Genomic DNA, 457777 nt, shown 5'->3' with positions numbered 1-457777 from the left:
TCCGGGGTGAGGATGTAGCGGCCGATAATAGCCTGGTTGGAGGGGGCCGACTCCGGGGCGGGTTTTTCCACAAGCCCCTGCACTCGGATGAGGCTGCCGTTTTCTCTGGCGCCATCCACAATGCCGTACTTGTCCGTCTGGCTCGGGTCCACTTCCATTACCGCCACCATGGAGGACTGGGTGGTCTCAAAGGCGCCCATCATCTGGGAGAGCACAGGGTTTTCAGCCTTGACCAGGTCGTCGGCAAGAAGGACGGCAAAGGGTTCGTTGCCCACCACGTCCCGGGCGCACCAGATGGCATGACCCAACCCCAGGGGCTTGTTCTGACGGGTGTAGATGATGGTTCCGGTTTCAGGGACCAGGGCTTCCATGAGCTCCAGGGTCTGGTCCTTGCCCCGCTCCTTTAAGATGGATTCCAGCTCGTGGGAGTGGTCGAAGTGGTCTTCCAGGGCCTCCTTGCCCCTGCCGGTGACAAAGATGATCTGCTCGATACCGGCTGCAAGAGCTTCTTCCACAGCGTATTGGATCAAGGGTTTGTCCACCACGGGGAGCATCTCTTTGGGGAGGGCTTTGGTTGCCGGAAGGAATCGTGTGCCGAGACCGGCGACTGGAAACACCGCTTTTCGTATTTTCATAAAGTCGAATCCTGATGGTTTGATGTTGTGAAAGTGTGAGTTCACGACGGCGGGCAGTGAGACTTTTTTGTTGTGATATACGGTGAATGGCGTCTGAAATCAAGGGGTGTCGGTAAATTTTTATTGTAAAACCGGAGTGAAATTATTATGTTACTCCTTTTTTGGGAACTAAAAACACATATGGGACGTGTTTTTGACATAGAAGGAGTGAGGAGCGATCAATATGAGTGAATCTGAAAACAAGGCAGACATCGTACCGGTGCGGTTGGGACGCAGCTCCGGTTTTCAATTTGAATGCCACAAAGGTGTCAGCTGTTTCACCAAATGCTGTCGGGGGATTGATATCATCCTGACCCCCTACGACATCATTCGCCTGAAAAACAAGCTGGAACTTCCGTCCGAAGAGTTTTTGGCCATCTACACCGAGCCCCAGCTGTTTGAAAAAACCGACCTTCCCGTGGTGACGCTGAAACTTCTCGATGACGAGATCCGGTCCTGTCCCTTTGTGCGGGACGAAGGCTGCCTCGTCTACGATGACCGCCCCACCACATGTCGCTACTACCCCTTAGGGGTCGGCAACCTCAGCCACGGCGAAGAGGGCGGTGACGACGACAAGGATTTTTTCTTCTTTGTCAACGAGCCCCACTGCAAAGGATTTGAAGAGGCCAAGGAGTGGACCGTGGACTCCTGGCGAAAAGATCAGGGCGTGGACATTCACGACGAGATCAACGCGGGCTGGGCAGATCTTATCGTCCGGAAGCGCAGTTTTCCCCCCAACATCCAGTGGACCCCCAAGGCCAAAGAGATGTTCTTCATGGCCTGCTACAACCTGGATGCCTTTAAGCGGTTTGTTTTTGAGAGCCCCTTTCTTGACAAGTTCGAGGTGGAAGACGAGCGTGTCGAGAAGATGAAGACCGACGAACTGGCCCTGCTCGAGTTTGGTTTTCTCTGGCTCAAGGACGTTTTTTTCTTAAAGGAAAACGAAGACAAGCTGTTTAAGCCGAAAAATCCGGCATAGCCCAGGGTGACAGAGACCTTTTCAGGTCTGTTTAGTAAAGAAAGGGTTAATTGTTCATAACTTTTCAGGTAAAAGACCCTTGGCCCTGTCTATTGTTCATAAAAAAAGCCGACTCCCTTTAGGGCGTCGGCTTTTTTTTATGCGTTAAACGAGGAGGCCGCTAATAGGTCTCGTCGTAGACAAGGCTCTCAAGGAGGGCTTTGTCGGTGAGGCGGGCCTTGATGTCCACCCCGAAGAAGGACTCCACCGGAGCCAGGAGCTCGGGGTTGTTGTCCATTACCTCGGTGAGGTAGCCCACCACCACGTCAAGTCCCTTGTGGGTCATCTTGCCCAGGGGCTTGCGGCAGGATCCCGAGGGCATCCCCAGGAGCTGCATGGCGGTTTTCACGGCCAGGGGGTTTCGGGCCAGGCACTTGACCTCGCCGAAGGGGGTCTCCTCCATGGTGACCACGCTGGTGAGCTTGAACAGCGGGGTGAGGGCCTTGTGCAGGGTCTCGGCTTCATCCATCTTGCCTTCGGCCACAAGCCTGATGAGCTTGGAGGCCGGTCCGGGTACGATGTTGGAGGCCACGGAGATGACCCCTGAGGCGGCAATGGCCGGGTCGGTCATCATCTCCACCACCAGGGCGTCGTCACCTGAGAAGATGCTGAAGTCGGGACCGCAGACTTCGCGGGTGCGCTTCATGTTGTCCAGGTTGCCCGTGGCCTCCTTGACGGCTGAGACGTTGGGGCACTCCCGGTGAAGCAGAGCGATGTCTTCGGGAAGCATCTGGGCGCCGGTGCGACCGGGGATGATGTACGGAATCACCGTGATGTCCGGGAAGGTCCGGGCCACGGGGGTGACATACTCTTTTCTGATCTCAAGGGAGCTGGGGCCGTTGTAGTAGGGGTCCACGAGGAGGACCGCGTCCACCCCGGCTTCCACAGCGTGCCGTGTTGCTGAAAGCGCCTCATTGGTGTTGTTGCTTCCGGTGCCCGCAATACAGAAACATTTCCCCTTGGTCTGTTTGGAAATAATCTCTATCAGGCTGTTGTGTTCGTCCCAAGCGAGTGTGGGGCTCTCGCCGGTGGTTCCGACGGCCAAGATTCCTGTGATGTCGTTTTCGATCTGAAAGCGACACAGTTTTTCGAGGCCCTCGTAGTCCACAAGATCATTTCTAAAAGGGGTGATCAGTGCTGTGTAGCAGCCTTTTTTCATTGTCTTACCTCTGGCTTCGCAAATGTGACTGTAAGGTGGCTAAAGATTACAAACCTTGGAAAAATATAAAAAAAAAGAATGGTGTGTCAATACCAAAGGCTTGATTTCAGGGGGATGGCCCCTTCCTTTGTTGGTTTGGGATCCCCACCGGAACCTCTTTCGCATGAAAGGGGTCAGACCCTTTCGATTTGATTTGACAACCTTGGGAGGGCGGTATAGTTTGTGAATTTATTAAAAAAAAAGAAACCGAAGAGGCGGGTTGCACCTTTATATAAGGGGGTGTGCCCACTTTTTTCTGGCCGTGACATAAAAAAAATACCCGGCTCTGAGCGAGGGATGCCCGGTTTGGGGTTTCTTCTCGTTTTGGATGGGTTACCAGACAAAGAGGGATCATGCAAAAGCCGAAGAACGCGCAAGAACATATTGCTCAACTGAGGGATGCCATTGCCGGAAATCCCGATTGCGGAAACAGCCACTACAACCTGGGCGTGGCTCTGATGGGATTGAAAAAATATGATGAGGCCGAAGCCAGCTTCAACGAGGCCGTGGGATGCAGTCCCACCCTCGCCGAAGGCTATGTGATGCTCGGCAGCATTGCCCTGCAGCGTGAAGACGTGGAGGGCTGCCTTTATTATAATAAGCTGGCCACCAAGTCCCGGGCCGGGTTTGCCGTTGGGTACGGCAACATCGGTTTCATTGAGCTGCAGCGCGGCAACGTGGACGAGGCCATCAAGAACCTTCAGAAGGCCATTGTGCACAACTCCAAGTTTGTCCAGGCGTACACCACCCTGGCCAACGCCTACCTGATGAAGGGCCTGGTGGACGAGAGCATCACCACCAGCAAGAAGGCCCTTGAGGTTCAGCCTGACTTTCCCATTCCCCACCACAACCTGGGGATCGCCTACATTGAAAAGGAAGAGTATGCCAAGGCCATTGAGCACTTTGACATAGCCCAGTCCATGGGCTACGAGGTGCCCGAGGCCCTGCTGAAAGAGGTGGAACCCCACCGCAGCTAAGCACTCGGATCCAACGCCCCCTGCACACCCTGCAGGGGGCTTTTTTTATGGCAAATATCTGCCTTGCAACCTGAATTTGATGAAGAAGCAACCCATGAAGATTACCTGGAGTCTGCCCGGTCACAGCCGCGGCGGTCAGATCGATGAAGCGGTCCTTGCCACTCCGCTGCCCGCGGACCGTACCTGCGGGGAAGCGACCTTGTGCTACGGCCACTATGTCCGTGCCGTAGAGACCGTCCTTGAAAAAGAAGCCGCAGGCAAAGGGACCGGTCTGTTCCGGGCCCTGTTTCCGGCCCCCCTTCCCACCGTCGGCTCCGTCCATGTGGAGATCCTCAAGCACGGCCATTTTTACCATCCGGCACGCATGACCCTGTCCACGGATGCCGGGGAGAGGGCCCTGGTGGTGAACCTGGCCGTGACCCCCGAAGGGGGAGCCTGTGCCGAAGGGGAGTTTGCCATTTTGAAACAGCTCTCCCGTCGAAGCACGGCCCTGCCTGAGGTGTATGCCCTGGACGCCGTGGACGTGGACACCCACCGCGTGGTGCTTTTTTTCGGGGAGTGGTTTGAAGGCTATCACGAGTTTCACCAGACCCGCCATGACGGGGACGACCGGGTGGTGGTCTGGGCCGGTGACGATCACGTCCTTTTGCCCCAGGGGCAGGCGGCCTCGGTGTACCGCCAGGCCGCCGAGATCCTGACCCGCCTCTACAACCCTCTGACCTTTGAGCTGGTGCAGCCCTGGCACCATGCGGCAGGGGATTTTGTGGTGAACATCGATGGGGAAGAGCCCAGGGTTCGCCTCATCACCGTGCGGCAGTACACCCCCATGGCCGATGTGGAAGAGCCCGGGGCCGAGGAGCTTCTGGAAGGAGCCCTCTATTTCCTGATGCTCCTGAGCCTTAGGAACCGCCTGGACCGGTACGACGGCATCGGTGAGGTGGCCTGGGTGGGAGACCACTGCGTGGCCGCCACCCTCCAGGGGTTTTTCGACGGGGTGTCCCACCTCACCGATGTGGGGCCCCTGGACGGCCCCTTCGGGGACTGGGTGGGGCGGTATCTGGTCGCCCATACCCTGGAAGATTTTGTCGAGACTGCCTGTGGCGTGGTTTCGTCCTTCAACCCCGGGGCTTCGGAAATGGGGGTGGTGACGGCAAAGGTTGCCGAACACGGGGCCGCGTTTTACCGTGCGGTTCAACAGATGAATACCGAAGAAAATGGAAAATAATTCTGATTTATTTGTTCATTTAAATTGAATAAAACTAGGCATATCTTCAAAGGCGGACCCCCCATGGGGTCCGTTTTTTTTATGTTCAAAAGTAAGTATTGGGATAAGAAATCAGGGTGTTGATATACAGGGAGATATACCCTGCGATGGTGTGACTCGCCGTGAAACACGATGAGATATTCCCTGAAAGGTGTTATTTGCAGAAGGGGTCTGTTTTTGACCCGATTTTCTGATTGCGATGTAGATATCGTTAGGTCTCAATAGATTAACTCGTCTGACAATTTATCGTAAGGGGAATGAGCGGGGGAGAGGCCTTGAAAGGCCTTTGGAATGTAAAGCCTTAATAACCACGGGAAAAAGCTTTTTTATTGACAAGAAAAGGCAATAACTTTATACCATGGAGTTTGATAATAGGGCCATTATAGTTGATTAATGGAAATTGCATAGACAGTAGCAGCTGGGACGGTTTGTTTTGGCTGTTATTTTATGTGGTTTAAGGTTTAAGGTTTGAGTGACTTGGCAATCAAAGTCAAATGGTTTCATTTGATTTCGTCTTGTTGAGTTAAAATTATTTATTCAATGGAGGTAAGGCAATGGCAAAGCATGAAACCCCTTTGTTGGACGAGCTGGAATCCGGGCCGTGGCCAAGCTTTGTGTCCGACATCAAGCAGGAAGCCGAAGTCAGGGCAAAAAACGAAAAAGGAATTGATTTTCAGATTCCTGCTGAAGCTTGCGACGACCTGCTCGGTCTTCTGGAACTCTCCTACAAGGACGGCACCACTCACTGGAAGCACGGCGGCATCGTAGGTGTTTTCGGTTACGGCGGCGGCATCATCGGGCGTTACAGCGACAAGCCCGAAGAATTCCCCGGCGTGGCTTCCTTCCATACAGTACGTGTGGCTCAGCCTGGTGCAAAGTACTACACCACTGAGTACCTGCGTAAACTGATGGATCTGTGGCAGTTCCGTGGTTCCGGTCTCACCAACATGCACGGTTCTACCGGCGACATCGTTCTGCTCGGTACCACCACGCCTCAGCTGGAAGAGATCTTCTACACCCTGACCCACGAGATGGATCAGGACCTCGGCGGTTCCGGGTCCAACCTGCGAACCCCCGCTGACTGTATCGGTCAGTCCCGCTGCGAATACGCCTGCTACGACACCCAGGAGCTCTGCTACTTCCTGACCATGATGTATCAGGACGAACTGCACCGTCCCGCGTTCCCCTACAAGTTCAAGTTCAAGTTCGACGGTTGCCCCAACGGCTGCGTGGCCTCCATGGCCCGTTCCGACCTCTCCTTCATCGGTACCTGGAAAGATCAGATCCAGGTGGACCAGGCTGAAGTGGCCAAGTACGTTGACGGCACCAACCCCGCCAACGCCGGCGCTCACAGCGGTCGCGACTGGGGGAAATTTGACCTCGACGCCGAAGTACTTGCCCTCTGCCCCACCGAGTGCATGAAGTACGAAAACGGTGAACTCAAGATCAACGACAAAGAGTGTAACCGTTGCATGCACTGCATCAACGTTATGCCCAAGGCCCTGAAAGTCGGTAAGCAGCGTGGTGTTTCCATCCTCGCCGGCGCCAAGGCCCCCATCGTTGACGGCGCTCAGATGGGTACCCTCGTGGTTCCCTTCCTTGAAATCGACCAGACCATGAATAAGCAGCTGGCCGACTTCGACTCCGAAGAAGAGTGGATGGAGTACCTGGAAGAGAAATACGAAGCGCTCACTGAAGTCATCGAGTCTGTCTGGGATTACTGGATGGAAGAGGGCAAGAACCGTGAACGTCTCGGCGAGCTGATGATCCGTCAGGGTCTCCAGAAATTCCTTGAGAAGATCAACATGGAGCCCCAGGCCGTACACGTCGATCATCCCCGTACCAACCCCTACATCTTCTGGAAAGAAGACGAAGTTGAAGGTGGCTGGGACCGTGACATCAACGAATACAGAAAGCATCACGCACGCTAGGAGGGGTATACCATGGCTTTTATTTCCTCAGGATACGATCCCGAAAAACCGATGGAAGGTCGAATCACGGACATTGGCCCGAAGCATTACGACCAGTTCTATCCCGAAGTTATCAAGAAGAACAAAGGCAAGTGGAGCCACCACGAGATCCTCGAGCCCGGCGTTCTGGTCCACGTGGCTGAAAGCGGCGACGAAGTGTTCACCGTACGTTGCGGCGGCGCTCGTCTCATGAGCTCCACCCACATCCAGGAGATCTGCGACATTGCTGACAAGCACTGCGACGGTCGTCTGCGTTTCACCACCCGTAACAACATCGAGTTCATGGTGGATTCCAAGGACAAGGTTGAAGCCCTCAAGGCTGATCTTGCCCAGCGCAAATTCCCCGGTGGGTCTTACAAGTTCCCCATCGGTGGTACCGGCGCCGGTATCTCCAACATCGTCCACACCCAGGGTTGGATTCACTGCCACACCCCCGCCACCGATGCCTCCGGCACCGTAAAGGCAACCATGGACGAAGTGTTCTCTGATTTCCAGGATCACAGACTGCCTGCCAAGCTCAAGATCTCCATGGCTTGCTGCCTCAACATGTGCGGCGCAGTTCACTGCTCCGACATCGCCATCCTCGGTTACCACCGTAAGCCTCCCATCTTGGATCACGAGTACCTTGACAAGGTGTGCGAGGTTCCCCTGGCTGTTGCTTCCTGCCCCACCGCGGCCATCAAGCCCGCCAAGGTAGAGCTCCCCAGCGGCGAGACCGTTAACTCTGTAGCGGTTCGTAACGAGCGTTGCATGTACTGCGGTAACTGCTACACCATGTGCCCCTCCATGCCCCTTTCCGACGCCGAAGGCGACGGTATCGTGCTCATGGCCGGTGGTAAGGTGTCCAACCGTATCAGCGCACCCAAGTTCTCCAAGGTTGTTGTGGCTTTCCTGCCCAACGAAACCCCGCGCTGGCCTTCCATGACCAAGACCATCAACAAGATGATCGAAGAGTACGCCAAAGGCGCCCGTAAGTACGAGCGTTTCGGTGACTGGGCTGAGCGTATCGGTTGGGAGCGATTCTTTGACGTGTGTGAACTCGACTTCACCCACCACCTCATCGACGACTTCCGCGATGCTGCGTACCAGTCTTGGCGTCAGACCACTCAGTTCAAGTTCTAATTTACGCTGAGCACGCATCCATTTCGTATGGAAATGGATAACTTGCAGGGGACCTGGTCTCCAGGTCCCCTGCCCTATAAATTGGAGGTCCCCAATGGCATTAGAAAAAGAAGCAGCCAAAGAGGTCATCATCGAGAAACTGACCAAGAAGTCCAAATCCAAGTCCAAGTTCTACTTGAAGGATTTCTACGCATTCTTCCCCGATGAGAAGCCCCGCGCCGTAAAGAATATCGTGAACGCCCTCGTAAAAGACGAAGTTCTCGAGTACTGGTCCAGTGGTTCCACCACCATGATCGGTCTTAAAGGCCAGGGCAAGCAGGCCGGCGCAGAAGGCGAAGAGTAATCTTCCCCTGTTTCGCTGACAGGCTTTCCAGCGTATTTGTCTAAGACTCCCAAGTGCAGTGATTGATGAAATCTGAAAGAATCAGCAGTATCCCAGGCCTTTTTATTTCCGCGCTTCGCGGTGGATCAGGGAAAACCATTCTGACCATTGGCATCACCGCTGCACTGAGGAGTCTTGGCAAACAGGTTGCCCCCTTTAAAAAGGGGCCCGACTACATCGATGCCGGGTGGCTCTCCCTGGCTGCAGGGAACCCCTGCTACAACCTCGATACCTACCTGATCGACCACGACACCGTGGTCTCCTCCTACCTTGCCAATTCAGCCAAGCTGGGCGCGGACATAGCCATTGTGGAAGGCAACCGCGGCCTCTACGACGGCATCGACATCGACGGCAAGACCAGCACCGCAGAAACCGCAAAGCTTCTCAAGGCACCCGTGGTCCTCGTTCTGGACTGTTCCAAGAGCACCCGCACCATGGCAGCGGCCGTCCTGGGATGCCTCCACTTCGACCCGGAGGTGACCATCGGCGGGGTGATCCTCAACCGCATTGCAGGCCCGCGGCACAAGAACAACCTGATCAACAACATCGAATACCATACCGGTGTGAAGGTAATCGGGGCGATACCCAAACTCAGGACCCATGACTTCCCCGAGCGGCACATGGGCCTTGTCCCCACCCCCGAACACGACTGGGCCTTTGAGTCCGTAAAAAACGCCGAGACCATTATCCGGGATAATGCGGACGTGCCGGGCATCATCTCCCTTGCGGAAACAGCAGAATCCTTTGAGCGCACCGTCAGAGTCCCCGAGGTCGAGGCCGCAGGGACCGACGACCGACCTGTCATCGGGGTGATCCGCGACGCCTCCTTTCAATTCTATTACCCGGAAAACATCGAAGCCCTGGAGGCCGAAGGCGCCCGTGTGGTGATGATCAGCCCCTTAAGGGACACCGAACTCCCCGACGAGCTTGACGGGGTCTACATCGGCGGGGGATTTCCCGAGACCCACGCCCGTGAGCTGGGTGAGAATGTGAGCTTCCGCCAGAGCCTTCTTGCCCGCATCAAAGAGGGCATGCCCCTCTACGCCGAATGCGGCGGCTTGATCTACATGGGAGAAGAGCTGGAAGTGGACGGAGAGATCTATCCCATGACCGGCCTGTTTCCCCTCTCCTTTTCCGTATCCAAAAGGCCCCAGGGCCATGGGTACGTGGTGGCCGAGATCACCGGTGAGAATCCCTTTTTTGAGGTGGGAACCCGCATCAAGGGCCATGAGTTCCGTTACTCCAAAATCACCCGATGGGACCGGGAAGACAATGACGCCGCCTTTACCATGGCACGGGGCACGGGCATGGCCGACAAGGCCGACGGCATCACCAGGTACAACGCCCTGGCCACCTACACCCACATCCATGCCCTGGGCACCCCTGCCTGGGCACCCTCCTTTGTTTCCAAAGCCTTAGAATACAAAAATCGATCTTAACAATCCCGGCTGATGCGGCCCCGATTGATGCGGCCCGTCCGCAAGACCACCCCATTGCCTCGCATCTTTCACAGAAAGCGGTGCCGTCGCGCACGTGGGCTTTTCTGTCATCTAAATATGGTGACGTGTTGTCTCTGTGCGGTTACGGCATGGGTATGCCCGCAAAGAGATCTCCATGGGATTTTTATTGGGGATTTGTGTGCTTGTGGGGCGGGATCCAGGGATGACCGGCCATCACGCCGGAAGGTACGGAAGCCGCACCCGCACATGGGACTACCTGTTTAAAAAACGGCAGTCCCGTGCGGGCGGGCTGGGTGCACCCTCCGGCGCCTGGTAAGCCCAAGGGGCCTTTTAGCAGGACATTAAACCTGCTTGAAGATATCCCCAACCATGCGGGGATTCCAGGTACCCCGGCCGGAGCGGGTGGGGACCTTGGCCTTTAAAAAGGCCGTGGCGATGCGGGTCTGGGTGAGGCCCTGGGTTTTGAATTCGGCCATCACCTCCATGAGGCGGTCCTTGAAGGCCCCTTTGTCTTCGGCGCCCATGACGGCGAGCTCTGCAGCCACGCTGTCCAGGTCGCTGTCACTGGGGGTGGCGGGCTCTGCTACAGGGGCAGCCGGTGCGGGCTTTTCAACCGCAGGAGCTGCAGGAGCAGGTGCGGCCTCAACCGCAGCTTTGGGTGATACGGCAGCAGCAGGGACCGGCTGAGCCTCGGGGGCCTTGGCCACGGGCTGGGCCGGTGCCGGCTGATTACCCTTCATGGCCGAGTCGCGTTTTTTCTTCTGCTTGAGGAGCCACTGGGTCACCTGCTTGGCCTTTCGGGTGGTGACGGCCTTGAGCTTCATCTCTTTTCGGTACATGACCGCGTCCATGACGAGGACCCCGTGGGGATCGGTGAGGACAGACCCGGGAAGGTCGGTGCTCTCCACAGCCCATCCGTCGTTCTCCAGCCAGTAATGGACCTGGCCTTTCATGGGGCCTTTGCCGATGACGCCCTTGATCCAGACCCAGCCTTTGTCGCAGCGGTTCTGGATGAGGCCGCTCATGAGGGCCACGCTGCGGTTCTGGCTCTTTTCATGGATATGGTAGAGGTTTTCGGCCATGATGGACTGGACGGCCAGTTCCATGCGCTCAGATTCAATGAGATCTCCCAGCAGGGAGAGAGGTTTGCACGCTCTTTTTGATTTACCGGGTTTGAAATGAACCCTGATCTTTACATCCTTCTTCAACGGTCTCACTTCCTGTCATGACTTGCTGTGCGTTTGCTGTGACGGCTTGGAACACAAAACGGCCCACGGGAACACATAGTAAGGATCGCTTCCCCCGACAAAGGGAAAACCCGCCTTAACCCTTGGCTGATATGACTCAATACCCAGGCGGATAGCAACGATGAACGGGGTCTATGTGTTGTCGTGGGCCCTTAAAAAGCCGCACCGAAGGAAATCATTTGGCGGTATCACGGGTGAGACCCCTGTCTCCCCTACCGAAGAAAAATGCTTTCACTTCAAGATGATGGGTTTGGGAAATCCATACCATAAATTCTCTTTGGAGACAAAAAAAATGGGGGACCAAAGCCCCCCAAGTTGAAAAAAAAGTCACTTTTTCACTTTCAGACCTTGAAACGACTCACCAGAGCGCTCATTTCATCGGAGAGGCTGGCCAGGTTATCGGCGTCGGATTGAACGCGGGCGCTGTTGTCTGCAAGGAACCCGGCCTGGCCGTTGACCTCCTCCATCTCCTCGGTGATTCCGTGGGTCTCCTCGCTGCTCTGGGAGATGGTGCGGGTGACCTCGTCAATGCCCATGGAGGTCTGGGCCACGTTGTCGGCAATCTCCCGGGTGGTGACAGACTGCTCCTCAACAGCCGCGGCGATGCCCGCAACAATTTCACTCACATTGGAGATGATGGTATCGATCTCGGCGATGTCGCTGCTGGCCGCGTCCGTGGACTCCTGGATCCCCCGGATCCGGTCGGTGATCTCCCCGGTGGCATCGGCTGTCTGGCGGGCCAGGTCCTTGATCTCCCCTGCCACCACGGCAAACCCCTTGCCGGCCTCACCGGCCCGGGCCGCTTCGATGGTGGCGTTCAGGGCCAAGAGGTTGGTCTGGTCCGATATCTCGGAGATGGTCTCGGTCACCACCCCGATGTCCCGGGCGGCCGCGGCAAGCTGTTCGACCCCTTTGGCCACCCCGCTGGCCTTGCTGGCCGCCTGGGTGGAGATCTCCCGGGCCCGTCCTGAGTTGCCGGCAATTTCCGTGATGGTGGCTGTCATCTCTTCGGCGGCCGAAGCGATCATCCCCACGCCCGCCGAAGACTGGTTCATGGCGGCAGCCACATCGGCCATGTGGGCGTTGAGCTCCTTGCCGGAGGTGGTGACGGAAACGGCCTTGTCGCTCATGTCCCCGGAGGCGGATTTCATCTTGTGGGTGACCCCGGAGAGGTCGGTGGAGGCGCCGTCGATGATCTTGGTTTTGCCGGCAATCTGGGTGATGAGATCCTGGAGGTTGCCCACAAAGGTGTTGAACCACTGGGCCAGCTCGCCGATCTCGTCCCCGGACTGGATACGGATGCGCATGGTCAGGTCTCCCTCCCCCTGGGAGATGTCCTTCATGCGGGAGGCAATGCGCTTGATGCGGGTGACCACCATGGCCTGGGTGAGGGTTCGCACCACGAGCCAGATCACCACCATGGTGATGGTGGCGATGATGATCAGCTGGTTCCGGAGGGTGACGGCTGCGGCAAACACCTCCTCAGACGGCGCATTGATGACGGTGATCCAGCCGGACAGCTCCTCCTGCTTGAAGACGGAGATCTTCTCCTTGCCCTTGAAATCATAGGTTCTCAACCCGTTTTTCAACCGGAGGATCTCCTTGCTGAAATCAAACATGTTGCCGTTGAGGGTGAGGATCTTGCTCTTGTCCGGGTAGGCGATGACGGCCCCGTTCTCTTCCATGACAAAGGCATAGCCTGTTTCTCCCACCTTGATGGGGTCGATGAAGAGCTCGGTGACGGTGTTCATTTTGACCACGAGGCTGAGGATGCAGACAACGCTGCTGTTTGCCGTCAGGGGCAGGGATTCCACGTAGACGGGCTCACCGCTCACCTTGCTTTTGATCACCCGTGATGTGACGGGCTGGCCCTTGAGGGCTTCCTTGAAGTAGCTCCGGTCTGAAATGTTCAGGGAGTTCTCCACCCCCGGGATGCCCGAGGCGATGATGGTTCCGTCCGGCAGGGTGATCATGAAGTTTTCGATGCTGGGAAAGGTCTCAAGGATGCGGGAGAGCTTTTCGTGGACGGCCTTGCGCATCATGGCATCCTGGTTGATGGCAAAGTGTCGGTACAAGCTGTCCGACCCCCAGTAGTGCAGCAGGGAACGGTTGTCTCGGATGAATTTTCCCAGGACCTCGGAGGTGGCCTCGGTCAGGGAGGTGAGCTGGGTGTGAACGCTTTGCTTGAGGGCGTTTTTGGAGCTTACGTACCCCAGGGTGGTGATGGCCACAAGGCCCGTGAGGATGATGAGAAGGACTGGTATAAGGAATTTAAGTCGTAGCTTCATGTGTGGTTCTCCGTGCCAACGTTGAAATATTAAGGGGTGAAGAAAGGCTCTCCACATATTGCCTAACGAAGAATAAAAGGTCTGGGGTGGTCTTTCATTTTTACTGATAACCCATGGGGTCATTCGTTTTGGTCTGTGCATTGTGAGGTATTGTACACATGGTTAAATCTCACTAATGTAGTTTTAACGGCACGGAACTATGTTTACTTAAGAACTAATTCGGAATTTTTAGAAACTTTTTTAAATTAAAGAAGAATTTCGGGGGAACCCTGTGTGAATTCAAGTGAATACCGGACCGTAGCCTCAAGGGAGCACCCACGGTCTTTTCCTGTGGATTGGGTAAAGGAAGACCGGAAAGGGAAGAGGGAGGGAGTAAAGAGGCGTCCGGAAGTGAAGGACGGGTGCAGGCAATAAAAAAGGCGCTTTTTCCTGAAAAGGAAAAAAGCGCCTTTAAAGAGATGCCCTATAATCTAAGGACGACTACTTTTTAATCTTGCCTTCGGTGTGGCATTTTTTGCAGCTTGTGGGGGCCGGCCCTTTGGCTTTCTTGTCGTTGGCCTTCTTCTTGAACTCTTTGTTGAAGGCTTTGTGACAGGTGATGCAGTTATCATGGACGGCCTCAGCATGGTACTGACGCTTTTCCTTGCCCTTGAGCTTTTTCTTGCCTTTGCCCTTGGGAGCCCGGCCGAGCTTGTCGTGGCAATCGATGCAGCGCTGGACATCATCACCCATGGTGAGCTCCAGGGCTTTGCCGTTTTCATCGTGGTGGCACTCACCACAGCCGATCTTGTAATCTTCGTGGTGTTTCTTGTGAGTAAACGGTACCGGGCTGTACTTGTGTCCGCCGGCTTCGGTGTACTCTTTGGTTTTCATGTCAAAGGTGTCTTCCACGGTGGTCCCTGCCCAGAGAAGACTCACCGCTGCAAGAGAGACCACAAGGGCGGACAGCAGCGTAATCAAACGGGTTTTGTTCATTTTTAGTTTCCTTTCCTCTCCCAGTCGGTGACGGTTCGGTACGAAAGGTGCAGCCCGTGGCTGTGTCGTCAACTCCGCAGCGGCCGTCCCGGTTTAAAGCGTGATTCCCCTAAAATCACCATTTACAGTAATTATAAACGGGGTGATCTTATCAGGGGGAACTTTCAATGTCAATTGGTTCTCAGTGGATTTATCCAGTGGAAAACATTTGATTTATGATGTGTTTATAAAAGGTTACCTTTGAAGGGCGTCCCTTGGGTCCGGGCGTGGAACCGGGGTGGGAACCGGAATATCCCGGGGGTCGGAGACGCCGGATTCGAAATAGCGATCGGCCTGGTACATCATGGCATTGAGCCGGTCGTCAAGCAGCTGGCGTGCCTCTTCACAGGCCTCGCGGGAGGCGCCCTCTTCCACATGGATGGGCTCGGCGTACATGAGCATGATGCGGGAAAATGGCTTGGGGATGATGGTGCGGTCCCAGCTCCTTAAGGTCCAGTGGTTGTCACAGCTCCACATGCCGGCCTGGATGGCTCGGCCGGATTTCTGGGCCAGGGCCACGATGCCCATCTTGGAGATGTAGGCCGGTCCGGTGGGGGCGTCGCAGGCCAGGGCCGCGGGGTGGCCTTTTTTGACGTAGGGTACCATCTCCAGCAGGGCTTCACGGCCCCGTTTTTTGGAGGATCCCCGCACGGAGATCCAGCCGAAGGCCTCGACATAGCGGGAGGCCAGCTCACCGTCCCGGCTCATGCTGGCCATCACCACCACCTCTTTGAAGCGGTAGTACCAGATATAAGGAATCAGTCGCTGGTGCCAGGTGACATACAGGACATTGCCGTGGGTGCGGCCCCGTTTGTGGGCGGCACCGCTATCTTTACCGAAAATCTCCAGTCGGCAGGTGGCAAAAAGAAGGGAAAAAAGGACCCGTGAAAGAAGGCCGATTGCGTAGGACAAAGGGGGGCTGAGCTTCTTCAATGATCGTCTCCATGGGTTTAATCTGCGGGCCTGGACCCGATGGGAAAATTCCTGGGTCGCTATTCTATCCTCGGGGTGTAAATTGATCAATTGAAAAAGCCTGTTGGAAATTTAAGGGCGTTCGGGGTACACTCATGGGCCTTGGGACCCTGAGGATACGGCCCCTATACGCCCGGCCACCGCATAAAATCCATTGCAGTTTTCTTCAACTATGCTATTGCATCGGGTGGCGCAGAAGGTGCCGTTTCCGTCTTGTATAGTGAGGGTAAATCGGTCGGTTAGCTCTGGTTTCCGGAAAGCATGCCCCCTTTGGGGCCTGCCCGTGGACAAGGGCGCGCCTGTTCAGCGGGGCGACTCCTTGTGGGGTAACCGGGGTACGGCCTTCTGTGTTTTAACTATCTCCTTTTGGCTCAGAATGTTGGGTGGAGCCAGGGGGATGGATCCTTTTTTTCTGCAGGAGGCATCGGTGAAGGTCAGGCAGCTTGCCCGTCAAATTGTTGAGTTTTACGAAAAGATTTCCTCCTGGGAGAATTCGGTGGTCAAGGGGAGCGGGTTGACCCCTTCCCAGATGCACACCATAGAGATCGTGGGCCACGAAGGCCGTCTTCGCATGCGGGAGCTGGCCGAGAAAAAAGGGGTCACCACGGGAACGGTGACGGTGACGGTGGACCGTCTTGAAAAAGAGGGCTACCTCCGGCGGGAAGCCCATGAAAAAGACCGCCGTTCCTATGAAATTGTGCTGACAGACAAAGGCGAAGCACTTTTCAGGCGCCACCATGAATATCATGTGAGCCTAACCGAAGAGATGGCAGCGGCCCTGACTGAGGAGGAGATGGTTCTCTTTTCCGGGATATTATCGAAGGTCAACGGAGTATTTTAATCATGGATCATCACGAGCAGAATTTTCTGGAGCAGCATTCAGACGAGTATATTGAAATGGCGTACAGCTACGAAAGGCTGGAACGCGTGGAGAACCCCGACGGCTACGGCAAGCGCGTGGGGGACTGCGGTGACACGGTGGAGATGTTTCTGACCATCGAAGAGGAGACAATCAAGCACGTCGCCATTCAGATTGACGGGTGCCTCAACACCATCGCCTGTGCCAACACCGTGGCCTCCATGACCGAGGGGCGGACATTGGAAGAGGCCTGGGAGGTGACCCCTGAAAAGGTTGCCGGTTACTTAAAGACCCTGGAAGAAGATCATTTCCATTGTGCGGAACTCTCCGTGGGCGCCTTTTTTCTTGCCCTGAACGACCACCGCAAGAAGACCCGAAACGGATGGAAAAAGACCTATACCCATTGAGGTGTTATGGACGAAACCCCTGACAACCGCCTTTTTTTTCTCATCAACCGAAGCCGTCATGTGCTGCTGAAGTGGGCCGATGCCATCCTGATGGAGAAGCTTTCCGTCACCTCGGCCCAGCTTGCAGCCCTTTTTATCCTTGAAAAGGAAGACGGGTGCCTCTTAAAAGAGCTGAGCCGGGGGCTGGGGCTGAACAATTCTGCCATTACAGGCCTTGTGAGTCGCATGGAAAAAGCAGGGCTCATTGAAAAGCGCAGCTGTCTTGAAGACGGGCGTGCGTTCCAGGTGTATATCACCCCCAAGGGAGCCCGAACCGCCGCCCTTGCCCTGCCCCTGGTGGATCAATTCAACGAGTTCGCCTCAGAGGGGTTTACCCCGGAGGAGATGGAGACGGTGTGCCGTTTTCTCAGCTCTGTCATCCACAAAATCTCCTGTGCCCAGACACGCCCCGCCTGATGGGGTTCTTGTGAAATTCTATCCTGTTTTGTGTTTGAAACGATAGGTTGCGGCGTCGATTTTCGGGGTGAGTCGCGCTTTGCCTGTCAAACCCCTGCCTGTTTGTTCTGAAAATCGGTCTTTTTTATCTTTAATAAAGGGTTTCTGGTCTTGGTGTGGGTGAATGTTGAAAACTTTTTCTGATTCGCCCTTCCAAAAGTCTGGATTGTTCATAACTTTTCAACAGGACCCTGCCTGAACACAGCCCCAGGACACAATGACGTTTTCCCTGTTCACAGAATGGACCTTCTGGCTTTGGGTGGCTCTGGTACCCGTGGCAGCGCTGGCCCTTGTCCGTGCCCTGCGTATCATCGGCTGGGCCCTCTCCCTCTCCCGTGAGGTACGCGCCCTTGAGGCGCGGGCCAAAATCGCACCGGATCATGAAGCCGCCGCCCTTGGTGTGGTGGTCTCTCGCTGCAGGACGACTCTTCGCTCTTTTTCTCCCGACCTTCCGGACTTTGAGGATCTTCACGGCTACCTCACCGAGGTTGCCGCCGCCTTTCATCCCGAGGCGCCTCGCCCGGAACTGAGGGTATCTGTGGGCCACCTGATCCGAACCCTGAACCGTTCCCTGGATCGTTTTGATGCCGTCCTTGAAAGACCTGGCCTGGCTCGCCTCAGGCGGGTGAGGATTGCCACGGTCAAGACCAGCACCCGTCGGTTGAAACGGGTCACCGGGTTTTCTCCGGTGCGCTGGTACCTTCGCTTCAGGCGCTGGGTATCCGGTATGAACGTGTTTCGCCTGCTTCTCCTTCCCGATCCTGTCTCCTGGCTGATTACCCTCTCCGGAAATCTCTCCCTCATGGTCCTGGGCAAGTGCCTTCTGGCCGATCTATACCTTTTTGTGGGCACCACCGCCCTGGAACTCTACGGCTCACGGGCTGACGAAGAAGAGGCCTTGGGCGAGGAGCCTGCTCCCGAGGCCATGGAGGAGATTTTACAGGAACTTGAAGGGCTCGACGATGCCCCGCCCGCAGCCATGGACCCTGCCCTTGCACCCCTTCGAAAGCGGATCACCGGGGTGTCCGCGCTTTTTCATCCCACCCCCGGCCTTACCGTATTCGGAAAAACCGTCACCGAGTCGGCTGAGCTCCTTGCCCAGAAACACTTCCCCGAGGCGGACTCCCCCCTGGACGAGGCCAGAATTGGCCCCATCCTGGAGCGAACCCGCCACCTGCTGGCGCAGCTGGGCAGGGGAGAATCTCTGCCAGTTGCCGGGCGTCTCTTTCGCGTCCGCCTGGACACCCTGGCAACGGTTCACCGGTATGCCGGGGAGAGCCTGCCCAAAAGCCTCAAAGAGGCCGTCACCCAGGGGAAAAAAGCCTATGGCTGGCTTAAGTGGCCCCTGACCGCTTATCGTCTTACGGCCAGGGGCGGTCTCCTCAAGGTGGCTGCGGGCCTGGGATGGCGCACCGCCGGAAAGGGTGTCACCCTCTTTTTGTACGGCCGCCTCTACGACTACGCCATGGAAGAGGTGGACAGCGTGATGCGGCGATCCAAAGAGAAGGTGTGACAGCCACGCAAGAAGCCTAAAGCTTGGGCACGGGCCGTGAGGTGGCCTGGAAGTCCCTCATGAACATCTCCGGAATGCTTTGGGATTCAAAGGTCTCCTGCCCCTCTTTCATGCCGAACAAAGAGAAACAGAAACCGATGGCCGCGGCGCCGTTAAAGACAATCCGGGCGGCACTTACGGACTGAAGAGCCGGGGTGGACACGAAACTCCAGAGGGCCGGATCCAGTGAGGTACCGGAGTCCGTGGCCTGTCCGCTGATGGTGGCCAGACCGGTCTGGGTGTTGATGCGGCCGCTGAGCTCAAAGGTGTAGCTCATGAACGAGAGCTGGCTCCCGGGCTGGAGAATCTCATCGCTTCCTTCCGTGGTCGTGGCAATGGTCATGGTCTCGGTTATGGACTGGTAACTGCCGCGCTCCGGAATAAAAATGGTTACGTTGTAAGTGCCGTCAAATTTTTGTTGTGCCATGGTGGTCTCCTTTGGGTCGGTCAAACGAAGGTTAAGGGATTGCTGTGCCCATGGGACGGCATCTGCGCAACCGCTGGTGCGGCAACCGAAAGAAGGTGGGGGTATCTGTGGTGGAGAAGGAGACGATGGTGGGTGCAGAACGGCGGTGAATACAAGGGGGCCCATGGGGATGAATGTTTGGGTAAACCTTGTAATTTATAGGGGTTGATGGGAGCTCTGTCAACGTTTAAGATACGTTGATTTTTCGATGTTGAATGGGCCATGGTACGGGATGCCGAACCCAGCCGGAAAACCAGGGCATCCCCGTTGAACAGGCCACGCCGGGCCGTGGAACGCCCCCTTTAAGATCAGGAGCATTCCAGCCTTTAGGTATATCGCAGGGCCTCCACCGGGGTGATGCGGGCCGCTTTGGTTGCCGGGTAAAGGCTCACAACCAGCCCCAGGGTGACAATGACCCCGTTGGCGGTGAGGATGTCCGTGGGGGTGAGCACCGGGATGATGATGCGGGGCATGCCCCACATCTCGGTGCCCGCGGCAAGGGCGGAGAGGTCGATGCCGTGAATGGCGATGAGAAAGACCGTGGCAATGCCCAGGATGTTGCCAGCCGCAAGGCCCAGGACCAGCAGGAAAAGAGACTCCAGAAGTACCCCCCGGATAATGCCCGTAGGGCTCATGCCCAGGGCCCGGATAAGGCCGAATTCCCGGATGCGCTCGAAGACGGCCATGAGGGTGGTGTTGACAATACCGAAGCCCATGGCGATGAAGACCACCCCGTACCAGATATAGATAAAGGAGTCCGAGAGCTTCAGGTACGCGGCCAGCATGGGCAGGCGCTCCTGCCAGGTGGTGACGGTGAGGGCCTCGGTGTTGAGGGCTTGGCTTATGGCCTTGGCCACCTCCCTTTCGTCCCCCATCTCAGGCAAAACAATGGAGACCTCCGAGAGGTGGTCCCCCAGCCCCAGCATCTTTTGTGCAGCCCCAAAGGGGACAAAGAGGTAGGTCTTTTCCGTTGCTTCCAGGTCCGCGTCAAAGACCCCCACGATGCGAAAGGCCTTGGAGGCGATCTCCCCTTCTGTGTCCTGGCTCATGAGGATGAGCTTGTGGCCGATCCTGGCCTCGTAGGCGTTGAGAAGGGCCCGGCCCACCACCACCTTGCTTTTGTCCGAGGCCTTAAGGGGTCGCCCTTCGGTGACGGCTCCGCCGATAAAGGAGACAAAGGGCTCCCGCTCCGGGTCCATGCCCACAAGGGTCACCCCGCCGGAGTGGCGGGCGTTGGCGGCCACGGCCCCCACGCGGATGCGGCCGGTCCAGTGGCTTCCCCGGGGAAGGCGTTTCGAGAGGACCTCTTTGTCGATGGCGCCCTCATCAAGGGCGTAATCCACCACCGGATCGTCCATGTACTCGGGGTGCTGGATTTGTATATGGCCGGTGAGGGTCTTGATGCCGTTGCCCAGCATCTCCCGCTGCATGCCCCGGGTCAGGGCGCTTAAGAGGATGATGCTCCAGATCCCGATGACCACGGCCGTTGTGATCACCAGGGTGCGCCTCGGGTTGCGCCAGATGTTGCGCCAGGCCAGTTCATTATGCATGGTGCATCGCCTCCACAGGGTTCATGTTCCGGATCTTCAGGGCGGGAAACAGGGCGGAAAACAGGGTGATGGCAAGGACGGCCACCGGGCCGATGGTGGCCGAGAGCAGCGAGAGCTTCGGATAGAGGCGACCGCTGATGCCGTAAGCCTTCATGATCTGGTCGCTTCCCGGGATGAGGATGCCGTGGGCTTCGAACCAGAGGGTCAGGGCTGTCCCGAAGGCGATGCCCACCGCAAGGCCCGTCGCCGTCATGAAAAAGGACTCGGTTAAGACCAGCCCCATGAGACGTCCCGGGGTGGTGCCGATGGCCATCATCACCCCGAACTCCCGGGTGCGCTCGAAGATGGCCATGACAAAGGTGTTTAAAATGCTGAAGGCCACCACGATGATGAGGATCAGGTACATGATGAGCCCGCTCACCAGATCCATCTGGATGCTCTGGAGAAGCCCTGGGATGAGGTCCATCCAGTCCAGGGCCACGGGGGATGGCCCGTCATAAGGCAGCTCCGCCAGCTTGGCGCTGAGTTCGGCCTTTAAAGGCGCCACCTCCGACAGGCTGCTGGCCCGGATGGCCACCTCGTGCACCCCGCCTTCCATGGTGAAGAGATCCTGGAAAAAGACCAGGGGCAGGAGCACCACGTTGCGGTCGTAGGCGTCCAGTCCCGATTCGAAGACCCCCTGAACCTTCACCACCGTGGCAGCCACCGACCCGTCCCGGCCCTGCCCCAGAAGGGTCAGCTCATCCCCCACCCCCACCTTGAGGTTCCGGGCCAGGGTCTCCCCCACCAGGGCCGCGTCTTCCCCTTTGAAATAACTTCCCTGCCGGATGATGGCCGCCAGGGTGGAGACCTTTTTTTCACGCTCCGGGTCCACCCCCGTGACCATGCACCCGTAGGTTCGGGAGCCGCTGGTGACCAGGGCAAACCCGTTGGCCCTCGGCGCCGCGGCCACCACCCGCACATCCCCGCCCAACAGAGCCGCCTCGGTCTCATCATTCCAGTTCAGGGCCAGGCGCACCTCCCGGTCTTTTTGGTACCCTTCGGCCTGCACCTGAAGATGCCCGGTGCGCAGGGACACCGACGCGTTGATCATGGTCTCGTAGGTCCCGAATTGAAACGAGAGCATAAACACCAGAAGCAGCGCGGCAAAGGCAATGGCGGCAATGGTCAGCAGCGTTCGCCTCGGGTTCCGCCAGATATTTCGCCATGCCAGGGAGATGTCTGTGTTCATTGAAAGGCCTCATGGGGGCGGGGGGTTAAGAAAAAAAGTAACTGTTCAGCTCCAAAAAACAGCCTCCGGCGGCAAGGTGTGCCACCTTGAAAGCAGAGAGCAGATGTCATTTGCCCCTCGTTCCTCAGGTCACATCACATCTGCATTTAAAACGGCATTCATCTACCTTTTTTTTATGGCCTGTTTGTTAAACTTTTTAAACGTTTAGCCCCCGGCAGGGCCTCCGGAGGCATAAGCTGAATAGTTACGAAAAAAAATGGGTTTTTCTTGCGACCCTTATTTTCCCACCTTGATCAGGTTGGCCCGGGTAAAGGTGTTGGCTGGGAGTTCCCGGGTAAAGGTGAGGGCCTCGTAGACCATGACGGTGTATTCGTCCTGTGTGTCGGTCTTGGCCATCTTCCAGGTCATGGGAAAGAGCTTGCCGTCCACGGATTGGATATCCGAGGCCGTCATCTCCTTCACCGGTTCCAGCTCTTCATCAAAGAAGGTCTCTTTCAAGAGAATGTGGTCGTCCCGGATTTCAAGGGTGATCCTGCCCCAGATGACCGGGGCGTCGGGCTTGGGGTCGGACTGCACGCTGTAAACGGTGTGGCCGTTTTGGATGGTCTGCCCCGTGAGGCTGTGGGTGTAGTCGTAGATGAGGCTGTCGGTCTTGGCCAGGTCGTTGTTGGAGAAATCCGAGCCCTGCCAGCTCTGGCTCATCATGGAGGGGGGGAGCTTGATGATTTTGTTGACCTTGGGGTTGTAGATCCACATGGTCCGCCCTTTTTTCAAGGTGCCGTTGCCCCTGTCCTTGGCCGGGGACTTGATGACAAAGAGGCTCTCGGATTCCCCCTGGGTCCAGGCGTCGAGGGAAACGGTGCGCTGCCAGGTGGGCCGGTGGATGGTCATGGTGACCCGGGAGACGGAGGCTTCCCCGCGCCAGTAGTCAAAGGCCGCCCGGACAATGGGCTCGGCCGACTCCCCGGCGCAGGGGGCGGGCATGAGACACAGCACCGGCAGGAGAAGGCCCGCCAGGACGCGTGTCAACAAAAGCACGCCCCGTGGGGCGTGGAGGCTTTTCTGGAAGGTGCGGTGGGGGAAAAGCAGCTTCATCACGGGCTCCTGGGGTGGTGGGTTGCCGCAGGTGGACGCAAGGATAACGCGGCCGTGTCTCCCCTGTTTTTGCACAGCAACAGATGGATTTCAATGGGTAATCACAGGGCTATATAAAATCCTCCCCGGGCCGTGGGGCCTTGGAATCGAGCCCTTGAAGGGTCACGGGCAGGGTGTAGAACTCCACCCGCAGTTTCACGGGGCCGGTGATCACCACATGGTGGTAGCGCTCCGGAAAAATGACCACGGGGTGCTCGGGGTCGCAGTCGATGGGGTGGGCCTGGTCGTCTTCCCAGACGAACTGGCAAGCCCCCTCTTCCACCACGAGAAGCCCGCACTTGCCTTTGGGGGCCATGTGTTTTGCCAGGATGCCCGGTGCGATGGTGGTTTCGTCCATGGTGGGGGTGGCACCGGCGCGTTCTGCGCCCACGGGCAATTGAGCGTTCTGGAAGTTCATGGGTACCTCCTTTTGAGGGGATTCATGGGGGCTGAAAGCCGGGGATCGGGCTTTCGGCTGCTGGGAGATAAGATAAGCACCCCTGATCTTTTTTCAAACCCTTATAACCTGAGACCCGCTATAACCTGGGGGAAACAGGGCATCTGCCTGGTTTTTATCATGGATACCCATGTGCCGGGCAGCCGTGCGCGTAACAGGTTATATCCCTTCCGAGGGTGCGCATGGAGCGCCTTGACGGAAATTATGCCGGTGATAACAGGGGGTCATGCACTTAATGGGACGGTTGGCATTGTCTGTGCTCTAACTCTATTCAATCAAATTAATTTGGATTGTATTTAAGTTTTATTCATCAAAAATGGGGAATAGACATGACACAGATAAGCAATGAAAAGAAATCGGGCCTGTTTGGCTGGTATTTCAACACAAACCTTTTGCTCCGTATCCTCATCGGCCTGGTGGCCGGTGCCGTGGCCGGCCTGATCTTCGGGCCCAAGATTGCGGCCGTGGCCCCCCTGGGAACCGCCTTTGTCCGTCTCCTGAAGATGATCGTAATGCCGGTGGTGATCTTCACCCTGGTGGTTGGCGCGGCCAGCGTGCACCCCTCCCGTCTGGGCCGCATCGGCGTCAAGGCCTTGGTTCTCTATCTGCTGACCTCAGCCTTTGCCGTGGCCATCGGCCTTATCTTTGCCAACCTCTTCAACCCCGGATCGGGCATGGAGCTGGTGGGCATTGCCGGTGCCAAGGGCAAGTCCGTGACCCCGCCCTCCATGGTGGACACCCTGCTCAATATCATCCCCACCAACCCCTTTGGGGCCATCACCTCCGGCAAGATGCTCCCCACCATCTTCTTCGCCATTTTCTTCGGCATCGGCCTTTCCCACCTGCGTGAGAGCGACGACGACCGGGTTCAGAACGCCGCCCAGACCATGTTTGCCTTTTTTGAAGGCGGCGCCGAGGTGATGTACAAGGTTGTGGGCTGGATCCTTGAAGTGGCCCCCATCGGTGTGTTTGCCCTCATCGCCGTTGTCTTCGGCAAGCAGGGTGCCCAGGCCTTCGGTCCCCTGGCCCTTGTGACCCTCACCGTCTACGCCTCCTTTATCTGCCATGCGGTGTTTGTCTACGGTGGTCTTTTGACTCTTTACGGCATCAATTTCTTTGAGTTCCTCTCCCGAGCCCGCGCGGCCATCATCACCTCCTTTGTGACCCGAAGCAGCGGCGGTACCCTTCCCGTGAGCATGGAAGTGGCCGAGAAGAACCTCGGGGTTTCCCGCGGGGTTTACTCCTTCTCTCTGCCCCTGGGCGCCACCTTGAACATGGACGGTGCCGCCATCTACCAGGGGGTCTGCGCCATCTTCGTGAGCCTTGCCATCGGCGCTCCCCTGGCCCTGGACATGCAGCTGACGGTTATTGCCACCGCGGTTCTCATCTCCATCGGGTCTGCCGGGGTCCCCGGTGCCGGTGCCATCATGCTTCTCATGGTCCTTGAGTCCGTGGGCCTCAAAGTCGAGCCCGGCTCCGCTGTTGCCGCAGCCTATGCCATGATCTTCGGCATCGACGCCCTGCTGGACATGGGACGAACCTCCCTGAACGTCACCGGCGACCTGGCTGTGACCTGCGCAGTGGCCAAGTCCGAAGGGGAACTTGACCAGGCTGTCTGGGAACAGGGAGCCTCCGTGGAGCTCTAATCCGTCTCTCTTGTAAGGTCTGACGAAACGGGTCGGATGCGTTTTTCCCGCCGGGAAATAAGGTGTCCGGCCCGTTTTGTTTGGATCGCTATTCAGCCCGACACTGCCTTTTATGGTTAAGGTGAGTGGAAAAAGCAGGCCTCCGGCGGCCAGGTGGGGGCACCTGGAAACCCTATGGCGAATGCATGGCGTCAGCCATTCTACATGCGTTATCAATGCATTCGCGTGGTGTGTGACATGGGACCACCGTTTTTGCAGGAGAGGCGTATTTTACTCTTTTATGAACACGATGAAGGGCATTTGAGATTCGCTTGACGTTAACCGGAATAACTCCGTCGGCCCTGCCGGGGGACAAACGGATGCCCATTTTTATGGATTGGGTTTGACAAACAGGTCATCGTGAACGCCTCGGACCGGGGAAAGGTATGGGCAAGCCGATCGGTGTAAACGTATCGGAGATTCAATCGAAACGTTTTTGCGGAGCTTTTTTCAAAAAGCGACCCGCCGGAGGTCACTGAATCGTTCCCTTTTTTGTATGGCTTTTGCCATCTGGGGCAAGGGGTTGAAAAGATGAAACCCGTATTGACAGAAGAGCCCTCGGGGGCCATAACCAAGGACAGGTGTAAATGGTTTATCCAAGGAACATGTCGGTTATGAGAGGTTGTCGTTTTTTTGCTTCAGGGGCCGTGTCACGCGGTCCGAAGTGCCCGTGGGCAGCACGGTGCGCCGCCCTTTTTCTGCTTTTTCTTCTCCTGTCCCAGGCCCTGGCCCCCCGAGCCGCCCGGGCCCTCACCCCCGTGGATTCCAACAAAACCTACATCGTGGGCGGCGACTACTACTATCCCCCGTATGAGTACCTGGATGAAGAGGGCAATCCCAAGGGCTACAACGTGGAGCTCACCCGGGCCATTGCCGAGGTCATGGGCCTGAATATCGAGATCCGCCTGGGCAACTGGAGCGAGATGCGCACCGCCCTTCAACATGGGGAAGTGGACATGCTGCCGGGCACGGTGTTCACCGAAGAGCGACTGTCCGTGTTCGATTTCGTCCCCCACGCCCTGATCCACCAATCCATTTTTTATCGCAAAGGCTCCAGGCCGGCCAAGAGCGTCGACGACCTGGTGGGCTCCGAGGTCATTGTCCAGGAGGCCGGATCCATGCACGACACCCTGGTCAAGCACGGCGGCATCAAGGTCATAGTTTCGGACACCCATGCCAACGCCCTGAGGATGCTGGCCGCAGGCCAACACGACTACGCGGCCGTGGCCAACCTGCCGGGGCTTTACCTCGGACGCAAACACCGCCTCTCCAACATCGTCACCTCGGGCAAGACCGCGGTGAGCTTCAAGTACTGCTACGCCGTGAAAAAGGGGGATGCAGAGCTTCAGGCCCGGCTTAACGAGGGGCTCTCCATTCTCAAAAACACGGGACGGTACCAGGAGATCTACGACAAATGGCTGGGGGTCCTGGAGCCGAGGACCCCGTCGTGGACCCGCATCGTCAAACTCAGCATGGTGGTGGTGATTCCCCTGGTGCTGATGATGGGCGCCATCCTCATGTGGAACCGCACCCTGAAACGGGAGGTGGAAAACCGCACCCGGGAGCTCCACCTCCAGCAGCAGCAGCTCATCCAGGCGGACAAGATGGCCTCCCTGGGGATCCTGGTCTCCGGGGTGGCCCATGAGATCAACAACCCAAACAGCCTGGTGCTTTTGAACACCCCGGTGATCATGGACTCCTTTGACGACCTGTGGCCCATCCTGGAGGCTTACTATCAGGAACACGGAGACTTCTGGGTGGGGGGCCTTGAGTACACCCGCATGCGTGAGGAGATCCCATACATGCTGGCTGAAATGCAGGCCGGGGGAAAGCGCATCAAGCACATCGTGGAAGACCTGAAGGACTTTTCCCGCATCGACAACTCCCGCCAGATGGAGGTCATGGATCTGAACGAGGTGGTGCGCGCGGCCACGCGGCTGGTGGATAACTCCATCAAAAAGGCCACCCACTCTTTTTCAGTCTCCTGTGGCGAAGGGCTGTGCAAGGTCCGGGGCAACCCCCAGCGCATCGAGCAGGTGGTGGTGAACCTGATTTTGAACGCCTGCCAGGCCCTCACCGCACCGGAGCAGGCCATCTCCCTTCGGACCTTCAACAGCCCGGACCGCAAGGGCGTGGTCCTGGAGGTGCGCGACCAGGGCAGCGGCATCGATCCGGATCACCTGCCCCACCTCACCGATCCCTTTTTTACCACCAAGCGGGACACCGGCGGCACCGGCCTGGGCCTTTCGGTGTCCACCACCATCGTCAACGAGCACGGCGGGGTGCTGTCGTTTGCCTCCGAGCCAGGCGAAGGCACCACCGTCTCCCTTCGACTCCCCATGTTCAAAAGGATGTGACCGTGATTCCCAAAAAATCCCTCTACCCCTCATTCAAGGTGCTGATCGTTGACGATGAAGAGCCTTTTATCCGAAGTCTTTCCATCGCTCTGGAGCGGTCGGCCGGCATCAACAACCTCACCCGCTGTCAGGACAGCCGGGAGGTGATGGGGATCCTGTCCCAAGGGGGCTTTGGCCTGGTGCTCCTGGATTTGAACATGCCCTGGCTCTCCGGGGACAAGCTCCTTTCGTCCATCATCGAAGAGCATCCCGATGTTGTGGTGATCATCATCAGCGGCATCAACCAGATCGAGCCGGCCGTGCGGTGCATGAAGCTGGGGGCCTACGACTACTTCGTCAAGACCAATGAGGAAGACCGCCTGGTCATGGGCGTGAACCGGGCCATCCAGATGGTGGAGATGTCCAAGGAGCACAAGGAGATCAGAAGCCGACTCCTCCACGATCGCCTGGAACACCCGGACGCCTTTGAAGAGATCTTGACCGGCGACAAATCCATGCGGGCCGTGTTTCAGTACATGGAGTCCGTGGCCAAAAGCGCCATGCCCATCCTCATCACCGGGGAGAGCGGCGTGGGAAAAGAGCTCTTTGCCCACACCGCCCATCGCCTCAGCGGGGTGGAAGGGCCTCTCATCTCCATCAACGTGGCCGGCCTGGACGACAACGTCTTTTCCGACACCCTCTTCGGGCATGCCCCCGGGGCCTTTACCAGTGCCCACGGGGTGCGCAAGGGGATGGTGGAGCAGGCGGCCCAGGGCACCCTCTTCCTCGATGAAATCGGCGACCTGAGCGTCACCTCCCAGGTAAAACTGCTCCGCCTTATCCAGAACGGGGAGTACTACCCCCTGGGCAGCGATCGCCCCAAACGCATGAACGCCCGCATCGTGGTGGCCACCAACCAGAACCTGGACAAGAAACAGGCCAAAGGCGAGTTTCGCAAGGACCTCTACTACCGCCTCTGCGCCCACCACGTGCATATCCCCCCCTTGCGGGAGCGCAAAGGGGATATTCCCCTTCTCCTCAACCACTTCCTCGGCGAAGCCGCCGACGCCCTGGGCAAAAAGCGGCCCACCTACCCCCGGGAGCTGGAGACCCTCCTTGCCAACTACCCCTTCCCCGGCAACGTCCGGGAACTCCAGGCCATGGCCCATGACGCCGTGAGTACCCACAAGGCAAAAATGCTCTCCCTGGATGCCTTTAAACGCAAGATCGGCTCCATGACCCTGCCCGCCCATGACCACGAACCCGGAAGCTCCCTTGAGGACGACAGCGTGTTCGTGGCCACCAAATCCCTGCCCTCCGTCCATGACGTCACAGATCTCCTCGTGACCGAGGCCATGAAGCGTGCCGACGGCAACCAGTCCATCGCCAGCCGCCTCATCGGCATCTCCCAGCCCGCCTTAAGCAAACGCCTCAAAAAGATGAAGCAGAGCGACTAAGGGCTGTGCTCAAAAAGCGTGCCTCCGTCAGCAAATGTGTAGGGGCGTTAGCCCCGGAGCATTTGCGATCCTGGGATCCAAGGGCTCAGCCCTTGGCCGCCGGAGGCCGTTTTTTGAATCGAAGGCTTGTCTTTTAGTAACTATTCAGCTCAAAAAAACAGCCTCCGGCGGCAAGGTGTGCCACCTTGAAAGCAGGTTGCGGATGTGTTTTGCCCCTCGTTCCTCGGGTCAAATCACATCCGCCTTTAAAGTAAAAATTCACTCAAAATGATTTTTTAAAACCTGTTTGTTAAACTTTTTAAAAGTTTAGCCCCCGGCAGGGCCGCCGGAGGCATAAGCTGAATAGTTACGTCTTTTAAAGGTTTTATCGAGGGGCGAAAAACAACAAAACTGCAATCAATACGGCTTGTGAATTACATAAGTGTAACTTTCTTTGCGGTGTTGTCGTGTGTGGATTTTCATGGAACTATCTGAATTTCTGATCAATGGTTTGGGTCGCTCTGCGGTGGCACGGAACTTGATTGGGGATATCCCCGAAATCATGAAGAAATTTTTCGTAAGGGACTTATTGTGAACTTTCTGATGGGGATAAACGATGAGACATTGGGTTCGAACAGCGGTGATGGCGGCAGGGGCATGGGCGACGCTCAAAGGGGCGGCCTTTGCCCTCACAGGGGACGGGGTGGACACGGGCAGCACGAGTTGGATGCTGATCTCAACGGCCCTGGTGCTTTTGATGGTGCCGGGCCTGGCCATGTTTTACGGCGGGCTGGTGCGGACCAAGAACGTGCTTTCCACCATGATGCACACCTTTGTGGCCCTGGCCGTCATCGGGGTGCTCTGGGTGGTGTGTGGATACAGTCTTACCTTCGGGGAGAGCATCCTGGGCGGATTCTGGGGCTGGAACCCTGACTATTTTCTGCTCTCCGGCATCGACTCCCGGGTGACAGGCGGGATCCCCGACTACATCATCGCCATGTTCCAGGGAAAATTTGCCATCATCACCCCGGCCCTGATCAGCGGGGCCATTGCCGAGCGGGTCAAGTTCAGGGGGTACATCGCCTTTATCGCTCTGTGGTTTCTCTTTGTCTACGCTCCCTTGTGCCACTGGATCTGGGCACCGGACGGGTGGCTGCTGAACACCGGTGCAGCCGGGGTCATCGACCTTGCCGGGGGGCTGGTGATCCACGTCTCCGCGGGGATCAGCGCCCTGGTGGCCGCCCTGTACCTAGGGCCCCGCAAGGGGTTTCCGAAAACAGCCTTTCACCCCAACAACCTTGTCATGACCATGATGGGCGCAGGCCTCCTCTGGGTGGGATGGTTCGGGTTCAACGCCGGTTCCACCCTGGGCAGCGGCCTGGACACGGCCCGGGCCCTGGCCATGACCCAGATCTCCGCCGCCGCAGGCGCCCTCACCTGGCTGGCCATCGAGGCATGGATCTTTAAGAAGGCCACGGCCCTGGGCTTTGTTTCCGGCATCCTGGCTGGCCTTGTGGTCATCACCCCGGCCGCCGGTGTGGTGCAGCCCGGCGGTGCCCTGATCCTGGGGGCTCTTTCGTCCTGTCTCTGCTACTGGGCCCTGACCCTCAAGCCCAAACTCGGCTACGACGACTCCCTGGACTGCTTCGGCATCCACGGCGTGGGTAGCGGCCTGGGGGTTCTCATGCTCTCCTTTTTTATCCGGGACAGCTGGATGGACGAGGCCTCGGTCGCTGCAGGAAAAGCCTGGGGCCCCCTTGACCAGCTCCTTGTCCAGCTCACCGGCATGGGCGCAACCATCCTTCTGGCCGCCGGTGTGACCCTTGTCCTGTGCATCGTCATTGAAAAGACCCTGGGCTTCCGCGTGGACGAAGAGTCCGAAGTTATCGGACTCGACCAGGTCCTCCACGGCGAGACCGGCTACGGGTTGGTAAAGTCTTAAAAAAGGCTTTCTATGGGCAACGTGGTTGAAAAAACAAGCCTCCGGCGGCAAGGGGCAAGCCCCTTGACCCCAGGTTCGCGAATGCTCCCGACCTTCGTTCCTCAGGTCGATCACATTCGCTGACGGGCTTCGCCCGGAAAGGGTGACCGGTTTCTGGGCTGCCTTGAACGGTGAAATAAAAGAGGCCGTGTGCCGCCCATGGGGTGACACACGGCCTCTTTATTTAGTCAGTGTAGAGTTGCCTCCGGCGATCTTTCTGGAGGTATGGACGTTAATGCCGATCGTCGTCACGCTACGGTAACGTATCCTGTTATTTGGACGTTTGTGGTCCGGGCCGCATACACCCGAATCCCGGTTTGAATGCCATTGCGCTTTTGACCTGAGGAACGAAGGTCAAAAGCGCAATGGCAACCTGCTTTCAAGGTGGCTCACCTTGCCGCCGGAGGCGTTTTTTTGACTTTAAAACACGCTGATAAGCATGCGGGTGGCCACCACGTAGAGGAGGATGGCGAAGATGCGTTTGAGTTTGTCTACGGGCAGGCTGTGGGCGAGTTTGGCGCCCACAGGGGCGGTGAGCACGCTGAAGCAGATGGTGCCGAAAAGGGCCGGGAGGTAGACAAAACCCAGGGAGAGGTCGGGAAGGTCCGGGGTGCCCAGGCCGTTGAGGATGTAGCCGAAGGCCCCTGCCAGGGCGATGGGCAGCCCGATGGCCGACGAGGTGCCGATGGCGTGGTGGACCGGGATGTTGCACCAGGTGAGGAAGGGAACCGACAGGGTGCCGCCCCCGATGCCCACGAGGCTGGAAAAGGAGCCGATGACGCCCCCTGCCCCGAAGATGCCTGCGGTGCGGGGAAGCTGCCGGGAGGCCGCGGGTTTTTTGCCCAGAATCATCTGGGTGGCCACGTAGTAGAGAAAGGCCACAAAGATCCCTTTGAGGATGTGGGTGGGGAGGGTGGAGGCCACGCAGGACCCGGCAAGGGTCCCCACGATGATGCCCGGGGTGATGCGCTTGAATACATCCCAGCGTACGGCACCGCGCTTGTGGTGAGCCCGGAAGCTGGAGACCGACGTGAAGATGATGCTGGCCAGGGAGGTGCCCAGGGCCAGGTGCATCATGAGCTCCTGGGGGATGTGCTGAAGGGTGAAACTGAAGACCAGCATGGGCACGATTACCAGACCGCCCCCGATGCCGAGGAGTCCTGCCAGGACGCCGGCGATGGCGCCCACAACCGCGTAAATCATAAACGATGTCAGCATATCTCGATTCCGTCCTATTCTGGATTCTAAAAGCAGCCTCCGGCGTCCCTGCCGGGGGCGAAACGTTTAAAAAAGTTGAACAAACAGGTTTTGATTGGGCTTTGCGGAAGCCTTGGCGAATCATTTCACCCCGGAAAACCAGGGACGAACCACAGGGGCAATCAGCTGTCCGCCGGAGGCCATTGTGACTCCTCCCCTTCAAATACGGCCTGCTCCACGGTTTCAAGGTGGCGGCGCATGGCGGCTTCGGCCCCTGCGCTGTCTCCCCGCTCCAGGGCATCGATGACCTCCACGTGGGCGATGACCGACAGGCGGCTGCGCTCCGGGGTCTGGAGTGCCTCGGTGCGGGACTCCGTGAGGATGGAGGTGAGGTTTTTCACCACATTGAGCAGGATGCCGTTGCCCGAGGCTTCGGCAAGGCAGAGGTGAAAGGCCTGGTCTATGTCTTCGGTGGTCTCTCCGGCCAGGGCCCGTTTTTCCTGTTCAAAGACCAGCAGCTTGAGGCGGACGATCTGCTCTTCGGTGATGTGAAGGGCTGCCCGGGCAGCAAGCTGGGGTTCGATGATGCGCCGGACGTCGAAGATCTCTGCGAGGCGTTCGGTTTTCAAAGGGACCACCCGGGCCAGGTGGGCGGCCAGGGCTGATTCGTCGGGCTCGGAGACAAAGGTCCCGGCTCCCCTGCGTGTTTCTACGATCTGCTGCTCGGAGAGGGTTCGGATGGCCTCTCGGATGCAGCTCCGGGAGACACCGAAGTGTTCGGCCAGGCTTCGCTCCGAGGGAAGCCGGGTGCCCGGCGGCCACTCGTCGCTCTGGATGCGGGCGGCAATGGCTTTGGCCACCGTGTGAAAGAGGCGGCCCTCCGTCTCTATTTTGGTCATACCAATACTCCATGAAGATGTTTTTTGGTATGACCAATATCACGGCCTTCAGACCACTGCAACCTCAAAAAATGCGGGAGGCAACCGATTGTTCAGAAAAACGCAAAAGTTATGAACAATGGGGGTGTGTTCTTTTTGAAATGTTGTTTTTGGAGTTATTCTGCTTGAATTTTGGCTGGGTGTGGATGGGTTTTGATGTGTTTTGGCTGGGTGGGTATGGATAATGGCCTATGTTTGGGTTGTATGCTGTGTTTTTGTTCTTTTTTGACGCACCCCTTTACCCTTCTGACGTGCCGGATACCCCTCTTCAGGGCAGGAATGATACACGTGGCCATGGTTTTGCCGCCCTGGTGCTTATGACATGCGTTTTTAAGGCGGTCACACGTTGTCGTCGGGGACATCCGAAAGGTCCGAGAGGTCGAGGTCGGGGTAGAGACGCCTTGCGCAGTCGGCGCAGATGCCGTGGGTAAACCCCAGCTCCGAGTGGGTGGAGAGGTATTTTTCGATCTGGTGCCAGTAGCCGTCGTCATCGCGCACCTTTTTGCAGGAGGCGCAGATGGGCAGGAGGCCGCGGAGGGTTTTGACATGGGAGAGGGCCTGCTGGAGCTCTTCGATGAGCCGGGCCTGCTTGGCGATGAGGAGGCGCACCTGCACATGGGTGCGGACCCTGGAGAGGACCTCTTCTCGCCTGAATGGCTTGGGGATGTAGTCCTGGCCCCCGCATCGGAACCCTTCCACAATGGCCGTGGTTTCGCCCTTGGCCGTGACAAAAACCACGGGGATGTCCTCGGTGAGGGGGTCGGCCTTGAGGGCGCTGCAGGTGGCAAATCCGTCGGGGCCCGGGGGCATCATCACGTCCATGAGGATGAGATCCGGGAGAAAGTGGCGGGCCACCTCAATGGCCTTGGTGCCGTTGGTGGCAAAGGCGAGGTTGTATCCTTCCGGTTCCAGGATTTTCATGATGAGGTCGATGTTTTCCGCCTTGTCGTCCACGATGAGGATTCTCGGAGGGGCGGGGGTGTGTTCGTCAGGGGTCTGCATGGGGATCTCCCTGGGCGGCAGCATCCATCAGGGCGATGATGCCGTCCATGTCGTATTTTCGCATCAGTCGGGTCATGGTTTCTTTGGCCTCTCCGTCCAGTTGTCCCGTAAGCTTTTTGAGTTCGCTGATTTTTCCGAATCGGGCTGCCTCCCGCACAGCGCGGCGAAGGTCCGGCGGCAGGTCAGCCTTTGTGGGGGGCGGTGGGTGGGATGGCTTGGAAACAGGCTTAAAGGCCACGGGGAGCAGGGTTTCCACGGCATGGGTCACGTCGTCGATGCGAAGGGGTTTGGGGATGCAGTGGTCAATGCCCTCCTCTTGGGCGAGCTGCTCTTTGAGTTCAAAGACGTCGGCGGTGACCAGCACCGTGGGGACGGGGGCCGGACCTTGTCTGGCCCTGGCCTTCCGGGCCGTGTCCAGTCCGTTGAGGCCGGGCATGTGGTAGTCCAGAAAGAGGATGTCCGTGGGGCGGGTGTCCAGCTGTGCCAGGGCGTCCCGTCCGTTGTCCACGGTGGCAACGTCAAATCCCAGCCCTTTGAGGATGGTGGCAAGGACGTCCCGGTTGTGCTGGTTGTCGTCCACCACCATGGCTGTAAGGGCCCCGTTTTTATCCAGGGTCCTGGGGCTTGGGGGCGATGGCGGGGCAGGCAGGCTTTCCATGGGCACCTGGGGCAGCTTGAGGGTGAAGTGAAAGCAGCTTCCCAGGCCCTCGCCCGAGGCCAGCTCCAGTTTGCCCCCCATGAGCCGGACATATCGGTCGGAGATGGGCAGGCCCAGGCCCGTGCCCTCTTCCCGGGCGTCGGTGTGGCCCTGGCGGAAGGGAAGGAAGATGGTTGTCATGGCTGTTTCCGGGATGCCGGTGCCGGTGTCCCGGACTTCAAAGTGAAAGAGGTCCGGGGCGGTTTCCCGCACACGGAGGCGGATGGCTCCGGCTCCGGTGAACTTGACGGCGTTGTTGAGCAGGTTGATGAGCACCTGGCGAAGTTTGCCTTCGTCGCCTTCCACCGGAAGGCAGGTGCGGCCCTCGGGTCCGGAGACTTCCCAGGCGAGGTGCTTGTGCTTGCACCTCAGGGCAAAAAGGGTGTCCAGGTTGGCCAGCAGGGCCATGAGGTCGAAGGGGGTCACCCGAAGGTCCATCTGGCCCGCTTCGATCTTGGAAAAATCGAGGATGTCGTTGATGACCCCCAGCAGGTGGGTCCCGCTTTTTTCGATGGTGTCCACGGCGTGGGTGGTGTCCGGGTCACCCAGCTCCTTTTGCTGGAGGAGCTGGGCGTAGCCCAGGATGGCGTTTAGGGGGGTACGGATTTCATGGCTCATGTTGGCCACGAAGATGCTCTTGTACCGGTTGGCCACTTCAGCCTCTTCCTTGGCTTTGTGCAGGGCCTCACCCATGGCCTCTTTTTCTTCTATTTCTTCCTGCAGGAGCCGGTTGGCCCCTTCCAGCTCCCCGGTCCGTTCCTCCACCTCTTTTTCAAGGTGGGCGTACAGGTGCTTGAGGTTGCTGCTCATCTCCTGGAAGGCGTGGCAGAGTTCTCCGATTTCATCTGTGCGCACCCCCAGGTCGGGCTTGACGAACTCTCCCCGGGAGAGGGCCTTGGCCATGGTGGAGAGGGTGACCACCGGGGTGACGATGCTTTTGGAGAGGAAAAGGTGGAGGCTCACAGCCACCAGCCCCAGGATGAGAAAGCTGCCCACGCTCAAGGTGATGGCGTCCATGCGGAGCTGGGCAACGGCGGTGTCGGTGAAGATTCCGATTTCGACCTCGCCTAAGGGGGCACCGATATCGGAGGTGATGGCCCGGGAGGCGATGAGGATGTTGTTGCCGGTGCGGCGCTGCTTTTTGGTGACATCCTTGCCGCGGATGATGGTCTTGATGTTGATGAGGGAGTTGCCGGAGGTATCGTAGATTTCACAAAAGGCCACCTGGGGAAACTGCTCCACGCTCAAGGCCACCTCCTCCAGGATGAAGTAGTTGTACTTTTCCAGGGGCTGCACGCTGAACTCCGCCACCAGGGCGGTGAGACGCTCGGTCTGCCGGGTAAGGTCCCCCATGAGCTGGTGCCGCTGCTTGTCCAGGATGAGGGCCCCGGACAGGATCAGGGCCGCCAGGAGGATCAGGAGAATCCCGGTGGTGATTTTTCGCTGGAGTGTCCAGGCAAAGGTCATGGCGCTCCTTTTGGCGGGACAGCGGTTCGGGGAAGGCGAATCTCACCGGCGATGATCTTCAGGCGCACCTCCTCTAAACGGTCAAGGAGGGCTTCGGGGATCCGGGTGCGGGTGTAGGTCATGGGGGACAGACCCACCCCCTCTTCCAAAAGGCCGTAGTGGCGAATGCCGGGGTGAAAGCGGCCCATGGCAATCTTGGCCACCTCTTTGTAGGTGGCGATGTCCAGGCGCTTCATCATGCTGGTGAGGACATGGCCCACGGCAAGGTGGTCCTGGTCCGAGTCCACGCCGATGACAAAGCGGTCGGCGGCCCGGGCCGCCTGGATCACGCCGTTGCCCGTCAGGCCTGCCACGGAAAAGATGGTGGTGGCTCCCCGTTCGTACATCTCGGTGGCCACGGCATGTCCCCTGGCCGGGTCGTTGAAGCCGCTGTAGTCCGGGGCCTCGGAGATAAAGGCCACCTCCAGGGGGATGCCCGGGGAGGCGTAACGTACCCCGGCGCGAAACCCGGTGAGAAAGGGGGTCAGCACCGGGATGTCCACGGCACCGATGTATCCCACCTTCTGGGCGCCGGGCATGGAGGCTGCCAGGAGGCCGGCCAGAAAAGACCCCTCCTCCACGGCAAACACCGTGGAGACGACGTTGGGGAGGCCCTTGATGGGGACATCGTGCATGATGAAATAGACCTCGGGGTGACGCCTGGCGTAGGTGGTCACCAGCTCTTTGAACTCAAAGCCGTTGGCCACGATTACCTGCACCGGGCGCTGAAGAAGACGTTGCATGGCTTTTTCGGCCGCGGCCTGTGATTTTTCCATGTCCTCCACCACCACGCCGATGCCAAGGTCCTGCTTGGCCTTGATGAGGCCGGCGTAGGTCATGTCGTTGAAGGACTGGTCCCCGATGCCGGAATAGCCCACGAGAAACCCCACGGTGAGGGAGGACCCCGAAGCGGGAACGGCACCGATCAAAAGGGCTGCCAGAAAAAGGATGAGTGATTTCATGGGGCGGCCTCCTCGCACCGGTGTACGGTGAGTTTTCCTGAGATGATGTCGGATTCCGCCAGCTTCAGCTGCCGATGGATCGCCTCGGGGATCAGGTCCCGGGTGAACCGCATGGGGCTTAAGCTGACGCCGCCGTTTTTCAGGTTGTACGGGCTCTCTCCGGGTTGGAAGCGCCGGGAGAGGATCTTTTCCACCTCCATGAGGGAGGCCCGGTCCAGGCGCTTCATCATGCTGGTGAGGACAAGCCCCCGGGCCATGTGGTCCTGGTCGGCGTCCACGCCGATGACGTAGCGGTTGTGTGTCCGTGCGGCCTGGATGACCCCGTTGCCCGAAAGCCCGGCCACGGCATAGATGATGTCCGTGCCTTGGCTGTAAAGGGCATCTGCCAGAGCGTAGCCGGCATCGGGGTTGCTGAAGCCGGAGTAGTCACCGGCCTCGGCGATGTAGCGCGTGATCACCGTGGCCTGGGGGTTGGCGAACCGGACCCCCTGGGTGAACCCCATGTGAAAAGAGCGGATGGCGCACATGCGGACCCCGCCGATGAACCCGATGCGCCGGGTTTTGGTCATGGCACCGGCCAGGACCCCGGCCAGGAAAGACCCTTCGTGGTTCGCAAAGGTGGTGGAGACGATGTTGTCGTAACCTTGGATAAGGTGATCATTGATGATGAAGGTGACCTCAGGATGTTGGGATGCCACGGACTTGATCAGGGGCAGAAGGCCCGCCCCGTTGCAGACCACCGCCGTGGCTCCGGCGGAGAGCAGGGTGTCCAAAGCCTCTGTCCGTGAGGCGTCGTTCTCTTCAACCGGTGCGTAGATGAGGCGAATGCCGTATTGCTCGCGGGCCTTGGCCAGCCCGATCCAGGTCATGTCGTTGTAGGACTGGTCCCCGAGCCCTCCGCCCCCTGCAAGGAACCCCACGGTGAGGGGCTCGGCCCGGCAGGTTCCCCACAGCATCAGGACAAGGGCCAGCAGCGTGAGGATGCCCGCCCGGATGACGCGGGCGGAGTGGTGCGTGATGCTTCCTGTGGGGTGGCGCCGGCAGTTGTGGGACGAGGTGATACGCATGTTGTCCTGCTGTTGTTAAAAATATGGAAACCGAACCCCTGGGAGGCATTTGTTACCGACCATCAGGCAGGCCATGGGACAAGGGGGGCGTGGAAAAGGGTGGGGAGGCGGATTCAAAGGGTGCCCATGGCGTTGGGTCTGTTTAAAAAATTACCATACCGATCAGTAAATAAAAAGGCTGTTTTTCTATGGATCTCAATGGGTTTGGGTGAAAATGGCGCCTCGGGCGCCCCTTGGGAAGGGGTGGGGCAAGGGAACGGAACGCGGAAAAGAGATGGAAAAAGGTGAAAAGTTATGAACAATTGGGGGTTTTGTTGGGCTTTTTTCAGCTTCTTGGGTAGAGTTTTGGTGAAAAAATGGGGCTGGTATACAAATTAAGGTGCCAGGTAAAGGTGTTGTGGAGAAAATAGGTGGCCTGTTGCGTGTTTTGGTGGATTTGTGTTGGTTGAAGCTGGTGTAATGATGGTTTTTAAGGTGGGTATGCCCTCTTCGGTGGGGGGCAATGGGCTGGCACAGCCCGATTATGGGCGATATCCCTCGATGCACCGGGGGCTTCTGGGGCAGCATGGCCGGAAAAAGAATCGTAATCATTCAGATCAAAACAGCCTCCGGCGGCCCTGCCGGGGGCTAAACTTTTAAAAAGTTGAACAAACAGGTCATAAAAAAATAGTTACATGAATGCCGTTTTAAATGCAGATGTGAGTTGATCCGAGGAACGAGGGGCAAATGACATCTGCTATCTGCTTTCAAGGTGGCACACCTTGCTGCCGGAGGTAAGCTGAAGCGTTACAAAGAATCTCCCTTAAAGTTTGGGCCATGGCTGTGCTATATACGCCCCATGGACATGACACTTGCATCCGTGGACTATCGTATCGCAGGCAACGCCTGGCTTCGCGACATCAACCTCACCCTTTCTCCGGGGCAGGTCTGGGCCGTCACAGGGCCCAACGGCTCTGGAAAATCAGCCCTGGGAACCCTTCTGGCCGGTAAGGCCGAGCCCACCTCCGGGAGCCTCACCGGCAGGCCCGAGGCCGTGGGCCACCTCTCCTTTGAAGAGCACCTGGCCACCATTGAGCGGGAAATCCGGGAAGACGACACCGACTACATGGACCGCATCGATCCCGGCCGTTCTGCGCTGGGGTTTATCATGGAGCAGGTGAAGGACGAGGCCAGGGCACGCCTTCTGGGGGAATCCTTTGGCCTGGAGACCCTGTTTGAAAGGGGCCTGCGCTTTCTCTCCACCGGAGAGATCCGAAAGACCCTCATCTGCCGGGCCCTGATGAAAGAGCCCACCCTCATGGTCCTGGACGACCCCTTCTGCGGTCTGGACAAAGGGGCCACAGCCTCCCTGGGAGAGCGTATCCACGGGTTGTCCCGTGCCGGGGTGACCCCGGTGCTCATTTTGGGACGGGAAAAGGAGATGATGCCCTGGGTGACCCATGTGGCCGAGATGAACCAGGGGCGGCTTGTGTACTGTGGTCCTGCAGACGGGTGGGCCCAAAAGCGACCTGCCGGGGCTGCTTCGGCCCCTGCGGCGCTTTCCGATGCCTGCTTTGTTCCGGCAGAAGACTCTACCATGTTCATGGAAGGAGAGTCTCTGGTCCGGTTTCAGGACGTGTCCGTGGCCTACAACGGGCGGCCTGTGGTGTCAGGGGTCAGTTTTACCCTGAGAAAAGGGGAGCACCTCATGATCACCGGGCCCAACGGTTCGGGAAAGTCCACCCTGCTCTCCATGATCAACGGGGACAACCCCAAGGCCTACGGCAAAGACATTTCCCTTTTCGGGCGCAGGCGGGGCACCGGAGAGAGCATCTGGGACATCAAAAAAGAGATCGGCTACCTCTCCGCCGAGTTCCAGATTGGCTACAGAGCCTCTGCCACCCCCTTTTCCGCCATCCTTTCGGGTCTTACCGACTCCATCGGCACCTACCGGCGGTTTTCCCCAAAAGAGAAAGAGGCGGCCCTTGCCTGGCTCGAGGCCATGAACCTGTCCCATCGCAAAGAGAGCCCCTTACGCAGCCTCTCCTCAGGGGAGCAGCGCATGGTCCTCATTGCCCGGGCCATGATCAAGGCCCCTGCCCTTCTCATCCTGGACGAACCCTGCCAGGGGCTGGACGATGCCAACAGCCGCTTTGTCCTCAACCTGGCCGACCGGGTGGGCATGAGCGGAAAAACCACCCTGATTTACGTCACCCACACCGAGACCGACACCCTCTCCTGCATCACCCACCACCTGCGCCTGACCCCCGACCGGGAAACCGGCAGCACCACACGGGTGGCACGGGTTTAATCAGGGCCAACGCATGTAACGATTCAGCTCCAAACAACAGCCTTCTATGGTTAAAGTGCATGGAAAAGCCTGCCTCCGACGGCCAGGGGATGATCCCCTGGACCTCAGGTTACGAAAGCCCTCCCCCTTCGTTCCTCAGGGGAAGAGCTTCCGCGAAGATTTTCGTGAAATTGAGCAAAACCTGTTTGTCAAACTTTTCAAAAGTTTGGCCCCCGGCAGGGCCGCCGGAGGCAAACATCTCAATGCGTTTGTCCTGCAGGTCACACTCAAGCCCATAGAAAATCGTCGCCAAGCTGGGTTTTGAGGGTGTTGATGAGCTCCTGTGCCTCGGTATCGGTGTAGGGCTCAGCGCCGGGGGCTCCCCAGACCGGTGCGGGCCAGCAGTAGTCGGAGGCAAAGCGGCCCACCACGTGGATGTGGAGCTGGGAGACGACATTGCCGATGGCGGCCACGTTGAGTTTTTCTGCGCCCAGGCTCTCTTTCGTCAGGCGGGAAAGAGTGCAGACCGCCTTGTGCACGGCCTCCTGAAGGGGAGCCTCCAGTTCGTAGAGCTCGGTCTTCTGGGTGGGGGGCACAAGGATGAACCAGGGGACCTTTTTGTTGTTCATCAGAAGCAGACAGAGCCCGTTTAAGGTGCCCAGGGTAAAGCAGTCATGGTCCAGTCGGGGGTCGAGGGAAACAGCGGTCATGGGGATCTCCGGTAAATAAGGGGTAAACGGCTGGCTCAAAAGCTAGCCCGAAATGTAATTGTTTCGTATCTGTTTGCCTCCGGCGGCCTTGCCGGGGCCAAACTTTTAAAAAGTATGACAAACAGGTCTTGTAAACGCTTATGCTCTTATATGGCGTTGCCGATAAGCCCATTGCTTCACACCGAACAGATGTGCAACCGGGACGTATTTGCGGAGCTTTTTTAAAAAACAAACACCCCGGAGTTATCCCGGTTTAAGTCAAGCGAATCCCAAGTGCCACTTATCGTGTTTCCAGAATTATGAAAGGGGCCTTTCCTGCAAAAACGATGGCCATATGTCACACACCACGCGAATGCCCCCGAAAGCGTGTGTAAGGCCACTGCTTCCATGCATTCGCCATAGGGTTTCAAGGTGCCCCCACCTTGCCGCCGGAGGCAGGCTTTTGGTACCGACTTTAACCATAGAAGGCGATCTGAATAGTTTCCCCGAAATCAGGGCAAAGATCAACGGCGGCCATGAGGCTTAAGGGGCGTGTCATGGGAAGGAACGTTTACGTTTGCTCGTCTTTTGCCCTCAAAGCAGGGGTAAAGCTAAGGGGAAAACCAGCCGAAAAGGGGAGTGTGGGGCCGGGTGTTGCGGCTCCTTTAAATCAGCATCCCTTTTTGCGGCTCAACCCCATGGGGGCTGAGCGGCAAAAAGGGATGTGACCGGAACGTTTTTGCGGCGCTTTTTTTAAAAAAGCGTGCCGCCGGAGGCGTAACCGACCAGTGATGCTCTGATTCGGGTGGATCTATAACGACGCAGCGTGGGAGAGAGGTGATGGCACAACCCGGGTGGATCCGATATCGGTTTTTGATGATGGTGCTGGGGGCCTGCCTGATGGCCTCCTGTGTGGCGCGGGTGGAGCCTGTGGACAGGCGACAGGCCTATCTGATGTCCCGGCAGATCCACAAAGAGGAACAGTTTCTGGAAGTACGCCCCTTTCTCTCCCAGTTCGGGGACATCCCGGTGCCGGGCGAACTCTATGAGGTGGCCGAGCACACCCTGCTGATGGAGACCCGGGGCGAGAAGACCGGGCTTATTGTCTACACAGGACGGGTCCTGAAAACCTCCCTGGAAATCTTCTTCAGGGCCGAGCTCAAGAAGAGAGAGTGGACCCTGGTGACGGCCTGCGCCTCCGAGCCCTCCACGGTGCTTCTTTTCAACAAGAAAACCCGCTGGTGCGTCATCATCCTCGATGCACGGGGGCCCCACACCGATGTGCGCATCGGAGTCTCCCAGGACCTGGGCCTTGCCCCGCGCCTTGTGGGCCACTGAACAACAGATCGCTTTTTCAAATAAAATGCCGCAGTGAGTTACCCGAGGTTCAAGGGCAACGTGCTGCGGCATTTTTTTTGAAATGTTTGGTGAGCAGATTTTGTAACTACTCAGTTGCCTACGGCGGGTCGTTTTTTTGAAAAAAGCTTCGCAAAAAACGTTTCTGATGAACCCGCTTTGAATAAACCAGGCAAACGTTTGGCCGCCGGAGGCAACGATGAACGGAATAGTTACCCAGATTTTAAGCATGCCCTATCTGTAATCCTTGTAATGAATATCGTATTTCTGGGCCTTGTAGGAGAATTTCCTGACGGTGGTGCCCAGCATCTGGGCGGCGGCGGTGATGTTGCCCCGGGTGTTCTTGAGGGTGTCGATGATCATCTCCCGCTCCAGGTTGGCCGTGGCCTCTTCCAGGGTCTTGGCCGGCAGGGTGCCGGACTCGGTGCCGGTCTGGAGGGTGGGCGGCAGGTGGTAGCCGTGGATCACCCCTTCGTTGCAGAGGAGCACGGCCCGCTCAATGCAGTTTTCCAGCTCCCGGACGTTGCCCGGCCAGTGGTAGCTCATGAGCATGTCGATGCCCGGGGTGGAGATGCGCCGGATCTCCTTTTCGTTCTCCTTGGCGTACTTTTCCACAAAGTAGTCGGCCAGAAGGAGGATATCGGTTTTGCGCTCTTTTAGAGGGGGGAGAAAGATGGGGAAGACGTTGAGCCGATAGTAGAGGTCGCCCCGAAAGGACCCCTCGTCCACGGCCTGTTCCAGGTTTTTGTTGGTGGCCGCGATGATCCTGACGTCGCTTTTAAAGGTGCGGTGTCCCCCCACCCGTTCGAACTCTTTTTCCTGCAGCGCCCGTAAGAGCTTCACCTGCACATCCAGGCTGATGGATCCGATTTCGTCCAGGAAGAGGGTCCCCTTGTGGGCCAGCTCGAATTTTCCCTGCTTCTGGTTGATGGCACCGGTAAAGGCACCTTTTTCATGGCCGAAGAGCTCGCTTTCGATGAGGTTCTCGGGCAGGGCCGCGCAGTTGACCTTGATAAAGGGGTGTTTGGCCCGGTTGGAGTTGTAGTGGATGGAGTTGGCCACCAGCTCCTTGCCGGTTCCGCTCTGACCCCTGACCAGCACGGTGGCGTTGCTTTTGCACACCTGGGAGATCATCTGGTAGACCTCCCGCATCTTGTTGGAGTTGCCGATGATGTTGGTGAACCGGTATTTGTTCTCCAGCTCCGTGCGCAGGCGGGTGTTCTCCTCTTTGAGCTTTTCCTTTTCCCGGTTGATCCGTTCTAAATTGATCACGTGGGTGGCGATCATGGTGGCCACCACCGAGAGGATCTCCGTGCCTTCGGTGAGGGAAAAGCTCGCCTCAAAGGGCCGGTCCACGCTCAGGGCGCCGATGACCCGCTTTCCCTTGATGACCGGCACGCAGAAGAAGGAGTACTCCACCCCGTTGTGCTTGCGGGATGCGGTGCGGTCCAGAAAAAGAGGCTCTTCGCTGATCTTGGGAATGGCAACGGGCTCGCCTTTTTCAAAGACGGTGCCGGTGATCCCTTCTCCGGGCCGGTACTTGCCCTTGCGCATGGCGCTCTTGGAGAGGCCGTGGGCCACCTCGATGTTGATCTCGTTACGCCTGGAGTTCAGGAGTGTGATGGTGCCCCGCTCCATATCCATCCCCTCTTCCAGGATGTTCAGCACATTGTACAGGGCGTTTTTGAGGTCGAGGTGCTCGTGGAGGGCTTTGCTGATTTCAAAGAAGAGTCTCGTTTCGTTCAGGCGTTTCATGCCGTCTCCCAAAGGCTCTGAAATGGCATCGACTCCCCGGCAGGGCCGAGGGGGGCTGCCTTTTGATAAGGGGGCCGGGCGACAGGCCTTTTGCCTGCCGTCGGGCGGGGGCGGCTGACTGAAGGCGTCTCCTTCCCGAGCCGCCGCCATGGGTCAGTGATAGGGAAAAACCGGGGTGAAGGCAACAAATTTGTAATTTTTGGCAACTAAATTTCAAGGGGCCGGAGCACGGAATATCCGGCGTCTGTAGGGGTAGACGGTAAAACAGGCGGATCCTGTGTGATTTTGGATGGTTCTTGATGTGCGTTCCCCTGGCGATTTATGGACTCATTGTCATCACCGGGTACCGGTGGAGGGGAAAGTCGGTGTTGTCAGCTGTGGTGAGCATGCTCTGTCGGGAATTTGGTTCCCTTTTTGGATATGGTGCAAGATATCTGATATATTATATATCATAATCCAAAACAACGCCCGGTTCCCCCAGGGTTAACGCATTTAGATTTTTGCCTCCGGCGGCCCTGCCGGGGCAAAACGTTTGACAAACAGGTTTTGTTTTTTGAGGATGCGTCCCTGCAAGGCATAGCCCCTTTTCTTTTTTTATTACCGGAACGTTTTTGCGGCGCTTTTTTCAAAAAGCGACCCGCCGGAGGCAATTGGCTTTTTACATGCGTTGACCCTGCCGGTTCCCCCTCCCCGTGTTGAAAAGCAAAGGGGCCGATGCTACCTTACATGTGTGCAGGAGGGCGGGCTCGCCTTGGCTCCACACCTTAATTCTAATGATCGTTTACGGGGATCCGGCATGATTCTTCACCTTGACATGGATGCGTTTTTCGCCGCAGTGGAGCAGCTGGACCACCCCGAGCTGCGCGGGCAGCCCGTGGTGGTCTCCGGCCACTCCGCCCGGTCCGTGGTCTCCACGGCAAGCTACGAGGCGCGTCGTTTCGGGGTGCACTCGGCCATGCCCCTCTATCAGGCCCTGAAGCTCTGTCCCCATGCCCGGGTCGTCCCCGGAAACCGGCAGCGATACAAGGAGATCTCTGCCCGGGTTTTTTCCATTTGCCGGGAGTACACCCCGTTGGTGGAGCAGGTCTCCATCGACGAAGGATACCTCGATGTCAGCGGGTGCCAGGGCCTCTTCGGCCCCCCCGAGACCATCGCCCGCACCCTTCGAAAGCGGGTGGCCGAGGAGACCGGCCTCACCTGCAGCGTGGGCGTGGCCCCTCTGAAATTCCTGGCCAAGGTCGCCTCGGACATCAACAAGCCCGACGGCATGTACGTGATCTCCCCCGAAGCCATGGACGCCTTTCTCGTGGCCCTGCCCGTGAAAAAGGTCCCGGGGGCGGGCAAGCGGACCGTGGCCCTCCTCGAAGAGCTGGGCATCCGGACCCTGGGGGATGTCAGGCAGTACCCCGCCCAGGCCCTTATCAACAAGATGGGATCCGCCGGTGAGCGCCTCACCGACCTGGCCTGGGGGCGGGACAGCTCCCAGGTGTCGTCCGAGGCCGACGAAGCCAAGAGCATCAGCAGCGAGACCACCCTGGATAAGGACACCACCGACCCGGCCCTTGTCCACACCCGCTTTCTCGCCCAGGCCGACGAGGTGGCTGCCCAGCTCCGCCGCAAAGGGCTCTTTGCAAGGCGCGTGGCCATCAAACTCACCTTTGCCGACTTCCGTCGCATCACCCGCCAGACCACCCTGGATACCCCCACCCACCTCTCCGGCCGGATTTACGAAGAAGCCGTGGCCCTTTTCAATCGAGAATGGAAAGGCCAGCGCATCCGCCTCGTGGGCCTCGGCTGTTCCCAGCTCACCCACGACGAATCCGCAGCCCCCAGCCAGCTGGATCTCTTCGGCCAGGTCGCCCGCCGCCAGGCCCAGGACGACGGCTGGGAAAAGGTGGAGCACAGCGTGGATGCCATCCGTGAAAAATTCGGAAAATACGCCGTCACCCGGGCCCGGGTAAACAAGAAAAAAGACGTATAAAAGCTCGCCTCCGGCGGGCAGGGGATAAGTCCCCTGCACCCCAGGTTTGCAAATGTTCCATCCCTTCGTCCCTCAGGGACGTCACATTTGCTGACGGGCTACGCCCGTGGTGGGCGGTGTGGGGTATTCAAACACACTTATATGCGAAGGCTTTTTGGCGTGGTTCATTTGAAAAAAGCCTCCGGCGGCCCTGCCGGGGGCCAAACTTTTGAAAAGTTTGACTAACAGGTCTTGACAGCTTTGACATGAATTTCAGCGATTTTGACTGTTTTAATCTTTCTACCGGAAAGTTTTTTGCGGAGCATTTTTTTAAAAAAGCGACCCGCCGGAGGCAAGCTGAATAGTTACAAAAACAATTGTACAAGTGACCGATTCCGGCCGAATCAACGCTGCTGCGTATCGACCTATCGTTCAAGGTGATTGCTTCAGCGTCGCCATTCGGCGTTTGGATATTTTATTTTTACCGCCCCCTTACCAGATTTTAGAAAGACGGGGTTAATAAACAGATTTTGGAAAAACAGATTCAGGCCAATCAAAATCAAAGGCGAATGTGATTTTCCCCGAGGACTGAGAGGGAAAGCGCATGCGCAACCTGCTTTCGAGGTGGCTCACCTCGCCGCCGGAGGCTGGCTTTTTTCTGTTCGTTGTGCCTTTGGTGGTGAGGCATCTGTTTGGCCCTGAGAGGGCTGTTTTATTTTGTCCTTTTGTTTTACCTGTCGTACAAATAGTGGGTGATCAACGGTATCTGCTCTTTCTCGACACAGGTGAAATTTATGAGACGCTACATTCGATTTGTTATTGCTCACCCCCTTCTCGTTCTGGGGGTGCTTGCCATCATCACGGCCTACCTGGCCCCTGGCCTGGGGCTCCTGACTTTCAACAACGCCCTGGAGGCCTTTATGCCCCGGGACGATCGCGACTACCTTCAAAACGAAGCAGCCAAGGAGATCTACGGGGACAACAGCCGGTTTTTTATTATCGAGGTCTCCGGCAAGGCCATGACCCCCGCCTTTTTCGGGCATGTGGAGACCCTGGTGGAGGACCTTGAGGCGTACAAGGACTACCCGTCCATGGAGATGGACGCAGGCCTAAAGCGCTTGACGGACCTGGCCCAAGAGCCTCCGGCCTCTGCCGAGGCCCTTCTGGAGGACCTTTCCTCCTGGCCTCTGTTCCAGCGCCTGGTGGCCCGCAAGCTGGATGCGGGCCAGCCCCTGGGCACCGAGGCTCTGGATGCCCTTGTCCTGTCCGTGAAAGAGAGCCTGGCCCTCATGGCCGAAGCCCCGGTGAAGCGGGTGGTCTCCCCCATGAGTGTCTCGGATATCCGCGCCGAGGGCGATGATTTGTTTACGGGCAAGCTCCTGGAAGAAGACGACGACGGAAAGCGGATCATGCCGGCAACCGGGGACGATGTGTCGGCTGTTCTGGAGCGCATGCGGGCCAACCCGGCCTTTCGCCACGGGATCTATGCGGAAAACGCTCAAGGGGAGATCACGGACTTCGGCATCGTGGTGACCTTCAGCAAGCGTCCCCGGGTGGACCGTATTTCCCGGGAGGTCATCGCCATCTGCGAGGCCCAGCAGGATCTCAAGGTGATGCCCCAGGGCTCTCCTGTGGTGAACGTGCGGTTCAACACTTACATGCAAAAGGACCTTCGCCGGTTTCTGCCCCTGGTGGTGCTGGTGATGGGGGTGACCTTTTTCATCAATTTCAGGTCGCCCCTGGGGTTTCTTCTGCCCCTGTGCTCTTTGGTGCTTTCCACGGTTTGGATCATGGGGCTCATGGGGCGGTTTGGTTACTCCATCACCCCTTTGGGGATCTCCCTTCCTCCCCTCATGGTCTCGGTGGGCAGCTCCTATGCCATCCACATCTACAACCAGTTTCTTGCAGACTCACGGCTCATGGAGGAGAAGGGCTTTTCCGAAGGGCTCTGCCTTGCCATGGAGCACATCAGCCAGACCGTTCTTTTTGCCGGGGTCACCACCATGATCGCCTTTGCCACCCTTGCCACGAGCCGCCTGTCCGCGGTGCGGGAGTGGGGGCTCCTTTCGGCGGTGGGCGTGGTCTTCTCCGTGATCCTGGCCTCCTCCCTTATTCCGGCCATTCTCACCCTGGTGGGCAAGGTGCCCCAGGCGCCCGTGCGAAAACGCAGGCGCCACCCAGTGGACCGCTGCATCCACCTCTTCTCCTGGCTGGTGACCCGGCATCCCCGAAAGGTGGTGGCCGGTACGGTTCTGGTCCTGGGGCTTTGTGTGGTGGGCATGTACCGCCTGGAGGTGGAGTCCGACTTTCTCCTTTATTTTAAGAAAAACGACGAGATCCGTGTGAGCGCCCGGGCCGTGGGAGAGAAGTTCAAGGGTCGCTCCGGCTTTAACCTCTTGATCGACAGCGGAACCCCCGGCGGGGTTCTGGACCCGGCCTTTCTGAAACAGGTGGAGGCCATTCGCCGGGAGCTGACCCGGCCGGAGCGGGCGGACTGGTGCATCGGCCGCACAGATTCCCTCACCGATTTTCTCATGGTGATGCACCGGGCCATGAACGGGGACGACCCGGCCTTTTATCGCCTGCCCGATTCCGCAGGCGATGTGCTGGACTATTTTGAGATCTACGGGGGCGAAGACGACAACGACGACGGCAGGCCCGATGAGTTCGAGGCCTATGTGGACCCGGACTGGCAGGTGATGAACCTGTTGTGCCGCCTCTACAGCGGGGACGGGGCCTCGGTGGGCACGACCCGCACCGGCCGGATCATGGGTGAGATCGAGGCCTGGCTGGACAATGCCCTGCCCCAAGGGGGCTCCGCCCATATCACGGGGTTTCCCAAGATCGACGTCAAGGTCACCGACTACATTGTAAAGGGTCAGCTCTCCAGCCTCCTATTGAGCCTGGGCGTGATTTTCGGCATTGTGCTGGTGCGGTTCCGCTCGGTGCACGCCGCCCTTCTTTCCATGGTGCCCATGGGGGCTGCGGTGATGATCAACTTCGGGATCATGGGCTGGTTCGGGGTTCACCTGGACATGCTCACCAGCATCATCGCCTCCATCACCATCGGCATCGGGGTGGATGATACCATCCATTTTCTCCTGGCCTACCGCCACCACGCCAAAGCCAACCTCTCCAAGGAGGAGTCCCTGCTGCGCACCCTGGCCGTGTCGGGCCGGGCCATCAGCTATACCTCCCTGGCCCTTGTGGTGGGCTTTCTCGTGCTGGCCACCTCCAACTTCGTGGCCGTGGTCCTTTTTGGCCTGCTCATGGCCGTGACCATGACCGCCACCACCATCGGGGCCCTTCTGGTGCTGCCCTCCCTGATCCTTCTTACCGGGTTTTACCCCCGGCCTGCCGTGGCCGAGGGGATGGCACCCAAAAAGGTGGACCGCCTCATCTCCCTGTTCCGATCCCTTGAAAACAGGCCCGGTGCACCCAAACGCATTGAGGAGCCAAACCTCCCCGAACAGAGCGAAGAGGCCTACCAGAAGGAGCAGGCCGCCTGGCTTGCGGAAGTGAAAAAGAGGAAAGAGAAGAACGGAAAATAAAAGCGATGCCTCCGGCGTCCAGAGGATAAATCCCCTGGTTCGCAAATGCTCCGGGGCTCGTTCCTCGCCCTAGGCATTTGCTGACGGGCTGCGCCCGTGTGGAATAGACAAGAGCGTGTAGCAAGACACCTCGAAGGCTGAGAAACGGCCCATGCACTGACGCGGCTCACACACCGGAAAACATGGCATCAACCGTGATGCGTAGGGTGCATTTATGCACCAGGGCAAATGTCTCTCAGCTGTCGGGTTGAGACGGACCATGGCCGCCGGTATGTATCATAAAGTGGGCATGACACCATTTCTCCCTCTGCGACCCATGGAGAAAGGGTATCCCGCCAAACACAAAAAGGGCGCATCGACATGGTCGATGCGCCCTTTGGCTTTTCAGGTCAGAGAGCGGGAGCAAAGCCCCGCAAGTCTCTTAGAGGTCGTTGACGGCCTCGGTGAGTTCGGGGAGGAACTCGAGGATGTCGGCAACGATACCCACGTCCGCCACCTGGAAGATGGGGGCGTTTTCGCTCTTGTTGATGGCGATCATGAAGCCACCCTTGATGCCGCCCAGGTGCTGGAAGGAACCGCTGATGCCGCAAGCAAGGTAAACCTTGGGCTTGACGGTGCAACCGGAGGTACCAACCTGGCGTGAGGGCTCAAGCCACTTGGCGTCGACGATGGGACGGGAGCAGGAAACTTCGGCGCCTGCGCCGAGGGCTTCGGCCAGCTCGTGGGCCATCTCGATGTTGTCCTCGTCTTCGATACCGCGGCCGATGGAGACGAGCAGGTCGGCTTTGGTGATGTCCACGTCGCCAGCCTCGGGCTCAACGATTTCGATGAACTTGCGCTTGGCGGACAGATCGCCGGCTGCAGCAGCTTCTACGCTGCCGCCAGCGGACTTGGACTCGTCGGCTGCGAAGGTGCCGGGGCGAAGGGCCACGACAGCGCCGTTGGAAGCGTCCACGTCCACGTGGGTGTTGACTTCGCCGCCGAACTCCTGGCGTACGGTCTTGAGGGTGGTGCCGTCGGCTTCGAGACCGATGATGTCGGAGACGTAGGCAGCATCCATCTTGATGGAAAGGCCGGGGGCGCAGTCCATGGCGAAGGTGTTGTTGGCGAAGAGGACGATGGACCCTGCGGGGATGACGGTGAGCAGGGCTTTGCGAACCACTTCGGCGTTGGGGTAGGCCAGGGCGGCGTCGTCAATTTTGATGACTTTGGGGAAGATCTTGGCGGCTTCGTCGGCCACGGCGTCGATACCGGAGCCGGTGACGATGGCGGTGACATCATCGCCTACGGCCTTGGCAGCCACGACCAGTTCCATTGCAGAATCATCAAGAGCGCCATCGTTGTGTACCAAATATGCAAATACCTGTGCCATTACTGCAGCCCTCCATTCGCCTTAAGGATTTCGATGAGTTTTTCGATGATCTCCTCGTTGCTTCCTTCAAGCATCTCAGCGCCATCACCGGCCTCGGGAACGAAGTAGTCGGCCTTCTTGACCTTGGCACCGGCTTCGCCAACGGCGGCGGCGTCAACGCCCAGATCGGCAGCGCCGAACTCGGGGATTTCAACACCGGAGACCTGACGGATACCGCGGATACCCACGTAGCGGGGCTCGTTGATACCGGTCTGGATGGAGAGAACGCAAGGCATTTCGATTTCGTTCATCTCCTGGTTGCCGCCCTCGATCTCACGACCGACGGTGAGCTTGCCGTCACCGGTTTCAATTTTGTTGACCAGGGACGCATAGGGGTAGTCGAGCATGGCGGCGAGCATGCCGCCGACAGCGCCGGCCCCTTCGTCGGCCTGGGCGCCGGTGAAGATGAGGTCGTAGTTGCCTTTGTCCACGCAGCCCTTAAGAATGGTGGCCACGCCTTTGCAATCGGAACCCTCGAAGGCGTCGTCGGTCAGGAGGATGCCTTTGGCAGCGCCCATGGCCATTTCACGACGGAGCACTTCGTCGGACTCGTCATCGCCAACGGTGACAACCGTTACGGTGCCGCCGACCTTGTCAACAATCTGAATGGCTTCTTCGACAGCGTAGTTATCCCATTCGTTTACGGAGAAAACCAGATCGTCACGCTCGATGTCGTTGCCTTCGGCGTTCATTTCGATCTCGTTTTCAGCCGAGTCGGGAACTCTTTTGACACATACTAAGATTTCCATGTTATTCCTCCCAAAAAGTTAATATATACCCGAATCTTGACAATCTCGTATCTGGTGCGCCGTCAAGGGCTTACGCCCTGTGGGCGGATAGAGGCACATGATTCACAGGAATATACATGGGGCCGCCCGCGCGGCCCCATTTTGGTTGACTACTTTTCCATGTGCTGCTCAATGAGCTCGGTGAGCTCGATGGCTTCCAGCTGATCGTCAAGACCAGCCACCTTGATGGCGTCTTCCATGTTGACCATGCAGAAGGGGCAGGCACAGACGATGACGTTGGCGCCGGCTTCGTGGGCCATCTGGACCCTCAGCACGGCCATGCGCTCTTCTTCATGGGGCTCGTAGAAGAGCATGAGTCCGCCGCCGCTGCAGCAGAGGGAGCGGTCTCGGTTTTTCTCCATCTCTACCATCTGGAGGCCCGGAATGGCGGCCATGGCGTCACGGGGATCGTCGTAGATGCCGTTGTGACGGCCGAGATAGCAGGGATCGTGATAGGTGTAGACCTTGGAGGGGTCTTCCACCGCCTTGAGCTTGATGGTGCCGTCCTTGACCTTTTTAACGATGACCTCGGAGATGTGCTCCACGGGGAGATCCAGCTCGGGGTAGTCGTTCTTCAGGGCGTTGTAGGCGTGGGGGTCGGAGGCGATGATCTTCTTGGCCCCGGACTCGTTGATGGCTTCGACGTTCTGCTCTTTCAGCTGCTGGAAGAGCATCTCTTCACCGAAACGGACCACCTCGTTGCCGCTGTCCTTCTCCTGCTTGCCGAGAATGAAGAAGTCTTCTTCGGCGGCGTCCAGGATCTTGGAGGTGCACTTGGCGATGTTGACCATGCGGTCGTCGTAGCTGGTGATGGAGTCCACGAAGTAGAGGGTGTCGGTGGTGTCACCGTTGTCCATGACCTTGACACTGCACTCTTCGGCGAACTCTTTGTCCTTGGTCCAGTCCGCACGCTTTTTCTCCACTTTGCCCCAGGGGTTGCCTCGCTTGCCGAGGGCCTTCATGGGTTTCTGGAGGGTCTGGGGCACTTCGCCTTCGTCCACCAGGCCGCGGCGCAGGTCGACGATCTTGTCGATGTACTCAATGCCCAGGGGACACTCCTGCTCGCAGGCGCCGCAGGTGGTACAGGACCAGATTTCGTCGGCGGTATAAATGGAGCCGATGAGGGGCTCGCTCTTTTTCAGCTCACCGCGCAGGGGGTAGTTCTTGAACATGTAGTCCCTGGCCTTGATGGTGATAAAGCGCGGGGAGAGGGGACGACCCACCAGGTTGGCCGGGCACTGGTCGGAGCAGCGTCCGCAGTCGGCACAGGTGTAGAAGTCCAGCATGTGTTTCCAGGTAAAGTCCTCGATCTTCTTGACACCGAAGGATTCCAGCTCGTCAAGACCCTCGGCGGTGATGCCGTAAACCACGGGTTTGATGTTCCCGCGCTGGACGCGCATGAAGAGCACGTTGAACAGCGAGGTGATGACGTGGAAGTGTTTCCCCAGGGGCAGGAAGCAGAGGAAGAAGAAGAACAGGGTGTTGTGGCAGTAGTAAGCCAGAACGTGGAGGAACTGCAGCAGGCCGTGGGGCGCGCTGGCAAAGACCTTGGAGAAGAACCAGGCCAGGGTCAGGGGAGCCAGGAAGGCCTCGTGACCGGCTGCCACCAGAACCGCTTCAAAAAGGCTCTCGGTAAGCATCAGGCCCATGATGATGCAGCAGACAAATACCGCCTCGGCGGTGTGGTCGTGGCCGTACTTCTCGGGCACCGCGTAGCGGGCGGGCTTGAACACGCCGCGGCGGATGGCCGCCACGAGACAGGCGAAGAAGACGGTGGTGGCCGCGTAGTCCTTGAGCACGTTGTAGACGGCGCCCAGGGGCTGATCCGGAGCCAGGCCGGGAAGGGCGAAATCCGGGAACATCCCGATGACCACAAGGGAGCAGGTCCGGAGCGCCAGGGTCAGGAACCCGAAGAAGATCAAGATGTGGAGCACGCCGGCGAACATGTAGCGGGGCTGTTTGATCTGTCCCAGCCAGACGACCAGAACGTTTTTAAGCCGCGCCGGAATGTTACCAAACCGGCTGTTGTCAGGTGCCGCCTTGACGAGGGGGGCCAGACGTTTTGCGATGATGTAAGCAAAGATTCCCACACCGACAACCACATAGAGAAACGAAATCAGCCATCCTGGGATAAATCCCAAAATCATTGAATGGGCAGGTGAAATAAGATGTTCCATACTTAGCTTTCCCTCTCTCCCTTAGTTGAAATGATACAATATCCTCAAACAGCACATAGTAATTGTGCCATTTTACTCCATAATTGAAATGAATAACCCTTCAAATGTAAATGACAAACACGGTTCCGTCAAGTAAAAAAGCTTTCACCTTTTCGATCGTAAGCGTTATTGGATAATTACACCCTTTCCTTGTATAAAGGCAAAGGTTTTATGGCATTCTGCCATGCCTCGATCAAAAAGTAGGAGAGTGAGACAAATGTTCCTTGGTTGTGCATAAAATCGAGGCAAGCGGCAAGGGAAATCGGGGTGTGTCAGGGGAAGAAATGCAAGAAAAACGCATGGCCCCGGTGCCCCTCCCTGAAAATGAATGGCCCATGTTTATGCCGGTCCGCTTATGCCGTTGTTTTCAATGCTTACCTCCCTCGGAACGGTTGGCGGAGAGGGGCGCGGGAACGCCGCCCCCCTCCGCCTCAGCCTGTGGCACCGTGTGCCGGGCCGTTACGGTGCCGTTAGCAGATGAACGACTCCTCGGCGATGTCCACGATGGCGCTGTTGGTGGCCTTGATCATCTCCATTTTGCCTTCGGTGACGGGGAGCACGCAGCCGGTGAAGAAGTCGAGGCTCTTGATCTGGCCCTCGTAGAAGGGGATGTCCTTCTTCTTGGCCTTTTCAAGGCCCTTGGCCGCGGAGGTGCCTCGCCAGAGGAGCATCCAGGCCATCACCACGTCGCCGGTCACCTCCAGGAAGGGGTGGGCGTAGGCAAAGGCGCTCTGCACCTTCTCGCTCATGGCGGTTTTGCCCATGTGCATGGCCAGCTCGCCGAGCTTCATGAGGGAGGCCTCCACCTTGGCGGCAAAGGGGGCCAGTACCTCGTACTCTTTGGCCGCGGCCACGGTTTTGCCGATCTCGCCCATGAGGTCCATGAAGACCTTGCCCTTTTTCATGCCGAGCTTGCGGCCGAGCAGGTCCATGGCCTGGATGCCGTTGGTGCCTTCGTAGATCATGGTGATGCGGCAGTCGCGCAGGAGCTGGGCCACGGGGTACTCTTCGATGAAGCCGTAGCCGCCGTAAACCTGAACGGCGTGGCTGCACATCTCAAAGGCGCGGTCCGTAACATAGCCCTTGGCCACCGGGGTGAGGATCTCGATGAGGCCTTCGTACATGGCCTTGGTCTCTTCGTCTTCGGCCACATGGGTGTAGTCCCGCAACAGGCCCATGTAGTAGATGGTGCTTCGCATGGCCTCCACGTAAGCCTTCATGGTGAGGAGCTGGCGTCGCACATCCGGGTGCTGGATGATGGGCACACCGCCGTCCTTGGGCTTGGTGAGGTTGGCTCCCTGGACCCTCTGCTTGGCGTAGTCCAGGGCGTACATGTAGGCGGCGGTGGCGCAGGCAAAGCCCTGCATGCCCACGTGGAGGCGCGCCTCGTTCATCATGAGGAACATGTGGGCCATGCCCTTGTTCTCTTCGCCGATGAGGGTGCCCACGCACTGGCCCTTGCCGCCCAGGGTGAGGGAGCAGGTGCAGTTGCCGTGGATGCCCATCTTGTGCTCGATGCCGGTGCAGACCACGTCGTTGAAGGCGCCCAGGCTTCCGTCTTCGTTGACGAGGTACTTGGGCACGAGGAAGAGGCTGATGCCGCGGGTACCGGCGGGCGCCCCTTCGATGCGGGCCAGGACCGGGTGGATGATGTTGTCCACCATCTCATGCTCGCCGCCGGAGATGAAGATCTTGGAGCCGCTGATGGAGTAGGTGCCGTCGTCGTTCTTCTTGGCCACGGTCTCCAGGGCCCCTACGTCGGAGCCTGCGCAGGGCTCGGTGAGGAGCATGGTGCCGCCCCACTCACCGGTGTAGAGCTTTTTCAGGTAGGTGGCCTTCTGCTCGTCGGTGCCGAAGGACTCCACGAGCTTGCCGGCGCCGTGGGTGAGGTTGCCGTACATCATGAAGGGGTAGTTGGCCCCGTTGAAGTACTCGGCGGCTGCCTGGCCCACCACGTGGGGCATGCCCTGGCCCCCCCACTTGGGGTCTTCGGTCATGGCCAGCCACTCCCCTTCGTTGAAGAGGTCGTAGACGCGCTTGAAGGAGTCGGGCACGATGACCTTGCCGGCGTCGAAGGTGCACCCCTGCTCATCCCCGTCCTTGTTGATGGGGAGAAGCTCTTTGACGGCCAGGTTGCGCGCTTCGTTGACAATCATGTCCACGGTTTTTTTGTTGAACTCGGCAAACCTGTCGTTTTTGCTTAAGTTGCCCACCTCGAACTGTTCATGCAGGACAAACTCCACGTCCCTGCGCTCTGAAATGACTTGAGCCATGTTTCCTTCTCTCCTTAGAACCTAATGTTGTTAAAGGCGCGGCCAAGATGGCCCCGCCGTTCTCTTTCACGTGTCGGTTACGACTCGGGGTTGCCGATGCCCCGCATGTACAGGTCCACCAGGGGATCGGCCATGGAGGCCAGATCGTAACGGCCGCCGGCCAGGACCCAGGTGTTGATGACCTCTTCCACGGCCCCCAGGATGAAGCGCTTGACCAGGCCGAGGTAGAGGTCTTTGCGCATGCACCCCTCCTCCTGTCCCTTCTCCACGATCTCTCCCACCAGGTTGCGGTACTGCTTGGAGATCTGGTTGATCTGTTCGGTGAGGGCGTCTGATTTTCTTACCTGGCGGGATTCGGCCTGGAAGACCACGGCCAGCCCCTTGTCGGCCTGGAAGGCGGTGAGCTGGTTCCGGATGAGGCTCCGGAGCTTCTCTTCGGAATGATCGCAATGGGCCACGGCATCGTAAAACTGGTCGAAAATCTGCTTGGCTCGAAACGAGAAGATCTGGAGGAGGATGTCCTCCTTGTTCTTGAAGTAGAGGTAGATGGTGCCGTCGGCAACACCGGCTTCCCGAGCGATCTGAGCCACGGTGGTCTGGTAGTAGCCCTGCTTGGCAAAGACGGTGATGGCAGCTTCTATGATAAGATGATATTTGTCTGATTTCATATGGTTCCAGTTGATACGCCTGGGAATTTGGGGGAAATCCGACTCCCCGGTTGATTATGAATGAATACCCATTCAATACTATGAGAAATGGCGCATTTTTGTCAAGGCAATTTCTTATGATCCCTGTGTCTCCGTTGTTAAATCAGCGTGATACGAGAGGCGAGTATTTTGTTTGGCGGCATGGAAATTGCTTTTATAACTAAGGTCCGGAAAAGGAACACAGAAACGGCATCGGTGCGGGGCCCCAGGGGGCCTGTGCTGGAAAAAGGAACCCAGGAAGGGTATAAGCGAAAAGGGGCCGCCTTTGAGCGGCATGGATCAACCAAGGGAGACGAATATAAGGATGAAACAGTTTGCGGTCATCGGCATTGGAAGCTACGGATGGTACCTTGCCTGCCACCTCTATGAGAAGGGCCATGAAGTCCTGGCCATCGACGCGGACGCGGGCCTGATCCAGAAGATCAAGGGCCACGTGAGCCGGGCCCTGGTGGCCGACACCACGGACCCGGAGGCCATCGCCGGCCTGGGCCTTACCGAAATGGACCGGGTGGTGGTCTGCATCGGCTCGATCCTGAGCAACTCCATCCTGACGGTGCTGAACCTTCAGGAACTCGGGATCACCAACCTCATGGCCAAGTCCATCAGCGAGCCCCATACCCGGATTCTCCATAAGATCGGGGTGGGGGAAGTCTTTTTCCCGGAAAAGGACCTGGCCATCTCCATGGCCGAAAAACTCCACACCCCGGACATGCTGGACTACCTCCCCTTCATCGAGGGCCACGGCATCGTGCAGATGGCCGTGCCCGGCCCCTTTATCGGAAAAAGCCTCAAAGAGCTCAACCTCATCAACCGCTTCGGGGTCCAGGTGGTGGCCATCAAGGAGTTCGTGCCGGAGAAGATGCACATGATCCCCACCGCGGATTTTGTCCTCAAGGAGAGCGACATGATGGTGCTCTTGGGGCCGGATGCGAGCATTGAAAAGATCAGGAAGGTGAGGGGGTAAAAGGGAGAAAGGGCAAAAGGGGAAAGGCAAAGGGCTAAAGAGCAGGGTGGCAAGGGGGTTAAGCTGTCTCCTGCCTTGTGCCGAGCATGTGCGACTCTGGGGCTGTAGCCCCTTGCCGCCGGAGGCGTTGTCTTGTCCTTCAAAGAAAAGGCGTTTCTCTTCCCGCATCAGGCTGCGGGGGAAAACGCCTTTTGTTGTTCCAGGCGCCTGGAGAGTCGGGAGACCGCGTAGATGAGGGCAAAGTAGAGGAGGCCCACGGCAAGGTAGACCTCAAAGGCCCGGAAGGTGCGGGTGTAGATGAGCTGGCTGGCCCGGGTGAGCTCGGTGATGGCCAGCACCGAAACCAGGGAGGACTCCTTGAGGGTGGCTGAGAAGGCATTCACCAGAGGTGGGGTGGCTGTTCGGAGGGCCTGGGGCATCACCACGTAGCCCAGGGCCTGAAGGCGGGAGAGGCCCAAAGCCGTGGCCGCCTCCTTCTGGCCGCAAGGCACGGAAAAAAGGGCGCCCCGGATGATCTCGGAGATGTAGGCCCCGCCGTTGAGGCCCAGGCCCAGGACCCCTGCCGCAGTGCTGGACAGGGTGATGCCGACGGATGGCAGGCCGTAGTAGATAAAAAAGAGCTGGATGAGAAGGGGCGTGCCCCGAAACACCTCCACATACGGGGAGAGGAGCCTTCGGAACCAGGAGCTCTCCGAGCGGAGGACCCCCACCCCGATGCCCAGGACCAGGGCCAGGGCAAAGGCGGCTGCCGAAAGGCCCAGGGTTACCTTGAGCCCGTCCATGAGAAGGGGCCAGCCCCGCTGCAGCACGTCAAATTGAAAGCCTTCCATTGTATGTGACTCCTGTAACGATTGCGATAATGGACACGTGGCAACATCGTATCCTGTGACTTCAAGGCGTGTGAATCAGCCCGCACAAACCCTCAGCGTTTCTGTCGGGTGAAGCCCGATCCGAAGGCCATTGCGCTTTGGCCCGAGGAACGAGGGACAAAGCGCAATGGCAATAAGCTTTCGAGGTGGCTCACCTCGCCGCCGGAGGCAGGCTTTTCTTACCCACTTTAACCATAGAAGGCATGCTTTTGATTACATGGCCAGCCAGCGGTCATGGATGGCGGCGTATTCGCCGCTTGCTTTCAGGCGGCCGAGGGCTGCGTTGACCTCACCGGTGAGGGTATCGGCGCCTTTTTTCATCACGGCCACGATTTCGGCCTCGGCCAGGGGCGCGCCCACCACCTTAAAGGACGAGTCCACCTTGTTCTGGCGCAGGGCGTAGGTGATGCCCACCAGCACCGCGTCGATGCGGCCGAACTTTAAGTCGGCAAAGGCCTCGGGGTTGTAGTTGTATCGCTTGAGGCTCTTGAACCGCTCTTTCATGCCGTCGGCCAGCTGCTCGCTGCCGGAGCCCACCTGGACCCCCACGGTTTTGTCCGAGAGGTCGGCAAGGCCTTTGATGTCGGTGTTTTTGGTGCTGACCACGATGACGTCTGCCAGGCGGTAATAGACGTTGCTGAAGTTGGCGTTGGCGTGTCGGGCCTCGGACTTGGACATGCAGGTGAGGAGCATGTCAAAATCCCCCTTGCCCAGGCCGCCCAGGAGCCCCTGCCACTCAGCGTCCACAAAGCGCACCGACACCCCCATCTCCTTGGCCAGGGCCCTGGCCAGGTCCACGTCAAACCCTTCAAAAGCCCCGGTTTCAAGGTTTTTGGACTCAAAGGGCGGGTACTGGGCGCAAAAGCCCACCACCACTTCCTTTTGGGACCGGACCTTTTCCAAAGATTCGTCGGATGCCAGGGCAACGCCGCTGATAAAAAGTGACGCCAAAAGCGCAGATATGATTCGTTTCATGGGTTTCTCCTTTTTGATGCCTCCGGCGGCCCTGCCGGGGGGCAAACTTTTGGAACGTTTGATAAACAGGTTTTAAAATCGGTTTTAGAGGGCTCTGCAGAAACCGTTTCGACAGCGTGGTCTGTAGGGAACGTTTTTTCAAAAAAGCGACCCGCCGGAGGCGCGTTTTTTTCAGCTTTCATCCACGGCGTCAAAGGGGGCGCAGAGGCCGTTTTCCTGCATCAGGGCGGAGAGCTCTTCAAAGAAGATCCCCATGCCCTTGACCATGGCGAGGTTGGCCATCTGGTCGGGCAGGGTGGTGCTCCCTGCGATCTCGCCCCCTGTGTATCCGGTGCAGGTTTTCCGCACCCCGCAGTTGGGGCTCCCGTCCATGCCCACCACCCCTTCGATGGTGCAGCCGTCGTCGGCAAGGAGTTTCAGCTGGTCCACCACCGGTGTCAGGAGGGTGCGGCAGTGGGCCCTGAAGGCCGGGACGTCGTACTGCTCCTTGGTCATGCCCCAGCGCTTCATGCCGAGGTAGGAGAGCTCGGGGCAGGGGAGCTGCACAAGCCCTACGCCCTTTTCAAGGCAGGGGGCGATGACCTCCTGGTAGATCCCTGCGGTTCGTGCCAGGGGGTGGATTTTGGCGTTGGCGTTGAGGATGCAGTGGCACACCACCATCACGCGTTTTTTTCGGTGCATGGGAGCCTCCCGGGCTGTGACTGGTCATTGTTGGGGGTATTCGGTGGGGTGAAGGAAAGTCGAAACCGGGAGAAGATGTCAAATTGTTTGAATAGATGTTTTCGTATCGATTTATAGAAATGATCTATGTGGCTGCCGAAAGCTGCGGAGGGCAAGGGCTTTCAACGTCTCTGGATCGTTGAGTTTTACAAGGGGTATGGTAAAATAGAATTCAACCCCTTTCCATGAGGTCTCCCCTTTTTCGTCCCGCGATTTTTTCCCGTCCCCTCCCGCCGGTCCGGCGTAGAGTCCCAAAGCCGTTTTGGGGTTTTTCATCGGGTGCACTGTCAGGGCACCCGCGTTCTTCAACCCCTTCTATGGATGACAAAAAGGTGGACCATGATGGACATACCCCGCGTGACCCCTTGGGAGATGCAGGGCAAGCTGGCCCGCAAGGCGGCCTGGCTGGTTTGTGCCTATGAGGCGGAGGAGAGGTTCAGGCAGATGCACCTGGACGGGGCCATATCCCTGGAACGGTTCCAGAGGCGCCTGCCCATGATGCCCAGGGCCACTGAAGTGGTCTTTTATTGCAATTGACCCGATGAACACAGCGCCGCAGGTCTTGCGGCCACATTGATTGCCGGAGGGTTTCCCAATGCCAAAGCGCTTAAAGGCGGGGTGGAGGGGTGGAAGGAGGCTGGGTTTTCCGTGCTCTCCGCGTAAGCGGTGGGCAGGGATTGTGATCGTTGCCCTGCTCGGGCTTTCGTCACCCGGGGGCGCGGCACCTGCCATGGACCTGCCGGAAGGGTTTCACATCTCGGTGTTCACCGACCAGGTCCCCCATGCCAGGGCCCTGGCCCGGGGGCCTGCCGGGGTCTGGTTTGTGGGAACCCGGAGGGACCGGGTCTACCTGGTGCGGGATGACGACGGAGACGGACAGGCTGAGTCTGTGCGGGTGCTTCTCTCCGGCCTCAACCGGCCCAACGGGGTAGCCTTTCGGGACGGGGACCTTTTTGTGGGAGAGATTCACCGCATCCTGCGCTACCCCAGGATCCTGGATCGTCTTGATGCACCGCCGAAACCTGAGGTGGTGGCCCGCTATGCGGACAGGCGGTGGCACGGCCTCAAAGTGATCCGCTTTGGCCCGGACGGGTTGCTCTACGTGCCCGTGGGAGCTCCCTGCAACGTGTGCGACACCTCAGGCACCCTGTTCGGAACCATCACCACCTTAGATGTTGCCACGGGAAAAGTAGGGGTGTTTGCCCGCGGGGTGCGCAACTCCGTGGGCCTGGACTGGCATCCCGGCACCGGTCAGCTCTGGTTCACCGACAACGGCCGGGACCATCTGGGCGACGACCTGCCGCCGGACGAATTGAACCATGCCCCGCAGCCCGGCCTTCACTTCGGCTTTCCCTACCGCCACGGCACCGACCTTTCGGACCCGGGCTTTAACACGGTGCCCGAAGGGCTTTTTCCCACCCCGCCCGCCCAGCCCCTGGGGCCCCATGTGGCCTCCCTGGGGATGCGCTTCTACACCGGCACACGCTTTCCCCCGGAATACCGCAACCAGGTCTTCATCTGTGAGCACGGCTCCTGGAACCGCTCGGAAAAGATCGGGTACCGCATCTCCCTTGTCCGCCTTTCCGGGAATACCCCCGTCTCTTATGAATCCTTTGCCTCAGGCTGGCACCGGGGCGATGAGGTATTCGGCCGCCCCGTGGACCTTGAGGTGATGGAGGACGGCAGCCTCCTTGTCTCCGATGATCACGCCGGAACCCTCTATCGGATTGACTGGAAAGGAATGTAAAAAGCAGGCCTCCGGCGGCAAGGTGGGGGCACCTTGAAACCCTTCCGTGGCATTCGCGCGGGGTGTGATGCCTCTATTTTACGGGCGCACCCCGTCATCGAATGCGACATGCCGAGGCATGACGCATTCAGACCTTGGTGGCCGGAGGCGTGTCTGTTTCCACCAGCCGCATGGAGCGCCAGGGGCCGTTGATGTAGCGGGCCACGGTGGCCAGGCAGAGGCCGGCAATGTAGACGGTGGGGCAGCACCAGGCAAAGGTGAGGCCAAGGCCCAGGGCGAGGACGCCGGTGCCTGCGGGAAGGATCATGAGGGTGAAGGCGCAGATGAGGGTGGCCCACATGATGTAGCGGGTGTCCCCGGCCCCGGACAGGGCGCCGGAGGCCACAAAGCCCACGGTGTCAAAGAAGAGGTAGACCACCACGAACCGGAGGCAGACGACCCCTGCCTCCCGGACCGGGGCAAAGGCCTCGGGGCTTCCCCCGGCCGGGGCAAACAGGTTGATGAGGGGCTCGGGGGCAAAGAGAAAGAGGGCGCACAAGGGCAGCACATAGACCAGGGCCAGGTGCAGGGAGGCAAAGGTGACGGACTCGGCCTTCTTGAGCTCCCCGCCCCCGAGGTGGTTGCCCACCAGGACGCTGGTGCCGCTTGAAAAGGCGTAGAGGGGCATGAAGGCCAGGGAGTTGATGGACAAGGCGATGTTGGTGGCGGCAAGGGCTGTCTCCCCCAGGCGGCCCACCAGAAAGACAAAGAAGGTAAAGGCAAAGATATCCAGAAAGAGGTGAAGTCCTCCGGGAAGGCCGTAGTGGAGGACTTTTTTCATGAGGGAGGGCACGGGCACCCAGCGGGTGAGGCCCAGGCCCTGGCCCCCTTCCCGGGCCAGGACAAGCCCCGCAAAGAGAATGAAGATGAGGGCCGAGGCGCTCACCGTGGCAAGGCCCGCCCCGAAGATGCCAAGTTCCGGAAAGGGACCGATGCCGTTGATCAGGGCATAATCCAGGGGAATGTTCACCACCATGCCGATGATGTTCACCACCATGACGGGGCGGGTGCGCCCCATGCCGGAGAAGTAGCCGGAGAGGGCCGAGCTTGCCAGGCTGAAAAAAGCCCCCAGGCAGAGGGTGCGGAAGTAGATGCGCTCATAGGCGGCGATGGTCTCCCCGTGGCCCGCCAGGTCGAAGAGGGGCCGGGCGCAAAAAGAGTAGCCGAGCATCACAACGGCTGCCAGGAGGCTGAGCCAGAGTCCCTGCCAGAGGCAGCTTCCGATGCGTCCCTCCATTCCGGCCCCCCGGTACTGGGAGATAAAGACGCTCACGTAGCCCACGGTGCCCAGAAAAAGGGAGAGGGGGAGAAAATAGGCGATGCCTGCCGGGGTGGCGGCTGCCACCTCGGCCACGGAGTGGTTTCCCACAAAGATCCGGTCGGTGAACTCCATCACCGTGGTGGAGGCCATGCCCGCCACCAGGGGCAGGCTGACGTCAAGGACGCGCCGGTAGTCGTCTCGATGGGCGGAAGGCCCGGTAAATTTGAATGTCATAACTTTTTGTCACGCTCTTAAAAAAAAACAGCCTCCGGCGGTAAGGTGTGCCACCTTGAAAGCAGATAGCAGATGTAATTTGTCCCTCGTTTCTCGGGGCAAATCACATCTGCATTTAAAACGGCATTCATGTACCTTTTTTTTATGACCTGTTCGTTAAACTTTTTAAAAGTTTAGCCTCCGGCAGGGCCGCCGGAGGCGTTTTTTGCGATTTTTACCGGAGAATCCCCGATTCCACCCGGTTGACGTCGTCGGTGCCGGTGAGGACCATGGCCTGGAGGAGCTGGGTCCGCAGGGTGTCGATGTAGGTTTCCACCCCTTGCTGGAGCCCGCCCACGGCGGCGACGGAGAAGGGGCGGCCGATCATCACCCCGTGGGCACCCAGGGCCAGCATCTTCAGGATGTCGCCGCCGCTTCGGATACCCCCGTCCACCAGGACGGTCATCTCCGAGCCCACGGCCTCGGCGATTTCCGGAAGAACCTCGGCGGTGCCCGGGGTGGAGTCCAGCACCCGGCCGCCGTGGTTGGAGACCACGATGGCCTCGGCCCCGGCCTCTTTGGCGCAGAGGGCGTCATGGACGGTCATCACCCCTTTGAGGATGAACTTCATGGAGGTGGCCTTCATCACCTGTTCCAGGTCGGCCACGGTCATGGGGGAGACCGGGCGGCCCATCTTGGCCAGGGTGACCAGGCCGGCAGCGTCGATGTCCACGCCAAAGACGGTGGCGCCGGTGGCTTCAGCCTTTTCCAGCTTGTCGAAGAACTCTTTTTCTTCCCAGGGCTTGATAAAGGGGATGCCGTGGCCCCCGGCCTTTTCGATGGCGGCGTTGCCCGAGGCGTGGATGATCTCCGGCACCCCGTCACCGGTGCAGCCGATGAGCCCCTTGGCCTTGCACCCTGCCACGATGGCGTCGATGTAAGCCCCTTCGGTGACGTCGCCTCCGCCCATGTTAAAGGAGACCCCGCCGATGGGCGCGGCCAGAAGGGGCATGGACAGGGAGAGTCCCAAAAATTCGGTATGGGTAATGGGGGCCTTGACGCCGTGGACGAGTTTCATGTTGAACCGTACCGAGTCCAGGGCTTCGAGGTTGGCGTGGAAGGCCGAGCCCGTGCCCAGCCCGCCCATGCCCGGTACTTCCCCGGCACAGGCCTTGCCGTTGCACACCGGGCAGACCTTGCAGTATCCCTTCATCTTTTCTCGCGCTGATTTTCTGATGGCTTCCATGGTCGACTCCCTTGTTTCACGTTGTGGTGTTCCTGACGTATCGGAAAAGAGGGGGGCAGACCACCGCAGCGGCGGCCGTTTATCCCCATTGGCCTCGCCTTTCATGGGGTAAGGCCCATGGATCCGACGATGCCCTCCAACGGGTTCCGGGGCCACCGGAAACCGCGGCAGGGTGTCTCTTTCCTACACCGTTTCGTTTGGAATGACAATGGGATGGCTGAGGTGTCCGGGAGGGGGCGCGCGCCTTCGCCCCCTCCCAGGTCTCAGTGTGCTGCTGCTGCTCCGGATCTTAAATTGACGGGTCGGGGCATATACCAGGTGGGGGCCCCTTGAAAACAGAGGGAGGCTGCGTAACGGTCACCGGGGACGGCGGGGAAGGGGCAGCGCTCAGTGCGGTTGTCACAGGAGGGACTGGATCCGTGGTTGATGATGGAGAGCGGGACCATGGCATCGACGGGCCCGCACCCAGGCCCGTAGCCACCCAGGGCAAGGCGCAACGCAGCCGAGGTGGAGCGGGTAGGTGGGGGGGCGGCAGTGGGCCGGCACAGGGTCGGGATCATGGGCTCTCCGGGATGTCCGTTCGTCTATCGATGGTCGGTCTGGGGGGGTGATGGAACGGTTGCGTCCATTCGGATCGATAGTATCAACTGTGAACATTGTTATATCATGCGAAAAAAAAATGCAAGCCCGATTCACCCTCCCGCCAGCGTCAACGCATTTAGAGTTTTGCCTCCGGCGGCCCTGCCGGGGGCAAACCGTTTGAAAAGTTTGACAAACAGGTTTTGTTTATTGAGGATTCGTCCCTACAGGGCATAGCCCCTCTTCTTTTTTGATTACCGGAACGTTTTTGCGGAGCTTTTTTCAAAAAGCGACCCGCCGGAGGCAACTTGATTTTTAAATGCGTTGGCCCTTCCCCCCCCAGCGACAACTGAGGGAGGGGAAGGGCTTTGCCGGGTCAGTTGTTGTGGGTTTTGACCTGTTCCTTGAGCCAGTCCGTCCAGGCGTCGAGGCCTTCGCCGGTGCGGCAGGAGATGTCAAACAGGGTGCAGTTCGGGTTGACCTTGCGCACCCCTTCTTCAAAGCGCTTGCGGTCGAAGTCGAAGAGCTCGCAGGTGTCGATTTTGTTGATGAGGACCACATCGCACACCGAGAACATCAGGGGGTACTTCAGGGGCTTGTCGTCCCCTTCGGGCACCGACAGGACCATGACGTTGACGGCAGAGCCCGTGTCAAACTCCGCCGGGCAGACGAGGTTGCCCACGTTCTCCAGGATGATGAGGTCGAAGTTTTCCGAGCCGATGGCCGAGAGGCCGTCTGTAACCATGGTGGCGTCCAGGTGGCAGAAGCCGCCGGTGCGCATCTGCACGGCGGTGACACCGGTCTCGGCCACCTTTTCCGCGTCCACCATGGAGTCGATGTCCGCCTCCAGCACGCCGATGGAGAGTGTTTCGCCCAGGCGGCGGACGGTCTGGATCACCGTGCTGGTCTTTCCCGCCCCGGGGGAGGCCATGAGGTTTACCAGAAAGGTCTTTTCCTGTTTCAGGCGGGCCCTGAGCTCTTTGGCCACCTTGTCGTTGTCGTCCAGTACGTTCTCTTTGACTTCGATGAGCCTGACGTTGTCGCCCATGGTTTCATCCTTTGTGTCTTTTTTTCTGGCGTCCTTACTGGGCCACCATGTTTTTGACATAATACTCTTTGCCCGAGAGGATCTCGCCTCCCTTGTTGCCGCAGTGGGGGCAGACGCCGAAGGTATCGTGGGCGGGCTCCGTGGAAAACTCCCGGGCGCATCCGCTGCAGCGCATCACCACGTCCCCCCACTCGATCTCCAGTTTGGCCCCTTCGGCCAGGGTGCCCTTGGTGAGAAAGTCGAAGTAGTGCTGCATCCACTTTTCTTCCAGGTCGCTGAGCTTTCCCACCTTGAGCTCGATGGCCGCCACCTTGGTGACCCGGTTCAGGGCCGCGTGTTTCATCACCACCCTTAAAATGCTGTTCATCACCGGCAGTTCATGCATGGTCTTTTCCTTACATTGTTCAGCCCCCAAAAAACTCCGACGGCCCTGCCGGGGGGCAGACGTTTCATCGCTTTTGCCCCCCCCCTCACCCCGAGGTACGAGGGTGAGGGGGGGGCCTCCTGGGGTCCAGGGGATCATCCCCTGGCTGTCGGAGGCGTTTTTATCCGGCTAACCTGAGCGTGGAAGCCGGTGTTGCCGGGTTACACCCAGGCCACCTCCGGGGTGTTGCGGGGGGGCATGCGGTGGTAGGCAAATTTCGGGTGGCCCACCATCATGGCGCCGTAGTTGCCGGTGGTCTCACCTAAGTTCAGGGCCTTCTGCAAGGGGGGCCAGAAGATGGCCGCGGCGTTGAAGAACCCGTTCCAGCAGCCCCCCAGGCCCAGGGAGGGGAGCATGAGCTCTAAGTAGCTCATGGCGATGGTGCAGGCGGCCTGGCCCGTGGGGTTGCGCTTGTCGGCGTTGACGAGGATGAGGTGGGGGGCGTTTCGGTTGATGGTGTCCATGCCGAAGTCCCAGCCGGCCACCACGAGGTCCAGGTGGAGTTTTTTGGCGGTGTCGGGCTGCTCTTTGATCATCCACTTCATCCAGTCGATGACGTGGCCGCAGAGCTCCTTGACCTTGTCGGTGTCGTAGATCACCTGCCAGCGCACGGGCTGGAAGTTGTGGCCGGACGGGGCGTGGCTTGCCACACGGATGGCGTCTTCGATGAGGGCCTTGTCCACCGGGGTCTTTTTGTAGTTGCGGATGGAGCGGCGGCTCCTCAGGAACTGCTCGGCCTGGGCCGGGGAGGCGCTTAAGTCCTTTTCCACGGCAAGGCAGCCCTCAGGGGACAAGGTGGCAAGGGAGAGGGCCCCTTTGGGGCAGACCGCCACGCAGTGGCCGCAGTTGATGCACATCTTCTCCGCCCCTTTGGCCGGGGTGGGGGTGCCCTCCTTCATCTGGATGATCATCATGGGGCACTCTGCCGCGCAGATGCCGTCTCCGTTACACAACGCCTGGTCCACCGTAAACAATGCCATTGGTCTTCTCTCTCCTTTGTGTTCGTGGGGCCCTATCCCCACCCAAATTATTTTGTATGCTGTGTAAGAGAAATCATATCCCCTGGCGATGATCAACCTTTTTCATTTTCTTGTCAAAAGGGGATGATGGCTGTTGGGTACGGGTTTGGGTGGGTATTTACGGGGCGGGATAATGCTTTGTAGACGAATGACTTTGGCCGGGGCTCTGCCAGGCCGGTGGCCGGAAGGGAAGGCCCTTCCGGCCCATGGGGGCTACTTCATGGCGATCATCTTCTCCACGGCGGAGAGGGCCGGGACGCGGACCTCCTCCGGCACCTTCACCTCTCCTGAGAGGGTCTCAAGGCAGGTGACGATGTCGTTTAAGCGGATGCGTTTCATGTCGGCGCAGGTCATCTCCAGGGAGGCCGGGATAAAGGTCTTCTCAGGGTTCTGCCGGGACAGGGGATAGAGGATGCCCACCTCGGTGCCCACGATGAAGGTGGTGGCGGGGGACTGCCTGGCATAGGTGAGCATGCCCGAGGTGGAGGTCACCACGTCGGCCACTTCGAGAACCTCCGGGGGGCACTCGGGGTGGGCCATAAAGACGGCGTCGGGGTGCTTGGCCTTGACGGCCAGGGCGGTCTTGGCCGTTAAGGTGTTGTGGAAGGGGCAGTACCCTTCCCAGAGGTGGACGGTCTTGTCGGTCTGGGAGGCTGCGTACTGGGCCAGGTTGCGGTCCGGGGTCATGAGGACCTCTTTCTCCTTTAAGCTTGCCACCACCTTGACCACGTTGGCGCTGGTGCAGCAGACGTCGGAGATGGCCTTCACCGCCGCCGAGGAGTTGACGTAGGTGACCACGGGCACGCCGGGGAGTTCGGCCTTGCGGGCAGCCAGGGCCTCGGGGGTGACCATGTCGGCCATGGGGCATCCCGCTTCTTTCACGGGCAGGAGCACGGTTTTCTCCGGGGAGAGGATCGAGGCGGTCTCTGCCATGAAGTGAACCCCGCAGAAGACGATGACCTCGGCGTCGGTGGCGGCCGCCTTGATGCTGAGTTCCAGGGAGTCGCCGCAGAGATCCGCCACATCCTGGACCTCCGGCAGCACGTAGTTGTGGGCCAGAAGGATGGCGTTTTTCTCTTTGAGCAGGGCTCGGATGTGTTGTTTGGTTGCTTCCATTGCTTGGGGTACTCCTTGCTGTAGGTCCTTGAACGGCCGGGGCCGTGACACGTGAGGCTGAATTACTCCAGGGGCGAAACCACGGCCCCTTCGGGGATTTCAAAGGTGAACCGGGACAGCTCCGGCAGGGTTCGCACAAGGTGGCTGAAGGTGAGGGTGGTCTCCTCCCCTGTCTTCGTGGTGGAGACCACCCGGGTGATATCGTAGGTGCCGGCATGGATGAAGAGCACCACACGGCCCAGGGGGTCGCTCTCCTGCTTGGGGGTCAGTTCGAGGCGGAAGTTTTCCTGTTCCCGGGTGGGGGGGGCGGGGGTGAAGCGCTCGGTGACGGTTTCCACATCGGCCAGGAAACGGGCGCCGCCGTTCTGGCCGAAGAAGGCCTCGGCCGAACCGGTCCACACCTGGGCATCGTCGAGGCTGTGGACCCAGAGGGTCTTGCCGTCGGTGACGTAGTGGAGGCGGTCCGGTGTTTCGTACTCCCAGCGCACCCGGTTGGGCTTGCGGAACCACACCTTTCCTTCGGCGGTCTCCACGATGCCGATGGCCTTCAAGGGCGATTCCTGGAAAAATCGGGCGGAGAAGCCCTCGGCGCCCAGGCGGCTGGCCACGCGTTGAATAAGGGTTGCGGCATCAGGAGCCGGGCCCGTTTCTGTCTCCGAAAAGGCGGAGACGGGGATGAGCAGGAGACACAAGAGGAAAAAAGTCCGTTTCACAAACACCCTCCATAAGGGTTGGGGTAAGGGGGATTTATCGGTGCCAAGGCCATCCCATACCCAATTTTTCCAACCATAGCAAGGCCTTTTGCTCTGTTACAAATCTCTGATTTGAACTCCGCTAAGGGGTATGGTATCACGTAGGGAAACGATGTCCGCGTCACTCATGCCCTGCCGCAGGAGAGGCCGCCCGGGCATGCCGGGCACGCACCCCCATCGCCCACCCCACACAACCATGGAATCACCGCTTCATGACAGGATTTTTCAACGTTTCAGATTTGGATGATGTGATCGCCCGCGTCGGGAGTTTTCCCGTGACAGGCGCCGAAGAGATTCCCCTTGAGGCCGCCCTGGGCCGCACCCTTGCCGGGGAGATTGCATCGGATGTGGACATCCCCGGCTTTGACCGGGCCACCATGGACGGGTACGCCGTCAAGGGGGCCGATACCTTTGGCGCGTCCGACGGCTCTCCGGCCTGGCTTCGCCTGGCAGGTACCGTGGCTATGGGCGAAGAGCCCGGTTTCGTCCTGGGTCAGGGGGAGGCGGCGGCCATCTCCACGGGAGGCATGCTTCCCGACGGGGCCGATGCCGTGGTGATGGTGGAGCATACCGACCGGGTGGACGAGGCCACCATCGAGGTCTACCGGAGCGTGGCCCCCGGGCATCACGTGATTACCCGGGGCGAAGACTTTGAAAGGGGACGCGGGATTCTGGTCCCGGGCACCCTGATTGGGCCGGCGGAGGCCGGCCTGCTGGCCGCTGCGGGCTGCACCACGGTGGCCGTTAGGAAAAAGCCCCGGGTGGGCATCGTCTCCACCGGAGACGAGGTGATTCCCGTGGGGCAAACCCCTGTCCGGGGGCAGATCCGGGACATCAACACCCACACCCTTTCGGCCATGGTCACCGAGGCCGGGGGCGATCCCCTCTCCTTCGGCATCGCCGGCGACGGCGAAGGGGAGCTGGAGCCCCTCCTTGAAAAGGCCCTGGCCTCCTGCGACATGGTCCTCATCTCCGGGGGCAGCTCCGTGGGCATGCGGGACCGCACCCTGTCGGCCATGGAAAGGGCCCCCGAAAGCCGGGTCCTGGTCCACGGCATCGCCATCAGCCCGGGAAAGCCCACGATCCTGGCCCGTATCGGCGACAAGCCGGTGTGGGGCCTGCCCGGCCACGTGGCCTCGGCCATGGTGGTTTTTGAGGTGGTGGTGCGCCCCTTTTTGCTGGCAGCGACCGGTGCGCCTTTTACAGCGCGGCCTGTGGTACCGGCCCGCCTGACCCGCAACATCGCCTCGGCCCAGGGACGCACCGATTTCGTCCGCACCCGCCTTGTCGCCGAGGGCGACGGCTACCGGGCCGAGCCCCTGCCCGGCAAATCCGGCTTGATCCACACCATGGTCCATGCCCACGGGCTCATCCGCATCAACCGCGACACCGAGGGGCTCTATCGGGACGCCATCGTCCCGGTCCGCCTGCTGCCATAGGCCCGGGGCGGTACGCATGCCGACCTGTTATTTGACGATCACTTTGGAACAAAGGGCATATCCCCATGGACAGAAACGTCTACCTTGACATGATCTCCCTTGACGAGGCGCAGCAACGGATTGCGCATCACTTCGGCTCTCGGCGCATGCCGACGGTCACGATCCCCTCGGCCCGGGCCGCAGGCCGCGTTCTGGCCGAACCGGTATTTGCAAGGGCCTCTTCCCCGGGGTACCACGCCGCGGCCATGGACGGCATCGCCGTGCTGGCCGAGACCACCTACGGCGCTTCGGAAGGCCGTCCCCGCACCCTGGTGGTGGGGGAGAGCGCCTTTCCCGTCAACACCGGGCATCGCCTGCCCGAAGGGTGCGATGCCGTGATCATGATCGAGGCCGTCAACCCTGTCTCCGACACCGAGATGGAGATCGAGGCCCCGGCCTACCCTTTTCAATACGTCCGAAAGATGGGAGAGGACATCGTTGCCACCGAGCTTCTTTTCCCCACGGGCCACCTGGTCACCCCGTACTGCGTGGGGGCCTTGATCACCGCAGGCATCTTTACGGTGGCGGTGCACGAACGGCCCCGGGTGCTCATCATCCCCACGGGTTCGGAGCTTGTGGCCCTTGACCGGGAAGGCATGGCCACGCCGGAGCCGGGGCGCATCTTTGAGTCCAACTCCCACATGCTGGCCGCCATGGTGGAGAAAGACGGGGGCGAGGCCCTGGCTCATCCCATCATCGAAGACGACCCCGACGCCATCTCCGCCTGCGTGGCCAAGGCGGCCGAGGACGGGGTCGATGCCATCGTGATCATCGGGGGCTCGTCGGCGGGCTCTGCCGATTACGCCCGCACCGTGGTGACCGGGCTGGGTCGCCTTCTCTTTCACGGGGTCACCATCATGCCGGGCAAGCCCGTTTTGGCAGGGGAGGTGAAAGGGGTGCCGGTGTTCGGCATGCCGGGGTATCCGGTGTCGGCCATTGTCGCCTTTGAGCAGTGCCTCTCGCCCCTGCTGGCCTCCCTGGCAGGGCGCTCCTTTGAGCCCAAACCCACCCTTTCGGCCTCTCCTTCCCGCAAGGTGGCCTCCAAGCTGGGGGTGGAGGAGTTTCTCCGGGTGAAGCTCGGCCGGGTGGGGGAGAGGGTCATCGCCACCCCCATTGCCGGGGGGGCAGGGACCCTGACCAGCATCACCGAGGCCGACGGCATCATTCGGATTCCGGCCCATGTGGAGGGGCTTGCCGCAGGCACCGATGTGGCCTGCGAGCTGCTGCGGCCCGCCTCGGCCGTGGGGCGCACCCTGGTGGTGGTGGGAAGCCACGACAACACCCTGGACCTTCTGGCCGACGAGATCCGGAGGGACGCAGGGGATGTGCGTCTCTCCTCGAGCCATGTGGGGAGTATGGGGGGGCTCATGGCCCTGAAGCGCCGCACCTGCCACCTGGCGGGTATTCACCTTCTGGACCCCTCCGACGGCAGCTACAACCGCTCCTATGTGGAGACCTACCTGCCGGATCGCCGCCTCACCCTGGTGAATCTGGTCACCCGCGAGCAGGGCCTCATGGTGGCCAAGGGAAATCCCAAGGGGATCCGCGGCATGGAGGACCTCACCGCTGACGGGGTCCGGTTTGTCAACCGGCAGGGGGGCTCCGGTACCCGTATCCTCCTGGATTATCGCCTTAAAACATTGGGAATTGATGATAAATTGATTGACGGCTATACTCGGGATGAGTATACACACATGTCTGTGGCCGTGGCCGTTCTCTCCGGAACCGCCGATGCCGGCCTCGGCATCTATGCCGCCGCCCGGGCCCTGGATCTCGATTTTATTCCCGTGGTGACCGAACAGTACGACCTGCTCATCGACAACGACTACCTTGATACCCCCATGGTGACGGCCTTTCTGGCCACCATCCGCTCCCAACGATTCAAAACGCGCGTCCTGGCCCTGGGGGGCTACAGCACGGACACCACCGGCGAGGTGGTGGCGACATTTTAGGGCCGACGGCCCGTGGAAGGGGAGTCTCCCGTGGTTTGTTTTCCCTCGGTGTGGGGGAGACGAAGGGGACTCCATACGTGTTAATCGCACCCCCTGTCTGATCATAAGGGCAGGGGGCCAGATCAAAAGGCATGGTTTTGGGACTTTTTCATTCGCTTTTTTTGGGGTTTATTCAAGGGCTCACCGAGTTTCTTCCGGTGAGCAGTTCCGGTCACCTGGTGCTCTTTCAGCGATTTTTCGGCCTTGAGGAGCCGGAACTCTTCTTCGATATCTGCCTGCACTTAGGCACCCTGGGGGCGGTGTGCTTCTTTTTTCGCCGGGATATCGCGGCCCTCGGCCAGGCGATACTGGCTGCAGTGGCCTGTCGGGGAAAGCTGGGGGACCTCTCCCCTGAAGAGCGCTCCGAGCTTGCCATGGTGGGGCTGATCCTGGCCGGGAGCGTTCCCACGGCGGTGCTGGGGGTGATCATTAAGGAGCACTCCCATGCCATCTTCTCCTCCCTGCTGGTTGTGGGAGGAATGCTCTGCATCACCGCCCTGCTCCTGTCGGCCACGGCCCTGATTCCCATGGAGGGGGATCGGAAGATCACCCTGCCCAAGGCCCTTCTCATCGGTCTGATCCAGGGCATGGCTGTGATGCCGGGCCTTTCGCGATCCGGTTCCACCATTGCCCTGGCCCTTTTCATGGGAGGAAGCCGGGAGCGGGCCGCCCGCTTCTCCTTTCTCCTGTCCATCCCGGCCATCGTCGGAGCCAGCCTGCTGGCGATCCTGGACATTTCGTCCACGGTGTTGCCCCCCTGGTGGGTGATCCTTTCCGGCACGGCCATGGCCGCCGTCACAGGCTACCTGGCCCTTCGCTTTCTTGTCTACATCGTGGGGAGGGGAAAGCTTCACGTGTTTGCCCCCTACTGTCTTGTTGTGGGGGTTGCCGCCCTGGTGGTGGGATGGTGACCCGGCAGGCCCCTTTTACCTGATTTTTTTCATGACCAACGCACAACCATTGCTTGAGGAGTGACCATGAACCCGACTATTTTCAGAGAATACGATATCCGTGGTGTGGCTGGTGAGGACTTTAACGAAGACGACGCCCGGCGCATCGGCAAGGCCGTGGGGACCTACCTCAAGGGGAAGGGCAAGACCCGGGTCGCCGTGGGCAAGGACTGCCGCACCACCTCCGACCTGTATACCGAGGAGGTGATCAAAGGGCTCCTGTCCACGGGCTGCGATGTGACGGAGCTGGGGTACTGTGCCACGCCCGTGCTCTACTTTTCCATCCATCACCTGGGCCTGGAAGGGGGCGTGATGGTCACGGCCAGCCACAACCCGCCCGAGTACAACGGCTTCAAGCTCTGCTGCGGAACCGACTCCATCCACGGCAAGGAGATCCTGGCCCTTCGGGACCTCATCGATGCCGAAGACTTTGCCCGCGGGGAGGGCACGCGGCAGACCATCGATATCCTGACCCCTTACCTTAAAGAGCTCTCCGAGCGGGTCACCCTCTCCCGTCCCCTGAAGGTGGGGGTGGACGCGGGCAACGGATCGGCCGGCCCCATCGCCCTGCCCCTTTTGGACCGGTTTGACCTGGAGGTGCACCCCCTCTACTGCGAGATGGACGGTACCTTTCCCAACCATGAGGCCGACCCCACGGTGCTCGCCAACCTCTCCGACCTTGTGGCGCTGGTCCGGGAGAAGAAGCTCGACCTCGGCATCGGCTACGACGGGGACGGCGACCGCATCGGCGTGGTGGACGAAACAGGGTCCATCATCTACGGGGACCAGCTCATGGTGCTGTTTGCCCGGGAGATCCTGGGCAGAAAGCCCGGGGCCACCTTCATCTCCGAGGTGAAGTGCTCCCAGGTGATGTACGACGATATCCGCGCCCGGGGCGGCAACGCCATCATGTGGAAGACCGGCCATTCCCTCATCAAGCAGAAGATGAAGGAGACCAAGGCCGAGCTGGCCGGTGAGATGAGCGGCCATATCTTTTTTGCCGACCGCTACTTTGGCTACGACGATGCCCTCTACGCCACCCTGCGACTCCTGGAGATCGTGGCCGATCAGGGCAAGCCCCTCTCCTCCCTTCTCTCCGACCTGCCCAAGACCTACACCACTCCGGAGATCCGTCGCGAGTGTCCCGATGAGGTGAAGTTCTCCATTGCCGGGAAATTGAAGGATCGGTTTGTTGCCTCCCACACCGTCATCGATGTGGACGGGGCCCGGGTGCTCTACGACGACGGCTGGGGGCTGGTGCGGGCCTCCAATACCCAGCCCGCCCTGGTGTTGCGCTTTGAAGCCCTGAGCCAGGAGCGGCTGGGCGTCATTCGCTCGGAGATCGAAGGGGCCTTGGAAGAGATCATCGCCGCCGGATAAGCCCTTTTTATCCCTGTTCCCGGTCGTTTTGGACCGGGGGCAGGATTCCGGGGGATCCAAGGGCGGGCTCCAATGAAATTCCCTGTTTTCCTCTTTTTTCGCGAAATAGAATGGTCATTTCGCAAACCATTGAAAACAACAACATATGGCAAAAATTGAAAATTCTATATCAATATGATGTGTTCTCATATCGCCCATTGCTATGCTCTATTGACTTTTTGAGATTTTTTTCTTGATTCATATTGGTAACTCATGTTAAAGACACATAAAAGTAGCGTAAAGAGGAATACCCGAGATTCGCACACGACCACAAGACAATTTCTAAAGATTCTGATTTCCCGAAAGTAACGAGGGTGCCCCCCCCAAAGCAAGGCCCCTTTGTCGTATCCGCAGCATGCGATTTCGGAGCAAACGTTCACGACACCCGGCCATCAGTCTTCATGCTGAACATCACGGGTAGCTGTCGCCCAGCGCCTCTTTTCAAGATAGTGTCCATCAACCACTTCCAACCACCGACACCGCATACACATTCCCCTTGCCGATATCATGGTGGATCGCTTCGTTTACGGGTCCTTTGGTACATTTCGGCAGGCGGGATAGATAAAAAAGCGCTTTTGGAGTTCTGGCCAAAAGCGTCGTGAGTCAACCATAACAAGGAGGAAGGTGTTTTGGCAGAAGGAACAGTAAAATGGTTCAGCGACAAGAAGGGGTACGGGTTCATTGAACGGGAAGATGGATCCGATGTGTTTGTTCACCATAGCTCCATCGACATGCCGGGGTTCCGTACCCTGTCGGAGGGGGAGAGGGTCTCCTTTGAGCTTGAAGAGAGCGATCGAGGGTGTGCTGCAAAAAGCGTCATGCGGCTGTAGCACATGACAAAATAAGGACAATCGACTCCAAAAGGGGCCTGTACCGCGATGAGAGAGTGGCGGTGCAGGCCCCTTTTTTTGTTTTGGCGGCGGGAGTGTCTTTTTATCGCTTGAAGGCCCGCTCCAGGCTCCCGGTGCTCCAGCGGATCCAGGTGGGGCGGCCATGGGGGCAGAAGGACGGGTCCCGGCAGGCGTCCAGTTCGGTGAGGAGGCGGTGCACCTCCTTGGTGGAGAGGGCCTGGCCCGCCCGGATGGCCCCGTGGCATGCCATGAGGATGAGACATTCGTCCAGGCAGCGCTCCAGGGTATCCCGCTGGCCCATGCGCACCATTTTTTCGGCGATTTCGCTGATGAGGCGGGCCATGCCGTCCGGGGCCAGCATGGCGGGCACGGATTTCACCACAAAGGTGGTGCCACCGAAGGGCTCCACCTCCAGGCCGAACCGGGTCAGTTCCTCCAGGATGCCGGTGAGGGCGTCGGCCTCCCGGAAGCCCAGCTCCACGGTTTCGGGCACCAGCAGGCGCTGGGAGAGGACACTCCCCTGGCCCTTGAGCTGTTCGAACACCACCCGCTCGTGGGCGGCGTGCTGGTCGATGAGGATGAGACCGTCTCCGGCATCGCAGAGGATGTAGGTGTCGGCGTATTGTCCGATGATCCGAAGGCGTGCGAACTGTCCGGCGTGGTCCCCTGTGGGGGGGCAAGGGGCAGGTTCCGCGGGCTCTGTCTCTTCCTCCGGGAGTGGGGGAAGGGGGGCGGTGGGGGCGGTGGGCTCTGCCGGGGTGTAGAGGGGCTCGGCGTCCGCCTCCTCCCAGGCCTGGGGTGGCAGGGGGGAGCACAGCTCCGGGGCGGCGGGCTCTTCCACAAACAGGGCGCTTGGCTCGGCCACCCGGACATCGAGGTCTTCCCGTCTTGGCATGGGCATGGACGGTGGGGCGCTCGGGACAAAGCCGGTGGCGGGCCGTCCGCTGCCGAACTGACGGGAGGCGGCTTCGGCCTGGGCCAGGGCCTCCTTGACCCCGTCTTCCACGGCCAGGCCCACGGAGGAGGCGTCCCTAAAGCGCACCTCGTTTTTGGCCGGGTGCACGTTGACGTCCACCCAGTCGCAGGGCAGGGTGATGGAGAGCATGCCCATGGGAAAGCGGCCCTTCATGAGGCGGGGTCGATAGCCCGAGAGCAGCGAGTTGAGGATCACCCGGTCTTTCACCGGCCGTCCGTTGACATAGAGAAAGATCTTCTGGGTGGTGCTGCGTGTCACCTCCGGGGAGGAGACAAACCCGCTGACGGTGAGCTCCCCCCGGGTGAGGGAGACCTCGGCCAGGTGGCCCCGGACGTCGCGGCCCAGCACCTCTTCCACCCGCTGGCGCAAGTCGTCGGTGGCCGGCCAGCTTCTGACGGCCTTGCCGTTGTGGGTGAGGCGAAAGCGCACCTGGGGCCAGGCCAGGGCAATGGCCGACACCGTGTCGGCGATGTGGCCCATCTCCGTGCCCTCCCCTTTGAGGAATTTTCGCCGGGCCGGGGTGTTGAAGAAGAGGTGGGCCACGGAGATGAGGGTCCCCTTGGGGGCCCCGGTTTCCGAGACCTTGGTCACCTTGCCCCCTTCCATCTCCACGGTGCAGCCCACATCCAGGTCCTGGGCCCGGGTGGTGAGGGAGAACTTGGAGACCGAGGCGATGCTGGGCAGGGCCTCCCCGCGGAAGCCCAGGGTGGAGATGTTGAAGAGGTCTTCGTCTGTGTAGATCTTGCTGGTGGCGTAGCGCTCGATGGCAAGCATGGCGTCGTCGGCGGCCATGCCGCAGCCGTCGTCTGCCACGCGGATGAGGCGCCTGCCTCCCTTTTCCACATCGATGGCAATGGAGCGACTCTTGGCGTCCAGGGCGTTTTCCACCAGCTCCTTGACCACGGAGGCGGGCCGTTCCACCACCTCGCCTGCGGCGATTTTGTTGGAGAGGATATCAGGGAGGATGCGAACCTTGCTCATAGGGGGGCTCCAGAAGACGCCGGGGTGCACGGCGCCATAAAAAGGGCGGGCCCCAAGGAAAAGGGCCGCCCCTTGGTGTTTCGGTTACGTCCGGGGGGTGTCGGCCAGGAGCCGGGCCAGGGTGTCCGACTCGGCAGGGGAGAGGTTGAACCGCATGCCGGCCTCGTCCACCAGGGCGAGGCGGCCTTTGGCCGGATGGTCCTTCTTCTCTTCCACGGCCCAGGAGAGGGCCTTTTTCATTCGGTCGCTAAGCGGGACAACAGTCATGGGCACCTCCCGGAAGGGGTGTCGGGGGCCTAAGGAGGCAGGAGAAAACGGCCTCCGGGCCCCGTTTGGGTTAAAGGGCCGGTCGCCTGCCCACAAGGCCTGCGGCCCGCTCAAAGTGCCAGGCTGCTTTGAGGAGGGTGGCCTCGTCAAAGTGGCGTCCCAGGAGCTGAAGGCCCACGGGAAGGCCGTTTCCGGTGAACCCGCAGGGCACGCTCATGCCGGGGATGCCGGCGAGGTTGGCCGAGAGGGTGAAGATGTCCGAGAGGTACATCTTCAAGGGGTCGTCGGCGCCTTCGCCGATGACCCCTGCGGCCGTGGGCGCTGCCGGCGAGATGATGAAGTCGCAGGTCGAAAAGGCCTTTTTAAAGTCTTCCAGGATGAGGGTCCGCACCTGGGAGGCCTTTTTGTAGTAGGCGTCGTAGTAGCCCGAGGAGAGGGCGTAGGTGCCGATGATGATGCGGCGTTTTACCTCGTCCCCGAAACCTTCGGACCGGGTGGTCTTGTAGATGGAGAGCAGGTCCTCGCCGTTGCGCTCGCTCATGCCGTAACGGATCCCGTCGTAGCGGGCGAGGTTGGAGCTCGCCTCGGAGGGGGCGATGACGTAGTAGGCGGCCACGGCGTATTCGGTGTGGGGCAGGGCCACGGTCACGCAGCGGGCTCCCAGGGATTCCAGGGTGGCCTTGGCCTCAGTGACCGCTTTCATGACGTCAGCGTCCACTCCGTCGGCCTCCCAGTATTCGGCGGGGATGCCCACGGTCATACCGGCCAGACCCTTGTCTTCCCCTTCCTTCATGAGCTGGCGGAAGGCGGGGACCTCTTTGGGCACCGAGGTGGAGTCCTTGGGGTCATGGCCGCTGATGGCCTCCATCATCAGGGCGCAGTCTTCCACGGTCTTGGTCATGGGGCCGATCTGGTCCAAAGAGGAGGCAAAGGCCACCAGTCCGTAGCGGGAGACCCGCCCGTAGGTGGGTTTCATGCCCACGATGCCGCAGTGGGAGGCGGGCTGCCGGATGGAGCCTCCGGTGTCGCTGCCCAGGGAGGCCAGGCAGAGGTCGGCGGCCACGGCCGCGGCAGAGCCCCCGCTGGAGCCGCCGGGAAAGCGGGTGAGGTCCCAGGGGTTGCGGGTGGTCTGAAGGGCGGAGTGCTCGGTGGTGGAGCCCATGGCAAACTCGTCCATGTTGAGCTTGCCGGGAAAGACCGCCCCGGCCTCTTTGAGGCGGGTCACCACCGTGGCGTCGTAGGTGGGGACAAAGTTTTCCAGCATCTTGGAGGCGCAGGTGGTCTTCACCCCTTCGGTGCAGAGCAGGTCTTTGAGGCCCACGGGCAGGCCGGTCAAGGGATGGGCCTCCCCTTTGGCCAGGCGGGCGTCGGCTTCGTCGGCCTGTTTTAAGGCGCCCTCTTTGTCCACGGTGATGTAAGCGCCCACCTTCCCGTCAACGTCCTCGATGCGGGAGAGCACGGCCTCGGTGAGTTCCCGGGAGCTTGCCTTTTTATCTCGAAGAAGCCCGTGGGCTTCGGTCAGGGTCATCTCTTGCAGTGACATTGCCTCTCCTTTCATCTAACCCACCACCTTGGGAACCACAAACATCGCATCTTCCTTGTCCGGTGCGTTGGCAAGGGTCACGTCCGCACCGGGGTGGGTGTGCACCACATCCTCCCTGAAGGCGTTGGTCAGGTCGATGGCGTGGGTGGTGGGCTCCACGCCGTCGGTGTCGGCTTTCTCCAGGGTGTCCACATAGGAGAGAATGTCCCCGATCTCTGCGGCCAGCTTCTCCACGTCCGCATCGTCCACGTTGAGTCGGGCCAGGTTGGCCACGTAGAGGACCTCTTCTTTCGTGATCTTCATACTAAGGATTCCTTTGTCCGGCCCGGCAAGGGTCGATTCCCTCGTGCCGGGCGTGTCATATCGGTGTTGCCGCACGGCCGTTCCTACAGCTTGACGACATAGGCCTTGCGTTTGAGTCGGGCGAGGCGCGTGAGCTCTTCTTTGGCCTGGTCGCGCTGGGTAAAATGCCCCACGCGCACCCGGTACCAGGTCTGGCCCTTGTTGTTTTTTGCCGCCATGACGTAAGCGGAGAGCCCTTTTTCGCGAAGGGTTTGGGCCTCGGCCTCGGCGGCTGACTCCTTAATGTGGGCCGCCACCTGAATGGTGTACCCGGAGGTGGGCGGGGCCATGGGGGCCGATGCTTTGGCCGGTGCCGTCACCACCGGGGGCGGGGCGGGGGCCTTGGCGACCGCGGCCTTGGGCTTCGGGGGCACGGGGCTCGCAAGGGGGACCGCTGCCTGGCCCGGGGCCAGCACGGTTTTGTCGGCTTTGGTCATGCGGCTGGATTTGGTGATGGCCTCTTCGCTCTGCTTGACCTCGGTGTAAAAGGAGAGGGGCACATCCGGGGGTACGGCCTCCGGGGGCAGGGTCTCCTTATCGGGCTGGGGGACGGCCTGTTTGTCCGGGATCACGGCCAGCTCCCGCTGCACCGCCGTGGGGATGAGTTCCACCTCGATGCTGCCGCGGCCCACCAGCACCCCCAGGAAGAAGAGCCAGCCGAAGAGGAGAAAAAGGGCCGTGCTCCAGCCCAGGGTCTCCCGGCTGCTCAGGGTGATGAAGGGGGGGCGGGCTTTGGGTTTTGCCTTTGCCGCGTTTGCCATGGTTCCCTCAAGGGTTGTTGGTCCGAAAAGGCCCCGGCCGCTGCCGGGGCCTTTAAGTCACGTTACATCTTCTCCGGTGCCGACACACCCAGAAGGGCCAGGCCGGTCTTGATCACCTGGCGCACCGAGGCCACCAGCCTCAGGCGGGCGGCAGAAAGCACGGCATCATCGGTGAGGACCTTGTGCTTGTTGTAGTAGCTGTGGAAGGCCGAGGCCAGGTCCATGAGGTAGTAGGAGATGCGGTGGGGCTCCATGAGCTTGGCCGCGGTCTCCACCACCTCGGGGAAGCGGAGCATCGCCTTCATGAGGGCGATCTCCTCGGGCTGGGTGAGGCTCTCCATGGGAGCGGCCGAGACGGTGAGGCCCCGCTCTGCTTTGGCCTTCTCCAGGATGCTGGAGATACGGGCGTGGACGTACTGCACGTAGAAGACCGGGTTGTCGTTGGTCTTCTTCTTGGCCAGCTCCAGGTCAAAATCCAGGGGGCTGTCGTAGTGGCGGGAGAGGAAGATGAAGCGGGCGGCGTCGGCCCCCACCTCGTCCACCACGTCCTTTAAGGTGACGAACTCCCCGGAGCGGGTGCTCATGGCCACGGGCTCGCCCCCGCGCAGAAGGTTCACCAGCTGGACGAGGATGACGTCGAAATCGTCCTTGTTGTGCCCGGTGGCGGTGATGGAGGCGTTGATGCGGGGGATGTAGCCGTGGTGGTCGGCCCCCCACACATCGATGAGGCGCTGGTAGCCGCGGTCGAACTTGTTCATGTGGTAGGCGATGTCCGAGGCAAAGTAGGTGGTCTGCCCGTTGCTTCGCACCACGACGCGGTCTTTTTCGTCTCCGTACTCCGAGGTCTTGAACCAGAGGGCCCCGTCGTTTTCGTAGAGGGTGCCCTTGGCCTTGAGGGTCTCGATGGTCTCGGGGACCAGGCCGTTGTCGTAAAGGCTCTGCTCGCTGAACCAGCAGTCAAAGGGGACGCCAAAGGCCTCCAGGTCGGTCTTGATGCCTTCCAGGATCAGGGAGGCGGCGTGGCGGGCGCAGAGGAGCACGGCCTCGTCTTCGGGCATCTCCAGAAGGGAGTCGCCTTTGTCGGCCTTGACCCCTTGGGCCATGTCGATGATGTAGGCGCCCTGGTAGCAGTCCTCGGGAAAATCCACGGGGGTTCCGCAGAGCTCTTTGTAGCGCAGGAACAGGGAGAGGCCCAGGGTGCGGATCTGGCGACCGGAGTCGTTGATGTAGTACTCCTTGTCCACATCAAAGCCTGCAAAGGAGAGGATGCGGGCGGTGCTGTCTCCCACGGCTGCGCCGCGGCCGTGGCCCACATGAAGGGGGCCCGTGGGGTTGGCGCTGACAAACTCCACCATCACCTTCTTGCCTTCCCCCAGGGTGGAGGCGCCGTAGGTGTCGCCCTTGTCTTCCACGCGGGTGACGGCATCAAGCCAGGCGCCCTTGTCCAGGAAGAGGTTGATAAAGCCGGGACCGGCAATTTCCACCTTGTCCACGATGCTGCCGGCAAGGGCCATCTCGGCCACCAGGGCCTCGGCGATTTTCCGGGGGGCCATTTTCTGGGCCTTGGCCATGACCATGGCGATGTTGGTGGCAAAGTCACCCTGGCTCTCCACCTTGGGCTCTTCCACGGTGAAGGGGGGGAAGGCATCGGAGGGCAAGGCCCCCTTTTCAAAAGCCGCACGGGCGGCCTGTTCGATCAACGTCTTTATTGTCTGCTTCATCGGATCTGCTTTACGTTAGGGTTCATGACGGCCTGGCACAGCCAAAGGGTCCGGGGAAACCCCAGCACAACCGAGGCGTGCTTGCCAAAACACCGTGTGGCCGCACCTTGTCTGGAAATTGAGGTCGCCATGGTGGGTCGTCCTGCGCGGGCGGGCTGCCCTGGGCAGCCTTTTTCATGTCGATACGGGTGCCGCCTCGGCACGCCAAGGGACCACCCGGCTTTCAGGGGGCCTTGCGCCTGGGTGCGGCCGGGCGTAAACGCCATGCCAAAAGCCCCATTTTAAAAGAACATTATGTAATAAATAGTTTTCCCCCGCAAGTCAAGGCGCGGGGCCCTTTGGGGCGTGCCCATAAAAAAAAGGGCCGCGGAAGCCCCGGCCCTTTTTCTCTTTAAAAACGGATCACGGCTCCACTTCGGGGGGGTGGGTTTCGTCGGTGTCGTCTAAGAGCTTGTCGATCTCCACCAGCTCTTTTTCGTCGGTGACCAGGGCCTCCTGGGGCTCTTCCTGGGCGCTTTCCAGGGCGTCGTTGTCGCAGAAGGCGATCTTGACGGTGGTCTTCTCGTCTGCCCCGAACATGGAGAGGATCCCCTCGGCCAGGGTGTTGGCGGAGAAGGCGGGGGGGAAGAAGTCGTGGTTGCGGAACATGGCAATGAGGGCGTCGGCACCCCCGGGCAGGGCAGCCTCCACGACCTCCAGGGGAAAGCTCTCCTGGTGGAGGACGCTGAATTTGCCCACATCGGTCTCGGCCATCTCCTTTAGGGTCAGGGTGCCTGCTTCAAGGTCCTTGTCAACGACGTACTTTTGATCCATGATTTATCTCCGAATGGTTGTTCCGCCCGGCGTGCCGTCGGGACAGAAGGTACAGACTCTTTATCATATAAGGTGGGGCCCTTGCTTTGGGTATGGGCAGGCCCCAGAAAAAACGCCGGGCTTACCATCTGCGGGGGCTTTCCCCGACATTTTAGCCGCGGCGATAGGCAAAACCCGCCTAAGGCCCCTGGCGGGCCCCTCGGGGGGTCATCAGTTCATAATAATAAGCGAAAATCTTTCGATGTCAACACACAGAAGGGATCAGGGGTTTTGGGGGCCGGTTCCGGGCTGTTTTCCCTTTGGGGGAAATAGTCCAACAAAGCTGTTGACCTCTGCCGGATCTAATGGTAATTAGTCCGAGTGAATTTGAGTGGAGGAGTGGCCGAGTGGTCGAAGGCGGCGGTCTTGAAAACCGTTGAGTGTCAAAGCTCCGTGGGTTCGAATCCTACCTCCTCCGCCAAATGATGCGGAGAAATGGCCGAGTGGCTGAAGGCGCGCCCCTGCTAAGGGCGTATGGGTTAACGCCCATCGAGAGTTCGAATCTCTCTTTCTCCGCCACAACAGCTTATAAAGCCCCAACAAGGTGACTTGTTGGGGCTTTTTTGTTTTTTTGGCCGGTGTTTGGCTCTCTAAGCATGGGTCGTTTTTCCCCTTTTATTAATTCTGGTTCCCCTTTCCATTTTTTATGTCCATGAAGCACGGTAAACCCCAGCGGTAAAGGCGTGCGTTGCGTCTGTCGGTGCGGGGGCCGCACCCTACGCTTCGCACCCCGAAGGGCAGCGATATGTTGGATCAAAAAACCCTTTTCCGTCACACGGAAAAGGGTTTTTTTGGTTCTTACGGGCGCAGCCCGTCAGCAGATGTGACGGGGCGAGGGACGAGCCCCGGAGCATGTGCGACCCTGGGGTCCAGGGGATGTATCCCCTGGCTTTTTTATTCTTTGTCCTCCGAGAGATCGATGAAGCGGTAGATCTCGTTTTCCCGTCCTGCAAGGGCCTCCATCTCGGTGAAGTAGGTGGCGGGGTCGGGGAGTTTGCCCAAACGGGCGGTGACGGCGGCCAGTTCGGCGGAGCCTAAAAAGACGTTGGCGCCGTCGCCGATGCGGTTGGGGAAGTTGCGCGTGGAGGTGGAGAGCACCGTGGTGTTCGGGGCCACGCGGGCCTGGTTGCCCATGCACAGGGAGCAGCCGGGGATCTCCATGCGGGCGCCGGCGCGGCACAGGGGGTTGTAGAGGCCTTCGCGTCGGAGCTGGTCTTTGTCCATGACCGTGGGCGGGGTCATCCAGAGGCGCACGGGCACTTCGCCGTCTCCTTCGAGGAGGGCGGCGGCGGCCCTGAAGTGGCCGATGTGGGTCATGCAGGAGCCGATGAAGACCTCGTCGATGGGGGTGCCGGTGACCTCGGAGAGGCGTTTGACGTCGTCGGGGTCGTTGGGGCAGGCCAGGATGGGCTCGGTGAGGGTGGCAAGGTCGATCTCGATGACTTCGGCGTACTCGGCATCGGTGTCGGCGGTGAGGAGAGACGGGGCGTTGAGCCAGGCCTCCATGGCCTTGATGCGGGCCGTTAAGGTCTCTTTGGCTTCGTAGCCCTGTGCCACCATGGACTTTAAGAGGGCCACGTTGGATTTCAGGTAGCGGCTCACCTGGGCCTCTGAGAGGCGGATGGTGGCGGCTGCTGCCGAGCGCTCGGCCGAGGCGTCGGTGAGCTCGAAGGCCTCGTCCACGGAGAGGTGGGAAAGGCCTTCGATCTCTAAGATGCGGCCGGAGAAGATGTTCTTCTTGCCCTCTTTGGCCACGGTGAGCAGGCCCTTTTCAATGGCGGCAAGGGGGATGGCGTTGACGATGTCCCGCAGGGTGATGCCGGGCTTGGGGGTGCCGGTAAAGCGCACCAGCACAGACTCGGGCATGTCCAGGGGCATGCGGCCCATGGCGGCGGCAAAGGCCACCAGGCCGGAGCCCGCCGGAAAGCTGATCCCCATGGGAAAGCGGGTGTGGGAGTCGCCGCCGGTGCCCACGGTGTCGGGCAGGATCATGCGGTTTAAAAAGGAGTGGATCACCCCGTCGCCGGGCTTTAAGGCCACGCCCCCGCGGCTGGTCATGAAGCCGGGGAGGGTGTCGTGCATGGCGATGTCCACGGGCCGGGGGTAGGCGGCGGTGTGGCAGAAGGACTGCATCACCAGGTCCGAGGCAAAGGAGAGGCAGGCCAGCTCGGTGAGTTCGTCCCGGGTCATGGGGCCGGTGGTGTCCTGGGAGCCCACGGTGGTCATCTTGGGCTCGCAGTAGGTGCCGGGGCGGACCCCGTCCATGCCGCAGGCGCGACCCACGATCTTCTGGGCCAAAGTAAAGCCCTTGCCTGTGTCGGCGGCCACCGGCGTGGCGCGGAAGAGGTCGCTCTCCTCAAGCCCTTTGGCTTTCCTGGCCATGGCGGTCAGGTTGCGGCCGATGATGAGGGGAATGCGGCCCCCGGCCTGCACCTCGTCAAAGAGCACCTCGGTTTTGAGGGCAAAGCGGGAGAGCACGGTACCGGCCTCATCGGTGACGGTGCCTTCGTAGGGGCGGATGGTGACCACCTGGCCGGTGGAAAGGGCGGTGACGTCACACTCCACGGGCAGGGCCCCTGCGTCTTCCAGGGTGTTGAAGAAGATGGGAGCGATCTTGCCGCCCAAAACCACGCCCCCTGCGCGCTTGTTGGGGACAAAGGGGATCTCGTCGCCGATGTGCCAGAGCAGGGAGTTGGTGGCGGACTTGCGGGAGGAGCCGGTGCCCACCACGTCGCCCACAAAGGCCACGGGGTGGCCCTTGGCCTTGAGCTCTTCGATGGTGGCAAGGGCGTTTTCGTCGCGGCTGGTGAGCATGGACAGGGCGTGCAGGGGGATGTCCGGGCGGCTCCAGGCCTCTCCGGCCGGGGAGAAGTCGTCGGTGTTGCACTCGCCGTCCACTTTAAAGACCGTCACGGTGAGGGCGTCTGGCAAGGCCTTTTTCTCGGTGAACCAGAGGCCGTCGGCCCAGGCCGAGAGGACCTTCTCCGCTGCGGGCAGGTTTTTGGCGGCTTCCACCACCTTGTCGAAGACGTCCGGGACGATGACAAGGCGGGCCAGGGCGTCGGCGGCCGGGGTGCCCAGCTCGGGGTGGGCCAGAAGGTCAAAGAGGGCGCCGGTGTTGTAGCCGCCCCCCATGGTGCCCAGAAGGGCCACGGCCTCTTTGGGGGCAATGAGGGGGCAGGTGGCCTCGCCTTTGGCAATGGCTGCGAGAAATTCCGCCTTCACCTTTGCGGCCGGGTCCACGCCGGGGGGGACCCGGTGGGTGAGAAGGTCCAGGAGCTCTTGTTCCTGGCCTGCGGGGGGATCCGCAAGGAGCTCGCACAGGGCTGTCACCTGGGCGTCGGTGAGGGGTTTCGGGGGAATTCCCATCTCTTGCCGTTGGGCCTCGCTTTGTCTGTATGCGGTAAGCATCGTCACACTCCTGATTGGTTTGTCACACGTCGTTGGTCAACATCCTCGGGCTTTTGATACCGGGTTTCGGGGCGCTTTTTGTTTGACCGGCGGCTTTTCCGTGGTATATGGTTTCTTTCCTTCAAAAATCATGTGGGATTCCGATGGTAACTCACCGGGATCACCTGTAACTCATAATCAAACATGACCAAGGAGCACCCACCCATGAGCACGGATACATTTCGGTCCCTGTTTACTGCCGATTTTCTCGCTGAGGTATTTCCGGCTGATCTTTCCGACCAGTTTTTTGAAGCACTCTACGGCGATGCCGAAGACGGGGCTTACGATATCTCCCTGGTTTATGCCGGCGAAGGGGACAAGAGCCTTGAGTTCGAGCTGCACCTGACCCAGAGGCCGGGCAAATGCCTTGTCTGCAGCCTCACCTACGGCCTGCCCGAGGTCTTTACGCGGCACCCCCTGATCAACCTCAAGGGGCTGGTGGCCAAGATCGACGCTGCCCTGGGCGAGTCAGCAACCTGCGGGGAGTGGCGCATCGGCCGGACCCGCGAGGTTTCCCGGGCCCTTCATGTGGTGCCCCTTTCCATCTCCCTTGCCTGATCGGCCAGCCGCCGGTTTCTTATCCCCATGGTCAGCGATGGTCCGGGCAGCTTTCGTCAAGGATGACGCCCGGGCATTCCGCCGCCGCCTCGTGGGGCCTCTCCCGAAAGTAGTCCCAGAAGGGAAAGGTCCGGCACTGGGCGGGGCGGGCCTCGTAGGCCGAACACCCCCCTTTGTTCCTGTCGTAGAGAAGGCAGGCAAAATTCTCTCCTTCCTGCCGCTCTCCGATGGAGACGCGGTATCCCACTTTTTTTAAATAGTCCCGTGCAAAGGCCTCCGGGGTTATCCCCAGGGCATGGGCCAGGGCCCGGCTTTCGTCCCGGGTGACCCAGATGTTTCCGGATTCTCCGTTGCAGCAGCGCCCTTCGCAGGTCTCGCAGGCGGCGGGGTCAAAGGCAAAGGGGAACCCCTGACGGGTCAGTATTGTTGGGTTCGTCATGCGATTCGTATCTGTTTGTCTGTTGCGGGTAAGCAGGCGGCACTTTTGTGCCGTAAAGGCCCCCCATGGGGCTTCGTTTTCTACCACATATCCCCATGGGTTGGAAAGGGGGATCATCCGGTGAGCAGGGCGAGCCGGTGCCGGGCCCCGTCGAAGTCGTACGCGTCGATGAGCTCTGCAACCTCCTGCATGGCGGCAAGGGTTGCCTCCTGATCTTTGTCCTGCAGGTGTCGGATCAATGCCCCCACGGTTTCGGCCGAGCCCACGGGATCGGCCTCGGTCAATTCGTCCCGAAGGCGGGCCACCATGGTGTCGCGGGCCTTTTCGGGGGGAGACGCAGGGGCTTTGGGGGGCAGGCCCGCGGGGCGCTCCAGGGTTTCCACGGCGGAGAGCACGTGGGAGAGGGCGCGGGAAAGGGCGGGCTCCAGCTCCCGGGCGCTGGACAGGTCCTCCCGGGCTGCGGTCTCTTCCATGGCCGCGGCTTCGGCCGAGAGGATGTCGGCGGCGATGTTGGCGGCCACCCCCTTGAGGGCGTGGGCCTCCATGCGCAGGGTCGCAAGGTCCGAGGCGTCCAGGAGCCCGGCCAGCTTGCGGGTAAAGTCCCGGTACTCGGCCTGGAAGCGCTGGAGCACCCGGTCGTAGAGGGCCTCGGAACCCAGCCGCTCCACCCCGGCGTCAAAGTCGAGGACGCACCCCCCGGCAAGGGGCGCTTCGTGGTCGGCCGGTGCGTTTGTCCCCACGGTGTGGCGGGCGATGACCTCAAAGAGGCGTTCCCGGTGGATGGGCTTGGCCACGTAATCGTCCATGCCCGCGTGGAGGCAGCGCTCTTTGTCTCCCTGCATGGCGTGGGCGGTCATGGCCACGATGGGCAAATCGGGCATGGCCAGGTTGTCCCGGATCATGGCCGTTGCCTCCAGGCCGTCCATGATGGGCATCTGAAGGTCCATGAGCACCAGGTCGAAGGGGTGGGTCTCCACCTTTTTGACCGCTTCCAGGCCGTTGGCGGCTGGGGTGACGTCAATGCCCCACCCTTTGAGGAGTTCGCTGGCCACCATCTGGTTCACCGGGTTGTCCTCCACCAGGAGCACGGACACGCCCCTCAGGTCCCTGGGGGCGGCTGACGGGGACCTCGGGCCCGTGGCCGTGCGGGGGGCGCCGAAAATCTCCATGACGGCGTCGAACAGGGCCGAGGGCTTGACCGGCTTGATGAGAAAGTGGGCAAAGCCGCTGCGCCGGGCCCGGACCACCTCCTCTTCCCGGCCGAAGGGGCCGATGAGGATCACCCGGGGGCTGTCTGCCCCGCCGCTTTTCACCAGGTCCGTTGCCGTGTCGATGCCGTTGATGCCGGGCAGTTGCAGGTCGATGACGGCCAGGCTTAAAGGGGGGTAACTCCCCTTTCGAAAGTGCCTCAAGGCCTCTTCTCCGCTTTCGGCCTCTGCCACGGTGAAGCCGAAGCCCGTAAGGTCGCGGGCCAGGACGGTGCGTGTGGCGACGTTGTCTTCCACCAGGAGCACGGCTCCCCGGCGCATTTCATGGGGAATGAGGGTGGGCTGGGCGTCGGTGTCCATGAACCGGATGCGGGCGGTGAAGCAGAACCGGCTTCCTCCCCCGTGGACCTGTTCCACCCAGATGGCACCGCCCATGCGCTCCACGATGTTGCGGCAGATGGCAAGGCCCAGGCCCGTGCCGCCGTATTTGCGGGTGGTGGATCCATCGGCCTGGCTGAACACCTCGAAGAGGCGGTCCGACCGCTTGGGGTCCACGCCGATGCCCGTGTCCCGGACGGCCACAAAGAGCTCCACGTGGTGTTCTTCCCGCCTGAGGCAGGTGGCGGTGATGGCGATCTCCCCTGCCTCGGTGAATTTAAAGGCGTTGGAGAGAAGGTTGGCCAGCACCTGGCGAAAGCGCAAGGGGTCCCCGATGAGCTCGTCGGGCACCTCCGGGTCGATGTCCACCACCAGCTCGATCTCTTTTCTCACGCAGCTCTCGATGAACAGATCGGTGACCGCCTCCACCACCTCGGCCAGGCGAAAGGGGATCTCCTCGAACCGGAGCTTGCCCGCGTCCATCTTGGAAAAGTCTAAAATGTCGTTGATGATCTGGAGCAGCGAGCCCGAGGAGGAGCGGATGATGCCCAGGTACTCGCGCTGGCGGGGGGTGAGGTCCGTGCGCATCACCAAATCGCTCATGCCGATGATGGCGTTCATGGGGGTGCGGATCTCGTGGCTCATGTTGGCCAGGAAGGTGCTCTTGGTGACGGCCGCCTCCTTGGCCTCTTCCACGGCCAGCTCGGAGCTGCCGATGGCCTTTTCCAGCTGGGCGGTGCGCTCGGCCACCAGCTCCTCCAGGCGGTTGCGGTGGGCGGTGAGCTCTTCGTTTTGCCGGTTGATCTTCTCTTCGGCCTGCTTTTGCCGGGTGATGTCCGTGACAATGGCCATGGTTGCCGGGAGTCCGCCCATGGTGACGGGGGTCTCGGAGATGATGACATCGATGATATCGCCGTCTCTGTGCCGGAGCCGTGCCTCGTACTGGCCCGAGGGACTCTGCCCTTGGCGCCGGGCGCGGAGCCGGTCATCCACCATGGCCCGCCCCGTGTCCGCATCGGCGAACAGGTCGATGACGGGGACGGTGTAGAAGGCCTCGCCTTCGTAGCCGCACATGGTCATGATGGCCTGGTTGGCGTAGGTGACCCGGCCGTCGACCTCCACCACGATGCCGTCCCTGGCGTTGTCCACCAGGCTGCGGTAGGTCTCTTCGGAGTCCCGGAGGGCCCTGACGGACTCGGTGCGTCGGCGCTGCCAGGCCTGCTGTTTGTCGTGCATGGCCCAGGAGAGAAAAAGGACCAGAAGGCCGTAGCCCATCTCCAGCCCCCAGCGGGAGAGGGGGCTTAAGGGCACCACCCCGTAAAGGCTTCCTGCGGAGAGGGCGCCCCCGGCCAGGAAGAGGAGCCAGGCCACCAGGAAAAAGCGTGCGGTGCGGACCCCTTTGGCAGCCATGGCCGCTCCCCCTGCCAGCATGACCAGGACAGTGGCGATGCCCGTGACCGTGGTCCACTGGCTGATGATGCGGTAGTCCAGGATCGGGGCACAGGCCGCCAGGCCCAGGCAGAGTACCAGCCCGGCCTTGATGAGGCGATCCAGGTCCGGGCAGAGGGTGCGGGTTTCCAGAAAGCCCCGGGAGAAGAGCAGGGCAAAAAAGGTGGCGGCCGCAAGAAGCAGGGGGTTGGCCGTGTTGACCCAGCCCGGAGCCTCCGGCCAGAGGAACTGAAAGGCGTGACCGGCGTGGACCATGGCGTGGAGGGTCAGGGCAAGGGCAAAGAGCAGCAGGGAGAGCCGGGTGTGCTCCCGGGTGGTCAGAAAGGCAAAGAGGGCGTGGGCGGCCATGGCGAGCATGACCCCGTAGAAGAGCCACGACAGGGGCGGGCCACCACGGTTTGTTGCGGGAAAGGCGTCGGCGTTCCAGACCCGGACGGGCAGGACCATGGCGCCCCGGGTGGTGATGCGCAGAAAGACGGTGGTTTCCCCCGGGGGCAGGGTGACGGGAAAGGCCACGGCCGGGTGGGCCAGGGGCCGCTCGGCAAAGGGGTGGGTGTCGCCGCATATCTCACGCTCGAAGCCTTCGGGGCCGGGGTGGTAGAAGATCACTTCGTCCAGGGGCGGGTAGTCGATGGTGATGACCGCGTCAAAGGGGGCATCGCCCTGGTTGCTCAGGGTGAGGCGTCCCCACAGGGGGTAGCCCATGAACCCGAAGGCGTATTCCAGGTTCTCCAGGGGGGCAAAGAGGGTGTCGGGGCGGGCTGCCTCGGTGACGGTGAGGGTTGCTTCGGCGTCGGCATGCCAGAGCAGGGACGGCCCCGGTGAGAGGCTGGTTTCAAGGTTGGTGACGTCCAGGGTCGCGGCCCGGGCCGCCAAAGGCAAAAGGAGCACCAGCAAGGCGGCACCCAGCCGGGCAAGGGGCCCGGCGCGGCGGTGGGTGGGGAGATGGCGGGGAGCCCGGGTCGGTGTCATGGGAGGAGCCCTTCCTCGCCGTCGGGCATGAGGGCCACCACACGGCTCGGTCCGGCAGAGCCGCCCTTGACCTTCAAGGGGAAGCAGCAGACGGTAAAGCCCTGGTCCGGGAGGCGGTGGAGGCCCGCCAGGCGCTCCAGGTGGCAGTACGGGGTCTCGGCCCCCTGGTAGTGGGACTCCCAGAACTCACCCTTTCCGGTTTTGGCGCGCCTTGCCATGTGGGAGAGGGGGCCGTCCCATCCCCAGGCGTCGATGCCCGTGATGTTGACCCCCCGTTTTGTGAGGAGGGTCGTGGCCCCCCGGGTGACCCAGGGACCGGCGGTAAAGTACGCGGGGTCTCCCAGGAGCCGGTCCATGCCCGTGCGGATGAGCACGATGGTCCCGGCGGCGATGGTGATCCCCCGGGCCTCTTCCCAGGCTGTGATGTCGGCTTCGGTGATGGCCTCTCCGTCTTCTTTGTGGCTCATGTCCAGGCAGACACCCGGTGAAAAACACCAGGAGAGGGGGACCTCGTCGATGGTCATGGCGCGTTTGCCCCCGGCGTCCGGGGCGTAGTGCCAGGGGGCGTCCAGATGGGTGGTGCCGTGGGAGGAGAGGGAGAGGGTGTCGTTGGCCCAGCCAAGGCGGCGGCGCAGGAACCGGGGTGTCAGCCCCGTGAGAAGAAAGACGGTCAGGGCGCCGAAGCGGTGGCCCTGGCGTTTGACACGGGTGCGGGCCCACCAGGGGGCCCAGGCGGTGTCGGAATCCAGCGGGGCAGACAGGTCGAGGATCTCCATGGCGTCTCCGGTGGTGGGGCAGCCCTTGTGCGGGCGGCCCCGTCTGTAAGGGTCAGGGGGCCTATCGCTTGAAAAACCGTCCCAGCAGCCCTTTTCTGGGGGACGGTGTCGAGGCCGCGCCGGCGTACTCCTGGGCCAGCTCTTTGGCGGCTTCGGCGTTGGCCGCTCCGGGGTACCCCCCGGAATTGACGTGAATGCGCATCACCTGGCCGTCGGTGAGGGGCAGCTCGCCCTGATGGCCCGCGGACCGCAAACGTCCCTCAAGGTAGGTCGTCATTTCGCCCAGGCCCATGGGGGGCAGGGGAACCTCGCGGATGCCCTCATGGCCGGGAACCAGGTGGCGCAGGGTGTCCAAAAGAGCGGCCGTGTGGGGCAGCCCCGTTAAGAGGACCTGCTGGAACTGGCGCGGCTCCCCCTCATCGGTGGTCTGCTTGATGAGGGCGGCCAGGGCGTCGGGCTCCAGGCGGTGGGCATCGTCCACCATGATGACGGGCAGGTCGTCGCGCAGCATGGTGTAGGCCCGCAGCGGGGCGCCCCCGGTGGGCAGCTGGAGGGTACAGACGCTCCAGCTCTCTTCATCTGCGGCCAGCACCTGCTTGAGCAGGAGGGTTTTTCCTCCCCCCGGATCGGCCGTGATGAGGACCACGTTGTGGGGGGCCTCCATCAGATTGCGCACCAGGGCGACGGTTTCAATGAGCTTGGTATAAGGAAAAAACGAGGCCTCGTCCACGTAGTCGGCGAAGGGGTCCCGCATGAGATGTAACGCTTCAATATAAGACATAGAACAGCACGCTGTTTGGAATGTGTCATGGCCGCCGGAAACGAACCGATGGTGGATGAAAGCAGGAACAACGTTCCTTTCCCTGCCCGCGGAACACGTAACGACGGGGCTCTCGGGCCAGGGGCGCTCCGGCTGCGGAGTTGCCTGGAGGGCACCTCGTGTCGTCAGGGGCCCTCCGCCGGGAGGTGTCTGGAAAAGGCTTGCCTTTTTCAGCACGTCCTTAATTTAAATTCTCATTTTTGCCGGAATATCAATTTTTTTTCAACTCTTGATTCCTTTTGATAGGAAAAAACGGACCCGTTTCTCTGCGTTTCGGAGCGGCTTGAAACCGGGTGCCTGCACCAGAAAGGGAGGGCGGGGCTGTTTCGGGCGGGGAGATCTCCGCATCTCGGGGTTTGCGATTTTTACGCGACGGCATTGACGGGGAGGAGGTGGGTTTGATACCAATGGGTATGCAACGAAGGGGGTTAGGGCCTTGGGCTGTCAACGGAAACGACGGCTTTTTTATCGACCGCCAGACACATGAGAATTCGCCATGCTGAGAATTTGCGTCATTGACGGCCAGGGGGGCGGCATCGGAAGCGCCATCATCAGACGAATCAAGGATCTGTTTGCCGAGAAGGTGGAGATCATCGCCCTGGGCACCAACGCCGTGGCCACGGCGCAGATGCTCAAGGCCGGTGCCAACCGTGGGGCGTCCGGAGAAAACGCCATTGTCCGGAGCGTCCAGCATTGCGATGTGGCCACCGGGCCCTTGGGGATTGTGATGGCCCATGCCCTCATGGGGGAGGTGACCCCGGCCATGGCCGAGGCCATTTCCGGCTGTGCGGCCAGAAAGGTGCTGCTTCCCCTGTCCCAGGACAACGTGGAGGTGGTGGGGGTGCACAAGGCTCCCTTGCCCCACCTGGTGGATGAGTTGATTGAATCGGGGTTGAAAACCCTGTTGAACTGATGCCCTCGCAGCCAGCGCCGCTTATGCGGTGTTTTTCTTGACGGTGCGAGACCGGCATGTTTCAGTATGGAACCGGCGATTGACGCGTGCATGGACCCTGTAAGGTTCATGCCCTTTGGATAATTGAAGAAATGGTTGCCGGATGAATCGCGTAAACGGAGGTATCCCATGTGTGAAGCCAGTGCCTATATCATTACCGACGGCGAGCCGAAACTGATTATGGAGTCGGTGGACGTGGCCGTTCCCACGGAAGAAGGGGAACTCAAGCTCATCAATATTTTCGGCGAGCAGCGCTTCATCAAGGGGGCCATCGAGTCCCTCTCCCTGGTGGATCACAAGATCTTTATCCGGGAGACAGGGGCCGCTCTCTGACGCAGGCAAGGCGCAGGCCTTCATGCCCGCGCCCCCTGAAAATGGCCTTTTCCCATGCCCGTTACCCCTGGAAAAAGGCGTCCACGCTCTCAATGAACTCGGAGAGGAGGCGGCGGCTGACCACGAAGATGTGGCCCGCGTTTTTCTCGATGGTTCGGTTCAGCCCCCCCTTTGTCTCGGTTCGTCCCTCCTCGGTTCCCCACAGCTCGCTGGACACGCAGGCCCCCGGCGGGGAGATGGGATCCCGTTTTCCCCGGTAGTCGAAAAGGGCCACGCCCATGCGTGAGAGGGAGGTCATGGACACGGGTTTGCCGTGGAGTTCCGGAACGGGAGAGGAGAGGGGATAGGTCCCCTTTTCGATGGCGCTGTCCATGAAGAGATCACCGATCCAGGTGAGATGGGAGCGCGTGCCGAACCGGGTACCGTGGGTGAGCCAGTAAAAGAAGGGGGCCGCTTCCAGGAGCTCTTCCGCCTTTCCCGCCCGCTGATAAAATCCCCGCCTGACAAAGTACCGCACCCCGGGCTGGATCTCGTTCATGCCCGCATCGATGATCTGGGGGGGCACCCCCACCCCGCCGTACATCTCCGCGATGAGGTCCGGGTCGTAATCGTGCCGTATCACGTCCCGCATGGGCCCCTGGCCGCTCAGTCCGTCGTTGAAGCGGATGGGGGAGGCCATGAGGGCGATCTTCACGATGTCCATGGGCTTTTTCAGCGCCCTTTTCTCTTCGGCCCGTCGGGCCAGCCAGGGGAGCAGCAGGGTGCCCCCCATACAGTATCCCATCACACAGATCTCTTCCCCCGGATGTTCCTTTTGTATCAGCTCGATGTTGTGGTCGTGCACCGTTTTTCCGTAAAAATCCAGGTCCAGGCCGTCGGATTTTTCTCCGGGCTCCCCGGGGTCGTTGAGGTAGATGCGGTAGCCCCGTGCCAGGAGGGCCTCCACCACGGATTTTCCCTGGGCCAGGTCAAAGATGTCCGGCTTGTTGATCAGAGGGCTGGCAAGGTAGAGAATGCGGCCGGGGGCCGTGGCCCCTTGGGGGGAGCGGTACCGCCGCAGGGTGCAGGGCCCCAGGCGGGAGCCCTTTACCACCTCGTAGGGGGAGACCCCGATGATGCCGCCGGTGGTGCGCTCGGAGAAGTCCTTGACGTAAAAGGCGTCGTGGCGAAACAGGTTCTCCAGACGTTTTCTGGCGATGGTGAGGTAGGTCTCAAAGGAGAGGGTCTCGCCTTCGGCGTAGGGCAGGGGCCCGTCGACACGCTCTTCGGTGACGGCCATTACCAGGGTGGTGAGGAGCTCCCGCAGGGCTTTCAGGGCCGAGAGACCGAAGGTGCCGTAGGCACACTCCAGGTAGCGAAAGTTTTCCACCTGCTGGCTGAAACGGCGCCTCAGGGCGCTGGTGACCATCACCTGGCGGGCCTTTTCTTCCGAAAAATGGCCGGTCTCATCCATGAACTCCCCGGTGACGTCCCGGAGCATGGAGGCGTAAAGGCGTTCCACCAGCTCATCGGAGTAGACAAAGGTATCCGGGTTGTCCCCCCGCATGGAGGCGACCTGGGCGTGGGTTCGGATGGGGCGGGTGACGGTGGCCTCCAGGGTGTCGTGGGTCCACTGGGCCCAGGTGGTGCCGGGCAGGGCCGAGACCTCTTTCATGATGTTTTTGTATTGGAAAACCGAGCGCACGGCGCCGCCCACGATGCGGCTCATCATGGGGATGTGGGTGTCGTACCCCTCCCGGTTGTCCACCGGGGAATAGACCAGGGAGCGAAGCATTCTGTCGGAACGGTTCATGGCATATCCTTGTCTGTTCGGGGAGGCCCCCGAAGGGTGTGTTTTGGGGTGTCGGGTTGGCGTGCTCTGTGGGAATGCGTGTGCCCAGGGGCCTTGGCGTGGCCGCCTTGAAGGGGCAAAAGGGCCGCCTGGCAGGTGGGCCCTTGTCACTGCCATAGTAGCTCAAACCATGGGATTTGCGTAGGAAAAAGTGAGAAGAGGGCGGCCCGGCGTGGCCGCTGCCGGCGGAAGGTGCCGGCAGCATGGGCCGGATCCTTTACTCCTGGGAACGGTCCGTGAAGAGATCGAAAAACGCCAGGGTCCTGCCTTTAAAGAGCAGGTCCTGGGAGCGCTGGGTAAAGGCCAGGGCTTCCCGTGTCATGCGGGCGTGGACGGCATCGGCGGCCACCGGGATGAGCGGTGCCAGGGGGCCTTTGCGCAGGTAGGTTTGTGTCTCCCCCGATCCAAGGAGGTTGATCTCCACCACGTGGTCTCCTTCCACCCAGCCCAGAAGGCCCTGGTGGTAGTAGTCGGCGGCCCGGGGGCCTTCTTTCAGCAGGGAGCGGCCGGTGAAGGCGGGAATCTCACCCCCCAGCAGCTGGGCCACGGTGGGGGCGATGTCCCGCTGGGAGACCAGGGCGTTGACGGCCCGGGGGGCCACCGACCCGTCGGTGGCAAAGAGGGTAAAGGGGATGAGGTACTGGGTCAGGGCCGGCCCTGTGACCTTTGCGGTGTGGTCGGCCAGCAGGACAAAGAGGGTGGGGCCGAAGGCCGGGTCTGCCTCGTAGGCGGTGATGAACCCTTCCAGGGCCTCGTCTGCAAAGCGCAGGACGCTCAAGTTCCGGTTCAACGGTGTGTCCATGCCGAAGGCGGGGGTCACAGAAGGGGGCAGGGAGTCGTCATGGGTGGTGCAGGTGTTGATCCCCGCCAGAAAGGGTTGCTTTGTGGCCTTGAGTTTTTTCAGGACAAAGGCGTAGAGGTCCTGGTCGTAAACCCCCCAGCGGTTGGTGCCTAAGGATCGCTCACTGATCTCCTCCTTGCCGTAGCTCTCCTGGAACCCCAGCCTCTGGGCAAAGGCCCCGGTGCCGCTGGTGTCCTTGCGGGTTCCCTGGAAAAAGAGGGTGCTCCAGCCTTTGTCCGAAAGGCTCTGGGCCAGGCTCCGGTAGGGGTAGGTGGTGAGCTGGCTCTTGGCCAGGCTCTGACCCAACGGGTTCTGGTAGGAGCAGAAGGTGGTGAAGATCCCTTCTGTGGTGCGATGCCCCCCTGCCACCATGGCGTCGGACCGGAGTCCCCGGGTGGTGAGGTTGTCGAAAAATGGGGTGGTCTCGTGCTCGTACCCGTAGCTCTTCATCAGGGCCGCAGGCCAGCTTTCCAGAAGGAGCACCACCACGTTGACGGGGCGAAAGGTCAGGGCCTCTTTGGTGGGGGCGTCCGGGTAGAGACGGGCAAGGATCCTTCGGTGGTCGTCTGTGGAGACGGGGGCCGGCACCGGGATCTGGGTTATCTTGTCCCGGTTGCGAAAAAGGTAATAGAGGCCGCTGTAGCCGCCGTTAAGGGCCAGGGTGGCCTGGACAGGATCCCCGATTTTGTAAGCAAACAGGGGCTTCATGGGAAGGCCGGTGACCCCACCTCGTACGGAGATGACAAGGACGGCCGCCACCACCAGGCTGGCCAGGGTCCCCTTGATGATCCCCAGCCGGGCCGGGGTCTCCCTGAGGACCCAGCCCCGGGCTTTGAAGATGGTCCCAAGGGCCAGCCCCAGCAAAATGAACCCTCCCAGGGTGACGGAGGCGTACTGGGTAAAGGCCGTGGCCACGAGGCTCCCAAAGTCTGTGGCAGCGTCGGAGAGTTCGTAGCCGATGTGCCGGCTGGCATCATGGAAATACATGATGTCCGAGGTCTGGAGAGCCACAATGGCTGTTGCGGCAAGGCCCAGTGGGGCTAAAACCCATCGTTTTTTCTTAAGGCTCAGCACGGCCCCCAGCAGGAGGCACAGAAGGGTAAAAATGGCCGCCAGGGCCAGGTCAAACCGAAGGCCCCAGACCAGGCTGTAGGCGGCTTTGGAGGCGGAGAGCCCGGCAAAACTCTCCCGGTGGCAGAGGTAGAAGAACACCCGCAACAGGGCGCCAAGCCCGGTTAATCCCAAAAACGATACCGTGAACAAACGAAGCCATACCATGAACTCTTGAACTCTCCATAATGGATGATGGGGTTACGTGAACCTGCTTTCTTATCCGTATAAATCACACACGATTGGCGGAGTCTACCCCATGGGCCATGGCCATGTAAATGGCTGAAACACGGTATGCTGCGGTGAGGGCGCTTCCCTACGGCGTATGGTACCGCCAGAGCCCCTTTTCCGCGGTGCGGGCCACATCTCCCTCCCGGAGGAGGTAGAGGAGGGTGGCCTCGATCCAGCCCTGGGCAATGCTGCGTTTCAGGGGCGCCATGCGGGGGTAGTAGGCTCGGACCAGGCTCCGGCCGGTGAGCCCTTTGGGGCCTGCGGTCTCCACCTTGTCCCGGATCTCGGCCAGCCGTTTTTTTCGGTGGGCGATAAGGTGGGTGGTGCGCTTGACCGGATCGGTGACCGGTCGGCCGTGGGCCGGGAGGATGAGGCGCAGGCCGGGCAACTCCCGGATGGTCTCCAGTGTTTTTTGGTAGGCGACAAGGTCGGATCGGGGCGGGCCCAGCCAGGTGGTGATGTCCGCCAACACGTTGTCCCCGCCCAAAAGGATGCCTGCCTTTTCATTCCAGAGCATGATGTGGACGTCGCAGTGGCCGGGACCGGCCAGGACCTCCCAGGTGCCGGCGTCGGTTTCAAGGCGGTCTCCCACGGCCAGGGGAGAAAAGGGCCCGGTGACCGCCCGGATGCCCATGGAAAGGGAAAAGGCCTCGTCCATGAGGCGGCCTCCCAAAGACCTTAAGGCCTCTTTCACGGCACCTGCCCTGGGACGAAGGGCGCTTGCCCCTTCCCGGTAGGCCGCCCGGTAACACGCCCGGGTGCGGACCAGGGGCACCATGGCCTCGGTGAGACGCACTGTCATGCGGTGCCGCTCCGCCAGGGCCGAGGCCCCGGAAAAGTGATCCCAGTGGGCGTGGCTGGGAAGGACCTGCTGCACCCGAGAGCCGGTCCGGCCCTCCAGGTCCAGAAGGCACCGGACCACATGGGCCACAGCCCCCCTGGTGCCGGAGCCCGCGTCAAAGAGGAGCCCGTCTTTCCCGGGCAGGGCGTAGAGGTTCATGGTGAAAGGGACCCAGCCCTTGCGCACCTGCTGGCGGATCCGAAACACCCCGGGTGCCATCTCGTCATAACCGGCCATACCTAATCTCCGATGATCTTCACAAGGACCCGCTTGGGGCGCCTGCCGTCAAATTCGCCGTAAAAAATCTGCTCCCAGGTGCCGAAATCCAGGGCGCCCTCGGTGACGGCCACCACCACCTCCCGGCCCATGACCTGCCGCTTCATGTGGGCGTCGGCGTTGTCTTCCCCCACGTTGTGGCGGTACCCGCTCACCGGCTCATGGGGGGCCAGCTTTTCCAGCCATACCTCGTAGTCGTGGTGGAGCCCTTTCTCATCGTCGTTGATAAACACCGAGGCCGTGATGTGCATGGCGTTGACCAGCACCAGGCCTTCTTTTATCCCGCTTTCCGCAAGGCACGCCTCCACGTCCGGGGTGATGTTGATAAAGGCCCGCCGGGCAGGCACCTCAAACCAAAGCTCTTTTCGATAACTCTTCATGGATGGTCTCGTTTGTGTTCAGGGTAAACTCAAGGAAAATCAAAAATGCCTCCGGCGGCGAGGGTGGCGAAGCCACGATAGCGAAAACACCTCGAAAGCATATTGTCCTTGCGCTTTGTCCCTCGATCCTCGGGCAAAAGCGCAAGGGCCTTCGATTCAAGCGGCGTCTGTCAGGCAATGTGATGAGCCAGAGGAACGAAGGCTCAAGAGCATTTCCGACCTTACTTATATTCCCAGCAGGGCCGCAGCGTTTTTTCCTAAGATTTTTTGCCTCAGGGCCTCATCTGCCACGTGGCCTTCAACCTCTTTGAGGTAGCGGGAGGGCCGGATGAGGGGGTAGTCGCTTCCGAAGAGGATGCGGTCTTCGCCTGCAAGGCGGGCCGCGGCCTCGTAGATCTCGGCATCGTAGAGATAAGGGGAGGCGGCGGTGTCGAACCAGAGGTTGGAAAGGGTCTTTTTGGCCTCTTTCTTGAGCAGGTTGAAAAAGAAGATGCCCCCGCCCCAGTGGCAGAGGACGATGCGGTTGTCCGGGTACCGGGCGGCCAGGTTGTAGATCTGACCTAAGGTGATGGGGGTCTTGCCCGGGTAGGCGTGGCCCACGGGTTCGTTGGTGTGGATCACCACGGGCACATTTGCCTCCCGGCAGAGCCCCATGACGGGCTCCATGAGGGCAAGGGCCTCGGCATCGATGCCGGAGTGGTAAAAGGCCAGCTCCCCCACCCCTTTGAGCCCTGCATCCAGGCAGCGGGCGGTTTCGGCGGCCGCGCCCTTGGCGCCCAGGTCAAAACAGGCCATGCCGATGAGCCGGTCCGGATCGTTTCGTACGGCTTCGATCACAGCGTCGTTGTTGTCTCGGAACCGCTTTTCGCTGCGCCAGGGAAACCCGAAGATCACCGATTTGTCCACCCCGTCTTCGTCCATGACGGCGATGAGGGCCTCGGCGTCCACCATGGCGGACTTGGGGGATTCGTAGAGCAGGGCGAATTCGGGCTCGTCGGCCAGGTGGGCGGCGCGGTTTTGTATCACCTCGTCCTGAAACACATGGGTGTGGAAATCAATGACCATGAAAATCTCCTCCCGTGGAATGCGTTTGGTAAAAAAGAAGCACAATTTCCACGTGTTGTAACACCGCTGACGGGAAATGAAAACGTCAAAGCCGGTGCAGGGCAGGGTTAACGCATTTAGATTTTTGCCTCCGGCGGCCCTGCCGGGGGCCAAACTTTTGAAAAGTTTGACAAACAGGTTTTGTTTTTTGAGGATGCGTCCCTACAGGGTATAGCCCCCTCTTCTTTCAAGGCGCTTGTCTCCAGCCCCGCAGGGGCTGGAGACAAGCGCCTTGATTACCGGAAAGTTTTTGCGGAGCTTTTTTCAAAAAGCGACCCGCCGGAGGCAACCCGTTTTTGCGATGTTTTGCCTCACGTGGTTTGGAGGTATCGCCTTGCATGAATGACGCAGAGCGGCATAAAGGATACATTCCCAGGCGGAGCCTGGGAACGAAAGCTATCATGATACAGGTTGTTGCCCCTTGCCCTCGGTATTCACCACGGGCGAAGCCCGTCAGGGAATGCGATGAGCCTGAGGAACGAAGGCGAAAGAGCATTCACGAACCTGGGGTCCAGGGGTGGCGAAGCCACTTAGGCTAAAAATCCCCTGGCCGCCGGAGGCTTGTTATTTGTTTTTGCCCTGTCCTTCCTACCTGTCCCAGCCCCCCTGCTGCCTGAGCTCTTCCACAATCGCTTCGGCCTGGTGGGTGAGGGTCAGCAGGTCTACCTTGTTGACTTTGTTGACGGGGAACTGCTCGCCCACGGGCCAGAAATGGACGTGGCAGGGGCGCTTGTAGGAGGCGATCTGTTTGCAGTGGGCGGCCAGCTCCTCTTCGGTGACGCACCCCTCTTCCGTGGGCTGGACAAAGGCAAAGACCCCGTCAGTGAAGAGGTCGTGGGGGGCGCCCACCACCTGGGCCTGACTCACCTTGGGGTGGCGGGTGAGGTGGTCGGCCACCTCGTCCGGGAAGACCAGGTAGCCCTTGGGCTTGATGACGAACTTGCGTCGCCCGGCAAAGACGATGGCCTCGTAGCCGCCCATGGGTTTTAACGATCCCATGTCACCCGTGTAGAGGATACCTTCGGTGGTGCGGCAGGCCCGGGTGGCCTCCTCGTTGTTTACGTAGCCCAAAAAGACAATGCCCCCCTCCACGCAGATCTCGCCCACCTCGCCTTTGGCAACCTCCTCGCCTGCGGTGCCGTCAGGATTCATGGGCTTGCGGATGGTCACCGGGGCCAGGTCCGGAAAGAACTGGCCCACCTGGCCGGACATCTCGGAAACGGAGAGTCCTTTTGGGGTGGCGGAGAAGAAGCCGCCGGATTCGGTCATGCCGTAGGCCGTGCCAAAGAGGGGGGACATCTCGGCCAGCTGCTCTAAAAAGGCCGTGTCCACGGCGCTGCCGCCGTAGAGGGCAAAGCGCAGGCTGCTGCGGTCGTAGAATTCGTAGTCGGGCAGGGCCCAGAGCATGCGAAAATGGGTGGGGACTCCGCCGATGAAGGTGCTCCGGTGTGTCGCCAGGGCCTCCATGGCCTTGTCCGGGGAGAAAAAGCCCATGGAGCAGACGGAGCCGCCCGCGAACCAGGCGCTCATGGGGCCCTGGGAGGTGCCGGCCACGTGGCTGGTGGGCATGACGTTCAGAAGGCGGAAGTTGGTGCCGTAGAGGCTGGCCCCCCGGCCGGCCACCATGTTGTTGATGAGGATGTTTTCGTGGCAGAGCAGGGCAGGCTTGGGGTCCCCGGTGGTGCCCGTGGTGAAGATGATAAGGGCCGGGTCGCGTGTGGTGAGGGCGTTTTCCACGCTGCGCACGGCGTCTTTGAGGGCGGTGTCCTGCCTGAGGGCGTCAAGGGCCTCTTCCCCGAAGAGGCTGTCGAACCCAAGGGATCCCTCGGCCATCTCCTCGGGCAGGCCAAAGGGCATCCACTGGACGATGTGGGCAATCGAAGGGCAAGCCTGCCGGACAGCCTGGACCACCTCGGTGAAGTCTTTCATGGGGGTGGTGCCCGGACAGAAAAACGCTTTGGCCTGCACCTTGCCGATGTCCCTTACCACCTCGTGGGGCTGGAGGCGGATGTCCACAGGAGAGATGATGACCCCGGCCTTGAGGCAGCCGTAGATCAGGAGAAAGAACTCCGGTACGGCCAGGAACTGGGTGACAAGGATGTCGCCTTTTGTAAGCCCCATCTTTGTCAGGGCCATGGCGTAGAGGTCGCTTGCCTCGTCAAACTCCCGGTAAGAGAAGCGCTGCCCGGTTTCCGCCGATATCAGGGCGTCGTTTGTGGGGGTCTGCTTAGCCCATTTTCGGACATAATCCGAGATGAGGGGGAGTTGCCAGCTGTTGTAATCTTTGATCTCCAGGCCTGTCGTCATTTATTCTCTCCTTTGCCTTTGTTCGCATGCCAAACAACCTTCAAGGTCATAAACCTCTGATGCGGGTGGTGTAAAGCTTTTTGGGGCAAAGGGAGGCCTGGGCTGAAAAGCCCGGGGCCCGGGGGCAAAGGGTGAAAACAGGGCCTCGCCAGAGGCTCAACATATTGACATAAAAATATATTCCATGCCACGATTGGGCTTGCCACGGCCTTTCAAACACGCAAGGGCTGTTCTTTTTTATGGAGGTGTCCATGCGATACCGGGTTGTCAGCGAAGCGCTGGAGCACGACGGTCGGGCCTCGATCCATTTTGCCCTGCTCGTCTGCGTCATGGGGGTGTACGGAGGGCAGGTGTGCCCGGTGGTGGAGAGCTTTCCCCTCTGGCTCTGGGGACTTCACCTGCTGGTGCTGCTTTGTGTGTGCCGGGGGCTTCGCATGGCATCAAGCCGGTGGGTCTTTACGCGGGTGGGGCTCCAGCGGCAGGTGGGGGTGCAGCTGGTGGTGGACCTTTGTCTCTTTGCCCTGGCCGGGTACGGCATCGGGGTCCACAACATGGTGCGCTACGGGGCAGACATGGAGAGCACCCTCAGGCTGGGCACCGGCTTTTTGATCATGGGCTTTTTCATCGGCGCGGACCTGGCCCTCACCCAGGATCGTCTTCTTGCCCTGCGGCGCGGGGGCAACCCGTTGGCCGTTGCCGTGCCGCTGTTGACCGTTCCCCAGAAGTTCACCCTGGTGACGGTGATCTCCCTGTTTTCCGTGATGGTGATTCTCTACTTCGTCATCTCCTTTGACCTGAACTGGCTCATGACCGTGGGCATCGACAACCTGGCCATGGCGCGGCGGGCGGTCCTGGTGGAGATCGGCTTCATCATCCTCATCCTGGCCGCCTACACGGCCAATCTAATTATCACCTATGCCAAGAACCTTCGGCTCTTTGTCTCCGAAGAGACCCGAACCCTCACGGACGTGGCCCAGGGAAATCTGGACACCCGGGTGCCCGTGGCCTTTAACGACGAGTTCGGCATCATCGCAGGCTACACCAACCGCATGATCGAGGGCCTTAAAGAACAGAACGCAACCATGGAGCTGCTCCGGGATGTGATCATCAACAGCATGGCCACCCTGGCCGAGACCCGGGACAACGAGACCGGCGCCCACCTTCGCCGCACCCAGCACTACGTTCGCCTGCTGGCCGAGGAGCTGGCAGAATCCCACGGCCTGGATGGCCCCCTCATCGACCTTTTTTACAAGACGGCCCCGCTGCACGACATCGGCAAGGTGGGGGTACCCGATGCCATTCTCCTGAAACCCGGGCCCCTGACCGAGGCAGAGTTTGAGATCATGAAAAAGCACACCACCTATGGGGAGGAGGCCATTGCCCGTGCCGCCGAGCAGATGGGGGAAGACGCAGCGTTCCTCATCCATGCCGGGGAGATCGCCTCGGCCCACCACGAAAAGTGGGACGGCAGCGGCTACCCCAGGGGCCTGTCCGGCAAGGCCATCCCCTTGTCCGCCCGGCTCATGGCCCTGGCCGATGTCTACGACGCACTGCGCTCGGAGCGGGTCTACAAAAAGGCCCTCTCCCACGAAGAGGCCAAAATGTTTCTCATGGATCAGGGAGGCTCCCACTTCGATCCCGACGTGGTGGCGGCGTTTCTGCGGTGTGAGGCGGCTTTTATCCGGGTTGCCGAGCGGTTCCGGGATGAGGTAGAGACAGCGTCTTGATGATGGGGGGAGGGGGGCAGGGCCAACTCCTTTAGATTTTGCCTCCGGCGGCCAGGTGGGGGCACCTGGAAACCCTATGGCGAATGCATGGAGGTTGCCATTTTTTGAGTGTTATCGAGGCATTCGCGTGATGTGTGACATATGGCACCCGCCTCTGCAGGAGAGGCGGGTTTTATCGTTTACTTTCTTTATTTCCGACATCGGTGGATCATCATCGCTTAAACGGCCAACACTGCTGGGGAAACGTTATTTTTTGGCCGAGTCCTTACGTTCTTTTTTTCGCGTCTTTGAGGTATTTGGCCACGTCCCGCCATTTCTCTTTTTCGATGCGGTCGGCGGTTTTGGCGTCCCGGTCGGAGAGGAAGGTGAGCTCCAGGCGCATTTTAAGGAAGTTGGAGAGGCGGTCCGGGGCCAGGGTGCCCTCTTCCACGGCCCGAATGACGTTGCAGCCGGGTTCGTGCTGGTGGGAACAGTCGTTGAAACGGCATCCTGCGGCGAGCTCTTCGATGTCGGGGAAGGTGTCTTTGACGCCGCCCTCTTCGTCGGAAAGAGAGATCTCCCGGATGCCGGGGTTGTCGATGATCATGCCCCCGGAGGAGAGAAAGATCATGTCCCGGGTGGTGGTGGTGTGCATGCCCTTGCCGTCGAAGTCGCTCACCTCGCCCACGATGCGGATCTCGTCACCGGCGATGGCGTTGACCAGGCTGGACTTTCCGGCACCGGAGGAGCCCATGAGGCAGACGGTCTTTCCTTCGCTGATGTACGGGGCCAGCTCGTCCACGCCATCACCGTCCGTGGAGGAGATGAGGTGTACGGGCACGCCCACGGCAATCTCTTCCACCTCGGCCTTGAAGGGGGCGGGGTCGTCGTGGAGATCGGCCTTGTTCAGGATCACCACCGGGGCCATGTTGCTGTTGTAGATGAGGGTGAGGTAGCGCTCGATGCGGCGCAGGTTGTAGTCCCGATCCAGGCCGGTGACAATGAAGACCGTGTCGATGTTGGAGGCGATGACCTGCTTGGCCTTGGGGGCGGCATCCAGCTTGCCCCGCCGTCCGGCGGCTCCCCTCACCAGCTGATTTTTCCGGGCAAAGACGCGGGTGACCACCCCGTCCTTTTCAATGACAAAATCACCGGGCACGGGAAAGAGGGTGTTCTTGCCGTGGCCCCGGACAATGCGCCCCCGGGCCTTGACCACCACCTCTTCCTCTCCGTCATGGATGCGGACGTGGTTTTTCTGCAGGCCCGTGACCCGCGCAAGGCGGCCGTTGACCTTTTTCAGGGCCTTTTTCTGGTCTTCAAAAAACTCATCCCATCCCATGGTGGAAAGGTGCATCCGTTCTTGTCTCCTTGGCTTGCGGGGGCTTTTGCCTCCGGCGGGTCGCTTTTTGAAAAAAGCTCCCCAAAAACTTTTCGGTTGAATGTTCGATACGTTTAAAACGCGCCAGCGTGCCGCTAACGTTCGGTCTTCGGCAGGGCCGCCGGAGGTGGCTTTATGTGTCCTTTGGTTCTTGCTTACGCAAAATCCATCATACACCATGAAGGTTTTTTTTGCGCCTGCCTCCTGCTCTCTGCGGCCCCATTTCCTTGCCCTGATCGCCCTGAGTGATATAACCGAACGCAAGCGGGTGTCAACGTTTTCCAACCCAGGATCAAGGAAATGAAATCACCATGGATTTTGACGTGACCGTTGTGGGGGCCGGGGTGGTGGGGCTGGCCGTGGCCGAGGCCCTTTCGAAAGCCGTTGGTCGGGTCCTTGTCATCGATAAAGAGGAGGGCTTCGGCAGGGGCGTGAGCAGCCGCAACAGCGAGGTGATCCACGCGGGGATCTATTACCCCCAAGGGTCCCTGAAGGCCCGGCTCTGCGTGTCGGGCAGGGAGCTGCTGTATGGGTTCTGTGAGCGGCACCGGGTGCCCCACCGCCGCTGCGGCAAGCTGATTGTGGCCACCTGCAACGACGAACTTGCCGAGCTGGACCGCCTTGAAGCCAACGCCCGCGCCTGCGGGGTTCTGGATTTAGAGCGGCTCACCGGGGCCCAGGTCCGGGCCATGGAACCTGCCGTCCGGGCAGAGGCGGCCCTTTACTCGCCCTCCACAGGCATCGTCAGCGCCCACGGCCTCATGCGAAAACTCTTCGCCCGGGCCAAAAAGGCAGGCACCCTTTTCTCCTTTGAGACCGAAGCCGTGGCCGTGGAGGCCGAAGCCTCGGGCAGCCGCCTGACGGTGCGCTACCGGGACGGCCGACAAGAAGCCGTCACCACCCGGCTGTTCATTAACGCCGCCGGTCTTTTTTCAGACCGCGTGGCAGGCCTTACGGGGCTCTCTTCAGAAACAGCGGCCCTTCACTGGTGGAAAGGGGAGTACGCCGCCCTGGACCTGCCCCGCGGGCATCTCACCACCCTGGTCTACCCGGTGCCCGAACCGGCCAATCAGGGCCTGGGCACCCACGCCACCTTGGGCCTCGACGGCACCGTCCGCCTGGGCCCCAATGCCCTGTACCTTCCCGACAAAGCCGAGGACTACCGGGTCGACCCCAGCCACCTGGCCGACTTTCACCGGGCCGCAAGCCGCTACCTCAAAGGGATTGCCCCTGCCATGCTCCGCCCGGACATGGCAGGCATCCGCCCCAAGCGCCAGAAACCAGGGGACCCGGTGGCAGACTTTCTCATCCACAGCGACCCCCTTAAAGGCCATGTCCACCTCATCGGCATCGAATCCCCGGGCCTCACCGCCTCCCTTGCCCTTGCCAGGGAGGTGTGCGCCCTGATCGGGGGGTAGGCAGGGGCTGGGGAAAAGCGCCTCCGGCGGGCAGGGGCTACAGCCCCTGCACCCCAGGGTCGCGAATGCTCCGGGGCTCGTACCTCGCCCCGTTGCATTCGCTGACGGGCTGCGCCCGTGGGGCGCACGTTGTTTGTTGTGGTTGTCTCGGTTGTTTTTCTGTCTCTGTCAAGGGAGAGAAGTGGACAGGAAAAGCACGCCTCCGGCGGCCAAGGAATTTATAGCCTAGGTGGTTTCGCCACCCCAGGACCCCAGGTTGCGAATGCGTTTTCCCCTCGCTTCTCGGGGAAAATCAAGTCCGTCTTTAAAACGGCATTCATGCAAATATTTTTTAAGACCTGTTTGTTAAACTTTTTAAAAGTTTAGCCCCCGGCAGGGCCGCCGGAGGCATCCTCGAACGCCACCCAAGGAGCATCTGATGAAACTGACCGTTCTCGTGGACAACACCACGATCATTGACCGCTATTTTCTGGCCGAGCCCGCCTTTTCCGTTTTGATCGAAGCCGATGGGCAGAGGGTGCTCTTTGACTGCGGGTACAGCGATATTTTTTTGAGGAACGCCGAGAAGATGGGGGTGGACCTGTTGCACCTGGACCACCTGGTGTTCTCCCACGGTCACGCGGACCATACCTGGGGGGTGGAGCCGTTGATGCGGGCCTTTTCCATCGCTGCCATGGAGGGGCGGCCCCACCACCGGCCACAGGTGACGGCCCATCCGGATGTGTTTACCACCCGCACCTTTCCGGGCATGGGGGAGATCGGGGCCCTGGTCTCGGCGGCAAAGCTCGGGGAGCATTTTTCCATGGGGCTGACCCGGGAGCCGGGGCAGCTGACGGAGCGCCTCTGGTTTCTGGGGGAGATTCCCCGGGAGAACGATTTTGAAGGGAAAAATCCCCTGGGGGTCATGAACGGGGCGCCGGACATGCTTCTGGATGACACGGCCCTGGCCTGGAAGGGGGACGATGGGCTGGTGGTGATCACGGGCTGCTCCCATGCCGGCATCTGCAACATCGTGGAGCAGGCCCGCCGGGTGTGCGGAGAGGAGCGGGTGACCGACATCGTGGGAGGGCTTCACCTGCTCTCCCCGAGCCCCCGCCAGCTGCAAGGGACCCTTGCCTACATCAAAGCGCTAAACCTGTCGGCCCTTCACGCCTGCCACTGCACCGATTTTCCCTCGCGCAAGGCCCTGGCCGAGGTGGCCCCCCAGCAGGAGGTGGGCGTCGGGCTTGTGCTGACGTATGGGTAAATCGGATGCCGCCGACAACCAGGTTAAAGTCGGGAGTAAAAGTACGCCTCCGGCGGCGAGGTGAGCCACCCCGAAAGCAGATTGCCGTTGCGGTTTGTACGAGCCATACGACAAGCCTTGAAAGGCTATGATTCGTTCTCGTAACCCGTTGATTATCGGCTTTAACCGGACTGTCTCCGGCGGCCAGGAGGTTTTCAGGCTAAGTGGCTTTCATGAGAGAAGGCTTTTGGGACATTGGGCAAAACCTGTTTGTCAAACTTTTTGAAAGGTTGGCCCCCGGCAGGGCCGCCGGAGGCAACGTTGGTTACCCCAGGATCACGCAGTTGCGGCCTTTGGCCTTGGCGGCCTTAAGGAGGCTGTTGCAGCGGTTGAGGCAGGCATCCTGGGTCTCTTCGGGGGCGAGGTTCGTGGCCCCGGCGCTTAGGGTGACCCGGGGGTCGGGCTCGTTTTCGGTGGTTGCCTCCACAATGTGCCGGATGGATTCCACCACCTCCACGGCGCCCATGAGGGGGGTGTCGGGCAGGAGCAGGAGGAACTCGTCGCCTCCCCACCGCCAGACAAGGTCGTGGGCTCTCAGGCGCCCTTTGAAGAGTCCGGCCAGGGTGACCAGAAGGGTGTCGCCCCGGGTGCGGCCCATGGCGGTGTTGTACTGCCGGAAGTGGTCCAGGTTGCAGAGGATGAGGGAGAGGGGGTGGTGTGCCCGTTTGTGGCGGGCGATCTCCTGGTGGAACCGGTCGGCAAAGGTGCAGCGGTGGAGAAGGCCGGTGAGGGGATCGGTGTGGGTTTCCCGGGCAAGTTGTTCGGCCAGGGCATCGGCCTTTTGCTCTTCGTCGGCCAGGGCCTGTCGTGTTTCCATGAGGGCGAGGTGGGTCTCCATGGTGTGCCGGAATTCGGTGACAAGGGCTCGGTGGGCAAAGCTGTTGGCCGCGGTGTCCATGACGCAGAGCGCGCCGTAGGTGCCGCCGTCGGGGCGGCGAAGGGGTTCTGCCAGGCAGGCGGCAAACCCGTGTGACGCGGCCGGGGATTTCCGGTGGCCGTGGGCCGAGGGAATGCCTTCCACGACAAGGGGACGGCCGCTGGCCGCTACGTTGATCCCCATGTCCCGGGCCGCAGCACCGTCATGGGGCCAGGGGGCGGAGTCGTCCCGGCTGATGACCACGGTGTCGGCTTCGGGGCCGGATCCGCAGTACACAAAGGCCACGGGCACATCCAGGAGGGTTCGGAGCAGGGAGACCATGGCCTGCCATCGGAGGCGGATATCCCGGGGCAGCTCTTCGGTTTCAGGGGCTTTGGGGGCGGGGTGAAGGGCCTCGGGTGTGGGGGAAATCAGCACGTCTTGCCATCCTCATGTTGGGTGTTTTCAGCCGGGAACCCGTCGGGTTCACAGGGCCGTTCCGCCATCCAGAGGGGTGTGAGAGTCGGTAGCGGGGTTCTCTTTTTATGGGTCAGATGGGATGATTTTTCAAGGAACGTTTTGTTTTCCGGGGCGGGGGCAGGGGAAGGAAACGACAAAGGGGAGGCCTTTTCAGGCCTCCCCTTTGTCGTTTTGGCACAGGATCATGCCGGCGTGCGGGTCGCCCCCGGGAGAGTCCGGGGGGCGGGCCCTTTGCGTTCGATCCATCCGCATAAAAAGAACGCGCACGTTGCCTGGGAGGGGCCGGTCAGCCGTGAAAGCCACCGGCACCCGATATTATTTGACGAAGAGCATCTCCTGGTAGGTGGGCAGGGGCCAGAACTCGTCGGCCACCATCTCTTCGATGGCGTCGGCCACGGCCCTAAGCTCACCCATGGCGGGGATGATCTTATCGCAGCAGTGTTTGGATTCGGCCAGGGTGTCGGCGTGCTCTTTGGCGATGAGGGCCTTGAGGTTTGCCGAGGCAGCCCGGAGCTCTGCAGAGAGGGTGGTGATCCGCGTCAGGGACTCATCGTCGCAGGGCAGGCCCAGCTCCCGGAGCTTGAGGCAGCTGTCTGCCAGCATGGCCTGGTGGGCCACGGCCGCGGGGTAGATCTGGGTGTCGGCCATTTTGATGGAGGTCTTGGCTTCCACGGCGATCTTGAGGTTGTACTGCTCCAGGTAGATCTCCGTGCGGCTTTCCAGCTCTGCCTTGGACAGGACGTTAAAGCGGCTGAACAGCTCCACGATGTCGTCGTCCATAAGGGTGGGCAGGGCGTCCGGGGTGGTCTTCAGGTTGGGAAGGCCACGCTTTGCCGCTTCTTCCTGCCAGGCGTCGGTGTAGCCGTCGCCGTTGAAGATCACCTCGCCGTGGGCGTCGACGATCTCTTTGATGACCTCTTTGACGGCGTCGTTGAGCTTGGCGCCGTCGCCGCCGGTGCGTCGCTCCAGCTCGGTGGCAATGTAGTCGATGGAGTCTGCAAAGATGGTGTTCATGGCCACAAGGGGCCCGGACACGGACTGGGCAGAGCCCACGGCACGGAACTCAAAGCGGTTGCCGGTGAAGGCAAAGGGGCTGGTCCGGTTTCGGTCCCCAGCGTCCTTGGGAAGGTTGGGCAGGGAGTCCACGCCGATGTTGAGGGTGCCGCCGCCCTTGGAGGAGGTGGCGTCTCCGTTTTTGATCTGCTTGAAGACGTCGGTGAGCTGATCCCCCAGGAAGATGGAGATGATGGCCGGGGGCGCTTCGTTGGCACCCAGGCGGTGGTCGTTGCCCGCTGTGGCCGCCACCGCCCGCAGGAGCTTGGCGTATTTGTGGACACCTCGGATCACCGCGGCACAGAACACGAGGAACTGGGCGTTCTCGTGGGGGGTGTCACCGGGGTCGAGGAGGTTGCCCTGGGAGGCGTTGCCAAAGGAGTAGTTGACGTGCTTGCCCGAGCCGTTGATGCCGGAAAAGGGCTTTTCGTGCAGCAGGCACGTGAGGCCGTATTTCCGGGCGACCTTTCGCAGGGTGACCATGACCAGCTGCTGGTGGTCCGTGGCCAGGTTTGCGGTTTCAAAGACCGGGGCCACCTCGAACTGGGAGGGGGCCACTTCGTTGTGCCTTGTCTTGACGGGGATGCCGAGCTTGCAGAGCTCTCGCTCCACCTCGCACATGTAGGCCAGGACGCGGTCCGGGATGGCGCCGAAGTAGTGGTCGTCAAACTCCTGGCCCTTGGGAGCCGGGGCACCGAAGAGGGTGCGGCCGGCGGTGAGAAGGTCGGGTCGGGCCGTGACGAAGTTGCGGTCAATGAGGAAGTACTCCTGCTCGGCGCCGCAGGTGGAGTTGACGATTTTGTTGGAGTCGTCCCCGAAGAGCCTCAGGATACGCTGGGCCTGGGTGTTAAGGGCCTGCATGGAGCGCAGGATCGGGGTCTTTTTGTCCAGGGCCTCGCCGGTCCAGGAGACAAAGGCCGTGGGGATACACAGGGTGGCCCCGTTGGGGTTTTCCATGATGTAGGCGGGGCTGGTGACGTCCCAGGCGGTGTACCCCCTGGCTTCAAAGGTTTCACGCAGGCCGCCGTTGGGAAAGCTGGAGGCGTCGGGCTCGCCCTGGATAAGGGTGGAGCCGGAAAATTCGGCGATGGCGTTGCCCGCCAGATCGGGCATGAGGAAGCTGTCGTGCTTCTCGGCGGTGAGGCCGGTGAGGGGAAAGAAGACGTGGGCGTAGTGGGTGGCGCCGTTGTCCAGGGCCCAGTCCTTCATGGCCGAGGCCACCACGTCTGCCACCGAGGGGTCCAGGCGGGTTCCCTCTTCTATGGTCTTGCTCACCTTCTTGAAGATGTCCTTGGGCAGGCGCTTCTTCATGATGGAAATACTGAAGACATTGTCCCCGAAGAGATCAATGGACGATGAGTTTTTAAAGTCAATGGTTGTCTCGAACGAGTAGTTGTTGATGGCCCTGATGGCTTCCCTTCTCACCGTGTTGCCGTTCATAATGCTCTCTCCGTCTTATTGGATTGATGAAGCACCGTTGCCCTGTGGGGGGCATTTGCGCGGTTTCGTTATGGTTGTCCCGAAACAGTTCCGCAACGGGTTACGGGGGGATGATATTGCAACAGGTGTGCCAAGATGTGGGTTGATGGGGTAGGGTCCTGTTATCCAAGAATATTTCATTTGAAAGGCCAGGGCAAGGGAGAATCTTTGAAATGACATTTTTGTAAAAAGCTTGCGGAAAAGACTTACAAATTTGTGGGTTGTTACCGGGGCGATCCCGGGGGATTTATTGGAATTCTGCTGCTTTTCCGGGGGAAGAGGGGCGTATTCCGGGGGGATGGGCAGGGTGCCCGGTTGTGCCGGGGGGGCAGGCAACAAAAATGTAAGGGGGGACCCGCGGTCCCCCCTGTGTGCCGTCATGCGGGCGATGCCTTTTCCCGTTACGCGCTTAGAGGGCGTCGTAGCCCTCTTCACCGGTGCGGACCCGGATGGCACGTTCCACGGGGATGATGAAGATTTTGCCGTCACCGATCTTGCCGGTGTTGGCCACGTTGCGGATGGTCTCCACAATCTGGTCCACCCGGGACGCCTCGGCGATGATCTCGATCTTGAGCTTGGGCACGAAGTCCACATCGTATTCGGCGCCGCGGTAAATCTCTTTGTGGCCCTTCTGGCGGCCGTAGCCCTTGACCTCCGAGACGGTCATTCCCTGAATGCCGATCTCCCCCAGGGCCTCTTTGATTTCATCGAGTTTGAACGGTTTGATAATCGTTTCGATTTTGCGCATACCCCACTCCTTTTCGTTCTGATCGCGTGTTTTTTATAATCTCATTCGTAAAATGGCTTCGAGGATGGCTTCCTTGACCCGGGCGATGGCGTCGGCCCCGGTGACCTTCTGGCCGTCCACGGTTCTGACGTAGAAGATGTCCACCACCTGGTCCACGTGGGTGGTGATCTTGGCGTAGTAGATGTTGAGGTCCAGGTGAAAAATGGCGTCTGTGACGGCAAAGAGCAGACCCGGAAAGTCGTCGGAGTAGACCTCGATGATGGAGAAAAAGCTCGACCCCAGGTTGTCCAGCTCCACCCGGTCGGGTTTGTCGGAGATGGTGACCTTTTTCCGGATGGCCGGGCTGAACTCCTTTTCCATGAGGGCCCAGTGGATGTCCAGGCGGCCGTCTAAGGCCTCTTTGATGTTTTTTTCCACCCGTTCCCAGCGCTCTTCCTCCCGGGTGAGGTCGAAAAAGGGCTTGACCGTGAAGATGTCCAGGGCCGTGGAGTACCCCCATGTGTAGACCTGGGCGTAGAGGATGTCGAGGTCGTTCAGGGTAAAGACCCCGGCAAGCTTGGAGAAGAGGCCGGGCCGGTCCGTGCCGCAGACCTCGGCACGCCGGGTGGCGCTCCCCTCCTTTTTCTTGATGCTTAAGGTGACCCCCTCCTTGCCCATCTTGCAGTAGAGGCGCAGGTGCTCCACGATCTCCTCCACCGAGGCGTAGAGGAGGTAACGGGGGGGCATGGTGTGCAGGTACTTTTCGATTTTTTCCGTGTTCACCAGCTTCAGGACGGCCTGCTTTTTCTTTTCGATGCAGCGTTCGCTCTTGGCGGTGGCCAGCTCGCCCTTTTCGATGATGTCCAGCACCTTGAAGAAGAGGTCGCGGAGCAGGTTCTCGGTCCAGGCGTTCCAGGCTTTGGGGCCGGTGGAGATGGAGTCCGCCACGGTGAGCAGGTAGAGCATCTTGAGCCGGTTGGGGTCGCGGATGGTCCGGGCACACGAGACCACGGTCTCTTCGTCGTCGATGTCCCGCCGCCGGGCCACGTTGACGAGGTAGAGGTGGTGCTGGATAAGAAAGACGATGTCGTCCACTTTTTTCTTGCCCATGCCCCAGGAGAGCAGGAGCTTTTTGGCCTGGCGGGCCCCGGAGATGCCGTGGTCTTCTTCCCCTGGCACCCCTTTGCCGATGTCGTGGAGGAGCGCTGCCCAGAGGAGCCGCCCCTTGCCCTGGACCTCGCCGAAGATCTTGCCGTAGAGGGTGCAGAGCTCGGATTTGGGGTTGGAGAACTCGTTGATGGTCTGGACGGTGTAGAGGCTGTGCCGGTCCACCGGGTAGATGTGGTAGCGGTTGTACTGGATCCGGTTGACGATGCCCTCGAAGCTGGGGAGCAGGGTCTGCAGGAACCCGGAGATGAGCATCTTTTCAAGGACGTTGAACTTTTCCGTGGCCGTGGAGAGGATCCGCTCCATGGCCTTCATCACCGTCACATCCCGCCTGAAACCCCGGACCAGGTGGCTGAACTCCCCGATGGTGCGCAGGGCGTCGGCACCCAGGGCGTACTGGAGCCGGGCGCTCTCTTCAAAAAGGTCCATGATGAGGGAGGGGCGGTTTACCACCTCGGCCGGGTCCGCGAAGTTCACCAGGCCGCCGTCGGAGACGATGCCGGGCTTGCGGGAGCGCTTGAGAAGGCTCCGCCCCAGGAACCCCTTGGTGGAGCGGGTGCACTGGGTGAGCATGAGGGTGAGGTGGTGCTTGATGAACTCCATGTGACCGTGGAGTTCCCCCATGAATCGTTCCACGGGTTTCTGCCCGTGGGTGTGGCCCCGGAATCGCATGGCTTCGGCCAGCTCCACCTGGTGCTCGAAGTGGATCTGGTCAAGCTTGCGCCCGCTCATGAGATGGAGGTGGTTTCGTACCTTCCAGATAAAGGCCAGGGCCTCTTCCAGGCGCTTGAACTCCTTGTGGGAGAGAAAACCGGCGTACTCCATGTCCCGGGGTTCCCCGGCCGCCACCAGCACCCGGGAGAGCCAGTACATGCTGTGGTAGTCCCGCAGGCCCCCCTTGCCGTTTTTGATGTTGGGCTCCATGAGGTAGGAGGCGTCCCCGAAGGTCTCGTGGCGGCTCCGGCACATGTCGTTGATCTGGGTGACGATGCGCTTGGGGTTGCCCTCCACGAACCGGCTGCGGAACTGCTGGATAAAGGCGCTGTAGATGGGGGACATCCCGCAGAGGAAGCGGGCATCCAGGATGGAGGTCAGCACATGGAGGTCGTTGGCCGCCATCTCCAGGGTTTCGGGGATGGAGCGCGTGGCGTAGCCCACCTCCATCTTCAGGTCCCACAGGGGGTAGATGACCTCCTGGATGAGGCCGCCTGCTTCGTCGGGGACCTCCTTGTCAAAGAGAAAGAGGATATCCACATCGGAGTGAAGGCAGTGCTCCCGCCGGCCGTATCCCCCTAAGGCCACGATGGCGAAGGGGTGGCCTCCCATGGCCAGGGCCTGGCCGGATTCACTCTCACCAAAGCATTGGGAAAAGTAGTTGTCCACGGCCACGGTGCTGTCCATGAGCAGGGCGCTGCCCCGCCCTTTGCGGACGAGGGCTTTGAGTTTTTCCCGAGATTTTTTCAGCTCGTCGGCTGCCGATTGTACCATTATCCTACTCCGATATCACCGGTGGCCACCTGCCCTGAACCATCCTGCAGGCAAGAGGGAAAAAAGGGGCGCCGTGCTGGGGCGGGAACGGTTCCCGCACCATGTGGGCGGTTTCCTTGCGGCGGCCCGGTGATCCATCTGTCTGAATTGCTCTTCACTGTACGTGGCTATCATATTTCCATTTTCGGAATTTTTCAAACACCAAAATGATGTGACAATTTTGTATTTTTTGACCCCTGGCCCAGGCACCGGTGGGGCCCTGGGGCTCACCGGTCCCCTGAGGCCGTGCAGGCCCGCGGGCGGCCCTTTTTTTTATGGCTTACCTGGTAGGAAAAAAAAGAAGTCAATAATTTGTCAATCATCCCAAGGGCTTTGCCGTGGTGGTCGGTGAGATCAAGGGGGTGTCCGGCACCATCCGACAGGTGGACGGGATCATCGCGGCCATTGCCACGGCCGTGGAGGAGCAGTCCGCGGCCACGGGGGAGATCGCCCGGAACATCACCCAGGCGGCAGGAGGCATCGGCCACGTGAAGGACAACCTGGGCGAGTCCGCCGGCCTTGCTTCACGCATCTCCGAGGAGATCGCCGACGTCAACCAGGCCGCGGGCGATATCAACCGCAGCAGCTCCGGGGTCCAGGCCAGTGCCGGGGACCTGGCCGGGCTCTCCGAGGGGCTTGGCGGCCTTGTGGTGCGGTTTAAGCTGTGATACCACAATAATAACGGTGTCCTGAGGTGGCCCGGGGACAGCCCCCCAGCCACCCGGGGGCCGTCCGGCCAACGCCCGCTTGAGCCAATGCAGGGGCTGACCTTAAGCATCCTGCGTGCCACACCTTTCAACAACGTGCCCCCGGCAGCATCGCCGGAGTCGATTTTCAGCCGCAGCATCAATGTGTATTCATCTTTGCGTATTTCCTTAAATTTGAGGAGGACCATGACCATGGTGGAGGTGACGGAGGTTCGGAAAGTGTACAGGCAGGGGGATGTGGAGGTGCCGGCTTTGTCCGGAGTCTCTTTGTCCATCGATCCGGGGGCCTTTCTGGCCCTGGCTGGGCCCTCGGGCTCGGGGAAGACGACCCTTTTGAACCTCATCGGAGGGCTGGACATGCCCGACGGCGGGCAGATCACGGTGGACGGCCGGGACTTAGGGGCCCTTTCGGCAACGGCCCTCACCGAGCTTCGCCTTCATCGCATCGGGTTTGTGTTCCAGGCCTACAACCTGATCCCCGTGCTCACGGCGGTGGAGAACACCGAGTATGTGATGCTGCTCCAGGGCGTGCCCAAAAAGGAGCGGAGGGAGCGCTCCATGGCCATCCTGGATGAGGTGGGGCTCTCCGGGCTCTACCACAGGAAACCGGCGGAGCTCTCCGGGGGGCAGCAGCAGCGGGTGGCCGTGGCAAGGGCCGTGGTCTCCGGACCGTCCATCGTGCTGGCGGACGAACCCACGGCAAACCTGGACTCGTCAACAGGAGAGGGGCTCCTTGCCATGATGCGGGAGATGAACGAGGCTCGGGGCGTGACCTTTGTCTTTTCCACCCACGACGCCATGGTGATGGAGGCGGCCCGGAAGGTGATCCGCATGAAAGACGGCCGCCTGGACGGAGACCGGGTTCAGTGAACTCCTGGTGGGGGGCCGTTGTGGCAGCGCTGGTCCTGGTAAGTGCCACGGGGGCGTCGGCCTTTTCCGTGGAGGTGGGGGGCCAGGTGAAGGCCGCTGCCCGGGGAATTGCCTACGACGATGACGACGTGCGCGGCACCCTGGACCCTGTGGGCGAGTCTCCCTACGACGATCTGGAGAGCAGCGCCGGGTTCCGGGTGGCCTCCCGGACGGAGATCGTTCCCACCCTCACCCTGGATGTGGACTACGAGCTGTTCTACGAAGGGGGCGATGCCACCAAGCGCCGTTCGGACCTTGCCGGGGCCGGTCTTTCCGTTCCGGGTAACGCCCGTGGCGATGAGGACCGCTACCGCCTTTTTGATCTCACCTCTGTGATCTCCGACTCCTCCCACCACCGCACCGTCCATCGCCTGGACCGCCTCAGCCTCAACAAGGAGCTGGGAAGCCTCGATCTGCGCATCGGCCGCCAGGCCGTCACCTGGGGAGGCGGGCTTCTCTTTAACCCCATGGACCTCGTCAATCCTTTCTCCCCCATCGACACCCTCCGAGACTACAAGGCAGGGGATGACCTGGCCTCCCTTCGGTACACCACGGCCCGGGGCATGGAGCTCCAGGCCATCGGCCGCCCGGGCCGCGACGCCGCCACAGGCGATGTCTCCTCCGACGGGTCGAGTTACGCCACCAAGCTGCACGGCACCTTCGGCAGCCTGGAAGGGGATATCCTTCTGGGCAACCAGCGGGGCCACAGCCTTTCCGGGGTGGGCTTTTCCGGGTATGCCGGGGAGGCGGCCTGGCGGTCGGACCTTCTCGTCTCCGATGAAGACGGGGGAACCCTGTCGGCCGTGGTCAACATGGACCTCTCCTGGGTGGCCTGGGACAGGAACTGGTATGGGTTTGTGGAGTTCTACCACAACGGCTACGGCACCTCGAACTACGCGGCCGCCCTCACCGACCCGGACACCCTGGAGCGCCTTGATCGCGGGGAGGTCTTTACCCTTGGGAAAAACTATCTTGCCGCAAGGGTCCAGCTGGAGGCCCACCCCCTGCTCAACCTCACCCTTACCGCCATCACCAACACAGGGGACCCTTCGGGTATCCTTCAGCCTTCCGTGATCTGGGATGCCCGCCAGGACCTTCGCCTGGACATGGTGGCTCAGCTGCCCTGGGGCGGCTCCGAAACCGAGTACGGTGGCTTTTCCCTTCCCGGCGGGGGCTGGCTTGCCCCGGCCAACGAGCTCATCGTCCGGGGAACCTGGTTTTTCTGACGCCGGACAATGGGTTGGAACGTTTGACAAACAGGATTCAAAAGCGATATCCGTGGTGCCGGTGCCGGTGCCGGTGCCGGTGCCGCAACGGGGCTGTGCGTCAGAGAGGAATAAAACCGGGTAACGGCTTACTCCAGGCCTGTTTGGCAAGCGTTTTGAGCGGTTGGCTCCAGGCAGGGCCGCCGGGGGCAGCGGACGCGTTACCTTAATATTATAGGGAAGGATGTGTTGTGATAGATCGACAGGAGGGGGAGCCGGAGCGCCATGTGGTGCTGGTGGCCCCTGAAGTCCATTGGAATACGGGAAATGTGGGGCGGACCTGCCTCGGGGCCGGCGTGCGCCTGCACCTGATCAAGCCCCTGGGGTTTTCTTTGGACAGCGCCCAGGTGAAGCGGGCCGGGCTGGATTACTGGGAGCATGTGGATCTGTCTGTGTGGGACAGCTTGGATGCTTTTACCGAGGTCATGGCGCCCGAAGACGGGGAGGTGGCCCTTTTTGCCAAGCTGGGGTCCCGCCCCTTCTGGGAGATGCCCAGGCCAAAGCGCCTTTTTCTTTTTTTCGGCTCCGAGACAAAGGGGTTGCCGGACTCGGTGCTGGATCGGTACCCGGACTCCCGGTACCACATCCCCATCAACCGACAGATACGCTGCCTAAACCTTTCCACCAGCGTGGGCATCGCCCTTTACGAGAGCCTTCGTGGGGAAGGGCTCTCCCATGGCTGGGCCACCTGACGCGCTTTTTGCCCAAAAAAAATGGGCGACCCATTGCGGGTCGCCCTTGGCGTGAAACGGAAGGGAAATATGTGGCGGGTAAACAGGTGATCATGATTATAGGGTGGGGGCGAGTGTGAGTCCATAAGGGCAGCCCTTCATTTTACCGGGAAGATCTCCCTGTTCCCCCGTTTTTCTGGGGCCGCCCCTTAAGGCCCTGCGTATCTATTCAGCTTTAAAAACAGTCTCCGGCGGCAAGGTGTGCCACCTTGAAAGCAGGGTGCGGATGCGTTTTGCCCCTCGTTCCTCGGGTCACATCACATCCGCCTTGAAACGACATCCATAAACATGTTTTTTTAAGGCCTGTTTGTTAGACTTTTTAAACGTTTGGCCCTCGGCAGGGCCGTCGAAGATACTCACCATCCACCACAAACGAAGGGAGGCCCCTCGCCCATGGCACGAATCACCCTCCTCGGAACGGGGACCTGCGTCCCCTCCCTAACCCGAAGTGCCTGTGCGGCCCTGGTGCAGACCGGGACCGAGACCCTGCTCATCGACTCCGGCCCCGGGACCATGCGCCGCCTGCTGGAGGCGGGGATCTCCATCGACGAGCTCACCGGCATCTTTTACACCCACATGCACCCGGATCACACGGCCGAGCTGGTGCCCCTGCTGTTTGCCACCAAGTATCCGGCCTGCACCCGCACCCGCCCCCTTCCCATTTACGGGGGCGAAGGATTCGGCGCGTTTTTTGAACAGCTCAAGGGGGTGTACGGGGAGTGGATGGATCCGGGCCCGGGCCTGGTTCGCCTCACCGAGCTCTCCGTGGAACAGGAGGACCTCTTTCACCAGGGAGACCTGGCCGTGAGGACGGCCCCGGTGGCCCACAGGCCGGAGAGCCTGGCCTGCCGGGTGGTGCTCTCCGGGGGGCGCTCCGTGGTTTTTTCAGGGGACACCGGTCCGTCCGAGAACCTGGTTTCCCTTGCCAGGGGAGCCGATATCTTTGTGTGTGAGTGCTCCACCCCGGACGCTGAGGCCGTGCCCAACCACCTGACCCCTTCCCTTGCCGGGGAGGCGGCAAAAGCCGCGCAAGTCGGGATGCTTGTGCTGACCCATTTTTACCCGGCCTGCGACAAAGTTGATGTTGAAAAAGAGTGCCGCAAAACATATGATGGGCAGCTGGTCCTCGGAGAGGACCTGAAACCCTTTGATCTTTAAAGGTGATCTGCGCCGGTTTGGCGGCGCGCGTCACAGACTGAAAGAGAGCAGACCCATGCGATACTATCCCGTAAGCCTTGATATTATGGGGAAGGCGTGCCTGGTGGTGGGCGGTGGTGCCGTGGGCACCCGCAAAGTCGAAACCCTGGTGCGTTGCGGAGCCCATGTGACCGTGGTGAGCAAGGCCTTTACCGATGAGCTGAAAACCATGGCGCAAGAGGCTCCCGTCACCCTGGAGGAGCGGGCCTACGCCCCTTCCGATATGGACGGGAAGTTCCTGGTGATCGTGGCCACCGACGATCAGGAGTTCAACACCCGGGTGAGCCGGGACGCCGAAGCGTCCTGCAAGCTCTGCAACGTGGCCGACTACCCCAGCGCCTGCAACTTTATCCTCCCTTCCATCGTGCAGCGGGGGGACATGACCCTGTCCATCTCCACCTCCGGAAAGAGCCCCGCCTTTGCCAAGTGGATGCGTCGGCGCCTGGAGACGGAGTTCGGAGGCGAGTACGGAGAGTTCCTTGAACTTATGGGGCTGGTGCGTAAAAAGCTGTTGGCCGAAGCCCACGAACCCGAGGCGCACAAGCCCCTTTTTGAGGCGCTCATCGCCGGCGGGCTCCTTGAGATGGTGAAGGCCGGAGACAAAAAAGGGGCAGACGCCTTCCTCACCGAGGTACTGGGAGAAGGTTACACCTGCGACACGCTTGGTTTTTCTCTGTAATCACGACACCGTATGGTATCGGCTTCAACCATGGGAGGCGGGATCATGGACATACTGACAGCGGCGCTCTACCTGGCCAGTGCGGTGGCCTACCTGCTCTATCTCTTTTTCCAGAAGGAGAGGGTCCAGGAGGCAGGGTATCTTCTCTTTGGGGCGGGGTTTGCCGTCCACACCCTGGGGCTTGTCATCGCCTCGGTGCAGACCGGGTACCTGCCCGTGCACAACCTGCGTGAGACCCTGGGCCTTGCCGCCTGGGCCGTGGCCCTGGTGTTTCTGTTCTTAAGGGCCCGGTACCGCATCAAGGTGATGGGGGTCTATGCCGCGCCCCTGGCCCTTCTGGCCTACACAGCGGCCCTGCGGGTCCCGGACCTGCCGCCGACGCAGCCCGAGGCGGTGTACGCCAACTTCTGGTTTTTTGCCCATGTCATCACCATCTTCCTGGGGGAAGCCGCCCTGGCCATGGCCTGCGGTGCGGGTATTCTTTATATCCTCCAAGAGAACGCCATCAAGGAGAAGAAACGGGGTTTCTTTTACCGTCGCCTTCCCTCCCTGGAGCAGCTTGACGGCATCGGGTATGCCAGCATCATCGCCGGCTTTACCGCCCTGACCCTGGGGCTGGTCACCGGCCTGCTCTACTCCAAGATCATCTGGCACCGGTTTATCAGCTGGGACCCGAAAGAGGTCTGGTCCGGAATCTCCTGGGTGATCTACGCCGTGCTCCTCCACGAACGGCTCGTGGGGGGGATGCGGGGACGCAAGGCAGCCTGGCTTGCCATTGCGGGGTTTGCGGTGCTGCTTTTTACCCTTTTCGGGGTCAATTTTTTCATGGAAGGTCACCACGGGGAGTTTACCCGGTTTTAGGTGAGTTCATCCGGTTTTAACGGACGAGAGACACGGCGTTATGCGAGAAATTGTACTGACAGGTTTGAATCACAAGACGGCCCCGGTTGCCCTCAGGGAACGCCTCGCCATGAATCGGCAGGAGTGCATGGAGGCCATCGACGCCCTGAGGGAGCATCCCCATGTGGACGAGGTGCTGCTCTTTTCCACCTGCAACCGGGTGGAGGTGCTCATGGCGGCCAAGGACGGCCATGCCGCCCTGAAGGCTGCCAAAGGCTACATTGCCACCCTCAAGGGCCTGCCCGTGGAGGAGTTCGACTCCTGCCTCTACGAGTACCACCGGGAAGAGGCCGTGCGGCATATGTTCAATGTGGCGGCAAGCCTCGACTCCATGGTGGTGGGCGAGCCCCAGATCCTGGGGCAGGTCAAGGATGCCTATCACCTCACCGCTTCCAAGAAGGCCACGGGCCCCCTTCTCAACCGGCTGATGCACCGCACCTTCCATGTGGCCAAGCGGGTGCGCAGCGAAACGGGCATCGGCGACAGCGCTGTTTCCATCAGCTACGCGGCCATTGAGCTGGCCCGGAAGATTTTCGGGTCCCTGGAAGGGCGCAAGATCCTTCTGGTGGGGGCCGGTGAGATGGCGGAACTGGCCGTGGAGCATCTGATCCAGCACCAGGCCGGGGACATCTATGTGGCCAACCGGACCCTCAACCGCGGGGTGGAGCTGGCCCGGCGCTTCAACGGCAGCGCCATCGCCTTGGAGGAGATCCCCGAGACCCTCACCGAGGTGGACATCATCATCAGCTCCACGGGATCCCCCACCTGCGTCATCACCAGGGAGATGGTCAAGCCGGTGATCAAGCGCCGGAAGGGGCGCTCCATTTTTTTCATCGACATTGCCGTGCCCCGGGACATCGACCCGGCCATCAACCGTCTTTCCAACGCCTATGTCTACGACATCGACGACCTGAAAGAGGTCATCGACGGCAACATCGAAAGCCGACGGGCCGAGGCCATCAAGGCCGAGCGCATTGTGGAGGAGGGGGTGGTTGGCTTCTCCCGTTGGGTGGAGGGGCTCCGCACGGTGCCCACCATCAAGGCGGTGCGGGAAAAGGTGGCCTCCATTGCCGAAGGGGAAGTGGAAAAGACCCTCTCGGGCATGGCGGGCCTCTCCGAGGAGGAGAAGGCCGCCATTCGCCGCATGGGCCAGGCCATCGTCACCAAGGTGGTGCACGACCCCATTCGGTTTATCAAGGACGGCTGCCACAACCGGGACGAATCCCGTGCCCTGAGCTATGCCCGCAGCTTATTTAACATTCACGATTAGGCCGGCAACGGCGTTGCAGAAGGGGCCCGGGCGGCCTTTCTGCGGTATAGGGGAGGTTCAGACGTGACACAGACCGCTTTTCTTTTTCCCGGACAGGGCTCCCAGGCCATCGGCATGGGAGAGGACATTTACCAGGAGTTCGGGGTGGTGCGCGAGGTCTTTGAGATGGCCGACGAGATCACCAAGTCCCACCTGACCCGTCTCTGCTTCAAAGGCCCCATGGACGAGCTCACCCAGACCGTCAACCTGCAGCCCGCAGTGACCGCCGTGAACCTGGGCTTTCTGGCCGCCCTGGCCTCGGTGGGGGGCGACCGGTTCGAGGTGGCCTGCGGCCACAGCCTGGGCGAGTACGCCGCCCTTTGCGCTGCAGGGGTTGTCTCCCCGGAGGACACCCTTACCCTGGTCAAGAACCGTGGTGAGCTCATGGACCAGGAGGCCCGCAAGCACAAAGGGGCCATGGCCGCGGTGCTGAATCTCGACTATGCCACGGTGGACGCACTGGCCGCGAGCCTCCGTGAGGAGGGGGCACCGCCCACCAAGGGGGTCTGGGCCGCCAACCACAACGGCGAAATGCAGATCGTGGTGAGCGGTGACCCCGACTCCGTGAAGCGGTTCGGCGCCGCCGCCCGCGAAAAAAAGGGGCGCGCCGTTCCCCTGAAGGTGAGCGGCGCCTGGCACAGTCCCCTGATCCAGGGGGCGGAGGAGCCGTTTCGCCGGGTCCTGGAATCGGTCTCCTTTAAGGGGCCTGCCAAGGGGCTTTTGTTCAATGTGACGGCCGAATCTGAAGAGGATCCCGTGGCCATGAAGGAGAATATGGCCCGCCAGCTGGTGAGCCCCGTGCGGTGGTACGACACCATGACGCGTCTCCTCGCAGACGGGGTGACCCGTTTTGTGGAGGTTGGGCCCGGCAAGGTCCTGTCGGGCATTGCACGAAAAATCGTGCCTTCAGACGGCTCCTGCGAGGTGGTGAATATCTCTTCCATGGCAGAGCTGGATGCCTGGATGAATACCCTGGCATAATCTCTTTTTTTTCTCGCCAATTCAGAGCGTTGCTTCGCTTTTTCGGCGCCCTTGCCTCCCTTGCGGGGCCGGGGCGCCTTCCTCAATAGATCTTTACAAAATTCGTAAACTGTGTTTACAGTAGGCAGGTTAAACAAAAATTCGCCAACCAAGCTCAGAGGAGAGGTTTGAGTATGGATCAGGAAACACTGGAATATTTCAGGAAGTTTTTAACTGATCGGCTTAATGACCTTCTGGAACAGGCTGACAGCACTGTTGAAGGAATGACTGCCCAGAAGGAGAGCTTCCCCGATCCCACGGACCGAGCATCGCACGAGGAAAACAGGAACTTCATGCTTCGTATTCGCGACCGCGAACACAAGCTGATCAAGAAGATAAAACAAGCCCTGGAGCGCATTGATAACGGGGTTTTCGGTATTTGCGAAACCTGCGAAGAGTACATTACCGTCGAGCGGCTCAAGGCCCGCCCCGTCACCACGCAGTGCATCGATTGCAAGACCCGGGCGGAAGCAAGGGAAAAAGCCCTTGGCCTCTGATCGCGCTTCGGCGGGGATCGACCTTCACATCCACACCACCGCCTCGGACGGGTCTTTGTCGCCGCAGGAAGTGGTGCGACGTGCCCGCAGAGCCGGCCTGGCCGCCATTGCCATCACCGATCACGACACCGTGGAGGGGGTCCGTCAGCTGGTAGCCCACGGACTCCCGGACGATTTAGGTTTCATCACCGGGGTTGAGATCAGCTCCCTTCCCCCTGCGCCATATCGCAGCAAGGGCAGTTTCCATATTCTTGGTTACGGTATCGACCCCGAGGCCCCGCCCCTTGCGGAGGCCCTTGAATCCCTGCGCCTTCAGCGCGAGACGCGAAATCCCCAGATGATTGACCGCCTTAACGAGCTCGGCATGGACCTGACCCTGGCCGAGGTGTCGGCCGAGGCCGGTGGCGCTGTGGTGGGCCGTCCCCACATGGCTGCGGTGATGGTGCGGAAAAAATGGGTGGGCTCGGTTGCCGAGGCCTTTGACCGGTACCTGGCCACAGGGCGTCCCGCCTATGTAGAAAAGGGTCGCATTGATTTTGAAAATGCGGTAAGTCTCATTCGTGCCGCAGGGGGGCTCCCCGTGCTGGCGCACCCTGTGACCGTGGGGCTCTCCCCGGATGACCTCAAAGGGCTCCTTGAGAGCCTGGCCCGCCTGGGCCTGGCCGGTGTGGAAGCCTACTACTCCACCCACCCACCGGAGCTCACCCGTTTTCTTCTCGGCTGCGCCGAGTCCCTGGGACTTGTGGTGACCGGCGGGTCGGATTATCACGGGGCGTATAAAAAAGGTATCGAGTTGGGCGTGGGGCGAGGCGATCTCCATGTACCCTTTGATTGTTACGCCACCTTAACCGCTGCATTGCCATGAATCACATTGAAGACCTGTCACAGTTGGAGGCCCACCTCAACTACACCTTCGGCGATCGAAGCTTTCTTGCCACGGCCCTGATGCACAGCTCCTATGTCAACGAACAGGGAGATGCCGTCCTGGAAGACAACGAACGCCTGGAGTTTTTGGGGGACGCCGTATTGAACCTGGTTGTGGGCGACGCCCTGATGCACAACTTCCCCGAGCTCAATGAGGGCAGTTTGTCGCGCATGCGCTCCAACCTGGTCAACGAGACCCAGCTGGCCGAGATCGCCAGGCAGCTGGAGCTGGGGCAGTTTATCCGCCTCGGCAAAGGAGAGAGCCAGACCAACGGCCGGGACAAGAATTCCATTCTCTCCGACGTCCTGGAAGCGGTCATCGCCGCGGTTTACTTAGACGGCGGGTTTGACGCCGCCTACCGGCTCATCAGCCGCCACTTCAAGCCCCTTCTGAGCGGCGCGCGCCCTTCGCGACTCAACAGCGACAGCAAGAGCCTGCTCCAGGAGTACTCCCAGGTCCACCTTAAGGAGATTCCCCGCTACCGCGTGGTCTCGGAGATGGGACCGGACCACGACAAGACCTTTCAGGTCTGCCTCAAGACCCGCGATATCGAGACCATGGGCTACGGAAAGAGCAAGAAGGCCGCCGAACAGGACGCCGCCCGCATTGCCCTGGATCTTTTGAAGGAACGGGGGCTCTAAAGTCATGGCCCCTTTACGTCGTCGGTGAGCCGCCCATGGCCGCCGACACCCCCCGCCCCTTTGTCGTTCCCCTCTTTATCCCCCATGCGGGATGCCCTCACCACTGTATCTTCTGCAACCAGCACGCTGTCACCGGACGAAAACGCGAAGGCGCCCCTGCCATGCCCTCCCTTGTGGCCATGGAAGGGGAGATTGAGCGATGGCTGGGCTGGGCTGCAAACCGCCATCCCGTGGAGATCTCCTTTTACGGTGGAACCTTTCTGGGGCTGCCTTCTGAAACTGTGAGGGCCTGTCTGGACCTGGCCCATGGCTACGTCAAGGCAGGGCGAATCCAGGGGATTCGCTTTTCCACCCGTCCCGACACCGTCACCCCGGAGACCCTTGCCCTTCTTGCCGGGTACCCCGTCACCACGGTGGAGCTCGGGGCCCAGTCCATGGAAGATGCCGTGCTCACGGCAAGCACCCGGGGCCATACGGCCGCAGACACCGAGAGGGCCACAGCACAGTTGAAGGCAAAGGGGTACGTCACCATTCTCCAGATGATGGTGGGGCTTCCCGGGGAGACCCCGGCGCTTTTTCGCTCATCCCTTCAGCGCATCCTTGACCTCGATCCCGAGGGCATTCGCATCTACCCCACCGTGGTCTTGAAGGGCAGCGGCCTGGCTGCCCTCTGGCGTGACGGGCGCTATGAACCCCTTGCCCTGGAAGAGGCGGTGGCGCGGAGCAAAGAGGCGTGGCTCATGGCTGCCCGACGGGATATCCCTGTGATCCGCATGGGCCTTCAGGACAGTGAGGAGATGCGTCTTACCCATGTCCTGGCCGGGCCCCATCACCCCGCCTTCGGCCATCTGGTCCACAGCGCGCGGTTTCGGGACATGGCCGATGCCCTTGCCCGGCGGCTTTTTTCACCTGGGGATGCCCCGGTGTTTCGCGTCCACCCCAAAAGCGCCTCGCGCCTTCGGGGGAATAAAAACAGCACCCTGGAAAGCCTTAAGGCGCGATACGGCCTTGCCGGGATTGAGGTGGCCCTGGACGATGCCCTGGCTGAGAGCTCTCTGGCCGCTGGCGGCTGGGTGGTGGATTCGGTACGACAATGCTTTGCAAAAGATCTGGAAAGTTGATAAAGAACATCGGATGATCAGCAGTGCTTTCCATGAAAACGCAAGCCAACCGGGAGGCCTGCTCATCTGACTCCCGCCCGACAGACACCGGTCGATTCATACGAAGCGATTTAGATTTCAAGTGTTCCAAAGGAGCAGAGAATGACCAACGCAAACTACTTTTTTACTTCGGAGTCCGTAACGGAGGGTCACCCCGACAAGGTGGCCGACGCTATTTCCGACTCCATCCTGGATGCCATCATGGCCCAGGACACCCGATGCAGGGTTGCCTGCGAGACCCTGGTTACCACCGGCATGGCCTTTATCGCCGGTGAGATCACCACCAGCTGCTATGTGGACATGACCCAGATTGTCAGGGACACCATCCGCGAGATCGGCTACGACTCATCAGATATGGGCTTTGACTGGCAGACGTGTGCTGTGATTTCCAGCATCGACAAGCAGTCCGAAGACATTGCCCAGGGCGTTAACGAAGGCGAAGGCCTCTTCAAGGACCAGGGCGCCGGCGACCAGGGCCTGATGTTCGGCTACGCCATCGACGAGACCCCTGAGCTTATGCCCATGACCGTGGTGTTCGCCCACAAACTCACCCAGCGTCTTGCCGAGGTGAGGAAAACCGGCGTGCTTCCCTACCTTCGCCCCGACGGAAAAGCCCAGGTCACCATTGAATACGAAGACGGAAAGGCTACGCGCGTGGACACCGTGGTGGTCTCTTCCCAGCACACCCCCGAGGTGAGCCACGAAGACCTTCAGGAAGGCATCATCAAAGAGGTGGTGCTCAAGGTCATTCCCCTTGAGATGATCGACGACAAGACCCGATTCTTCATCAACCCCACCGGGCGGTTTGTTGTGGGTGGCCCTATGGGTGACTGCGGCCTCACCGGCCGTAAGATCATCGTTGATACCTACGGCGGTCGAGGAAGCCACGGCGGCGGTTGCTTTTCCGGAAAAGATCCCTCCAAGGTGGACCGAAGCGCCTCTTACATGGGCCGTTACATCGCCAAGAACATCGTGGCCGCAGGCCTTGCCAAGGAGTGCGAGGTCCAGGTGGCGTACGCCATCGGCGTGGCCGAGCCCGTCTCTGTCCTTGTGGACACCATGGGCACCGGGGTTATCCCCCAGGAGCGCATCGCTGAGATTGTCCGCGAGGTCTTTGACCTGCGCCCGGCAGCCATCATCGAGCAGCTCGACCTTCTGAAGCCCATTTACAAAATGACCTCAGCTTACGGCCACTTCGGACGTACCGACAGCGAAGGCTTTACCTGGGAGCGCACCGACAAGGTGGACATCCTCCGGGAGAAAGCCGGTATCTGAGGTTTTTCCGTACCACGGGTCTGACGGGTAGATCATCAAAGGGGCGCCTCCCTCATGGGGGCGCCCCTTTTTATTTTCGGCGCTTGTCCGGGGGCGGGTCCAGGACAATGACGACCCGGCACTGGCTGAGGAAGGTGGTGTGGGAGACGTCTGCGCGGATGCGGGCGGCGTCCTGGCTGCTGATGATGATGTCGGTGCGGGCATCCTCGGTGGTGCCGATGCCGGTGACCATGAGGGGGTTCTCTCCGGCGGAGAGGCCCTGACCGGCCCGGGCCAGGGAGCTTTCATAGACAGCCACCCCGCGCTGGACCGCGTACTCCCGGCTGATGACCGTGGGGCCGTAAACCTCTTCCCCGGATTCGGTGACCACGCGCGGAGCAAGCCCGGGGATGACGTCCACCCCGCGGGCATCGACGATGAGGCCGGTGTAGGCGTCGTGGGTGGGCAGGGCTCCGGAGGTTTCTGACGTGAACAAAGGTCTGATGGGGTTGATCTGCCGGATCTCTTCCGGAAGGATGAGCTGGGAGAAGGCCCCCTTGAGGGGGAGGGTCAGGGTGACCTGGACGGATCCGTCTGTGAGGAACCGTTTTTCCGTCATGGGGATGGACAGAAACATCAGGTCCACCTGGGCGACAACCTCCCGGCTGGCCCCCATGACATCGCCGCCGGTGGTGTCGCCGTGGATGGTAAGGCGCCGGAGGATGGACGAGAGGTTGGCCCGGGCCGCCTCAACGGCCCGGTTGACGTAATGCTCCCTTGCTTCGGGGGAGGCAGGCTGCCCGGTCTTCTCATTGGGGGCATGCATCCCTTCGGCCCGCACCGTGCTGTTGCTCCAGTCGATGAGGCCGTGATCAAAGTTTTCTGTTATCCCCTGGCCCGCGGCACCGAAAAGGGGCCCGGAAGAGAGGAGCGTCAGCGCTCCCAGGAGAACAAGGGTCATCAGGCGTCGTTTCATGACGGGCCTTATAAAAAGGTCGTGGACAATACCGCTCAGGGGAAAACCGATGGGCCCTTGGAAAAAACACCGATTCCGGGGTCTTTTGACGGGGCCCGTGGCGTGGTTCGCAAAAACCCGATATCAGCGAACCCCTTCTTTGTCAATGGTGACCAGTGAGACGTTTTTGTAGTAGTGATGCAAAATGGTGTCGTAGGTGAACCCGGAGGCCGCCATTTTCCGGGCCCCCCACTGGCTCATGCCCACACCGTGGCCGTAGCCGCACCCCTCGAAGGTGAAGTGCCTCTTTTTCCGGGTAACCGAGAACCGGGCGCTCCTGATCACCTCGGGGCCCATGGCCAGCCTGAACTCGTTTCCGGTGAGCTCAAGGCGTCCCCGGGAGGTGCTGATGATCACCCGGCCGTTGCGGCCGGAAGGGGAGGGCTCGCTGGTTTCCAGGGAGATGATTCCCCCGGGGCGGTACCCCTTTTCCCACAATTTTTTGACCATGCTGTCGGCGTCGATCTCCCCTGTCCAGCAGGCATCCGGGGCCAGTCGGCTGAAGCTGTCCTTGACCCCCTTCAGGTAGGGAAGGGCCGCTCCCCAGACCGCATCGGCGCTTTCGGTCATGCCGCCGCTGTTGGCGTGGAAGCAGGCGATGATGGGCAGGCCCTGAAAGGCGAGGTAGTGTCCCTTTGTGCTGTCCACCGGGGCGGTGGTCTCCGGGGCCTCGGCATCGGCGCCCCCGTAGACCTGGAACGCGGTGGTGGCCTCCAGGTCAAAGCGGGCGTGGGCCTTGCGGTTAAGGAGGGTGTGGTAGGTGTAGGAACGTGAGGCCACGGCCTGGGCTTTCAGGGCCTCCTCCGGCCAGAGGGGGCTCATCTCTTTGGGCAGGACCCCGTAAAGGTACTCTTCCACCGGCAGGGTGTTGACCACGGAGATGCCCTCTTCATCCGGCCAGAGGGTCACCACGCCGCGGTAGGCGTGTCCGTCCACCCGGGGGCGCGCGGAGCCGGGCTCCAAGGTCAGGGTGAGGTTGCCGGCCACGACCCCGTTGACCACCAGGCCGTCCTGGCCCGTGGTGACGGTGACCGGCCCGTTGCCTTCAAAGAGGGGGGATCCGTCCCGAAGCACGGTCATGGGCTCTCCGGTACGGCCCAGGATCACCTGCTCCACCTGGTGGTGCAGCAGGACCCGGACCTTTTCCGGGAGTTTTGCCATGGCTTTGTCCTGGGGCTGCGGCGCGGGCTGCTCTCCGGCCAGGATCTCGGCCTGGCGCAGCCAGGCCCGGGCCGAGGAGCTGCGCATGTGCTCGGGGTAGAGCTCCACAAAGCGCTGGAAGTGGGTCACGGCCTCGGCAAAGCGGCCGTTGCGGTAGGAGACCGCCCCCAGGGCAAAGCGGGCGTCGATGATCACCGCGGTGTCGGGGTAGGTGGTCTCGATCTGTTCCAGGCAGGCAACGGCTGTGTCGGGCAGGTTCAGGTTGCGGCTGTAAAGAACGGAGAGAAAGAGCAGGGCCCTTGCGCGTTCCTCTCGATCGATGCTGCCCTCCAGGATACGTCGGTAAAGGGCCGCAGCTTCAAGGGGGCTGCCCTGCTCCAGAAGGCCCGAGGCCTCCTCGAAGAGGTCGTAGCGGGGTGCGGATGCTGCAAAGACGGGCGGGACGACGAACAGGAGCAGGCAGAGGGTGACAAGGTATTTCAGGCGAATCATGGGGTGAGTTCCCTCCGGGTGAAACGGTTAAAATCGGTTGATCTTTGTCGATTGAATTGACTATACTTTTCCGGCAGAACAAGAGTAGCGGATAATGCGGATATTGACAACCAATCCACAGGGGCTTGCGTTGAAATGGATCGGGCGAACATGCGGCTATGTCGGGCGAGTCACCCTGGATTATGTGGGGATGGCCCTGGTTCGGGCTGCCTTTACCCTGCGGATTCTCACCCTTCTGGTGAGGCGGCCGGCCGACGGCCGCGCCCAGGTGAAGCGTGCGGTGGTGGAGCAGATCTACTTTACGGCTGTCCAGGCCCTGCCCCTGATCATCCCTTTGGCCCTGCTTGTGGGCAGCGCCATGATCATTCAGTTTACCAAGGTCTCCGGGGAGTTTGAGCTCGGAAAGGCCGCCGTCATTCTCATTGTCCGTGAAATCGGTCCCCTCATCACCGCCCTGGTGGTCATCCTGCGCTCGGCCACGGCCGTCACCGCCGAGATGAGCTGCATGACCGTGTTCAACGAGATCGAAGCCATGGAGATGTCCGGGGTGGATCCCATGTGGGTTCTCTCCTACTCCCGGTTCACCGGCATCACCTCGGCGGTGGTCTGTCTCTTCGTGGTCTTTGACCTGGCAGCCCTCTTCGGCGGCCAGGTGGTGGCCTGGGCCACCACAAGCCAGTCCGGAGACATCTTTATCTTTCAGGTGGCCAGGGCCATCAGCGGCACCGATCTGGTGGTGAGCCTTGTCAAGGCACTGCTCTTCGGCCTGATCATCACCGTGGTGAGCCTGTTCCACGGGTACACCACCGTCCGCAAGGTCTCCCGTATCCCCGTGAGTGTTTCCCGGGCCTCCGTGGAGAGCTTTTTTGCCTGCATGCTGGTCAACGCCTTTGTCTCCATCGTTTTTTACCTGTAGAGGATGCCATGCCCATGCCGACACCTGCCGCCGGGGATTCCGGTACAGATCCCACACCGGTGGTCCGGTTGACGAATCTTTCGGTGGAGGACACCTGGAAGGGCAGGGCCCTCACCGACCTGGACCTCTCCCTGCCCCCGGGGACGGCGGTTCATCTCTCCGCCGACAACCCGGCCGACGCCCACCTGCTGCTCAGGTGCCTTGCCACCTTGAGCTGGCCCACCCGGGGTCGGTATCTTTTTGGCGGCGAAGAGCTGCCCTTTACCTGGTATGAGAGGCTCCTTCCCGTGAAGCGCAGGATCGGGTACCTCTACCCCATGGCCGCCATGGTGAGAAACCGCACCGTGGAGGAGAACCTCGATTATCAGGCCCACTACTTCAGCGACACGGACCTTGCCCGTCATCAGGGGCTCAAGGAGGAGCTGGTGCAGGCCTTCGGCATCCGGGACGCCCTTCCCTTCTGCCCGGAGCTGGTGAGTGCCATGGAGCAGAGGCGCGCCATCGCCGTGCGGGACATCCTCAAGGAGCCCCTGCTCTTTCTGGCCGAGTACCCGGAAGAGTTTGTGGGGCGCGGGTATTTCTCCTGCTTCATCGCTGAGATCCGGAAGGTCCTCTCGCGGGGGGGCGTGTTTGTCTACACCACCAACTACCGCGGGTTCGGCAAAGAGCTGACCCCCCTGGACCTTCGCCTGGAAAACGGCACGCTCGCAAAGGAGCTGGCACCATGATTGTTCGCTACGACACCCGCGAAAAGGTGGTGGGGGCCTTTATGCTCTCCATCATGATCCTTCTGGCCCTCACCGTCCTGGCCATCGGCCGGAGCAAGGACTGGTTCCGGGAGAAGGTGACCTATTTCACCACCTTTAAGGAGAGCTACAACCTGGAGACCAATGCGGCGGTGAAGCTCTTCAATGCCGATATCGGCAAGGTCACGGAGGTGAGCCTGGTGGGCAACGTGGTCCACGTGCGCATGGCCATTTTTGCCGAATACGCCCCGCGCATCCGAAAAGACTCCATCGCCACGGTGCAGAGCGTCAACTACATCGGCAACAAGTACATCTCCATCACCCCGGGCACCCCGGAGTCGCCCGAGCTCCTGGCTGACGAGGAGATCTCTTCGGAAGAGCAGCCGTCCGTGGCCGACCTCCTGGCCAAGTTCGAGGTGGAGGAGACCGCCAAGAAGGTGATCCGGGCCGTCCAGGACGTCTCGGAGGTGGCCACCCTGCTCCGGGACCCCGAAGGGCCGTTGTTTGAGGCCTTGAACAGCATCAACAACTCCTTGAACGCCGTGGAGGTTCGCGTGGGGGCCATCCTGGACAGCCTGGCCGTGGCCGTGGACAAGATGCCCCACACCGTGGACCTGGTGGATCGGGACCTGGAAAAGGTCCACGAGATCGGCATGGAGATCCAGACCAACATCGCCCTGCTGCAGCAGGTCCTTGAAAATGTGGAGGTGGGAAGCCGGGACGTGCCTGCCATCACCGAGACAACGGTCAAGGGGATTGAAGAGATCCGGGTGGGGGTGGAGCAGATTGACGAGGTGGTCAAATCCCTTAAAAAGAGCATCCTCATCCGTGGGAACCTGCCACCTGGACCCGAGGTGCGGGGGCAGGACGCGGGGACCCGCCCCTGACCCATGGGGGGAGAAGCGTTTAGAGCCACCGACAGTCGTGCCGGTGGCTTTTTTTATGCCAGAAAGGTCTCGGCGATGAAGTCGGCGACGCCCTGGGCATCGTCCGGATCCAGGGTGGGCAGGCCGTCTGCCTGGGGGGCATCGGTGATGCGGGCCACAAGCCTGGTGAGGCCTTTTAAGGGGGCTTTTCCTGTTTCCCGTCTGTGGACTTCGATTTTGGGGCGGGCCGAGCCCTTGTAGCCTTCGGTGATGATGAGGTCCAGGTCCGCCATCTGCCCTTCCAGCTCTTCCAGCCGCACCGGCGTGACCTTTTTTACCAGGGCGTAGGCCGTCTCCGAGGCCACCATCACGGCGTCGGCTCCGGCCTGCTGGTGTTTCCAGCTGTCTTTTCCTTCGTGGTCCATGGAAAACCCGTGGGCCGTGTGCTTGATGACGCCCACCCGAAAGCCTTTTTGCTGCAGCAGGGGGATGATGCGTGTGATGAGGGTGGTTTTTCCGGACCCCGATGTGCCCACAATGGAAAGGGTGACAGCCATGTTTTTGTCCTTGGTTTGAAAGGTTGGCCGCTGCCGACGGGGCAGGGACATCGCTACCCTAAAAGATGGCCTTCGGCCTTGTCAAGGCCAATGAGGCCCCGGGTTATGGCTTCACCGGCATCTTTTTTTGTGCATTGGGAAGGATCCTTTGAAAGCGCGGAGGCAATGCGCTATTCTGGCCCCTTTGAAGGCTTTGGATTCACGAGATGTAATGTCAGGAGCGCAACGCATGATAGAGAAAAACGTGGTACTTACCGGCATGCCCGCCGCGGGCAAGAGCACCGTGGGGGTGATCCTGGCCAAGCGCCTGGGCCTGAATTTCACCGACAGCGACGTCTACATCCAGACGTGCGAGGGGCGGCGTCTTTCCGAGATTATCCGGGAGGAGGGGCTGGACAGATTCAAGGAGATCGAAGAGGGGCGCCTGTGCGAGATGGCGGTCACCGGCACGGTCATCGCCACCGGGGGCAGTGTTATTTACGGGCAGCGGGCCATGGATCACCTGGCTTCAGGCGGGGTCATCGTCTACCTTCACACCCCCCTTTCCGTTCTCATGGAGCGGCTGAGCGACCTAAACGCCCGGGGCGTGGTGATCCAGCCGGGCATGAGTGTGGAGAGCCTTTACCAGGAGCGCCACCCCCTGTACATGGGGCGCGCTCACATCGTGATTCCCACCGACGGCCTCACCCCGTCCGGGGTGGCAGACGCCATCCACGAGGCCTTGATCAAGAGGGAAGGCGAAGCCTGGCGGTAGAGCGGCTTAGGCGTCCTTTTTGGGGGCGTCTTCATCGTTTTGGGCCGGGGGCTCGGTTTCGGGCTCTTCATCCTCATCGGTGGCGCCCAGGGGGCGCCTTCCGAAGGCCATGGCCCCGAAGATGCTCAGCTCGTAGAGGAGGATCATGGGGGTGGCCAAAAGGATCTGGGTGACCACGTCCGGCGGGGTGAGGATGGCCCCGAAGATAAAGAAGAAGACCACGGCGTACTTGCGGTTTTTTCGCAGGAAGGCCGGGGTCACCAGCCCCAGGGCGGCCAGGATGGTGATGAAGATGGGCAGCTCAAAGGCAAGGCCAAAGGCCATGAGCAGCTTGGAGGCAAAGGAGAGATACTCCTTCATGGTGGGCAGGGCCCGCAACGACTCCGAGGCAAAGCCCAGGAAGAACTTGAACCCGAAGGGGAAGACAAAGAAATAGCCGAACAGGGCGCCGCCGGTGAAGAAGACGACGGAGAGCAGGACGGCCGGTGCCATGACCCACTTTTCCCGCTTGTAGAGACCCGGTGCGATGAACATCCATATCTCGAAGATGATCACCGGGCTGGCCAGAAGCAGGCCGGCCAGGAGGGAGACCTTGAGGTAGGTGAAAAAGGCCTCGGGCAGCCCCGTGAAGATGATGGCGTCGCCCTTGGGAAGCACCTCGATGAGGGGGCGGGTGAGGAGGTCGAAGATCACCTCCTTGAAGCCGTAGGCGACGGCCGCTCCGATGGCGATGGCGATGAAGCAGCGGATGAGCCGGGTTCTCAGCTCGTCCAGGTGCTCGGTAAACGGGAGTTTGTCCTCTTCCTGCATGATCCGTGTCTCTTTATGGGGTGATCTCGGGGGGCGGTGCCGCGGCCCCGGTATGCTATCCCTCGGTCTGGTCCGGCGTCTCGCGTTTCGGCGTTTCCGTGTCGGGGGAGGCGTCGTCTTTGGCGGCCAGGGTCACTTTTTTCATTTCACCACCGGCCTTTTCGGTGGAAGGGGTCTCTAAGTCCACCGTAAAGGTTTCCTTGAGATCGCTTGTTGCCTTGCGAAATTCTCCAAAGGCTCTGCCGAGGGTCTTGGCCAGTTCCGGCAGCTTTTTCGGGCCGATGACAATGAGTGCCACGGCCATGATCAGGAGGATTTCGGGCATCCCCATTCCAAACATGGTGGTCATCTCCTTGAAAAAATTGAGAGTTGTCTCGGGTAAAACGCAAGGACGGTTGTACTTGTTTTGGGGGGCGGTGTCAAGGTGAAGGGGCCGTGTTCACAGGGCCAAGGCGTAACAGTTCAGTTGCCTCCGGCGGCTCGCTTTTTTGAAAAAAGCTCCTTGATAAACGTAAAAACAAGAGGGGCTATGCAAGGTTGCTGTGGATACCAAAAAATGAGACCTGTTTGTCAAACTTTTCAAAGGTTTGGTTCCCGGCAGGGCCCACGGAGGCAAAAATTTAAATGCGTTGGCCCTGGCCGTGTTCATGGGGGGGATGGTGCCTGAATAACTTAGGGCCGATTGACAGGTATCCGGGGAATGTACTACAAGGGATTGTCTGCAACATAAAGGGGTTGGGCTGGGTGCGTCGCAGTCGGGCGCCGTCTGAAACGGTTTTTGTGCTGTATGGAGGCGATCATGGCGATTCAATCGGTAAAACGGGCACTTGATATACTCTCCCTCTTCACGCCGTCCCAGCCTTCCCTGGGCATCACCGAGATGGCCCGCCTTTTGGGCCTTGCCAAGCCCACCATCCACGGCCTGGTACAGACCCTGGCCGATGAGGGGTTCCTCAGCCAGAGCGATGAGACGAAAAAGTACGCCCTGGGCCTCAGGGTGTATGAACTGGGGACCTGCGTGGTCAGCCACCTGAGGGTCAACCAGATCGGCGGCCCTGCGGCTCGGCGCCTGGCACGGCAGACCTCCCTGATGTCCCGCATTGCCATCTGGGATCGGGGCATGGCCCTGGTGACCTTGAACCAGCTGCCCAACGACCCCTCCCTTCCCTTCACCAACCTGGGGCCCAAGGTCCCGGCCTATTGCTCGGCCGTGGGAAAGGCCATGCTCTCCACCCTGCCTGTGGATGCCCTTGACGCCTACTTTGACCGCACCCGGATGACCCCTTTGACCCCCAAGACCCTCACCGACGAGGGGGCCCTGAGAAGGGAGCTTTCCACGGCCCGGAGCCGGGGCTACGCCCTGGAGTCCGAGGAGTACATCATGGGCCTGGCCTGCATCGGCGCTCCTCTTTTTGATCACACCGGTCGGGCCGTGGCCGCCATCAGCGTCTCCGGTTCCCCGGAGCTTCTGGAATCAGGGGAGGTGCCGGCCATTGCCACGGATGTGATGCGGACGGCCGGCGAGATCTCCTTTGCCCTGGGCTTTACACCGGAATCGGTTCCCGATCAGTCGCCTTCGAATTCACACATGGCGTAGATGGGCGTGTCCCCGGTCTTGGCCCGGCCGCCCAGGTCGGGAAGCTCCACGATAAACCCGCACTCCACGACATCCCCGCCCAGGCTGTTCACCAGTTTGATGGCGGCCTCAATGGTGCCGCCGGTGGCGATGAGGTCATCGATGATCACCACTTTCTCGCCTTTTTCGATGGCGTCTTCGTGCATCTCCACTTCGGCCTCCCCGTACTCCAGGGCATAGGACTCCTCAATGGTTTTCCAGGGCAGCTTGCCTTTTTTGCGCACGGGCACAAAGCCCACGCCGAGCTGGTAGGCCAGCACCGCTCCGAAGACGAACCCACGGGCGTCGATGCCCACAACCTTCTGGATGCCTTTGTCCTTGTAGCGTTCGTAAAAGAGGTCGCAGGCCTTGCGGTAGGCCTCGGGGTCCTGCATAAGGGTGGTGATATCCCGGAAAATTACGCCCTCGATGGGCCAGCCGGGGATGGAACGAATGGTCTCTTTGATGTTCATGCTCTTTCCTGACATGGGGTTATATCGATACTTACTGTTTTTTATGGGGTGCCGATCCTGGGAATGGCTTTGGTGAGAAGCCCTTTGACCCGGTCGGTGTTCTTGTGGAAGACCTCGAGGATCTCCTCCCAGGAGACGGGGGCCTCGTCCTCTTTCCAGCAGTCGTAGTCGGTGCTCATGGCCACGGCAGCGTAGGGAATGCCCGCTTCGTTGGCCAGGGCCGCTTCGGTGGCCACACTCATGTTGATGACGTCGGCGCCCCAGGCGCGGAACATCCTGGACTCGGCGCGGGTGGAGAAGCGGGGGCCTTCGATGGTCACCACGGTCCCTTTTTCGTGGGTGTGGTTGCCGTGGGTCATGCTGGTTTCGTAGAGCACCTTGCGAAGATGGGCATCAAAGGGGGTGGCCATGCCGGTGTGGACGGCGCCTCCGGAAAAGTCATCGTGGAAGGTGTTGCACCGCTTGCGGGTGAAGTCGATGAACTGGTCCAGGATCACAAAGTGGCCCCGGTCGATCTCCTCACGCAGGCTGCCGCAGGCCGTGGTGGCCACGATGTGGGTGGCGCCCATCTCTTTCAAGGCGTGGATGTTTGCCCGGTAGTTCACCTGGCTGGGGCTGTACTGGTGCCGTCGGCCGTGGCGGGCCAGGAGCAGAACCCGGCACCCGTCGATGACGCCTCGGGTGATGGGGGACGAGGGCGCGCCGTAGGGGGTGGTGAGGGTGACCTCCTCGGCCTGTTGCAGGATGTTCGGATCGTCGAGTCCCGATCCGCCGATGATACCCACCTGAATCATGTGCATCTCCTTGGGAATGTCTGTGGCCTCGTGTCGGTGCGTGGGCGATGCGCTGAGAAATCATGAAACGCCAAGGCCGGCTTCCGAGGTGTTGTCAACCCGTTCGGTTTTCACTCAATCGTGCGGCCGAAGGGGCGGGACCGGTGACGCTCCGGTGGCCCGGATTCCCTTGAAAACCGCCGGATACCGCTATACGAGGCCCTTGAATTATGGTAATAAGGCTTATACGTTAATACGTGATATGAGACAATATTTTTGTTCCAGCCCCTTTGCTCACCCCCGGACAGGGGGGAGCCCACGATAGATATGAGGTCCCTATGAAGGTAGACGGCAAAGAGATGCGCCCCATCTGGCTCAGCAGCGACAACCCTTTGGAAGTTCATGTGATTGATCAGCGGATGCTCCCCCACGAGCTGGTGATTGCTCCTTTAAAGGACGTGGACGACACCATCCACGCCATTCGGGAGATGTTTGTGCGGGGGGCCCCCCTCATCGGTGCCACCGGTGCCTGGGGTGTGTACCTCGCCTGCATCAACGCCCCGGGGGGAGAGGTCTCCGACGCCTGGGTGCAGGCCGAGGCCGACCGCCTCAAGGCCTCACGCCCCACGGCGGTGAACCTGGCCTGGGCCGTGGACCGGATGACAGCGCGGATTGCCGCCGTGGAAGGCGACGGCCAACGGGTGCGCGCCGCCCGGGAAGAGGCTGCCGCCATCACCGACGAAGAGGCGGAGAACTGTCGCCTCATCGGAGAGTACGGGGTATCCCTCATCGAGGCCATCAGCAAAAAGAAAAAGGGGGAGACCGTTAACATCCTGACCCACTGCAACGCCGGCTGGCTGGCCTGCGTGGAGTACGGTACGGCAACCGCCCCCATCTACGAGGCTTACAACCGGGGGATCGATGTCCACGTCTGGGTGGATGAGACCCGGCCCCTGAACCAGGGAGCCCGCCTGACGGCCTGGGAGCTGGGCAAGCACGGGGTGAAGCATACCGTCATTGCCGACAATGCCGGCGGCCATCTCATGCAGCACGGCATGGTGGACCTGGTTATTACCGGTACCGACCGCACCACCTGGACCGGGGATGTGGCCAACAAAATCGGGACCTACTTAAAGGCCCTGGCCGCCAAAGACAACGACATCCCCTTCTGGGTGGCTCTTCCCTCCTCCACCTTTGACTGGGAGATGAACGACGGGGTTGGCGAGATCCCCATCGAGGTGCGCAATCCCGATGAGATCCGTTACATCCAGGGAAAGGTGGACGGCAAGCTGGTGCAGGTGCTGGTTCCCCCTGCAGGGTCTGCCTGCGAAAACCACGCCTTTGACGTCACCCCGGCCCGCCTGGTGACGGGGTTCATCACCGAACGGGGCCTGTGTAAGGCCAGCGGGGAAGGGGTCCTGGGCCTTTTCCCCGAGAAGGGAAAGGAGGCGTCATGTCGCTAAGTGATCAGGAAAAACAGGTGATCTCAGCCATTCAGGGGGACATCCCCGTGTGCGAAAACCCCTATCGGGAGCTGGCCGCAGGGCTTGACATGAGTGAAGAGGCCTTCCTTGAGGTCCTGCAGGGGCTGAACGACAAGGGGCTTATCCGCCGTTTCGGGGCCACCCTGCGCCATCAGAAGTCGGGGTTCACCGCCAACGCCATGGTGGCCTGGCAGGTGGAGGAGGACCGGGTGGAAGAGGTGGGATCCACCATGGCCACGTACAAAGAGGTGTCCCACTGCTATCGGCGAAACCCGGCCGAGGCGTGGCCCTATAACCTCTACACCATGATTCACGCCACCAGCAAAGAGGCCTGCCTCGACACGGCGCGCCGGATCTCCGAGCAGACCGGGGTGTCCGTTTACCGGGTGCTCTTCAGCAAGCGGGAGCTCAAGAAGATCTCCATGACCTACTTTTCTCAACCCGGGGCGTCGGCAGGGGCCTGATCTGGATGCCCCCCTGAGAATGGTCGTTTTGGCTTGTTTAAGGTGTTTGGACGTATTACCTTGTCCTCTGGTCGAGCCGACCCCCTCCTTAAAACTGTTTTGTGAGCCCTTTGAATACCCAATCTCCTGACGGCGTTCCGGTGAGCCGGGGCGCCTCCGTGATGAGAAAAGGCTTGATGACCATGCACGTGGAACATGTCGCCCTTACCGATACGGGATGCAGGCGATCCCGGAATGAAGACGCCTTTTTCGGCTGCGATGCGCTGAAGCTCTATGTGGTCTCCGACGGCATGGGGGGGCACAGGGCCGGGGATGTGGCCAGCCGCCTGGTGGTGGAGGGCATGCAGGAATACATCCGGCGGGAGGCGCCCCGAAAAGGGGGGCCGCTGGCTCCAGCAAACTCCGGGCTCTCTTGTCAGGCCGCGTGCCTCGTGGACGCCATCGCTTACGCCAACCGGAAGGTGTGGGACGAGGCCCGTCGCCGGAGCGAATGCGAGGGCATGGGGGCCACGGTATCGGCGGTGTGGATCTGCGGAGACACCTTTGTGGCGGCCAACGTGGGAGACAGCCCTGTCTACTGCGTCCACGGCCAGGCCATCGAGATGGTGTCCGTGCCCCACACCCTTCCCAAGGAGGGCAACCACGTGTTGACCCGGGCCGTGGGAGTGGGCCGGGAGGTGCAGGCCGATGTGTGCGAAAGCCAGTGCTATGGCGGGGATCGCTTTGTCCTCTGCTCCGACGGGTTGAGCAATCTGGTTTCCGAGGAGGAGATCCTGTTGACGGTGTGTCAGCAGTCCGCCGAAGAGGCCTCCCGGTCCCTGGTGGAGCTTGCCAAGGCCCGGGGCGGGGACGATAATATCACCGTGATGGTGGTGACGGTGGGTGCAAAAGGGGCCGTTTCAGGATGGCTGCGCCGGGTGTTCGGGCCCCTTTTACCAGGTATGAAAACGAGCGCACGGCGCCATGGGGCATGATGAAAGGATAATTCGATGCCGGTAGTTCAGTTGCAGTACAAAGATCGGGTGATCAGTCGACACAGGGTGGAGCCGGGGGGAAGCCTGACCATCGGGCGGCACCCGGAGAGCGATGTGGTGATCGACAACGCCGCGGTGTCGGGAAAACATGCCAAGATCGACGGCCTGGAAGGCGGCTATTTCATCACCGATCTCAAGAGCACCAACGGCACCTTTTTAAACAGCATCATGATCACGACCAGCCAGCTCAGGCACGGCGACAGCATCGTCATCGGGCGGCACCGGTTGATCTTCGGGTACGCCAAAGGGGAAGCCCGGCCGGAAAAGGAGCGGGCGCCCCTGGACAAGACCGTGGTGATGGACGCGGGCAGGCATCGCACCTCGGTTCCCTCGGCAGACGTCAACGCCTACCTCTCCGTTCTCAAGGGCGGAAGCGGCGAGATCCCCCTGACCAAAAAAGTGACCAAGGTGGGCAAGGACCCGGTGTGCGATATCGTGGTCTCGGGCTTTGGCGTGGGCAAGGTCTCCTTTACCATCAGCAAGATGCCCAAGGGGTTTCAGGTGAACTACATCAGCGGCTTCAAGCGGCCCAAAGTCAACGGCGAGCCCCTGAAGACCTCGTTGAAGCTCCGGGAGTTCGACACCGTGGACATTGGTGCCATGCGCATCCAGTTTGTCTACCGGGAGTCCCTTTTTATGTAGCGTTTGAAACCCTGTGGCGAATGCATTGGCGTCATGTGTGACATGTGGCAACCGTTTTTGCAGGAGAGGCCTGCATTTAAAAATTCTTGTAACTATTCAGCTCCAAAAAACAGCCTCCGGCGGCAAGGTGTGCCACCTTGAAAGCAGGTAGCGGAAGTGATTTGCCCCTCGTTCCTCGGGGCAAATCACTTCCGCATTTAAAACGGCATTCATGCAAATATTTTTTTTATGACCTGTTTGTTAAACTTTTTAAAAGTTTAGCCCCCGGCAGGGCCGCCGGAGGCGTAAGCTGAATAGTTACAAATTGTTTATCAAACGTTTCAAACGTTTGGCCTCCGGCAGGGCCGCCGGAGGATTTTTTTAACAAAGAGTGAGGTGGACGTGGCCACACTGCTTGTCATCGACAACTACGACTCCTTTACCTACAACCTGGTCCAGATGTTCAAGGGGATCCCCGGGCTCACCACCAAGGTGTTCCGAAGCGATGCCATCTCGCTGCGCCAGGCCGAAGTCCTTTCTCCCGATTACATTCTCATCAGCCCGGGGCCCAAATCACCGGCCCACGCCGGGATCTCCATTCCCATGATCTGTGCCTTTTACAGGCGGGTACCCATTCTGGGGGTCTGCCTCGGCATGCAGTCCATCAACGAGGCCTTCGGGGGCAAAACCGTCCGGGCCCCGGTGCCGGTCCACGGCAAGCAGAGTCCTGTGGCCCATACGGGCTCGGGTGTCTTCAAGGATGTGCCTTCCCCGGTGCGGGTGGCCAGGTACCACTCCCTCATGGTGGAGATGGCCGACGAGGCCCCCCTGGAGATCACGGCCCACTCCGAAGACGGCGTGGTCATGGGCCTTGCCCACCGCGATCACCCCTTGTGGGGGGTGCAGTTCCATCCGGAGAGCTTCATGACAGATCACGGCCGGACCATGGTCGCCAACTTTCTCAATCTCGGCCCCTTGCAGGGGCAAGTATAGCCGCTAAAAATCTATGGCGCCGGTTTCAGCCCGGCGGAAGCAGGGAGGCCCCACGGTGTTGGACAGGCTTTTCAATTCATGGCCCCACGGCCTGGTGATCACGCGCAGAGCGCTGACGTTGACAGAATCCTTTGAGGTCCTTGCCTCCCGGTTTGCCCGGGATGAGGGCACCGTGGTGCTTCTCAGCGGGGGAGAACTCGACTCCGCCCGATATCATATGCTGGCCACCATGCCCTTTCTGACCCTTTCCGGGTACGGTGAGGAGATGACCCTTGCCGTAAAGGGGCGCACAGAGCGCTTCACCGCAGACCCCTTTGACGCGGTGCGGGCCCTGTCCCGGCGGTTTGCCCTGGACGGGGAGAGCGATTGGGGGCCGGTGGCCTCGGGCCTTTTCGGGTACCTTGCCTACGACCTCAAGGATGCTGTGGAAAAACTGCCCCGCACCACCCTGGACCGTCGCAGGCTGCCCCAGCTCTGGTTTGCCGCCCCAAAGGCCCTGGTGGTGGAAGACCGTCGCACCGGCGAGGTCTCCCTCTGGGTGACGGCGGCGAGCCGGGAGGAGGCGGCCCATACCGAGGAGGCCTTCCTGGACCGGCTCAAAGGCCCTGCCCCTGCCCCGGGTCGCTTCGGCGGTGTCGGCGGGTTCACATCCAATTTCGACATGCCCGGCTACATGGCCGCCATCGAGCGGATCAAGGAGTACATCCGTGCCGGGGACATCTACCAGGTCAACATGTCCCAGCGGTTTGAAGGGGGCTTTACCGGAGATCCTTACGCCCTGTTCACGGAGCTCTTCGCCGCCAACCCCGCACCCTTTTTCGCCTACGTCCAGGCAGGCTCCCATCAGATTGTCTCCACCTCCCCGGAGCGGTTTCTCAAGCTGGAGGGGCGGGCCGTGGAGTCCCGGCCCATCAAGGGCACCCGGCCCCGGGGCAAGACCCCGGAGGAGGATGCGGCCCTGCAGCGGGAGCTGGAAGCCAGCCCCAAGGACGACGCCGAACTCTCCATGATCGTGGATTTGATGCGCAACGACATCGGCAAGGTGTGCCGGGCGGGGAGTGTCTCCGTGGTACGGCACAAGAAGGTGGAGGCCTACAAAAACGTCTTTCACCTTGTCTCCACCGTGGAAGGAGAGCTTGATCGCGGCGCCGATGCCGTGGACCTGCTCCGGGCCACTTTTCCCGGGGGGTCCATCACGGGCTGCCCCAAGATCCGCTCCATGGAGATTATCGACGAGCTGGAGAGCGATTGCCGCCATGTCTACACCGGGTCCATGGGGTACGTGAGCTTCCACGGCACCATGGACCTTTCCATTGCCATCCGCACCGCGACCCTCTGCGAAGGGCGGGTGAATTTTTCCGTGGGGGGCGGGGTGGTCTACGACTCCGATCCCGAGGCGGAGTTCCACGAGACCCTCCACAAAGGAGAGACCCTCATGAACGCCTTTACCGGGCATCGCAAGGGAAAGGCCCGGGAGACGATGGTGTGGCTGGACGGTCGCCTGACGGCGGCAACAGGTGCGGGATTTCCCGTCATGAGCCGTGCCGTGCAGTACGGGGCCGGGGTGTTTGAGACCCTGCGCGTGGAAAAGGGCAGGGTTCCCTTTCTCGGGCACCACCTTTCACGCCTGCAAAAAAGCTGGTTCGGGCTTTTCGGGGGAGACCTGCCCGAGTTGACCTGGGAGGCCATTATCCTGGAGGTTGTGGAGGCCAACGGGCTTGACGGGAAGAGCGCGGCGGTCAAGATCATGCTGGGGCAGGGGGAAGATCAGAGCCTGCCTTTCGGCGGTCACGTGGCCGTCACCGCCCGGCCGTACACCCACCGTCTGGAGGTGGTCCAGAAGCCGGGGCTCAGCGTGGTCTCCTTTCCCTCGCCTCGGATGACCTCCCTGGCCGACCACAAGAGCCTGAACTACCTGCTGAGCCTCAAGGCTCTGGCCTATGCCGAGGGCATGGGGGCTGATGAAGCCCTGTTGATGAACGGAGACAACTCGGTGTCGGAGCTGGCCACGGCCAACCTGCTTGCCCTGTCCGGGGGCCGGGTGATTCTTCCGGCCTCGCCCCATGTGCTTCCCGGGGTCATGCAGTCCCTGGTGCTCCCCATCCTGGAAGCCTGGGGATACACGGCGGTGCGCGAACCGCTGCTTGCGGCCGATCTGATTGCCATGGACGGGGTGGTGGCCACCAACGCCCTCATGGGGGCGGTGCCGGTCCTTGAGGTGGATGGGCAGGCAGTGAAAGGAGCGGTGACAGGGCTCTGTAAGGATCTTAACGCGGAACTCGGGATAAGGTAACGATTCAACGGCTGCCTCCGGCGGCAACGGCAAACGGAACAGCAACAAAAAAGCAGGCCTTTCGGCCTGCTTGGCGGGGGCGCCTCGGGGAATCGGGCATGGCCCGGGGGCGTCTAATCGTCGATGCTGGCAGCCCGAAGCATCTTGCAGAGGAGAGCGGAGAGCCGGTTGACGTGCTTTTCGATCTCTTCGCGGGTCCTTCCGGGGTAGTTCCTGAAGGTCATCAGGATGCCGTTGAGGGAGGCGTAGAAGGCGTGGGCGTGGATGCGGTCGGCACAGGCGATGCCGTTGCGCTGGAGCACCTGCTCGAACTTGTTGAGCATGGCGCGCTGGACGCCGTTGTACTTGCGAAGCAGGTCCGGGGTCATGGACCCTTTGATCATGAGGTAGCTCATCATCTGGAAGGTGGGCTCGCTGTCGATCAGGTACCTGATCAGCGACTCCGAGAAATGCTCCAGGGTCAGCTCCTCGTTTGATTCCAGCAGATTCCCGAGCCATTTCTCGATCTCCCGGAGGTCTTTGATGAAGGCCTCCACAAAGAGATCTTCCCTGCTGGGGAAGTACCGGTACATCGATGCGGGGGAGACGCCGACAGCGGCTGCAATGTCCCTGACGCCGATCTCATCGAAGGGTTTCTTGCCGAAAAGTTCCAGGGTGGCTTCAATGAGAATCTCTCGTCGAGCCTCCCGCTCTCCTTCTTTCAGCTTGAGAAACTTTGATTTATTGTCCATCATGTCCAAGAATCCTGATTGTTGCGTTTAAACTTCCCTTACCCGCATGCAAGCGGTCACTTCCATCGTGCGCAAAAATATCCATAGAGGAAGGTACAGCTCCGAATTGTGACGGATTGATCCAGCTTGTGTGGAAGGGGCTTTGATAAAACCTCTAATGACAGATATCGCTGTTTGGAAGGATTCGAGCTGAGCTGAGCTGTGTAATGGCTTCCAGAAATGAAAACGATATACCGTAAAGTTAACACCAGTATACCAGACGGAATGTGACTTATCAAGGAGAATTGACAGGGTTGCCTTGCCATGGGAAGCGGGCAAATGTATGATGCGCTTTTCGGCTGTTTCCCCTTCCCTGGACTGGGGTTACGCTCCGAAGGCAAGGCCGCGGACAGATGGCTGAACAACGGATACGATGGGCTCCTTTGCCGGAGCCATCGGTATGTCACGCACACACCGGCGAGATGCCGGAACCATAAAGCCCGAAAGGGCCCGGGAGAGATAGAAAAGTGAAAGAACTACAGGGGTTTCAGAGAAAATATTTGCGGGGCCTGGCCCACGGCATCAAGCCGGTGGTCTTCGTGGGGCAAAAAGGGGTGACCGATGCCGTGATCCTCTCCATGGAAGAGGCCTTGAACGCCCATGAGCTGATCAAGGTCAAGTTCATCGACTTCAAGGAGAAGGAGTCCAAGGAGACACTTTCCGAAGAGCTGAAGGATCGCACGGGCAGCTGCCTGGCCGGAATGATCGGTCACATGTCGATTTTTTACCGCCCCCACAAGGACCCGAAAAAGAGGCATATCGTGGTACCCAAAACACGGAAGGATATTCCGGTATAGCCGCATACCGGCGGATTTTTGACGAAACAGGCTTGATAATCGATCAAAAAAAGGCGAGGGCCCCGAAAAGGGCACCCGCCTTTTTTTATTTTTGGTGGGGCGTAACGATTTACCTTCTGAGACGATGCCTTCGGCGGCGAGGTGTGCCACCTTGAAAGCAGGTTGCGGACGGGGTTACGCTGCGTTGGTGCAGGCTTCGTCAAAGCGGGCCTTGAGGTAGGCCAGCTTGTCCGCGTCGAATTCGTCCATGTCAAAGCAGTAGCCGTCGCTTCCCTTGAGGCCGTCGGGGATGAGGTCCCCCTCTTCATCGGGGTCGGTGATCATGTCCCCGTAGAAGCATACGGAGAGCCAGCGCTCGGCCGGGTCGTCGTCAATGACATCCACCATGACAAACAGGTCGCGGTCGGTCTGGGCGGCGTGGCGTGCCCTGAGGGAGTAACTGACGCCGGGGCGGCTGTGGAAATCCAGGCTGACGCCCTCTTTGGTGTTCAGGTAGTCTTTGAGGCTGAGGAAGGCTTCTTTCATGCGTGTGTCCGTCTCGGTCCAGCTTTCGGCGAAGGCGTTTACGGCATCGAGAATGGTCGAATCGGTCATGGTCGGGCTCCTTGGTGAATAGGGTCTGGGAAAAAGAGGGGGAGACGGCCCGGGCTGGCCGTGGGTCTCGCTGCTTTTTGCCCTGGCCCGTAAGTAATCGGCGCTGTGGGTTCAGGGCCGTGGGTTTTTAAAGGTACTTTGCATGTAAATGGGGAGTATAAAAGATGGCTCGCCGCGGTGTCAAGGCAGGTGTTTATTGGCCGTTGATGTCTCGGGATTTCCGGTGTATAGGGGTAACCGACACAAACGAAACGGCAATACGGCAAGGATGTTCTACCGGGAGGGAAACCATGGGGTGCGGGGTGTTGGAAGAGGCCGGTTACACGGAGAACCTTTACTGGGCGTTTCAGACCTTCGCCCGGCACGAGATCTGGCACGGGCAGCGGGCGGATGTGGGGGCCCTGGTTCGCATGGCCGCAAAGGCCCCGGCCATGGTGGAGGCCTTGAAGGCAAGGCTTGCCGACGGCGATGTCTCTCCCCGGCCCTTTGCCTCGGTGCAGGCCCCTTCGGGCACGGGGTGTCTTATCGATCCCCTGGACCAGGTTCTCTGGGTGGCCCTGGTCCAGGCCATGGGGCCCCGGGTGGAGGCCCTCATGCCCCAGTGGAGTTACGGCAGCCGCCTGCACCGGTCCGAGTGGATCGATCGCAGCGGGGGCATGGCCCGGTACCGGGAGGGGTGGCATCGACGGACCACGGCCTCCCTGTACCGACACCCCACACGGGTCTGGCCGGCCTACCGCCGTCATATCCTCCAGGCGACCCGGGCCATGACCGGGCTCCAGAGCGAGCTGGATATCCCCGGTTTTTTCCGGGGGGACGAAGGGCGGATCCTGCTGGATGAATCAACACCCTACCTCACCGGGGCACCGGGCGAGGGACCTGTGAGGCGCCTTCACTGGGCCAGCTTTGTTCTGGACACCACGGCTGCGGATCCCGTGGCCGCCACCCTCAAAGGGTTTGCCTCGGTCTCTTTACTCATCGGGGAGGAGACGGTTGAACTCCTGCAGCGCATGCTCTCCTTCGGGTCCCACGGGGTGCCGGAGGAACTTGCCGTCTCCGGGTTTCTCCACAATATCCGCATGCTCCCCGCGGATCGCAGCGCAGCGATTGCCCTGGAGGCCAAGGGCATGAAAGGGGCCGTGGCCCATTTCCGCCATGACCTGGAGCACGTGATCATTGCGCGGGATGCCCGCCGCCTGGCCCGTTGGATCGATCTCTATGAGAGCCTGCTGGCAAAAGAGGGCGTGGGGATCATCCGCCGTGACACCCTTTTGCCCCCCGGCCTGGGCGCCAAGGGCGGGGACTCCGATCACGGGGTGCGGCTGGACGCCATCAACCCCCTGCCTGAAGTGACCCGCCCCGTGGAGGCCATGGCCGCCATCCACACCACCGACTACACCCTCCTTGACCGCGCAGGGAAACGGGATTACATCGCCCGTCTCGAAACCCTGCTCCTGGACCCCTTTGCCGGGACAGGGCTCTCTGAACGCCTGCGCATCGATTTTGCCTCGGCCCTTCTCTCGCGGCGGGCTGCCCACGCCTCGGAGCCAGACCATTCCGTGGTCTGCTCCCTGGAGCGGAGCGGCGGCGAGGTCTCCGAGGCAGAAGCCGGGCACCGGCTTTACCGACAACGCGCGGCGTCGGTTCGCCAGAGACGGCGGAGCCTGCTGGTTCTCCTGGAGGCGGCGGAGCGCAATCCCCGGGTCCCGGCCCTTTGGAGTCGGGCATTGGGTCACATGCGCCGAAGCGGATTCACCTCCCTGGCTCCCCTTCTTGATCGCCTGCCCCTGGATCGGGGGTACGGCCCCTACCTCACCGCCCTGGTCCTGGGGCGCATGGCCCGTGAGGTGGGGATCTGCATGGAGACGATTCTCGATGCCCGGCGCCTGGAGAGCTACAGGGCCGATGCCCGTGGCTTTTTGGAGGCCGTGGCCCGGGAAGGGCTCGATTTTGGGGTGAGGGGACCGGACTGGGTGGACGCGGCCCGAAAGACGTTGGGGGAGGCCCTGTGCGCGGCAGGAGAGCTCCTCGTGGAAGCGGGGCTGGCCCCCCTCCGGGCCGAAGGGCTGCCCGCAGACCCGGACCCCGAAGGTGTCGCTGCTTTTCGGCGTTTCATGGCAAAGCATCATGCCCAGGGGCCGGATCCTGATGCCCCGGGCCGCAGGGCCCCCATCCCTGTTCCCGGAAAAATTCCCCTGGAGGCTTGGGTCATGGGGTTGACCCCGGATTCGGCCGAGGGGTTCGATCCCCGGGCCTCGGAGTGGACCGCCCTGTTTGTGGTACGGGAGGCGTGCCGCGGGCTCATGGCACGGGGGCCGCGCTTTCTTCGGCCCCATGAGGTTTTTGTTCCGCTTTCCTGGGCAGGGCACGGGGGCGAGGGCGCTTCCTGGGATGCCTGGCGCCACCAGGTGACCGAAGAACTTCCCTGTCTCGTGCGCGACCCCGAAGGCGAACCATGGGGGCCGCCGGTGGAGGCCCTGGGAGACAGGGCCCGGGACTGGGAAGCCACGCGCGGCCTGGCGCTCCTTCTTTTGGGCATCCTCAGGCGCCGCTTTGATCTGCCGGTGGGGCTGGCCCATGCCTTCGGTCACCTCACGGATGATCCCGTGCACGGCCTTGTGGAATCCCTTTCCATCTCATCTGAAACAAGGCGGCTCCTGCTGGGGGTGCTGGAGCCCAGGCAGCTGGAGACCCTGATCTTAAGGCGGCAGGGCGTGGATCCCCAGGGGGACGATGCAAGGCTTGATCCGCCCGTGTGCGGAGCATTGCCTGAGTTTATGGAATTGCTGGATCGCGCCATGCAGACCCTGGAGGGCCATCAGGCCGGAGGCCGCACCCACCACGCCCGACAGCTGATTCCTGTGTCCATGGTTCACCATGCCACCGCCGCCCGGGACCTTGACCGGGGCGGGTACCGGCCCATGATGCGGGTGGGCTTTATCCAGACCACCACCGATGCCCGGGCTGCCTGGCGCAACGGCCCCCGCATGAGCCGGGCCGAGGGAGATCGCGCCTGGCACCAGATTCGTGAGGGGTTCCGGATTCTCACCCAGGCGGGCCCTGCCCCGTCGTTTATCATCATGCCGGAGCTGGCCCTTCCCGTGCATCGGCTGGAGAGCCTCAAGCGCCTCTCTGTCCGAAGCGGGGTGGCCGTCGTCACCGGTGTGGATTACCTGGTGGACTCCGCAGCCCGGCAGGTTCGCAACCGGGCCGTTGTCACCGTTCCCAGGCACTGGCTGAGCCCCCGAAGGGCCGGGCTGTGCAGCACCTTCTGGTTCGGCAAGAGCTTTATGGCTCCCCCGGAGGCCAGCGGTATTCAAAAAAGCGGAAACACCTTTGTTCCCGATCCGGCGGTGTGGATCATCGATGCCGGTGCCTACGGGCGCATCGGGGTGTGTATCTGTTACGACTTCATGGACGTGGAACGCTACGCCATCTACCGGGGGCGGATCCATCACCTCTTTGTGCTGGCCTACAACCGGGACATTGAGTCCTTCTACCACCTGGCCGATGCCCTTTCCAAAACCCTCTTCTGCAACGTGGTGATCTGCAACACCGGGTTCTACGGTGGGAGCCTGGCCGTCTCTCCTTATTATGAGCCCTGGCGGCGGACCCTCTACCGCCAGGAAGGCGCCAACCTGTTTTCCGTGCAGTCCGTGGGCCTGCCCGTGGCCGATCTGGCCCACGCCCAGGGAGGCGGGGTGGGGGACCCCCGGCTGTTCAAGAGCCTTCCTCCGGCCTATCAGGTCCCGGGCTCGCTCGAGCCTTAAGTCAACCACGATGCGGCCCTTGGGCTGTTTGTCACGAGGTTTCAGAGGATTGGCCGAGGGCGAGGTTGCCGGCGTACATGCTTTTTTATGCGTGGCGTGCTACAAAACAGGGGCGTCCCCGGAAGGGTAACCGGGTTAGCGGCGCTTTTTTTAAGCGACCCGCCGGAGGCGGTTTTTTGCAACGTTGACCAAAGAGGGCTGTACCGGGCTGAATGGTTACATGGATATGAAATGGAACAACGCGGATGACACCGGAACGTTTTGAAAAGTTAAAGGCCATCCTCACGAGTCGTCAGATGGATCTGACCGTGGTGATGGAGAATGTGCACAAGCCCCACAACCTGGCGGCGGTGGCGCGGAGCTGCGACGCGGTGGGGGTGTTTGAGACCCATGCCATCAGCGAGATGCAGGATGTGGTGCTGCGGCCCAGGGCGGCCAGCGGGAGCCGGAAGTGGGTGGGGGTCAGGCGCCACGGCAGCGTGGATGAGGCCTACGGCCACTTGAGGAGCAAGGGGTTTCGCATTCTCTGCGCCCATTTTGACGAGGAGGCCGTGGATTTTCGCTCCGTGGATTTTACCCAGCCCACAGCCCTTGTGGTGGGAGCAGAACTGGAAGGCATCACCGACGAAGCCGTGGAAAAGGCCGACGGCTCCATCATCGTGCCCATGCTGGGCATGGTGCAGTCCCTCAATGTTTCCGTGGCCACGGCCCTGATCCTGTACGAAGCCCAGAGGCAGCGCCAGGAAAAGGGGATGTACGACGAGCGCTCCATGGACGACGAGACCTACCGGACCCTGCTGTTTGAGTGGGGCTACCCCCGGCTGGTTCCTTATTATAAAAAGCAGGGCAAACCCTATCCCGACATGGACGATGAGGGCTACCTGGTCCTGGAAGAGCCCAGGGGAAAAGGGCTGCCCCTTCCCTGAGGCAGGAGCTGCCATGGCCCATGAATCGATGTGTCGCCTGTTTGTGGGGATCCCCCTGGCCACCGGGGTGCGAAGGCACCTGTTGGCTGCCCGGAAGGCCCTGGCCGTTCCCGGAAACGCGGTGCGGTGGGTGCCCGAGGCAAACCTTCATCTGACCGTTAAGTTTATCGGGGCCGTGCCCTGCGGGCGCGTGGACGGTTTTTCCCAGGGGCTTGCCCGGGTCCTTGCGGGGTGGCCCGCTCTGGCGGCCCGTGTGGACGGGCTGCTCCTGCTGCCCGGAGCCCGTCGGCCCCGTGTTGTGGCCGCAGGGGTGACGGGGGGAGAGCCTTTGCTGCAGCTGGCTGAATGCGTGGAGGAGTGGGCCCTTGGGGAGGGTGTGGCCCGGGAGAAACGAGGTTTTACGCCCCATGTGACCCTGGGCCGCGTGCGAAATCCGGGCGCTTCCTTGCCCGGACTTGCCCGTGGGCGTATCATGCCCCTTGCGTGGGAGATGGACCGGGTCTGCCTGTATGAGAGCCGGCTCACGCCCACAGGGGCCGTCTACCGCGTGCGCCGCACCGTGACCCTGAAGATGCCCTGACAACGACGAGACCCTTGATGGAAAGGAGAGACCCATGACCTCAGAGGAAAAATCATGGCTGCTGGAGCGGCGGGCCCACCGCTGCGTGGAGAATCTTGCCAAGCACCGGTTTGATGCCCATTTTCTGGAGAGCGGGGCGGAGGTGACCCAACATGTGAAGCCCCTGCTGGACGCTGCCGCCACCGTAGGCTTCGGCGGTTCGGATACTGTCCGGTCCCTGGGCCTGCACACCCTGGCAGCAGAGATGGGCAAGACCCTCTTTGATCACCACAGGCCCGACCTCTCCTATGACGAGACCCTGGCCATGCGAAAGGGTCAGCTGGGCTGCGACCTGTTTTTTACCAGCGCCAACGCCTTGAGCGAGACCGGGGAGATCATCAACGTGGACGGCATCGGTAACCGTACCAGCGCCATGGCCTTCGGCCCATCCCGCGTGGTGGTGGTGGCCGGTACCAACAAGATCGCCCCGGATCTTCACGGGGCCCTGCGCCGCATTCGGGAGGTGGCCGCCCCCATGCGCGCCAAGAGCCTTGGCGTGGAAACCCCCTGCGCCGTCACCGGCGTCTGCTCCGACTGCAACGCCCCCATGCGCATCTGCAACATCACCACCATCCTTCACCGCAAACCCATGCTCACCGACGTCACCGTCCTCGTCGTGGGCGAAGAACTGGGGTATTAATAGGCCTCCGGCGGGTCGCTTTTTGAAAAAAGCTCCGCAAAAACTTTCCGGTAGCATCATTTTTCGCACCGGTAACCAAGGCTTGTCGTATCGCTCGTAAAAACCACCAGCATATGTTTCGGGCGAAGCCCGTTGCGATTTGGCCCGAGGAACGAGGGACAAAACGCAACGGCAATCAGCTTTCGAGGTGGCTCACCTCGCCGCCGGAGGCATGCTTTTTTTAAAGCTCGGGCGCGCCTTTGGGGACGAGGCAGACGAAGGTCAGGGGAGAGGTGCCGGTGTTTCGGATCTGGTGGGGTGCGCCGCCGGGTACAAAGGCCACGGATCCTTTTTTAACGGGGGTCCAGGTGCCGTTGGCCAGGACCTCCCCGCAGCCTTCGTGGAAGAAGATTTCGTGTTCCCAGTCGTGGGTGTGGCTGGGGGTGTGGCCCTCCGGGGCCAGCTCAAACAGGCGCATGCAGAAGTTTTCGGCCCCTGTTTCCCGGCCGATGAGGATGCGTCCGGTGACCCCTTTGGCCGGTCCGTTGTCAAAGGTTTTTGCCTCTTTATCCTGTGCGTTGAATACCTGGGTTTCCATTGGCGTCTCCATAAATAATGAGGGTGCGTTGCTTTGGGGGACCGGGATGCCGGTACCGGAATGTCTTTTATATCACAGGTCGGGGGGCTCAGGGAAAGGGGCCTTCGGAGCATGGGACGGCAGCGGGGGGCAAAGGGCGCAGGGCCAAAACAAAAAAGCCCCCGTATCCTTGCGGATCCGGGGGCTGTATCGTCATGTTGGAGCGGGAAACGAGATTTGAACTCGCGACGTCAACCTTGGCAAGGTTGCACTCTACCACTGAGTTATTCCCGCTCAGCACGGGAGACTATATACCCCCATCCCTCCTGCAGAGTCAACCCCAAAATCCAAAAAAAATGGATTTGGCCTTCATTAACCCAAAGGCGGCCTCTTGGGCGCCTCCGGCCGAAGGACCATGGAGCAGGGGCGTCGCCCATCCGCTTTTTTCCTTGTCCGGGGATGGGCGTTCCCGGACAAGGGGCGTTGCGAAACAGGCATGTTCCCTGGTGGGTGACGCAGGGCGTGTTGGCGTGGGGTACCAATCGCCGGAAACCTCCGGCGTTAGGGGCCGAGAGGCCTTGAGGTCGTAAAATTCTTTGTGTGGTAACCGGGCGCAATCATGTTGTTTTTAATTGGAGGGTCACTTTTTTACGGGAAAAGCGCAGCTTTTGGTTGACACCATAAGCAAATTTCTTTAAACCTTCTCTCGTTTGGTGAGCCCAGGTAGCTCAGTCGGTAGAGCAGGGGACTGAAAATCCCCGTGTCGGTGGTTCGATTCCGCCCCTGGGCACCACCTGACAACCTTTTTAGGTTGCGGGGGTGTAGTTCAGTTTGGTTAGAACGCCAGCCTGTCACGCTGGAGGCCGCGAGTTCGAGTCTCGTCACTCCCGCCACAAACCTGAAAGAGAAAAGAAATCTTTGCGTCCCCATCGTCTAGCCTGGTCCAGGACACCGGCCTTTCACGCCGGCGACAGGGGTTCAAATCCCCTTGGGGACGCCACATTTCTCTTCTTTTTGGGTTTTTTTTTGTGTAAAAATCCTGAAAACGGTTTCACTTCACCCATATGATGTGCCGGTTTTGCCCCATTTGGGCGATGCCACCATGGCCGTCGTATTCATATATAGTATGCTCTGCTTTTGTATTGCATATCCGGTTTCACAGGCCGGGGTCCGCGTCTTCCAAACGCCATAACTCTCTCCTGAACCAAAGCACGCAAGGGTTTCGTCGCCCACGCGTGTGGCACTGTTTTGTCTGGGCGCGGGCCCGCCTGTGAATTCTCCGGAAACCTCTCTTTTCCCCACACACGCTTTTTTTCCCTGTAGATCCACTGTATCACGTCTGTGCGTAACGATTCCGTTGCCTCGGGCGGGGCTCTTTTTGATAAAATTTTCGTAACTATTCCGCTTGTGTTTGCCTCCGGCGGCCTTGCCGGGGCCAAACTTTTGAAAAGTTTGACAAACAGGCCTTGATGAATTTCAGCGATTTTGACAGTTCTAATCTTTCGGAACGTTTTTTTCGGAGCTTTTTGTCAAAAAAGCGACCCGCCGGAGGCCATTGGGCGCTGAAGGGTTACGCCCTGGTTTGAAAAAATTCGGTCATGGCCCGGTACAGGTAAAAGGCGTCCTCGCACCCGGCGGTTTCCCGGATGGAGTGCATGGCCAGCATGGGCACCCCGACATCTAAGGTCGGGATACCGGTGGCAGCGGCTGTCAGGGGGCCGATGGTGGTGCCGCAGGGCATGTCGTTTCTCATGGCAAAGGCCTGGACCGGGACCCCGGTGCGTCGGCAGATCTCTTTGAAGTACGCTGCCGTGGCGCTTGACGTGGCGTAGCGCTGGCTGGCGTTGTATTTGATCACCGGGCCCCGGTTGAGGCGGGGGCTGTGGTCGGGGTCGTATTTTTGCGGGTGCGCCGGATGGACGGCATGGGCGTTGTCCGAAGAGACCATCAGGGAGCGGGCCGATGCCATGGCCCGTTCTTCCGGGTCCGGGATAAGCCGCTCTAAGACCTGCACCAGAAAGTTTCCGCCCGCCCCGGCCGGGGTGTGGCTTCCTACCTCTTCATGATCATTGAACACCACCAGGCTGGGCGCTTCGTCCGTGGCCCCCACCATGGCGTGGGCCAGGGTGAAGCAGGAGAGCAGGTTGTCGATGCGGGCTCCGGTGATGAACTCCCGGTCCCAGCCCAGGAAGGCCGGGGGCTGGGCATCGTAAAGGGAGAGCTCGTATTCCAGGATGGAGCTGCTGTCCACGACGATCTCCATGGTGGCCAGCTCCTTTTGCAGCAGGGCGCGGAGGTCCCCCGGAAGCTCTCCCGGAAGGGCCGTGAGGGGGGGCAGTTCGGTCTGGGGGTTGACCTGCCTTTGCTTGTTGGCGTTTCGGTCCAGGTGGATGGCCAGGTTGGGGATAACGGCCACCGGGCGTTTCAGGTCGATGAGGGTCTGCTCCACCCGGGGATTCTTTTCGCCGTCCCGGGTGGTGCTTACCCGCCCGGCCAGGGAGAGGTCCCTGTCGAACCAGGTGGTGAGCAGGGGGCTTCCGTACACCTCCACCCCCAGGCGGTTGCCGCCGTTGTTTTGCATGTCGGGGGCGGGCTTTACCTTCAGGCAGGGGCTGTCCGTATGGGCACCGGCCATGGAGAGGCCTGTGTCGCAAAAGGGGCTGCGGCCCGTGGTGAAGGCGATGAGGGAGGAGTCGTTTCGGGTGACCACGTAGCGCTTTCCGGGGCGCAGCTCCCATCGGTCTGCCTCGTGGAGCCGCTCAAAGCCGTTTTCTTCAAAGAGGCTCACCAGAAGGGCCACGGCATGGTAGGGGGTGGGAGACGCGCCGATAAAAGAGAGGAGTTCGTCGTTAAACTGGAGCTTGTTCATGTCGGGGTCCTTTTTTGCCCGTTGGGCGTGTGGTGGTTGAGCCAAAAGTGTACCACCGCCGGGGCTTTCCTGTCGAGCCCCTCAGGCCACGGGGCGCTCCCGGACGTTGCGCTCGGCAGGCACCTCGATGCGCAGGCGCGTGCCCGCCCCCAAAGACGAGGTCAGCCTCATGGTGCCCTTAAGGAGGCTCACGCGTTCTTCCATGCTTCGAACCCCCATGCGCTTTTCATTGACCGCTTCGGTGAGGCGTTCGTTGACCACAAACCCCATGCCGTTGTCCTCCACGTTTAAGATAAGGCGGGGGTGGGACGCGGTGAGGCGGATGGTCACCCGGGTGGCGTCCGCATGCTTGCGCACGTTGGAGAGGGCCTCCTGCACCAGGCGGTAGAGGTTGATCTGGGTGTCGTAGGAGAGCTTGAGTTCCTGGACCCCTGCGGTGAACAGGTCGATGGGCAGGTTGAAGTGGGTGGTCTGCTCTTCGCAGTAACGCCTGATGGCCGTGATGAGGCCCAGCTGTTCCAGCTCCGGGGGCTGGAGGTTGTAGGCCAGGCCCCGGATGCTGTCGATGGAGCCCCGCAGCAGCCGAGACAGGGCCCGTGTTTTTTCCAGGAGGACGGGGGTGGTCTCGGTGAGGCCGTCCAGGAGGGTGTCCCAGCCGATCTTCAGGGTGGCCAGGTTCTGGGCCACGTTGTCGTGGAGGTCCCGTGCAATGCGCTGGCGCTCGTTTTCCTGGGCCTTGATAAGCTCCTGGGAGAGGGTGCGGATCTGGCGCTCCGCCGCCTTGAGGTCGGTGATGTTGGTGATCACCACAAAGCTTCCCCGGTTGGTGCCCTCCTTGTCCACAAGGGGTTCCGGTGAGATCTGGATGTGAAGGGTGTTGCCCGAGGCCGTGGTGAGCCGGGCCTCGTAGGAGGTGCGGTCCCCCCGGGCCTGGGTGGTGAGTTTCTCCTTGGAAAGGGACGGGGGTTCCGGGGACATGACAAAGGAACCCAGTTTGCCGGTGAGGGTCTCCCGGCTGTAGCCTGTCATGGCGCAGAGGCAGTCGTTGATGTAGGTGAAGCGTCCCTGGGCGTCGAAAATGGCCAGGCCTTCGTTCATGTTCTCCACCAGGAGCCGGTAGTGGGTTTCGGCCTTGGCCAGGGCCGCTTCCGTGGCGATGCGTTCGTTGATCTCCCCTTTGAGGCGGATGTTGATGTGTTCCAGCTCTTCGGTGCGCTCCCTGACCCGCTCTTCCAGGCGCCGTCGAGACTCTTCCAGAAGCGCCTCCCCCTCCTTTCTCTGGGTGATGTCCCGGGCAATGATGAGGATCATCTCCCGGTTCTCCACGTGGAGCATGGAGGCGTGGAGCTCCAGGTGAATGTCCCTGAATCCCTTGAGGGAGACCTTTTCCAGTTCACAGGGCCCTGAGCGGCCGCAGATGAGGGTTTCGCGAAGCATGCGCTCCACCTGGAAGAGGTTGTTGCCCTTGAGGACCTTGAATTCATGGGGGCGCTTGTGCTTGACCCCTTTGGATGTCCTGCCCATGAGTTCCAGGGCCGCCCGGTTGACGCGGCTCACCTTGCCGCTGGGGTCGGTGAGGATGTATGCGTCCGGGGCGTATTTGAAGGTGTTTTTGAACTCCCGCTCCGATCGGGAGAGCCGCCGCATAATCTTTTCCCGCTCGCGGATCTCCCGCCTGAGTTCCTGATTGGAGCGGGTGACCTCCTGAAAGAGGAGGTAGTCCCGGATAAAGGTGGTGGCCACGGTGCGCGAGATCACCCCGCCCAGCAGGAAGAGGCCGATGAGGTGCATGTTTTCAAGGAGAAAGGGGCTCAGGGAGCCCTGGGTGATCCGGACCGATGCCAGCAGGCAGGTGAAGGTCCAGGCAAAGGAGAGGATCAGGGGGCCGGGGGGAAGGATCAGGGCGGTGCAGAGGCCGAAGATGGTCAGGTAAAACCGGGTGATTCCGCCCACCGAAGCGTACTCCACGCCCGCCACCACCGAGAGGGTGCCGCCCAGGCTGAAGACGGTCATCCCCAGCAAAAAGGGGGCGTGCCACCCTTTTTTACGGTGGTCAATGCGCCGATGGATCAGCAGCAGGGTCAGGGCGGTGGCGATGATTATCGCCCCCATGGCCAGAAAGAGGCTGTGGTGGTCGGGGGGGCCGAGCCTGCGGGCCATGATGGCCCGGAACGAAGAGAGGCCGGTGGTGGCCACGATGACCGTGGCAAACACGAGGTTGAGCCGCCTGGCGTTGGTGAGCCGCACGTGGGTGTTGAAATCGGCCTGCATGGCCGCGGGAATCGGAGCCCAGTGGCGCTGAAGCCCTGCCAGGGTTGCGGAAAGGGGCTTCATGCCTTACTCCATGGGTTTGAAGAGGCGGGGCTGGCCGTAGATGCGGGATTTCTCCACATAGATCTCGGCCGAGGCGCGGATCACGTCCAGCACCTCCTCGGAGAGGGTTTTCTTGACGGTTCCCGGCATTCCCGCCACCAGGGAAAAAGGGGGAATCACCGCCTGCTCCAGGACAACGGACCCGGCGGCGATGATGGAGCCTGTTCCCACGCGGGCCCCGTTCATCACCACGGCACCCATGCCGATGAGGCAGCGTGACTCGATGGTGCAGCCGTGGAGGATGGCCCGGTGGCCCACGGTTACCTCTTCGCCCACGGCAAGGGGGCAGCCCGGGTCCACGTGGAGCATGCACAGGTCCTGGATGTTGGTGCGGGCGCCGATGGTGACGGCATCGCCGTCTCCCCGGATGACGGTGTTGAACCAGACGGAGGCCTCTTCGGCGAGGGTGACGCGTCCGGCCACCACCGAACCTGCCAGGTGAACCGCGGAGGGGTGGCAGCAGGGGCTGTGCTCTTTCAGGCTGTATAGGGGCATGGGGCTCTCCTTGCCGGAGGTGGCGGGTGATCCCGCCGGGTTTTTGCGGGCCGCTGCCTCGGGTGTTGACGCCGGCCCGGGGTGATGAGAAGGTGAGCCGAAGCGGTAACATTGTGTGTCAATGGCGCGTGCTCGGGGAACAGGCAGGCATCTCGTAACTGCCTGTTCGTTAAGGCATAAGTCATAATGCATTTTATCTTGTTTTACAACCGTATTGGAGGATTATGGGACGGTCTGTGTCCGGTGAGTCAAAAGAGGAAAACAGGGCATGTGTTGAACTTCCCGAGCTGTATTGCGGGGTGCTTGTGAAACGTTACAAGCGGTTTCTCGTGGATGTGCGCATGGAAGACGGCACCCTGGTAACGGCCCATTGCAACAACACAGGGTCCATGAAGGGGTGTGCGGAACCCGGCTCCCGGGTCTGGCTCAGCCACCACGACAACCCCCGGAGGAAGCATGCGTACTCCTGGGAGCTGGTGGAGGCCGGGGACTGCCTGGTGGGCATCAACACCCTGCTCCCCAATCTGTTGGTGTCCCGCGCCATCGAGGCCGGGGCCGTGCCGGCCCTGGCCGGCTACGACAGCCTGCGCAGGGAGGTGACCGTGGCCAAGGGGACACGCCTCGACATGGTCCTCTACAAGGAGGGACATCCCCCCTGCAACGTGGAGGTGAAAAACTGCACCCTGGTAAGGGACGGGGTGGCCGCCTTTCCCGATGCGGTGACGGAACGTGGGAAAAAGCACCTGCTCACCCTGGCCGAGCTTAAGGCCAAGGGGGAGCGCAGCTTGATCTTCTTTTTCATTCAGCGTCCCGACGCCCGGAGCTTTACCCCGGCCGACGACATTGACCCCGCTTACGGCAGGGCCTTGCGGGAGGTGGCGTCCAAGGGGGTGGAGATTGAGGCGTGGCGAGCCCGGGTGACGGAAGAGCGCGTCTCCCTGGAGTGCCGTCTTCCGGTAACTCTTTAGTTGCCGGGGGCTTTTTCCCTTGACAGGTCACATGGGAAGCAAATACTTTGTACACAAACCATGTAGGGGCGTGTTCTGTTTCTGAAAATCCACGTTTGATCGCTTGATGTTCCTGTAACGGGTGGAATCAACCAGGTTTTTTGGGTGTGGTGCAGGGCGGCGCCTCTCCGGTGGGCCGTCGTGGGGGCTTATAGTTCGTATACGAATAATGGGCGGCCACATCTGCACCGGGCACCGTACCGAGGTGAGGCCCGGTGCTCCATGAACCGAAAAGACCTGTTTGGCGCTGAGGATGACGCCCGACCTAAGTAAGGGGGACCCATGAGAGATCCGATATATGAACCGATTCGCATCAACGGGCTGGAGCTGAAGAACCGCATCTGCCTTCCGGCCATGCACCTGGGCATGTGCGAGGATTTTCTGGTGAGCGATCGCCTGGTGGCATTTTATGCGGAGCGGGCCAAGGGTGGGGCCGGCCTCATCGTGGTGGGAAACGCCACCGTGGACGAGCGATCCGGAAACTCCCTGTACATCGGTGCGCATTCGGATGCCCACCTTCCCGGCCTTACCCGGCTGGCCGCGGCCATCAACGGCAACGGGGCCTGCTCTGCCGTGCAGCTCAACCACGCCGGGCGGTACAGTCACTCCCTGCTCATGGGGGGCAGGAGCCCGGTGGCCCCGTCGGCCATTGCCTCCCGCATGACCGGCGAGGTGCCCGAAGCCCTGACCCCGGAGGGGATCCGCGCGGTGATTAACGCCTTTGCCGACGCAGCGGCCCGCGTGAAACAGGCGGGGTTCAATGCGGTGGAGGTCCTGGCCGGAACCGGGTACCTCATCAGCGAGTTCCTCTCGCCTCTGACCAACACCCGGGACGATGCCTACGGGGGCTCCCCGGAGAATCGCATGCGCCTGGGCCTGGAGATTGTTGCGGCCATCCGCGGGCGGGTGGGAGATGATTTTCCGGTTCTGGTGCGCCTGGACAACAACGACTTTATGGAAGGGGGCACCCCTCGGGAGGAGCTGGAGTCCTTTGCCGTGAAGCTGGTGGCCACGGGGGCCGACGCCCTGTGCGTCAAGGGGGGCTGGCACGAGGCCAGAGTGCCCCAGCTTACCCCCAATGTGCCCCGGGGCATGTACGGCTACCTTGCCCGCAACGTCAAAGAGAAGGTGGGGGTACCCGTCATCGCCAGCCATCGCATCAACGACCCGGCCGTTGCCCGGGAGCTCATTGACGAGGGGTGCTGCGACATGGTGGCCATGGGCCGCAGCCTCATTGCCGATCCGTACCTCCCTGAAAAGGCCCGCACCGGCCGGGAGGGGGAGATCCTCCACTGCATTGCCTGTGCCCAGGGCTGCTTTGACAACCTGTTCAAACTCAAGCACGTGGAGTGCCTGTGCAACCCCCGGGCCGGGCACGAGTGGGAAACCCCTCCCCTGAAGGCGGCCGAGCCCCGGCGCGTCATGGTGATCGGCGGGGGTGCCGCCGGGATGAGCGCGGCCCTTTCGGCCCATGCAAAGGGCCACGTGGTGACCCTCTATGAAAAGGGGGCGCGCCTGGGCGGGCAGCTTCATCTGGCTGCGGCACCTCCGGGAAGGCGCGAGTTTCTGACCCTGGCCGAGGACCTGGCCAACCAGCTGGCGGCCACGGACATCCGCCTGATGCTGAACACCGTGGTGGACGAGGCACTCATCGATGCGGAAACGCCGGACCATGTCATTCTGGCCACGGGTGCGGAGCCGTTGACACCTCCCATTCCCGGGGTGGGGAGTCCCCAGGTGGTGCAGGCCTGGGATGTCCTGGCCGGAAGGGCCCGTACCGGGAAACAGGTGGTGATTGTGGGCGGGGGCGCCGTGGGGGTGGAGACGGCCCTTTTCCTGGCGGAGAAGGGGACGCTTTCGGCCGAGGCCGTGAAGTGCCTGCTGGTCAACGGCGGGGAGTCCCCGGAGACCTTAAGGGCCCTGGCCACACGGGGTTCCAAGGAGGTGGTGCTCATCGAGATGGAAGACAGCGTGGGACGGGACATCGGGAAGAGTTCGCGGTGGGGGATGCTTCAGGAGATGAGACGAAGCCGTGTTGCCGTGCGGACCGGCACCCGGGCCCTTGCCATCACCGACGAGGGGGTTCGTGTGCAGTGCGGGGAAGAGATGGTCGTCCTGGCTGCAGACACCGTGGTCCTGGCCTCGGGGGCTGTTCCGGTAAACCCGTTTGAGTGGGTGGTGAAAGCAAAGGGAATCCCCTGTAACGTCGTGGGAGACGCCGGGGGCATCGCACTGGCCTTTGATGCCGTGCATCAGGGCTTTGCCGCGGGGCGGGCCGTGGACTGATGGGCCTGGGAAGGGGCACGGGGGCAGGCTGCGCGGTTATCTGCGGGCTGCTGCCGTGCTAATGGGCCCGACCCCAATTTCTTTGGTGTCGTGTCGGAGCCCATTGAATATCATCGTGGCGGCCGTTTGGTGTCGGTCCGGGGCGGGTGTCCCGGGCCGAGTGCTTGTGTGTGTAAAAGGGTCCCGCCCCTGAGACGGGCGGGCCAAGGCGCTTTAAGCGACCCTGTTGTATTTTCCCGAGCGGAAGAGCTCCAGCAGATGGATGTAATATTCCCTGGGGACCCGGTGGTTGCGGAGCCGCTCGCAGAAGAGATCCTCCATCTCCGATTTGGTGACCCGCAGGTCGTCGTCGGTATAGAGGTCCAGGAGGGCTTCAAGTTCTTCCTTTTCGGGTACGCCGCGCATCAGGGTGTAAGGCGAGATGCCCAGGGCTTCCGCAATTTCAGCGATGCGATTGATGGAGACACCCACGTGGCCGTTTTCCAGCTTGGCCACATACGAGCGAGAGGTGCCGATCACCTCAGAAAAGTCCTTCTGGTCATGGCCTTCCAGTTTTCGCCAGAATTGCATGGCTTTGCCGATGGACTTTACAACCTGCTTACCTTTGCCTGAGTCATGTTCCATGGTGTTTTATCCCCCTTGGTGAGTAAAAAATCAAGAACGTCCGCCATAATTTTCCACTCGTATGAAAATCTGGGTAAAAAACGGATATAAAAAAATATTTTTCCCATTTCAATAGTGAAATTATTGTTTTTTCTTTGACCCGTGGTCAGCAATCGACCCTGCTTGCATATACTTACTGTCATCGTGCCCATTTAGGACGAGTTGCCGGAGGGGGATCGGAACGATGTTTTTTTTACCACCCGGGCAGTTTTCGAGTAAAAAAGGTCGGGCAGAGAGCATTTTGTGAGTGATGGTACCTCAGGGCTGTTGCTGGGTGCTTGAAAGGCGTGTTTTTATTCCCTCTCTGTGCCCTTTAGGGGTGCGTGGCGGGCTGAGGTTTGTCTCCAATCTATACCGGAATGGTGGGGTAAAAGAGCCCGTAAATTTCTGGGAAAAAGGGTCTGAAAGGTAGACATTTCCCGGGCCGTTGTGGCGGGTCAGGGGCGCGGGGACCGGGAGGCGACCAGAAAGAGCAGGGCCGCGGCCCCCAGGGAGATGCCGGCGCTCATGAGAAAGAGACCGGCCCCGTAACGGTCGTAGAGCCAGCCGTTGACCAGAAAACCTGCCATGAGCCCCAGGCCGTAGGATACGGCGTTGTTGGCCACCTGGGCCACGGTGCGGTTGCCGGGGGTGGAGAGGCGGTCCGTGTAGAGGATGCAGGCGATGTGAAACAGGGCGTAGGTGGCGGCATGGAGAAGCTGGGACAGGAGAATGGCGGCCGGGGAGGTGAAGGCAAAGAGCACCACCCACCTGAGGGCCGCCAGGAGACAGGCAATCCAGAGGGCCCGGTGGATGGGCAGGTGCTTGAAAATCCGGGAAGAGCCTGTCATGACAGCCAGCTCCGCAAGGGTGGCCAGGGCCCAGGCCAGGCCGATGAATCCCGGGCCGTATCCGGTCTGTTCCAGATGAATGGAGAAGAACCCGTAATAGGTGCCGTGGCCGGCCAGCATGAGAAAGTTGGCCAGGAGGAACCCCAGGGTCCTGCGGTTAAAAAGGCTTTTTATTTCCGATGTCCCGGCGGGCTTCAGGGGAGAGAGGTCCCTGGGCATGGCAGGGGTGCAGAGGGCCAGCATCAGGGAGGCCAGGAGGATGAGGGGCGGCACAAGGCGGGTGGAACTGATCTCCATGACCCTGCCCATGACCATGACCACCCCGATAAAGCTCAGGGACCCCCAGGCCCGGATACGGCCGTAGGCGTTGGGGTCTGCGCCGGGGCGGTTCAGGGCCTCCATGGTGAAGGCTTCCAGAAAGGGGATGACCGGGCCGAAGAAGAGGGCATAGACCACGGTGACGCCCAGCATGGGCAGAAAGGTGTCGGTGAAGAGGTAGCCTCCGAAGGCAAGGGCGCTTAGAAAGCTGGTGAGGATGAAAACGGGCCGCCTCAGGGCCAGGCGGTCGGCCAGGGCCCCCCAGAGGATGGAGAAGAGGACCATGACCACGGTGCGGGTGGAGTTGATGGCCCCGATTTCAAAGCCGGACAGGCCGATGTTGTGGCAGAAGAGGTTGAAGAAGGGCAGGAAGATGCCCATCATGCCGAAGTAGAGGAAATAGTGGGCCGACAGAATGACCGAAGGGGGGCGGGCTCCCGATGGGATTGTGCTTATGTTGCGAGGGGTTGGGCCCATCTTTCCTTTACATCAATCCGGGGAACGTGGTATTTATTGATAACCCGGCGATTTAATCTAACCCAAAGGTTTTGTTTTGGTTCCATGAGCACCGCAGGTCGAAGTGCGTCCTGTGGTCACCTCAATGGTTGCCGGATTGATTGCAAGCGGTACCCGTGGCGAGCTGGCTTGAAATCCTGGGCAGGAGCCCTTTCAGGCAGTCGCTTTCTACGCTGCCGTGTCCCGGCGTTTCCGCCGGCAACTCCCAGAAAAACGGATCACGCGTTTTTTATCTTCATTCTCTTCTTCCTTGTCGAGCGTTATAGCACACCCACCTGACAATGCACACCACACGCCATGTAAAATCCTCCCCCGTAACGGTTTGATTTCCCGGGGTGGGTCACACAACCCGCAGGGTGCTTTTCCCCTGTTCTTGATTTTGGAGGCGACCATGTCCATTAATGAACTCTCCAGCGGGACCCTGGCACCTGAAGAGATCCCGGAAGAGCTCTCGATTCTCCCCGTTTATGATGTGTCCCTTTTTCCCAAGATGGTGCTGCCGCTCCAGGCCACGGAAGGGGCCGCTTCGGATCTGGTGGAAGACGCCATGCAGGGAAGCCGGATCATCGGGCTGCTCCTGTCCAAGAAAAAGAGTCCCGAAGGGCGCCACATCCCCTCGGAACTCCACCAGGTGGGAACGGTGGCCATGATCCTTAAGATGGCCAGGGAGGACGACGGCAAGATCCAGATGATGGTCCAGGGTATGGGTCGGTTCGGGACCCGTGGCTACGTGCAGGAGAGGCCCTTTCTCCGCGCCGGTGTGGAGTTGATCCACGACACGCGCATGGACGACAAAGAGGCCGGGGCCATGGCGGCCAACCTGTTGACCCAGTACCAGAAGGTGGTCAAGCTCACCCCGGCCCTGCCCCAGGAGCTGGGGGAGATGGCCCGTTCCATTCCCGACCCCGGCACCCTGGCGGACATGATCACCTCCACCATCAACGTGGGGCTTGAGGAGAAGCAGGCGGTGCTGGAGCTCTCCCGGGTCCGGGATCGCTTGAAAAAAGTGACGGAGCTGGTGAACTACCAGCTGGAGATCCTGGAGATCGGCACCCGAATCCAGACTCAGGTCAAGGAGGACATGAGCAACAAGCAGAAGGAGTTCTACCTGCGCCAGCAGATCAAGGCCATGCAGGAGGAGCTGGGGGAAGAGGGGGAAAACGCGGCCGAGGTGTCCGAATACCGGGCCCGCATTGATGCGGCCAACATGCCCGAAGAGGCGAAAAAGGAGGCGGAGCGGGAGCTCTCGCGCCTGGCGCGCATGCATCCTTCGTCGTCGGAGTACACCGTGGCCATCACCTACCTGGAGTGGGCCACCTCCCTGCCCTGGCAGGAGGAGACCGTGGACAACCTGGACATCGTGCGGGCGAAAAAGGTGCTGGACGATGACCATTTCGGGCTGAGCAAGCCCAAGAAGCGCATCATAGAGTACCTGGCCGTCCGCAAGCTCACCCAGGCCTCCAAGGGGCCCATCCTCTGCCTTGCCGGACCTCCGGGCACGGGAAAGACCTCCCTGGGGCGCTCCGTGGCCCGTGCCATGGGCCGGGAGTTCATCCGCATCGCCGTGGGCGGGGTCCGGGACGAGGCCGAGATCCGTGGCCACCGGCGGACCTACGTGGGGGCGCTGCCCGGGCGGATCATCCAGGGGCTGCGGCGTGTGGGGTCCCGCAATCCCGTGGTGGTTCTGGACGAGGTGGACAAGATCGGCAGCAGCTTCCAGGGAGATCCCTCATCGGCCCTCCTGGAGGTGCTGGACCCCGAGCAGAATCACACCTTCACCGACCACTACCTCGACGTGCCCTTTGATCTTTCCCACGTGATGTTCATCACCACGGCCAACGTGCTCCACACCATTCCCCATGCCCTCCTCGACCGCATGGAGGTTCTGGAGCTGCCCGGCTACACCGATGACGAGAAGGTAAAGATCGCCAACCGCTACCTGATTCCCAAGCAGCGTCGGGCCCACGGTCTTTCCGCCGGGAATTTTTCCATGACCAAAGGGGCCGTGAAAAAGATCATCTCCGGGTACACCCGGGAGGCGGGCCTTCGGAATTTGGAGCGGGAAGTGGCCGGGGTGTGCAGGGGGGCCGCCACCCTCATTGCCCAGGAGGAGGCCGAGAAGGTGGCCGTCAACGTGGTCACCGTGCCCAAGTTCCTGGGCCCGGAAAAGTTCAGTCACGACGTCAACGACCGCATCAGCGTACCCGGCGTGGTCATGGGCCTGGCCTGGACCCCTGCAGGCGGCGAGATCCTCTACATCGAGGTGACGGCCATGAAGGGGAACAAGGGCCTGAACCTCACCGGTCAGATGGGCAGCGTCATGAAAGAGTCGGTGAGCACCGCCCTCTCCTTTGTGCGGAGCAACAGCAGGGGCCTGGGCATCGACGACGAGATCTTCAAGGGCATCGACCTGCATGTCCATGTGCCCGCAGGGGCCATTCCCAAGGACGGCCCCTCGGCCGGGGTGGCCATGATGACGGCCCTGGTCTCCCTTCTTATCAACCGGGTGGTGAGAAAGAACCTGGCCATGACCGGAGAGATCACCCTAAGGGGCAAGGTGCTGCCCGTGGGCGGGGTCAAGGAGAAGGTGCTGGCCGCCCATCGCGTGGGGGTCAAGACCGTGATTCTGCCGCGCCAGAATGAAAAGGACCTGGCCGAGCTGCCCAAAAAGGTGGTGAAGGCCCTGACCATCCACCTGGTCTCCGACATGGTGGAGGTGCTGGAACTTTCCATCGACCGCCGCACCGCAGGAGAGCGCCGAGCCGCCCAGAAACGGGTCTCCCAGGATCGGCGCTATGCCGAAGGGGATCGCCGCCGACCGGCCATGGCAACGCCCATGCGCGGTAAAAAGAGCTGAAGCTTAAGGGCGGGAATGCTCTTTCTCCTTCGTAAACCGACCCGCCGGAGTCAGTCTGGTTAAAGCGGATACTCAACGGGTTACGATAACGAGCCCTGGCCCTTCAAGGCTTGTGGGGCAACTCGGACAAACCATCAGCTTATGTATCGGGCGAAGCCCGAGTCGAAGGCCTTTGCGCTTTGGCCCGAGGAACGAGGGACGAAGCGCAAAGGCAATCAGCTTTCGAGGTGGCTCACCTCGCCGCCGGAGGCCTGATTTTTCAACTCACTTTAACCATAGAAGGCAATACTGAATAGTAACAGAACGTCACCAATTGCCATGATTTCCGCACTCTGGTACATAAGGTGCCATGAAATCTCTTGCCCCCACATGGCGTGCGGTGATTCGCGCTCAATCCCCGGCCCGCCGCCTCATCCTATCCTTTATGGTCATGATCGCCATCGGCGCCTTGCTGCTGATGCTTCCCGCCTCGTCCCGCACGGGGTCCCTCTCCTTTGTGGATGCCCTTTTTACCGCCACCTCGGCCGGGTGTGTCACCGGCCTTTCGGTGCTGGATGTGGCCTCCACCCTGACCCTCTTCGGCCAGGGGGTGCTCCTGGCCCTGATTCAGCTGGGGGGCCTGGGCATCATGACCATCTCCACCCTGTTGATCCTGGGCGCCCGGGGACGGGTGGGCTTTGCCGGGAACCTCATTATTCAGGACAGCTTCACCCACAGCGGGAAAAAGAGCCCCGCTGATATCCTGCGGGCCGTGATCCGGGTGACTGTCATCATTGAGCTTCTGGGGGCACTTTTTCTCTTTATCCGGTTTTACCCGGTTTCTCCAACCCCGGCCCGTGCCCTGTGGCTCTCGGTGTTCCACAGCGTCAGCGCCTTCTGCAACGCCGGGTTTGCCCTCTATCCGGACAGCCTCACCCGGTTCCGGGGAGATCTTCTGGTCAACGGCACCATTTCCTTTCTGATCATCGCAGGGGGCCTGGGCTTTTTGGCCGTTTCAGAGCTCCAGGGGCGGCTTCGTCCCGGGCGCTGGCGCTGGGAGCGCCTCAGTCTCCATACCCGCCTGGTGGTCACGGCCTCGGCCATCCTCCTCCTTGCAGGGGCCCTGGTCACCCTGCTCCTGGAGTGGCGCAACACCCTGGCCCCGTTGCCCATGCACGAAAAATTCCTGGCCGCCTTTTTTCAGTCCGTGACCCTTCGTACCGCGGGCTTCAACACCCTTGATTTCGGATCCATGGCCAACGGCACCCTCTTTTTGTCGCTGATCTTCATGTTCATCGGCGCCTCGCCGGGCTCCTGCGGCGGCGGTGTCAAGACCACCACCGCAGCCACCCTTTTTCTCATGGGCCGGAGCCGCCTCAAAGGGGCTGCCCACGTCTCTGCCTTTTCCCGGACCATCCCCGCCAAAAGCGTGGAGAAAGCCACCCACCTCATGATGATGTCCGTTGCCGTGGTGATCCTCGGTACCCTGGTGCTCCTCTCCAGCGAGATGGGGAGCCTTGCCCACACCCAGAGCCGCGGCCGCTTTCTTGAACTCCTCTTTGAGAGCGTCAGCGCCTTCGGCACCGTGGGACTCTCCATGGGCGTCACCCCCACCCTCTCCACCCCGGGTCGCCTCTGCGTCACCCTCCTTATGTTTGTCGGCCGCCTCGGCCCCATGGCCATTGCCGTGGCCGTCAGCCGCGACATCGCTCCCCCCCATCGCTGGGCCGAAGAAGACATCATGATCGGGTAAGGGGAATCCATGCGCTAAGCCCTCTATGGTCGAAGTGGCTCGAAAAACCATGCCTCCGGCGGCGAGGTGGAGCCACCTCGAAAGCTGATTGCGCGTGCGCATTTTCCTTCGTTCCTCAGAAAAATGCGCACGCGCCTTCGGCTCGGGCTTCGCCCGATACATAAGCTGGCGGTTTGTGCACACTATCCCACAAGCCTTGGAGGGCCAGGATGCGTTACCGTAATCCGTTGATGATCAGCTTTAACCGGCCAGCCTCCGGCCGCTAAGGAGGCACCCACTGAACCCCAGCGTCGCAAATACCCGGGTGTCCCCTTTTGATGTATTTGACTCGTGTAAAGAAATACGCAAAACGCATCAGCGTTTATGGCGGGCATAGCTCGCAGGGAACGTTTCTGGGCTTTTTTCTGAGGAGCGAAGCGAATTCGAATTGTCCTTCATCGTGTTTCCAGAAGAATGAAACGGACTTAACGATTTACATGACTGGATTTTAATCATGAATACCCCACGCCGCTGACTACGGGCAAAGCCCGTCAGCAAATGTGACGTCCCTGAGGAACGAAGGGACGGAGCATTTGCGAACCTGGGGTGCAGGGGCTGTATCCCCTGCCCGCCGGAGGCACGCTTTTTTAGCTTTTCCCCTGCACCATCTGAACGGCCATGCGGTGGGTGGGGAGGTCCCAGGCCATGGAAGCGGCGGTTTCCAGGCAGTGTTGTTCCAGGGCCATGGCGATGAGGGGGTGGTCTTCGGCGCAGGAGCCGGGGAAGTCGGCGAGGACGGAGAGTTCCAGGAATGAGGGGAGGGTGCGACGGTATTGCACGGAAAGGTCCTCGGGGATCCAGCGGGTTTCGGCGAAGCGCGTGGTGAGGCTTTTTTCAAGGGCAGCAGGGATGGTGGTGGCGGCTTCGGTGCGGTGGCACGGATCCAGGCGGAAGCGGGCTTCCAGGCGGAACCCCTGGGAGAGGTTGGTGGGGGCCAGGGACAGGAACTCTGCCGGGGTGATCCGGCGTATGGCTCCGCCCAACAGGCGCAGGTTCACCACATCGGGGCTCTGCACCGTCACCTTGGCGTGGGTGGTGTCGGATAGGAGCACCCAGTCTCCACTCAGGGTGGGGAACCAGGGTTCGTCAGGGTGCCAGGGACGGGAGCGCAGGTCAAAGAGGTCTTTCAGGGGCAGGCGCAGGCGGCCGCCCTGAAGGGCCTGGTTTTCCAGTTCCGAGTAGAGGTTGATGCTGGTGACTTTGTACGGGACTCCCTGGTAGATGAGGCGCTCTCCTTCGCGGACCGCCCCCAGGTTGAGGAGCATGCGGACCTGGCCCCACACTTTGGGGATGGCCTCCTTGGAGGTCCAGACCAGTCCGAACACAAGGATCAGCAGGATGGAGAGCAGGACCCAGTCGCTCACCAGGTAGAGGGAGCCTATGGTGAAGAGGAGGGCAACGGTGATGGTGACGATCATGTAGCTTAAGTCAAAGATGCGGGCGTAGACGGTCTGGGCCTTGCCGTAGAGGCGGCTGTGTTTTTCGATGACGGACCTGAGTTTTCCCATGGCAAACAGGGTGCCGAAGAGGACGGCCAGGGCCATGAGGAGGTTGCGGCCCCGGCTTTTGAAGAAGAGGCGGGTCACATCCTGGAAAGACCCGGACAGGGTTCGTTTGGTGGCCTCCTTCTCCTCCAGCTTCAGCTCGGCCAGGCCCTTCAGGGAGATCAGCTCCTGTTCACGGTGCCGCCATTTGGAGGCCAGGGTGTCCAGCTCAAGGGCCAGGGCCGGGGAGAGGTTGGGCTTGGCCTGCAGGGCTGTGATATTCTTCATGGCTGTGGCAATGCGGGAGAGTTCTTCGTCGTAACCCTCCAGAGTGCTGCGGAGTCCCTGAATTTCCCGGGGACGGGACGTCATGTGCTTGATTTCCATGATCAGAGGGGCTAAAAGCTCTTTGAGCTCCGTGTTCCATTCAAAGGAACTGGCTCCGCCCGCCTGTGGCGTCGTGGACTTTTCCACGCCGGTGGCCAGCTGTTCAAATCCCTCCTCCAGGGCGGTGAGTCGGGCGCTGAGACGGGTGATACGGGCTCGGTAGCGCTCCTCTTTGCCCAGGGCTTCCGGGCTGGAAAGGACGCTTTGGGCTTCTGCCACCTCCCGTTCAACCTGGTCCATGGTGGTGAGGAGTCGCGTGAGCTGATCGACTTTGCGATCGGGGCTCTCTGCGGGTGCCGACACCGGAACGTCGGCCCGTACAGGGGAGGCTGAAAAGAGGCAGAACCCTGCCAGGAGGAGGGCAAGGGCTGATACGACGAGACGTGGAACGGCGCGTGTCATGGGGACTCCCTGGGAAAGAAGATGAAAGATGAATCAGGGGCGGACTGGGGATGCCCGGGCATCCATGTACCCGAAACCATGTATGCCATTGTACCCCTCAAAGTCAAGAAACGCTATTCCTGAGATACCTCATTGAAATCGTGAAAAAAACACGGGCTGACAATTGGGGCTTCCGCTGTTTTTTTCTTTACAATTGCTTTACAATAATAAAATATATTTTGGATTGTAAAAAGTTAGATTGTCAGACTGCAGCCGCCCCGGGCGGGGCAAAGGCTGCGTTTACAGTTCCGACGGCAAGGCAAGGCCAGGAAGGATCGCAGTATCGGCTTTTTACATGTTTTTCAACCGCGACAAAGGGGCCCTGTCGGTCCCTAATATACAAGGAGAAAAAGAGAGACCATGTCTGACTTTGATCGCGCACTCAAAATCGGTCGTCCCCCCACAGTAGAAAAACTTTTTCCCAACTCCAAGGCTCTTCTCGTGAGTGGTCGGTACATCGACCGTGCCATGCGAAAGAAGGGCGGGGCCATGACCATTGCGGCCAACGGGCGCAGCCACCTTGTGATCCGCGGCGTTCTGGCCGCGGCCCAGCGTGCCGATGCCGCCATCATCATCGAGATTGCCAAGTCCGAAGGCGGGGCCAACGCCTATTGCCCCACCAGCCTCTGGAACATGGCACGCCAGGTGGATGCGGTGATGAACGAGCTGGGGGTCACCGTGCCCGTGGCCATCCACACCGACCATTACGCCATCAAGACCCAGGCCGACCTTGAAGCGGGCAAGGTGGAGATCCCCTCCATCTTTGACGCCGGGGTCACCTCCATCGCCATCGACGCGTCCCATCAGCCCGATGACGAGAACCTGTTGGCCAACATCGCCATCAACCCCTACATCCCCGAGTGGGCCGGTCTGGAGACCGAGGTGGGTGAGATCAAAGGCACCGAGGGACTCTCCTCACCGGAAGAGGCCTTGTTCCTTATTCAGGGGCTCAACGCCCACAACATCCATGCGGACTGGATCGCCCTGAACAACGGCACCACCCACGGCATTGAGGCCAGCGGCTCCGGCATCAACGTGGAGCTGACCGAAGAGATCCACAAGGCCCTGGAGCCCTACAAGGTCTCCGGTGCCCAGCACGGCACCAGCGGCAACGACTCCGACCGCCTGCGCGCCATCGCCGAAAAGACCGCCACCACAAAGGCCAACGTGGCCACGGCCCTGCAGCTCCTCTCCTGGGGCATGGAGGTCAACGAGTTCGGCAACGCGGTGATGGATGAAAACGGGGACCTCATCAAGATCAAGGGTGAAGGCCTCGGCGAAGAGCTCTGGGCGGAGATGAAGGCCTATGCCGATGAAAAGGGCATCAAGGGCAGCAACTTCAAGAAGCTGAACCTCCCCTTTGAGAACAAGATCCTCGGCCAGGCACGTGAAATCCGTGAGCGCATGACCAAGCGTGTGGAAGAGTTCACCTACACCCTGCTCACCGAGGTTTTCAACGCCGGCGGTACCGGTTCCCTGTGTGTCCAGGACATCCTGGAGACAGGCTCTTACAACCCCGGCCCCAAGGCCGAGGTGGTGGAGGACAAGGCAGAGTGGACCGAAGAGAAGATCCGCGCCAAGGCCGCACTGATCTGCTCGGACAAAGGGCCGGAAGGTGACTTTGACGAGTAGCAGGCGGCAACGGATCCCATGATCCGGCTCCCGGGGGCGCGAGGCCGTGGTTTTGCCCCCTCGTCTGTGTGAAACGTTTCAGGCGGCCCGATGTGTTATCGGGCCGCCTTTTTCTTTGTTTTTGGGAGGGCCCATGGCACCTGATGCAATGCACTCCGCGTGCAGCAATCCAAAAGAGTCCGTGACCACGTCTCGACAGAAGACCCATTGCCCCTTTTGCGGGGGGCTCCTTTCCAGGCGATTTGTGGAGGGCCGGGACCGCCTTTACTGCGAGGCCTGCGCCACCCCTTTGTATGAAAACCCGGTTCCCGCCTCCTGTGTGGTGGTGGTGGACGACGAGGAGCGGCTGCTCCTCATCAAACGCAACGTGCCTCCCAAGGTGGGGATGTGGTGCCTTCCCGGAGGGTTCATGGAACTGGGGGAGTCCCCGGAAGAGGCCGCCGTCAGAGAACTCCGGGAGGAGGCCGGCATCGACGGCCGCATCCGGAGCCTGCTGGGGGTGACCACCAACCCCAACCCCGACTACGGCACCGTCCTGCTCATGGGGTACCTGATTCGGTCCTGGACCGGTGTGCCCGTTGCCGGGGATGATGCCGATGATGCCCGTTTCTTTCCCCTGGATGACCTGCCGGAGATCGCCTTCCGCAGCCACCGTCATTTTATTCGGAACTATCTTCTGACCCGCAACTGACGGGCTCCACGGCTTCCCTGCTTATTTTGTTTGTTTTTTTCCTTAATGTCTGGGCAATTTTTGCCGATGCCAAGACTAAGGAGAAAGATGTCATGCATGTACCGTCATACCAGATAAACAATGTTTTAAAGACTTACAGCAAGCAGGTGAGCCAGAATAAGGCATTGAATCGTCAGAAAGATCTCGGTCTTGACAATGCACCGACCCATGATAAGATTACCTTATCGGCGGAAGGGAAGCGGAAGGCCGTTATCGATAAAGTGGCTTCTGACATCATCAATCGCCTGACCACCACCGGCGCATCCGGTGACAAAGACGTGGAGGCGGCCGCCCAGGTCTGGAAAGAGAAGGGCGGGGAGTCCGAGCTCGAACGCAAGAAAAACGGGCGGTTTGTGTACAACTACATCGGTGAAAACGATGAGAAGACCACCAGCACACTCACCGTCGGCAACAACGGTCCCCAGGGACAGAGGATCCGCTCCCTGATGGATCATTACAGACGTGAGGACGGAAACCCCGACCCGGAGGAGAGACATGAAAATCTCTGAATCAAATGCCAATTACGGCAGGCAGCTCTACATGCGAGAGGTGTCGGAAGCCAACCCTGCAAAGCAGGGGACGCAGGCCGGTAAGGGCCCAGAGCGTGCTGCGCAGGACAGGGTCACCCTCTCCAGGGATTCCCGTGACATGCAGATCGCCCGTGACGCCATGATGAACACCCCGGACATCCGCACCGAAAAGGTGGAGGAGCTCAGGAACGAGGTGAAGGAGGGGCGCTACGCCGTGCCCGCAGACAAGGTGGCCGACAAGATCATCGCCTCGGCCATCAACGAGTACGTCTGACCGGACACAGGGGCACCGTGACCCCGGCCGACTCGTTATTACAGACAGCCCGACGGCACCGGTGGGAAAATTTTTCCCCTATACCGGTGCCTTTTTTTATCCAAAGGGCGGCGCAAGCCCCGTCAATGGCGGGCTTGGATGAAAAACAGCCAGAAAGCTCCATCTGTGGCACACCTTTTGAATAGATTTGAGGGTGGCAGGCTTTGCTTCGTACCGTGGGGCAAGGCGTACAGATAATCCGTCGGATCGCGTGGCGGGCGTGCTTAACCGGAACCGAGAAAGAGGGGCCGACAACGCGCGCAAGGGGTGAGGCCCCGGTCAACCGATCCCACCACAGGAGTCCATCATGAAACTCAATTCCATCAACCCCATGGGGCCCGCGGGAACCGCGAAACCCGCAGCAGGCGCCGCCACGTCCCGGGAAGGGGCCGCCTCCTTTGATCAGGTGCTGAACCAGGCGGCCCGGGAACAGGCCGGTCCTTCCGAAGGGACCGCAACCAAGGCCCCGGGAGCTGCTTCAGCCGCCGCTCCCCTGGGCGAGATCCGTGCGGTGATGCCCCCTGTCATTCCCGCAGCAGGCCCGTCACCCACTGCCGAGCGCACCGCCGCCCTGTTGAACCTTCTGGAAGACTACACCCTGAAGATGGAGTCCCCGGATGTGCCCTTGAAAGAGGTGGAATCCCTGGTGGGGGAGATGGGCTCCCTGGCCACGGAGCTTGCCGCCTCCTTAAGCGATGAGCCCGACCCCAAGGTGCGGGAGCTGGCCGAGCAGAGCGCGGCCCTGGCCGGTATCGAAGCCGTGAAGTTCAGGCGCGGTGATTATGTCTGATCCCTTGAATCTGGGTGCACTCGACTCGTGAAATATCCGGGTTAAGGGCGTACATTTCAGGCCTTGATGATGAAGGCCGCTGAGATTTTATACAAGGCGCGGGTGTCCGCAGCGACACGAACAAAAAAGGCCGAAAACGATTTAAAAGAGATCGTTTTCGGCCTTTTTGTTTTTTTACGGGTCAGTTGATGAGCCGGTTGTTACCAGCGGTGCCTGACCTTGACCCCGGCGTCGTGGAGGTAGTCCTTGATGCCCGGGACGGTGTAGTCGCCGTAGTGGACCATGGAGGCGATGAGGGCGGCGTCTGCCTTGCCGTCGGTCAGCACTTCCCGGAGGTGTTCGGGCTCTCCGGCACCCCCCGAGGCGATGACGGGGATGTCCACGGTTTCGGAGATGAGGCGGGTGAGGTTCACCTCGTAGCCGGTCTTCATGCCGTCGGCGTCAATGGAGTTGAGGCAGATCTCGCCTGCTCCCAGCTCCTGGGCCTTGAGAGCCCACTGCACCGCGTCCATGCCCATGTGTTTTCGTCCGCCGTTGATGACGATCTCGTAGCCCGAGGGGATGGTCTCGCTGACCTCCACCTGTTTCACGTCCATGCCCAGGACCACGCACTGGTTGCCGAAGGCTTCGGCACCCTGGCGGATGATCTCCGGGTTTTTGACGGCCGCGGAGTTGACGCTCACCTTTTCGGCGCCTGCCAGGAGCACGGCCCGCATGTCTTCCACCGTGCGGATGCCCCCGCCCACGGAAAAGGGGATGAAGATGGTCTCGGCCACGCGGCGGACCACGTCGATCATGATGTTGCGTTTTTCATGGGAGGCGGTGATGTCGTAGAAGACGATTTCGTCGGCGCCCTGCTCGTAGTAGAGCCGGGCCATCTCCACCGGGTCCCCGATGTCCACGTTGTTCTTGAACTTGATGCCTTTGGTGGTGCGCCCTTCGCGCACGTCCAGGCATGGGATGATGCGCCTGCTTAACATGGTTGCCACCTGCAGAAGTTGTCTAAGATTTTAAGGCCGGCCTTGCCGCTCTTTTCCGGGTGAAACTGGGATGAGACCAGGTTCTTGTGGCCCAGCATCACGGGAAAGGTGATCCCGTAGGTGCACTCGGCCAGGGCATGGGCCCGGTCCGCGGGCTCGGGGTAGTAGCTGTGGACAAAGTAGAACTCGTCTTCGGCTGTGATCCCTTCCAGGATGGGGTGGTCCGCCACGGGGCGGATGCGGTTCCAGCCCATGTGGGGAATTTTCAGCCGGGAGCCGTCGGTATCGTTCATCTTCGCGGGGAAGGCTTCCACCTCCCCGTTGAGGAGGCCGAGGCAGGGGGTGTCGTGCTCACGGCTGTGGGAGAGGATGATCTGGGTGCCGAGGCAGATGCCCATGAAGGGGCGGCCCGACTCGTAGACCTCGTGGATGACGGTGTCCAGGCCCGTGCGCTTCAGGCTTGCCATGGCGCTGCCCGCCTGGCCCACGCCGGGGAAAATTACCCGTTCGGCCTCTCGGATGGTCCGGGCGTCACCGGTCACCACACAGTCGCGACCCAGGGACCGAATGGCCCGCTCCACGCTGGTGAGGTTGCCGGCTTCGTAGTCGATGATGGCTATCATGGTGTGTCACATCTCCAGTTACGTGTTGGGGGCATCGTCTGCCCCGTCGTTGATCTCTTTGGCGCGTTCCCACATGGCGTCCACCGCCGAGGAGCTGCTTCGGTCGGGGCGCTGCCCCTCTTTGGCCAGGAGCTTCTCCATGAGGCGGTAGCGTTTTTCAAACTTGGCCACCGAGGAAGCCAGGGCTGCGTCGGCGTCGATGCCGGCAAAGCGGGCCACGTTGACCAGGGTGAAGAGCAGGTCGCCGAATTCCAGGGAGGCGGCCTGTTTGTCCCCCGAGGCAAGGGCCTCGTTAAATTCGCCCCACTCCTCGTCCACCTTGTCCATGACCCCGTCCATGTCGTCCCAGTCAAACCCGGCCTCGGCCGTGACCTTGGAGACGTCCCGGGCCCTCATGAGGGGCGGGGTGCCCGAGGTGACCGTGTCCAGAAGGGAGGCGGGGGCCTCGGCCTTCTCCTCCTCTTTGATCCTGGCCCAGTGGGTCTTCACCTCATCCACGGTGTCGGCGGTCTCGTCCCCGAAGACGTGGGGGTGGCGCCGGATCATTTTGCGCTGGTTGGCCTTGGCCACCTCGGGAAACGAGAGCCCGTGGGCCTCTTCCAGCAGGTGGATGAGAAAGACCATCTGAAACCAGGTGTCCCCCAGCTCTTCGGCCATTTCACCGGGGTCCCCGCCGTGGATCGCTTCCTGGAGCTCGTAGCTCTCTTCAATGAGGTACCGGACCATGGAGACGGGGGTCTGTTTTCGATCCCAGGGGCAACCATTTTCGGCCCTGAGGCGCTGGATGAGTTTTCGTGTGTCGTTCACAAGGGTGACCTTTTAATAAAAAAGGCCCTGCACAGGGCAGGGCTGGTTTTTTCGGGGCTGGGGTCGGGCCGGGCGGCCGGTGGCGCTATAAGCGCTTTTCCCAAATTTTTCTGGCATCTTCGATTTTGGAGGTGAACTCCTGGCGGAGATCCTTGGACGCAAAGCCGGAGAGGGCCTCTGAAACGATGGTGATGTAGGGCGCTGTCTTGGACTGCCGGATCAGGGGGGCGCCCTTGTCCAGGAAGGTGGCAAAGACCATGAGGAGCACGGCAGAGATCAAAACGCCCTTGACCAGGCCGAACCCGGCACCGCAGAGGCGGTCCACCCACCCCAGGAACACCACCTTGAGCAGGTATTTGATAAGGACGCCCAGGGCGGAGACAGCGGCAAAGACAGCGCCGAAGATGACAAGGAAGCTGATGATGTTGAGCCAGGCTTCAGAATCGATGAACCGGCTGAGCTGGTCTGCCAGCAGGGGGTAGTAGGTGTAGGCGGCGAAAAAACCGCCGAAGACCCCGATGATGGCGGAGGCTTCTTTGACGATACCCCGAAAGGCGCCCCGGATCAGGCAGAAGGCGATTACGATGCAAAAGGTGATATCCAGTGGGTTCATCAGCGGGCCTCCATGGTGAGATGCGCCTGGTAAAACGGTAAGGTGAAAGCGTCGAATGCCACGGCACGGTGCGGCCTTCGCACCGATCAATCTGCTTGCTTAGCAGAAGCTGAGGCGGGGAGTCAAGGCATTTTTCCTTGGGTTAGAGGGGGTTACGTTTCAGTTTGCATTCGGCAAATCATGTGTGCTAAGAATGCATACATGTCAAAATGACTTTCACTCTCAGGCAGATACCCCCGAAATGGTGACCCTGAGGGGCACCGGGCGGCTGTACCGTTCCGGTTTTCTGACGTTACCACCGTTTTTGATTTTCCCTGCTGAAATCGGGTCAGGCAACATATAAGGGAACGCCCGGCTTTGTTTCATGTTGTGACAGGGCAGGGCATCGCGAAGGCTCATACATGGAAGAAAATTTGGAGAACAGCACCAGCGAGTTGTCGTTTTCAAACAACGCGCACGCCATGCAGCTGTTCGGTGAGAAGAACCGTCACCTCACCAAGATCGCAGACGCCCTGGCCATCACCATCCATGCCCGGGGCAACAAGGTGACCCTTCAGGGAGATGCCGTGGCCCGCAAGCTGGCCGTCACCCTGCTGAACCAGCTTTATTCCCTCGTCAAAGAGGGGCTGCCTCTCTACCCCAGCGACATCGATCACGCCATTAAAGCGGTGAGCGGTGATCCCGAGGTGAACCTGAAGTCCATCTTCATGGACACGGTGTTCACCACCGCCACGAAACGCCCCATCACCCCCAAGAGCCCCCATCAGAAAGCGTACATCGATGCCATCAGGGAGCACGATATTGTCTTCGGCATCGGCCCGGCAGGGACCGGAAAGACCTATCTGGCCATGGCCATGGCCGTCGCCGCCCTGACAAGCGGGCAGGTGAACCGTATTATCCTTACGCGTCCGGCTGTGGAGGCCGGGGAGTCTTTGGGGTTTCTGCCCGGAGACCTGGCAGAGAAGGTGGACCCCTACCTTCGTCCCCTGTACGATGCCCTGCACGACATGCTGCGCTACGAAAAAGTGACGGAGCTCATGGAGCAGGGAGCCATTGAGGTGGCCCCCCTGGCCTTTATGCGCGGGCGGACCCTGAACAACGCCTTTATCATCCTGGATGAGGCCCAGAACACCACCTCCGAACAGATGAAGATGTTTTTGACCCGCATCGGGTTCAACTCCAAAGCGGTCATCACCGGTGACGTGACCCAGGTGGATCTTCCCAACGGAAAGGTGCCGGGGCTCAAAGAGGCCCGCGGTGTCCTTAAGGGAATCCGCGGGATCTCGTTTGTGGAATTCACCAAGGACGACGTGGTGCGCCATAAGCTGGTGATGAAGATTATCTCGGCCTACGAGAAGAACGACCTTTCCAAGCGTCGGCGCGCGGAACAGGCACTTTAAGAGGCGTACGATACAAGATGAATCTTCGACCTGAGAAGCGGCTTCCCTTTCGGGAGTCGGTCCGTGCGTATTTTGTGACCAGCGGCCATGTGCTCTGGATCCTGCTGGGGCTGATCACCCTGTTTTTTACCCTGATCATCTATCCCAACCTCTCCGTGACCAAGTTCTCCTACAGCGTGGGAGACATCGCTGAAAAGAACATCAAGGCCCCCCGAGACTTTCTGATCCAGGACGACGCCGCCACCGAGGCAAGCCGGAAGCTTGCCATCCGTTCGGTCCTTCCTGTGTACGACAACAACACGGAGGTGGTGGCCCGCCAGGTGGCCAATGTCCGGAGCGCTTTTTCCGAGTTTCGGACCATCCTGACCCAGCCGCCGGTTCCCCCGCCCCCCCAGCCTTCGGTGGAGCCGGGAAAAGAGACCACGGTTGCAGCCACCCCCCTGGAAGAGGTGTGGCTGAGAAAGCAGGAGTTTGAGGACAAGATCGGTATTGAGGTGAGCCGGGGGGCCTTCCAGGTCCTTGAGACCCACCTCTTTTCCAAGACCATCGAGGACCTCATCTGCCGTATCTACACCGAGATCATGACCAACGGGGTGGTGGCCAACAAGGACCTCCTGCTTCGTCAGGGCGACAGGGGCATCACCCTGCGCACCGTGGACGGCAAGGAAGAGTCCGTGGCCAAGAACCTCAAGGCCTACTACGGCCTGGAGCAGGCCCAGACCATGGTGCGCATCGTGGCCGACCCCCTGTTCAAAAAAGAGGCGGCGGATGTGGACTACACCGCCCTGAACCTCATTGTGGACTTTACCCAGCGCATGCTGCAGCCCAACATCACCTTGAACGGCAGCGAGACCGAAAGCCGTGCCAAACGGGCCGCCGAAGAGGTGAAGCCGGTTCTTTTCAAGGTGAAGGTGGGGGAGATGATCCTGCGGGAAGGGGAGCGGGTCACCGAGCTTCAGCTGGCAAAACTCCAGGAACTCCAGCACCAGACCCGGAACCGCCACCTGTTTTCCCGGAGCATCGGCGCGGCCATGGTGACGGCCTTTTTCCTCATGATCGCCTTTCTGGTCCACTACCGGCCGAAAAACGAGGGCATCGAAGACCGAAACAAGAACATGTTCTTTCTGGCCACGGTCCTTGTCACCTTTCTCTTTGTGGCCAAGATCTCCCTGTCCGTGCCCGGTGTTATTGGAGCGTCGGTGGAGTTCGACATCCATGAGATCTCGGTTTACTTCGGCATGCCCGTGGCCGCCGGGGCCATGGCTGTCTGCCTTTTCATGGGCATGGAGGCGGCCCTCTTCTTCTCCATCGTCTTTGCCGCCCTGGTGACCCTGGTCTTTGCCAACCAGTTTCCCATGTTTATCTACATCTTCCTGAGCTCGGCCATGGCCGCCTTCTGGCTGAAAAACTGCCGGGAACGCAAGGTGTTCATCAAGGCCGGCGCCAAGCTGGGGCTTCTCAACGTGGTCCTGGCCACCGGGGTGGTCACCTACACCAGCGACATCTCCCTGGAGATCTACCTGTGGAGCGCCCTGTTCGCCTTTACCGGCGGGATCGCCTCGGGCATCGTCACCGCAGGCATTGCGCCCCTTCTGGAGATGCTCTTCGACTACACCACGGACATCAAGCTCCTGGAGCTGGCCAACCTGGACCAGCCCATCTTGAGGCGGCTCATGATCGAGGCGCCGGGCACTTACAACCACAGCGTCATCGTGGGGACCCTGGCCGATGCCGTGGCCTCGGAGATCGGGGCAAACCCCCTCTTGGCAAGGGTCTGCGGCTACTACCACGACATCGGCAAGATCGAAAAGGCCCAGTACTTCATCGAGAACCAGAGCGACGGGAAGAACCGCCACGACAAGCTGGCGCCCTCCATGAGCGCCCTGATCCTCACGGGGCACGTCAAGGCGGGCATTGAGATCGCCCGGCAGTACCGCCTGGGCAAGCCCATCATGGACACCATCCAGCAGCACCACGGCACCAGCATCATCGAGTTTTTCTACGAAAAGGCAAAAGCCCAGAAAGAGGACACCGAAGAGACGGTGAACCCCGATGATTTCCGGTACCCCGGGCCCAAACCCCAGACCGTTGAGGCCGCCATCGTCATGATGGCCGACGTGCTGGAAGCGGCCACCCGTTCCCTGGACAACCCCACCCCGGCACGTATTCAGGGGCTGGTGCAGAACCTGATCAACAAGATTTTCGCCTCGGGTCAGCTCGATTATTGTGAGATCACCTTAAAAGACCTCCACATCATGGCCAAGCGATTCAACGTGGTGCTCAGCGGCATCAACCACCACCGCATCAAATACCCCGAAAAATCGGGCAACGGACAGAAGGCAAAAAATGGAGATTCAAATCGACAATCGGCAGGGGACGCACCCGGTCCCCCAGAGCGCGATCCTGGAGAAGGGGAAGGTCATCTTAAGCGCCTTGGCATTAAGTGACCGGGAACTCTCCCTCTCTTTTGTGGACGACGAAGAGATGCGCGAGATCAACGGCCAGTACCGGGGAAAAGACGCCACCACCAATGTCCTCTCCTTTGCCATGGACGACGGCGACTCCTCCTTTGTCTCTCCGCTTCTGGGCGATGTCATCATCTCCTGCGACACCGCGGCCCGTGAGGCGGACGATCGGGGCGTGACCCTTGATCAACGCTACAGCCAGCTCCTGGTCCACGGTATCCTTCACCTGGCCGGGTACGATCATGAGCTGGGGGAGGATGAGGAGGCCGCCATGGCCGAAAAGAGCGTGGAACTCCTCGGCCTCATTGAACCCGGGGCCGGGCTGGACTATTTTTGATTCGCAAGACTCCTCAACGATATATAAGGGCTCCAATCCGGAGCCCTTTTTTTATGGGGCGTGGCAAGGCAGGGAACCTGTTGTCATCAATCCTTCTTGGAGAACTCGCAGGAGGTGATCAACGGGGGTTGATCCGGGATAACCCCGGTGTTACACTCCGGAAAAAGCAGCCGGGTACCGCCCTCTGCGGCCCCTGCTTTTCCATGCTCGACAACTCCTTCGCTTCGCCTATTCCATGTTCGACGCAAGCGGAGCCATTACAACCAACCGATCCAATTGGGAGTACCCATCCATGGCAGGACTTGCAGTCAATATCGATCACATCGCCACCCTTCGCCAGGCCCGCAGGGCCACCTACCCCGACCCCGTTGCCGCTGCCACGCGCGCTGAAATGGCCGGTGCCGACGGCATTGTCGCCCACTTGAGGGAAGATCGCCGCCACGTGCAGGACCGCGACATCCGCCTGCTTCGCCAGGTCATCCAGACCCGCTTTATCCTGGAGATGGCCGCCACCGAAGAGATGCTGGCCATCGCCCTGGACATCAAGCCCGAGCTGGTGACCCTGGTGCCTGAAAAGCGCGAAGAGGTGACCACCGAAGGGGGCCTGGACCTGCTGGCCCAGAAATCCCATATCGCAGAAGCCGTCAAAGAGCTCCAGGACGGCGACATCCCCGTGAGCATCTTCATCGACCCGGACCTGGACCAGATCCGCTGCGCCAAAGAGATCGGCGCCGACTTCATCGAGATCCACACCGGGGCCTTCTGCGACGCCGTCACCGACGCTGAAAAACGCGAAGAGATGGACCGCATCAAAGCCGCCGCCAAACTCGGCCACGAACTGGGCCTGGGCGTCAACGCCGGCCACGGCATCAACTACGACTCCGTGAAAGCCTTTAAAGAGGTCCCTGAGATCGACGAGTACAGCATCGGCCACAGCATCATCGCTCGGGCCTCCATGATCGGTCTGGACCAGGCCGTCCGCGACATGGCCCAGCTCGTGAAAGAGCTGCATAACTAACGGCAAAAACGCCTCCGGCGGCAAGGTGGGGGCACCTTGAAACCTGAATGCGAATGCACGAAGGCCATCGGTACCCAAACGGCTTCGAGGCATTCGCGTGGAGGGGGACATATGGCAACCGCCTTTGCAGGAGAGGCCTTTTCTATTTATATGTAATACCCGGTGCGAGTTTTTTTGATTGGTTCGCCTGTCTTCCTGATTCACATCGGGTAAACCCGATAATCAGCGGGTTACGATAAGGATACCTTACCCTTCAAGGCTTGTCGTATCGCTCGTATAAACCACCAGCATATGTTTCGGGCGAAGCCCGAGCCGAAGGCCCTTGCGATTTGGCCCGAGGCACGAGGGACAAAGCGCAAGGGCAATCAGCTTTCGAGGTGGCTCACCTCGCCGCCGGAGGCTGGGTTTTTTCTGCGATTTTGAGCATAACAAGGCATATTTGTTAAGGAGGCTCCCATGCAGGTAACCACCGCAACGCAGATGCAGGAGATCGACCGTCGGACCATTCTTGAGATCGGCATTCCCGGGCGCGTGCTCATGGAGAGTGCGGGGCGCGGGTGTGTGGCGGCCCTTGACCGGTTGGCCGGGGGCAGGGCTCTTTCGCGTGTGGTTGTGGTGGCTGGCCGGGGGAACAACGGGGGAGATGGTTTTGTGGTGGCCCGGTACCTTGCCGAGCGCGGGGTGGAGGCCCCTGTGTTTGTGGTGGGGGGAACGGACGGTATCTCCGGGGAGGCCTTTGAGAACCTTTCGCTGCTGGAGGCCCTGGGCGTTGCGGTGGTGGAGGTGGTCGAAGAGGTGGATCTGACGGCCTTGACGCGTGCCTTGTCCCACTGCGACATGGTGGTGGACGCTTTGTTCGGAACCGGTCTTCAGCGGGAGGTCACCGGCCTTTACGCGGAGGTGGTTTCGGCCGTGAATGCTTCCAAAGGCCCGGTGCTGGCCGTGGACATCCCTTCCGGGGTGTGTGCGGACACGGGCCGGGTGCTGGGGTGTGCGGTGACGGCCCAGGCCACGGCTACCTTCTGCCTTCCCAAGGCGGGGCATTTTCTTTATCCGGGTTGGGAGCATTGCGGCGAGCTGACCGTTGTGGACATCGGCATTCCGAACCGGGCCGTGGAGCAGGCCGGGATAGCCTGCAGCCTGATTACAAGTCAGCAGGTCATGGGGCAGATGGCTCCTTTCAGCCCCCACGCCCACAAGGGCACCCGGGGGCACCTTGCCCTGATGGGGGGCTCTTCGGGAAAGAGCGGGGCTGTGATCCTGGCTGCCGGAGCCGCGGTTTCCGGCGGTGCCGGGCTGGTGAGCGTGGCCCTTCCCGCGTGCATCAACACCGCCTTTGAGTCCCGTTGCCTGGAAGCCATGAGCCTGCCTTTGCCCCACGGGGAGGACGGCAGCTTTCATCCGGGGTGCGGCGAAACCCTGGCCGGGTTTCTTTCGGGTAAGGATGCCGTGGCCGCAGGACCCGGCCTGACCACCGCCAGGGGGGCTCTGTCCGCCCTTGCCGCTCTCCTCGATTTTTCCGTTGTCCCCATGGTTCTGGATGCCGACGCCCTGAACCTTTTGGCTGAAAAGCCCGAGCTGATGCGCGAGATCAAGGCCGAGGCCGTGATTACCCCGCATCCCAAGGAACTGGCGCGGCTTACCGGCGCATCGGTCCGTGAGATCCAGGAAGATCGCCTGGGGGCTGCCCGGGCCTTTGCCAAACAGACAGGGCTCCATGTGGTCCTCAAGGGGGCGGGCACTGTGGTGGCCCACCCGGATGGCCGCTGTGCCATCAACCCCACGGGTAACGCCCTTCTGGCAACGGGCGGCACCGGGGACGTGCTCACCGGCCTCATCGGTGCCCTTTTGGCCCAGGGGTTTTCCTGTAGAGAGGCCTCGGAGATGGGCGTGTACCTCCACGGCGAAGCCGCCAACCGCCTCATGGACCAGGGGCTTCAGACCGGCATGGCCGCTTCGCGTCTCATTGACCTGCTGCCCGGCGTCCTCTCAGACGCCATGGCCGGCAACCTTGAACCCCGAGCCCCCGAAACTCGGGTCATCTGAATGGCGCCTCCGGCGGGTCGCTTTTTGAAAAAAGCTCCGCAAAAACTTTCCGGTATGTCCGTAATGTTTAAAACAGTCGGCTCACCGAGAGCTTTCGGCCGGTCCGCGTCGTTCGTAAGGCCTGTTTGTTAAACTTTTCAAAAGTTTGTCCCCCGGCAGGGCCGCCGGAGGCTGTTTTTCAACCCTTTGACCCGGCGGCCGGTGATGTGCCGCAGCATGGCAGAATCAATGACCCAACATTCATCGTATATCGGCGAGTTGCTCGCCCGGGGCCGCGTGGTCCTGACCACGGCATCCACGGAAGAGACCGAAGAGGTGGGACGCCTCATGGGCTGTGCCGTGAGCGGCCCCCTTGTGCTCACGTTGGCCGGGGATCTGGGCAGTGGAAAGACCTGTTTTGCAAGGGGACTTGCCCGGGGACTGGGGGTGGACGAGGCGTATCACGTGACGAGTCCCACCTACACCATCGTCAACGAGTACCCTGGGCGTCTGCCCCTGTTTCACCTCGACCTCTACCGTCTGGGCGGGGGCGACGAGCTGGAGGAGATCGGGTATCGTGACATGCTCCAGGAGGGCGGTGTCATTGTGGTGGAGTGGCCCGAGCGATCCGATGACACCGAGCTCGGCACGGATCTGGTGGTTACGATTCGGGAAGAAGGCCCGGATGAGCGTGTGATCACCATGCAGTGTGTGCATCCGGATGTGGACTTGAAGGCGCAAGTCTGATACAAGACCCTGAAACATATACGGCTTTTACAATGGAGAAACAATGGCACTGATCGTACAAAAATATGGCGGTACATCCGTCGGGGATCTGGAGCGCATTCACAATGTGGCCAAGCGCGTTGCCAGGGCTTACGACGAGGGGAACGACGTGGTGGTGGTGCTTTCAGCCATGAGCGGCGTTACCGACAGACTGATTGAGATGGCCCATCAGGCCTCGAGCAAGCCCTGCAAGCGGGAGATGGACGTGCTCCTCTCCACCGGCGAGCAGACAACGGTTTCCCTGATGTCCATGACCCTCCAGGAGATGGGCTACAAGGCCGAGTCCCTCCTCGGTTTCCAGGCGGAGATCCAGACAGACAACGGGGCGGGAAAGGCCCGGATCATGCGCATCGGCGCAAGCCGCATCAAACGCCTTCTGGATGAGAAGAAGATCGTTGTGGTGGCGGGATTCCAGGGCATGGACTGCGACGGCAACATCACCACCCTGGGGCGCGGCGGGTCCGACACCTCGGCCGTGGCCATTGCTGCGGCGGTGGGGGCTGACGCCTGCGAAATCTATACGGACGTGGATGGGATCTATACCACCGACCCCAGGATCTGCGATAAAGCGAGAAAACTTGAGAGGATCTCCTATGACGAGATGCTCGAAATGGCAAGCCTGGGGGCTAAGGTCCTTCAGATTCGTTCCGTGGGCTTTGCCAAGAAATACAACGTGCCGATCCACGTTAGATCATCTTTCAATGAGGAGGAAGGGACCATGGTTGTCAACGAAGATTCCGGCATGGAGCAGCTTGTCGTCTCCGGCGTGACCTTAGATAAAAACGAAGCTCGCATCACCGTCAAGAAGGTTCCGGACCAGCCCGGTGTCTCGGCCAAGATTTTCTCCCCCCTTGCCGCAGCCGGCATCCAGGTGGACATGATCATCCAGAACACCCGTTCCGGCGGTGAGACCGACCTGACCTTCACGGTCACCAAGACCGACTATCAGGAAGCCATCGAGATCACCCGACGGGTGGCCGAAGAGCTTGGGGGCAAAGAGGTCCTCGTGGCCGACGACATCGCCAAGGTGTCCGTCATCGGCGTGGGCATGAAGAACCACTCCGGTGTGGCGTCCCGCATGTTCCAGGCCCTGGCCGACGAGAACATCAACATCCGCCTGATCACCACCAGCGAGATCCGCATCTCCTGCGTCATCGACGAACGCTACGCCGAGCTGGCCGTGCGCATCCTCCACGACGCGTTTAAGCTGGACGAGCTGTAGGCCCTTTTTCCGGCACGCAGGCGCGAACACATAAAAAAAGGCCCGCCGATAAGGCGGGCCTTTTTGTGTTTCTGGGTTGTGGAAAAAGAGAGCTATTTTCCCCGCCTCAACGGACCGGCTGCGTCCGTCTCTGCCACGGGGCGCTTGAGGTGGGAGAGGTTGCCGTCGATGGTGCGGTCAAAGGAGACGGCAAAACCGTTTCCTTCGCCCCGGACCACGGTGCCGGAGACGCGGATGTGTTCCCCTTCGGGAAGTTCGAAGGAGAGGATGATCTTTTCGCCGGACTCGGCCACATCCGGGGTGTCGATGAAGACCCCCTCGGTGCTGATGTTTTTGATAAACCCTGTGTATGCCCTTCCCTTGACCACATAGACAGCCTCGCCGTAGTACTCGAACCGCGGAGACTTCCGTTTCTTCTCGAAGTGTTTCTTTTCGACAAGCTCCAGAAGATCCATGATTTCAGCCTGGCCCATTTTGAGGATATGGGAGATCAGGCGGGAGGTCGCTTCAGACAGGGACATCTCTCTTTTTGCTTTGGATCGTTTTTCCATAGGTCCTGAGTTATGCATCTCTATCTGTGGATAAGAAGAAATGATTTGTCCGGGCTCGGATAGACATTACCAAACCGATTATCGATGCGGGACGCCTTGTCTTCAGGCGTATGAATCAAAAAAACACTGGCAAAAAGCTCACTGGATTTGACCACCCCGTCAAGGCCCGGGTGCGGGCCTTGAATACACCTCTTATTCCTTTTTCCGCTTCAGTATATCTAAATGAGTTGTCGGCGGTTTGTCAATCGGTTATCGGCATAAGGGTCAGGATCGCATGATGATTTTTTCCGGTTTTCTGCCGTGCAATCCCGTGTGGACCGATGATTTACTTGTTCGGTAAGGGCGCTTTACTCATCGTCCTCATTTTCTTCATTTTGATAATCTTCGGGCCAGTCCAGGGAGATTCGGCCCAGGTCACCGGCTTTGATCTCTTTGCAGACGATTTCAGCGGCCTTGTGCAGGTCCACCACCCCGCCTTTGCGAAGGCAGCCCCGTTTTTTGCCGATTTCAGCCAGGAGTTCCAGCCCCTCTTCGGGAACGGTCTTGAGCTTGTATCGGCCCACCAGCAGCTCCCGGTAATGGGTGAGAAGGTCCACCACGGCCTGGGGGGCCACTTCCAGGTAGTCTAGGGCCGTGTCCCGCACGGCGCCGGTGGCACCCAGGCGGATGCCGCCCCGATGGTCTGCGAGGTTGGGCCAGAGCACCCCGGGGGTGTCGGCGATATCAAAGCCGTCCCGGCCGCCGTCGATGCGGACGTGCTGCTGGTGGCGGGTTACGGCGGGTTCGTCGCCGGTCTTGGCCACCTTGCGGCCTGCCAGGGTGTTGATGAAGGTGGATTTTCCCACGTTGGGGATACCCACCACCAGGGCCCGGACCCCGCGTTTCATGTCGGGTGGAGCCAGGGAGGCGGCAAGGCCCTTGACCTTGTCCACCTCTTTTTTCTTGAGGGCCTCGATGGCCACGGCCCGGGTGTTGGCCTCTTTTTCCATGGTCTGGATCCAGCGGGCGGTGACTGTCGGGTCGGCGAGGTCCTTTTTGTTCAGGACTTTAACGCAGGGTTTGGATCCCCTGAGCTCTTTGAGCATGGGGTTGGAACTGGACACGGGAATGCGGGCGTCGATGATTTCGATGACCACATCCACTTTTTTCAATGCGCTGCGAATTTCATCGCTCGCTTTTTTCATATGGCCGGGGTACCACTGGACCGCCATATTGCCTCCTCACAGGTTGCGATATCGTCACCGTGGCGTCGCATCTTTTCGGAATGAATGAAAAGGGGATCGCACGGGGTCTGGTTGTGTTTGGATGAAGGGGGGAACCTTTGCTGGTCAGGACCCCTTGTGCAATAAAAAAGTTTGTTTTCTTCATAGCATGGAGAGGGTGGTCAATGAAACGAGATTCAGAGCAGACGCCTTGAAATAAAGATCACTTTGTGCCACAAATAGAACGACGGTTTCATAAAATAGACATTGATGAAAAGGGGACCGAATCCTCATGTTGAATCGACTGATTTCCACTTTGTTTTTGGCTTACATCGGCATTACCTGTGTCTTTTTCTACCTGGGTGCGGTGCTTATCTGGCTGGTGACCCGCCCCTTTGACAAACGGCTCGTGGTGCTTCACCTTTACTCCTGCTTCTGGGCTTCGGTGTATATCTGGACCATGCCTGCCTGGCGCATCTCCACCCGGGGACGCGGCAAGGTGGACTGGAAGAAGACCTACATGGTGGTCTCCAACCATCAGTCCCAGCTGGATATCCTGGCTGCCTTTACTCTGTTTTTCCCCTTTAAGTGGGTTTCCAAGGCCGAGATTTTCAAGGTGCCCTTTGTGGGATGGAACATGGTGATGAACCGGTATGTCCGTTTGAAGCGGGGGGATAAGGAGAGCATCGCAGAGATGATGGATGTCTGCGAAAAGACCCTGAGGCAGGGTGCTTCGGTTTACTTTTTCCCGGAAGGCACCCGCTCTTTCGACGGGCACCTGAGGCCCTTCAAGCCCGGGGCGTTTATCCTGGCCCACAAGCTGAAGCTGCCCATTTTGCCCATCGCCATTAACGGGACCCGCAAGGCCCTGCCCAAGCACAGCATGAACTTCCACGGCAAGCACCACCTGGACATTGAGGTCCTGGACGAAATCCCCAACGCGGATTACGCCCATCTCTCCGTGGAAGAGACAGCCGAGATGGTCCGACAGCTCATCGGCTCCCGTGTGGAAGAGCACGTGTGCGTAACGGAGACCACCGTGGCCGGTGGAAAGACCAGGCGAGCCGGGAACCAGGGACTCACCGCAGGGTCCTGATCCGTGTCCATACCGGGCAGCGGATGTGATGTATCATGGCTGCCCGGTTAAAGATGCCTCCGGCGGCCCTGCCGGGGGCTAAACTTTTAAAAAAGTTTAACAAACAGGTCTTAAAAAATGATTGGCGAGTAACCCCTGATTTTTAAGGGCGAATGTGATTTTCCCTGAGGGACGAAGGGGAAAGCGCATTCGCAACCAGCTTTCGAGGTGGCACACCTCGCCGCCGGAGGCACTGTTTTTTTGCTGTTTTATTTATTAAGGAAGGCATCATGAAGAGTCACGGTACCCAGCGGATTCGTCACATTGTGTCCGGTGAGGTGCGGGAAACCACCCAGGAGCTTCTGGCCGAAGAGCCTCTCTCCATTCGCGTGCAGGGAAACCCTTACACCGTGGTGATGCGCACCCCCGGCGATGAGATCGCCCATGTGGCGGGGTTTTGCCTGGGGGAGGGCATCGTGGATGCGGTGGAGGATTTCGGGACCCTTGCCTTTTGCGATGAAGACGTCAACGTGGTCACCGTGACCCTGACCCCCCAGCGCAGCGATATCGTCCCGGAGATCCTGGACCGCCGTGGTTTTATCAGCCAGACCAGCTGCGGCATTTGCGGCAAGGAGCTCATCGACGACCTGCGCCAGGCCACCTCAATGGTGGACACCTCGCCCGTGGCCTTTGGGGTGGTCAGCAACGCCCTGGACGAGCTCGGGTCCCACCAGCCCCTTCGAGAGATCACCCGGGCTTCCCACGCCGCGGCCCTGGCAGATGCCTCAGGCACGATCCTCTCCGTTGCCGAAGACGCCGGTCGCCACAACGCCCTGGACAAGGCCGTGGGCAAGCTCTTCCTTGAAAAAAAACTGGGCCAGGCCCGTTTCCTCGTTCTCTCCTCCCGCATCAGCTACGAGATGGTTCAGAAGGCCGCCCGTGCCGGTATCGCCATCATCGCAGCCGTCTCCCGCCCCACCGCCCTTGCCGTGGAACTGGCCGAAGGCCTTGGCATCACCCTCTGCTCCCTTGCCCGGGGCGAAGGGCTTTTCGTCTATACCCACCCCCATCGAATCCAGATCCAATCCCCGGAATAACAGCACCAACGTGAATGAAAAAGCGCCTCCGGCGGCAAGGTGTGCCACCTTGAAAGCAGGTTACCGCCGGGCTTTGCCCCTCGTTCCTCGGGTCAAATCCCAGCGGTATTCTTGGGGAATTATAGATTGTTTATGTAAATCAGTCGGTTAGATAACGCACCCGAACAAGATGAAATAGCTTTCAAAACCAGTTTGGCAACCTTTTTAAAAGGTTGACCCCCGGCAGAGCCGCCGGAGGCACGTTTGCCTGGTTCTGTCAAAACGTATGGAAGATACCGGCGTTGAAAGTCCAGCCGCCCAGGTCGATGGCGTTGTCGCCGAACCGGTCGATGACGGAGTAGACGGTTTCGATGATGACCCCGGCCTTGTTGTCAAAATAGGGGTCGCGGGTGAAGAGTTTGATGCCGGCGCGTCCGTGGTACCCTGCCACCCCGTAGTCCCCGTCATCCCATGCATCCACCTTATGGGTATCGCTTGTCTCCCTGTAGTACCAGTAGTCCAGCCCTCCGCCTGCAAAGAGAATGACCTCTTGTGCCACGCGACTCTCCCAGGTGAGGCTTGCCGTGAGCGGAACGAGGATCAGCTCGGTTTCGGCCTTGCTTTCCTGGCCTGAGTCCGTGCGTTTGGTGCCGGTGCGTTTAACGTAGCCCGCTTCCAGGGAGGCTGTGAGGGGGCCGCTCAGTGATCGTTGGTAGAAGAGGGTACCGGAGATGGCGTTTTCACCGTAGATGTCTTTGTAACGGTCGTCTGTGAGGCGGTGGAAGCCTGCCTTGATGCCGATGGTGTTGGGGTCTTGGGTGTGGCCGGTGGCGGGCGGAAGGAGGAGAAGGGTGGTCAGCAGGAGGGGGATGCCCCGGGGTTTTATGGCAAGGCCAAGGACCGCAATGGCCAGGGCCATAGGGACGACGGGGAGTGGCCGGGGGGAGGCTCTCTCTTGGGAGGCGTTGACAAAGCAGCCCCCTTCAAAGGTCTCCGGGTCGTCCAAAAGGGCGTGGACCTCTTCCACGAAGATGGAGACGCTTTCGTCGGACTGGGGGGTTTCGTTGGTGCTGGTGTCGATGGCCGAAACGCGGAAGGTGTAGCGGGTATCTTCGGCAAGGCCGGGGATGATGGCGTCGTTTTCAGGTGACACGTCCTGTTGGTCGGTCAGGTTGGCGGGGTCTGTGCCGTAGTACACCCTGTAGACCGACAGGTCTGCCATGCCGTCGTTGTTTCCATCAAAGAGGACGCGCACGCTCAGGTTTTCCAGGAGTTCAGGGGGGTGGTCGTCCTGGGAGAGGATGGGCGTTTCCGGGGCCAGGTTGTCCCGGGTCTGACCGGCGGCAAAGGTATCCACCACCAGCCAGGACGACGGTTCGGAGTTGCCTTGGGCGTTGGTGGCCGTGACCCGGAACCGGTAGCGGGTGTCGGCATCAAGGCCGGAGTAGGTGGCCTTGGGGTCGTTGACGTCTATGGGGGAATCCGGTGTGAGGGAGACGCTCTGAAAGACGCCTGCAACGCGCTTTTCCACGCTGACCGTATAGGCGGTGACATTATCGGAGTCCGCGGCCTTGTCCCAGCTTATGGTGATGCTGGCATCGGTTCGCAGGTCCAGGGTGAGGTTGGCCGGGGCGGGCGGGACCTCGGGGTCGGTCTCAGTGGTGATGGATTCGATGCCGGAGAGGGCGCTGTCCCGGTCGCTTTCAAAGGCGGAGATGGCCACATAGTAGGTGGTGTCGGGCTCCAGGGTCACCCCGGAGGCGGCACCGATGGTAAAGCTCACATCCTCGTCCGCGTCCACCGGGTCCGTGAGCCCCAGCTCACTGTTGGTTCGTTTCAGGGGGTTGGTTTCGTTGGTGACCTCGGTTTCGGTTTCGCCCCAGAAGATGGTGTACCCGTCGGCATCGGCCACGGTTTTCCAGGAGACGGTGATGGTGTTGTTGGTGGCGGCCAGGGTCGGGTCATCCGGGACATCGGGCAGGGCAAGGGCCACGGCCGCCAGACACAGGAGGACGACGAAAAAAACCGGGGACACCAGGCGGTGCGGTTTCATGGAGTGCTCCAAAGGGGATTGACCAACGTGATTGTAAGATGGGTGTTTTATAAGGAATGAATTAATGGTTGATTTTACGGTTTTTTCTGTGCGGTGTCCAGTTTTTCAGGAGGCGGCGCTGGACCGCCTTCTTAAAACCTGTTTGGCAACCTTTTTAAAAAGTTGGCCCCCGGCAGGGCCGCCGGAGGCCTTGTTTCTTACCCCGCCTTGCGCGTGAGGTAGAACATGTGGGGATCGATCATGCGGTTGGGTTTGTTGGTGCCGTCGTAGAAGAGGTCGATGACGGGCACGCCGTAGCGCTCCTGGATCTTGCGGAAGATGGAGGCGCTGATGACCCCGGGGCAGCAGAAGACCGGGTTGACGTGGATCACGGCGGAGACAAGGCCGTGCTTCACGTAGTAGAGCATTCTACCTAAGGAGACGGCGGTCTCGCCGGCGATGAAGCTGGTGAGGCCGAACTCTTCCATGAGGGCCTGGCATTCGTCCAAGGGGGGCTCGGTGACCCCTTCGAGGAGGCCTTCAAAGATGGCTTCGAATTTTTCCTCGTAGCCGGTCATGGTGCCCAGGAGTTTGTCTCCGCAGTGGTTTTGCCGGGTGTCGGCAAAGATGGAGTGGACCACCAGCTCGTTGTAGGAGGGGAGGATCACCTCGCCGCCCAAGGCTTCGGCGTGGTCGCAGATGGCTTCGTTCAAGACCTCGTTGTACTTGGCGTACATGTCCCCGAGGATGGCGATGCGGGGTTTTCTCGTCTTCGGCAGGGGGAGCCCGTCAAAGAGTTCCCGCACCTTTTCCGCGGCGGTCATGAGGGATTTTCGATTCTGAATATGCCAGGCGATGATCTTTTCTGCCTCATCCACGGCTGCGAGGGTGTCGCCTTCCTTGGTTTCGTAGGGGAGGAAGCGGAACCTCAGCTTGGAGAGGATGGAGCTTAAGATGGTCACCGAGAGGAGCTGGGCGTTGTGGCGGGCGGAGATGCCCGGCACGGCGGCCTGTCCGTTGGTGTTCATCACCTTGATGCCTGCAAAGCCTGCCTTGGCGCCAGCAGCCTTGATGAGGTTGGCGTACTGGTTGAAGTTGCAGGAGAGGCAGATGTTGGGCAGGTAGACAATGGCGTTGTGCGGTGCCAGGTCCCCTTGTGAGAGCCGGGAGATGACCGAGCCCACGATGGCCACGTTGGGCAGGCACTCCCCACCGCTGGCAAAGCGGTACCCGAGGTTCAAGGTGGTGTTGTCCATGGGGAGGACCTCTGCCTTGTACCCGGCGGCCTTGAAGACCTCGGCCTGGAGGCGGTTGATGCGGGCGTCCACCATGGGGATGAGGACGGTGTCTCCCTCTTCGGGGGTGTCCGGGGCAAAGGTGGTCCTGGGGATGACGATCTCTTTGCTTTCGGCTTTTCTGCGATCGTAGTCGGCCACAAAGGTGTCGATGGCTGCTTCAATGCGGGTGAGGTAGCCCACGTCGCTTGCGTGTTCGTCCAGCTGGAGGATGAGGTAGGGTTTGCCCATTTTCTCCATGGCGTCCTTGATGTGGTTCATCAGGTAGGCGTCCGGGCTGCATCGGAAGCAGGTGAGGAAAACCGGGTAGAGGTCGGGGTTTTTCCGCACCGCGTCCAGGGCCAGGAGGATCTGCTGGCCGAAGTACCAGTGCATGTTGGCCAGGTGATCGGGCAGGTCGTCGGGGGTGGGCGTCAGGTCCAGCATGGACTGGGAGACGAGCTCAAAGCCCATGGACTCCATGCGGGCAGGGATGCCCAGGTTGACCCGCTTGTCAAAGAGGGCGTAGGGGCGGCCCAGCAGGAGGATTTTGGGGGTGTCGCCCTGGGTGGCCAGGCGCTTGGTGCCTTCGGCAGCCCAGGCTGTTTTCTTGGCCGAAAAGGCTTTTTTGGCGTCGATGAAGGCATGGACCACGGCCTCTTCCGGCAGGCCCAGCACCGGCGCGAGGTCGGCGGCGAGGCGCTCGCCCACGATTTCGTCGGCCACGTTGTTCATGCGGACGGTGGGGTGGAGCAGGCGGCCGCCGAAGTCCATGCCGGGCAGGTTGTTGATGATGGTGGCCGCATAGGAGGAGTAGTAGCAGAAGTAGCTGTCCGTGCTTTTCTCTGCAAAGGGCTGCTCCATGGGAAGGGTCTCAAGGAGGCTCTGCTCGCTGATGAGGGTGGGCAGGAATATATAGTCCACTCCGGGCCGATCCAGGGCCGCCACCATGCCGTGGGTAAGGGCCATGGGGGTGCAGAAGTCCGCGTTGATGAGCTTCATGCCCTGGGCCAGTTTTTTGGCCGTGCTCTTTTCCACCACCACGTTGAAGCCCAGGCGCTGGAAGAGGTCCTTGAACAGGGGGGCGTACTCCACCATGAAGAGGGTCTCGGGGATGCCCACGGTTTTGTTGCCTTCGACCGCGGTGTCCTCGGTTTTGAAGGTGGCTTTGAATTGTTTTTCAAGGCGGGAGACGGTCTCTTTTCCCCCCACCTTTTTCTCTTCATAGTCCCTGCCGCACTTGAGGCCCCAGGCGTTTTTCTTGCCTCCCACGGTGTAGACGCGCAGCTCACAGCGGTTGGTGCAGAGCTCGCAGATTTCGGTCTCCACGGTGCAGGAGAAATCGATGCCCGTGAAGGTGGAGGTTGCAAGGCCTGCGTCTTTCAGGGCCACGGCGCAGCCCAGGGCGCCGGTGAGGTGGCAGAACTTGGAGACGCGGACTTCCTGGCCCAGCTCCCGCTCAAAGCAGGCCACCAGGGCTTTGTTGCGGGCTGTGGCCCCCTGGAAGTAGACCCGACTGCCGGGAGTGCTTTTGCCCACCACCTTGGAGAGGTAGTTGTCCCGGACGCTGTGGAGCACCGCGGACATGATCTCTTCCCGTTTCCACCCTTCGGCCAGGAAGGTGTTGAGGTCCCTTTCCATGTAGACGGTGCAGCGGTCTGAGGTGAAGGGGGCCTTGGCCCCTTCCACGATGTCGGAGATCTCCGGCAGGGTCATGTGGAGGCGCTTGGCCTGCTCTTCGATGAAGGAGCCGGTGCCTGCGGCGCAGACGTAGTTCATGACGGCATGCTTCACCACCCCGTCGTTTAAGAGGGTGAACTTGGAGTCCTGGCCGCCGATCTCGATGATGGTGTCCACGGCAGGGTCCAGGAAGGTGGCACCCTTGGCGTGGGCCGTGATTTCGTTGATGGCAAGGTCGGCGCCCACGACCTCCTTGATGAGCTCCCGGCCCGAGCCGGTGGTGGCCACCCCGCAGATGACGAGGTTCACTTCCTTGAAAAGCTCCTTGACCTGGCCGAAGAGGCGGGTGACGGCATCCACGGGGTCGCCCTGGGTGCGTCCGTAGAGACCGGCCAGGATGGCGCCTTCTTTGTCCGTGAGGACCGCCTTGGTGCTGGTGGAGCCCACGTCGATGCCCATGTAGGCTTCGCAGGTTGATTCAGGGGTCCTGTAGAGGGTCACCTCGATGCCGTCGGCTTCGTAAGCGGAGAGGCCGTCAAATTCCGGGTAGTGGGGCATGTCCGTATCCAGGCTGGGGCGCACGGTTCGCTCCCGGCCCATGCGGGCGATGAGGTTTCTGCTTGACTCCCAGGGCTGGTCGGCCAGGGAAGCGGCCCCGATGGCGTTGACGGCCTGGGCGTTTTCAGGAACCGTGACGGCAAGGCCAAGGGCGGCCTCCACCTCCCGGACAATCTTGGCGTTGGCCGCCATGCCGCCGATAAAGAGCATGTCCCCCGTAAGCTCGCGTCCCCTTACTGTGTTGGCCAGGACGCTTCGGGCCACCCCTTCGCACAGGCCGGTGGCAATGGCCTCTTTGGCGTAGCCCTGGGCCTGGGCATGGATGATGTCGCTCTTGGCAAAGACCGCGCAGCGGGTGGCAATGGACGGGGCCTTGCCGGTGAAGGCAGCAGCCTTTTCGGCAAGGGCTTCGGTGGTGAAGCCGAGGCGCTCGGCCTGCTGGTCGATGAAGGAGCCGGTGCCCGAGGCGCAGTCGGAGTTCACCACATGCTCCATGTAGTTGCCTTCATCGTCCAGGCGGATGAGGTAGAAGCTCTCGCACCCGATGGAGAGAATGTTCCGGCAGGGGGTCTTGAGAAAGGCCGCGGCCTCCACCGAGGCGATGACCGGGTCAAAGACGCGGGCCTCGGCAAGGGTGATGTTACCGGTGACCCCGAACCGGGAGATGGTGCCGCCCGCTTCGGCTTCCATGGCATGCCTGGACCGGGTGAGGGCCTCTTCCAGGTTGCCGTTGTGAAGGATGCTGCCGCTGGTAACGACGCGGTGGGCGTCGAGGACGGCGTAGTGGATATATTTGGATCCGAAGTCAAGTCCTGCTTTCATGGATGGGCACCTCTTGTCTTTCTCTCTCTCGTAAAGGTCGTGCCCCCCCGGAGGTGGGGGATCAGATGGGGCTGAGGGCGGTATTCCGGGGGGAGGGGGTTCGATTCTAGAATATGTGTTCTACGTTAACGCATGCGCTTTTTTAAACATTTTCTTTGGGGTGAGTCAAGATCAAAGGGTTGAACGACACAGCCGGGTCAAATCGAACTTAGGGTGGAGGATCTTTGTTTCTGCGGGGTGAAAGACAAAACAAAAACCCGCTCCCCTGAAATCAGGAGAGCGGGTTTTTTTAACAATCCAGTTGGCATTCCGGATTAATACAACCTGTCGGATGCGTGGGCCTTAGGCGTTGACCTCTTCTTTGATCTTGGTGGCGATCTTGTAGAGGATGGTCACGACCAGGAAGCCAACAGCGTAGACACCTACGGTGATGAGGATCTCCAGGGGAGTGGGGACGTACTCATGGTAGGTGTGCATGGCGTTGGGGACAAAGCCGCCGGCGATCATGCCCATGCCTTTGTCGATCCAGGTTCCGAGGAACACCATGATGCAGAGGAAGGGCATGTACTTCTCGTTGTTCCGGATCTTGGGAATGACAAGAAGGATAATGGCCGAGATCATCAGGAACATGGAGGTCCACATCCAGGGCACAAGGGCTGCCTTGTCGCCGTGGCCGAAGAAGAGATACTTCAGGTGGTCCATGTGCTCGGGGATCTTGCTGTAGAAGACGGTGAAGACTTCGCACAGGAAGAAGAACACGTTGGCGATGAGCGCGTAGGTGATGATCTTCATGAGGGTCTGCATCGCTTTTGTGCCGGGATCGAACTTGGTCACTTTGCGAACGATGAAGCAAAGGAGGATCAAGAACGCGGGACCGGCGGCAAAGGCCGAGGCCAGGAACCTGGGAGCCAGGATCGCCGTGAGCCAGTAGCCACGACCGGGAAGGCCGCAGTACAGGTAGGCGGTGACGGTATGGATACCGAAGGCCCAGGGAATGGAGACGTAGATGAGGAACTTCACCCACTTGGGTGCGGGAACCGCATTCCGCTCGGCTTCCAGGAGCTTCCAGCCGATGATGATGTTCAGGAAGAGATAGCCGTTGAGAACAATGGCATCCCACATGAGCATCGAGTGGGGGGTGGCATTTAAGACCACGTTCATGGCACGCGTGGGCTGACCAAGGTCCACCACGATGAAGAGCATGCACATGACCACGGCGGCCACGGCCAAGAACTCACCGAGGATGGTGATGCGGCCGAAGGCTTTGTAGTCGTGCAGGTAGTAGGGCAGGACCAGCATCACGCCCCCGGCGGCAACACCGACGAGGAAGGTGAACTGGGCAATGTAAAAGCCCCAGGAGACGTCCCGGCTCATGCCGGTGACACCGAGACCGAAGTCCCACTGCTCCATGTATCCCATGAAGGCCACAGCAATGACGGCCGTCAGACCGGCAAGCCACAGCCAGTAATTTCTGCTTCCGCTTAATGCTTTTTCAAGCATGATGACCTCCCGTTAAACGATGTAGAAGACCGAAGGCCCGGTACCGAGACTGGCCTTTCGCCGAATGGTGTAGTTCTCTTTGAGGACCTTGCGAATTTCCGATTTTTCATCGGAGAGGTCGCCGAAGACGATGGCGCCTTCAGAAGCCTCAACGCAGTAGGGGTCCTTGCCAACGGCCAGTCTTTCCGCGCAGAAGTTGCACTTCTCCACGACACCCTTGGTACGGGTGGGGAACTCGGGGTTGGTGGGCTTTCCGTCTTCCAGGCCGTTTCTGGGGTCCTGGAAGTTGAAGCTGCGGGAGCCGTAGGGGCAGGCAGCCATGCAGAAGCGGCAGCCGATGCAGCGGTGGAAGTCCATGAGAACGATGCCGTCTTCCCGCTTGAAGGTCGCCTTGGTGGGGCAGGCCTGGACGCAGGGAGGGTTTTCGCACTGGTTGCAGAGGACCAGGATGGGGGCGTGTTCCGCCTTTTCAGACTGGTACTCGTTGGGCTGCTGGGTAAAGGCGTGCTCGTAGTGCTCTTCCCAGATCCACTTGATCTCGTGGTTTTTGTTGTCAAGCTCGGGAACGTTGTGGTTCAGGTGGCATGCCTTCCCGATCTTTTCGTTCAGCTCGTGGGTGAGCTTGCGGGTGTCGATGACCATGCCCCATCGATCCGCTTCGGTGACCTTCTGGTCTTTGATGGCTTTGCCTGAAGGGATGAAGTACTCGCCGATGGCATGCGCATTGGACGCGGCTGTCAGGCCCAGTGCGGATACGCCGGCGATCTTCAGGAAGCTTCGTCTGCTCTCTTTCATCACTACTTCTCCTTCGGATTCACGTGGCAATCCCAGCAGTAGGGGTTAACAGAGGCGTACTCATGGCACTTGTCGCAGAAGTCCGCCTTGTTGGTGTGGCACTCAAGGCAGGTGTTGGACAGGCTCATGTTGTACTTCTTGCCGTCATCCGCCACATAAATGCGGTGACCGTCGCGAACCACCGAGTTTCTCCAGCCGTCCAGAAGCTGCATGTGCTCCTTGGCCATCTGGTCCTTGGGGAGGATACATGCTCCGGCGGCTTTGGCTTCCGGAGCGATGACCAGCTCCGGCGCAGGCTTGGCCGATCCCGTGTTGTACCAGAACGGGAAGGAGACCAGGACGGCGAAGATGGCCACTCCGGCTAATATTTTACCTTTATCATTCATCAGAATCACCCTCCGCTCCAGGTAAATCCTCAAACCTCAGGTTTGTGGTTCGTTCAATTTCACCGTCCATGACCAGGGCGTTGGCTACCAGCTCGTGGAGGCCGGTGACTTCCACGCCGGGTACCCAGTAGTCCATGAGGGGAGGCAGGGCCGCCCTGTCGATGGCGCACATGCAGGCCAGGGTGTTGACGTCGTACTTGTCGTGGACGTACTTGACCGCGTTGGCACGGGGCAGGCCGCCTCGGAGGCGCTGTTCCATGATCTCTTCGGTGTTGAGGCCCGCACCGGAGCCGCAGCAGAAGGTCTGCTCGCGGATGGTGTTGGCAGGCATTTCGTGGAAGTTGTTGCAGACGCTCTTCAGCACGTAGCGGGGCTCGTCGAGCATACCCATGGCACGGGCCGGGTTACAGGAGTCGTGCCAGGTGACCTTCAGGTGGTCGTTGCGGCTCGGGTCGAGCTTGAGCTTGTTGTGCTTGATGAGGTCGGCGGTGAACTCAGCGATGTGGATCATCTTGGTGGACGCGGCGTTCTCAAAGACGGTTCCGGTGATGGGGTTCACCGGGGTCTCCAGGAAGTTGGCCGGGCCGTTCATGGTCCCCATGTACTGGTTGATGACGCGCCACATGTGGCCGCACTCGCCGCCCAGGATGTACTTGACGCCGAGGCGCTCTGCCTCGTGGTACATCTTGGCGTTGAGCTTTTTCATCTGGTCGGCGGAGGTGAAGAGGCCGAAGTTGCCGCCCTCAGAGGCGTAGGTGGAGAGGGTGTAGTCCAGGCCGATGTGCTCGAAGAGCATCAGGTACCCCATGAAGGTGTAGGTACCGGGGTCGGCGAAAGCGTCACCTGAAGGGGTCACAAAGAGGATCTCGGCACCCTTGCGGTTGAAGCTGGGGTTGATCTTGACGCCGGTGATCTCTTCGATGTCTTCGCAGAAGAACTCAATGATCTCTTTGAAGTTCTGGGGCTGGATACCGAGGTGGTTACCCGTCTTGGAGCAGTTGGCCACGGGATCCTTGATCCAGTTGATGTTCACGCCGAGGAGGTTCAAGAGCTCGCGGCCCATCATGGTGATCTCGGCGGTGTCGATGCCGTAGGGGCAGAAGACGGAACACCTTCGGCATTCGGTGCACTGATAAAGATAGGAGAACCACTCTTTGATGACCTGGGGGGTCATCTTCCGGGCACCGCCGAACTTACCGAGGAGCTTGCCCACGGTGGTGAAGTCGTTTCGGTAGATGCTTCGGAGCAGCTCAGCCCTTAAGAAAGGCATGTTCTTGGGGTCACCCGAGCCGATGTAGAAGTGGCACTTGTCGGCGCAGGCACCGCAGCGGACACAGATGTCCATGAAGACCTTGAGGGAGCGGTACTTGTCCAGGCGCTCCTTGAAGCCTTCGTGAATGATCTGCTGCCAGTTTTCGGGAAGCTGCCAGTCCTCGTCGGCGGGGGACCAGTCGCGGCCGTTGGGGAGCCCAAGGTAGTCCAAGGTCTTGGCCTTGGCGGGATAGCAGAACTTGCCTTCGGACAGGTCCGGCGGCGTGTCCATCCACGACTTCTTGGGAACAGCGTTGTCTATTTTGATCATCTCTTCCGGTTTGATATCCACGATTTATGACTCCTTTTCCACTGGGAGACCCGCTTCGATCATCTTCTCTCTGAATTCGTTTTCGTATTTCTCGTAGGTTACGAACGGAAGATCGGGGTTCCAGGGGTTGATGTGTCTCTTGGCTCGGCTGTTGTTGGCCATGTTTCGGGTGGGAGAAAGGAAAATACCACCGGCATGCATCAGCTTGCTGAAGGGGAAGTACACGAAGAGTACGCATACGCAGAACAGATGCACGTAAACGAAGGGGTCAATGTTGGCCGGAATCGTGGGGTGCAGTGTCACCAGGCCCATGGTGAGTTCTTTGACGGCCACCACGTCCACCCTCAGGAAGTATCGCATGTAGATGCCGGTACCTGCGATGGCCATGATCAGGAAGAGGGGGAAGTAATCGGCTGCCAGGGAGGCGTACCGAAGGTTGGGTTTGGTCACACGCCGCAGGAAGAGAAAGCAGACTGCGGCAAGCAGGACCACCCCGGAGAGCAGCACGATGGGAAGGCCGATCTGGAAGAAACCGTCGATGAATTCCAGAGCTTCGATGAAGAACGGCACAGGCTCCAGGAAGAAGCGCATGTGACGGACGAGCACCGCCAGGAAGCTGTAATGGAATGCCAGGGCAAACAGCCAGAGCCAGATTTCCCATTCATAAGAGATCCGGTCACCCTTGATTTCCGCCTTGGTGTTGCGGAACAGAGACCTGAAGGTCAGGATCTCAAAGGCCATGCGGCCCACCACACCGAGTCCGGTGTAAGGGTTCTCAAGCTTGTCATGCTTGATCCAGGGCAATGATTTTTGCTGACCGCAGGTGGTCGGGATGCGGAAGGGAACCGGTGACTTGGCCCACTTCATGATACGCCAGATAAAACCGCCCAGGAACACGACAAAGGCGATGTAGGGTATCAGGATCCCAAACACTCCCTGCAGCGCAGGCGCACTGCCGCCCAGAAAGGCGAGTGCACCCAGCACAACGACCGCTACCAGGGACAACACAATATTAACGTTCATACCTTTTCCTCACCCTTTGGTGCTTGATCAAACGAACGCACCCGAATTGAAAGTTTGTAAAAGACGGACACAACCTCACATGTCGGGAAGGCCGGCAACCCTCCCGGAGAGGCTGACACACCCCCGCCCTACAGCCCTCGATCCGGTTCCTCGTCCGATTTCTCAAAGCCCCCGTTTTTATAAACATCATGTGGTAAAATTTCGGTCCCGACTTCGGGAACCTCACACAATATATCCTTGTTCTTCAGAATGTTGAGCGTGCGGGTACGCACTTCGCTGGCCCGCAGCCGGTAGATCTGCTCCCGGCAGGCCATGTAGATGTCAAAAGCCGCCAGGCTGAGCCGGTCCACGCGGTTGTAGAAGCCGTCGAGATCCTTCTGGGTCACCTTGCCCTCTTTGATCTCTTTTTTCAGGGCCTCTTTCACCACGGTTTTCAGCGCAAAGATAAAGGCCACCCCTTCGCTGGGGACAAAGGCCTGCACCGCACGCAACCGGATGAGCGGGTCGAGCTTCTGGCGGAGTACCTCGGGGTCGGGCTCGTTTTTCGCGGCCACCAGAGCAAAAACGTCGGTGAACCCTTCCTTGGCCATGGCGCCGATGGGGTTGTTGAAGGGGTCTTTCTCCTTCATGATGAATCGGCTGCCGTCGGAAGAGTAGTTTCCGGCAAAACGTGCGGTCCATGCGCTGATGATCTCTTTGGCATGGCTGTCGAGGTGTTTGTAAATACCCATGGTTCCTCGCACCCGCCTGCATGCGCACGCGGGTTTCCTAAGAATTACATTTGTAACAGCAACTTAATGATGAAACGGAACTTTCCGAGTTTAAACGATTGATATAGAACAATTTCCGTTTTTGTGTCAAGAACTACTTTCCTTTCAAACGAGGCTGAAGTATGCATCGTTAAAGGATATTGCGTTTGCCTACCCGTAAGGATACGAACCTGTTTTTCCTTCGTTACCTTCCAGGGTTTTGATAGTATAAACGGTATCAAAAACCATGGCTTACCCCAAGGCGAATCCTGTGGGAATCATGCCCTATTCCCCGTCGGGCAGTGGGCTTGCCGGGCCGGAGGCCAAGGTGACAAAGGAGAAAATCACAGGATGACCCGGCAGCGGTGCCGCACCGTGATGGCCCGGGCATGCTCGCCGACTCAGGGCACGCCGGTTTGCCCGCAGGTACCGTGCTCCGGTCCGGTGGCGGCCTCCTTGTCGTATGGCTCCATGGTTTGATTATGTTCCTGATAAACCGCCGCACTATAGCAGAAGCGCGGGGCCAAATAAATGGTGCTCAAACGTGAATTATTTTGATTTCATTGTTCATTCGTGTTGATGGATGGTTGCGGCTCGGGGGCGACGTGATCTTGCACGGTTTTCCCTTTTCCTGTATATACGAATAGTCAATCAGGTGTCATCCGGCGAATTTACCTCCCACGGAGGCAAAACCGGTGCGCATCCTTCATTTATAGGGTTGTCAGGGCCATACTTCCCTGCTCCGGCGGCGTGTTGTCCGGCTCCCGGCATCGCTCTCTTTACCTGAACCCCAGGCATCACCATGCAAAAGTTGACCTCTTTTCCTGTTGCGGCATGTTTTTTCTTTGGATGGATTCTGTCGTGTTTTCTGTCGACGGGCCCGTTTTGCGCCACGGCCCGGGCCGAAGGGCCCGAGGTCCTCGTCATTCCTATCTCCGGTGAAGTTTCTCCGGCCATGGCCGCCTTTGTGGAGCGTGCCACACGGGACGCCGAAGGGGCTTCCCTGGTGATTTTCGAGATGGATACCTTCGGCGGTCGGGTGGATTCGGCCTTTAAAATAGTCGACGCCATCACGGCCCTTGAATCCCCCAGCGTGGCCTGGGTGAAGACAAAAGCCATCAGCGCCGGGGCCCTTATCGCCCTTTCTGCCGACGCCCTGACCATGTCCCCGGGCACCACCATCGGGGATTGCGCCCCCATTGCCGTGAGTCAGGAAGGCCCCAAGATGCTGGGGGAGAAATTCCAGTCTCCCCTGCGGGCCAAGTTCCGCGCCCTGGCCCGGAAAAACGGCTACAGCGAAGCCCTGGCCGAGTCCATGGTGACGGCGGAGCTGGAGATCGTTGCCTATGAAGCCGACGGCAAGACCGTCTATCTGGAGAGGCAGGCCTACGAGGACTTGAAGGAAAAGCCCGACCACGTGCGAACCGTGGTGCGGGAAGGCGAGTTGTTGACCATGGACGATGTGGAGGCCAATGCCTTCGGGTTTTCCAAGGCCACCTTGAAAACCCTGGCCGAGGTGGTGGCAGGCGAGGGCAAGGGCGGGGTCGTGCCGGAGCGCGTGGACCCCTCCTGGTCCGAGGACCTCTCCGGGTGGATTCTCTCCATCGCCCCCATTCTCATGATCATCGGCCTGGGAGCCCTGTACACCGAGCTCAAGGCCCCGGGCTTCGGGGTCTTCGGCATCGTGGGGCTCTGTGCCCTGGGGCTGGCCTTGTTCGGCCACCACATTGCGGGCCTTGCCACCTATGCGGAGATCCTCATCATTGTCATCGGCTTGCTGCTTTTGGTGGTGGAGATTTTCGTGCTCCCGGGGTTCGGGCTGGCTGGTATGATCGGCTTTCTGCTGGTGATACTGGGGCTGATCCTCTCCCTGCAGGATTTTGTGATTCCCGACCCGGACCTGCCCTGGGAGGGCGACCTGTTCCGGGGAAACCTGCTTACCGTGGTGGCCTCCTTCGGCGCCTCCCTTATCATGGCCATGGCCATGCTGCGCTATCTTGTCCCGGCCATGGCCGGTCGGGTGAGCGGGCCGTACCTGGACGCGGACTTAAAGGAATCCCATGCCGACTCCAAAGAGACGGCACGCATTGAAAAAGGTGCCACGGGTGTGGCCTTGAGCCCCTTGCGGCCGGCCGGAAAGGCCGCGTTTTACGGCGAGCCCTTTGATGTGGTCACCCGGGGTGATTTTATTGATCGAAACGAGCATGTTGTGGTCACCGCCGTGGAGGGGAACCGTGTCATTGTGGCCCGGAAAGAGTCCCCTTCCGAACCTGTTGCATAAAGGAACCCAGCCAAGCCCATGAAACTTGCCTTAACCGTCATTGTCCTTCAAGTTCTTGGTGTTGCCGCCATCATCGCCGAGTTTGTCATCCCCTCCTTCGGAGTGATCTCCGTGGTGGCCGCGGCCCTGTTTGTGCTCTCGGTGTACATGGTTTTTACCGAGGCCTCCACCCAGATGGGCTATGCCCTGCTGCTGGCCGATATTTTTCTTATTCCCGCCGCCATTTTCATCGGGGCCAAGGTGCTGGAACACTCCCCGGTGACCCTTAAGAAACAGCTGAAAAGCGAGGAGGGAGCCACGTCCCAGAAAAAAGGGCTGGACCATTTCCTCGGCCTTGAGGGCGAGGCCCTCACCGACCTGCGTCCCTCGGGCGTGGCCCTCCTCGGCGATGAGCGCATCGATGTGGTGACGCGCGGTGAATACATAGAAAAAGGCTGCCAGGTCACCGTCCTTTCCGTCACGGCCAACTCCGTTGTGGTGAAACAGCAGATCGCGGCCGATTGAACCCCTCTTATTGAAACCCGGCCCTTCGTTATGGAAGGGCCCTGTATATAACGTGAAAAATCAGGAGAACGTAATGTCCCCAAACATGATTTTAACCTTTGTCGTCCTGGCCATCGTGCTGGTGATTCTTTTTGTGGTCGCCTCCGCCATCAAGCTGTGGATCCAGGCCCTGGTGTCCGGTGCCCATGTGGGTATCCTGAACATCGTCTTCATGCGGTTCCGAAAGGTACCGCCCAAGCTCATCATTGAGTCCAAGATCATGGCGGTCAAAGCCGGTATCGATATCAGCACCGACCTCTTGGAATCCCACTACCTGGCCGGGGGTAACCTGGCCCGTGTGGTCCAGGCCCTCATTGCAGCGGACAAGGCCAACATCGACCTGGAGTTCAACCGGGCGGCGGCCATTGACCTGGCCGGGCGCGACGTGCTCGAGGCGGTTCAGATGAGCGTTAACCCCAAGGTCATCGAGACCCCCAAGATCGCGGCCATGGCCAAGGACGGCATCCAGCTCAAGGCCATCTCCCGAGTCACCGTGCGGGCCAACATCGATCGCCTGGTGGGCGGGGCCGGTGAAGACACCATCCTGGCCCGAGTGGGCGAGGGCATCGTCTCCACCATCGGCTCATCCGAAAACCACAAGCAGGTCCTGGAAAACCCGGATACCATCTCCAAAACCGTTCTTGCCAAGGGCCTCGACTCCGGTACGGCCTATGAGATCCTCTCCATCGATATCGCTGATGTGGACGTGGGCAAGAACATCGGCGCCGATCTGGAGACCGACCGTGCCGAGGCGGACAAGAAGATCGCCCAGGCCAAGGCCGAAGAGCGCCGTGCCATGGCCTACGCCGTGGAGCAGGAGATGAAAGCCAGGGTCCAGGAGATGCAGGCCAAGGTTGTGGAAGCCGAGGCACAGGTTCCCCTGGCCATGGCCGAAGCATTCCGCAGCGGCAACCTGGGGATCATGGATTATTATAAAATGAAGAACATCATGGCCGATACCGATATGCGCAGCGCCATTGCAGGCGATGAGAAAGGACCGGATGACAAGGAGACCACCTGATGGGCGGTATCAAGTTCCTTATCACCCTCGTGGTGATCTACCTCGTCTTCCGCTCCGTCATGCGGAAGATCATCTCAACGGTGAACCCGGAAGGGGGCGATAGCCCCAAAAGAGGGAAGCTGGGGGACATCATCGCCCAGATGAAAGAAGAGATGGAGAGGGCCCGGCTTGAGGCGGAGCGTGAAGCCGCAGGCGAGGAGGACGACTTCCTGGACGACGACCCCTGGGCCGACCTCCGGGAGGATGCGGAGCCCCTTCGGGAGGAGACCCTGGAGGCGGACTCCGACGCCCATCGCCCCCTTCTCCATGAACGCTGGGATGAAGAAGATGAGAGACCCGAGCTTCATGAACGTTGGGACGAAGAGGACGAAAGGCCCGCTCTCCATGAGCGCTGGAACGCCACGGACGAGTCTGACTCCCTCTGGGACAGCTCGGAAGAGAGGCCGGCAAAACGGCGGGCCCAGTCGGTGACGCCCGCACCCGAGGACGGCACATGTGCCCGGGGCAGGAAGCGCCGCACGAGGCTTAAAGAAGCCATCGTCTGGAAGGAGATCCTTGATCGGCCTGTGGGGCTTCGGTCCTGAGTCTCCGCCTTCGGGCGGTGCATAACAAACAGTGTGACAGACGGTTGTGAGCCGCACGGGGATTCCCCGTGCGGCTCCATCGCTGTTCCCCTTGGCATGGTTGGCCCGGGGGGGACTATATTCTTTTGCGTAAAAAACCTTGGAGGAGTTTTCAGCACGAAGGATGTAGTGATGACCATAAAACACTATTTCGAACACATGGCCTACCACCTCATCAGACTGACCCTGACCCTCATCGGTCTGATTCCCCAGCACCGAGCCGACCGGCTCGCCCACTTTCTCGGACATGCCTGGTTCAAAGGCGACATACGGCGCCGCCTCGTGGCCATGGACAACCTGACCCACGCCTTCGGGGACTCCATGGACCAGCAGGAACTCACGGCCCTTGCCCGGCGCAATTTTGTCAACACGGCCCGGATGCTCTTTGAGCTGGGGCAGAGCACCCGATGGCACCTGAAGAGCGTCAGTGACCACTTTCGCTACTACGGTCAACACCACGTCATCAACGCCCATAAAAAAGGCAAGGGGGTGCTGGTGGTCATGGCCCACATGGGCAACTGGGAGTTCCTGGCCCCGGCCATCGTGGCCTCGGGGCTCCAGCCCGCCGCAGTGTACCGTCCCCTGGATTTTGCGCCCCTGGATCGCTACACCAAGGAGATGCGGGAGAAGTTCGGCTGCCGCATGTACCCCACCCGCAAGGCCGTGGACGGGATCTTACGTGAGCTGGATCAGGGCAACCTGGTGGGCCTTCTCATCGATCAGAACGCCAGCAAGCCCCACCAGAGGGTTTTTGTGGACTTTATGGGTCGCAAGGCCAGTGCCCACAAAGGCCTGGCCCAGATTGCCGCGGTGACCGGGGTGCCGGTGATCTCCTTTTTCGTGGTGCGCGAACACGGCAAGTTCCGGGCGGAGTTCGGGCCGGAACTCCCTGTGGTGGATACCGGCAATCCCCAGCAGGATCTTGTGACCAACACCCAGACCTTCAACCGGGTCATCGAGACGATGGTGCGTCGCTACCCGGATCAGTGGCTCTGGGGGCACCGTCGCTGGAAGACCCGCCCCGAGGAGGAGTCAGCCTCCGGCGGTCCTGCCGGGGGCCAAACTTTTAGCCTGATTTATAAAACCGGGTTTGACAAACAGGTCTTAAGCAATCCTTTCCAGGCTCCGCCGAAATAATTTCCACTTTTTCACATTAGAAACGTTTTTTGCGGAGCTTTTTTTCAAAAAAACGACCCGCCGGAGGCTTCTTTCCGGCTTTTTTCCTGAGCCCTCTGGGCCCTGTGGTTCACCAGGGGGCAGCCTTGTTTTGATGGGTTGTTCTTTGCATCTCCCACCCATGCGTGCGCCCTGCACGTGAGCCTGTTTCCCATTGCCAAACCCCTGGTGTGTCAGTATAGTTCTATGCTCTTAGAAGGAACGTTTGAAGGGTGCACACCGTTCTTTTTCCTGTGGAAGGCGGGTGCTGCCCTGTGATGAGACACCTGGGTGTGGATGTGTGGAATGGAATATCTGGTATACAAGGTCGTTCGTCTGTTGTTTCTGTTGTTGGGGCTCATTCCCGAGCCCGTGGCCGGGAAAATAGCCAGTGCCATCGGTGGCATCTGGTACCGGCGGGACAAGCGCCACCGAGAGGTGGCCATCAAGAACATGACCACCGCCTTCGGCAAGGAGATGTCTGAAGAAGAGATCAGGAAACTGAGCCGGAAGGCCTTTGATCACATTGCCCTGGTTCCCTTTGAGATGGGGCGCAGCCTTCGCTGGAGCTGGTCCGATCTCAAGGCCCGGTTTCGGATCTACGGTATTTTTCACCTGAAGGCGGCCCACGCAAAGGGTAAGGGCGTTCTGGTACTGACCTGCCACATGGGAAACTGGGAATTTCTCCCCGTCTCCATGGGGGCCACGGGGTATCAGATCTCGGCGGTGTACCGCCCCCTGGACTTCAAGCCCATGGACCGCTTTATCCTGGAGATGCGCGAGCGCTTCGGCTGCCGCATGTATCCCACCAAAAAGGCGGTGAAAGGCATTCTGGATGAGCTCTCCCAAGGCAACGCCGTGGGCCTCCTGAGTGACCAGAACGCCCCCAAGCCCCACCAAAGCGTGTTTGTCACCATGTTCGGCAAGACCGCCAGCGCCAACAACGGCATCGCCCAGCTGGCCCTCACCACCGGCGCTCCGGTGATCCCCTACTTCGTGGCCCGGGACGGCCGGTTCGTCCGGGGCGAGTTCGGCCCGGAGATTCCCCTGGTGAACACCGGTGACTTCGAGGCCGATGTCCGCACCAACACCCAGAACTTCAGCTATGCCATGGAAAAGATGGTCCGGAAATTCCCGGAGCAGTGGTTCTGGGTCCACAACCGCTGGAAGACCCGGCCCCGGGATGAAGCGCAGGGGTGAGAGTTGCCTCCGGCGGCCCTGCCGGGGGCTAAACTTTTAAAAAGTTTAACAAACAGGTCTTAAAAAAAGTGATTGGTGAGTAACCCCTTATTTTTAAGAGCGAATGTGATTTTCCCTGAGGAACGAAGGGGAAAGCGCATTCGCAACCTGCTTTCGAGGTGGCACACCTCGCCGCCGGAGGCATCGCTTTTTCTATTTTGTCGTCATAGACGGCATGCAAAAGGCCCAGACCACCCTTTTTCTATCCCCGGCTGCGGGTGACTGAGAACCAAAAAACGCCTTCGGAATATCCGAAGGCGTTTTTTTATACCTGTCGGCTGGTGAGGCCGAGGGCCAGGTATGAGGGTGGACGGTGTGGCTTTGTCTTATCTGAAGGCGTACTGGACGCCCATGCCGATAATCCAGAGGTCCTTTTCATAGGTGATGCCGTGGCTGTCGGTGTCGTCTTCGTAAAAGAGCTTGGTGGCCCCCACGTTGAACCGGAGGCCTTCAACGGGCTCTGCCATGAACCCTGCGGAGAGGCCGTGGTAGACGTTTTTGGAGAGGGCCGTGCTGTAGTCCTCCGGGTCCACCCCTGCGTTGGAGTAGGAGTAGCCCGCACTCACGGCAAAGCCGGGGGTAACGGCGTACTCAAAGGCGCAGGCCACCTCCACCCCGTTGTCCAGGCCCTCTTCGGCCCCTTCCCAGTCGATGTCGTCATGCCAGGCATAGCTCACGTCCGTGGCCAGGGTGAGGGACTCGGTGGCCTTCCAGGAGACGCCCAGGGCGGTCATGGCAGGGAAGTCTTTTCGGGTTTTGTCGCCCTTGCTGCCCAGGGCAGAAGCCATTGCCCCTGCGGCGCTGCCGTCGATCTTGTCCACCTCCCACTCCACCCGGGTGCGGAACTCGTGGCGAAACCCGATGTTGACGGTGGGACTTGGGGTGTAGTTCAAGCCGATGATGGGGGCAAAGCCCGTGCCGGTCTTTTCATAGTCCAGGAATCGGCCGTCGTCGATTTCATAGGTGTTGGTCCCGTAGACCAACCGACCGGTCAGGGACAACGAAAGGGTGTCGCTCACGGCACAGGCCCCGCCCACGTAGGCTCCGATCCAGGCCGAGGCCACCTCTTCTGTCAGAATAGGACCTACTTTCGGGTTTGACGGGTCTATGGCTAAAGAGGCCTTGAGTCCCGCCAGCTGAGTGACGGTGTAGCCAAGGGCCTTGTTATTGATCATGCCGTTTTCATACTCCAGGGCTCCCCCCCCGCCGATGACCCCGAAGCCTGCAAACCCGCTCCATTTTTTTCCGTTTTTTACGGCAAAGAGGTTGGGCACCACTGTGGTGAGGGTGGTGGTCTCGTGCCGCACCCCGTCCTTGGTGTGGCTATACTCCTTGGGCAGGAACTGGTTGCCCGCCATGATAAAGGTGCCCTCGCCCAGCCGGATGGTGCCGGCCGGGTTGTAGAGGACCGCGTCCACGGAGTCCGTGGCCGCCACGCGGGCGGGCATGCGGGTCCAGTCCGCGCTCAGGTTGGTGTTGTTTTCGATGAGGGTTGCTCCGGCCGTGGAAGAAAAGGCCATTGCCGTGAGGAAGGCCAGCAGGGCTTTCATGCGGTGTGTCATGTGGTGCTCCTTAATCTATTCAGCATTGCGCCTCCGGCGGGTCGCTTTTTAAAAAAAGCCCCGCAAAAACCTTCCGGTTGCTGGAATACAGCCGGAAAACAGACGCCTTTGGATGGAACGAAGACTGCCTTGAAACCTGACTTTTTTACTTTTCAAACGGTTTGCCCCCGGCAGGGCCGCCGGAGGCAACCTCTTGTTTTGTTATTTTTTGTTGGAGTGCCGCCAGATTTTCATGGCTTCCGCCTCCTTGATGAGCCCTTCCCGGAAGTCGGGGTGGGCGATGCTGATCATCAGCTCGGCCCGTTTCCAGGTGGACAGTGCCCGTACCTGGACGGCCCCGTATTCCGTGACCACATAATCGGTCATGTGGCGCGGAATGGTGGTGATGGAGCCCGGGGTAAAGGTGGGCAGGATGCGTGACTGGAGCTCTCCTTTGGAGTTGGTGAAGGTGGAGGTGAGGCAGATGAAGCTCTTGCCGCCCTTGGACCACTGGGAGCCGATGACAAAGTCCCACATGCCTCCGTTGCCCGAGACCTGGTTGGTGCCCAGGCTTTCGGCGTTCACCTGGGTGTAGAGGTCCACCTGCAGGGCGTTGTTGATGGAGACAAAGTTGTCGAGTTTGGCGATGATCCGGGGATCGTTGGTGTAGTCGGCCGGGTAGGACGCGGCGGCCGGGTTGTTGTCCACGAAGTCGTAGAGGCGCTTGGATCCCATGGCAAAGGTGTAGGGAACCCGGTAACGGTCCAGGCTTTTTTGGGAACCGTTCATGCGGCCGGATTCGATCATGTCCACGTAGGCATCGGAGAGCATTTCCGTGTGTCCCCCTAAGTTTTTCAGGTCGGACTGGGCGATGATTTTGCCCACGGCGTTGGGCATGCCGCCGATGCCGAGCTGAATGCACGAGCCGTCTGTGATGTGGTCCACGATGAGCTCGGCGATGGTGCGTTCCTGCTCGTTGGGCTCGGGGCTGGGCAGATCGGCCAGGGCGAGATCGGCGGGAGCCTCCACCACGTAATCCACTGCGGAGATGTGGACGGCCTCTTCGGCACCCCCCGGGCAGACGGGCAGGTTGGGGTTCACCTCCACGATGACGCAGTCCGACTCTTCCATGGCCGCCAGGGTGGCGGAATTGTGCAGGCCCAGGTTGAAGTAGCCGTGATCGTCCATGGGGCAGACCGTGCAGATCACCACGTTGCGGTGGGGGGCCACGCCCTCCCGGAACCACGAGGGGGCCTGGTGGTACATGATGGGGTAGTAGAACCCCACGTTGAAGTCTCTCTGCAGGACCCGGGAGATCTTGCTGAACTGGAGATCGTGATAGACAAAGCTCTCAGGGTGCTTGACCACCTCGGGTACCGGGGGCAGGGTGACGGCCACATGGATCTCCACATCCTGAAGTTCGTCATGGCGGGCCGCCAGGGCGATGTCGCACACCACGGGCTTGCCGTTGAAAAATCCGTAATCCACCACGTCCCCTGATTTGACGACCTTTACCGCCTCTTCGGCGGGCACGCACTTTTCACTGTACTGGCTGCTGTATCGGTTCATACTCCTCCTTTGCACCGTCAGAACTCGAAAGATCAGATTTTCTTTGTTGTGAATATTGTTTTTATGAGCAAAAGGGATGCCAGTTTGCCGGGGTGGGGTATATGGCCAATGATAACAGGGGTGTGGGTCAGGAGGCGCGGGGCGCCTCCGGGAAAACGCGGATGTGGCACTGGTGCCACGTGCGGTGGGAGGGCAGGACGTAACGGATCGGGATTACAGGTGTAAGGCGGCTGCGGGGCAAAAATGTCCCGCCGGGGGACTATTCGATTCCGTAGCCTTTGAGTTTTCGGAACAGGGTTTTTCGGTGCACCCCGAGAAGCTCTGCGGCCCGGGCTTTCTGCCAGCGGGTTGATTCCAGGGTGCGCAGGATGTGTGCCTTTTCCACCTCGGCCAGGACCTCGCCAAGGGGCCTGGGGCACCCCTCCTCCCGGGGTTCCGGCGGCAGGTCTGCATGGGGCTCCGGAATGGGCAGGTCAAGGCGGGTCATGGTGATGTACCGGTGGATCACGTTCTGGAGCTCCCGGATGTTGCCGGGCCAGGGGTGGGCCTGGAGCCGGCTCATGACATGGGAGGGGATCACGGGGAGTTTTTCTCCGGTGACCAGTTTTTCCAGAAAGTGGTGGATGAGAAAGGGGAGGTCGTCGAGCCGGTCCCGCAAGGGGGGCAGGGTGATGGGGATGACGCTGATGCGGTAGAAGAAATCTTCGCGCATGAGGCCGTGCTTCACGAGCTCTTCCGGGTTTTTGTTGGTGGCGGCGATGATGCGGATATCCGGGTAGACCGTCTCGCGGCCCCCCACGGGGAGGAAACCGCCCCCTTCGATGGCCCTCAGGAGCTTGGCCTGCATGTTGAGGTCGATCTCTCCGAGTTCGTCCATGAAGAGGGTGCCTCCGTGTGCCAGCTCCAAAAGCCCTTTTGTGTCCCGGTCCGCACCGGAGAAGGCGCCTTTTTTGTATCCGAAGAATTCACTCTCCATGAGTTTTTCTGGGATTGCCGCGCAGTTCACGGGCACGAATTTTCCCCCGGCCCGGTCGCTCAGGTCGTGGACCGCCTTGGAGACCAGCTCCTTTCCGGTGCCGGACTCCCCGTAGACGATGACGTTGGCTGTGGTCCGGGACGCCTTGAGGATGGTCTCCAGGACATCCTGCATGGGCTTGCTCCGACCGATGATGGTTCCCATTGCGTGGGATTGTTTGACCCGGGTCTCCAGGTGGTGGAGGCGTTCGGTAAGGGCCCGCTCCTGCCTTTTGCGTTCCGTGATGTTGCGGAGGATCCCCAGCACCTCATTTCCGGCCAGGGCGATGATCCGGGCCTCGTACCACTGGGTGCCCCGGACCTCGGCCCATTTGAATTCAAATCGCTGGACCGTGTGGTTGGCAAGGGCCCTGCCGATGGCGTCCATGGCCTCTTCATATTTCTCCCGGGGCAGAAAGTCGGAGAGGTGGCTGCCGGCATATGGGGCTTTCCCTCCGGCCATGGAGCCCTCCGGCCCCTTGTAGGTGGTGATGCGACCGCTCTCCATGATGCGGATGATGGTGTCGGGGATGGCGTTCAAGATACCCCGGGTCACCTTTTCGCTCTCCTGGAGGGCCTCCTGGGCCCGGACCCGTTCGGTGATGTTGTTAAAGAAGGTGAGGCTTGCGGGGCGCCCGTCCCAGAGGATCTCAATGGCGTGGATCTCGAACCAGACGATCTCTCCGTCCTTGGTGATGAGGCGGAAGGGGTAGACCTGGGGAACGGACTCGTGGTTCATCCGTTTTCGGTAGCGGATGTCCACCAGGGACGCGTCGTCCGGATGGACAAAGTCCCCGTAGGGATGGCCTACCAGTTCGTGGGCCTCGTACCGGAGGACTTTGACGCCGTTGGCGTTGACGTTTCGGATGATGCCGTCCTGAAGCACGATGATGGCGTCGCTCGAATTTTCGAAAAGGGGAAGGTTGTCCGTCTCAAAGCCCATGGCACTGCTCCGTCTGTTGGTCTCCGATTTGAAAGAGGTATCCACGAGACCTACTAAATGGCGGGCCATAAGGAAAGGGTGTTCTAAAAAAAAGAGGGCAGTGTCTCCACAGTTTTTACTTAAAAAATGAAAATAAATGATTGTTCGCTTTTTCGTCTCTGTGGATATCCTTTTGTCTGACCCGGTAGATCCAAGACACCTGTGTTTCGGGCTCCTTGACATAAAAGAGGGTGCTATGGAAAATCCACGAGGAACGTTCCCCACAGAAAACCATCGAAAAAATAAAATGAATGAATATTCGTTTAAAAGTATTTGGCTGAAAAATTCAAGGGGGTTGGCGCGATGCGTTCACGGCTGCTTCGCAGCTCCGAGGTGTCAGCTTTGGGGCCGAAGGGGACGGGTGGCCACCTCGGTTTTTCACGGGGGGGGGCCGTTGGTGCAAAAGGGGGGGAATCCGCTGTCTGGGAAAAGACGGCAGGAACATTTTGGTCCGTTTCACAGATAAACGAATGCTCGTTTGGGCGGTCCCGTTGATAACGTGTTGCTTCACTCAGTCAGGCAATGCTTGCCTTTAATCCTCTGGAAGCTATAGAAGAAGATGGCACTGCGATAGCGACGCGTGGTGCTTCGTGTATTGGGCCACGGTGCCTTCTCAGAAACTTATATAATAAATAAATGTTCGTTCTCTTAAAGATGCCGGAAAATGAATATGTTGGGAGCCTTTGCCATGGATGACAGCACACGGGACTATTACGAGCAGGAGGCGCAGCGGTTTTTCGACGCCACCGTGAACATCGACCCCACCCCCATTCTTACCCCCCTGGCCGAGGCCCTTTTGCCCGGGGCCAGGATCCTTGATATCGGCTGCGGTTCCGGCCGGGACCTTCTCTGGTTAAAGGAGAGGGGCTTTTACCCCCATGGGCTGGAGCCCTCCCCTGCCCTGGCCGCCCTGGCCGAAACCCATTCGGGCTGCCCCGTGACCGTCGGGGAGCTCACCACCACCGATTTTCTGGATCGCCCCTGGGACGGCATCCTGGTTTCCGGGGTGCTCGTTCATCTTCCCCACGGGACGGTGCCCGGTCATCTTCTCCGCCTTGCAGGAGCCCTGGCAGACGGCGGTCGCCTGTATGTTTCGGTGAAAGAGGGCAAAGGGGAAGGGACCGATGCCGATGACCGCTCCTTTTATTACTGGCAGGATGACGATTTCAGGCAGGTCGCCCAAGGGGCCGGGTTGTCGGTTCTCTCCATGTCACGCTCCGCGTCAGCCCGGGGCAACGCGGATATCTGGCTGGGTTATCTGTTGAAAGCGGAAGGGGGGACGTCATAAGAGGCGCCCTGGTGACTTACGGGGCGGGACTTTTGGTTACCGGCATGCGGATTTCAATGAGGTAATCGTCTTCACGGGGGACGGCCAGGGAATTAAGGAGGACCTTTTCAATGGCTGTGTTGTCGGTTGTGTACCCCTGCCGGGCGATATGCGCCCACAGCTTCGCCCTGGACAGGGGGAGGTCTTCGAAACGCCCCTTGTGGTAGAGGTATGCATATTCTCCCGCCGGGATGGTGGCCCCTGTGGCCCCGGGAACTTGGAGGGCGACGCTTTGAAAGCGCTCTTCTGTCTCCGGGGAGACCTCGGCGCAGGTCAACAGCTCGTGGTCTTCTGCCTGGTCGTTTCCGCGGGTGATTTGAAACAGCTTTTTGATGGCAAGCTCCAGGGCATAGAGGTCATGGGGGGATTCCACCGGCTCTCGGACGACATGCATGGTGTCGAACCACCGGATGCCCATGTCCATGGGGTCGATGGTTCGCCGGCTTTTCAGGGCGGTGATGATGGATGACAGCCGCCCGCGGGTTCGCTTGATCTCAAGGATCTTTTGCCGGATCAACGACTCCTGATCTTCGAGAATCGTGATTCGCTCGTCAATGGACTCTTTGGTCAGGTAGGTTTTGATCTCTTCAAGCTTCATCCCCAGGTTTTTCAGGCAGAGGATCACATCCAGGTCTTCGAACTGGTCCAGGGTGTAGTACCGGTATCCTGTTCTGCTGTGGACCTCCCTGGGCTTAAAAAGGCCGATCCTGTCGTAGTGGAGCAGGCTCTGCTTAGAAATATTGTGCAATCTCGCCATCTCTCCGGCCATAAATTTAACCTGCATGACGCCTCCTTTTTTCTTGACCCTATAGTAACTATATACCTTAAGAGATGACCATTTTCATATCGTAATTTTTTAGCTTAATGCCTCCGGCGGCCCTGCCGGGGGCCAAACGTTTAAAAAGTTTGATAAACAGGTCTCAAGTAATCATTCATAGGCTCCGCCGAAACAATTCCGACATTTTCGCACCCGTGCTTCGTTTTGATCGCCCTTCGGGGCGATCAAAACGAAGCGCGGATGCATTAGAAACGTTTTTTGCGGAGCTTTTCTTCAAAAAAGCGGCCCGCCGGAGGCAACTGAATAGTTACACAGGTTGTAACTATTCAGCTTATGCCTCCGGCGGCCCTGCCGGGGGCTAAACTTTTAAAAAGTTTAACAAACAGGTTTTAAAAAATCTTTTTGAGTGAATTTTTACTTTAAAGGCGGATGTGATTTGACCCGAGGAACGAGGGGCAAAACACATCCGCAACCTGCTTTCAAGGTGGCACACCTTGCCGCCGGAGGCTTCTTTGTTTTTTTCCCTCTATAGAGGGTAGCCTTTTGGCAGATGAAGCGTTACTCGACATACATTCATGAGAGCGAAGACCAAGATGGAAGAGCATTTTAAAAGAGAGTGGGGCATGGGGGATTTCCTCCGGTTTGTCACCCCGTCCATATTGAGCATTATCACCATTTCCCTTTACATGGTGGTGGATGGTCTTTTTGTGTCCCGGTATGCCGGGCCCCTTGCCCTGGCCGCCATGAACATCACGATGCCCTTGTTCAGTTTTTGCTTCGGCATCGGCATCATGGTGGCCGCCGGGTCCAGCGCCATCATCGGCATTGAGCTGGGGGAGGGGAACCGGGAAGGCGCCAACCGCCATTTTTCCCTGGCCTTTGCGAGCCTTGTGGTGGTGGCGGTGACAATTCTTGTGATGCTGAAGGGGGTGGGGGGGGAGCGGATCTCCCGGCTCCTGGGGGCCACGGATACCCTGCTTCCATACTGCGCCGTGTATCTCAAGGCCTTTGGGGTGGGGCTCGCGGTTGTGGTGCTGCAGATTTTTTTCGAGTTTTTTATCCGGCTGGACGGCAAGCCCGTGTGGGCCTTTTACATCACCCTGGCAGGCGGGTTTACCAATATCCTTCTGGACTACCTGCTCATCGTGCGCCTGGACATGGGGCTCCACGGTGCGGGCGTGGCCTCGGCGGCGGGTATCGGGCTCTCCGGTGCGATGGGGATCTTCTATTTTTTGAAGCGTTCTGTTTCCCTTACCTTCACCCGGCCAAAGCTTGATGTCCCGTTTTTGCGGGATACCGTCCTGAACGGCTCTTCCGAGATGATCTCGGAGATCGCCAGCGGGGTAAAAACCCTGGTTTTCAATCTGGTGATCATCACGTATGCCGGAGAAAAGGGCGTGGCGGCCCTCTCCATTATCATGTACCTCTACTTTATGCTCTCTTCCCTGTACATCGGCCTCAGCATGGGGGTGGCTCCTGTTCTCAGCTTTAACTACGGCGCCCGGAACGTGGAAAAGCTCAAGGGCTTGATCGGCCACTCGTTCCGTGTCATCGGCGTCACGTCCCTGGTCACCTTTGTACTCACCTGGGTGTGGGGTGGGCAGGTTATCCGCCTGTTTGCCGAGGGGCAGCCCGTGGTGACGGCTGTTGCCGAAGGGGGGCTTAAGATCGTTACCTTCACCTTTCTGATCAATGGGTTGACGATCTTCAGTTCGGCTTTTTTCACCGCTATGAACAACGGGAAAATTTCTGCGCTCCTCACCTTTTTGCGGACCTTTGTCTTTACCCTTGGCTTTGTCTGGTTTCTCCCACGGGTCATGGGGCTGCCCGGGGTCTGGATGTCGGTGCCTGCGGCTGAGCTGGCAACCCTTGTGGTCTGCCTTTGGTTTGCCAGGGCCTATGGCGGGGTCTACCTCTCCCCCGGCTGTGGCCGGGACCTTCAAGGCGTGACCCGGGCTTAAAAGGTGATGCGAACCCGGGTCCCGTGGGCCCGGGACGAGATGGCAAGGTCCCAGCCCGCCTGGTCGCAGACGCGCTTGACGATGGACAGGCCGATGCCGTGGCCCTGGCTTGCTTCGCATTTGACGAAAGGATCGGTGATCTGGTCGATGACGGTGGGGTCAATGCCCGGTCCCGTGTCTTCCACCTCAAACCACAAAGGCTCCAGCCGTACGGTGACGGTACCCACCCGTGTGTAGGTGCAGGCGTTGCGGATGAGGTTGGAGACGGCCATCTTGAAATCGGGGCCCGACACATCAAGGCTCGGATTCCCGGTGCACTCGAAGGAGAGGATGACGCCCTTTCCTTCCACGAGGTAGCCGCTTTCCTGCATGGCATCCTTCACCAGGGTGTCGGCTGAAAAAGATGCGGTCCCCATGGCTGTCTCTTCCCGCGCTTTCAGCAGCAGGCTCTCGATGAGGGTTTCCATTTCCGAGACCGAGCGCTGGATGCGGTTGAGGGGGCGCTGGATGTTTTTTTTGTCTTTTTCGGTGAGCTGCTCCATGAGTTCCACGGCCCCTTTGATAACCGTCACAGGGGTCCGGAGTTCATGGCTGGCGTCCCGGGTGAACTGCTGTTCCCGCTCGATGAAGGCCCGGATGCGCTTGTTGGTGCTGTCCATGGCCCGGGCCAGGGCCCCCACCTCGTCGTGGCTGTACTCTTCGGAGAATCCCACTGGCAGGTCTTCGGGCCGGGAGCGGCTGACCCGCTCCAGCAGTCTGGCCATGGGGTGGATCAGCAGGTGGGCGTTGGCAAGGCCCACGATGATGCTTAAGGCCGCCGCCACGAAAAAGCCGTACCGAAACACCCTGTCTATCTGGTCATGGAGGCCGAATCGCGCCTCAAATCCCCCGTCATCGATGATGAAGTAGAGCTTTTTCTCTTGTCCGGGCAGGCTTCGGATGAGGTACCGGTGGAAGGCTGGCCCTCCGATGCCGTCGGGCCTGCTTGAAAAGTAGGTCCCGTCCGGAAGGCCCCGAAGCAGGTCTCGAAAGTTGGGCGGGATGTCCTCGATCTCATCGTAAATATTGATAAACAGGCTCCGGGTGAGAATGGGGGCCTTGTCTTCGTCGTAGTTGTCCAGGTAGTTTTTGATCTCCTCCTGGACGCGAAAGTTCTCCATTTTGTTATGAATTTGGCGCATCTGGTGAGAGACGGCCAGGCCGTAGCCCAGGGTCAGCAGGGAGCCGAAGAGCACAAAGGAGAGAAAGACCCGAAACGCGTGGGTTTTGAAAAATCTCGGTTTGTGTTCCCTGGGCGGGCGTTGGGGGCGCATCATGAGGTTGCCTCCACCCGGTACCCGATTCCGTGGAGGGTATGGAGCAGCGGGTCGTTGAATGGTTTGTCGATTTTGGTGCGCAGGGTGTAGAGGTGGGACCTCAGGGCATCGCTCCCCGGCGGGGTGTCCCCCCAGAGGGCATGCTCAAGCTCCCTGCGGGTGACCACATGGGGGGAGGCCTCCATCAGGCGCTTCAAGATGGTGAGGCAGGTGTGGTTCAGTTCGATTTCGCGGCCCTTTCGGTGCACCTTGAGGGTGGCGGTGTTCAGGGTGAGGTCCCCCACCCGGAGGAGGGCCGCTGCGGGCTTGCTGCTTCGCCTGGACAGGGCCATCACCCGTGCGGCCAGTTCTTCCAGGGCAAAGGGTTTCACCAGGTAGTCGTCGGCCCCGGTGTCAAACCCGGCAAGCTTGTCGTCCAGGGTGTCCCGGGCGGTGAGCATGAGGACGGGGGTGGCTTTTCCTCCCTCCTGTCGGAGCTTGGCACAGAGGGTCAGGCCGTCCATGCCGGGGAGCATCAGGTCCAGGATGATCACATCGTACGCCTCGGTGAGGGCCAGGTGCAGGCCGGTGATGCCGTCCATGGCAAAGTCGGTGAGGTGGCCGCGGGCGTCGAAGTAGTCGCCGATGTTTTCGGCAATGTCCCGGTTGTCCTCGATGATCAGAATGCGCAACGCGTTGTGTGTCATGTCCGTGCCTTCTCCGTTGCAGGGGATACATCCCCTGCATCCCAGGTTCGCCTTGCCTCCGGCGGGTCGCTTTTTTGAAAAAAAGCTCCGCAAAAAACTTTCCGAAAGATTAGAACAGTCAAAATCGCTGAAATTCATGTCAACGCTGTCAAGGTCTGTTTGTCAAACTTTTCAAATGTTTGGCCCCCGGCAGGGCCGCCGGAGGCGCATTTTTCACCCTTGCTTTGATATCTCACCTGGTCAGGTTTGTCCCGGTGACAGACCGGATCTTTTCCCATGCGGTGAGGAGGCTCACCCGGGCGTCCACGAGGCCGCCTTCGGCGCTGACCAGGTTGTTCTGGGCTTCGTTGAGTTTCACCACGCCTGTTTTTCCCGCACGGTACTCCTCTTCCACCAGGTCCCGGCTCTGCCGGGTCAGGGCCACGGTCTCCTCCTGAAGCTTAACCTGCCTGAAGGCCGTGTCAATCTCTTCCACTGCTTCCCGCACCTCTTTTTTAACGGTCAGGGCCACGTCTTCCAGATTGTGACGGGCTTCCCGACGGGCGGCTTCGGCTTCGGTCACCTTTGCCCGGGTTTCGCCGCCGGAAAAGAGGTTCAGTTTTACGGTGACCCCGATGCTGCTGCCGAAGTCATCTCCTTCGTAGCGTGCGTCGTCCTCCCGGGAACCGGACAAGGCCCCCGTGAGGCTGACGGTGGGGTAGTAGCCGGAGCGGGCAATTCCCACGGCGCTTTCCGCCTGTTTGACGTTTGAATCGCTCTGGGCAAGGTCCGGGCGCAGGGTCAGGGCCGTGGTGATCAGGTCTTCGGTGACAAGGGGGGCGGTGTCCCAGGTACCGGTTGTTTCAAGGGGGGCCAGGGTGAGGTCCCCGGGCAGGGCGGCCTCGTCAAGGCCCATGAGGGCCGCCAGGCCGGTGAGGGCCACGGCGTGGTTTTTTTCTGCGGTGAGCAGGGTGGCTGCGGCCGTGTTGACCTTGATCTTGAAGTTAAGCACATCGCTCAGGGAGCCTGCCCCTGCTTTGTGGCGGGCCTCGGCCTCCTTCAGTTGCCTTGCGTTGTACGCTTTGTCCGACAGGGCAATGGCGATATTTTCCTCTGCGCTCTGGAGGGTGTAGTAGCTCTGGGCCACGTTAAAGATCAGGAGGCGCCGCGCGTCTTTTTCCGCCGCCACCGAAGCTGTCTCTCCGTACCTGGCCGATTTGAGGTTATAGGATCTGCTGAACCCGTCAAAGAGGGTCAGGGTGGCGGAAAGGGATGCATCGTATGTGTCTCCGTCGTTGGCCAGGGTGGCGTTGGCCGCGTCCTCCGTGTGGGTGAGGGAGGTGGCGGCGTCGAGGCTGGGAAACCAGGCCGCCTCTTTTTGCCTGACCTGTTGCCGGGCCTGCTCGATGCGATCCTGCACCGCCTGGATGGAGGGGTTCCCGGAGACCGCAATGTCCTGGGCCGTGGCCAGGTCCAGGACCTTGAGGGAGGCAATGGGCTGCGGGCCTGCCTGGCCTGCTACCGCCGGAAGGACCGCGACCAGGGCCATCAGGCCGATGTAAACGAGAATACGTGCTTTCAAAAACATGGTTGTGTACCTGTGTGTCGAGGAGTTCAAACATGGGCCCCCGGCGGGATTGCCGGGGGCACGGCATCAGGTGTCGCTGCCTGCGTGGACAGGCCGTTGGGTCCCGTGATCTTGTGGCGATGGTGCCAGCAGTCGGGCCAGGGCACACCGGCCGTCATGGATGACCACCATAAGGGCCGGGACCAGCAGGAGGGTGAGAACCGTGGCAAAGGTGACCCCTGCCGCCAGGGAGACCCCCATGGGGACCATGGTGGCGGCGGCCGGGTCGGTTTCCAGGATCAGCGGCAGGAGCCCGCCCACGGTGGTGACGCTGGTGAGCATCACCGACCGGAACCGCCGGACACCCCCGGAGACCACGGCGTTCACCAGGGGCATCCCCTGCCCCAGGTTGGTGTTGATGCGGTCGATGAGGACAATGGCATCGTTGACCACCACCCCGGAGAGGGCCACCATGCCGAAGACGCTGAACAACGAGAGGTTCAGCCCCAGGATCGCATGGCCCAGGACCGCACCGATGAGGCCGAAGGGCACGGTGAGCAGGATGATGAGGGGCTGGATATAGGAGCGGAACATGGCGGCCACGATCATGTAGATGCTCAGCACGGCCAGGGGGTACCACAGGGCAAGGCTTCCAAAGGCTTCTTTGTCCTTTTCCGCGTTGCCCTTGAGGCGTACCTCCACGTCCCATTTTTTTTCCAACGTGCTGAAAAACCCATCGCCCAGCTCTTCCAGCACCTCCCCTGCAACGAGCTTGGTGCTGTCCACGTCGGCGCTGACCGTGACCTGGCGGCGGTTGTCGGTGCGGGTGATGGTCGAATACCCGGGACGGATCTCCATGTCGGCAACGGCCTTCACCGGCACCATGGTGCCGTCGGGGGATTTGACCATGAGGTCCTTGAGGCTCTCCAGGGTGTTTCGTTCTGCCTCGGTGTAGGTGACCTTCACGTCCACCTCATCGTTTCCACGCTGGATCTTGACGGCCTCTTTGCCGAAGTAGGCGGCAAAGGCCTGGTCGGCAAGGTCCCTCACCGTGATCCCCAGGTTTCGGGCTTCAGGTTTTAAGGTGAAGCGTATTTCGTTTTTACCGGGGGAGCTGTCGCTTTCGATGCGGAAGACCCCGTCGATCTGCCTGAGCCTCTCCATGACCTCGCCTGCTGCCCCGGTAAGGGCGTCAAGGGCGTCCCCTTCTAAGGCGATTTCGATGTCTCCTCCGGGGGGGCCTCCGCTTCCTGAGGTGTAGGTAAGCTTTTCCACTCCGGGGATCTCCCCCACCTCCTGTTCCCAGGCCAGGCAGATATCCCGGGTGTGGAGACCGCGCTCCGAGGCGTTGAGCAGGGCGACCTGCACCCCGCCCAGGTTGGCGCCTGTACTGCCCATGGATCCCATGTGGCTGTTGACGGCCTGGCCGGTGACGGTGAGCATGTGTTTCACCAGGGGGGCGCCCGAGGCGGTGTCGGTTTTTTCTGCCAGAGAGCGCATGCCGGCTTCGATGCGCTGTACGGCAGCCTGGGTTACCCCATAGGGCGTCCCTTCCGGGAAGGTGAGCTGGGCGGCCAATTCAAATCCGTCGCGTTCGGGAAACATGTTGTATTTGAGGAGCCCGCCCCGAAAAAGGCCCACCGTGGTAAGGGCGATGGCCACGGCCACGCACACGGCCAGGTAGCGGTGGGTGAGCACCGAGATCAGCACGGGGCGGTAGACGGCTTCGGCCACACGCTCCATGCTGGCCACGCTCCGGGTGTGAAAGGCTTCCAGGGCACGCATCGGCCGAAACCGTGACCGGGTTTGCCTGTTGGGATCCGGCAGGTTGGAGAGGTGGGCAGGCAGGAGGATCAGGCACTCCACCAGGGAGATCACAAGGCAGGCAATGACGGCCACGGCAAGGCAGACAATGACCTTTCCCATGGTGCCCTGGATATGCATCAGGGGAACAAAGGCCAGCACCGTTGTCGCCACGGCCGCAAGGACCGGCATCCCCACTTCCATGAGGCCGTTTACGGCTGCGGCAAGGGGGCCTGCCCCGTTTTTTCTCTGAACGTAGACCGCCTCACCCACCACAATGGCGTCGTCGGCCACGATGCCCAGGACCATGATCAGCCCGAAGAGGGAGACGGTGTTGATGGTGTATCCGGTGAGCCAGAGGATGGCCAGGCCCCCGGCCAGGGAGACGGGGATGCCCATACCGGCCCAGAAGGCCAGGCGGGTGTCGAGGAAGAGCCAGAGGACGGCAAAGACGAGGATCAGGCCCATGATGCCGTTTTTCTGAAGGATGCCGATGCTGGTGCGGATCTCTTCGGTGTTGTCGGAGAGGATGGAGATGCGGGCGCCGGGGGGAAGGGTGCGGTTTGTCTCTTCCACGTAGCGGGTGACCCGGTCGGCAATGGTGATGGCGTCTTCCAGTTCGGTTTTGGACACCACCACCAGGGCCATGGGGTTGCCCTGGGATTGGATGGCGAGCTTGTCCTGATGAAAATCATCCTTGATGGTGGCCAGCTGGCCCAGGGTGAGGTTTTCTCCCCCGGTGCCTGCCACCACCACAATGTCTGCCAGCTCTTTACCGGAGTAGCGCTTGCCCACGGTTCGGACGCTGAACTCTTCTCCGCTGGTTTTCACCTTGCCGCCGGAGAGGTTCAGGCTGGTGTTTGAGATGACGGTGGCCACATCGGACAGGGTCAGGTCGTATTTCCGCAGGATCTCTTCGGAGAGTTCCACCGTGATCTGGTAGTCCCGGGTACCGGTGACCTCCACCTGGGAGATCTCCGGCAGGTACGTGAGTTCGTCTTCAATGGTGTCTGCCCATGTTTTGAGGGTCTTTTCGTCCATTTCCCCGCTCACCCCCAGGGTCATGACCGGAAAGATGACGGTGGGCACGTTGACCACCGGGTTGTCCGCGTCGTCGGGAAAGGTGGAGATCTGGTCGATTTCGTTTTTGACCCGGTCGTAGACCTTTTCCGTGTCGTACCCGTACTTGACGGTGATGACCGTTGCAGAGCTGCCCTCCGTGGAGGTGGTGGTGTAGGTGTCGATGCCTTCCACCGAGTCGATGGCGTCTTCCACCTTCCGGGAGATTCCCTCTTCCGTGTCTTCGGGGGAGGCGCCGTCCCAGGCGAGGTTTACGGTGACGGTGTCCAGGGTCATGGATGGAAAATCTTCCCGGATCATAAGCATGGCAGCCCCGATGCCCCCAAGGAGGATGATGATCAGCAGGATGTTGGCAAATACCGTATTTCGGGCAAAGGCTTCGGCGATTTTTTTCATCGGGTCCCCCCCGAGGCCAGCTCCTTGGGAACGGTGATGGAGAGCAGGGCGTTTTCAAGGGGGCTTGCCAGGCGGCTCGTGATCACCCGGGTGCCTTCGTCGAGCCCGGCAGACACATAGGTAAATCCATCGTGGGTGTAGGCTGTTTCCACGGAAACGGTCTTCAGGCGCCCGTTGTTGTCGATGCGCACGGCGCCGCTGGAGGTGACGGCATGGGAGGGCAGGGGGATGAGGTGGTCCAGGGATTTTCCAGGGATGGCGACCCGGCAGAACATCCCCTCGGTGATGGGAAAGCCCTCCTGGGACTGCCCGTTCATCTGAACGGCAACATAGACGGTGCGGGAGGCGGCGTCGTAGCGCACGACCCGGTCCAGGGTGCCGGTGGCCGTCGCGGCGCTGTCGTTCCAGGAGACGAGGCACTCTTTGGGGACCAGGGGGCCGAACCAGGTGGTGGGGGCAGCGCCCTTAGCAAATTCCAGGAACATGGCCGCTTCGTCTCCCTTGATGGGGACGGCCACTTCCAGGAGGGCGTCATCGGCAAGGGTCAGCACCTGGGTTCCGGCCGTGAGGTACTGATCCATTTCAATGGAGACGGATTTGACCCGGGCCCTGAAGGGGGCGCGGACCGTTGATTTTTTCAGGTTCAGCTCGGTTTCGGCCAGGGAATGGGCCAGCTGGTCCACGGAATCCCGTGCCGTGTTGTAGGCCTGCTCTGCGGTTTCCACGTCGGAGAGGCTGCCGGTCTTCATGGTGTCGAAGAGCCGCCGGGTCCGTTCGTACTCTTTTTTCAGGAGGTCCCGGTTGCGTTTCAGGGTCACGAGGCGGCGCTCGGCCGTGGTTTGATCTATGGTAAGGGCCTCGGTGTCCAGCCCGAAGAGGAGTTCACCTTTTTCGATGACCTCTCCCTCTTCGAGGTTGGGATGAAGGGCCACCACCCGGCCGGAGACCTCCGGGCTCAAGGCCACGGTGTTGAGGGCCGTCACCTCACCGTAGCCTGAGATCACGGTTTGGACCTCCCGGGAGCGTGCTTCGGTGACCTCTACGGCCAAAGGCGTTTCCGGGATGTCGAGGGCTTCGGGCGGTTTTTTGAGTCCGGCCAGGGCCTTCATGGCGAAGAGGCCCGTCAGGAGGACCAGGGCGCACAGCGCTGCCCTCGCCTTGGGGGATCGATGGTTGGTTATATTCGGCATCTGTTTGTTCCTTCTTTCAGTTGAGAATAGCCATTGGTTGATGTCAGGCTACGTGAAAGGGTGTGAAACAGATGTGAAACCCATGTGAAATTTTCGTGAAACCAGAGGTCCGCGAATGCTCCAACCCTCGTCCCTCGGGGTGTCGCATTCGTTTACGGGCTTCGCCCGTGGTGAGCGGTGAAGAGGGGGGAGTTGGCTCCGGCGGCCCTGCCGGGGGCAAGCTGAATGGTGACAAAAAAAGCCATGGAGAAACTTATCTCCATGGCTATTGTGCGTTTTTTTACGGGCGCAGCCCGTCAGCATATGTGAAGTGGCGAGGAACGAGCCTCTGAGCATGTGCGAACCTGGGGTGCAGGGGAGTTATCCCCTGCATGCCGGAGGCATTTTCGTTACAGTGAAACCCCCAGGTGCTTCATGAGGTCGTCGCGGGTGATGATGGAGCGGACGTCTTCCACGTGCTCCTTGATGTTTTCCACGCCGCCTTCCTGGCGATCGATGAGGGTGATGACGCGGACCACTTCCAGGCCCTGGACGCGGGCGCGCTCGATGGCCTTTATGGTGGAGCCGCCGGTGGTGACCACGTCGTCGATGATGACCACTTTCTCGCCCTTGGCCATGTCCCCTTCCACCCAGTTGATGATGCCGTGGTCCTTGAGTTCCTTGCGGATAGAGAAGGCCTTTATGGGTTTTCCGCCCAGCTCGGAGGCAAAGGAGGTGGCCACGGCAATGGGGTCGGCGCCGAAGGTGAGGCCGCCGATGCCGGTGATGTCGAGGTCCTTGACGGCGTCGAAGACCAGGTTCCCTACAAGGACCATGCCCCTGGGGGAGAGGGTGGTGGGCTTGCAGTTCACGTAGAAGTGGCTCATTTTGCCCGAGGCCAGTTTAAAGGTGGGCTCTTCGGAAAATTTGAAGGAGGTTTTGCAGACAATATCTAAAAGTTCGTTTTTCATGGAAGGTCCCCTTAAAGAGTTCTGGATAAAAATCGGTTGCTTTTGTCCTAGGTGATGGCTATGTAAAAAGGTCACGGACAATATCCGACCTGTAGATACAGGAAACCTCCACTGATGGAAGAAGCCATTTGGGATAGTCAGTGGAGGCTCACACGTAAGGAAAACCGTTTTGCGGCACTCCTTGACTCGTGCAAGTCCAATTACCAGAAAATGGGGTGAAAAATCAACGGGAATCGTTTCGGTGGAAATGGATTTTTCCCAATGGGTCCCGCCCTTTCCCCCGGACCGGAGCCTATGACACAGCCAGACCCTGCGGACGACGCCGTCATCCGTCTCTTCAATGTCAGCAAGCGTTTCGGCGCCAAGCTGGCCCTCTCCAATATTACCCTGGATATTCACAAAGGGGAGTGGCTTTATGTGACCGGCCCGTCGGGTGCGGGCAAGTCCACCCTCCTCAAGCTCTTTTACCTGGGCGAGAAGACCACCAGCGGCCAGGTTCTTGCCTTTGGCACCAACATGAACCGGCTCACCGCCAAGGAGGTGCCCTTCCTGCGCCGCCGGTTCGGCATCATTTTCCAGGATTTCAAGCTCATTCCCAACCGCAACGTTTTTGAAAACGTGGCCCTGGTCCTGGAGGCCCGGGGAGAGCCCCGGAACATGATCGACAAGCGCACCCGGAACATCCTGCGCCATGCGGGTATGGACAAGCGCATGGACGCCATGCCCGCGAGCCTCTCCGGCGGGGAGCAGCAGCGGGTGGCCGTGGCCCGGGCCATTGCCGGTCAGCCGGACGTGATCCTGGCCGACGAGCCCACGGGCAGCCTGGACCCGAAGTCCGCAGAGATTATCATCGGCCTTCTGGCCGCCTACCATGAAAAGGGGGCCACGGTGATGGTGGCCACCCATGACCGGGAGCTCCTGGCCCGGAAACAGGGGCGGATCATCCGCCTGGAAGAGGGCCGCCTGGTGGCGCCGGAGCCCGTGGGAGGTGGACGGCCATGAGACGCCACATGAAGCGAACACTCAAGGATTTTACCAGCCACGCCTTTCTCCACGGCATCACCGTGGTGACCATTGCTCTTACCATTCTCATTGCAGGGGCTCTGCTCCTGGTGGTGGAGAACGGAGAAGCGGTGATCTCTTCGTGGAAAAACGGGGTGCGGGTCATGGTCTACTTAAAGGACGGAGCCGCCTCGGCAGATGTGGAGGAGGCCGGCCATGCCCTGGAAACCATGGGCGGCGTGGCCAGGGTCTCCTTTATCTCCCGGGACGAGGCCCTCACCGACCTGATGGAGAGCATGGAAGGGCAAAGCTCCCTTTTTGAGGGGCTGGGGGAGAACCCCCTGCCCGATGCCTACGAGGTGGAAGTGACCCCCGAAGCCGCGGAGTGGGAGCAGGTCCAGGCCATGGCGGCTGCCATGGTGAGGTTACCCGCCGTGGACGACGTGGAGTACGGGCGGTCCTGGCTGGCCCGGGTCTCCCATCTGCTGGGCATGGTGGAGCTGGCCGGGGTGGCCCTGGCCGGTCTTTTTTTTATTGTGGCCCTGTTTATCGTGTACAACACCGTGCGCCTGGCCCTTTACTCCCGCAGGGACGAGATTGAGATCATGCAGCTTGTGGGGGCCACGGGTGCGTTTATCAAGATTCCCCTTTACCTGGCCGGGGTGCTGGAGGGGGCCATGGGGTCACTCCTGGCGCTTCTGGCCCTGTTCGGGGCTTACGCGCTCTTTGCCTCGGGCACGGGGGGCGGCCCCGAGGCCTTTGATTTGTCGTTTCTCTCTCCGGTGTCCATGGGGGGAGTCTTTCTCTACGGGATTTTTGTGGGGTGGTTCGGATGTTTTTTGTCTCTTCGAGAATTTATGAAAGAAGCCTCCTCCTGATCCTGGGGGTTCTTCTTCTGGGGGGACCGGTGGCTGCCCTGGCCGGAGGGCCGGATCGCGTCGTGGTGGTGGCCGACACCCTCAACGTGCGGCGGCACCCCGCAGCCTCGGCCGAGGTGCTCTGGACCCTGTCCCGGGGGGACGTGGGCCTGGTGGAGCGCCGCGCAGGGGACTGGGTTCTGGTGCGGGTGGACAGGGGGCGGGGCTACATTGCCGTCTCCGAGCGGCTGGCCGTTCTCTACACCGAAAAGGCTCCCCGCACCGTGAAGAAGAAGGGCGGCAAGGCTGCCCCGGTCTCCGAGAAGGGGGCCAACACCTCTTTGGCCGGGATCCGTAAGGCGGTGCAGGCCGAGGAGAAAAAGCTCCTGGCCGTGCGCAAGGAGGAGCGGGACGTGATCCGCGAGCTGGACCGGTTTAACGCCTCGCTGTCCCAGGCACGGAAAAGGGAGCGGGAGCTCAACCGGGAGCTTGCTGCGGTGGAGGCCAAGGTGTCTGCCGCCCTTAAGGCGAAGAGCCGCGTGGAGGCAGATATCCGCGTGGGGCGAAAGCGGCTCATGGCGCGTCTGGTGGCCTATCACAAGCTGAACCAGATCGGCGAGATGAACACCTTTGCCGCCTCGGGCTCCTTCCACGACATGGTGGTGAAGAAGCGGGCCCTGGCCCGCATCCTGGGCAGCGATGCTGTGTTGCTGACCCGGTACACCGCCTTGCTCCGGGAGCGAAAAGGCGTGGAAGCGCAGCTTTCCGCCGAGCGGACGGCCCTGGCCGCTGCCGCCGCCGAGCATGGAAAGGTCCTGGCCGATGTGGAGGCACGGTATCGCAAGCGGGCGGCCATGCTCAAGGAGGTCCGGGAGAAAGAAAAGCTCAGCCTGGCGGCCATTGCCGAAATGAAAGAGGCCGAGCGGATCCTGGAGGCCAAGGTGGCGGAGCTGGCCAAGGCAAGGAAAGCCCTTTCCTCGAAAAATCGCTTTGTTCGGTATAAAGGCTTGTTGAAATACCCTGTAACCGGTAAAATTGTGTCATCATTCGGGCGCCACAAAGATCCCCGCATGAACGTCACCACCTTTGAAAACGGCATCAGCATCCGGACCCAGCGAGGGGAGCCGGTGCGTGCCGTCTCTTCCGGTGAAGTGCTCTTCGCAGACTGGCTGCAGGGGTACGGCAATCTCCTCATCATCAACCACGGTGAGAGCTGGTACACCCTCTACGCCCACACCGACGAGATGTTCAAAACGAAAGGCGATCGCGTGGACGCACGGGAAGTGATCGCCACCGTCGGGGACTCCAGCCTCTCCGGGTATCCCGATCTCCATTTCGAAATTCGACACCACGGCAAACCTCTCAACCCCGGTCCCTGGTTTAAAAAATAAGGGGCGGCATTCCCATGGCGTGAGCCTGGAAGGCCTCCCTTTGTGGCCCTGCGTGTATCCTGCACGGGCGCAGGTGTCCCTCGACGTTGTTCGGGGGGCTTGCGCTGGCCCCGGCGTTTTCACATCCTTTTATGGAGATACCTGCCTATGAAGCGCGTGTATATGATCGTGACCCTCATCGCTCTGCTCGTTCCCTTTGCCGCGTCCGCGGCGGAGAACGGCACCTACCGGAACCTGCGGATCTTCACCGACGTCATCGAAGAGATCGAACGGAGCTATGTGGACGAGCCCGACTCCGAAAAGCTCATCGAAGAGGCCATCAAGGGGATGGTCAACAGCCTGGATCCCCACTCGGCCCTTTTGCCGCCCCAGGCCCACAGCGAACTCCAGGAGGACACCCGGGGGCGCTTTTCCGGGGTGGGGCTGGTGCTGGCCATCCGAAACGAGAAGCTGACGGTGGTGTCGCCCATTGAAGGCTCACCGGCCAAGGAAGCCGGGATTCGGAACGGGGATGTGATCATCGCCGTGGACGGTGAAAAGACCGCCGCCCTGACCATGGAGGAGTCCATTACCCTCATGCGGGGGCCCAGGGGGAGCATGGTGACCCTGACGGTCCTTCAAAAGCAGGGGGGAAAAGAGGTGGACCTTACCCTGCGCCGGGACGAGATCCCCCTGCAGTCCGTGGCCCACTACGAGCTGAAGCGGGGGTTCCCCTTTATCGCGGTGACCTCCTTCAACGACAACACCGCCCGGGATTTTGAAGCGGCCCTTGTGGCCCATGAGGCACGCGGGCCTGTGAAAGGGCTGGTCTTGGACCTTCGGGACAATCCCGGCGGCATCCTTCAGCAGGCCGTGGACATGGTGGACCTTTTCCTCGACGAAGGGGTGATCGTCTCCATCAAGGGGCGAGACGAGGAGCAGCGCCAGGTGTGGCGGGCCACCACCGAGAAGGCGGTGCGCAGCTTTCCCGTGGTGGTGCTCATCAACGGCGGGTCGGCCAGTGCATCGGAGATCGTGGCCGGGGCCATGAAAGACCACAAGCGGGGGCTTATCCTGGGAACCACCAGCTTTGGCAAAGGGTCTGTCCAGAACATCATCCCTCTCTCCGACGGGTACGGCCTGAAGCTGACCGTGGCCCTCTACTACACCCCCTCCGGGGTCTCCATCCAGGCCCGCGGCATTGTGCCCGATGTGGAGCTTCCCTTCCAGGAGATGGCCTTTACCCCGGAAGAGAAGCACCTGGCGGAGCGGGACCTGCCCAACCACATTGAGGTCAGTGGGGCCCAGGAGGAGGAACCCCTGCTCAAGGCACCGGAACGCCTGAGGCGGGACAACCAGGTCCAGCGGGCCCTGGAACTGCTGCTGAGTCGGGATATTTTCGGCAACGGGTGATGGGGTCGGGCGATTTTTCCATGACCTTGCCCCCCTCCTTGGGGTATGAAGGGGCGACGTAACGATTCAGTTTTTATGCCTCCGGCGGCCCCGCCGGGGGCTAAACGTTTAATACGTTGAACAAACAGGCATTGAAGACAATGGCTTGAAAGCATTTTCTTTTAGGCGGATGCGCTTTGGCGCTGAATGGTTGCGGCACGAAAAAAATGACTGTGTGGTGCCACCGCGGGGTGGCTGCGATAAGTGGAACCGGGAAAGGGAGACCATGGCAGGGGCCAAAAAAAAGAAGAAAAAAGGGAGCGCAAAGGCGCCCTCCAGCAGTTCATTCGGGCGGGTGGCTTTTGCCATATCGCTTGTGGCGTGTATCGTGGTGGTGTCAGGCCTTTTGCTGATAAAGTACCTGCCCCCCAGGATGGTGCCCCAGAAACACGCGGCGGTGCGCAAGTCCGACCTTGCCACCATCCCTCCCCAGTATGAGGTGTTTGAAAAACACGCGGTGCCCGACCGGGAGGAACGTCCGGTGGTACCGCCGGCGCCCCACAAACCCACCCTGGTCCTGATCATCGACGACATCGGGTACAGCGAGTCCGCGGCCTATGACCTCATGGCTCTGGATTCGAACATCACCCTCTCCATTCTTCCCGGCAGCCCCCACGGCAAGGACATTGCCGGAGCGGCCCGGAAAAAGGGGATGGAGCTTATGCTTCATCAGCCCATGGAACCCAACGAATATCCCAGGGTGGATCCCGGTCCCGGAGCGCTTTTCGAGGCCATGGACCCGGACCAGCTGCTCCAGACCCTGGAGGCGAACCTCACGGCTTATCCCGGGGTCAAGGGGGTGAACAACCACATGGGCTCCAGGCTCACCTCCCTGTCTCCGCAGATGTACCAGGTGATGACCCTTTTAAAGCAGAAGGGGCTCTACTTCATCGACAGCCGCACATCGTCAAAGACGGTGAGCCGGTCGGCAGCCCGGCTCATGCAGGTACCCTTTGCCGAGCGGGACGTCTTTCTGGACCATGTCCAGTCCCGTGAGGCCGTGGTGCGCCAGGTGAAGAAGATGCTGGCCATTGCCGAGAAGCACGGCAGCGCCGTGGGCATCGGCCACCCCCACAAGGTCACCTGCACGGTCCTTGCGGAGATGATGCCGGAGATTCATCGGCGGGTGACCCTGGTTCGGCCCTCTGCCCTGGTGGCGCAACCGTGATTCCGTGGCAGGGAAAGCTTTGGGTTGAAATTTTTTTTTGCCGTGGTATTGTAGGGGATTGACCATGATGTGATCATGGTCCCGCGTGGGCCGGTTATGACAGCCCACAACATGTGAGACCCACAACGGAACCCCGGATTTGTCGGCATTTTCACGGGTGAGGGCTACCCTTACGCGAAAAATGCAAAATATTTCTTGACAAATCGCTTAAGGTTTTTAGAATGGTTGGGTTTTTTTGATCCAGAGGCTCAAGTTAGAAAGCACAATTGGGAGAATAAACTATGTATGCTGTAGTTGCTACGGGCGGCAAGCAATATAAGGTTCAGGAAGGCGAGATCCTGCGAGTTGAGAAGCTCGCCGGGGACGTCGGATCCACCGTGACCTTCGATCAGGTCCTGATGACCTCCGACGGCACCGATGTTGCCCTGGGAGCACCCGTTCTCGAGGGCGCCGAAGTGACCGGCACCATCGTCGAGCAGGACAAGTCCAAGAAGGTTCTTGTATTCAAGTACAAGCGCCGCAAGCGGTATCGCAAGATGCAGGGCCATCGTCAGCCCTATACCGCCGTTAAAATCAACACGATCAAGGCGTAAGTCGGCCGCTCCGCGTGCGGAGCTTCCGCAGGACGTGATGCCGGCAGAAAAATCAGTGAACAACAGAGGTGCCCTCCCCTTGCGGTGGGCATTGGGTTTTTTTAGCGGCAGCACCTCCATACAGACACCTACACGGCTTTAAGGAGTATTCGAAATGGCACATAAAAAAGCTGGCGGCAGTACCAAAAACGGTCGCGACAGTAACGCGCAGCGACGCGGGATCAAGAAGTACGGTGGCGAGGCGGTTAAATCCGGCAACATCCTTGTTCGTCAGGTTGGCACCTCCATCCACCCCGGCAATAACGTCGGCCTTGGCAAAGACTTCACCCTCTTTGCCACCATCGACGGTGTGGTCAAGTATGAGCGCATGGGTCGCAGCCGCAAAAAAGTCAGTGTATATGCCGCGTGAAATTCATAGACGAAGCAACCATCACTGTTCAATCCGGTAACGGAGGCAGGGGCTGCGTCAGCTTTCGACGAGAGAAGTTCATCGAATTCGGAGGCCCCGACGGCGGAGATGGCGGCGACGGCGGTGACGTGGTTCTCGAAGCCACGATCAACACGCGCACCCTGTACGAGTTCAGGCACAAGCGTCTGATCAAAGCCGACAACGGCGGCTACGGCATGGGTGCCAACCGACACGGCAAAAACGGTAAAGATATCGTTGTATATCTCCCTGCCGGCACGGTGGTCAGCAATGCAGAAACCGGGGAGATCATTCATGACTTCGTGAACCCCGGTGAACGCTTTGTGATCGCCAAGGGCGGTCAGGGGGGGCGCGGAAACAAACGGTTTACCACGTCGCGCAACCGAGCCCCCCGTTTTGCCCAGACCGGCGAAGAGGGCGAAGTCCTGACCATCCATCTCGAGCTGAAACTGCTTGCGGATGTGGGGATCGTCGGGTTCCCCAATGCCGGAAAGTCGACCCTCATTCGAGTCATCTCGTCGGCCCGACCCAAAACGGCCGACTACCCCTTTACCACCCTGACCCCCAGCATCGGTATGGTTCAGCATGAGTGGGGTGAACCCTTTGCCGTGGCCGATATTCCCGGTCTCATCGAAGGGGCCCATGAAGGCGTTGGCCTGGGAACGACGTTTCTCAAGCACATTGAACGCACACGCATGCTGGTGCACCTCATTGATGCCTCAGCCATCGACCCGGACAATCCACTGGCCCAGTACGATGCCATCAACCGGGAGCTTTTTCTCTTCAGCGACACACTCAAGGAGAGGGAACAGCTTGTGGTTCTCAACAAGCTGGACATCACCGGGGCGGAGGAGAACGCCGATGCCTTTGAAAAGGCATTGGGAGACACGCCTGTCCTGCGTATTTCAGCGGCGTCGACCCAAGGGGTGGACACCCTTAAAGCGAAGTTGAACCAGGCGGTCAACGGCACCGAACGGGATGAGTAAGACCGGCGCTCAGCGCGCCGTCTGTCTCATGCCGTTTTTGTCGTTTCGACGGCCCGGTTGCCTTGGCTTGTTCAATTCTTTTGCGAGACCCCCGTGGATGATGCGTTCGTGATTCGTCACCGCCAGAGCGCCTCGCAACATGGCCATGTGCTGTACCGAGGACCTGAATCATCGCATATCGCAACGCGATATGGCCTGTTTGATGTTTGACGTTTTGCGAGGCTATCTCATGGATAAAGACCAGAAACGACTTTTTGACCACGCCCGTCGGGTGGTGGTGAAAGTGGGGAGCGGGGTCCTCTCCTTTGACGGGGGGATCAACCACAACGTGGTGGCCTCCATCAGCCGCCAGATGGCTGCCCTGAGCCAGGGGGGACGCGAAATGATCCTCGTCTCCTCCGGTGCCGTGGCCGCAGGGGTCGCCAAGGTGGCCCTGGGGCGCAAGCCCGCCAGCATGCCTGAGAAACAGGCGGCGGCCGCCGTGGGTCAGGCAGGGCTTATCCTTGAGTACGAGCTGCGCTTTGCCGAGGCCGGTCTCAAGGTGGCTCAGGTTCTTCTCACGCGCAACGACCTCTCCCACAGGGGACGCTACCTCAACGCACGGAACACCCTCAATACCCTTCTTGCCTGGGGGGTGGTTCCCATCATCAACGAAAACGACACCGTGGTGACCGACGAGATCCGCTTTGGCGACAACGACAACCTCTCGGCCATGATCGCCCTTCTTCTGGACGCGGACCTGCTCATCAACCTCACCGATATCGACGGCCTGTACGACGGCGATCCCCGGATCAACCCGGATGCCAAACGCCTTGAGATCGTGGACAAGATCACCCCGGCCATTGAAGCCTCTGCCAAGGGGCGTCCCGGCGTCATGGGCACCGGCGGCATGTGGACCAAGATCGAGGCGGCGAAAAAGAGCATGGCCTCGGGCGTTCCCATGGTCATCGCCTGCGGCTCCCGGCCCAAGGTCCTCACCGATCTGTTCCAGGGCGTGGCCCAGGGAACTTTTTTCGTGCCCCGCGCCGACAAGCTGGGAAGCCGGAAACGGTGGATCGGCTTCACCTCCCAGACCTTTGGCGAGGTCACCGTGGACGACGGAGCGGTCAAAGCCCTTGTGGAACGTGGAAAAAGCCTTTTGCCCAGCGGTATTCTCAATGTCTCCGGAAGTTTTGAGGTGGGCGCGGCCGTGGCCGTGTGCGACGCCCGGGGAAACGAGCTGGGACGCGGGCTCACCAACTTTAACGCCGAAGACATCCGGGCCATCAAAGGGCTGAAGACCGACCAGATTGCCGAGCGCCTGGGATCCAAGGAGTACGATGAGGTGATTCACCGGGACAACCTGGTGGTCACGGTCACGGCCCCTTAACGGCGGGTCCGGATACACGGAAGCATCCATTTCATCCTCATTTCATCTGACCAGGGAGTGACAGACCCATGAGCGTAGAAGCGACTATTGTTGAGATGGCCAGGCAGGCGAAAAAAGCGGCCCGTGACGTGGCCGCCGCCACCACGGATCAGAAAAACCGTGTCCTCTTCTCCATTGCCGACAAGATCGAAACCCGGGCAGACGCCATTCAGGCGGAAAACAGGAAAGACATCGAGCGGGCCCGGGAGATGGGCCTGTCCCCGGCCATGATCGACCGGCTTACCATCACGGATGCCACCATTGCCTCCATGGCAGGGGGCCTTCGCGAGGTGGCGGACCTGGCCGATCCCGTGGGCGAGGTCACCTCCACGGAAGAGAGACCCAGCGGCATCAAGGTGTCGCGGGTGCGCATTCCCCTGGGGGTTATCGGCATGATCTACGAGTCCCGCCCCAACGTCACCATCGACGCGGCCGGGCTCTGCCTGAAGGCGGGCAACGCCATTATTTTGCGGGGAGGCTCCGAGGCGTTTCATTCCAACACGGTCCTTGCCGAATGCATTGCCGATGCCCTTACGGAGAACGGCCTGCCCAAAGAGGTTGTACAGCTTATCCCCATGCGGGATCGCGAGGCGGTGAACATCCTGCTCAAGCAGGAAGATTTCATTGACGTCATGATCCCCCGGGGCGGCGAAGGCCTCATCCGGTTTGTGACGGCCAACTCCCTGATTCCCGTGCTCAAGCACTACAAGGGGGTCTGCCACGTCTACGTGGACAAAGAGGCGGACCTGGAAAAAGCCAAAGCCATCTGTGTCAACGCCAAGGTGCAGCGACCCGGTGTCTGCAACGCCATGGAAACCATGCTCGTTCACAAAGAGGTGGCGTCGGCGTTCCTGCCCCTGGTGGGAGAGGCCTTTAAAGAGGCCGGGGTTACCCTTAAAGGGTGTCCCGAAACACGCAAGCACCTGGCCTGGGCCGAAGAGGCCGAGGAATCCGACTGGCCCGCCGAGTACCTGAACCTCACCCTGGCCGTGAAGGTGGTGGACAGCGTGGACGATGCGTTGGACCACATCGCGGCGTACAACTCCGGCCACACCGAGGCCATCGTGACCAAAAACGAGGAGACGGCCAAACGGTTTGTCCAGGGTGCCGACTCGTCTGCGGTCATGGTCAACGCCTCCACCCGGTTTAACGACGGGGGCGAACTGGGCCTGGGCGCTGAAATCGGCATCAGCACCTCCAAGCTCCACGCCTTCGGTCCCATGGGTCTCGAAGAGCTGACAAGCCGAAAATTCGTGGTCTACGGAGACGGTCAGATCAGGGGCTGAAGCCCCGAGAGAGCGGTGGGGAAATAGTCCGGTGGGAATGGAAGAGACAAACAAACAGAGCAGGCCAGGCCAGGTGGTTGTTTTCGGTGGCACCTTCAATCCGGTTCACCTGGCCCACACCCATGTGGTCAAAGAGATCTTGAGACTTCTGGAGCCCGATGGGCTCTATGTGGTGCCTGCGGCGGTGCCGCCCCATAAACCGGGCAAAAAGATCGTTTCAGCCGAGCATCGCATGGCCATGCTGAAGATGGCCATGGCCGGGCTGCCCGTGGTGCTCTCGGACGTGGAGCTGAAGCGCAAGGGCACCTCGTTTACCGTGGACACCCTGCGCACCCTGCGGCAGGAGGTGGGCCCGGAATCGGAGCTCTACCTCACCATGGGGGTGGACGCCTTTTTTGATTTTCACACCTGGCGGGATGAGAAGCTGATTCTCTCCATGGCCGGGATTATTGTGGTGAACCGCCCCGGGACTCCCCACGGCGACCTGCCCGTCGGAGAGCTGCAGAGCTACCTGACGGACCGTATCGATTCCGGATACGCCTGGGACCCGGCGCAAAAGCGCTTCGTGCATCCGACCTTGTGCGGGATCGTACCCCTCTCGGTGACCCTGGTGTCGCCCTTGTCCTCCACGGATGTCCGAACATGCATTGAACAGGGAGACCGTCCGACGGATCTGCTCCACCCGGAAGTTCTCCGATATATCGAAGATAAAGGATTATACAGATGACCCAAGAGCTGGATCCCCGACTCGTCTCCATCATCAAGGCGGTGAAGGGTCGAAAAGCAGAACATATCAAGGTGCTGGACGTGCGCAAGCTCACCTCCTACACCGACGTCTTCATCCTGGCCAGCGCCCGCTCCACACGGCAGGCGGCCGCCATCGGTGAATACATCAAAGTCGAACTGAAGAAAGAGGAGATCAAGCCCATTACCGTGGATGGCCTCGATGAAGGCTCCTGGGTGCTCCTCGATTACGGGGACGTCATCGTCCACGTATTCTATGAAGAGACCCGCGATTATTACGATCTCGACGGGCTCTGGGCAGATGCCGTGGTCATCGACCACGAGGGCATCGAGTAGCCCATGGCGTGACCGGTTGAAAAGGGTGCCTGCGGGCACCCTTTTTGCGTTTGGGACTAAAGCAGGTTGATAGGACATCGGGTATGGGGCCTGGCCTAAACGCTGTGTTGATGATGAATGGGTGACGGCTTTCGAGCCTAAATGGACCGGGGGCTTGCCATCTTCATCACCTGACGACGCCTGAATAACCTACAGCTTACGAGTCGAGCGAAGCCCGGCCCGAAGGCCCTTGCGCTTTGGCCCGAGGAACGAGGGCCAAAGCGCAAGGGCAATCAGCTTTCGAGGTGGCTCACCTCGCCAGGCCTTGCTGAATTGCGATTGAAAAAAGGAGAGACCATTGACGACTGTACGACCCTGCATGCTGATGATACTGGACGGCTGGGGCCTTCGGGACGATGCCGAGGGAAACGCCGTGGCACTGGCAAAGACTCCGAACCTGGACGCCCTTGCGGCGAATTGTCCCACCACCACCCTGGCCTGTGCCGGAGAGGCTGTGGGGCTTCCTGAAGGGATCATGGGCAACTCCGAGGTGGGACACCTCAACCTCGGGGCCGGGCGCGTTGTGTACCAGACCCTCCTGCGCATCGACCGGGCCATTGAGGACGGCAGCTTCTACGACAACGAGACCCTCTCTGAAGCCATGGACGCCGTTAAGGCAAAGGGCACCACCCTGCACCTCATGGGGCTCGTCTCCGACGGCGGGGTCCACAGCCAGCTTACCCACCTCATGGCCCTCGTACGCATGGCCCGTGACAAGGGCATTGAGTCCGTGCGGATTCACGCCATCCTCGACGGCAGGGACACCCCGCCGGACAGCGGCAAGGGCTATATCGAAACCCTGGACGCCTTTCTGTCAGACTTTCCCAACACGCGCATTGCCACCCTCTGCGGCCGGTTCTACGCCATGGACCGGGACACCCGCTGGGAACGCACCGAAGCGGCCTACCGCCTCTACACCGAAGGCGAGGGCATGGCCGAAACCCATGCAGCAGAAGCCGTGGCCCACGCCTATGACCGCGGGGAGACCGATGAGTTTGTCAAGCCCGTGTCCCTGGGAACCGACGGGGGCACCATCACCGACGGCGACGCCGTGATCTTCTTTAACTTCCGCGCGGACCGCGCCCGCCAGATCACCCGGGCCATGACCGTGGACGCATTTGACGGGTTTTCCCGAAAAATCAAGCCCACCCTGGCTTCCTATGTCTGTATGTCCCTCTATGAAGAGAGTTTCGGGCTGCCCATGGCCTTCGGGCCCCAGCACCATGAGGCCATCCTCGGTGAGGTGGTAAGCAAGGCTGGCCTTCCCCAGCTGCGCATCGCCGAGACCGAAAAATACGCCCACGTCACCTACTTCTTCAACGGCGGGGAGGAGAGCCCCTTTGAGCAGGAAGAGCGCTGCCTCATTCCCTCGCCCCGGGAGTTCCCCACCTACGACCTCATCCCCGAGATGAGCGCCGTGGCCGTGGCCGACGAGCTCATCCGTCAGATCGAAGAAAAGGATCACAAGCTCATTGTGGTGAACTTTGCCAACATGGATATGGTGGGCCACACCGGCATCATCGAAGCCGCCGTCAAAGCCGTGGAGACCGTGGACACCTGCGTGGGCCGCGTGGTCGAGGCCTTCAAGGCCAAGGGCGGCGCCCTGCTGGTTACCGCAGACCACGGCAACTCCGAGCAGATGACCGACGGCAACGGAGGGGCCCACACCGCCCACACCCTCAACCCCGTGCCCCTGATCCTCGTGGACGGAACCGGCAACAGCGTCACCCTGAAACCCGGCAAACTCGCCGATGTCGCTCCCACCCTCCTGGATCTCATGGGCCTTGCCAAGCCCGATGCCATGACCGGTGAGTCCCTGATCAGGTAGGGCTAAATAAGCCAATAATTGCCTCCTATGGTTAAAGCCGATTCAAAAAGCGTGCCTCCGGCGGCGAGGTGGAGCCACCTCGAAAGCTGATTGCGCGTACACATTTTCCTTCGTGCCTCAGAAAAATGCGTACGCGCCTTCGGCTCGGGCTTCGCCCGACATAAACGCCGACGGTTTACGCGTGCCGGTTCACAAGCTTCGACCGAACAGGATACGTTGTTGCCACTTGTCCATTGTGAATTTAACCGCACGGCCTCCGGCGGGCAGGGACTACAGGGTCACAAAGGCTCCATCCCTTCGTCTTCAGGGTCGTCACATTTGCTGACGGGCTGCGCCTGTGCCTATGCGAAATCGTCCAGCCAAATACCTTTCATTGTGGTTCCAGAAGAATGAAGTGGGCCTCTTCTGCAAAGACGGTTGCCCTATGTCACACATCACGCGAATGCCCCTGTGGCGATTGCATCATGGTTGCCTTCATGCATTCGCCACAGGGTTCCCAGGTGCCCCCACCTGGCCGCCGGAGGCCTCCTTTTTCCACTCATGTTAACCATAGAAGGCATGTTGTTGGTTTTTCCTTGCAGCTTTCCATTGGCAGGGGTAAATTCCTTGTTTCGCATATTAAACAGGAAGGAGAGGACCATGGCGTTTCTGACAGATCTCGAGTTCATGAAGGATTTCATCACCGGCAACAGGGTTCCCCTTGTGGGGGCTGAGCTCAATCGCCAGCAGGTGGAGCAGTATCTGGTGGAGGTACTTGGTTATGAGAAGGACGCCGTGGAGGTGGATCGGAAGCTTGAGTTCATCGCTGCCGGAGAGCCTTGGAAAACCAAGCTGGACCTTGTGGTCCGCGTGGGGGAGACCCCTGTGATGGTGATCAAGTGCGCGGCAGGTTCCCTGGGGTCCAGGGAAAAAGAGGCGGTTTCTGCCGCCCGTATTGCCTTTGACGTCCCCGTTCCCCTGGCCGTGGTTTCCGACGGCAACACCGCCCTGGTTTTCGATACCCTCACTCGCAAGCAGGTGGGCGAGGGCCTGAGCGCCATTCCCACCCCTGCCCGGGCCGCTGAGATCGCTGCCGCTCCTTCCGAGCCCCTTGCCCCCAAAGAGCTGGACCGCGCCCGCATTGTCTTTCGCTCCTACGACTCCATGAACATCAACCGTTAAGGCGGCGTTACCTCAGCCTCAGGATCCACCGTTTGAAAAGGGGGTCTGCAATGGACCATGAGCCGTTGTGGACCACCTCGTCCCGGGTGAGGAGGGAGTTCAGGGCCCTGGTGGCCTGGGAGGGCGTGGTGAAGCCCACGCGTTGAAGGTTCTGGGATGAGAAGAGCTTTTTCCCCTGGCATTGGGCCACGAGTTTCACGGCCTTTTTCTGGTTGGGGGTCATGGCTTTGAAGAGGTTGATGAACTCGATGGCCCGCCTCTCCAGAATGGTGGCTTCCAGGGCATCCAGCCCCAGGTTTCCGAGACCCTCTTCCCAGAGGTGGTAGAGAAATTCCTGAACATACATGGGGTGGTTTTCGCAGCGCTCCACCACCTCCCGGATGACGGTGTCCGGCAGCGGTTTATTTCCCTTTTCAAACAGCTCTTTTGCCCAGGAGAGAAAGTGGTCCGTGCTGATTTTGGGCAGGGGGTAGCTTGCAGCGAGCTTGTAGAACGCGCGGTTGGTATCGCTGAACATGGACGAGAGCAGGTGGCGCTGGCTGCCTGAGAAGATATAGGCGATGCGTCCATGCCCCTGGATCTCCTTGCGGAGCTTTTTTTCAAAGGCCGGGTCCCCGTAGGCCGTGACCTCCTGGAATTCATCGAACGCCACCACGAGCCGCTCTTTTTCCGAGAGGCTGTGGAGCAGATGGAAGAGTTCCGTGAGCACAGGGCCCTGGTCGCCACCGTGGAAAGAGGGGCTTACCACGGGCAGGCCGTTGACGGGGTCCAGGCTGAACTGGAAGGTGAGGCGGGTCAGTTTCTCCCGGAGCCAGGCCATGGTCCGCTCAATGGGGGAGAGGGTTCGCGTCAGGGACTGGACCACGGAGGTGATAAACTCCTCCACGGTGGTGGTGCCGTACAGGTCGATGTAGTACGGGGTGACGCCGTCCAACTCTCCGAGGACCTTGTGCAGGAGGGATGTCTTCCCGAAGCGCCTGTGGGAGTAGAGGAGTACGTTCTGGGAGTTGCGGATGTAGTGCGTCAGGTCCGAGCACTCTTTGGCCCGGTTGCAGAACGAGGGGGCGCTGGCGATGCCGGTGAAATGAAAAGGGTTCTCCATGATGCCTCCGTTATGATACGCACAATGTGTTACGCATAATGCGTAACACTTTATGCGTAGTGTATATCTGACTGTATTTGATGTCAATGGCGTGAAATATCCGGGTCAGGGGCACATGCCGCCGGGCGGCTCTTTTTACGGTCTCTGACACATGGGGAGGAAAATCCATGGCACGATTTGTGGGGATTGATGTGCAGGTGAAGCGGCCCTGTTGCTACGCCGTCTCCGATGAGGAGGGTGTCATCGTGGACTCCGGGTGGTTCCGGGATGCGCTTTGGATGAAAGAAGAGCTGTTGTGTCGTTTTGGCGGTCACGCTATCCATGTGGCCATCGACGCCTGCAGGGTACCCCTCACCGAGCCTCGGCCCTGGTACTGGGAGCGTTCCAGGGGACAGTGGCGCCCCAAGACCCCTCGGGACAGGGGGTACGGCCGCCACTGCGAGGTGGTGATCAGCGCCCTGGGGCTGGGCAGGCCCCAATGGACCCCCACCCTGGATGCGGCACCGGAGTGGATGAAAGTCGGGTTTTCCCTGTTCCAGGCCCTGGATCCCGTCGCCGTCACCCACGAAGCCTTTCCCTCGGCCATCTACACCCTTTTTCAGGGCAACACCGACATGCGCCTCACCCTCGACTTTTCCCAATTCGCCCCAGGACCCAAGGACATGCTGGACGCCTGCCTGCTGGCTGCCTCCGTGCGTCGATTCGCCGCCGGCCTCGGGGCCGAGGTGGGGGGCGGAGACGGGCTGGGTACCATCATCCTGCCCGGTCCCATCCCCGAGAACAGCATGCCGGAGCTCTTTTGCTGGCCGGGAAAATAGGTAATTCAGGTAATAGGTAATAGGGGATAGGAAAATAGGTTACGGGGAATAGGGAGGCCTCCGGTGGGACCGCCGGAGGCAAAGGCAAACCGAAGCCCTTCCATCCTGCAAACAAAAAGCCCCTCGGCACATCGTCTGTGCAGAGGGGCTTTTTTTGTTGATGCAATGGCGTATGGTTTGAGTGGGGGCAGGGCGTAAAGGGCCGCTTACTGGCCTGCCACCTCTTTGTTGCAGTGCTTGCAGATCTTGGCCTGCTTTTTGATGATCTCTGCGCAGAAGGGGCACTCCCGCGTGAAGCAGCGCGCGTGGATTTTCTTGATGGCCTCGTTGACGGCGTCCTGGAGCTTGGCCATGCCGAACTTGGTGTTGCGTAAGGGGTCGATGGCCTCGGTGTCGGCGAGGTCGCCGAGCATCTCAGCGGCCTTGAGGCGAACCCTGCCTGGTTCGGAGGGGTCCAGGGTCATCTTGAGGAGCTGGACAAGGTCATGGTTCACATAGCAGTCGGCGAGGATGGAGAAGCCGGATTTGATGGCCTGCTCCTGGGCTGCCTGCTGGGCCATGGACTCGTCGGTGATGATCTGGCCTTCCCCGCCCATGTGGCTGAATACGGGCAGAAGCTCGAAATTGTCCGTGCCGGGATAGTTCATGCAGCGGTAGGAAGAGACCTGGCCCACCTGCTCCATGAGCTCGTCCCAGCCCCCCTTGAAGAGCGGGCATTCGTCGTTGAAACAGATAAAGAGAAAGGGCTCGCCCCAGCCGAGGCCGTCCCCGCAGGTAATTTGGGGAACTTCCCAGATTTGCATCTCCTGATTGCAGTGAGGGCACTTGGGTTTTTCAAGTGCCAGGACCCTTTCCAGAGCTTCTTCGCGGGTTTCGATGTTCATCACATTCTCCCTTTCTCGCTGTTGTGAGCATGCGCGCCAATTCGTATCAGAGCTGACCAGCATCGAGCGCATGTCCTGAATGCATATCTTTTTAACCTGCCGTGTCCTACAGGTGTATCATTTAAATTGATGAATCCGATCAGCTTAAATAGTAACTCCCAACGGCTGTTTGTCAATAGGAGGGCCCCATCTTTGATGCGGCGGCCACGCTTTATCCTTTCTGTGCCTGAATTTCCTGCATCATGGCTCCCACGGCATCGCGGTGGGGAGGCGGTACCATGAGGACCTGGGCCGGCCGGTTGGCAACGAAGGCCTCGTTTGGTGGCGTCAGGGTTTCGGCCTCGTGGGTTGTGCGGTTGTCTTCGTTTTCCAGAAGCAGGAGAATGTCGGTGAGGTTGCCGGTGATGCCTTTGTCGTCGGTGTGTTCAATGTATTGCATGAGCACGTTGTTGACGGTGAGGGTCATCTCGTCCATTTCGGCAAAACCTCCGGTTTCGCAGCGGCTCTGGGAGACCATGCTCCGACAGGCAAAGGGGCGGGCCTCGTAGGCCTGGCAGAGGCCCTCTTCGGAGAGAAGGGGACAGGCTCCCCAGCCCGGATCGCTGGGCTCCTCGGGGACGTCGTCACCGGCCATGCACATGTCGGTGAGGCCGTTGATGGTGTACGTTGGAATCTGCCGGGGTTTTTCGGCCTCCTGCCTGACCCCCTCCATGAGATGGGGGGCTTCCCGGTTGATCCAGTCAAAGAGACGCCGCCCTTCCAGGGTGGTGAGGGTGACGTTTCGCGTGCAGCAGGTGGCACAGCCTTTGGCGCAGGCGAGGTTGTTGTCGGCCATTCGGGCCTCGTGGACCGAATAGATAATATCGAGGGTCTTCAGCCGGGCATCCATGAAAAACATCCTCCTGTGGTACGGGTGCTCCGGTGCGGCCGGGCAGGCCGTATCCCGTGTTGAAACATCCCGTTCTCTTACTTGAAGCGGTGTATGGCATGTGGCATAGTGATGGTTTAGCCATCCCCGACCTACAGGTTCTTATCCGATGATGCAACGAAAAAGGAGATCCCATGGCTTCCACCGTCTATCACATTGACCTGCGCGCCACCTTCCAGGAAAGTCTTCCCGAGAAGATCGGTCGCCTGGTCGAGACTGCAGGCCTTGACACCGTGTGCGCCGACCGCGAGCTCACCGCGGTAAAGATTCACTTCGGCGAAAAGGGCAACACCGCCTTTATCAACCCCGTGTTCGTGCGAAAAATCATCGACAAGATCAAGGAGACCGGGGCCTCCCCCTTTCTCACCGACACCAACACCCTCTATGCAGGCACCCGGAGCGACACCCCGTCCCACCTGAACACCGCCGTGGAGAACGGGTTCGCCTACTCCGTGGTGGGAGCGCCGGTGATTATCGCCGACGGGCTCAGGGGCCACAGCGACGAAGAGGTGGTTGTAAACGGCAAGCACGTGGAGACCGCCTATGTGGGAGCGGATATTCACCACGCCGACGCCCTGGTGGTGCTCTCCCATTTTAAAGGGCATGAACTCTCCGGGTTTGGTGGCGCGCTGAAGAACCTGGGCATGGGGTGTGCCTCCCGGCGCGGGAAGCTGGCCCAGCACTCCACGGTGAGCCCCAAAGTGAAGCGGAAGAAGTGCATCGGCTGCGGCATGTGCGCCAGCCACTGCCCGGTTGAAGCCATTGCCCTGGAAGAGATCGACGGCAAGAAAAAAGCGATCATCGACCCCGAGACCTGCATCGGCTGCGGAGACTGCATCATCGTCTGCCCCACGGGTGCCGTGCAGATCCAGTGGAACCAGTCGGTGCCCTCCTTCCTCGAAATCATGATGGAGTACGCCAAGGCCGCCCTGATAGGCAAAGAGGGAAAAACCCTTTTTGTCAGCTTCATCACCGATGTGTCGCCTTTGTGCGACTGCATCGGCCACAGCGACGTGCCCATTGTTCCCAATATCGGCATCCTCGCCTCCACAGACCCCGTGGCCATCGACCAGGCCTGCGTGGACCTTGTCAACGCCCAGGCCGCCAACCCGGGCTCCTGCCTGAAAACCAACACCGCCCCCGGCGACGACAAGTTCAAGGGCCTCCACCCCCACGTGGACTGGCCCCTCCAACTGGCCCACGCCGAAGAGCTCGGCCTGGGCTCCCGGGACTATGAGCTGGTGAAGCTGGAATCCAAAGGGCTGAAGCTTAAAGGGTAAGATTCAGATGTGAACGTGAATATGGAAGTCTTCTATGGTTAAAGCGAGTGGAAAAAGCAAGCCTCCGGCGGCGAGGGTGGCAAAGCCACAATAGCGAAAACACCTCGAAAGCTGATTGCCATTGCGCTTTGCCCTTCGTTCCTCAGCGCAAAGCGCAATGGCCTTCGGCTCGGGCTACGCCCGACATAAACGCTGATGGTTTGTGCGCACTGGATCACAAGCTTCGAAGTAACAGGATACGATGTCGTTGCTTGTCCATTATCGATTTAACCCTACTGCCTTCTGATGGTTAAAGTGGCCAGGAAAAGTCTGCCTCCGGCGGCTAGATGATGATCCCCTGGACCCCAGGTTGCGAAAGCTTCTGTGAAATTGAGCAAAACCTGTTTATCCAACTTTTCAAAAGTTTGGCCCCCGGTAGGGCCGCCGGAGGCATCTTTAACATGGCAGTCTCCGGCGGCAAGGTGGGGGCACCTTGAAACCCTATGGCAGGCTGTCCTTAGGGGCATTCGCGTGAAGGATGACGTTCCACAACGTCTCTACAGAAGAGGCCCATTTCATGTTTCGGGAAACACGATACCCGCTCTTTTGGCGTTTGTCATATAGGGAGGACAGACCATGGTGATGTTCCTGACCGCCGTCGGACTGATTCTTTTTTTCGGCGGGGTGGTGGCTGTTGTGTGTGACCCGCCCCGGAAGATGCTGAAGCTCATTGCCCTGGTGATCTTTTCAGGGGCTGTTCTGATGGGCGGGGCTGCCTATGTTGCGTACCAGCATGAGGCATACCAGGCAAAGCTGGCAGACCCTTGGGGCTCCGTGGAGGAGATCGAGAAGCACTCCCCCATCAAGATCGGGGAGCGGTGGTACCGCATCGAGTTGATCGAAACCACGGGGCCGGATGACCAGGCCATCGAATGAGCCTATTTTTGCGTGCCACTAGGTAGTTCAAAAAAGCCTCCGGCGACCCTGCCGGAGGCAATACGGTTAAAGTCAAACGAACTTCAAATGTCCTTTGTCGTGTTTCCAGAAGAATGAAATGGGCCTCTCCAGCATAAGCCGTTGCCCCATGTCACACATCACGCGAATGCCCTGTGAGCATACGTATAACAGCGACCTTCATGCATTCGCCATAGGGTTAAAAGGTGCCCCACCTTGCCACTGGTGGCAGTGCGGTGAAACCTGCTAAGAAGCAAAATGATGGATGCGTATTCTGTGACTTCGAAGCTTGTAAAGCAGCTGGCATAAACCATCAGCGTTTATGTCTGGCGAAGCCCGAGCCGAAGGCCCTTGCGCTATGGCCCGAGGAACGAGGGACAAAGCGCAAGGGCAATATGCTTTCGAGGTGGCTCCACCTCGCCGCCGGAGGCATGCTTTTTCCGGTGAGTTTGACCATTAGAAGGGGTTGTAAACATGAAGGGAGATGCAATTTGCAGAGGAGTCGGGTACTGAGCAGAGGGTTGTGGGCGGGGTTGGCTTGTGTGGTGGGGTTTATCGCGCTGTTGTGCCTGGTGCCCCCAGTGAGCCGGGACGCCCTGGTGCATCACCTGGCGGTGCCCAAACTCTATCTTAAAGCCGGGGGTATGGTGGAGATCCCCACCATGGAGTGGGCGTACTATCCCATGAACCTGGATGTGCTTTACTGGGCAAGCCTGGCCCTGGGCAGCGACACCCTGCCCAAGTTTATCCATTTTGCCTTTGGCCTGGGCACGGCCGTGCTCTTGTACCGGTACCTGCGCAAGGCCCTGGGCGGTCCCTGGGGGCTGGCCGGGGCTTTTTTGTTTTTGACCACGCCTGTCATCATGAAGCTCTCCACAACGGTGTACGTGGACCTGGGGCTGGCTTTTTTCTCCCTGGCGGCGACCCTGGCTCTTTTTCGGTGCCGTGAAAACGGCTTCTCCGGATGGAAGGGCGTGGCCTGGGCCGGGGTGCTCTGCGGCCTTGGGCTGGGGGTGAAGTACAACGGGCTGCTGGTGCTCATGATCCTGTCTGCCCTGGTACCCCTGATGGTGAGCCGAACCGTGCCCAAAGAGGCACATCGGGATATCAGGGCCATCGGGCTTGCCGCCCTGTTTGTGGTGGCGGCCCTGCTGGCCTACGGGCCCACGGGGATTCGCAACACGGTGTGGACGGGCAACCCTATCTACCCTCTTTACAACGGCACGGTGCAGAAGGTGAGGAAGGCTCTGTTTGAGCCTCCGCCAAAGGCCCCGGTGGCGGCTGTGAAGGCCTCTGCCTCGCCGAAGGAAAAGGGGCCTGGGCGCATGCACCCGCTTCAGGTGCGGCGGCTGATCTATGACGAATCCTCCCTGGACCTGGCCCTGCTGCCCGTGAGGCTTTTTTTTCAGGGACAGGATGGCAACTCTCGGCTCTTTGACGGGCGGTTTTCGCCCCTTCTCTTTCTTTTTGTCCCCCTGATTCTTTTCTGGCGACGCATGCCCGATGCCTGGCGTAGCGATGTGGGTTGCCTCCTGTTTATCTCCTGGATCTATATTGGCCTGGCCATCTGCCTGACGGCGGTGCGGGTGCGGTACCTGGTGCCTGTGGTGCCCCACCTGGTGCTGCTGGCCGTGTACGGGCTGAAACTGTCGATGGATACCCTGGGGCAGGCGACACGGCCCAGGGTGCGACGGGTGGGGCTGGCCTGCCTGGCCCTGTTTGTGGCCTACGGCCTCTTTGTGAACGGAGCCTACGCCGCCTACCTGTACCGCTACGTCAATCCCCTGCCCTATCTGGCGGGGGAGGTGGACCGGGACAGCTATGTGGCCCGGTATCGCGTGGAACATGATGCCTTTCGGTTCGTCAACAAGGCCCTGGCCCCGACGGACCTGCTCTATTTTGTCTACCTGGGAAAGCGTGGCTACTACTGCGATATCCCCTATGTGCCGGACAGCGGGGGGCATTTGCGGGGGCTCCTGAACCGGGGGACGGCACTTCGGTCTGCCGATGAGATGGTTGGTTATTTGAAGGCAAAGGGGATCACTCACCTCGTGATCAACATGTCCATTGTCTGGCCACACCTCACGGAAGATGGACGGCCCGGGGAAGCCGAGGGGTTTGACCGGTTTCTGAAGACCAGGACCCGGTTGCTGTTTCAGAGCCGGGGTGTCTACGTGTTTGAATTAAATGCTTAGGCGTCATGACTCAACGTGCTGTTGCCTCTGCTTTCGGGGGCGCCAGCATATAACCGGAACGTTTTTACGGCTTGTCACGGCGTATCGGAAGGCGGAGACGGAAGCTTTTTTCAAAAAGCGATCCGCTGGAGGCAGTGCGGTTAAATCGGCAATGGGCAAGTAGCGACAACGTATCCTGTGACTTCGAAGCTTGTGAGCCAGCCCGTACAAATCATTAGCGTTTATGTCGGGCGCAGCCCGGGCCGAAGGCCATTGCGCTTTGCCCTGAGGAACGAAGGGTAAAGCGCAATGGCAATCAGCTTTCGAGGTGGCTCACCTCGCCGCCGGAGGCTTGTGTTTGCTTCCGACTTTAACAATAGAAGGCATACGGAATGGCTGTTTCAGACATGAATAATCTCCATCTCCGAACCTGAAAGAACGGCCAGCCCCCAGGCCTCCACCGCGTCCACGATCTTGTCCAGACGGGAGTTGATGAGGCGGGCGTCGTTGCCCACGATGGTGACGCCCACCTCGGCGCTCTGGTGGAGGTCGTTCAGGCCCGTTTCTGCGGCAGCAGCATCAAACTGGCTTCGGATGCGGCCGACGATACCCTTCACCACCTTTCGTTTCTCCTTGAGGCTCGTGACCCCGAACAGCTGAAACTGCAATTTCAGTACGCCCACAACCATGGTGGCCTCCCCTGGGTTTGTGCTGGTGGGTGTGCGTTCTTTTCCTTTTTCCTCACTGGTCATTGGGTACCACAGCCCGTCCTCCAATCCCAAGAAAAATCATTGACAGATAAGGGTTTATCACTGTATTCGAATGTGGTGATATTAACTGACAACGGAGCAAACGGATGAAAGAGATGGCTTCCCTGTTGCGGATCGTGGCCGATGAAACCCGGCTTCGCGTGCTGCGGCTCCTGTCCGAGACCCCCTTGAACGTCACCGAGCTGACCACCATCCTCGGGCTGGCCCAGTCCGGGGTCTCCAAGCAGGTGGGGACCCTCAAGAAAGCCGGGCTGGTGCGGGAGCGCCGGGAAGGGCTGAAAACCTTCTATCGTCTCTCGGAAGAGGGCGAGGTGCCGGAAGAGGGGCGACCCCTCTGGGCTCTGCTCATGGACCGGGTCCGCAGCACCGAGGACAGCCGCCACGACCTGGTGCGCCTGGCCGACGTGCTGGAAGCCCGGGAGGGCGACACCCCCGGACTCCACGAGCGGCTTCTGGCTCCCGGCGAGTCCTGGCACGCCTGGTCCCGCATGATCATGACCCTTTTGCCTACCATGGAACGTGCCGTGGACCTGGGGTGCGGCGGCGGGATCCTCACCGCTGAACTGGCCCGGGCCTGCGACGAAGTGGTGGGCGTGGATATCAGTGGTTCGGCTCTGTCTGCGGCACGGGCCCACGCCGAGCGCGTCGGGCTCACCAACGTGCGGTTCGTGGAAGGGGACATGACGACCCTGGACCTGCCGGACAGCTGCTGCGACGTGGCTGTCCTCTCCCAGACCCTCCACCACCTGCCCGACCCCATGGTGGGCCTTCAGGTGGCGGCACGGCTCCTCAAGGCCGGGGGACGCCTGATCCTCATGGAGCTTCTGCCCCATGACGAGGCCTGGGTCACGGATAAGCTGGGCCACCTCCACCTGGGGTTCGCCGCCACCGACCTGGAGTCCATGATGGAAGATGCAGGCTTTCGGATCACCTCCCTGGAGACCCTCCCTCCCTCACGCAGCGAACGCTTCCGGGCCGTTCAAGCCTGTGCCGTGTGGGAATGAGTGGCAGGAAAAGCTTGCCTCCGGCGGCCAGGGGATAAATCCCCTGGACCCCAGGATCGCACATGCTCCGTCCCTTCGTTCCTCAGGGACGGAGCATGTGCTGACGGATTTGGGAATCTGAGAAAAGCCGGTACACGATGGCACTCGAATAGATTGAAATGACGCTTAAAACCTGTTTGTCAAACTTTTTAAAAGTTTGGCCCCCGGCAGGGCCGCCGGAGGCAAACGCTTTTCGGTTTTACAGATTTTATGGATACGATTTACATACGAAGGTGTGATTGACGATGACGAAGCACGAAGAATTTTTGCGGTATGTGAAGGACAACGTGGTGTTCCTGGACGGCGCCATGGGGACCATGATTCAGCAGCTGGGGCTCACCCCTGCGGATTTCGGGGGGGAGTCGTATGTGATGCTGAGCGACCTGCTCAGTTTTTCCCGGCCCGATGATTTGATGGACATCCATCTGCAGTATCTGCGGGCCGGGGCCCATGCCATTGAGACCAACACCTTTGGTGCCAGCGCCCTGCGCCTTGAGGAGTACGATTTCACGGACCTTGACACCACGGCGTTTCGCGGCGTGCCCGAGGGCGTGGACCTGGCTTCCCTCTCCTCCCATGAGATGGCCCGGGAGATGAGCCTTGCGGCCGCGGCCGTGGCCCGTCGGGCTGTGGATGCCCACAAGGCCGATGCCGATTACGACGGCCGTCCCCTGTACGTGGTGGGGTCCATCGGGCCGTCCAACTACGTGCTCTCTCCCACGGACGCCGACCTCAAGCGGGGCACCTGGGAGCTCATCGAGGAGAACTTTTTTCACCAGGTCACGGCCCTCATCGACGGCGGGGTGGACATCCTCCTTTTGGAGACCCAGCAGGATATCCTGGAGCTGAAAGCGGCCGTGGCCGGAGCCAAAAAGGCCATGGACGAAAAAGGCGTTCGCCTGCCCCTCATGGCACAGGTGACGGTGAACGAATTCTCCCGCATGCAGATCTTCAACACGGAGATCGTGGCGGCCTCCACCACCCTTGCGGCCTGCGGTGTGGATGTGTTCGGCATCAACTGCTCCATCGGTCCGGACCTGATGGAACCCACCATCAAGAAGCTGTCCGAGACCCAGGACATTCCCATCTCCGTGCTTCCCAACGCGGGCATGCCCGAGTCCGAGTTCGGCCGCACCGTTTATAAGCTGGGGCCGGACCTCTTTGCCGATCAGCTGGAAAAATTTGTCACCCGGTACGGGGTGAACATGGTGGGGGGGTGCTGCGGCACCAGCCCGGACCATATCCGGGCGATCTCCGATCGCCTTAAGGGCGTGGCCCCTGCCCGGCGGCAGCCCGACGGCCTCCTGCGCCTCTCCGGGCCCCAGGAGAGCGTGGCCATCGAAGAGGGGGAGTTCCTCCGTATCGGCGAGCGGCTCAACGTGCGCGGCTCCAAAAAGGTACGGGACGCCGTGGAGAGCGAAGGCCCCATGGACGTGGACGCCCTGGCCGAGGTGGTGCGGGAGCAGATCGAAGACCTGGGCACCTCGGTCCTCGACGTCTGCATGGACTCCAACGTGGTGGACACCGCCGAGGTGCTGCCCGAGGTGATCCAGGCCATGACCGGCGATTTCCGCGGCGTCATGAGCATCGACTCCTTTGACCCCGAGGCCCTGGCAGAAGGGGTGAAGGCCTACCCGGGACGTCCCCTGATCAACTCCATCTCCATGGAGAGCGTGGAGGGCGGCATCAGCAAAGCCGAACAGATTTTGAAAACCACGGCCTTTCACTCGCCCCTGTACATCGGCCTCTGCGCCGACGACACCGGCCCGGCCCAGAAGGCGGACGAAAAGGTGCGCATCGCCAAGGCCATGGCCGATGTGTGCGGCACCTACGGCATCGCCCCCCGCCAGCTCTTTGTGGACATCAACGCCTTTCCCATCGGCTCCGAATCCGAAGAGGGGCTCAACTTCGCCATGGAGTCCCTCAACTCTATCCCGAAGATCAAGGCCCTGGCACCCGGTCTCAAGACCACCATCGGGGTGAGCAACCTCACCAACGGCCTGGCCAAGAAACCCTACATGCGCATGGTGCTGACCTCCGTCTTCCTGGACGAAGGCAAAAAGCTCGGCCTGGACGCGGCCATTGTCAACCCCAACCATTATGTGCCCGTGGAGAGCATCGACAAAAAGGACTACGACCTGGCCCTTGCCATCATCCTCAAGCGGGACATGGACGCCTATGCCGAGTTGGAAGAGGTGGCCGAAGCCAAGAGCGGCCTGCGCAAGGTGAAGAAGAAGAACTACGACGACCTGCCCGCAGACGAGGCGGTGTGTGAGCGCATCAAGGACGGGGTTCGCGAAGCCCGGCCCGGCACCCTGGAGGTTCGCGGTGCCGAGTTTGCCTACAAGGACGCCGTGGTGGTTCAGGCCGCCGAGGCCCTGAAGACCATCGAGCCCATCGACTTCATCTCCGGCCACCTCATGGCGGCCATGGAGGAGCTGGGGGCCCGCTTTGCCCGGGGCGAGGTCTCCCTGCCCCACCTGCTCAAGTCCGCCGACGTCATGAAGCAGGTGATGACGTACATCGAAGCGGTGCTGGGCACCTCCGAAGGGGGCGCGGTCTCTTATAAAGGAACCCTGGTGCTGGGCACCGTGTTCCAGGATGTTCACAGCATCGGCAAGGATCTTACCCGCACCTTGCTGGAAAACTACGGCTACCGGGTCATCGACCTGGGGGTCCAGGTGCCCCTGGCGGATTTCATCGAGACCGCCAAGCGGGAGAAGGCAGACGCCATCGGCATGAGCTCCCTTCTGGTCCAGACCGCAGGCCACATGATCACCGTGGCGGCCATGGCCAAAGAAGCCGGGCTGGATCTTCCCATTCTCATCGGGGGCGCTCCCGTGAACATGAAGCACGCGGCCTCCGTGGCCATGGCAGGGGACGAGAACCCCGAGGCCATGAGGAAAGACGTCTTCTACTGCGACTCCTCCATGACCTGCGTCAACGTCATGGAGCACCTCTGCTCCGATGATCGCGACGCCTTTATCGAGGCCAACGGCGAGGCCCTCAAAGCCGCCCTGGGCGGAAAGCCCAAGGCAGCACCCGAAGAGCTGCCCGCCCTGGGGATCTCCTTTGAAGGGCTCAGCGACTCCATCTGCCACGGCACCATCACCTTTTCGCCCAGGGTGGAGGACATTCCCCTCAACCGAAAATCCCTGCTGGCCCTGAACTGGCGGGAAGGGAGCCGCAGCAAGCGCCTGGAGCGGGGGCTCACCGACGAGGCCGCCGATGCCGAGATCGATGCCTGGATCAAGAATGCCGGTGAGAACGGCTGGGTGGTGCCCAAGGGGCGCGTGGCCCTCTACCCCTGCAACAGCGAGGGCGACGACCTCATCGTCTACGATCCCGACGCCCATGACGTGGAGCTCTGCCGCATTCCCATGCCCCCCATGGCCGTGGACGGCAAAAAGGTGAGCCTGGCCCGCTATTTCCGCCCTGTGGGAGACGGCGTCACAGACGTGGTGGGTTTCCAGATGGCAACAGCCGGAAAGGCCTCAGCCTCCCAGGTGAACGCCTTTCAGGAAGCCAACGAATCCGCCTCCGCCCATCTCCTCCAGGGCGTGGCCGACCGCGTGGCCGAAGACTTCGCCGCCCTGCTCAATGAGCGGGTCAAGAAGATGGCAGGATTTTCCAACGGGAACGGCAAGCGCTTCAGCCCCGGCTACCCAGGTGTGAACATCGAAGCCAACCGCCAGATCTTCGACCTGCTGGGAGGCGAAAGCCTGGGCGCCGTCCTCACCGACGCCGGGGGCTTCTACCCCACCAGCTCCACTGCCGCCATCGTCTGCTTCCACCCTGAGGTGAAATATTTCTAAGGGCGAAAAAGCCTTGCCTCCGGCGGCGAGGTGAGCCACCTCGAAAGCTGATTGCCCTTGCGCTTTGTCCCTCGTTCCTCGGGCCAAAGCGCAAGGGCCTTCGACTCGGGCTTCGCCCGACATAAACGCTGATGGTTTGTTCGGGTTGGTCCACAAGCTTCGACGTAACAGGATACGTTGTCGTCGCTTGTTCCTTATCGATTTAACCGCACTGCCTCCGGCGTCGCTGCCGAAGGCTTGCTGAATCGTCACGCTTTTTTATATCTTTTCCCCATCCATTTTTTTGTTGCCGCATTGATTCAGGAGCTATCGCAAGAGGTTCATCATCGCGGCGTGTTCATCAATAAAATACGTCCAGCTATTGGTTTATGCATACGACATATGTATAATTTAACCCATGGAAATCATATGGGACCCTGATAAAGCTGCGCTGAATATGATCAAGCACGGTGTTCGGTTTTCTGATGCTGAGGCAGCGCTGTGGGATGCCCTTGCCCTGACTTTGGAAGAGCAGGTCCATGCCGGAGAAAAACGGCATGTCACGCTTGGCATGTCGATGACAGGTTTCCTGGTGGTTGTCGTGTATGTGTATCGCGGAGAGTGCATACGCATTATTTCGGCTCGAAAAGCGACAAAGCGCGAGAGGAAAAGTTATGGAAAAGGAATATGATTTTACAAAGGGGAAGAGGGGGGCCGTGGTTCGGCAACCCGGCAAGACCCGGATCACCATCTATCTTGACAATGATGTGATTGATGCCTTCAGGGCAAAGGCTGAGTCGTCGGGCCAGGGGTACCAGACCTTGATCAACGATGCCCTGAGGCGGGCGTTGGCCCTTGCCGATGTCCCGTTGACGGAGGCACGGCTTCGTGAGGTGATCCGTGAAGAGCTGAGTGGTTATGGGGAGGAGTCGTGATGGTATCTCCTCTGTGCGGGCCCCATTACGGTTTTCGGCAGGATTATTTCTGGCTGGTGTGATGGATGGGCCTCGACCCTTGAAGTGCAAGGGGTCGGCAATGAACGAAAAAAGCAGCAGCCGTTTCCTGGGTCAATCGTCTTGACAACAGCCGGTTCAGGTACCACATTGTAGGGGTTTCACGATGCGTTGCGCATTGTGAGACCCCTTTGTTTTTGGTTTGAAAACACCAGCGAAAAGCCAGGCCCAAGGCTTTCTCTGCCACGGGCGCAGCCCGTCAGCGAATGTGAGCGGCCTGAGGAACGAAGGCCGGGAGCATTCGCCTTCTGGGGTGCAGGGGATCATCCCCTGCCCGTCGGAGGCTTTTTGGGTTTTTGCTGTTTTACAGTTGAAGGTGGTGACGGACGATGGACGAGACAATGGATACCAAAGGTGTGGAGCTGGACGCGGTGCTTGTGAAGGGTGCCCGGGAGCACAACCTCAAGAATATAGACATAGCCATCCCCAAGAAGAAGCTGGTGGTGGTGACCGGGGTGTCGGGCTCGGGCAAATCGAGCCTGGCATTCGATACGATTTATGCCGAGGGGCAGCGTCGGTATGTGGAGTCACTCTCTGCGTATGCCCGCCAGTTCATCGGCCAGATGGAAAAGCCCAAGTACGAGACCATAAGGGGCCTTTCTCCCACCATCTCCATCGAGCAGAAGGCGGCGAGCAAGAACCCGCGCTCCACGGTGGGGACCATCACGGAGATTTACGACTACCTGCGCGTGCTCTTTGCCCGTGTGGGGGAGCAGCACTGCATCAAGTGCGGAAAAAAAGTGGGCAGAGGCGATGCCGAGTCCATGGTGAAGCAGATTCTGGAGCTTCCCCCTGCCACGAAAATCCTGATCCTGGCCCCCTTGGTGGAGAACCGCAAAGGGGAGCACAAGGACCTCTTTGAGCAGTTGCGCAATGATGGTTTTGGCCGGGTGCGCATCGACGGGGTGGTCCATGAGCTGGAAGACGTCCAGGGCCTGGCCAAGAATAAAAAACACAACATCGAGGTGGTTGTGGACCGCCTGGCCATCAAGAAGGGCGAGGAGTTCCGCAAGCGTCTTACGGACTCGGTGGAGACGGCCCTGAAGAGCGGCAGCGGGGAGATCATCCTCCACGTGGTGGGCCGGGAGGACATCCGCATGAGCGAGGCGCGGTCCTGCTGCGGCATCGCCTATCCTGAGCCCGAACCCTCCCTCTTCTCTTTCAACTCCCCCCTGGGCATGTGCCCGGAGTGCAACGGCATCGGCACCCACCTCGTCATGGACGAGGAGAAGATCGTGCCCGACCCTTCCCTGACCATCCGCCAGGGCGCGGTGGTACCCTGGAAGAACTATTTTCTGAAGCAGGAAGACCTGGGGGCCGGGGGCTGGGGCGTAAGTCAGCTTCTGGCCATGGAGGAGCAGTGGGGCATCGACTTCGACACCCCCTGGGAGCAGATGGACCTCTGGATGAAGGAGATCATCCTCTTCGGCTCCAACGGCAAGACCCTGGTGGTGGACTGGAACTCCAAGTCCGTAAAGGGGGAGGTGACCACCTCCTTCGAGGGGCTGGTCCATGAGATGATGCGTCGCTACCACCAGAGCCACTCCGAGCGCCGCAAGAAGTGGTACGCCTCCTTCATGAGCTCCAAGCGGTGCCGGAGCTGCGAAGGCAGGCGCCTGAAGCCCGAGGTGCTGAACATCCTCATCGACGGGGTCTCCATCATCGACGTCACGGCCATGACCATCACCCAGGCCCATGGCTTTATCCGGGACCTGGACCTGTCGGGCAATCGCCGGGTTATCGCCGAAGAGCTGGTGAAAGAGATCGGGGACCGCCTGGGCTTTCTGGTGAACGTGGGCCTTGATTACCTCACCCTGGACCGCAGCGGGCCCACCCTGTCCGGCGGCGAGTCTCAGCGGATCCGCCTTGCTTCCCAGGTGGGGTCTGAGCTCACCGGGGTTCTCTACATCCTGGACGAGCCCTCCATCGGCCTGCATCAGCGGGACAACGTCAAGCTCTTGAAGACCCTCTGCCACCTGCGTGACATCGGCAACAGTCTTATTGTGGTGGAGCACGACCAGGAGACCATCGAGTGCGCGGACTGGGTGGTGGACATGGGCCCCGGCGCCGGCCATCTCGGCGGGCAGGTGGTGGCCGAGGGCACCCCGGACTCCCTCATGGACCAGCCCCACTCCCTCACCGGGGATTACCTGTCGGGCAGGCGCGCCATCGAGGTGCCGGAGACGAGGCGCCCGGTGAAGAAGAAGGGCCATCCCAGGGTGGTGGTGAAGGGGGCCGTGGAGAACAACCTCAAGGGAGATGACGTGGCCGTTCCCCTGGGGCTCTTTGTGGCGGTGACCGGGGTATCCGGTGCCGGAAAATCCACCCTGATCAATCAGATCCTCTACCCGGCCCTCTCCCGCCGTCTCAACGGGGGCACCATGCAGGTGGGGCGTCACAAAAAGATCGAGGGGCTGGAGCATCTGGACAAGGTGATCAACATCGACCAGCGGCCCATCGGCCGCACCCCGCGAAGCAACCCGGCCACCTACACCAAGGTGTTCGACCACATCCGGGACCTGTTTGCCATGCTCCCCGAGTCCCAGGCCCGGGGGTACAAAAAGGGGCGCTACTCCTTCAACGTCAAGGGTGGGCGCTGTGAGACCTGTTGCGGGGACGGCTTCCTCAAGGTGGAGATGCACTTTCTGGCCGACGTCTACGTCCCCTGCGAGAGCTGCAAGGGCAAGCGGTTCAACGAAGCCACCCTGGAGATCAAGTACAACGGCCATTCCATCAGTGATGTTCTGGACCTTTCCGTGCGACAGGCCCGGGATCTCTTTGAGAACCATCCCAAGATCACGGCCATCCTGGACACCCTGCTGGACGTGGGGCTCGGTTACATCAAGCTGGGGCAGGCCGCCACCACCCTTTCCGGTGGTGAGGCCCAGCGCATCAAGCTGGCCCGGGAGCTCTCCAAGCGAAGCACCGGCCGGACCCTTTACATCCTGGATGAGCCCACCACCGGCCTTCATTTCGAGGACGTGCGCAAGCTCCTTGAGGTGCTGCAGCGCCTCACCGAAGGGGGCAACACTGTGCTGGTCATCGAACACAACCTTGATGTGATCAAGAGCGCCGACTGGATCGTGGACATGGGGCCCGACGGCGGCGAAGGTGGCGGCCGCGTGGTGGTGGCGGGCACCCCCGAACAGGTGGCTGCCTCCGGAAAAGGGTACACAGCGCCTTTTCTGGCCGACATGCTCCATGTGGACGGTCTGAAGAAGCTGGCCAACTGAGGCATGGGCCGGTGACGTAACCTGTTTTGCCGGGGTTTCAACAGGTTGCCTGCGATAAAGGCCGACGGCGGCGCCTGAGACGGGGCGCCGCCGTTTCCCCTGGTCACGGTGTCGCGGGGATGAAAAACCGGGTCTTGCAGCGTCGGTCGTGGTATACTTTATATCATATGACTTGAGGCGCGTGCCCCACGCCCCCCCTGTAACCACCTGAAACAGGGCGCGTATCTCCGCAGCAGAGCCCTTCCCCGGATTGACAAGACAGGGCTGTTTCAGTATCATGAACGGCTTGATATTGGGCGCGGAGGGGCGATTGAAGGGCATCCATGCTCCACCGCAGACCATGCATCGCGAGTGCACAGCAACCCGCCCAGGGGATGGCAACACCACCCCCGCACCGAGGGAGGAGACCTGTACTGATGGCCTCGCAGACTCATGGATCAAGCCATTCTCTCCTGTCGGGAGGGGCGGTAACAGGTAAGGCGTAGGGTGGTGCGAGGCGCTATTTCACGTCGGCTAATTACAACGCATCATTAATTGGCGCTCAGAACCACGGGGTTGTTGACATGGAATCAGAAAACAGAAACCGCATCGGGGTGGCCTCACTCTTTGATGCGGAAGAGATAAAAGAGTACTTCAATACCTTTTTTATTCTTCTCTCGGGTATTGAATTCGTCATTTTTGTGGCGCACTTCATCGGCTCCATCGGCCCCGAAAGCGGCCCCTTCCCCTGGAAGCAATACTTCTTCGTCTCCTTCATCGCCCCCCTCGTCATGGTGTTCCTCATCGGCCTTGTGGTCATCGGCTTCAACTTCTATCTTTTTGGCAACGCCCCGGACATGGAACCGGAAGAAGGGGCGGACGGCGAGGAGGATGGACGCGGGCGCGGAAACCTGGGGCGCACCTTTCAGAGCTTTGTCTCCGTGATCCATCAGCTCCCTGCACTGGCGGGCATCTTCATCCTCGGGCTCGGTTCGGTGGTGCTCTACAAGCTCGACGTGATCCTGGCCACCATCGGCCATGTGGGGGAGCGAACGGCCTACTACCTCTTCATCGGCCTGGGCGCCCTGGTGGCAGGGACCCTCATCTTTCTTCTCTTCTGGCTTTTCTGGAAATTCAAGCTGCAGAAATACCAGATGGAGCAGCGGTGGAACTACCGCAACCGGGTGATGGAGAAGACCGGCCTGATTATCCTGGACAACAACACGGTGATCAACGAAGAGGGCAAGGTGCTTGTGACCGACGAGAGCCTTAAGCAGATTGAAGGCGATATCATCGACGAGAAGCTGCTCCCGGAGTTCGAGGACGTGGAAGAGCGCATCTCCCAATAAGACTATTTTTATAAGCAGGTTCATGGAACAGACCGACTACTATGCCACCCTCGACGTCACCAAGGACGCCGACGCGACCACCATCCGCGATGCCTATCGAAAGCTCGCGTTGATTCATCATCCCGACCGCAACCGGAACAACCCCGAGGCTGCGGAGAAGATGAAAGCCGTCAACGAAGCTTACGCCGTCCTCTCAGACCCGGACAAGCGGCGCAATTACGACGCCATGCGAAGTTCCTACGGCTCTGGTGCCGCCCATCGCTTCCGTCAGGATTATACCGATCAGGACATCTTCAAGGGCACGGACATCCATGCCATTTTCGAGGAGCTGGCCAAGGATTTCGGGTTTCGGGGGGGCGATGCCATCTTCAAGGAATTTTACGGCAGCGGCTGGAAATCCTTCCATGTCTCACGGCCCGGATTTTTCATGAAGGGCTCTTTTTTCAGGTCTTCGGGGGGCGGAAACCATCGAGGTGTGGAAGACAGAGGCTCCGGCGGCGGGTTTTTAGGCGGGCAGGCCGCGTCCCTTTTGGGCTCCCTTCTCTCCAAGGGCTCCAAAAAGGGCGGGGATGTCATGGACACCATCACCATTGAAAAAGCGCTGGCCGCATCCGGCGGCCCCTTTGCTTATTTTCATAAGGCCCGGGGAAAGAAGCTGGTGGTGAAGATTCCCCCCGGCGTGCGGGAAGGACAGAAGATTCGCCTCACCGGCATGGGAAAAGAGGGCAAAGGGGGCGGGCGACCCGGGAACCTCTACCTCAAAGTGGTCTACCGGAAAAATCTCTGGGAGCGCATCGTCAGCCTGATAGGGGCGGTGGGGCGCTTCGGCAACTCTAAATAGTAACGGTTTTAAGGTTTTTTCGGTCTGGGTTGATCAAAGGCATAACCCCTGCTTGACAAGGGGGACGGTGTTCTGGTAACACACTTGTTCATGAATCGATCACTCACCCACACCCGCGCATTTTTTTGGTTTTTCTGGTTTTTTACCTGCGCCTGGGGTGTTTGCCGATCGTATTGAACCAACCAAAACGACTAAGCAAAGGGCCGCAGGCGACGACAAGCCGGCGGCCTTTTTTTGTTTTTAAAAACCACACACCCACCAGCCGCCGCCGAAGCTCAACCCTGCAGAGCCGATGAAGGAGGAGCCATGCTTCTTGGAAAAGCCATCAGACTCGAACGCGTCTTCAACCGCAACACCGGAAAAACCATCATCGTCCCCATGGACCACGGGGTCACCGTGGGCCCCATCTACGGGGTGGTGGACCTGAAGGGCACCGTGGACAAGGTTGCCGAAGGCGGCGCCAACGCCGTGATTATGCACAAAGGGCTGCCGCGCCGGACCCACAGGGGCCACGGCAACGACATCGGCCTCATTATCCATCTCTCGGCAAGCACCGTGCTCTCTCCGTTCCCCAACGCCAAGACCCTGGTGGGCTCCGTGGAAGACGCCATCCGCCTGGGGGCCGACGCCATCTCCATCCACGTGAACTTAGGGGACGAAAAGGAGATGGAGATGCTGGAGTCCTTCGGCCGCATCAGCTCCGAGGCCGCTTCCTGGGGCATGCCGCTCCTGGCCATGGTCTACGCCCGTGGGGCCGGGATCCGGGATGAGTACGACGTGGAGGTGGTTAAGCACTCGGCGCGCCTGGCCGAAGAGCTCGGAGCCGACGTGGTGAAGGTGCCCTACACCGGATCCCCCGAAACCTTTGCCAAGGTGGTGGACGGCTGTTGCATCCCCGTGGTCATCGCCGGAGGGCCCAAGATGTCCAGTCACAGGGACATCGTGCAGATGGTCTACGATGCCAACCAGGCCGGAGGCGCGGGCCTCTCCATCGGCCGCAACGTCTTCCAGGACGAGAACCCCGCCCTCCTCGTGAAGGCCTTGAACGGCGTGGTGCACCAGGGGAAAGGTGTGGACGAGACCATGGATTTTCTGGAGGCCCATCTTCAAGGGGCATAGCCGGAGACGGCTCCCGGGAAAAAGCCCGGGCAGGGAAAACAAAAGAGGCAGGTTCACACATGATAAGCGCCGCTGCAGAGAGATTGCAGCGGCGCTTTTTTTGTGACGATTCAAACGCCTGCCCCCGGCGGCAAGGTGTGCCACCTTGAAAGCAGGTAGCGGATGTGATTTGCCCCTCGTTCCTCGGGGCAAATCACATCCGCATTTAAAACGGCACTCATGCACATATTTTTTTATGACCTGTATGTTGAACTTTTTAAACGGTTAGCCCCCGGCAGATTTAAACAGGGGCGTTTACTGCAGCCACGGAATTTCGAGGAACGAGCCTTCACCGTAATGGAAGGTGATGTCGAATCCTTCGTCCGAAGGCCTGCTGTAGGAGATGTCAAAGGTATCGATGGCCACGGCCAGGCGGTGGCCCTTGGGAACATTTGCTGCGGTGGTGATGAAGTTGAACTCGTAGGTCTTGGCCATTCCCGGCTCCGCGCTGGGCATGAGACGGTCCGACTCCACCAGGACCAGCGGGGCGTGGGAGATGAGGGTCCCGATGCCCAGGGCATCCACGGTGTAGAGGTGGGCGATGAGCTGCACCCGCTGGGCAGACGGTGTGAGGGTAAGGCTGAGGGTGGGGGTACCCACCAGGGTGCGGGTTTGGCCCACCCGTTCCGTGGCAAAGACGATGGCCTTGCTGCGGCTGGACAGGGGCAGGCTGGCCGTGATGTTCAGGAACTGGGTGTGGGCCTCCAACAGGGAACTCAGCAGAGGGATCCCCAGGGTGAGTCCCGAGACAAGGCCTGAGGAAATGGTGTCCGACCCGTCCCCTGCCTGGGTTGCCAGCCCCCCTCTGTAGCTGTACCAGGGGCGGTGGGTGAGGTAGCGCTTCTCGGGCACGATGTCGTTATCAATGGGGGGCCGTGAGATGCCTTCGAGGTGGGTGCCGTTGATGTCCTTGATGTAAAGGTGGTCAAGGTAGTGGCGGTCTGTGGAGCTTTTGTTGTCGATGGAGATGGGCGGGTTGTCCATGATGCCTGTGTCCATCTCCTTCAAGTGTTCGTCGAACCAGGCGTAGGCCCGGTTCCAGACGATGTTGGGCATGCCGATAAGGCCTGATCCCTCGGTCGTGGCGTGGATTCCCCGGTTGAAGTCGATGCGCTTGGCCTTGACGTTGAGGCCGTAATAGAAGCGGAGCATCTGGTTGGGGGTAAACAGAAAATCCTGAAGGTTGGTGCTGATGCATACTGCCAGGTCCCGGTCCTCATCGTTGAACCGCTCCAGGAAATTGACGGGGGAGCGCTCCAGGGCCCAGGGAAGCAGGGTATCGAAATGGGCTTCGTGCTCATGGTTGAAGAGCTGATCCGTGATGATGCTGAGCTCGGGGTCCAGGTTGGCGGCGATCTCGCCCATGCCCACGAGGATCACCTTGACCCAGACCGGCTTGGGGCTCTGGTTGAGATAGAGTGAGTCCACCAGGTCTCCCCAGGGGACCATGGCCATGACCGCCTTGACCCGGGTGTCGAAGGCGGCCCCCATGAGGGAGAGGCCCCCGCCAAGGGAGATGCCGCACATGCCGATCCTGGCGTCGGAGTCGTCGGCGACGCTTCCGTCCGGAGCCTTTACGACCCCGGCTACCGGGGTGTTGGCCGTGAGCCAGTCAATGAGGGTGGTGATGTCGGATGTGTCCTTTCGACCTCCCACGTTCACCACGCCCTCGGACTGGCCCCAGCCCCTGGCGCTGTAGGAGAGGACGATGTAGCCCTTCTCACAGAAGGTTTTGGCCTGGACCCAGTACTCGTGCTCTTCCATGAGCCAGCTGTTGGGCATGACCAGGGCGGGGAATGTCTCCCCCGGTACCTTGGGCTCGGGAAGAAAGAGGTTGCAGGAGAGGGTGACCCCGTCTTCGGGGTTGGTGATGTGCAGTACTTCCTGATAGGTCCAGCGGTAGTCCGAGGGGCTGAGGGTAAAGGCTTCGCCGGGCATGGAGCCCATGGCATGGGCCGCTTGCATGGGGGCAAGGGCCAGGAGAAAAGCAGCTATCCATCGAATCATTGGGTGATCCTCCTTGGGTTGGAGACCTTTCCCGTGACATTCAGGGGGGGAGTGAAGGTCATGATGTGGAACGCTGTTTGTATGAATGAATTCGGTATTATGTTAGAGCAGGGTGGAGGGTAAATCAAGGATAAAGGGTAAGAATGAGAAGGGGTTAGCTGATTTTTGCCGGGATCGTCTGGTTAACCAGACGGGTGATGGCGTCGGCTTCCTCGTCCCGTCCGTGTTTTCGGCAGCCTCCGGCGTAAATCCGGCCTTTTTTTTCTAAAACAGCTCGTGTCGCCTCGGCCTGGGCCGTGGACAGGACGCCGCTTTTCAGCAGTTTCACCAGGGATTGGATGCGGAACCGGTCCAGAAACGGGGTTTTGGAGAGCTGATCGTCGTGGCCTCCGTGCTTGATCACCAAAGGGGACGGGGTGGTGTAGACAGGGGTTGTACAGGCGATTCTGAGCCAGAGGTCGTAGTCTTCGCAGGCGGGAAGGGCCTCGTCAAAGAGGCCGACCTCCTTCAAGAGGGTGCCATGGAGCATCACCGCCGACGGGCTCACCAGGCAGAGGTGGAGAGAGGCCTCAAAGATATCCCCGGAGGGTTTCTTGTGGTGCTTGCATGGGTTCACCCGCTTTCCGTTTCGGATCCAGAGCTCTTCGGTCTGGCAGATCCGCGCCTCGGGGTTGGCCTTGAAAAAGGCGGCCTGTTCCGAGAGCTTTTCCGGCAACCACCGGTCATCGGAGTCGAGGAAGGCGATGTACTCTCCCTGTGCCGCGGCAACCCCGTGGTTTCGCGCCCGGCTTACCCCTCCGTTGTCCAGGGTGATGACCTGAAGGGCGTTCCCGTACGCGGCCAGCAGTGCCGGGGTTTCGTCCGTGGAGCCGTCATCCACCACGATGAGTTCCACCTCGGGGTAGTCCTGGCCCAGGACGGAATCCACGGCGCCGGCCAGGGCCCAGGCCCGGTTGTATGTGGGGATGATCACGCTGATCAACGGGTTGTTCATTCTTCCTCCAGGGTGGTGTATGGTATAAGCATTCCGGCAGATAGCCGTGCCGCGTCTCCTTAAGTGCCGTGCAGGCCCATGGCCTGCGACCTTCAGGGAGGGCATGGGCGCATACTTAGCACTTTTTTCCAAAAAAATCGACGCGAGGGGGTTTCCATGATCACCGAATCCATTCCGGGTTTTTCCGATATTGCCGTTTCTCACCTGGTCCTTGACTACAACGGGACCCTTGCCCTGGACGGGAAACCCCTGGTGGGGGTCAGAGAGCGCATTGAGGCCCTGAGCGGGTCCCTGACCATTCACGTGGTCACCGCCGACACCTTTGGCCGGGCCGGGGACGCCCTGGCCGACTGGCCCGTGTTTCTCACCGTCCTGACCCCCGGGGAGGAGGCGGAGCAGAAGGCCACCTATGTGCAGACCCTGGGAGCCGATTCGGTGGTGGCCGTGGGCAACGGTCGCAACGATTGCCGCATGCTGAGCCTGGCCTGTGTGGGCGTGGCCGTCACCGGGCCGGAAGGGGCGGCCTCCCCTGCCCTGATGTCCGCGGACATCGTGTGCCCGGACGTGCTGGCAGCCCTGGACCTGCTTTTGCACCCCAATCGCCTGAAAGCCACCCTCCGGACCTGAATGGGTCTTGCGAAAGCGGTGGTGTAACGATTCCGCTCAAAAGCGCCTCCGGCGGCCCTGCCGGGGGGCAAGCTTTTGAAAAGTTTGATAAACAGGTCTTGCTCGCTTATCCAGAAACCTTCGCGAATGTCCTCACCCTGAGGAACGAAGGGAGAGGGCATTCGCAACCTGGGGTCCAGGGGTGGCGAAGCCACTTAGGCTAAAAATCCCCTGGCCGCCGGAGGCAGGCTTTTCTTGCCCACTTTAACCATAGAAGGCAAGCTGAACAGTTACCATCGATTCTTTCTTTATTTTTATGGCCACCGGCGCGTTTCGCCCCGCGGTTACGTCCGGTCGTCCCTTTCTCCCATGTTTTCTGATCCTTCTCCCCTGTCTGTTACCTGCGAATAAATATTGACATTCGAACGAACGTTCGTATATCTCCTATAACATTGTTTCTCTCATAAAAACCGAGTTTGCCGGGTGACGTGTTCTTTTTGTCCGCAGGGACGGGCACGCCGCCATGCCGGAGAAGGGACCCGTTATGCTGCCTTTCAAGTCGACCCGTCAGGCCATCATTGATGCCGCAGGGGCCTTGTTTGCCAGAAAGGGCCTCGACGGAACAGGTATCCGCGAAATCGTCAAAGAGGCGGGGACCTCCCTGTCGTCGGTGAATTATCATTTCACCAACAAGGAGGGGCTCTACCTGGCGTGTATCCGTCACATCATGGAGGAGAAACTGGACCTGCCCGGCCTGTTCGGCACCCTGGACACCGGAGAGTACACCACGCCGCAGCAGGTGTCCGATGTGATGGGGTACATGATGCACCGGTGCCTCCTGGCCCTGCTCGGGCCGGGGGTGCCCGAATGGTACGGCATCCTCATGGTTCGGTCCCGCATGGACCTGCACCCCAAATCGTCGCGGGCCCTCATGCGGCTGGAGGAGCCCCAGAAACTGAGGACCTTTGTTCGGGAGCATGTCCCGGGGGTCGGTGACTCCTTTGTGCAGTACTGGTATGTCAGCGTCATGGCCCAGATCCAGTACTACATCATGGAGCGGGAGGCGGTGCTCATGGCCTTTGACCTGCCCGGGTACGACAAACCTTTTTTAACGGCCACGGCCAGCTACATGGCCGAGAGCATGACACAGGTCCTGGGCCTTCCGGCCCCGGACCACCGAGAGGTGGCAAGGAGGCTTTGATGGGTGGTGGGAGGCGGTGGGCAGGCAGTGGGGGAAAAAGGGTGGCGGGGTGGGTGCTGGTCTGGCTGATCCTCCTTGGGGCGGCCGTGCCCCACGCGGCGCCGGTGCGCAGGGTCGTGGGGGTTGTTATCGGAGGCGCTGCTCCTTCCCAGGACGCCTTGCTCACGGGGGTGCGACGTGAACTTGCCACCCTTGCCGGGCCGGAGATGGAGCTGGTGCTCCCCGAAGACAAGGTGTGGCGGGGAGAGCCCACCCCGGAGGGCATGGATTCGGCCTTTGACGCCCTGGAGGCCGACGGCGAGGTTTCTCTGGGTGTGGCCCTGGGGTACGTGGCCTCGGGGGCGGCTGCAGAGAGGACCCGGTGGAACACCCCGGTGCTGGCCACCCACCTGCTGGTCCGGCCGGAGGTTTCAGCCCCCGGGTTCCGGGGCATTGTGGTGGGGCCCCTGATTCGCACGGGGCTGGGGCAGTTTTTCGGGGCAGTGACAGTGCCCCGGGTAACGGTCCTGGTGGATGAGCAGGCCCGGCCCATCCTTCCCCGCATCGAGGCGTTTCTGGGAACCGTTCCTTTTCTGCAGGAGGTGCCCTGGACCCTGCGCACGGTCCCTGCCCGGGGCGATGCCCTGCGTGAGGCGGTGCGACACGAAACGGGCGGGGTGATTTTTTCCCCGTTTCCCGGGATGTCCCAGGCGGCCATGGCCGGGGTGGCGGCTGAGCTCAGGGCCGGGAAGCGCCCCTCCTATGCCATGGGAGGAAGAAGGGATGTGGAGGCCGGGCTTCTCTTCGGTTCGGTGCCCAAGGGCGAGACAAGGCGTCTGGCCCGCCGGACGGCATTGACCCTGTACAGCATGGCCCGGGGTGAGACGGTGGGGTCGGACCGGGATGAGTGGGCCGTGGAGGGGACCCCCGTGATCCATGTGGGAACGGCAAAGGCCATCGGTTTTACGCCTCGCTGGGAACTGTACCGCTATGCGGAAAAGGTGGGGGAAGAGAGCCCGGAGCCGGTGCTGCTCTCCCTGGCGGAAGCCATGGAACGGGCCCGTCTGTACAACCCCGACCTGGCCTCGGAGGCCCGCCTGGTGGAGGCCGGGGCACAGGAGTCCAAGAAGGTGCTGGCGGCTTTGCTTCCCAGCATCGAGGCGTCGGTGACCGGGATCCGCATCGACGAGAACAGCGCGGAGAAGAGCCGGGGCACGGAGTCCGAGGATACCGTCAAAGGCAGCCTGACCCTGACCCAGGTGATCTATTCCGAAGCGGCCTTGAGCGGCTACAGCGCCTCCAAATCCTTTCAGCTCTCCCGAGAGGCGGAGCAGAAGGCCCGGGAGCTGGACAAAGCGCTGGCCGCGGGCCAGGCCTATATCAACCTGCTCAAGGCGCGCAGCCTGGCAGCCGTGCGCAAGGGAAACCTTGGGGTGACCCAGGAGAACCTGGAGAGGGCCCGTGCCCGGAAACAGGTGGGGGCCCTCAACCCGTCGGAGCTGTTCAGGTGGGAGAGCGAGGTGGCGAGCAATCGCACGGCGCTTCTCAACGCCCGGGTTCAGGTGCGGTTTGCGGCAAACGCCCTGAAGCGGCTGTGCGGCATGGAGGTGACCGATACGGTGGACACCCTGAACGGCGAGGCCGACCAGGCGGTTCTTTTGACCGTGCACCCTGCGTTCCGGGAGATGCTGGATCGGCCCACGGAGTTCGGGGCGCTGGTGGCCTCCTTAGTGGACGTGGGCCGGGAGGCCTCGCCGGAGCTTCTTCAGGTGGACCATGCCCTGACCTCGGGCCGTCGCCGTGTCCGGGGGGCTCGGCGTGCCTTCTACCTTCCGGAGGTGGCCCTGAAGGGGGCCGTCACCGAGATTTTCGACCGGGGAGGTTACGACCGGGTCTTGCCCAATTATGATGAGAAGGAGTGGTACGTGGCCATCCAGGCGAGCTTTCCCCTGGCCACGGGGGGCGAGCGCCTGGCTGATCTGAGGCAGGCGGCCGAGGAGACCTCGGCCCTCTCTTTGAAACGGCGTTATCTCATGACGGTCCTGGCCGAGCAGATCACCGACGCCGCCGACGCGGTCCAGGCCACCGGGGCCACCATCGGGCTGGCCGCCACCTCCCGGGATGCCGCTGAGAAAAACCTTGCCCTGGTCACCGACGCTTACGCCGAAGGGGCCGTGGCGGTGATTACCCTGCTGGACGCTCAGAACACGGCGGTTTCAGCGCGTATTGCCGCAGACAATGCAGTCTACGATCACATGGCGGCCATGCTTCGACTCCAGCGTTTGCTGGGGCGGTTGGATTTTTCCGGGGGGGCCGGAGAGACGATGGTCAGGCGGCTCGCAAAGGCCGCAGCAGAGGAGGTTGGGAGCAGAGACGCGGGCATGGCGCCGATGTGATTGCCGGCCACGTGATGCATGAACCGAGACGGAATTGCATAAGGAGAGGGTATGGGCGGTCGGGTGTGGAGAGGAGTGGTTCTGGCGGCAAGCCTGTTGGCGCTGGAATGCGTGGGGTGTTCGGGGGAGAGGGCAGCCGAGGAGGTTCATCTGAGGCCGGTGCGGGTGCAGAAGGCGAGGCAGGTGGCCCCGGAGGTCTCCCGGGTTTTTTCCGGGTATGCCCTGGCCTCGGTGGAGTCCAGGCTCAGTTTCAAGGTGCCGGGTACCCTGGAGCGAATCCCGGTGAAGGTGGGGGACGTTCTGAGCGCCGGGGATCTTGTGGCCTCCCTGGACGACCGGGACTACCGACTGCGTGTCCAGGAGGCCGAAGCAGGCCTGGATCAGGCCAGGGCCCAGGCCCGCAACGCCGCCCTCTCCTATGAACGGGCCCGGCGGCTCTGGGAGAACGACAACATCTCCAAAAGCGATCTGGACCGGGCCCGGGCGGCCTGGGAGTCGGCCACGGCCCAGGTGACCTCCATCGAGAAGAAGCGGGACCTGGCAAAGCGCCAGCTGGGATACACCCGCCTGGTGTCGCCCATGTCGGGGTCGGTGACCATGGTCCTGGCCGATGAGAACGAAAATACCGGGGCAGGGGTGCCGGTGGCCATCCTTGCCTCCGGGCGCCGGGTCGAGGTCCATGTGGATATCCCCGAAGTGATGATCTCGGACATCCGGGCAGGGCAGGCGGTGGCCGTGCGGTTTGCCGCCATGGGAAAGAGGCCCTTTCCGGCCGTGGTGTACGAGGTGGGCACGGCGGCCACCGGCTTTGCCGCCACCTACCCCGTGACCCTTCGCCTTGTGGACGAGGTCAGGGAGGTGCTGCCCGGCATGGCGGCGGAGGCCACCTTTCGATTCCCGGGGCGCGGGGGGGAGCGGTTCCTTGTCCCTTCCCATGTGGTGGGGCAGGATGCGTCCGGACCTTTTCTCTTTGCCGCAGAGCCCGACGGGGAGGGCAAGGCAACGATCCGGCGCCTTCCCGTGGCCGTGGGGGCCCTGACCCAGGACGGCCTTGAGGTCTTTTCCGGCCTCACCGGCGACGAGTGGGTGGTGACGGCGGGCATGAGTCGCCTGAGCGAGGGCATGCGGGTGCTGCTTAAAGTCGGGGAGGCGCCATGATGCACATCACGGAAGCGGCGATCCGCATGAACCGGGTGACCCTGGTGGTGATCCTCATGGTGGTGCTGGGGGGCTGGGTGACCTTGCACAGGCTGCCCCAGGACGAAGACCCCGGCTACATCATCCGGGTGGCCATGGTCACCACCTATTTTCCCGGCGCCAGCCCGGAGCGGGTGGAGCAGCTGGTCACCGACAGGCTGGAGAAGGCGATCCAGGAGATCTCCGAGCTCGACTACGTGGAGAGCGAGTCCCGGCCCGGTATCTCCATTATCTACGTGAATATCGACGAATCCTATAAAGCCATGCGTCCCATCTGGGATGAGTTGCGGCGCAAGGTGGACCGGGAGACACCCAGGCTCCCGGAAGGGGTCATCGGGCCCTTTGTGAACGACGACTTCGGGGATGTCTTTGGCCAGGTTCTGGCCCTCACCGGCGAGGGGTACACGTATCGTGAGCTCAAGGATGTGGCCGACGAGGTGCGTGACGAGCTGCTCCGCATCGACAACGTGGCCAAGGTGGAGATCATCGGCGCCCAGGAGGAGCAGGTGTTTCTGGAGTTCAACTCCGCGCGCCTGGCCCGGTACGGCATCTCGCCCCTCATGCTCCAGCAGGTGCTCTCCCAGCGCAACATCATCACCCCCGGCGGGGCCCTGGAGTCGGGGCAGGAGCGGATCAATCTGGAGCCCACGGGGAACTTTGAGGCCGTGGCCGAGATCCTGGATACGGTGATCTCGGTGCCGGGCCGCAAGGAGGTGGTCTACTTAAAGGACCTGGTGGCCGTGACCCGGGGGTATAAAGACCCTCCCTCCACCCGCATGCGATTCAACGGTGCTCCGGCCCTGGCCCTGGCCATCTCCATGTCCGACGGCGGGGATATCATCGCCCTGGGCAAGGAGGTGACGGCCTTTACCAAGCGGCTGGAGGCCCTCTATCCCATCGGCGTGGGGTTTCAGTTCCTGGCCCGTCAGCCCGAGAGGGTCCACCGGAGCGTCAGCGATTTTCTCTCCAACCTCATGCAGAGCATCGTTATTGTCTGCCTGGTGATGCTGGTGAGCCTGGGGGTGCGGACGGGGCTCCTCGTGGCCAGCCTCATCCCCGTCACCATCCTCATGGCCTTTCTGCTCATGGGCTTTTTTGGCATCGGCATTGACCAGGTCTCCCTGACGGCCCTGCTGATCTCCCTGGGAATCCTGGTGGACAACGCCATTGTCATGAGCGAGTCCATCATGACCCAGGTGCGGGAGGGCCAGAGCGTGGCCGAGGCTGCGGTGACCTCGGCAAAGGAGCTGGCGCGCCCGCTGCTCACGGCCTCGTTGACCACCTCCTTTGCCTTTTTGCCCATCTACATGGCCAAATCGTCCACCGGGGAGTACACCTCACCCCTGTTCAAGGTGGTGACCCTTACCCTCCTCAGCTCCTGGGTGCTGGCCCTCACCATGATCCCCCTGTTCTGTGTCCGGTTCCTGCGCGTCAAGGGCCCGGAAAAGGAGCCGGGGTATCAGTCGCCTTTTTATTCCCGGTATCGGCGGGCCCTTCTGGGGGTGCTGCGCCACCGACTGCTGTTTGTTGCGGCCATGTGCCTTGCCTTCGTGGTGGCCATGGCGGGGTTTCGGTATGTGCCCAAGCGGTTCATGCCGGACTCGGACCGCCGCATCATCACCGCCACCGTGGAGACACCCCCGGGCTCGGACATCGCCCACACCGAAGCCATGGTCAGGCGGATGGAAGCCTTTATCCAGGCCAACCTCATGGCGGAAGATGGGGGGGAAGGGGTGGTGAACTGGGGGAGCTTCATCGGCGAAGGGGCCCCGCGGTTTATCCTCTCCTACCGGCCGGATCCGCCGGAGAGCAGCTTTGCCTATCTCCTCATCAACACCACCTCCTTTGAGGCCGTGGCCGAGGTGGTGAACCGGCTTCAGGATTTCTGCGACGCCGAACTTCCCGAGGTCCGGGCCAAGGTGTCCCGTCTGTCCGTGGGGCCGCCGGTGAACCATCCGGTGGCGGTGCGTATCTCCGGCAAGCGGGATGCCGTGCTCTTTACGCTGGTGAACGGGCTCAAAGAGCGCCTTCGCAAGGAACCGGGGGTGCGGGAGGTGGGGGATGACTGGGGGCGCCACACCCGCAAGCTGGTGGTGCGGGTGGATCAGGAGCGGGCCCGGCGTGCTGGCATCACCAGCCGGGATATCGCTCTTTCCCTTCAGGGGACCTTAAGCGGGGTCCAGGTGGGGCAGTATCGGGAGGAGGACGACCTCATCCCCATTGTGGTGCGTTCCGTGGCCGAGGACCGAAACGACATCGAAAAACTGGAAGGGCTGCGCATCTACAGCCTGGCAACAGGCCAGTCCGTGCCTTTGAGCCAGGTGGCCCATATGGACACGGACTGGCAGCACGGTAAGATCATTCGCCGGGACCGGCTTCGCACCGTGGAGGTGTACGCCGATCTCTTCGAGGGATTCAACGCCCTGGCCATCAACGAGAAGGTCTCGGCCTGGCTGGCGGAACAGAGCGGCGGCTGGGGCCTTGGGTACCGTTACGAGGTGGCCGGGGAGGCGGAAAAGTCGGCCAAGGCCAACCAGGCCATCGCCGATGAGCTGCCCTTTGCCGCCATGCTGATCATGCTGCTTCTCATCCTCCAGTTCAACTCCCTGAGGCGGACGGCCCTGCTTCTCTGCATCGTGCCCCTGGGGCTCATCGGCGTCACCGTGGGGCTTCTGGTGGCGCGGTCTTATTTCGGGTTCATGACCCTTCTGGGGGTGGTGGCCCTTTCGGGCATTGTGATCAACAACGCCAATGTGCTGCTCGATCGCATCCGCATCGAGATCAAAGAGAACGGGCTGGAGCCAGGCGACGCCGTGGTGATTGCGGCCCAGCGGCGCCTTCGTCCCATCCTGCTCACCACCCTCACCACCGTGGGCGGGCTCATTCCCCTCTGGGTGGGGGGCGGGCCCCTTTTCGAGCCCATGGCGGTCTCCATAATTTTCGGGCTGGTCTTTGCCACGGTGATCACCCTGGGCATGGTGCCGGTTCTCTACACCTTGTTTTTCAGGGTTCGTCTCTGAGGGGGCAGAAAGGCTTCGCGACAACGGACAATGGACCACACGGTGGGGGCGTCCTCCGCCCTCCGTGTGCCTGGCAGGTAACGCAAGCAACGGGGTGACAGGTATGTCCGAGACAACATTCAACCAGGGGCTTCGGCTCAAGCGGTTTGCCATGGCCGCAACCACCTACCTTCTGTGGCTGGGGCTTTTTGCCTATGTTCGCTACATGGGGCTCTCCCAGATTCCCTGGGCCGTGTTGTGGCGGTGTACCTGCCTGGTGGCGTTGTGCAACATCGCCCTGCTGCTGGTGTTTTTGAGCGGGTTGAACCGGTGCTTCAAGGACCCGAGCCTCACCCTGTTTCAGATGGGCATGGGGACCTTCTGGGTCATGGTGGGGGTCTACTACTCGGGGGAGGCCCGGGGCGGGTTGCTTCTTCTCTACCTTGTGGTGTTCGTCTACGGCTTGTTCCGGCTCAAGGTCCGGCAGTTCCTCTTTCTCTCGGCCTTTGCCATCGCAAGCTACGGGGCGGTGCTGTTTCTCCTTCAGAGGCAGGACCCAGACGGCTTCAACACCCGGCTGGAGGTGATGAACCTGCTCATCCTCATGGTGGTGCTTCCCTGGTTTTCCCTGGTGGGTGGCTACATCACCAGCCTTCGGGAAAAGGTGGCCCGGGCCATGGCCACCATAGAGAAGCTGGCCATCCACGACGACCTCACCCAGGTGTTCAACCGCCGCCAGATGTTCGAGATCCTGGAGCGGGAGAAGGCCCTGGGGGATCGCGGGGTTCACCCCTTTTCCATCTGCATCTTCGATCTGGATCATTTCAAGCGGGTCAACGACACCTTCGGCCACGAGGCGGGAGATATCGTGCTGCGCACCGTGGCCCAGGCCATCCAGAAGAACCTGCGGGACATCGATCACATCGCCCGGTACGGGGGGGAGGAGTTTATCCTTATTCTCACCAACTCCGGGGTGAGTGAGGCCATGCAATGCGCCGAGCGGGTGAGGGTTCTCACCGAAGGGCTTGCTTTTGACGGGCTTCCTGCGGATTTTCGGGTGACCATCTCCGTGGGGGTGACCAAGTACACCCCGTCCGAGGACATCAAGGCTTCCATTGGCCGGGCGGACGATGCTTTGTATCGGGCAAAGAGCAAGGGAAGGAATCGGGTGGAGTACGAGCCTGCAAAGCGCAGGGGCGGCCAAGGGGGCGCCGGGGCACGGGAGAAAAAGGGGTAAGGCACCCCTCCCGGATTTTATGGTGAAGGGCGAATGGGTTTTTCAGCGGTCGGTGACGCGGGTGGCGCAGTCCGGGCAGCCGTTCCAGTCCGGCTCCAGGTAGCACCCGCAGTTGATGCACTGGAGCAGGATTCGGCCCGAGCAGAAGGGGCAGTAGCGGTGGCGCTCCCTCAAGTTGGCGTTGCAGTGGGGGCACTTGACCTCCAGGGTGTTCTGGGGGCCCAGGACCCGGAGCACCTCTTCGGCGGTGGTGACGCCCTGGTTGATCTTGGTCCACCCGTCTTCCACCAGGGGTTTCATACCGGCCCATCGGGCGGCCCGGGTGAGCTCGGACTCTGAGGCGGCCGTGTTGATGAGCTGCTTGATCTCCTGGGTGACGGTGAGGATCTCAAAGAGGCCGGTGCGCCCCCGGTAGCCCGAGTTGTTGCACCGGTCGCAGCCTTTGCCGTGGAAGGCCGGGAATGTCCCGCCGTTGGCGTTGATGCCGAGAGCATCGACGGTGGCCGGGGAGAGGGCCTCCTCTTCTTTGCAGTTGTCGCAGATTCGGCGGACCAGGCGCTGGGCGATGATACCGCTCAAGGCCTCGCCGATGACGTAGGGCTGGATGCCCATGTCCCTGAGGCGCGTGATGGTGGGGATACTGCCGTTGGTGTGGAGGGTACTCAGGACCGTGTGTCCGGTGAGGGCGGCGTGGAAGGCCACTTCGGCGGTCTCGAAGTCCCGGATCTCTCCCAGCATGATGACGTTGGGGTCCTGGCGGAGGATGGCCCGCAGGATGATGGGAAAGTTCAGGCCGATTTTCTCCTTGACCATGACCTGCTCGGCCATGGACATGAAGTACTCCACAGGGTCTTCGATGGTGGTGTAGTTTTTTGTGACCGAGGCGTTTTCCTGCATCAGCGAATAGAGGGTGCTGGTCTTTCCGCTGCCCGTGGGGCCGGTGGTGAGGATGCACCCCTGGGGTCGGTTGATGAGGCGGGTGACCATCTCTTTTTCCTCGTTGGTGAGCCCCAGGTCCTCCACGCTCTTGATGGAGGCGTTGCGGTCCAGGATGCGGAACACCACCTTCTCCCCGTTGATGGTGGGCAGGCAGGAGAGGCGGATGTCCACCATTTTCGAGGGGGTCTTCACGGTGATGCGCCCGTCCTGGGGGCGCCTTCGCTCGGAGATGTCCAGCTCGGCCATCACCTTGATGCGGGAGACGATGGCCGGGTGCATGGTGATGGGGACGTGGATCTTGTCGTTGAGGAGCCCGTCCATGCGGTACCGCACCATGACGTATTTTGTCTTGGGCTCGATGTGCACATCCGAGGCTTCGTGGCGCAGGGCGTCGGAGATGATGGCGTTGACGATGCGAATGGCCGGGGGCTGGTCCTTGGCGATGAGGAGCTCTTTGAGGTCGGCTTCCTCGTCCTCTTCGTCGAGGATGATCTCAATGGCCTCGGTGGGGTCCTCCATCTCCAGCACGGTGAGCTCATCCAGGCCCGCCTCTTCCTCTCCGTAAAGCTCCTCGATTTTTTTGATGATCTCCTTGCGCGTGGCAATGACCGGCTCCACCCGCAGGCCGGTGATGAACTGAAGGTCCTCGATCTTCAGGTATTCGCTGGGATCGTTCATGGCAATCATGATTCCGGTTTCCGTGCGCTTCAGGGGCACCAGCAGGTTGTTTTTGCAGATCTCCCGGGGAATCAGGGCCACCAGGGCCTCGGGCGTGCTGAACTCCGCGGGGTAGACGCGGTTGATGCCCATCTCCCGCTGGATGGCGTTCAAGATCGTTCCCTCGTCCACCAGGCCCATCTCCATGAGTACCTGGGGCATGGGCAGGTTTTTCTTTGCCTGGATTTCCCGGGCATTTTCCAGATCATTTTTTCGAAGGAGGTTCTGCTTCATCAGGATGGATCCCACCTGGCTCCGGTGGGTGTTGATGAAGCGGCTCATCTGGTTGATGCGCTTGGTCTGGGAGACCTGGTTTTTTTTCAGGGCCCGGTTTTCCCGGATAAGGTCGTACTGCTCCAGGGCCAGGCCCACGGTGATGCGCAGGTCTTCGTCGCTCCAGGGCTTGGTGATGAACTTGTACACGGCCCCTTCATTCACTGCCCCCATGATGGCCCCCACGTCGGCATGGCCGGTGAGCATGATGCGGATAGTGTTGGGGTACTCCCGCTTGATTCGGCGCAAGAGGTCGGCGCCGGTGATGCCGGGCATGCGGTGGTCGGTGATGATGACGTGGATCTCCTCCCGCCGGAGGCACTCCAGGGCCTCTTCGCCGCAGGACGCGGTAAATATGCGGTAGGTCTCCTTTCGGAAGATGCGTTTCATGGCCGACAGCACACCGGCTTCGTCATCCACAAAGAGGATGGCGTAGGGCCGGGTGTCCTCGGGGGGCTCTTCCGAGTCGGGAGGGTCTTTGCCCAGGAAGAGGGATGCGAGTCGGCTCATGGTTCGTTCTCCTCGGCGGGGAGGGCTCGGTGCAGGGGAAGGCGCAGGGTAAAGGTGGTGCCTTTGCCCTCCTCGCTTTTGACGCTGATGGAGCCCCGATGGCGTTTGACGATGTTGTAGACCACGTTAAGGCCGAGGCCGGTACCCTTGCCCACGGGTTTGGTGGTGTAGAAGGGATCGAAGATTTTTTTCAGCTTTCCCTTGGGGATACCGGTGCCTGTGTCTGCAATGGCCACCACGGCATGGGTGCTGTCATGGCTGGTGGTGACGGTGATGGTCCCTTTGTCGGTGATGGCCTGGGCCGCGTTGACCAAGAGGTTGATGAAGACCTGGTCAAGTTGCCGGGCGTAACACTGCACCGGGGGAAGGGGTCGATAGTCTTTTTCCAGGGTGACCTTGTACTTGAGCTCGCTGCCCACGATGTTGATGCTTTTGTCCAGGTTGGTGTTGAGGTCGGCCAGGCAGAGGGTCTCCTCGCCGGGGTGGGCAAAGTCCTTCAGATCCTGGACGATTTTGCGGATGCGCTCGGCCCCGTCGATGGATTCGCTGAGCAGCGGGGGGATGTCCTTGAGGATAAAGTCGATGTCCGCGCCTTCGTCGATGTGGCGGAGCTCCGACAGGAGGCGGGCCGTCTTGTCATCGGTGAAAAGGCCTGCCCGGTGAGCTTCGTCAATGAGGTCGCGCTGCAGGGTCACAAAGCGGATGAGTTCTCCTGCATACTCATCGAGGCTGTTGATGTTGCTGGTGATAAAGCCCATGGGGTTGTTGATCTCGTGGGCCACCCCGGCGGCCAGCTGACCGATGGAGGCCATTTTCTCCTGTTGCATGAGGTGTTCCTGGGCTTGCCGGATCTCTTCGGTTTTCCGTTTGACCTCTTTGTCCAGGCTGGCGGCAAGGAGCCGGTATTTCTTTTCGGATTTGGCCAGCTGGGCTGCTTTTTCCTTGAGGTTGGCAAAGGTGTCTTCCACCACCTCGCCGTGGACCCGGGAGGCCATGGCCAGGCCGCACCCGCTTTTCATGATCTGGGTGATGGCCGTGGCCAGTATGGTTTCGGCGGCCGTCAGCTCGTCGGTGGGGATATTGCCGTCTGGATTGAACCCCAGGACCAGATAGCCCAGGATGTCCAGCTCGTGGATCAGGGGCGTGAGGATCACCCATCCCTTGGGGGTCTCCTTCAGGGCCCTTGTCCCGGGTCGGGTTTCAGCCAGGCGTTTTCCGATGGCGCGGGTCACCTCCCCGCATCCGGCATCCGGGAGCAGGGGCGTGCCGTCGGGCATGAGCACCGAGAGGTGGCCCAGGCCCAGGGGCGGAGCCGCACGGGCCCAGGTGAGGACAACCTCCGGGGGGAGCAGGTCCCTCAAGGAGTACTCCCTGTCAAAGGGGGTGATGGTCTCATGGGAACGCTCCATGGGCTGGGCTCCTTGGGTTTGGGTCAATGGCTCACGGGGTCGGCGTGGGACGGCAGCACCGAATGAAGGTTCTCTTCCATGATCCGGTAGCTGCCTCCCAGGTCATGGGAGGCGTCCAGATTACGGTAAGTGGCCGAAAGGATGGTCTCGAACGTGGTGCGGACCCCTTGACCGGTGAGGGCGGTGGAGAAGGTGACGGGGAGCCCCGACGGCTCCCAGCGTGAGCGGATCTCCTCGGTGGTGAGGATGTCCGGAAGATCCCGTTTGTTGAACTGGATCACCAGGGGAAGGTGCTCGAAGTCCAGGCCGATGCGCCCTGCGTTTTTTTCCAGGTTTTCAAAGCTCTGAAAGTTGTTGAGGGCCTGTGCCGTCTGGGAGTCGGCCACAAACACCACCCCGTCTGCCCGGGAGAGGACCGCTTTGCGCGTGGCGTCGTGGGCTACCTGCCCGGGGACGGTAAAGAGCTTGATTTTCACCCGGTACTCCCCGTCGGTGCTGGCGAGAATGGGTAGCAGGTCAAAGAAAAGCGTGCGGTCGCCCCGGGTCTCCAGGCTCATGAGGTCGCCGCACCGGCCCGGCCGGATGAGGTCGTGAAGCTGCATGAGGTTGGTGGTCTTCCCGGAGAGGGCCGGTCCGTAGTAGACGATCTTGATGACGATTTTTTTTTCTTCGTCGAGGATCTCGGCCATTGGAACCCCCTTTTTTTCAACTCCCCTTGGCCTGTTCGATATCGGTGATGATGGCCGTCAGGGTTTCCTGAAGGCGGCAGTTGAGTTCCTTGTACTGTCTGGCGGTCTCCTCCACATCGGTGAGGCAGGACCTCAGGCGGTTTTCCATCTCGCTGTTCAGGGCCAGCAGGGCTTCGTTTTTCTGTTTGATCACCTGGGACATCTGTTTGTTTTCCATGGCCAGGTTGAAGTGGTCCACCCCGTTTTTTACCGACATTTTAAGCTCGGCCTTGCTCCAGGGCTTGTTGATGAACCGGAAGATGTGGCCCTTGTTGATGACGGTGATGGTGGCGTCGATGTCGGAGTGACCGGTGAGCATGATGCGCACCACCGAGGGCCAGCGGATGCGGACCTTCTCCAGAAACTCCGAACCGTCCATGTCGGGCATCATGCGGTCGGAGATCACCACGGCCGGTTTGATGACGTGGATCTCTTCAAGGGCGGTGGTCGGATCGTCAAAGGCGTAGATCTTGTAGGGCTCGTTTCGAAAGGCGCGGGAGATGGAGTCCAGAATGGGTTTTTCGTCATCCACAAAAACGACTTTGTTATTCATGGGTCACCTCTGTCATGGTGAACGGGTGGGGGCTGGCGGGGGTTCCCGGGATGATCGGAGCCGCAGGGACGGGCTCGATATCTCCCAATGGGGTAGGGACGGAGAAGGGGCGCTTTGGGGGACTCAGTAAAAAAAGGGGGGGACAGGGTCTGGTTGGAACCGGGAGCTATGGATTCATAATATCACAGCCTGTCAGGAGGTTGCAACTCTCCTGAAACAGGCTGCTTTTTGATCAGGAACGCGGGGCGCTGCCGTTTTTGGGCAGCCGGGACGCGCCGGGGGCGTGGCCGTAGGTGCTCTCTTCGGCGATGCGGATCAGGTCGTTTGGCGCGTAGCTCCCGTTGAGGGTGACGCCCACACAGGTGTTGGGCTGGGCAAGCTCCAGGGCACGCCCGTCAAGACTTTCAATGGCTGCGATGGTGTCGGGGCGGGCTGGCCCTTTTCGCGTGAGGACCTCCACCTCCTGGCCCACGGTGATTTTGTTGCGCACGTGGAGGGTGGCGCGGCATCCGTCCACGGCCGTGATCTTGCCGGCAAAGCGGTGGATGGTGCCGGGACGGGAGTCCCCGTAGTTGGGGGCGGCGTCCCCTTCGTAGCCGAAGTAGAAGCCGGTGGAGTACTCCCGGCTGTTGATGCGGGAGAGCTCTTCCACCCACTCCGGACGGGTCGTGTAGTGTTTCGGGTCCTCGTAGTAGGCGTCGATGGCCTCCCGGTAGGTCTTCACCACCGAGGCCAGGTAGTTGATGCCCTTCATGCGCCCCTCGATTTTCAGGGAGTGGATCCCTGATTCGATGAGGGCGGGGACGTGGTCGATCATGCAGAGGTCTTTGGAGTTGAAGATGTACGAGCCCCTTTCGTCTTCCTGCACCGGGTGGTAATGCCCCGGGCGCATCTCTTCCACCACGGAGTACTTCCACCGGCAGGGGTGGCTGCACTGGCCCCGGTTGCTGTCCCGGTTGGTGAGGTAGCTGGAGAGAAGACAGCGGCCGGAGTAGGAGATGCACATGGCCCCGTGGACAAAGGCCTCCACCTCCAGGCCGCCGTTGTCCACCACCCCCTTGATGTCGGTGAGGGGCAGCTCCCGGGCCACGTTGATGCGTGTGGCGCCCAGGGATTTCCAGAAGAGGGCGGTCTCCTGGTTGGTGGTGTTGGCCTGGGTGCTGATGTGAAGATCAATACCGGGGGCGATGGACCGGGCCGCGGCAAAGATGGCCGGGTCGGCCACGATGAGGGCGTCGGGTTTCACCTCGGCCAGGGCGGCGAGGTAATCGCGCATGGCGTCGAGTTCGTCGTTTCGCGCATAGACGTTGCAGGCCACGTAGACCTTGACGCCGTGGGCGTGGGCGTGGCGGATGCCCGCCGCCATCTCCTCCAAGGTAAAGTTGCCTGAAAAGTTCCTGAGGGAGAATGCCTTGCCCGCCAGATAGACGGCGTCGGCGCCGTAGTGGACGGCAATTTCCAGTTTTTCCGGATTTCCCGCCGGTGCGAGGAGTTCAACTCGGTTGCTCATGATTCGTGTATCCCTTGGGTACGGGGTTCCGGGCCCCAGGGGCCTGGATTGTATATATAAGGTTGATAAGGGGACGGGCCCTGTGGGCCTCGGCACCCGGACGTGACGACTCTACCAAAAGGGTTCCCCCTTTGCAACGCACCGTGGTATGGAGGAGCCGTTCCCAAAATCAGCGACAGAAAAGGACGCACGGCATGAAAAACGACACAGGCATAGGCGAATACCAGGAGATGGTGGACCGCTGGGTGAAAGAGGTGGGGGTACGGTATTTTTCCGAGCTCACCAACCTGGGGATCCTGCTGGAAGAGGCCGGTGAGGTGGCCCGGATCATGACGCGGGTGTACGGGGACCAGAGCTTCAAGCGGGAAGAGCCCGCCCCGGATCTGGGGGACGAGTTGGCCGATCTCATGTTTGTGCTGGTCTGCATCGCCAACCAGACCGGGGTGGACCTGCCCGAGGCCCTGGCCAGAAACCTTGCCAAAAAAAGCGCCCGGGACAAGACCCGTCACTGGAACAACCCCAAGCTCTTTAAGGACAGGGACCCCGGTTCGGCACCGGGGCCCACTGACGATTAGGGCTCGGGCGGCGCCTGGGCCTCTTCGTCATCCGAGGCGTTTCTCAGCTTGGCAAAGCTGAAGACAGCGCTTCGGCCGGAGATTTTGCGCAGGGTCAGGACGTAGGTCTTTTCGTCCAGGGTAAAGGAGACCATTTCGTCGACGCCCATGACCTTGTACTCGTCGTTCAAGAAGAGCTCCACGGTGGGCCCGGTCTCGGCAAAGATGTCCATCTGGTCGTTGACCTGCTTCACGTAGAGTGTGTAGAGGTCGGGGACCAGCTCGTGGTACTGGTTTTCCCCGGTGTTGATGAAGTCCCCGTACTCTCCGTTGCGGCCCAGGGAGGCTGCCTTGCCCGCGGCCTTTTCGTCCAGCAGGGTGCGTATGTTCCGGTCCTTGGTGATCATGGCCGATGCCGATCCGAAGACGCCGCCCGTGCCCGTGGAGATGAGCTGGATGGAGAGCTTTACCGCGTTGCCCAGCACCACGGTGTGGCCCACCACGATGGCATCGATGTTCAGGGCGCGGCCCACCTTGCGGGCATCCTCTTCCTTGATATCGGAGTTTTTGGTCACCGCGCTCTCAACGAGACCGAGGACGCTGTCTTCCCCGGTGGCCTCCAGCATCTCGCTGCGCACCACCGTGAAGTAGCCGGTTTTGAACAATTTGTCGGAGACTTCCATCTCCAGGTATTTTTCCAGCTGCTTGCGCTTGCCGTCGATGCGGGTAAACTCCTTGACGGCCACGCGGCGGATGCGTCGTCGCGTGAGCTGCTTGGCCACCTGGGTGGAGAGGGTGCCGATCTGACCGTCCACGGCGGATTCATAACTGAACCGGGCCGGTTTTTTGCTGGGAACATACTGGGGAGGGCGTGCACAGGCGGTTGCCAGAACCAAAAGGACCACTACAAAAACCCACTGTTTCATCATATCACTCCAAAAACATTCATACCGGCCCCCGAGAACCTCACGGGAGGCGCCGTAACCTCAATATTTTACAACTGCATCATTCATTATCACAGAAGCGGGGGCGGGGCCACAGGGTTTTCCCCAGGAGCGCACGGCGGCGGGAAAATACCGGCGGCCGTGGCCATGGCCCCGTTATCCGAAGGTGGCGGTGCGGTACGTAGTGGTGAGGGAGTACGTATTGTTTTATTGACACGTATTGATGGGGTGTGGCAGGTTGTACTGGGTAACATTGCGACCATTTCGGGGGATACACATGGCAAAAAAAGTGACGATCAGCGTGCCGGACGAGCTCTACGAGCGCATGAAAGAGTGGCGTTCGAGCATGAATTTTTCCCAGGTTTTCCAGCGCTCCATATCCAACATGATCCGTAAGAAGGAGGCGCTGCGACAGAAGATCCATGACGAGCTGGACATGTCCAGCGTGGTGGAACGCCTGAAGCGTGAAAAGGCCGAGTTTGAAGCCAACTTCATTGAAGAGGGGAAACGGGCGGGCCTGGAGTGGTCCCGCACGGCCCACTACCGGGAGCTGCAGTATGCCCTGGGCTGGACGCCGGGGAGCAACCCCTTTAAGGACGAGCATCTGGGGGACTACTTTTCCCAGGTCCTGAAGCATCAGTCCGAGCGCTTCGCCGTTACGGGGCGCACCGCCCAGAAGCGGTTCCAGGGATTCATCGACACCTACCTGAGCGGATGGAAAGAGGGGGTGGAGAGTTTCTGGAATGAGGTGAAGGACAAGGTCTAAGGCGCGGCCCCAGGGTTCTGTCGCAGACCCTTGGTCATGGTTAAGGAAAACTAAGATCGCGGAGACGTGCGGAGCATGTCTCCATGGCCAATGATTATTTTTTGGGAGCAGGATTCCCCAGTAGGAGAGAGACGATGGCAACCGGCAACGGGACAAAAAACAGCGTGGAGGCCGCCCTCAGGCGATACGCAGAAGAGTGGGGCGGCAATGTGGAGTGTGCATGGGGGCGGTTCGGTCGCTTTTTGTACTGGCCCTACCGATGGGGCGTGGTGGTGCCGTTTCTGGGGCTCTCCACCCTGGTGCTGGCCCCCCTGGCCGTGCTGCTTTCCGTGATCGTCTCCCCCAATTTCGCGTCGAAAACCATCGCCACCTTCTGGGCCCGCGTCAACAGCTTCATGACCCCCATGTGGGTCTCGGTATCGGGCCGGGAGAAGATCCGGGACGGGGTCTCCTACGTGGTGGTGGCCAACCACCTCAGCCACTACGACATCTATGTCCTTTACGGCTGGCTGGGCCTGGACATCAAATGGGTGATGAAAAAAGAGCTGGAGAAGGTTCCCCTCATCGGCTGGGTCTGCAAGAGCATGGGACACATCTTCATCGACCGCAGCGACAGCGCGAAGGCCGTCTCGACCCTCAACCACGCCCGCAAAAAGGTCCGGGGGGGCACCTCAGTGATCTTTTTTCCCGAAGGGACCCGAAGTGACGACGGCAGCCTCAACCATTTTAAGAAAGGGGCTTTCCGGTTTGCCCACGACCTGGGACTGCCCGTCCTTCCCGTGACCATCAAGGGGACCCGCGCCATTCTTCCCAAGGGGAGCACCGAATTGATGCCCGGGGGCGTTTCCCTTGTGGTCCATGACCCGGTGGATGTCCGGGCCTACAAAAAAGAGGAGCTGGGGGCCATTGTCAACCGTGTGCGCAACACGATCCGCACGGAACTGGAGGACGTTTAACGCCCGGTCTTTTTTTCCGGCTGTTTTTTCTTGCGGAACATGAGGGTGACCAGAACCAGGGAGAGGGTCACCACGCAGGCCACGGCCGCCTTGGAGCCCGTGGATCCGAAGCGGGGCATGATGACCTGTGGGATCAGCCACAGGTAGCAGGTGACGTGGAGGGCGCCGATAAGACAGAGTCGGATTATTTTCGGCACGACTACTCCTCTGACGCTGCGGTGAGGCGTTTACGAAGGGTCAGCAGGATGTTGGCACCCATGAGGCAGATGAGGGTGGAGAAGGGGGCGAAGGAACAGAGGGAGCGGTAACCGATGACGTTGGTTTCCGTGGCCTGTGCCCAGGGCACAAGGGTGCCCGCCCCTGCAAGGACCAGTAGCCAGGCGGTAACGGCCATGGCTGTGGATTTCAAACGATGGTGTGTGGTGTTCATGGCGTCTCAGTCGCTGTGTGGGAGCCCTTTGGGCTCTTTTTTTTATACAATACGGCATCTTGGGATATCTGCTCGACAGGCAGGAGACTATAGCACACCCTGTGGCTGAAAGATACCCCGCTGTGGCCGGAACAAGCCCTTGGTATGAATAGGGTTTGACCGCGATGGCCTGGGTGGGATACTATCCGGGGGAAGAATGATGGCACAGGTAAAATGTGTCTAAAATTCAAGTGGATAGGGGCTCTGCCATGGTGGGGCGTGATTGGAAAAGCGGAACAGGCACGGATGCATGAATATGGTGAGAATAGCAGCAGGGCAGATCAACCCGGTCATCGGAGATTTTGAGGGCAATTGCCGAAAAATGGAGGCGGCTGCGGCCAAGGCCAGGGAGGCGGGGTGCCGACTGGTGGTTTTTCCGGAGCTTGCCGTGAGCGGGTACCCGCCGCGCGATCTTCTGGAGAGGCGCTCCTTTATTGCGGACAACCTGGAGGCGGTTGAGCGCCTCATGGAACGGGTCCGCGGCATTGCCGTGCTCCTCGGGTATGTGGAGAGAAACGGCGAACCCGGGGAGAACAACCTCTACAACGCAGCCCTTCTCTTTGAAGACGGCCGGGTGCTCCACAAGGTTCGGAAACGGTTGTTGCCCACCTACGATGTGTTCGATGAGCGCAGGTACTTTGAGCCGGGCAGCGAGTCCCAGCCCGTGATGTGGAACGGGGTACGGCTCGGCATCACCATCTGCGAGGACATGTGGAACGACAAGGAGGTTTTCTCCTCCCGGAAGTATCGCGTGGATCCTGTGTCGGACCTCTGCGAAAAGGGCGCTGAGCTGCTCATCAACATGTCGGCATCCCCCTTTAACGCCGGGAAACCCGCTTTTCGCGAGACACTCCTCTCCTCAGTGGCCCGCCGCTACAAGGTGCCGGTGTGCTACGTCAATCAGGTGGGGGGCAACGACCACCTCCTTTTTGACGGAGGGAGTCTGGGCTTTCACGATGACGGCACCCTGGCCGCCCGTGCCGCCTCCTTTGACGAGGATCTTCTGGTCTTTGAACCCATGGAGAAGAGCCCCCAGCGCATTGCCCCGGCTCCTTCCTGCGTGGAGGAAGAGGTGTATCGCGCCCTGGTCATGGGCACCCGGGATTACGTCACCAAGTGCGGTTTCAAGAAAGTGGTCATCGGGCTCTCCGGGGGCATTGACTCGGCCCTCACCGCTGCGGTTGCCGCCGACGCCCTGGGGGGCGAGAATGTCTCCACGGTTTTTATGCCGTCGGAGTACACCTCCTCGGACAACGACGTGGACACCCGGTCCCTGGCAGAGAATTTGGGGACCCACTACGATGTGGTGCCCATCGCTCCCATGTTTGATGCCTTTTTGGGTGCGTCGGAGGTGTTCTGCCGGGAGGAGCACGGGGTCACCGAACAGAATATCCAGGCCCGGGTCCGGGGCACGCTGCTCATGGCCCTCTCCAACAAGACCGGGGCCCTGGTGCTCACCACCGGCAACAAGTCCGAGCTGGCCGTGGGGTACTGCACCCTTTACGGGGACATGAACGGGGGGCTGGCCGTCATCTCCGACGTACCCAAGACCCTTGTGTGGGATATCTCCCGGTATGTGAACCGCAACGGGGAGGTGATTCCCCAGCGTATCATCGACAAGGTGCCGTCGGCTGAGCTCCGGCCCGACCAGTCCGATCAGGACGAATTACCCCCCTACGAAGTGCTGGACGCCATTTTGCACGCCTACGTGGAAGAGGTGAAGTCGCCATCGGAGATTGAGGCCATGGGGTTTGACGCGGCGGTGGTGGCCGATGTGGTCCGGCGGGTTGAGATCAATGAATACAAGCGCCAGCAGGCGGCCCCGGGGCTTCGGGTGACGGCCAAGGCCTTTGGCAGCGGGCGGCGTTATCCCATAGCCAAGCGGATCTGATGCGGTGGCACCCGATGGGGGCGGAACCCGTTATTTTCTTTTTTATCTCGGGCCTGCGCTGCCTTCGGATGGCAGAGTAGTAAAGGTAAAACTCTCGGAAAACCACGCCTTTGAGGCTCTTGAATGCTTTGTTTTGCCGTGTTTTGAGCCGTTGCACGGATGGGCTTGGGGGGATCCCCTAGGTAAATGAATGCATTACTCTATGTACAAAGCCCGGGGGGGCTGCATATAATCTCCAACAAAGCAACGGGGTGTACTTCGATGCGAACTTAGTTCGACGTCGTGCTTCCACCCCGGCGCCCCCACCGACAAACGGCCCACCTGCTGCCCGTGACCGGTGCCAAGGCCCGCGACGGAAAACTGTCAGGTACGCAGCTCCTGGCCCTTTCTTTATTCATCTCAGGAATTCCCTTCTGGCACGTATTGTCGGATTTTATGGGTGTGGTGTCATAAAGTCCGACAATACGCAGCACCATTTTTTTTCCCTTCCAACGTCGAATTTTGAATTTCTTGTAATTCTTGCTTGCTGTTGCTATCAATGTTTGTTGTAGGCGCAGATGACGTCTATCAGTAATTGGTTTGGTGTGAAGTATCCATATCGGAAGCAGTTGTGTTAAATGGTTGTGATCGATACGTGTATTGGATAATCCGACATGAATCACTTATGGTTTCAGCGCGGCGGGTATGCCTCCAAAAAAGTGCGCCGATATATTGAGCGGGAGTTTTCTCCTGAGAAAATAAAAAAAATCGCCGTTATTCGGCATGCTGCCCTTGGGGACCAAGTCATTGCCCGGCCCTTCCTCATCGAGGTCAGAAAGTTTTTCCCAAACGCCGAGATCACCCTGGTGGGCGTGTCCAACTATCGGTACGGCATGCCGTCCGACCTGGCGGATATCACCCTTGTGATGGCGGGCAGGGAGCAGAAGGGCACCATGAGCCTTGGGGACCGGCTCCGGGACTTCAGGCAGCTGCCGCCCCAGGATATTATTTTTGATGTTGCCGGGACCAGCCGATCCCGGTGGATGACGCTGTTCAGCAAAGCGACCTTGAAGGTCGGCTTTCCTTACAGGCCATACTTTGGTCGCGCCCTGTACAACGTGACCGTGTTCCGATCCGACTTTCAGCCGGAGCTGGAGTGCATGCTGGATATGCTCAAGCTTTTGGGGCACAATCCTTCGCGCCCCCTGGATTTCGGGTACCCGAGTCATTTGTCACTATATGATACCTCCAGTCCCACCCCAGCCATCCTCTATTTCAACGGCGCCTCATCGGTACTTAAAATACTGCCCCAAGCACAGATGCGAGAGGTCCTTGAGATCGCCTCCCGAGAGCTTCCCGGGTACCAGCATGTTTATCTGGAAGGGAAAAACGATTACGAAAAAGGGGATTGTTTTCTCGGCCTGACGGAACGGGACAATGTGTCGATCCAGCCCTGTCTGCCCCTTGACGGATTGATCGACAGGGTTGCGCGAGCCAGGCTGGTTGTCTCTCCCGATACGGGGGTGCGCAACGTGGCTGTGTCCACCCATACCCCCAGCGTCGGGATATTCTACTCCACGGTTCCCTTTCGTTACACGCCCCTGGACGGCCGTCACCATATTGTGATGCAGGCCGACGGGGCGGTACCGTCAACTGAGCAGATTGTGGCTGCCATTAAAGGCGCCCTGGGGTGATTTGCGGTGTCGCTATGCGTGCTCCGGCTTGATGTACCGGGAGCCCTGGCAGGTGCCCCTGCTCTCTAAGGTGGCCTGGATGCGGGCCAGGGTGGTCCCTTTTTTCAGGGGCCACTGGGGGGCGCGAAGCTCGTCGCGATGGGGATCGCCGGTGAGGCGCTGGATCACCATTTCCGGGGGGAGCAGCTCCAGAAAGTCGCACACGGTCTCCACATAGTCGTCCTCCTCCATGCAGGTGTAGTCCCCGTTCAGGTAGAGGGTGTCCAAAGGGGTGTCCTTGACCACGTACAGGAGGTGCAGCTTGATCCCGTCCACGCCCAGGTCAGCCAGCAGCCTGGCACCTTCCAGCATCATCTCCCGGGTCTCTCCGGGGAGCCCCAGGATGATGTGGGCGCAGATTTTTACCTCGGGGGCGATTTTTCGGGTGAGGGCCATGGCCTCTTTGAAGCAGGCCACGTCGTGCCCCCGGTTGATGGCGGCCAGGGTGGTGTCGTGGGCGGACTGAAGGCCGTACTCGATCCAGACGAGTTTCTCTTTGGAGTAGGCGTCTAAAAGGGCCAGTTTTTCCTCGTCCACGCAGTCGGGCCTTGTGCCGATGGCCAGGCCCACCACATCGTCAAAGGCCAGGGCCTCGTCGTAGAGGGCTTTCAGGCGCTCCACAGGGGCATAGGTGTTGCTGTAGGCCTGGAAGTAGACCAGAAAAAGCTTTGCCTTGTAACGTTTGAACAGGGCGAGGCGGCCCTGGCGGATCTGCTCCGACACCGAGGTGCCCAGCAGGTGGGCCCCGTTGCCCGATCCTTTTTCGTTGCAGAAAATGCACCCCCCGGTTCCGGTGTGCCCGTCTCGGTTGGGGCAGGTAAATCCCGCGTCCACGGTGAGTTTCTGCACCCGTTTGCCGAAGCGTTCCTTGAGGTGGCTGTTGAGATCTGTGTACCGTTTTGCCTGTGTTGCGTTCATATTGACCTTGCTTGAAACCCGATAATATATTAAGGGGATGATCGTAAAAATGTGATGGCGTTTCGGGATCCTGCGCCACGCAGGGCCCCGGAGCTGCCGATGGGCGCAGTCGGTGAAAACCGGCTTTTTGTGTTGGGGCTATCCCCCGGCAGAGGCCCATCATACATCGAACGGCCGGAGAGGTCGAAATGAAAAATGATCTCCGGTTGTTTGATCCTTCTGGCAGACAAACGAGCAGGCGAGTGATGGTATCAACGACACGAAAATATGATGTGATTGTGGTGGGGGGCGGCCATGCCGGGTGTGAAGCGGCGCTGGCCTCGGCCCGCATGGGGCTTTCCACCCTGATTCTGGCCATAGACCTGGACAAGGTGGCGTCCATGCCCTGCAGCCCCTCCATCGGGGGCACGGCCAAGGGACACCTGGTGCGGGAGGTGGACGCCATGGGCGGGGAGATGGGCAAGGCGTCGGATGCCTCGGCCATTCAGTTCAAGACCCTCAACACCAAAAAGGGACCCGCCGTTCACTCCACCCGGACCCAGAACGACAAGAACATTTACCATCGTACCATGAAAGCGGTGCTCGAAGGCCAGGCAAACCTGCACCTCAAGCAGGGGATGGTGGAGCGCCTGGTGGTGGAAGGGGGCGCGGTGACAGGGGTGGTGGACCAGACCGGTTTCGGGTACGGAGCCGGGGCTGTGGTCATTGCCGCCGGGACCTTTCTGGGCGGCCTCGTCCATGTGGGTGAGTGCGCCATCAAGGCAGGACGAGCAGGTGAATTCGGATCCTACGGCCTGGCAGCCTGCATGAAGGAGCTGGGCCTGGAGATGGGGCGCATGAAGACCGGTACCCCGCCGAGGGTTCACCGGGACACCATCGACTATTCTCAGCTGGAGGAGCACCGCGCCGACGAGACCCCCTGCTTTTTCTCGTTCTCATCCACCTACGCCCCCCTGCCCCAGCTGCCCAGCTTTATCGGTCACACCACCGAGGCCACCCGCAACATTGTCATGGAAAACCTCGCCCGTTCGCCCCTCTACTGCGGCACCATCAAGGGCGTGTCGGCCCGGTACTGCCCCTCCTTCGAGGACAAGGCCGTAAAATTCCCGGACCGGGTCTCCCACCAGGTGATCCTGGAGCCCGAGGGGATCGACACCTGTGAGATGTACATCGGGGGCCTGGGCAACAGTTTGCCCGTGGACCTTCAAATCCCCTTTGTACGGTCCATTCCCGGGTTTGAAGAGGCGGAGATCATCCGTCCCGGCTATGCCATTGAATACGATTACGTGAACCCGGTACAGCTGCGCCCCTCCCTGGAGACCCGGTCGATCCACGGGCTTTTTCTTGCCGGGCAGATCAACGGCACCTCCGGGTACGAGGAGGCCGCTGCCCAGGGACTCTGGGCCGGCGTCAACGCGGCCTTGAAGGTCATGGGACGGCCTCCCTTTGTGCTGGACCGTTCCCAGGGCTACATGGGGGTGATGGTGGACGATCTCATCACCCGGGGCACCCTGGAGCCTTACCGCATCTTTACCTCCCGGGCGGAGTACCGCCTGATGATGCGCGAGGACAACGCCGACCTCCGGCTCACCGAGATTGCCTACGACCTGGGCCTGGTAAGCGAGGACACCGTACGCCAGGTCCGGGAGCGGCAGGCCGCCATCGACCGGGAGATGGGTCGGATCCGTCGGGTGGTGGTGAAGCCCTCCCCGGAGATCAACACCTACCTGGAGGCGCGGGATTCCGCGCCCCTCAAGACCGGGGCGCCCCTGGACCAGATCCTCAAGCGGGCCAAGGTGGGCTACGATGTGGTGGAGACCGTGGCCCCGGCCGAGCCCCCTGTGGAGGCCCGGGTGGCCAAGCAGGTGGAGATCGAAGTGAAATACGAAGGATACATCGATCGCCAGCTGGCCGAGATTGAAAAGTTCAAGCACATGGAAAAGATTCGCATCCCCGAGGATTTTCGCTTTGAGGAGGTGCACGGCCTCTCCAACGAGCTGCGGGCCAAGCTCATGGAGGTGCGACCGGTCTCCCTGGGGCAGGCGTCACGTATCGACGGCATTACGCCTGCAGCCCTTTCGGTTCTCATGATTCATCTTAAACGGCTTGGAGGAAACTAAGTGCAGGGCGGCGACCTGATCATTGACGACCTGGTCATTCGAGGCTTGGGCCCGGTGCGGCTTACGGTGCCCGCAGGAACCTGTGTGGGGGTGTCCGGCCCTTCGGGCATCGGCAAGAGTTCGCTTTTGCGTGCCGTGGCCGACATGGAACCCCATGACGGCCGGGTCTGCCTGGGGGCCACGGACCGTGATGCCCTCTGCGCTTCCGAGTGGCGTCGCATGGTGGGGCTGCTGCCCAGCGAGAGTGCCTGGTGGGCCGATGGGGTCGCCCAACATTTTTTGACGCCGGAGGCGGTGTGCCCCGAGGCGCTGGGGCTCCGTGAAGAGGTCCTCACCTGGCCGGTGAAGCGCCTCTCCAGCGGAGAGCGGCAACGCCTCTCCCTGCTTCGCCTTCTGGATCGCCGACCCCGGGCCCTGCTTCTGGACGAGCCCACGGCCAACCTGGACGGCGAGAGCACCCGGCGGGTGGAGTCCCTGATTCTGGATTATGCACAGACGCACCGGGCGCCGGTGATCTGGGTGGGGCACTCCGTGGATCAGCTCAATCGCGTGGCGCAGCGGGTGGTCTCCTTTGATGCGGACGGGGTGCTGCGAGAAGCCGGCGGGGAGGTGTGCCGATGAATTCGGTGATCGCTCTCTCCCCGGTGGACCTGTCCATTGCCGCCCTGCTGGTGGTGGCCCTGGCCCTGCTCTCCTTTCGCATGAACCTGGGGGTGACACGTCAGATCGTGGTGGCCGCCGTGCGCACCACCTTGCAGCTTCTCCTGGTGGGGATGGTTCTCAAGACCCTTTTTGACCACGCCCACCCCCTGCTTTTGGTCGCCATTGCCGTGATCATGGTGACCACGGCGGGGCGTGAAGTCATGAGCCGTCAGACCCGGCGCTTTACCGGCCCCTGGGGATTTGCAACGGGCACGGCCGCCATGACCCTCTCCTCGTTTTCCATTACCTGCCTGGTGCTCTCCACCGTGATCCGTATCGACCCCTGGTATGCCCCCCAGTATGCCATTCCCCTTTTGGGCATGATGCTGGGCAACACCATGACGGGTATCGCCATCGGCATGGAGCGCCTTACGTCCACGGCCTGGCGGGACAGCGCGGTCATCGAAGGGCGCCTGCTCCTCGGTCAGACCTGGGACGAGGCCGTGGGGGAGATCCGGCGCGAGAGTATTCGCAGTGCCATGATTCCCACCTTGAATGCCATGGCCGTGGCCGGTATCGTGAGCCTGCCGGGGATGATGACCGGCCAGATCCTGGCGGGGAGCCCTCCCATGGAGGCCGTAAAGTATCAGATCCTCATCATGTTCATTGTCAGTGCCGGCACGGGGTTCGGTGCGGTCCTGGCTGTTTCCGTGGGGGCCAGGCGTCTGTTTGACGACCGGCAGAGGCTGCGCCTGGACCGCCTGGTCAAGGCCGGCGGCCGCGGTGGTTAAGATTGTGGCGACGTCCTTGACACGTGGGGCCATTGGCCCTATTTTCCTTGTATCGAAAGCGTTTGGATCTCCGGCAGGTGAGCAAACGGGGTGACAACATGGTAATAACGTATGGCCCGACCCCGGGGAAGAAGAGGGTTTCTTCCCGTGCCGGGCTCTTGCGATTGGATCAAACGAAATGGACTACTATAAAGTACTGGGCGTTGAACGAGGCGCCTCCGACGACGAGATTAAGAAGACGTACCGCAAGCTGGCAATGAAATACCATCCCGACAAGACCAAGGGAGACAAGGCCGCCGAGGACAAGTTCAAGCAGATCAGCGAGGCCTACGCTGTGCTCAGCGATCCGGCCAAGCGCAAGGAATACGATACCTTCGGGGCCTCGGGGTTTCAGCAGCGATACAGTCAGGAAGATATTTTCAGGGGCTTTGATCTCGGGGACATCTTTCGGGAGTTCGGCTTTGGCGGTGGTGGGTTTGGCAACGGCGGGTTCGGCAATGGCGGATGCGGCCGTGGCGGAGGCCGAGGGTTCCAGGGCCGGCGCCAGGCCAAGGGTGAGGACCGTACCCTGGAGATCACCCTCACCGTGGAAGAGGTGTACACCGGGACCACCCGTTCCCTCTCCGTGGGTGGCGGGGCGTCTACCATCAACGTGCGCATTCCCAAGGGGCTGGTGGACGGCAAGAAGCTCCGGCTTTCCGGCAAAGGGGAACCCAGTCCGTACGGCGGCCCTGCCGGTGATCTGTACATCCGATCCCGCGTGGTGGGGGCAAAGGGCTTTTTCCCCGACGGGCAGAACGTGATTTACGACACCGACATCCGGGTGTCCGAAGCACTCCTGGGGACCACCATCACCGTGCCCACCCTGGACGGTGGTGAGATCAATCTCCGGGTGCCAGCCGGTACCCAGCACAAGACAAAGATGCGAATTCCAGGCAAAGGATTGCCTGAAATGAAAGGGGAGGGCAAAGGCGACCTGTTTGTCCGAATTGGTATCTCCCTTCCGAAAACCCTGACGGATAGTCAGCGGGCGGCAGTAGAGGATCTGGCGAAAAGCGGGCTGTAATGGCTTAAAATGATTGACATCCTGTTGATTTTGCGATACGGCCATGAGACGGATGTTTATCTTCGGTACCGCCGATTCATAACGCGTGAACATATACTCTCTTGCGGACGCCGGTCTGTAATCAGGTGTGGCGTAAGGGATAAAGTAATGATAAAGTAATCAGAATGTCCGAACTTATTGAAGTACTTTCGAAAGAAGAGATCGCTAGAAGTATCACCGAAGTGGGGGAAGTTATCTCCCATGACTACCAGGGCGGCAAACTGGCCCTGGTGGGTGCCTTGAAAGGGGCCTTTATTTTTATGGCCGACCTGGCACGTGAGATTACGGTTCCGGTACAAATCGGGTTCCTCGGCGTCTCCAGTTACGGCAAAAGCGCCGAGTCTTCCGGGACGACCACGGTCACCAAGGAGCTGGACCTCGATGTCACCGGAATGGATGTTCTGGTTGTGGAAGACATTGTGGACACAGGGTTGACCCTGCGGTTCATCGTGAACTACCTCAAGGAGAAAGGTGCCCGAAGTGTCAAAGTCTGCGCCTTTCTGGACAAGAAGGAACGCCGCGTCATGGACGTCCAGGTGGATTATGCCTGCCACGAGATCCTTGAAGGGTTTCTGGTGGGGTATGGCCTGGATTACGCCGAAGACTATCGGAACCTTCCCGGGATTTACCATTTGGAAATGTAAACAGAGCCGATCGACAGGATGGGTTGCATTCGCATGATGAAAAAGGGGACGCGCACATGATTATCACGTGTCAGGAGTGTGATTCCAGGTTCGTTCTGGATGATAAACTGATCAAACCCACGGGCAGCAAGGTACGATGCTCAAGTTGCAAACACGTGTTCAAAGTCTTTTCGGAGACGGCGGCCCCGTCCGTTGAGGAGCCTCCCCAGGCCCCTCCGGCCGAGGCACCCGCGGCCCCTGCTCCACGAAATCTTGATGAAGGCGACGACCTGCAAAGCGAACTCAACCGGGAGTTGGATCGTTTGTTCGGGCTGGAAGAGGACGAGCCGGGTGAAGAGGCCGCTCCTGACGCGGCAACACCGCCCGCCGAGGCACCGGCACCTGAACCCGTGGCCGAGGAGGCTCCTGCCGAGTCCATAGACGATATCGACCTCGACGACCTGGGCTTGGGGGATCTGGACCTTCAGGCGAGCCCGGACATGGGCATGCCCGATGATCTGGACCTCTCTGAGTTTGACCTGGCCGATCTGGATCTGGATCTCTCCCTGGACGAAGGTCCGGCGCCTGCGGCTCCGGCCGAGGGCAGCGAAGTAGAGGAGACCCTGGATTTTTCCGGCCTGGAAGAGTCCCTTGCAGGGTTGGAGCCCGAGGCCCCCGGCCAGGAAGATTCCGGTTTTGCAGATGTGAGCCTCTCCCTGGATGACGAGGGGACGGTGGATGCCCCCGTGTTTGATGACGACCTCGATTTCTCTGATCTGGAGGCGGCCTTAGGGGCCCCGGACGGCGATACCGCCAAAGAGCCCGCCGCTCCGGAAGAGGAGTTTGATTTTTCTGAAATGGCCCTCTCCCTGGACGGGGGAGGAAGCGACGTGGAGCTTGTGGGAGATGCCGAGTCCCCGGCATTTTCCGCAGGGGACGGCGACGCCGCTGCCTTGAGCATGGGGGGGCTGGGTGAGTTGGAACTCTCCCTGGACGATGGCCCCGTGGATGCGGCGAAAGGCACGGCCGAGGCCCACACCGACGCCGAAGACGGGTTCATGGAACTCGACCTGGATCTCGATCTGGGGGACGAGGAGCCCCTGCAGGCTTCCCTGGAGAGTTCTCTGGATGAAGAACTGGACCTTTCGGAGCTGGAGGGGCTTCTTCAGGAGGAGCCCGCTGCCGGAGAGGACCGCCCTGAAGACGATGACATCGAGCTGGAACTCGACTTTGACTTCAAGGGCGATGAGAAGACCCAGGAGTTTGACCCCCTGGAGAAAGACACCCTGGAAGATTCGGATTTCAGCGACATCGAGGCGATGCTCGAAAAAGACGACACTCCTCTGGATGTGGAAGCCGACGTCAACGGGGAGGTGGACCTTGAGCTTGAGCTGGACCTTGCCCCGGAGGCCGAAGAGGCCGTTGCCGCTGTGCCCGTGTCAGCTCCTGTGGCGCCTGCCCCCGAACCGGTGGCCGAGGCAGTCCGCATTGATGAGCCCGAACCCGAACCGGAGCCCGAGGCGCCGGCCAAGGCTTCCCGAAGCCATGCCCGGGACGGTGGCCGGGGAAGCGGATTGCGTATTTTCCTCACCATTCTCCTGGTGGTGGTCCTTCTCTTTGCCATCCTCGTGGGTGTTTACGCCATGCGGGATGAGATCCAGGACCGGACGGGGGTGGCCATCCCCACCATCAACGCCGTGGAAAAGGCCCGTGAAACCCTTTCCGGCTTAGGGATTCCCCTGGTGAGTGACTGGGTGAAGCCCGCCGAGAAAGATCCCGACGGGACCCGCCATCTCCTGACCCAGGACGTCACCGGGCGTTTTGTGGTGAGTCCCAGCCTGGGCGACCTGTTTGTGATCACCGGCAAGGTGCGTAACAACTACGGAACCACACGGCACTCCATTCAGCTTTTGGGCCAGCTTTACACCAAGGAGAACCTTGAGGTTCAATCCAAGGAGTTCTATGCGGGCAATGCCATGACGGACGCTGAGCTGGCGACCCTGTCCATGGAAGAGATCGATCAGAGGCTCAAGACCACTCTGGGCAAGGACAATATCAACGCGCGGGTCAGCCCCGGGCAACTTGTGCCCTTTATGGTGGTGTTTGAAAAGCTTCCCGACGACCTCACCGAGTTTGCCGTGGTGGTCAAGGGCTCCAGGGAGGGTGCGGCCATCAAATAGCCAAAGGCCCGGGTCCTGACCCGATACATCGCTTTTGAAAAAGACCCCATGCCGAGCGCTGCTCGGCATGGGGTTTTTTATTTGGAAAGGTGGTGAACATTGATACATTAAAGGGTCGTTTGTAAAGCAAAGGCAATCATGTAAGAAACGTTTTGTAGCGTTTTGCAGGGGAATTGTGATTTACAAGCTCAGCGGGTTGTATTATAGAATTTCAATTCTATTTATGTAATCAAGGAATCATTTCGCCGGAGGGGATGGGAAGCCCCGAAGGGGACAGCCCAATCAGGAGGGGCTGAAGGTAAGGAAGCAGGAGAGAGTTATGGAATCAAGAGAACCTGTCTATTATCAGGATGTGGAACGATGTGTTGATGATCTGGTGGCCAAGGTGGGCAAGAAGATCATCATGGCTGTCCCGCTGGCCGTGGGCAAACCGAACCATCTGGTTAACGCCATCTATCGGAGGCTCAAGACCGATCCCTCCATGCACCTCACCCTCATCACCGCCGTGACCCTGGAAAAGCCCTCCTGGGGCAACGATTTGGAACGGCGCTTCATGCAACCCCTTGTGGAGCGTATCTGGGGCGATTTTCCCGATTTCGATTACATCGGCGACCTTCGCAAAAATGAGATCCCGAAAAACTTTGAGCTGGTGGAGTTCTACAACAAAACCGCCCAGTTCATGAACTGTCCCCATGCCCAGCAGCACTACCTGGGTTCCAACTACACCCACGCCATCCGGGACGGATTGCTCCAGGGGGCCAACGTCATCTCCCAGCTGGTGGCCAAAAAAGAGATCGACGGCAAGACCTTTCTCTCCATGGGCTGCAACCCGGACACCCACCTGGACGGAGCCGAGTACATCCGGGCCAACGAAGGGGACGGCATTCCCCGGGCCATCATCGGCCAGGTGAACGGCGACATGCCCTTTATGTACGGGGACGCCGTGGTGGAGCCCGGTCACTACGACATGATCATCGAAAACCCCGATTACGAGTTCAAGATCTTCCGCGCTCCCAAAGAATCCGTGAGCACCACGGACTGGATGATCGGTCTCCACGCCAGTGCCCTGGTCAAGGACGGCGGAACCCTGCAGGTGGGCATCGGCTCCCTGGGGGATGCCATTGTGGCAGGGATCATGATGCGTCACACGGAAAACGACGCCTACAAGTCCGTCATGGGCGAGCTGGGGGTCATGGAACGATACGGGACTCTCATTGAGGAGTGGGGCGGCCTCGACGTGTTCGACGAGGGGCTCATGAGCTCCACGGAAATGTTCGTGGACACCCTCATCGAGCTCTTCAAGTGCGGGGTCCTCAAGCGCAAGGTCTACGAGCATCTGGATCTGCAGACCCTCCTCAACGAAGGGACCATCACCGAAGAGGTGACCCCTGAAATGCTCAACGTGCTGCTGGACCGTGAGGTGATCCGGCCCCAGCTTCGGGAAAAGGACGTGACCTTTCTCACGGCTTTCGGCATTTTCAAGAAGGGGATTGTCCTTGAAGGCGAAGAGCTGGTGGACGGCGAAACCCGCTACTCCGCAGATCTTTCCGATGCGGCCAACCGTGACGCGGTGATTGCGGGCTGTCTGGGCGAGTGCCTGGATCAGGCCGTGGTGATTTACGCCGGGTTCTTTGTGGGGCCCGAGGCCTTTTACGAGACCCTCAAGGCCCTGCCGGAAGACCAGCTCAAGCTCATCGACATGCGCAGCGTGGCCTTCATCAACCAGCTCTACGGGGACGATTACCAGCTGCGCGTGGCCCAGCGCAAGCACGGGCGGTTCATCAACGCAGCCCTCATGGCCATGCTCAACGGCGCCACCGTGGCCGACGGCCTGGACGACCACCGCATCATCAGCGGGCCCGGCGGGCAGTACAACTTTATCTCCATGGCCCACGCCCTGCCCGACGGCCGAGCCGTCACCATGGTACGAAGCACGCGCGGCTCCGGGGCCGGTGCCACCTCCAACATCGTGTGGCAGTACAACCACACCACCATTCCCCGTCACCTGCGGGACATCGTGGTGACGGAGTACGGCATCGCCGACTTAAGGGGCCAGCAGGACCACGTAGCCATGACCCGCCTGATCTGCATCGCAGACTCCCGGTTCCAGCAGCAGCTCCTGGACACGGCCAAGGCCAAGGGCAAGGTCCCTGCGGACTACGAGATCCCCGAAGCCTTCAGGAACAACACCCCCGATCGCCTTGAGAAAATCCTGGTCCCCCATCGCCAAAACGGGCTGTTCCAGGCCTTCCCCTTTGGCACGGACTTCACCGATGAGGAGATCATCATCGGCAAAGCCCTGAAAGGGTTCAAGTCCCGGGCAAACAAAAAAGTGGCCCTTGGGCGCGACCTCATCAAGAAGATGATGGCGCCGGTTCCCGAAGCGGCCCGTCCCTACCTCAAGCGCCTCGACCTGGACGCCCCCAGGACCATGAAAGAGAAGGTGATGCAGAAGGTTGTTCTGCTTGCCCTGGAGGGCGCAAAGGCCATCTGATCACGGTAGCCCGTGATGCCTCTCGTTTGAGGCAGTAACACTCAACAAAAAGGGGAGAGACCGCCTGGCGGTCTCTCCCCTTTTTATTTTTCAGCTTATCTTTGCCTCCGGCGGCCCTGCCGGGGGCCAAACTTTTGAAAAGTTTGACAAACAGGTATTAAGATAGACATTCCAGGCTCCGCCGAAATACATTCGTCATTTCTTCACCCGCCCTTTGTTTTGATCGCCCTTCGGGGCGATCAAAACAAAGGGCGGGTGAATTGGGAAAGTTTTTTGCGGAGCTTTTTTTCAAAAAAGCGACCCGCCGGAGGCAAGCTGAATAGTTACTAAAAAGTTAGACAAACCTTCGGGTGTGCCATGTGGTTTATGGCATGTACGGGTCGGCGTCGCAGTTCAGGGTGGCGGTGTAGTCCTGGAAGGTCTCTTCCCGGCGGATCTGGCGCACGGCGCCGTTGGTCTCCAGGAGGAGCTCTTTGGGGCGCATCTTGCCGTTGTAGTTGAAGCCCATGGCGTGGCCGTGGGCGCCGGTGTCGTGGATGAGCAGAAGGTCCCCGTCCTCAAGGGCGGGCAGGGGGCGTTGTACGGCAAACTTGTCGTTGTTTTCACACAGGGAGCCCACCACGTCCACCACGGTATCGCCGGGGGCGTCTGCCTTGGACGGCACGGTGATGTGGTGGTAGGCGCCGTATATGCCGGGGCGCATGAGAGCAGACATGCAGGCGTCCACGCCCACGTAGGTGCGGTAAGTCTCTTTGCGGTTGATCACCCGGGTCACCAGGGCGCCGTGGGGCCCGGCCATGAAGCGGCCGCTCTCCATGAAGAAGCGGGGCATGTAGCCTTCCTCGGCCTGGAACTCCTTGAACAGGGCGGTGATCTCCTCGGCCATGGCGCGGACGTTCAGGGCGTCCTGGCCGGGCTGGTAGGGGATGCCCATGCCGCCGCCGATGTTGATGAACTCAAAGGTGATGCCCAGTGCTTTGCGCAGGGCCCGGACGCGGTCCAGGAGCATGGCGGCGGTCTCCACCATGTAGCTGTAGTTCAGCTCGTTGGAGGCAAGCATGGTGTGCAGGCCGAAGCGGGTGGCCCCTTTGTCCATGGCTTTGCGGTAGGCCTCTTCGAGCTGGTCGTGGCTGACCCCGTATTTGGCCTCCATGGGATTTCCGATGATCTCGTTGCCCGTCCGCCGGTTTCCGGGGTTGTAGCGAAAGCAGATCAGCTCCGGCATCTCCGGTACCTTGTCGATGAGGGTGATGTCGTCCAGGTTCAGGACGCACCCGCCGTGGGCCGCTGCCGCACGGAACTCCTCGTCGCTGGTGTTGTTGGAGGTGAACATCAGCTCCTCGCCCCGGCCTCCGGCCATGCGGGCCAGGTCCAGCTCCGGTGTGGAGCTGCAGTCGAAGCCGAAGCCCTCGTCCTTGAAAATCTTCAGGATTTCGGGGTTGGGGAGGGCCTTGACGGCAAAGTATTCGCAGAACCCGGGGAGGCCGGAAAAGAGCGTTTTAAGCTCCCTGCAGGTGTCTCGGATGCCTTTTTCATCGTAGATGTGAAAGGGGGTCCCGTAGTGGTCTGCGATGCCTTGCAGGGCGGGGGTGAGGCGTTGGGTATAGTCCGGGCTCATGGGCATGGGTCACACTCCTTTGCGGAAAGGGGGATCTGGGAGGTCTCCTTGTAGGTTGACAGGGCCACGGAGGTGGCCGTGGGGCGCAGCCCCTCAAGAGAGCCCAGGGGGCTGGCAAGGAACGCCGCCAGGCTGGCCGTGTCCTCCACCCGGACCTTGATGCGGAAGCCGGTGTTTCCCGAAAGGAGATGGACCTCCTGGACCTCGTCCAGGGCAGCCAGGCGCTGCCCGGCGTCATCCAGACGCGAGATATCGTCCACGGCCAGGTCCACGAAGGCAATGAGGCTCCTGCCGAATTTTTCGGGGTTGAGGATGACTTCGTATCCGTTGATGTAGCCCTGGTTTTCCAGTTTGCGGATCCGTTCCAGAACAGCCGAAGGGGCCATGTTGACACGACGGGCCACTTCCACGTTGGGGATCCGGGCTTTTTCCTGAAGGATCTTCAGGATGGTCAGGCTGATGCAGTCAAGGGTCATGATTGGGTTCTCTCCATGGTTTATAGCAAAGATACCTCGCCCGGAAGGAAGGTGTCAAGAATATAGTTCTGGTTATTTGTAATGCTGCAGAATATAATTCTGTTAAAAAGTGTCGATCAAGAATTAATCACGTCGTCCCCTGACGGTGGGGGACCGTCGGCAATGGCGATGCTGTTGGACCGGTAGACCGAGAGCCGAGCCCGGGCCGCAGACTCCAGGACACCGATTTCAGCGTCCACGTAATCCACGATAAGCGCCTTGTCCTTGCCCGCTCCGGGCCTGAGGACCCGCCCCAGGTACTGGATGAGCCGCCCGGAAAAACGGATGGGGTAGGTGAGGAACAGGGTGGCCAGGCAGCTGGCGTCAAATCCTTCCCCCAGGAGCTGGCTGGTGGCAAAGAGCACCCGGGTCTCTCCTTTTTCCAGGCGTTCCAGGGCCTCGGTCCGTGCTGATTTTGAGAGGTCTCCGGTGATGAGGTCGGCCTCGATGCCGTGGTTGTAGAAGAGAAGGGTTTTCATGTTTTCGCAGTGGGCTTTCCGGTCGGAGAGGACGAGCAGGGTCCCCTGGGTGTGGGGAAGCTCTTCGGAAATATCCTTGACGATCAGGGCGTTGCGTTCCGGGTCTCCGGTAAGTTGCGCCATGAGCTTAGGATAATGGGTGGTTCCGTCGATATCTGAATAGAAGGGTGTAAGACGGAAGCGCACCTCGGCCTTCAGGAGGTGCCCCTCTTCGATGAGGGGGCTCTTGTCGATCTGCCAGGCGGACTCCCCCAAATGGAAGAAGATGAGGCGGGAGAGTTTGTCCCGCCGCCAGGGGGTGGCCGACAGGCCGGTCATGTAATGGGAGTCAAAGCGGGTCACGGCTTCGGTAAAGGTGCGGCTGGGTGCCCGGTGGCATTCATCCACGATGAGGTGCCCGATGGTGGGGGCCACCTCGGCCGAGCGTTTGTACAGGGACTGGACCATGGCCACGGTGACCTTGTCTCCTAAGCGGCAGGTGCCGCCCCCGATGAGGCCCACCTCTTTTTCGGGAATGCCGAGGAAGGATTCTACGCGGGCGATCCACTGGCGGGCCAGGTCCTTGGTGTGGACCACGATGAGGGTGGGCTGACGCCGCTGGGCCACGAGGTAGAGGGCCATGACGGTTTTGCCGGCGCCGGTGGGGGCGGTGAGGACCCCGAACTCCTTTTTCAGCACCGCATTGCAGGCCTCTTCCTGAAAGGGGCGCAGGGAACCGGTAAATTCAAAGTCGACCTCCGGGCATGTCCTGCGGTTGTCCGTAAGGGAGAAGGCCACGTTGTGGTGCCTGCAGGCGGTGATGATCATCCGCATGCAGCCCCTGGGGACGCTTAAGCCCTCGTCGGTCTCTTCGTAGAAAAGAAGGTCCTTGTCCACCCCGCGGTTCCACCGGCCGCGGCGCTGGTTCTCCTGCCAGACGGGGTTGGGAAGGGTCAGGTTCTGCTTGACGGCATCGGCCAGCTCCCCAGGGGGGGCGATGAGGGTGGCCCGGTTGTCTAAACGAATTTCCACGGAATTTTTAGCTGGCTCCCTTAGGGGTTGGGCGGTGCGGAGGGGGAAAGGGCCGAAGATGGCGCGCCCGCTCTGTGCATCGGTATTAAATCGGGTTAGTTTTTGCAAAGGCCTATAAAATGATCTATGATGATGTACCACAAAGGACCGAAGCCTGCAAAAATGAAGGCAGCTTGCCCCGTTTGACGGCTTCGGCTCTCCGGAAAGGGACTCACCTGAGCGCCGGCTTTTCTGCGGTGCTTTTTTGCGGTCCCTGTCCCACGGCCACACGGCGGCTCTCCATGCCATTCGTCGATGATCCCATGCCATTGGTAAGCAGCAGATGACGGAACGCGGAAAAGAAACGATACTTTTTGTGGATGACGAGGAGAGCATTCTCGACATCACCGGGGAATACTTCAGGCACAAGGGGTACCAGGTGTTGACGGCGGGCAACGGCCATCAGGCTTTGGAGGTTCTTGCCTCCCACCAGGTGGACTGCTGCTTTACCGACATCAACATGCCGGGCATGGACGGCCTGGAGCTCGCCGAGCACATTCGCCAGAAGGATGTCTCCATTCCCGTGGTGGTCATGACCGGTTTTCCCTCCCTGGAAAACACCCTCTCCACCTTGAAAAACGGGGTTGTGGATTTTCTCATCAAGCCGGTGAAGCTCGAGCAGATGGAGCTGTGCGTCAACCGTGTCTTCAGGGAGCGGGAGCTCTTTTTGAAGAACCTGCTCCTGGCCAAGGAAGTGGAAGGCAAGGAGCGGCTGGAGTCCCTCAATGCCGAGCTCGTGGGCAAGGTGGAAGAGCTCAACATCATGAACCGCATCATGGATGACTTTTCCGCCATCAGCTCCAGCGAGGAGCTCTTCAAGAAGGCCACGGAGTCTGCCGTGGACATCACCGGCGCAGAGTCCTCCCGGTTTTTTATCGTGAGTGAGTCCGTGGACACCCCCTTTGAGATGGCGGCCACCGGTTCCAACGGTGCCCGCATCTCCCTGGATGGCCTTGCCCGCTACGGCGGTGAGCTTGAAGCGCTCATCCGGGAGGTGGCCCTGGAAGGGGTTCCCACCCTCATCTCCCACAGCACCCGGCTCCGGGAGATGAAGGCTCCCATGAGTTCCGTGGTGCTGGTGCCCTTGAAGATCCGGGCCAAGAGCCTGGGGGTGCTGGTGACCTGTCACCTGGACGAAGCGCGCCATTTTTCCGAAAAAGATGTCTACCACCTGAGCTTCATGACCCAGAAGGCCGCGGGCAACGTGGAAAACGTGGCCCTTTACGAGAACATCTACGACAACCTTTTTTCCACCCTGTCGGCCTTTGTCAAGGCGGTGGAAGCCCGTGATTCCTACACCAACCAGCACTCCAACCGGGTGGCGGAGCTGGCCATTCTCCTGGGCTCGGAGCTGGGGTGCACCAAAGAGGAACTCGATGTCCTGAATTTTGCCGGACGGCTCCACGATATAGGAAAGATAGGGATTCGGGATGCAATACTCCTAAAGCCCGGGCGCCTGACGGACGAAGAGTTTGAAAAGATCAAAGAGCACCCCGACATCGGTGCCGACATCGTGGGCCAGCTCGGTCTCTGGGACCGGGAGGCGCAGATCATCCGCCATCACCACGAGCGGTTTGACGGCCAGGGTTATCCCGAGGGCCTGCGCGGGGTGGCCATTCCCTTTCTGGCCCGGATCCTGTCTGTGGCCGATGCCTTCGACGCCATGGCGTCGGACAGGGCCTATCGCCGGAAGATGCCCCTGGACAAGGTCACGGCCATTATCCGGGACGGGGCCGGGGGACAGTTCGACCCCAGGGTGGTGGACGCCTACCTCAAGGTGGTGCGTACCGGCGGCCTTGAGGGCACGGTGAAAAAAGAGTGATACGGGTATGTGCTGCGGCGCCTTTGCTCAGGGCGGGTGCGGTTCGGCGGACCTGGGGCAGCCCCGGGGCCGCATGACGTCTTTGGCCCCTGACCTGCGTTGGGGGGAAGACACCAAACGAGCGAACCAGGCCGTAAGGCCCGACGGACGAGTGAGTGCGTTATGGATGCAAATGTGATCAACCCATTTATTCACGCCACCTCCAATGTCTTGGAGACCATGGCCTTTGTCAGCTGCAAGGCAGGGGCTCCCTACCTGAAGCGGGACGACCGGGCCACGGGGGACGTCACCGGGATCATCGGATTGACGGGGGAGACCAACGGCACCATTGCCGTGACCTTTGACGAGGGAAGTATCCTTCGGGTGGTCTCCAACATGTTCGGTGAGGAGATCACCGAACTGTCCCATGAGGTGTCCGATGCCGTCGGCGAGATCATCAACATGATCTCGGGGCAGGCTCGGCGTGAGATGGAAGAGAACGGCCGGGTGTTTCAGGCTTCGATCCCTTCGGTGGTGAGCGGGCGGGGCCATGCCATCACCCATTACTCCGACGGGCCGAAGATCGCTATCCCCTTTACAACCGAGGGAGGGGAATTTACCATAGAAGTTTGCCTTGAATGTTAACGAAAGCGCCTGTTGTGGATTTGTGTCGCAGGTGCTATCTGTTAGGGTGAGGCAGGCCCGTGTGGGATAGATTTTGGAACCGCCTCGACGAGGCGCCATCATCCGGTGTTGTGTCTCGAACAGGAGAGACCGTCCTGTGGGCCATGAGATTAGAGAACCCTTGGGTACCGTCATGGGGTTACCCGGTGAAGGGACGGTGGGGTCGCGTTAGAGATCGATGGAGATCGGGAAATGAGTACATCCTTGAAGATCCTTGTTGTTGATGATTTTGCCACCATGCGCCGAATCATGAAAAACATCCTCAAGCAACTGGGGTACACCAACATCACGGAAGCCGATGATGGGACCACGGCGCTGGAGGAGTTGAAGCGGGGCAGCTTTGACCTGATTATTTCGGATTGGAACATGCCCAAGATGACGGGTCTTGATCTGCTGAAACTGGTGCGCTCCGATCCCGTTTATAAAGATATTCCATTTCTTATGGTGACCGCCGAAGCCCAGAAACAGAACGTCATCGAAGCGGTGCAGGCGGGTGTATCAAACTATGTGGTGAAGCCGTTTACGGCCGAGGCCATCGCAGACAAGCTGGGCAAAATAATTGGATAGACTACCGAGGTGTCCCCTCGTTATCTCCCCCTCCCTTGGCTTTGCGTAATAACCCACTTCCACGACCGAATGCAGTAAGATAGGACCGTAGCAATCATGGCGGACACCAGGATGATCAAAGTACTCATAAAAGGGGAGCTGGACAGCTCTCTGCTTATGGGGATGCTTTCCAATTGCGACCTCAAGATCGAGTCGGCGCCGGAGTTAACGGCAGTGACGGAGGTGTCCGGCGACTCCGGTTATGGGGCCGTCGTGGCCTCACACCTGTCCGAAAGCGACGCTTCGGCCCTCTCCCTGTTTCTGAAACGATGCGGTGAACCGCCCCTTATCCTCGTGGGCAAGGGCCCGGAACCCGATTATGGGAACACCCTGCATCTTGACGACGGGGTGGGCGCGGACGAGCTGGTGGATGCCTGCCGCTCCATGGCCCTTGCCGCCCCTGGCGCATCCGCGGCAGCGGGGTTTGACAGCCGGGGCCTCATCGGAGAGAGCGAGGGCATCCGGCGGGTCCTGAAGGTGGCCAACAAAGTGGCCACCACCGACAGTACCGTGCTGATAACCGGGGAGAGCGGGACGGGCAAAGAGCTCATCGCCCGTGCCATCCACCGCAACAGCCCCCGGCGCAACGCCCCTTTGGTGGTGATCAACTGCGGCGCCATTCCGGGTGAACTCCTGGAAAGCGAGCTCTTCGGCCATGAAAAGGGCGCCTTTACAGGGGCCCACAGGGCCCGGCCGGGTCGGTTTGAGCTGGCCGACGGAGGCACCATTTTCCTCGATGAGATCGGGGACATGAGCCCCGACCTCCAGGTGAAGCTCCTTCGGGCTATCCAGGAGAAGTGCTTTGAGCGGGTGGGGGCCACGCGCTCCATCCACGTGGACATACGCATCATTTCCGCCACCAACAAAGACCTTGCCCTGGCCGTGGAGCAGAAAGCGTTCCGCGAAGACCTCTACTACCGCCTCAACGTGATTCCCGTGATCATGCCCCCCTTGCGGGAGCGGCGAAGCGACATCCCCCTTCTGGCAGAGCATTTCATGGACAAACTTGCGCGCCGCACCGGCATGGAGAAGAAGAGTTTCTCTCCTGAGGCCATGGACACCATGACGGCCTATGACTGGCCCGGCAACGTCCGTGAACTCGAGAACCTGGTGGAGCGGTTTTCCGTGCTGGTGGACGGCAACATCGTGGACGTGGAGGACCTGCCCGATCACTTCACCGCAGAGCTTTCCGACGGCGGTGCCCCCCAGGACGCGGCCCTCTTTTGTGATGTGCGCCACGGAGTCAACTTCCAGGAGTCCGTGGAACAGCACCAGAAATCCCTGATTCTTCAAGCGTTGAACGAATCCAACTGGGTGAAGGCCAAAGCGGCCGAGCTTCTCAGCATGAAGCGGACCACCCTGGTGGAGAAGATCAAAAAGATGAAGATTGAAGAGGGGTCGACCTCCTCTGCTGTGTAGGCCGCCTTGTGTCGGCATGCTCCTCTCCGCGGTTCGGGTGCCCCTTGCGGCCCCGGGCCTTACCCGTGCGACTTCCCCTGTCCTGCCCTGTCAAATTCTTGGCGCCTGTCCAGCTCGTTTACCGCCTCTTTTCAGAGGGGCTCCGACTCCGAATCAACGGCAATTTGTCGTGCTTTACGATGGTTACGGCCTGCCTGGGCCTTCTGGCACAGGGGTTGCAAAACCCATGGGCGATCGGCTGCGCCAGGCGTGCATCCGGCGGGGAATCACAAGGGACCACGAAGGAGTTGACGATGACGGCATTCCCAAAACGGCAGGGCAGATGGATTCCATGGGCAGCGGCAGCCCTCGTGTTGATGGCGTGGGGGCAGGCCATGGCGGTGGAGGTGACCCGGGTGAAGGTTTTTCGGGCACCGGATCGCGTGGAGCTCACCTTTTCCGAGCCCGTGGCCGCCAAAGTGGTGAAGATCGACGACCATGAACTGCTCATTGCCCTGAAAGACGCCACCGTTTCAGAAGGCCTGCTGCCGGGGCCCGGCACCATTGAGGTGGCGGTGCGGCGCCGTACGCCGTCAGTCACCACCCTGCTGGTGCGGACGGCTGACCCTATTTTGGCCATGGAACACGGATGGACGGGCTCGCGTCTCGTGATTTTGCTCTCCCTCAAGGAGACCCTTCGCAGCAAGGCGCCCCGGAGCGTCAAGCGACCGGCCGATGTCCTCACCCCGGAGCGGGTCCTCGGACGTATTCCGGCTCCGGCCGGCTCCCGGGCCGAGGAGACCCACCTGGTGGCCCGGGAGGGCTTTTCCGGCACCGTGGACGATTTGTTGCTGGAGGTAAAAAGCACCCTTTGCCGGGAGGGGGACGGCATGGATCGCATTCTGACCCTCATGCAGAGCGGTGCGTATCGGCGCGCCGAGCAGGAGGCGGCCAAGAGCCTGAAACTCTCTGACATGCCACGGGGCTGTGCCGAGGGCCTTGAGATCCTCCGGGTGCTCAGCGGCTTCCGCTCCGCAGAGAGCAGTCACCATCAGGATGGGTTTGTCTCGCTTCCGGCCCGCATCAACGATTTTATCAGCCGGTACCCGGACTCTCCGTACCTGCCCTATGCCCTCTCCATGCTGGGAAGCACCTATGCGGCCCTGGGGGACCACGGCATGGCCGAAGGGTACTTCCGTGTGGTTCTGGAAGACCACATCGGCTTTACCGGAGCCCCGGATACGGCCTTTCGCCTGGCAAAGCTCCTGCGTCGCACGGACCGTGCCGTGGAAGCCCTGCCCATGCTCAAGACCGTGACGGACCTGGGCGAGTCCCTGGCCTTTGCCGGGGAAGCCAAAAAGGAGATGGCCCTGGTCCTCTACGACGTGGGGGATTTTGCCAAAAGCCAGGCCCTCTTTGAGGCCCTTATGGCAGAGAGCGAAGAGGCGGTGTGGCAGGATCCCGACCTTCTCCTTTACGGCGGCCAGGCTGCCTTGAGGGCGGGGCACCGTGAAGTGGCGCGCCGCTACCTGGTGCAGTTTGCCAACCTTTTTCCCGATGCCCAAGGCGCGGACATGGCCCTTGAGAGCGTGGGGGAGAGCTGGCTGGACGACGGCCGCCCGGACCGCGCCAAGGCCTTTTTCCGCATGGTTATTGAGCGCTACACCGAAGGGGAGGGCTATGTGACGGCCCTGGTCCGCCTGGCCGAGCAGCTTCCGGACCGAAAGGAGAAGGAGGCCCTCTACACCCAGGTCATCGATGATTTTTCCGAGCACCCCCTGGCGCGCCTCTCCATGCTGCGCATGGCGTCCCTTTACGATGAGGCCGGTGAGCACGAGGCCAGCGTTGCCATGGTAAAAAAACTGCTGGAGGTCGGGGCAGGGGGCTTGCGGGCCGAAGCCTATGCCCGTGCCGAGCAGGCCGTGCTGGGTCACTTCAAGGGGCTCATGGCCGAGGGTCGGTATGTGGATCTCATTGCGTTTTTTGAAAAGGAGCGGCGCCTCCTGCACAAGCTGGAGAATCCCGACATCTTTCTCCTGGCCGGAGAGGCCTTTATGACAGCCCACCTCTACGGCAGCGCCGCCAAGGAGCTGGAGCGCGCCATTGTCCTGTCCATGAAGCGGCTCAAGTGGTCGGGGGAGGAACGCCTGGCCGGTCTCTACTTTCAGCTGGGGCAGGCCCTGGACGAGGGCGGGCGCAAGAAAGAGGCGCAAACCATTTTTACCCGCTACCTGGAGCGGTACCCCAAGGCTCCGGGCCAGGGAGAATCCTCCCTGAGGCTGGGGCGCATCCTCTACGAGGCCGGTGAGCTGGAGCAGGCCGAGGTGCTGTTCAAAAAAAGCCTGAGCTTCGGCGAGGGCGCCGAGGCCCAGGTCTGGCTCTCCCGGTGCCGGGAAGATCTGGGGGACCACGCCGGGGCCGCAGGCCGCCTTAAAAAGGCGATTCCCCTCCTGGAAGCCGGGGAGCCCGTGCCGTCGGATGATCTCTATGCGGCGTACCGCCGCCTGGGAGATCTGGAGATGAAGCTGGGCAAGTACCTGGACGCGGTAACCGCCTTTGCCGGGGCGGAAAAATATGCCGGTGAAGAGGTCTCCGGTGAAGAGCTTCGTTTTTTACGGGCCGATGCCCTGGCCAAGGGCGGAGAGACAAGCCGTGCCATGGTTCTTTACCGGGCCGTCTCAACCTCGGATGATGAGTTCTGGAGCGGCATGGCCACGGAACGGCTCCGTGCCATGGAGCTCGACAAGCGCCTTGGGGGGGACCGCTGATCCCACCGGCAAAGATTTCCGGGTTTTGCCTTCAGGGGTGCTCGGAAAGAGATGCGTAGAAGTCTGTTTATCTAATGCGTTAAGCGTTTGGCCACCGGCGGAGCTGCCGGTGGCGTTTGTGATTTTAAAACGGTTGGCCCGTGGGGCCGGCAGTGAGAAGACGAAGGGAAGGACATGGCAGCGTGCCGGGTGTTATTGGTTGATCAAGGGCTCTCCCGAAGCCGGGAGTGGGGCCCCGTCCTGGAAACAAAGGGCCACGTCCTGGATCGCGTGCCGGAGCTTCCCGATGTGTCTGAGCTTGCCGTCGGGCACCACGACCTTGTGGTGGTCCATGCCCCGTCCGCAGGCCATGGTCTCACCCCTTTTCTTGCGGCCCTGGCCGCCGAGGAGGAGGGGCCCGATGCCGTGGTGGTGATGGACACCCCGGATGCCGCCCTTGCCGTGGCCTGGATGAAAGAGGGGGCCCGGGACTGCCTCATGGCCCCGGTGAGCCCGGAGCAGATTGCTCTGCTGGCCGACGCCCGGGTGGCTGCCTCGGCCGCGGGCCGGGGACGGGTGGCCGGAAAGACCCGCATTGTCACCTGCAACCCCCGCATGGAGGCCCTTCTCTCCATGCTGGACCGGGTGGCCGACAGCTCGGCTTCGGTCCTCATCACAGGAGAGAGCGGCACGGGCAAGGAGCTGATCGCCCGGTACGTGCACGGCAAGAGCCGCAGGGGTTCAGGTCCCTTTGTGGCGGTGAACTGCGCGGCCCTGCCCGAAAGCCTCATGGAGAGCGAGCTCTTCGGCCATGAAAAGGGGGCTTTTACCGGCGCCACCTCCCGAAAGGCCGGAAAATTCGAACTGGCCCAGGGGGGGACCCTGCTCCTGGACGAGATCACCGAGATGCCCGTGATTCTCCAGGCCAAGCTGCTGCGGGCCATCCAGGAGAAAGAGGTGGACCGCCTTGGCGGGACCTCACCGGTTTCCGTGGATGTCCGGGTGGTGGCCACCTCCAACCGGGACTTGAAAGAGGCCATCGAGCAGGGTCTGTTCCGGGAAGACCTTTACTTCCGGCTCAACGTCATCCCCGTCAAGATTCCCCCGCTCCGGGAGCGGCAGGAAGACATCGAAGCCCTGGCCCGTCATTTCATGGCGCGGTTCAGCGTCCAGGACGGACGCGCCGTCAAAAATTTGACGTCCGACGCCGTGGATCGCCTGCGGAATTACCCCTTTGCCGGCAACGTGCGGGAGCTGGAGAACCTCATTCACCGCGCCGTGCTTCTGGCCGACGGGGAGACCATCGGGGCCGAGGCCCTCTGGTTCGAGGAGGGGGAGATGCCCCAGCCCGCTGTCGCACCTGAAGGGAGTATTGCCCGTGATTTCAAGGGGGCACCTCTGCGGGAGGTGGAGCGCATGGTGATCTTTGACACCCTGGAACAGACCGGCGGCAACCGGACCCACGCAGCCCGGATCCTGGGGATCAGCGTGCGGACCTTAAGGAACAAATTGAACGAATACCGTGCAGACGGTTCCGAAATTCCGTAAAGGCACGGATGTTGCATTTAATTCTCCCCCAGGAACGTAAGGGCGCTCACGCGCCAGTGGACAACCCATCACCGCAAAAGAGGCCGGACCATCATGTCACGCGATTTACCCATCGACAGCACCTACGCCATGCTCGGCAAGGCCATGGATGTCTCCGCACGACGCCATAACCTCATCACGGGCAACATTGCCAACATGGACACGGTGGGGTACAAGGCCAAGGACCTGGACTTCCAGAAAACCCTGGAGATGGAGATGACCCGGGGGGGCGGCCCCCTGGACCGGACCCACGACAAACACCTCCAGGGCCGTCCCGCAGGGGCCTTTGACGCAGAGATGGAGGAAGACGCGCCCGTGGACCTGGACCGGGAGATGTCCCGGCTGGTGGAGAACAACATCCGGTACCGCTCCACCGTGGAGATGATGATGCGCAAGGTGGCCACCCTTCGGGATGCCATCGGCGAAGGCGTGAAATAACGTTTGAGGGGGAATTACCATGGATCTTCTGGGAGCCATTAAAGTCAGCAGTTCGGCCCTTACGGCCCACCGCACCAAGATGAACGTGGTGGCGGAAAACATCGCCAACTCCGAGACCACCCGCACCGCCGAGGGCGGGCCCTACCGTCGCAAGATGGTGGTCTTTGAAAAAGAAGCGCCCGAGAGCTTCGATAACGTCTTCGCACGGGAGATGGCCCGGGGTGACACCGTGAAGGTGACGGAGATCGTCAGCTCCCCCGAGGACTACCGCCTGGAGTACAACCCCGAGCACCCGGACGCCGACCCGGAGACGGGGTATGTGAAGATGCCCAACGTGGATGTCCTCTCCGAGGTGGCGGACATGATGGTGGCCAGGCGCTCCTACGACGCCAGCGCCACGGCCGTGGAGAACTCCAAGAACATGATCATGAAGGCCCTTGAGATCGGGCGCTGATAGGAGACAGGTGGTACCATGAAGATTACCCAGCTCACACAAGGCGTCTCCACCCCGCAGCCTTCGGCTGAAAACCGGGTGGGAAACGGCCCCTCCTTTGAAGAGCGCTTCAAGGGCGCCCTGGCCGAGGTCAACACCAAGCAGCAGGACGCCGACAGCGCCGCCCAGCAGGTGATCTCCGGCAAGAAGGGCATCCACGAAGGGATGCTGGCCCTCCAGGAAGCGGACATTGCCATGAAGGCCCTGCTTCAGGTGCGCAACAAGGTGATCTCCGCTTACAACGATGTGATGAAAATGCAGGTGTAGTCCCTGCCCGTTGTCTTATTCCCCCTCCCGTGACGCATCTTCCGATGGACCGAGGAGCTCGATTTACGCTGTCTGCCATGAGGTAACCTGCAGGTGTTTCAGTTTTTTCAACAGATCCGTGACGTTCTCGCCAAGATGCCCCTTTCCCGCAAGATTGCGGTGGGCGCCCTCCTTTTTGTGGTCATCAGTCTCTTTGCCGGGATTATTTTCTGGAGCAACATGGTGGAGTACCGCTCCCTGTACCGCGGCCTCTCCCCCGAAGACGCCTCCCAGGTGGTGACCCGCCTCAAGGAACTCAAGATTCCCTACAAGCTGGAATCCGGCGGCTCCGGTATCTCCGTGCCTGCGGATAAGCTCTACGACCTGCGCCTCTCCATGGCCTCCGAAGGCCTGCCCAAGGGCTCCGGCGTGGGCTTTGAGATTTTTAACAAGACCGAGTTCGGCACCACGGAGTTTGTCCAGAAGCTCAACTTCCAGCGTGCCCTCCAGGGGGAGCTGGCCCGGACCATCCGGGAGATCGAGGAGGTGAGGGACGCCCGCGTCCTCATCGTCATGCCCAAGGACTCCGTGTTCGTTGAAGAGTCCAAGCCCCCGTCCGCCTCCGTGCTCTTAAAGCTGCGCAAGACCCTGCCCCAGAGCCAGGTGGAAGCCATCGTGCACCTGGTGGCAAGCTCCGTGGAAGACCTCACCCCGGACCGGGTCACCGTGGTGGACTCCCGGGGCAAGATCCTCTCCAGCGGCACCCCCGAGGATGCGGATAAACAGCTCCTCAACTCCCAGCTCTCCTACAAGCTCGCCTACGAGCGGAACGTCACCCAGCGCATCCAGAGCATGCTGGAGCGCATCGTGGGCCAGGGCAAGTGCATCGTGCGTGTCACCGTGGACATGGATTTTTCCCGGGTGGACGTGAGTGAAGAGCTCTTTGATCCCGACGGGCAGGTGGTGCGAAGCCGCCAGAATGTGGCTGAAAAGAGCGACAAGACCAACGTCGGGCCGGACAAGATCTCCAGCGTCAACCCCCTGGCCGACCTGGACCCCAATCGAAAAACCGAGAGCAAGCAGCGCAACGACGACACGGTTAACTATGAAATCAGCCGCACCACCCGCCGCACCACCCGCCCCCTGGGGGAGGTGATGCGCATCTCCGTGGCCGCGGTCTTAGACGGTACCTACACCACGGAGATCTCGGAAGACGGCACCCGGAGCCGTAAATACGTGCCCAGAAGCGCCGAGGAGATGAAGCTCTTTACCACCATCGTGCGCCAGGCCATGGGCTACAGCTCAGACCGGGAAGACCAGGTCTCGGTGGAGTCCATGCCCTTTACCATGGACGACGACTGGGAGCTGGAGCAGCCTCCGGCCAAGGGCGTGGACAAGCTTGTGGACGATTACGGCAAGCTGGGGCTCAACCTGCTGGCCATCCTTCTGGTCTTCCTCTTTGTGGTGCGGCCCCTGATCCGCACCCTGCGTGAGGTGAACCAGCAGGAGGAGGACGATATCTTCGATGAGGACGACGACGGCGTCACCGTCTCCATCGGGGGAGATGCCCAGGCCGACGGGGTGCTTCGGGACGGTACGCCCCAGGAGCGCGCCATGCGACTGGTGCGTGAAGATGTGGACAAAGCGGCCAACATTATCAAAGGCTGGCTGGGGGAGGAGTAGGGACAATGCCTGCAGAAAACGCACAAAAAGGGGACAAGGCCATGACAGGCCCCATGAAGGCGGCCATTTTCCTTCTTTCGCTGGGGGAAGGCCGGGCCGCCGAGGTGTTCAAGAAATTAAACGACGCCGAGATCCGGCTGGTGGCCACCACCATGACCCAGATCCGGGAGATCCTCCCGGAAGACCTGGCCGCCGTGGCCAACGAGTTCATCGAACTCTTCGAAGGGGACACCAAGCTGATGGTGGAGTCCGGAGACTTCCTCCGAAACGTCATCAAAAACACCCTGCCTGCGGATCGTGCCGAAGAGATCCTGAAAGAGATCGAGGCCCTGCAGCGGGACAAACCCTTTGGCTGGAGCCGGGACGTCAACGTGGCATCCCTCTCCACGGCCCTGCTCCTGGAGCATCCCCAGACCATCGCCATGATCATGGCCCATTTGCCCCCGGACATTGCGGCGGACGTGCTGATCTCCTTTCCCGAGGAGATGAAAGGGGACGTTGCCTTAAGGGTGGCCCGCATCGGGCAGATCCCCGAGGAGATCGTCCGGGACGTGGACGGCGCCCTCAAGGACGAGCTCAAGAACATGGTCAGCTCCGGCGGCAAAGTGGGCGGACTCCAGGTGCTGGTGGACATCATCGGCGGCGTGGACAAGGCCACCGAGGACACCGTCATGGAGATGATCGAGGAAGAGGACATGGAAATGGCCATGAACGTCCGGGACATGATGTTTGTCTTCGAAGACCTCGTGGGCGTGGACGATCGCGGTATGCGCGAGGTGCTCAAGCGGGTGGAGGGGGCTCAGCTCACCATTGCCCTGAAGACCGCCAGCGAAGACATGAAGAACAAGATCCTCGGCAACCTCTCTTCACGTGCCGCCGAGATGATCCTGGAAGATCTGGAGGTCATGGGGCCGGTGAAACTCTCCGAGGTGGAGGGGGCCCAGCAGGCCGTTGTGCAGGCGGCCAAGGACCTGGAGGCCGAGGGCACCATTACCCTGGCCGGAAAAGGCAAAGACGATATCCTGGTGTAACCCAGAAGGTGTCCGCGGCCGCATTTGCGCAGGAACGGACACGCACCAGGCAGTGTGAGTTTGAATGGTTTGCCCGGGGTACCGGGCTGGTTGGGAGACGGTATGACGGAAAACGGGTTTCGCCCCCTGGTGGGGGTCTCCTCCGGAGCGTTTGAAACATCAACGGTACCCAGTGGGGAGAGTAGCGGAGGGATACAGAATTTCCACCGCCTGGAGTTCAAACAGGAAGAGCCCAACCCCGAAGGGGGCGAGCCGGTGGAGACCGGAGAGGCCCCCTTTGCGCCGGAAGCGCCGGAGCCTCCCCCGGTTCAGGAGACACCGACGCCCCCGCCAGCACCGGAACCACCCCCTGAGCCCGACACCGCCGATGTGGAAACCGGTGACCAGGAGACCGCACCAGCCACTCCCGCCGAGGACTCCGGCCTTTTTGAGGTGGAGCGCCAGGCCTTTGAGATGGGTTTTGAGAAGGGTGAGCGCGAAGGCTTCAGCAAAGGGGAAGAGCGGGCCATGGAGATGCTGGTACGCCTTGAAAACCTGATCCTTGGCTTTGAAGGTGCGTGGCGTAAAAGCTGTGAAAACCGGGAAGAAGAGGTGGTTCGCCTGGCCCTGGTGGTGGCGGAAAAAGTGGCCCTGGCCAAGGCCGACCGGGACGATGAAATGGCAGCCCGCTCCCTGGTGGAAGCCCTGGCAGCCCTGGAGAATCCCGGGACCTGTACCGTGCGGGTGAATCCCGATGACTTTGATTCGGTGGAGCGCCTGAGGGGCGACCTTTTTCAGCGTGTTGCCAACCTCCAGGAGATCACCATTCTTCCGGACGGGGTGGTTGAGGAAGGGGAAGTCCGCTTAGAGAGCGACAACGGCTGGCTGGAAACCCACGCCAGAAAACGCCTGGATGAGGTCCTCTCCCGCGTGGGCGAAGCCGCGGGCATTTCCATGGGCGACCCCGGGGAGGTGCCGGGTGGCGTATGACCACGGGGTCTGGAAGATCATGGAAGAGGCGGCCCGCCAGACGCGTCTCTTTTCCTCCGAAGGCCGTGTAGAGCAGGTCCTGGGGCTCGTGGTGGAAGGCCGGGGCCTCAAGGCGGGTATCGGCAGCCTGGTTACCATCCTCACCGCTTCGGGCAGAGCCCTGGCAGGGGAGGTTGTGGGGTTCCGGGAAGGCCGCGTGGTGATCATGCCCTACGGCGACATCGCCGGGGTGTGCGAGGGAGACCGCATCCGCCTGTCTGAATCCGAGCCCGCCGCCAGCGTGGGAGACGGCTTTCTGGGCCGGGTGGTGGATGGCCTGGGCCACCCCATCGACGGCAAGGGTCCTCTGGGGCCCTGTGTGGACTATCCCCTTTACGGAAAGCCCATTAACCCCATGGAGCGTCGGCCCGTGGATGAATTCCTGGACGTGGGGATCTCCGCCATCAACCTCATGACCCCGGTGGGACGCGGCCAGCGCGTGGCCATCATGGCCGGTTCCGGGGTGGGCAAGAGCGTGCTCATGGGCATGATGACCCGCTACACCGAAGCCGAAGTGGTCATCATCGGCCTCATCGGCGAGCGCGGCCGTGAGGTCAAAGATTTTGTGGACAAGACCCTGGGCAAAGAGGGCCTGGAACGGGCCGTGGTGGTGGCGGCAACCTCGGACAGCCCCCCCCTGGTGCGCATGCGCGGTGCCTACCAGGCCACGGCCCTGGCAGAGTACTTCCGGGACCAGGGCAAGGATGTGCTCCTGATCATCGATTCCATCACCCGTTTTGCCATGTCCTCCCGGGACGTGGGGCTCTCCGCAGGCGAGGCCCCCACCAACCGCGGTTACACCTCTTCATTTTTCGTGAAGATCCCCATCCTGCTGGAGCGGGCCGGGGCCGTGGAGGGCAAGGGCTCCATCACCGGGTTCTACACCACCCTGGTGGAAGGGGACGACATGAACGATCCTGTGGGGGACACCGTGCGTTCCATCGTGGACGGCCACATCGTTCTCTCCAGGGACCTGGCCAACCGGGGCCATTACCCCGCCATCGAAGTACTGGGCAGCGTGAGCCGTGTGGCAAGCGACGTGGTGGGACCCGACCACCTGGCCCTGCGAAGCAGGCTCCAGGGGCTGATGTCCACCTACCGTCAGTCCGAAGACATGATCGCCATCGGGGCCTATAACCAGGGCAGCAACGCCCAGATCGACGAGGCCATTGCCTTAAAGCCCAAGATCGACGACCTGCTTCGCCAGAACGTGGAGATGAAGTGCAGCTACGGCGTCTCCCTCAACCGGTTGAAGGCCCTTTTTATGGCGTAAGGAGGGGGGCAACCGTTCAGCCTTTAAAAAAAGCCTCCGGCGGCAAGGTGGGGGCACCTTGAAACCCTATGGCGAATGCAGGGCGGTAGACATTACGCATACGTTTTCGGGCATTCGCGTGATGTGTGGCATGCGACAACTGTTTTTGCAAAATCGGCCCATTTCATTCTTCATTTGCCCAAACGGTTTTTATGGCCTGTTTGTTAAACCCGCCTTTGTAAAATCAGGCAAAAGTTTAGCCCCCGGCAGGGCCGCCGGAGGCACTGTTTTTTTATGAAAAAATTTACATTCAAATTAGAGTCGGTGCTCTCCCTGCGCGAGCACAAGGAGCGCCTTGTGATGCAGGAGGTGGGGGCCCTCACCCAGGAGCTGGCCCGGGTCAAGGGGGAGATGACGGCCCTTGAGGAGGAGCGGGCCGAGGTGGAACAGAACCTTTCCCGTCGCATGGGCAACGGCATGAGCGGCGCCGAGCTCCAGGGGGTTCAGGCCTACATCAAGGGCATCGCCGTTCGGTGGCAGGAAGAGCTGGTCCTGTCCGAGAAGGTCCAGCGGTACCTGGACGCCAAGCGCGGTGAGCTGGCCAAGTGCGCGGTGGAGCGAAAGGCCATGGAAACCCTGAAGGAGAGACAGCGTGAAGCGTTTCTCCGCGAACAGGACGAAGAGCAGCGCAAACTGGACGAAGAGACAGTACTGGTGCACCGGGCGGCCACGGCCCGGAGCCGGGAGTGAGGACGTGATGAAGGCAATGAGAGTTGTGATGGTGGGGATGCTTATTTGCTGGAGCCTGTGGGCTCCTGTGCTGGCAGCCGATCCCCAGGACGGGGAAGCCCCCGAGGGCCAAGAAGCTGCCGCCCCCGTGGTGGAGACCCCGGAAATCCTCTTCCGGGGCCTGGAGGCCAAGCGCATCGCCCTTGAAGCCAGGGCCGAAGCCATTCGCCTGGAGGAGAAAAAGCTCAAAGAACTTAAAGCCGAGCTGGACGCCACCCGTGAAACCCTGGAGACCCTCCGCCGTCAGATCGAAACCAGCCTGAGCCGCCTGGAAGCAAAGGAGAAGGCGGTGAACGAAGCCCAGCGCCTGGAGGAGGAGAAAAAGATCAAGCAGCTGGTCAAGCTCTACTCCAGCATGAAGCCCAAACAGGCCGCAGCCATCGTGGACAGCATGGACATCGTCATTGCCGAGCGCCTCTTCATGAACCTCAAAGGAGACGTGGCAGGAAAAATCCTCGCCTATGTGGCAAAGGACAAAGCCGCGCGCATCAGCGAACGCCTCGCCGAAACGTTAGCCGACCTGCCGGAGGTGAAGTAGAACACCCCCGGTGAACCTCAGAGAAACCAAACGCAAAAAGGCCGTGATTCCATGGGAATCACGGCCTTTTTTGTTTGTGGGTTTTGCATGCCTCCGGCGGCCCTGCCGAAGGCCATTGCGCGTTGCCCTGAGGAACGAAGGGCAACGCGCAATGGCAATCAGCTTTCGAGGTGGCTCACCTCGCCGCCGGAGGCTTGCTTTTCTTGCTCAACGTCACCTGTTCAGTGCGTATAGGTCTTGTCGATGGTTGAGATGTAGAGGATGTCGTTCTCTTTTTTGACGAACACATGGATCTGGAGGTCCCGGCAGCTTTTTTTGAAGCATTCGTCGAGCTGGATGACGGCGTTGTCGTCCGTCAGGAGGTTTTTGAGCCTTCCGGAATCCGGGAACTGGAGAAGGACCTTTTCCCCCGGGGCTTTTTCAACGTCCCCGCAGGGGATGACGTCGCCGGAGTCGGCCATGAGGCGCCCCAGCTCCTCTTCGCTGGCGTTGGCATAGATCTTTGCCATGAGGTAGTCCACGGCCCCCAGGCCGTAGAGGGGGAGTTCGCACAGGGCGATGATGAAGCCCCTGGGACGCTTTCGGGAGATCTGGATCTCCTCGATGGTCTCCTTGCAGTAGGGCTGGCGGGTGAGGGTGTAGATTCCTTCGTCTTCTTCGAGCATGTAGACGGCGTTGATGCGCTGGCCCACCCCTTTGTCTCCGGTGCGGGTCTCCTCCACGCGCGGGGCCGACATGGTCAGGGCCGAGGCGCACCCCATGGCGAGAAGGAGACTTGAAAGCCAGATGAGGCCGATGGTTCTTTTCAGGTGCATGGTGTTCTCCCGTTGCTCTGGTGGCGGTTGGCTTTATGACGGATCACTGGATAAGGGGGGTGAGCCCCCGGCGCGTCATGTTTGCCCTGGCCTTTTCCGACAGGGTGTAATTGAGCACTTCCCGGACCACCCCGGAAGGCTGGCCCCGGGTCACCAGGGAGAAGGTCTGCGTGTAGGGGTAATCTTCGGAACCGGGCTCAAGCCCGTCGATGGTGAAGATTTTGACGTTGTCGTATTTGGCCACCACGCTGCGTGTGGCAAAGGAGAGGGCCCCGGGAATGTGGCTCACTGCCTCAACGGCCGACGAGGAGTGGGCCGCCTGGTAATCGAATTTCATCTGGGACGCGCCCATGGCCTGACGCACAAAGTTGACATAGGCCCCGGTCTCCTTGACCGGGGTGACGATGCGCACGGGCAGGTCCGGTCCCCCCACCTCTTTCCAGTTGGGGATGTTGCCGCTGAAAAGGCGCCTTACTTCGGTGAGGGAGAGGTCCCCCACCGGAATCTCCGTACAGGCAATGACCACCATGGGATCCTTGCAGATGGGGATGGCCACGAGGCCCTGTTTTCGATCCTCCGGAGAGAGGGGCAGGGCCGAGGCGGCCAGCTCACAGAAGCCGTTTTTCAGCCGGTTGATGGACACCTGGGAGGAGAAGACATGGAGGGTGACATTGAGACCGGTGGTCTGTTTGAAGTCGTTGAGGACGGTTTTGCCGAAGGCCTCGGCAATCTGGGAGGAGCAGCTGGCGTTGACCATGCCCTGGGCGGACACCGAGGCAGGCAGAAGGCACGACAGGGCGATGAGTAAAACGAAAAGAGCGTTATTCCTGGGTGACATGGCATCTCTCCGAGTGGAAGGTTGACGATCTGTATATCGAAACATAAAGAGCTGTTCGGTTCCTGGTAATGCCGAAAACCACGATACGAATATGCTGCCCCGAGGTAAAGTGAAATATTTCAGGCCGGACAGCCATGGGAGGGAATATGAGGTGTGTATCTTAAAATGAACGACGATCGCAACATAAAAATAGTGTTCGATAATTTTGTTGACAGGAAAAATGGGATGCCCGTATACTTTTTTTATAATGATATACGCTGTTTGATGATGTCGAACAACTGAGGGCCAACGGCTCACGTCCGGCCCCTGTTCCGTGGAACCGGAGAACTGGTTTCGATTCACCCGTTTGTGCGATGCAAGGGAGACTGCCATGGAGATTCGCGGAGGGATGGAGCTGGTGCGTGATGTTCTGGACAAGGGGCTGTGCGTGGATTGCGGTGGTTGCGTGGGGCTCTGTCCCTATTTTCGGAGCCATAAGGGGCGCGTGGCCATGCTTTTCGACTGCAACCTCGAGAAGGGGCGTTGCCACGCCCACTGCCCCAGGGCGGAAGTGGACCTGGACGCCGTTAGCAAAAAGCTTCCCGGGGGCCATTACACAGGAGAGCCCGCAGGCCGCTTTCTTCGCATGGTCAAGGCCCGTGCCGGAAAGAAGATGGTTGGCAGGGCGTCATACCAGAACGGGGGGACCGTCTCTTCCCTCCTGGCCCTGGCTTTTGACACCGGGCTCATCGACGCCGCGGCCCTCACCGATCGAAAGGGCCTGATGCCCCTGCCCCGCGTGGTCACCGACGTGGCCGGGGTCCTGGCCTGTGCCTCCTCCAAGTACATGGCATCCCCCACGGTGGGTGCCGTACATGAAGCCGTGGCCGAAGGGTTCCGGCGCATCGCCATGGTGGGGACGCCCTGCCAGGTGACCTCCGTGGGGCAGATGCGGTGCGATTCCCTGGATCGCTCTGAAACCGATCCCGTGACCCTGACCATCGGCCTTTTCTGCACCTGGGCCTTAGACGCCCGCCAATTTTCCGACCTGGTCCCCGACGGGGTGGATGCCGGGGCCGTCACCGGAATGGACGTACCACCGCCCCCTGCCTCGGTGTTTTCCCTTCACACCCCGGACGGCACCGTCAACCTTCCCCTGGAGTCCATTCGAAACGCCATCCCGGACGGCTGCCGGGTCTGCCCGGACATGACCGCGGAGTTCACCGACCTTTCCGTGGGGGCCATGGAGGGGGACACGTCCTGGAATCTTCTCATCTGTCGGACCGAGGTGGGAGACGCCCTGGTGGAAATGGCCGTAAGCAGAGGCTACCTTGATACCGACCCCGTGGATCCGGCCCAGGCGGACCGCCTCATGGAGGCCGCCGCCGCAAAAAAAGCCCGGGCCCTTCTGAAGGCCCGTGAGGACGGGGGGCTCAACAGTGAAGAGGGGCCGTCGATGTTTCGCGTGGCCCCTGCCGTTGTGGACAAGATCATGAACCGGGGCCGCCGGTCCCTGGCGTCAGGGAGGTGCGATGAGCCATCTGCATAAAGAGAAGCCGGGAACGCGTCGGCTCTGCATGGGAAACGAGGCCATTGTCCGTGGGGCCCTGGAGGCCGGAGTGGCTGTTGCCGCAGGCTACCCTGGAACCCCGTCGTCCGAGATCATTGAAACCCTTTCGGAGTCGGCTGAATCCCAAGGGCTCTATGTGGAGTGGTCGGTGAACGAAAAGGTGGCCCTGGAGGTGGCGTCTGCCGCTTCCTTTGCCGGACTGCGGTCCCTGGCCGTGATGAAGCAGCCGGGCCTCAACGTGGCTTCAGACTACCTGCTCCACTTGTCGGGCTCCGGTACCCGGGGGGGCATTGTGCTGGTCTCTGCCGACGACCCCGGGGCTCTTTCCAGCGTCAACGAAGGGGAGACCCGGCCCTACGCCAAGCTCATGGAGGTGCCCCTGCTGGAACCTGGGGATGTCCAGGAGGCAAGAGAGATGACAGCCTGGGCCTTCGAGCTCTCCGAGAGCATCCGCAACGTGGTGCTCTTGCGGACCGTGACCCGGCTCTCCCATGCCAGCGGCACCGTGGTGATGGGTAATGTTCAGGAGACAGAGAAGAGGGCGCGCTTTACCCATGACGGGTTTATTATCGACCCCATGGAAGGGGTGGTGATGAGCCCGCCCGTGGAGTGGAAACACGGCCAGCAGCAGGAGAAACTCGAAAAGGCCCGGGCCCTTTTTGAGACCTCTCCTTTTAACACCTACGAAGGCCCGGACAACCCGGAGCTGCTCATCATCACCAGTTCGGTCTGTGCCCTCTACAGCCGGGAGGCCGTGAGCCTTCTGAAGGCCCAAGAGAGGGTGGGGATTCTTAAGCTCGGCACCACCTGGCCCCTGCCCGAGGTCCTGGTGAAAAAACACCTGGCCTCCACCGAAAAAGTTCTGGTGGTGGAAGAGGTTCTTCCGTTCCTGGAAGGGGAGATCAAGATCCTGGCCGCTGAGTCCGCAGGGGAAATCGGCGTAAAACACTTCTTTGGTAAAAAAGAGGGGAACCTCGCCTCCACCGGGGAGATGAACCCGGACCGCGTGGTGGGTGCCCTGTCCGCCATCCTGGAGATTCCCTATGAAGGCCTGGAGGCTGCCTACGCCCAGCGGGCCACCGAGGTGTCTTTCATGGGCTCCCCCAACCGGGAGGCCACCTTCTGCCCGGGGTGCCCCCATCGCGCCTCCTTCTGGTCCATCAACACGGTCCTGTCCATGGACAACCGCAACGGCTTTGTATGCGGAGACATCGGCTGCTACTCCATGGCCGTGCTTCCGGCCGGGTTCTCGACCCTCAAGACCCTGCATGCCATGGGCTCCGGCACTGGCGTGGCCAGCGGATTCGGCAAGCTCTCCCCCTTTGGCATGGACCAGCCCGTGGTCTCGGTCTGCGGGGACAGCACCTTTTTTCACTCCATTCTTCCCCCCCTTGCCAACGCCATCCACCACCGGGCCAACCTGACCCTTGTGGTCCTGGACAACAGCGGCACGGCCATGACAGGCTTTCAGCCCCATCCGGGCCTTGGGGTCGATGCCATGGGAAGCCCCGCCCACTCCATTGATATCCCCACGGTGTGCAAGGCCCTTGGCGCCCGCGTCAGCGTGACCGATCCCTTTGAGGTGGCCACCACCCGGGAGACCCTCTTTGACCTCATGGAGCAGGAGGGCGTTGGCGTCCTGGTCCTCAAGCAGGCCTGCGCCCTGAGCCCTGAAAAAAAACGCACCAAAGCCTGGGAGATGAGCGTGGACGAGTCCACCTGCCTGGGAGAAACCTGCGGATGCAACCGCCTCTGCACCCGCATTTTTGCCTGCCCAGGCCTTGTCTGGGACAAAGAAAAAGGCACAGCCCGCATCGATGAGGTGGTATGCACCGGTTGCGGCGTCTGCGCGGATATTTGCCCTGTGGGCGCCATCGGCAAGGTGGCACCGGTATAAAAGAAAAGGCAAAAAGCGCCTCCGGCGGGCAGGGGCTGAGCCCCTGCACCCCAGGTTCGCAAATGCTCCGGGGCTTCGCCCCTTCACATTTGCTGACGGGCTGCGCCCGAGAATAAGGTCATGGGCTATACATTTTTTTCATGGTTCAAAAATGCCATGAAGAAAAGGCATATGATTTGCCGCTATCGATGAAATACCCAAAATTATATTCAAAAGATGTTTGTCAAACTTTTCAAAAGTTTGGCCCCCGGCAGGGCCGCCGGAGGCGTTTGTTGAACTTGTTTTTGTGTTCGTGCTTTTTTGCGGACAGAGGAGAGCATATGGATGGCAGAGGACTTCCCCATGATCCGTACAATTTGATTGTTGCGGGGGTGGGCGGGCAGGGCAACGTGATGACGTCGCGGACCATCGGCTCCATGCTGGCGGCCCAGGGTTTTTTTGTTACCATCGGGGAGACCTTCGGGGCGTCGCAGCGTGGGGGCTCGGTGATGAGCCACCTTCGTATTTCCGCCCGGTGCAGCTGGTCGCCGCAGATTCCGTTGGGCAAGGCGCACATGGTGGTCTCCATGGAGCCCTCCGAGGCGATTCGGGTGCTCAAGGATTTTGGGAACCGTCAGGTGAAGGTGATCACCAACACGCGTCCTTTTCTGCCGGTGGGGGTGATCTCCGGGCAGCTCAGTTACCCCTCGGATGAGGAGATCAGGGGCTGGATCCTGGAGATGACAGAGGGGGCCTGGTTCCTCAATGCCACGGAAGAAGCCGTCAAGATCGGAGCGCCGGTGCTGGGCAACGTCATCATGGCAGGGGCTTTGGCGGGAACAGGTGAACTTCCCCTGGCACGGGAGCTGTTTGAAGGGGCTGCGGAAAAGCGGTTTGACGGGGAGACGCTGGCTCAGAATCTCACAGCATTTGATGTGGGGGTCGCGGCCGTTTCCGGCTGAGCGTCCCCCCCACCAAGCTGTGAACGATAGGAGAATATGATGAAGAAACTCCCTGTGTGGGAGTACTCTTACCTAATACACAGTCCGTGCCAAGATGGGAAAATAATTTATGGAACCCTGAATAACGGGGCTTCTGGTCTTCTTTGGGGCCCAAAGGGCAGGGATGGGAAAAGGGAAAAAAAGATCCGGGTGACTCCATTGGAGTCACCCGATGCCGCCCGGTGGATAAAAAAGTCTCACCGGGCGTTTGTTTTATGCGTACCGAATGAGTATTCGGCTCAACAATGCCCCGGAGTGCGGCGCTCCAGGGCACAAGGGAGTTCGGGGGGCAACCGGCCGATGGCCCAAACGAGGATCAAAGCGCATTGTCAATCTGCTTTCAAGGTGGCACACCTTGCCGCCGGAGGCTTGTTTTTTAAATTCTGAAGGGTCTATTCAGACAGGGCAATGGGGCGCCCCACCTGCACTTCGGCATAGCCCTTGCCAAAGGCCTTTCGGAATTGGTCCAGGCTCCAGTCGCAGCTGTCGTGGGGGGAGAGGCCCACGGTGGTGACTCCGGCCTTTTTGATGGTTTCGATGCCGCTTCGGACGTCGGCTTCGGTGAGGCCGTTCCACGGCATTCTGTCGGAGCCCACGTATTTCTGGATGTTCACGGGGCCTACCTTGATGCGTCCTCCGCGGATGGGGTAGTGGAGCCCGCCGATGACGGCAAACACAGGGTGGGGAAAAAGGGCTTCACAGCGTTCGATGAGTCCTTCGATGGTGGGGTGGCCGCAACCGATAATAAGGGCCATGCCTTTGCCCTGGACGTGGACGGCCAGTGCCTGTTCCAGGGTATAGCCCATGAAAAACAGGGACCGGCCCATGGGGCCCAGGGACCAGACCCCCGGCGCGATCTCCCGGGGTTCGGTGACTGTTATGGGACGGCATCCTTCGGGCAGGTGACCGGTGAGGGGCTCCGGGGTGTAGACGGGGAGGTCGACCACAGAAAAGGGCCCTTGGGAAAAGGAGAACCGTTTCTCCTTCTCTTCGGGGATGCCCCCCACGTGGTCCCGGTGGAGGTGGCTGAGGACCAGGGCGTCGAGGCTGTTTAAATCCACTCCGAGGGCTTCGGCATTGGCCAGCAGGGGAGAGGGGTGCTCCCCCTTTTCATTGGCGCCCACGTCCAGGAGGATCTTAGTGTCCCCTGCCCTGACGAGGTAGGAGACCCCGGCTTCGGTGGCAAGGCCGGGCTCGGCTGCGTGGTAGTCCACCAGGGGCAGCACGGTGAGGGAGGAGACCCCGTGGGAAGCGTCGAGGGTCGGTGCCCGGTACGCGGCATTCTCCATCTTCTGTCGTTTGATGCCGCGGGCGAGCTTGATCTTGAGCAGGGCCAGGGGGGTAAGGAGGATCAGGGCGAGGATGAGTATAACCGTGAGCATGAAGGTGAGCATGGGCGCCTCCGGGGCTGGTGTGGGGTTTAACAATGACGCGTAAGGTATACGTCCGTGGTAAAGCAGTTTGTTTTGTGATTATTCAGCATCAAAAAACAGCCTCCTGCGGCGAGGTGGAGCCACCTCGAAAGCTGATTGCGCGTGCGCATTTTCCTTCGTTCCCCAGAAAAATGCGCACGCGCCTTCGGCCCGGGCTTCGCCCGATACGTAAGCTGGTGGATTGTACAAACTATCCCACAAACCTTGGAGGACCGGGATGCGTTATCGTAACCCGTTGATAATCAGTTTTAACCGGACTACTTCCAAGGTGTTGGGAGATTTAAAAACCTGTTTGTCAAACTTTATAAAAGTTTGGCTCCCGGCAGGGCCGCCGGAGGCTTTTTGGCGCTGAATCGTTACCTCGTATTATAATATTTCTACGACCCGGTCTCTTTCGATCCCTTTGCGGCCCTCTTTGACGGTGGCCGCGGCGATGGCGGGATCGTGTTCGAAAAAGAGGGTCCAGTTCCCGGCCACGGCCTGTTTGAGGACGTTCTCCTTTTCGGACATGATGAGCAGGGGCTGGTTGTCGTAGCCCATGTGCCAGGGGACCGGGATGTGGGCCGAGGTGGGGATCAGGTCGCCGCAGTAGAGCAGGGCGCCCTCCTCGCCGTGGATGAGGGGGAGCTGCTGGCCGCAGGTGTGGCCGTCGGAGAAGAGCAGGTCGATACCGTCGATGGGCAGGGTGTTGCCGTCCAGGACCGTGAGTTGCCCGCTTTCTTCCATGGGTGCCCAGTTCTCGGCAAAAAAGCTGGCCCGATCCCTCAAGGTGGGGTGCTTGGCCCAGTTGAGCTGGCGTTTCTGGGTGTAGTAGGTGGCGTTGGGAAAGGTAGGGACTGCCTTGCCGTCCTTGAGAAAGGTGGTGCCCCCTGCGTGGTCGAAGTGAAGGTGGGTGAGGATGACGTCGGTGATCTCCGCCGTGGAGAGGCCGAAGTCGCTCAGCGCTTGGTCCGGGCTGCGGGTGGACGTGACCCCGTAGATGGCAAGCTCCTTGTCACTGAACTTCGTGCCGCAGCCGGTGTCCACCAGAATGTTGCGGCCGTTGCCGCGAAGGAGCAGGGACCGCGCCTTAAGCGGGATGCGGTTTTTGTCGTCCGAGGCGATCTTTTTTTCCCAGAGGGGCTTGGGCACCACCCCGAACATGGCGCCTCCGTCCAGAAGAAAATCGCACATCTCCACCCCATGACACCTGTAACCACCGAACTCCATCGTTTGTCTCCCCGGTAAAAAGAGTTGCTCCACATCACCTTCCGGTCCGTCCTGAAAAACCGTATCCTACTTGATTTAGCCTGTAAATAGCTGAATATGAGCCATAGATAATGTTCCCCCAGGGGGGCTGGGCGAGGAGCGATGGCCGGCTGTGGAAGCGAGTCTTGGATGGGACTGAGGGGAATGGGGCGTGGCATGTGGTCATGGGGGGCGTCAGGAAGGAAAAAATCCCGTAACTATTCAGCTCCAAAAAACAGCCTCCGGCGGGAAGGTGTGCCACCTTGAAAGCTGATGGCAGATGTGATTTGCCCCTCGTTCCTCGGGTCAAATCTCATCTGCATTTAAAACGGCAGTAACTATTCAGCTTGCCTCCGGCGGGTCGCTTTTTTGAAAAAAAGCTCCGCAAAAAACTTTTGTAATGCAAAAAGTGGAAATTATTTCGGCGAAGCCTGGAAAGACTTGCTTAAGACCTGTTTGTCAAACTTTTTAAAAGTTTGGCCCCCGGCAGGGCCGCCGGAGGCCTCTCGGTTTTTATGCCGCCTTGCGCAGTTGGTCGATGCGTCGGTCTTTGGCTTCCCAGACGCCGTTGATCCAGGTCTGGAAGTGGGCGCGGAAGTCGGGATCGTTCTCGTAGGAGCCGATGATGTCGTCGGTGACCTCCATGAGCTCCACGTGGACCTTGACGGCGTCGATCTTACCGCAGAGGTATTCCCAGAAGCTCTTTGTGCCGTTGGGGTAGACGATGGTGACGTTGACGATGCCGGTCATAAGCTCGCCCATGGAACCCAGGACAAAGGCGACACCCCCGGCCTTGGGTTTGAGCAGGTGGGTGAAGGGGGAGCTTTGCCGGGTGTGTTTGCCCGGGGTGAAGCGGGTGCCTTCCACGAAGTTGACGATGGAGACCGGGATGGTTTTGTACTTTTCGCAGGCCTTTCGGGTGACCTCGATGTCTTTTCCCTTGAGGTTGGGGTGTTTTTTGAGCTGCTCTTTGGAGTAGCGCTTCATAAAGGGAAAATCCATGGCCCACCAGGCGAGGCCCATGATGGGGACCCAGATGAGCTCCTTTTTGAGGAAAAACTTCAGAAAGGGGATTTTGCGGTTGAGGACCCTCTGGAGGATGAGGATGTCCACCCAGCTCTGGTGGTTGCTGATGACAAGGTACCACATGTCCCTTTTGAGGCCTTCGGTTCCGGTGACTTCCAGGTCGATGTTCTGCATGAGCCTCATGTTGAAAGTGTTGACGTCGATCCAGTTTGTGGCCAGCACATCCAGGATCTTCCGGGAGGCTCGTTGCCAGAAGGAGAAGGGGATCACCAGCTTGGTGATGGCAACGGTCACCAAAGGCACAATGGTGACAATGGAGTTGAGGAAATAGAGCAGAAAAGCGAGGACCCCCCTGATGGGGCCGGGCAGAATGGATCTCATGGTCGGTGACCTCCGTGGGGTTGTGGGCCTTGGTGACAGGCCGGTTTCGGACACCTCGTTCGCCCATGCGTGACGGGTCCGGTGATGGCGCGGACGGGCCTGTGGTGCAGGCTGATCGGCCGGGGTTCGGCAACAGGTTTATGCAAGCATTGTGCCTGGTGCGTATGTCGGTGGGATGTTTCGGAAATGCAGGGGGTTCACGATGGGGTGACGGCTGGTTTCGGGGCGGCGAGGGGAATGGGGTGTGCAAACCAAGCAGGTTGGTTTGCACGATTTGTACAAAGGCGTGTCAGCCGCTGTAGCGCTGGCTCAGGGTCTCGTAGGCCAGGGCGTCGCCTCCGAAGATGTCCAGGGCGCTTCCCACGGTGAAGTCGATGGCCCCGTTGCCCAGGGTGTCGATGGTCTCAATGTCCGAAAGGGAGCGGATTCCCCCGGCGTAGGTGACGGGGCGCTTCCCCCACTTTCCCAGGAGTTCCACCAGGGGTTCTTCAATACCCGAGACCATGCCCTCCACGTCCACGCCGTGGATGAGGAACTCATGGCAGGAGTCTGCCAGGCGGTCCAGCAGGGGGAGGGTGATCACCTCATCGGTCCAGGTCTGCCAGCGGTCGGTGACGATGCGGTAGCCTTGGTCGCTGCGCCGGCAGCTCAGGTCCAGGACGAGCCGCTCTTTGCCCACGGTCTTGACCAGTTTGGCCAGGCGCTCTTCATCGATGCGGCCGTCGTGGAAGACGTGGGAGGTGACGATGACGGCTGCAGCCCCCCGGTCAAGCCAGGAGACAGCATTGTCGCAAGTGATGCCACCGCCCACCTGCAAGCCGTCGGGCCAGGCTGAAAGGGCCCCGCAGGCCGCCTCTTCGTTACCCGGTCCCAGTTGGATGACGTGGCCTCCGGTGAGGTTGTCCTTGCGGTAGAGCTCGGCAAACCAGGAGGCTGGCCGGGTGGCGGAAAAGTTGGTGGTGGGCGACTCGTCCGAGTCGGTCAACGTGCCGCCCACGATCTGTTTGACGACCCCCTGGTGGAGGTCGATGCACGGTCTGAATTTCATGGTCTCCTGTCCCGTTGGAGTGCAATCAGTCGGCGATGTAGGTGGCGCAGGAGTTTTCAGATTCCCAGGCCGAGACACGGGAGACCTTGACCCCGTCCACGTCGATACGGCGTTCCAGCTCCTTGGCGATGTACATGGCAATGTGCTCGGAGGAGGGGGGCGCGTCCTTGAAGATGTCCGACTCGTTCAGGTAGGTGTGATCCAGGGTACCTATCACCTCTTTGAGCTCTTTTTTGACGATGCCGAAGTCCATGAGGACCCCGCCTTTGTCCAGCTTTTCTCCCTGAACGTACACTTCCACGTGCCAGTTGTGGCCATGGAGGTTCTCACACTGTTCGCCCACCATGGTGAGGCGGTGGGCAGCGGCAAAACGGGTGGTGACTTTCAATTCAAACATGGGCTCTCCTTCGTTTAGTAGCCAGACCCCTTGAGGAGGTTCTTCAGCCTGTTGGTGAACTTTTCCGAATCGAGCTTTTCAAATTCCCGGAGGAGCTTCTCCTGCTTTTTGGAGATTTTCTTGGGGGTGGTGATCTCCACCTGGATGATCTGGTCCCCGGGCCTGCCGCCCCGCAGGGACGGAATGCCTTTGCCGGGGAACCGGAAGGTCTCGGCGTACTGGGTCCCTGCCGGGATCTTGAGGGACTCTTCGCCTTCCAGGGTGGGGATGGTGATGGTGGCTCCAAGGGCCGCCTGGATAAAGGAGATCTCCACCAGGCAGATGATGTCGTTGCCGTTGCGCTGGAAGTGCTTGTGGGGGCGCACGGAGATGAAGACGTAGAGGTCTCCTGCGGGGCCGCCGTTGGGGCTGGCTTCCCCTTCGCTGGTGAGGCGCAGGCGGGAGTCGGTGTCAACGCCGGCCGGGATCTTCAGGGAGACGGTCTTGCTCACGGCCACCTGGCCGCGGCCGTTGCAGTCGGGGCAGGGGGTCTTGATGGTTTTGCCGCGGCCCTGGCAGGCCGGACAGGTGGAACGCACCGTGAAAAATCCCTGGCTCTGGGTGTGTTGGCCCGTGCCCTTGCAGAGATGGCAGACCTCGGGTTCGGTGCCGGGTTTGCAGCCGTTGCCTTCACAGGTGGTGCAGGTCTGGCGCTTGTCCAGCTTGATCTCTTTTTCCGTGCCGAAGGCGGCCTCTTCAAAATCGATGGTGAGGTCGTAACGCAGGTCGGCCCCGCGCTGGACCCGGCTCCTGCCGCGTCCGCGGCCCCGGCCTCCGCCGCCCATGCCGAAGAAGTCTTCGAAGATGTCGCCGAAGCTGGAGAAGATGTCGTCAAACCCGCCGGAGCCGGAGAAACCGTTGCCTTCAAGGCCCTGGTGGCCGTACTGGTCGTAGATCTGGCGTTTTTTGGGGTCGGTGAGGACGTCGTAGGCTTCGGCCGCCTCTTTGAATTTATCCTCGGCTTCCTTGTCCCCGGGGTTTCGGTCGGGGTGGTATTTCAGTGCCAGCTTGCGGTATTTCTTTTTCAGCTCTTCGGCACTTGCCTCGCGATCGACGTCGAGGATTTCGTAGTAGTCTCTTTTCGTCGTCATGTATATTTCCGATACGCTTCCAACAGGTTGTCACGGTTGACCAATTGTGATAATTTCGATGGCTTGGTCCTGCGATACGCCCTTTGCGGGCGCGGGGTCATCCCTTTAGGCTGCCCGGAATATGGGGCTCGGCCGTCGGCGTGGTTCCGCCACCATCAGGTGACGTTCATACAGGGCGCACCCCTCCCATGTCGGCAGAACCATGGACTAAATTAAATCAGAATTTGGTGTTGTCAATGAATAATGTAGAGCTGCCCTTCATTCGAGAGATGTTTGACGCCATTGCCCCGAAGTACGATGTGTTGAATCGGAGCCTGAGCCTGTACCAGGACGTGATTTGGAGGCGCAGGGCCATTGCCTCCCTCAAGCTTGGCAACGGGCGCGGAAAAAAAATGCTCGACGTGGCCTGCGGCACCTGCGACATGGCCATCGAAGCGGTGCGAAGGACCCAGGGGCGCCTTTCTGTGGTGGCCACGGATTTCTCCTTCAACATGCTGGCCCTGGGCAAGGCCAAGGTAGCGGAAGAGCCCCACGGAAAGGCCATCACCCTGGCCCAGGGCAACGGATTGGCCCTGCCCAGCTTTGACGACGCTTATGACGCCGTGACCATCGCCTTCGGCATCCGGAACATCATGGACCGCAAGGGTGCCCTCACCGAGTTCCACCGCTGCCTCAAAAAGGAGGGGCGTGTGGCTGTCCTGGAGCTCACCACCCCCACCAACAAGGTCTTGAAAAGTCTCTACCTTCTCTATTTTCAGAAAATCCTTCCTGTTATCGGCGGGCTTTTTTCCAAAAACAGGGGGGCCTACACCTACCTGCCCGAGTCGGTCCTGAAGTTCCCCAGCCACGAAGAGTTCAAGGCCATTATGGCCGAGGCCGGATTCTCGGATGTCCACGCCCGCCCCATGACCTTCGGCATCGTGACTCTTTTTACCGGGAAAAAAGCGTAAGCCTTCGGTGCCCCAACCTTGACGCCGGAGGCTGTTTTTTTGAGCTGAACAGTTACCCCGTTTTTTTCGGGGCATTTTTTCTTGCGATAAATCGGGCCAAGGTGTAATCTTTCCTTCTGATTTAACGGGTTACACCTGCCCAGGGATTTTATCGGGAGGAGACAATGAGTGCAGTTGCGGCGTTGCCCCGCTACAGTGTCGGCGAGGAGCTCGCCAACAGCATTACCCACGGCGTGGGGATTCTTTTCGGCATCTCGGCGTTGTGCATCATGACCACCTTCGCCGCCCTTTACGGGGATGTCTGGCATATCGTCGGCTGCAGCGTCTTCGGGGCAGCCCTTGTCCTGCTCTATACCTTTTCCACCCTCTACCACAGCGTCACCGTCCCCCGCTTGAAATCCGTGCTTCGGGTTTTTGACCATTCCGCCATTTATCTTCTCATCGCCGGCACCTACACCCCTTTTACCCTGGTGAGCCTTCGCGGCGCCTGGGGCTGGGTCCTTTTCGGGGGCATCTGGGCCGCGGCCCTGGTGGGTATTGTCTTGAAGATCATCTCCATCCATCGCTGGGAGGCGCTCTCCCTCGGGCTCTATGCAGGGATGGGGTGGTCGGTGGTGGTGGCCGTCAAACCCCTTCTCTCCTCGGTGGACACAGGTGGCCTGGCGTTTCTGCTTTTCGGGGGCCTTGCCTATACCTTCGGCATTGTCTTCTATGTGTGGGAGAAGCTCCCCTTCAACCATGCCATCTGGCATCTTTTCGTGCTGACAGGCAGTATCCTCCACTTTTTCGCCGTGCTCTTCTATGTGATCCCCATTTTCAGCTGAAATTGTCTGGTCCTTTATCCGCTTTCCAACCACAAAGAGCCATGGGAAGGTATTCCCATGGCTCTTTGTGGTTGGCGTGATTTTCACGGGCGAAGCCCGGAGCATGTGCGAACCAGGGGATTATCCCCTGTTCAGAAGGTTCTGGGCGGTGCTGATCTCCACGAAGGAGGCGCCGTTTGCCGCACCGAAGTGGCCGGCCAGAACGACAATGAGGTCCTCCTGGCTGAAGGATCCCCTGGACAGGAGGCGGGTGAGGGCCTCATGGAGGAATTCGTTGGTGGTCTGGTTGAGCTTCATGTAGCTCCCGAGGACCCCGAAGGAGAGGGCGAGTTCCCGCATCACCCGCTTGCTGTAGCACTGGGCGTAGATGGGGTTTTCTCCCCGGTAGGCGGCCAGGCCCCTGATGGTGCGACCGGTGAGGGTATCGGCCACGATGGCTTTGGTGGGCAGGCGCAGGGCAGCCTTCACCGCGGCCTTGGTGAGGTAGTCGGTGGTGACGCTTTCCGGGGTGTAGGGGGTGTCGTTAAAGGTGCTGCGGCTCTCCTCCACCTCCAGGGCGATGCGGGCCATGGTCTGGACCGCCTCCACCGGGTACTTGCCGTTGGCGGTTTCGCCGGAGAGCATGATGGCGTCGGTGCCGTCCAGGCAGGCGTTGCCCACGTCCGAGACTTCGGCCCTTGTGGGGCGCGGGGCGTGGATCATGGAGTGGAGCATCTGGGTGGCGATGATGACGGGTTTGCGCCTCTCCACGCACTTTTTCACGAGGCGTTTCTGGATGAGGGGAATGCGCTCGGCCGGGATCTCGATGGCCAGGTCCCCTCGGGCGATCATGGCGCCGAAGGCGTGGTCCAGGATCTCGTCGATGTTGTCCAGGCCTTCCTGGTTTTCGATCTTGGCGATGATCTTGGCGTTGCTGCCCATGGCATCAAGGATCTCCTGAACAGCCTGGACGTCCTCTTTTTTGCGGACAAAGGAGTGGGCGATGAAGTCCACGTCCTGCTCGGCGGAGTACTTGACAAAGGCGATGTCTTTTTCGGTGAGGGCAGGCAGGTTGATGGTGACATCCGGGATGTTGATGCTTTTGCGCCCTTTGATGGTGCCGTCGTTTTCCACGGTGCAGTGGAGGGTGGTGTCGGTTTTGCCGGTGACGGCCAGGGCGATGTCGCCGTCGTCGATGAGAAGCTGGCTCCCCACGGGGACGTCCGCGGCCAGTCCGTTGTACGAGACGCAGAGAAGGCCGGGTTTTGAGGTGCCGCCTGCATCACCCCGCACGTCGATGAGGTCGCCTGCGATGACGGGCAGGCCTTCGTCCATGGCCACGGTTCGGATCTCCGGGCCCTTGGTGTCCACCATGATGGCCAGGTTCTCGGAGACGGCCCGGACGTTGTCGATGACCTTCTGGGCGTCGTCCGTGGTCATGTGGGCTGTGTTGAGCCGCACCACGTTCATACCGGCGTCGTAGAGGTCACGTAAAAAGTCCACATCACATTTCAAGTTGGAGATCGTTGCTACGATTTTTGTCTTTTTTTGCACAGGTTACCCGCCTTGTCCGTCATCTGGGTTTTGCCGCAATCCGAGGCGTCCTGCGTCGTGCCCGCGTCAGTGCCGGGGCAGGGCGAGGCTGCGGCTGCCTTTATTCCTTAGGTTACTCTACAGGAAGCGTTATTAAATGAAAACGGTTCTTTCTTCCCGGATGCCTCAGGGATCATCCGGGTTGAGTTCGGCCCACCGGAGGGGTGCGCATCTGGTGGTAACCCGTTGATTCCCCTATGGGTAACCGCTGTTTTGTGGTAGAGTAAAAAAACAGGTATCGTCCAGACGGGGATTCCTCCTTTTCCCCTCGTGTCCCCGGGCCTTCGGCACACCCCGCCTGCACGGCAGACCCTCCAGAATCAATCCGACACCCAGGGCCCCGGCTGCGAACGCCGCCTTCGGGGCCATCCTTCACTTACAACAACCCATCAGAGAGACAAGCCGATGAATGTACTGGTCGTGGATGACGAGATCCTCTCCGTGGAGCTCCTGAAAGAGGCGTTGAACCGAACGGGGTATGAGGTGGCTGTGCGTGAGAACGGGAGCGAGGCCCTTGCCTACCTGCGGGATCACGGGGAGTGCCGCATTGTGATCACCGATTGGGAGATGCCGGACATGGACGGCCTGGAGTTGACCCGGCGCATCCGCCAGGACAGCATCGGGCATTATGTCTACATCATCATGGTCACCAGCCGTGGGGGCACGGCCAACGTGGTGGAGGGGCTGGAGGCCGGGGCCGACGATTTCATGTCCAAGCCCTTTCACCCCTCGGAGCTGGAGGTGAGGTTGCGCTCGGGGCTGCGGCTCATGTCCCTTGAGGCGAGCAACATGACCATCTTTGCCCTGGCCAAGCTTGCCGAATCCCGGGACCCGGAAACCGGGGCCCACCTGGAACGGGTGCGGGGATTCTCCCGGGCCCTGGCTGTGCGCATGGGGGCCGAAGGGCCGCTAAGCGGGGAGATCGACACCGCCTTCATCGAGAACATGTACCTCACCACCCCCCTGCACGATATCGGCAAGGTGGCCATACCCGATTACGTGCTCCTCAAGCCCGGGCGCCTCACCGATGCGGAGTTTGAGATCATGAAACGCCACACCACCGAAGGGGCCGCGACCCTGGACTCCGTCCTCAAGGTGGCCCCCCACGCCTCTTTTCTGCGCATCGCCCGGGACATCGCCCTGTGCCACCACGAACGCTTTGACGGCACCGGTTACCCCAGGGGCCTCAAAGGGCGGGACATTCCCCTGGCGGCACGTATCTTCAGCCTTGCCGACGTCTACGATGCCCTGATCTCCAAGCGGGTCTACAAGCCGGCCTACAGCCACGATGTGGCCAAAAACCTCATCCTGGAAGGGGACGGCACCCAGTTTGACCCCTATGTGGTGGAGGCCTTCCTGGCGCTGGAAGAGACCTTCCAGGCCATCGTGAAGAGCCAGGGCCGGGGTATGTAAGCTACATGCCTTCCTCCAGGCATTTGACGAACCGTTCCACACCCTCCTCAATGGCCGCCGCATGGTCGGCGCACCCCTTTATATCTCCTTTTTCAGCAATGCTCTGAAGGGTTGCGGCCAGCTGTTCCAGCCGCTTGGCCGAGATGTTGGCAAAGTACCCCTTCATTTTGTGGGCCTGTGCACGGATGGGTTCGGGATCCCCCTGGGCCACGGTTTCCCTCAGGCGCGCCAGCTCCTGGGGTGTTTTTTCAAGAAAAAGGGTGATGAGTTTGTCCAGCAACCGGGTGTTTCCCTGGATGCGCAGGAGCAGGTCTTCCCGGTCAAACAGCGGAAGCTCGTCCGGGGGCTTTTCGGTTTCCTGGGGAGCCGGGAGTGAAGACGGGGCCTGGGGACGTGGAGGGCTCAGGAGGTAGGTCTGCAGGGCATGGTATACCGCTTCGGGGAGGATGGGTTTGGGGATGTGGTCGTTCATGCCTGCCTTGAGGCATTTCTCCCGGTCGCCTTCCATGGCGTTGGCGGTCATGGCCACGATGGGGACATCGTGACGCATGACAGGCGACAGGGGATCCCGCACCACGCGGGTGGCCTCAAACCCGTCCATCTCCGGCATCTGGAGATCCATGAAGACGAGGTCGTAGGCGGTGGTTTCCATGGCTTTGACGGCCTGGAGGCCGTTTTCCGCCACATCGGCCCGGAAGCCGTAGCTCTCCAGGATGCCTAAGGCCACCTCCTGGTTGATGGGAAAATCTTCCACCAGAAGGATCCGGTGGTTGCGCCGCGAAAGCTCGGCCATGGTGTGCCGGGTGATAAACGGCTTGACGGGCTGGTTTTCCATGGGGGCCGCCCCCAGGAGCGTGGCCAGGCAGTTGTAAAGTTGAGAGCGCTTGTAGGGCTTGGTGAAGTAGGCGTCGAACCCAGCGGATTTAAAGCGGCTGGCATCGCCCCGTTGCCAGAGGGTGGCCATGAAAATGAGGGAAAGCCCTTGCAGGGCCTCGTGGGTACGGATACGCCTGCCCAGGGTTTCGCCGTCCATGTCCGGCATGTCGCTGTCGATGACGGCGATGGCATAGGGATCCCGGTGGATGGCTGACACCAGAAGGGAAAGGGCCGCTTCGCCGCTGGGCGCCTCGTCCGTGCGGCAGTGCCAGGCCTCCAATTGGCTTTTCAGGGCCTTTCGGCTGCTTTTGTTATCGTCCACCAGAAGAATGCGGCAGCCGCGGATATCGGCAGCCGGGGTCATGCAGAAGCTCCCCTCGGGGGGGCAGGCATCCAGCATCACGGTGAACCAGAAGGTGCTTCCTTTGCCCTCCTCGCTCTCCACGCCGATCTCGCCTCCCATGAGGGTGATGAGTTGTCTGGAGATGGAGAGCCCCAGCCCGGTGCCGCCAAACCGCCGGGTGGTGGAGACATCGGCCTGGGTAAAGGGGGAGAACAGGTTGTCGCGGGCCTCTTCGGGGATGCCGATGCCCGTATCCGAGACGGCAAACCACAGGGGGACTTTCACCTGGGAGTCCCCTTCCCGCTCCGTGCATCGGGTGACGTGGATGAGCACCTCGCCTTTGGCCGTGAACTTGATGGCGTTGCTGATGAGGTTCATCAGCACCTGCCGCAGGCGGGACGGGTCCCCGGAGAGGCGCAAGGGGACGTCGTGGTCCATGCGGAAGATGTACTCAAGGCCCTTGGACTGAGCCTTGACCGCCATGATGTCGTTGATGTTTTCCAGCATGGTCAGAAGGTCAAAGTCGATGGCTTCCAGCTCCAGCTTACCGGACTCGATTTTCGAGAAATCAAGGATGTCGTTGATGATGGTCAACAGGGCATCCGCGCTTTTCTGGATGGTGTGTACCCGGTGGGTCTGCTCTTCGGACAGGGGGGTGCCCATGAGGAGCCGGGTCATGCCCATGACGCCGTTCATGGGGGTGCGGATTTCATGGCTCATATTGGCCAGGAAGCGGCTTTTGGCCCGGTTGGCCGCCTCAGCGGCCCGGGCCAGGTCCTTGGCGTTGTGGATGGCTTCCCTTAAGTGAAAGTTGGCGGCCTCGGTGGCTGCCTTGGCGTCCTTGAGATCCGCCACTGTCTTCCGGAGCTCTGCGGTGCGCTGGGCCACGGTCTCCTCCAGGCCCTCGTGCTGTTTCAGGAGTTCGGCATCCCGCCGCTGGATCTGGCTCAGCATGTCGTTGAACCCTTCCATGAGCAGGCCGATTTCGTCTTCTGTGCGTTTGACGGCCCTGACCGTGTAGTTTTTTTCCTCCGAGACTTCGCTCATCATGCCGGTGAGCTCCAGGATCGGTCCGGAGACGATGGCCTGGAGGCGGGAGGAGATGGTGTAGGCGGCAAAGATGGAGAGAGCCAGGATCCCCATGGCTGCGGCAAGGTAGAAGAGGAGGCGGCGATAGACCCGGGTGAGGTCGGCCTGCAGGGTGACGGAGCCCAGGAGCTCACCGTCGAAGCGGATCTCTTCTTTTACCTCGATGTGGGTGGCCGGAAAGGGCAGGCCGTTGAGCAGGCGGCGGGGCCGGGCGGAATCCGAGGCATCCGGGGAGGGCGGAACGCGCCGGTACTGGGCAAAGAGGGTCCCGTCGGGTTTGTGGATGCGGGCCCGGTCCAGGCTGGGGTCCACGGAAAGCCCCTCCAGGTTCTCCCGGGCCACCTTGGTGTCGTTGAATGTGAGGGGGGCCACGGAGTTGTACCCGATGATACGGGCCAGCATGGAGAGGTTGTTGTGCATCTCCTGCCGGGACGTAAAGGCCTCGGTGGCCAGCAGCAGCAAGGTGGCCAGTATCAGGATGATACCTGAGATAAGGGTCATCAGGGCCACAAGTTTCTGCCGGAGGGGCAGGGCTTTGAAGTAGGTGAGCATGGGATCGCCTGTGTCTGTGTCAGGGCACCAGCCGGGCAAGCTTGAGCAGGCGGGAGCTGATGGAGAGTCCCGCTGTCCGGGTGGTGGACAGGTTGACTTCAAAACGGATTTTGTTTTCCGTCTTTATAAAGGTGAGCATGCCCCCCCGGCTGGAGAAGCCCGGGAGGCTGCTGACGGTAAGGATGGGCCGGGTCCCGATGGCGGTGAGGACCTGCTGGATGGTTTTCGGGGGTGTCTCCCCCACAAAGAGCATGTGGCAGCGTGGCAACTCCCCTAAGCTGGTGATGTGGCGGATCTCCAGGGGCCGGTTCTGGACCCGTTTGTACTGGATGGTGGGCAGGGCGGAGTCAATGGGGTCGTCACCCAGGACGCAGAGCACGATGGGGGCGACGCTGTTGTCAAAGGCCTCCTCGGGCCAGGTCACGAACCGGGCGAAGTTCAGGAGATAGGCCGCTTTGATGCGGCTCTCCGTTGCCGGTTCCGCAGACACACGGGCAGGTCCCACGCTGAAAAGAGCGATGCAGAAGACAAGAACGGTGATGGTGAGGCGTTGCTTGCTGTTCATGACCTTGAGAAAACGTGCGGAATACCGAGAAACGTGGCCTGCCGCGTTGGGGTTAAAAGGCAAGGGTCGCCTGGGCGTGGACGGAACGCTCCACTTCCGTGGGCGCGACCCACAGAAGGGACTCGGCGAACTCCGCGTGGCTTTCGTGGAGGAGGTTCTGGCCGGTGATAGAGAGCTCGACGCCCTTCTGCGGTTTCCAGGCAAGGCGTGCGTCGAGTTCGGTGTAGGCATCCACGCGGCCCTCCTGAATATCGTCCATGTGACGGAGCCAGAGGTCCAGGGTCACCTTTGGTGACAGGTCCAGGCCGGATCGCAGGGAGAACTGGACCTTGGGCGCTGCGTCATCGGTGTCATCGGAAAAGCTTCCCTCGTAGCCGGACTTGGTGTCGTAGCTGGCCTGGAAGAGGGTGCCGGAGGCCTGGAGCCGCCAGTTGGGGCGGGGGGCCCAGTTGGAAGCAACCTCCAGGCCCCAGGTGTGGCCCTCCATGCCGTTGTTGATGGTAGTCTCCAGGGTGACGCGGGGCGGGGTCGCCCCTATGTTCGGCACCGGGTCGGCGGTGAGGTAGCCGCTGAGGTCGTCGTAGCTGTTGTAAAAGAGTGCCAGGTCCAGAGAGAACAAGGGATCCGGCGTGAGGCGGTACCCGGCCTCTAAGGCGATGAGTTTTTCGGATTCGAAGTCCTCGTCCCCTGTGATGAGCACCTCCAGGGGGAGGGGAGAGGGATTGACCGGGGTCCCCGGCGGTATAACCCCCTGGCGGATCCGGATCTGGGTTTCGGATCGGTTGGGGGTGCGCACGGCCCGGGAGACGGCAAGCCAGGTGCTGTGGATCGCATTGGGTGCCCAGAGAAGCCGGGCGTTGGGTTGAATCTCCACTCCGGTGTAGTCGTTGTGCTCCAGCTTGGTGCCCACGGTGAGCTGCAGCGACGGTGTGAGGGTGATTTCATCCTGGAGAAAGGTGCTGATGAGATGGTCGGTGGTGGAGGGGGAGGCCAGGGAAAAGTTGTCGCTGAACTCGATGGTGTCCGAATAGTAGCGGTAGCCTAGTCCCCAGATCACCTCGTGGCCTGAAAGGGGCTGGAACCGGTGCTGAAAGTCGAGGTCGGCAAGGTCTCCTTCCCAGGAGAGGTCGTTCTCTTCTTTTTCCGAGCGGTCATAGTAGGCCTGGAAGGTGAACTCCGAGGTGGTGGACAGGCTGCGGGTGACGCGGCTCAGCAGGTTCATGTGCCTGGAGTCGTTTTCGTTTTCGTACAAGGTGGTGTAGGGCGCGGAAAGGGACGGGAGATTTGTTCGCTCGTTGAATCGCCCGGAGTACACGTCACCCTGGAAGGTGAGGCGCGTCTCGGCCGTGGGGGTAAGGTCGCTGCGGAACCCACCCTGGAGGGTGTCCCAGGAGTCGCCGCTGCCTTCGCCTTCGGGACTGACGGACTCATCCCGGTTGGCGTAGGTGGCGTAGAGGCGGTAGTGGCCTTTGGATCCGGCCTCGCCACCGTAGCGGGCGCCGCCGCCGCTGCGCTCCAGGGTACCGACGCGGTTGGTGGCAAGGGCCCCCTGGGTTTTGTCCGATGTCTTGGTGATGATGTTGATGATGCCGTTGACGGCATTGGCTCCCCAGAGGCTGGCACCGGGGCCCCGGATCACCTCGATGCGGTCGATGTCCTCTAAAAGGGTGGTCTGGTCTTCCCAGAACACCCCGGAGAAGAGGGGCGAGTAGAGGGTGCGGCCGTCCATCTGGACGAGGAGCTTGTTGGCGAACTGGCTGTTGAACCCCCGGGCGGTGATGGCCCATTTGCTCGAAGAGATGCGGGCCACCTGAATGCCCGGGACCATGCGCAGGGCGTCCGGGATATTGGTGACCCCGGAGCGCCTGATATCGTCGGAGGTGATGACAAAGATGGCCGACGGGGCGTGGGAGAGCTTCTGGGGTTTCCGGGAGACCGAGGTGACCTCGATGTTGGCAAGCTCTTCGATGGAGAGTTCGGTAAAGTCTTCGGTGGCACCGGCCGGCAGGGCCAGGCAAAGCCCGATGGCGAGGGTCCACGCAATGATGGCACGACAATGTGGGGGGCGTGACTTTTTCATGGGGATCTCCAGGCTGCCGATGTGGTCGGTGCACCATACGAACGGCAGCGGGAAGGGCAAAGGGCCGCGGCATGTTGACCTGCCCGGCGGAGGAGAGGGAAACGGGAGACAAGTGCCGGGTAAGGGGTGTCAAAAGCGCTAACATTGTTAATATATCACGGGGAAGGCCGGGCGGCAATGCGAAGGCGGTGGAACGTCAGGGTTAACGCATTTGGATTTTTGCCTCCGGAGGCCCTGTCGAAGGTCAACCTTTTGAACCGTTTGACAACCAGGTTTTGTTTTTTGAGGATGCGTCCCTACAGGGGATAGCCCCTGCGGGGCTGGAGATAAGCGTCTTGATTACCGGAACGTTTTTGCGGAGCTTTATTCAAAAAGCGACCCGCCGGAGGCAACAGAATTTTTACATGCGCTGATCCTGGGGTGGGACGTGGTGAGGCCTCAACGCAAAAAGGGTTGGGACAATCGTCCCAACCCTTTGAAACATGCGTATATTTTTATAGGATGGTACCCCCAGCAAGAATTGAACTTGCGCACATGGATTAGGAATCGAATTAAGGCGGATTCCAAAAACGGCGCATTTTGAAAGCCTTGAATGACGGGGCTTTCGAGTTTCATTTTTGGTGGCGCGTGATCGGGTGCCACTTTATTTTTACGTGACGGGCACAATTTGGGCACAACATTCCGTGTTTACAGATTTGCGATAAATGTCTACGCGTAGACATCTCTAAATTCCCACTCCAGCCTCCTCCTTTCGTCTCGCAATAAACTCCACCACACTCTTCTCAATCACCCGCAGACCCCGCCGGTTCCCCGTATAATACCCCTCTATCTCACCCGCCTCCAAAAGCCTGTAGGCATGTGCCCGTGAGCAAGAGATCATTTCTGCCGCTTTTATTACATTTATTGTCCGTTCAATCATTGCATTACCTCTTGTTGTACCAGCTGGGCCGGTTTCGATTTCCTGTGATTCTTTGTCGGACGTCCTGGGGTTCTGTCTTCGGCGCCGGTTTGGGCTTGGGGGCGGCTTTTTTCTTCTCTTCGACCTTTGCTAAAAACTGGATGCTTGGCGTCCAAGACGAGTCGGCACAGGCGGCCGCGTAGACCTCGCAGTCCAGGAGGTGGTTGGCCCGGCCCCCGATCTGTTCCCAATGAAACTTCTTGCCCTTTTGATCCCAGCGTTTCTCTTCGGCCAGGAACTGCTTGGCGTAGTCCGGGCCGGTTTCGGAGTGAAGATAGAACCTTTGGTTTTGTTCTTTGCGGCCTGTTTCCGGGTCGGCTTCTTTACGCTGCAATCGGGAATGCAACAAGCTTTTCAGTCTCTGTGTGTGCAGGAGGCGAAGCTCCAGGCCGCCGGGAATGGGCTTTCGGCTTTTAGGCATCCTGTCCATGATTTTTACCTGCACCGTGTCAAACGGTTCTTTGGAAGCCCCCTTGATTCCGAAGATAACGCCCCGGCTGTTATCCCTCAGCCATTCATAGGCCTCTTGGGTTCGGGACCAGTCGTCATCGGCATTGATCCCTCCGCCGGTGTCCAGGGCGGCCCGAAAGATCCCTTTGGTCTCCGTGGTGCCCTGGACGGGATACCGGGTGTTGAAGACAAGGTTTTCCACATCATCCCAATCGGAGAGGGTCCCGTACTGGATGAGCCAGCTTGTGAGGCCCTCGTCCCAAGCCCTGACCACAAAATAGAAGTTGCTCTTCTGCATGTCGATACCACAGGTAAGGGCGATGGCCTCTTTGGGCACGATGCCCGGAGGGATATCGGTTTTGTGGGCGAGAAGCTCGGACTCACTGGTTGTGGCCATGATCGGTCTGTGCGATACGGCCTTGTGCTGGGTGTCAAAGGCAACCATCTGCTTAGGGTCGTCAAGCCCCTCCAGGAACGCCTCCGCCACATCGGAGAGACTCACAAAGGGCGAGTACCAGGACGGAAGGTGATATCCTACAAAAATAGGCCGGTCCACTTCCTTTTCCGGGACCCATCTGCCCTCCTGAACGGCTCGGTTTCGGTCCATGTCATCCCATTCGATGGGGCAATGGGTGCAAGTGTACCGGGCTGACTTCTTCCTGACGACAGTTCGTGGATCCGCCTGGGAGCCTTTGGGCCAGTGGATACTTCCGAACTCCATTTTTTGGTAGGTGCCGCAAAAAGGGCAGAGGGCTTCATAGTGGTACCAGAGGTCCACTCCCTTTTCCATGATCCTGGAGAAAGCACCCCCGTGCTTCGCAGGGGTGGAAAAGTAGAGAATCTTCTTTGTGTAGGGGTAGGCGTTGGTTCTTACCTCCCCCAGGCTGAAGGGATCCGCCTCTTTCCCTGAAAACTCAGGGTACTTGCCCGGCTCGTCAAAGAAGAGGTACCGGACAGACTCGGATGCCATAACGGCAGGTGAAGTAGCCCAGGCCATCATAAGATCCATGCCATTGGTGAAGTTGATGGCGTATGTCGAAACGTCATCGGCTTTCTTACTCAACAGGCTGGCGGTACGCGGGGAGCCTTTGAAGGCCGGAATGATCTGCCGTCTGCTGATCCTCTTCAGAACTTTTTCGTCCGGCATCACATACATCGCTGGATCCGGGTCCTGGTCCGCCGCATAACACATGCAGTTGATTGCCACCTGGGTCTTTCCTGTCTGCGGGGCAAAGCAGAGAAGGATCTTCTGCACCCAGGGTTTGTTCCAGGCATCCATGGGCTCCACCAGATACGGTGTAAGGTCATTGGTCCAGAGCCCTTGCGCCGGGCCCTTGGCCACCCACCGGTGTTTTTCTGCCCACTGGGAAACAGTAACCTTCTCTTTTGGCTTGAACACACTTCGCTCGGCCTCTGTAAAGACTACATGCTCTATCATTCTGTCTCCTCCTCGGGCTCTGTCAGGGGTGCCGTTTTGACCTGCCACTTCTTGGGCTGTGAGTACCGCCCGATAAAAATCTCCAGTTTCTCCAACCAAAAATTAATGAGGTCAGGCCCCAGCTCGGCATTGCCATCGACCAGTCGGATCATCTTTCCGGACTGGGTCCTGACGAAGGTCTCCAGGTCTTTTTTGAAGATGGAGGCGCGCGCGGCCAGCTCCCGGTTAAACAGTTCCCGGTCGATATATTGCCCGGATTCCACCAGGGTCTTGATGCTCCAGTGCTCTGCCTGGGCTTTCACTTTTTTGGTTTCAGCCTGGAGCTTCTCCTTTTGAAGCTCTTCCATGCCTTCATTCATTTTGGATCCGTCCAAGGGCTTCAGGTGCATGGCCGCATACCGGTCGACATCCTTCACCAGGAATGACCCATTTTTCTGTACCGGGATCCGGCCTTCGTCCCGGTGCTTGTACACCGTGGACTGACTGACTTTGTACCCGGCCTCCTTCAGGTAGGCCGTGATGGCCTTGGGGTTTGGAAGTGTGTCTGTCATAAGTCTCTATTTCATCCCTTCAATTTTCCTGCGCCAGTTCCTCACCGTGGCCGGGTCGCATCCGATCCGCCTGGCCGTCTCCTGCGCCTTACAGCCCTGACCAAAAGAAACGAAGAGCAGGAAGAGGGCGCGATGGTCCATGTGACTTCCGGAGAGAAAGGTCCCGGTGAGGCTGGTGAACTTTTTCCCGCAGGCCGGGCAGGACAATCTTTTTCCGTTCCAAAACCTGAAGAGCCTTTGTTCGTCCTGGATGGAAGATCCACACCCGGGACAACGGGCTTCGCCCTTGTGGATCCGGTTCAGGATCCAGCCCCGGCAGCACTCCAGGTCCAGGAACTCCGATCCGAAGGCATCGGCGGCCTCGGCGGGGGTGAAGATCTCTCTGCCGTTGGCTGTGTTGCATTGGTCTGTATTTTCTCGATGTTCCATTGTTCCAGCTCGTTTTAAAATTTAAGTGCGAAGAACTATCGCGCTCATTAGTCCCCGCATGGGGCAAAGCCTGAGAAGGACCCAAGCCGTTTGGGCCTCTCCGGCCCGTTTCCCTCGCCGGTCAACCCGGTCACCCCCGGTCAGGCGGGGCGGTCAGGGGTTAAGCGCCTGAATTCTATTGTTTGGTCAGGGTGGTCAGCCCTTTTTTTTAGAAATCAAAAACTTTTTTAAGGGGGCTCTTAACGCATGCACACGCAATAGGTGGCGTTTAGGGTTGACCGGGCTGACCACCCCACCTATCAACCCAACTTTATTAGCGATATCCGGTCAGGGGTCTTGCGCTTAGGGCTGACCACCCCCTGACCAACCCCTGACCATTTTCTCGGGGAATCGGCGTCCCTTACGGACTCAAGGGGGCGGGGGACATCAGGAGATAATCTTCAGGCTGATGTTTTTGACGCATTGCACCCTTTTCTGCCCCTCACGGGCCCGATACTGAGCTAAGCAATCAATGGCCAGGTACAACTCCCGAAAGAAGTTGTCGTAGCTCATGGGGGCGAAATTACGGCCCCTGGCCCACTCGTTGTAATCCCTGAACAGGACATCCTTTGCGGTGTATCCTGCCGACTTACCCACATCGCACCGGTCCTCGGCATAGCTCAGGATCGGGTTGTTGCTGAACTTGTATTCCATGAGGAGATCATCGGTTTCCTTGCTGTGGGAAAAGCCCCCCTGCTTGCGCAGACAATGGAGGCCCTCAAGGGACCATGCGAAGATTTCGGAGAGTTCCTCCAGGAGCTTCTCTTCAAGCTGTGTGTCTGCGTCTTTACCCATAAATTGTCGCTTAAACTGGATGGGCAGGACGCGCCTGAAGAAGCCGTCCGAGTTGTCCAGGACGCGTGGCTTCTTGTTGGCCGCGAAGATCAGCTTGCAATAGGGCGTAAAGTCAAAGGCGTCCTGGTGCTTGAAGGCCGCCGTGATGGGATCCCCGGTGACAATGGCCTTGAAGAACGGACTGTCAAGGGCCTTGGCCCCCACCTCCGTGCTGATGTTTAAAAGCTTGTTGTAGAGGCTGGACCGGAGGAATTGGTCTTCAAGGTCAGCAAAGCCGATGGAAGAGCAGTTCTGGATCCCTACCATGTACCGAAGAATCTTGATCACCAGGGACTTGCCGTCCGCTCCCGGCCCGAAGAGAAAAAGGGCTTTCCCATACCGGGTGTCTCGGGTCAGGCAGTACCCGAAGAACTCTTGGAGCTGGTCGATAACTGCCGGGTTCTGGATCGTCTCCTCCAGGAACTGGAACCACCGCTCCGGCTGTGCTTTGGTGTGGGCGTCGTAGTCGATAGGCAGGCAACAGGTGCTGTAAAAGCACATGTGGTGAGGCCGGGTTTTGAGGGTCTCCAAGTTGAGCATGCTGGTTTCAAGGCACACCCAGTCATCCTGGTCATTCACCGCCCTGCCGTGGGGGATGGTGCTCAGCACTCGCGCCTGAAGCGCCGCGTCGCTTACCCGGTTGGCCTTGGACTCCTCACCGAGGAGTTTGATACAGCGCTTTTTGACGTGGTCCTCTTTGAAGACCACCCAGTGGGTCTTGTTCCATTTGTACAGAAGGCCCGTCTCCGGGTCGTTCAGAAGGGAAAGGTCCTGGAGGATCCGCTCGGCCAGGAGTCGAGGCTTGAAGGAGAGTCGGTCCCCAACGCCATAGGAGAAGAACTCTCGCGCGCAGGAGATCTCTCCAGGGTCCTTCATGACGTAGGGTTCGGCTTGGTCGATGAGGTTTTGCAGGTCGTCTGGGTTCTGGCCGTGCTTGGCAAAAAAGTCGGTGAGGTCCTCGCCGTGCTTTTCCGGCCACTGGCCGTCGTCGCGACGCCCCATAAAGCCGGGCCAGTTGATGAGCTTCAGGCTTCGGCACACCGTGTAAAGGTTCTGGCAGGCCACCTCGCCGTATTCCATACCCGGCTGGTCGCAGTCTCGGGCCATGATGATGTCCCGGTCCATCAACTGATTCAGGTGCTTCTTGGACCACTTCTTTGGCTTGGTGGTGAGGCCGATGGGATTAAAACCCATGGAGAGGGCGCATACCACGTCGGTGATTCCCTCCACATAAAGGACCGGCCCATCATGAAGCGGGGCGGGGGGAAACAGCCGTGTCGAGCCAAAACCCTTGCCCCAGGAAACCATCTTGTATTCTGAAGCTCCGGGCTTGTAGAGGATGATGTTGACCAGTTCCCCGGCTTCATAGATGGGGAAGGCGATTTTCCGCCAGTCCGGGTTTTTGATGAAAACCAACGCCCCTGTTTTGCTGTCCTGTCTGTGGGTCTGCATCCGAAGGTCAAGGGCCTCAATGGCTTCCCGGGTCCACATGCGGGTCTGGGCCAGGTGTGCAACCCAGGTGTCAGGCAGGGGTGGAAACTTGGCCCAGGCTTCCCGCATGGCGGTGTAATCAAGGGCGTCTGATTCGGGCTCTGCCTTTGTCTTTGGCTTGGGTTGGGCAGGCGTCGAGATTCCCACAGGGGCCTTGCGGTCGGTCTCGATGCCGTACTCCTGTAGAAAAGATTTAAACCCATCCTTGGCATCCAGGCCCCGGCACTGGCAGTAAAGCTTCACCAGGTCGCCGCTTGCCTGACACCCAAGGCAATTGTAAACGTCCTTTTTCACGTTGTAACTGAAGGATGGATGACTCTCCAGATGGATTGGGCAAAGGCCCCGAAGCTCAGCCTCCGTAGAGGCATTTTTATCCACACAAAACAACGATTTTGCGATATCGGCCCGTTGGCCTTCCGTCAATTTGTCCAGCGCAATTCCCATTCGATTAACCCTTTCTAACAACACACCTTTTTTTCTTGTGTGGCGAAAAAACGTGTGTTAATTATTGAGTACATTTCGTTCTACTTTAAGGGCCTTGATAGTTGCACCTGTCGGGCCCTTTTCTTTTGCCTTTTCACCAGGGGAAGCACAGCTTCCCGCCTCACGCGACCTTTTCCTTACTGACCCGTCCCAAAATGAGCGCCTCCAGCTCGTCCAGTTCCCGTCGGCACTCCTGGAAACTTGCAAGGAGCTCAAGCTGGGCGTTTTTGGTGGGCTTTCCGTTGGTCATCAGCTCCTGGGCCTTCTCCCGCAACACGGAGATGGCCGCCACCACGTCAAAGGACTCCTTGTCCCAGTTGTCCGTGGGGGAGAAGACCTCCTCGCTGGGGATGAGGGTCATGCCTTGGGGTTCGAGGTATTTTTTGAGGAAGGGGTCTTCGGTCACCGCAACAACACCCTTCAGAAAGCGAAGGTTCATCTTGATGCGGCCAGTCAGGTAGTCATAGACGGTGGGCTCAGAAAGGCCTGTCAGGTCAGAAATTCGTTTCACCACCTCGGGCTTTGTGCAGCGATGCTTGACCGCTATGTTTGCCTCGTTGGTGATCTCATCACGTTCAGTGCTCGTTAATACCATTGCCGGTATCTCCCATGAAAACAGTCCGTAAGCCTGATAGGGCAAGGTTACGGAAATTTTTTTGAAAAAAGTGGATTTTTTCTGAGAGATCAGGCTGAAAGAAAGGAATGGAAACAAAAATAGCCCATGCCTTTCGGCTATGAGCTGATGGAAGGACCGCCGGGCCTTGTCTCCGGCCTGTGCGGGGTGTTGCTGTGTGAGTGATTTACTTCAATAGTAAAGGAAGGGAGTTCTGTCAACAACAAGTTGCTTGGAGATCATCGAGGTCACAATAGCTCCTCCCGGCGTATGTGTGTCATGGCAACCTCCAAGCGTTGAGTTTAAGGGGTAAGTTGAATCGGTGGACAGGGGATATCTCCGTAAGAACAGAAAACGCAGCAATCCCCCGGTAATGGTTTGAGTATTTCTTGGCAGCCGCTGCACTGGTGAAAGTATTGACAGGCGTCGGTCGGCATTGCCAAGGTTTCCTGCTTGCCGCACCTGGGGCAGGTCAATATTGATTCAGTCTGAACATTCATGATTTCTCCAGCTCTTTTCTGGTTGCATCCACAACACGGCGGACGTCAAGCAGGCATCATCTTCCTTCTGGATGTTTTATCGCACATTGACAGGCGCCCTCACGTTTGGCGGCAAGAATCTTTTCCAGAATTGTAGACTTCCCATTATTTTTACGGACATCTTGTCGGATCTCCCCTTCACTGTGATTGAAACAATAACAAATTTTTCGATCCATTCTTGGTGTCTTCCCTTTGAGGATAATTCTCTACAGCATGCAGGTCGGTACCGAATTTTCCAGTGTCATTGACGGCTTGTGCCATTTGTTCGGGAGTGACCTGTTGCGGATTGTAAATGACAACAGCAGTTTTCTTTTCGAAGCTGACTCTGACTTGGTGAATACCATCGAGACGCTTGAGGACGGTTTTGACAGCTAAACTACAGGCGGCACAGGTCATTCCTGTGATGGGTAGTTCAATTGATTGATTTTGGCCTGCCCAGGCGCTCCCTACAGGCATGGTAAACGTAAGCAGAATGAAGCACATCATGAGCAGTGCTGGTAGATTGAGAGTTCGCCGAATACCTCTCATCTTCCTTCTCCTTTAGTCCATGAACAGCAACATCAGTTGCGGGAAGAACAATATGCCCAATACGAAAAGAGCAGCCCCCCAGAAAATGATCTTGCGACGTTTTACGTTACTTGTCTGACACGCCCCCTCATGACAATCCGCCTTGCGGGGCGTGCGATAGGTGCGATAGCCAGCCACAGCCAAAAAAAACAGGGTCAGAGTCAAAAAGATTGGCCGATAAGGTTCGAGGGCGACCAATGCGCCAGCACTGCTGATTCCCAGAAATACCATTGTCAAGGGGCCGATACAGCAAGCGGAGGCAAAGAACCCTGTGACAAGTGCTCCCCCTAAACCGATTCTGCCCACATTGGAGCTTTTTCCTTTTTCTGCAGCCATTTGCATCTCTCCAACGATTCTATCTTTTTTAACCGGTATCAGGGTCTTCTCCGACAATCGACTCAATTATCGGGCAGCCCTGCGGTTGGTTCTGCGTTCCGCATGCAACAACCAGGCGGCTAAGTTCCTCCTTTATTTTTGCAAGGGCCTCAATTTTTCTGTCAATATCGGAAACCTTTGCTTCGGCCCGTCGCTTGACCTCGCTACAACTCTGCATCGGATCGAGCGCTAAATCGAGCAGCTCACCAATCTCCTTGAGCGAAAAACCAAGCTCTTTGGCGCGCCTAATAAAGCGTACCCGCATAACCACATCTTGTGGGTAATGACGAAATCCACCGACAGGTCTTTGCGGCTGCTCTATCAGCCCCTGACGTTCGTAAAAACGTATCGTTTCAACGCCGACTCCTGCGCTTTTTGCCAAGGCTCCAATCGTTAAATCAGTCATGCTTACCCTCATCTCTTACCTGTCAAGATAGCTTCCGTACCTATGTACGGAGTCAATATAAATTTTATCATATATGCACTTTACGGAATAGGAGGCGTTTATTCGGGAGGTGTGGCTGAACGGGGCTTACGAGTCACTTATTCTGCCAACTATCGAGCAAAGGGTGTTCCGGGAAATTCAACCTGCGGGTGCCGCTGGAGCTGCACGCCGAGATCGCCACCAGGACGGCGGCTGAAGGGAAGGGTATTAATCAATGCATTGCGGATATGTTGGGTGAAATGGTTCGATATGGCTTCATTTTGCGGTTTGCCTATGTTCCCGAAATACGTTTCGGGAACATATTGTCTTGCGAGCTGTTTATGACGATTTTTCAAGGGTTGTGCCTAAAAATGACATAACCATTTTGCCCGGGTGGACAAAATGGTTATGGAGGAGGGCAATGGGCGGTGAGTCGAAGTCCTCTTGGGCTCAGACCGAAAGGGTTTGTTTCATTTTCTGGTATTCCTGTTCCGTTATTTCACCCTTGGCGAATCTGTTTTTTAAGATCATTAGAGAGTCCAATGTGTCTAAATTTTCGTTCTTCTTGTGATGAGGTGCCTTTGCAATTTTTAATACCAATGCTGCAATGATGATAACGATAAGCGCTGTAAGGCCAAACCCAAAAATTCCACCGCCAAAAAGCCAATGTCCGAGACCTGCTCCGTTATAAGTACAACCCCACATTCGTTCCTCCAGAATTAATCTTTAATTGCCAATGCCGAAGAGAGAACGCTTCCCTTCTCCGGCATCTTTTTTACTTTACGGTTTACCAGCATCCGGCAAAGGTATGGTTATGACTGTTAATACCGCAATTCCATCCCTGGTTGTATCCCCAGCTCCCCATTCCGCGTGCAATATTGTGCTGCTGAGCTTTGGCCCTCAGTTCACTTTCAGATTGGCTGATTTTCTCAGACAAAGCCCTCGCTTTCTTGGGGTCAGGGTTTGTACCTGCCATCAATGCATTCAATTCCGCTCTGTTCGCTGAGATTGATGACCTGAGTGTCTGGGTATCATTCATAAAGGAAGTATACGCCCCATTGGTGTCTCCGGACTGGTTGTAATATCCATTTCCATGCATGCCACCGCCATAGCCGTGACCACCACATCCCCAGGCATATGCGCTGGCTGCAAAAAATCCGATGAGCAAGGTTGCTGCGACTGCTGTAATAACTTTTTTCATGATTGATTCCCTTTTGTATGTGTTAATAAAACGCTTTCGTTGTCTGGCATTAATAGGTTGCAACGGGTATGCCAATTGCCGTGGGAATATATAAGCCCCTGCATTGAAAGTGTTTTTTTGGGGCGTGATGTTTTTTTTAATATTCTTTCCATTGTAAAAGCGCATTCAGTGATTAAAATTTAATCGGTGGTTTTAGAATCGTGCGATTAAAATTTAATCGGTCAACTGGAAACTATTATGCTTAATCAAAATACAAGCCCTTTAAACAGTTCAGTCTCGCCTTGGATGATCATAGGAATCAGTGTCGTTTTAGTCGGCGTGGTCGTTATTCAAGCTGTGACGAATTACAATCGTGAAGAAAAATATATGGGGCAGATCCTTGCAGAAAAAGGTTCTGCGTTGATTCGGTCCTTTGAGGCGGGCAGCAGGACAGGAATGATGGGACGGATGGGGAATGAAGCTCACTTGCAAACCTTATTAGAGGAGACTGCAGCCCAGGGAGATATATCATATATATTTATTGTTGATCACACAGGTGAAATACTCGCACACAACCAGAAACAGAAAATAGGCACCCAATTTAAAGACCTCCTTTCAAAAAACAATACGCTACCACCAGACCAGCCTCAGTGGCGGATAGTCAAAGGCAGCGGGCAAAAGGATTATTTTGAGGTCTATAAGACCTTCTTACCTGTGTTGAACCGCCAAGGCATGGGGCAAGGAAAAAAGATGATGGGCCAGATGGGTAATTCCATGTGGTGTTCGCCGGGATGGATCAAAGGATTGTCCCAAGACCGCCTGTTAGACCCCGAAAACCGGCCAACGATATTTATCGGAATGGATGTCGGACCTTTTGAAGATGCCAGAAAGGAAGATCTGCGCAACAGCGGAATAACGATTACGGTAATACTATTTCTCGGGCTGGGTGGGGTGGTTTCTTTGTTTTGGGCTCAAAACCATGCTCGTTCCCATAGCCTCCTTCAGGACACAAGGGCATTTGCATCTGAATTGGTGACAAGTCTGCCCATGGGCATTCTCGCAGTAAATGGAACATCAAATATCGTTTATGTCAATGAAGTGGCAGCCAGGCTTATAAACAGAGCTATTAATCAAGCGAAAGGCAAAAAAGCAACGGATCTACTGCCGCCCTCCCTGGTAGAACTGTTTGATGTGGTGAAAAATGGCAATCCTGTTTTAGAAAAAGAATTAATACTTGAAACTAAAACAAACAAAGCCGCACCGGTTGCCGTAACCATAACGGAGATTATTGGGGAGCAGAGGAATTTCATTGGACATGTTTTCATCTTAAAAGATTTAAGCGATATCCGAGCCTTGGAGCTTGAAATCCAGCAGAAAGATAAACTTGCGGCTGTGGGCACCCTTGCAGCAGGGGTCGCCCATGAAGTCAGAAATCCTTTGAGTTCGATAAGGGGATACGCCACATATTTTGGCAGCTTGTTCGATTCTGACAGCGATAACAAAAAAGCTGCACGTATCATGGCCGAAGAGGTTGATCGGGTTAACAGGGTAATCTCTGAGCTGCTTGAGTTCGCACGCCCAATGAAATTGGAATTGAAGGAAGCAGCGATATATAAGCTGGTTGATAAGGCTCTGAGATTGATAAAGTGTGAAGCGGATTTGGCTAAAGTAAAGATAATCAGCTCCATAGAAGCTGATATCCCCAATGTTGCGATTGATAAAGACCGCTTTACCCAGGTTCTGCTCAATATTTTTATAAACGGTATCCAGGCTATGGAATCCGGGGGAAGTCTGACTGTTAAAGTTTTTACCTTGGAAGACAGATTGAGGTTTGAAATTTCTGACACTGGCGATGGTATATCTGCCGCAGACCAAGCCAATATATTCAACCCATATTTTACAACCAAAAAGAAAGGCACAGGCCTTGGACTTGCTATCGCTTTTAAGATTATAGAAAGCCATGGCGGGGCGATCAGTATTGAAAGCTCAAAGGGCAAAGGGACCACGTTTATGATCTCAATACCGTTAGAGCAAAACAACAGGGAATTGATATGAAAGGCAAAATACTTATCGTCGATGATGACACAGCACATCTTTCAATGCTTGAAACACTTTTGAAGAGCCTTTTTCAGTCCACTGAATGTGTAACAGACGGAGAAGATGCAATCCGTGAGGCACGGGAGAACCCTTATGACCTCATTCTTATGGATGTCAGAATGGCCAATGTGAGCGGCATGGAAGCGCTCCGAGAAATAAAGGCCTTCAACCCTTCCATACCAATCATTATCATGACAGCATACTCTTCTGTCGATAAGGCGGTGGAGGCCATGCGGATGGGGGCAGATGATTACTTGACCAAACCCCTGAATTTTGAAGAGTTGAAGTTGTCCGTAGAACGGGTGACAAGGCATTTAGAATTGTCTTTGGAAAACACCCAGCTCAAGGAGCAGTTGCTGTCTGAGAGCAATTTTTCCGGAATTATCGGCTCAAGCCCTGCCATGCAGGCAGTTATTAATACCGCAAAGATTGCGGCTCCTACAGGTGCCACAATTCTGATCACAGGGGAAAGCGGCACAGGGAAAGAACTATTTGCAAAAGCCCTTCACAATAACAGTAACCGAAAGCAAAACCGCTTAGTCTCAGTGAACTGCGCTGCCATAAATGAGACTTTGCTGGAATCTGAATTGTTTGGCCATGAAAAGGGGGCTTTTACAGGGGCAGACAAGAGAAGAGACGGGCTCTTTTTGGCAGCTGACAAGGGTACGATTTTTCTTGATGAAATAGGAGAGATCCCTTTGTCAATGCAGGTAAAACTGCTTAGAGCCATTCAGGAAAGGGAAATCCAGAAAGTTGGGGGTGATAAAACCATTAAAATTGATGTGCGTATTATTGTTGCCACAAACAGGTGTCTGGAAGAAGAGGTTAAAAAAGGCCGTTTTAGAGAAGACCTGTTTTACCGGCTCAATGTGATCAATATAACAGTACCTCCGTTACGGGATAGAGCGGATGATGTACCCCTGCTTGCCCAAAGGTTTTTAAACAAATACACGAATGAAAACAACAAGATGATCAAGGGGTTCACCCCTATGGCAATGGATGCCCTTACTAATTATGACTGGCCGGGTAATGTCCGTGAACTTGAAAATGTCATTGAAAGAGCAATTATTCTGTGTTTGGGCCAGTACATCTCTGAAAAAGACCTGCCATTAAATGTCCTTAAGGATTATGAACCAGAAAATTCTGTTGAATCTCAGCTTTCCGGCGGGGGAAAAACCCTTGATGAAATTGAAAGCATTGCCCTCATTGAAACATTGAAGCAGACAAAAGGGAATAAAACTGAAGCTGCAAAGATTTTAAATATTACAAGAACAACATTGAATAACAAACTTAAACGGCACCATTTAGACCTTGAAAAGATACTTCCAAAAGAAGTGGATTAGAAGGCTTATGAATTACAGTATATATAAAACTGCACATTACTAATGTGTACAATATAAAATTTGAATGGCAAGGTCTTCTGAAAAAATGACTTGTAACTTCAGAATTCAGTATCACCCATATATTATATGGTCTCGAAAAACGGTCGTTTGATATCGTTCGTTATTACTTGTTTCCACTTTTAAATTTGTCTTTAACGTAAGTAAGCCAACTTGAATAATAGTCTGAGCAAAAACATAAGGCTACTTTTTAGTCCATCCCATCATCATCATACCCATGACGGCCATGTCACTCACCTTCTGGTTGGTATAGACCTTCTTGTTCTGTTCTGCGTCGGGGTTCTTTTCAGTAGCTTTGTCCAAAAACACAACCAGTTCTTTTGCAAAAGGCTTGATATCATCAACGGATTGAATTTTATTGTGCACAGTTGGGTTAAATCGCTTCCCATTCCAAAGTGTTGCAATAAAGTCAGCTGATGTTGCCAGCTTGTCGGCATAGTCGGCATCTTGCCAGGAGAGTGCGCTTGCTTGGTGTAAACTCCCACCGCTGTACCACGCTTTCTGGGTCGGTGTGCTGGTTGGGTTCTGTGGTGCTTCATCGTCCATAAAGAATCCGATGGCCGTAAACAACAACACGGCCACAATAAAAAATGGCAGACACCCCTTCTTTCCCTTCGTTGTTTTCACATCATTTTCCTGGTCACTCATAAAGCACCTCATCAAGCAAAGACTATAAAAACAAAACAGCCGGGCCACATCCGCAGCCCGGTAACTCATACACTAAATAATCACGCGTTCCTTGCGTGAGAACAATGTCCCCTCTTGGGGTAAAAAAAATGCACCTTCGCTTCGGTGCGAGTGGGCAATGGGATCAAACGGCCGTTTTTTTTTCAGGCTTTGACGGCTTGTCTTTGGTCTCCGTCTCCTGTCTTGCTTCTTTCAACTCTCCACGCAGGTAGCGGATCTCTTCGCGCAACTCCGAGAGCTCTTCCTTGTAATGCTGGAGGAGCTCTCTCAATTCTTCGACTTCCATTTTTTTACCAACCTTCACTTCTTTACTGGATACTTCTTTTGTCAGGTTGGCGTCGCTGCTTTTTTTAAGGCTGCCTGGGTCTTCTCCAGCTAAAAGACTTTCTCCTAAAGCAAGAAAGTCATCGTATGTGTAGCCGCAGGCTTTGACAATGGCATTTTGCTTATCAAAGGATGCTCTTTTATTGCCATTCAGAACCTCACTTAAATAGCCCCCTGAAATGCCTGATTCAAGGGCCAATACGCTTTTTTTTCTATGCCAATCTTTTTCAACGACATGTTGAAGCGCACGCATAAATCTATTGTATGTGGGGTCATTCCTTATCATAAGGCCAATCTTTAGCTAATAGCGAAAAATAAACAACAGAAGTTTTCTTGCTGACAGGAAAGTTTTTCTTGACGATACAGTAAAACTTCTCTAAAAGCATAATTATGAAACGAGGAACTCAAACAAACATTGTGAATAAGACGAAATTGAGCGCGGGTTTTGTCAGTGAAATATTTTCTGGCAAAAAACGGCCTTCCTGGAAAAAGGCAAAGGTATTGGCTGAAGTGACTGGCACTGAGCCAGTTCTTTGGCTTGAGGGGACGCCCGAAGAGATCAAGACAGCCATAAAAAAAGCAGCGGCTCAACCTGACCCACTGCCTTGATACTGCTTGATGGATTTTTTGAGAAAATAGATCACCTGCCGGGAGAGGGTGCGTTCCTGCTCATCAGCGATCTTTTTGAGCTGCTCCTTTAGGTCCCGGGTACATCTGATGTGAATGTCGGTGCTCTTTTCCATTTTATCCATGGCACTCCCTTAGCAGGGAACCGGCGGCGGTGCAATGCAATAGGCCGGAATCAAAAAGAAACGTGGCGCCTGGGTTCCCCATGGAACCCCCCTTGTGACACACCATGGTCCTATTCGCTACACGAGGCCCTTGGCCGCGCCCACTTCGCGGTAGGGCCTTATCCCGAAATTTCATGCGGTATCACAGTAAGCCAGGAATCGGCCAGGAACTACATAAATCAAAGGGCAGGAATTATGGATAATACCGGAATCGATAAGTGGAATCAGATGCACCCAGTCAAAACCCCCGTCTCCGTAGGTCGGAAAACTGCCACCGTGACTCGATCCGGAGCCTTTGTCTCCGGAAAAGGCAAAAGCATGGTGTGGCTGGAGGGTTTTGCCTTTCCGGTGGAGCTGACGAAGGTAAGGGCTCTCTAAGCTGACATAGAGGGAAGAAGTCGAAACTCCCTTGATAGGGAGTCTGACCGGGACTGGCCGCCCGGCACTGATGAGACAGGCTGAACAATTGAGCTGATGGAAGGCTGCTGTGTGAGACGCTGGCCAAAATCATCCACCTGACAACCAGGCAGACCAAAAGGGCGTTTCATCGCCACAGGTGAAGTGCGCCCAAAATCAGGAGAGCCATGAAGCGAGGAAAATCAGGCATCACAGCCTCAGAAAAACAAAAAACGTCGGCAACCCAGCTCGGAAACCTCAACCCCATCTTTGTGAAGGGAGATCCGGTCCATTACCACTCCGTCATCGGAGGCCCCCATGATGACAAGATCTACGTCATTCGGGGCATCGGATGCCTGCCGGGGAATCGTGAGGTGGCGTGGCTGGAGGGGAAGGCGGGGTGTGTGGATCTTGAGGCGTTGAGCCATGTGGAACAGACGAAAGGGGGGACTAAATGAAGATGCGTCAGGAAGAGATCCCGAAAGAGTTCACCAGCCGCGACAAGCCCATCGTTGAAACCGTGGGCGACCTACTCGAATACCTGAAAATGCTGCCCCGTGACATGCCCGTTGAAACCGGCCTTTCCGATGGCGTGATGCTGGCCGTGTACAACGTCACTACAAATCCGGTTCTTGAAATTGAAGAGATCAATTAACCGCACCGCAAAGGAGACTCTCGAAATGAGGAACTCAGAATTTAAAGAAATCATGGGGATAATGGACGAGATAGAGGAAACTATGACCCGTGCAATGGTAGTGCCGGAAGAGTACCTGGTTGCAGGAGGGGTAGTCACACAACCTGGTTGCCCCACCTGGCTCAACTTTTTAAATGAGGTCACAGGCGGCAATGTGGAGGCCATCACCCAGTTGCAGGAGTTTGCAGGCACTTGCCTTGTGCCGGAAAAAGTCTGGGGAAAGGCACTTGTGTTGCATGGAACGGGCGTCGGCAAAACCACGTTTATACGTATCCTGCTCGAACTGGTCGGGGAAGAGAATACATCTTCTGTTTCGATGGAAGACTTGGGGGACCATTTCGTTCGGGCTGAACTGAATAGCAAGTGGTTGAATATATCGAATCTTAAACCGGCTGATCTTGAGAGTCCGTACTTTAAATGTGTCGTCACGGGTGATCCCATGACGGCGAGTTTGAAATATGAAGATCCATTCGATTTTTGCCCTACCTGCAAGCTGGTATTTCAGGCCAACACCCCTCAATGCGAGAACCGAAGATGTATCAGTGTAGCCTTCTCGTTTCATCCTTCCGTTGTAAACCCCAACCTGGTTCATGAGCTGGAGAATGAAATTTATGAGATCAGGCATTGGGCTGTCCAGGGGCTGGGGAGGCTCAACAACCAGGGGCACTTTACAGAAAAAACGCTGTAGGTCTAACCATTTGAACTCTCTTTGTTTGATTATAAGGACACATCTCATGAACACTATCTGCATCGCAAACCAAAAAGGCGGCGTCGGCAAAACCACCACCGCCATCAACATAGCCGCTGGGCTCGCCAAGGCGGGAAAGCGGGTTCTCCTCATTGACCTGGACCCCCAGGGCAACCTCACCCAGGCCTCCGGAGTGTTTGCATCCGGGTGTGCCTATCGCATCGAACACGTCCTGCACAGGGAGGTGGCCATTACCGATGCCATCGTCAAGGATGTCCTGGATAGTGAAGGGCGCGTGGACCTTGTTCCGGCGGATGAAACCTTGAAGAGGGCAGAAGACCTCCTGGTTCCAGAGCTCTTTTCAGAGACCCGCCTCGCCAAGGCATTGGAGGGGCTTTCCTATGATCATGTGGTCCTGGACTGTTCGCCTTCCCTTGGGCTCCTGACGGTCAACGCCCTGGTGGCGGCAACCCATGTTCTGATTCCCTGCGACTATGGTAGTTTCTCCATCGGAGGGATTGCCAACATCGTCGAGAAGATCAAGGAGATCGGCTTATCATCTAAGGTCGTACGGCTTTTTGTCACCATGTATCGAAGCAGCACCACCCGCACCAATGAATGGGCCGAAGACCAGTTGGCCCATTACAAGGAGATCACTCTGGAGACTAAGATCCGGAGGAGCGAGCCCCTGTTGCAAGCGTCCATCGAACGGGAAAGCATTTTTAAATATGCCCCCGGAGCCATCGGGGCCGATGACTACACCCGCCTTACAGAGGAGTTCCTGGCCTTATGAAGAAACTTGGATCAGGCAAAAGCGTGAAGCTGGCGGATGTGTTTTCGGAAGATGCAGGTGCAGTGCACCAGGTTAAACCAGAGCAGGGCACCTTTCTGAACGTGCCGGTGGATGAATTGAAGCCGAACCCCTATCAGCCCAGGCTTTTTTTTAAACAGGAGGAGCTCGATGCTCTGGCGGCATCCATCAAAAAACAGGGTGTCCTTCTCCCTCTGTGTATCTTTATCGATGACGGGATCTATTACATAGGGGATGGAGAGAGGCGGTGGCGGGCATCCAGGATTGCCGGGAAAAAGACGGTGCCGTGCTACGTCACCACCGGTCAGCCTGCGGAGGTGGCCCTGATCGGTAATATGCTCCGTTCGGACCTGAAGCCAATTGAAGAGGCAGAGGCCTATGCCCGGATGCAGGAAAAGTTCAGTTACACCCAAGCCAAGTTGGCACGGGTTGTGGGGAAGTCCAGGAACAATATTACGGAAACCCTGAGTCTGAATCGACTTCCGGAGGCGATTAAAAAGGAGTGTCTACGCGTAGACATTGCCAAGCGGAAGCTGATCCAGGTAGCCCGGAAAGAGACTCCAGAAGAGATGGAGGCGGCGTTCAATCGTTGTCTTGGAAAGGGCATAAAGCCTGCAAGAAAAAAAACGCCAAAACCATCTAACCCGTCTAAGCCGCCCCAGGCGGGTCGTATAAGCGCGCAAGTGTGGAAGATTGCAGAAGAGGTTAGAAAGATGGGACAGGCAAGCTTTACGCCGGGAGACTCTGCCCCGTTAGCTGTCGCCCTGAAGGGTTTGCTCACTGAGCTTGAGCGGATTCCGGCTATAGACATGAGCAAGTTTCATGAGGCCCAACCGTCGATTCCTGATGATGAAAAGATGCAAGACCCAGAAGAGGGCTTGCATCTCAGCGGAACGTGCCGGGGGAAGTTGCTTGATGCCGGGTTCCGGCTCTTCCGGGTATCGGAGCACGAAAAGGTGATCAAAGAGCTTTCACCCACGGGCAGCTGGAAGCATGTCAGCAGGCACACCACGAAAAAAGCCATGAAGGAAGTCCTGGATGAGATCCTTCAGGACCCCATGAGCGTAAAAGACTAAGAGGAGATAGCACGATGTCCGGACGACTCATGACCTACAAACAGATTGTTGACGAGTTTGGTGCTTCCATCTGGTTCTGGCGGACAAAGAAGTGGCAGGGAAAGCTCAAGAACTGCGGGTTCGGGAACAAGCATATGTTCGACCGGCAGGACATCGAGAAGCTGATCCAGGAGATGAAGCAGCAGGGATGATTTTTTTTGAACTCCATTTTAGTTTGTGTGTGACGGTATTCCGTGGCTTAATTTTGTCGGATCACAGCCTGTTGTGCCCGTCACACACAATGTGGAGGTTGATCTGATATGGGATCATTATATCTCAGAGGAAAGACGTGGTGGATGAAGTACCACGTAAACGGAGAGCCCATCCGAAAGAGCACGGGCAAAAAGAAGAAGATGGAGGCCCGGGAGGTGATGAAAATGGCCGAGGCCGGGATCGCGCCGACGGCACAAGCGCCTTCTGGAGATGCGGTGACCTTTGAACGGCTCAGCGGGCTTCTGGTCCGGGATTACCGGATCAACGGGAAAAAATCCCTGGTGCGTGCCCAGATTAGCGTGAACCGCCTGGCCGAGTTTTTCCAGGGGAAAAGGGCAGGGGAGATCACCACGGCCCTCATCGATGAATACATCGAGGAGCGCATGCAGTGGAGCTGCTTGGATTGCAAGAGGGTGTGGTTCCATGGGGACCGTTGCCCGTTTTGCGGAAGTGAGCGTGTTTCCAAAGGCGCGGCCAACGCCACTATCAACCGGGAACTGTCTGCATTGAAGCGTATGATGCGCATCGGAGCAGAGCACACGCCTCCCCTGGTGGAGCGTGTGCCGGCAATCAACATGCTGAAGGAGAACAACACCCGGAAGGGCTTCTTCGAGCATGATGAATTTGAACGCCTCCGGAAGCACCTGCCGCCTCACCTGAAGCCCATTGTCACCATGGGGTACAAGACGGGGTGGCGCATGACGGAGATCCTCACCTTGCCCTGGACCCAGGTGGATCGGCACAACGGGTGCGCCCGAGTAGAGGCGGACATCACTAAGGGGGACGAAGCGAGAACGATCTATTTTGATTCGGAGCTGAAGGCCCTTATTGATGAGTTGTGGGACAAGCGGAAGCAGCGGCGAAGCTTTTGTCCCTATGTGTTCGTAAACCGAAAGGGGACGGACCGGAATTACCGCTTTGACCGGGCCTGGGCCACGGCCTGTCGTAAGGCGGGGGTGGACCGGATCTTCCACGACCTGAGGCGGACGGCTGTCCGGAACATGGTGAGGGCAGGGGTGCCGGAGGGCATTGCCATGAAGATCTCGGGGCACAAGACCCGCTCGGTCTTCGAGCGGTACAACATTGTCAATGATGAGGATCTGAAGAGGGCTGCAAAGCAGCAGGAGGCTTACCTGGAGACACAGGGTGGGCACGCTTTGGGCACAAGCTTGGGCACACTCCCCAAGCCCCAAAGCAAAAGGGGCTAACGCTCGCGACGTTAGCCCCCTAAACTTACATGCTTTTTTTGTGGTACCCCCAGCAAGAATTGAACTTGCGCACATGGATTAGGAATCCAATGCTCTATCCACTGAGCTATGGGGGCACTAATCTATATAGAGACGTTGACCAGGATAAATGGTGCTTCCTGAGGTCAGGTTATTCAGGTCAAGCAATCTCGCGACTGAGATATTATGTTTTGTGGCAATTGTAAAGGGATTATCGCCGCGTTTGACATAATAGACGGATTTTTTTGCTCGGCGGGCCTTGGGCGACGCCGGGCTGGGCAGTTTGATGACCTGGCCCACGGTGAGGGTGTTGCTGGAGAGACGGTTGGTCTCCTTGAGTGCCGTGGGGGTTGTGCCGTATTTTCTGGCAATGAGCCAGAGGGACTCTCCCTTGCGCACCACATGCCGGGTGGGGCGCTTGGCGTTGGGGATGGCGGTGTTGGCGTAATACCCCTTGGTGGTGTAGCCCCGCTGGGGGATCTTGATCTTCTTCCCGGCCACGATGACGTGGCGGTTGGAGAGGCCGTTGGCCCTGGAGATGGCTTTCACCGAGGTGCCGTAGCGCTTGGCTAGGGTGGAGAGGGTGTCCCCTGGGCGAACCTTGTGGTAGACGAAGGCGCGCTGGGGCGGCAGGGAGACCCTCAGGGAGCTCATGGCGGTGAGGGTGGCCTTGCTCTTGCCTACGGGAACCCGGAGGCTGTAGCTCTCCTTGGGAAGGATGCCGTAGCGCAGCTCGGGGTTGAGGCGCTTGAGGGTGGCGTAGGGGGCGCCGATGGCCTTGGCCACATCCGCGAGTTTTACCTGCTTTTTGACGGTGACGGTGTCGAACGTGGGCGGTGTGTTCGGCGTAACGGTATGGAAGCCGTACTTTTCAAGGTTGTTGACGATGTGGATGGTGGCGATGAACTTGGGCACGTAGCGGGCCGTTTCAGAAGGAAGCCGCGAGTAGAGGTCCCAGAAGTTGTCCAGGTAGTTGAGGTTCTGGCGGCGGATGATCTTCAGCACCCGGCCTTCACCGCAGTTGTAGGCCGCAAGAACTGTGGACCAGTCCCCGAAGAGCTTGTGGAGCCTGTCGAGGTAGGCGATGGCAGCGTCCGTGGATTTTTCGGGGTCCAGGCGCTCGTCCACGAAGGTGGTGCGCTTGAGGCCGTACATGTACCCCGTGGACGGGACAAACTGCCAGAGGCCCAGGGCCCGGGCAGAGGAGAGGGCCTTGACCTTGAACCCGCTCTCCACCAGGGGCAGCCAGGAGAGCTCCACGGGCAGGCCTGCCTCCTGGAGCTTTTTGACCATCATGGGTCGGTATTGCCCGGACCGCTTCAGGGATTCGGCGAAGAAGCGGCGGTCCTTTTTGGTGAAGATGTCGATCTCACGCTGCACCTGCTGGTTGATGGTGATGGGAATGGCGTTGCGCGTAAAGGAGGTGGTGGTGGTCCGGGAGGTGTAGATCTCCAGGATCCGCCGTGAGATGGTGAACCGGAGGTCCTCTTTCTGCTGGAGGAGCAGGGGATCGTTGCCCGTGTCGACCTTGAGGATCAGGCCGTAGGCCTCGTCAAGGCTGGAGAGGGCACCGTCCATGTCGCCCTTTTCCCAAAAGGACTGGGCCGCCTTGCAGTACTCGATGGCATGGTCGAAGAGCGGGAGCTCCTCCTGGGCTTCTTCAGGCAATTCCAGGGAGATATTGCGCCGGTTGGTGGCGAAGTTGAAGTCCGTGGGTTCCGGCGCTGTTTTTTCCAGGCCTATATAAGGATAACGTGGCGCCTTGGTGTTGAGGGGGGCCGTCGGCGTCGTGCATGCGGTGGTGAGCAGCACGAAGGCGCATGTAATAAGGGAGGTCTTTTTCATAGGGTATTGGCTCTTATATGGCTGTAAGTTGTTGTTATCTGAATACAGGGGAATTACAGGCTTGGGCATGTGGTGTCAAGTGATTTGGAAGGGGAGGACGGTGGGGACCTCCGGGCAGCCAGAGAAAAAAGGAGACGGCAGCGGGAAAAAAAGAGAGACAAATTTAAGGGGATAAAAAACCAATTGTATGGTAATATCCGACAATTAGGTCCAAGGATGTCCTGTGGGTATGCTGGTTTTTTGCAAAATCGCATTTGCGGGAGAAATACGGAGCTTTTAGGCGATATATTGGCTTTTGGGGCTGATAATTCCATCTAATCACCTATAATCGGCATTGATAAATTATGGCCTCATGGGTAAAAAGGCTTCGTTCTTTGACGACGGCAGTCTTCAAATCGAGCCGGCATAGCTCAGTTGGCAGAGCGTCTCACTTGTAATGAGATGGTCCTCCGTTCGATTCGGGGTGCCGGCTCCAAAAAGAACACGTTCCAAAATGGTGGGGTTCCCGAGTGGTCAAAGGGATCAGACTGTAAATCTGACGGCTCAGCCTTCGGAGGTTCAAATCCTCCCCCCACCACCATCCCGGAAAAGCAAGCCGGGTGTAGGAGGCCAAATGGCCGCGACTACACGGCTGCCTGCATAAAACTTGCTTCCGGTGTTTTACACCGGTTAGGTCGGCGGGAGTAGCTCAGTTGGTAGAGCTTCAGCCTTCCAAGCTGAATGTCGCGAGTTCGAATCTCGTCTCCCGCTCCATTTGGCATTGCCCGGCCGCATAATCAGCGATTTAGCCCATGTAGCTCAGTTGGTAGAGCGCATCCTTGGTAAGGATGAGGTTCATCAGTTCGACTCTGATCATGGGCTCCACGCTGATTTGTGTTTAGCCTTCTGATATTGCGGCAGGTGTAAGTAAGCAAGTCACACCATATTATATTAAGAACACAATTTGGGTAAAGCACCAAACGTACAGGGAGGTAGTTGACATGGCAAAGGAAAAATTCGAGCGGTCCAAGCCGCATGTGAACGTCGGTACCATCGGTCACATTGACCATGGCAAGACTACGCTGACCGCTGCGATCACCAAGCAGAACGCACTCCGTGCCGGAGCAGGCGCAGCCGTCGCTTTCGACGAGATTGACAAAGCTCCTGAAGAGAAAGAGCGCGGAATCACCATTGCCACCGCACACGTGGAGTATGAGACACCCAACCGTCACTATGCTCATGTTGACTGCCCCGGTCACGCCGACTACATTAAGAACATGATCACCGGTGCTGCTCAGATGGACGGCGCAATCCTTGTTGTGTCCGCCGATGACGGCCCCATGCCCCAGACCCGTGAGCACATCCTGCTCGCCCGTCAGGTTGGCGTTCCCCGCATTGTGGTCTTCCTTAATAAATGCGACATGGTCGACGACGAAGAGCTCATTGAGCTCGTTGAGATGGAGCTCCAGGAGCTTCTCTCCAAATACGACTTCCCCGGCGACGACACCCCCATCATCCGCGGCAGCGCCCTGCGCGCCCTGGAGGCCGACAGCCACGAAGACGACGCTGCTCAGTGCATCTTCGAACTCATGGATGCTTGCGACAGCTTCATCCCCGAGCCCGAGCGTGACACCGACAAGGATTTCCTCATGCCCATCGAGGACGTCTTCTCCATCTCCGGTCGTGGTACCGTTGTTACCGGTCGTATTGAGCGCGGTGTGATCCACACCGGCGACGAAGTGGAACTCGTGGGTATTCGTCCCACCGCCAAGACCGTATGTACCGGTGTTGAGATGTTCCGCAAACTCCTCGACGAAGGCATGGCCGGTGATAACGTAGGCCTGCTTCTCCGCGGCACCAAGCGTGACGAGGTCGAGCGCGGCCAGGTTGTGGCCAAGCCCGGGACCATCACTCCCCACACCAAGTTCAAGGCAGAGATCTACGTTCTCTCCAAGGAAGAAGGCGGACGTCATACTCCTTTCTTCTCCGGCTACCGTCCCCAGTTCTTCTTCCGTACCACGGACGTGACCGGTATCCTGAACCTGCCCGAGGGTGTTGAGATGATCATGCCCGGCGATAACACCGCCATCATTGCTGAACTGATCAGCCCCATCGCCATGGAAAAAGAGCTTCGTTTCGCGATTCGCGAAGGCGGCCGTACCGTCGGTGCCGGGGTTGTATCCGAAATCATCGAATAGATCGAGGAGCCGATAAGTGCGAACTCTAGTGACTCTCGCCTGCACCGAGTGCAAAAGGCGAAACTACACCACGACAAAAAACAAGCGTACGACGCCTGACAAGCTTGAATTCAAGAAGTACTGTCCCTTCTGCAAGAAGCATCTTGCTCACAAGGAGACGAAGTAATCAGGTCCATAGCCGGGGTGGGTCCCACCGAATTCACCCCGGTCGCTTGAAAAAGGTTTACCTTGCAGGTCAGTAGCTCCAATTGGTAGAGCGTCGGTCTCCAAAACCGAATGTTGGGGGTTCGAGTCCCTCCTGACCTGCCACAAACCTTGATTAGAGGGGCTCCCTGGGACCTCCCTATCGACAGATACAGAAGGAGAGGTATGGGTCGTATACAGCGCAAAAAGACAGAGAGCCAGAAACTGAAGCAAAAGGAGAAGCAGAAGCTTCGAAGGGAATCACAAGCTGACGTTCTGGCGGACCAAGGGCCCTCGTCAAAGAAGTTACCTGATCAGAAAAAGCAGATTCAGACCAAGGCTCATTATTCGGTGAAGACGACCGGAATCAATAATGAGCCTGGTTTGATTGAGAAGGTGAAAACTTTCTTTAACGAGGTGAAATTAGAGACAAAAAAGGTTGTTTGGCCTGAAAAGAAACAGACGATTGCCTCCACCTCGGTGGTCATTGTCCTCGTGATTCTCATCTCATCCTTTCTGGGCTTGGTCGATGTGGGTTTAAAGGGCCTAATCAGTCTCGTTCTTCACTAAAACCGAGGAGATAGTTCAGTGGCTCTAAAATGGTATGTGGTTCACGTATACTCGGGCTTTGAAAATAAGGTCAAAGCTGCCCTGGAAGAGCGGATAACCGCATCACCCTTCAAGGAGAAATTTGAGGAGATCGTTGTTCCCACGGAGCAGGTCGTTGAGCTGGTCAAGGGGAAGCGGCGTGAGTCTTCAAGAAAATTCTACCCGGGCTACATCCTTGTCCGAATGGAGCTGAACGACAATACCTGGCACATCGTCAACAACACCGCGAAAGTTACCGGTTTTCTTGGGGGAAGGAACAGGCCTGCGCCGATCTCGGATGACGAGGCCGAAAAGATCCTGAACCGCATGGAGGCGGGCAAAGAGAAGCCTCAACCGAAATTTCTATTTGAAACTGGCGACGAGATTCGCGTAATCGACGGGCCCTTCACGAATTTCAACGGCACGGTAGAAGAAGTCAATCCTGAAAAGGGAAAGATCAAAGTGCTGGTGAGTATCTTTGGACGTGCTACGCCAGTTGAACTGGACTTTGTTCAGGTAACGAAGTTATAGCATTCACTATCGGGAGTAAGTAAGTACAATGGCAAAAAAAGTTATTGGACAGATAAAATTACAGGTAAAGGCCGGCAAAGCCAACCCCTCACCACCCATTGGTCCTGCGCTTGGTCAGCATGGTGTGAACATCATGGACTTCTGCAAGGCGTTCAACGCGCGAACCGCCAAGGAAGAGCCTGACATGATCATCCCGGTGGTGATTACCGTTTTTGCCGACAGGACGTTCAAGTTCATCACCAAGACCCCTCCGGCATCGGTGCTTCTGAAAAAAGCAGCCAAGCTTCAGAAGGGCTCTAGCGATCCCCTTCGCAACAGGGTCGCAAAAATTACCATGGATCAGGTGGAAGAGATCGCCAAGATCAAGATGGAAGACCTCAACGCCAACGATCTCGAGGCTGCAAGCAAGATCATTGCAGGCACAGCCCGAAGCATGGGAATTGACGTCGTCTAATTGGATTTAGATAAGGAGCAATAGGGTACGATGCCAAAGCGTGGTAAAAAATACATAGAAGCTGGGAAAGATGTAACTCCCCTGCAGAAGTTTGAACTGGCTGAAGCCGTGGGGGCTGCTGTTTCCAACGCATACGCCAAGTTTGACGAAACCGTGGACGTGGCCATCCGTCTCGGGGTCGATCCCCGTCATGCGGATCAGATGGTGCGCGGCACCTGCATCCTTCCCCACGGCCTCGGCAAAGAGGTGAAGGTCCTTGTGTTCTGCAAGGGCGAAAAAGAGAAAGAGGCACTGGACGCCGGTGCTGATTTCGCAGGAAGCCAGGATCTCGTTGAGAAGATCCAGGGCGGCTGGTTCGAGTTCGACAAAGCCATTGCCACCCCCGACATGATGGGCGTGGTCGGCAAGATCGGTCGCGTTCTCGGTCCCCGTGGCCTGATGCCCAACGCCAAGACCGGCACCGTCACCTTTGACGTGTCCAAGGCCGTTGAAGAGCTCAAGGCCGGTAAGATCGACTTCCGCGTGGAAAAGGCAGGGATCATCCATGCCCCCATCGGAAAGGTCTCCTTCGGTGCTGAAAAACTCACCGAAAACCTGACCGCACTTCTTGAGGTGCTCATCAAGCTCAAGCCTTCCGCAGCCAAGGGCGCCTACTTCAAGAGCCTCACTGTTTCCTCTACCATGGGACACGGCTACCGGGTCGATCCCGCCGCTCTGAAAGAAGTTGCAAAATAGATCTTGCCTTTGATCTGCTCAAGGTATATACTATATCGATTTTTTCATTTGGGCATAACCCGCCTGCCGCACCTGGTGCGGCAAGGTCCGGGTTCTATATATGTCACAGACAGTAGGTGCACACGTTAGGTTCACCGTGTTTAATCGGCGAGGCCGGCCTACCGAGACACTCGTTTTGGTACAGTTGGCACCTCATGTAGAAAAATCTGCTTAAAGGAGGTGTGAAAGAATTGAATCTGGATAAGAAAAAGGCTGTTGTAGATAGCCTGCACGAAAAGCTTGCGAAGTCCGCCATCGTCATTTCGACGGATTACAAAGGGCTGGATGTGGCTGCCGTGACCAAGCTCCGGGCCGAACTGACCAAGGTCGGCGTCGAGTTTCACGTGGCCAAGAACACCCTGCTTCGGCGCGCTTCCGAAGAGACTGACGCAGCGCTGATTACCGACTCCTTCAAAGGGCCCACAGCCATCGCCATCAGTTTTGATGATCCGGTGGCCCCTGCCAAGATCCTCTCCAAGTTCGTCGAAGAGAACGAGAAGATGCAGATCAAGGCAGCCGTCATGGAAGGAAAGACCCTGGATGTGAATGGCCTCAAGGCGCTCTCCGAGCTGCCTTCACGCGAGGTTCTCCTCTCCCAGGTACTCTCCGCCATGAATGCGGTGCCCACGGGTATGGTACGCGTTCTTGCAGAGGTTCCCCGACAGATGGTCAACGTCCTTTCGGCCATCAAGGATCAGAAGGAAGCGGCGTAATTTGCGCGGGTTTCCGTTTACGACACAATCGATACACTAGAATAAGATAAGTTTTTCTGGAGGTTATAAAACAATGGCTGATATTACCAAAGACGATGTAATTGAGTTTATCGCAAACATGACTGTTCTCGAGCTTTCCGAGCTCGTTAAGGAACTTGAAGATAAGTTTGGTGTTTCTGCTGCCGCTCCCGTAGCCATGATGGCTGCTGGCCCTGCAGGCGATGCAGGCGGTGCTGCTGAGGAAAAGACTGAGTTCGACGTCATCCTCACCTCTGCTGGCGACAAGAAGATCAACGTGATCAAAGAGATCCGCGCCATCACCGGCCTCGGTCTCAAAGAAGCCAAGGCTCTCGTTGACGAAGCTCCCAAGCCCGTTAAAGAAGGCATCGCCAAAGACGAAGCAGAAAAAGTCAAGGCTCAGCTCGAAGAAGCTGGCGCTCAGGTTGAACTTAAGTAATCAAACGCTTAATTAGCCTACCCATACCCAATTACTATCACCTTTGCGGATGAAAGGCGGGCACTTGTGCCTGCCTTTTAATCCGCTAATCCTGTTTCTGCAGTCTCAACAAAAAATTTGGAGATGATATGACTGGAAGCCCCTTGGCGAAAAAGCGATTAAGGAAGAATTTCGGAGGGAAGCATAAAATCGCTGAGATTCCTGATCTTATCGGTATGCAGCGAGATTCTTACAACCGTTTTCTGCAGATGGATGTTCCGCCTGAGAAGAGGGAGGATATAGGTCTCCAGGCAGTCTTCAAGTCCGTTTACCCCATCAAGGACTTTACAGGTAGCGCTTCCCTTGAGTACGTATCGTATTCCTTTGGTGAGATCAAGCACTCCATGGAGGAGTGCATCCAGCGTGGGATGACGTATGAGATCTCCCTTCGGATTCGCGTTCGCCTCGTCGTCTATGACATTGATAAGGACGCCGGTATCTCCAATATCCGGGACATCAAAGAGCAGGAGATCTATTTCGGCACCATTCCCCTGATGACCAAGCGGGGAACCTTTATCATCAACGGCACCGAGCGTGTCGTGGTGAGCCAGCTCCACCGGTCCTCCGGTGTCTTTTTTGACCACGACAAAGGCAAGACCCACTCCAGCGGCAAGATTATCTATTCGGCACGGATTATCCCCGTGCGTGGTTCCTGGATCGACATGGAAGTCGACCCCAAGGATATCGTTTACATTCGCATCGACCGCCGCAGGAAGTTTCCCGTTACCGTATTGTTCAAGGCCTTTGGATACACCAACGAAGACCTGCTGACCTATTTCTATGCCAAAGAGAAGATCCTCCTGGAAGGCGGCGTGTTCAAGCGCGTCTTCAACGAAGACTTCCTCAAGGGCCAGCGTGCCAGCGAGGACATCACGGATCCCGAATCCGGTGAAGTCATCGTCAAGCAGGGCCGCCTGTTCACCAAGCGTGCCATCAAGCAGCTCAAGGCCCTGGGCACCGAGACCCTGCCCATCAGCCCCGACGACATCCAGCAGCGTGGCCTGGCCACCCGACTGGTGGACCCCAAGACCGGCGATGTTGTTGCCATGGCAGGGGACCTGGTGGACGAGGAGGTGCTTGAGCGCATCTCAGAATCCAACGTCACCGGCTTTGAACTCCTCTATCAGGACACGGCTTACTCTTCGGATGCCATCCGCAAGACCATCGTGGCCGACAAGGTGAACACCAAGGAAGAGGCCCTGGTAGAGATCTACCGCCGCCTCCGTCCCGGCAACCCGGCCACCCCCGAGGTCGCCCAGGAGTTCATCGACCACCTCTTCTTTAAAGAGGCATACTACGATCTGTCAGGTGTGGGCCGACTCAAGATGAACCATCGTCTGGGCCTCAACACCGATATCAATATCAAGACCCTGCGCCGTGAGGACATTCTTCTCACCGCCAAGACCCTGGTCCAGCTCCGCGACACCCAGGGTGTGGTGGACGATATCGACCACCTGGGTAACCGACGCGTTCGCGCCGTGGGCGAGCTCCTGGAAAACCAGTACCGCATCGGTCTGGTCCGCATGGAGCGTGCCATCAAAGAGCGCATGAGCATGCAGGAAGTGGACGCCCTCATGCCCCACGACCTGGTGAACCCCAAGCCGGTGTCCGCCGTGGTCAAGGAGTTCTTCGGCACCAGCCAGCTCTCCCAGTTCATGGACCAGACCAACCCCCTGTCGGAGACCACCCACAAGCGTCGTCTCTCGGCCCTGGGACCCGGCGGTTTGACCCGTGAGCGTGCAGGCTTTGAGGTGCGAGACGTGCACCCGTCCCACTACGGGCGAATCTGCCCCATTGAGACCCCTGAAGGCCCCAACATCGGCCTCATTGTCTCTTTGTGTACGTATGCGCGTGTCAACGACTTCGGGTTTATCGAGACCCCGTACCGTGTGGTCAACGACGCCCATGTCACCAACGATGTTCGCATGCTCAGCGCCTTCGAGGAGAAGGCCCTGCCCATCGCCCAGGCCAACGCGCCCATGGACGATAACAACGACTATGTGAACCCTCTGGTGACCTCCCGCGTGGAAGGGGAATTCGAGATGGTGGAGCGCGAAGAGATCGAGCTCATGGACATCTCCCCCAACCAGCTGGTGAGCGTCTCCGCGTCGCTTATTCCCTTCCTGGAAAACGACGACGCCAACCGAGCCCTCATGGGCTCCAACATGATGCGCCAGGCCGTGCCCCTGACCCAGAGCCGCGCGCCCCTGGTGGGCACCGGCGTTGAGGGTGTTGTGGCCCGTGACTCCGGCGTGGCCATTGTGGCCGAGGCCGACGCCACCGTGGTGGAGGTGGACTCCGAGCGCATCGTGCTCCAGCACGATGTGGACATGGAAAAGCCCGGGTTCAACCCGGTGACCATCTACAACCTCTCCAAGTTCATTCGCTCCAACCAGAACACCTGCTTCAACCACCGACCCATCGTGGTCAACGGTCAGAAGGTGAAAAAAGGCGAGGTCCTGGCCGACGGCCCCTCCACCGAGAAGGGCGAACTGGCCCTGGGCCAGAACGTCACCGTGGCCTTCATGCCCTGGGGCGGTTACAACTTTGAGGACTCCATCCTCGTCTCCGAAGCCATTGTCCGCGACGGGGTGTACACCAGTATCCACATCGAAGAGTTCGAGGTGGTGGCCCGTGACACCAAGCTGGGCAAGGAAGAGATCACCCGGGACATCCCCAACGTCGGGGAAGAGGCCCTGAAAGATCTGGACGACAGCGGGATCATCCGCCTGGGCGCCGAGGTCAACCCCGGGGACATCCTCGTGGGCAAGATCACGCCCAAGGGCGAAACCCAGCTCTCCCCCGAGGAGAAGCTGCTCCGCGCCATCTTTGGTGAGAAGGCAGGGGACGTCAAGGACACCTCTCTGCGGGTTCCCCCCGGTGTCACCGGCACCGTGGTGGACGCCAAGGTCTTCTCCCGACGCGGCGTGGACAAGGACGACCGTACCCGTCACATCGAGGACGACGAGATCGCAGGGTTTGAAAAAGATCGCAACGACAAGATCGAGGTGATCGAAAAAACAGCCCGCGAGATGATCGAAGCCATGGTGGTGGGCAAGAGCTGCCCCACCCCCTTGCGCAAGGCCAAGAAGGTCGTGATCCCGGCCGACACCGTCATCACCGACGAGATGTTCGCCGAGGTCTCCCTCTCTCAGCTGGAGGGGATCATCCTGGACGACGACACCGTCACCGAGCGGGTCAACGAGATCCTGGACCGCAAGAACGAAGAGATCGAAAAGATCAAGAAGACCTTTGAAGATCAGGTGGTGCGCTACGAGAAGGGGGACGACCTCCCTCCGGGCGTCATCAAAATGATCAAGGTCTACGTCGCCATGAAGCGCATGCTCTCCGTGGGTGACAAGATGGCGGGCCGTCACGGGAACAAGGGTGTTGTATCCCGCGTCCTTCCCCAGGAAGACCTGCCGTACTTTGAAGACGGCACCATGGTGGACATGATCCTGAACCCCCTGGGCGTTCCTTCGCGAATGAACGTGGGACAGATTCTGGAGATTCACCTGGGTCGAGCCGCCAAGGGCCTCGGCAACCAGATTGCCGACCTCATCGACGCCAAGAAGGCCGAAGACCTGCGAACCAAGCTCAAGCGGATCTTCACCGGCGAGGCGGACCACGAGATGATGGACAGCCTGGAAGGCGACGACATCTATACCTTTGCTGAAAACTATCGACGCGGGGTCCACATGGCCACCCCGGTCTTTGATGGCGCCGAAGAAGAAGACATCAAGCACTACCTGACAGAGGCGGAGTACAAAACCTCCGGCCAGGCCCGTCTGTTCGACGGCCGGACCGGTGAGCCTTTCGACGGTGAGGTGACGGTCGGCACCATGTATATGCTCAAGCTCCACCACCTGGTGGACGACAAGCTCCACGCCCGATCCATTGGTCCCTACTCCCTTGTGACCCAGCAGCCCCTGGGCGGCAAGGCGCAGTTCGGTGGCCAGCGTCTCGGGGAGATGGAGGTCTGGGCCATGGAAGCGTATGGTGCGTCCCATGCGCTCCAGGAGTTCATTACGGTCAAGTCCGACGACATGGCCGGTCGTACCCGAATGTACGAAAAGATCGTGAAGGGGCAGGCCGTTCTCGAGCCGGGAATGCCCGAATCCTTCCGCGTTCTTACCAAAGAACTGCAGAGCCTCGGACTGGACGTAACCTTAATCGAAGGCACTAACTAAGGAGCAGATATTGGAAACCCTATACGATTTTTTCGCCAAGCCGATAGATCCCAAGATGTACTCCGGCGTAAAGATTGCCCTGGCTTCCCCCGAGCAGATCATGCAGTGGTCCCACGGGGAGATCAAAAAGCCCGAGACGATCAACTACCGTACGTTCAAGCCTGAGCGGGACGGCCTGTTCTGTGCCAAGATCTTTGGTCCCACCAAGGACTATGAGTGCAACTGCGGCAAGTACAAGCGCATGAAGCACCGGGGCGTGGTGTGCGAAAAATGTGGCGTCGAGGTCATTCAGTCCAAGGTGCGCCGTGAGCGTCTGGCCCACATTGAGCTGGCTACCCCCGTGGCCCATATCTGGTTCCTGAAGAGCCTGCCCAGTAAGATCGGCAACCTTCTGGACATCACCCTGAAGAACATGGAGAAGGTCCTCTACTTTGACAGCTACATCGTCATGGACCCCAAGGAGACCGGTCTCACCAAGTACCAGCTCCTCTCCGACGACAAATACATCGAGGCCCTGGACCTGTACGGCAAGGAAGCCTTTGAGGTGGGCATCGGCGCCGAAGCGGTGCGGACGCTCCTGGAAGAGCTGAACCTGGAGCAGATCTACAACGACCTGCGCGAGGAGCTCAAAACCACCACCTCTTTGGCCAAAAAGCAGAAGCTGAGCAAGCGACTCAAGATCGTCGACGCCTTTTACAACTCCGGCGTGGATCCCATCTGGATGATCATGAGCGTTGTGCCCATCCTGCCGCCGGACCTGCGTCCCCTGGTGCCCCTGGAGGGCGGTCGTTTCGCCACCTCGGACTTGAACGACCTCTACCGCCGGGTGATCAACCGGAACAACCGCCTGAGCCGCCTCATGGAGCTCAAAGCGCCCGACATCATCGTGCGCAACGAAAAGCGTATGCTCCAGGAGTCCGTGGACGTGCTTTTCGACAACGGCCGTCACGGCCGGGTGGTCACCGGTACCAACAAGCGTCCCCTGAAGTCCCTGTCCGATACCCTGAAGGGTAAGCAGGGCCGCTTCCGTCAGAACCTCCTCGGCAAGCGTGTGGACTACTCCGGTCGTACCGTTATTACCGTCGGACCGAACCTGCGCCTGCATCAGTGCGGCCTGCCCAAGAAGATGGCCCTGGAGCTGTTCAAGCCCTACGTCTACCATCGCCTTGAGAAAAAGGGCCTGGTCTCCACGGTCAAGAGCGCCAAGAAGATGGTGGAGCGCGAAGTGCCCGAGGTGTGGGACACCCTGGACGAGGTGGTTAAAGAGTATCCCGTGATGCTCAACCGTGCGCCCACCCTTCACCGTCTCGGTATCCAGGCCTTTGAGCCGGTGCTTGTGGAAGGCAAGGCCCTTCAGCTGCACCCCCTGGTCTGTACCGCCTTCAACGCCGACTTTGACGGTGACCAGATGGCCGTCCATCTACCCCTCTCCATTGAGGCCCAGGTGGAAGCCCGCGTGCTGATGCTCGCCTCCAACAACACCCTGTCGCCTGCCAACGGCCAGCCGGTGATCGTGCCCACCCAGGACATCGTCCTTGGGCTGTACTACATCTCCCGTCAGGTGGACGGCGCCCGCGGCGAAGGGACCCATTTTGGCAGCTTCGACGAGGTCCGCACCGCCTACGATCACGGCAAGATGGGGCTTCACGCCGCCATCAAGGTGCGCATGGGCGAGAAGATGATGGATACCACCGTGGGCAGGACCCTTCTGTGGGACATCATCCCCTCCCATCCCGAGCTCAGCTTCCGCCGTATTGTGGTCAAAGACCGCGACAAGGCCGATGAGATCAAAAAGGCTCTGGCCTCCGGAACCCCCTTTGCCGACCTGGTGGAGCGATCCGAAACCTCCGACAAGAAGCGTGGCGGGGACATCGGGTACATGGACCACGAGGAGATGCGCAAGGTCTTCCGTATCGACGACGACACCCTGGAAGTCATCTTTGCCATGGAGATCGGTGACATCAGCGATCCCATCGAGACCCAGGGCGGATACAATATCTTCTATGTGGCCAACAGGCGCCCCGGCGTGCCCTTCGCCATGATCAACAAGGTCATGGACAAAAAGGCAGCCCGGGACCTCATCGACTTTGCCTACCGCTACATCAGCCCCAAAGCCACGGTGCTCCTGGCGGACCGCCTGAAGAACCTGGGGTACCGCTACTCCACCATCGGCGGTCTTTCCATCTCCATCGACGACATGGTGATTCCCGGCAACAAATGGGACATCATGAAGGAGTCCGAAGACAAGGTGGTTGAGATCAACCGTCAGTACGCCGAGGGCCTCATCACCCAGGGTGAGAAGTACAACAAGGTGGTGGACATCTGGGCCAAGGCCACGGACGACATCGCCAACGCCATGATGGATACCATGAGCGAGCCCAAGGTGCCGGTGGAGCTCCCCGAAAAGGGAGAGCACGACATCCGCCTGGATACCCGCAACGTGGACAACATCAACTCCATCTTTATGATGGCTGACTCCGGGGCCCGAGGTTCCAAGGACCAGATGCGTCAGCTGGCCGGTATGCGTGGCCTCATGGCCAAGCCCTCCGGTGAGATCATCGAGACGCCCATCCAGGCGAACTTCCGCGAAGGCCTTTCGGTGCTTCAGTACTTCGTCTCCACCCACGGCGCCCGTAAGGGTCTGGCGGATACGGCCCTTAAAACAGCCAACTCCGGTTACCTTACCCGTCGTCTTGCCGACGTGGCCCAGGACTGTGCCGTCATCGAGCCGGACTGCGGGACCACCATGGGTATCGAAGTGGAAGCCCTCATGGAAGGCGGCGAGGTGATTCAGCGCCTTGGTGAGCGTATCCTCGGTCGAACCACCCTGGAGAACGTCTACGACCCCTTCACCGATGAGGTGCTGGTGGAAGAGGGTGTTGAGATCGACGAGAAGATCCTCTCCATTATGGAAGATGCCGGCATCACCAGCCTCAAGATCCGCTCCGTCCTGACCTGCAAGACCCGCGGCGGGGTGTGCGCCAAGTGTTACGGCCGAGACCTTTCCCACGGGGACACCGTGGAGATCGGACAGGCTGTGGGCATCATGGCCGCCCAGTCCATCGGCGAGCCCGGCACCCAGCTCACCATGCGTACCTTCCACATCGGTGGTACGGCGAGCCGGAAGGTTGAGGTTGCCGAGATCAAGGCCCGCGTGGACGGCAACATCAAGTTCCTCGACGACCTGAAGGTGGTCAAGAACGAAGAGGGCGAGCTCATCGTCATGAACCGTCGCGGCGGGGAGTTCTCCATTGTGAGCGACACCGGCCGTGAACGTGAGAAGCACCACGTTATCTATGGTGCCCACCTCCTGGTGGAAGACGGAGCATCTGTGGAGAGCGGACAGCTTCTGGCGTCCTGGGACCCCTTCACCGTGCCCATCATCACCGAGGTATCCGGCAAGGTCAAATTCGGCGACATCGAGTCCGGCAAGACCATGCAGGAAAAACTGGACCCCGTCACCGGCAAGTCCAGTCGTACCATTATTGAGAGCCGCATCGGCGATGCCCGTCCCCGCATCTCCATCAAGGACGAGAACAACAAGACCGTCCAGCTCGGCGGCGGGGCCCTGGCCCGGTACAGCCTGCCCGTGGAAGCGGTTATCCTGGTGGAGGAGCACGACGAGGTCAAGGCGGGTCACATCATCGCCAAGCTGCCCCGAGCCACCACCAAGACCAAGGACATCACCGGTGGTCTTCCCCGGGTTGCCGAACTCTTTGAAGTTCGCAAGCCCAAGGAGACTGCGGTACTGACCCAGATCGACGGTTACGTGGGGATTGCCAAGGGTACCAAGGGCAAGCAGAAGGTTACCGTGACCAACGCCGATGCCGGCGAGAAGCGCGAGTACCTGATTCCCAAAGGGCGTCACATCAACGTCTACGAAGGGGACTACGTCCGTGCGGGTGAAAAACTCACCGGCGGCAGCGAAAATCCCCAGGATATCCTGAACATCAAAGGCGAGGTGGCCCTGGCCAGCTACCTGGTGGACGAGGTCCAGCAGGTCTATCGCCTCCAGGGCGTCCGCATCAACGACAAGCACATCGAGGTCATCGTGCGCCAGATGATGAAGCGGGTAAAAGTCACCGACTCCGGCGACTCCAACTTCATCATGGAAGAGCATGTGGACCGCACCGAGTTTGCCGACGTGAACCGGGCCCTCGTGGAAGAGGGTGCGCAGCCTGCCCAGGGCGAGCCCTTGATCCTCGGGATCACCAAGGCCTCCCTCTCCACGGACAGCTTCATTTCGGCGGCTTCCTTCCAGGAGACCACCAAGGTCCTCACCGAGGCGGGTATCCGCGGCAAGGTGGATACCCTGCGGGGTCTCAAGGAAAACGTGATCATGGGCCGGCTCATTCCTGCCGGTACCGGCATCGCTCAGTACCGCAATATTGAAGTGCAGAGCGACCTCGAAGAGGTTGTTGAAGAGAGCAACGTCATCGATCTGTAGAAAAAAAAAGCGGGTTTCTTCGGGTTTTTCGGGGGAACCCGCTTTGGATACAAATGGGTAAGGAAATTATTCCTTGACAAAACGGGGTGGTATAAGTATCATGCCGTATTTTGCGTTTTAGGAAAATGACAAACAATTAAAGGAGTTTGGTACGAAATGCCTACGATTAACCAGTTGGTCCGGAAAGGAAGAACGCGCGCGAAGAAAAAGACCAGCACGCCAGCCCTGATGGGTGGGCCTCAGAAGCGTGGTGTCTGTACTCGTGTGTATACTTCGACTCCGAAAAAACCAAACTCAGCACTCAGGAAGGTGGCCAGGGTTCGCCTCACCACAGGCGTGGAAGTTACCGCCTATATCCCCGGCATCGGCCATAACCTCCAGGAACACTCCGTTGTCCTGGTTCGCGGTGGTCGTGTAAAAGACCTTCCGGGTGTCCGTTACACTATTGTAAGGGGTACCCTTGATACGCTGGGTGTGGAAGACAGGAAGCAGAGTCGCTCCAAGTACGGTGCACGCAAGCCGAAGTAAGACGACTCTCCATCTGATTCGTTAACCAAGATTTGTTCAAAGAGTGAGTAGCTATGCCAAGAAGAAGGGAAGTTCCCCATAGACCGGTAATGCCCGATCCCCGATACAACAGTGAGCTGGTTTCACGATTCGTGGCGGCCATTATGCTTGACGGGAAAAAAAGCACCGCCGAGAAAATTTTCTATGGCGCCTTTGACATCATCAAGGAGAAGAGCGGTCAGCCTCCCCTTGAGGTGTTCGAAAAAGCCCTTGAAAACGTGCGACCCGCCATCGAGGTTAAGTCCCGAAGGGTGGGGGGATCCACTTACCAGGTTCCCACTGAGATCCGTCCCTCACGGCGCAGGGCCCTGGCCATTCGCTGGGTCATCGAGTATTCGCGCAAGCGTTCCGAAAAATCCATGGCAGCCAAGCTGGCCGCCGAGATGATGGACGCAGCAAGCAACCGCGGTGCTTCCGTTAAGAAGCGTGAAGACACCCACAAGATGGCAGACGCAAACAAGGCATTCGCCCACTACAGGTGGTAATCCGGATCCAATTGTTACGCGACCGATTGCACTGTATGCGAGACGCTTTGAAGCGCGCTTTATGTCAGCCTGCATGAAGGCAAACACCATCACATTCCGACCCGCCAAGGTCGGAGGAGGAAAAAACAACCCATGGCAAAAGAAAAATTTGAACGTTCCAAACCGCATGTAAACGTCGGTACCATCGGTCACATCGACCATGGCAAGACCACGCTCACCGCTGCGATTACCAAGCAGAACGCCCTCCGAGCCGGAGCAGGCAGCGCCGTTGCCTTCGACGAGATCGACAAGGCACCGGAAGAGAAAGAGCGCGGCATCACCATTGCAACCGCTCACGTGGAGTACGAAACTCCCAACCGTCACTACGCACACGTTGACTGCCCTGGTCACGCCGACTACATTAAGAACATGATCACCGGCGCCGCCCAGATGGACGGTGCGATCCTGGTTGTGTCCGCAGACGACGGCCCCATGCCCCAGACCCGTGAGCACATCCTGCTCGCCCGTCAGGTTGGTGTCCCCCGTATTGTTGTGTTCCTCAACAAGTGCGACATGGTCGACGACGAAGAGCTCATCGAGCTCGTTGAGATGGAGCTCCAGGAGCTTCTCTCCAAGTACGATTTCCCCGGCGACGACACCCCCATCATTCGCGGCAGCGCCCTGCGCGCCCTGGAAGCCGACACCCACGAAGACGCAGCCGCTGCTTGCATCTTCGAGCTCATGGACGCGTGCGACAGCTTCATCCCCGAGCCCGAGCGCGACACCGACAAAGATTTCCTCATGCCCATCGAGGACGTCTTCTCCATCTCCGGCCGTGGTACTGTTGTAACCGGTCGTATCGAGCGTGGTGTGATCCACACCGGCGACGAAGTGGAACTCGTGGGCATCCGTGCCACCGCCAAGACCGTTTGTACCGGTGTTGAGATGTTCCGCAAGCTCCTGGACGAAGGCATGGCCGGTGACAACGTTGGCCTGCTGCTTCGCGGCACCAAGCGTGACGAAGTTGAGCGTGGTCAGGTTGTGGCCAAGCCCGGTACCATCACGCCCCACACCAAGTTCAAGGCAGAGATCTACGTCCTCTCCAAAGAGGAAGGCGGCCGCCATACCCCGTTCTTCTCCGGCTACCGTCCCCAGTTCTTCTTCCGTACCACCGACGTCACCGGGATCCTGAACCTCCCCGAAGGCGTTGAGATGATTATGCCCGGCGACAACACCGCCATCATTGCTGAACTGATCAGCCCCATCGCCATGGAAAAAGAGCTCCGCTTCGCTATCCGCGAAGGCGGCCGTACCGTTGGTGCTGGTGTCGTATCTGAAATTATTGAATAGGTGGGTACCAAATCATGATGATCAATACCAAAATCAGGATCAGACTCAGGGCATACGATCACAGGCTTCTCGACAAATCAGCCCTTGATATTGTCGACACCGCCAAGAAGACAGGCGCAAAGATCTGCGGGCCCATTCCATTGCCCACACGTATCAACAAATTCTGCATTCTTCGCTCACCCCACGTGAACAAGAAATCACGTGAGCAGTTTGAGATCAGAACCCACAAGAGACTGCTGGACATTCTCGAACCTACCCAGCAGACCGTGGACGCTCTGATGAAGCTGGATCTTTCGCCCGGTGTCGATGTAGAGATTAAACTGTAGTTAAGGGGTATATTACCAATGAGTAGAGGACTTTTGGGTAAAAAATTGGGGATGACAGGCGTCTACTCCTCAGACGGGAGGTACATCCCCGTCACTGTAGTACAGGTAGGCCCCTGCGTCGTAACTCAGATCAAAACCGTGGACACGGACGGATACAACGCCGTTCAGCTCGGATTCGGTGAGAAAAAAGCAAAGCACACCACCAAGCCCCTGAAGGGCCACTTCGCCAAGAGCGGCGAGAGCTTTTTTTCCGATGTCCGTGAGTTTGAAGTGGCTGATCCCGCTGAGTACTCCCTGGGCCAGGAAATCACCGCCGAGATGTTCGAGGTTGGTGAACTCGTGGACGTGACCGGAACCTCCAAAGGCCGCGGTTTCTCAGGTACCATCAAGCGCCACGGGTTTTCCCGCGGCCCCGAGACCCACGGTTGCCGTAACCACAGGGCCCCCGGCTCCATCGGTTGCAGCGCCTGGCCTGCCAAGGTTTTTAAAGGAAAGAAGCTTCCCGGACAGTACGGCGGCGTCAGAAAGACCGTTCGAAACCTGACCGTTGTGGACATTCGTGCCGACGAAAATGTGGTTCTCATTCAGGGCTGCATTCCCGGTGCCAAGTCCGGTCTTGTTGAGATCAAGAAGCCGAAGTTTGGCAAGTAAACGATGAACATCAACGTGTGCCCAACCGCAGGGACCCTGCGAAGTGGGTGCATGAAAATAAAAAACGAGGGAAGTTATGGCTGTCGTTGATGTACTGAATGTTACAGGAGATAAGGTCTCGCAGGCTGAGCTTGCGGACGATATCTTCAATGTAGCCGTAAAAGGAAGTGTCCTTCACGAAGTGGTCAAGATGCAGTTGGCCAACCGGCGCGCCGGGTCTGCATCTGTTACGAACCGCTCCGATATTACCGGTAGCACCAAAAAGCTTTACCGGCAGAAGGGTACCGGCAACGCCCGCTCCGGCTCCATCAAGTCGCCCTTGCGTCGTGGTGGCGGGGTGATCTTTGGCCCCCAGCCCAAAAGCTGGGCGTACAAAGTGCCCAAGAAGGTGCGGAAACTTGCACTGAAAATGGCTCTTTCCAGCCGTTTCCAGGGCGATAACCTCATGGTTGTCGATACCTTCGGAGTGGACGAGATCAAAACCAAGACCGTTGTCAAGGCCCTTACCGACCTTAAGGTCGACAACGCTCTGATCGTGACCGACGCGGAAGATATCAAATTTGAGCTGTCAGCGCGCAATATCAAAGGCGTCAAGGTGATCCGCACCGAGGGCCTCAATGTGTATGATATTCTCAAGTACAACAAGCTGGTCCTCATTGAGTCTTCCATCAAAGGCATCGAAGGGAGGCTTTCAGCATGAATACATTCGATATCATTATCAAGCCGTTGAACACGGAAAAGACCACGATTCAGAAAGAGACGCTGAACCAGGTATCTTTTGAAGTCGCCCCGAAGGCCAACCGGATTGAGATCAAGAAGGCTGTCGAGAAGATCTTCAAAGTCGGCGTGGAAGATGTCCGCACGGTTAACGTGAAGGGCAAGGTCAAGCAGAGAGGCAAAATCGTCGGAAAGCGCAAAGACTGGAAAAAGGCGATTGTGACGCTGGTGCCTGGAAGTACCATTGAATTCTTTGAAGGCGTATAGACCGGGAGCGATAAATGGCAGCAATTAGAAAAACCAAACCGACATCACCTGGCCGCAGGCACCAGGAATATTCGACGTTTGAAGGGATTACCACCGACAAACCCGAAAAGAGTCTGCTGCGGCCCCTGAAGAAAAGCGGCGGTCGTAACGTCAACGGCCGGATTACCTGCCGTCACAAGGGTGGTGGACACAAGAGACATTACAGGGTCATCGACTTCAAGCGTGACAAAGTCGGTATCCCTGCTAAAGTAGCGACGATCGAATACGATCCCAACCGCAGCGCTCGGATTGCCCTGCTTCACTACGTCGATGGCGAGAAGCGGTACATCCTGGCCCCCATCAACCTCAATGTAGGCGATCAGATCATGTCCGGCCCCGAGGCCGACATCAAGCCCGGGAACTGCCTCCCCCTGGAGAACATTCCCCTGGGTACCCAGATCCACAACATTGAGCTCAAGGTGGGCAAAGGTGGGCAGATCGTTCGCAGCGCCGGAACCTTTGCACAGCTGATGGCCAAAGAGAAGGCCTACGCCATGGTTCGACTTCCCTCCGGTGAAGTACGCATGGTCCTTGCCACGTGCAAGGCGACCATCGGGCGACTTGGAAATACAGAGCACAGCAGCATCAACAAGGGCAAAGCCGGCCGTACCCGCTGGATGGGCGTTCGTCCCAGTGTCCGCGGTGTGGCCATGAACCCTGTTGACCATCCCATGGGTGGTGGTGAAGGACGCTCTTCCGGCGGCCGTCACCCCTGTTCACCCTGGGGCGTACCCTCTAAGGGCTTCCGCACCAGAAAGAACAAGACCACCAACCGTTACATCGTGAAGCGACGCACGAAGTAACAGGCTCGCGTAAAGCAATTACGGGTAATTTGAAAGATTAAGAACAGGAGACAAAATGCCACGTTCGCTTAAGAAAGGGCCGTTTGTTGATGCAAAGCTTGTCAAGAAAGTGCTCTTGGCTCAGGAAAGCCGATCCAACCAGGTCATCCAGACATGGTCGAGACGATCTACCATCTTCCCCGAGATGGTAGGGTTGACGCTTGCAGTACACAACGGTCGTAAATTCATTCCGGTATTCGTTACCGAGAATATGGTTGGCCATAAACTGGGGGAATTTTCACCGACACGCACCTACTGGGGGCATGCGGCTGATAAAAAGACCAAGGGCAAATAGCGCCCCGCAAACCTTTAAGTAGAGGATGACTTACAATGGAGGTTAAAGCTGTAGCAAGGTATGTGCGAATTTCTCCTCAGAAGGTGCGGAAGATTATCGGCGCCGTGAAGGGGAAGCCTGTCGAATCAGGCATCAATTCGCTCAAATTTATGCCTCAGAAAGCCGCTGCAATCGTCGAGAAGACTCTGCGGTCAGCTGTCGCCAACGCCGATCACAACAACGAACTCGACGTTGACGCGCTCTTTATTAAGAATATCACGGTTGACCAAGGGCCCAGCCTGAAGCGGTTCAGGGCCAGAGCGCGCGGTAGAGGATCCCGCATCCTGAAGAAAACCAGTCACATCACAGTCGTCGTGGCTGATGAGGCGTAACGAAAAGGAGATAAAAAGTTGGGCCAGAAAGTAAATCCAATAGGACTTAGACTCGGAATCAACAAGACCTGGGATTCCCGCTGGTACGCCGACAAGCAGTATGCGGATTTTGTCATGGAAGATTTCCGGATCCGCAAGTTTCTCAAAAAGCGACTGTACCATGCCGGTATTTCCAAGGTAGAGATTGAGCGATCCTCCAAGAGGATCCGCCTCCGCATCCACACTGCCCGCCCCGGGATCGTCATCGGCAAGAAGGGCTCTGAGATCGGTCTGCTCAAGACCGACCTGGTGAAGCTGATTTCTGCCGGTGGGGACAAGCGCGACGTGATGATCGACATTCAGGAGATCAAACGTCCCGAGCTTGACTCCCAGATGGTGGCTGAAAATGTGGCCCTCCAGCTGGAGCGCCGTGTGGCCTTCCGCCGCGCCATCAAGCGCTGCGTCTCCTCGGCCATGCGTTTCGGCGCACTGGGCATCAAGATCATCTGTGCCGGCCGTCTGGGTGGCGCTGAAATGGCCCGTACCGAATGGTACCGGGAAGGCAGGGTGCCCCTTCATACCCTCCGTGCGGATATCGACTACGGTTTTGCCGAAGCCCATACGACCTATGGGGTCATCGGCATCAAAGTGTTTATTTTCAAAGGAGAGATCCTGGGTAAGGACTGATGTGGCCCTTGCTTTGACAGGATAATGAAGGAGTTTCCAAATGCTGAGTCCTAAAAAGGTCAAATTCAGAAAGCAGCAGCGTGGAAGAATGACGGGGAAAGCCTACCGTGGCTCCACCCTCAGCTTCGGCGAATTCGGGCTGCAGGCCCTGGAGTGCGGCTACGTTAACGCACGCCAGATCGAGGCTGCCCGTATTGCCATGAACCGTCGCGTCAAGCGTGGCGGAAAGATGTGGATCCGGATTTTCCCGGACAAGCCCATCACCAAGAAACCTGCCGAAGTCCGAATGGGTAAAGGTAAAGGTTCCACCGAGGCATGGGTTGCCGTTGTCAAACCCGGCAAGATCCTTTATGAACTCGAAGGTGTTCCCAGAGATCTGGCTCGCGAAGCAATGCGTCTTGCCGCCCACAAGCTTTCCATTAAAACACGTTTTATTGAGAGGGGCGACTACTAATGAAGATCAAAGATATTCGTGCCATGGGCAAGGATGATCTGAAGGCGAAACTTCAGGACCTCAAGGAAGAGCACTTCAACCTGCGCTTCCAGCACGGCGTGGGGCAGCTTGAGAAGACCTCCATGCTCAAAAGCGTGCGCAGGGACATTGCCAAGGTCGAGACGGTCATCCGGGAAAACTGAACTTTCTAAAGGTAGAGACTAGTTACCGCTATGAAAAAACGAGGAATGAAGAGACAGCTGCAGGGAACTGTGGTGTCCGATAAGATGGATCGAACCGTCGTCGTTCTTGTGGAAAGGCTGGTTAAGCATCCTCTTTACAAGAAATATATCAAGCGCCACAACAAATATGCAGCCCACGACGCGGAGAACGCATGCGGCATCGGCGACAAGGTCGTCATCACCGAGTGCAGGCCCCTGAGCAAAAGCAAACGGCACCGCGTCAGCAAGATTGTTGAAAAGGCGGTTTGATAAAGAAGGAAGACAACGATGATTCAGACAGAAACTAGATTGACCGTGGCAGACAACTCCGGTGCCAAGGAGCTGTACTGCATCAAGATATTGGGCGGTTCCAAAAAGCGATACGCAGGTGTCGGCGACATCATCGTCGTGTCTGTCAAGGAGGCCATTCCCAACGCCAAGGTAAAAAAAGGCGATGTGATGAAGGCCGTGATTGTACGCACGAAGAAGGCCATCAAACGAGCCGATGGATCTTACATCCGTTTCGACGAGAACTCCGCGGTACTGGTCAATCAGAGCCAGGAACCCATCGGAACGCGTATTTTCGGCCCGGTGGCAAGGGAGCTGAGGGCGAAGCGATTCATGCGTATCATCTCACTGGCTCCTGAAGTCCTTTAATGCCGGAAAAGAACCCGGTCGCTATTTTGGAGACAAACTATGAACAGTGAAAAATCTCATATCCGTAGAGATGATAAAGTTAAGGTTCTTACCGGAAAGGACAGGGGCAAGATCGGCAAAGTCCTCAAAGTCATCCGGAAGGAAAACCGGGTTGTTGTGGAGAACATCAACAAGGTGAAGAGACACCAGAAGCCTAACTTCAAGAACACCCAGGGCGGTATTATTGAAGCCGAGGCGCCCATTCACCTGTCCAATGTTCAGCTGATGTGCAACCACTGCCTCAACCCCGTCCGGATAAAGATGAAGGTCCTGGAAGATGGTAAGAAGGTCCGTGTTTGCAGAAAATGCAATGAAACCATCGAAGCTTAGGGCCAAGGCGGAGGATGTAAATGTCAGATTTTAAAAAACAGTATCAGGAAGAAGTGGTTCCCAAGCTTATGGAAACCTTCGGGTATAAAAACCTCATGGAGGTTCCCAAGGTTGAGAAGGTTGTCCTGAACATGGGCCTGGGCGAAGCCATCAAGAACGGAAAGATCCTCGACTCGGCAGCTGCCGAGCTGGCGACCATTTCCGGTCAGAAGCCGGTGATCACCAAAGCCAAGAAGTCCATCGCAGCCTTCAAGCTGCGCGAAGGCATGCCCATTGGGTGCATGGCGACCCTGCGCAAGGAGAAGATGTGGGATTTCCTCTACAGGCTGATCAACATCTCCCTTCCCCGCGTTCGGGACTTCCGCGGTATTTCCGGCAAGGCCTTCGACGGCCGAGGCAACTACTCTCTGGGCGTTCGTGAGCAGATTATTTTCCCTGAAATCGATTACGATAAAATCGATCAGATCAAGGGGCTGAATATCACGATCGTGACCACTGCCAAGAACGACGCGGAAGGCAAAGAGCTTCTCAGGCTCCTTGGAATGCCTTTCCGGAATTAGAGGAAAAAGACCTGACTTCATGAAGGGGGCGATAAGGGAGACCGAGTCCCCGCAAGGAAGTCTGCAAGGAGAAAGCTGTGGCAAAGAAATCAATGATGGTGAAAGCCGAACGCAAGCCCAAGTTTAAAGTCCGTGCGAACAACAGATGCCCGATGTGCGGGAGGCCCAGGGCTTACATGCGAAAGTTCGGTATCTGCCGTATCTGTTTCAGGAACCTTGCATCGCACGGCAAGTTACCCGGTGTTACTAAGTCGAGCTGGTAAGGGATTTTTTCCTTTACCCTCGATACTGGTATAAACCTTTACAGTACTATTCAACGGAGTTAATCATGACGATGAGTGATCCTATTGCGGATTTGTTGACACGCATCCGCAATGCCGGCAAGGCCAAGTTCCCCAAAGTCGATATCCCCGGATCCAAGATCAAGGTGGAGATTGCACGGGTTCTTCAGGAACAGGGCTACATCAAAAACTACAAGTTTGTCGACGACGGAAAGCAGGGCATGCTGAGGCTGTACCTTAAGTACGACCAGGAAGGTACGCACGCCATTTTCGGAATCACTAGAGTGAGCAAGCCCAGCCGACGTATGTACGCAAAGTACAAGGACCTGAAACCGGTCCTCAACGGACTCGGCGTGGCCGTGGTCTCCACCTCCAAGGGTGTGATGACCGACAAGCAGGCGAAAGCGCAGAAACTCGGCGGCGAGATTCTCTGCAATATTTGGTAGCAAGGGAGCGACATTATGTCTCGAATTGGAAAAAAGCCCATTGTGCTGCCTGCATCCGTCAAGGCGGCCTATGCGGATCGAAAACTTGTGGTTGAAGGCCCCAAAGGCAAGCTGGAACAGGAGATTCATCCTGTAGTGGACCTGAAGATTGAGGACAACGTCATTTCCGTTGAAATCATCGACAACGTTCGTGATGCGGGAGCGTATCATGGTATGGTCCGAGCCATCGCCGCCAACATGGTGACTGGCGTCAGCACTGGATTTGAAAAGGCCCTTGAGGTCAACGGTATCGGCTACAAGGTGGAAGTCAAAGGTCAGACGGTCATCCTGAACGTCGGATACTCTCACGCTGTCAGCTATGATCTCCCCAAAGGCATTGAAGCCAAGGTGGACAGGAACATCCTGAAGATCATGGGTGCCGACAAGCAGTTGGTGGGGCAGGTTGCCGCCAACATCCGTGACGTTCGTCCCCCCGAGCCCTTCAAGGGCAAGGGGATCAAATATGTCGACGAGCACATCCAGAGGAAAGCTGGAAAGACAGGAAAATAATAAGCCTGACTTTGTGGCGCCAGCTATGGTGTGGCCGGGACCTGACTCTTCAGGTCCCGCCAAGGTTCAGCTTATCATATACAGGATAAAGATATGGGTACTACAAACTCTCGCAAAGAGAAGCGACTCAAAAAAAAGATCAGGATCCGTAAGAAGATTGTCGGAACTCAGGAACGTCCCCGTCTCTGTGTGTTTCGCAGCGCCAAGCACATCTATGCGCAGCTCATCGACGATACTGCCGGTGTGACCCTTGCATCGGCGTCCACCGTCGGTAAAGGCTACAGCGCAGAAGAGGGTGCCGATAAGTCTGCCAAGGCCAAGATGGTCGGCAAGCTTGTCGCGGAGAAGGCCATGGAAAAAGGTGTCAAGAGCATCGTTTTCGATCGCAGCGGTTACATCTACCATGGTCGTGTGAAATCCCTTGCAGAAGGGGCTCGTGAAGCAGGACTGGAATTTTAATTCTGAAGGAGGCGTCCTTTGTTTAAGAAAGACACAGAAGATAACGGATTGATCGACAAGGTTGTCTATATCAACCGCGTCGCCAAGGTCGTCAAGGGTGGTCGCAGATTCAGCTTCAGTGCCATTGTTGTCGTCGGTGACGGAGAGGGCAGCGTCGGCTTCGGGCTCGGCAAAGCCGGTGAGGTTCCCGAAGCCATCCGCAAGGGCGTGGAAGCCGCCAAGAAAAACATGGTGAAGGTAAATCTCGTGAATGGGACCATCCCCTCTGAGGTAATCGGCAAGTTCGGTGCCGGTCGCGTGCTGCTCAAGCCCGCTTCCGAAGGTACCGGCCTCATCGCCGGCGGTGCTGTTCGCGCCGTCCTCGAAGCCGTGGGTGTGAAAAACATTCTGACCAAATGCATGGGTTCCAACAACCCCCATAACGTAGTCAAAGCCACCATCGCCGGCCTGAAAGCAAACCAGAGCCGTGAAGAGGTGGCCCGACGCAGGGGTCTGAGACCTGAAGATCTGTAATCGGGGGAGTTAGCAAATGTCACAGAAGCTGAAAATCACTCTTGTCAGAAGCATGATCGGCCGACCCGAAAAGCACCGCAAGGTACTCAGAGGCATGGGCCTGACGAAGATGAACAAAACAGTCGAGCTGGAAGACACCCCCTCCATTCGAGGCATGGTCTCCAAGGTCGTTCATCTTGTGAAAGTGGAGGAGAACGCCAATGAAGCTTAATGAACTGTCACCGGCCGAAGGCTCGGTTAAAGCGCGCAAGCGTATCGGTCGCGGTGTAGGCTCCGGTTGGGGCAAAACCGCTGGTCGTGGTACCAAGGGATTTAAGAGCCGTTCCGGCGGCAACGTCCGCCCCGGGTTTGAGGGCGGCCAGATGCCCATCCACAGGCGTCTTCCCAAACGCGGTTTCACCAACATCTTCAAAAAAGAGTTCGCCATCTTGAACGTCAAGGACCTTGCCCGCTTTGAAGAGGGCCAGGTGGTGGATGAAGCGGCTCTCGTAGCGGCTGGCCTCGTTAAAGGCCGTCGTGACGGCATCAAGATCCTCGGCAACGGTGAGATCACCATGAAGCTCACCATCAAAGAGTGCCAGGTGTCCAAGAGCGCCCGAGAGAAAATTGAAGCAGCAGGTGGAACAGTAGAGGCCTAAGACCATATGACGACCAGCGGATTCCAGAACCTATTCAAATTGCCGGAATTGAAGAAACGGATCGTTACCACACTGATGCTGTTGCTCGTCTACCGCATCGGTGTGCACGTTCCAACACCCGGGATTAACCCCGACTCCCTGGCCGAGATCTTTCGCACGCACGGCGAGGGCATCGTGGGCATGTTCAACATGTTCTCCGGGGGGGCACTCGAGAGACTCTCGGTGTTTGCCCTGGGTATCATGCCTTATATCAGCGCCTCCATTATCCTTCAGCTGATGACCGTGGTGGTCCCCCACCTCGAGCAGCTCAAGAAGGAGGGGGAGCAGGGTCAGAAGAAGATCACCCAGTACACTCGGTACGGGACGGTGCTCTTGAGCGTGATCCAGGGCTTTGGCATCAGTGTGGGCCTGGAAGCCATGCACGCCGCAACCTCACCGGGTTGGGGCTTTCGCATCATGACCGTCATCACCCTGACGGCCGGCACCGCGTTTATCATGTGGCTGGGTGAGCAGATCACCGAGCGTGGCATCGGGAACGGTATCTCCCTCATCATCTTTGCAGGGATTATTGCCCGCATGCCCGCTGCGGTTGCCAACGTGTTCAACCTGATCAGCAATGATCAGATGGGCCTCTTTGAGGTGTTGATGCTCGTTGCCATGATGGTGGGCGTCATCGGGTTTGTCATCTACATGGAGACGGCTCAGCGCCGGATCCCTGTGGAGTATGCCAAACGCGTGGTGGGCCGCAAGGTCTACGGGGGGCAGAGCTCGCATCTGCCCCTGAAGATCAACACCTCCGGTGTGATCCCGCCCATCTTCGCCTCCTCCATCATCGTCTTCCCGACCACCGTTGCCTCGTTTTTTCCCGACGTTCCGGTGATGAAAACCATCAGTGACCTGATGGCTCCGGGCAGCGTGCTCTACACGGTCATTTTTGTGGCCTTCATCGTGTTCTTCTGCTTTTTCTACACCGCCATCCAGTTCAACCCGACGGATGTGGCTGAGAACATGAAAAAGAACGGGGGGTACATCCCCGGGATCCGGCCCGGCAAGCGCACCGCGGATTACATCGACAAGGTGCTGACCCGCATCACCGTCGTGGGGGCTGTTTACGTCTCCGCCATCTGCGTGCTGCCGACCATGCTGATCACCAAGGCCAACGTTCCCTTCTACTTCGGCGGCACGGCCCTCCTCATTGTGGTGGGTGTTGCCATCGATACCGTTGCCCAGATGGAATCGCATCTTGTGATGCGAAACTACAGCGGGTTTCTCGGGGACGGCAAAGCGATGAAAGGTCGCCGATAGCGACAGGTAAGTTTAGAACGTATATGGATGGTCACCCCTTTGCACCGGGCGCCTATTTCGAGGTGTCCGGAAAAAAGGGGTTGTCATCCATTTGCGAGTGTAGTATCACATCATGCTGGTTTTTTTTGTTTCGTGGCCACCTCTCCATGGAACTGCCGGTTGAGTTGCAATGTGTGAGATACTCGATATTTGGATATCATTCGTAAGGTAAACTCTGCAATCTGGTCGAAAGCGGTGTGAGCCGTTTTAACCCATTTGGACCAGACAGATGCGATTATCGTGGGAGGAGAGTTATGGCAAAGGAGGAGCCCATTAAGGTACAGGGAACTGTACTTGAGACTTTGCCCAATGCAATGTTCAAAGTGGAACTGGAAAACAAGCATCAGATCCTGGCTCACATCTCGGGTAAAATGCGCATGCATTTTATCAAGATTCTACCCGGGGACAAGGTGACCGTTGAACTGTCGCCTTATGACTTGACCAGAGGACGAATCACCTACCGTTCCAAGTAGGTATCCTTACGAAATTTGAAGGATAAGACGAGGGAGTATAACCCAAATGAAAGTCAGAGCTTCAGTAAAAAAGATATGTCCTAAGTGCAAGGTTGTTCGTCGTCACGGCGTTGTACGGGTTATCTGCGAAAACAAACGTCATAAGCAGAGACAGGGATAGAGGAGGATAAATTTTGGCAAGGATTGCAGGGGTAGACATACCCAGAAGAAAAAGAATCGATATCGCGCTCACCTACATCTATGGTGTAGGGCTCTCCACTTCCAAAGAGATTCTCTCTAAGCACGATATTGACCCGAGTACACAGACTCAGGATCTGACCGAATCCGACGTCAACCTTATCAGGAAGACCATTGATGCAGACTACCGTGTGGAAGGTGAACTCCGCACTGAGGTGTCCATGAACATCAAGCGTTTGATGGATCTTGGTTGCTACCGTGGACTTCGTCATCGTAAATCCCTCCCTGTCAATGGACAGAGAACCAAAACCAACGCACGTACCCGTAAAGGCCCCAGACGAGCTGCCGTTAAGAAGAAGAAGTAGGTGCAGCTTGGGACACCTGGTCACGATTAAAGGAGGCTTTTAAGCGTCATGGCGAAGACACGCGCACGACAGAAGAAAAAGGTCAGAAAGAACATATCCAGTGGAGTGGTTCATATCCAGTCCACATTTAACAATACCATTGTATCTGTTACCGACACCAATGGTAACGTCATTTCCTGGTCCAGTGCCGGTATGCACGGCTTTAAAGGGTCCCGCAAGAGCACCCCTTTTGCTGCCCAGCTGGCTGCTGAAGATGCGGCCAAAAAGGCTCAGGAACACGGCATGAAAACCGTGGAAGTAGAAGTGAAGGGACCCGGCGCCGGCAGGGAATCGGCTCTCCGCTCTCTCCAGGCTGCAGGCTTTGTGATTACCAAGATCAGGGACGTCACCCCTGTTCCTCACAACGGCTGTCGCCCCCCGAAGAAGAGAAGAGTTTAAAAAAGACTATTTGAACATGATACCAAATATTCCGAGTATCAAAGGAGGAGGATTTGGCTAGATACAGGGGTTCCGTCTGCCGTCTCTGCAGACGTGAAAACATGAAGCTTTTCCTTAAAGGCGATCGTTGCTACTCAGACAAATGCAGCTTCGATCGACGCAGCTACGCACCCGGCCAGCACGGCCAGCGCCGCAGCAAGTTTTCCGATTACGGCATCCAGCTCAGGGAAAAGCAGAAAGTAAGACGCATTTACGGTGTCTCCGAAAAGCAGTTCCGCATCATCTTCAAGAAAGCGGACCAGAAAAAAGGGATCACCGGCACCAACCTGCTTCAGGCCCTCGAATGCAGACTTGACAACGTGGTCTACCGACTCGGCTTTGTCAACTCTCGCACCCAGGGACGTCACTTCGTACGCCACGGGCACTTCCTCGTGAACGGCCGCAAGGTTGACATCCCCTCCTACATTGTCCGCAAAGACGATGTGGTCGAAATTCGTGAAAAGAGCAAGAAGGTTCAGTTTGTGCAGGACGCCATTGACGCCGTGGTTCGCCGAGGCGTGCCCCAGTGGCTTGAACTGGACAAAGATAACATGAAAGCCAGAGTTGTAAATCTTCCTGTACGCGAAGACGTCACCCTGCCGATTCAGGAACAGTTGATCGTCGAGCTCTACTCCAAGTAGCGGAGCCTTTTAACGTGAGTAAACTGTTGTTCTTGGCACAATTCTGGAGATCAATATGACATCAAACGAAATGATATACAGGAACTGGCGTGAGATGATCAGTCCGGACAAAGTGCTGCTGTCCGGCAGTTCAACTTACGGTAAGTTTGTATGCGAACCTCTTGAAAGGGGATACGGCATTACCATCGGTAACGCCCTCCGGAGGATCATCCTTTCATCCCTTTACGGTGCCGGCGTCGTGTCGGTCAAAATTGAGGATGTTCTGCATGAGTTCTCTCCGATTCCCGGGGTTCTTGAGGATGTCTCTGAGCTGATTCTCAACATTAAAGAGATTAAGTTGAAGGTGACCGACACCGAGACGCGCACCCTGGAGCTGAAGGCCGAAGGCCCCGGCAAGGTGTGCGCCGGAGACCTCATCAGTCCTGATGGCCGGGTGGAGATCCTCAATCCAGATCTTCATCTTGCGACCTTGAACGAGGGCGGTAAACTCGACATGATCCTCACTGTTAAAGTGGGGCGCGGGTACGCTTTGGCCAGGGATAACAAGGACGAGGACGCACCGGTCGGGACCATAGCCATCGACACCGTCTTTTCCCCCATCAAAAAGGTCAACTACACGGTTTCCAACTCCCGCGTGGGGCAGAAAACCGATTACGACAAGCTGACCCTCGAGGTGTGGACGGACGGCAGTCTGCTTCCTGAGGACACCGTGGCTTACGCCGCTAAAATCCTGAAAGAGCAGATGAGTCCTTTCATCAACTTTGATGAGGATATCGAGCCTGAACACGACAGCGTCAGTGAAGAGGGTGGGGACAGAGATTTCAACGAAAACCTCTACAGAAATGTGGATGAGCTTGAACTCTCGGTACGTAGTGCCAACTGCCTGAAAAATGCCGACATCATCAAGATCTATCAGCTCGTGCAGAAAACCGAAGCCGAAATGCTCAAAACCAAGAACTTCGGTCGGAAGTCTCTGAATGAGATCAAAGAGGTCTTGGCGGAGATGGGACTTTCCCTCGGTATGAAACTTGACGGTTTCAGCCCGAAGGAGGAAGACGGAGCTGAAGGGGAGTAAGAGGAAATGAGACATAAAAAAGCAGGCGTTAAGCTGGGCAGGACTTCTGCCCATCGCAAAGCGATGTTTCGCAATATGGTGACCTCTCTGTTCAAGCATGGGAGGATCAAAACCACCGACGTCAAAGCCAAAGAGCTTCGTCGTTGGGCGGATAAAATGATTACCCTGGCCAAGCGTGGAGACCTCCACGCCCGACGTCAGGCAATGGCCGTTATTATGGAAAAAGAAGTTGTGCACAAGCTTTTCGAAGAAGCTCCCGCACGCTTCGGCGGTAAAAACGGCGGCTACACTCGAGTGACCAAAATCGGTTTCCGTGCCGGTGACGCAGCGTCCATGGCTATTGTGGAGTTTACCGCTCCCAAGGTCGAAAGCGCAGCAACCGACGCGTAAATCCGTAAAGGGCATCCGCCCTTTCCGGTCCCTCTGCATGAACAGTTAGTAACAGCCAAGGAGCGTTTGCTCAGGAGGTGGCTGTGACCTGTTGCACATAAAAGCCCACGGCATTTCATGCCGCGGGCTTTTTTTGTTTGGTGATCTGTTCTGTCGGTTTAGGGGGTGACCTCACACACCGGCTTGAGGCGCGTTTTGTTTCGGTACAGGGCCTTGTCTGCCCGTTTAAGAAGGGCCGGGTAGGTGGGGGTGTTCTCCACCCGCAGGGAGGCGATGCCGAAGCTGACGTGCTGGTGCAGGGTGTGGCCGTTGATGGGGATGGGCATGGCCGCCATCTCATCCTGGATGCGAGTCATCATGGCCTGGGCCTTGTCCAGGGTGGTCTCTGGAAGGACCAGTACGAACTCGTCTCCGGCAAACCGGCAGAGGATGTCGCTCTCCCGTGTGTATCGGGACAGGGCCCTGGCCACGTCCATGAGGACCTTGTCCCCTGCGTCATGGCCGTAGCGGTCGTTCACGGCCTTGAACTTGTCGAGGTCGAGAAAGGCCACGGAGAGCTCCCGGTTGTAGCGGATGGCCCGGCGAAACTCCTGCTCCAGGGCATGTTCCATGGCCCGTCGGTTCAGAAGTTCCGTCAAGGGGTCGTTAAAGGCCAGCAGGCGCAATTTCTCATGGGCCGTCACATTGGAGAGGCACAGGGAAAACTTCAAGGCCAGCTGGGCGAGGAGGACCGGGTCCTTGTCCGGAGAGAATCGGTCTGACGAGACGTCAGCCTGGTTGAGGCAGCCGATCACTTCACCGTCCAGGGTGATGGGCGACATGGACATGGAACGGATCAGCCAGTTGCTGGTGGGGGGGATCAGTGCCCGGTACTCGTGGATATCCTGGTTGACGAGGGTGGGGGTGGTACCGGTCCCCAGAAGCCCCTGGAACTGGGAGCGTGTCGCCAGGTTAACCCGTTCGGGCAGGAGTTCCGATGACCCGAAGGCCTTGAGGAGGAGCCTGGATGTATCGCTCCCCTTGACCAGGGTGATCCAAACATACGGGATGTTAAACTGCTTGGATATTTCGGAAAGGAGGGTTTCAAACAGGTCCTTGAAATTCAAAATCGTCAGGATTTTGGTTTCAACCTGATTGAATTTACGAGATTTTATTTCGTTGTCCTTGACAAGGTCTAGAAGCTCTTGGAATGTCAGCATATGCCTGATTTTATCGAAGGATTGTTAAAAAAAAGCCAAAAGAAGCTAAAAAAAAATAGTGTAAATCCGATAATAAAGTCAAGAGAATAGATATGAACGCCTTAAAGCGGGGTTAGACAGGCATGGCCGATATGGAGAGTCGACTTTCCAGTATTGCTGAAAAATACAGGACGAACCACCTGGACGGATTGGGCGAGGAGGAGATTTTACAGGATATCTTCAACCTCCTGGAAGAGGTCGACGAGCGTGAAAAGGAGATCCTCTGGGCCAAGCGCCGCATCAAGGAGCTGGAGCGCGAGAAGAAGGGCGAAAGCAAGGTGGGGCGCACACGTACCGCCATGTGGGCCATCCGGGGGTTCACCGCTGAAAACCGCCTCTACGTCAAGATGGCCGGTGAGTTTGATTACAAAGGTGCCAAACAGTTCTCCAACCACATCCTCTCCGTTCTCGACTCCCTTCGCAGTGAGTGCGACATTATCGTGGACATCAGCCGTATCCGGGAAAACGGCGACAAAAAAAACGCCTTCCATATCCGCAAAGTGGCCTGCACCCTGGCTCAGATGAGCGTTTCCCGTATCATTCGTATCTCAGACGGCATGCCCAAAACACTCAAGGAGATGGTGGATGCCATCTTTGAAGAGAATGGCCTGACCATCTTTGACGTTCCCACCCTCAACGATGCTTCGGATCTGTTGAAGCGGGAGAAGCATCACCTGAGGGTCTGAGGCCCCTTTGGCAAGATGCGGGTCGTGTGCGTTGGTCAAACCGGTTGTGGGAGTCCCATGACCGGTTTTTTGCGTTCTGGCAACCCCCTTTGAAAACACGCCCATCCGGGTTTGTGGTCAGGCCCGTCAAAGTCTCAAAAGAGGGCAAACCCTTGCGGGCTTTGCCTCACCTTTGTTTTTCTTGTAATTCAGAGGATAAGATACTACAACCGTGTGGTGGCCGGGCTGACGAGGTGGCTGGTTTTGTACATAAACCAGGCTCTTTTTCAGGCCGGGAGACGCAATTTCAGCGTGTTGGGCGCGACGCCCCGGGACAGGGTCAGTGAGTCCCGCGACGCCGGGCCAGTGGCGATAAGCACAAGCAAAAAGGTAGACAAGAAAATGTCAAGACGAGTTGTTGTCATCGGCGGCGTTGCCTTGGGGACCAAGGCTGCCTGCCGAGTGAAACGCATCGACCCCTCGACCCATGTGACCCTCATCGACAAAGATGACTACATCTCCTACGGAGGCTGCGGCATTCCCTACTATGTCTCCGGTGATGTGGCGGATCATACGGCCCTTCAGAGCACCGCGTATCATATGGTTCGTAACGAAGAGTTCTTCAAGACCATCAAAGGCTTCGAGGCCCTGGTCACCGGAACCCTGGTGACCCGCATCGACCGGGAGGCCAAGGTGGTCTGGGCCAAGGGCAAGGACGGAGTGGAGAAGAGCTACCCCTACGACAAGCTGGTCATCGGCGCGGGAAGCCGCACCCGGGATCTCAAGATTCCGGGCCAGGACCTTGCCAACATTCACGCCGTGGGCAACCTTGAAGACGCCATGGAGATCAAGAAGCTCGTGGCCGCCGGACAGGTGGAAAAAGCCGTCATCGTGGGTGCCGGGTTCATCGGCCTGGAAATGGCCGAAGCCCTGGCCGACATGTGGGGCATCGAGACCTCCGTGGTGGAGATCGGCAACCAGATCATGCCGGGGGTTGTCAGTGAGCAGATGGCCCATATGGCCCAGCGCTCCATGGAAGAGAACGAGGTGAGCTTTTACCTCGGAGAAACCGTCAAGGGGTTTGAAGGCGAGGAGGGAGCCGTCCAGCGGGTGGTCACCGACAAGCGCACCCTGGAAGCTGACCTGGTCATCATGGCCGTGGGGATCAACCCCAACGGCGAACTGGCCCGGGAAGCCGGCCTGGAAGTGGGCCCCACCGGCGGAATCGTTGTCAACGAGCGCCTGGAGACCTCGGATCCCAATATTTACGCCGGGGGCGACTGTATCGAGCTCAACCACGCCGTGAGCGGTGCCCCCGGGGTCTATCCCCTGGGTTCCCTTGCCAACCGCCAGGGCCGCGTCATCGGCACCAACCTGGCAGGCGGCAACGCCACCACCGAAGCCCCGGTGGGCAGCTTTGTGGTCAAGCTCTTCGATAAGTCCCTTGCGGGCAGTGGTCTGACCCTCAAGGCCGCGGAAGCAGCCGGCATCGACGCCATCAGTGTCTCCATGTGCCAGCTGGACCGCGCTCACTTCTACCCCGAAAAGGAACTGATGTTCCTGGAGCTGGTGGTGGAAAAGGCCACCAAGCGGGTTCTCGGTATCCAGGGTTTTGCCGGCAGCGGCGATGCCATGGTGGGCCGCATCAACGCAGTGGCAGCCACCTTGAAGTACAAACCCACCATTTTAGACATCAGCAATCTGGAGTTTGCCTACTCCCCGCCCTTCAGCTCTGCCATGGACATCGTCAACTCCCTGGCCAACGTGGCGGACAACGCTGTGGACGGCCTGCTTCAGTCCATTCCCCTGGCCACCTTCGAAGGGCTCTGGGAAGAGGGCGACTGCGTCTTTATCGACTGCCGCGAGCTGCCCGATTCCACCCCCTTTAAGGAGAAATTCTCCGGTAAGTGGAATACCATTCCCCAGGGAGAGATCAAAAACCGCATTGCAGAGGTCCCCAAAGACAAACTGGTGGTCCTGGTCTGCAACACCGGCGTGCGCTCCTTTGAGGCCCAGATCAACCTGCGTGAAATGGGCATCACCAACACCGTGAGCGTCCAGGGCGGCATGGCCACCCTCAAGACCTGGGGTTCCAAGGTCGCCGAGTAACGCCTGGCCCTTGATCAAGTTATCGACACCCACGCTTTGCCCGCATCCTGCGGGCAGAGCGTGGGTGTTTTTTTTGCCTCCGGCGGGTCGCTTTTTTGAAAAAAAGCTCCGCAAAAAACGTTTCTAATGAGAAATTTTGCCCTCGTATGTAGCACGGGCGAAGCCCGTCAGCACATGTGATGTCCCTGAGGCACGAAGGGGCAGAACATGTGCGAGCCTGGGGTGCAGGGGATTTATCCCCTGCCCGCCGGAGGCGTGCTTTTTATTTTTTTCTGTGCCTGTTCGAGTGCTTTGTGGTGTAATGACCGCCATGAAATCTTCTTTATACAGCGGACTTGGGGCTGCCCTGGTGCTGGTGGCCGGATGGTGGGGCGTCTCCATGGCGGGGGCCGCCCTTATGGGGCGTCTGGGCATTGTCTCGGGGTTTGTGGGGGGACTGGCGGTTCTTGCATTGATCCTCGTGGCCTTGTGGGCGGTTTCCCTGTGGTGTGTGCGCCGTGTGGCCGTTCCAGAAGTTCCGGCGCTGCACCGCTGGGGGATCCTGGCGGTGGGGTTTATGATCACGGCGGGCAGCTGGACCGCCCTTCGGTTTGGCCTGCCTTTTCGGCTTAGCTGGGAGGCATTGAGCACCTGCGGTCAGCTTCTGGTTGTTGTTGTGGCGGCGGGCTACCTGCCACGTTTTTTAAAATCCCCTGCCGAGCTGCTGCCCCTGGTGAGTGTGATGGTGTGTGCCGATGCCGTGAGTTTTCTTGTGGGCCCCACCCACCATATTGCCCAGGACGTGGCTGCTTACTACACCGGGGGGCGACAGGGCCTTTACCCTCTCTCCGAAGTACTCCTCATGAAGTTTCCCAGCCCCGGCACCGATGCCCTCCATCCCTTTTTCGGCGTGGCCGACTGGTTCATGGTGGTATTTCTGGGCAGCGCCTCCCGGTTCTTCTCCCTTCCGGACCGGATCGCCGGAATCCCCGCTGCAGTCCTCGGCCTTTTCCTGGCCGTTTCAGCCGCCTGGACCCTGGGTGCCTTTGTTCCGGCCCTTCCTGTGCTGGCCCTTTTTTACCTGGCCGTCATGGCCGCGCGCCACACCCACGCCTTTACCCCGAAACGCCGCGAAGTGGCCCTTTCCCTTTTTCCGCCCCTGGTCTCCGCAATCCTGTTTTTCTTCAAGAGTTAGCGTTACTCATCCCTCCGGTAAAAAACCAAAAAAGCCTCCGGCGGGCAGGGGATAAATCCCCTGCACCCCAGGATCGCACATGCTCTGTCCCTTCGTTCCTCAGGGCCATCACATGTGCTGACGGGCTGCGCCCGTGAAGAATGTGAATGCAACCAGCTTTCAAGGTGGCTCACCTTGCCGCCGGAGGCGTTTTACGATTTTTCGAGTTCGTGGATCTCCGGGTGGGTGGAGAGGGCGCGGAGGAACTGTTCGGTGCGCCGCTGGAGGCGTCCTGCCATCATCTGGACCATCTGTCGGTGGATAAGGTAGCCCAGGCTGTGGTCCTTTTCCATGATTTCGACCAGGGCCTTGCCGTCGATGAGGATCACCTCGGAGGCTTCGGAGCTGACCGCCGTGGTGCTGAAGGACATCTCCTCCATGAGGGAGGAGTAGCCGAAGCATTCGCCAGCGTTGAGGGTTGCCACGGTGACGGTCATGTGGCGGGTCATCTCCTGCTCAATGAGGATGGTGCCGGAGCGCACCAGGTAGAAGGTGCCGGACTGGCCCCCTTCGGCGAAGATTACCTCTCCTTCCTCAAAGGAACGGGGTTTGGAGATGGCGATGATGCGGTCCACCAGCTCATCGGGAAGGGTGGAGAAGAGAAAGGCGTTTTTTATATCGTCTCGTGAGATCATGATCTGTTGTCCTCGTGTTGGGCTTGCAGCTTCAAAGAGCCGGGTTGTGGTGTCCGTTTTCGAGGGGACCGGCAAGGTCCCCTCACCCCGCGTGGGCTATCCTCTGACGGCGTAGAGCAGGAAGATGAAAAGTACGGCGATAAAGGCGCCGACCCCGGAGGGGACGGTACCTGTCCTGAAGGCCAGCCTCACCCGGTCGGAGACGTCCGCCTGGCTGGGGTTCCCCTTGCCGAAGAGATGGGTAAAGGGGGCCATGAGGGCCACGGCAATGGACTCGGGCGCTCCCTGGGCGAATCGGTTGACACGTCCGGTGAGTCCTTTGACAAACAGGGCGTCGCAGGCGGCGTTGATGCCGTTGAGCACCTTGTCGAAAATCACGTAGAGGACGCGCCCCGCGCCTGCATAAAACCAGTCCGTATCCAGAAAGGTGGCCTTGGAGAGCTTTGGCAGGAGCCCCTTGGCCAGCAACAGGAGAAAGGCCAGGGTGCCGAAGAACTGGAGCTGGAGCTGGCCGATGACGTGGGCCGCGGTGTAGGGCTCGTAGTCTGCTGCAAAGGGGAGCATGTTGTAGAGCACCTCGTGGTGGATGCCCACGTAGACGCAGCCCAGGGCGGTAAAGCCCATGGCGATGCGCATGTTCCAGGGGGCTTCAGAGGGCTTTAAGCCGGAATCCCTGTGGAAGAAGGTGAGGAAGGGCACCCGGATGCCCACATAGGCAAAGACGCCCACGGCGGTGAACTGGAGAATAAACCAGGCCAGGGTGAGGTGTTCGTGGGCTGCTGCCGAGATGATCATGGACTTGCTCACAAAGGCGCAGAAGTAGGGGGTGGACATGGCCAGGCCCCCCACGATGCAGAAGGTGGCGGTCCAGGGCATGAAGCGGAAGAGGCCCCCCAGCTCGCTTAAGTTCTGTTTGCCGGTCTGGTGAATCACGGCCCCTGCGCTCATAAAGAGCAGGGACTTGTAGAGGATGTGGCAGACGGCGTGTGCCGCCACCCCGTTGATGGCCAGGTCGGTGCCGATGCCGATGCCCACGATCATGAAGCCCACCTGGTTGATGAGGCTGTAGGCCAGGACCCGTCGCATGTTGTTTTCAATGACCGCATAGCACAAGGGAATCAGGGCCATGGCAAGGCCCAAGGGGATAAGGATCTCGGTTCCGGCAAAGATGCGGGCCATGGTGTAGACGGCGCTCTTGGTGGTAAAGGAGCTTAAGAACACCGCGCCGGTCACCGTGGCTTCCGGGTAGGCGTCTTTGAGCCAGGCGTGCATGGGGTAGACCGCTGCGTTCACCGCCACGCCCACGAAGATGAACCAGGAGGCAGGCGAGGCCAGCTCGATGGCCGAAAAGGCGATGGTACCGGTCTCCTGAATCTGGAGGACGATGCCCGCCATGAGGGAGAGCCCCCCCAGGATGTGGATCATGATGTAGCGGAAGGCCGCCTTCTGAGCTTTATCCGTGCGCCGGGCAAGGATGAGGAAGGTGGAGGCCACGGCCATGAACTCCCAGAAGACATAAAGGGAGAAAAAATCACCGGCAAAGGTCACGCCCACGGCGCTGCCCGCGTAGATCATGGCCGAGGTGTGGGCCAGGGCGTCGTCTTCGTGCATGGCGTAAACGCTGCCGGCAAAGGCGGCGATGCAGAAGATGGTGCCGAAGACGCGGGAGAGGGCGTCGATGCGTCCGAAGACGAGCTGGTAGTCCAGGAAGGGGACTGTCCAGTGGGTGCCGTTGGGCACCGAGAGCAGGGTCACCAGGGCCAGAAGGGGCAGGACCGTCATCCAGGCGGACCTTAAGCGCCCTTTCAGGATGGGCAGGGCCAGGGCCCCGGCCACCATGATCAGGGCCGGGGGGATATCTATATAAGGCATGGAAAGTGTCATGGAATCGAACATCTCCTGTAAGGATTACCTGTTATTTTCCGTTTTTCACCAGGAACGAGAGTCCCAGGGCGAGGACGGGCAGGGCCAGGCCGGAGAGGAACCCGAAGATGGGGTTGAACTCGGGCCATCCGTCGACGGTAAACGATGCGTGGGGGTGAATGAGAAAGTCGGCCCCCAGCAGGCATCCCAGAAAGATCGCGAAAATGACCATCACGGTCTTTAAGGTTTTTGGGCTGCTGAAAAGTGTGTTGTCTGACGTCATATCGTACCTCTGAACCTTAGGGCATGGGAGCGCCGATAATGGTGCTCACCGTCATTTTCGCCAGCTGCAGGAACGGCTGGGGATAGAAGAAGAAGATCACCGAACAGGTGGCCGTGATGCACAGGGGCACCAGGCACCAGGTGGGCACCTCGTCCACTTTCTTTTCAAACATGGCCTCTTCGTCGGTGCAGAAGAAGGCCTTGTAGGAGATGGGCAGAAAGTAGGCGGCGTTTAAAAGCGAGCTGGCCAAAAGCACAAAGAGGAAAAAGATCTGGCCGGACTCCAGGGTGCCGATGACAAGGTTCCACTTGCTGATAAAACCTCCCAATGGGGGCAGCCCGATGACGGACAAAGACCCCAGCAGGAAGGCGGACATGGTGATGGGCATGCGCCGCCCGATGCCCACCATCTCGCTGATGTTCTTGATGCCCGAGGCGGCAAAGATGGCCCCGGCGCAGAAGAAGAGGGTGATTTTGCCGAAGGCGTGCATGGCGATGTGCAGCATGCCGCCGGTCATGCCGGACGGCGAGAGCAGGGCCACCCCCAGGATGATATAGGAGAGCTGGCCGATGGTGGAGAAGGCCAGCCGCCGTTTCAGGCCGTCCTGTGACAGGGCGATGAGGGACGAGACAATGATGGTAAAGGAGGCCACGTAGCAGACCAGGGTGCCCAGGCCCATATCGGCCAGCATCTTGGTGCCGAAGACCCCGGTGATGACCCGGGCCACGCAGAAGACCCCGACTTTTACCACGGCCACGGCGTGGAGCAGGGCCGAGACCGGCGTGGGCGCCACCATGGCGGCGGGCAGCCAGGAGTGAAAGGGCATGACCCCTGCCTTGGCAAAGCCGAAGACAAACATAAGCAGCAGCACGGCCATGGCGCCCTGGGAGAAGTGGCCGCTCATAAATCCCTGGGGGGCGAACTCAAAGGTGCCGGTCTGGCTGTAGATCACCAGCATGGCCGGAAGCACCAGGCCGATGGAGGCCCCCAGGATATAAGTGATGTACTTTCTGCCCGAGCTCCTGGCCTCCCGGTCCTGGTGGTGGGTCACCAGGGGGTAGGTGGCAAAGGAGAGCATCTCGTAGAAGAGATAGAGGGTCAGAAGGTTCCCTGCAAAGGCGACCCCCAGGGTGGCGGACAGGGAGAGGGCAAAGCAGGCGTAGTAGCGGGTCTGCCCGTGCTCTTTCAAGGTCCGCATGTACCCGATGGAGTACATGGAGGTGACGATCCACAGGCTGGAGGAGACCAGAGCAAAGAGCATGCCGAAGGCATCCACCCTGAACTCGATGGCCAGCCCGGGGAGCACCTCGGCCAGGGTGCAGGCGATCTGCCCTCCCTTTAAGACAAAGGGAAGCATGGACAGGACAATGGCGAATTTTAAAATTGCTGCGACAAAGGTCCATGCCTCACGCACGTTCTCGGACCGTGCGGAGAAGATGATGGGCACCACGAAAAAGGAGACGAGAATCGCAGCAAGGGGTTTGACTGAGTAAAGCAGTTCCATATCTATGCAATCCCTGCCGGTATGGCCAGCTGAATGAGTTTCGTGACAATGTCGCCGGTGAAAAGACCTAAAGCGATGAGTGAAAGGGCCGCAAGGAGAAGGGGCACCACCATGGTGACCGGGGCCTCGCTCATGACGGGGCCGTGGTCGTGGTGGCCGTGGCCTTCTGCAAAGGGCTCGAAAAAGGCGATCTCAAAGATGCGGAAGAAGAGCACGGCGTTGACCAGGCTGCTGAAGAGAAGGGCGGCCACAAATCCCCACTGCCCGGCGTTGATGCCGCCGGTGATGAGGTACCATTTGCTGAAGAACCCGCAGGTGGGGGGGATGCCGATGACGGCCAGGGCCGCCAGGACAAAGCCCGTCATGGTAAAGGGCATCTTGCCGAAGAGCCCCTGGAGGTCTTCGAAGCGATCGCTTCCCAGCTTCCAGACGATGGCGCTCACGGCCATGAAGAGGGTCAGGGTCATGGCAGCGTCGTTGATGATATGAAGGGTGGCGCCGGTGACGCCGGAGGTGTTGCCCAGCCAGAAGCCCCCCACCATGTAGCCCACCTCGGCCACGATGATGTAGGTGAGCATCCGGGAGAGCCGTCGCTGCATCAGGGCCAGAAGGGACCCTGTGACGATGGCCGCCACCGCCAGCCAGACGATGGCCTCGGAGAGCAGGGCCCGGGAGAAGGTGAACTCCGGGGTAAAGACCGTGAGTCCCACCCGTACCATGGCGTAGATCATCACCTTGGTGGTCAGCGGCGCAATGAGCCCGGCGGAAGCCGAGGGCGCGTTGCTGTATGCGTTGGGCAGCCAGCCGTGCAGAGGGAAGAGGGCCATCTTCACAAAGAGCCCGGCCATGCAGATGATCAGGGCCAGGAAAAGGGTCCCCGAGCCTGCAAGGGTGGGCATCAGGCGGGCGATATCAGCCATGTTCAGGGTACCGGTGGCGATGTAGATGTAGCCGATGCCCAGAAGGTAAAAGGAGGCGCCGATGGTGCCCATGAAGAGGTAGTTGAGGCTGGACAGCGGGGCCCGCTCCTTGCCCAGGCCGATGAGGGCGTAGCCGGTGAGGGAGCCGATCTCCAGGAGAACGTAGAGGTTGAAGGCGTCGCCGGTGGCCACAATGCCCACCATGCCGGCCAGAAAGAGAAGGTACAGGGCCAGGTAGGCGCTGAGTTTGTCGGAAAAATCCTTCTCGATCCAGGTCTTGGCGCTGATGAGGTTTAAGAGCGCCACGGACAGGATCACCACAAGGACCGGTGCGTTCAGATAGTCGATGACGTAGACGATGCCGATGGGAGGGCGCCATCCCGCCATTTTGTAAACAATGGGGCCTGCTGCCATGACCTGGGCGCAGAGGCCGACGGAAACCGCCAGGGCCCCGGCCAGGGATGCCACGGCCAGGGGAAAGCACCAGCGCCGGTCGATCCACCCCATGGCGGAGACGATGAGCGCCGACAGCAGCGGTATGATAATCAGGAGTGCCGGAAAATGCTGTGTCATTCTTACTGTCCTGCCTGCATGCGAATCTGGTGGTTGATGTCATCCTCTTCCAGGGTGCCGTACTGCCGAAAGATCTTGATGGCCAGGGCCAGGGCAACGCCGAGGGTGGCAACAGAGACCACGATGGCCGTGAGCATCAGGCAGTGGGGAAGGGGGTTGATGTAGTCCGCCGCGTGGACGGCTGCGTGGCCTCCTCCGTGGGCGTCGCCCATGATGATGGGCAGGGTCCCCCCCTTTTTGTAAGCGATGGAGACGTAAAAGAGGATGATGGCAGTCTGAAAGATGTTCATGCCGATGATTTTTTTCACCAGGTTGTTCTTGGCGATCATGGCATAAAGACCGATCATCATGAGGATGGTGTAGATCCAGTAGTTGTATTTGGCCGCTATGAGAGGCAACAGGTCGGTCATGATATCAGAGCCCCTCGTCGTGTTTCCCTGCCGAGGACAGGTTGTAGTAAATCCAGATAATCACCGCCATGACGGCAAAGGCCACGCCGATCTCCACGATGAGGATGCCGTGGGAACGCGCCATGACCGCATCGACTCCCAGAAGGGGCGCCAGGGCTTCGTAGTTGAGGAAGTTGGCCCCGAACAGGAGGCACAGGGCCCCGGTGCCCGCGTAGATGAGAACGCCCAGGGAGCCGAACAGGGCCGCGATCTTTTCAGGAAAGCGCCGGATGGCGCGCCGCAGGTCGTGGCTGATGGCATACAGGATGACGGACGCCGCCAAAAGCACCCCGCCCTGGAACCCGCCCCCGGGGCTGTAGTGGCCGTGGGCCACCACGTAGAGGGCGAAGATCTGGATAAAGGGGATCACAAGGCGGCAGGTGTTTTTGATGATGATCTGATGGGGCACGAAGTGGGAGTCCAGGCGCCGGAAGACCTGGGAGTCTTCCGCCGGGAGCTTGCCCCCTTCCTTGATGTGCAGGGTCACCCCCGTGGGCAGGTGACGGTACATGCGGGTGGTCTCTTCCGGGCTTTTTTTCCGGCGCAGCAGAAAGAAGCAGGCCAGGCCCGCGGCAAAGACCACCGTGGTTTCGAACATCGTATCATAGCCACGGTAATCGGCCAGGACGCTGGTGACCACGTTGGGGGCGTGGGTGTCGGCCTGTCCATGTTCCAGATAATAGGGCGAAAGGTAGGTGTTCGCCGGAGAGTCTGCATCACCGAAGTCGGGGAAGGCCCCTGTGTGGAAGATGATGAGCCCGCCCGTGAGGACGACGGCGATCATGGCTAAGAATCTCAATCTTTGGTCCTCCGTGTGGTGTGGAAGACGGCCGCCACACAAAAGACGGTACTGACGCCCGCTCCGACGGCTGCTTCGGTGAATGCCACGTCCACAGCCCCCATGACGGCCCAGGCAAGGCACATGAGAAAACTGTAGGCGCTGAAGACAATGGCGGCTCCGAGGAGGTCCTTGACGGCCAGGGCGCCGATGCCACTGATGACCACAAGGGTGAGGATCGCCAGATCAATGGGTATCGTCATCGCTGCCTCCGTTTTTCTTTTTTGTCCACGGAGCCAGTCCCGCCCGGATGCCGGCGTCCACGATGGCGTGGGTGGCGGTGGGGCTGGTGATGTAGACGAAGATGACTATGAGGATGAGTTTTATGGCCGTGAGGATGTTGGTCCCGGAGAGGCCGTGGTGGCTGAGGACAAAAAGGGCCAGGCCGCTCATGGAGAGGAGCAGGCCCATGGAGTCGATCATCCCGGCGGGATGGAGCCGGGAGTAAAAATCGGGGAATCGGATCACGCCCACGGCTCCGGCAAAAAAGAAGAAGATGCCCAGGGCGATGAGCAGAAGGCTTAAGATGGTCATAATCGTTCGTCGCTCCTTATTTCTGGGTGAGGGACTCGCCGTGGAGCCCCTTTTTCTTGTGGAAATAGCGGGCCGACGCCAGAACCGTGATGAAGTTCAGCAGGGCATAGGCCAGGGAGATGTCCACAAACATGTCCACCCGGTCAAAGAGAAGCCCGATAATGACCAGCAGCACCGTGGTCTTGGTGCCCAGGGCGTTGATGCCGATGATGCGGTCCAGAATGGTGGGCCCTGCTATGGCGCGGTAGAGCGAGAGCAGAGAGATCAGGCAGATGGCAATGGCTGCGCAGAGAAAAAAATCAGTCATGGTCCTCTCCGAATACGGTTGCGACGCGTTTCTCCATCTCGCCGGGCAGGGGCTCGGCCGACGCGTCGTCGATGGCGTGTACCACATAATCCCCGAAGACGGAGAGGGAGACGGTGATGGTCCCGGGGGTCAGGGTGATGGAGTTGGCAAAGGTCACCAGGCCCATGTCATCGTTCATGCGGCTTCGGAACTGGATGAGCTTGGGGTTGATCTCATCAAGCAGCCTGGGATGAAAGACAAGCTTGAGGAGGTGGAGGTTTGCCAGGACAATCTCTTTGATGAGCCACGGGAGGTAGAGAAAAAAGCGCAGCCAGAGGCCTGGCATTCCCTTGAATGTGGTGGCGGTGATGAGAAGATCCGATGAGAAGAGTGAGACGATCACGCAGGAGATGACGCCAAGGGAGAGGTGGAAAATGTCGAGTTTTCCCGACAAGGCCACCCAGGTTGTCATCATGACCGCAAAGGTGACCGCAAAGGGGACCAGCCGGAAGCCGCTATCGGCTTTTGTCCGGCCCGCGTGCGGCGGCGGGGTGTTCATTTGTCTTGTCACAGTTGTTACCTTCCTCAGTGTTGACACTGTCGCTGAGACAACCCGGGGGATGATCCGGGGCAGTGTCAGAAATGTCGGGCAGAAGTGCCCGCGTGTCACGGACCATGGACACGGTTGACGAACGTGTCCGCTCGTCACACCTTACGGTCGGTGCGGGTGCATCATCTATCCGGGAAGTATGTGGGGGCTCGGCCGGAAAATAATAGTGATACAGCGTAAAGTATTGGGCAGGCAGTACTCAAAGAGTGCTGTTTTATTAGCCAATGCGTGTATATTTTATTTTTCTCATAGCCCTCAACTGCTCGAAATGCACGCTGAGACCGAGTAAACCAGGGCCTTGCCAGAGGTGTGACGACCGTGGATAAATGGGTATTCTGCAAAAGATCATTTGGGGTGTCAAGAAGTTTCCGCGATTGATGAATATGTTCAATTAAATTTATGAATTAGCATTAAAAAAAACGCCGTAAGTTGCTGATAAATATACCTACCTTTTCGCCTTTGGCGCATTGTGTCGCCAAGGAACATCCCCCCTTAGCTCCCTGCCTTTTTTGGGATTTCCTTTCCGGGAAACATGTTCATGCCTTTGGTCCTGTTCCTCCTATTGCTGGCTGTAAATGACTTCAATGAGTCTATTCTTATCGTGTATATACTGCTGATATCTTGTCTTATGTGTCAAGATGTCTGGCGCCGGATTGCCTGACTCCGGCGCCAGTGAGCGTTGCTTGGTTAAGGGAGTAAAACCGGCATGCCCATCATGGGCCAGACAACCAGGACAAACAGGGCGGTAACCACCATGAGGATCAGGCTCGCGATGAGTCCGTAGGAGAAGAACTCACCGGTGGTGAACTGTCCGGAGTCGTAGGCGATGGCGTTGGGCGCCGCCCCCACCAGGAGGATAAAGGGCATGCCCGCCGTGATGAGGGACGCAAAGAGGATCACCTCCGGGGCCACTCCCAGGTAGGGCGCAATGACCAGGGCCACAGGCAGGGAGATGGCAATGGCCGCCACGTTCATGATGAAGTTGGTCATCACCATGACAAAAAAAGCGATGCTCATGACAAAGACGAACCAGTGGGCTTCCTTAAACAGGGTAAGCCAGTTCACCGCCATCCATTGGGCGGCACCGGTCTCCCAGAGACAGAACCCGATGCTCATGGCGCCGCCGAAAAGAAGGATGATGTTCCAGGGGATGGCCTCCAGGTCCTTGATGTCCAAGATGTTGAGGACAAAAAAGAGGATGGTGGAGACCAGGATGATGGCGGTCTTGTTGACACCGGACAGGGCCGGGATAAAGGCCCGCATGGAGAGGCAGAAGATGCAGCCGAAGATGATGATGGCCGACACCACCTCGGTGCGGCTCAAGGCGCCCATCTCTTTGAGCATAAAGGCTGAACGCTCCTTGATGCCCTCGATGCGGGTTTTTTCCGGCCGGAAAAAGAGCATGATAAAGGCCCAGAGGACGAAGACCATGATCCATCCCACGGGGGCCATGTAATAGGTGAGCCCGAAAAAGGAGACCTCACGGCCCACGATGTCCCGGAAGAAGCCCACGGCCACCGCTCCCCTGGCCGCTCCCAGCAGGGTGATGATGGAACCGGCCCCGGCCACCCAGGCCATACCGATGAAGAGGCCCTTGCCGAAGCGGGTGGGCTCACGGTCGTCGGCGTACATGGCGTGGATGGTGAGCAGCAGCGGGTACATGGTGGCGGCCACGGCCGTGTGGGCCATGATGTGGGTGAGGGCGGCCGTCACCACGAAGCTGCCCAGGTAGATCATGCTGGTGCGCTCTCCCACGATGGAGAGCATCTTGTAGGCGATGCGGCGGGTGAGCCCTGTCTTGGTGAACACCATGCCGATGACCAACGAGGCAAAGATGAAGAGGACCGACGGGTCCATGAAGTCTTTAAACGCCTTGTTGGCGGGCCGGATCATGAACATGACCTGCAGCACCCCGATGGTGAGGCTGGTGACCCCGATGGGCAGGACCTCAAAGACCCACCAGATCCCCGCCAGCAGGAAGACGGCGATGGCGCCCTTGGCTTCGGTGGTGAGGACAAAGCGTTCGCCGTTGGGGTCGACGGCGTCGGGCCAGGCGGAGCTGTAGTAAACCAGGACAAAAAGGCCCAGCCCCAGGCCGAGAAAGAAGATGCGTTTCCAGTCAATGGGCCGTGTTTCGGCCTGAAGGGTTTCCGTTACCATAAATAAACCTCCATGCAGGGAGTCTCGAGAAGGTGGCACCCGCCCCGAAGGGGGCGGGGGTGGTGCGGCAAGGGCCCGTTACCAGCCTTTTTTTTCGATGATGTTGTTGATCTCCGCATCGCGGATGCGGGCCTCGTGATCGCACTTGAGCTTGTAGGCCGCCTCGAGTTTTTCGGCGATGACGCCGATGTCGCAGGGCTTCATGAGAAAATCCAGGGCCCCTGCCTTCATGCCGGTGATGGCGCGTTCCACCGTGGCCTCCCCGGTGAGCATGAGCACCGGGATGAGCGGGTGGTCGGCCTTGATGCGGACCAGGGTCTCGCAGCCGTCAAGCCCGGGCATGAGGACATCGAGGATCACCATGTCCGTGAGGCCTTCGGTGAGGATCTCCAGGGCCTCCTCCCCGGAATAGGCCACCTTGGTCTTGAAATTCCGCAGCTCCAGGCGTTTGGCCAGGGTGTTGGCGAACTCTTTTTCGTCGTCCACCACAAGTACATGGGGTGTGTAAGTCATCTTTTGCTTCTCCTCCAAATTAAGGTGTCGGCGCAGGGTGCGGTGCGTTGCCGCCATGCGCAGTCTCTTACGCTTTGGCCGGGGCCTTTTCAGCGCGGCTTGCCCGGATCTTGTCGTAGGCCGCTTTCATGGTCTCGGTGAGGCGCTCGATGTCCGCGGGTTTCTGCAGGTAGGCAAAGGCCCCCATGGCAAGGCAGCGCTTGCGGTCCTCTTCGGAACCGTGGCCCGTGAGGATGATCACCTCCACGTGGGGGCGATTGGCCTTCATGTTCTTGAGCACGTCGTAGCCGTTGACGCCGGGCATCTTGAGGTCCAGGACCATGACGTCGGTCTCCTCCTTGCCGGCCATGGCCAGGGCCTCTTCCCCGCCATAGGCCACAGAGGTGGTCATCTCCCGCATGCGGAGCCGCTCGGACAGGGTCTGGACAAACTCTTTTTCATCGTCCACCAGAAGGACCCGGGGCGGGGTGGGCAGGTCGAAGTCGTACATGACATTGGCCTTGTAGAACCCCTTGCCGATACGGGTCTCCACGGATGTCACCCCGTTGATGCGCGCGGCGTCTGCCTCCACCTTCTGTTTGAATTTTCCCAGCATGAGGACGTTTTTGTTGATGGTCACGGTCACGTGGCCGTCCCTTGCCTCGGCGGTGAGCCCCTCTCCGGTGTCGACGAGGACCTGTTCCACCCGGGCTGCCAGGGAGAAGTCCGCTGCAAGCCGAGCCTCCTCTTCGGGATCCACCTCAATGCGGGAGAGGCTCTCGGTGATGAGGCTCAAGGCCTCGGGTACCGGGGTCTTGTCCGTGGGGATGACCACGTCGTACAGCTCAGGATCCCAGGCGCTCTTGCCGTGGAGGGCGCTGCACCAGAGCTGGGCCGCCTCGTCCAGGGCCTGGATCCGCGCGGTGGCCTCTTTGTCCGTGATGTTGCGGGTCTCCCGGGCATTTTCAATGCGTCGCTTTTTGTCGGTGATGATGAGGGTGCGCAGCACCGGGGTGAGGGAGGCCGGGACGAGGTGGCCGCTCAAGCCATGGAGGATGATGTCGCCTTCGGCCAGGAGTTCGGCCAGGGTGAGCTTGACGGCAGCCAGGCTCTTTTCACGCTCCTTGGTAAAGGTGTTGAAGGTGGGGGTCTGTCCTTTGAGGATCTTGAGGAGGGAGGCTTCCTTCAGCCCTTCGCGCTGGGCGGTGAGGGTGATGATCTCCCGGTCCGTGAATACCTTCATGCCGGTGGCGCTGCTGAGGGCGTCGACAATGGCTCCGGCTTGGCTGAAGGCGCCGTTGGTGATGGTGATGGAAGGCATATGCGGCTCCTTGCAATGTGGGTTGTTGATGAATTGATTCAGTTAAATTGATGGATTGCAAGGGGTGTGCCATGTATGGAATGTGTATTTATAACGGCGGGTTGTGTGGCGGGTGGGTGGGGTGGGAGATATTGATAGAAACAAAATGAAACCAAATGAAACAAACAATTTGAAACAATACGGTACGATAAAGGGTGTGCCGGGGCAGGGCACCGTTCGTTCAATGGTGGCTGTGTACCTCAAACATGCCCCCAACGACTCTGCCCGGTGGCCAAATGTTTAATCCGCCTTAGCCATTGGGGTTTCCAGGTGCTTTCGCCACCCTTGCCTCCGGCGGGTCGCTTTTTTGGAAAAAAGCTCCGCAAAAAACTTTTGTAATGCAAAAAGTGGAAATTATTTCTGCGGAGCCTGGAAAGGCTTTCTTAAGATCTGTTTATCAAACTTTTTAAAAGTTTGGCCCCCGGCAGGGCCGCCGGAGGCAAAGAGGGGCTAACCCCGTTTCAGGGTGAGGCAAAGGGTGTGGTGGGTGTGGGAGAGGGAACCGCCGAGGTCCTGGGCCAGGGCGCTTAAAGCCCCGGGCAGTTCCATGGCATCGTGGCCCTGAAAGGTGAGGGCAAGGGTAGACTCGCCAAGGGTTGGTGTGATGTCTGTTTCCCGGGCCTGCTGAGGGTGCCTTGCGGCTTCCAGGAGGCGAAAGATGAGCAGCCGCAGCTTCATGGGGTCGGCCTGGACCGTGGCGGAGGGGGCGGGTGCGGTGAGTCGTCCGTGGAACCGTCGCCGGGTGAGGCAGACCACCTCCTCCAGGGCGGCCCCGGCATCGGCAGGGCCGCCGGGACCGGGATCCGGGGCGTGGGCCAGGCTGTTGAGCCGGGCGAGGAGCTCCCGGCCCCGGGCCACCTGGGCCTCCACGGCGGCGAGGCTCTTTTCCAGCTGTTCCGGTGGGAGCCCGCCGCTGCCCTTAAGATGGAGAAGGTCCGAGAGGAGCCCCGCGTGTTCATTGATGATGGCCAGCACGTTCATGAGGTCGTGGGTGGCAGGGGCGGTGACGGCCCCCATGAGGGCCGTGGTCTCCTGGTCCGGGGTCAGGCTCATGATGCGACAACCTCCTTGAGCTTGTCCAGGAGGTCTTCGATGGCCAGGGGTTTCATGAGGTAGTCCACGGCGCCCAGGCGCATTCCTTCCATGCCCTCCCGGGTGGAGCCGTGGCCGGTGAGAAGGATCACGGGCAGGTCCGGGGCGATGTGGCGGATATGTTTCAGGGTCTCCAGGCCGTTCATGCCCGGCATGAGCAGGTCCAGAATCACCACGTCAAAGGCCTTCTGGCGGATGAGGCTCAGGCCTGTGTCACCGTCTTGGGCCGTGGCGGTTGCAAATCCCCTGATATCGAGGCGCTCGGCCAGGGTGGTGACAAATTCCTGTTCATCGTCAATCAGCAGGACATGGGTGGTCATGGGGTGGGTCCTCCTTTTTGTGTGTCGGCCGGGGGCTTGTCAGGCAGCGTCACCGTGAAGGTGGTGCCTTCCCCCTGCCGGGTGTTCAATGTGATGGTGCCCCCGAGTTTCTTGAGGATGCCGTAGGTGATGGAGAGGCCCAGGCCGGTGCCGTTGCCTTTCTTGGTGGAGAAGAAGGGGTCGAAGATGCGTTTGGCCACATCCTCGGTCATGCCGCAGCCGTTGTCCGCGACCGTGACCGTGACCCCCTTCCCCTGGGCGGGCATGGAGGCGAGCCTGACAGTGCCGCCGTCTTCCACGGCGGCAAAGGCGTTGGTGAGCAGGTTGAGAAAGACCTGTTGGAGCTGCCCCCGGTCCGAGAGAATGTCGGCAAGGGACGGGTCCAGGTCAATGCTGACGTCCAGCTGGCGATAGAGGGCTTCCCGTTCCAGAAAGCCCATGACCTCTTTTAATATCTCATTGATGGAGAGGGGCTCCATGAGGGTGTCGAGTTTACGGGCAAAGCCCAGGAGGCGGTGGGTGATGGTCTTGCAGCGGGAGACCGAGCCGATGATGGCCTCGGTGAGCTCTGCCAGGCGCTTCCGGTGGGGGAAGTCTTCCCCGGCGGCCACCAGGTCGTTCATGAGGCCTGCCTTTTCGTTGATGATGGCAAGGGGGTTGTTGATCTCGTGGGCCACCCCTGCGGCCAGGCGGCCGATGGAGGAGAGCTTCTGGTTGTGCTGCAGCTCGGTGAGAGCCGTCTCCCGGCGCTCGTCCGACTCTTTGATGCGCCTCACCAGGGTGCCGGTCATCTTCACCACCATGAAGATGATCACCAGAAGGCTCAAGGCATAGACCAGAAGGGCGTCGGACTTCAGGGCATACCAGGACCTCAGCACCACGGAGCGCGGCTTGGCAATGACAAGAACGTAATCGGCGTTGTTGAAGCCGGAGCAGGCCAGAAGGATCTGGCGGCCGTCGGGGTCGGTGGTCTCCGACACAAAGGTGCTCCGGGTGCCCGTGGGGATGGTGAGGCGGCAGGCCTTGAGGGTTTTGCCGTACAGGGCGGAGTTGGTCTGCATGATCCCTTCGGAGTTGACGAGAAAGGCGTCGCTCTGGGGAGAGAGCCTCAGGCTTCCCAACAGGGTGTAGAAGCGTTCCGTGTCGATGGTGGCCCGGATGATCCAGTTGGTGCCGTCGTCGGTATACCGCTGCACGGCCAGCACAATGTGGGGAAGCTGGCGGTGGCCCATGAAGACGTTGCTGATGTACGAGCCCTTGACCAGCACCTCCTGGAAGGAACGCTGGCTGGCGTAATTTTTGCCCGCCAGGTTGTATGGTCCGGCGTAGCTCACCAGGTCCCCGTCGGCGTTGATGATGGCCAGGTCCACAAACCCGCCCAGCTCTGTTTTCAGGATCCGCAGGAGGTGGTGCAGGGTCCGGCTGTCGTTGAGCTCCTCGAAGTCGTAGGCGTTGGCGATGAACCGCACCGTGGAGAGGCGCTCTTCAAAAAAGAGCTCAAAGGAGTGCTTGGCTTTGCTCACCGTGTTGGCCAGGGGGGTGATGAGCTCGTTTTGCAGGTGGCGTCCGTATTGAAAGTGGTTGAGAATCCCCATGACGGTCAAGGGGGTGATGGTGACCACCAGCATGGTGATGATGATGTTGCGGGTGAGGTTCCGGTAGTGGCCCGGAGAGTCGGCTCCCCGGCTGAACAGGTCATCGATCTTGTCGATGAAGCTACGGATGGTCCACATGGCGTCCCTCCACAATGCGGTCGAAGAGCATCTCCCCTTCGGAGAGGTCCCCTTGAAGGTGGCGGATGAGGGCCTTTTCCCACGGCCCGGCCACAGCATCGATGACGGTGATCTTTTTCCAGGCAAGGAATTGGAAGTACTCTTCCTCGATGGCCCCGCAGATCACGCAGGTGATGTTCTCGGTGAGGATGAGATGGCAGAGCTTTTCCGCAGAGGCCTGGGGCAGCACCACGGTCTTGTCCTCGGTGTCGCCGCCCCGGAGCAGGGTGACGATGTGCACCTCGGCGGCCAGGTCAAAGCGGGGGGCCACCTCATCGGCGGCGATGGGGATGAGGATCTTTGTTAACATAGGGAAAACTGTATCATAGGGTTTTAAATTGTTTCAAGCGCTTAAAGTGTTTGCGTTAAAGCGTGCCTCCGGCGGCGAGGTGAGCCACCTCGAAAGCTTATTGCCCTTGCTTTGCCCCTCGTTCCTCGGGTCAAAGCGCAAGGGCCTTCGGCTCGGGCTGCGCCCGACATAAACGCTGATGGTTTGTGCCGACTGGTTCACAAGCTTCGACGTCACAGGATACGTTGCTGCTGCTTGCTCATTGTCGACTTAACCGTATTGCCTTCTATGGTTGAAGTGCATGGAAAAGCCTGCCTCCGGCGGCCAGGGGATTTTTGGCCTAAGTGGCTTCGTCACCCCTGGACCCCAGGTTGCGAAAGCCTTTCCCCTTCGTTCCTCAGGGTGAGAGCTTCCGCGAAGGCTTCTGTGAAATTGAGCAAAACCTGTTTGTCAAACTTTTCAAAAGTTTGGCCCCCGGCAGGGCCGCCGGAGGCACCAGCCTGAACACGTGCCTATTCATTGATGCCATATTGTTTCATTTTGCGCCAAAGGGTGCTGCGGCCCCAGCCCAGGGCCTTGGCCGCCTCCTGTCGCTTGCCCCGGGCCCTTTGGAGGGCGTCGAGGATCATCTCCCGTTCGGCCGTGGCCCAGGTGCGGGGGGCGGCCTGGGGCGTCGGAGCGTCGGGGGCGGTGGGGGACGACGGGTCGGGCGTCTCCGGCAGCGGGGTCTGGGGCGGCCCTTCCAAGAGGTACGCGGGCAGGGACTCCACGTCGATGGTGGGCTCCGTTGCCATGTTGACGGCAAACTCCACGATGTTTCGCAGCTCCCGGATGTTGCCGGTGAACCGGTAATGGGCGAGCAGGGCCAGGGCGTCCCGGGAAAACCCGGTGACCCGCTTGCCGAGCTGGCGCCGGTAGATCTCCAGAAAGTGGTCCAGAAGAATGCGGATGTCCCCTTTGCGCTCCCGTAAGGGGGGCAGGTGGACCCGGGCCACGTTGAGGCGGAAGAGCAGGTCCTGGCGAAAGGTGCCGTCGGCCACCATCTGCTCCAGGTTGCGGTGGGTGGCGGCGATGACGCGGACGTTGGCGTGGAAGGGGCGGGTTTCGCCCAGGGGGTAGATCACCTGGTCGTCCAGGAAGGTGAGCAGCTTCACCTGCAGGGCCAGGGGAAGATCCCCCACCTCCGTGAGGAAGAGGGTGCCGTTGTGGGCCATGCGGAACCGGCCGGGCTTGTTTTCCACGGCACCGGTAAAGGCGCCCTTGGCGTGGCCGAAGAGCTCGCTTTCCAGAAGGGTCTCGGGAAGGGCTCCGCAGTTGACCTTGACAAAGGGCCCCCCGGCCCGGAGGGAGGTCTGGTGGATGGCTTCGGCCACCACGTCCTTGCCCGTGCCGGTCTCCCCGGTGATGAGAATGGAGGCGTCGCTCTGGGCGAGGATGGGCAGGGTCTGGAAGATCTTGTCCATCTTTTCGCTGCGGCCGATGATCCCTTCGAAGCTGAAGGCCTGGCTTTTCTGGCTGTCCAGGCTTCGGACCGCCCGCAGGTCCTCGATGGTCTCCATGTATCCGGTGTGGTTGCCGTTGGCATCGGTGAGGGGGGCCAGGCTCAGCTTGACGGGCAGGCGTACCCGGTCCCGGTTGATGATGTCGCTTTCGCAGGGGGCCGGGGCCGTGACCACCCCGTTTTGCCTGGGGCAGCTCTCCACACAGGCACGGCTTCTTACCACGTGGCGGCACGGCATGCCGTAGGCGTCGCGTCGGGAAAAGCCGGTGAGGGCCTCAAAGGCGCGGTTGAGCCAGACAATGTTTAAGTCCTTGTCCATCACCGCCGTGGCCAGGGGGATTTCATCCATGAACCGGCCGAAGGAGAGTTCGGAGGAGAGAAGGTGAACGATGGCCGGAGTGGGGATGGGCATGGGGGACTCCTTTGTCTGTTGGGTCAGCACCTGGGCCGGTGGTGTGATCACGCCCCTTATCCTTTGCCTACCCGGGAGGTGGTGTCAAGGGGAATGTAAACGGCGGGCTCCCGGGAAAAAAGGGTGTCAGAAAAGTTTCCACTGTGTAAACCTGAAGCCCGAAACCACCCTGCTCCATCGGAAATTTTCAAAGGATTTCAGGTGGGGGATGCTGGCATGGGTCTTGCTCACCATGAGAGCCATGGAACGCCGGCTCCGGGCAGGCAAGGCACCGTGAGGGTGCCGTGCCCGGGCACGACACGCACCGGCACACACCGATTTACAGGGCGGAGGAAGAATACATATGACGGCCATTGTGATTTCAGGCGGTGAAAACGAGCAGGTCCGGGCGCTGGTCCGGCATCTGGAGCGGGAGACCGGCGGAGTTGCCATGGGAGATGACGAACTCATTGCCATGGCGGCCCATGGGGGCGGGGGGCACCTGTCCCTGTCGTGGGCGCTTTTCGGCGTTCACCCCCTGGCAGATCGCATGGTCAAGGAGCGTGCATGCGCAAGGGCTCGGCTGTGCCGGGCCATGGCATCGGCCCTGGAGCGGGGCGTGAGGATTTTTTACGGGGACCTGGGGCACCTGCTTCAGCGGTTTCCCGTGGCCGTGTTCCGGGTCCTCATGGCCGATGTCCCCGGGGCCGGGCGTCGCAACTGGGTAAGGCGTCGCAGGCGCCTGTTCGGGCGGAGTTTTCTCCACCACAGGTTTTACGACATGTATCTCCCCTGCGGGACCTTTTCGGTGGGGGACGCGGCCAGGGCCATCCTGGAACGGGTGGCCGTTGCCGTGGGGGATCCCGGGCGCCCCCTGACCCGGGATCGCCTGCGGCTTGCCATGGACATGGCCGAAGCCGAAATCGACCTGGTGCGCCGCGGGGTGGAGGTGGTGTTCTGGCACCACGGAGGCGGGGTGACGGTGTGGAACGCCTCGGCCCTGGATAACGCCGAGCTGGAAGCGCGGGTGAGGCGCACCTGTGCCCTGGGCTCTTTTATGTGTCGGCGGGGCAATCCACCGCCCCTTTTTGAGGAAAGGCTTCCCTACACCCTGTCCATGCGGGTGGAAGGAGACCGTGGCCTGCCGGAGGTGATGGCAACCGTGGCCGGGCGAAACGGGGGGCGCACAGCCTCATCGACCTGCGAGGTTATGGTTTACGGTGGTATCGGATGGGATGGACGGCTCGTGGTGGATCTGCCCGACTCCCTGGTGGATCCCCAGGAAGCGGTGTGGCGGCTCATGGCCCTGCACCCGGGGCGGACACTGGTGGTGCCTGCTCAGCGGTACGCCTGGCTGGCAGACCGCATGGGCCTTGAAACGGAATCGGTCCCATGCGCGGTGGATGCTCAGAAGTAAGCAAGGAGGAAAGAAGGATGCCGGGTTTTTTGAGTCTGCGAACAAAGACGACATCCATTGTGGCCCTGATGGTGGCCGTGACCATGGCCTGTGGCGGGGTGATGATATGGAATACCTACCGGGTGGATCGCCTCATCGAAGGCATGGTAAGCGACTCGGTGGCGGCGTACCAGGCGGCCGAGGCACTGGAAACGGCCCTGGTGAACCAAAAGGGGTTCATGTCCTATTATGTCATGGACAGAAACCCCGAATGGCTCCAGCGCCTGGGGGAGTACCGGCAGCTGTTTCGCATGCGGCTGGAGCGGGCCCAGGGTTTTGCCGGAACTGCTGAGGAGCGGGATACCCTTGCGTCCATCGGAGATGCGTATGACCTCTATGTGGCGGCCAAGGACAAGGCCCTGGGCCTTTACATCAACGGGGACGAAATCGCCGGGGGAGAGGCCCATGCCGGGGTGAGGGATCAGTTCTTCAAGATCCTTGATCACTGCGAGGCGTACAAAAAGGCCCATGAGGAAGAGCTTTTTGCCGCGCGCCAGGCTGTGCACGCCCGGGCCGAGCAGCTGCGCTGGGTCACGGTGGCGGCCCTTGTGTTTGTAACCGGCTTAGGGGGCGTCCTGACCCTGATGCTGGGACGCCAGGTTTTGGCTCCCCTGCGTCGCCTGGCCCGGGAAGAGGCGGGTGAACTGGCCCTCATGGAGCCCAATGAGGTCAAGGCCGTGACCCACCGCATCGAGAACCTCATCCGCAGCGCCGGAGAAGCCCACACCGAACTGGCCCGGAGCCGGGAGAACCTGCTCATGGCCGAGAAGATGGTGCTGGTGGGGAAACTGGCCGCGGGCATGGCCCACAGCATCCGCAATCCCATGACCTCGGTAAAGATGCGTCTCTTCTCCCTGAATCGGTCCCTGCCCCTTACACGGGAGCAGGAGGAGGATTTCCAGGTGATCACACGGGAGATCGGCCAGGTGGACACCATCGTCCAGAACTTCCTGGAGTTTTCCCGCCCCCCGCGTCTGGCCATGCAGCTGGAAAGCCCCTCCACCGTGGTGGACCGGGTCCTCCAACTCCTCTCCCATCGCCTCCGCTCCTACGAAGTCACCGTGGAGGTCAAGCGCGAAAAGCCCCTGCCCAACGTGACCTGTGACCCCGAGCAGCTCAAGGAAGCCTTCGTCAACTTCATGGAAAACGCCTGCAAAGCCATGGGCGGCGGAGGCCGCATCGTGATCACCGAACGCGTGGTCTCCGAGACCGACGGCGCGGGCCTGGCGGAGATCTCCTTTGCCGATACCGGGTGCGGCATCCCCGAAGAGGAACTTGAACAGGTGTTCCAACCGTTTTTTACCACCCGGGAGGACGGCACCGGCCTGGGCCTGCCCATCTCCCAGCGCATCATCGAAAACCACGGTGGCTGGATCGACGTGGACTCCGTCCAGGGCAAAGGCACCACCTTTGTGGTCTACCTGCCCATGGACAGCGAAGAAAAAAAATAGGGGAACGTGCATGGAAAAACGCCTCCGGCGGCAAGGGGCTAAAGCCCCTTGACCCAAGGGTCGCGAATGTTCCCGGCCCTCGTTCCTCAGGCCGATCACATTCGCTGATGGGCTTTGCCCGTGGAGAATGAAACTTGATTTCATGGTGAAGATCAACGTGTGAGATCTTTAAAAAATATGTGTAAATCTTTTTTATAGGTTGTTTCCCGGCAGGGGGCTGGAGGTATTCGGGTGAAAGCCAATTCAATACGAAAAGCTCCGAGTTTGTTTTTTAGAAATATGAGACGGGTCTCTCTTGCAGGGGCGATCGCATTATGTCATCCGTCGTGCGAATGCCCCTAAAACGGCAGCATAGCGGCGGCATTCATGCATTCGCCATAGGGTTTCAAGGTGCCCCCACCTTGCCGCCGGAGGCTATTCCTTAAAATAAGGAGCAATATGGTTACCATTCTTATTGTGGACGACGACGACTCGTTGCGGGCGTCCTTTGAAAAGCTGCTTGCGGCCGAGGGGTACCGGGTGCACAGCGCGGCCAACGGCCTTGAGGGCATTGAACTTGCCAAGCGCTTGAAGCCGGACCTTGCCATCATCGACATGAAGATGCCCGGCATGGGGGGGCTGGAGCTGTTTGGGCGTCTCAAGGAGGTGGCGAGCCTGATGCCGGTTATTGTGATGACCGCTTACGGCACCACGGAAACCGCCATCAAGGCCACCAAGATGGGGGCCTTTGATTACGTGCTCAAGCCCTTTGATATTCCAGCATTGCTGCGTCTCATTGGTCAGGCGGCCGAGGCGGGGCGCTTCATGAAGTCCACCGTGACCTTGGGGGGCACCGGGGCAGGCGCCGTGCCCGGAGGGGATGAAGAGAGCATTGTGGGGATCAGCCCGGCCATGCAGGAGGTGTATAAGTCCATTGGCCGTGTGGCGGCAAGCGACGCCACCGTGCTGATCCGGGGCGAGTCCGGTACGGGCAAGGAGCTTGCGGCCCGGGCCATCTACCAGCACAGCAACCGGAGCGGGCGGCCCTTTGTGGTGATCAACTGCGTGGCCATACCCGAGACCCTTCTGGAGAGTGAACTTTTTGGCTACGAGCGGGGGGCCTTTACCGGAGCCACCCACCGGAAGATCGGCAAGATCGAGCAGGCCAACGGCGGGACCCTTTTTTTAGACGAGATCGGGGACATGCCCCTGGAGCTCCAGACCAAGATCCTGCGCCTGCTTCAGGAGCGGAGCATCGAGCGCATCGGGGGCCGGGAGACCATTCCTGTGGACGTGCGGATCATCGCCGCCACCAACCGGGACCTGGAAGGGGCCATCAAGGAGGGGCGGTTTCGAGAAGACATCTACTACCGCCTCAAAGTGGTGACCCTTGCGTTGCCCCCTTTACGGGAGCGCAAAGGGGACATTGCCCTTCTCACCGACTACTTTCTCCGGCGCCACGCCCTGGAACTGGGCATGGCCAACCCCGGCATCAGCCAGGAAGGGCTGAAGCTCCTGGGAAGCTATGAGTGGCCCGGCAACGTGAGGGAGCTCTCCAACGTGATCCAGAAGCTGCTTATTTTTCATCGGGGCGGGGCCATTACCCAGGAGAGCATCGCACGAAGCCTCGGTCAGGATGTTGTTTCCGAGGATCCCTGGAAGGACCCGGAGGAGATCATCCGCCGCTGGGTCAGGGGGCGCCTGGAACGGCGGGAAGACGACCTGTTCGAACGCCTCCTGGACGAGTGCTCCCGGGTGATCCTTTCCGAAGCCCTGGCCGCCACCGAGGGCAACCGCTCCCAGGCCGCACGGCTTCTGGGAATCTCACGGCCCACCCTCCACGCCCGCATGGACAAGTACGGCATCACCGTGGGCGCTCGCATCAATGCCGGAGACACAGAGGATCCGGCAAAGCAGTAAAAATGGAAAAGCTTGCCTCCGGCGGCCCTGCCGGGGGCCAAACTTTTGAAAAGTTTGATAAACAGGTTTTTAGTAAGTCTTTCCAGGCTTCGCCGAACCAATTTTGGTAGTTTGCCATTTTCGGGAACGTTTTTTGCGGAGCTTTTTTTCAAAAAAGCGACCCGCCGGAGGCAAGCTGAATAGTTACAATTTTTTTTGAAAGGCGTATGTGATTTGACCCGAGGAACGAGGGGCAAAGCGCATCCGCAACCAGCTTTCAAGGTGGCTCACCTTGCCGCCGGAGGCGTTTTTTCTCCAGAGAAGGAGGCGATGATGACAGGCAGGGCATACGATCGGAAGATCGCGCGGTTTATTCTCGGCAACATGACGATCGTCCCTTTGGTGCCGTTTCTGGTGTTGCTGGTGGTGGGGGCCATCCTCTTTTCCGGGGCCATGGAAAAAAGCATCATGGCTCGGATCTCCCAGACGGCCCGGGACCACGGCATGATGGTGGACTCCTTTTTAAACGAGCGGCGTGCCGACCTGGCGCTCCTGGCCTCCATCTCTTCCTTTGAGGCGTTGTCCTCCCCTGAGAATCTGGAGACGGCCTTCGGGAATCTCCAGGCCAGCTCCGGGGCTTTCATGGACCTGGGGGTGTTTGACGAGGCCGGGGTCCACGTGGCCTACACCGGGCCTTACCGTCTGGAGGGCATCGACTATCAGGAGGAGTTCTGGTTTCGCAAGACCATGGCCACCGGCTCCTGGATCAGCGATGTATTCACCGGTTTCCGCAAGACCCCCCATGTGGTGGTGGCGGTGCGTGCTCAAGGGGCAGGGCGTCCCTGGGTGCTGAGGGCCACCATTGATACCGACGTGTTCCAGGCCGTCACCGGTGAGGTGCGCATCGGCCAGACCGGAGAGGCCTTTCTCCTGAACGACGAGGGCGTGTATCAGAGCATTCGCCCCTCCAGGGGCAAGCTCATGGAAAAGGACCCGGACAGCGACGCCTACGTCATGGGAGACGGCTGGGCCGGTGCCCGGGTCATTGCCTGCCGGGACGGGGTCAAGCGTGTCTTTGCCTCGGTGCGGCTTACGGAAAAGCCCTGGCGGCTGGTGGTGGTGCAGGATACCCGTGAGGCCTTTGAGAACCGCATGCGTATCTATCTGGTGATCTTTGCCGTGATGGTGGCTGGCAGCGGGGCGCTTCTGGGCGTGGGCTACGGGCTGACCACCCGCATCGTCTCCCGGATCCGGCGAAGCGACGACGCGGCCGTGCACCTGGAAGAGCAGCTCTATCGCGCGGCCCGTCTGGCCGAGCTGGGGGAGATGGCCGCAGGGTTTGCCCATGAGATCAACAACCCCCTGCAGGTGATGCAAAGCGAGCTGGCCTACATGGCCGAGACCGTCCGTGACGTGGAGGAGGGCACCGAGGAGGTGGGCATGATCCGGGAGTCCCTGGACCAGATGCGTCTTCAGATCGGGCGCTGCTCGGACATCACCCGGTCGGTCCTCAACTTCGGTCGCAAGAGCACCACCCGGGACCAGGCTGTGGTCATGGGGGACTTCCTTGCCGACGTGGCCAAGATGGTCCGCTCCAGGGCCGAGGTGAGCGGGGTGCAGTTCCTCACGGAGGTGCCGGAAAACGGCAGCCGGGTCTGGGGAGACCCCTCGCGGCTCCAGCAGGTGTTCCTCAATCTTATCAACAACGCCCTGGATGCCGTGGAAGCCCGCCACGGCAGCTGCGGGGGCAAGGTCAGCGTGGCGGTGCGTGAGGAGGTCGACACCGTGTGCGTGGACGTGTCGGACAACGGCAGCGGCATGGACGAAGAGACCCGTTCCAAGATTTTTTCCCCCTTCTTCACCACCAAGCCCCCGGGTTCCGGTACGGGCCTGGGGCTCTCGGTCTGCTTCGGCATCATCGAGGGCATGGGCGGGCGCATTCATGTCTCCAGCACCGTGGGTGAGGGCTCTGTGTTCACCATCTCCCTGCCTCGCCACCTCGAACAATGACGTAAAAGCGTGCCTCCGGCGGCGAGGTGAGCCACCTCGAAAGCTTATTGCCATTGCGATTTGCCCTCTGCTCACATCAATCGGGTTTCATCCATTAAACATTTCAGGCCCCGGTACATGACCTCTTACATGAGGACGTGGCCGGGGTTTTTTTATGCCCGGTTTTTACATTGCCCGACACCTTGTAAACCGGGCTGACAATACAACGGGATAATCTTGGAGGGTGTTTTATAAATCGTCTTTTAAAACAGTTTGTTGGCGCGTCTGTCTGACTTGGCATGTCCCGTGCATTTCCTCGTGAGAGTCAATCTTTAAGGCATTCGTTTGGGAATGAAGAACCTTAGATTAATTGAGGAGGAGTGAATGGATACTCTTTATGTGTTGCTCGTGGACGACGAGCCCCGTTACCTCGAAACCACCTCACGGCTTCTGGCCCGCAAGGGGTGCACCGTGCTGACAGCCGGCTCCGGGATGGAGGCCCTGTCCGTGCTGTCCAGAGACCCGGTCCACGTGGTGGTCCTGGATGTGAAGATGCCCGGCATGGACGGCCATGAAACCTTTCGTGCCATACGAAAGAGCCATCCCCTGGTGGAGGTGATCCTGCTGACGGGCCACGGTACCGTGGATTCGGCGGTGGAAGGGTTGAAGGCCGGGGCCTTTGATTACCTGGTGAAACCGGCGGACATCGACCTGCTCTGGGGCAAGGTCAGCGAGGCCTGGGATTCGTACCGACGGCATGCGGAGAAGATTCGGTTGGCCATGCTTGAACGAAGCATGCAGAGCCCGAGGGATATCATGAAGCAGCAGGGGTCGGATATCGACGCCTAGGAAGGGGGAATACTCATGGGAGAACGCGACAAGCAAAAGGTGACCGGGTATGACAAGTACGTGGACTGGAAGATCTTCTCCATTCCCGTTGTCCTTTTTTTTCTGATCCTGCTCATGCCCACGCCCGGCGGCATGAAGGATGTGGGGGCCGAATACAAGGTGGGCCCCAAGGCGGTGATCGCCTACCTGAGCCAGGAGCTCTTCGGGGCAGAAAGCACGGAGTTGCCCCAGTGGCAGCTTCTCACGGCCCAGATGATGGAGCGCAACATGCGCATGGGCGCCCTGACCAAGGCCCGTTTTCTGAAACGAAACGAAAAATGGTGCAAAAAATACAAGATCCCTGCGGCCGGGGCCAACTTCAAGCGCGCCCACGCCTTTATCAGGGACGAGGTGGACGACGCCAGGTTTCTTGCCCTCATGGAGGGCGCCCTGAAGCAGAGGCGCGATGTCCTTGACTATGCGGAACTGGCCGGCAAGGACAAGGCCGCCGCCGACAAGGGGAGCTGGCATATCAAGGTGGCCATCGCCATGGTGGTCTTTGTGGTGATCTGTTTTCTTACGGAGTGCATTCCCCTGCCCGGGGTGGCCTTCTGCATCGGTCTGATCCTGGTGTTCACCGGGGTGGTGACCCGAAAGCAGGTGGCCATGCTCTACTGGTCGGATGCCTGCTGGTTCATCATGGGTTCCCTTATGTTTGCCGCGGCCTTTGTAAAGACCGGGGTGGACAAACGGGTCTGCCTGATGATGTTTGAAAAGCTGGCCGTGCCCAACGTCCGGTGGATCACCCTCATCTTTTTCCTCATTATTACGCCCCTGGCTGCCTTTATCTCCGACCATGCCCTGGCTGCCATGTTCCTTCCCATCGGCATGCTTCTTTACCAGAACAGCCTCACCAGCGAGGTGCCGGAAGACCCGGAGCTGGCCAAGATGCTGATGATCGGCATTGCCATGGCCTGCAACATCGGTGGGCCGGGCGCCCCATCCGGCGGGGCCAGGAACGTCATTATGATGACGTATCTCACCGACATGTTCGGGTTTGATATCGGGTATTTCCAGTGGATCACCTACTGCTTCCCCTTCCTCTTTGTGATGATTCCCATCACCTGGCTCATCGTGAACTGGCGCTTCAAGCCGCAGGTCACCAGCCTGGCTCCGGCCATGGATCACCTCCGCGTAGAGATCCATAAAATGGGGCCCTGGAACCGCAAGCAGATCATCGCCCTGGTGGTGTTCCTGGTGATGGTCTTCGGCTGGTTCACGGAAAAAGAGTTCTACAACCTGGGGATCTACCCCATTCGCTTAGGCATCGGGGTCATTGCCGTGGCTGGTGCCGTGGCCTATCTGCTCACCGGGGTGGTGAACTGGCGTGATTACCATGAAAAGGTGGACTGGGGCGTGGTCTGGCTCTACGCCGGTGCCATCATCTTCGGCAGGACCCTGGACACCACGGGCGCCGCGTACTGGCTGGCCCGTACCGTCATCGATTTTCTGGCACCCTTCGGCATGGACTCCGGCCTTCCCCTCATGGCGGTCTCCAACGGGCTCACCGCCGTGCTCACCAACCTCATGGCAGATGGACCGGCCGCAGCGGCCGTAGGTCCCATTACCCTGAACATGGCGGGCCTGGTGCATCCCGGGACCACCTTTCTGCCCTTCATGGCCATGAGTACGGCCATTGCATCCAGCTTTGCCTACTGCCTGATCATCGGCACGCCTCCCAACGCCATCGTGTACGCCTCCGGTTACCTGGAGCCCAAGGACTACCTCCGGGTGGGGCTTCCCCTGTGGTTTGTGGCCAACGCGATCCTTCTGCTCCTCACCGGAGCGTACTGGGTCCTGCGCGGGTTCAACGCCCTGCCGGGGTTTTAATCACCCATGAATCGTAAGGAGAAAGGACCGGTGAAAGAACAAGACACCATGAAACCTTCGATGAGATGGAAACGCGGAAAGCTCTTTTTTACTGCTGAGGCAGAGCGCCGTGTGTGCTTTGTGCTGACCCTGGTCATGCTGGTGTACGGCGCAGTGACCTGGGCCCTGGGAGGGTAGCCATGGATGCTGACCTGAAACGGGGCCCGGCCCCCACTGCAGAGAAGATCGGGGTTACGGCCGTGCTGCTGTCGCCCTCCCGGGTCTATGGCGCCCTGGCGGCCCGGGGAACCCTTCACCGGCTGCTGTGGGGCTTGTCCGCTGCGGTGGTCCTCCACGGCCTGATGACGGGCATGCTGGTGCCGGGTGGTGGCCGGGCGGTCCTGGCCACGGTATCGGCGGCCAACGCCCTGGGCATGGCCCTGCTCTCCTCCCTTCTGGGCTTGGTGGCCCTGAAGATGGTGGGGGCTCGCCGGTCCGGCCTGGCCGTTGTGGCGCCCTGTGTGGCTTACGGCTTTGGGGTGACCCTGCTTGTCTCATGGATTCCCGGGGCCTTCTGGTTCACGGAGCCCTGGAAATGGGGCGTCATCGGGACCGGTTTCCGGGAACTCGGAAGGGTAAGCGGCCGACGCGCCTTTGCCGCGGTGGGGCTCATTCTTGTGGCCCTGGTGGCTCTGTTCAAGGGGATTTTCATGCTGCAGGGCGTTTGAAGCGTCGGTGCACAGCACTTGATTGACGTGAAAGGAGAAGACAACGATGAGTTCAAAGATACGTGTGATGATTGTAGATGATGAGGAGCGCTTTCGCGTGGCCACGCAAAAGGTCCTGGAACGCCGGGGCTTTGAGGTGATTTCCGCGGAATCGGGGGAGGCGGCCCTGGAGCGCCTCGACAAGGCGCCGGATGTGGTGGTGCTGGATATCCGCATGGCCGGTATGGATGGTCTCACGGCCCTGGGCCTGATCAAGGCCCGCAAGCCAAAGGTCCCGGTGATCATGCTCACCGGCCACGGTACCGGGGAATCCGCCGAGGAGGCCCTGGCCGCGGGGGCCTATGATTTTCTGGCAAAACCCTGCGACATTGATCTGCTGTCCACCAAGATCTATGAAGCCGGGCGAGGGCACGGAACGGACTCCGATGAGGAAAAGACCGTCGGGGAGGTGATGATTCCCCTGGCAGAGTATGAAACGGCCCGGCCCAATCAGACCGTGGAGTACGCGGTGCGGGCCTTACGGGCCTCCTTTTCGCCCCGGACCCTGTCCGGTTCCCTCATTGAGTCGGGCCAGCGGTCCCTGCTGGTGCTCGCCGACGGTGAGGTCAAGGGGGTGATCTCCGTAAGGGGCCTCATGGAGTCCCTGCTGCCCGCTTATATTCATGCCGATCTTCCCAGCACGGCCTCCACCATCCGGTACTCTCCCATGTTCTGGAAGGGGCTCTTCACCTCCGAGGCGAAAAAGCTCATGGCGCGCAAGGTTTCGGATGTGATGACCGAAGCACCGCCGGAAGTGGACATCGAGGCCAACCTCATGGAGGCTGCCTACATGATGACGTCCCTGAGGCAACGCAGGCTGGCTGTCATGGCCTGGGGCCAGTGCCAGGGGATTATCCGGGAGGAGGAGCTCTTCTTTGAGATCGAGAGGGTTGCCTCGGAAGGGTGAGTATTGCCTTCTTCAAGGTGGCACACCTTGCCGCCGGAGGCTGTTTTCTGGAGCTGAATAGTTACCAAAAAACCAAAAAAAAAGGACCTGATCGAAATCGATCAGGTCCTTTGTATTTTTTGCTTTTGTGTTTTGGTCGGGGCGAGAAGATTCGAACTTCCGACCCCTTGACCCCCAGTCAAGTGCGCTACCAGGCTGCGCTACGCCCCGCCAAAAACAGGAGGGTTATACCCCCATGCCCCAAGGGATGTCAAGCACTCTTTGACAAAAAATCGACCCGACCCCATAATGGCCCCAAACGCGAGGGTGGCTGTGGAATATTGCCATGGAAGGTGTGCGTAAAATCAATGTGTTGGCGAAAGGCGGCCGGATGATATTTCCATTTGGACAAGATGCGCAGATCGGGGTGGTGGCCCCGTCCGGGGTTGTGGACCCCGTAAAACTGGAAAAGGGGATGGCAGTCCTCAGGGCGGCCGGATGGGATGTGGCCGTGGACACGGCCGTGGGGGATGCCATGGGCTATCTTGCCGGGAGTGAGGCCGTGCGAAGGGCCTCTCTGCTTCGTATGGCCCAGGCGCGCCCCGACCTTCTGGTGGCGGCCCGCGGAGGGTACGGCGCCATGCGGCTTCTGGCTGAGTTGACAGACGAGGAGCTGCTGGAGCTCCCGCCACTCATGGGCTTCAGTGATACCACGGCGTTTCTGGTAAGGCTCGTGGGCCTGGGGCGGCGCGTGGTCCACGGCCCCACGATTCAGGGGCTGGCCATGGCCTGCCCGGAGACCCTGGACGCACTGGAGGGGCTCTTCAGCGCCGGTGTTCGTCCCAATCCATTGGGCGATGCCTGGGACTTTCTGGTGGCCGGAGAAACAGAAGGGCTGCTCACCGGTGGCAACCTGGCCACCCTGGCCCATCTTTGCGGCACCCCGCTTCAACCCGATTTTTCAGGGTGCGTGCTGGCCCTGGAGGATGTCCATGAAGCCCCGTACCGCCTGGATCGGGCCCTTACCCAGATGCGTCTCTCCGGCGCTTTTGACGGGGTACGGGGGGTGTTGGTGGGAGAATTTTTGCACTGCGGAGAAAAAGGGGCGCCTGAGGCGGTCCTCCGGGAGGTGTTTGCCCCCTTGGGGATTCCGGTGGTGACCGGGGGGCGCTTTGGACACGGCCCCACAAATCTGCCCATGGTCTTCGGGGAGCAGGTGGTTCTATCGTCTGTTGCGGGGTTTCGCTATGTGTGAGGCCCTGGTGCAAAAGATGGCGGACGGGGTGGCCTCCAGGGTTTTTCCCGGAGGCCAGCTCCTGGTCATGGTGGATGGAGAGGTGGTGGCAGAGCCGTGTGCCGGAACCCTCTGGACCGGAGGGCCCGAGGTGACCCCCGACACGTTGTTTGACCTGGCGTCCCTCACCAAGCCCCTGGCCGGTGCCACCCTTGCCATGGCGCTGGTGGCCGAAGGGCTTTTGGAGATCGAGGCCCCGGTGAGCCGTTACCTGCCCTGGTTCACAGGGGGCGGCAGGGAGTCGGTGACCCTTCGGCACCTACTGGATCACTCCTCGGGGCTGCCGGCCTGGATGCCCCTTTACGAAACCCTGGTGACCATGCCCGTGGCCGAAAGGGCCAAGGGACTTCGGGCGCTTCTTCAAGGGTGCTCCCTTGAGGCTCCGGCCGGGGAGAGGGTGTGTTACAGCGATATCGGATTCATGGTGCTCAGGGAGGTGGTGGAGGCCGTGGCCGGAACGGATGTGCGGCATCTCTTTGAGGCGAAGGTGCGTGGGCCCCTGGGGCTTCGCGATGTGATGTACGCCCCGGACCTGCCCGAGGGCAGGGCGGTGGCTGCCACCGAAGCCTGTCCCTGGCGGCACAAGACCCTCTGCGGAGAAGTCCACGACGACAATGCCTGGGCCATGGGGGGCGCAGCCCTTCATGCCGGGCTCTTCGGCACGTCCCGGGAGGTGGGACGCCTTGTGTGGCATCTGGCGTCCCATCACAGGGACGGCGTGGCGGGCTCGCCCTTCAGCCGGGATGTGGTCACCGCTTTTTTCCGGGAATCCCGGGGCCGCGGACGGGGGCTGGGATTTGATCTGCCGTCGGCCCGGGGATCGGCAAGCGGGCGCTATTTTTCCACGGGGAGCGTGGGGCACCTGGGCTTTACCGGGACCTCATTTTGGGTCGACCCCACCCGGGGTGTGGTGGTGGTACTGCTCACAAATCGCGTGCACCCATCCCGGGAAAACACGGCGATTCGCGTGTTTCGCCCCGAGGTACACGATATCGTTATGGAAATGGTTTGTCGCGGCGCCTTCGCAACGGGGGCGCCGCACTGCTCCGGTCCCGCTTTTTAAGTTGTCAAGAAGCATGATTTCTGATAGCGGTGAAGGTTGATTATTGCGTTTTTTTGTCCTGCTGGCCCCGGGACACGCCCCTCGGGATAAGATGGCTTCGGTGAAGCCCTCTTTCGGACGGGGATGTGTGCAATCGATTCATGTAACGACGACTTCAGGAAACAAGCCCCGACCGCCGCAGAGACGATGTCGACGGCACAGGGATTCCTGTTGTCAAAGGCCATTACTTACTATCGGAAACAAAGGCTGACTATGAACCTTCTTGACTCGCTGCTGGGAGTTTTTTCCAGTGACCTGGCCATTGACCTGGGAACGGCCAACACCCTTGTCTATGTGAAAGGCAAGGGCATTGTGCTCAGCGAACCGTCCGTGGTGGCTGTTCGCACCGACAACAGATCCAAGAACAAGGTATTGGCCGTGGGCCTCGAGGCCAAGAACATGCTCGGTCGAACACCGGGAAACATTGTGGCCATCCGCCCCATGCGCGACGGGGTGATCGCCGACTTTGAAGTGACCGAAGCAATGCTCAGCCACTTTATCAAGAAGGTGCACAACAACCGCCAGAAATTTGTCCGTCCCCGCATCATCATCGCCGTTCCCTCCGGCATTACCCAGGTGGAGAAACGCGCGGTGAAAGAGTCTGCCGAGTCGGCAGGGGCACGTGAGGTCTTTCTTCTGGAGGAGCCCATGGCAGCAGCCATCGGCGCGGGTCTTCCCATTACCGAGCCCACCTGTAACATGGTGGTGGATATCGGCGGGGGCACAACGGAAGTGGCGGTGATCTCCCTGGCCGGTATTGTCTATTCCCGCTCTCTGCGGGTGGCAGGCGATCGCATCGACGAAGCGATCATGCAGTACATCAAGCGCCGCTACAATCTTCTCATCGGCGAGCGTACCGCCGAGGTGATCAAGACCACCATCGGCAACGCCTACCCCGACACCGAGCACATCGAGACCATCGAAGTGAAGGGCCGCGACCTGGTCTCCGGGATTCCCAAGATCCTGGCCATCGACTCCGAGGAGATCCGCCAGGCCATCAGCGAGCAGATCGACGCCATCGTGGAGTGCGTGAAGATCGCCCTGGAGCAGACCCCCCCCGAACTGGCCGCGGACATCGTGGACCGGGGCATTGTGCTCACCGGCGGCGGCGGCCTCTTAAAGAACCTCGACAAGCTTCTCAAGGAGAACACCGGCCTGCCCATCACCGTGGCAGAGGATCCCCTCTCCACCGTGGCCAAGGGCGCAGGCATGTCCCTGGACAGCATTGAAATTTTACGGCAGGTGGTCATCAGGTAGCCTATGTTTTCTCGGCGTATGGTACTGGTTGTGGCGGTTTTGGTGCTGCTTCTGCTCAACATTGCCGCTTTGACCGTCTCTAGCAGCCGTCCCGATTCTGCCGGAGGTGCAGCGCCCATTGCGTTGCACCTGACGGCTCCCTTTCAAAAAGGCCTGACCGCATCCCTCGGGTGGATCCGTTCCATCTGGTACGGGTACTTCAACCTCGTCTCCACCGCCGAGGAGAATGAGGCCCTTCGCAGAGAGGTGGCGCAGCTCCGGGAGCAGCTCAACGGGTACAACGAACTCAAGCTGCTCAACGGAAGAATGCGCGGCCTCCTCTCCTTTAAAGAGGCCAAAGCCCGCAACATGGTGGCTGCCATGGTCACGGGCAAGGATGCCTCCCTCTGGTATCGCACCCTCATCATCGACAAAGGCACGGAAAACGGCGTGGCCAAAGGGCAGCCCGTGGTGGTCCCCGACGGCATCGTGGGGCAGGTTATTGAGGCTTCCCGTCGCTACGCCAAGGTGCTTCTTGTCACCGACCGCAACAGCTCCGTGGACACACTGGTCCAGGATACCCGTGTCCGTGGAATCCTCAAAGGGGGCGGGGCCGGTGAGTGCCGGTTCGCCTACGCCAACCGGAACGACACCATCAAGCCCGGTCAGCGGATTGTCTCTTCCGGGCTGGACGGGGTGTTCCCCAAGGGCTTTTTTATCGGGACCGTCAGCGAGGTCCGCAAAGGGGTTTCCGGTATTTTTCAGGACGTGGCGGTGGCCCCTTCGGTTAACTTTGAGACACTGGAAGAGGTGCTTGTCATCATGAGCCCCGAAGCGGAGGAGTGATGGCGGTCATCGGATACACCCTGGTGTCCATCTTGCTGATTCTCATCCAGACAGCCCTTCTGCCACAGATGTCCATGCGGCCTCCCTTTGATCTGCTGGTGGTGCAGGTGGTCTTTACGGCCCTTGCTCTGCCCAGGCTTCAGGGAGGGGTGGTTGTCCTGGTGACGGGGGTTCTCGTGGACGGGTTGTCGGGGAGCCCCTTCGGCTTTTATCTCACCAGCTACTTCTGGCTGTTTTTTACGCTTCGTGTGGCCATTCAGGTCCTGCACGTCTACAGCCGTATCCTTATTTATCTCGCTATTCTGGCCGGTATCGTCCTGGAAAACCTTGTGGCCCTTCTTGTGCTCAGCGTGTCCGGAGCCGCCACCCCCACCATGATGTGGGCTGTGGAGCAGGGGGGCAGGCAGTTGCTCTGGGGTGCGCTCCTGGGGCCTGTGGTCTATGTGATTATGGCCCTTGGCTATCGTCTGGGCGGGGCCTTGGCCCGTGAGATTGTCTGTCGTCTGGAAGGAGGCAAGGGTGTCTGATTTACCCCAAAAGCGGAACGCCAAAAGGGCCGGTGGCTCGGAGGGGTACCTCAACAGTCCCGACGGGGAGTGGTTCAATAGCCGCCTGAAAGGGACGATGCTTCTTATTTTCATTGCCTTTTCCGTTATCCTTGTCCGCCTTTTCTACCTTCAGATCATCAACGGTCAGGTCTATCGCGAACTCTCCACCAACAACCGCATCCGCCTTCAGAGCCTTCCTCCGTCCCGGGGGTTGATTTACGACAGCCAGGGCAATCTCCTGGTGGACAACCGGCCGGCCTTTGACCTGGTCATCGTGCCCCGGGATGCCCAGCCCGTTCCCGAGACCCTGGAGCGTCTTTCCGAGTTTACGGGGATCGCCGTGGAAGAGATGGCGGCCAAGATCGCCAAGAAGGGGGGAGAGAATTCGTCCCGGCAGGTGGTGCTTAAGCGGGACATCGGGCGGGATGCCCTGGCCCCGGTGGAGGTGAACAGCTTTGACCTGCCCGGTGTGAAGGTAAAGGTCCGGCCCAAGCGCTTTTATCTCAACCCGGGCATGGCGGCCCATCTGCTGGGTTATCTGGGCGAAATCAACGCCCGGGAACTCTCCAGCGGCAAGCACCCGGAGGCCTCCGGCGGGGATTTTATCGGCAAGTTCGGTATCGAAAAGGTGATGGAGCCTCTCCTGCGGGGAGCCCAGGGCGGGCGCCAGGTGGAGGTGGACGCCCGCGGTCGGGTGATTCGGGAACTCAAGCGTGTGGAGGCGGACCCCGGGAAGAATATTTTTTTGACCATTAACACAGAGCTTCAGAAAAAATCCGAAGCGCTGCTCAAGGGGGATGTGGGCTCCGTGGTTGCTCTGGATCCCCGTAACGGGGCTGTGTTGGCCATGGCCAGCAGCCCTGCATTTGATCCCAACGACTTTGTGAGCGGCCTGTCGTATGCCAAGTGGAACGCCTTGCAGAACGATCCGGGGCGGCCCATGGAGAATAAGGCCACCCAGGCTTTGTACCCCCCTGCCTCCATCTATAAGATCGTCTCTTCCATTGCCGCCCTGGAAGAGAAGGTGGTGGATGAAAAGACCCGCTATTTCTGTTCCGGGAGCCACGCCTTCGGAGACCGTGTCTACAGGTGCTGGAAGCGGGCGGGCCACGGCTCCATTGATCTGGAGGACTCCCTTGCTCAGTCCTGCGATGTCTACTTCTATGAGGTGGGGGAAAAACTCGGGGTGGACCGCCTGGCCTTTTACGCCCGGGGGTGCGGTCTGGGCAAACCCACGGGGGTGGATTTGGACAACGAGCGGGCCGGGTTGATCCCCACGGCGGAGTGGAAACGCCGCAAGCTCCATGAAAGCTGGCACAGCGGGGAGACCCTCTCCCTGGCCATCGGCCAGAGCTACAACCTTGTCACCCCCATTCAGATGGCCATGCTCGTCGCCTCCGTTGCCAACGGAGGGGTGATTTACAAGCCCTACATCTTAGGGAAAATGGAAACTGCCGACGGGGCTCTGGTCAAAGAGACCCATCCGGTGGAAAACGGGCGGCTCCCCGCCAGCAAGAAGACCCTGACCCTGGTCCAGAAGGGGCTCTGGGGCACGGTGAACGACCGAAAAGGGACGGCAAAGGTCGCCGCCGTGGAGGGGGTGACCGTTGCCGGGAAGACCGGGACCGCACAGGTCATCAGCAAGGCCAAGAGGGATTCCCGAACCAAAAAGAGTATCCGAAAATTCAGGGATCACGCATGGTTTGTCGCCTATGCGCCGGTGGAAAATCCCACCATCGCCGTGGCGGTGATAGTGGAGCATGGTGAAGGCGGGTCCACCAAGGCCGCCCCCATTGCCAAGGAAGTGATTGAGACCTATCTGGGGAAAGGGGAGGCTGTACGTGATTGATCGCCGCGTGGTGGAACATTTTGACTGGGGGCTCCTGCTTATCACCCTGGCCTTGTCGGGCCTGGGGCTTGTGGCCCTCTACAGCGCCGTGTACGCGGGAAACGATCCGTCCCTCAGGCCCCTGTTCGTCAAGCAGCTGGTCTGGCTGGGCGCAGGCATGGGCGTGATGATCGCCACCTTTTGCGTGGACCCCAAGGAGTTTGAACGCTGGACGCCGGGGATCTATGCCTGCTGCATGGGGCTTCTGGTGGCCGTGCTCTTTGTGGGGCGCATGGTGGGCGGGTCCCGACGGTGGCTGGTGCTGGGGCCCATGACCCTTCAGCCTTCGGAGCTTGCCAAGGTGGGCGTGATCCTGATGCTGGCGCGGTTTTACGCGCGCAACGCCACCACCCGGGGGCTCGGTTTCCGGGAGCTCATCAAGCCTGCGGCCATTGTGCTGCTGCCCTTTCTTCTGATCTACCTTCAGCCCGACCTGGGCACCGGCCTGCTCATCGTGATGATCGCCGGCATCATGACCCTTTTTGTCAAGATTGAGCGCCGCACCCTCACCATGCTGGTGTGCGCGGGGCTCGGCCTGGCCGTTGCGGCCTGGCTCTTCTTTCTCAAAGCCTACCAGAAACAGCGCGTGCTGACCTTCCTTAACCCCGACCGCGATCCTTTGGGGGCGGGGTATCACATCATCCAATCCAAAATCGCCATCGGCTCCGGAATGCTCACGGGCAAGGGCTTCCTCAAGGGGACCCAGAACACCCTGAGTTTTCTTCCGGAGCGGCACACCGACTTTATCCTGTCTGTCCTGGCAGAGGAGTGGGGCTTTGTGGGCACGGTGCTTCTCGTGCTCATGTACGGCACCCTCTTTGTCTGGAGCCTCAACATCGCCCACAAAAGCAAGAACACCTTCGGCACCATCACCGCCGTGGGGGTGACGGCCATGCTCTTCTGGGAGGCCTTCATCAACATGGGGATGGTCATGGGGCTCATGCCTGTGGTGGGGGTTCCTCTTCCACTGGTGAGCTACGGCGGTTCGTCCGTGGTGACCAGCTTTATGGCCATCGGGCTCCTCATGGGAGTCAGCATGCGTCGCTTCAAGAAATAAAGCCCCTTGGCGGGTCGTTGTCTTTTTGGCGAGCGGCTCTGTGGAAAAGGGGGCCCTTCCGGGGTGGCTTTTTACTCTTTTATTGTGGTATGAGCAGGTGCAGGTGAAATGCTTAGCTTCCTGTGTCTTTTGACCGTGGACTTCGGGGCAACATAATGCTTGTTGGTAAATCCTGACGACTGCGGTTCGCAAGGGCTAAGCCGCGATGGAAAAAGCTGATATCACTTGCTAATCACGGGAAGATTTTCTAAAACAGGTTGACATAAAAAGAGAAAAACTGATATAGGTTCGGTGCTAAAATGAGGGAATTTCTAAGGCTTGCTCCAGCCTTGGTCTGTGTTGTTATGAATATTATCTGGCATTCTTATTAACTTTTGTTGGAGGGTCACCAATGGTCAGTGTGGATTATTCCTTATTGGTGCAGATTGTCAACTTCATCCTCTTGATCCTTATTTTGAATATCGTCTTGTATAAGCCGATCCGGGGAGTTCTTGCGAAGCGTCGTGAGGCCATAGACGGGCTCAATGACAGCATCGATGCCTCATCTGTGGGCGTGCGCGAGAAGGAGGAGACGTTTGCAGCAGGCATCAAAGAAGGGCGTGCCAAGGGCGTTGAGCTTAAGGACGCGATCATCGATGAAGCGTCACGGGAAGAGCGGCGCATCATCGGCGAGATTACCGGTCGTGCCCAGGACGATCTTGCCGCCGTGCGCGTTAAGATTTCTCAAGAGATGGTTGCTGTGCGGGAGAGTCTGCAGAGTGAAGTGGACGATTTTGCGAAGGCAATCGGCGAAAAGATTCTGGGGAGGGCTCTGTAATGCGTGATGAGATGAAATCGTCCGGAGGGCGCAGGCTTTTGTTCTGGGGCCTTTTCGCGGCATTGACCCTGAGTGCGGGAATGGCATTCGCCTCCAGCGGGGGCGGCCATGCCGCCGAGGCCAAGCACTGGCTCACCACGGACACGGCCCGTGTCCTCAACTTTGTGGTGCTCATGGGGTTCCTGTTCTTTGTTCTTCGCAAGCCGGTCTCCAGTGCCCTGTCCGGGCGTATCGGCTCCATTCGTGACGAACTGGATACCCTGGAACAAAAGAAGGCGGACGCTGAAAAGACCCTGGCCGAGTATGAAACCAGAATTGCCACCCTCGAAAGCGAGGTGGAGGTGATCCTGGGTCAGTACCGGGAGCAGGGGGAGGCCGCCCGCACACGCATCATGGAAGAGGCCAAGCTCCACGCCGCTAAGCTCGAAGAGCAGGCCAAACGCAACATTGACCATGAGTTCAAGGCCGCCCGTACGGATCTCAAAGCCGAAATCATGGCCCTGGCCCTGGAAAAGGCCGAGTCGCTGATCCAGGAGAAGATCAATACCGACGACCAGGAAAAGCTGGTGGATGACTATCTGAACAAGGTGGTGGTGCAATGAAAGATTTCGCGATATCCAGGCGTTATGCCAAGGCTCTGCTGCTCCTCGGCAAAGAGGACGGCCAGGCAGAGACCTACCGTGAACAGCTCAGCGGGGTGGCGGCGTTTCTTGCACGGGAGGTGGAGCTCTCCACCGCCATCGCCAACCCGATTTATGAATGTGACGGCAGGCGCGGTGTGCTGAAGGTGGTGGTGGAGAAGCTGGGCCTCTCCCCTGTCATCGCATCCTTTGTCCTGCTTTTGTTTGACAAGGGACGCTTCGGTTACCTTGGTTCCATCGATGAAACCTACCAGGAGCTGGTTGACGAGCTGAACGGCATCGCCCACGCCCATGTGGTTTCCGCCGTGGATCTGTCGGAAGACGCTGTGGAGAAAATCAAGGCATCCCTCTCCGCATTGACAGGCAAGGACGTCATTTTGAATCTGGAAAAAGACCCCGGGTTGATTGGGGGCATTGTAACGAAGATAGGTGACCTTGTACTTGACGGCAGTGTGCGCACACAGCTGCAGAACATGAAAGAATCTTTTAAAAGGGGTGAGAGTGTCTAATGGAAATCAAAGCTGAAGAGATAAGCCAAATAATCAAGGAGCAGATCAAGGATTTCGACAAGAAGGTCGAGTTGTCCGAAACCGGCGTCGTTCTTTCAGTGGGCGACGGCATCGCAAGGGTCTACGGCCTGGAAAAAGTGATGGCCCTGGAGCTTGTGGAATTTCCCGGCGGCATTCTCGGCCTGGCCCTTAACCTGGAAGAAGACAACGTGGGTGTGGCCATCATGGGCGATGACACCCACATCAAAGAGGGCGACACCGTCAAGCGTACCGGCCGTATCGCCGAGGTTCCCGTGGGCGAGCCCGTTCTCGGCCGCGTCGTGACCACCGTAGGTGAGCCCATTGACGGCAAGGGCGCCATTGATGCCAAGGAGTTCCGTCGACTTGAGATGGTGGCTCCCGGTGTTATCCAGCGAAAGAGCGTGCACGAGCCCTGCTACACCGGAATCAAGGCCATCGACGCCATGACCCCCGTGGGCAAGGGCCAGCGTGAGCTGATCATCGGCGACCGCCAGATCGGCAAGACCGCCATCGCCGTTGACGCCATCCTCGCCCAGAAGGGCCAGGACGTGAAGTGTGTCTACGTGGCCTGTGGCCAGAAGAAGTCCACCGTGGCCCAGGTGGTGGCCGTTCTCGAAGAGCATGGCGCCATGGAGTACACCACCGTGGTTGCGGCCTGTGCCTCCGATCCCGCGGCCCTTCAGTTCCTCGCCCCTTACGCCGGTTGCGCCATGGGCGAGTACTTCCGCGACAAGGGTGAGCACGCCCTGATCATCTACGACGACCTCTCCAAGCAGGCTGCCTCCTATCGCCAGGTCTCCCTGCTGCTTCGTCGTCCTCCCGGACGTGAAGCTTTCCCCGGGGACATCTTCTACAACCACTCCCGTCTCCTGGAGCGTTCCGCCAAGCTCTCCGATGAGCTGGGCGCCGGGTCCCTCACCGCCCTGCCCATCATCGAAACCCAGGAAGGCGACGTGTCCGCCTTTATCCCCACCAACGTTATCTCCATCACCGACGGTCAGATCTACCTCGATAAGGGGATGTTCTTCGCCGGTATGCGTCCCGCAGTTGACGTAGGCCTCTCGGTTTCCCGAGTTGGCGGCGCGGCACAGGAGAAGGCCATGAAGCAGGTGGCCGGTACCCTGCGTCTGGACATGGCGGCCTTCCGCGAGCTCGAGGCCTTTGCCGCCTTCGGCTCCGACCTGGACGCCTCCACCCAGCGTCAGCTCACCCGTGGTCAGCGTCTGGTGGAAGTTCTCAAGCAGCCCCAGTACGCACCCCTGCCCCTGGAAAAGCAGGTTCTCATCCTTTACGCAGGCACCAAAGGGTTCATCGACGACTACCCCCGTGAGGCGGTGGTCAAGTACGAAGCGGGTCTCTACCCCTTTGTGGAAGGCCGTTTCCCCAAGATCCTCCCCGCCCTTGCGGAAGCCAAAAAGATCACCTCTGAAATCGAAGCCGATATTGTCAAAGCACTCGAGGCGTACGCCGAGGAGTTCAAGGACACCATCAAGTAGCTTGCGCTGAAGAGCAGATCTATTAATTTGAGACACGTAAAGGTAAATGGCATATGGCAACGTTAAAGGAAGTACAATTAAAGATCTCTGGCGTCAAAAAGACCAAGCAGATCACCAGCGCCATGAAAATGGTCGCGACTTCCCGCTTGCGTGGTGCTCAGTTAGCCATGGAGGCCTTCCGACCCTATGCGGAGAAATACGCAGAGGTGCTGGGAAGCCTTGCTCAGAAGGCAGGTGAAGGAGCCAGTCCGCTCCTTGAAGCACGCGAGGAGGTGAAGAAGGTTCATGTGGTTCTCCTGACATCGGACAGGGGGCTGTGTGGGGGCTTCAACATCAACCTCATCCAAAAAGCGGAAAAACTGATCAAAGAGAAAGTGGGGGAGGGGGCCGAGGTCTCCTTTACCAACTTTGGCAAGAGGGGCCGAGACTGGGCCCGTAAAGAGGGGCAGACCCGGGCGGATGAATACGTCGGGGTCGTTGGGACAAAGGTGGGGTTTGGCGTCGCGTCCACCGGTGGGCAGAAGCTGATCGACGGCTTTCTCGCCGGTGAGTACGACGAGGTCTACCTGATCTATGCCGAGTTTGTCAGCATGGCCAGGCAGGTGCCTGTGGTCCAGCAGCTTCTTCCCATCCCCCCCATCGAGGTGGTGGAAGAGGAGGCTGCCGAGGACAAGCCGTTCCAGGCAGAGCACATCTGTGAGCCCAGCGCGGACAAGCTCCTTGGCGAGATGCTCCCAAGGAATGTGTATATTCAGCTTTACCGTGGTCTTCTTGAGACGTCGACCAGTGAGCATGCGGCCCGAATGTCGGCCATGGACAACGCCACCCAGGCGTGTTCCGACATGATCACTGATCTTCAGAGGGTGTATAACAAAGCACGACAAGCGGCAATTACTGCAGACCTTATGGATATCGTCGGTGGTGCAGAGGCCTTGAAGGGCTGATTGTAACTCGCTTATCGCATATACAGCATAGATTTAGGTACAATAGGAGGTACTTTTCAATGGCTGACAATATCGGAAAAATCACACAGGTCATGGGACCTGTTGTTGACGTGGAGTTTGAACCTGGAAAACTGCCGGCGATCCTTACAGCATTGACCTTGACCAACCCCGCCATCAATGACGAAGAGGACAACCTCGTCATCGAGGTGGCTCAGCACCTGGGCGACAACGTGGTGCGTACCATCGCCATGGACGTTACCGACGGCCTCGTCCGCGGTATGGACGTCAAAGATACCGGAAACCCCATCGTCATGCCCGTGGGCAAGGCTTCCCTGGGTCGCGTCCTCAACGTTGTGGGGCGCCCCGTGGACGGCCTCGGCGATGTAAGCATGGAAAACACCATGCCCATCCATCGTCCCGCTCCCGAGTTTACCGAGCAGGACACCTCGGTGACCGTTCTTGAAACCGGCATTAAGGTGATCGACCTTCTCGTTCCCTTCCCCCGAGGCGGCAAGATGGGGCTCTTCGGTGGTGCGGGCGTTGGCAAGACCGTTATCATGATGGAGATGGTTAACAACATCGCCATGCAGCACGGCGGCATCTCCGTGTTCGCGGGTGTTGGCGAGCGTACCCGTGAGGGCAACGACCTTTACCACGAGATGAAGGAGTCCGGCGTTCTCGACAAGTGTGCCCTGATCTACGGTCAGATGACCGAACCTCCGGGAGCCCGTGCACGTGTTGCCCTCTCCGCCCTGACCTGCGCCGAGTACTTCCGTGATGTGGAAGGCCAGGACGTTCTGATCTTCATCGACAACATCTTCCGCTTCACCCAGGCGGGTTCCGAGGTTTCGGCCCTTCTCGGTCGTATGCCTTCTGCGGTTGGTTACCAGCCCACCCTGGCGGTGGACATGGGCGGTCTGCAGGAGCGAATCACCTCCACGGACAAAGGCTCCATTACCGCGGTTCAGTGCGTGTACGTCCCCGCGGACGACCTCACCGACCCGGCTCCGGCCACCACCTTTGCTCACCTCGACGGCACGGTGGTTCTCTCCCGTTCCATTGCCGAGCTGGGCATCTACCCTGCGGTGGACCCCTTGGACTCCTCGTCTCGTATTCTTGACGCGGCTTACATCGGTGACGAACACTACGCTGTGGCCCGTCAGGTCCAGACCGTGCTTCAGAAGTACAAGGAGCTCCAGGACATCATCGCCATCCTCGGTATCGACGAACTCTCCGATGAGGACAAGGTGGTGGTAACCCGTGCCCGTCGTATTCAGCGATTCCTCTCTCAGCCCTTCCACGTGGCCGAAGTGTTTACCGGCCTTAAGGGCAAGTACGTGAAGCTCGAAGACACCATCCGAAGCTTCAAGGAGATCCTGGACGGCAAGCACGACGAGCTGCCCGAAGGCGCCTTCAACCTTGTAGGGACCATCGAAGATGCAGTGGCCAAGGCCAAGGACATGGCCGATTAATTTGATCTGAACGGGGCAGGGGAGTATTCCTGCCCCTTCAAACCTATGAGGGGTTGATATGGCAGACACTATCAGACTCGAAATCGTGACGCCGGAACGGCGTGTGGTCAGCGAGGACGCACAGATCGTCATGGCCCCCGGTTCGGAGGGTGAGTTCGGTGTGCTCGACGGGCACACTCCGTTTCTCACCTCCCTGAAGGTGGGCATGGCCCGGTTCAAGGACGCTGCAGGCAACGAGTGCGGAGTCTTCATCAACGGCGGTTTCGCCGAGGCACTGGCCGATCGGGTAACCATCCTGGCCGAGTCCGCGGAGCGTCGTCGAGACATTGATCTCAAGCGTGCTCAGTCGGCGATGAATCGGGCGGAGCAGAGGTTGTCCGGTGACCGGGCCACCATTGACGAGACCCGTGCCAAGGCGGCCCTTGCCCGGGCACTGCATCGCATCCAGGCAGTGGAGAGCAGGTAACATCTCCGGGAGTTCAGACGATGGGCCGTTAAAGCGGCTCCTTTGTCGCCTGGGCAGGAACGACAGCGCGTAAGTTGCAAAGGGGCGGCCCGGTAGGGTTGCCCCTTTTTTTGTCGTCGGTGTATCGGCGCTGTACGGAAGACGCTCCGGTCTGTTTTGGAGGCAACTGGGAACCATGTTTTTTGGCATGCCGGTCAGGTGCTATTGCAACAAGGGGGAAAATTGAGTAAAACCACAGGAAAGACAGCGGTGGTTGTCCTTGCCGCGGGCAAGGGGACACGCATGAAGTCGGACAAGGCCAAGGTCCTCCATGAGGTCCATGGCCGCCCCATGGTGGACTACGTGATGGCGTCGGCTGCGGAGATCGCAGGCTCCGACGTGGTTGTGGTGGTCGGTCATCAGGCCGATGCGGTGAAGGCCGCAGTGGCCCGGCGGCACGCGGCGCTTTTTGCCCGGCAGGACGAACAGCTGGGAACGGGCCATGCCGTGATGTGTGCCAGGCATGCCGTGGGGGAAGCCACCCGGCAGGTGGTGATCCTCTGCGGGGATGTGCCTCTGGTCCGGCCCGAAACCCTCAAGGAGCTGGTCCGGGCCCATGAAGCTGCCGGAAGGGCCGTGTCGGTCCTGGCGGTCTCGCTTGATGACCCCACGGGTTACGGGCGCATGGTTACCGGCGATAACGGGGCCCTGCTTCGCATCGTGGAAGAAAAGGATGCCGGCGCTGACGAGAAGGCCATTAAAGAGATCAACAGCGGTATCTACTGCGTGGATGCGGATTTTCTCTTTTCTGCTCTTGACAAAGTGAAATCGGATAATGCACAAGGGGAGTACTATCTCACCGATATCGTGGAGATAGCCGTTCAGGATGGGGCCGGCGCAGGGGTCGTAACCGGGGGATCAGCCCGGGAAGTGACGGGTGTAAATACCGTAAATGACCTTGAAACCGTACGGCAAATGCTGGAAGAGCGGCCCACATGAATTCCCTTGACTTTATTGAAAATTGAAGACTATAGTGATTTGAATTTCGAGAGGTGCTAAATTGGATGATGAAGCAATAGTTGGTCAAATTGATTATATAGAAGAACAGGTAGATTTTCTCATTGAACTCTGCAACAGCCTGAAATCAGAGAAAGCAGAGCTCAAGGGCAGGATTGAAATACTTGAAGGTCAGCTTCAGGAGAAAACCCAGTCGGAAGCAGCCTTCGCAGAACAGCGGGAGACCATTCGAGGGAAGATTGATGGGCTGATGGATCGCCTGAACACTTACATCGATGTGGACTCCTGATCTCTAACCGAATGACAAAAGCGAATGCGGATTCATTGGAAGAGATACTGACAGTCGACCTTTTTGGGGAAACGTATAAGTTCAAGACCGACGCTGATCCGAGCGAGGCATCGGCCATTGTCGAGAGCATTATGGGTGAAGTGGCGCGAGCCGGTGAGGGCATGAAAGGCCCTTTAACCGAGAACCGCAAATTCATTCAGCTTCTGGTGGCCACCTTGAATATCGCAAAGGAGTTGGCTGAGGTGAAAAAGAGCCATGCGGATCTTCATGAGAAACTCTCCCGGAAGTCGGCCACCCTCATTGAAAAATTGGGGGGGTGTCAACCGTAACGGCGGTACAGAAAAGGCTGTTCTGCATTGTCGAAATACGATACAATTTGAATAAAAATATCCCTGCCGTGTTCGTGATTGGAGTATATCCTTTGACCCAATGGCAATATCACGGGAGCCTCCTCTGGCTTTGGTGCGCATGTTCTGCCTGACAGAAAAGCCTGAAGAAGTTACAGAGGCACCCCCCTTTGAACAATCGGTTCAAAGACCTTAATTCAACACGGCACTCGGGTGGGGATATTTTCATATCAATGTCTCCCCGTTTGCCCGACCCTTCCTTCCAACCACCACCCCTCGAAGTCGATGACTCTGTCAAGGGTTTCCGACGTCCAAAGCTATATTCATGCCCCGCGTCGATGCGGCATTGTCTCCGTTTTTTAAGATTGTGAAGCCGTCGCATGGCACACGTCGGATCCCTTTGTTCGTACAATACCCGCTGCGGTCTGTTGGGGATGCAAAACATGTGACCTCATGGTTGGGCGAATGTCTATTGTGTGGAGTCCGTAAGGCGGATTTTCCGTCATAACTGAGGTGGATATATTCTCGGGGGAATCAAATGGTAGTGAAAATTATGGCAACCGGCATCGTCGGTTTTCTTGTCGGCGCTGCGCTCACCTTTGTGCTTAAAGGTCGGGTGGACAGCAGGCGGGCAGAGGAAGCCGAAGAAGAGGCCGAGAAAATAATACGTGACGCCGGGCTTCGGGCCGAAAACCTTCTCATGGAAGCCAATGTGGAGGCCAAGGACCGGCTTATCAAGATGAAAAGCGAGTTTGACGCCGAGACCAATGAGACGAGGCTGGAACTCAAGGGGCTGGACAAGCGCCTCAACCAGAAAGCGGAAAAGCTTGATCGCCGGCAGGATCAGATTGAGCGCATTGAAACCGATCTGTCCCAGCGAAGCAAGCAGCTCACCGAAGACGCCGACACCCTTGCCGACAAGAACAGGGAGTGCGACGCCCTTGTTACCGAGCAGAAAATGCAGCTTGAGAAGATCTCCGGCATGACCTCCGAGGAGGCCAAGGGGCTCCTCTTGAGCGCCATGGAGAACGAAGCCCGTCACGACGGGGCCAAGATGATCAAGCGGGTGACCAGCGAGGCCAAGGAGAGCGCCGACAAAGAAGCCAAAAAGATCATCGCCACGGCCATCCAGCGGTACGCCGGTGATTTTGTGGCCGAGCGCACCGTGTCTGTGGTGCCCCTGCCCAACGACGAGATGAAGGGGCGGATCATCGGCCGGGAAGGGCGCAACATCCGGGCCCTGGAAGCGGCAACCGGCATCGACCTGATTATCGACGACACCCCTGAGGCGGTGATTCTCTCCGGCTTCAACCCGGTGCGCCGCGAGGTGGCCCGTCTCTCTCTGACCAAACTGATCAACGATGGCCGAATTCATCCGGCGCGCATCGAAGAGGTGGTGAAGACCGTTGAAAAGGAAGTGGACCAGACCATTCGAGAGGCCGGTGACCAGGCCGCCTTTGACCTGGGGGTCCACGGTATCAGCAACGACTTGATCGCCATCCTTGGTCGCCTGAAGTTCCGCACCAGCTATGCCCAGAACGTGCTTCAGCACTCTGTGGAAGTGGGCTTTCTCTGCGGGGTCATGGCCGCTGAGCTGGGTCTCAATGTGAAGCTGGCCAAGCGCATGGGTCTGCTCCACGATATCGGCAAGGCTGTGGACCACGAGGTGGAAGGCCCCCATGCCGTCATCGGTGCCAATCTGGCCAAGAAGTACGGGGAGAACCCCAAGATTGTCCAGGGTATTGCCGCCCACCATGAGGATGTGCCCCCCGAATCGGTCTACGACCTTCTGGTCCAGGCCGCCGACTCCCTTTCCGGTGCACGGCCCGGTGCCCGAAAAGAGCTGCTGGAAAACTACGTCAAGCGACTGGACGATCTGGAGAAGATCGCCAACGGGTATAAAGGTGTGGCCAACTCCTACGCCATCCAGGCCGGGCGTGAGCTCCGCGTGATTGTGGAGGGGGACGTGGTCCGCGACGAAGATGCCGTGGTCATGAGCCGCGACATCGCCAAGCAGATCGAAGAGAGCCTGACCTTCCCCGGGCAGATCCGTGTCACGGTAATCCGTGAAACCCGCGCTGTGGGGTATGCAAACAAATAGGGCATCTCCGGCCATTTCAAGGAGAACGTAATAAGCCGAACGCTTAAGGGCAGGGCGGAATTGTCTGTATGGATGATTCCGACCCTGCCTTAGTGGTTCGGCTATTTTAGTATCAGGGGAACGGAAGCAACGGCCACCGATCCCACAAAACGAACGGGAACACCGGGGTGTCGTCCAACGGCACCTTATATCAATGGTCCGTCTCGGGCTTCGGAGCGTGTTTATTCAACGACCGCTTTTCGCTGCACTGAGTCGGTATCGAACCAATCGAGACGAGGTAGAATGCTATGAATGTCATTGAGTCGCTTAGAGCGCGCGGTTTTGTGGATAATACAACCCATGAAGAGGAACTGATTTCGTATCTTTCCACCCCTGGAAGACGCTGCTATATCGGCTTTGACCCCACAGGGGCCAGTCTTCATGTCGGTCACCTCGTAACGGTCATGGCCTTGTGTCACATGCAGCGTGCCGGTCACTGCCCCATTGCCCTGGTGGGCGGGGGGACCGGCATGATTGGGGATCCCAGCGGGAAAACCGAGATGCGCAAGATGCTCACCACAGAGACCATTGAAGAGAACAAGGCAGGTCTCAGGTCCCAGCTCTCCCGCTTCCTCGACTTTTCCGATGAGAAGGCGTTTCTCCTGGACAACGCCGACTGGCTGACAGGGCTTGAGTACATTCCCTTTTTAAGGGATGTGGGGCGTCATTTCAGCGTGAACCGCATGATCAAGGCCGAGAGCTACCGGGCACGCATCGATTCCGACGAAGGGCTCAGCTTTATCGAGTTCAACTACATGCTGCTCCAGGCATACGATTTCTACGAGCTCTCTCGAACCCACGACTGTTACCTCCAGATGGGGGGCAGCGATCAGTGGGGCAATATTGTGGCCGGTGTGGAGCTGGTGCGACGCAAGGCGGGGGAGACGGCCTTTGGGATTACCTTTCCCCTGATCATGACTGCGGCCGGTATCAAGATGGGCAAGACACACAAGGGCGCTGTCTGGCTTGACCCGGAGCGAACGAGTCCCTACGACTACTATCAGTTCTGGGTCAACACGGACGACGCGGATGTGGAACGGTTCCTGGCTCTCTTTACCTTTCTTCCCATGGAAGAGATTCGGGCTGTCTCCGGCCTGTCCGGCGCAGACCTGAACAACGCCAAGGCTGTCCTTGCCTTTGAGGCCACCGCCCTGTGCCATGGCCGGGATGCGGCCCTTGAAGCCTACAAGTCTGCTGCGGCCATGTTTGGCGCGAAGAAGATCGATGAGACCCTTCTCCCGTCAAGCAGCATTCCCCGGGGGGATGACGGCAGCGCACTGGATGCGGTGCCGACCCTGGAGTTGGCTGCAGGTGAGTTCGAAGGGGAGGGGATGCCCGCTTTCAAGCTGTTTGCCCAGGCCGGTTTGGCGCAATCCGGTGGCGCGGCACGAAAGCTCATTCAGCAGGGGGGCGGCTATGTGAACGGAGAGCGGCTCACTGCCTTTGATCGTTCCATCACCCTGGATGATTTTGAGGGCAACGAGATGCTCCTTCGTGCCGGGAAAAAGCGTTACCTTCGTGTCATTCTTGCGGGCTGACAAGGCTTGTAACCGTTTTGGCGGCTGAATTGGCGGTGCGAATTTCAATGGAAATTCGCACCGTTCCAAAAAAAAAGCACCAAGGGTACGAAAAGCCTTTGACAGGTGCCGTCTTTCGGGGTAGAACCTTCAAGTCTTCAGCGCGGAACCGACGCAAATCACGCGGCGGTAGCGCCTCGGACCTGCAAGGTTGGCCAAGAAAAAATAACTTTTTCCTTGACCTCATCGCCTTGCTGAGATAAACTGATTGAGTTCGTTTGAAATTAAATTCAAGCGGTTTAATCTTTGCTTGATCTTTGAAAATCAGTAAGCAGCGAAACATATAAGACTTTAGCGAGTCTTTCGTCAAAATCAAACCCTATTGGGTCATTTTGTTAGATGATTTAATTGGAGAGTTTGATCCTGGCTCAGAATGAACGCTGGCGGCGTGCTTAACACATGCAAGTCGAACGAGAAAGTTTTCTTCGGAGAACGAGTACAGTGGCGCACGGGTGAGTAACGCGTGAATAATCTACCCCTGAATTTGGGATAACAGTTCGAAAGGGCTGCTAATACCGGATGACATAATCCTTACCACGGTTTGGATTATCAAAGAGGGCCTCTCCTTGGAAGCTCTTGTTTGGGGATGAGTTCGCGTCCCATTAGCTTGTTGGTAAGGTAACGGCTTACCAAGGCAACGATGGGTAGCTGGTCTGAGAGGATGATCAGCCACACTGGAACTGACACACGGTCCAGACTCCTACGGGAGGCAGCAGTGAGGAATTTTGCGCAATGGGGGAAACCCTGACGCAGCAACGCCGCGTGAGTGATGAAGGCTCTTGGGTCGTAAAGCTCTGTCAAGTGGGAAGAAACCTTCCTTATTTAATAGATAAGGGAATTGACGGTACCACTGAAGGAAGCACCGGCTAACTCCGTGCCAGCAGCCGCGGTAACACGGGGGGTGCAAGCGTTATTCGGAATTATTGGGCGTAAAGGGCGCGTAGGCGGCC

At 59.6% G+C, this 457777-nt stretch carries 400 protein-coding genes, 14 tRNA genes, 1 rRNA gene, 2 other RNA genes and 1 pseudogene (1 of these 418 cut by a window edge); 250 read left to right on the top strand and 168 right to left on the bottom strand.

Annotation, left to right across the window (positions count from 1 at the left end):
- Positions 1 to 635, bottom strand: partial view of a UTP--glucose-1-phosphate uridylyltransferase GalU gene (gene galU, locus MSL71_RS07085; protein WP_180138201.1) — the 5' portion only. 232 nt of this gene lie to the left of the window's left edge; the window shows 635 of its 867 coding nt (coding positions 1-635); its start codon is at positions 633 to 635; its stop codon lies off the left edge, out of view.
- A gap of 223 nt (positions 636 to 858) precedes the next feature.
- On the opposite strand from galU, the gene MSL71_RS07080 reads away from it, so the two are divergent.
- Positions 859 to 1653, top strand: coding sequence for a YkgJ family cysteine cluster protein (locus MSL71_RS07080; protein WP_180138199.1), 795 nt, complete (start codon positions 859 to 861; stop codon positions 1651 to 1653).
- Positions 1654 to 1813: 160 nt separating this feature from the next.
- Here MSL71_RS07080 and dapA read toward each other — a convergent pair whose 3' ends face one another.
- Positions 1814 to 2851, bottom strand: a complete 1038-nt coding sequence (dapA, locus tag MSL71_RS07075; RefSeq protein WP_180138197.1) for a 4-hydroxy-tetrahydrodipicolinate synthase — start codon at positions 2849 to 2851, stop codon at positions 1814 to 1816.
- A 392-nt stretch (positions 2852 to 3243) separates the two neighbouring features.
- Between dapA and MSL71_RS07070 the strand changes: the two genes are divergently transcribed.
- From MSL71_RS07070 to MSL71_RS07045, 6 genes are all read left to right on the top strand, one after another.
- Entirely contained in the window at positions 3244 to 3867 is a 624-nt protein-coding gene (locus MSL71_RS07070) for a tetratricopeptide repeat protein (RefSeq protein ID WP_180138195.1), read from the top strand.
- Between the two features lie 94 nt (positions 3868 to 3961).
- Positions 3962 to 5092, top strand: a complete 1131-nt coding sequence (locus MSL71_RS07065) for a hypothetical protein (protein WP_180138193.1) — start codon at positions 3962 to 3964, stop codon at positions 5090 to 5092.
- 593 nt (positions 5093 to 5685) lie between these two features.
- The gene (dsrA, locus tag MSL71_RS07060; protein ID WP_180138191.1) at positions 5686 to 7062 is read left to right on the top strand and encodes a dissimilatory-type sulfite reductase subunit alpha; all 1377 of its coding nucleotides are present in this window, start codon (positions 5686 to 5688) and stop codon (positions 7060 to 7062) included.
- Positions 7063 to 7074: 12 nt separating this feature from the next.
- Positions 7075 to 8223, top strand: a complete 1149-nt coding sequence (gene dsrB, locus MSL71_RS07055) for a dissimilatory-type sulfite reductase subunit beta (protein ID WP_180138189.1) — start codon at positions 7075 to 7077, stop codon at positions 8221 to 8223.
- Positions 8224 to 8317: 94 nt separating this feature from the next.
- Positions 8318 to 8566 carry a dissimilatory sulfite reductase D family protein gene (locus MSL71_RS07050; RefSeq protein ID WP_180138187.1) on the top strand — a complete coding sequence of 83 codons (249 nt, stop codon included), beginning with the start codon at positions 8318 to 8320 and terminating at the stop codon, positions 8564 to 8566.
- Positions 8567 to 8631: 65 nt separating this feature from the next.
- A complete protein-coding gene (locus tag MSL71_RS07045) occupies positions 8632 to 10044 on the top strand; it encodes a cobyrinic acid a,c-diamide synthase CobB (protein WP_180138185.1) in 1413 nt (470 codons plus the stop codon).
- 362 nt (positions 10045 to 10406) lie between these two features.
- Here MSL71_RS07045 and MSL71_RS07040 read toward each other — a convergent pair whose 3' ends face one another.
- The 4 genes from MSL71_RS07040 to MSL71_RS07025 form a co-directional block, all read right to left on the bottom strand.
- Positions 10407 to 11273: a hypothetical protein gene (locus tag MSL71_RS07040; protein WP_180138183.1), complete on the bottom strand. Its 867-nt coding sequence runs from the start codon at positions 11271 to 11273 to the stop codon at positions 10407 to 10409.
- A gap of 380 nt (positions 11274 to 11653) precedes the next feature.
- A complete protein-coding gene (locus MSL71_RS07035; RefSeq protein ID WP_180138181.1) occupies positions 11654 to 13600 on the bottom strand; it encodes a methyl-accepting chemotaxis protein in 1947 nt (648 codons plus the stop codon).
- A gap of 480 nt (positions 13601 to 14080) precedes the next feature.
- Positions 14081 to 14575, bottom strand: coding sequence for a cytochrome c3 family protein (locus MSL71_RS07030; RefSeq protein ID WP_180138179.1), 495 nt, complete (start codon positions 14573 to 14575; stop codon positions 14081 to 14083).
- Between the two features lie 234 nt (positions 14576 to 14809).
- Complete coding sequence (locus tag MSL71_RS07025) at positions 14810 to 15547, bottom strand: lysophospholipid acyltransferase family protein (protein WP_180138177.1); 738 nt, start codon at positions 15545 to 15547, stop codon at positions 14810 to 14812.
- Between the two features lie 436 nt (positions 15548 to 15983).
- On the opposite strand from MSL71_RS07025, the gene MSL71_RS07020 reads away from it, so the two are divergent.
- From MSL71_RS07020 to MSL71_RS07010, 3 genes are read left to right on the top strand one after another with little or no spacing between them, the layout of a single operon-like run.
- Complete coding sequence (locus MSL71_RS07020; RefSeq protein WP_180138175.1) at positions 15984 to 16427, top strand: MarR family winged helix-turn-helix transcriptional regulator; 444 nt, start codon at positions 15984 to 15986, stop codon at positions 16425 to 16427.
- 2 nt (positions 16428 to 16429) lie between these two features.
- Entirely contained in the window at positions 16430 to 16852 is a 423-nt protein-coding gene (locus MSL71_RS07015; protein WP_180138172.1) for an iron-sulfur cluster assembly scaffold protein, read from the top strand.
- 6 nt (positions 16853 to 16858) lie between these two features.
- The gene (locus MSL71_RS07010; RefSeq protein ID WP_180138170.1) at positions 16859 to 17308 is read left to right on the top strand and encodes a MarR family winged helix-turn-helix transcriptional regulator; all 450 of its coding nucleotides are present in this window, start codon (positions 16859 to 16861) and stop codon (positions 17306 to 17308) included.
- 18 nt (positions 17309 to 17326) lie between these two features.
- Here the strand turns inward: MSL71_RS07010 and MSL71_RS07005 are convergent, their stop codons facing one another.
- On the bottom strand, positions 17327 to 17521 hold the full coding sequence (locus tag MSL71_RS07005; protein ID WP_180138168.1) for a hypothetical protein: 195 nt from the start codon (positions 17519 to 17521) through the stop codon (positions 17327 to 17329).
- A 43-nt stretch (positions 17522 to 17564) separates the two neighbouring features.
- Here MSL71_RS07005 and MSL71_RS07000 point away from each other — a divergent pair, with 43 nt between their 5' ends.
- Complete coding sequence (locus tag MSL71_RS07000) at positions 17565 to 18860, top strand: hypothetical protein (protein ID WP_180138166.1); 1296 nt, start codon at positions 17565 to 17567, stop codon at positions 18858 to 18860.
- Positions 18861 to 18876: 16 nt separating this feature from the next.
- Here MSL71_RS07000 and MSL71_RS06995 read toward each other — a convergent pair whose 3' ends face one another.
- The 5 genes from MSL71_RS06995 to MSL71_RS06975 form a co-directional block, all read right to left on the bottom strand.
- On the bottom strand, positions 18877 to 19326 hold the full coding sequence (locus MSL71_RS06995) for a hypothetical protein (RefSeq protein WP_180138165.1): 450 nt from the start codon (positions 19324 to 19326) through the stop codon (positions 18877 to 18879).
- Positions 19327 to 19691: 365 nt separating this feature from the next.
- On the bottom strand, positions 19692 to 20915 hold the full coding sequence (locus MSL71_RS06990; protein WP_180138163.1) for an ABC transporter permease: 1224 nt from the start codon (positions 20913 to 20915) through the stop codon (positions 19692 to 19694).
- The gene (locus MSL71_RS06985; RefSeq protein WP_180138161.1) at positions 20908 to 22146 is read right to left on the bottom strand and encodes an ABC transporter permease; all 1239 of its coding nucleotides are present in this window, start codon (positions 22144 to 22146) and stop codon (positions 20908 to 20910) included. Before MSL71_RS06985 ends, MSL71_RS06990 begins: the two co-directional genes overlap by 8 nt.
- A gap of 276 nt (positions 22147 to 22422) precedes the next feature.
- On the bottom strand, positions 22423 to 23241 hold the full coding sequence (locus MSL71_RS06980; protein WP_246317734.1) for an outer membrane lipoprotein-sorting protein: 819 nt from the start codon (positions 23239 to 23241) through the stop codon (positions 22423 to 22425).
- A 109-nt stretch (positions 23242 to 23350) separates the two neighbouring features.
- Positions 23351 to 23698 carry a TehB-like domain-containing protein gene (locus MSL71_RS06975; RefSeq protein WP_180138158.1) on the bottom strand — a complete coding sequence of 116 codons (348 nt, stop codon included), beginning with the start codon at positions 23696 to 23698 and terminating at the stop codon, positions 23351 to 23353.
- Positions 23699 to 24066: 368 nt separating this feature from the next.
- Here MSL71_RS06975 and MSL71_RS06970 point away from each other — a divergent pair, with 368 nt between their 5' ends.
- From MSL71_RS06970 to MSL71_RS06955, 4 genes are all read left to right on the top strand, one after another.
- Positions 24067 to 25383, top strand: coding sequence for a dicarboxylate/amino acid:cation symporter (locus tag MSL71_RS06970; RefSeq protein ID WP_180138156.1), 1317 nt, complete (start codon positions 24067 to 24069; stop codon positions 25381 to 25383).
- A 686-nt stretch (positions 25384 to 26069) separates the two neighbouring features.
- Positions 26070 to 27779, top strand: coding sequence for a transporter substrate-binding domain-containing protein (locus tag MSL71_RS06965; protein WP_218950969.1), 1710 nt, complete (start codon positions 26070 to 26072; stop codon positions 27777 to 27779).
- 2 nt (positions 27780 to 27781) lie between these two features.
- Positions 27782 to 29215 (top strand): sigma-54-dependent transcriptional regulator, encoded by a 1434-nt coding sequence (locus MSL71_RS06960; RefSeq protein ID WP_246317733.1) that lies wholly within the window; start codon positions 27782 to 27784, stop codon positions 29213 to 29215.
- Between the two features lie 595 nt (positions 29216 to 29810).
- Positions 29811 to 31136 (top strand): ammonium transporter, encoded by a 1326-nt coding sequence (locus tag MSL71_RS06955; RefSeq protein ID WP_180138152.1) that lies wholly within the window; start codon positions 29811 to 29813, stop codon positions 31134 to 31136.
- Positions 31137 to 31595: 459 nt separating this feature from the next.
- Here MSL71_RS06955 and MSL71_RS06950 read toward each other — a convergent pair whose 3' ends face one another.
- Positions 31596 to 32393 (bottom strand): sulfite exporter TauE/SafE family protein, encoded by a 798-nt coding sequence (locus MSL71_RS06950; protein WP_180138150.1) that lies wholly within the window; start codon positions 32391 to 32393, stop codon positions 31596 to 31598.
- 161 nt (positions 32394 to 32554) lie between these two features.
- Entirely contained in the window at positions 32555 to 33271 is a 717-nt protein-coding gene (locus MSL71_RS06945; protein WP_180138148.1) for a FadR/GntR family transcriptional regulator, read from the bottom strand.
- Between the two features lie 29 nt (positions 33272 to 33300).
- Here MSL71_RS06945 and MSL71_RS06940 point away from each other — a divergent pair, with 29 nt between their 5' ends.
- Positions 33301 to 33495 (top strand): hypothetical protein, encoded by a 195-nt coding sequence (locus MSL71_RS06940; RefSeq protein ID WP_180138146.1) that lies wholly within the window; start codon positions 33301 to 33303, stop codon positions 33493 to 33495.
- 154 nt (positions 33496 to 33649) lie between these two features.
- Here MSL71_RS06940 and MSL71_RS06935 read toward each other — a convergent pair whose 3' ends face one another.
- The 4 genes from MSL71_RS06935 to MSL71_RS06920 are packed head-to-tail and all read right to left on the bottom strand — an operon-like array spanning position 33650 to position 38544.
- The gene (locus MSL71_RS06935; protein WP_180138144.1) at positions 33650 to 34312 is read right to left on the bottom strand and encodes a response regulator; all 663 of its coding nucleotides are present in this window, start codon (positions 34310 to 34312) and stop codon (positions 33650 to 33652) included.
- Positions 34299 to 36476, bottom strand: a complete 2178-nt coding sequence (locus MSL71_RS06930) for an ATP-binding protein (protein WP_180138142.1) — start codon at positions 36474 to 36476, stop codon at positions 34299 to 34301. The genes MSL71_RS06935 and MSL71_RS06930 overlap by 14 nt, the downstream gene beginning before the upstream one ends.
- Positions 36473 to 37477, bottom strand: a complete 1005-nt coding sequence (locus MSL71_RS06925) for a BMP family lipoprotein (protein ID WP_180138140.1) — start codon at positions 37475 to 37477, stop codon at positions 36473 to 36475. The genes MSL71_RS06930 and MSL71_RS06925 overlap by 4 nt, the downstream gene beginning before the upstream one ends.
- Positions 37474 to 38544: a BMP family lipoprotein gene (locus MSL71_RS06920; protein ID WP_180138137.1), complete on the bottom strand. Its 1071-nt coding sequence runs from the start codon at positions 38542 to 38544 to the stop codon at positions 37474 to 37476. The genes MSL71_RS06925 and MSL71_RS06920 overlap by 4 nt, the downstream gene beginning before the upstream one ends.
- Positions 38545 to 39382: 838 nt before the next feature.
- Between MSL71_RS06920 and MSL71_RS06915 the strand changes: the two genes are divergently transcribed.
- On the top strand, positions 39383 to 40834 hold the full coding sequence (locus MSL71_RS06915) for an ATP-binding cassette domain-containing protein (protein ID WP_180138135.1): 1452 nt from the start codon (positions 39383 to 39385) through the stop codon (positions 40832 to 40834).
- A gap of 266 nt (positions 40835 to 41100) precedes the next feature.
- Here MSL71_RS06915 and MSL71_RS06910 read toward each other — a convergent pair whose 3' ends face one another.
- Entirely contained in the window at positions 41101 to 41523 is a 423-nt protein-coding gene (locus MSL71_RS06910; RefSeq protein ID WP_180138133.1) for an HIT family protein, read from the bottom strand.
- Between the two features lie 819 nt (positions 41524 to 42342).
- Here MSL71_RS06910 and MSL71_RS06905 point away from each other — a divergent pair.
- Positions 42343 to 42840, top strand: coding sequence for a hypothetical protein (locus tag MSL71_RS06905; protein ID WP_180138131.1), 498 nt, complete (start codon positions 42343 to 42345; stop codon positions 42838 to 42840).
- A 252-nt stretch (positions 42841 to 43092) separates the two neighbouring features.
- On the opposite strand, the gene MSL71_RS06900 is transcribed toward MSL71_RS06905, so the two are convergent.
- The gene (locus MSL71_RS06900) at positions 43093 to 44613 is read right to left on the bottom strand and encodes a sigma-54 interaction domain-containing protein (RefSeq protein WP_180138129.1); all 1521 of its coding nucleotides are present in this window, start codon (positions 44611 to 44613) and stop codon (positions 43093 to 43095) included.
- A gap of 796 nt (positions 44614 to 45409) precedes the next feature.
- Between MSL71_RS06900 and dinB the strand changes: the two genes are divergently transcribed.
- Together dinB and MSL71_RS06890 are read left to right on the top strand one after the other, a co-directional pair.
- Positions 45410 to 46594 carry a DNA polymerase IV gene (gene dinB, locus MSL71_RS06895; RefSeq protein WP_180138127.1) on the top strand — a complete coding sequence of 395 codons (1185 nt, stop codon included), beginning with the start codon at positions 45410 to 45412 and terminating at the stop codon, positions 46592 to 46594.
- A gap of 773 nt (positions 46595 to 47367) precedes the next feature.
- Entirely contained in the window at positions 47368 to 50124 is a 2757-nt protein-coding gene (locus tag MSL71_RS06890) for an efflux RND transporter permease subunit (protein WP_180138124.1), read from the top strand.
- Positions 50125 to 50545: 421 nt separating this feature from the next.
- Here MSL71_RS06890 and MSL71_RS06885 read toward each other — a convergent pair whose 3' ends face one another.
- The 5 genes from MSL71_RS06885 to MSL71_RS06865 all read right to left on the bottom strand — a co-directional run bounded on the left by MSL71_RS06885 (position 50546) and on the right by MSL71_RS06865 (position 57480).
- On the bottom strand, positions 50546 to 51496 hold the full coding sequence (locus MSL71_RS06885) for an electron transfer flavoprotein subunit alpha/FixB family protein (RefSeq protein WP_180138123.1): 951 nt from the start codon (positions 51494 to 51496) through the stop codon (positions 50546 to 50548).
- Positions 51496 to 52284, bottom strand: a complete 789-nt coding sequence (locus MSL71_RS06880) for an electron transfer flavoprotein subunit beta/FixA family protein (protein ID WP_180138121.1) — start codon at positions 52282 to 52284, stop codon at positions 51496 to 51498. The genes MSL71_RS06885 and MSL71_RS06880 overlap by 1 nt, the downstream gene beginning before the upstream one ends.
- 149 nt (positions 52285 to 52433) lie before the next feature.
- A complete protein-coding gene (locus MSL71_RS06875) occupies positions 52434 to 54500 on the bottom strand; it encodes a (Fe-S)-binding protein (RefSeq protein ID WP_180138119.1) in 2067 nt (688 codons plus the stop codon).
- Positions 54501 to 55009: 509 nt separating this feature from the next.
- Positions 55010 to 56812, bottom strand: coding sequence for an acyl-CoA dehydrogenase (locus tag MSL71_RS06870; RefSeq protein ID WP_180138117.1), 1803 nt, complete (start codon positions 56810 to 56812; stop codon positions 55010 to 55012).
- Positions 56813 to 56889: 77 nt separating this feature from the next.
- On the bottom strand, positions 56890 to 57480 hold the full coding sequence (locus MSL71_RS06865; RefSeq protein WP_180138115.1) for a TetR/AcrR family transcriptional regulator: 591 nt from the start codon (positions 57478 to 57480) through the stop codon (positions 56890 to 56892).
- Between the two features lie 343 nt (positions 57481 to 57823).
- On the opposite strand from MSL71_RS06865, the gene MSL71_RS06860 reads away from it, so the two are divergent.
- On the top strand, positions 57824 to 58483 hold the full coding sequence (locus tag MSL71_RS06860) for a potassium channel family protein (protein ID WP_180138113.1): 660 nt from the start codon (positions 57824 to 57826) through the stop codon (positions 58481 to 58483).
- A gap of 167 nt (positions 58484 to 58650) precedes the next feature.
- Here the strand turns inward: MSL71_RS06860 and MSL71_RS06855 are convergent, their stop codons facing one another.
- The 3 genes from MSL71_RS06855 to MSL71_RS06845 form a co-directional block, all read right to left on the bottom strand.
- Positions 58651 to 59313 (bottom strand): amino acid ABC transporter permease, encoded by a 663-nt coding sequence (locus tag MSL71_RS06855; RefSeq protein ID WP_180138111.1) that lies wholly within the window; start codon positions 59311 to 59313, stop codon positions 58651 to 58653.
- Between the two features lie 252 nt (positions 59314 to 59565).
- Positions 59566 to 60327, bottom strand: coding sequence for an ABC transporter substrate-binding protein (locus tag MSL71_RS06850; RefSeq protein WP_180138109.1), 762 nt, complete (start codon positions 60325 to 60327; stop codon positions 59566 to 59568).
- Positions 60328 to 60498: 171 nt separating this feature from the next.
- Entirely contained in the window at positions 60499 to 61008 is a 510-nt protein-coding gene (locus tag MSL71_RS06845; protein ID WP_180138107.1) for a CD3072 family TudS-related putative desulfidase, read from the bottom strand.
- A gap of 378 nt (positions 61009 to 61386) precedes the next feature.
- Here MSL71_RS06845 and MSL71_RS06840 point away from each other — a divergent pair, with 378 nt between their 5' ends.
- Entirely contained in the window at positions 61387 to 61584 is a 198-nt protein-coding gene (locus MSL71_RS06840) for a rhodanese-like domain-containing protein (protein ID WP_180138105.1), read from the top strand.
- A gap of 142 nt (positions 61585 to 61726) precedes the next feature.
- Positions 61727 to 62794, top strand: coding sequence for a PQQ-dependent sugar dehydrogenase (locus MSL71_RS06835; protein ID WP_218950968.1), 1068 nt, complete (start codon positions 61727 to 61729; stop codon positions 62792 to 62794).
- A gap of 127 nt (positions 62795 to 62921) precedes the next feature.
- On the opposite strand, the gene MSL71_RS06830 is transcribed toward MSL71_RS06835, so the two are convergent.
- The 7 genes from MSL71_RS06830 to MSL71_RS06800 form a co-directional block, all read right to left on the bottom strand.
- Positions 62922 to 64328: an MATE family efflux transporter gene (locus MSL71_RS06830; RefSeq protein WP_180138101.1), complete on the bottom strand. Its 1407-nt coding sequence runs from the start codon at positions 64326 to 64328 to the stop codon at positions 62922 to 62924.
- 214 nt (positions 64329 to 64542) lie between these two features.
- Positions 64543 to 65553, bottom strand: coding sequence for an alpha-hydroxy-acid oxidizing protein (locus tag MSL71_RS06825; protein WP_180138099.1), 1011 nt, complete (start codon positions 65551 to 65553; stop codon positions 64543 to 64545).
- Between the two features lie 955 nt (positions 65554 to 66508).
- Positions 66509 to 67180 carry a hydrogenase nickel incorporation protein HypB gene (gene hypB, locus MSL71_RS06820; RefSeq protein WP_180138097.1) on the bottom strand — a complete coding sequence of 224 codons (672 nt, stop codon included), beginning with the start codon at positions 67178 to 67180 and terminating at the stop codon, positions 66509 to 66511.
- Between the two features lie 34 nt (positions 67181 to 67214).
- Positions 67215 to 67565 (bottom strand): hydrogenase maturation nickel metallochaperone HypA, encoded by a 351-nt coding sequence (gene hypA, locus MSL71_RS06815; protein WP_180138094.1) that lies wholly within the window; start codon positions 67563 to 67565, stop codon positions 67215 to 67217.
- Positions 67566 to 67765: 200 nt separating this feature from the next.
- Positions 67766 to 68584 (bottom strand): nitroreductase family protein, encoded by an 819-nt coding sequence (locus MSL71_RS06810; protein ID WP_180138091.1) that lies wholly within the window; start codon positions 68582 to 68584, stop codon positions 67766 to 67768.
- Positions 68585 to 68836: 252 nt separating this feature from the next.
- Positions 68837 to 69739: a quinolinate synthase NadA gene (gene nadA, locus MSL71_RS06805; protein ID WP_180138089.1), complete on the bottom strand. Its 903-nt coding sequence runs from the start codon at positions 69737 to 69739 to the stop codon at positions 68837 to 68839.
- A gap of 62 nt (positions 69740 to 69801) precedes the next feature.
- Positions 69802 to 70452 (bottom strand): LolA family protein, encoded by a 651-nt coding sequence (locus tag MSL71_RS06800; protein WP_180138087.1) that lies wholly within the window; start codon positions 70450 to 70452, stop codon positions 69802 to 69804.
- A gap of 251 nt (positions 70453 to 70703) precedes the next feature.
- Between MSL71_RS06800 and MSL71_RS06795 the strand changes: the two genes are divergently transcribed.
- From MSL71_RS06795 to MSL71_RS06775, 5 genes are all read left to right on the top strand, one after another.
- A complete protein-coding gene (locus MSL71_RS06795) occupies positions 70704 to 71930 on the top strand; it encodes a molybdopterin-binding protein (protein WP_180138085.1) in 1227 nt (408 codons plus the stop codon).
- Positions 71931 to 71995: 65 nt separating this feature from the next.
- Positions 71996 to 73921 (top strand): molybdopterin biosynthesis protein, encoded by a 1926-nt coding sequence (locus MSL71_RS06790; protein ID WP_246317732.1) that lies wholly within the window; start codon positions 71996 to 71998, stop codon positions 73919 to 73921.
- A gap of 131 nt (positions 73922 to 74052) precedes the next feature.
- Complete coding sequence (locus tag MSL71_RS06785; protein ID WP_180138083.1) at positions 74053 to 74871, top strand: undecaprenyl-diphosphate phosphatase; 819 nt, start codon at positions 74053 to 74055, stop codon at positions 74869 to 74871.
- Between the two features lie 66 nt (positions 74872 to 74937).
- Positions 74938 to 76290: a phosphomannomutase/phosphoglucomutase gene (locus MSL71_RS06780; RefSeq protein ID WP_180138081.1), complete on the top strand. Its 1353-nt coding sequence runs from the start codon at positions 74938 to 74940 to the stop codon at positions 76288 to 76290.
- 668 nt (positions 76291 to 76958) lie between these two features.
- A complete protein-coding gene (locus tag MSL71_RS06775) occupies positions 76959 to 77159 on the top strand; it encodes a cold-shock protein (RefSeq protein ID WP_092215676.1) in 201 nt (66 codons plus the stop codon).
- Between the two features lie 103 nt (positions 77160 to 77262).
- On the opposite strand, the gene mutL is transcribed toward MSL71_RS06775, so the two are convergent.
- The 7 genes from mutL to MSL71_RS06740 all read right to left on the bottom strand — a co-directional run bounded on the left by mutL (position 77263) and on the right by MSL71_RS06740 (position 84584).
- Positions 77263 to 79137 carry a DNA mismatch repair endonuclease MutL gene (gene mutL / locus MSL71_RS06770; protein ID WP_180138079.1) on the bottom strand — a complete coding sequence of 625 codons (1875 nt, stop codon included), beginning with the start codon at positions 79135 to 79137 and terminating at the stop codon, positions 77263 to 77265.
- A gap of 84 nt (positions 79138 to 79221) precedes the next feature.
- Positions 79222 to 79404 (bottom strand): hypothetical protein, encoded by a 183-nt coding sequence (locus MSL71_RS06765; protein ID WP_180138077.1) that lies wholly within the window; start codon positions 79402 to 79404, stop codon positions 79222 to 79224.
- A gap of 70 nt (positions 79405 to 79474) precedes the next feature.
- Positions 79475 to 80947, bottom strand: a complete 1473-nt coding sequence (gene gatA, locus MSL71_RS06760) for an Asp-tRNA(Asn)/Glu-tRNA(Gln) amidotransferase subunit GatA (RefSeq protein WP_180138075.1) — start codon at positions 80945 to 80947, stop codon at positions 79475 to 79477.
- Between the two features lie 15 nt (positions 80948 to 80962).
- A complete protein-coding gene (gatC, locus tag MSL71_RS06755) occupies positions 80963 to 81250 on the bottom strand; it encodes an Asp-tRNA(Asn)/Glu-tRNA(Gln) amidotransferase subunit GatC (RefSeq protein WP_180138073.1) in 288 nt (95 codons plus the stop codon).
- Positions 81251 to 81333: 83 nt separating this feature from the next.
- Positions 81334 to 82050: an SPOR domain-containing protein gene (locus MSL71_RS06750; protein WP_180138071.1), complete on the bottom strand. Its 717-nt coding sequence runs from the start codon at positions 82048 to 82050 to the stop codon at positions 81334 to 81336.
- Between the two features lie 62 nt (positions 82051 to 82112).
- The gene (gene argS / locus MSL71_RS06745; RefSeq protein ID WP_180138069.1) at positions 82113 to 83771 is read right to left on the bottom strand and encodes an arginine--tRNA ligase; all 1659 of its coding nucleotides are present in this window, start codon (positions 83769 to 83771) and stop codon (positions 82113 to 82115) included.
- Between the two features lie 402 nt (positions 83772 to 84173).
- Complete coding sequence (locus tag MSL71_RS06740) at positions 84174 to 84584, bottom strand: hypothetical protein (protein WP_180138067.1); 411 nt, start codon at positions 84582 to 84584, stop codon at positions 84174 to 84176.
- A 372-nt stretch (positions 84585 to 84956) separates the two neighbouring features.
- Between MSL71_RS06740 and MSL71_RS06735 the strand changes: the two genes are divergently transcribed.
- Together MSL71_RS06735 and MSL71_RS06730 are read left to right on the top strand one after the other, a co-directional pair.
- Positions 84957 to 85044, top strand: a tRNA-Ser gene (locus tag MSL71_RS06735).
- Between the two features lie 8 nt (positions 85045 to 85052).
- Positions 85053 to 85142: transfer RNA gene (locus MSL71_RS06730), tRNA-Ser, on the top strand.
- Between the two features lie 375 nt (positions 85143 to 85517).
- On the opposite strand, the gene acnB is transcribed toward MSL71_RS06730, so the two are convergent.
- Positions 85518 to 88034, bottom strand: coding sequence for a bifunctional aconitate hydratase 2/2-methylisocitrate dehydratase (acnB, locus tag MSL71_RS06725; protein ID WP_180138066.1), 2517 nt, complete (start codon positions 88032 to 88034; stop codon positions 85518 to 85520).
- A gap of 204 nt (positions 88035 to 88238) precedes the next feature.
- Between acnB and MSL71_RS06720 the strand changes: the two genes are divergently transcribed.
- Entirely contained in the window at positions 88239 to 88631 is a 393-nt protein-coding gene (locus MSL71_RS06720; RefSeq protein WP_180138064.1) for a pancreas/duodenum homeobox protein 1, read from the top strand.
- 31 nt (positions 88632 to 88662) lie between these two features.
- Here the strand turns inward: MSL71_RS06720 and MSL71_RS06715 are convergent, their stop codons facing one another.
- From MSL71_RS06715 to MSL71_RS06700, 4 genes are all read right to left on the bottom strand, one after another.
- Positions 88663 to 89070: a YkgJ family cysteine cluster protein gene (locus MSL71_RS06715; RefSeq protein WP_180138062.1), complete on the bottom strand. Its 408-nt coding sequence runs from the start codon at positions 89068 to 89070 to the stop codon at positions 88663 to 88665.
- Positions 89071 to 89183: 113 nt separating this feature from the next.
- The gene (locus MSL71_RS06710) at positions 89184 to 93077 is read right to left on the bottom strand and encodes a response regulator (protein WP_180138060.1); all 3894 of its coding nucleotides are present in this window, start codon (positions 93075 to 93077) and stop codon (positions 89184 to 89186) included.
- Positions 93074 to 93853: a cyclase family protein gene (locus MSL71_RS06705; protein WP_180138058.1), complete on the bottom strand. Its 780-nt coding sequence runs from the start codon at positions 93851 to 93853 to the stop codon at positions 93074 to 93076. The genes MSL71_RS06710 and MSL71_RS06705 overlap by 4 nt, the downstream gene beginning before the upstream one ends.
- A 61-nt stretch (positions 93854 to 93914) precedes the next feature.
- Positions 93915 to 94607, bottom strand: a complete 693-nt coding sequence (locus tag MSL71_RS06700; protein ID WP_180138056.1) for a hypothetical protein — start codon at positions 94605 to 94607, stop codon at positions 93915 to 93917.
- Positions 94608 to 95169: 562 nt separating this feature from the next.
- On the opposite strand from MSL71_RS06700, the gene MSL71_RS06695 reads away from it, so the two are divergent.
- Entirely contained in the window at positions 95170 to 95586 is a 417-nt protein-coding gene (locus MSL71_RS06695; protein ID WP_180138054.1) for a DUF3842 family protein, read from the top strand.
- Positions 95587 to 95754: 168 nt separating this feature from the next.
- Positions 95755 to 95958 (top strand): CooT family nickel-binding protein, encoded by a 204-nt coding sequence (locus MSL71_RS06690; protein WP_180138051.1) that lies wholly within the window; start codon positions 95755 to 95757, stop codon positions 95956 to 95958.
- Between the two features lie 61 nt (positions 95959 to 96019).
- On the opposite strand, the gene MSL71_RS06685 is transcribed toward MSL71_RS06690, so the two are convergent.
- The 6 genes from MSL71_RS06685 to MSL71_RS06660 form a co-directional block, all read right to left on the bottom strand.
- Positions 96020 to 97750, bottom strand: coding sequence for a hypothetical protein (locus tag MSL71_RS06685; protein ID WP_180138049.1), 1731 nt, complete (start codon positions 97748 to 97750; stop codon positions 96020 to 96022).
- Positions 97751 to 98006: 256 nt separating this feature from the next.
- On the bottom strand, positions 98007 to 99908 hold the full coding sequence (locus MSL71_RS06680; protein ID WP_180138048.1) for an LTA synthase family protein: 1902 nt from the start codon (positions 99906 to 99908) through the stop codon (positions 98007 to 98009).
- Between the two features lie 148 nt (positions 99909 to 100056).
- Positions 100057 to 101049 carry an MBL fold metallo-hydrolase gene (locus MSL71_RS06675; protein ID WP_180138046.1) on the bottom strand — a complete coding sequence of 331 codons (993 nt, stop codon included), beginning with the start codon at positions 101047 to 101049 and terminating at the stop codon, positions 100057 to 100059.
- A gap of 2 nt (positions 101050 to 101051) precedes the next feature.
- A complete protein-coding gene (locus tag MSL71_RS06670; RefSeq protein ID WP_180138043.1) occupies positions 101052 to 101468 on the bottom strand; it encodes a secondary thiamine-phosphate synthase enzyme YjbQ in 417 nt (138 codons plus the stop codon).
- A 225-nt stretch (positions 101469 to 101693) separates the two neighbouring features.
- Positions 101694 to 102533: an amidohydrolase family protein gene (locus MSL71_RS06665; RefSeq protein WP_180138041.1), complete on the bottom strand. Its 840-nt coding sequence runs from the start codon at positions 102531 to 102533 to the stop codon at positions 101694 to 101696.
- 627 nt (positions 102534 to 103160) lie between these two features.
- Positions 103161 to 104879 carry a class I adenylate-forming enzyme family protein gene (locus MSL71_RS06660; protein WP_180138039.1) on the bottom strand — a complete coding sequence of 573 codons (1719 nt, stop codon included), beginning with the start codon at positions 104877 to 104879 and terminating at the stop codon, positions 103161 to 103163.
- A gap of 251 nt (positions 104880 to 105130) precedes the next feature.
- Here MSL71_RS06660 and MSL71_RS06655 point away from each other — a divergent pair, with 251 nt between their 5' ends.
- Entirely contained in the window at positions 105131 to 106606 is a 1476-nt protein-coding gene (locus MSL71_RS06655; protein WP_180138037.1) for an HD-GYP domain-containing protein, read from the top strand.
- A gap of 265 nt (positions 106607 to 106871) precedes the next feature.
- On the opposite strand, the gene rsgA is transcribed toward MSL71_RS06655, so the two are convergent.
- A complete protein-coding gene (rsgA, locus tag MSL71_RS06650) occupies positions 106872 to 107939 on the bottom strand; it encodes a ribosome small subunit-dependent GTPase A (protein ID WP_180138035.1) in 1068 nt (355 codons plus the stop codon).
- A gap of 335 nt (positions 107940 to 108274) precedes the next feature.
- On the opposite strand from rsgA, the gene MSL71_RS06645 reads away from it, so the two are divergent.
- Together MSL71_RS06645 and MSL71_RS06640 are read left to right on the top strand one after the other, a co-directional pair.
- Entirely contained in the window at positions 108275 to 109381 is a 1107-nt protein-coding gene (locus MSL71_RS06645; RefSeq protein WP_180138034.1) for an NAD(P)/FAD-dependent oxidoreductase, read from the top strand.
- A 418-nt stretch (positions 109382 to 109799) separates the two neighbouring features.
- On the top strand, positions 109800 to 110627 hold the full coding sequence (locus tag MSL71_RS06640; protein ID WP_180138032.1) for an MBL fold metallo-hydrolase: 828 nt from the start codon (positions 109800 to 109802) through the stop codon (positions 110625 to 110627).
- A gap of 304 nt (positions 110628 to 110931) precedes the next feature.
- On the opposite strand, the gene MSL71_RS06635 is transcribed toward MSL71_RS06640, so the two are convergent.
- From MSL71_RS06635 to glnD, 4 genes are all read right to left on the bottom strand, one after another.
- Positions 110932 to 111960: a GGDEF domain-containing protein gene (locus tag MSL71_RS06635; protein ID WP_180138030.1), complete on the bottom strand. Its 1029-nt coding sequence runs from the start codon at positions 111958 to 111960 to the stop codon at positions 110932 to 110934.
- 357 nt (positions 111961 to 112317) lie between these two features.
- The gene (locus tag MSL71_RS06630) at positions 112318 to 114495 is read right to left on the bottom strand and encodes a glutamine synthetase III family protein (RefSeq protein ID WP_180138028.1); all 2178 of its coding nucleotides are present in this window, start codon (positions 114493 to 114495) and stop codon (positions 112318 to 112320) included.
- Positions 114496 to 114943: 448 nt separating this feature from the next.
- Positions 114944 to 115282: a P-II family nitrogen regulator gene (locus tag MSL71_RS06625; RefSeq protein WP_180138026.1), complete on the bottom strand. Its 339-nt coding sequence runs from the start codon at positions 115280 to 115282 to the stop codon at positions 114944 to 114946.
- Positions 115283 to 115315: 33 nt separating this feature from the next.
- Positions 115316 to 117916 (bottom strand): [protein-PII] uridylyltransferase, encoded by a 2601-nt coding sequence (gene glnD, locus MSL71_RS06620; RefSeq protein WP_180138024.1) that lies wholly within the window; start codon positions 117914 to 117916, stop codon positions 115316 to 115318.
- A gap of 377 nt (positions 117917 to 118293) precedes the next feature.
- Between glnD and MSL71_RS06615 the strand changes: the two genes are divergently transcribed.
- The 14 genes from MSL71_RS06615 (at position 118294) to metK (ending at position 131170) form a co-directional block, all read left to right on the top strand.
- Positions 118294 to 118623 (top strand): methyl-accepting chemotaxis protein, encoded by a 330-nt coding sequence (locus tag MSL71_RS06615; protein WP_180138022.1) that lies wholly within the window; start codon positions 118294 to 118296, stop codon positions 118621 to 118623.
- Positions 118624 to 118848: 225 nt separating this feature from the next.
- A complete protein-coding gene (locus MSL71_RS06610) occupies positions 118849 to 119532 on the top strand; it encodes an ABC transporter ATP-binding protein (RefSeq protein ID WP_180138020.1) in 684 nt (227 codons plus the stop codon).
- Positions 119529 to 120797, top strand: coding sequence for a hypothetical protein (locus MSL71_RS06605; protein WP_180138018.1), 1269 nt, complete (start codon positions 119529 to 119531; stop codon positions 120795 to 120797). Before MSL71_RS06610 ends, MSL71_RS06605 begins: the two co-directional genes overlap by 4 nt.
- A 230-nt stretch (positions 120798 to 121027) precedes the next feature.
- The gene (locus MSL71_RS06600; RefSeq protein ID WP_218950967.1) at positions 121028 to 121528 is read left to right on the top strand and encodes a tRNA (cytidine(34)-2'-O)-methyltransferase; all 501 of its coding nucleotides are present in this window, start codon (positions 121028 to 121030) and stop codon (positions 121526 to 121528) included.
- A gap of 432 nt (positions 121529 to 121960) precedes the next feature.
- Entirely contained in the window at positions 121961 to 122725 is a 765-nt protein-coding gene (locus tag MSL71_RS06595; RefSeq protein WP_180138016.1) for an MBL fold metallo-hydrolase, read from the top strand.
- Positions 122726 to 122780: 55 nt separating this feature from the next.
- Complete coding sequence (locus tag MSL71_RS06590) at positions 122781 to 123443, top strand: precorrin-2 dehydrogenase/sirohydrochlorin ferrochelatase family protein (RefSeq protein ID WP_180138014.1); 663 nt, start codon at positions 122781 to 122783, stop codon at positions 123441 to 123443.
- A 45-nt stretch (positions 123444 to 123488) separates the two neighbouring features.
- Positions 123489 to 124304 carry a cytochrome c biogenesis protein CcsA gene (gene ccsA, locus MSL71_RS06585; protein ID WP_246317731.1) on the top strand — a complete coding sequence of 272 codons (816 nt, stop codon included), beginning with the start codon at positions 123489 to 123491 and terminating at the stop codon, positions 124302 to 124304.
- A gap of 40 nt (positions 124305 to 124344) precedes the next feature.
- The gene (gene hemA / locus MSL71_RS06580; protein ID WP_180138012.1) at positions 124345 to 125613 is read left to right on the top strand and encodes a glutamyl-tRNA reductase; all 1269 of its coding nucleotides are present in this window, start codon (positions 124345 to 124347) and stop codon (positions 125611 to 125613) included.
- A 63-nt stretch (positions 125614 to 125676) separates the two neighbouring features.
- Positions 125677 to 126633, top strand: coding sequence for an ACP S-malonyltransferase (gene fabD, locus MSL71_RS06575; protein ID WP_180138010.1), 957 nt, complete (start codon positions 125677 to 125679; stop codon positions 126631 to 126633).
- Between the two features lie 173 nt (positions 126634 to 126806).
- Positions 126807 to 127169, top strand: coding sequence for an RNA polymerase-binding protein DksA (gene dksA / locus MSL71_RS06570; RefSeq protein ID WP_180138009.1), 363 nt, complete (start codon positions 126807 to 126809; stop codon positions 127167 to 127169).
- Positions 127159 to 128034 carry a PHP domain-containing protein gene (locus tag MSL71_RS06565; protein ID WP_246317730.1) on the top strand — a complete coding sequence of 292 codons (876 nt, stop codon included), beginning with the start codon at positions 127159 to 127161 and terminating at the stop codon, positions 128032 to 128034. Before dksA ends, MSL71_RS06565 begins: the two co-directional genes overlap by 11 nt.
- Positions 128031 to 128735, top strand: coding sequence for a ribonuclease III (gene rnc / locus MSL71_RS06560; protein WP_246317729.1), 705 nt, complete (start codon positions 128031 to 128033; stop codon positions 128733 to 128735). Before MSL71_RS06565 ends, rnc begins: the two co-directional genes overlap by 4 nt.
- A gap of 35 nt (positions 128736 to 128770) precedes the next feature.
- Positions 128771 to 129856: an elongator complex protein 3 gene (locus MSL71_RS06555; protein ID WP_180138007.1), complete on the top strand. Its 1086-nt coding sequence runs from the start codon at positions 128771 to 128773 to the stop codon at positions 129854 to 129856.
- 141 nt (positions 129857 to 129997) lie between these two features.
- On the top strand, positions 129998 to 131170 hold the full coding sequence (gene metK, locus MSL71_RS06550; RefSeq protein ID WP_180138005.1) for a methionine adenosyltransferase: 1173 nt from the start codon (positions 129998 to 130000) through the stop codon (positions 131168 to 131170).
- A gap of 70 nt (positions 131171 to 131240) precedes the next feature.
- Here the strand turns inward: metK and MSL71_RS06545 are convergent, their stop codons facing one another.
- Both MSL71_RS06545 and MSL71_RS06540 read right to left on the bottom strand, forming a co-directional pair.
- The gene (locus MSL71_RS06545; RefSeq protein ID WP_180138002.1) at positions 131241 to 132125 is read right to left on the bottom strand and encodes a hypothetical protein; all 885 of its coding nucleotides are present in this window, start codon (positions 132123 to 132125) and stop codon (positions 131241 to 131243) included.
- Positions 132126 to 132248: 123 nt separating this feature from the next.
- Positions 132249 to 133817, bottom strand: coding sequence for a SpoIID/LytB domain-containing protein (locus MSL71_RS06540; protein ID WP_180138000.1), 1569 nt, complete (start codon positions 133815 to 133817; stop codon positions 132249 to 132251).
- A gap of 130 nt (positions 133818 to 133947) precedes the next feature.
- Between MSL71_RS06540 and MSL71_RS06535 the strand changes: the two genes are divergently transcribed.
- From MSL71_RS06535 to MSL71_RS06525, 3 genes are read left to right on the top strand one after another with little or no spacing between them, the layout of a single operon-like run.
- The gene (locus tag MSL71_RS06535; protein ID WP_180137999.1) at positions 133948 to 134733 is read left to right on the top strand and encodes an MlaE family ABC transporter permease; all 786 of its coding nucleotides are present in this window, start codon (positions 133948 to 133950) and stop codon (positions 134731 to 134733) included.
- A 14-nt stretch (positions 134734 to 134747) separates the two neighbouring features.
- Positions 134748 to 135461 carry an ATP-binding cassette domain-containing protein gene (locus tag MSL71_RS06530; protein WP_180137997.1) on the top strand — a complete coding sequence of 238 codons (714 nt, stop codon included), beginning with the start codon at positions 134748 to 134750 and terminating at the stop codon, positions 135459 to 135461.
- Entirely contained in the window at positions 135458 to 136366 is a 909-nt protein-coding gene (locus MSL71_RS06525) for an MlaD family protein (protein ID WP_180137995.1), read from the top strand. The genes MSL71_RS06530 and MSL71_RS06525 overlap by 4 nt, the downstream gene beginning before the upstream one ends.
- A gap of 53 nt (positions 136367 to 136419) precedes the next feature.
- Here MSL71_RS06525 and mobB read toward each other — a convergent pair whose 3' ends face one another.
- A complete protein-coding gene (gene mobB, locus MSL71_RS06520) occupies positions 136420 to 136902 on the bottom strand; it encodes a molybdopterin-guanine dinucleotide biosynthesis protein B (protein WP_180137993.1) in 483 nt (160 codons plus the stop codon).
- Between the two features lie 229 nt (positions 136903 to 137131).
- On the opposite strand from mobB, the gene MSL71_RS06515 reads away from it, so the two are divergent.
- A complete protein-coding gene (locus MSL71_RS06515) occupies positions 137132 to 137656 on the top strand; it encodes a shikimate kinase (protein ID WP_180137991.1) in 525 nt (174 codons plus the stop codon).
- Between the two features lie 6 nt (positions 137657 to 137662).
- On the opposite strand, the gene tatC is transcribed toward MSL71_RS06515, so the two are convergent.
- Together tatC and MSL71_RS06505 are read right to left on the bottom strand one after the other, a co-directional pair.
- Positions 137663 to 138466, bottom strand: coding sequence for a twin-arginine translocase subunit TatC (gene tatC / locus MSL71_RS06510; protein WP_180137989.1), 804 nt, complete (start codon positions 138464 to 138466; stop codon positions 137663 to 137665).
- Between the two features lie 55 nt (positions 138467 to 138521).
- Positions 138522 to 138806 (bottom strand): twin-arginine translocase TatA/TatE family subunit, encoded by a 285-nt coding sequence (locus MSL71_RS06505; protein WP_180137988.1) that lies wholly within the window; start codon positions 138804 to 138806, stop codon positions 138522 to 138524.
- Positions 138807 to 139265: 459 nt separating this feature from the next.
- Here MSL71_RS06505 and MSL71_RS06500 point away from each other — a divergent pair, with 459 nt between their 5' ends.
- Positions 139266 to 140063: an IclR family transcriptional regulator gene (locus MSL71_RS06500; RefSeq protein ID WP_180137987.1), complete on the top strand. Its 798-nt coding sequence runs from the start codon at positions 139266 to 139268 to the stop codon at positions 140061 to 140063.
- On the opposite strand, the gene MSL71_RS06495 is transcribed toward MSL71_RS06500, so the two are convergent.
- Both MSL71_RS06495 and mtnP read right to left on the bottom strand, forming a co-directional pair.
- The gene (locus tag MSL71_RS06495; protein WP_180137986.1) at positions 140033 to 140554 is read right to left on the bottom strand and encodes an adenine phosphoribosyltransferase; all 522 of its coding nucleotides are present in this window, start codon (positions 140552 to 140554) and stop codon (positions 140033 to 140035) included. The two genes, MSL71_RS06500 and MSL71_RS06495, sit on opposite strands and share 31 nt — an antisense overlap.
- A gap of 41 nt (positions 140555 to 140595) precedes the next feature.
- Entirely contained in the window at positions 140596 to 141348 is a 753-nt protein-coding gene (gene mtnP / locus MSL71_RS06490) for an S-methyl-5'-thioadenosine phosphorylase (RefSeq protein WP_180137985.1), read from the bottom strand.
- A 317-nt stretch (positions 141349 to 141665) separates the two neighbouring features.
- Between mtnP and mtnA the strand changes: the two genes are divergently transcribed.
- The 6 genes from mtnA (at position 141666) to pabB (ending at position 148216) form a co-directional block, all read left to right on the top strand.
- On the top strand, positions 141666 to 142790 hold the full coding sequence (mtnA, locus tag MSL71_RS06485; RefSeq protein WP_180137983.1) for an S-methyl-5-thioribose-1-phosphate isomerase: 1125 nt from the start codon (positions 141666 to 141668) through the stop codon (positions 142788 to 142790).
- Positions 142781 to 143275, top strand: coding sequence for a siroheme decarboxylase subunit beta (gene ahbB / locus MSL71_RS06480; protein WP_180137981.1), 495 nt, complete (start codon positions 142781 to 142783; stop codon positions 143273 to 143275). Before mtnA ends, ahbB begins: the two co-directional genes overlap by 10 nt.
- Before the next feature lie 176 nt (positions 143276 to 143451).
- Positions 143452 to 144249 carry a protein phosphatase 2C domain-containing protein gene (locus tag MSL71_RS06475; RefSeq protein WP_246317753.1) on the top strand — a complete coding sequence of 266 codons (798 nt, stop codon included), beginning with the start codon at positions 143452 to 143454 and terminating at the stop codon, positions 144247 to 144249.
- 15 nt (positions 144250 to 144264) lie between these two features.
- Positions 144265 to 144951: an FHA domain-containing protein gene (locus MSL71_RS06470; RefSeq protein WP_180137976.1), complete on the top strand. Its 687-nt coding sequence runs from the start codon at positions 144265 to 144267 to the stop codon at positions 144949 to 144951.
- 381 nt (positions 144952 to 145332) lie between these two features.
- Positions 145333 to 145923: an anthranilate synthase component II gene (locus MSL71_RS06465; RefSeq protein ID WP_180137974.1), complete on the top strand. Its 591-nt coding sequence runs from the start codon at positions 145333 to 145335 to the stop codon at positions 145921 to 145923.
- A 55-nt stretch (positions 145924 to 145978) separates the two neighbouring features.
- Positions 145979 to 148216: an aminodeoxychorismate synthase component I gene (pabB, locus tag MSL71_RS06460; RefSeq protein WP_246317728.1), complete on the top strand. Its 2238-nt coding sequence runs from the start codon at positions 145979 to 145981 to the stop codon at positions 148214 to 148216.
- A 113-nt stretch (positions 148217 to 148329) separates the two neighbouring features.
- Here pabB and MSL71_RS06455 read toward each other — a convergent pair whose 3' ends face one another.
- Positions 148330 to 148950: a TetR/AcrR family transcriptional regulator gene (locus MSL71_RS06455; RefSeq protein ID WP_180137970.1), complete on the bottom strand. Its 621-nt coding sequence runs from the start codon at positions 148948 to 148950 to the stop codon at positions 148330 to 148332.
- 503 nt (positions 148951 to 149453) lie between these two features.
- On the opposite strand from MSL71_RS06455, the gene yhbY reads away from it, so the two are divergent.
- Complete coding sequence (gene yhbY / locus MSL71_RS06450; protein WP_180137967.1) at positions 149454 to 149783, top strand: ribosome assembly RNA-binding protein YhbY; 330 nt, start codon at positions 149454 to 149456, stop codon at positions 149781 to 149783.
- A gap of 174 nt (positions 149784 to 149957) precedes the next feature.
- Here yhbY and MSL71_RS06445 read toward each other — a convergent pair whose 3' ends face one another.
- Positions 149958 to 150377 carry a hypothetical protein gene (locus MSL71_RS06445; protein ID WP_180137965.1) on the bottom strand — a complete coding sequence of 140 codons (420 nt, stop codon included), beginning with the start codon at positions 150375 to 150377 and terminating at the stop codon, positions 149958 to 149960.
- A 290-nt stretch (positions 150378 to 150667) separates the two neighbouring features.
- Here MSL71_RS06445 and MSL71_RS06440 point away from each other — a divergent pair, with 290 nt between their 5' ends.
- The 4 genes and pseudogenes from MSL71_RS06440 (at position 150668) to MSL71_RS06425 (ending at position 156332) form a co-directional block, all read left to right on the top strand.
- Positions 150668 to 154147 (top strand): RNA-dependent RNA polymerase family protein, encoded by a 3480-nt coding sequence (locus tag MSL71_RS06440; RefSeq protein WP_180137963.1) that lies wholly within the window; start codon positions 150668 to 150670, stop codon positions 154145 to 154147.
- A 245-nt stretch (positions 154148 to 154392) separates the two neighbouring features.
- Positions 154393 to 154977 (top strand): annotated as a pseudogene (gene trmH, locus MSL71_RS06435) (tRNA (guanosine(18)-2'-O)-methyltransferase TrmH); the annotation flags it as partial.
- A gap of 109 nt (positions 154978 to 155086) precedes the next feature.
- The gene (gene thpR, locus MSL71_RS06430) at positions 155087 to 155653 is read left to right on the top strand and encodes an RNA 2',3'-cyclic phosphodiesterase (protein WP_180137959.1); all 567 of its coding nucleotides are present in this window, start codon (positions 155087 to 155089) and stop codon (positions 155651 to 155653) included.
- A gap of 34 nt (positions 155654 to 155687) precedes the next feature.
- Positions 155688 to 156332, top strand: a complete 645-nt coding sequence (locus MSL71_RS06425) for a lactate utilization protein (protein WP_180137958.1) — start codon at positions 155688 to 155690, stop codon at positions 156330 to 156332.
- A gap of 220 nt (positions 156333 to 156552) precedes the next feature.
- On the opposite strand, the gene MSL71_RS06420 is transcribed toward MSL71_RS06425, so the two are convergent.
- On the bottom strand, positions 156553 to 156909 hold the full coding sequence (locus tag MSL71_RS06420; protein WP_180137957.1) for a cupin domain-containing protein: 357 nt from the start codon (positions 156907 to 156909) through the stop codon (positions 156553 to 156555).
- A 198-nt stretch (positions 156910 to 157107) separates the two neighbouring features.
- Positions 157108 to 157182: transfer RNA gene (locus tag MSL71_RS06415), tRNA-Gly, on the bottom strand.
- A gap of 423 nt (positions 157183 to 157605) precedes the next feature.
- Here MSL71_RS06415 and MSL71_RS06410 point away from each other — a divergent pair.
- The 3 genes from MSL71_RS06410 to MSL71_RS06400 all read left to right on the top strand — a co-directional run bounded on the left by MSL71_RS06410 (position 157606) and on the right by MSL71_RS06400 (position 157888).
- A tRNA-Phe gene (locus MSL71_RS06410) sits at positions 157606 to 157681 on the top strand.
- A gap of 22 nt (positions 157682 to 157703) precedes the next feature.
- Positions 157704 to 157781 (top strand) — tRNA-Asp (locus MSL71_RS06405).
- Between the two features lie 29 nt (positions 157782 to 157810).
- Positions 157811 to 157888: transfer RNA gene (locus MSL71_RS06400), tRNA-Glu, on the top strand.
- Between the two features lie 570 nt (positions 157889 to 158458).
- Here MSL71_RS06400 and MSL71_RS06395 read toward each other — a convergent pair.
- The 3 genes from MSL71_RS06395 to MSL71_RS06385 all read right to left on the bottom strand — a co-directional run bounded on the left by MSL71_RS06395 (position 158459) and on the right by MSL71_RS06385 (position 162625).
- Positions 158459 to 159757: a M18 family aminopeptidase gene (locus MSL71_RS06395; RefSeq protein ID WP_180137956.1), complete on the bottom strand. Its 1299-nt coding sequence runs from the start codon at positions 159755 to 159757 to the stop codon at positions 158459 to 158461.
- Between the two features lie 81 nt (positions 159758 to 159838).
- Positions 159839 to 162091, bottom strand: coding sequence for a PAS domain-containing sensor histidine kinase (locus MSL71_RS06390; RefSeq protein ID WP_180137955.1), 2253 nt, complete (start codon positions 162089 to 162091; stop codon positions 159839 to 159841).
- 3 nt (positions 162092 to 162094) lie between these two features.
- Complete coding sequence (locus MSL71_RS06385) at positions 162095 to 162625, bottom strand: gamma carbonic anhydrase family protein (RefSeq protein ID WP_180137954.1); 531 nt, start codon at positions 162623 to 162625, stop codon at positions 162095 to 162097.
- 224 nt (positions 162626 to 162849) lie between these two features.
- On the opposite strand from MSL71_RS06385, the gene sfsA reads away from it, so the two are divergent.
- Together sfsA and MSL71_RS06375 are read left to right on the top strand one after the other, a co-directional pair.
- On the top strand, positions 162850 to 163593 hold the full coding sequence (gene sfsA, locus MSL71_RS06380; protein WP_180137953.1) for a DNA/RNA nuclease SfsA: 744 nt from the start codon (positions 162850 to 162852) through the stop codon (positions 163591 to 163593).
- A gap of 321 nt (positions 163594 to 163914) precedes the next feature.
- A complete protein-coding gene (locus MSL71_RS06375; protein ID WP_180137952.1) occupies positions 163915 to 165918 on the top strand; it encodes an oxidoreductase in 2004 nt (667 codons plus the stop codon).
- A 213-nt stretch (positions 165919 to 166131) separates the two neighbouring features.
- Here MSL71_RS06375 and MSL71_RS06370 read toward each other — a convergent pair whose 3' ends face one another.
- A complete protein-coding gene (locus MSL71_RS06370) occupies positions 166132 to 166542 on the bottom strand; it encodes a helix-turn-helix domain-containing protein (RefSeq protein WP_180137950.1) in 411 nt (136 codons plus the stop codon).
- A 476-nt stretch (positions 166543 to 167018) separates the two neighbouring features.
- Positions 167019 to 168206 (bottom strand): MFS transporter, encoded by a 1188-nt coding sequence (locus tag MSL71_RS06365; protein WP_180137949.1) that lies wholly within the window; start codon positions 168204 to 168206, stop codon positions 167019 to 167021.
- A gap of 430 nt (positions 168207 to 168636) precedes the next feature.
- Between MSL71_RS06365 and lon the strand changes: the two genes are divergently transcribed.
- Together lon and MSL71_RS06355 are read left to right on the top strand one after the other, a co-directional pair.
- Positions 168637 to 171102, top strand: a complete 2466-nt coding sequence (gene lon / locus MSL71_RS06360) for an endopeptidase La (RefSeq protein ID WP_180137946.1) — start codon at positions 168637 to 168639, stop codon at positions 171100 to 171102.
- A gap of 349 nt (positions 171103 to 171451) precedes the next feature.
- Positions 171452 to 172834, top strand: coding sequence for a TrkH family potassium uptake protein (locus tag MSL71_RS06355; protein ID WP_180137944.1), 1383 nt, complete (start codon positions 171452 to 171454; stop codon positions 172832 to 172834).
- 626 nt (positions 172835 to 173460) lie between these two features.
- Here the strand turns inward: MSL71_RS06355 and MSL71_RS06350 are convergent.
- Complete coding sequence (locus MSL71_RS06350) at positions 173461 to 175146, bottom strand: AAA family ATPase (protein ID WP_180137942.1); 1686 nt, start codon at positions 175144 to 175146, stop codon at positions 173461 to 173463.
- Positions 175147 to 175545: 399 nt separating this feature from the next.
- Here MSL71_RS06350 and MSL71_RS06345 point away from each other — a divergent pair, with 399 nt between their 5' ends.
- The 5 genes from MSL71_RS06345 (at position 175546) to MSL71_RS06325 (ending at position 179180) form a co-directional block, all read left to right on the top strand.
- Positions 175546 to 176817 (top strand): class II fructose-bisphosphate aldolase, encoded by a 1272-nt coding sequence (locus tag MSL71_RS06345; RefSeq protein WP_180137940.1) that lies wholly within the window; start codon positions 175546 to 175548, stop codon positions 176815 to 176817.
- A gap of 133 nt (positions 176818 to 176950) precedes the next feature.
- Positions 176951 to 177508: an NUDIX hydrolase gene (locus MSL71_RS06340; protein ID WP_246317727.1), complete on the top strand. Its 558-nt coding sequence runs from the start codon at positions 176951 to 176953 to the stop codon at positions 177506 to 177508.
- Positions 177509 to 177600: 92 nt separating this feature from the next.
- Positions 177601 to 178056, top strand: coding sequence for a DVU0524 family FlgM-associated protein (locus MSL71_RS06335; RefSeq protein WP_180137938.1), 456 nt, complete (start codon positions 177601 to 177603; stop codon positions 178054 to 178056).
- Complete coding sequence (gene flgM, locus MSL71_RS06330; protein ID WP_180137936.1) at positions 178043 to 178351, top strand: flagellar biosynthesis anti-sigma factor FlgM; 309 nt, start codon at positions 178043 to 178045, stop codon at positions 178349 to 178351. Before MSL71_RS06335 ends, flgM begins: the two co-directional genes overlap by 14 nt.
- Positions 178352 to 178697: 346 nt before the next feature.
- A complete protein-coding gene (locus tag MSL71_RS06325; RefSeq protein WP_180137934.1) occupies positions 178698 to 179180 on the top strand; it encodes a hypothetical protein in 483 nt (160 codons plus the stop codon).
- 200 nt (positions 179181 to 179380) lie between these two features.
- Here the strand turns inward: MSL71_RS06325 and hisF are convergent, their stop codons facing one another.
- The 4 genes from hisF to MSL71_RS06305 all read right to left on the bottom strand — a co-directional run bounded on the left by hisF (position 179381) and on the right by MSL71_RS06305 (position 182203).
- Positions 179381 to 180160, bottom strand: coding sequence for an imidazole glycerol phosphate synthase subunit HisF (hisF, locus tag MSL71_RS06320; RefSeq protein WP_180137932.1), 780 nt, complete (start codon positions 180158 to 180160; stop codon positions 179381 to 179383).
- Positions 180154 to 180783, bottom strand: a complete 630-nt coding sequence (hisH, locus tag MSL71_RS06315) for an imidazole glycerol phosphate synthase subunit HisH (RefSeq protein WP_180137930.1) — start codon at positions 180781 to 180783, stop codon at positions 180154 to 180156. The genes hisF and hisH overlap by 7 nt, the downstream gene beginning before the upstream one ends.
- Before the next feature lie 18 nt (positions 180784 to 180801).
- Positions 180802 to 181590: a nucleoside triphosphate pyrophosphohydrolase gene (mazG, locus tag MSL71_RS06310; RefSeq protein ID WP_180137928.1), complete on the bottom strand. Its 789-nt coding sequence runs from the start codon at positions 181588 to 181590 to the stop codon at positions 180802 to 180804.
- An 85-nt stretch (positions 181591 to 181675) separates the two neighbouring features.
- A complete protein-coding gene (locus MSL71_RS06305) occupies positions 181676 to 182203 on the bottom strand; it encodes a CvpA family protein (RefSeq protein ID WP_180137926.1) in 528 nt (175 codons plus the stop codon).
- A gap of 401 nt (positions 182204 to 182604) precedes the next feature.
- Here MSL71_RS06305 and MSL71_RS06300 point away from each other — a divergent pair, with 401 nt between their 5' ends.
- The 7 genes from MSL71_RS06300 (at position 182605) to MSL71_RS06270 (ending at position 191456) form a co-directional block, all read left to right on the top strand.
- Complete coding sequence (locus MSL71_RS06300) at positions 182605 to 183603, top strand: PhoH family protein (RefSeq protein WP_180137924.1); 999 nt, start codon at positions 182605 to 182607, stop codon at positions 183601 to 183603.
- 17 nt (positions 183604 to 183620) lie between these two features.
- A complete protein-coding gene (locus MSL71_RS06295) occupies positions 183621 to 186050 on the top strand; it encodes an HD family phosphohydrolase (protein WP_180137922.1) in 2430 nt (809 codons plus the stop codon).
- Positions 186037 to 186405 (top strand): rRNA maturation RNase YbeY, encoded by a 369-nt coding sequence (gene ybeY / locus MSL71_RS06290; protein ID WP_246317726.1) that lies wholly within the window; start codon positions 186037 to 186039, stop codon positions 186403 to 186405. The genes MSL71_RS06295 and ybeY overlap by 14 nt, the downstream gene beginning before the upstream one ends.
- 292 nt (positions 186406 to 186697) lie before the next feature.
- Positions 186698 to 187423, top strand: a complete 726-nt coding sequence (locus MSL71_RS06285; protein WP_180137917.1) for a pyridoxine 5'-phosphate synthase — start codon at positions 186698 to 186700, stop codon at positions 187421 to 187423.
- Between the two features lie 456 nt (positions 187424 to 187879).
- Positions 187880 to 189469: an NAD(P)H-hydrate dehydratase gene (locus MSL71_RS06280; protein ID WP_180137915.1), complete on the top strand. Its 1590-nt coding sequence runs from the start codon at positions 187880 to 187882 to the stop codon at positions 189467 to 189469.
- Positions 189470 to 189697: 228 nt separating this feature from the next.
- A complete protein-coding gene (gene tsaE / locus MSL71_RS06275) occupies positions 189698 to 190195 on the top strand; it encodes a tRNA (adenosine(37)-N6)-threonylcarbamoyltransferase complex ATPase subunit type 1 TsaE (RefSeq protein ID WP_180137913.1) in 498 nt (165 codons plus the stop codon).
- A 43-nt stretch (positions 190196 to 190238) separates the two neighbouring features.
- A complete protein-coding gene (locus MSL71_RS06270; RefSeq protein ID WP_180137911.1) occupies positions 190239 to 191456 on the top strand; it encodes an aspartate kinase in 1218 nt (405 codons plus the stop codon).
- A gap of 92 nt (positions 191457 to 191548) precedes the next feature.
- On the opposite strand, the gene MSL71_RS06265 is transcribed toward MSL71_RS06270, so the two are convergent.
- A complete protein-coding gene (locus MSL71_RS06265; protein WP_180137909.1) occupies positions 191549 to 192007 on the bottom strand; it encodes a PilZ domain-containing protein in 459 nt (152 codons plus the stop codon).
- 347 nt (positions 192008 to 192354) lie between these two features.
- Complete coding sequence (gene ylqF / locus MSL71_RS06260) at positions 192355 to 193218, bottom strand: ribosome biogenesis GTPase YlqF (RefSeq protein ID WP_180137907.1); 864 nt, start codon at positions 193216 to 193218, stop codon at positions 192355 to 192357.
- 283 nt (positions 193219 to 193501) lie between these two features.
- Between ylqF and MSL71_RS06255 the strand changes: the two genes are divergently transcribed.
- Together MSL71_RS06255 and fdhD are read left to right on the top strand one after the other, a co-directional pair.
- Positions 193502 to 194305 carry a lysophospholipid acyltransferase family protein gene (locus MSL71_RS06255; RefSeq protein WP_180137904.1) on the top strand — a complete coding sequence of 268 codons (804 nt, stop codon included), beginning with the start codon at positions 193502 to 193504 and terminating at the stop codon, positions 194303 to 194305.
- A gap of 269 nt (positions 194306 to 194574) precedes the next feature.
- Complete coding sequence (gene fdhD, locus MSL71_RS06250; protein ID WP_180137902.1) at positions 194575 to 195381, top strand: formate dehydrogenase accessory sulfurtransferase FdhD; 807 nt, start codon at positions 194575 to 194577, stop codon at positions 195379 to 195381.
- Between the two features lie 256 nt (positions 195382 to 195637).
- Here fdhD and MSL71_RS06245 read toward each other — a convergent pair whose 3' ends face one another.
- The 8 genes from MSL71_RS06245 to MSL71_RS06210 all read right to left on the bottom strand — a co-directional run bounded on the left by MSL71_RS06245 (position 195638) and on the right by MSL71_RS06210 (position 207743).
- A complete protein-coding gene (locus tag MSL71_RS06245; protein ID WP_180137900.1) occupies positions 195638 to 197413 on the bottom strand; it encodes a fibronectin type III domain-containing protein in 1776 nt (591 codons plus the stop codon).
- Between the two features lie 197 nt (positions 197414 to 197610).
- Positions 197611 to 201726, bottom strand: a complete 4116-nt coding sequence (locus tag MSL71_RS06240; RefSeq protein WP_180137898.1) for an acyl-CoA dehydratase activase — start codon at positions 201724 to 201726, stop codon at positions 197611 to 197613.
- Between the two features lie 342 nt (positions 201727 to 202068).
- Positions 202069 to 203226, bottom strand: coding sequence for a sulfate reduction electron transfer complex DsrMKJOP subunit DsrP (gene dsrP, locus MSL71_RS06235; protein ID WP_180137896.1), 1158 nt, complete (start codon positions 203224 to 203226; stop codon positions 202069 to 202071).
- Positions 203227 to 203238: 12 nt separating this feature from the next.
- On the bottom strand, positions 203239 to 204021 hold the full coding sequence (dsrO, locus tag MSL71_RS06230) for a sulfate reduction electron transfer complex DsrMKJOP subunit DsrO (protein ID WP_180137894.1): 783 nt from the start codon (positions 204019 to 204021) through the stop codon (positions 203239 to 203241).
- Between the two features lie 2 nt (positions 204022 to 204023).
- The gene (gene dsrJ / locus MSL71_RS06225) at positions 204024 to 204407 is read right to left on the bottom strand and encodes a sulfate reduction electron transfer complex DsrMKJOP subunit DsrJ (protein WP_180137892.1); all 384 of its coding nucleotides are present in this window, start codon (positions 204405 to 204407) and stop codon (positions 204024 to 204026) included.
- On the bottom strand, positions 204400 to 205989 hold the full coding sequence (dsrK, locus tag MSL71_RS06220; RefSeq protein ID WP_180138976.1) for a sulfate reduction electron transfer complex DsrMKJOP subunit DsrK: 1590 nt from the start codon (positions 205987 to 205989) through the stop codon (positions 204400 to 204402). Before dsrK ends, dsrJ begins: the two co-directional genes overlap by 8 nt.
- A gap of 24 nt (positions 205990 to 206013) precedes the next feature.
- Positions 206014 to 207012: a sulfate reduction electron transfer complex DsrMKJOP subunit DsrM gene (dsrM, locus tag MSL71_RS06215; protein WP_180137890.1), complete on the bottom strand. Its 999-nt coding sequence runs from the start codon at positions 207010 to 207012 to the stop codon at positions 206014 to 206016.
- A gap of 128 nt (positions 207013 to 207140) precedes the next feature.
- Positions 207141 to 207743: an RsbRD N-terminal domain-containing protein gene (locus tag MSL71_RS06210; protein WP_180137888.1), complete on the bottom strand. Its 603-nt coding sequence runs from the start codon at positions 207741 to 207743 to the stop codon at positions 207141 to 207143.
- Positions 207744 to 208563: 820 nt separating this feature from the next.
- Between MSL71_RS06210 and MSL71_RS06205 the strand changes: the two genes are divergently transcribed.
- The 6 genes from MSL71_RS06205 to MSL71_RS06180 all read left to right on the top strand — a co-directional run bounded on the left by MSL71_RS06205 (position 208564) and on the right by MSL71_RS06180 (position 214584).
- Positions 208564 to 210042: an NfeD family protein gene (locus MSL71_RS06205; RefSeq protein WP_180137886.1), complete on the top strand. Its 1479-nt coding sequence runs from the start codon at positions 208564 to 208566 to the stop codon at positions 210040 to 210042.
- 18 nt (positions 210043 to 210060) lie between these two features.
- On the top strand, positions 210061 to 210546 hold the full coding sequence (locus MSL71_RS06200) for an NfeD family protein (protein WP_180137884.1): 486 nt from the start codon (positions 210061 to 210063) through the stop codon (positions 210544 to 210546).
- A gap of 73 nt (positions 210547 to 210619) precedes the next feature.
- Positions 210620 to 211606: a flotillin-like protein FloA gene (floA, locus tag MSL71_RS06195; protein WP_180137882.1), complete on the top strand. Its 987-nt coding sequence runs from the start codon at positions 210620 to 210622 to the stop codon at positions 211604 to 211606.
- Positions 211606 to 212190, top strand: coding sequence for a hypothetical protein (locus MSL71_RS06190; protein ID WP_180137880.1), 585 nt, complete (start codon positions 211606 to 211608; stop codon positions 212188 to 212190). Before floA ends, MSL71_RS06190 begins: the two co-directional genes overlap by 1 nt.
- A gap of 171 nt (positions 212191 to 212361) precedes the next feature.
- Positions 212362 to 213366 carry a lysophospholipid acyltransferase family protein gene (locus MSL71_RS06185; RefSeq protein ID WP_180137878.1) on the top strand — a complete coding sequence of 335 codons (1005 nt, stop codon included), beginning with the start codon at positions 212362 to 212364 and terminating at the stop codon, positions 213364 to 213366.
- Positions 213367 to 213690: 324 nt separating this feature from the next.
- Positions 213691 to 214584, top strand: a complete 894-nt coding sequence (locus MSL71_RS06180; protein WP_180137876.1) for a lysophospholipid acyltransferase family protein — start codon at positions 213691 to 213693, stop codon at positions 214582 to 214584.
- Positions 214585 to 214949: 365 nt separating this feature from the next.
- Here the strand turns inward: MSL71_RS06180 and MSL71_RS06175 are convergent, their stop codons facing one another.
- From MSL71_RS06175 to MSL71_RS06165, 3 genes are all read right to left on the bottom strand, one after another.
- The gene (locus MSL71_RS06175; RefSeq protein WP_180137874.1) at positions 214950 to 216185 is read right to left on the bottom strand and encodes an OmpP1/FadL family transporter; all 1236 of its coding nucleotides are present in this window, start codon (positions 216183 to 216185) and stop codon (positions 214950 to 214952) included.
- A gap of 201 nt (positions 216186 to 216386) precedes the next feature.
- Positions 216387 to 217733: an acetyl-CoA hydrolase/transferase family protein gene (locus tag MSL71_RS06170; protein WP_180137872.1), complete on the bottom strand. Its 1347-nt coding sequence runs from the start codon at positions 217731 to 217733 to the stop codon at positions 216387 to 216389.
- A gap of 259 nt (positions 217734 to 217992) precedes the next feature.
- Entirely contained in the window at positions 217993 to 219735 is a 1743-nt protein-coding gene (locus MSL71_RS06165) for a sigma 54-interacting transcriptional regulator (protein WP_180137870.1), read from the bottom strand.
- 682 nt (positions 219736 to 220417) lie between these two features.
- Between MSL71_RS06165 and MSL71_RS06160 the strand changes: the two genes are divergently transcribed.
- Positions 220418 to 221017 carry a class I SAM-dependent methyltransferase gene (locus MSL71_RS06160; protein WP_180137869.1) on the top strand — a complete coding sequence of 200 codons (600 nt, stop codon included), beginning with the start codon at positions 220418 to 220420 and terminating at the stop codon, positions 221015 to 221017.
- Positions 221018 to 221033: 16 nt separating this feature from the next.
- On the opposite strand, the gene MSL71_RS06155 is transcribed toward MSL71_RS06160, so the two are convergent.
- The gene (locus MSL71_RS06155; protein WP_180137867.1) at positions 221034 to 221840 is read right to left on the bottom strand and encodes a MerR family transcriptional regulator; all 807 of its coding nucleotides are present in this window, start codon (positions 221838 to 221840) and stop codon (positions 221034 to 221036) included.
- Positions 221841 to 222409: 569 nt separating this feature from the next.
- Between MSL71_RS06155 and MSL71_RS06150 the strand changes: the two genes are divergently transcribed.
- Positions 222410 to 223795, top strand: a complete 1386-nt coding sequence (locus tag MSL71_RS06150) for an MATE family efflux transporter (RefSeq protein ID WP_180137865.1) — start codon at positions 222410 to 222412, stop codon at positions 223793 to 223795.
- Here MSL71_RS06150 and MSL71_RS06145 read toward each other — a convergent pair.
- The 6 genes from MSL71_RS06145 to pyrE form a co-directional block, all read right to left on the bottom strand.
- Complete coding sequence (locus tag MSL71_RS06145; protein ID WP_180137863.1) at positions 223792 to 225111, bottom strand: sensor histidine kinase; 1320 nt, start codon at positions 225109 to 225111, stop codon at positions 223792 to 223794. The two genes, MSL71_RS06150 and MSL71_RS06145, sit on opposite strands and share 4 nt — an antisense overlap.
- Entirely contained in the window at positions 225108 to 225797 is a 690-nt protein-coding gene (locus MSL71_RS06140) for a response regulator transcription factor (protein WP_281374449.1), read from the bottom strand. Before MSL71_RS06140 ends, MSL71_RS06145 begins: the two co-directional genes overlap by 4 nt.
- 232 nt (positions 225798 to 226029) lie before the next feature.
- Positions 226030 to 227364, bottom strand: coding sequence for a TolC family protein (locus MSL71_RS06135; RefSeq protein WP_180137861.1), 1335 nt, complete (start codon positions 227362 to 227364; stop codon positions 226030 to 226032).
- Positions 227365 to 227430: 66 nt separating this feature from the next.
- Positions 227431 to 230622 carry an efflux RND transporter permease subunit gene (locus MSL71_RS06130; protein WP_180137859.1) on the bottom strand — a complete coding sequence of 1064 codons (3192 nt, stop codon included), beginning with the start codon at positions 230620 to 230622 and terminating at the stop codon, positions 227431 to 227433.
- Positions 230619 to 231812, bottom strand: a complete 1194-nt coding sequence (locus tag MSL71_RS06125) for an efflux RND transporter periplasmic adaptor subunit (protein ID WP_180137857.1) — start codon at positions 231810 to 231812, stop codon at positions 230619 to 230621. Before MSL71_RS06125 ends, MSL71_RS06130 begins: the two co-directional genes overlap by 4 nt.
- Positions 231813 to 232201: 389 nt before the next feature.
- Positions 232202 to 232762 (bottom strand): orotate phosphoribosyltransferase, encoded by a 561-nt coding sequence (gene pyrE / locus MSL71_RS06120; protein WP_180137855.1) that lies wholly within the window; start codon positions 232760 to 232762, stop codon positions 232202 to 232204.
- Positions 232763 to 233056: 294 nt separating this feature from the next.
- On the opposite strand from pyrE, the gene MSL71_RS06115 reads away from it, so the two are divergent.
- From MSL71_RS06115 to MSL71_RS06050, 14 genes are all read left to right on the top strand, one after another.
- Entirely contained in the window at positions 233057 to 233764 is a 708-nt protein-coding gene (locus tag MSL71_RS06115) for a cell division ATP-binding protein FtsE (RefSeq protein WP_180137853.1), read from the top strand.
- 8 nt (positions 233765 to 233772) lie between these two features.
- Complete coding sequence (locus MSL71_RS06110; RefSeq protein ID WP_180137851.1) at positions 233773 to 234642, top strand: cell division protein FtsX; 870 nt, start codon at positions 233773 to 233775, stop codon at positions 234640 to 234642.
- A complete protein-coding gene (locus tag MSL71_RS06105) occupies positions 234597 to 236012 on the top strand; it encodes a peptidoglycan DD-metalloendopeptidase family protein (protein ID WP_180137849.1) in 1416 nt (471 codons plus the stop codon). Before MSL71_RS06110 ends, MSL71_RS06105 begins: the two co-directional genes overlap by 46 nt.
- Positions 236013 to 236159: 147 nt before the next feature.
- The gene (locus MSL71_RS06100) at positions 236160 to 237404 is read left to right on the top strand and encodes a S41 family peptidase (protein ID WP_180137847.1); all 1245 of its coding nucleotides are present in this window, start codon (positions 236160 to 236162) and stop codon (positions 237402 to 237404) included.
- Between the two features lie 265 nt (positions 237405 to 237669).
- On the top strand, positions 237670 to 238611 hold the full coding sequence (locus tag MSL71_RS06095) for a divergent polysaccharide deacetylase family protein (RefSeq protein WP_180137845.1): 942 nt from the start codon (positions 237670 to 237672) through the stop codon (positions 238609 to 238611).
- Between the two features lie 281 nt (positions 238612 to 238892).
- Entirely contained in the window at positions 238893 to 239204 is a 312-nt protein-coding gene (gene rplU / locus MSL71_RS06090) for a 50S ribosomal protein L21 (protein ID WP_180137843.1), read from the top strand.
- Positions 239205 to 239358: 154 nt separating this feature from the next.
- On the top strand, positions 239359 to 239613 hold the full coding sequence (rpmA, locus tag MSL71_RS06085) for a 50S ribosomal protein L27 (RefSeq protein WP_180137841.1): 255 nt from the start codon (positions 239359 to 239361) through the stop codon (positions 239611 to 239613).
- Positions 239610 to 240617, top strand: a complete 1008-nt coding sequence (obgE, locus tag MSL71_RS06080; protein ID WP_180137839.1) for a GTPase ObgE — start codon at positions 239610 to 239612, stop codon at positions 240615 to 240617. Before rpmA ends, obgE begins: the two co-directional genes overlap by 4 nt.
- Before the next feature lie 229 nt (positions 240618 to 240846).
- Positions 240847 to 241986 carry a glutamate 5-kinase gene (proB, locus tag MSL71_RS06075; RefSeq protein WP_180137837.1) on the top strand — a complete coding sequence of 380 codons (1140 nt, stop codon included), beginning with the start codon at positions 240847 to 240849 and terminating at the stop codon, positions 241984 to 241986.
- Positions 241987 to 242054: 68 nt separating this feature from the next.
- Positions 242055 to 243311, top strand: a complete 1257-nt coding sequence (locus MSL71_RS06070; RefSeq protein ID WP_180137835.1) for a glutamate-5-semialdehyde dehydrogenase — start codon at positions 242055 to 242057, stop codon at positions 243309 to 243311.
- 37 nt (positions 243312 to 243348) lie between these two features.
- On the top strand, positions 243349 to 244038 hold the full coding sequence (nadD, locus tag MSL71_RS06065) for a nicotinate (nicotinamide) nucleotide adenylyltransferase (RefSeq protein WP_180137832.1): 690 nt from the start codon (positions 243349 to 243351) through the stop codon (positions 244036 to 244038).
- Entirely contained in the window at positions 244035 to 244391 is a 357-nt protein-coding gene (rsfS, locus tag MSL71_RS06060; RefSeq protein WP_180137830.1) for a ribosome silencing factor, read from the top strand. The genes nadD and rsfS overlap by 4 nt, the downstream gene beginning before the upstream one ends.
- 337 nt (positions 244392 to 244728) lie before the next feature.
- Entirely contained in the window at positions 244729 to 246258 is a 1530-nt protein-coding gene (gene gpmI / locus MSL71_RS06055) for a 2,3-bisphosphoglycerate-independent phosphoglycerate mutase (protein WP_425484393.1), read from the top strand.
- A 639-nt stretch (positions 246259 to 246897) separates the two neighbouring features.
- Positions 246898 to 247419 carry a type I restriction enzyme HsdR N-terminal domain-containing protein gene (locus tag MSL71_RS06050; RefSeq protein ID WP_180137828.1) on the top strand — a complete coding sequence of 174 codons (522 nt, stop codon included), beginning with the start codon at positions 246898 to 246900 and terminating at the stop codon, positions 247417 to 247419.
- A gap of 7 nt (positions 247420 to 247426) precedes the next feature.
- On the opposite strand, the gene MSL71_RS06045 is transcribed toward MSL71_RS06050, so the two are convergent.
- Positions 247427 to 248521 (bottom strand): AAA family ATPase, encoded by a 1095-nt coding sequence (locus MSL71_RS06045; protein ID WP_180137826.1) that lies wholly within the window; start codon positions 248519 to 248521, stop codon positions 247427 to 247429.
- A 167-nt stretch (positions 248522 to 248688) separates the two neighbouring features.
- Between MSL71_RS06045 and MSL71_RS06040 the strand changes: the two genes are divergently transcribed.
- Positions 248689 to 249339, top strand: a complete 651-nt coding sequence (locus MSL71_RS06040; RefSeq protein ID WP_180137824.1) for a hypothetical protein — start codon at positions 248689 to 248691, stop codon at positions 249337 to 249339.
- A gap of 206 nt (positions 249340 to 249545) precedes the next feature.
- Here MSL71_RS06040 and MSL71_RS06035 read toward each other — a convergent pair whose 3' ends face one another.
- Positions 249546 to 250223, bottom strand: a complete 678-nt coding sequence (locus tag MSL71_RS06035) for a zinc ribbon domain-containing protein (protein ID WP_180137822.1) — start codon at positions 250221 to 250223, stop codon at positions 249546 to 249548.
- Positions 250224 to 250434: 211 nt separating this feature from the next.
- A complete protein-coding gene (locus MSL71_RS06030; protein ID WP_180137820.1) occupies positions 250435 to 251112 on the bottom strand; it encodes a YkgJ family cysteine cluster protein in 678 nt (225 codons plus the stop codon).
- A 173-nt stretch (positions 251113 to 251285) separates the two neighbouring features.
- Between MSL71_RS06030 and MSL71_RS06025 the strand changes: the two genes are divergently transcribed.
- The 3 genes from MSL71_RS06025 to MSL71_RS06015 all read left to right on the top strand — a co-directional run bounded on the left by MSL71_RS06025 (position 251286) and on the right by MSL71_RS06015 (position 255559).
- Positions 251286 to 252431 carry a DUF362 domain-containing protein gene (locus tag MSL71_RS06025; RefSeq protein WP_180137818.1) on the top strand — a complete coding sequence of 382 codons (1146 nt, stop codon included), beginning with the start codon at positions 251286 to 251288 and terminating at the stop codon, positions 252429 to 252431.
- 615 nt (positions 252432 to 253046) lie between these two features.
- Entirely contained in the window at positions 253047 to 253346 is a 300-nt protein-coding gene (locus MSL71_RS06020; RefSeq protein ID WP_180137816.1) for a hypothetical protein, read from the top strand.
- Between the two features lie 560 nt (positions 253347 to 253906).
- Positions 253907 to 255559: an ArnT family glycosyltransferase gene (locus tag MSL71_RS06015; RefSeq protein ID WP_180137814.1), complete on the top strand. Its 1653-nt coding sequence runs from the start codon at positions 253907 to 253909 to the stop codon at positions 255557 to 255559.
- Positions 255560 to 255939: 380 nt separating this feature from the next.
- Here the strand turns inward: MSL71_RS06015 and MSL71_RS06010 are convergent, their stop codons facing one another.
- Positions 255940 to 256227 carry a DUF503 domain-containing protein gene (locus MSL71_RS06010; protein ID WP_180137812.1) on the bottom strand — a complete coding sequence of 96 codons (288 nt, stop codon included), beginning with the start codon at positions 256225 to 256227 and terminating at the stop codon, positions 255940 to 255942.
- A 167-nt stretch (positions 256228 to 256394) separates the two neighbouring features.
- On the opposite strand from MSL71_RS06010, the gene MSL71_RS06005 reads away from it, so the two are divergent.
- The 8 genes from MSL71_RS06005 to MSL71_RS05970 all read left to right on the top strand — a co-directional run bounded on the left by MSL71_RS06005 (position 256395) and on the right by MSL71_RS05970 (position 268679).
- A complete protein-coding gene (locus MSL71_RS06005) occupies positions 256395 to 257312 on the top strand; it encodes a metalloregulator ArsR/SmtB family transcription factor (RefSeq protein ID WP_180137810.1) in 918 nt (305 codons plus the stop codon).
- Positions 257313 to 257596: 284 nt separating this feature from the next.
- Complete coding sequence (locus MSL71_RS06000; RefSeq protein ID WP_180137809.1) at positions 257597 to 261166, top strand: homocysteine S-methyltransferase family protein; 3570 nt, start codon at positions 257597 to 257599, stop codon at positions 261164 to 261166.
- 397 nt (positions 261167 to 261563) lie between these two features.
- Positions 261564 to 261836 carry a BrnT family toxin gene (locus tag MSL71_RS05995; RefSeq protein WP_180137807.1) on the top strand — a complete coding sequence of 91 codons (273 nt, stop codon included), beginning with the start codon at positions 261564 to 261566 and terminating at the stop codon, positions 261834 to 261836.
- Positions 261820 to 262080, top strand: a complete 261-nt coding sequence (locus MSL71_RS05990; protein WP_180137804.1) for a BrnA antitoxin family protein — start codon at positions 261820 to 261822, stop codon at positions 262078 to 262080. The genes MSL71_RS05995 and MSL71_RS05990 overlap by 17 nt, the downstream gene beginning before the upstream one ends.
- A gap of 419 nt (positions 262081 to 262499) precedes the next feature.
- Positions 262500 to 265391 carry an excinuclease ABC subunit UvrA gene (uvrA, locus tag MSL71_RS05985; RefSeq protein WP_180137802.1) on the top strand — a complete coding sequence of 964 codons (2892 nt, stop codon included), beginning with the start codon at positions 262500 to 262502 and terminating at the stop codon, positions 265389 to 265391.
- A gap of 563 nt (positions 265392 to 265954) precedes the next feature.
- A complete protein-coding gene (locus tag MSL71_RS05980) occupies positions 265955 to 266719 on the top strand; it encodes a hypothetical protein (protein ID WP_180137799.1) in 765 nt (254 codons plus the stop codon).
- A gap of 22 nt (positions 266720 to 266741) precedes the next feature.
- Positions 266742 to 267560 (top strand): DnaJ domain-containing protein, encoded by an 819-nt coding sequence (locus MSL71_RS05975; RefSeq protein WP_180137797.1) that lies wholly within the window; start codon positions 266742 to 266744, stop codon positions 267558 to 267560.
- A gap of 306 nt (positions 267561 to 267866) precedes the next feature.
- Positions 267867 to 268679 (top strand): 2-amino-3,7-dideoxy-D-threo-hept-6-ulosonate synthase, encoded by an 813-nt coding sequence (locus MSL71_RS05970; protein WP_180137795.1) that lies wholly within the window; start codon positions 267867 to 267869, stop codon positions 268677 to 268679.
- Positions 268680 to 268973: 294 nt separating this feature from the next.
- On the opposite strand, the gene MSL71_RS05965 is transcribed toward MSL71_RS05970, so the two are convergent.
- Complete coding sequence (locus MSL71_RS05965) at positions 268974 to 270725, bottom strand: CocE/NonD family hydrolase (protein ID WP_180137794.1); 1752 nt, start codon at positions 270723 to 270725, stop codon at positions 268974 to 268976.
- A gap of 154 nt (positions 270726 to 270879) precedes the next feature.
- Entirely contained in the window at positions 270880 to 271719 is an 840-nt protein-coding gene (locus MSL71_RS05960) for a glycosyltransferase family 2 protein (protein ID WP_180137792.1), read from the bottom strand.
- A gap of 156 nt (positions 271720 to 271875) precedes the next feature.
- On the opposite strand from MSL71_RS05960, the gene MSL71_RS05955 reads away from it, so the two are divergent.
- The 6 genes from MSL71_RS05955 to MSL71_RS05930 all read left to right on the top strand — a co-directional run bounded on the left by MSL71_RS05955 (position 271876) and on the right by MSL71_RS05930 (position 281334).
- Positions 271876 to 272346, top strand: a complete 471-nt coding sequence (locus MSL71_RS05955) for an HAD family hydrolase (protein WP_180137790.1) — start codon at positions 271876 to 271878, stop codon at positions 272344 to 272346.
- A gap of 523 nt (positions 272347 to 272869) precedes the next feature.
- Entirely contained in the window at positions 272870 to 273526 is a 657-nt protein-coding gene (locus MSL71_RS05950; RefSeq protein ID WP_180137789.1) for a TetR/AcrR family transcriptional regulator, read from the top strand.
- Entirely contained in the window at positions 273526 to 275901 is a 2376-nt protein-coding gene (locus MSL71_RS05945; protein WP_180137787.1) for a TolC family protein, read from the top strand. Before MSL71_RS05950 ends, MSL71_RS05945 begins: the two co-directional genes overlap by 1 nt.
- A gap of 51 nt (positions 275902 to 275952) precedes the next feature.
- Entirely contained in the window at positions 275953 to 277059 is a 1107-nt protein-coding gene (locus MSL71_RS05940; protein ID WP_180137785.1) for an efflux RND transporter periplasmic adaptor subunit, read from the top strand.
- Positions 277056 to 280118 carry an efflux RND transporter permease subunit gene (locus MSL71_RS05935; RefSeq protein ID WP_218950965.1) on the top strand — a complete coding sequence of 1021 codons (3063 nt, stop codon included), beginning with the start codon at positions 277056 to 277058 and terminating at the stop codon, positions 280116 to 280118. The genes MSL71_RS05940 and MSL71_RS05935 overlap by 4 nt, the downstream gene beginning before the upstream one ends.
- A 103-nt stretch (positions 280119 to 280221) precedes the next feature.
- Positions 280222 to 281334 (top strand): GGDEF domain-containing protein, encoded by a 1113-nt coding sequence (locus MSL71_RS05930; RefSeq protein WP_180137783.1) that lies wholly within the window; start codon positions 280222 to 280224, stop codon positions 281332 to 281334.
- 42 nt (positions 281335 to 281376) lie between these two features.
- Here MSL71_RS05930 and MSL71_RS05925 read toward each other — a convergent pair whose 3' ends face one another.
- From MSL71_RS05925 to MSL71_RS05905, 5 genes are all read right to left on the bottom strand, one after another.
- A complete protein-coding gene (locus MSL71_RS05925) occupies positions 281377 to 283773 on the bottom strand; it encodes an ATPase, T2SS/T4P/T4SS family (RefSeq protein ID WP_180137781.1) in 2397 nt (798 codons plus the stop codon).
- On the bottom strand, positions 283770 to 285182 hold the full coding sequence (locus tag MSL71_RS05920) for a sensor histidine kinase (protein ID WP_180137779.1): 1413 nt from the start codon (positions 285180 to 285182) through the stop codon (positions 283770 to 283772). The genes MSL71_RS05925 and MSL71_RS05920 overlap by 4 nt, the downstream gene beginning before the upstream one ends.
- 23 nt (positions 285183 to 285205) lie before the next feature.
- Entirely contained in the window at positions 285206 to 285871 is a 666-nt protein-coding gene (locus tag MSL71_RS05915) for a GTP-binding protein (RefSeq protein ID WP_180137777.1), read from the bottom strand.
- Positions 285872 to 285887: 16 nt separating this feature from the next.
- The gene (locus MSL71_RS05910; RefSeq protein ID WP_180137775.1) at positions 285888 to 286463 is read right to left on the bottom strand and encodes a response regulator; all 576 of its coding nucleotides are present in this window, start codon (positions 286461 to 286463) and stop codon (positions 285888 to 285890) included.
- Between the two features lie 232 nt (positions 286464 to 286695).
- Positions 286696 to 287973 (bottom strand): peptidase U32 family protein, encoded by a 1278-nt coding sequence (locus MSL71_RS05905; RefSeq protein ID WP_180137773.1) that lies wholly within the window; start codon positions 287971 to 287973, stop codon positions 286696 to 286698.
- 194 nt (positions 287974 to 288167) lie between these two features.
- Here MSL71_RS05905 and MSL71_RS05900 point away from each other — a divergent pair, with 194 nt between their 5' ends.
- Positions 288168 to 288548, top strand: a complete 381-nt coding sequence (locus MSL71_RS05900; RefSeq protein ID WP_180137771.1) for a nucleotide pyrophosphohydrolase — start codon at positions 288168 to 288170, stop codon at positions 288546 to 288548.
- Here the strand turns inward: MSL71_RS05900 and MSL71_RS05895 are convergent.
- Positions 288545 to 289456: a hypothetical protein gene (locus MSL71_RS05895; protein ID WP_180137769.1), complete on the bottom strand. Its 912-nt coding sequence runs from the start codon at positions 289454 to 289456 to the stop codon at positions 288545 to 288547. The two genes, MSL71_RS05900 and MSL71_RS05895, sit on opposite strands and share 4 nt — an antisense overlap.
- A gap of 292 nt (positions 289457 to 289748) precedes the next feature.
- On the opposite strand from MSL71_RS05895, the gene MSL71_RS05890 reads away from it, so the two are divergent.
- Both MSL71_RS05890 and MSL71_RS05885 read left to right on the top strand, forming a co-directional pair.
- The gene (locus MSL71_RS05890) at positions 289749 to 290237 is read left to right on the top strand and encodes a hypothetical protein (protein WP_180137767.1); all 489 of its coding nucleotides are present in this window, start codon (positions 289749 to 289751) and stop codon (positions 290235 to 290237) included.
- A 134-nt stretch (positions 290238 to 290371) separates the two neighbouring features.
- Entirely contained in the window at positions 290372 to 291193 is an 822-nt protein-coding gene (locus tag MSL71_RS05885; protein ID WP_180137765.1) for a lysophospholipid acyltransferase family protein, read from the top strand.
- Here MSL71_RS05885 and MSL71_RS05880 read toward each other — a convergent pair.
- The gene (locus MSL71_RS05880) at positions 291190 to 291390 is read right to left on the bottom strand and encodes a hypothetical protein (RefSeq protein ID WP_180137763.1); all 201 of its coding nucleotides are present in this window, start codon (positions 291388 to 291390) and stop codon (positions 291190 to 291192) included. The genes MSL71_RS05885 and MSL71_RS05880 overlap by 4 nt on opposite strands.
- A gap of 2 nt (positions 291391 to 291392) precedes the next feature.
- Entirely contained in the window at positions 291393 to 291623 is a 231-nt protein-coding gene (locus tag MSL71_RS05875; protein WP_180137761.1) for a hypothetical protein, read from the bottom strand.
- A 295-nt stretch (positions 291624 to 291918) separates the two neighbouring features.
- Here MSL71_RS05875 and MSL71_RS05870 point away from each other — a divergent pair, with 295 nt between their 5' ends.
- Positions 291919 to 293553, top strand: coding sequence for an NAD+ synthase (locus MSL71_RS05870; RefSeq protein WP_246317725.1), 1635 nt, complete (start codon positions 291919 to 291921; stop codon positions 293551 to 293553).
- A gap of 653 nt (positions 293554 to 294206) precedes the next feature.
- Positions 294207 to 295226, top strand: coding sequence for a glycosyltransferase family 9 protein (locus MSL71_RS05865; protein ID WP_180137759.1), 1020 nt, complete (start codon positions 294207 to 294209; stop codon positions 295224 to 295226).
- Between the two features lie 12 nt (positions 295227 to 295238).
- Here MSL71_RS05865 and mnmL read toward each other — a convergent pair whose 3' ends face one another.
- Positions 295239 to 296183 carry a tRNA modification radical SAM protein MnmL/YtqA gene (mnmL, locus tag MSL71_RS05860; protein WP_180137758.1) on the bottom strand — a complete coding sequence of 315 codons (945 nt, stop codon included), beginning with the start codon at positions 296181 to 296183 and terminating at the stop codon, positions 295239 to 295241.
- Positions 296184 to 296428: 245 nt separating this feature from the next.
- Here mnmL and mnmG point away from each other — a divergent pair, with 245 nt between their 5' ends.
- The 7 genes from mnmG (at position 296429) to MSL71_RS05825 (ending at position 306138) form a co-directional block, all read left to right on the top strand.
- Positions 296429 to 298303 (top strand): tRNA uridine-5-carboxymethylaminomethyl(34) synthesis enzyme MnmG, encoded by a 1875-nt coding sequence (mnmG, locus tag MSL71_RS05855; RefSeq protein WP_180137756.1) that lies wholly within the window; start codon positions 296429 to 296431, stop codon positions 298301 to 298303.
- On the top strand, positions 298304 to 298924 hold the full coding sequence (locus MSL71_RS05850; RefSeq protein WP_246317724.1) for an ABC transporter ATP-binding protein: 621 nt from the start codon (positions 298304 to 298306) through the stop codon (positions 298922 to 298924).
- Positions 298921 to 299736 (top strand): ABC transporter permease, encoded by an 816-nt coding sequence (locus MSL71_RS05845; RefSeq protein WP_180137753.1) that lies wholly within the window; start codon positions 298921 to 298923, stop codon positions 299734 to 299736. Before MSL71_RS05850 ends, MSL71_RS05845 begins: the two co-directional genes overlap by 4 nt.
- 178 nt (positions 299737 to 299914) lie before the next feature.
- Positions 299915 to 300802: a DnaJ C-terminal domain-containing protein gene (locus MSL71_RS05840; RefSeq protein WP_180137751.1), complete on the top strand. Its 888-nt coding sequence runs from the start codon at positions 299915 to 299917 to the stop codon at positions 300800 to 300802.
- A 164-nt stretch (positions 300803 to 300966) separates the two neighbouring features.
- Positions 300967 to 301485, top strand: a complete 519-nt coding sequence (gene hpt / locus MSL71_RS05835; protein WP_180137749.1) for a hypoxanthine phosphoribosyltransferase — start codon at positions 300967 to 300969, stop codon at positions 301483 to 301485.
- 56 nt (positions 301486 to 301541) lie between these two features.
- Entirely contained in the window at positions 301542 to 303644 is a 2103-nt protein-coding gene (locus tag MSL71_RS05830) for a DUF3426 domain-containing protein (protein ID WP_180138964.1), read from the top strand.
- A gap of 319 nt (positions 303645 to 303963) precedes the next feature.
- Complete coding sequence (locus MSL71_RS05825) at positions 303964 to 306138, top strand: acetyl-CoA hydrolase/transferase C-terminal domain-containing protein (protein ID WP_180137747.1); 2175 nt, start codon at positions 303964 to 303966, stop codon at positions 306136 to 306138.
- 364 nt (positions 306139 to 306502) lie between these two features.
- On the opposite strand, the gene lysA is transcribed toward MSL71_RS05825, so the two are convergent.
- The 3 genes from lysA to MSL71_RS05810 form a co-directional block, all read right to left on the bottom strand.
- The gene (gene lysA / locus MSL71_RS05820; RefSeq protein WP_180137744.1) at positions 306503 to 307762 is read right to left on the bottom strand and encodes a diaminopimelate decarboxylase; all 1260 of its coding nucleotides are present in this window, start codon (positions 307760 to 307762) and stop codon (positions 306503 to 306505) included.
- The gene (locus MSL71_RS05815) at positions 307753 to 308232 is read right to left on the bottom strand and encodes an Lrp/AsnC family transcriptional regulator (RefSeq protein WP_180137742.1); all 480 of its coding nucleotides are present in this window, start codon (positions 308230 to 308232) and stop codon (positions 307753 to 307755) included. The genes lysA and MSL71_RS05815 overlap by 10 nt, the downstream gene beginning before the upstream one ends.
- Before the next feature lie 116 nt (positions 308233 to 308348).
- Entirely contained in the window at positions 308349 to 309761 is a 1413-nt protein-coding gene (locus MSL71_RS05810) for a DEAD/DEAH box helicase (protein ID WP_218950964.1), read from the bottom strand.
- 322 nt (positions 309762 to 310083) lie between these two features.
- On the opposite strand from MSL71_RS05810, the gene MSL71_RS05805 reads away from it, so the two are divergent.
- The 15 genes from MSL71_RS05805 (at position 310084) to MSL71_RS05735 (ending at position 326101) form a co-directional block, all read left to right on the top strand.
- Positions 310084 to 311622 carry an HD domain-containing phosphohydrolase gene (locus MSL71_RS05805; RefSeq protein WP_180137737.1) on the top strand — a complete coding sequence of 513 codons (1539 nt, stop codon included), beginning with the start codon at positions 310084 to 310086 and terminating at the stop codon, positions 311620 to 311622.
- Positions 311623 to 311784: 162 nt separating this feature from the next.
- The gene (locus MSL71_RS05800; protein ID WP_180137735.1) at positions 311785 to 312246 is read left to right on the top strand and encodes a chemotaxis protein CheX; all 462 of its coding nucleotides are present in this window, start codon (positions 311785 to 311787) and stop codon (positions 312244 to 312246) included.
- A 231-nt stretch (positions 312247 to 312477) separates the two neighbouring features.
- Complete coding sequence (locus tag MSL71_RS05795) at positions 312478 to 312852, top strand: chemotaxis response regulator CheY (protein WP_092213365.1); 375 nt, start codon at positions 312478 to 312480, stop codon at positions 312850 to 312852.
- A 111-nt stretch (positions 312853 to 312963) separates the two neighbouring features.
- Positions 312964 to 314310 carry a sigma-54 interaction domain-containing protein gene (locus MSL71_RS05790; RefSeq protein ID WP_246317723.1) on the top strand — a complete coding sequence of 449 codons (1347 nt, stop codon included), beginning with the start codon at positions 312964 to 312966 and terminating at the stop codon, positions 314308 to 314310.
- A gap of 293 nt (positions 314311 to 314603) precedes the next feature.
- Positions 314604 to 317057, top strand: coding sequence for a tetratricopeptide repeat protein (locus MSL71_RS05785; RefSeq protein ID WP_180137733.1), 2454 nt, complete (start codon positions 314604 to 314606; stop codon positions 317055 to 317057).
- A gap of 189 nt (positions 317058 to 317246) precedes the next feature.
- Complete coding sequence (locus MSL71_RS05780; RefSeq protein ID WP_246317722.1) at positions 317247 to 318584, top strand: sigma-54 interaction domain-containing protein; 1338 nt, start codon at positions 317247 to 317249, stop codon at positions 318582 to 318584.
- A 93-nt stretch (positions 318585 to 318677) separates the two neighbouring features.
- Positions 318678 to 319061, top strand: coding sequence for a flagellar basal body rod protein FlgB (gene flgB / locus MSL71_RS05775; protein ID WP_180137730.1), 384 nt, complete (start codon positions 318678 to 318680; stop codon positions 319059 to 319061).
- Positions 319062 to 319080: 19 nt separating this feature from the next.
- Positions 319081 to 319515 carry a flagellar basal body rod protein FlgC gene (gene flgC, locus MSL71_RS05770; protein WP_180137728.1) on the top strand — a complete coding sequence of 145 codons (435 nt, stop codon included), beginning with the start codon at positions 319081 to 319083 and terminating at the stop codon, positions 319513 to 319515.
- Positions 319516 to 319533: 18 nt separating this feature from the next.
- Positions 319534 to 319821 (top strand): flagellar hook-basal body complex protein FliE, encoded by a 288-nt coding sequence (fliE, locus tag MSL71_RS05765; protein ID WP_180137726.1) that lies wholly within the window; start codon positions 319534 to 319536, stop codon positions 319819 to 319821.
- Positions 319822 to 319914: 93 nt separating this feature from the next.
- Positions 319915 to 321483: a flagellar basal-body MS-ring/collar protein FliF gene (gene fliF / locus MSL71_RS05760; RefSeq protein ID WP_180137725.1), complete on the top strand. Its 1569-nt coding sequence runs from the start codon at positions 319915 to 319917 to the stop codon at positions 321481 to 321483.
- A 5-nt stretch (positions 321484 to 321488) separates the two neighbouring features.
- Positions 321489 to 322514, top strand: a complete 1026-nt coding sequence (gene fliG / locus MSL71_RS05755) for a flagellar motor switch protein FliG (protein ID WP_180137723.1) — start codon at positions 321489 to 321491, stop codon at positions 322512 to 322514.
- Between the two features lie 102 nt (positions 322515 to 322616).
- Entirely contained in the window at positions 322617 to 323483 is an 867-nt protein-coding gene (locus MSL71_RS05750; RefSeq protein WP_180137721.1) for a FliH/SctL family protein, read from the top strand.
- On the top strand, positions 323473 to 324795 hold the full coding sequence (locus MSL71_RS05745; protein WP_246317721.1) for a FliI/YscN family ATPase: 1323 nt from the start codon (positions 323473 to 323475) through the stop codon (positions 324793 to 324795). The genes MSL71_RS05750 and MSL71_RS05745 overlap by 11 nt, the downstream gene beginning before the upstream one ends.
- Before the next feature lie 273 nt (positions 324796 to 325068).
- Positions 325069 to 325524 (top strand): flagellar export protein FliJ, encoded by a 456-nt coding sequence (fliJ, locus tag MSL71_RS05740; protein WP_180137720.1) that lies wholly within the window; start codon positions 325069 to 325071, stop codon positions 325522 to 325524.
- A 7-nt stretch (positions 325525 to 325531) separates the two neighbouring features.
- The gene (locus MSL71_RS05735; RefSeq protein WP_180137719.1) at positions 325532 to 326101 is read left to right on the top strand and encodes a MotE family protein; all 570 of its coding nucleotides are present in this window, start codon (positions 325532 to 325534) and stop codon (positions 326099 to 326101) included.
- A 221-nt stretch (positions 326102 to 326322) separates the two neighbouring features.
- Here MSL71_RS05735 and MSL71_RS05730 read toward each other — a convergent pair whose 3' ends face one another.
- Positions 326323 to 326916 carry a hypothetical protein gene (locus tag MSL71_RS05730; protein ID WP_180137718.1) on the bottom strand — a complete coding sequence of 198 codons (594 nt, stop codon included), beginning with the start codon at positions 326914 to 326916 and terminating at the stop codon, positions 326323 to 326325.
- Between the two features lie 43 nt (positions 326917 to 326959).
- Positions 326960 to 327754, bottom strand: coding sequence for a substrate-binding domain-containing protein (locus MSL71_RS05725; RefSeq protein ID WP_180137717.1), 795 nt, complete (start codon positions 327752 to 327754; stop codon positions 326960 to 326962).
- 370 nt (positions 327755 to 328124) lie between these two features.
- Here MSL71_RS05725 and MSL71_RS05720 point away from each other — a divergent pair, with 370 nt between their 5' ends.
- From MSL71_RS05720 to MSL71_RS05710, 3 genes are all read left to right on the top strand, one after another.
- Positions 328125 to 329282 carry a Coenzyme F420 hydrogenase/dehydrogenase, beta subunit C-terminal domain gene (locus MSL71_RS05720; RefSeq protein ID WP_180137716.1) on the top strand — a complete coding sequence of 386 codons (1158 nt, stop codon included), beginning with the start codon at positions 328125 to 328127 and terminating at the stop codon, positions 329280 to 329282.
- Positions 329266 to 331200 carry a thiamine pyrophosphate-dependent enzyme gene (locus MSL71_RS05715; protein WP_180137715.1) on the top strand — a complete coding sequence of 645 codons (1935 nt, stop codon included), beginning with the start codon at positions 329266 to 329268 and terminating at the stop codon, positions 331198 to 331200. The genes MSL71_RS05720 and MSL71_RS05715 overlap by 17 nt, the downstream gene beginning before the upstream one ends.
- 320 nt (positions 331201 to 331520) lie before the next feature.
- Positions 331521 to 332141 carry an indolepyruvate oxidoreductase subunit beta gene (locus MSL71_RS05710; protein WP_180137714.1) on the top strand — a complete coding sequence of 207 codons (621 nt, stop codon included), beginning with the start codon at positions 331521 to 331523 and terminating at the stop codon, positions 332139 to 332141.
- Between the two features lie 431 nt (positions 332142 to 332572).
- Here MSL71_RS05710 and MSL71_RS05705 read toward each other — a convergent pair whose 3' ends face one another.
- The 6 genes from MSL71_RS05705 to dnaJ form a co-directional block, all read right to left on the bottom strand.
- Complete coding sequence (locus MSL71_RS05705) at positions 332573 to 333574, bottom strand: MBL fold metallo-hydrolase (protein WP_180137713.1); 1002 nt, start codon at positions 333572 to 333574, stop codon at positions 332573 to 332575.
- A gap of 405 nt (positions 333575 to 333979) precedes the next feature.
- On the bottom strand, positions 333980 to 334822 hold the full coding sequence (locus MSL71_RS05700; RefSeq protein ID WP_180137712.1) for an MBL fold metallo-hydrolase: 843 nt from the start codon (positions 334820 to 334822) through the stop codon (positions 333980 to 333982).
- Between the two features lie 531 nt (positions 334823 to 335353).
- Positions 335354 to 336247 carry an acyltransferase gene (locus MSL71_RS05695; protein ID WP_180137711.1) on the bottom strand — a complete coding sequence of 298 codons (894 nt, stop codon included), beginning with the start codon at positions 336245 to 336247 and terminating at the stop codon, positions 335354 to 335356.
- Positions 336248 to 336536: 289 nt separating this feature from the next.
- Positions 336537 to 337295, bottom strand: coding sequence for a phosphoribosylformimino-5-aminoimidazole carboxamide ribotide isomerase (hisA, locus tag MSL71_RS05690; protein ID WP_180137710.1), 759 nt, complete (start codon positions 337293 to 337295; stop codon positions 336537 to 336539).
- A gap of 25 nt (positions 337296 to 337320) precedes the next feature.
- Positions 337321 to 337692: a 6-carboxytetrahydropterin synthase QueD gene (queD, locus tag MSL71_RS05685; protein WP_180137709.1), complete on the bottom strand. Its 372-nt coding sequence runs from the start codon at positions 337690 to 337692 to the stop codon at positions 337321 to 337323.
- A 14-nt stretch (positions 337693 to 337706) separates the two neighbouring features.
- A complete protein-coding gene (dnaJ, locus tag MSL71_RS05680; protein ID WP_180137708.1) occupies positions 337707 to 338822 on the bottom strand; it encodes a molecular chaperone DnaJ in 1116 nt (371 codons plus the stop codon).
- Positions 338823 to 339058: 236 nt separating this feature from the next.
- Between dnaJ and ubiE the strand changes: the two genes are divergently transcribed.
- Positions 339059 to 339772: a bifunctional demethylmenaquinone methyltransferase/2-methoxy-6-polyprenyl-1,4-benzoquinol methylase UbiE gene (ubiE, locus tag MSL71_RS05675; RefSeq protein ID WP_180137707.1), complete on the top strand. Its 714-nt coding sequence runs from the start codon at positions 339059 to 339061 to the stop codon at positions 339770 to 339772.
- Between the two features lie 164 nt (positions 339773 to 339936).
- The gene (gene trhA, locus MSL71_RS05670) at positions 339937 to 340596 is read left to right on the top strand and encodes a PAQR family membrane homeostasis protein TrhA (RefSeq protein ID WP_180137706.1); all 660 of its coding nucleotides are present in this window, start codon (positions 339937 to 339939) and stop codon (positions 340594 to 340596) included.
- Positions 340597 to 340716: 120 nt separating this feature from the next.
- On the opposite strand, the gene pyk is transcribed toward trhA, so the two are convergent.
- Positions 340717 to 342078 carry a pyruvate kinase gene (gene pyk / locus MSL71_RS05665; protein ID WP_246317720.1) on the bottom strand — a complete coding sequence of 454 codons (1362 nt, stop codon included), beginning with the start codon at positions 342076 to 342078 and terminating at the stop codon, positions 340717 to 340719.
- 495 nt (positions 342079 to 342573) lie between these two features.
- On the opposite strand from pyk, the gene MSL71_RS05660 reads away from it, so the two are divergent.
- Positions 342574 to 343581 carry a response regulator gene (locus tag MSL71_RS05660; RefSeq protein ID WP_180137704.1) on the top strand — a complete coding sequence of 336 codons (1008 nt, stop codon included), beginning with the start codon at positions 342574 to 342576 and terminating at the stop codon, positions 343579 to 343581.
- Position 343582: 1 nt separating this feature from the next.
- Here the strand turns inward: MSL71_RS05660 and MSL71_RS05655 are convergent, their stop codons facing one another.
- The 14 genes from MSL71_RS05655 to MSL71_RS05595 form a co-directional block, all read right to left on the bottom strand.
- On the bottom strand, positions 343583 to 346441 hold the full coding sequence (locus MSL71_RS05655) for a response regulator (protein ID WP_180137703.1): 2859 nt from the start codon (positions 346439 to 346441) through the stop codon (positions 343583 to 343585).
- A 19-nt stretch (positions 346442 to 346460) separates the two neighbouring features.
- On the bottom strand, positions 346461 to 347069 hold the full coding sequence (locus MSL71_RS05650; RefSeq protein ID WP_180137702.1) for a TOL_0243 family YfiR-like periplasmic protein: 609 nt from the start codon (positions 347067 to 347069) through the stop codon (positions 346461 to 346463).
- Positions 347059 to 349086 carry a TOL_0244 family TonB-dependent receptor gene (locus tag MSL71_RS05645; protein ID WP_180137701.1) on the bottom strand — a complete coding sequence of 676 codons (2028 nt, stop codon included), beginning with the start codon at positions 349084 to 349086 and terminating at the stop codon, positions 347059 to 347061. Before MSL71_RS05645 ends, MSL71_RS05650 begins: the two co-directional genes overlap by 11 nt.
- Positions 349087 to 349588: 502 nt before the next feature.
- Positions 349589 to 349689: transfer RNA gene (locus MSL71_RS05640), tRNA-Arg, on the bottom strand.
- 121 nt (positions 349690 to 349810) lie between these two features.
- Entirely contained in the window at positions 349811 to 350005 is a 195-nt protein-coding gene (locus MSL71_RS05635) for a helix-turn-helix domain-containing protein (protein WP_180137700.1), read from the bottom strand.
- A 4-nt stretch (positions 350006 to 350009) separates the two neighbouring features.
- Positions 350010 to 351932 (bottom strand): terminase gpA endonuclease subunit, encoded by a 1923-nt coding sequence (locus MSL71_RS05630; protein ID WP_180137699.1) that lies wholly within the window; start codon positions 351930 to 351932, stop codon positions 350010 to 350012.
- Entirely contained in the window at positions 351929 to 352483 is a 555-nt protein-coding gene (locus tag MSL71_RS05625; protein WP_180137698.1) for a hypothetical protein, read from the bottom strand. The genes MSL71_RS05630 and MSL71_RS05625 overlap by 4 nt, the downstream gene beginning before the upstream one ends.
- A 6-nt stretch (positions 352484 to 352489) precedes the next feature.
- Positions 352490 to 352912, bottom strand: a complete 423-nt coding sequence (locus tag MSL71_RS05620; RefSeq protein WP_180137697.1) for an IS1 family transposase — start codon at positions 352910 to 352912, stop codon at positions 352490 to 352492.
- A gap of 426 nt (positions 352913 to 353338) precedes the next feature.
- The gene (locus MSL71_RS05615; protein WP_180137696.1) at positions 353339 to 355720 is read right to left on the bottom strand and encodes a phage/plasmid primase, P4 family; all 2382 of its coding nucleotides are present in this window, start codon (positions 355718 to 355720) and stop codon (positions 353339 to 353341) included.
- A gap of 160 nt (positions 355721 to 355880) precedes the next feature.
- The gene (locus MSL71_RS05610) at positions 355881 to 356354 is read right to left on the bottom strand and encodes a hypothetical protein (RefSeq protein ID WP_180137695.1); all 474 of its coding nucleotides are present in this window, start codon (positions 356352 to 356354) and stop codon (positions 355881 to 355883) included.
- A 320-nt stretch (positions 356355 to 356674) separates the two neighbouring features.
- Complete coding sequence (locus tag MSL71_RS26650) at positions 356675 to 356872, bottom strand: GDCCVxC domain-containing (seleno)protein (RefSeq protein WP_281374448.1); 198 nt, start codon at positions 356870 to 356872, stop codon at positions 356675 to 356677.
- Between the two features lie 177 nt (positions 356873 to 357049).
- Positions 357050 to 357439 (bottom strand): heavy-metal-associated domain-containing protein, encoded by a 390-nt coding sequence (locus MSL71_RS05605; protein WP_180137694.1) that lies wholly within the window; start codon positions 357437 to 357439, stop codon positions 357050 to 357052.
- A 12-nt stretch (positions 357440 to 357451) separates the two neighbouring features.
- Positions 357452 to 357814: a mercuric transporter MerT family protein gene (locus MSL71_RS05600; protein ID WP_180137693.1), complete on the bottom strand. Its 363-nt coding sequence runs from the start codon at positions 357812 to 357814 to the stop codon at positions 357452 to 357454.
- Positions 357815 to 357842: 28 nt separating this feature from the next.
- Positions 357843 to 358259 carry a MerR family transcriptional regulator gene (locus MSL71_RS05595; protein WP_180137692.1) on the bottom strand — a complete coding sequence of 139 codons (417 nt, stop codon included), beginning with the start codon at positions 358257 to 358259 and terminating at the stop codon, positions 357843 to 357845.
- A gap of 188 nt (positions 358260 to 358447) precedes the next feature.
- On the opposite strand from MSL71_RS05595, the gene MSL71_RS05590 reads away from it, so the two are divergent.
- On the top strand, positions 358448 to 358657 hold the full coding sequence (locus MSL71_RS05590) for a hypothetical protein (RefSeq protein WP_246317718.1): 210 nt from the start codon (positions 358448 to 358450) through the stop codon (positions 358655 to 358657).
- Between the two features lie 70 nt (positions 358658 to 358727).
- On the opposite strand, the gene MSL71_RS05585 is transcribed toward MSL71_RS05590, so the two are convergent.
- Positions 358728 to 358982: an SHOCT domain-containing protein gene (locus tag MSL71_RS05585; protein ID WP_180137691.1), complete on the bottom strand. Its 255-nt coding sequence runs from the start codon at positions 358980 to 358982 to the stop codon at positions 358728 to 358730.
- Positions 358983 to 359064: 82 nt separating this feature from the next.
- Positions 359065 to 359478 carry a Spy/CpxP family protein refolding chaperone gene (locus tag MSL71_RS05580; RefSeq protein ID WP_180137690.1) on the bottom strand — a complete coding sequence of 138 codons (414 nt, stop codon included), beginning with the start codon at positions 359476 to 359478 and terminating at the stop codon, positions 359065 to 359067.
- A gap of 237 nt (positions 359479 to 359715) precedes the next feature.
- Here MSL71_RS05580 and MSL71_RS05575 point away from each other — a divergent pair, with 237 nt between their 5' ends.
- Both MSL71_RS05575 and MSL71_RS05570 read left to right on the top strand, forming a co-directional pair.
- Positions 359716 to 361512: an ATP-binding protein gene (locus tag MSL71_RS05575; protein WP_180137689.1), complete on the top strand. Its 1797-nt coding sequence runs from the start codon at positions 359716 to 359718 to the stop codon at positions 361510 to 361512.
- Positions 361509 to 362897 carry a sigma-54-dependent transcriptional regulator gene (locus tag MSL71_RS05570; protein ID WP_180137688.1) on the top strand — a complete coding sequence of 463 codons (1389 nt, stop codon included), beginning with the start codon at positions 361509 to 361511 and terminating at the stop codon, positions 362895 to 362897. The genes MSL71_RS05575 and MSL71_RS05570 overlap by 4 nt, the downstream gene beginning before the upstream one ends.
- A 240-nt stretch (positions 362898 to 363137) precedes the next feature.
- Here the strand turns inward: MSL71_RS05570 and MSL71_RS05565 are convergent, their stop codons facing one another.
- From MSL71_RS05565 to MSL71_RS05555, 3 genes are all read right to left on the bottom strand, one after another.
- Positions 363138 to 363602, bottom strand: a complete 465-nt coding sequence (locus MSL71_RS05565) for a hypothetical protein (protein WP_180137687.1) — start codon at positions 363600 to 363602, stop codon at positions 363138 to 363140.
- Between the two features lie 163 nt (positions 363603 to 363765).
- Positions 363766 to 364251, bottom strand: coding sequence for a hypothetical protein (locus MSL71_RS05560; RefSeq protein ID WP_180137686.1), 486 nt, complete (start codon positions 364249 to 364251; stop codon positions 363766 to 363768).
- A 301-nt stretch (positions 364252 to 364552) separates the two neighbouring features.
- Positions 364553 to 364717 (bottom strand): ribbon-helix-helix domain-containing protein, encoded by a 165-nt coding sequence (locus tag MSL71_RS05555; protein WP_180137685.1) that lies wholly within the window; start codon positions 364715 to 364717, stop codon positions 364553 to 364555.
- A 435-nt stretch (positions 364718 to 365152) separates the two neighbouring features.
- Between MSL71_RS05555 and MSL71_RS05550 the strand changes: the two genes are divergently transcribed.
- From MSL71_RS05550 to MSL71_RS05515, 8 genes are all read left to right on the top strand, one after another.
- Positions 365153 to 365219: hammerhead ribozyme type II (locus MSL71_RS05550), an RNA gene on the top strand.
- A gap of 121 nt (positions 365220 to 365340) precedes the next feature.
- The gene (locus tag MSL71_RS05545; RefSeq protein ID WP_180137684.1) at positions 365341 to 365610 is read left to right on the top strand and encodes a hypothetical protein; all 270 of its coding nucleotides are present in this window, start codon (positions 365341 to 365343) and stop codon (positions 365608 to 365610) included.
- Positions 365607 to 365807 (top strand): hypothetical protein, encoded by a 201-nt coding sequence (locus MSL71_RS05540; RefSeq protein ID WP_180137683.1) that lies wholly within the window; start codon positions 365607 to 365609, stop codon positions 365805 to 365807. The genes MSL71_RS05545 and MSL71_RS05540 overlap by 4 nt, the downstream gene beginning before the upstream one ends.
- Before the next feature lie 25 nt (positions 365808 to 365832).
- The gene (locus MSL71_RS05535) at positions 365833 to 366534 is read left to right on the top strand and encodes a DUF5906 domain-containing protein (RefSeq protein ID WP_180137682.1); all 702 of its coding nucleotides are present in this window, start codon (positions 365833 to 365835) and stop codon (positions 366532 to 366534) included.
- Between the two features lie 46 nt (positions 366535 to 366580).
- A complete protein-coding gene (locus tag MSL71_RS05530; RefSeq protein ID WP_180137681.1) occupies positions 366581 to 367327 on the top strand; it encodes a ParA family protein in 747 nt (248 codons plus the stop codon).
- Positions 367324 to 368421, top strand: coding sequence for a ParB/RepB/Spo0J family partition protein (locus tag MSL71_RS05525; RefSeq protein ID WP_180137680.1), 1098 nt, complete (start codon positions 367324 to 367326; stop codon positions 368419 to 368421). The genes MSL71_RS05530 and MSL71_RS05525 overlap by 4 nt, the downstream gene beginning before the upstream one ends.
- A gap of 14 nt (positions 368422 to 368435) precedes the next feature.
- Positions 368436 to 368612 carry a DNA-binding protein gene (locus MSL71_RS05520; protein WP_180137679.1) on the top strand — a complete coding sequence of 59 codons (177 nt, stop codon included), beginning with the start codon at positions 368436 to 368438 and terminating at the stop codon, positions 368610 to 368612.
- A gap of 144 nt (positions 368613 to 368756) precedes the next feature.
- Positions 368757 to 369881 carry a tyrosine-type recombinase/integrase gene (locus tag MSL71_RS05515; protein WP_246317717.1) on the top strand — a complete coding sequence of 375 codons (1125 nt, stop codon included), beginning with the start codon at positions 368757 to 368759 and terminating at the stop codon, positions 369879 to 369881.
- A 41-nt stretch (positions 369882 to 369922) separates the two neighbouring features.
- Here the strand turns inward: MSL71_RS05515 and MSL71_RS05510 are convergent.
- Positions 369923 to 369997: transfer RNA gene (locus MSL71_RS05510), tRNA-Arg, on the bottom strand.
- A gap of 1 nt (position 369998) precedes the next feature.
- Entirely contained in the window at positions 369999 to 371744 is a 1746-nt protein-coding gene (locus MSL71_RS05505) for a LysM peptidoglycan-binding domain-containing protein (RefSeq protein WP_180137677.1), read from the bottom strand.
- A 399-nt stretch (positions 371745 to 372143) separates the two neighbouring features.
- On the opposite strand from MSL71_RS05505, the gene MSL71_RS05500 reads away from it, so the two are divergent.
- The 47 genes from MSL71_RS05500 (at position 372144) to rplQ (ending at position 402920) form a co-directional block, all read left to right on the top strand.
- A tRNA-Thr gene (locus MSL71_RS05500) sits at positions 372144 to 372219 on the top strand.
- Between the two features lie 20 nt (positions 372220 to 372239).
- Positions 372240 to 372324, top strand: a tRNA-Tyr gene (locus tag MSL71_RS05495).
- Between the two features lie 97 nt (positions 372325 to 372421).
- Positions 372422 to 372497 (top strand) — tRNA-Gly (locus tag MSL71_RS05490).
- A gap of 34 nt (positions 372498 to 372531) precedes the next feature.
- Positions 372532 to 372608 (top strand) — tRNA-Thr (locus MSL71_RS05485).
- Positions 372609 to 372724: 116 nt separating this feature from the next.
- The gene (tuf, locus tag MSL71_RS05480; RefSeq protein WP_180137676.1) at positions 372725 to 373921 is read left to right on the top strand and encodes an elongation factor Tu; all 1197 of its coding nucleotides are present in this window, start codon (positions 372725 to 372727) and stop codon (positions 373919 to 373921) included.
- Positions 373922 to 373937: 16 nt separating this feature from the next.
- Positions 373938 to 374087: a 50S ribosomal protein L33 gene (gene rpmG, locus MSL71_RS05475; protein WP_092214426.1), complete on the top strand. Its 150-nt coding sequence runs from the start codon at positions 373938 to 373940 to the stop codon at positions 374085 to 374087.
- Positions 374088 to 374153: 66 nt separating this feature from the next.
- Positions 374154 to 374230 (top strand) — tRNA-Trp (locus tag MSL71_RS05470).
- 60 nt (positions 374231 to 374290) lie between these two features.
- Positions 374291 to 374674, top strand: coding sequence for a preprotein translocase subunit SecE (gene secE, locus MSL71_RS05465; RefSeq protein ID WP_180137675.1), 384 nt, complete (start codon positions 374291 to 374293; stop codon positions 374672 to 374674).
- 18 nt (positions 374675 to 374692) lie between these two features.
- A complete protein-coding gene (gene nusG / locus MSL71_RS05460) occupies positions 374693 to 375223 on the top strand; it encodes a transcription termination/antitermination protein NusG (RefSeq protein WP_180137674.1) in 531 nt (176 codons plus the stop codon).
- A 28-nt stretch (positions 375224 to 375251) separates the two neighbouring features.
- Entirely contained in the window at positions 375252 to 375677 is a 426-nt protein-coding gene (gene rplK / locus MSL71_RS05455) for a 50S ribosomal protein L11 (RefSeq protein WP_180137673.1), read from the top strand.
- A 30-nt stretch (positions 375678 to 375707) separates the two neighbouring features.
- Positions 375708 to 376412, top strand: coding sequence for a 50S ribosomal protein L1 (gene rplA, locus MSL71_RS05450; protein WP_180137672.1), 705 nt, complete (start codon positions 375708 to 375710; stop codon positions 376410 to 376412).
- Between the two features lie 221 nt (positions 376413 to 376633).
- Positions 376634 to 377164, top strand: a complete 531-nt coding sequence (gene rplJ, locus MSL71_RS05445) for a 50S ribosomal protein L10 (protein WP_343052527.1) — start codon at positions 376634 to 376636, stop codon at positions 377162 to 377164.
- 73 nt (positions 377165 to 377237) lie between these two features.
- Entirely contained in the window at positions 377238 to 377621 is a 384-nt protein-coding gene (gene rplL, locus MSL71_RS05440; RefSeq protein WP_218950963.1) for a 50S ribosomal protein L7/L12, read from the top strand.
- A 128-nt stretch (positions 377622 to 377749) separates the two neighbouring features.
- A complete protein-coding gene (gene rpoB, locus MSL71_RS05435) occupies positions 377750 to 381850 on the top strand; it encodes a DNA-directed RNA polymerase subunit beta (protein ID WP_180137671.1) in 4101 nt (1366 codons plus the stop codon).
- Between the two features lie 10 nt (positions 381851 to 381860).
- Complete coding sequence (gene rpoC, locus MSL71_RS05430; RefSeq protein WP_180137670.1) at positions 381861 to 386297, top strand: DNA-directed RNA polymerase subunit beta'; 4437 nt, start codon at positions 381861 to 381863, stop codon at positions 386295 to 386297.
- Positions 386298 to 386453: 156 nt separating this feature from the next.
- A complete protein-coding gene (rpsL, locus tag MSL71_RS05425) occupies positions 386454 to 386825 on the top strand; it encodes a 30S ribosomal protein S12 (protein WP_180137669.1) in 372 nt (123 codons plus the stop codon).
- Between the two features lie 53 nt (positions 386826 to 386878).
- Positions 386879 to 387349 (top strand): 30S ribosomal protein S7, encoded by a 471-nt coding sequence (gene rpsG / locus MSL71_RS05420; protein WP_180137668.1) that lies wholly within the window; start codon positions 386879 to 386881, stop codon positions 387347 to 387349.
- A 132-nt stretch (positions 387350 to 387481) separates the two neighbouring features.
- Positions 387482 to 388678: an elongation factor Tu gene (gene tuf, locus MSL71_RS05415; protein ID WP_180137667.1), complete on the top strand. Its 1197-nt coding sequence runs from the start codon at positions 387482 to 387484 to the stop codon at positions 388676 to 388678.
- Positions 388679 to 388695: 17 nt separating this feature from the next.
- On the top strand, positions 388696 to 389004 hold the full coding sequence (gene rpsJ, locus MSL71_RS05410) for a 30S ribosomal protein S10 (RefSeq protein WP_180138952.1): 309 nt from the start codon (positions 388696 to 388698) through the stop codon (positions 389002 to 389004).
- Positions 389005 to 389022: 18 nt separating this feature from the next.
- Complete coding sequence (gene rplC, locus MSL71_RS05405; RefSeq protein WP_180137666.1) at positions 389023 to 389655, top strand: 50S ribosomal protein L3; 633 nt, start codon at positions 389023 to 389025, stop codon at positions 389653 to 389655.
- 76 nt (positions 389656 to 389731) lie between these two features.
- Complete coding sequence (gene rplD, locus MSL71_RS05400; protein ID WP_180137665.1) at positions 389732 to 390355, top strand: 50S ribosomal protein L4; 624 nt, start codon at positions 389732 to 389734, stop codon at positions 390353 to 390355.
- Positions 390352 to 390639 carry a 50S ribosomal protein L23 gene (locus MSL71_RS05395; protein ID WP_092214396.1) on the top strand — a complete coding sequence of 96 codons (288 nt, stop codon included), beginning with the start codon at positions 390352 to 390354 and terminating at the stop codon, positions 390637 to 390639. Before rplD ends, MSL71_RS05395 begins: the two co-directional genes overlap by 4 nt.
- A 14-nt stretch (positions 390640 to 390653) precedes the next feature.
- Positions 390654 to 391481 (top strand): 50S ribosomal protein L2, encoded by an 828-nt coding sequence (gene rplB / locus MSL71_RS05390; RefSeq protein ID WP_180137664.1) that lies wholly within the window; start codon positions 390654 to 390656, stop codon positions 391479 to 391481.
- A 55-nt stretch (positions 391482 to 391536) separates the two neighbouring features.
- On the top strand, positions 391537 to 391815 hold the full coding sequence (gene rpsS / locus MSL71_RS05385; RefSeq protein ID WP_092214391.1) for a 30S ribosomal protein S19: 279 nt from the start codon (positions 391537 to 391539) through the stop codon (positions 391813 to 391815).
- A 35-nt stretch (positions 391816 to 391850) separates the two neighbouring features.
- Entirely contained in the window at positions 391851 to 392186 is a 336-nt protein-coding gene (gene rplV / locus MSL71_RS05380) for a 50S ribosomal protein L22 (RefSeq protein WP_180137663.1), read from the top strand.
- Positions 392187 to 392204: 18 nt separating this feature from the next.
- On the top strand, positions 392205 to 392852 hold the full coding sequence (gene rpsC / locus MSL71_RS05375; protein WP_180137662.1) for a 30S ribosomal protein S3: 648 nt from the start codon (positions 392205 to 392207) through the stop codon (positions 392850 to 392852).
- Between the two features lie 40 nt (positions 392853 to 392892).
- Positions 392893 to 393306 (top strand): 50S ribosomal protein L16, encoded by a 414-nt coding sequence (gene rplP, locus MSL71_RS05370; RefSeq protein WP_092214385.1) that lies wholly within the window; start codon positions 392893 to 392895, stop codon positions 393304 to 393306.
- The gene (rpmC, locus tag MSL71_RS05365) at positions 393306 to 393488 is read left to right on the top strand and encodes a 50S ribosomal protein L29 (RefSeq protein ID WP_180137661.1); all 183 of its coding nucleotides are present in this window, start codon (positions 393306 to 393308) and stop codon (positions 393486 to 393488) included. The genes rplP and rpmC overlap by 1 nt, the downstream gene beginning before the upstream one ends.
- A 30-nt stretch (positions 393489 to 393518) precedes the next feature.
- Positions 393519 to 393776 (top strand): 30S ribosomal protein S17, encoded by a 258-nt coding sequence (gene rpsQ / locus MSL71_RS05360; protein WP_180137660.1) that lies wholly within the window; start codon positions 393519 to 393521, stop codon positions 393774 to 393776.
- Positions 393777 to 393794: 18 nt separating this feature from the next.
- The gene (rplN, locus tag MSL71_RS05355) at positions 393795 to 394163 is read left to right on the top strand and encodes a 50S ribosomal protein L14 (protein ID WP_180137659.1); all 369 of its coding nucleotides are present in this window, start codon (positions 393795 to 393797) and stop codon (positions 394161 to 394163) included.
- 39 nt (positions 394164 to 394202) lie between these two features.
- A complete protein-coding gene (gene rplX, locus MSL71_RS05350; RefSeq protein WP_180137658.1) occupies positions 394203 to 394532 on the top strand; it encodes a 50S ribosomal protein L24 in 330 nt (109 codons plus the stop codon).
- Positions 394533 to 394552: 20 nt separating this feature from the next.
- Complete coding sequence (gene rplE, locus MSL71_RS05345; RefSeq protein WP_180137657.1) at positions 394553 to 395092, top strand: 50S ribosomal protein L5; 540 nt, start codon at positions 394553 to 394555, stop codon at positions 395090 to 395092.
- Positions 395093 to 395184: 92 nt separating this feature from the next.
- Positions 395185 to 395355 carry a type Z 30S ribosomal protein S14 gene (locus MSL71_RS05340; RefSeq protein WP_281374462.1) on the top strand — a complete coding sequence of 57 codons (171 nt, stop codon included), beginning with the start codon at positions 395185 to 395187 and terminating at the stop codon, positions 395353 to 395355.
- A gap of 65 nt (positions 395356 to 395420) precedes the next feature.
- A complete protein-coding gene (rpsH, locus tag MSL71_RS05335) occupies positions 395421 to 395819 on the top strand; it encodes a 30S ribosomal protein S8 (protein WP_180137655.1) in 399 nt (132 codons plus the stop codon).
- Positions 395820 to 395834: 15 nt separating this feature from the next.
- A complete protein-coding gene (gene rplF / locus MSL71_RS05330; RefSeq protein WP_180137654.1) occupies positions 395835 to 396368 on the top strand; it encodes a 50S ribosomal protein L6 in 534 nt (177 codons plus the stop codon).
- A gap of 93 nt (positions 396369 to 396461) precedes the next feature.
- Positions 396462 to 396827, top strand: coding sequence for a 50S ribosomal protein L18 (gene rplR / locus MSL71_RS05325; RefSeq protein WP_180137653.1), 366 nt, complete (start codon positions 396462 to 396464; stop codon positions 396825 to 396827).
- A gap of 18 nt (positions 396828 to 396845) precedes the next feature.
- Positions 396846 to 397340: a 30S ribosomal protein S5 gene (gene rpsE / locus MSL71_RS05320; protein WP_180137652.1), complete on the top strand. Its 495-nt coding sequence runs from the start codon at positions 396846 to 396848 to the stop codon at positions 397338 to 397340.
- Positions 397341 to 397356: 16 nt separating this feature from the next.
- Entirely contained in the window at positions 397357 to 397551 is a 195-nt protein-coding gene (rpmD, locus tag MSL71_RS05315) for a 50S ribosomal protein L30 (RefSeq protein ID WP_180137651.1), read from the top strand.
- The gene (gene rplO / locus MSL71_RS05310; RefSeq protein ID WP_180137650.1) at positions 397541 to 397978 is read left to right on the top strand and encodes a 50S ribosomal protein L15; all 438 of its coding nucleotides are present in this window, start codon (positions 397541 to 397543) and stop codon (positions 397976 to 397978) included. The genes rpmD and rplO overlap by 11 nt, the downstream gene beginning before the upstream one ends.
- A gap of 6 nt (positions 397979 to 397984) precedes the next feature.
- A complete protein-coding gene (gene secY, locus MSL71_RS05305) occupies positions 397985 to 399283 on the top strand; it encodes a preprotein translocase subunit SecY (RefSeq protein WP_180137649.1) in 1299 nt (432 codons plus the stop codon).
- Positions 399284 to 399576: 293 nt separating this feature from the next.
- Positions 399577 to 399795 (top strand): translation initiation factor IF-1, encoded by a 219-nt coding sequence (gene infA / locus MSL71_RS05300; protein WP_092214362.1) that lies wholly within the window; start codon positions 399577 to 399579, stop codon positions 399793 to 399795.
- Positions 399796 to 399841: 46 nt separating this feature from the next.
- Entirely contained in the window at positions 399842 to 399955 is a 114-nt protein-coding gene (gene rpmJ, locus MSL71_RS05295; protein ID WP_092214360.1) for a 50S ribosomal protein L36, read from the top strand.
- A gap of 13 nt (positions 399956 to 399968) precedes the next feature.
- Positions 399969 to 400337 carry a 30S ribosomal protein S13 gene (gene rpsM / locus MSL71_RS05290; protein ID WP_180137648.1) on the top strand — a complete coding sequence of 123 codons (369 nt, stop codon included), beginning with the start codon at positions 399969 to 399971 and terminating at the stop codon, positions 400335 to 400337.
- 48 nt (positions 400338 to 400385) lie between these two features.
- Positions 400386 to 400775, top strand: a complete 390-nt coding sequence (gene rpsK / locus MSL71_RS05285; RefSeq protein ID WP_092214356.1) for a 30S ribosomal protein S11 — start codon at positions 400386 to 400388, stop codon at positions 400773 to 400775.
- Positions 400776 to 400828: 53 nt separating this feature from the next.
- Positions 400829 to 401455 carry a 30S ribosomal protein S4 gene (gene rpsD / locus MSL71_RS05280; protein ID WP_092214354.1) on the top strand — a complete coding sequence of 209 codons (627 nt, stop codon included), beginning with the start codon at positions 400829 to 400831 and terminating at the stop codon, positions 401453 to 401455.
- A gap of 55 nt (positions 401456 to 401510) precedes the next feature.
- A complete protein-coding gene (locus MSL71_RS05275; RefSeq protein ID WP_218950962.1) occupies positions 401511 to 402530 on the top strand; it encodes a DNA-directed RNA polymerase subunit alpha in 1020 nt (339 codons plus the stop codon).
- Between the two features lie 6 nt (positions 402531 to 402536).
- Positions 402537 to 402920, top strand: coding sequence for a 50S ribosomal protein L17 (gene rplQ / locus MSL71_RS05270; protein ID WP_180137647.1), 384 nt, complete (start codon positions 402537 to 402539; stop codon positions 402918 to 402920).
- A 158-nt stretch (positions 402921 to 403078) separates the two neighbouring features.
- Here the strand turns inward: rplQ and MSL71_RS05265 are convergent, their stop codons facing one another.
- Entirely contained in the window at positions 403079 to 404119 is a 1041-nt protein-coding gene (locus MSL71_RS05265; RefSeq protein WP_180137646.1) for a GGDEF domain-containing protein, read from the bottom strand.
- Positions 404120 to 404250: 131 nt separating this feature from the next.
- On the opposite strand from MSL71_RS05265, the gene MSL71_RS05260 reads away from it, so the two are divergent.
- The 3 genes from MSL71_RS05260 (at position 404251) to MSL71_RS05250 (ending at position 408106) form a co-directional block, all read left to right on the top strand.
- On the top strand, positions 404251 to 404844 hold the full coding sequence (locus MSL71_RS05260; protein WP_180137645.1) for a hypothetical protein: 594 nt from the start codon (positions 404251 to 404253) through the stop codon (positions 404842 to 404844).
- Between the two features lie 381 nt (positions 404845 to 405225).
- Positions 405226 to 406932, top strand: a complete 1707-nt coding sequence (locus MSL71_RS05255; protein ID WP_180137644.1) for an FAD-dependent oxidoreductase — start codon at positions 405226 to 405228, stop codon at positions 406930 to 406932.
- 310 nt (positions 406933 to 407242) lie between these two features.
- Complete coding sequence (locus MSL71_RS05250; protein ID WP_180137643.1) at positions 407243 to 408106, top strand: hypothetical protein; 864 nt, start codon at positions 407243 to 407245, stop codon at positions 408104 to 408106.
- A gap of 191 nt (positions 408107 to 408297) precedes the next feature.
- On the opposite strand, the gene MSL71_RS05245 is transcribed toward MSL71_RS05250, so the two are convergent.
- The 19 genes from MSL71_RS05245 to MSL71_RS05155 form a co-directional block, all read right to left on the bottom strand.
- The gene (locus tag MSL71_RS05245; protein WP_180137642.1) at positions 408298 to 408780 is read right to left on the bottom strand and encodes a Crp/Fnr family transcriptional regulator; all 483 of its coding nucleotides are present in this window, start codon (positions 408778 to 408780) and stop codon (positions 408298 to 408300) included.
- A 96-nt stretch (positions 408781 to 408876) separates the two neighbouring features.
- On the bottom strand, positions 408877 to 410664 hold the full coding sequence (locus tag MSL71_RS05240; RefSeq protein WP_180137641.1) for a Na(+)/H(+) antiporter subunit D: 1788 nt from the start codon (positions 410662 to 410664) through the stop codon (positions 408877 to 408879).
- 31 nt (positions 410665 to 410695) lie between these two features.
- Positions 410696 to 410926: a hypothetical protein gene (locus tag MSL71_RS05235; protein ID WP_180137640.1), complete on the bottom strand. Its 231-nt coding sequence runs from the start codon at positions 410924 to 410926 to the stop codon at positions 410696 to 410698.
- Between the two features lie 16 nt (positions 410927 to 410942).
- Positions 410943 to 412430: a monovalent cation/H+ antiporter subunit D family protein gene (locus MSL71_RS05230; RefSeq protein WP_180137639.1), complete on the bottom strand. Its 1488-nt coding sequence runs from the start codon at positions 412428 to 412430 to the stop codon at positions 410943 to 410945.
- Positions 412431 to 412432: 2 nt separating this feature from the next.
- Positions 412433 to 413923: a complex I subunit 5 family protein gene (locus tag MSL71_RS05225; RefSeq protein ID WP_180137638.1), complete on the bottom strand. Its 1491-nt coding sequence runs from the start codon at positions 413921 to 413923 to the stop codon at positions 412433 to 412435.
- Positions 413924 to 413925: 2 nt separating this feature from the next.
- On the bottom strand, positions 413926 to 414333 hold the full coding sequence (locus tag MSL71_RS05220; RefSeq protein WP_180137637.1) for a cation:proton antiporter subunit C: 408 nt from the start codon (positions 414331 to 414333) through the stop codon (positions 413926 to 413928).
- A 4-nt stretch (positions 414334 to 414337) separates the two neighbouring features.
- The gene (locus MSL71_RS05215) at positions 414338 to 415171 is read right to left on the bottom strand and encodes a Na(+)/H(+) antiporter subunit B (protein ID WP_180137636.1); all 834 of its coding nucleotides are present in this window, start codon (positions 415169 to 415171) and stop codon (positions 414338 to 414340) included.
- Positions 415168 to 415413: a Na(+)/H(+) antiporter subunit B gene (locus tag MSL71_RS05210; RefSeq protein WP_180137635.1), complete on the bottom strand. Its 246-nt coding sequence runs from the start codon at positions 415411 to 415413 to the stop codon at positions 415168 to 415170. The genes MSL71_RS05215 and MSL71_RS05210 overlap by 4 nt, the downstream gene beginning before the upstream one ends.
- Positions 415397 to 415744: a monovalent cation/H(+) antiporter subunit G gene (mnhG, locus tag MSL71_RS05205; protein ID WP_180137634.1), complete on the bottom strand. Its 348-nt coding sequence runs from the start codon at positions 415742 to 415744 to the stop codon at positions 415397 to 415399. Before mnhG ends, MSL71_RS05210 begins: the two co-directional genes overlap by 17 nt.
- Positions 415745 to 415760: 16 nt before the next feature.
- A complete protein-coding gene (locus MSL71_RS05200) occupies positions 415761 to 416051 on the bottom strand; it encodes an MrpF/PhaF family protein (protein WP_180137633.1) in 291 nt (96 codons plus the stop codon).
- On the bottom strand, positions 416044 to 416505 hold the full coding sequence (locus MSL71_RS05195; protein WP_246317716.1) for a Na+/H+ antiporter subunit E: 462 nt from the start codon (positions 416503 to 416505) through the stop codon (positions 416044 to 416046). Before MSL71_RS05195 ends, MSL71_RS05200 begins: the two co-directional genes overlap by 8 nt.
- Positions 416506 to 417327: 822 nt before the next feature.
- Complete coding sequence (locus MSL71_RS05190) at positions 417328 to 418800, bottom strand: SLC13 family permease (RefSeq protein WP_180137632.1); 1473 nt, start codon at positions 418798 to 418800, stop codon at positions 417328 to 417330.
- Positions 418801 to 418878: 78 nt separating this feature from the next.
- A complete protein-coding gene (locus MSL71_RS05185) occupies positions 418879 to 419313 on the bottom strand; it encodes a response regulator (protein ID WP_180137631.1) in 435 nt (144 codons plus the stop codon).
- 67 nt (positions 419314 to 419380) lie between these two features.
- Positions 419381 to 420613, bottom strand: coding sequence for a response regulator (locus MSL71_RS05180; protein WP_180137630.1), 1233 nt, complete (start codon positions 420611 to 420613; stop codon positions 419381 to 419383).
- Positions 420614 to 421102: 489 nt separating this feature from the next.
- Positions 421103 to 421705, bottom strand: coding sequence for a histidine kinase (locus MSL71_RS05175; RefSeq protein ID WP_180137629.1), 603 nt, complete (start codon positions 421703 to 421705; stop codon positions 421103 to 421105).
- Complete coding sequence (locus tag MSL71_RS05170; protein WP_180137628.1) at positions 421702 to 422064, bottom strand: response regulator; 363 nt, start codon at positions 422062 to 422064, stop codon at positions 421702 to 421704. The genes MSL71_RS05175 and MSL71_RS05170 overlap by 4 nt, the downstream gene beginning before the upstream one ends.
- A complete protein-coding gene (locus MSL71_RS05165; protein ID WP_180137627.1) occupies positions 422061 to 423797 on the bottom strand; it encodes a sensor histidine kinase in 1737 nt (578 codons plus the stop codon). Before MSL71_RS05165 ends, MSL71_RS05170 begins: the two co-directional genes overlap by 4 nt.
- Complete coding sequence (locus MSL71_RS05160) at positions 423781 to 424146, bottom strand: NifB/NifX family molybdenum-iron cluster-binding protein (RefSeq protein ID WP_180137626.1); 366 nt, start codon at positions 424144 to 424146, stop codon at positions 423781 to 423783. The genes MSL71_RS05165 and MSL71_RS05160 overlap by 17 nt, the downstream gene beginning before the upstream one ends.
- A 491-nt stretch (positions 424147 to 424637) precedes the next feature.
- Positions 424638 to 426089: a sigma-54 interaction domain-containing protein gene (locus tag MSL71_RS05155; RefSeq protein ID WP_246317715.1), complete on the bottom strand. Its 1452-nt coding sequence runs from the start codon at positions 426087 to 426089 to the stop codon at positions 424638 to 424640.
- 292 nt (positions 426090 to 426381) lie between these two features.
- Here MSL71_RS05155 and MSL71_RS05150 point away from each other — a divergent pair, with 292 nt between their 5' ends.
- From MSL71_RS05150 to MSL71_RS05115, 8 genes are all read left to right on the top strand, one after another.
- Positions 426382 to 427434, top strand: coding sequence for a hypothetical protein (locus tag MSL71_RS05150; protein ID WP_180137625.1), 1053 nt, complete (start codon positions 426382 to 426384; stop codon positions 427432 to 427434).
- A gap of 29 nt (positions 427435 to 427463) precedes the next feature.
- Complete coding sequence (locus MSL71_RS05145) at positions 427464 to 428924, top strand: ATP-binding protein (RefSeq protein WP_218950961.1); 1461 nt, start codon at positions 427464 to 427466, stop codon at positions 428922 to 428924.
- 438 nt (positions 428925 to 429362) lie between these two features.
- Positions 429363 to 430823, top strand: coding sequence for a sigma-54-dependent transcriptional regulator (locus MSL71_RS05140; protein ID WP_180137624.1), 1461 nt, complete (start codon positions 429363 to 429365; stop codon positions 430821 to 430823).
- A gap of 309 nt (positions 430824 to 431132) precedes the next feature.
- Positions 431133 to 432812, top strand: coding sequence for a sensor histidine kinase (locus tag MSL71_RS05135; RefSeq protein ID WP_180137623.1), 1680 nt, complete (start codon positions 431133 to 431135; stop codon positions 432810 to 432812).
- Positions 432813 to 433175: 363 nt separating this feature from the next.
- The gene (locus tag MSL71_RS05130) at positions 433176 to 433640 is read left to right on the top strand and encodes a sigma-54-dependent transcriptional regulator (RefSeq protein WP_180137622.1); all 465 of its coding nucleotides are present in this window, start codon (positions 433176 to 433178) and stop codon (positions 433638 to 433640) included.
- 15 nt (positions 433641 to 433655) lie between these two features.
- Positions 433656 to 435509, top strand: coding sequence for an SLC13 family permease (locus MSL71_RS05125; RefSeq protein WP_180137621.1), 1854 nt, complete (start codon positions 433656 to 433658; stop codon positions 435507 to 435509).
- Between the two features lie 179 nt (positions 435510 to 435688).
- A complete protein-coding gene (locus tag MSL71_RS05120) occupies positions 435689 to 436216 on the top strand; it encodes a hypothetical protein (RefSeq protein WP_180137620.1) in 528 nt (175 codons plus the stop codon).
- Between the two features lie 46 nt (positions 436217 to 436262).
- Complete coding sequence (locus MSL71_RS05115; protein ID WP_180137619.1) at positions 436263 to 437162, top strand: CBS domain-containing protein; 900 nt, start codon at positions 436263 to 436265, stop codon at positions 437160 to 437162.
- A gap of 133 nt (positions 437163 to 437295) precedes the next feature.
- On the opposite strand, the gene MSL71_RS05110 is transcribed toward MSL71_RS05115, so the two are convergent.
- Positions 437296 to 437372, bottom strand: a tRNA-Pro gene (locus MSL71_RS05110).
- A gap of 160 nt (positions 437373 to 437532) precedes the next feature.
- On the opposite strand from MSL71_RS05110, the gene MSL71_RS05105 reads away from it, so the two are divergent.
- The 21 genes from MSL71_RS05105 to MSL71_RS05005 all read left to right on the top strand — a co-directional run.
- The gene (locus MSL71_RS05105; protein ID WP_180137618.1) at positions 437533 to 438396 is read left to right on the top strand and encodes a S66 peptidase family protein; all 864 of its coding nucleotides are present in this window, start codon (positions 437533 to 437535) and stop codon (positions 438394 to 438396) included.
- Positions 438397 to 438412: 16 nt separating this feature from the next.
- Positions 438413 to 439498: a serine hydrolase domain-containing protein gene (locus MSL71_RS05100; protein ID WP_246317752.1), complete on the top strand. Its 1086-nt coding sequence runs from the start codon at positions 438413 to 438415 to the stop codon at positions 439496 to 439498.
- 252 nt (positions 439499 to 439750) lie between these two features.
- A complete protein-coding gene (locus MSL71_RS05095; RefSeq protein WP_180137616.1) occupies positions 439751 to 440794 on the top strand; it encodes a rod shape-determining protein in 1044 nt (347 codons plus the stop codon).
- Positions 440795 to 440797: 3 nt separating this feature from the next.
- The gene (mreC, locus tag MSL71_RS05090; RefSeq protein WP_180137615.1) at positions 440798 to 441619 is read left to right on the top strand and encodes a rod shape-determining protein MreC; all 822 of its coding nucleotides are present in this window, start codon (positions 440798 to 440800) and stop codon (positions 441617 to 441619) included.
- Positions 441619 to 442146, top strand: coding sequence for a rod shape-determining protein MreD (mreD, locus tag MSL71_RS05085; RefSeq protein WP_180137614.1), 528 nt, complete (start codon positions 441619 to 441621; stop codon positions 442144 to 442146). The genes mreC and mreD overlap by 1 nt, the downstream gene beginning before the upstream one ends.
- Positions 442139 to 444016: a penicillin-binding protein 2 gene (gene mrdA, locus MSL71_RS05080; RefSeq protein ID WP_246317714.1), complete on the top strand. Its 1878-nt coding sequence runs from the start codon at positions 442139 to 442141 to the stop codon at positions 444014 to 444016. The genes mreD and mrdA overlap by 8 nt, the downstream gene beginning before the upstream one ends.
- On the top strand, positions 444009 to 445112 hold the full coding sequence (gene rodA, locus MSL71_RS05075; protein WP_180137613.1) for a rod shape-determining protein RodA: 1104 nt from the start codon (positions 444009 to 444011) through the stop codon (positions 445110 to 445112). Before mrdA ends, rodA begins: the two co-directional genes overlap by 8 nt.
- A gap of 391 nt (positions 445113 to 445503) precedes the next feature.
- Entirely contained in the window at positions 445504 to 445929 is a 426-nt protein-coding gene (locus MSL71_RS05070) for a F0F1 ATP synthase subunit B family protein (protein WP_180137612.1), read from the top strand.
- Entirely contained in the window at positions 445929 to 446531 is a 603-nt protein-coding gene (atpF, locus tag MSL71_RS05065; RefSeq protein ID WP_246317713.1) for a F0F1 ATP synthase subunit B, read from the top strand. The genes MSL71_RS05070 and atpF overlap by 1 nt, the downstream gene beginning before the upstream one ends.
- A complete protein-coding gene (atpH, locus tag MSL71_RS05060; RefSeq protein WP_180137611.1) occupies positions 446528 to 447079 on the top strand; it encodes an ATP synthase F1 subunit delta in 552 nt (183 codons plus the stop codon). Before atpF ends, atpH begins: the two co-directional genes overlap by 4 nt.
- Positions 447079 to 448596 carry a F0F1 ATP synthase subunit alpha gene (gene atpA, locus MSL71_RS05055; RefSeq protein WP_180137610.1) on the top strand — a complete coding sequence of 506 codons (1518 nt, stop codon included), beginning with the start codon at positions 447079 to 447081 and terminating at the stop codon, positions 448594 to 448596. The genes atpH and atpA overlap by 1 nt, the downstream gene beginning before the upstream one ends.
- A gap of 53 nt (positions 448597 to 448649) precedes the next feature.
- A complete protein-coding gene (atpG, locus tag MSL71_RS05050) occupies positions 448650 to 449540 on the top strand; it encodes an ATP synthase F1 subunit gamma (RefSeq protein ID WP_180137609.1) in 891 nt (296 codons plus the stop codon).
- 59 nt (positions 449541 to 449599) lie between these two features.
- Positions 449600 to 451012 (top strand): F0F1 ATP synthase subunit beta, encoded by a 1413-nt coding sequence (gene atpD, locus MSL71_RS05045; RefSeq protein ID WP_180137608.1) that lies wholly within the window; start codon positions 449600 to 449602, stop codon positions 451010 to 451012.
- A 58-nt stretch (positions 451013 to 451070) separates the two neighbouring features.
- A complete protein-coding gene (locus tag MSL71_RS05040; RefSeq protein WP_180137607.1) occupies positions 451071 to 451478 on the top strand; it encodes a F0F1 ATP synthase subunit epsilon in 408 nt (135 codons plus the stop codon).
- Positions 451479 to 451700: 222 nt separating this feature from the next.
- Positions 451701 to 452456 carry a sugar phosphate nucleotidyltransferase gene (locus MSL71_RS05035; RefSeq protein WP_180137606.1) on the top strand — a complete coding sequence of 252 codons (756 nt, stop codon included), beginning with the start codon at positions 451701 to 451703 and terminating at the stop codon, positions 452454 to 452456.
- Positions 452457 to 452517: 61 nt separating this feature from the next.
- A complete protein-coding gene (zapB, locus tag MSL71_RS05030) occupies positions 452518 to 452763 on the top strand; it encodes a cell division protein ZapB (protein ID WP_180137605.1) in 246 nt (81 codons plus the stop codon).
- A gap of 11 nt (positions 452764 to 452774) precedes the next feature.
- The gene (gene zapA / locus MSL71_RS05025) at positions 452775 to 453092 is read left to right on the top strand and encodes a cell division protein ZapA (RefSeq protein ID WP_180137604.1); all 318 of its coding nucleotides are present in this window, start codon (positions 452775 to 452777) and stop codon (positions 453090 to 453092) included.
- Between the two features lie 57 nt (positions 453093 to 453149).
- Positions 453150 to 453334, top strand: a non-coding RNA gene (gene ssrS, locus MSL71_RS05020) — 6S RNA.
- Positions 453335 to 453648: 314 nt separating this feature from the next.
- On the top strand, positions 453649 to 455211 hold the full coding sequence (gene rny / locus MSL71_RS05015; RefSeq protein WP_180137603.1) for a ribonuclease Y: 1563 nt from the start codon (positions 453649 to 453651) through the stop codon (positions 455209 to 455211).
- A gap of 287 nt (positions 455212 to 455498) precedes the next feature.
- On the top strand, positions 455499 to 456788 hold the full coding sequence (gene tyrS, locus MSL71_RS05010) for a tyrosine--tRNA ligase (protein WP_180137602.1): 1290 nt from the start codon (positions 455499 to 455501) through the stop codon (positions 456786 to 456788).
- A 384-nt stretch (positions 456789 to 457172) separates the two neighbouring features.
- Positions 457173 to 457777: ribosomal RNA gene (locus tag MSL71_RS05005) — 16S ribosomal RNA — on the top strand; the annotation flags it as partial.

This window comes from Desulfoluna butyratoxydans, assembly GCF_900699765.1.
In the GTDB taxonomy this organism is placed as follows: domain Bacteria; phylum Desulfobacterota; class Desulfobacteria; order Desulfobacterales; family Desulfolunaceae; genus Desulfoluna; species Desulfoluna butyratoxydans.
This window is presented reverse-complemented; position numbering and strand designations above follow the sequence as displayed.

Excerpts from the sequence above, each read along its gene's own strand:
- MSL71_RS06530 (WP_180137997.1), top strand. The coding sequence starts at position 134,748 with ATGCCGACACCTGCCGCCGGGGATTCCGGTACAGATCCCACACCGGTG.
- fliJ (WP_180137720.1), top strand. The coding sequence starts at position 325,069 with ATGAAAAAATTTACATTCAAATTAGAGTCGGTGCTCTCCCTGCGCGAG.
- MSL71_RS07045 (WP_180138185.1), top strand. The coding sequence starts at position 8,632 with ATGAAATCTGAAAGAATCAGCAGTATCCCAGGCCTTTTTATTTCCGCG.
- MSL71_RS06455 (WP_180137970.1), bottom strand. The coding sequence starts at position 148,950 with ATGATGGACAATAAATCAAAGTTTCTCAAGCTGAAAGAAGGAGAGCGG.
- MSL71_RS05275 (WP_218950962.1), top strand. The coding sequence starts at position 401,511 with ATGACATCAAACGAAATGATATACAGGAACTGGCGTGAGATGATCAGT.
- rplD (WP_180137665.1), top strand. The coding sequence starts at position 389,732 with ATGGCTGTCGTTGATGTACTGAATGTTACAGGAGATAAGGTCTCGCAG.
- MSL71_RS05935 (WP_218950965.1), top strand. The coding sequence starts at position 277,056 with ATGATGCACATCACGGAAGCGGCGATCCGCATGAACCGGGTGACCCTG.
- rpmA (WP_180137841.1), top strand. The coding sequence starts at position 239,359 with ATGGCACATAAAAAAGCTGGCGGCAGTACCAAAAACGGTCGCGACAGT.
- MSL71_RS05195 (WP_246317716.1), bottom strand. The coding sequence starts at position 416,505 with ATGATGACAACCTGGGTGGCCTTGTCGGGAAAACTCGACATTTTCCAC.
- MSL71_RS05560 (WP_180137686.1), bottom strand. The coding sequence starts at position 364,251 with ATGATAAGGAATGACCCCACATACAATAGATTTATGCGTGCGCTTCAA.
- MSL71_RS06190 (WP_180137880.1), top strand. The coding sequence starts at position 211,606 with ATGGGCGGTATCAAGTTCCTTATCACCCTCGTGGTGATCTACCTCGTC.
- MSL71_RS05170 (WP_180137628.1), bottom strand. The coding sequence starts at position 422,064 with ATGACCACCCATGTCCTGCTGATTGACGATGAACAGGAATTTGTCACC.
- MSL71_RS06990 (WP_180138163.1), bottom strand. The coding sequence starts at position 20,915 with ATGCATAATGAACTGGCCTGGCGCAACATCTGGCGCAACCCGAGGCGC.
- MSL71_RS06150 (WP_180137865.1), top strand. The coding sequence starts at position 222,410 with ATGAGAGCGAAGACCAAGATGGAAGAGCATTTTAAAAGAGAGTGGGGC.
- MSL71_RS06000 (WP_180137809.1), top strand. The coding sequence starts at position 257,597 with ATGACGAAGCACGAAGAATTTTTGCGGTATGTGAAGGACAACGTGGTG.
- MSL71_RS05135 (WP_180137623.1), top strand. The coding sequence starts at position 431,133 with ATGATGACAGGCAGGGCATACGATCGGAAGATCGCGCGGTTTATTCTC.
- MSL71_RS05515 (WP_246317717.1), top strand. The coding sequence starts at position 368,757 with ATGAAGTACCACGTAAACGGAGAGCCCATCCGAAAGAGCACGGGCAAA.
- MSL71_RS06900 (WP_180138129.1), bottom strand. The coding sequence starts at position 44,613 with ATGAAACGCCTGAACGAAACGAGACTCTTCTTTGAAATCAGCAAAGCC.
- atpG (WP_180137609.1), top strand. The coding sequence starts at position 448,650 with ATGGCAACGTTAAAGGAAGTACAATTAAAGATCTCTGGCGTCAAAAAG.
- MSL71_RS06810 (WP_180138091.1), bottom strand. The coding sequence starts at position 68,584 with ATGGCATTGTTTACGGTGGACCAGGCGTTGTGTAACGGAGACGGCATC.
- MSL71_RS05975 (WP_180137797.1), top strand. The coding sequence starts at position 266,742 with ATGGAACAGACCGACTACTATGCCACCCTCGACGTCACCAAGGACGCC.
- acnB (WP_180138066.1), bottom strand. The coding sequence starts at position 88,034 with ATGCTTACCGCATACAGACAAAGCGAGGCCCAACGGCAAGAGATGGGA.
- MSL71_RS05180 (WP_180137630.1), bottom strand. The coding sequence starts at position 420,613 with ATGCCTTCCATCACCATCACCAACGGCGCCTTCAGCCAAGCCGGAGCC.
- MSL71_RS05845 (WP_180137753.1), top strand. The coding sequence starts at position 298,921 with ATGAATTCGGTGATCGCTCTCTCCCCGGTGGACCTGTCCATTGCCGCC.
- MSL71_RS06365 (WP_180137949.1), bottom strand. The coding sequence starts at position 168,206 with ATGGGCCCAACCCCTCGCAACATAAGCACAATCCCATCGGGAGCCCGC.
- mreD (WP_180137614.1), top strand. The coding sequence starts at position 441,619 with ATGGCGGTCATCGGATACACCCTGGTGTCCATCTTGCTGATTCTCATC.
- MSL71_RS05160 (WP_180137626.1), bottom strand. The coding sequence starts at position 424,146 with ATGTTAACAAAGATCCTCATCCCCATCGCCGCCGATGAGGTGGCCCCC.
- MSL71_RS05070 (WP_180137612.1), top strand. The coding sequence starts at position 445,504 with ATGGTCAGTGTGGATTATTCCTTATTGGTGCAGATTGTCAACTTCATC.
- sfsA (WP_180137953.1), top strand. The coding sequence starts at position 162,850 with ATGGGACGGTCTGTGTCCGGTGAGTCAAAAGAGGAAAACAGGGCATGT.
- MSL71_RS05925 (WP_180137781.1), bottom strand. The coding sequence starts at position 283,773 with ATGAGCCGACTCGCATCCCTCTTCCTGGGCAAAGACCCTCCCGACTCG.
- MSL71_RS05715 (WP_180137715.1), top strand. The coding sequence starts at position 329,266 with ATGAGCCATCTGCATAAAGAGAAGCCGGGAACGCGTCGGCTCTGCATG.
- MSL71_RS07070 (WP_180138195.1), top strand. The coding sequence starts at position 3,244 with ATGCAAAAGCCGAAGAACGCGCAAGAACATATTGCTCAACTGAGGGAT.
- MSL71_RS05710 (WP_180137714.1), top strand. The coding sequence starts at position 331,521 with ATGGATGGCAGAGGACTTCCCCATGATCCGTACAATTTGATTGTTGCG.
- MSL71_RS06355 (WP_180137944.1), top strand. The coding sequence starts at position 171,452 with ATGAAATCTCTTGCCCCCACATGGCGTGCGGTGATTCGCGCTCAATCC.
- glnD (WP_180138024.1), bottom strand. The coding sequence starts at position 117,916 with ATGGTACAATCGGCAGCCGACGAGCTGAAAAAATCTCGGGAAAAACTC.
- MSL71_RS05575 (WP_180137689.1), top strand. The coding sequence starts at position 359,716 with ATGCTTAATCAAAATACAAGCCCTTTAAACAGTTCAGTCTCGCCTTGG.
- lysA (WP_180137744.1), bottom strand. The coding sequence starts at position 307,762 with ATGCCCATGAGCCCGGACTATACCCAACGCCTCACCCCCGCCCTGCAA.
- MSL71_RS06500 (WP_180137987.1), top strand. The coding sequence starts at position 139,266 with ATGGCGATTCAATCGGTAAAACGGGCACTTGATATACTCTCCCTCTTC.
- mtnA (WP_180137983.1), top strand. The coding sequence starts at position 141,666 with ATGAAGGTAGACGGCAAAGAGATGCGCCCCATCTGGCTCAGCAGCGAC.
- MSL71_RS06845 (WP_180138107.1), bottom strand. The coding sequence starts at position 61,008 with ATGCACCGAAAAAAACGCGTGATGGTGGTGTGCCACTGCATCCTCAAC.
- rplV (WP_180137663.1), top strand. The coding sequence starts at position 391,851 with ATGGAGGTTAAAGCTGTAGCAAGGTATGTGCGAATTTCTCCTCAGAAG.
- MSL71_RS07065 (WP_180138193.1), top strand. The coding sequence starts at position 3,962 with ATGAAGATTACCTGGAGTCTGCCCGGTCACAGCCGCGGCGGTCAGATC.
- fliE (WP_180137726.1), top strand. The coding sequence starts at position 319,534 with ATGAAGATTACCCAGCTCACACAAGGCGTCTCCACCCCGCAGCCTTCG.
- MSL71_RS06890 (WP_180138124.1), top strand. The coding sequence starts at position 47,368 with ATGAGACGCTACATTCGATTTGTTATTGCTCACCCCCTTCTCGTTCTG.
- MSL71_RS06420 (WP_180137957.1), bottom strand. The coding sequence starts at position 156,909 with ATGGAAACCCAGGTATTCAACGCACAGGATAAAGAGGCAAAAACCTTT.
- MSL71_RS05700 (WP_180137712.1), bottom strand. The coding sequence starts at position 334,822 with ATGGAGTTCGGTGGTTACAGGTGTCATGGGGTGGAGATGTGCGATTTT.
- MSL71_RS05545 (WP_180137684.1), top strand. The coding sequence starts at position 365,341 with ATGAAGCGAGGAAAATCAGGCATCACAGCCTCAGAAAAACAAAAAACG.
- MSL71_RS06385 (WP_180137954.1), bottom strand. The coding sequence starts at position 162,625 with ATGCCCCTATACAGCCTGAAAGAGCACAGCCCCTGCTGCCACCCCTCC.
- mnmL (WP_180137758.1), bottom strand. The coding sequence starts at position 296,183 with ATGAACGCAACACAGGCAAAACGGTACACAGATCTCAACAGCCACCTC.
- MSL71_RS07015 (WP_180138172.1), top strand. The coding sequence starts at position 16,430 with ATGGATCATCACGAGCAGAATTTTCTGGAGCAGCATTCAGACGAGTAT.
- rpsL (WP_180137669.1), top strand. The coding sequence starts at position 386,454 with ATGCCTACGATTAACCAGTTGGTCCGGAAAGGAAGAACGCGCGCGAAG.
- MSL71_RS07005 (WP_180138168.1), bottom strand. The coding sequence starts at position 17,521 with ATGAACAATCCAGACTTTTGGAAGGGCGAATCAGAAAAAGTTTTCAAC.
- MSL71_RS05945 (WP_180137787.1), top strand. The coding sequence starts at position 273,526 with ATGGGTGGTGGGAGGCGGTGGGCAGGCAGTGGGGGAAAAAGGGTGGCG.
- rplP (WP_092214385.1), top strand. The coding sequence starts at position 392,893 with ATGCTGAGTCCTAAAAAGGTCAAATTCAGAAAGCAGCAGCGTGGAAGA.
- MSL71_RS06795 (WP_180138085.1), top strand. The coding sequence starts at position 70,704 with ATGACAGGATTTTTCAACGTTTCAGATTTGGATGATGTGATCGCCCGC.
- MSL71_RS06390 (WP_180137955.1), bottom strand. The coding sequence starts at position 162,091 with ATGAAGCCCCTTTCCGCAACCCTGGCAGGGCTTCAGCGCCACTGGGCT.
- MSL71_RS05750 (WP_180137721.1), top strand. The coding sequence starts at position 322,617 with ATGACGGAAAACGGGTTTCGCCCCCTGGTGGGGGTCTCCTCCGGAGCG.
- MSL71_RS06840 (WP_180138105.1), top strand. The coding sequence starts at position 61,387 with ATGATGGACATACCCCGCGTGACCCCTTGGGAGATGCAGGGCAAGCTG.
- MSL71_RS05230 (WP_180137639.1), bottom strand. The coding sequence starts at position 412,430 with ATGGAACTGCTTTACTCAGTCAAACCCCTTGCTGCGATTCTCGTCTCC.
- MSL71_RS05795 (WP_092213365.1), top strand. The coding sequence starts at position 312,478 with ATGAGTACATCCTTGAAGATCCTTGTTGTTGATGATTTTGCCACCATG.
- MSL71_RS06470 (WP_180137976.1), top strand. The coding sequence starts at position 144,265 with ATGCCGGTAGTTCAGTTGCAGTACAAAGATCGGGTGATCAGTCGACAC.
- MSL71_RS06880 (WP_180138121.1), bottom strand. The coding sequence starts at position 52,284 with ATGGAAATCTTAGTATGTGTCAAAAGAGTTCCCGACTCGGCTGAAAAC.
- MSL71_RS05950 (WP_180137789.1), top strand. The coding sequence starts at position 272,870 with ATGCTGCCTTTCAAGTCGACCCGTCAGGCCATCATTGATGCCGCAGGG.
- MSL71_RS06110 (WP_180137851.1), top strand. The coding sequence starts at position 233,773 with ATGAAGCGAACACTCAAGGATTTTACCAGCCACGCCTTTCTCCACGGC.
- mtnP (WP_180137985.1), bottom strand. The coding sequence starts at position 141,348 with ATGATTCAGGTGGGTATCATCGGCGGATCGGGACTCGACGATCCGAAC.
- MSL71_RS06040 (WP_180137824.1), top strand. The coding sequence starts at position 248,689 with ATGGCACGATTTGTGGGGATTGATGTGCAGGTGAAGCGGCCCTGTTGC.
- proB (WP_180137837.1), top strand. The coding sequence starts at position 240,847 with ATGGATAAAGACCAGAAACGACTTTTTGACCACGCCCGTCGGGTGGTG.
- MSL71_RS06590 (WP_180138014.1), top strand. The coding sequence starts at position 122,781 with ATGCGATACTATCCCGTAAGCCTTGATATTATGGGGAAGGCGTGCCTG.
- MSL71_RS06265 (WP_180137909.1), bottom strand. The coding sequence starts at position 192,007 with ATGGAAAAACGATCCAAAGCAAAAAGAGAGATGTCCCTGTCTGAAGCG.
- MSL71_RS05245 (WP_180137642.1), bottom strand. The coding sequence starts at position 408,780 with ATGATCTCACGAGACGATATAAAAAACGCCTTTCTCTTCTCCACCCTT.
- MSL71_RS05890 (WP_180137767.1), top strand. The coding sequence starts at position 289,749 with ATGGCAAAAAAAGTGACGATCAGCGTGCCGGACGAGCTCTACGAGCGC.
- tuf (WP_180137667.1), top strand. The coding sequence starts at position 387,482 with ATGGCAAAAGAAAAATTTGAACGTTCCAAACCGCATGTAAACGTCGGT.
- MSL71_RS05265 (WP_180137646.1), bottom strand. The coding sequence starts at position 404,119 with ATGCTGACATTCCAAGAGCTTCTAGACCTTGTCAAGGACAACGAAATA.
- MSL71_RS06495 (WP_180137986.1), bottom strand. The coding sequence starts at position 140,554 with ATGAACATCAAAGAGACCATTCGTTCCATCCCCGGCTGGCCCATCGAG.
- MSL71_RS05100 (WP_246317752.1), top strand. The coding sequence starts at position 438,413 with ATGGCGGACGGGGTGGCCTCCAGGGTTTTTCCCGGAGGCCAGCTCCTG.
- rplN (WP_180137659.1), top strand. The coding sequence starts at position 393,795 with ATGATTCAGACAGAAACTAGATTGACCGTGGCAGACAACTCCGGTGCC.
- MSL71_RS06685 (WP_180138049.1), bottom strand. The coding sequence starts at position 97,750 with ATGAACCGTTCCGACAGAATGCTTCGCTCCCTGGTCTATTCCCCGGTG.
- MSL71_RS05625 (WP_180137698.1), bottom strand. The coding sequence starts at position 352,483 with ATGACAGACACACTTCCAAACCCCAAGGCCATCACGGCCTACCTGAAG.
- uvrA (WP_180137802.1), top strand. The coding sequence starts at position 262,500 with ATGGATACCAAAGGTGTGGAGCTGGACGCGGTGCTTGTGAAGGGTGCC.
- MSL71_RS06720 (WP_180138064.1), top strand. The coding sequence starts at position 88,239 with ATGAGCACGGATACATTTCGGTCCCTGTTTACTGCCGATTTTCTCGCT.
- ahbB (WP_180137981.1), top strand. The coding sequence starts at position 142,781 with ATGTCGCTAAGTGATCAGGAAAAACAGGTGATCTCAGCCATTCAGGGG.
- MSL71_RS05570 (WP_180137688.1), top strand. The coding sequence starts at position 361,509 with ATGAAAGGCAAAATACTTATCGTCGATGATGACACAGCACATCTTTCA.
- dsrM (WP_180137890.1), bottom strand. The coding sequence starts at position 207,012 with ATGAACGTTAATATTGTGTTGTCCCTGGTAGCGGTCGTTGTGCTGGGT.
- MSL71_RS05340 (WP_281374462.1), top strand. The coding sequence starts at position 395,185 with ATGATGGTGAAAGCCGAACGCAAGCCCAAGTTTAAAGTCCGTGCGAAC.
- dnaJ (WP_180137708.1), bottom strand. The coding sequence starts at position 338,822 with ATGACGACGAAAAGAGACTACTACGAAATCCTCGACGTCGATCGCGAG.
- MSL71_RS05235 (WP_180137640.1), bottom strand. The coding sequence starts at position 410,926 with ATGACGTCAGACAACACACTTTTCAGCAGCCCAAAAACCTTAAAGACC.
- MSL71_RS05785 (WP_180137733.1), top strand. The coding sequence starts at position 314,604 with ATGACGGCATTCCCAAAACGGCAGGGCAGATGGATTCCATGGGCAGCG.
- MSL71_RS05580 (WP_180137690.1), bottom strand. The coding sequence starts at position 359,478 with ATGAAAAAAGTTATTACAGCAGTCGCAGCAACCTTGCTCATCGGATTT.
- MSL71_RS06750 (WP_180138071.1), bottom strand. The coding sequence starts at position 82,050 with ATGGCAAACGCGGCAAAGGCAAAACCCAAAGCCCGCCCCCCCTTCATC.
- MSL71_RS05960 (WP_180137792.1), bottom strand. The coding sequence starts at position 271,719 with ATGAACAACCCGTTGATCAGCGTGATCATCCCCACATACAACCGGGCC.
- MSL71_RS07035 (WP_180138181.1), bottom strand. The coding sequence starts at position 13,600 with ATGAAGCTACGACTTAAATTCCTTATACCAGTCCTTCTCATCATCCTC.
- MSL71_RS07020 (WP_180138175.1), top strand. The coding sequence starts at position 15,984 with ATGGATCCTTTTTTTCTGCAGGAGGCATCGGTGAAGGTCAGGCAGCTT.
- rpsS (WP_092214391.1), top strand. The coding sequence starts at position 391,537 with ATGCCACGTTCGCTTAAGAAAGGGCCGTTTGTTGATGCAAAGCTTGTC.
- MSL71_RS06860 (WP_180138113.1), top strand. The coding sequence starts at position 57,824 with ATGAAACAGTTTGCGGTCATCGGCATTGGAAGCTACGGATGGTACCTT.
- MSL71_RS06005 (WP_180137810.1), top strand. The coding sequence starts at position 256,395 with ATGAAAGAGATGGCTTCCCTGTTGCGGATCGTGGCCGATGAAACCCGG.
- MSL71_RS06180 (WP_180137876.1), top strand. The coding sequence starts at position 213,691 with ATGGAATATCTGGTATACAAGGTCGTTCGTCTGTTGTTTCTGTTGTTG.
- lon (WP_180137946.1), top strand. The coding sequence starts at position 168,637 with ATGTCCATTAATGAACTCTCCAGCGGGACCCTGGCACCTGAAGAGATC.
- MSL71_RS05905 (WP_180137773.1), bottom strand. The coding sequence starts at position 287,973 with ATGAGCAACCGAGTTGAACTCCTCGCACCGGCGGGAAATCCGGAAAAA.
- MSL71_RS06200 (WP_180137884.1), top strand. The coding sequence starts at position 210,061 with ATGAAACTTGCCTTAACCGTCATTGTCCTTCAAGTTCTTGGTGTTGCC.
- MSL71_RS05995 (WP_180137807.1), top strand. The coding sequence starts at position 261,564 with ATGGAAATCATATGGGACCCTGATAAAGCTGCGCTGAATATGATCAAG.
- MSL71_RS06950 (WP_180138150.1), bottom strand. The coding sequence starts at position 32,393 with ATGCTGACATCGTTTATGATTTACGCGGTTGTGGGCGCCATCGCCGGC.
- mnhG (WP_180137634.1), bottom strand. The coding sequence starts at position 415,744 with ATGACCATCTTAAGCCTTCTGCTCATCGCCCTGGGCATCTTCTTCTTT.
- MSL71_RS06940 (WP_180138146.1), top strand. The coding sequence starts at position 33,301 with ATGACCAATATCACGGCCTTCAGACCACTGCAACCTCAAAAAATGCGG.
- MSL71_RS06680 (WP_180138048.1), bottom strand. The coding sequence starts at position 99,908 with ATGGTATGGCTTCGTTTGTTCACGGTATCGTTTTTGGGATTAACCGGG.
- MSL71_RS06870 (WP_180138117.1), bottom strand. The coding sequence starts at position 56,812 with ATGGCTCAAGTCATTTCAGAGCGCAGGGACGTGGAGTTTGTCCTGCAT.
- MSL71_RS05830 (WP_180138964.1), top strand. The coding sequence starts at position 301,542 with ATGATTATCACGTGTCAGGAGTGTGATTCCAGGTTCGTTCTGGATGAT.
- MSL71_RS06185 (WP_180137878.1), top strand. The coding sequence starts at position 212,362 with ATGACCATAAAACACTATTTCGAACACATGGCCTACCACCTCATCAGA.
- infA (WP_092214362.1), top strand. The coding sequence starts at position 399,577 with ATGGCAAAGGAGGAGCCCATTAAGGTACAGGGAACTGTACTTGAGACT.
- MSL71_RS05210 (WP_180137635.1), bottom strand. The coding sequence starts at position 415,413 with ATGACGATACCCATTGATCTGGCGATCCTCACCCTTGTGGTCATCAGT.
- MSL71_RS06885 (WP_180138123.1), bottom strand. The coding sequence starts at position 51,496 with ATGGCACAGGTATTTGCATATTTGGTACACAACGATGGCGCTCTTGAT.
- MSL71_RS06675 (WP_180138046.1), bottom strand. The coding sequence starts at position 101,049 with ATGGCCGGTTATGACGAGATGGCACCCGGGGTGTTTCGGATCCGCCAG.
- tsaE (WP_180137913.1), top strand. The coding sequence starts at position 189,698 with ATGACCCAACATTCATCGTATATCGGCGAGTTGCTCGCCCGGGGCCGC.
- MSL71_RS06255 (WP_180137904.1), top strand. The coding sequence starts at position 193,502 with ATGTTGAATCGACTGATTTCCACTTTGTTTTTGGCTTACATCGGCATT.
- dsrP (WP_180137896.1), bottom strand. The coding sequence starts at position 203,226 with ATGCTTGAAAAAGCATTAAGCGGAAGCAGAAATTACTGGCTGTGGCTT.
- MSL71_RS06975 (WP_180138158.1), bottom strand. The coding sequence starts at position 23,698 with ATGAACTTCCAGAACGCTCAATTGCCCGTGGGCGCAGAACGCGCCGGT.
- MSL71_RS05955 (WP_180137790.1), top strand. The coding sequence starts at position 271,876 with ATGATCACCGAATCCATTCCGGGTTTTTCCGATATTGCCGTTTCTCAC.
- dinB (WP_180138127.1), top strand. The coding sequence starts at position 45,410 with ATGATTCTTCACCTTGACATGGATGCGTTTTTCGCCGCAGTGGAGCAG.
- MSL71_RS06340 (WP_246317727.1), top strand. The coding sequence starts at position 176,951 with ATGGCACCTGATGCAATGCACTCCGCGTGCAGCAATCCAAAAGAGTCC.
- MSL71_RS05915 (WP_180137777.1), bottom strand. The coding sequence starts at position 285,871 with ATGGCCGAGATCCTCGACGAAGAAAAAAAAATCGTCATCAAGATCGTC.
- MSL71_RS06270 (WP_180137911.1), top strand. The coding sequence starts at position 190,239 with ATGGCACTGATCGTACAAAAATATGGCGGTACATCCGTCGGGGATCTG.
- MSL71_RS06905 (WP_180138131.1), top strand. The coding sequence starts at position 42,343 with ATGGCACAACCCGGGTGGATCCGATATCGGTTTTTGATGATGGTGCTG.
- rsgA (WP_180138035.1), bottom strand. The coding sequence starts at position 107,939 with ATGCACCTTTCCACCATGGGATGGGATGAGTTTTTTGAAGACCAGAAA.
- ylqF (WP_180137907.1), bottom strand. The coding sequence starts at position 193,218 with ATGGCGGTCCAGTGGTACCCCGGCCATATGAAAAAAGCGAGCGATGAA.
- hisA (WP_180137710.1), bottom strand. The coding sequence starts at position 337,295 with ATGAAATTCAGACCGTGCATCGACCTCCACCAGGGGGTCGTCAAACAG.
- MSL71_RS06705 (WP_180138058.1), bottom strand. The coding sequence starts at position 93,853 with ATGGAGATCCTCGACCTGTCTGCCCCGCTGGATTCCGACACCGCCTGG.
- MSL71_RS05875 (WP_180137761.1), bottom strand. The coding sequence starts at position 291,623 with ATGAACACCACACACCATCGTTTGAAATCCACAGCCATGGCCGTTACC.
- MSL71_RS05505 (WP_180137677.1), bottom strand. The coding sequence starts at position 371,744 with ATGAAAAAGACCTCCCTTATTACATGCGCCTTCGTGCTGCTCACCACC.
- MSL71_RS05120 (WP_180137620.1), top strand. The coding sequence starts at position 435,689 with ATGGATGCTGACCTGAAACGGGGCCCGGCCCCCACTGCAGAGAAGATC.
- hemA (WP_180138012.1), top strand. The coding sequence starts at position 124,345 with ATGCGAGAAATTGTACTGACAGGTTTGAATCACAAGACGGCCCCGGTT.
- MSL71_RS05840 (WP_180137751.1), top strand. The coding sequence starts at position 299,915 with ATGGACTACTATAAAGTACTGGGCGTTGAACGAGGCGCCTCCGACGAC.
- hisH (WP_180137930.1), bottom strand. The coding sequence starts at position 180,783 with ATGATAGCCATCATCGACTACGAAGCCGGCAACCTCACCAGCGTGGAG.
- MSL71_RS06295 (WP_180137922.1), top strand. The coding sequence starts at position 183,621 with ATGAATCTTCGACCTGAGAAGCGGCTTCCCTTTCGGGAGTCGGTCCGT.
- MSL71_RS05630 (WP_180137699.1), bottom strand. The coding sequence starts at position 351,932 with ATGATAGAGCATGTAGTCTTTACAGAGGCCGAGCGAAGTGTGTTCAAG.
- MSL71_RS05150 (WP_180137625.1), top strand. The coding sequence starts at position 426,382 with ATGACGGCCATTGTGATTTCAGGCGGTGAAAACGAGCAGGTCCGGGCG.
- MSL71_RS05260 (WP_180137645.1), top strand. The coding sequence starts at position 404,251 with ATGGAGAGTCGACTTTCCAGTATTGCTGAAAAATACAGGACGAACCAC.
- MSL71_RS05865 (WP_180137759.1), top strand. The coding sequence starts at position 294,207 with ATGAATCACTTATGGTTTCAGCGCGGCGGGTATGCCTCCAAAAAAGTG.
- rplK (WP_180137673.1), top strand. The coding sequence starts at position 375,252 with ATGGCAAAAAAAGTTATTGGACAGATAAAATTACAGGTAAAGGCCGGC.
- MSL71_RS06690 (WP_180138051.1), top strand. The coding sequence starts at position 95,755 with ATGTGTGAAGCCAGTGCCTATATCATTACCGACGGCGAGCCGAAACTG.
- MSL71_RS06325 (WP_180137934.1), top strand. The coding sequence starts at position 178,698 with ATGAAACTCAATTCCATCAACCCCATGGGGCCCGCGGGAACCGCGAAA.
- atpD (WP_180137608.1), top strand. The coding sequence starts at position 449,600 with ATGGCTGACAATATCGGAAAAATCACACAGGTCATGGGACCTGTTGTT.
- MSL71_RS06825 (WP_180138099.1), bottom strand. The coding sequence starts at position 65,553 with ATGGAAGCCATCAGAAAATCAGCGCGAGAAAAGATGAAGGGATACTGC.
- dsrJ (WP_180137892.1), bottom strand. The coding sequence starts at position 204,407 with ATGAATGATAAAGGTAAAATATTAGCCGGAGTGGCCATCTTCGCCGTC.
- MSL71_RS06555 (WP_180138007.1), top strand. The coding sequence starts at position 128,771 with ATGGCCGCCGACACCCCCCGCCCCTTTGTCGTTCCCCTCTTTATCCCC.
- MSL71_RS05540 (WP_180137683.1), top strand. The coding sequence starts at position 365,607 with ATGAAGATGCGTCAGGAAGAGATCCCGAAAGAGTTCACCAGCCGCGAC.
- rpmC (WP_180137661.1), top strand. The coding sequence starts at position 393,306 with ATGAAGATCAAAGATATTCGTGCCATGGGCAAGGATGATCTGAAGGCG.
- MSL71_RS06155 (WP_180137867.1), bottom strand. The coding sequence starts at position 221,840 with ATGCAGGTTAAATTTATGGCCGGAGAGATGGCGAGATTGCACAATATT.
- atpH (WP_180137611.1), top strand. The coding sequence starts at position 446,528 with ATGAAAGATTTCGCGATATCCAGGCGTTATGCCAAGGCTCTGCTGCTC.
- dsrA (WP_180138191.1), top strand. The coding sequence starts at position 5,686 with ATGGCAAAGCATGAAACCCCTTTGTTGGACGAGCTGGAATCCGGGCCG.
- MSL71_RS06525 (WP_180137995.1), top strand. The coding sequence starts at position 135,458 with ATGATTGTTCGCTACGACACCCGCGAAAAGGTGGTGGGGGCCTTTATG.
- MSL71_RS05040 (WP_180137607.1), top strand. The coding sequence starts at position 451,071 with ATGGCAGACACTATCAGACTCGAAATCGTGACGCCGGAACGGCGTGTG.
- nadD (WP_180137832.1), top strand. The coding sequence starts at position 243,349 with ATGGAAGAGACAAACAAACAGAGCAGGCCAGGCCAGGTGGTTGTTTTC.
- MSL71_RS06205 (WP_180137886.1), top strand. The coding sequence starts at position 208,564 with ATGCAAAAGTTGACCTCTTTTCCTGTTGCGGCATGTTTTTTCTTTGGA.
- MSL71_RS06640 (WP_180138032.1), top strand. The coding sequence starts at position 109,800 with ATGAAACTGACCGTTCTCGTGGACAACACCACGATCATTGACCGCTAT.
- MSL71_RS06830 (WP_180138101.1), bottom strand. The coding sequence starts at position 64,328 with ATGACATTCAAATTTACCGGGCCTTCCGCCCATCGAGACGACTACCGG.
- MSL71_RS05965 (WP_180137794.1), bottom strand. The coding sequence starts at position 270,725 with ATGATTCGATGGATAGCTGCTTTTCTCCTGGCCCTTGCCCCCATGCAA.
- MSL71_RS06350 (WP_180137942.1), bottom strand. The coding sequence starts at position 175,146 with ATGACACGCGCCGTTCCACGTCTCGTCGTATCAGCCCTTGCCCTCCTC.
- MSL71_RS06515 (WP_180137991.1), top strand. The coding sequence starts at position 137,132 with ATGATAGAGAAAAACGTGGTACTTACCGGCATGCCCGCCGCGGGCAAG.
- rplE (WP_180137657.1), top strand. The coding sequence starts at position 394,553 with ATGTCAGATTTTAAAAAACAGTATCAGGAAGAAGTGGTTCCCAAGCTT.
- MSL71_RS05190 (WP_180137632.1), bottom strand. The coding sequence starts at position 418,800 with ATGGTAACGGAAACCCTTCAGGCCGAAACACGGCCCATTGACTGGAAA.
- MSL71_RS06175 (WP_180137874.1), bottom strand. The coding sequence starts at position 216,185 with ATGACACACCGCATGAAAGCCCTGCTGGCCTTCCTCACGGCAATGGCC.
- nadA (WP_180138089.1), bottom strand. The coding sequence starts at position 69,739 with ATGGAAGCAACCAAACAACACATCCGAGCCCTGCTCAAAGAGAAAAAC.
- ubiE (WP_180137707.1), top strand. The coding sequence starts at position 339,059 with ATGAATAATGTAGAGCTGCCCTTCATTCGAGAGATGTTTGACGCCATT.
- MSL71_RS06425 (WP_180137958.1), top strand. The coding sequence starts at position 155,688 with ATGACCTCAGAGGAAAAATCATGGCTGCTGGAGCGGCGGGCCCACCGC.
- MSL71_RS05250 (WP_180137643.1), top strand. The coding sequence starts at position 407,243 with ATGAAATCTTCTTTATACAGCGGACTTGGGGCTGCCCTGGTGCTGGTG.
- MSL71_RS06930 (WP_180138142.1), bottom strand. The coding sequence starts at position 36,476 with ATGACCTTTGCCTGGACACTCCAGCGAAAAATCACCACCGGGATTCTC.
- MSL71_RS06910 (WP_180138133.1), bottom strand. The coding sequence starts at position 41,523 with ATGACCGCTGTTTCCCTCGACCCCCGACTGGACCATGACTGCTTTACC.
- flgM (WP_180137936.1), top strand. The coding sequence starts at position 178,043 with ATGAAAATCTCTGAATCAAATGCCAATTACGGCAGGCAGCTCTACATG.
- fdhD (WP_180137902.1), top strand. The coding sequence starts at position 194,575 with ATGAAGAGTCACGGTACCCAGCGGATTCGTCACATTGTGTCCGGTGAG.
- dapA (WP_180138197.1), bottom strand. The coding sequence starts at position 2,851 with ATGAAAAAAGGCTGCTACACAGCACTGATCACCCCTTTTAGAAATGAT.
- hypB (WP_180138097.1), bottom strand. The coding sequence starts at position 67,180 with ATGGGCGACAACGTCAGGCTCATCGAAGTCAAAGAGAACGTACTGGAC.
- MSL71_RS06125 (WP_180137857.1), bottom strand. The coding sequence starts at position 231,812 with ATGCCGAATATAACCAACCATCGATCCCCCAAGGCGAGGGCAGCGCTG.
- MSL71_RS06955 (WP_180138152.1), top strand. The coding sequence starts at position 29,811 with ATGAGACATTGGGTTCGAACAGCGGTGATGGCGGCAGGGGCATGGGCG.
- MSL71_RS05910 (WP_180137775.1), bottom strand. The coding sequence starts at position 286,463 with ATGAATAACAAAGTCGTTTTTGTGGATGACGAAAAACCCATTCTGGAC.
- MSL71_RS06660 (WP_180138039.1), bottom strand. The coding sequence starts at position 104,879 with ATGACGACAGGCCTGGAGATCAAAGATTACAACAGCTGGCAACTCCCC.
- rplC (WP_180137666.1), top strand. The coding sequence starts at position 389,023 with ATGAGTAGAGGACTTTTGGGTAAAAAATTGGGGATGACAGGCGTCTAC.
- MSL71_RS05980 (WP_180137799.1), top strand. The coding sequence starts at position 265,955 with ATGGAATCAGAAAACAGAAACCGCATCGGGGTGGCCTCACTCTTTGAT.
- MSL71_RS07010 (WP_180138170.1), top strand. The coding sequence starts at position 16,859 with ATGGACGAAACCCCTGACAACCGCCTTTTTTTTCTCATCAACCGAAGC.
- MSL71_RS06765 (WP_180138077.1), bottom strand. The coding sequence starts at position 79,404 with ATGACTGTTGTCCCGCTTAGCGACCGAATGAAAAAGGCCCTCTCCTGG.
- MSL71_RS05990 (WP_180137804.1), top strand. The coding sequence starts at position 261,820 with ATGGAAAAGGAATATGATTTTACAAAGGGGAAGAGGGGGGCCGTGGTT.
- hisF (WP_180137932.1), bottom strand. The coding sequence starts at position 180,160 with ATGTTAAGCAGGCGCATCATCCCATGCCTGGACGTGCGCGAAGGGCGC.
- MSL71_RS05940 (WP_180137785.1), top strand. The coding sequence starts at position 275,953 with ATGGGCGGTCGGGTGTGGAGAGGAGTGGTTCTGGCGGCAAGCCTGTTG.
- MSL71_RS06280 (WP_180137915.1), top strand. The coding sequence starts at position 187,880 with ATGCAGGTAACCACCGCAACGCAGATGCAGGAGATCGACCGTCGGACC.
- MSL71_RS06695 (WP_180138054.1), top strand. The coding sequence starts at position 95,170 with ATGCTGAGAATTTGCGTCATTGACGGCCAGGGGGGCGGCATCGGAAGC.
- MSL71_RS05535 (WP_180137682.1), top strand. The coding sequence starts at position 365,833 with ATGAGGAACTCAGAATTTAAAGAAATCATGGGGATAATGGACGAGATA.
- pyrE (WP_180137855.1), bottom strand. The coding sequence starts at position 232,762 with ATGAAAAACGAACTTTTAGATATTGTCTGCAAAACCTCCTTCAAATTT.
- MSL71_RS05130 (WP_180137622.1), top strand. The coding sequence starts at position 433,176 with ATGGATACTCTTTATGTGTTGCTCGTGGACGACGAGCCCCGTTACCTC.
- MSL71_RS05705 (WP_180137713.1), bottom strand. The coding sequence starts at position 333,574 with ATGCTCACCTTCATGCTCACGGTTATACTCATCCTCGCCCTGATCCTC.
- MSL71_RS05895 (WP_180137769.1), bottom strand. The coding sequence starts at position 289,456 with ATGATGAAACAGTGGGTTTTTGTAGTGGTCCTTTTGGTTCTGGCAACC.
- MSL71_RS07030 (WP_180138179.1), bottom strand. The coding sequence starts at position 14,575 with ATGAACAAAACCCGTTTGATTACGCTGCTGTCCGCCCTTGTGGTCTCT.
- tyrS (WP_180137602.1), top strand. The coding sequence starts at position 455,499 with ATGAATGTCATTGAGTCGCTTAGAGCGCGCGGTTTTGTGGATAATACA.
- MSL71_RS06915 (WP_180138135.1), top strand. The coding sequence starts at position 39,383 with ATGGACATGACACTTGCATCCGTGGACTATCGTATCGCAGGCAACGCC.
- rplU (WP_180137843.1), top strand. The coding sequence starts at position 238,893 with ATGTATGCTGTAGTTGCTACGGGCGGCAAGCAATATAAGGTTCAGGAA.
- MSL71_RS05525 (WP_180137680.1), top strand. The coding sequence starts at position 367,324 with ATGAAGAAACTTGGATCAGGCAAAAGCGTGAAGCTGGCGGATGTGTTT.
- MSL71_RS05605 (WP_180137694.1), bottom strand. The coding sequence starts at position 357,439 with ATGAGAGGTATTCGGCGAACTCTCAATCTACCAGCACTGCTCATGATG.
- mnmG (WP_180137756.1), top strand. The coding sequence starts at position 296,429 with ATGGTATCAACGACACGAAAATATGATGTGATTGTGGTGGGGGGCGGC.
- MSL71_RS05720 (WP_180137716.1), top strand. The coding sequence starts at position 328,125 with ATGGAGATTCGCGGAGGGATGGAGCTGGTGCGTGATGTTCTGGACAAG.
- rpmD (WP_180137651.1), top strand. The coding sequence starts at position 397,357 with ATGTCACAGAAGCTGAAAATCACTCTTGTCAGAAGCATGATCGGCCGA.
- atpA (WP_180137610.1), top strand. The coding sequence starts at position 447,079 with ATGGAAATCAAAGCTGAAGAGATAAGCCAAATAATCAAGGAGCAGATC.
- mreC (WP_180137615.1), top strand. The coding sequence starts at position 440,798 with ATGTTTTCTCGGCGTATGGTACTGGTTGTGGCGGTTTTGGTGCTGCTT.
- dsrO (WP_180137894.1), bottom strand. The coding sequence starts at position 204,021 with ATGAAAGAGAGCAGACGAAGCTTCCTGAAGATCGCCGGCGTATCCGCA.
- MSL71_RS05175 (WP_180137629.1), bottom strand. The coding sequence starts at position 421,705 with ATGAGCCTGACCCCGGACCAGGAGACCACGGCCCTCATGGGGGCCGTC.
- MSL71_RS06610 (WP_180138020.1), top strand. The coding sequence starts at position 118,849 with ATGACCATGGTGGAGGTGACGGAGGTTCGGAAAGTGTACAGGCAGGGG.
- MSL71_RS06050 (WP_180137828.1), top strand. The coding sequence starts at position 246,898 with ATGGCGTTTCTGACAGATCTCGAGTTCATGAAGGATTTCATCACCGGC.
- MSL71_RS05115 (WP_180137619.1), top strand. The coding sequence starts at position 436,263 with ATGAGTTCAAAGATACGTGTGATGATTGTAGATGATGAGGAGCGCTTT.
- MSL71_RS05635 (WP_180137700.1), bottom strand. The coding sequence starts at position 350,005 with ATGATTGAACGGACAATAAATGTAATAAAAGCGGCAGAAATGATCTCT.
- MSL71_RS06995 (WP_180138165.1), bottom strand. The coding sequence starts at position 19,326 with ATGGCACAACAAAAATTTGACGGCACTTACAACGTAACCATTTTTATT.
- MSL71_RS05735 (WP_180137719.1), top strand. The coding sequence starts at position 325,532 with ATGAAGGCAATGAGAGTTGTGATGGTGGGGATGCTTATTTGCTGGAGC.
- MSL71_RS05900 (WP_180137771.1), top strand. The coding sequence starts at position 288,168 with ATGAAAAACGACACAGGCATAGGCGAATACCAGGAGATGGTGGACCGC.
- MSL71_RS06135 (WP_180137861.1), bottom strand. The coding sequence starts at position 227,364 with ATGTTTTTGAAAGCACGTATTCTCGTTTACATCGGCCTGATGGCCCTG.
- MSL71_RS06035 (WP_180137822.1), bottom strand. The coding sequence starts at position 250,223 with ATGAACATCGAAACCCGCGAAGAAGCTCTGGAAAGGGTCCTGGCACTT.
- fliG (WP_180137723.1), top strand. The coding sequence starts at position 321,489 with ATGCCTGCAGAAAACGCACAAAAAGGGGACAAGGCCATGACAGGCCCC.
- MSL71_RS05885 (WP_180137765.1), top strand. The coding sequence starts at position 290,372 with ATGGCAACCGGCAACGGGACAAAAAACAGCGTGGAGGCCGCCCTCAGG.
- MSL71_RS05870 (WP_246317725.1), top strand. The coding sequence starts at position 291,919 with ATGGTGAGAATAGCAGCAGGGCAGATCAACCCGGTCATCGGAGATTTT.
- MSL71_RS05140 (WP_180137624.1), top strand. The coding sequence starts at position 429,363 with ATGGTTACCATTCTTATTGTGGACGACGACGACTCGTTGCGGGCGTCC.
- MSL71_RS05225 (WP_180137638.1), bottom strand. The coding sequence starts at position 413,923 with ATGACACAGCATTTTCCGGCACTCCTGATTATCATACCGCTGCTGTCG.
- MSL71_RS05520 (WP_180137679.1), top strand. The coding sequence starts at position 368,436 with ATGTCCGGACGACTCATGACCTACAAACAGATTGTTGACGAGTTTGGT.
- MSL71_RS05585 (WP_180137691.1), bottom strand. The coding sequence starts at position 358,982 with ATGTGGGGTTGTACTTATAACGGAGCAGGTCTCGGACATTGGCTTTTT.
- gatA (WP_180138075.1), bottom strand. The coding sequence starts at position 80,947 with ATGTCACTGCAAGAGATGACCCTGACCGAAGCCCACGGGCTTCTTCGA.
- MSL71_RS05730 (WP_180137718.1), bottom strand. The coding sequence starts at position 326,916 with ATGCACCTGAAAAGAACCATCGGCCTCATCTGGCTTTCAAGTCTCCTT.
- MSL71_RS06345 (WP_180137940.1), top strand. The coding sequence starts at position 175,546 with ATGTCTGACTTTGATCGCGCACTCAAAATCGGTCGTCCCCCCACAGTA.
- rpsK (WP_092214356.1), top strand. The coding sequence starts at position 400,386 with ATGGCGAAGACACGCGCACGACAGAAGAAAAAGGTCAGAAAGAACATA.
- MSL71_RS06240 (WP_180137898.1), bottom strand. The coding sequence starts at position 201,726 with ATGAAAGCAGGACTTGACTTCGGATCCAAATATATCCACTACGCCGTC.
- MSL71_RS07080 (WP_180138199.1), top strand. The coding sequence starts at position 859 with ATGAGTGAATCTGAAAACAAGGCAGACATCGTACCGGTGCGGTTGGGA.
- MSL71_RS05200 (WP_180137633.1), bottom strand. The coding sequence starts at position 416,051 with ATGACTGATTTTTTTCTCTGCGCAGCCATTGCCATCTGCCTGATCTCT.
- MSL71_RS06210 (WP_180137888.1), bottom strand. The coding sequence starts at position 207,743 with ATGGGTATTTACAAACACCTCGACAGCCATGCCAAAGAGATCATCAGC.
- MSL71_RS06170 (WP_180137872.1), bottom strand. The coding sequence starts at position 217,733 with ATGAACCGATACAGCAGCCAGTACAGTGAAAAGTGCGTGCCCGCCGAA.
- MSL71_RS06445 (WP_180137965.1), bottom strand. The coding sequence starts at position 150,377 with ATGACCGATTCGACCATTCTCGATGCCGTAAACGCCTTCGCCGAAAGC.
- MSL71_RS06395 (WP_180137956.1), bottom strand. The coding sequence starts at position 159,757 with ATGAACAAGCTCCAGTTTAACGACGAACTCCTCTCTTTTATCGGCGCG.
- MSL71_RS06710 (WP_180138060.1), bottom strand. The coding sequence starts at position 93,077 with ATGACACCGACCCGGGCTCCCCGCCATCTCCCCACCCACCGCCGCGCC.
- MSL71_RS05125 (WP_180137621.1), top strand. The coding sequence starts at position 433,656 with ATGGGAGAACGCGACAAGCAAAAGGTGACCGGGTATGACAAGTACGTG.
- MSL71_RS06780 (WP_180138081.1), top strand. The coding sequence starts at position 74,938 with ATGAACCCGACTATTTTCAGAGAATACGATATCCGTGGTGTGGCTGGT.
- MSL71_RS06370 (WP_180137950.1), bottom strand. The coding sequence starts at position 166,542 with ATGGAACATGACTCAGGCAAAGGTAAGCAGGTTGTAAAGTCCATCGGC.
- rpsJ (WP_180138952.1), top strand. The coding sequence starts at position 388,696 with ATGATCAATACCAAAATCAGGATCAGACTCAGGGCATACGATCACAGG.
- MSL71_RS05255 (WP_180137644.1), top strand. The coding sequence starts at position 405,226 with ATGTCAAGACGAGTTGTTGTCATCGGCGGCGTTGCCTTGGGGACCAAG.
- MSL71_RS05695 (WP_180137711.1), bottom strand. The coding sequence starts at position 336,247 with ATGAGATCCATTCTGCCCGGCCCCATCAGGGGGGTCCTCGCTTTTCTG.
- MSL71_RS05620 (WP_180137697.1), bottom strand. The coding sequence starts at position 352,912 with ATGGAACATCGAGAAAATACAGACCAATGCAACACAGCCAACGGCAGA.
- MSL71_RS06375 (WP_180137952.1), top strand. The coding sequence starts at position 163,915 with ATGAGAGATCCGATATATGAACCGATTCGCATCAACGGGCTGGAGCTG.
- hypA (WP_180138094.1), bottom strand. The coding sequence starts at position 67,565 with ATGCATGAACTGCCGGTGATGAACAGCATTTTAAGGGTGGTGATGAAA.
- rpoB (WP_180137671.1), top strand. The coding sequence starts at position 377,750 with ATGACTGGAAGCCCCTTGGCGAAAAAGCGATTAAGGAAGAATTTCGGA.
- trhA (WP_180137706.1), top strand. The coding sequence starts at position 339,937 with ATGAGTGCAGTTGCGGCGTTGCCCCGCTACAGTGTCGGCGAGGAGCTC.
- tuf (WP_180137676.1), top strand. The coding sequence starts at position 372,725 with ATGGCAAAGGAAAAATTCGAGCGGTCCAAGCCGCATGTGAACGTCGGT.
- dsrK (WP_180138976.1), bottom strand. The coding sequence starts at position 205,989 with ATGATCAAAATAGACAACGCTGTTCCCAAGAAGTCGTGGATGGACACG.
- MSL71_RS06130 (WP_180137859.1), bottom strand. The coding sequence starts at position 230,622 with ATGAAAAAAATCGCCGAAGCCTTTGCCCGAAATACGGTATTTGCCAAC.
- rplA (WP_180137672.1), top strand. The coding sequence starts at position 375,708 with ATGCCAAAGCGTGGTAAAAAATACATAGAAGCTGGGAAAGATGTAACT.
- MSL71_RS05165 (WP_180137627.1), bottom strand. The coding sequence starts at position 423,797 with ATGTGGACCATCCGTAGCTTCATCGACAAGATCGATGACCTGTTCAGC.
- MSL71_RS06700 (WP_180138056.1), bottom strand. The coding sequence starts at position 94,607 with ATGCGGGACCCCTTCGCCGACTACGTGGACGAGGCCTCGTTTTTTCCT.
- rplF (WP_180137654.1), top strand. The coding sequence starts at position 395,835 with ATGTCTCGAATTGGAAAAAAGCCCATTGTGCTGCCTGCATCCGTCAAG.
- MSL71_RS07050 (WP_180138187.1), top strand. The coding sequence starts at position 8,318 with ATGGCATTAGAAAAAGAAGCAGCCAAAGAGGTCATCATCGAGAAACTG.
- rny (WP_180137603.1), top strand. The coding sequence starts at position 453,649 with ATGGTAGTGAAAATTATGGCAACCGGCATCGTCGGTTTTCTTGTCGGC.
- MSL71_RS05805 (WP_180137737.1), top strand. The coding sequence starts at position 310,084 with ATGACGGAACGCGGAAAAGAAACGATACTTTTTGTGGATGACGAGGAG.
- MSL71_RS06335 (WP_180137938.1), top strand. The coding sequence starts at position 177,601 with ATGCATGTACCGTCATACCAGATAAACAATGTTTTAAAGACTTACAGC.
- MSL71_RS06540 (WP_180138000.1), bottom strand. The coding sequence starts at position 133,817 with ATGATTCGCCTGAAATACCTTGTCACCCTCTGCCTGCTCCTGTTCGTC.
- MSL71_RS06665 (WP_180138041.1), bottom strand. The coding sequence starts at position 102,533 with ATGGTCATTGATTTCCACACCCATGTGTTTCAGGACGAGGTGATACAA.
- MSL71_RS05565 (WP_180137687.1), bottom strand. The coding sequence starts at position 363,602 with ATGAGTGACCAGGAAAATGATGTGAAAACAACGAAGGGAAAGAAGGGG.
- MSL71_RS06475 (WP_246317753.1), top strand. The coding sequence starts at position 143,452 with ATGACCATGCACGTGGAACATGTCGCCCTTACCGATACGGGATGCAGG.
- MSL71_RS07000 (WP_180138166.1), top strand. The coding sequence starts at position 17,565 with ATGACGTTTTCCCTGTTCACAGAATGGACCTTCTGGCTTTGGGTGGCT.
- MSL71_RS06070 (WP_180137835.1), top strand. The coding sequence starts at position 242,055 with ATGAGCGTAGAAGCGACTATTGTTGAGATGGCCAGGCAGGCGAAAAAA.
- rplR (WP_180137653.1), top strand. The coding sequence starts at position 396,462 with ATGGGTACTACAAACTCTCGCAAAGAGAAGCGACTCAAAAAAAAGATC.
- MSL71_RS06980 (WP_246317734.1), bottom strand. The coding sequence starts at position 23,241 with ATGAAGCTGCTTTTCCCCCACCGCACCTTCCAGAAAAGCCTCCACGCC.
- ccsA (WP_246317731.1), top strand. The coding sequence starts at position 123,489 with ATGGACATACTGACAGCGGCGCTCTACCTGGCCAGTGCGGTGGCCTAC.
- MSL71_RS06740 (WP_180138067.1), bottom strand. The coding sequence starts at position 84,584 with ATGGATCAAAAGTACGTCGTTGACAAGGACCTTGAAGCAGGCACCCTG.
- secY (WP_180137649.1), top strand. The coding sequence starts at position 397,985 with ATGACGACCAGCGGATTCCAGAACCTATTCAAATTGCCGGAATTGAAG.
- MSL71_RS06790 (WP_246317732.1), top strand. The coding sequence starts at position 71,996 with ATGGACAGAAACGTCTACCTTGACATGATCTCCCTTGACGAGGCGCAG.
- MSL71_RS06285 (WP_180137917.1), top strand. The coding sequence starts at position 186,698 with ATGGCAGGACTTGCAGTCAATATCGATCACATCGCCACCCTTCGCCAG.
- MSL71_RS06715 (WP_180138062.1), bottom strand. The coding sequence starts at position 89,070 with ATGACGAACCCAACAATACTGACCCGTCAGGGGTTCCCCTTTGCCTTT.
- metK (WP_180138005.1), top strand. The coding sequence starts at position 129,998 with ATGACCAACGCAAACTACTTTTTTACTTCGGAGTCCGTAACGGAGGGT.
- MSL71_RS06030 (WP_180137820.1), bottom strand. The coding sequence starts at position 251,112 with ATGGATGCCCGGCTGAAGACCCTCGATATTATCTATTCGGTCCACGAG.
- MSL71_RS05600 (WP_180137693.1), bottom strand. The coding sequence starts at position 357,814 with ATGGCTGCAGAAAAAGGAAAAAGCTCCAATGTGGGCAGAATCGGTTTA.
- MSL71_RS05970 (WP_180137795.1), top strand. The coding sequence starts at position 267,867 with ATGCTTCTTGGAAAAGCCATCAGACTCGAACGCGTCTTCAACCGCAAC.
- MSL71_RS06920 (WP_180138137.1), bottom strand. The coding sequence starts at position 38,544 with ATGCGTATCACCTCGTCCCACAACTGCCGGCGCCACCCCACAGGAAGC.
- flgC (WP_180137728.1), top strand. The coding sequence starts at position 319,081 with ATGGATCTTCTGGGAGCCATTAAAGTCAGCAGTTCGGCCCTTACGGCC.
- dsrB (WP_180138189.1), top strand. The coding sequence starts at position 7,075 with ATGGCTTTTATTTCCTCAGGATACGATCCCGAAAAACCGATGGAAGGT.
- MSL71_RS06970 (WP_180138156.1), top strand. The coding sequence starts at position 24,067 with ATGACACAGATAAGCAATGAAAAGAAATCGGGCCTGTTTGGCTGGTAT.
- MSL71_RS06985 (WP_180138161.1), bottom strand. The coding sequence starts at position 22,146 with ATGAACACAGACATCTCCCTGGCATGGCGAAATATCTGGCGGAACCCG.
- MSL71_RS05655 (WP_180137703.1), bottom strand. The coding sequence starts at position 346,441 with ATGCTCACCTACTTCAAAGCCCTGCCCCTCCGGCAGAAACTTGTGGCC.
- MSL71_RS06095 (WP_180137845.1), top strand. The coding sequence starts at position 237,670 with ATGGCAGGGGCCAAAAAAAAGAAGAAAAAAGGGAGCGCAAAGGCGCCC.
- MSL71_RS06545 (WP_180138002.1), bottom strand. The coding sequence starts at position 132,125 with ATGAAACGACGCCTGATGACCCTTGTTCTCCTGGGAGCGCTGACGCTC.
- rplO (WP_180137650.1), top strand. The coding sequence starts at position 397,541 with ATGAAGCTTAATGAACTGTCACCGGCCGAAGGCTCGGTTAAAGCGCGC.
- MSL71_RS06875 (WP_180138119.1), bottom strand. The coding sequence starts at position 54,500 with ATGGAACATCTTATTTCACCTGCCCATTCAATGATTTTGGGATTTATC.
- MSL71_RS05555 (WP_180137685.1), bottom strand. The coding sequence starts at position 364,717 with ATGGATAAAATGGAAAAGAGCACCGACATTCACATCAGATGTACCCGG.
- MSL71_RS06010 (WP_180137812.1), bottom strand. The coding sequence starts at position 256,227 with ATGGTTGTGGGCGTACTGAAATTGCAGTTTCAGCTGTTCGGGGTCACG.
- MSL71_RS05240 (WP_180137641.1), bottom strand. The coding sequence starts at position 410,664 with ATGACACTTTCCATGCCTTATATAGATATCCCCCCGGCCCTGATCATG.
- MSL71_RS06505 (WP_180137988.1), bottom strand. The coding sequence starts at position 138,806 with ATGTTTGGAATGGGGATGCCCGAAATCCTCCTGATCATGGCCGTGGCA.
- rplB (WP_180137664.1), top strand. The coding sequence starts at position 390,654 with ATGGCAGCAATTAGAAAAACCAAACCGACATCACCTGGCCGCAGGCAC.
- MSL71_RS06945 (WP_180138148.1), bottom strand. The coding sequence starts at position 33,271 with ATGACCAAAATAGAGACGGAGGGCCGCCTCTTTCACACGGTGGCCAAA.
- MSL71_RS05815 (WP_180137742.1), bottom strand. The coding sequence starts at position 308,232 with ATGACCCTTGACTGCATCAGCCTGACCATCCTGAAGATCCTTCAGGAA.
- floA (WP_180137882.1), top strand. The coding sequence starts at position 210,620 with ATGTCCCCAAACATGATTTTAACCTTTGTCGTCCTGGCCATCGTGCTG.
- MSL71_RS05105 (WP_180137618.1), top strand. The coding sequence starts at position 437,533 with ATGATATTTCCATTTGGACAAGATGCGCAGATCGGGGTGGTGGCCCCG.
- gatC (WP_180138073.1), bottom strand. The coding sequence starts at position 81,250 with ATGAAGATCACGAAAGAAGAGGTCCTCTACGTGGCCAACCTGGCCCGA.
- MSL71_RS05395 (WP_092214396.1), top strand. The coding sequence starts at position 390,352 with ATGAATACATTCGATATCATTATCAAGCCGTTGAACACGGAAAAGACC.
- MSL71_RS06105 (WP_180137849.1), top strand. The coding sequence starts at position 234,597 with ATGTTTTTTGTCTCTTCGAGAATTTATGAAAGAAGCCTCCTCCTGATC.
- queD (WP_180137709.1), bottom strand. The coding sequence starts at position 337,692 with ATGTTTGAATTGAAAGTCACCACCCGTTTTGCCGCTGCCCACCGCCTC.
- argS (WP_180138069.1), bottom strand. The coding sequence starts at position 83,771 with ATGAAGCAGACAATAAAGACGTTGATCGAACAGGCCGCCCGTGCGGCT.
- zapA (WP_180137604.1), top strand. The coding sequence starts at position 452,775 with ATGACAAAAGCGAATGCGGATTCATTGGAAGAGATACTGACAGTCGAC.
- MSL71_RS06100 (WP_180137847.1), top strand. The coding sequence starts at position 236,160 with ATGAAGCGCGTGTATATGATCGTGACCCTCATCGCTCTGCTCGTTCCC.
- MSL71_RS05645 (WP_180137701.1), bottom strand. The coding sequence starts at position 349,086 with ATGAAAAAGTCACGCCCCCCACATTGTCGTGCCATCATTGCGTGGACC.
- MSL71_RS05595 (WP_180137692.1), bottom strand. The coding sequence starts at position 358,259 with ATGACTGATTTAACGATTGGAGCCTTGGCAAAAAGCGCAGGAGTCGGC.
- MSL71_RS05660 (WP_180137704.1), top strand. The coding sequence starts at position 342,574 with ATGAATGTACTGGTCGTGGATGACGAGATCCTCTCCGTGGAGCTCCTG.
- atpF (WP_246317713.1), top strand. The coding sequence starts at position 445,929 with ATGCGTGATGAGATGAAATCGTCCGGAGGGCGCAGGCTTTTGTTCTGG.
- MSL71_RS06855 (WP_180138111.1), bottom strand. The coding sequence starts at position 59,313 with ATGGAAGGCTTTCAATTTGACGTGCTGCAGCGGGGCTGGCCCCTTCTC.
- MSL71_RS05185 (WP_180137631.1), bottom strand. The coding sequence starts at position 419,313 with ATGACTTACACACCCCATGTACTTGTGGTGGACGACGAAAAAGAGTTC.
- MSL71_RS06630 (WP_180138028.1), bottom strand. The coding sequence starts at position 114,495 with ATGAACGGCAACACGGTGAGAAGGGAAGCCATCAGGGCCATCAACAAC.
- MSL71_RS06305 (WP_180137926.1), bottom strand. The coding sequence starts at position 182,203 with ATGAACCCACTGGATATCACCTTTTGCATCGTAATCGCCTTCTGCCTG.
- MSL71_RS05725 (WP_180137717.1), bottom strand. The coding sequence starts at position 327,754 with ATGTCACCCAGGAATAACGCTCTTTTCGTTTTACTCATCGCCCTGTCG.
- MSL71_RS05920 (WP_180137779.1), bottom strand. The coding sequence starts at position 285,182 with ATGGAGCGTTCCCATGAGACCATCACCCCCTTTGACAGGGAGTACTCC.
- MSL71_RS06655 (WP_180138037.1), top strand. The coding sequence starts at position 105,131 with ATGCGATACCGGGTTGTCAGCGAAGCGCTGGAGCACGACGGTCGGGCC.
- rplQ (WP_180137647.1), top strand. The coding sequence starts at position 402,537 with ATGAGACATAAAAAAGCAGGCGTTAAGCTGGGCAGGACTTCTGCCCAT.
- MSL71_RS06670 (WP_180138043.1), bottom strand. The coding sequence starts at position 101,468 with ATGAAGAGTTATCGAAAAGAGCTTTGGTTTGAGGTGCCTGCCCGGCGG.
- flgB (WP_180137730.1), top strand. The coding sequence starts at position 318,678 with ATGTCACGCGATTTACCCATCGACAGCACCTACGCCATGCTCGGCAAG.
- mobB (WP_180137993.1), bottom strand. The coding sequence starts at position 136,902 with ATGGCTGTCACCCTTTCCATTGTGGGCACATCGGGGTCCGGAAAAACC.
- MSL71_RS05615 (WP_180137696.1), bottom strand. The coding sequence starts at position 355,720 with ATGGGAATTGCGCTGGACAAATTGACGGAAGGCCAACGGGCCGATATC.
- rpsH (WP_180137655.1), top strand. The coding sequence starts at position 395,421 with ATGACGATGAGTGATCCTATTGCGGATTTGTTGACACGCATCCGCAAT.
- rplL (WP_218950963.1), top strand. The coding sequence starts at position 377,238 with ATGGCTGATATTACCAAAGACGATGTAATTGAGTTTATCGCAAACATG.
- rpsQ (WP_180137660.1), top strand. The coding sequence starts at position 393,519 with ATGAAAAAACGAGGAATGAAGAGACAGCTGCAGGGAACTGTGGTGTCC.
- MSL71_RS06850 (WP_180138109.1), bottom strand. The coding sequence starts at position 60,327 with ATGAAACGAATCATATCTGCGCTTTTGGCGTCACTTTTTATCAGCGGC.
- MSL71_RS06160 (WP_180137869.1), top strand. The coding sequence starts at position 220,418 with ATGGATGACAGCACACGGGACTATTACGAGCAGGAGGCGCAGCGGTTT.
- MSL71_RS06145 (WP_180137863.1), bottom strand. The coding sequence starts at position 225,111 with ATGATGCGCCCCCAACGCCCGCCCAGGGAACACAAACCGAGATTTTTC.
- MSL71_RS06115 (WP_180137853.1), top strand. The coding sequence starts at position 233,057 with ATGACACAGCCAGACCCTGCGGACGACGCCGTCATCCGTCTCTTCAAT.
- rsfS (WP_180137830.1), top strand. The coding sequence starts at position 244,035 with ATGACCCAAGAGCTGGATCCCCGACTCGTCTCCATCATCAAGGCGGTG.
- MSL71_RS06245 (WP_180137900.1), bottom strand. The coding sequence starts at position 197,413 with ATGAAACCGCACCGCCTGGTGTCCCCGGTTTTTTTCGTCGTCCTCCTG.
- MSL71_RS05095 (WP_180137616.1), top strand. The coding sequence starts at position 439,751 with ATGAACCTTCTTGACTCGCTGCTGGGAGTTTTTTCCAGTGACCTGGCC.
- MSL71_RS06020 (WP_180137816.1), top strand. The coding sequence starts at position 253,047 with ATGGTGATGTTCCTGACCGCCGTCGGACTGATTCTTTTTTTCGGCGGG.
- MSL71_RS06865 (WP_180138115.1), bottom strand. The coding sequence starts at position 57,480 with ATGAAATCAGACAAATATCATCTTATCATAGAAGCTGCCATCACCGTC.
- MSL71_RS06645 (WP_180138034.1), top strand. The coding sequence starts at position 108,275 with ATGGATTTTGACGTGACCGTTGTGGGGGCCGGGGTGGTGGGGCTGGCC.
- rpmJ (WP_092214360.1), top strand. The coding sequence starts at position 399,842 with ATGAAAGTCAGAGCTTCAGTAAAAAAGATATGTCCTAAGTGCAAGGTT.
- MSL71_RS05825 (WP_180137747.1), top strand. The coding sequence starts at position 303,964 with ATGGAATCAAGAGAACCTGTCTATTATCAGGATGTGGAACGATGTGTT.
- MSL71_RS05610 (WP_180137695.1), bottom strand. The coding sequence starts at position 356,354 with ATGGTATTAACGAGCACTGAACGTGATGAGATCACCAACGAGGCAAAC.
- MSL71_RS05530 (WP_180137681.1), top strand. The coding sequence starts at position 366,581 with ATGAACACTATCTGCATCGCAAACCAAAAAGGCGGCGTCGGCAAAACC.
- MSL71_RS06595 (WP_180138016.1), top strand. The coding sequence starts at position 121,961 with ATGGCACGAATCACCCTCCTCGGAACGGGGACCTGCGTCCCCTCCCTA.
- tatC (WP_180137989.1), bottom strand. The coding sequence starts at position 138,466 with ATGCAGGAAGAGGACAAACTCCCGTTTACCGAGCACCTGGACGAGCTG.
- MSL71_RS05220 (WP_180137637.1), bottom strand. The coding sequence starts at position 414,333 with ATGACCGACCTGTTGCCTCTCATAGCGGCCAAATACAACTACTGGATC.
- MSL71_RS05800 (WP_180137735.1), top strand. The coding sequence starts at position 311,785 with ATGGATGCAAATGTGATCAACCCATTTATTCACGCCACCTCCAATGTC.
- MSL71_RS06935 (WP_180138144.1), bottom strand. The coding sequence starts at position 34,312 with ATGCAGACCCCTGACGAACACACCCCCGCCCCTCCGAGAATCCTCATC.
- MSL71_RS05930 (WP_180137783.1), top strand. The coding sequence starts at position 280,222 with ATGTCCGAGACAACATTCAACCAGGGGCTTCGGCTCAAGCGGTTTGCC.
- rplX (WP_180137658.1), top strand. The coding sequence starts at position 394,203 with ATGAACAGTGAAAAATCTCATATCCGTAGAGATGATAAAGTTAAGGTT.
- MSL71_RS06925 (WP_180138140.1), bottom strand. The coding sequence starts at position 37,477 with ATGAAATCACTCATCCTTTTTCTGGCAGCCCTTTTGATCGGTGCCGTT.
- hpt (WP_180137749.1), top strand. The coding sequence starts at position 300,967 with ATGTCCGAACTTATTGAAGTACTTTCGAAAGAAGAGATCGCTAGAAGT.
- MSL71_RS26650 (WP_281374448.1), bottom strand. The coding sequence starts at position 356,872 with ATGAATGTTCAGACTGAATCAATATTGACCTGCCCCAGGTGCGGCAAG.
- MSL71_RS05790 (WP_246317723.1), top strand. The coding sequence starts at position 312,964 with ATGATCAAAGTACTCATAAAAGGGGAGCTGGACAGCTCTCTGCTTATG.
- rpsG (WP_180137668.1), top strand. The coding sequence starts at position 386,879 with ATGCCAAGAAGAAGGGAAGTTCCCCATAGACCGGTAATGCCCGATCCC.
- MSL71_RS06025 (WP_180137818.1), top strand. The coding sequence starts at position 251,286 with ATGGCTTCCACCGTCTATCACATTGACCTGCGCGCCACCTTCCAGGAA.
- MSL71_RS06440 (WP_180137963.1), top strand. The coding sequence starts at position 150,668 with ATGGGGTGCGGGGTGTTGGAAGAGGCCGGTTACACGGAGAACCTTTAC.
- secE (WP_180137675.1), top strand. The coding sequence starts at position 374,291 with ATGGGTCGTATACAGCGCAAAAAGACAGAGAGCCAGAAACTGAAGCAA.
- mutL (WP_180138079.1), bottom strand. The coding sequence starts at position 79,137 with ATGAGCAAGGTTCGCATCCTCCCTGATATCCTCTCCAACAAAATCGCC.
- rnc (WP_246317729.1), top strand. The coding sequence starts at position 128,031 with ATGAATCACATTGAAGACCTGTCACAGTTGGAGGCCCACCTCAACTAC.
- dksA (WP_180138009.1), top strand. The coding sequence starts at position 126,807 with ATGGATCAGGAAACACTGGAATATTTCAGGAAGTTTTTAACTGATCGG.
- MSL71_RS06045 (WP_180137826.1), bottom strand. The coding sequence starts at position 248,521 with ATGGAGAACCCTTTTCATTTCACCGGCATCGCCAGCGCCCCCTCGTTC.
- MSL71_RS06785 (WP_180138083.1), top strand. The coding sequence starts at position 74,053 with ATGGTTTTGGGACTTTTTCATTCGCTTTTTTTGGGGTTTATTCAAGGG.
- MSL71_RS06625 (WP_180138026.1), bottom strand. The coding sequence starts at position 115,282 with ATGCGCAAAATCGAAACGATTATCAAACCGTTCAAACTCGATGAAATC.
- thpR (WP_180137959.1), top strand. The coding sequence starts at position 155,087 with ATGGCCCATGAATCGATGTGTCGCCTGTTTGTGGGGATCCCCCTGGCC.
- MSL71_RS06300 (WP_180137924.1), top strand. The coding sequence starts at position 182,605 with ATGGAAGAAAATTTGGAGAACAGCACCAGCGAGTTGTCGTTTTCAAAC.
- MSL71_RS06140 (WP_281374449.1), bottom strand. The coding sequence starts at position 225,797 with ATGACACACAACGCGTTGCGCATTCTGATCATCGAGGACAACCGGGAC.